Below are 459,897 nucleotides of genomic sequence, written 5' to 3' on the forward strand. Positions count from 1 at the left end.
CCGTTGCCGGTGGCGTTGACGACCATGCGGGTGTAGGGGGCCGCGACGCGGATGGCCCGGTCGAGGTTGGACTGGTTGCGTTGCAGCATGTCGGTGACCTGGTCCAGGTGGCGCAGCATCGGGGAGATCGGGCCCTCCAGCCGCTGGACGAGCTTGACCAGCGCCTCGCCGAGGGCCTCGGTGCCGGTCAGCAGGCGGTGGATCGCCTCGCGCCGGTTGCGGAGCTCGGCGAGCAGCAGGTTGCCGTCCTTGAAGAGGGTCTCGAACTGGGAGTTCTGCGCGGCGAGCGTGCCGGACAGCTGCTTGGTCCCGGCGAGCAGCCGGGCCAGGTCGGCGTCCCGGCTCGCGATCGTCTTCGACAGCGCGGACAGGCCGGTGAGGGCGGTGCGCACCTCGGCGGGCGTGTTCTCGAACGTCTTGGAGATCGTGGTGAGGCTCTGGGCCATCTTCACCGTGTCGACCTGCTGGAAGGTGCGGCCGAGGTCCTCGAACGCGGTGGTCACGTCGTACGGCGAGACCGTCCGGCTCAGCGGGATCGGGTCGCGGGGGTTCTGGGTGCGGCCGCCGAGCGGGTCGAGCGCGAGGTACTTCGAGCCGAGCAGCGTCTTGATCATGATCGTCGCGGTGCTGGCGTCGCCGACCCAGGTGTGCTTGACCCGGAAGGTGACCTTGACCTTGTTCCCGGCGAGCGAGACGCCGGTGACCTTGCCGACCTTGACGCCCGCGACGCGGACCTCCTGGCCGTCCTTGAGGCCGGCGGCCTCGGAGAAGTACGCCTTGTAGGTCGTGCCGCCGCCGACGATGGGCAGGTCGTCCACGCGGTAGGCGAGCAGGCCGGCGACCAGGATCAGCGCCATCCCGATGATCGCGATCGGGATCGGGTTGCGGTCGCGGAGCGGTTTGACGTGCGGGAACAGCCTCATCCTCGGCACCTCGCGTCCTTCAGCGGGACGCCGGTGGGCGGCGGGCGGTGGTCGATGTCGGAACCGGCATAGTGGACGCCGATCAACTGGACCTCGCACTGGTAGAAGTTCATCCACGAGCCGTAGGAGCCGAGCCGCCCGATGGTGCCGGCCTTCTCCGGGAAGCGCCGCAGGAAGTTCTCCACGAGCGGCTGGTCGCGGTTCAGGTTGGTGGCGAGCCGGTCGAGCTGGACGATGCCGTTGCGCAGCGGCTCGCGGCCGTCGTTCAGGAACCCGGCGGTCGCGTCGGCGAGGTCGCTGATGCCCTGGAACGAGTCGCCGATGGCCTTGCGGTCGGCGGCGAGGCCGGAGGTGAACTCGCGGAGCGTCGAGACGAGGCTGACGAGCTGCTTGTCGCGGTTGTTGACGGTCTCCACGACGGTCGTGAGGTTGTGGATGACGTCGCCGATCACCTGGTCGCGGTCGGCGAGGGTGTTGGTGAGCTGCCCGACGGTGCGGAGCAGGCTGGTGACCGTCCCGCCCTCGCCCTGGAGCACCTGGACGATCGACTCCGACAGCTTGTTCACGTCACCCGGTGACAGCGCCTGCATCAGCGGTTGGAACCCCTGGAACAGCTGCGTCAGGTTCAGCGGGCCGGTGGTGCGGTCGACGGGGATCGTCCCGCCGCGCGGCATGTACTGGCCGGGCGCGCCCGCGCCCTGGTCGAGGGCGATGTAGCGGCCGCCGACCAGGTTCAGGTACTTCACGGACGCGGTGACCGTGGACGGCAGGCGCCGGTTGCGGTCCACCGAGAACTTCACCAGCGCGAGCCGGTGGTCGGTGACGCTGATCTTCTGGACCTGCCCGACCCGGACACCCGCGATCCGCACGCCGTGCCCCGGGTGCAGACCCGCGACGTCGTTGAACTTGGCGTAGTAGGACACGCGGTCACCGGACGTGGTGTCGGTGATGCTGGCCGCGAGCAGCGCGGTCGAGGCGACCGTGACCGCGATGAAGATGATCGACGAGATCAGCGGGACGCCGAGGCCCTTGAGGCCCTGGCCGGTGAGCTTCACTTCACCGTCACCTCCGTCCCGCGGTAGATGGGGCCGACCAGGACCGACGACCAGTCCGGAAGCTGGTCGGGCACCTGGTCCATGGACGGCGCGACGAACTCGTTCACCAGGTCGTTCTCCGAGGCCGAGTTGGCGGGGCCGAGTCCGGAGCCGGGGACCGCGCCCGCGGTCGGCGCGCCGACCCGGACGGCCTTCGGGGACTTGCCGCCGCCGGGGTAGTAGGGGGCGCTGTAGCAGCGGGGGCCGCCGCCGGGGCCGTAGTGGACGGCGTCCTTGCCCGGTTCGTACCGGCCCTTGTTCTGCACCGAGACGACGATCGCGTGGACGCCGTGCCTGTCGGTGCCCTTGCCCATGACCCGGTCCATCTGCGGGATGAAGTCGGCGAGGGCGCGGAAGGTGCAGGGCGCGGCGGGCGCGTAGCGGCGGAGCAGGTCCAGGCTGGCGCGGCTCTCGGTGGAGAGCGCGATCATGTTGCCGCCGTTGCGGCGGAAGAAGTCGCCGAGGTCGTCGGCGGCCTGGCCGGTGGTGTCGAACAGCGACGACAGGTTCTGGCGCTGGTCGACGATCGTCCGGCTGGTGCTCGCGAAGTCGGTGAGCGCGTTGAGGAGGTCGGGCGACGCGTCCGCCCAGTTCTGGGAGAACGTGGCGAGCTGCCGGAAGTTCTCGCTGAGCGCCGGGACGTCCGGGTTGAGCTTCTTGAGGTAGGAGTCGAGCTGGACGAAGTTGCGGCCGAGCTGGTCGCCGCGTCCTTCGAGGGCGGTCGACATCGCGTTCAGCGTGGCCGACAGCTTCGCGGGCTGGAGCGTGTTGAGCAGCGCCATCGTGTTGTTGAGGACCTGGGACAGCTCGACGGCGTTCTGGCTGTGGTCCTCGTTGATCTGGCTGCCGTCGTGGACGGGCGAGGCGGTCGATCCGGGCGGCGGGACGAGCGAGACGAACCGCGCGCCGAACACCGTGGTCGGGAGCAGCTGCGCCTGGACGTCGCTCGGGACGAACCTCGCCTTGTCCGGGTTCAGCGCGAGCTTGAGCACAGCGCCGTTGCCTTCGGACCGGATCGTGCGGACCTCGCCGACCACGACGCCGCGGACCTTCACGTCCGCCTGCTCGTGCATCTCGTGCCCGGCCGTCGAGGTGTGCAGCGTCACCATCGTGACCTTGGTGAACCGCTTGTCGTAGATCGCGATGGACAGCCAGATCAGCAGCGCCGGCACCAGCAGGAACGCGATGCCGAGGACGCGCTTCTCCAGCGTCTGCAGGGTCGTCGAACGCGCCATCGCTACCCCGTCACCTTCACGGTCGTCGTCGCGCCCCAGATGGCGAGGCTGACGAAGAAGTCGGTCACGCTGATCAGCACGATCGCCGTCCGGACGGCCCGTCCGACCGCGACGCCCACCCCGGCGGGGCCTCCGACGGCGCGGTAGCCGTAGTAGCAGTGCGCCAGGATCACCATGACGCTGAAGATCAGCACCTTGACGAAGGACAGGACCACGTCTTCTGGTGCTAGGAACAGGTTGAAGTAGTGGTCGTACGTGCCTGTCGACTGGCCGTTGATGAGTACGGTGACCTCGCGCGATGCGAGGTACGAACTCAGCAGTCCGATGCCGTACAGCGGGATGATCGCGACCGTCCCGGCGACGATCCGGGACGTCACCAGGTACGGGAGGCTCGTGATGCCCATGCCTTCGAGGGCGTCGATCTCCTCGTTGATGCGCATCGCGCCGAGCTGCGCGGTGAAGCCCGCGCCCACGGTCGCCGATAGCGCCAGACCTGAGACCAGTGGGGCGATCTCCCGGGTGTTGAAGTAGGCGGAGACGAAGCCGGTGAAGGCCGCCGATCCGATCTGGTCGAGCGCCGCGTAGCCTTCGAGGCCGACGACGACACCCGTGAAGACCGTCATGCCGAGCATGACGCCGACCGTGCCGCCGATGACCGCGAGCGCGCCGGAACCGAACGCGACCTCGCCGAGCAGGCGGACGATCTCCTTCGGGTAGCGGCGGAGCGCGCGCGGCGTCCACAGCAGGGCGCGGATGTAGAAGCCGAGCTGGTCGCCCGGCTGGTCCAGCCAGGTGTGCGGCCGGATGGTGCGTACGGTCGCCATCAGGCCCCCTTCGGCGGGACGATTTCGAGGTACAGCGCGGTCAGCACGAGGTTCACGAAGAACAGCAGGAGGAACGTGACGACCACCGACTGGTTCACCGCGTCCCCCACGCCCTTCGGCCCCGGCCGCGGGTTCAGGCCGCGGTAGGACGCGACGACCCCGGCGATGAAGCCGAAGATCAGCGCCTTCAGCTCGCTCACGTACAGGTCGGGCAGCTGCGCCAGCGCCGAGAAGCTCGCCAGGTACGCGCCGGGCGTGCCGTCCTGGAGCTCGACGTTGAAGAAGTAGCCGCCCGCGACGCCGACGACCGAGACCAGCCCGTTCAGCAGGACCGCGACGGCCGTGCAGGCGAGCACGCGCGGGACGACGAGGCGCTGGATGGGCGAGACGCCCATGACCTCCATCGCGTCCATCTCCTCGCGGATCGTCCGGGAGCCGAGGTCGGCGCAGATCGCCGAGCCGGCCGCGCCGGAGATCAGCAGCGCCACGATCAGCGGGCTGGCCTGCTGGACGACCGCCAGCACGGACGCGCCGCCGGTGAGCGACTGCGCGCCGAGCTGCTTGGCGAGCGACCCGACCTGGAGCGAGATGACCGCGCCGAACGGGATGGAGACGAGCATCGTCGGGAGGATCGCGACCGACGCGATGAACCAGAACTGCTGGATCAGCTCGCGGACCTGGAACGGTCTCTTGAAGGTCATGGCGAGCACGGTGCCCGCCAGGGCGAACAGCCGTCCGGTCTGGCGCAGGGCCGCCGCTCCCGGTACGGATGCTTGGGGTGTTGTCACGGGTTCTCCCCGGGTGACTTGAACTCGGGTGGCAGCGGCGGCGGTGCCGGGGCGGTGGAGTGCGCGGCCCTCGGGGGCGCGGCGGCTGCCGGTGCGGACCGCGCCGCGGCGGCCGCGGCGGCGGCCTCGGCGGTGGCGGCGCGGCCGCGCAGGATCGCGGAGACGGCTTCGGGCGGCAGGTTCGGCAGCATGGCGTCCACGCGGGCGGCGTGCCGGAGCTCGCCGGACCGCTCGGGCTCGCCGGGGCTGGGCCGCAGCTGCGCCGGGATCTCGATGGGACGGGACGGGGGCCGGGGCCGGTTCGCGGCCCGGGCGGCCTCCTCGGCGAGGAGCGCGGCGTCCTTCTCCTCGCTCATCCCGATCGGCCCCTCGGGGCTGCCCCGCAGGAACTGCGCGATCACCGGGTCGTCGGAGGCGATCACGGTCTCGCGGGGGCCGAACGCGACCAGGTCGCGGCGGTAGAGCATGCCGATGTTGTCGGGGACGGTCGAGGCGATCTCGATGTTGTGCGTGACGATCAGCATCGTCGCGTCGATGCGCGCGTTGACGTCGATGAGCAGCTGGGACAGGTGCGCGGTGCGGACCGGGTCCAGGCCCGAGTCCGGCTCGTCGCACAGGATGACCTCGGGGTCCATGACCAGCGCGCGGGCGAGGCCGGCGCGCTTGCGCATGCCGCCGGAGATCTGCCCGGGGACCTTCTTCTCCTCCCCGGCCAGGCCGACGGTGTCCATCTTCTCCAGCACGATGCGCCGGATCTCGGCCTCGGTCTTGCGGGTGTGCTCGCGCAGCGGGAACGCGATGTTGTCGTACAGGTTCAGGGAGCCGAACATCGCCCCGTCCTGGAACATCAGGCCGAAGCGCTTGCGCTCGCGGAAGACCCGGCGGTCCGGGTCGTTCACCATGTCCACGCCGTCCACGCGGACGGTGCCCTCCTCGGGCTTGATCAGCCCGATGAGCGACTTGAGGAAGACGGTCTTGCCCGTCCCGGACGGACCGAGCAGCACGGTCACCTCTCCGGCCGGGAGCGTCAGCGACACGTCCCGCCAGATCGTCTGCGCGCCGAAGGATTTCGTCAGCCCCTCGACGGCGACCTCAATTCCCACGAACCACCGCCAGCGAACCGGAGTCGAATGTTGAGTTGCCGTGGCGGCGACCGTACGGCGGAAACTGCGCGAAACTCAATAGTCAATTGCATCGAATCGGCAACTCTACGGACCGGTTGTCAGCGCCTGAGTTTTTTGGGCCCGGCGAATTCCCTCGGGGTGAGTACCGGCCGGTAGGCACTTTTCGAGCACCAGACACACACAGGTGTTTGTCAGATCACGAGCAACGCCCCCGCGCGGACTTGTCACCCGCGTAGTACTGGCGGGGCATCTGAGGGCCTCGACCTTGTTCCTCCCGTGCGGCGTGCCTAAGCTCCGCGTGCCCTGGGTCACACGCGTGCTCTCCTTGACTCCCATCGGAGGCGGTGAGGTCTTGACCGACACGTTGGACCACCTGTCCGGACCGCTCGACATGCGGGTGCCCCGGCACCTGGCCAAGCTGATGCGGGCCGAGCTGCCCGCAGCGATCGACGAGGTGGACGCGGAGATCCGGCGGACGGTGCCCGAGTACGACCGTCCGGCCGGCTCCGCCTACGGACGGATCCTGCGGGTCGGCGTGGAGCGCCTGCTCACCGCGTTCGTCGAGCAGGTCGCGGGCCGCGCCCCGGCGCTGGCCGACCGGGACGAGACCTGCCGCGCGCTCGGCCACTTCGAGGCCGTCGAGGGACGCAGCCTGGACCTGCTCCAGGCCGCCTACCGGACCGCCTTCCACGTCTGCTACCGGCGCACCGCCGCCGTCGCCGAGCGCGAGGGCGTGCCCGGCGGGCAGGTCGCGGCCCTGGTCGAGGCCATGATCGTCTACATGGACGAGGCGGTCGCCGCGTCCCGCACCGGGCACCGGCAGGCGCTCGAACACGCCGACCTGCACCACCGCGAGGTCCGCCGGGAGCTGCTGCGCACGCTGCTGCGGCAGCCGCCGGCGTCCGCCGAGGCGGTGGAGGAGCTGGCGCGGGCCGCCGCCTGGTGGCCGCTGCCCGAGCTGGCCACGGTCGTCGCGGTGGCGCCCGGCGCGCCCTGCACCCGCTCCGCGCTGGACGGCGACGTGCTCATCGACCTGGACGACCCGGAGCCGCGGCTGCTGATCCCCGGGCCGTTCACCCCCGCGCGCGCCGCGATGCTGCGCGGCGCCCTGGACGGAGCGGACAGCGTCCTCGGCCTGACGCTTCCTTTGGAACGTGTCGCGCACGGGCTGCGCTGGGCCGTCCGGGTGCTGCAGCTGGCCCGCGAGGAGATCATCCCGCGCGGCTCGCTGATCCCCTGCGAGGAGCACCTCACGACGCTGTGGCTGCTCTCCGACACCGTCCTCGCGGACGAGATGGCGCGGCGGCACCTCGCGCCGCTCGCCGACCTGACCGCCGGCCACCGCCGGAAGCTGACCGCGACCCTCACAGAATGGGTCACGACGCGTGGAACGGCGGTGGACATCGCCGAGAGCCTCCGCGTCCATCCGCAGACGGTGCGTTACCGCCTGCGCCAGCTCGACCACTACCTGGGCGACAGCCTCGGCGACCCCAAAACCAGGTTTGCCCTGGATGTGACGTTGCGCGCCGCCGCGCTGATGCACGACGACGACGTTCCCGCAGACAGGGCGGACGAGGACGGAGGGTCACCGAAAAGGTCCGCAAAGTGATTTTACTCTCTCCTTACCTTTAGTGGCCTCCGTCACACCCGGGCACTGATCTACCGTCAGTGTGCTCCATCACACACGAGCCGCTGCCGCCGCGTGGGGACCCCCGCTCGACGCGACGGGAGCGGTCCCACCCCCGGACCCCGGGCCGTCCGCGACGCACGCGGCAGCGGCCCGGGGCCTGACCCCACCGCCGGGCAGCGCCGCGGCGGCCGCCGGACCGTGCCCCCATCGGCCCGGCCGCCGCCGCGCGCGCCGGTGGAGGAGTGCGCGATGGCGCAGACGCACGGCGACCCGGCCGGGACGGGACAGCCCGCCCCCCGGTGGCTGATCGCGCTCGTCCGGCCGGAGCTGCCCAGCCTCGCCGCGGAGATCATCACCGAGATCAAGCGGGCCGTCCCCGAGTACGGCCGCAGCACCGACGGCCCCTACGTGCAGGCGCTGCGGATCGGCGTCGAGCGGGCGCTGACGCACTTCGTCGACACGCTCGCCGACCCGTCCACCCCGCGCGACAAGCACGACGAGACCTACCGCCGGCTCGGCCGCTTCGAGGCGATGGAGGGGCGCACCCTCTCCAGCCTCCAGACCGCCTACCGGATCGGCGCGCAGGTCGCCTGGCGGCGGGTGATGAAGGGCGCCGCCGAGCGGAACCTGCCCGCGCCCGCGATGATCCGCCTCGCCGACGAGCTGTTCTCCTACATCAACGAGCTGGCCTCGCTGTCCTTAGAGGGCTACGTCACCGCGCGCCCGGACGAGGAGCAGCAGGACCACCGGCGGCGGATGCTGCACAGCCTGCTCCGCGAGCCGCCGCCCACGCCGCAGGTCGTCGCCAACCTCGCCCGGCTCGCCGGATGGACCGTGCCGGACGAGGTCACGCTGGTCGCGCTGCCCACCGGGCCGCAGCCGTCCCCTCATACGCTGCACCGCGACCTGCTCGTTGATCTTTCTGGGCCTACGCCTCACCTGCTCGTTCCTGGGGAAGTGGACGCCGGGCGGCTGCGGATGCTCACCTCCGGGTGGCCTGATCGGCGGCTGGCGCTCGGGCTGACCGTCCCGACCGTCCGGGCCGCGGAGTCGCTGCGCTGGGCGCGGCGCGCGCTGGCGCTGGCCCGGACGGGCGCCCTCGGTGACGACCTCGTCGTGGACAGCGGCGAGCACCTCGTCACGCTGTGGCTCCTGTCGGACGAGACGGTCATCGACCACTTGACTCGGCGGCACCTCGCCGGAGTCACGGAGCTGGGCGGCGGGCAGCCGGAGAAGTACCTGGAGACCCTCTACGCCTGGCTGACCACGCGCGGCACGGCCGTCGAGCTGGCGGACCGGCTGAACATCCACCCGCAGACCGTCCGGTACCGGATGCGCCGCCTGGAGGAGGCGCTCGGGGACCGGCTCGGCGACCCGGACGCACGCTTCGCGATCGAGGTCGTACTCCGCGCGACCAGGCTCCGCAAGGAGGTGGGTGAAACAGCGTCGGGTGACGGAGGCGAGCTGCCGCCGGCACTCACCTGATGATAATTCGGAGCCGATGACCAGGCCCATTCTCGTCTTCCGGGGCGACTATCCCCGGGAGGGTTGATAGCCATTCCCCGGGCGTGTTCATATTACTGTCCGAGGAATTGTTTCCAGACGTCGCCTAATGGCGGAGGTGAGGACGGGGTGCGTACCCGACCGGTCGGACTTCCCATGTTCGCGGGCCTCGGCGCGGCCGCGGTCCTGGCCTTCGGCGGCCTGGTCGCGCCCGCGGCCCTCGCGACCGCCGCGTTCGCGGACGACGCGACCCCGACGGCCGGCGCCTCGGACACGCCCGGGACCGGAGGCTCGTCCGGGACCGGGGGCTCGTCCGGGACCGGGGGCTCGTCCGGGACCGGGGGCGGCTCGTCGAGCACGCCCTCCGACAGCCCTACGCCCACGCCGACCGAGACCACTCCCACTACTCCGCCGACCACGCCGCCCTCCACTCCCCCTGGTGGCGGCGGGACGCCAGGCGGCGGTGGGACGCCAGGCGGCGGTGGCACGCCGGGTGGGGGCGGTACTCCTGGAGGCGGCGGGACGCCCGGTGGGGGCGGAACCCCGGGCGGCAACGTGCCCGGCGGCGGGCCGACCACGCCCGGCGGGGGCAACGGCAAGCCGGGGCTCGGGCTCGGCATCGCCCTCTCCACGTCCGCAGTCCACGCCGGGGACACCGTGTCGGTGTCGGTCTCGGTGTCCGGGACGGCCTCGGGCGTGAGCGTCTCGCTCTCCGCGAGCGGCGGTGCCTCGGCTGCGCCTTCCAGTACGTGGCTGGGCAGCGTGTCCGGCTCGACGTCCGCGCTGGGGTCGGTGACCGTCCCGGCCGGGACGAAGCCGGGGACCATCACCATCAAGGCCACCGTCACGTCCAGCAACGCGGGCGCGCACAGCGTCTCGGCCTCGCTCAGCGTCGTCGCCGCGTCCGTGACGATCCCCGGGAACGGCAACGGCGGGCCGCCCGGACCGTACGGGACGCTCCCGCCCGGTGTGAACGCCCCGCCGCCCGGCCTCGACCCGCTCGGCGACCGCAACCCGTTCCAGACCCCGAGCGTCGCGCTGCCGCCCGTCACCGGACCGCAGGTCGCGGGCGTCTCGCTGCCGCTGTCCCCGGTGACCAGCCTCAAGGCCGCGCACGAGCCGCTGTTCAGCGGCGCGGAGCCCGGCGCGGTCGCCTGGGCCGGAGCCGCGGTGCTCGTCGCGTCCGGACTGCTGATGACCCCGCGCTACGTGACGCGCCGCCGCCGGCTGCACGCGCGGGACGAGCGCACCAACTGGATCCTGCTCGGCAAGGGCATCACCGCCCGCGACCTCACCGAGAAGGGCCTGGTCCAGCTGAACCTCGCCGAGAAGCGCCTCACGGTCGCCCGCATGCGCGCCCTACCGCCCCAGCCCGCCCCCGCACGCCGCCGCCTCCTCCGCCCACGCCCCCGCTTCAGCAACTAACCGCAGCTTCAGCATCCACCTGCCGCTCCAGGCGCTACCTAATGCCTCAACGTCTAGCTAGCGCTACAAGCTCTAACTGATGCCTCAAGGTCTAGCTTGCACTTCAGCCTCTAACTGACGCTTCAGCCTCTGACCGGCGCTTGAGCATCTATCCGGCGTTGCAACGGCTCGCCGGTACAAGACGCGCCGCCCCGCGACCGGTGCCTGCACGGTCGCGGGGCGGCGTCCCACTTTCTGGGGCCCTCTCACCGGGTTCGGGCTCAGGGGGGTTCGGGCTCAGGGGGTTCGGGCTCACCGGGTTCGGGCTCACCGGGTGAGGAGGTAGTCCTCTTCCTTGGCCTTGCGGGAGGACGCCCAGAACTCGAAGGTGAAGCCGGGCCACAGGGTGCGGTTGACGCCGTGCTCGTCCAGGTACCAGGACTGGCAGCCGCCCTCGTTCCACACCGCGCGGCGCAGGCGGCGGTGCATACGGTCGTTGAAGGAGCGGACCGCGCCAGGCTTCGGCTCGATGGTGTCCATGCCGCGGTCCTGGAGCAGGCGCAGGCAGCTCAGCACGTGCTGGATCTGGATCTCGATCATGAAGACGACCGAGTTGTGGCCGAGGCCGGTGTTCGGGCCGAGCAGCATGAAGAAGTTCGGCATCCGCTCGACCGTGGTGCCGTGGTGGGCCTCGATGCCGTCCGCCCAGACCTCCTGGATCTTCACGCCGTCGCGGCCGGTCACGCGCATCTCGGCGAGCGCGTCGGTCACCTTGAAGCCGGTGCCGTAGATGATGACGTCGACCTCGTGCTCCACGCCGTCCTTGGTGACGATCGAGTGCTCGCGCACCTCGGCGACGCCGGACGTGTCGAGCTCGACGTTGTCGCGGGTCAGCGCCGGGTAGTAGTCGTTGGACAGCAGGACGCGCTTGCAGCCGATCGTGTAGTCCGGCGTGACCTTCGCGCGCAGCTCGGGGTCCGGGATCTGCTTCTTGAGGTGGTTCAGCGCGAGCTTCTTCATCGGCCCGGACAGGCTCGGGCTCACCGCGAAGCTCACCGCGCGGGCCTCCAGCGCCCAGTAGATGCCGTTGCGGAACGCGCGCGCCGCGCCCGGCACCTTCTCGAACACCTTGCGGACGCCCGGGGAGAACGGCCGGTCGGGCTTCGGCTGGATCCACGGCGGCGTCCGCTGGAAGAGCACCAGCTTGGACGCCTTCTTCGCCACCTGCGGGACGAACTGGATCGCGGACGCGCCGGTCCCGATGACGGCGACGCGCTTGCCGGCCAGGTCGGTGCCGTGGTCCCACTCGGCGGAGTGGAAGGCCGTCCCCTGGAAGCGCTCGATGCCGGGAAGGTCCGGGAAGGACGGGATGTGCAGCGCGCCGATGCCGGTGACGATCGCCTTGGACCGGATCACCTCCCCGCCCGCGAGCGTCACGTTCCAGCGGCCGGTCGCGTCGTCCCACTCCATCGAGTCGACGGACGCGCCGAACCGGATGTGGTCGCGGACCCGGTACTTGTCGGCGGTCGCCTCCATGTACGCGCGGATCTCCGGCTGCGGCGCGAACATGCGCGACCAGTTCGGGTTCAGCTCGAAGGAGAACGAGTACATGTGGGACGGCACGTCGCACGCGCAGCCCGGGTAGGTGTTGTCATGCCAGGTCCCGCCGAGGGCCTCGCTCTTCTCCAGCACGACGAAGTCGTGGAAACCCTGCTGCTTGAGCCGGATCGCCATACCGAGCCCGGCGAATCCGGACCCGATGACCACGATCGCCGGGGAGGTGCTTTCGCTCATCAACCCATCCCATCGAACGGAGACCTACTATGAGTAAGTTACCGCTGGTAGGTTACTGACGGTAGGTCCAATAGATCGGATTTCCTGTGAGCAGTGCCACAGCACGCCCGGCCGGGGCCCGGCCGCGCCGCCGCATGTCCCGGCCGGAGCGGGAGGCGCAGATGCTCGGCGTGGCCGAGGAGGTCTTCGGCGAGCGCGGCTTCCGCGCCGCCTCCATGGACGAGATCGCCGAGCGCTGCGGCGTCTCCAAGCCCATGCTCTACGAGTACTTCGGCTCCAAGGACGGCCTCATGCTCGCCTGCATGGCCCGCTCGAAGGCCGAGCTGTACGAGGCCACCCAGCGCGCCATGGCCGGCGCGGAGACCGCCGACGAGGTCCTGTGGCGCGGCATGGTCGCCTACTTCGAGTTCATGGGCGAGCACTCGCGCTCGTTCTCGCTGCTCATGCAGCAGCCCCTGGACGTGCCGCCGTCCGCCGCCGAGGCCGTCGAGGACACCCGGCAACAGCAGAGCGGCCTCATCGCCGACGTCCTGCGCGCCTACGCGCCGGACGCGCCCGAGCCGACCGTGCTGGCGTACACCGAGATCATCGTCGGCGCGTGCGAGCGCCTCGCGCTCTGGCGCACCCGCAACCCCGACGTCACCGCCGAGGACGCCGCCCGCCACATGACCGAGTTCTGCCGCCAGGGCCTCGGCCCCTACCTCTCCGCCTGGCCCTCAACCCCACCCGCCTCCTAGCGGGCTCGCTGCTGCTGGGCTATGCGGTCGAGGGCGGTGATGAGGAGGTCCAGGCCGAACTCGAAGTCGGCGTCGGGGTCGTTTTCGCCGAGCTCGGAGGCGAGCGCGATGACGTGCGGGAACTCGTCCGGGTCGAGCTTGGCGAAGGCCTCGGCGTGCGGGATGTCCAGGTTCGCGATCGTCTCGGCGACGCGCAGCTCCCGCATCTGGGTGCCGACGGCGTAGGCGAGCATCGCGCGCATCGCGCGGACGGCGGTCCGGCCGTCCAGCCCAGCGGCCTCGGCGACCGCGAGCGCGCGCTCGGCCGGACGCAGCCCCGCCGGGGTGTCGACCTTGTGCGTCAGCACGACGGTGAGGCTGCGCGGGAAGTCGTGCGCCATCTTCCGGTGGGCGCGCAGCAGCGCGCGTGCGCGCTCGTCCCAGGGCGCGGACGGGTCGTCGGCGAGGTCGAGCCGGTTCGCCACGTACTCGGCGACGCCTTCGAGGAGCGCCTTCTTGTTCGGGACGTGGTTGTAGAGGGACATCACCGCGACGTCCAGCGCGGCGGCGACGCGGCGCATCGACAGCGCCTCCGGGCCGTCCGCCTCGATCAGCGCGATCGCCGCGCGGACGATCCGGTCGCGGGTCAGCGCCGGACGCGCCGCCGGAGCCTCCGCGTCCGCGGTGACAGGGGTCACATCTCTCATCGCGCATCCCGCATTCGTAACGATTGACTGACGTAAGTGAACCATGACACGGTACGTACAACGTACGCCGGACGTACAACGTACGTACGTCCCGGCCCGCCGCCACGTGCCGGAGGTCCAGCATGTCGACCCACGACCTGTACACCACGCCCGTCGAGCCGTCCACCGCGACGGTCCCGATGTCCGGCGACACGCGCTTCACCTGGGAGTACGACGACGGCCGCGAGAAGCTCCTCGCGCTGTACCAGAAGGGCAAGGACCGGCAGTGGGACTCCACCACCCGGATCGACTGGGACCTCGACGTCGACCCGCATGACGTCCTCGGCGTCCCGGACCAGTCCCTCGCCATCTACGGGACGCCCTACTGGGAGAAGATGAGCGTCCGCGAGCGCGGCGAGCTGCGGCAGCACTCCTCGTCCTGGCAGTTCAGCCAGTTCGTGCACGGCGAGCAGGGCGCGATGCTCACCGCCGCGCGGATCGTCGAGGCCGTCCCCGACCTGGACTCCAAGTTCTACTCGGCCACCCAGACCATGGACGAGGCCCGGCACGTCGAGATCTTCTCCAAGTTCCTCCAGGAGAAGATCCAACTGGTCTACCCGATCAACACCAAGCTCCAGGAACTGCTGAACGAGACCCTCGCCGACGCCCGCTGGGACATGCCCTACCTCGGCATGCAGGTGCTCATCGAGGGCCTGGCGCTCGCCGCGTTCGGCGTCATGCGCGACATGACGACCAAGCCGCTGCCCAAGCAGATCCTCACCTACGTCATGCAGGACGAGGCGCGGCACGTCGCGTTCGGGCGGCTCGCGCTGCGCGACTACTACAAGCAGCTGTCCGCGCCCGAGCTGGGCGAGCGCGAGGAGTTCGTCATCCAGGGCTGCTACCTGATGCGCGACCGGCTCCGCGGACGCGAGATCTGGACGAACTTCGGCGTCCCGATCGCCGAGGTGGACGAGATGGTGAAGAACTCCCCCTACATGCGGATGTTCCAGAGCCTGCTGTTCAGCCGGATCGTCCCGTGCGTGAAGGACATCGGCCTGTGGAGCCCCCGCATCCAGGCGACGTTCGAGGAGATGGGCGTGCTCGACGCGTCCAAGGCCGATCTGGACGCCCTGATGCGCAACGACGAGGAGCTGGCGGACAAACTGGATGCGGAGCGCTTCGCCGCCGAGGAAGCGGACCGCAAGGCCGAGGTGGACGCGGTGATCGAAGCCGAAGCCGCCCGCTGACGCGCTCCATCTGATCGCGTGGGGGCGGCGACCTGAGTAGGTTTGGGCGCACCCCACCCACGGAGGTCAGCTATGTCCCTCGCGCTCTTCGACGGAGCACTCGCCGTCGTCACGGGAGCCGGCGGCGGCTTCGGCCGGGCCACCGCGCTCGCGCTCGCCGAGCGCGGCGCGGCCGTCGTCGCCGCCGACATCGACCTGGCCGCGGCCGAACGCACCGTCGTGCTGGCCAAGTCGCTCGGCGCGGTCGGCGCGGCCTACCGGGTGGACGTCGCGGACGCGGACGCGATGGAGGAGTTCGCCGCCGCCGTCCGCGCGGACCACCGCGTCCCGGACATCGTGGTCAACAACGCGGGCATCGCCGTCCTTGGACCGCTCCTCGACACTGGCGTGGACGACTGGGAGCGCATCCTCGGCGTGAACCTGTGGGGTGTCATCCACGGTTCGCGGCTGTTCGCCAAGCAGATGGTCGAGCGCGTCGAGGCGCTGCCGAACAAGCCCGACAAGCCCAACTACGGCGGGCACATCGTGAACATCGCGTCCGCCGCCGCGTTCGCGCCGACCCGGACGCTGCCCGCCTACTGCACGACCAAGGCGGCCGTCCTGATGTTGAGCGAGTGCCTCCGCGCGGAGCTGGCCGGGCACCGCATCGGCGTCACCGCCGTCTGCCCCGGGTTCGCCAAGACCGGCATCGCCCGCAACGGCACCTATGTCGGGCTGGACGAGGCGGGCCAGGAGCGCCAGCGCGCCCGTGCCGAGCGGGGGCTGCGGCTGCGGAACTACCCGCCGGAGAAGGTCGCCGAGCGGATCGTCCACGCCATCGTGAAGAACAAGGCCGTCGTCCCGGTCAACACCGAGGCCCACGTCCTCCACGCCCTGTCCCGCGTCGCCCCGAGCGCATTGCGGGCCATAGCGCGCATCCCCGCCCCGCTGGGCTGAGTGCCGACGCACGCCGGCATCGCGCACGCACGAGGCGTCCTCTCGTGCGTGCTAGTGCAGGAGGTCGGTGGAGGGGCGTTCCTTTACCGGGACGCCTGCGGGGTGGTCCAGCAGGGCCAGGTGGGCGGCGTAGCCGGTGCCCGGGTGCAGCTCGTGGAGGACGAAGCGGGCGGGCAGGTCGTCGCGGCCCTTCCAGGAGAGCAGGCGCGGCGCCTCGCGCGCGTGCGTGGTGTGAAGGTGCGGCATCGGGACGCGCAGCCCGTCACCGGTCGCCTTCAGCAGCGCCTCCTTGCGCGTCCAGTAGACGAGCAGCTCGTCCATGTCCGCCGCGGTCTCGGCGGGGGCGGCCGCGGTCTCGGCAGGGGCCGCCTCGGTGTCGGTGCCGGTGCCGGGCTCAGCGGAGACCGACTCGGTGCCGGGCTCGGCGGAGGCCGCCTCGGTGTCGGGCTCGGCGGAGGCCGGGCGGGCTTGGGCGAGGACGTGGCGGGCGATGTCGGTGTTGATCTTGCGGGACTCCTCGACGTCCAGCCCGAGGGGCCCGTACGGGGAGATCGCGACCCCGATTCGGTCGCCCGAATGTGAGACCGAAATGTGAGGCGCGTCCTGGCGGTCGGCGACCCGGGGGCGGCCGTGCGGCTTGTCGCAGTCGGGGCACGTCCGGTCGATCGGGACCTTCTCCGGCGGCATGCCCAGCAGGCGGCCGAGCGCGAAGCGGGAGAGGGCCACGCCGAGGGTGAACCGGTCGCGGTCGGCGTCGCGGAGGTAGCGGTCGCGGCGGGCCCGCTCGACCGGGTCGAGCACGGCCACCGGCGCGTCCGCCGCCGCGGCGCGTTCGGCCCACCAGACGGTAACCGGTTCCACCCGGACTCCATTCGACGCGACGATCAGTTGAACGTGACATTAGCCGATGGCAGGTTCGTTGATCGTGACATTAGCTGATGGCGGATTCGGCATCGAAGGGCGTTCATCGGTCACCAATTGGTCACCGTCCGTCCAAATTCGCCCCGAAAACCATGCGGGCCGTGGAACGGCGTTCCGTTCCACGGCCCCTCGCGGAGTTTGACGTACACGTGTCCGGGCCTACACCCAGGACACGCCTTGCGGCTTCGCGGCCACGGGCTTCAACCTCCTCCTCCCCAGGCTCTACCACGCCGGACGGCACTCCCAGCCGACGTGACCCTCCCCTTTACCGCACTACCCTAGAAGTCACTGACTGAGTCCACGACATGATCCGGCCGATTGAGGACAGAAATGGTTTAGCGCAGCGCGGCCAGCACTTCCCGCGCCGCGTCCGTCGCATTGGCCAGGGCGCTTTGCCGGAGCGACTCCGGAGTGGTCCCAGAGGGCAGCTGCCGACTGTAACCGACCCTGATCTCAACGTTGCCGCGCCGGGCGGTGACCTCTCCGACGACGAGCGGCTGGCCCCTGTCCTGCTTGAAACTGCGGAACGCCTCGTCCCCGAGTCCGGGCACCTGTTCGAGCGCGAACGTCCGCTCCAGCGGGGTGTTGTGCGCCTGCGTCCAGCGCGCGCCGAAGTCGCGGCTCGCCTCGCCCGCGGCGTCCGGCAGGGTCGTGGACGGGAACAGGTAGAGCTCCACCAGCAGCCACCGGAACGGCGCCTTCGAGGTGTAGGTGCAGGTAGCGAGCGTGTTGTTGGCGTTCGGCTGCTTGCTCGCCCCCGGCACCACCCGATTGAGGACGGGCTCCGAGACGGTCGTGCACGCGTCCGGAAGGGACAGCACGGTGAACGGTTTCGCGCTCGGCTTCGGCGCCGGGGCGCTCTTGGAGGGCGCGGACGGCCTCGGGGTCTCCGAGGCGGTCGCATCGCCGGTCCCGCTTCCGTTTCCTGTTCCGGACGGGGTCGCAGGCCCTGTTTCGGACGGCCCGGCTTTGCTCTTCCCTCCGGTCGGGACGAGCAGGAACACCCCGGCCGCCGCCACCGCGAACGCCACGACCGCCACCAGCACGATCAGCAGTTTCGGACGCCGCGCCTGCGACGGCGGCTCCGGCGGCGAGTACACCCGCTGGAACGGATCGCCCGCCCGCGCGAGCCCTCCGCCCCGATGCCCCGGCGGCAGGTCCTCGCCGCCGTGTCCCGGAGGCAGGTCCCCGCCCGGCTCCCCTTCGTCCGGCCCGAAATCCCCGTCCCCGGCCAGGCCGCCCTCGGCTTCGTATCCGGCGAAGGGGCCAGGGGGCGGGGTTTCGGACGGGTCCCAGGGACGTCCCGTTCCGGATCCACCGGACTGCGTCGGACGGCCCACGCTGCCGCTCCTCACTCCCCCGATTGCCCGTTCAACCCGACGGTAGACGGGCCGGGCGCGGGCACGCCAGAGGCCGGGCCCCGGGACTGTCGGACCCGCAGGTCACAATGGGACCGTGCTGCTTTCGGAGATCGCCCGGACCTCGGCCGAGGTGGCCGCCGAGGCGGGCCGCAAGGCCAAGGTGAACGCGCTGGCGGGCGCGCTGCGCTCCGCCGGGCAGGGCGAAGCGGCCGTCGTGGTCGCCTACCTGTCCGGCGAGCTGCCGCAGCGGCAGATCGGCGTGGGCTACGCGGCGCTGCGCGAGCTGCCTCCCGCCGCGTCCGAGCCGGCGCTGACCGTGGCCGAGGTCGACGCGGCGTTCGGGGAGATCGGCGGGGTCTCCGGAGCCGGGTCGGTCGCGCGGCGGCGCGAGCTGCTGCACGCCGTCTTCGCGCGGGCCACGCTCGCCGAGCAGGAGTTCCTCGTCCGGCTGCTGTCCGGGGAGCTGCGGCAGGGCGCGCTCGACGGCGTGATGACCGACGCCGTCGCGACGGCCGCTGAGGTCCCGCTCGCGGAGGTCCGCCGCGCGGCCATGCTGCGCGGGGCGCTCGGGCCGGTCGCGGTCGCGGCGCTCGCCGACGGCGTCCCCGGGCTGCGCGTGTTCAAGCTGGAGGTCGGACGGCCCGTCCGGCCGATGCTCGCCTCGTCCGCGCCGAGCCTCGCGGACGCGCTCGCCAAGATCGACGGGCCCGCCGCGGTGGAGTGGAAGCTGGACGGCATCCGCGCGCAGATCCACGTCCGGGACGGCGAGGTCCGCGTCTTCACCCGCACCCTGGACGAGATCACCGCGCGGCTGCCGGAGATCACCGGCCCGCTCGGCGGGCTCGGCCTGCACGACGCGGTGTTCGACGGCGAGCTGATCGCGCTGCGCGAGGACGGCCGCCCGCACCCGTTCCAGATCACCGCCGCGCGCACCGCCACCCGCACGAAGAAGGACGGCCCGCAGGTCCCGCTGTCGCTGTTCCTGTTCGACGTCCTGCGCCGGGACGGCGCCGACCTGCTCGACCGTCCCGACGCCGAACGCCACGAGGCGCTCGTCCGGGCCGTCCCCCCGGACCTGCTGATGCCGCGCACCGTCACCGCCGACCCCGCCGAGGCGGAGAAGGTCTTCGCGGACGCCGTCGCGCGCGGGCACGAGGGCGTCGTCGTGAAGTCCCCCGCCACGCCCTACGCCGCCGGACGCCGCGGCGCCGGCTGGATCAAGGTCAAGCCGCGGCACACGCTCGACCTGGTCGTCCTCGCCGTCGAGTGGGGGCACGGCCGCCGCCGCGGCCTCCTGTCCAACCTGCACCTCGGCGCGCGCGACCCCGAGACCGGCGGTTTCGTCATGCTCGGCAAGACCTTCAAGGGCCTCACGGACGAGCTGCTCGCCTGGCAGACCGAGAAGCTGAAGGCCCTCGCCGTCCGCGAGGACTCCTACACCGTCCACGTCCGGCCCGAGCTGGTCGTCGAGATCGCCTTCGACGGCCTCCAGACCAGCCCCCGCTACCCCGGCGGCCTGGCCCTGCGCTTCGCCCGCGTCCTGCGCTACCGCCCCGACAAGACCGCCGCCGAAGCCGACACCATCGAAACCGTCCGAGCCCTGGCCGGCATCTGACCCGCCTCAGTCGACCCGGGACCGCCGGTGCCGCCGGTCGGGCAAGGCATGCTCGCCCGTCCTGCCGGTCTTGCGCCGCCGCGCCTCCGGCGGGATCAGGTCGTGCCGCCCGGCGATGAACTCCTGGATCCAGATCTTCGCGCGGATGATCGGCCGCCGGTACCGCTCCTCGCGCCGGACGGCCCGCCGGTACTTGCGCGACCCCGGCGCGTACAGCCACCGCGACCACGGCGACCCGGGCCGCGCCACCCGCACCGCGCCGACGATCAGCACCACCGGCACGAACAGGCCGAGCAGCCCCGTCCAGATCTTCCCCTTCAGCAGCGCCACCACCGCGAGCCCCAGGTTGACCGAAAGGGACGCCACGTAAACCACCAGCAGCAGCGGCCGCGCCGTCTCGTCCCCCGGCGCAGGCTGCTCGAACCCGGTCATCCCGAGCGGATGGACCCCCAACAAGAGCAGCCCGGTCACCGCGATCGCGACGAACACCGCGTCCACCGACGCGCGGCCCTTCTCCGTCCAGTAGACGTCCTGGAGGTGCAGGATCAGCGCGAACTCGTCCAGCACCAGCGCCGCGCCCATCCCGAACACGCTCGCCGCCAGCACGTTCGGCCACGAGTGCGCCGACGGGATCGCGAACCCGGCGACCCCGCCCAGCAGCATCAGCACCACGCCGAACACGACGTGGTGGATGTGCACGTCGCCCGCCTTGACGTTGCGGAACCACCACCGCACGTCATTCCGGATCAGCCGCACGTTCACCCGCGTCAGGACGAACGTCACGATGAAGGCGACGAAGAAGCAGAACAGCGGCAACCGACCGGTCTCGACGATCCGCCGTACAAAGAACTCGTGCATGCACCCCCCGTATGCACCATCATGCCCCGTGATCTGCGGCGATATCGTGGGGGTGAGGCTGATCAATGAAGATCACACCCTAGGGAGCCATGTTGAGCCGCATCGTGGACCACTGCGACCCGTCCTGCCGGGCCTGGATCGCGGAGGCGATCCGGAAGGTCGAGGCCGACGCCAACCGCAGTGCGGACACGCACCTGCACGTCTTCCCGCTGCCGCCCGAGTGGGGCATCGACCTGTACCTGAAGGACGAGTCGGTCCACCCGACCGGGTCGCTGAAGCACCGGCTGGCGCGGTCGCTGTTCCTGTACGGGCTGGCGAACGGGTGGATCCGGGAGGGGACGACGATCATCGAGGCGTCGTCGGGGTCCACGGCGGTGTCGGAGGCGTACTTCGCGCGGCTGGTCGGGCTGCCGTTCGTCGCGGTGATGCCCGCGTCGACCAGCCCGGAGAAGATCGAGCTGATCGAGTTCTACGGCGGCCGGCCGCACCTGGTGGACGACCCGACCACGATCTACGCCGAGTCGCACCGGCTGGCGGCCGAGTGCGGCGGGCACTTCATGGACCAGTTCACCTACGCCGAGCGGGCCACGGACTGGCGGGCGAACAACAACATCGCGGCGTCGATCTTCGAGCAGCTGGAGCTGGAGCGGTTCCCGGAGCCGTCGTGGATCGTGGTCGGGGCCGGGACGGGCGGGACGTCCGCGACGATCGGGCGGTATGTCCGGTACCGGCGGTTCCAGACGCGGGTGGCGGTGGTGGACCCGGAGGGGTCGGCGTTCTTCGGCGCGTTCCGCGACGGGGACGCGTCCCGGACCGCGCCGGGGTCGCGGATCGAGGGCATCGGGCGGCCGCGGGTCGAGCCGTCCTTCCTGCCGACGGTGATCGACCGGATGATCCAGGTGCCGGACGCGGCGTCCATCGCGGCCATGCGCTGGACGAACGAGGTCACCGGCCGGAACGCGGGCGGCTCCACCGGGACGGCCATGTGGGGCGTGTGCGAGCTGATCGCGGAGATGCTCCGCAACGGCCAGCGCGGCAGCGTCGTGACCCTGATCTGCGACGGCGCCGAGCGCTACCGCCACACCTACTGCTCGGACGACTGGCTGGCCGCGCAGGGCCTCGACATCGCTCCCTACCTGGGCGCCCTGCGCGACTTCCTGAAGACCGGTTCCATGCCCGCCGAGGCCTGACCCGGCGGGGTCAGCCGTTCAGCTTGATGGGGTTGACCAGGTCGGCGTAGATCAGCAGGCCGCCCATGACGACCAGGACGGCGGCCATGACGTAGGTCACCGGGAGGGCCTTCGCGACGTCCACGTAGCCGGGGTCGGGGCGGCGGGTGAGGCGCGCGAAGCCCTTCTTCAGGGCCTCCAGCAGCGCGCCCGCCATGTGCCCGCCGTCCAGCGGGAGCAGCGGGACGAGGTTGAACAGGCCGACCGCGAGGTTCAGCGAGCCGAGCAGGCCGATGAACACGCTGACCTTCTGCAGGGTGGTCAGGTCGTGGGACGCGGCGACCTCGCCGCCCATCCGGCTCACGCCGACCACGCCGACCGGGCCGTTCGGGTCGCGCTTCTCGTTGCCGAACGCGGCCTTCCAGATGCCGACCATCTTCTTCGGCATGTTCACCAGGGCGCCGACGGTGCGGCCGGTCATGTCGCCCATCGTGCTCGCCACGGCGCCCGGGCCCTGCTGGACGTAGGCGCTGGTGGGCGTGATGCCGAGGAACCCGACCTCGACGGTCTTCTGGGTGTCCTTGAGGTCGGCCATCTTGTTCCGGATGATCGGCACGCTGGCCTTCACGTCCTGGCCGTTGCGGCGGATGTCGATCGCGACGGTCCTGCCCGCCGAGTCGCGGATCAGCCCCTGGAGCTGGGTGTACGAGGTGATCTTGTGGCCGTCGAACGAGACGATCCGGTCACCGGCCTGGAGCTTGGCCTGCGCGGCCGGGGTCAGCGGCGCGTTCGCGGGGCACTGGCCGTTCGCCTGGCTCGCGCTCACCACGCACTTCGACACCGACTGGATCACCGGCTGCGGGGTCTCCCGGCCGATGCCCATCAGCAGGATGGAGAAGAACAGCACGGCCAGCACCAGGTTCATCGCCGGGCCGCCGAACATGATCAGGAGCTTCTGCCACCACTTCTTGGAGTAGAAGACCCGCTCCTCGTCGCCGGGCCGGATCTCCTCCAGCGCCGCGCCGCGGGCGTTCTCGATCAGCCCCTGCCAGGGCCCGGTGGACACCTGGCGCACCTGGCCCGGCGCGTCCCCCCGGCGCGGCGGCAGCATCCCGATCATGCGGATGTAGCCGCCGAGCGGGATCCACTTGATCCCGTACTCGGTCTCGCCCCGCCGGAACGACCACATCGTAGGGCCGAAACCCACCATGAACTGCGGCACCCGCACGCCGAACAGCTTGGCGAAGCTCATGTGGCCCAGCTCGTGCAAGGCGATCGACACGAGCAGGCCGAAGAACAGGATGAGCACCCCCGCCAGCCAGAACATGCTTCCCCGTCCTCCCGGTGATCTCCAGCGACGCACCCAGGGTACGTCAGAAGACCGTCTCCCTCCGCGTACAAAGCCATAGCCGCCGCATCCCGCCCCGTCCCGGCGAACCCCGCAACGGACGGCCGCACACCGCCAAGCCCACGCTGCCGAGCACGGACGAGCCGCCAGCCGCGAACGAGCGGTCAGGCGCAGACGAACCCGCCGGGCGCGGGCCGCCGAGCACTGGCGAGCCGCCGGGCGCGGGGGGCGGTCAGGCGCGGGCAGGCCGCCGAGCTCGGATGAACGGTCAGGCGCGGGCGGGCCGCCGGGCGCGGACGAGCGGTCAGGCGCGGGCGGGCCGCCGGGGGCAGGTGGGGCGATCAGGCGCGGACTAGCGGTCAGGCCAGGAAGGCTCTGAGGAGGGCGGCGGTGCCGTCCAGGTGCTCGGTCACGGCCTGGCGGGCGGCGTCGGGGTCGCCGGTGAGGACGGCGTTGGCGATGGCGTCGTGCTGGTTGGCGGCGTGGGCGATGTTGGCGTCCAGGACGGGGATGGCGTTCAGCAGGTCGGTGACGCGCATCCGGGCGTCGGCGCAGGCGGCGACGAGGGTCGGCGAGCCGGTCAGCTCGGCGATGGTCAGGTGGAAGAGGGTGTCGAGGCGGCGGTAGGCGTCCGGGCCCGCCTGGTTCAGGTCGTCCAGGCGGGTCTGGAGGAGGGTGCGCTGGGACTCCGACAGGGGCGCGGACGCGGCCAGCTGGGCGGCGCCGGTCTCCACGGCGAGGCGGAAGGTGAGGGTGTCGTGGAGGTCGTCGCCCATGGCGGCGAGGGCGCGGCGGAGGTCGGTGGTGCGCGGGCGGGGGCGCTTGTAGGTGACGAAGGTGCCGCCGGCGCGTCCTCGGCGGGACTCGACGTAGCCCTCCTGGGCGAGGACGCGGATGGCCTCGCGCAGCGTGACGCGGCTGACGCCGAGGAGCGGGGCCAGCTCGCGCTCGGGGGGCAGCCGGTCGCCGCGGTCGACGACGCCGAGCTTGATCGCCTGGAGCAGCCGCTCGACGGTCTCCTCGAACGCGTTGCCCGCCCGGACGGGCCGGAACACCGCGTCGCTCAGCGGCGTGCGCCCCGCCACGGTCTCCTCCACAGGCCCCACGTTACAGGGATATTTCGCGGCTCCACCCTCTTGACGCGGGCCCGTCCGCAAACCTTAATGGTCTGACGTTAGCCCGTTAACAGGGCGCAAACCCCCCTTGCGAGGAGGCGCCGTGAGCCTCGACGAACACGCCCCTACCCGCTCCGACGACGAGCAGCGGCTGCACGAGCTGGGCTACGCCCAGGAACTGCGCCGGTCCATGTCCGGTTTCGCCAACTTCGCCGTCTCGTTCACGATCATCTCGGTGCTCACCGGCTGCCTGACGTCCTACACGATCGGCCTCAAGGGCGGCGGCCCCGCGGTGATCACGTGGGGCTGGCTCGGGGTCGGCGCGATGACGCTGCTGGTCGCGCTGGCCATGGCCGAGGTCTGCTCCAGCTACCCGACCGCCGGCGGCCTCTACTACTGGGCCGCCAAGCTCGCCCCGCGCAACGGCGCGGCCTGGTCCTGGTTCACCGGATGGTTCAACTTCACCGGCCAGGTCGCCGTCACCGCCGGGATCGTCTACGGCTCGGCCGCGTTCCTCAACCCCCTGCTGGACGACCGGTTCGGCTACTCGGTCTCCCCTGGCCACACGTTCATCCTGTTCGCGGCGCTGCTGGTGGTCCACGCGCTGGTGAACCAGTTCGGCGTCCGGCTGGTGGCGCTGCTGAACGGCGTGAGCGTGTGGTGGCACGTGATCGGCGTCGCGGTCGTCATCGGCGTGCTGGCGTTCAAGCCGTCCCACCACCAGAGCGCCGGGTTCGTGTTCACCAAGTTCGTGAACGAGACGGGGTGGCAGTACGGGTTCTACGCGGCGTTGATCGGGCTGCTGCTGTCGCAGTACACGCTGACCGGGTACGACGCGTCCGCGCACATGACCGAGGAGACGCACGACGCGGCGCGGTCCGGGCCGCGCGGGATCGTCAACTCGGTGCTGATCTCGATCGTCGCGGGCTGGCTGCTGCTGCTCGGCATGACGTTCGCGATCCAGGACTACGGCAAGGCCGCGTCCGACGGGCCCGCGCAGATCTTCACGTCCGCGACCGGGCGGACGCTCGGGGACGTCCTGATCCTCATCTCGTTCGGCGCGCAGTTCTTCTGCGGGATGGCCTCGGTCACCGCGAACTCCCGGATGATCTACGCGTTCTCGCGGGACGGCGCGCTCCCGTTCTCCGCCGCCTGGCACCGCATCAACCCGCGCACCCGGACGCCCACCAACGCGATCTGGCTCGCGGCCGGCTGCGCCTTCGTCCTGGCCCTGCCCGCGCTGTGGAACTACACGGCCTACCTCGCGGTCACGTCCGTCGCGGTGATCGGCCTGTACATCGCCTACGTCATCCCGACGTTCCTGCGGCTGCGGCAGGGGGACGCGTTCGAGCGCGGGCCCTGGCACCTCGGACGGTTCAGCCGTCCGATCGGGATCATCTCGGTGCTGTGGGTCGCGTTCATCGCCGTGCTGTTCATGCTGCCCCCGGCGAACCCGGTCACCACCGACAGCTTCAACTACGCGCCGATCGCGCTCGCCGTAGTCCTCGGCGGCGCTGCGCTGTGGTGGGTGCTGTCCGCGCGCCGCTGGTTCGCCGGCCCGAAGGTGCAGGGCAGCGCCGCCGAACTGGCCGCCATCGAGGACGACCTGAAGGGCATCGGATGAGCGCGCGGCTGACGCTCGACGAGCTGCGGGACGAGGCCGCGGCCGGGCGGATCGACACCGTGATCATCGCGATCGCGGACATGCAGGGACGGCTCCAGGGCAAGCGCCTGTCCGCGCGGTTCTTCCTGGAGGAGGTCGCCGGGCACGGCTCGGAGGGCTGCAACTACCTCCTCGCCGTGGACGTCGACATGAACACCGTGGACGGCTACGCCATGTCGTCCTGGGAGCGCGGCTACGGCGACTTCGTGATGCGGCCCGACCTGGCGACGCTGCGCCGCGTCCCCTGGCAGGACGGTGCGGCGCTCGTGCACGCCGACGTCCTCTGGGAGGACGGCTCGGACGTCGGGCCGTCCCCGAGGCAGATCCTGCGCCGCCAGATCGGCCGGCTCGCCGAGCGCGGCTGGACGGCGTTCGCGGGCACCGAGCTGGAGTTCATCGTCTACGCCGACTCGTACGAGGACGCCTGGCGCCGCGCCTACCGCGACCTCACCCCGGCGAACCAGTACAACGTGGACTACTCGCTGCTCGGCGGCGCCCGCGTCGAGCCGCTGCTCCGGCGCATCCGGCTCGGCATGGAGGGCGCGGGCATGTACGTCGAGTCCGCGAAGGGCGAGTGCAACCTCGGGCAGCACGAGATCGCCTTCCGCTACGCCGACGCCCTGACCACCTGCGACAACCACGCGCTCTACAAGACCGGGGCCAAGGAGATCGCCGCCCAGGAGTCCATGGCGATCACCTTCATGGCCAAGCCGAACGAGCGCGAGGGCAACTCGTGCCACATCCACCTGTCCCTGCGCGACGCCGGCGGCCGCCCTGTGCTCGCCGACGCCGACGGCGAGCACGGGCTTTCGGGGCTTGGACGGGCGTTCGTGGCGGGCCAGCAGGCGCTCCTGCGGGACTTCACGCTGCTGTACGCGCCGGCGATCAACTCGTACAAGCGGTACCAGCCCGGTTCGTTCGCGCCCACCGCGATCAAGTGGGGGCTGGACAACCGGACGTGCGCGCTGCGGCTGGTCGGGCACGGGCCGTCCCTGCGGATCGAGAACCGGACGCCGGGCGGCGACGTGAACCCGTACCTCGCGGTCGCGGCGATGATCGCGGCCGGGCTGCACGGCATCGACAACGACCTGCCGCTGGAGGACCCGTACACGGGCAACGCGTACGCCTCCGACGCACCGACCGTCGCGCGCTCCCTGCGCGAGGCGGCCGCCGGCTGGTCGTCCAGCGCGGTCGCGGCCGAGGTGTTCGGCAAGGAGGTCGTCGAGCACTACGCCAACAACGCCCGCGTGGAACTGGACGCCTACGACCGCGCCGTCACCGACTGGGAGCTGTTCCGCGGCTTCGAACGCCTGTGACCCGCCCCCGCCCCGGCACAGCTCCGGGTCAGCCCACCCCGCACGCCAGCGCAGCTCCGACCGACAGCTCGCGCCCGGCCGGCGGCGCACGCCCGACCGGCAGCGCCCGACCGGCAGCTCGCGCCCGACCTGCAGCGCAGGTCCGACCGAGAGCACGCATCCGACCGACAGCACGCCTCCGACCTGCAGCGCGCCTCCGATCGGCGGCACGCGTCCGACTGGCGGCGCGGGCCCGGCCGGCGGCGCGGCTCGCACGGCAGCGCAGGTCCGACCGGCAGCACGCATCCGACCGGCGGCACGCGTCCGACCGGCAGCGCGGGCCCGACCGGCGGCGCGGCTCGCACGGCAGCGCAGGTCCGACCGGCGGCACGCGTCCGACCGGCAGCGCGGGTGCGACCGGCGGCGTGGCTCGCACGGCAGCGCAGGTCCGACCGGCGGCACGCGTCCGACTGGCGGCGCGGGCCCGACCGGCGGCGCGGGCCCGACCGGCGGCGCGGGCCCGACCGGCGGCGCGGGCCCGACCGGCGGCGCGGGCCCGACCGGCGGCGCGGGCCCGACCGGCGGCGCGGGTTCGACCGGCGGCGCGGGTTCGACTGGCGGCGCGGGTTCGACTGGCGGCGCGGGTTCGGCTGGTGGGGCTGGGCGGTGGAACTGGGCGACGGCTGTTCCGGGGCACGGCGGCTCTTGGTGGCAGCGGCTCCGGGCGGCTGGGGCGGCGGATCCGGGGGCGTGGCGGGTTTGGCTTCTGAACGGCTCTGATTTCGGAAGGGATTTGTGTTGGAACTGATCAACCCGGCGACCGAGGAGATCGTCACGTCCGTGGCGATGGGGACGGTCGCGGACGCCGATCTGGCCGTCGAGCGGGCGGGGCGCGCCTTCGCCCGCTGGCGGGCGGTCTCCCCCGGCGACCGGGCGCGGCTGCTGCGGCGGTTCGCGGCCGTCGTGGACGAGCACGTCGAGGAACTGGCGGAACTGGAGGTGGCCGAAGCAGGCCACCCGATCGGGCAGGCCCGCTGGGAGGCCGGGAACCTCCGGGACGTCCTGCTGTACTACGCGGCGGCGCCCGAGCGGCTGACCGGGCAGCAGATCCCGGTGCCGGGCGGGCTGGACGTGACGTTCCACGAGCCGCTCGGGGTGGTCGGGCTGATCGTCCCGTGGAACTTCCCGATGCCGATCCTCGGCTGGGGCCTCGCCCCGGCGCTCGCGGCCGGGAACACGGTGGTCGTCAAGCCCGCCGAGGCGACCCCGCTCACGGCGCTGCGGGTCGGGGAGCTGGCGCTGGAGGCCGGGCTGCCCGAGGACGTCGTGACCGTCCTGCCCGGCGAGGGCCCGGTCGTCGGACGCCGCCTCGCCGACCATCCGGACGTCGCGAAGATCGCGTTCACCGGCTCGACCCGAGTCGGCCGCGAGCTGATGGCGGCCTGCGCGAGCGGCGTCAAGCGGCTCACCCTCGAACTCGGCGGCAAGAGCGCCAACATCGTCTTCGCGGACGCCGACGTCGATAAGGCCGCCGCGACGGCCCCCGGCGCGGTCTTCGACAACGCCGGGCAGGACTGCTGCGCCCGCTCGCGCATCCTCGTCCAGCGGTCCGTCTACGACCGGTTCATGGAACTGCTGGAACCGGCCGTCCAGGCGGTCGTCGTCGGCGATCCGCGCGATGAGAGAACGCAGGTCGGGCCGCTGATCACGGCCGCGCACCGGGACCGCGTCGCCGCGTTCGTCCCGGACGGCGCGCCCGTCGCCTTCCGCGGCTCGGCACCCGGCGGCAAGGGGTTCTGGTACACCCCGACCGTCCTCGCCGGGGACGGCGTGACCGACCTGCCCGCCTGGCGCGAGGAGGTCTTCGGCCCGGTCGCGGTCGTCGTCCCGTTCGAGGACGAGGCGGACGCGATCCGGATCGCCAACGACACCCCCTACGGCCTGTCCGGATCGATCTGGACCCGCGACGTCGGCCGCGCGTTCCGCATGTCCCGGGCGGTCGAGGCGGGGAACCTGTCGGTCAACTCGCACTCGTCCGTCCGGTACTGGACACCGTTCGGCGGCTTCAAGCAGTCCGGCCTCGGCCGCGAGCTCGGCCCGGACGCCCTCGCCGCCTTCACCGACACCAAGAACGTCTACATCTCCACGGAGGAATAGCGTGCAGCGATTCGAAGGGCGCGTCGCCGTCGTCACCGGCGGGGCGAGCGGGATCGGGCTGGCGACCGTCCGGCGGCTCGCGGCCGAGGGCGCCAAGGTCGTGATCGCCGACCTGGACGAGGCGGGCGGCAAGCAGGCGGCCGAGAGCGTCGGCGGTCTGTTCGTCCGCACCGACGTCACGTCCGAGGAGGACGTGAAAGCGCTGTTCAAGGCCGCCCACGACGCCTACGGACGCATCGACGTCGCGTTCAACAACGCGGGCATCTCCCCGCCGGACGACGACTCGATCCTGGACACCGGCCTGGACGCCTGGAAGCGCGTCCAGGAGGTGAACCTGACCAGCGTCTACCTGTGCTGCAAGTACGTCATCCCGTACATGCGGGAGCAGGGCAGGGGCTCGATCATCAACACGGCGTCGTTCGTGGCGAAGATGGGCGCGGCGACCTCGCAGATCTCCTACACGGCGTCCAAGGGCGGCGTCCTGGCGATGTCGCGGGAGCTGGGCGTCCAGTTCGCGCGCGAGGGCATCCGCGTCAACGCCCTCTGCCCGGGCCCGGTGTCCACGCCGCTCCTCCAGGAGCTGTTCGCCAAGGACCCGGAGAAGGCGGCCCGGCGGCTCGTCCACATCCCGACCGGCCGCTTCGCCGAGCCCGAGGAGATCGCCGCGGCGGTCGCCTTCCTGGGGTCGGACGACGCGTCCTTCATCACCGCGTCCGAGTTCCTCGTGGACGGCGGCATCTCCGGCGCCTACGTGACCCCCCTCTAACCAGCGCATCCCCGTCCCAGCCCCGGAACCCGCCCTCACCAACTCACCACCCTCCAACTGGAGACACACGCTCCAGCAGGGGTTACGGCCTCCAGTAGGAGTTACGACCTTCAGCAAGAGTTACGGTCCTCAGCCAGAGTTACAAGCCTCAGCAAGAGTTACGGTGTTGAGTAAGAGTTACATCCTCTAACGATTGAAACTCGCCCTCAGCACCGTCACTGGGTCACGCAGGCGGGACGGCCTGGAGCAGTGACGAAACGGGGCGGGCCGAAGCGACGGAAAGAAAGGGCGCCCGGCCGGAGCCGGGCGCCCTTTCTGATGCGCGAGGAGGTCACGGTGCCGGATGCGTGAGGGGTCACGGGACCGGACGCGTGAGGGGGGTTACGGGGTCGGGTGCGTGAGGGGGGCACGGGGTCGGGTGCGTGAGGGGGGCACGGGGTCGAGTGCGTGAGGGGGGCACGCGGCCGGATGCGTGAGGGGGGTTACGGGGTCGGGTGCGTGAGGGGGTTACGGGGCGTCGGCGTGGGTGAGAGGGGTTACGGGGCGTCGGCGTGGGTGAGGGTCTCCCAGCCGAGGAAGTAGGACGGGCCGGCGGGACGCTTCGAGGTGACCAGCTGGCCGGTCTTCGGCAGCGAGAGGCCGAGGCGGTGGTGGAACTCGTTGTAGCCGATCTCGAAGACCGGGCCGACACCCGTCTTCGGGGCGCCCTTGCAGAGCCAGGACGGGGCCTTGGTGCCCAGGTCGTACTGGGCGTGGAACTCCATGGCCTTGGTCAGGCGCTCGCGGCCCTCCTTGTAGAGGTCCAGGCCCTGGAGGTGGGCGGTCTCGGCGACGTGGGTGGCGGCGTCGAGGGCCCAGCCGGTGTGGCCGAAGTCGCGGCAGGTCTCCTGGGCGAGGCCGTCCACGAAGGTGCTCTGGCCCGACCAGTACTTGATCGTCGCGGCCTTGCCGGAGATGCCCGCCGGGACCTTCGGGAGCGGGCCGTCCTTCTTGAGGTAGATGTACTCCGGCAGCCGCTTGCGCCAGCGCGCGACGGCCTGGTTGAACGTCGCACGGTCGTCGGTGTGGACGGCGATGGAGATCGTCGCGTCCGTCATGATCAGTTCCCAGTTGCCGTTCGTCGTCGGGCGGCCCTTGTTGACGACGGGCAGGTAGACCGTGCGCAGGAACGACGCGAACTTCTTGGCGCCCTTCCACTTCGTCCCGTAGGGCGAGTACTTGACGATCTCGGCGGCGCGGGCCCAATCGTTGGCGGCCCAGCCGGCCTGGAGCGGCGCGTTGGAGTTGGTGTGCTCCTTCAGGACGTTCGCCCACGCGTCCATCAGCTGGACGGCCTTGGCGGCGTACCGCTGGTCGTGGTTGACCGTGTAGGCGAGCGCGTCGGTGTAGGCCGCCATCGCGTCGTCGCGCTCGTCCGTGCAGCCGTGGTTCGGGTTGGAGCCCGAGCCGCACTCGACGTTCGCGCGGGGCTTCGGCGTCCGCGCGAGGTCGGCGTACTTGCTCGCGAGCATCGCGTCGTACGCCTTCTTCTGCGGCTGCTTGCCCGCCTTCACGCGGGACCGCATCGCGTCAAGCTGGGCCTTCCCGACCAGCACGCCGGGGTGCTTGAAACCGGCGGCGGAGGTCGAGCCGACCGTACCGGCGGCATGCTCCACGCCGCCGGACGCGCCGGACGCGCCGTTCCAGGCGACCGCCACCACGGACGCGGCGACCACGGCGGCCCCCGCTCCGGAGGCGAGCCAAACGCGGCTCCGGGTGAACGCCATCGCGAGTTCCTCTCGATCGGCTGACAGGTCGCTCCCAGGCCGGACGACCCGCTCAGGTCGCTCCCAGCCCGAAAGACCGCTCTCAGCTCACTCCCAGGCCGAAAGACTGCTCCCGGTCACTCCCGGGCCAAAGACCGCTCCCGGTCGCTCCCAGGCGAAAGACCGGCTCTCGGTCGCTCTCAGGCCGGAAGACCGCTTTCAGGTCGCTTTCAGGCTGGAAGATCGCTGAGTTGCGGGATCATGCAACCGTCGCGGCCGGGTCCCGTCAATCAGAACGCCGAAATCAGCCACAAACCACGACAAGTCGGCTGGTAGCGGTTCCGGGCCGCTGATACATTGCGGACAGCCGTTGATCCCGCGCGGGAGAGCGCCCCCGCAGCCGGCGGGGGCCGCCGAAGGAGCAACTCCTCCCCGGAACCTCTCAGGCCCCACGGACCGCGCGGACCAGGCGACCTCTGGAAAGCGAGGGCGTCACCCGCCCTCCGCCGAAGGTGAAAGCCCCGCCGTGCGCCCAGCACCGCACCGGCCGCAGCGCTCCGGCGCGGCGGACCCGCCCGGTCGCACGGCACCCGCGTCGCAGCCGCGCCGCACCGGGGTGAAACTCTCAGGCGCCGATGACAGAGGGGGAGGCACCGAGCCGCCCGGTGCGCGAGTGGGACCATTGACGGAGTCCACGCGCGCCCCGCGACCAAGGAGCCAGACCCATGTCCGCCGACCCGACACCCAAGAAGACGCCGCTCTACGACGTCCATGCCGCTCTGGGCGCCAACCTCGTGGACTTCGCGGGCTACCTCATGCCGCTGCGGTACGCGAGCGAGACCGCCGAGCACCGGGCCGTCCGCACCGGCTCCGGGCTGTTCGACCTCTCCCACATGGGCGAGATCTTCCTCACCGGCCCGCAGGCCGCCGCCGCGCTGGACTTCGCGCTGGTCGGCAACATCTCGCCGATGGCCGTGGGCAAGGCCCGCTACACCATGATCGTCCAGGAGGACGGCGGGGTGCTGGACGACCTGATCGTCTACCGGCTCGCCGCCGAGACCTACCTGGTCGTCGCGAACGCCTCGAACGTCGCGGTCGTCCGGGACGCCCTGGTCGAGCGGGCCAAGGGCTTCGAGGCCGAGGTGGACGACCGGTCCGACGCCTACGCCCTCATCGCCCTCCAGGGCCCGGACGCGCAGGACATCCTGCTCCGCTACACCGACGCGCCGCTGCCCGAGCTGAAGTACTACGCCATCCTGCCCGGCGAGGTCGCGGGCGTGGACGCGCTGATCGCCCGCACCGGCTACACCGGCGAGGACGGCTTCGAGCTCTTCGTCGCCGCCGACGACGCCGTGGGCCTGTGGAACACGCTGGCCGGAGTCGAGGGGGTCGTCCCGTCCGGGCTGTCGGCGCGCGACACCCTGCGCCTGGAGGCCGGGATGCCGCTCTACGGCAACGAGCTGACCACCGACACGACGCCGTTCGACGCGGGCCTCGGCCGGGTCGTGAAGTTCGAGAAGGAGTCGGACTTCGTCGGCCGGACCGCGCTGGCCGCGCGTGCGGAGGCCGCCGCAGGCCGTAGGCTCGTGGGACTGGTGGCCCGCGGGCGGAGGGCGCCCCGCAAGGGGTACGCGGTCGTCGGCCCGGACGGCACGCCGTGCGGGGTCGTGACCAGCGGCGCTCCGTCGCCCACACTGGGCACGCCGATCGCCATGGCCTACCTGGACGCCTCGGTCCCCGAGGACACCACCGAGCTGGCCGTGGACGTGCGCGGCCGGCACGAGCCGGTCGACGTCGTCGCCCTGCCTTTCTACAAGCGTTCCTGAATCCCTGGAGAGAGAAACACGTGAGCGTTCCGGAGCAGCTCCGCTACAGCGAAGAGCACGAGTGGGTCGCCGGCCTCGACAACGAGGACGGCATCGTCACCGTCGGCATCACCCAGCACGCCGCCGACGCGCTCGGCGAGATCGTCTTCCTCGAGCTCCAGCAGGGCGAGGGAGACACCGTCGAGTCCGGCGAGACCTGCGGCGAGGTGGAGTCCACCAAGTCCGTCAGCGACCTGTACTCCCCGGTCAGCGGCGAGATCACCGCGGTGAACGCGGCCGTGGTGGACGAGCCGAAGGTGATCAACGACGACCCGTACGGCGAGGGCTGGATCTTCAAGGTGAAGATCAGCGAGGAGCCCGGCGACCTGCTGGACGCCGAGGCCTACGGCAAGCTCATCGAGGAGTCCTGACCGTGGCCCCCCTCTCGTCGCACGACGCCCCGCTGGCGGAGGTCGACCCGGAGGTCGCCGCCGCCGTCGCGGACGAGCTGCACCGCCAGCAGTCCACCCTGGAGATGATCGCCTCCGAGAACTTCACGCCCGTCGCGGTGCTGGAGGCGCAGGGGACGGTCCTCACCAACAAGTACGCCGAGGGCTACCCGGGCCGCCGCTACTACGGCGGCTGCGAGTACGTCGACGTCACCGAGCAGCTGGCCATCGACCGGGCCAAGGCGCTGTTCGGGGCCGAGTTCGCCAACGTCCAGCCGCACTCGGGCGCGCAGGCGAACACCGCGGTGTACTTCGCGCTGCTGAACCACGGCGACACCATCCTGGGCCTGGACCTGGCGCACGGCGGCCACCTGACCCACGGCATGCGGCTGAACTACTCGGGCAAGGTCCTCAACGTGGTGCCCTACCACGTCCGCGAGGACGACGGCCTGGTCGACATGGACGAGGTCGCGCGGCTCGCCGAGGAGCACCGGCCGAAGATGATCGTGGCGGGCTGGTCGGCCTACCCGCGGCAGCTGGACTTCGCCCGGTTCCGCGAGATCGCCGACTCGGTGGACGCGCTGCTCATGGTGGACATGGCCCACTTCGCGGGCCTGGTCGCGGCCGGGCTGCACCCCTCCCCGGTGCCGCACGCGCACATCGTCACGACCACCACGCACAAGACCCTCGGCGGTCCGCGCGGCGGCCTGATCCTGGCGAAGGAGGAGTTCGGCAAGAAGATCAACTCCGCCGTCTTCCCCGGCATGCAGGGCGGTCCGCTGGAGCACGTGATCGCCGCCAAGGCGGTCGCGCTGAAGGTCGCGGGCTCGGACGAGTTCCAGGACCGGCAGCGACGTACGCTGGAAGGGTCGCGGATCCTCGCCGAGCGGCTGCTCGCCGAGGACGCGTCCAAGGCCGGCGTCAAGGTGCTGACCGGCGGCACGGACGTGCACCTGGTCCTGGTCGACCTGGTCGACTCCGAGCTGACCGGCCGGGACGCCGAGGACCGGCTGCACGCCATCGGCATCACCGTCAACCGGAACGCGGTCCCGAACGACCCGCGTCCGCCGATGGTGACGTCCGGGCTGCGGATCGGCACCCCGGCGCTCGCGACCCGCGGCTTCCAGGCGGAGGACTTCCGCGAGGTGGCCGACGTGATCGCGCTGGCGCTCCAGCCCGGCTTCGACGAGGCCGCGCTCAGCGCCCGGGTGAAGGCGCTGGCCGCCAAGCACCCGCTCTACCCGAACCTGTGACCCCCGAGCCCCCGTCCCGTCCGGGCGGGGGCCCGGGGCTCACCCCGCTACAACGGAGTAGCAGACCTGCCATGGCTATCAGCGTCTTCGACCTCTTCAAGATCGGCATCGGGCCGTCGTCCTCGCACACCGGCGGGCCGATGGCCGCCGCGCACCGCTTCGCGCGCGGCCTCGACCAGGACGGCGTGCTGGAGAAGACCGCGTCCGTCCAGGCGGTCCTGTACGGCTCGCTCGGCCTGACCGGCAAGGGGCACGGCAGCGACAAGGCCGTGATCCTCGGCCTGGAGGGCGACAAGCCCGAGCTGGTGGACGTGGACACCGCGGACGAGCGCATCGCCCGCGTCCGCGAGACCGGCGAGCTGACCCTGTTCGGCGCCCAGACGGTGCCGTTCGTGATCGGCGAGCACCTGGTCTTCGAGCGCAAGATCTCCCTGCCCGGCCACCCGAACGGCATGCGCTTCACCGCGTTCGACGCCGACGGGAACGAGCTGCGGTCCCGGGTCTACTACTCGGTCGGCGGCGGCTTCGTCGTGGACGAGCACGCCACCGGCGCCGACCGGATCAAGCCGGACGACACCGTCCTGCCCTACCGCTTCGACACCGCGGCCGAGCTGCTCGACCGGTGCCGCGAGACGGGCCTGTCGATCTCCGCGCTGATGCTGGAGAACGAGAAGGCCTTCGGACGCACCGAGGCCGAGATCCGGTCCGGCCTGATCGAGCTGTGGCAGGTCATGCGCGCCTGCGTCGACCGCGGCTGCTCGCGCGAGGGGCTGCTGCCCGGCGGGCTGAAGGTCGCGCGCCGCGCGCCGCGCCTGCACCGCAAGCTGACCTCGGAGAAGGCCACCGACCCGCTGCACGCGATGGACTGGGTGACCCTGTTCGCGCTGGCCGTGAACGAGGAGAACGCCGCCGGCGGCCGGATCGTGACCGCCCCGACGAACGGCGCGGCGGGCATCGTCCCGGCCGTCCTGCACTACTACGACCGGTTCGTCCCGGGCGCGGACGACGAGGGCGTCGTCCGCTTCCTGCTCACCGCGGCGGCGATCGGCGTGCTGTTCAAGCAGAACGCGTCCATCTCCGGCGCCGAGGTCGGCTGCCAGGGCGAGGTCGGCTCGGCCTGCTCGATGGCCGCCGCCGGCCTCACCGAGGTCCTCGGCGGCACACCCGAGCAGGTGGAGAACGCCGCCGAGATCGGCATCGAGCACAACCTCGGCCTCACCTGCGACCCGGTCGGCGGCCTCGTCCAGGTCCCGTGCATCGAGCGGAACGCGGTCGGCGCGATCAAGGCCATCAGCGCCGCCCGCATCTCCCTGCGCGGCGACGGCAAGCACTTCGTCTCCCTCGACCGCGCCATCAAGACCATGAAGGACACCGGCCGCGACATGCTCGACAAGTACAAGGAGACCTCGCGCGGCGGCCTAGCCGTCAACGTCATCGAGTGCTGACCCCGACCGCTCGCCACCAGGCGTCCGTCCGGAGACGCCCGTCACGAGGCGGGCGTCGCAAGTCGGGCGTCGCAAGGCGAGCGGCGCGAGACGGCCGTCATGAGGCGGGCGGCGCAAGGCGGGCATCGCGAGACGGGCACCGCGAGACGGGAGTCGCAAGGCGGGCATCGCGAGACGGGCACCGCGAGACGGGAGTCGCAAGGCGGGGGTCGCGAGGTCGCCCGGAGGCAGGCGTCGCGAGGCGAGTGTCAGCAGGCGCGGCGGTCCTTACCAGGCGGTGCTGACGGGCTGTGGAGCCGGGACGGCGTCGAAGGCCAGGCGGAACGGGCTGAAGGTGTGCGGCAGCGGGCGGGGCGGGTCGAGTTCCTTACCTGCGCGCTGGTGGTAGTCGTGCCGTTCGAGCAGGGCCGCCAGGAAGCGGGACGTCGTCAGCAGGACCAGGTCGCGGCCCGGGCACTGCGCCGGGCCCGCGCTGAACGGGATCGCCTCCCAGTCGTGCTCGGGACGGCCGTCCAGCCAGAGGTCCGGGGTGAAGGCGTCGGCGTAGGGCAGGTTCTCGGCGTCGCGGCCGAGGAACGGCGTGAAGAGCAGCAGGCCGGAGCCCTGCGGCAGGACGTGGCCGTTCCACACGGTCTCCTCGGTGGTGTCGCGGAGGATCGCGGGGCTGGTCGGCCACAGGCGCAGGGACTCCTGGACGCAGGCGCGCAGGAACGGCAGGTCCGTCTCGTCCGCGCCGCTGTCACGGGCCAGGACGGCCTCCTCGCGGGCGCGGGACGCCTGCTCCGGATGCGCCGCGAGTAGGGCCAGCGCGCGGAACGCGGCCATCGCCGCGGGCTCGTAGGCGAACAGCCACTGCGGCATCTGCGACTCGACCCCGGGTGAGGCGAGGGCGTCCGGGGCGGCGCGGACGGCGTAGCGGTGCAGCCGGGACGCGAACGCGCGCTCGACCCGCGGACGGTTCGGGTGCGCGAAGGCCCAGTTGGCGTCCATCCGCAGCCGGGTGAGCAGGTCGGTGGTGATCGAGTCGTCCCGCGCGGCGTCGCCGAGGACGATCCGGCGCACCACCCGCCACCAGGTGCGGCGGAAGTCGTCCCAGGCCAGCACGCCGGTGCGGTCGGCTCGCCGGAGCAGGTCGGCGGCCTCGTCGTCGATCTTGGCAAGGAACGCGCCGGCGTGCCGGTGGACGCGCCCGGTGTCGAGCGCGACCTCGTTCCGCTCCCGCAGCTCCTCGCGCTCCGACCCGCGCGTCACCAGCACGCCGTGCGGCTGGAAAAGCCGGAGCGCGGCGCGCTTCTCCAGGCTCGCGACGGCGAACGGCTCGGGCGATCCGTCCAGGACGCGGTGCACGTGGTCGGGATGCAGGACGAGCGCGAAGTCGCGTCCGGGGAGGTTGAGCAGCAGCGGCTCGTGCCCGTACCGGCCGCGCAGCTCGGTCAGCAGCCGGACGGCGTGCCCGTCGGCGTCCACCTGCTCCTCGGCGGCGACCACGCGCGGGCGCCGGGCGAGGACGCCCTTGGCGACGGTCGGCGCGACCACCGCGGCGAGCACGCGGAGCGTGTCGGCCACAGAGGCGCGCGGTACCTGGCGGGTCATCTGGTGCTCCCGGGATTAGACGGCGTCTTCCACCCTTCGCCGTTCCCCTGTGACGCGACGGAAACACGGGACGCACGGGCCGGACGCGGTGGAAAACCCGGCACGTCCAGGTCAAGCGCACCAGACAAACCGAACACTCAGGACACCCCGGACGACCACCTTCGCCCAAGACGGAGCAGCCGCGCCGGCCAGTCAGCTCAGCCCCGCCGCCCGCCGCCCCCAAGTCCAGGCGAACGCACCGCCGAATATTCCAGTCAGACCGCACGGACGCCTCGCCCGAGGCCAAGCGGACGCGCCGTCGGCCATTCCGGTCGGGCGCGAGCGGACGCCTCGTCCGAGGTGGGGCGGACGCGTCGGATACACCGGCCAGGCCCGGCGGACACCCCCAGGCGTGCTGGGCGGACACCCCCGCGCCGCAGTCGGGTCAGACTGGCTGACGCCTCGTCCGAGGCCAGGCGGACGCGCCGCCGAACACTCCGGTCGGCGCGGGCAGACACCTCGCCCCGGGCTAGGCGAACAAGCCGCCGGGCGGTCGGGGCAAGCCGGGCGAACGCCCCCGGCGCGCTGGGCGGACACCCCGCGCAGAAGTCGGGTCAGACTGGCTGGCGGCTCGCCCGAGGTCGGGCGGGACGCGGCGCCGAACACTCCGGTCGGTGCGGACGGACACCTCGCCCCAGGCTGGCCGGACGAGCCGCCGGACGTTCCGCCTGGGCCGGGCGACGCCTCGACCGAGGCTAGGCGGACGCGCCGAACAGCTGGCCAGGCCGGGCGGGCGCCTCGTTCGAGGTTGGGCGGACGCGCCGGTGGGCGGTCGGGGCAGGGCGGGCGGACGTCCCCGGCGTACTGGGCGGACGCCGGCGCGTGGCAGGCGGGGTCAGGTTGGGCGGACGCCTCGGCCATGGGGGCTGTGGGCGCCCTCGCGGGCCGGTTCGCCGCAGGCGGCGCAGACCACTTCGGGGACGAGGTCCGCGCCGCAGGAGTGGGTCCAGGTGACGGGCGGATCGTCCGGGTTGATGTGCTTGTCGCCCCACTTGAGGAGCAGTAGCAGGACGTCGCCCAGCTCCCGTCCGGCCGCGGTGAGGTGGTACTCGTACCGGGCCGGGCGGTCGCTGTACCGCTCGCGGCGGATGATCCCGGCGCTCTCCAGCTTCCGCAGCCGGGTGGTGAGGATGTCGCGGGACGCGCCGGTGTTGCGGGCGATGCCGTCGAAGCGCCGGACGCCGTGGAACAGCTCGCGCACGACCAGCACCGACCAGCGCTCGCCGATCAGCTCCAGGGTGTCGGCGATCGAGCAGGGCCTCGGGTCGGCCTCCTTCGGCGGCATGCCCGCCATGTTAGAGCCGCTCCGAGCCTGCCGCGCCAAGCCCGCCGTGGTGGTCGTGCATGTCAGAGCCGCTCGATGATGGTGGCGTTGGCCAGGCCGCCCGCCTCGCACATGGTCTGGAGGCCGTAGCGTCCGCCGGTGTCCTCCAGGGCGTGCAGGAGGGTGGTCATGATGCGGGCGCCGCTGCCGCCGAGGGGGTGGCCGAGGGCGATCGCGCCGCCGCGGACGTTCGTCCGGGCGGGGTCGGCCCCGGTCTCGCGCAGCCAGGCCAGCACGACCGGGGAGAACGCCTCGTTCACCTCGAACAGGTCGATGTCGTCCAGCGCGAGGCCGGAGCGGGCGAGGGCCTTGGCGGTGGCGGGGATGATCGCGGTGAGCATGAGCAGCGGGTCGTCCCCCGCGACGGCGAAGGTGTGGAAGCGGGCGCGCGGGCGCAGGCCGAGGCGCTCGGCGGCCTCGCGGCTCATCACCAAGACGGCGGCGGCGCCGTCGTTGATCGGGGACGCGTTGCCCGCCGTGATGTTCCAGCCGATCTCCGGGAAGCGCTCGGCGGCGGCCTCGTAGTAGTACGCGGGCTTGAGGTTCGCGAGGATCTCGGGCGTGGTGGTCGGACGGATCGACTCGTCCGTCCCCGGCCAGGCCAGCTCGCGGTCGAACGCGCCGTTCGCGGTGGCCTCGGCGGCCTTCCGGTGGGACGCGGCGGCGAACTCGTCCAGCTCGGTCCGGGTGAGCTTCCAGCGGGACGCGATCAGCTCGGCGCTGATGCCCTGCCCGACCAGCCCCTCGGGGTAGCGGGCGTTCAGCAGCGGGCCGAACGGGTCGCTGCCGGGCAGCACCCCCGAGCCCATCGGGACGCGGGACATCGACTCGACACCGCACGCGATCGCCACGTCGTACGCGCCGGAGATCACGCCCTGCGCGGCAAAGTGCAGCGCCTGCTGGGACGAGCCGCACTGCCGGTCCACGGTCGTCGCGGGGACGGACTCGGGGAACCCGGCGGCGAGGACGGCGTTGCGGGTGAGGTTGAGGGACTGCTCCCCGACCTGGGTGACCACGCCGCCGATCACGTCGTCCACCACGGACGGGTCGATGCCCGTGCGCTCGACCAGCGCCTTCAGGGTGCGCGCGAGCAGATCCACGGGGTGGTCCTCGTGCAGCGCGCCGTTCGGCTTGCCCTTGCCGATCGGGGTCCGGACGGCCTCGACGATCACCGCGTCTCGCATCACTGCCTCCTCAGTTGGAACTTCCAACCCGAGTCTCGCGCAGCAAGTTTGATTTTCCAACTCACTACCCGCGTGGGCAGCATCACAACTGACCGTGCGGAGCGCCACCGCAACTGAACGCACGGGCAGCGTCGCAGCTAGACGCACGGCCAGCGTCGCAGCTGGACGCACGGCCAGCGTCGCAGCTGGACGCACGGCCAGCGTCGCAGCCGGGCGCACGGACGGTGTCGCAGCCAGGCGCACGGGCGGCGTCGCAGCTGGGCGCGCGGACGGTGTCGCAGCCGGGCACGCGGGCGCCACCGCGACTTGGTGCGCGGACGGGGTTTCGCAACTGGACGCATGGGCGGAGTCGCAACCGAGCGCATGTGCGGCGTCGCGACGCAGAAGACGTCCGGGGCGAGGGTCGTCCCGGACGTCTTTGGACAGTGCGAAATACGGGTGCGGACCAGGGGTCGTGGCGGTTGGGCACGGCCCCCGGACCGCTCCGGGCCACTCAGTGGAAGGGGCCCGTTGGCAGGTGGTTCAGATGGGGCCTCCATCCGTCGAAGGGCTCCCTCGGGGAGCCGTCGGTCTGCTGGTACTCGCTCAAGCGCGCACCTCCCGTTCCTTCGACTTCGGCGGAACACCACGAACGCTAGGCGCCAGAAGGGTGATTTTGGGGATTATGCGGACAAAAGTGTCGTCAAGGTGCGAGGGCCATCGCCCCGAGGATGCGTCCGGCCAGCTCCTGGTCCCCGCTGACCTCGACGGTCACGGCGTCCGCGGTGCAGCGCCCGGTCACCAGGCGTACGAACGTCTCCCAGTCCATGCGCAGGACGGTCGCGTCCGCGCCCGGTTCGTCGACGAGCGCGGCGCGGCCCTCGCCGTCCACCCGGACGTGCTTGGTGATCTCGACCGGGCCGGTGATCTCGAAGGTCACGGCGGTGCCCGCGGACGCTCCCGCGCGCTTCCCGACGATCATCGGCAGGCCCTGCGAGACGACGGCGAACATCCGCTCGCCGGCCGGCGCGTCCAGGTTGCCGGGACAGCCGACCGCGCGCCGGATGTCCTGCTCGTGCACCCAGCAGTCGAACGCGCGGAACACCATCAGCTCGGTGTAGGTGCCCATGCGGCCGATCGGCAGCAGCGCCGGCTCGTCCGGCGGGGTCGTCTCCAGCTTCACCAGCCGGCGGTCCAGGACGTCCCGCAGCTCGGCCAGCACCTCGGGGCCGGGGGTGCCGCGCCGGAAGTCCACGCCGGGCTCCATGAGCCTGCCGAGGTCGTTGCGGACGTGCGGGAGATCGTCCGGCAGCGCGTGCCCGGGCGCGGGATCCTCGCCCAGGAGCAGCAGCTCCACGCTCGCCAGGTGCGACACGATGTCCTTGACCGTCCAGCCGGGAAGCTCGGTGGGCTGCACCCAGTCCCCGTCGCCGAACGCCTCCGCCAGCCCGATCGTCGACCGGACGGTCTGCTCGAACGCGGCCACATGCCCCGCCATGAGTTCGCTCATGGCCGCACATCATCGCGCAAGCACGCCGCCCCGACCAGCCTCCAGAACCCAATTCGGCCCTTCAGCGGCACACCTCACAAACCCACCCACCGCCGCACGCCACCTCTCCGGGCCAGCGGAGCGAGCCTCACCCAGTGCGCCAGCGGGACCCCGGTGCGGCAGCACAACTCGGCCCGTGCAGCGGCATAGCCCAGCCAGACCAGCGGTGCGCTGCGCACCAGCCACTCGGCGCGGCGACTCGCCCGCTGCGGCGACGGGCACCCGGGTGCGGCGGGCGGCTCAGCTCGTCCGGCCGCGCGGCTCAGCTGGATCAGCGGTGGCACCGCGCGCTGGGCATTCGGGATGGCGGGGCGCGCCTTACCTTGCGCAATGGCGGGCCACCCGGTGCAGCGGGGCGGCTCGGCTCGTCCGGCGGCGTGGCTCGGCGCGGGTCAGGTTGTTTGGTGGCGCGGCTCAAGTCGATCAGTGGGCGTGGGGTGATGGTTATTCGACTTGGCGGCGTTCGTCGCCGGTTACCAGGCGGAGGCGGACGACGGCGGGCATTCGGTCCATTTCCAGTGCGCTGCGCAGCCGTGCGAGGGCTCGGTCCTGGATGCTGCGGCGCAGTTCCAGCACGTCAGCGCGGCGCTCGTAGGTCACGTTCAGGCGCAGTTTGGGTGCGGACGGCTTGCCTGTCAGCCGCGCCCGCGCGGACCGGACGCCGGGGACCTCCTCGATGTCGTCCTGGAGCGCGCTCGCGAGCGTCCCGGCGGGCACGACCGTCTTGCCCGTGCCGTCCCCATCGTCCAGGACGACCCCATTGATGCGGTCGGACCGTCCCTGCGCGAGGAGCCAGACCACGCCGATCACCGCGAGGACGGCCGCGACCCCGCCGACCGTGGGCCAGAACCAGGAATGGCTCGACGCGTAGTTCCGCGTCGAGTCGCTGAGCATCGGCTCGTGCGCGCGCGCACTGCCGAAAGCGTGCAGACCGAGCGCAAGCCCCGCTCCCCCGGCGACGGCCAACACCAGCCCCGTCAGGACGAGCAGGACGCGGTTGAGCCCCGCAGCGTGCCGATCCATCCGTCACCCCTTCCTGGTCAAAGCCTTGCGGTCAGGTCGGCTTCTTGGTGCGGGCCTTCACGGAGACCTTGTACTTGGTCAGCGGCCGGATGTCGTCCAGCCTGGTCTCGACGGAGCGCTTGACCTTCTCTGTCACCTTGTCGACCTCGTGCGAAGGGCAGTGGACCGACACCGTGACCCGGTGGCGTCCCAACTGGACGCGCGCGTCCGACGAATGCGCGACGTCCTCGGCGGCCGCCGCGAGGCTGGAGCGGAGCCCGCCGGGCGTGATCGCCATCGCGAGGTCCGGGTCGTCGCCGCGCAGCGGGACGACGTGCGGGCGCCCCGGCAGCAGCCCGGCCAGCAGGAACCACAGCCCGACCAGCGCCACCGCGCCGCAGACGACCAGCACCGCCCAGTTCTTCCAGGTGTGTCCCTCGGCCCAGTTCGCCACCCGCCCGTACGAGACGATCTTCGCGGGATGCCCGGCCCGCTCCGAGAACACCTCGATCGCGGTGATCGTCCCGATGGCGGTGAGCGCGAGCGCCGCGATGAGCGAGGTGACGATGCGGCGCGGGCGGAACGCCGAACGCGCCGCGCGCGCCGCCTTCTTCCCCTTGGTCGCCGGCCTCGCGGCCGTCTTGGCCTGCGGAAGCCGTCCCGCGTGCGTGGTCACTCCAGTTCCCTCCGCCGGTTCCGCTTGCCCGCCCGCTCGTCGTCCTGGTCGAACGAGGCGAACTCGACGTCCACCCGCTCGACCGTCATTCCGGTCATGGCGGCGATGCGGCTGCGCACCTGCTCGCGCACCTGCCGCGCCACCTGCCGGACGGGCGCCGGGTACTCCACGGACGTGGACACGCGCGCGGTCACCCGGTCGCCGTCCACGTCGATCTGCACCCGCGCGTCGCGCCGCCCGCCGACCTTGACGCCGAGGACGGTCTTGTCCAGGCCGGTCGTCCCGGCGGCCTCGCCGGCGGCCCGGCCCGCGACGCGCTCGATCACCCGGTCCTTGATCCGGGTCTCGCCGCGCTCCTCGGCCTCGGTCTCGGCGGACGGGTCGGATCCGGCGCGCGCCGCGGTCGTCATGCCGTGGGCCGCTTCCGGTTGGCGAGCGAGTCCCAGACGCCGGCGACGTCGATCTCGCCCGCGACGGCGCGTCCGGCCAGCAGGCCGAGGAGGCCGAGCACCAGCACCAGCAGGAACCCGCCGAACCCGCCGATCACTCCGGCGAAGCCCAGCGCCGTCCCGTAGGCCAGGCCTACGACCGACCAGACCGAGATTCCGTTCATGTCTCCCCCTTGAACCGCTCTCGCACCCCTGACCCATCCTTGCGACCGTTAGAAGCTATAACTTTCGCGAGAGCCCGTTCCCTCGCCCGGCTCTCGCATCCCTTACCCGCCCTCACAACAGTTAGAGGCCGTAACTCTCGCAAGAGGCCATTCCCCTACTGAGGCCCCTGTCGCACACTCAACAAGCGGTTAGCGCAGGCGGCGGGCGCGACGGCGGCGGTAGCGCCAGCGCAGGACGAGCGCGATCGGGCCGAACCGCCTTCGGAAGCCCACGATCGGCGCGTCCAGCGGCGCACCGGACCGCACCCGGCCCCGGCGCCTGCGGCGGAGCCCGGCGGCGAACGCCTCCGGATCGCCGCCGAGGTCCGGATGGTGGGCACGGACCCAGGCCCGGAACGCCGCGCGCTCCGCCCTGGCCTGGTCACCCGGCCTCATCCAGCCGCGCCGCCCGAACCCACACGCCCCCCGTCTCCCGCTCCCCGGTCCCCCGTTCCGCCGTCGTTGCCGGGCCGAGCGTTGGCGTCTCCGCCGTCGTCCGTCCGGGCGTCGCCCGATCCGGTGTTGCCGGGTCGGTTGTCGGCGTCCCCGGCGGCGCCTGTCCGGGCGTCGGCGGGGTCGGCGGTGGGTTGGTCGCCTTCCGGGACGATGTCGGCGATCAGGACGTCCACCCGGCGGTCGCCGGAGAGGGGGCGCGCCGTGGCGCGCACCTCTGCGGCGATCTCGTCCAGCGGACGGCCGAACCGCGCGACCACCCCGATCTCGACGGCGTCCTCCCGGACGGCCACCCCGGCCAGCGGTGGTCCGGCGCGGTAGGTCGCGAGCCGGACCGAGTGGCCGGCCGACAGGCCCACCACGTCCGGCAGCGCGGTCACCGCGCCGGCGACCCGCTCGGCCACCTCGGCATGCGACGGCGCGACCTCCGCGTCCGCCCTGCCGTTGCCGACCCCCTCGCCTGATCCGCCGCCCTTGTCCTTACCGGCGTCGGCGCCCTTGCCAGCGGCGCCGTTGCCCCTTCCGGCGTGGGCGCCGTTGCCCTTGCCCGCGTCGGCACCGTTGCCGGTTTCGGCGTCAGCGCCGTTGCCGGTGTCGGCAGCCTTGCCGGTTTCGGCGTCGGCGTACTTGCCCCTTCCGGCGTGGGCGCCGTTGGCCTTGCCAGTGTCGGCGGCCTTGCCGGTGTCGGCGTCAGAGCCCTTGCCGGCGCGGGCGCCGTTGCCCTTGGCAGCGTCGGCGCCGTTCCCGGTGTCGGCGGTGGCGTCGGTGCCCTTGCCGGTGTCGGCCTTGGCGGCCTTGCCGGTGTGTTTGCGGGCGGTGGGCTTCTTGCCGGGGCCGTTTGGCTTGCCGGGGCCGGTGGCGTTGTCCGGGTCTGTCGGCGGGCCGGTCATCCGGCGGGTCACTTCACCCGTGGTGCCGGCTTCTCGGCGTCGTGGTGCGACGCGTCGTCCTTGTGGTTGTTCTCCTCCCCTGGGAGGTGGACGTCGTCGACGGTGATGTTGACCTCGACCACCTCCAGCCCGGTCATCTGCTCGACCTGCGAGATCACGCTCTCCCGGCAGGCGCGGGCGAGGTCCGGGATCGCGACCCCGTACTCGACCACCAGGTCGATGTCCACGGCGGCCTGCTTCTCGCCGACCTGGACCGCGACGCCCTGGGTCACGCTGACCCCGACGCCCGGGATGCGCTCCTTGACCGAGCCGAAGGTCCGGGCCATCCCGGCGCCCATGGCGTAGACCCCGCCGACCTCGCGGGCCGCCATGCCTGCGATCTTCGCGACGACGCCGTCCGCGATCCTGGTCTTGCCGGTGTCGCTGACGAGCGCGCCGTCTCCGGTGTGCGCGACCTCCCGGCCGCCGGACGGGTTCGGCTTGTGCCCCGCTCCGGACCGCACGTGCTGGCTCGGCAGCGAGTCGACCGGCCGCTCCTTGGTGGCCTGCTGTCCGCTCTGCTGACTCACGGCGAATTCCCCCTGTCGCCTCGTGACGTGCCGGGTTCATGCTCACGTTCCGTAACAGGAAAACCGCACCGGAGGGCAAGAGAGCACCAAAGTCGATCAACTAGATAAAAAGGACCGGTGACGCAAAGCGCCCACCGGTCCCCTGAATCCGACAATCAGTCCGTGATCACGATCCGGACTTGAACATGCCCTTGATCTTCTCCTTGGCGTCTTCCGTCTTCTTCCTGACGTCGTCCGCCACGTCCTTGGCCTGCGACTTGACCTGGTCGCCCTTGCCCTCGCCCTCAAGCCGGGAGTTCCCGGTCGCCTTGCCCGCCGCCTCCTTCGCCTTACCGGCGTACTCCTCGCCCTTGTTTCCCAGATCACCCACGGCTTTTCCCCCTATCGCCGGACAGTGCTCCACCAGGTCCTCTACCCGACATCACGGTCCGTAATCGGGGTGCGGGCACCGTCTGCCGCACCGCGCCGCCTCGCGCGCGGGATCAAGAACGCCTCGACGTCCGCGTCGGCGGGCACGTCCAGCGGATCCGGCTCGGGCGACGGCTCCGCCAGCCGGTATCGGACGACCACCAGCAGCGTCTGCATGCCGACCGCATCGCGGAACCTCGCCACCGGCTCGCCGCCGAGCGCCGCGTGCAGGTCACCGGGACACGCGTCCGGCGCGCAGTCCACGGTCAGCACCAGCCGGGGCCGCGCCGGCGTCCCGGTCAGCCGCACCCGGACGTCCCGGACGCCCGGCATGCGCACCACGTCCCGGACGAGGTCGCCGGACGCGGCGCGCGCGTGCATCCGCGTCGCGCCGTCCATGGCGGGACGCCTGCGCAGCCTCGCCTCCCGGACCGTCCCGCCGAACCCGACCAGCCCGGCCAGCGCAACGACCTCCGCGACGGCCCCGGCCAGCGGCCAGAACCAGTCGTGATCCCGCACGTACCGCTCGGTCGCCGCCGACAGCACCGCCGCGCCCGCAGCGTCCGGACCGAACGCGCCCAGCCCCGCGCACAGCGCCAGCACCCCGCCCGCAAGCAGCAGCACTCCGGCCAGCCCCGCCACAACCCGCATCCCCAGCCCTCTCCTCACCAACTCCCGCCACCACCCGGCAGCCGATCAACCCACCACCCGGCGGCCGGTCAACCCACGCCGTCCCGTCACCGCACGCCGGTCACCGCCGCGCGGTGGGCAGCCGCCGCGCGACGGTCCGTCCACGCGCGACGGTCGCTACGTGCCGATACGTCACCGCGTGACGCTCACTGGCCTCGCGCCGGTCAGCCGCCACGCGATGGTCCGTCTACCCGCCGCAGTCCTTCGTCGTGTGCCGCCCCTTCGCCACGCGCCCGTCTTTCGCCACGCGCCGGTCCCTCAATGCGCACCCGTCTTTCGACGCGCGCCCGTCTTTCGCCATCCGCTGGTCCCCCAACGCGCGTCCATCGTTCGCTGCGCGTCCGTCTTTCGCCACCCGACGGTCCCTCAACGCGCGTCCGTCGTTCGACGCGCGCCTGATCTCCGTCGCGGACCGGTCCGTTTGCGCGCGCCGGTCCGTCTGCGCGCGGTGGTCAGTCGTCGCGCCAGGTCAGGCGGACGTCGATGCGGCGGTGGCGCATCAGGCCGAAGCCGTCCAGACGGTCGCGGACGGCCTGCCGGACCAGGTCCGCGCTGTTGGCCGGATTGCGGTACCGGGTCATCGTGCGGACGACGACGCGACGGTGCACATGGCCGCGCAACCGGATCCGCGCGCGCTCGATGCCGGGGACGTCCAGCGCGGCATCGGCAAGCTCGCGGCGCAGGTCGCGCCGGGAGACGGCGCCCGCGAGCCGAGCGTCCGTGCCCTGCACCGGCTCCCGGCGCGGACGGCCCGGAACCAGCGACAGCAGCAGCCAAGCGCCCGCGACCACAAGCCCGGCCGCGACCGCCAGCACCGGACGGTCATGCCACGCCGCGTGATGCAACGCGTCCCGAACCGTCCCGGCCGGGACGATCCACACCGGCTCCCCGATCATCGTGGACAGGATCTGCACCGCCGCGCCGCCACCACCCACCGCCAGCACCAGGCCCGTTCCCGCCAGCAGCGCCGTGCGGCGCGGCCGGAACTCGGCCATCGCGGTCCGGCGCGCCTGCTGGCGGGCGTGCGCGTCCTCAATGAGGTCCTGCGCCAGCGTCTCGCCCATCACCACCCCCACGCGGGAACCGGGACCGCCCGGAACGCCGCTACCCATGGTGAGGCAACGCCACGTTCGGTGAAACCCGCCATGCCGTGGACCCAGGAGACCGTCTCAAGACCCGGACGAGCACGGGCGCCAAGGCACCCGAAAGAGGCGCACGGCAGGAACCCGCGAGACCGGCCAGGACGCAGATCGGAGTGCACCGCCAAGGCGTCCGAGAACACGGCACGACGCGGACCCGAGACGCCCGCGCAGGCCGCGAGTCGGAACGCATGCCGAGCCGCCCGAAGGAAGCGGGCACAGCGTAGACCCGGGACACGTCGGTACAGGACGCGGATCGGAACGCACGCCAAGGCGCGCGAGCGAAGCAGCACGACGCGAACCCGGGACATCGACGCAGCACGAGGCGGGCACCAAGGCCAAGACGTCCGAAAGGCGCGACACAGCGCGGATCCAGGCCACCGGCACGGGATGCAGACGGGCACGAAGGCCAAACGTCAAAAAGACGCGACACAGCGCGGACCCGGGACACCGGCACGGGACGCGAACCGGAACGCACGCCGAGGCATCCGAGAGACGCAGCACGTCATGAGCCCGAGACCGGCTCGGACACGGACCGGGGGGCAGGCCAAGGCACCGATGGAAGCGGCGCGGACGGGACGCTGGCCGAAGTACGCGAGAGGCTCGGCACGGCTCGGCCGCGGACCGGAACGCCGACCGAAGTACGCAAGGGGCGTAGCGCCGCGCGGGCACGGATCAGAGCGTGGGCCGAGGTGCGCAGCACGGCTCGGCCGCGGACTGGGGCTCAGGCCGAGGCGCGCGAGGGGCGCAGCGCCGCGCGGGCACGGATCAGAGCGTGGGCCAGGGTGCGCAGCACGGCTCGGGGCGCCGACTGAGACTCAGGCCAAGGCGCGCGAGGGGCGCAGCGCCGCGCGGGCACGGATCAGGGCGTGGGCCGAGGGGCGCAGCGCGGCTCGGGCGGGGACCGGGGCGTGGGCCGAGGGGTGCGAGGGGCGCGGCGTGGGTCGGGGCGCTGGCTGGGGTGTGCGAGGGGGTGGCGTGCCTTGGTTCTGCGGGCGGGGTTAGGAGGCGGGGTGGAAGCGGACTTCGGGGCGGCCTACCTGGCCGTAGTGCGGGCGGCGGACGGCCAGGCCGTTCTCCGCCAGGTATTCGAGGTAGCGGCGGGCCGTCACGCGGGACACCCCGGTCTGCGCGGCAGCCTCCGCGGCCGATAGGCCGTCGGCAGCGCCGGTTAGCGCGTCGCTGACCGCCTGGAGGGTCTCCTGGCTCATGCCCTTTGGCAGCGAGCCGCCGAGTTCGGGCGTGCGGAGCGTGGCGATCAGGCCGTCCACGTCCGATTGGCCCGCTGCCTCGCCGTCCTGTCCGGCACGGTCGCGGAACCGCGCGTACGCCTCCAGCCGGTCGCGCAGCGAGGCGAACGTGAACGGTTTGAGCAGGTATTGGACGACCCCGGCGGACACGGCCGAACGCACCTCCGCCAGGTCCCGCGCGGACGTCACGGCGATCACGTCCACCTGGCGGCGCGAGGCGTGCAGCGCCCGGCACACCGCGAGGCCGTGGCCGTCCGGCAGGTAGAGGTCCAGCAGGACGAGATCGACCGGCGTCCGCTCGCAGAAGCGCAGCGCGTCCGCGCCCGCGTGCACCACGCCGGACACCGCGAACCCGGGCACCCGCTCGACGTACCGGCGGTGCGCCTCGGCCGCGAGCGGGTCGTCCTCAACCACCAGGACGCGGATCATCGCGCCGCTCCTTCGTCGAGCGGCGACCCGGTCGCCGCGACTCCCCGGCCGCTAACGCCGGCTCCGTCCAGCAACGGCCGGATCATCGCGCCATCCCTTCGGCCAGGCACACCACGGTCACCACGACTCTCCGTCCATCAGCGCTGGCTTCCTCGACCAATGGCCGGGTCATCGCGCCCTCCCTTCGCCGCGCAGCGACCCGGTCAACACGACTCCCCGACCGCCAGCGCTGAACCCGTCCACCAACCGCCGGGACATCGTCCCCATCCCTTCGCCGCGCGGCGGCCCGGTCTCTGCGACTCTCCGACCGTCGGCGTTGGGTCCGTTCACCGGTGGTCGGGTCATTGCGGCGTTCCTTCTGTGGAGGGCAGGCGGACGGATACGATCGCGCCGCCGCCGTCGGGTGTCGACACGTCGATGGAGCCCTCGTAGCGGCGGACGGCCCGTCCGACCAAGGCCAGGCCCAGGCCGGCGTGGCCGCTTTCCGGTTTGGTGCTCCAGCCTCGCCGGAACATCGCGGGCACCTCCTCGCGAGCGACGCCGGGGCCGCTGTCGGCGACCTTCAGCAGCAGGCCGTCCGCGTCCGTGCGGACGGTCACCTCGACGCGCGGGGCGCGGGCGGCGGCGTTCTCGATCGCCGCGTCCAGCGCGTTGTCGACCAGGTTGCCGAGGATCGTGACCAGGTCGCGCGCCCCGACCCGGCCGGGGCCGCCGGTCTCGCCGATTTCGGAGTCGGACGTGACCACCAGTTCCGCGCCGCGCTCGGCCGCCTCGGCGGACTTGCCGAGCAGCAGCGCCGCTAGCACCGGCTCCCGGACGGCGCCGACGACCCGATCCGTCAGCTCCTGCGCGGTCGCGAGCTCCGCAGTAGCGAACTCGACCGCATCCGCCGGACGGCCCAGCTCGACCAGCGAGACCACGGTATGCAACCGGTTCGCGGCCTCGTGCGCCTGCGCGCGTAGGGACTCGGCGAATCCGCGCACGCTGTCCAGCTCGCCCATGAGTGATTGCAGGTCGGTGTGGTCGCGCAAGGTGACGACCGTGCCCATCGCCTTCCCGCGCGAACGCACAGGGACGGTGTTGACGACCAGAACGCGTGTGTCGGCGACGTGGATCTCGTCGGCGCGTCCGGTACTGGAGGTGAACGCAGCAACCAGCTCGTCCCCGAGGCCAAGGGCGGTGACCGGGCGCCCGGTGGGGTCGGCGGGCAGGCTCAGCAAGTCGCGCGCCGCGTCGTTGCATAGGACGACGCGTCCGTCCCGGTCCACCAGCACCAGCCCTTCGCGGACGGCGTGCAGGATCGCCTCGTAGTAGTCGAACATGCGGCGCAGCTCGTCCGGCGCGACGCCCCGGGTCTGGCGCCGCAGCCGCGCGCCGACCAGGACGCTCCCGACGACGCCGAGGCCGAGCACGGCGACCGCGACCAGCGCCAACGGCACCAGCCGCTCGCGCAGCTCCGCCGAGATCGCGCGGACCGTGATCCCGACCGACACCAACCCCACCACCCGCTCACCCCCGACGGACGACGTCGTCCCACCGCCAGCCCCCGTCCCACCGGCGGACAGCGACTCACCACCACGCGCCGTCCCGCCAGCGGACGGCGACTCACCGCCAGGCGTCGTCCCACCGGCAGACGGCGTCCCACTGGCGGAATACGTCCCGCTGCCAGACGGCGACTCACCGGTGGACGGCGTCGCGCTGGTGGAGGGCGAGGCAACGTCGGAGGGTGTCCCGGCGCGGGAGGGCCTTCCGGCGGCGGACGGCGGCCCGGCAGTAGGCGGCGTGCTGGGGGTGGAGGGGGTCTCGTCGGAGGGTGCGGCGTCGGCGAAGACGGGGACTATCGTGCGGACGGACGGGCCGAGGGTGCCGGTGTAGGTCTCGGTCAGGCGCCTGCCCTGCTGGGCGGGCGCGATCGTGCCGAGGTAGCGCTGGCCGATGCGGCGCGGGTCGGGGTGGGTGAGGCGGACGCCTTCCGGGGTCATGATCGTCACGAAGTCGACCCCGCCGTCCACCCGGACCCGTTCCGCGAACGGCTGCAGGCCGAGGTCGGCCCGTCCGCCGGGACGCAGCCGGGCGCCGGGTCCGGCGGAGAGCAGCGCGTCGCGGACGGTCGGCGCGTCCGCCACGGAGGCCGCGACCGAGGTGACCGCCTGCCGCGCCCGGTCCCGCGCCGCCCGCACGGACGCCTCGTACGCCACCCCCGCCGACGCCGCCACGAGCACGACGACCAGCGCCAGATGCAGCGCCAGCAACTGCCGCGCCACGCTCCACCGCCGCCCCGGACGCATCGACGCCACCCGCTCCCATCCGCTCTGACCTGCCCTGATGCCTTGTCGCACGGTACCGCCCGGCCGGTGAACGCAATGTACGCAAACGTGACGCCGGTCACGTGGTCGGCCAAGGTTACGCCAGACCGGCGTCCGCCCCGGAGTCCCCTGCTCCCGGACGGACCACCCCATCCGACCCCGAGGAGGCCACCGTGCCCTCCGGCACGCACCCCACCCCCGCGAGCCCCGCCCCCGGCGCGCCCGCCCGCCGCGACCCCGTGCGCTACCTGTACCTCGCGGTGCTCGCCGCCGTCGTGCTCGGCGTGGTCGTCGGGCTCGCCGCGCCCGATTTCGCCACCGACCTCAAGCCGCTCGGCACCGGCTTCGTCAACCTGATCAAGATGATGATCTCGCCGATCATCTTCCTGACCGTCACGCTCGGCATCGGCTCGGTCGCCCGCGCCGCCAAGGTCGGCAAGGTCGGGCTGCTGGCGATCGGCTACTTCCTGGTGATGTCCACGTTCGCGCTGGCCATCGGCCTCGCGGTGGGCAACGTCCTGCACCCCGGGGACGGGCTGCACCTGACGTCGGCGCAGACCGGCGCGGCGCACAAGGCCGCGTCCGGCGGCGAGAACACCACCGACTTCCTGCTCGGCATCATCCCGACCACGCTGCCGTCCGCGCTGACCGAGGGCCAGGTGCTGCAGACGCTGCTGGTGGCGCTGCTCGCCGGGTTCGCGCTGCAGAGCATCGGGCCCGCGGGCGAGCCGATCCGCGGGGCGCTGGAGCTGGTGCAGCGCTGGGTGTTCCGGATCCTCGCGATGATCATGTGGGCGGCGCCGGTCGGCGCGTTCGGCGCGATGGCCGCGGTGGTCGGCGCGACCGGCTGGAGCGCGCTGCGCGGCCTGCTGGTGATCATGCTCGGCTTCTACGTCACCTGCGCGCTGTTCGTGTTCGTCGTGCTCGGCGCGGTGCTGTGGCTCACGGCTCGGATCAGCATCCTGTCGCTGCTGCGGTACCTCGGCCGCGAGTTCCTGCTGATCCTTTCGACGTCGTCGTCGGAGTCGGCGCTGCCGCGGCTGATCGCGAAGATGGAGCACCTCGGGGTGTCCCGTCCGGTGGTCGGCATCACCGTCCCGACCGGGTACTCCTTCAACCTGGACGGCACCGCGATCTACCTGACGATGGCGACGCTGTTCATCGCGTCCGCGCAGGACAAGCCGCTGTCGCTGGCGTCCCAGCTGTCGCTGCTGCTGTTCATGATCATCGCATCCAAGGGCGCGGCCGGGGTCAGCGGCGCCGGGCTCGCCACGCTCGCCGGCGGCCTCCAGTCGCACCGGCCCGAGCTGGTGGACGGCGTCGGCTTCATCGTCGGCATCGACCGGTTCATGTCCGAGGCCCGCGCGCTGACCAACTTCGCGGGCAACGCCGTCGCGACCGTGGTCATCGGCTCCTGGACGAAGGAGTTCGACACGGAACGGGCCCGTTCCGTCCTGTCCGGCGCGGAGCCCTTCAACGAGATCACGCAGATCGACACCGACGAGAACCGCCCGCTAGAGGACGCAACCCCCGCCCCCGCCTGACCGCTCGCCGGGATGGCCGCTCGGCCGGACGGTCGCCTGGCCGGACGGCCCGCGTCACCGCTTGGCCGGACGGCCCGCTGGACGGCTGGTCCAGCGGGCCGTCCGGGCCGTCCGGGCCAACCGGGCCGTCCGGGCCGTCCGGGGCGGCCGGGGCGGCCGGGGCGGCGGGGGCGGCGGGGGTCAGCGGAAGACGACGGTGCGGTCGCCGTTGAGGAGGATGCGGTGCTCGGCGTGCCAGCGGACGGCGCGGGCGAGCGCCAGGCACTCGACGTCGCGGCCGACGGCGACCAGCTCGTCCGCGCTGTGGGCGTGGTCGACCCGCGCGACCTCCTGCTCGATGATCGGGCCCTCGTCCAGCGCGGGTGTCACGTAGTGCGCGGTCGCGCCGATCAGCTTCACGCCGCGCGCGTGCGCCTGATGGTAGGGCTTAGCGCCCTTGAAGCTCGGCAGGAACGAGTGGTGGATGTTGATGATCCGGCCGGGCAGCTTCGCGCACAGGTCGTCCGAAAGGATCTGCATGTAGCGGGCCAGGACGACCAGGTCGGCGCGGTAGTGCTCGACCAGCGTGAGGATCTCGGCCTCCTGCGCGGCCTTGCCGCCGCGCTCGACCGGCAGGTGGTGGTAGTCGATCCCGTACGACTGGGTGAGCGGGCGCATGTCCGGGTGGTTGGACGCGACGGCGACGATGTCCACGTCCAGAAGGCCGGAGCGCTGCCGGTAGAGCAGGTCGTTCAGGCAGTGCCCGAACCGCGACACCATGATCAGCACGCGCGGGCGCTCGGCCGTGTCGTACAGCCGCCATTCGAGGCCGAGCTCGGTGCCGAGCGCCGCGAAGGTGGTGCGGAGCTCGTCGGCGTCGGTGTCGGGCAGCGCGCCGAACTGGACGCGCATGAAGAACGTCGCGGTGTCCCGGTCGCTGAACTGCTGGCTCTCCAGGATGTTGCAGCCGCGCTCGGCCAGCGCCCCCGAGACGGCGGCGACGATGCCCGGACGGTCCGGGCAGGAGAGCGTGAGGACGAACTCGCGCTGATCGTGCTGGGTCATGACTTCACTTTCGCCGCGGTCGGGTCGTACGGGGCCCGCAGGGAGACGGTCGCGCCGAAGCGCTCGCCCGCCGCCTCGACCTCGTACACGGAGCCGAGGAGCCCCTCGCCGGTGAGGACCTCTCCAGTGGGACGGCCGCCGGTCCGGCGCCCGCCGGTGGCAGGTTCGCCAGTCGGGCGTCCGCTGGTGGGACGTTCGCCGGTCTCGGGCCCGCCGCCCCGGACGTAGGCCATCCCCACGGACGCGCCGAGCGTGTGCCCGAACGCGGCGGAGGTGACCGACCCGGCCGGCTCGCCGTCGCGGAGCAGCAGCTCGCCGCCCCACAGCTGCGCGGACGGGTCGTCCAGGGTGAGGCTTACGAGCTTACGTGCGACGCCCTCCTGGCGCTGCCGTTCGACCACGTCGCGGCCGCGATAAGGGGTGTCCTTCTTGCAGGCGAAGCCCAGGCCCGCCTCGATAGGGGTGTAGTCGGGGGTGAGCTCGCGCCCCCATGCCCGGTAGCCCTTCTCCAGACGCATCGACTCGATCGCGTAGTAGCCCGCTTGCGCCGGGTCATGTGCGAGCAAAGTCTCGTAGACGGTCACGGCGAACTCGGCCGGGACGTACAGCTCCCAACCCAGCTCGCCCACGTACGTGACGCGGGTGGCGCGGACGGTGGCATAGCCGAGGTCGATCAGGCGACTCGTCCCGAAAGGGAAGGTCTCATTTGAGAAATCTGCCGTGGAGACGCGAGTGAGGAGATCACGCGAGCGCGGGCCCATCAGGCCGAACACGGCATATGCGCCCGTGACATCGACGACTTCGGCGCCGTCGCCCAAGTGGCGTTCGAGATAGTCGAGGTCGCGCGTGGTCTGCGCCGATCCGGTGACGACCAGGTATTCGTCCTCGGAGACGCGCGTGAGCGTGAGGTCGGATTCGTAGCCGCCTCGGTCGTTCAGCAGACCGGTGTAGATAACGCGTCCGGGCGCTACGGCCACGTCGTTCGTGCAGAGCCATTGCAGCGCCTTTTCGGCGTTCGGGCCCTTCACAACGAACTTCGAGAACGAGGTCTGGTCGAAGAGCGCGACGTCCTCGCGGGTCGCCTTCACCTCGCGCGCCACGGCGTCGTGCCAGTTCTGGCGTCCGAACGAGTATTCCGGAGCCGAGTCGCCGAAGTAGTTGACCCGCTCCCAGCCCATTTTCGAGCCGAACACCGCGCCCTTGAGCAGGTGGTGGACGGGCGAGCGCCGCAGCGGACGCGCCGTGTCGAGCTCCTTGTTCGGCCAGGCCATCGCGTAGTGCAGGCCCAGCGTCTCCTTCACCCGGTCGTGCAGCCACGCCGAGTTGTCGGCCCAGCGCGCGAAGCGGCGGATGTCCACGGGCCAGACGTCGTATTCGGGCTCGCCCGCGACGATCCATTCCGCGAGCGCCTTGCCCGCGCCGCCGGCCGAGGCGATTCCGGCCGAATTGAATCCGGCGCCGACGAAGAACCCGCGCACTTCCGGAGCCTCACCGAGGAGGAAGTTGTTGTCCGGAGTGAAGCTCTCCGGGCCGTTGTAGAACTTCTTCACTCCTGTGTGGTCGAGGGCCGGAACCCGGTGGATCGCGTTCTCCATCAGGATCGCGAACTGGTCCCAATCCTCGTCCAGGAGCTGGAATTCGAACGGGTAGGGGATGCCGTCCATGCCCCACGGCTTGGCGTCCGGCTCGAACCCGCCGACGACCAGCCCGCCGACCTCTTCCTTGTAGTACGTGTAGCCGTCCGGATCGCGCAGAACGGGCAGGTCAGGACGGACGCCCTCGATCTGCTCGGTGACGATGTAGTAGTGCTCGGCGCTGTGCAGCGGGACCGTCACCCCGGCCATCTGCCCGATTCCCCGCGCCCACTGGCCTGCGCAGTTGACCAGGATCTCGCACTCGATGTCGCCGCGATCGGTGCAGACGCCGCGTACCGCGCCGTCCACGACGTCCACGCCGGTGACGCGCACCCGCTCGATCACCTTCACGCCGCGCTGGGACGCGCCGCGCGCGAGCGCCTGCGTCAGGTCGGACGGGTTCGCCTTGCCGTCCCCGGGCAGCCACACCGCGCCTACCAGGTCGTCCGTGCGCATGACGGGCCATAGCGCGGCCGCCTCCTCCGCCGAGACGACCTCCGCCTCCACGCCGTACGAGCGCGCCGCCGCGACCGTCCGCCGCAGCTGCGTCATGCGCTCCGGCTTCCGCGCGACGCTGACCGACCCGGTCCGCTTCCAGCCCGTCCCGAACCCGGTCTCGGCCTCCAGCCGCCCGTACAGCTCGGTCGAATACCGGATCAACCGGGTCATGTTCTCCGTGCTGCGCAGCTGCCCGACCAGGCCGGCCGCGTGCCAGGTCGTCCCGGACGACAACCGGCCCTGCTCCAGGACGACCACGTCGGCCTCCCCCAGCTCGGCCAGGTGGTAGGCGACGCTGGTCCCAACGATTCCGCCGCCGATGACGACGATCCGCGCCCGCGAAGGCACCATGAACTACTCCCAAAACGAGTGAGCGTCCCCCTCGCGCAACCCGTTCGGGCGTGCCACACGCGCGTCCTTTGCGAACCAAGCGCGGTCCGTCGCGAACGAACACGCCTGGCAGGAACCAGGCCGCGTCCATTACGAACGAACCGCACCCGGCACAAACCAGGCTGCGACCGCCGCGAACGAACGGACCCGGCACGAACCAGGCCGCGTCCGTTACGAACGAACCGCACCCGGCGCGAACCAGGCCGCGTCCGTTGCGAACGAACGGACCTGGCGCGAGCCAGGCCGCGTCCGCCGCGGACGAACCGCACGGACCCGGCACGTACCGGAATGCGTCCGCTGCGGCCGGTCAGTGCCGGTCCGCGCGATCCGCGGGCCGGTCGGTGGCCTGCCGCGGGGTCACCGGACGGCGTGGAGGGGGGTGTGGGCTGGGGCAGGCCAGCTGTGCGTGGCCTTGAGGAGCTTGATGAACTCCTGCTCGGCGGGGCCGAGCAGGCGGTCGCGGCGGTGCGCGACCACGATCGGACGGGGGTCGGGCCCGGGCGTGACGGGCAGGACGGCGAGCCGGCGCCCGGCGAGCTCGGCCTCGATGCAGTGCTCGGACACCAGCGAGATGCCGAGGCCGGACGCGACCGCCTGCTTGATCGTCTCCGGGCCCCACACCTCGTTCTGCGAGACGCCGGTGAGGCCCCAGTCGGCGAGCGCCTCCTCCTGGACGGCGCGGGTGGACGAGCCGGGCTCGCGGAGCAGGAACCGCTCGTCCGCGAGCTGCTCCGGCCGGACCGTCCGCTCGCCCGCCAGCGGGTGGTCCGGCGGGGTGATCAGGACGACCCGGTCCTGCAGGATCGGCTCGCCGTCCAGTTGCGGGGCGCGGGGCGTCCCGGCGAGGACGGCCACCCCGATCTCGCCGTCCAGCAGGCGCTTCTCCACCTGCTCGGCGTTGCCGGTGAAGATGCCGACCTCGATGCCGGGGTGCCGCTCGCGGAACGCGGCGAGCAGCGGCGGCAGCAGGTAGGTGCCGACCGTGGTGGAGCCGCCGGCCACCAGCGTGCCGCTCTGCAACCCGCTGACCTGCCGGATCGCGGTGACGGCCTCGTCGGCGAGCAGGAACACCCGGCGCGCGTACTCCAGCAGCACCTCGCCCTCCGGGGTGAGCCGGATGCGCGCGCCCGACCGGTCGATCAGGGTCGTGCGCAGCGACTGCTCCAGCTGCCTGACCTGGTTGGAGACGCTGGGCTGGCTCAGGTAGAGCTTGGTGGCGGCGGCGGAGAACCCGCCCTCCTCCACGACCGTCATGAAGATCCAGAGGCGGTACAGGTTCAGCTGCACGGGGTCGGCTCCTTGCTCGCGGGGTCCGGTCAGGCTCGTGCGGCCCTGATCGATTCGTCAAGGGCGCCTTCGAGCTCCTCCAGCCGGTGCCAGGGGATCTCCCCCATCGTGCAGATTCGGAAGAACTGGGACGAAAGACTTCCCTGACCGGCGTATATGACGTATCCGCGCCGCTTGAGCTCGTCATGAAGCCGGTCGTACGTGACGGCGTCCGGGAGATGAAGCATGGTCACGGAGTTGGACCGCAGTTCCGGCTTGACCAGGACGTCCAGGCCGAGCCGTCCGAAACCGGAGCGCACCAGCGCGGCCCGCTCGCGGTACAGCTTCGTCCGCCCCTCGAAGCCGCCCTGGTCGAAGTACTCCTGGATCGCCTCGTCCAGCGCGTAGCAGACCTGGACGGCCGGGGTGAACGGAACGTTCCCGTTCCGCTGGCCCTTCAGGTAGGACGCGGCGTTCAGGTAGAGGCTGCGCGCCGGCACCTCCTGGATCCGCTCGATTCCCTTCGGGGAGCACAGGATGAACGAGATCCCGGGCAGCCCGTGCAGGCCCTTGTTGGCGGTGCCGCACACGATGTCCGCGTGGATCTCGCCTAGGTCCTGGTCCTCGTTGCCCGTCGCGCTGATCGCGTCCACGACCAGCAGCGCGCCGGTGTCCTTCACGATCTCGCCGATCGCCCGCACCGGGTTGATCAGCCCGGTCGTGGTCTCGTGGTGGACGACCGCCACCGCGTCCACGCCAGGATGCTCCTCCAGCGCTGCCCGGACGGCCTCGGGGTCGATCGGGGTCGTCCAGCGGGTGAGGTCGTCGCCGTCCGGGCGGACGGTGTGCGCGGTGATGCCGTTCGCCCGCGCGATCTTCAGCAGCCGGTCGCCGTAGACGCCGTTGTCCACGACCAGGATCTCCCGGCCCGCGCGGACCGAGCTGATCACGGCCATCTCCATCGCCGAGGTGCCGGACCCGGTCACCAGCAGCGCCTCGTGGGCGGTCAGGCCCAGCGCGCGCGGCAGGTCCGCGCGGATCTTGGCGAGCAGCTCGCCGAACTCGGGTTCGCGGTGGCACAGGTCGCCCCGGAGCAGCGCGTCCTTCACCCGCTGGGAGGTGCAGGCGGGCCCGGGGTTCAGCAGGATCAGTTCGTCGTCCACGGCACCGGACGCTAACGACGGGCGCGGCGCGCGGCCAGAGCCGTTTCCCCATACCCCTCATAGCCCTTTGCTTATTGCCCCACCTCGCACCGGGGTTGTGCAATGACCGCACACTGGGAGATCTCCCGCCGTTCACCGCCCGTTCGATTCCCCTTCCGGAGGCCGCCACGGATCCCGCGCTGCTCGTCGCCGCGGCGCTGTTCTGCCTGGTCACCGGCGCGAACGACGGCGGCGCGCTGCTCGCCTCGGGTCTGAAACTCCCGGCGCCCCGCACCGGTCCCGCATTGGTGCTGCTGTGCGCGTCACTGATCGCCGTTCCGCTGCTTGTTGGGACTTCCGTCGCCGCGACGTTCACCGAACACCTCGTTGATTTCGCGCCGAACTCGTCCGCTCATTCGGCCGTTCTGGTCGGGGTGGTCACGGCATTGGCGGTGACTTCGGCGCTCACTCAGGCGGGCCGTCCGACGAGCCTGACGCTGGCGACGGTCGGCGGGTTGACGGGCGCCGGGCTCGGCGCCGGCCTGCCCGTTTCGTTTGGACGGGTCGGTACCGTTCTATCGCTCGGAATGGCCGCGCCGCTGGTCGGAGGGGTGCTGGCGCTGGGGGTGGTGCGCCTTTTGCGGCGGCTGCCGACCGGCGGGCCGCTCGTGCGCGCGCACATGGCGGGTTTCGCCGTCCAGTGCGCGGCCTATGCGGCGAACGACGGGCAGAAGATGTTCGCAGTGCTGGCCTTGGGGTTGGGAACGTCCGCGGCTCGGCTCCCCGTTTGGAGCTTCGCGCTCGCCACCGCCCTGTTCGCTTTGGGCGCGCTGTACGGGCTGCCGCGCGCCGGACGGACGCTCGGCGGGCAGCTCGTCGCGGTCCGTCCGGTGCAGGCGGTGGCGTCGGAGGTGTCCGGTTCGTTCGCCGTGCTGGGCAGCGCGGCGCTCGGCGTCCCGGTGAGCATGACGCAGTCGGTCGCGGGCGGCCTGGTCGGCGCGGGCGTCGCGTCCGGGGCGGGCCGCGTCCGCTGGCAGGCCGCGGCCCGGCTCGCCGCCGCCTGGCTCCTCACCCTCCCCGCGAGCGTCGCCCTCGCCGCCGCCGGAGGAGCCCTGCTGAGATGAGGAAGTGATGCGGATGCGGCGCCTGTTCGGCCTGGTCAGCGGACGGATGGACACCGGCCTCCAGGACGCGCTGCGCGGCCAGCTGCGCGCCACCACCGACGGCGCCCGGGTCGCCGCCGCCATGGTGGACGGCTCGGTCTCGCGCGCCGAGGCCCGCGCCCGGATGCGCCGGATCGAGCACCGCGGCGACACCTGCCGCGCGGACTTCGTGGCCCGCCTGTCGTCCGCGCTCGTCACCCCGATCGACCGCGAGGACCTGTTCCGCCTGTCCCGCTCCATCGACGACGTCCTCGACACGCTGCGCGACTTCGTCCGCGAGTCGCACCTGTACCGGGTCCCGGAGCAGCGGCGGCTGGGCCCCATGCTGGAACGCGTCCTCGCCGGCGTCACCGCTCTGGACGCCGCCACCCGCGACCTGGTCGAAGAACCCCCGCGCGCAGCCCGCTCCGCCCTGGAGGCCCGCAAAGCCGGCGGAGCCCTCCGCCGGCTCTACCAGTACGAGATCGCACGCGTCCTCGACGGCGCGATGACCACCGACACCATGAAGGAACGCGAACTCGTCCGCCGCCTCGAACTCGTAGGCCAGCACATCTGCGACTCAGCCGACGCCATCATGGACGGCACCATGAAACGCTGGCACTAACCCCCCAGGACCCCGCCCTGGCACTAACCCCCAGGACCCCGCCCTGGCATCAGCCCACCGAGGCAACCGAAGCAGACACCGACACGGCGCATCGAAGCCCACGAGCACCAACACGGACAGCGGACGCCGGACGCCTTGAAACAGACTGAGCGCATTGTTGTGAGATTTGGGGTGGACGATGGCTGAGCGGTACGAGCCCGAGGAGTGGTCGGCGCGTCCGGCCGTCCGCGTCATCTGCGTGGACGGCGCGGGCCGCGTCCTGCTGATGAACTGGCACGACCCGCACAACGCCCGCGTGTTCTGGGAGCCGCCGGGCGGCGGCGTGGACCCGGGCGAGTCCGACATCGAGGCCGCGCGGCGCGAGCTGCACGAGGAGACGGGCCTGCCCGGTTCGTCCGTCCAGGACGGGTCCGTACCCGTCCAACGGGACTTCGTCTGGCTCGGCACGCGCTACGTCAAGACCGAGCCGTTCTTCCTCGCCCGCTTCGAGGACACCCCGGACGTCGGCCCGACCGCCTTCACCCCCGAAGAGGACGACACCTTCCTCGGCATGGCCTGGCTCTCCCCCACCGAGATCGACGCCCTGGACGCCGTCGAACCACCCCACCTCCTCCAGGCCATCGCCCCGCTCCTCAACTCCCGCTAGCCGCTCAACCGCCTACCCCAGAACCCGAAAGGCCAGCTCAGCAAGGTTCTCGCGGATCTCGTCCGTCGTGTGACCATCAGCCCGCAACCGCACGAACAACTCCGAAGCAAGCGGCGCCAACAACAAGTCCGCCAACACATCCGGATCCCCCGCCCCACCCCGAACACCCCCCGCACGCCGCGCCCGAGCCGTCCCGTCAACGCCTCCAGAAGCCTCAACCCGCCCAAGGCCCTCAGCGCGATCCGAGGCTTCTGCGCGAGCAGAACTCCCAGCCCGAGCGATCGCCTCGGCGGAAGCAGGAGCTTGTGCAGACGCCGAACTGCCGGCGTCAGCGCGCCCGTCGCCTCGTCCGCGCACCTCAGCACCCGCGGACGTTCCCGCAGAAGCGGCCGCCTCAGCGCGCGCGAGACCCTCGGCGCGACCGGAGGACTCGGCGCGACCGGAGGACTCGCCGCGACCGGAGGACTCGCCGCGACCGGAGGACTCGCCGCGACCGGAAGTCTCGCCGCGGGTGGGGGCTTTGGCTGGCGCGGGGCCATCAGGGTTGGCGTGGTGTTCGGTCCGGACAGCGGCATTTGTCTGGGTGGCTTGGATGATCAGGGATCGGACGTGGGCGCGCCAGAAGCCGTAGGCGCCGGTCTCGAAGCGGCGCGGGCCGGTTTCGGCGCCGAGGACCAGCGACGTGTGCGTGTCCAGAAGGTCGACCATGGCGGCGTAGAAGGCGGCGAGGCGTTCGGCGGGAGGCGCGCCGGGGCCCAGCGGCGGGTCGCCGCGGAGGAGCCGCTCCTGTAGGGCGCGTTCGTGCTCGTCGAGGAGGGCGCGCGCGATGGACGCGACGTCCGGGAAGCGGCGGTAGAGGGTGCCCCGGCCCACGCCGGCGGCCTTGGCGATGTCGTCCATGGTGACCGCGCGCGGGTCGCGGGCGGCGAACAGGTCGGCGGCGGCCGTGAGGACCCGCACCCGGTTACGGGCGGCGTCCGCCCGCTCGCGGGGACGTTCCGGCTGGTCGACGAGCAGGTTCATGGCTGGACCCTAGCCCATCGCGGAATAAGTGGACAAGCCGTCCGGTTATCGCCTAGCGTCTCAACCGGACAGAGCGTCCACTTAATCGAGGAGTCCTCCATGACGTCGTTGCTGCACCTCACCGCCAGCGCCCGCCGCGACTCGTTCAGCCGCCGGGTCGGCGACGAGTTCGCCACCGCCTGGCGCGAGGCCCACCCGGACAAGCCGTACGTCCTGCGCGACCTGGCGGCCGAGCCCGTCCCGCACATCACCGAGGCGTGGACCGAGCTGTGCGACTACGCGCTCGAACACCAGATCACCGACCCCGCGCGGCTGCGCGAGGCCGTCCGGACGCCCGCCCAGCGCGAGGCGTGGGCGATCCTCGAGCCACTGCTGGACGAGGTGCTCGCGGCGGACGTGATCCTCATCGCGACGCCGATGTACAACTACTCCGTCCCGTCCGCGCTCAAGGCGTGGCTCGACCAGGTGACGTTCCCGCGCATCTCGCTCGCGCCCCGCCGGTTCGTCGTGGCGTCCGCGCGGGGCGGCGCCTACGGCCCCGGGACGCCCCGGGAGCCGTTCGACTACCAGGAGCGCTACCTGCGCGACTTCTTCAAGGGCCACTTCAGCGTGGACGACACGGTCTTCGTCCACGCCGAACTGGTCAACGCCCGCCTCGACCCGGCGCTGGCCGGCCTGCGCGGCAAGCACGAGGAGTCGCTCGCCGCCGCCCTGCACACCGCCCGAACCCTCGCCAAGGAATACTGACGTGAACTGGCTGTTCCTCGGCCTCGCCGGGCTGGTGGAGATCGCGTTCTCGCAGAGCATCCGCCCGACGGAGAACTTCACCCGCCCGCTGCCCACCCTGCTCTGCTTCCTGCTGGGTGCGGCGTCGATCTTCCTACTGTCACTGGCCATGCGCGGCCTACCGGTCGGCACCGCCTACGCCGTCTTCACCGGCATAGGCGCGGTCGGCGCCATCGCGCTAGGCATCACCGTCCAACGCGACCCACTCTCCGCCGGCCGCCTAGCCGCCCTAGCCCTGATCATCGGCGGCGTCGTCCTAGCCCGCATCACCAACCCCGACTAACCACCCCACCCCAGCCGCCCAGCCCTCGCCGTGGGGCGGTGGGGCTGGCCGCGGGGTGTTTGGGGGGTGGGTCAGGTGGTTTTGACTATGCCGCCGTCGATGAGGTGGTCGGAGCCGGTGATGCTGGTGGCGATGTCCGAGAGGAGGAAGGTGATGAGGGCGGCCACTTCCTCGGGCTCGGTGATGCGGCCGGTGGTCATGCCGAGGGTCGCGGGGACCTGGGCGAGGAAGTCGGCGTGCGGGACGTCGAAGGACTCGGCCAGCCGGGCGCCGAAGCCGTCCGGGTCCTCCCAGATCGCGGTGCGGACGGGGCCGGGCGAGACGGTGTTCACGCGGACGCCCTGCGGGCCGAACTCCTCGGCCAGGACCTTGGTGAGCGCGGTGAGGCCCGCCTTCGCGACGGTGTAGCCGACCGGGCCGGTGGCGGGCAGTCGGGCGCCGATGGACGAGACGTTGACGACCGAGCCGCGCCGCTCCAGCACGGACGGCATGAGCGCGCGGGTCACCCGGACGGCGCTGAGCAGGGTGATGTCGAGGTTGGCCTGCCACTCCTCCTCGGACACGTCGAGGAAGCCGTGCACCTCGACGCCGTCGCCGGCGCCGACGTTGTTGACGAGCAGGTCGACCCCGCCGAGTTCGGCGGTGGCGCGGTCGGCGAGGTCGCGGGCGCCCGCGTCCGTGGAGAGGTCGACGGCGATGGTGACCGCGCCAGTCTCCTTCAGCTCGGGAGTGATCGTCCGGGCGGCGCCGGCGACGGTGACGCCCTCGGCCACCAGCGCGCGGACGGTCGCGAGGCCGATGCCGCGGCTGGCCCCGGTGACGACGGCGGTCTTGCCGGAAAGTGCGAGATCCATGAGTGGAACCCTTTCTTGACCTGGAGGTACAAAATTTGCGTATAAGAGGGGCCGACGCTGCCAGACGCCGGCCTCGTACTGCCGTTAGGTTGTGCTACCGCTCATCTCGCGGCACCGCCTACCCGGCGATGCCGTTCTCTTCACGGCGCGCCCTTGGTCATAGGGAGTCGATCAGGCCGTCGACCACCTGGTTCATCCGGTCGGGACCCTTGCCTGCGCGGGCGAGGACCTGCAAACCGAGCACGGTGCTCAGGATCATGTAGCTGAGGGCTTCGGGGTCGCGGCCCGGGTCGATCTCCCCGGAGCGCTGCCCTTCTTCGATGGCGGCGCGGAACGCCGACTGGGTGCGTCCGAACTGGCGGCGGACCTGCTCGCCGAGAGCCGGATCCTCGTTGCCCAGTTCGGTCGCCGTGTTCACCACCATGCAGCCGCGCGGGTCGGCCACGTTCGCCGCGACGATGAACTCCAGAGCGGTGCGCAGCCGCTCCTTCACCGCGCCGGGACGGTCGAGGAGGTCGATCAGCCCGGCGGCCTGGTCGTCGCGGTAGCGCTCCAGCGCCTTCTCGAACAGGGCGTGCTTGCTGCCGAACGCGTGGTACAGGCTGCCCTTGCCGATGCCGAGCGCGACGACGAGGTCGTTCGGCGTCGTCGCTCCGTACCCCTTGCTCCAGAAGACGTCCATCGCCTGCCCGACGGCGACGTCCGGATCGAACTTCTTCGGTCTCCCCACGCTCTCGACCCAACCATTTCTGGACCCCGAAGTCAAATACAGGAATGTCCTGGGCATGTCGGCGTTGTGCTGGACGTGAGTGATCCACTGCGCGGCATCGGCTGGTCGGTCCTGGACCGTTCCCGGACACGCGAGGGCGAGGAGCCGTCCAGGGCGGTCCGGGACACCGTCGCGTTCGCCCAGCAGGCCGAGGAGCTGGGCTTTCATCGGTTCTGGGTGGCCGAGCACCATGGCGTCCCGGGCGTGGCCGGGTCCGCGCCGACCGTCCTTGCGGCGGCGGTCGCGGCGGCGACCTCGCGCGTGCGCGTGGGGACGGGCGGTGTGATGCTCCCTAACCACCGTCCGCTCATAGTCGCCGAGCAGTTCGGTGTGCTCGCGTCCCTCTACCCCGACCGCATCGACATGGGCCTAGGACGCTCTGTCGGTTTCACGGGCGGCGTCCGGCGCGCGCTGGGCCACGACCGCGAGGACGCTGCCGACTTCCCCGCGCAGGTGCACGAGCTGCTCGGCTATTTCAGCGGGGAGCAGGACGTCCATCCAGGCGTGCACGCGTTCCCCGCCGAAGGACTACGGGTGCCCGCGTTCGTCCTGGCCACCGGGCAAGGCGCGGACCTCGCCGCACAGCTCGGCCTGCCGCTCGTCATCGCGCCCGCACGAGGCGAGGACGCCATGGTCGCCGCGATCGAGCGATACCGCGACGCGTTCCGTCCCTCCGTACAGGAGGACGAGCCGTACGTCATCGTGTCCGGGACTGTCGCCATAGCCGACACCACGGAAGAGGCGCGGCGGATGCTCGTCCCAGAGGCGTGGGCGAACGCCTACTCGCGAACGCACGGCGAGTTCCCGCCACTCATTCCCGCCTCGCGCATCGAGTCACTGTCCATGACAGACCGGCAGCGCCGCATCTTCGACGATTCCATGCGCGGCCACGTGCACGGCACGGAGGAGCAGGTGGCGGACGAACTGAACCGTCTCCTCACGCGCACGCGCGCGGACGAGTTCCTCGTCCACACCAGCACCTACGACCGCGCCGCCCGCCTGGAATCCCACCAGCGCCTCGCCGCACTCGCAGGCCTCCGCACCACCCACTGAATAAGCCAAGACGACCAGCTGTCCGCGGCTGCGCACGCTCGCGCCACCCCTCGCCCCCGTCAGCGGCCGGACACGTCGCGCAACCGTCAACCGCTAGGCACGCCTGCGGACCTTCGCTCAGCGGTCAGGGCTGGGCAAGCTTGCGGGCCTTCTCGCAGCTGTCATCGGCCGGGCAAGCTTGCGAGCCTTCTCGCAGCTGTCAGCGGCTGGGCAGGCTTGCGGGCCTTCGGCTCGCCTGCTGGGCGGCGAGGACGATCAGCGCCAACGAACCTGCGCCAATGGCGAGTGCTCGTGCGCCCGCGTGCGCGAGGACGACCGTCGAAAGCAGGGACGCGATAGCGGCGAGCGACCAGACAGCCGCGTCCACTGCGCCCTCTAGGCGAGCGCTCTCAGCAGAAGGCAGCCCGGTAGCGAGCAGGGCGCTGCCACCTACGAAGCACAGGTTCCAGCCGTACCCCAGTAGGAACAGCGCGAGCATGCGCGCGTCCGGAAGGATTCCCGCGATTCCGGTAGAGACGACGAGCACGACCAGCCCTCCGCGAGTGACCGGCCATGCGCCGAAGCGGTCGACGGCTCGTCCGGTGAGTGGCGACAGGGCGAACATGCCTAGCGTGTGCGCGGCGAGCGTCTCCCCTACCGCGCCCAGGCCGTCACCATGCATGTGCATGTCGAGCGGCGCGGCCGTCATCACGCCGAACATGACGACCTGCGCCGTCACCATCACAGGAAGGGCCGTGCGCGCGGACGGGAGGGCGAACAGCGTCCGCAGCGGGACGCTCGGGGCGGCGTCCTCCACGCCGAGGCGCCGACCGGTCATCGCAAGCCCGGCGATCACGGCCGTGACCGCCGCGAAGACGAACGGGCCGGCCAGCGCGGTCGTCCCGAACGCGCTTCCGAGCCGTCCGGACGGTCCGAGCAGCAGTGGCCCGCCGACCGCTCCGGCCGCCGCCGACCACACCACCAGCCCGATCGCAAACCCGCGCCGATCCTGTGGATACAGCTCCGCCGCCGCATAGCGCGACAGCTGCGCAGCGGCGTTCCCTAGACCGAGCAACAGCATCGCCAAGGTCAGCACAGGAACATTCCCCTGGACGGCCGCGACAGCGCCCAACGCACCGCTGAACGCCGCCACCGCATAGCCGGCCCCCAGCACCGTGCGCCGGTCGTAGCGCCGGAACAGCCGCGTCAGCAGGATCGCGCCCGCACCCGTCCCGATCACGTCCGCCGTGGGCGGGACCGCTCCCCAGCCCGTCCCGAGGTGGTCCCCCGCGACCAGCGTGCTGGCCGTGCTCGCCACCGCCATCGTCGCGCTCATCAGCGCCACGCCCGCGCACAACCCGATCATCCGCGTCATGCCCCAGAACGCTAGGAAAGCCGGGCCTTGCGTTGAATGGGCGTTCAATGGCGTTCGTCCCGACTCGCCGTTAGTTTGGAAGGTCTTCCGCCGGAAGCGCCTTCCGGTCGAACCAGGAACGGGAGTCGGCAGGTGGACCAGACCGACCAGCGGATCATCGCCGAGCTCCAGGCGGACGGGAGGCTGTCCTTCAACCGCCTCGCCGCGCGCGTGAACCTGTCGCCGCCCGCCGTCGCCGAGCGCGTCCGCCGGCTGGAGGAGTCCGGCGTGATCACCGGCTACCGCGCCGAGGTGGACCCCGCCGCCGTCGGCCTCCCGCTCACCGCCTTCGTCCAGATGCGCTGCACGCCGGGCCGCTGCCTGCTCAAGACCACGACGGCCGAGGACCTCCCCGAGGTCGTCGAGATCCACAAGCTGAGCGGCGCGTGGTGCACGATGCTGAAGGTGCGCGTCGCCTCGTTCCCGCACCTGGAGGGCCTGTTCGAGCGCCTGGGCGAGCAGGGCGAGATGAACAGCCACATCGTCCTGTCCACCCCCTACGAGGCCGCGACGGTAGACCCCCGCCCTGCTGAGTCGCGCCCCGTAACACCGTCCAAAGGCTGGTCCCGCTAGGCCTGGACACCAGGGCCGCGTAAGCCGGACGAACGAGCCCGCAGGCCGGGCACCAGGGGCTTAGGAGGTGAGGGTTTTCAGGAAGGCGTCGAGTAGGTGGAGTTGGCGTTCTGGTGGGAACGCCTCCGCGTCGAACAGGGCTTGGACGATGAGTCCGAGGACGAACGAGTTGATGCTCGCCGCCACATCGTCCGGATCGGATTCGGGGATCTCGCCCAAACGCTGGGCGGCCTGCACGTGGTGGCGGATTCGCTCGCGCGCCCGCGCGTAGCGGACGCCATGTCCCGCCGCGAGTTCCTTGGCGCCAAGCGCCGCGTCCCATGAGCTGACCCAGATCCGGTTGCTGGCGGCGGCCTGCGGCGTCAGCGGAAGGACGTCCGCGATGAGGGCGCGCAGCCCGCTCAGCCCCTCGGGCGCCTCCGGTCTCGGACGCGCCTCGCGCCGCTCTTCCAGCAGCGCGAGCGCGTGCTCCACGAGCTCCTGCTTGCTGCCGAAGTAGTGCGTGACCAGGCCGGTCGTCGCACCCATCTCGGCGGCGACCGCGCGCAGCGTCAGCCCGCCGAAGCCGTGCTCGGCGAGGACGCGCCAGACGGCCGCGGACACGTCCCGGCGGCGGGCGTCGTGGTCTCCCTTGTGGCGCGGCATGCGGACAGAGTACGTTCCCAGAACGTCCGTTATGTGAATCGGAGGGTCCTTGCTCGCCATCCCGCTGCGCGCCGACGCCGAGGTCCGCGCGCTCGAACCGCATCACGCCGCGGAGTTCCTGGCCCACCAGGACCGGGCCCGCGCGCACATCAGCCCGTGGGTCGGCGCAAGCTTCGTGGTCTCCGACCTGGACGGAGCGCGCGAGGTGCTCCGCCGCTACGCGGGCGGCGCGGCGGCCGACGAGCGCCGCCTGTACGGCATCTGGCTGGACGGCGTCCTCGTCGGCGGCGCGATGTTCGTCTCCTTCGACACCGCGTCCGGCGCCTGCGAGGTCGGCTGCTGGCTCGAACCCGCGGCCGAGGGCAACGGGCTGATCGCCCAGGTCGTCCGGTTGATGCTGGACTGGGCGTTCGGCGAGCGCGGCATGGCCCGTGCCGATTGGCGGACGCTGCCGGACAACGTCCGCAGCATCAACGTCGCCGAACGCCTCGGCATGACGCGCCAGGACGAGCAGCTCTGGGCCGTCACCGCTGACGAGTGGACGGCGTCCTCGCGCGCGCCCGGCCAGGACGCCGCGATCAAGGCCGAGCTGGACGGCCTCATGCGCACGTGCCTGGACGCCTTCACCAACACCGGCGGCCGGGCGCCGAACGTCGGCGTCATCCGCGACCTGTTCATCCCGCAGGGCATGATCATCAGCAACGCCGGCCCGGAGCCCCTGGTCCACGACCTGGAGTCCTTCATCGCGCCGCGCGAGCGGATGCTCACGGACGGGACGCTCACCGAGTTCTCCGAATGGGAGGTCGCCTCGCGGACGGAGATCCTCGGCTCGGTGGCGCAGCGCTTCAGCGTCTACGAGAAGTCGGGCATCCGGGACGGCGAGCGTTTCCACACGAGAGGCCGGAAGACCACCCAGTTCGTCCGCACCCCCAAGGGCTGGCGCATGAGCTCGATGGCCTGGAACGACCTCCCGTAAAACCATACGGTCGATCGCACGTAGAAGCGTCCGCCGTATGGCACGATGAAGGGCGATGAGCGACAACCCCGACCCGGCCGTGACCGACGGACGCCTGCTGCGCGGCGCCCGGTCCCGGCGCGCCATCACCCGGCACGCCGTTGACGTCGCCTCGCTGGAGGGCCTCAACGGCCTCAGCCTCGGCCGCCTCGCCACCGACCTCGACCTGAGCAAGAGCGGCATCCAGACCCTCTTCAGGACGAAGGAGAACCTGCACCTGGCCACGGTCGAGGCGGCCCGCGACCTGTTCGTCGACGCGGTCGTCCGGCCGGCGCAGTCCGAGCCGCACGGCGTCGCGCGCCTGAACGCCCTCATCGAGAACTGGATCGCCTACGCCGAGAAGCCGCTGTTCACCGGCGGCTGCTTCTGGGCGGCGAACCTCCCCGACTTCGACAGCCGCCCCGGCCCCGTCCGCGACGCCCTCGCCGACCAGCGCCGCGACTGGCAGTCCCTCATCGCCACCGAACTCCGCCACGCCATGACCGGCAAGCAGATCGCCCCCCAGGACCCCGACCTGGCCGCCTTCCAGATCGACGCCATCCTCAACGCCACCAACACCGCCCTCCGCCTGGACGACCCCCAGGCCCCCACCAAAGCCCGCCGCGCCCTAACCCCCTTCCTAACCCACCCCTGACCACCCCAACCCCCATCCACCAAACACGCCCCTCCCAGCACAACCACCACCCCAACCCCGCCAACACCCACCACGCCCCGCACGCTGGGTCACGCACGCGGGTCACGCGCGTCGGGACGCCGGGTTACGCGCGCGTCGGGACACCTGTATTCGTGGACAGGCGTGGCTTGAGAGCGCACATGGTTGGACACGCGCAGCCTTGAACGCTGGCGCCCTTGGCCGCGGGGGCGCAGGGACGCCAGCACGCAGGACGCCAGCGCGCGGGGCGGGCGGGGGCGCGTGGGTAGGGGGTGCGTGGGGACGTGGGTGGGCGGGCCGTCGTTGGGGGCGGTTGTGCGTCAGGGTAGGTGGGTGGAGGAGGGGTTGAGATGGATGAGACTGAGCAGTTGGCGGGGTTCGTTTTTGAGATGGGGCTGCTGAAGCGGTACAAGCGGACGGGGTGGCTGGTCGCGGGGGTCGCGGATCCGGAGAGCATCGCCGATCATTCGTTTCGTGCCGCCGTTCTTGCGAGCGTGCTGGCGGCGCTGGAAGGCGCCGACCCGGAACGTGCCGCGTTGCTCAGCCTGTTTCATGACAGCCAGGAGACGCGCCTCACCGACCTTCCCTACTTGGCCAAGCCGTACGTCACCAAGGCGTCCAACGAGCACGTCACCGCGCACCAGATGCAGGGCCTCCCGGACGTGGTCGCCAGGCTCATCACCGGAGCGGTGGACGAGTACGAAGGCAAGGAAAGCCTCGAAGCAGTCTGCGCGCGTGACGCGGACAAGCTCGAATGCCTGATCCAGGCCATCGAGTACGGCGACCAGGGCAACCGGAACATCAAGCCGTGGATCGAGAGCTCCCTGGCCCAGCTCCGGACAGAGTCGGCCAAGCGGCTAGCCCATCAGGCCATGGAGACCGGCACGCTCGACTGGGCCTTCCGCGCCCTCAGCGACGACAGCACCGAGTCTTGACCTGACTCACGTCCGCTATCCGGAGCCGTGCTGGGATTTCAGGTGGTCGCGGAGGTCGTGGTCGAGGCGTTCGACGGTGTTGGCCATCGGTTTGACAGCCGTCAGGATCTCGTTGCGCAGACCGTCGAACTTCGCGCTCATCTCCGCGCGGAGGCCGTCGAGGCGGGCGTTGGTGCCGTCGATCTTGGCGTCCAGTTCCGCACGGGCGCCATCGATCTTGGTGTTGAGGCCGGTGCTGACGCCGTCGATCTTGGCGTCGAGCCTGGTGGCGACGCCGTCGATGCGGGCGGTGAGCTCGGAGCGGAACAGGCCCATCTGGCGGAAGATGACGCCGATGATGGCCACGGCCGACGCGATGAGCGGCCATACCTGAGCGAGATGCATGACTTGTGGTCCCTTCGTCACGGACTGTACTTGAACCGATCATCCGGGACGGCGAGAACTGATCACAAGCCGAGGCGCAAGCTGTGGATAACTCGTCGCGGGCGCATGGCGCGGGAGCGGCTGGGCGTAGCCTTCGGCCTCGCTGGGACCGAAGGCGGGCGGAGGCATCGGAAGGTTAGGCGCGGCGCGAACGTGCGTGAAGGGCGACGCGAAGGTGCGAAGAGCGGCGGGGAGGTGCGTGGAGGGCGGGGTGGGGCGCGGGCCGGTGGGAGGGCGCCGCGCCCCGGGAGGGTCAGAGGTGGCGGTCTTCGGGGCCGTCGTAGTGGTCGGGGCCCTGCATTTCGAGGGAGAGGGGCTGGACCATGTCGCTGTTGGCGGACGCGCGCCAGCCCTTCTCGCGGGTCGACTCCTCGATGGAGTGGGCGCAGAGGGAGAGGGAGCGGCAGACGATGAACATGGCCTTGAGCTGGAGCGGCTCGTAGCCCATGTCGAGGCCGACGCAGCCCATGGAGCCCGGGCCGTTGATCCAGACGCGGCGGCCGAAGACGTCCTCGGTCGCGTCCTCCATGGCGCGGGCGATGGCGACGTAGCGGCCGGAGATGCCCAGTTCGTCCGAGAGGCCGAGCAGGCGTTCGGTGCGCGGGTCGCGGATGTGCTGGGCGTGGTGGAAACCGGGCATCCGCTCGCGGCGCTCGCGCATCTCGGCGACGACCTTCGCGGCGGCCTCGGTGTCGGACAGGCCGTCGCGCTCGGCGCGCTCGGCGACGCCGCGGAACATCTCGGCCGGGCGGTCGGCCGTCCCGTGCAGGCGTCCGATGGCGGCGACGCCCGCGGCGACCGCGGCGTTCAGGTCCGCGCCGCCGGACGTGGCGAACCGGACGGTGGCCGAGGAAGGGGACATGGCGTGCTCGGCCATGTTCACCATGATCGCGTCCGTCATCCGGGCGACCTCGGGCGTCGGCAGCTCGCCGCGCAGCACCAGGTGGAAGTGGTCGGCGAAGGAGATGTTGCCCGTCAGCTCGTTGACGTCGTAACCGCGGATGACGATGCGGTCCTTGTTCTTCCACGCGATCGCGGTCTCCCACGCGAACGGCTTCTTCTCACCTTGCGAAACAGGGGAGCTCATCATCGGTTCCTTTCCGGGAAGTACACGCAGTTGGGGTCGAGGACCTCGCGCAGCAGGCGGAGCTCCTCGGGGGAAGGCGGCTGCACGGAGGCCGGGGACGGGACGGAGTCGACCTCGAAGCCCGTCTCGGCGCGCACCGCGTCCAGGGTCGCGGACGGCATGAGCGCCGTGACGGTCAGCGCGGAGTCGGCGGCCTCCATGACGCAGAGGTCGGTGATGACCTTGACGTCCAGCGGCGGCAGCCCCGCCTTCTCGCGCTCGCCCGGCCCGGACAGGAAGCCGGGCGAGGTGACGTGGTCGCAGCGTTCGGGGAAGCGGCGCCGCTCGTGGTCGGTGAGGATCACGACCTTGCGGCAGTGCGAGGCGATGTCGTTCGCGCCGCCCGAGCCGGGCAGCCGCTTGCCCGCGACCCACGTCGAGTTGATGTTGGCGTAGCGGTCGATCTGCGCGCCGCCGAGGAACCCGGTCTGCACCAGGCCGCGCTGGACGAGCCCGCCGAGCGCCTCGAACAGGGAGCCGTGCCGGGACGCGCCGTGCATCAGCCGCGGGTCGACGACCGAGACGGGCGTCGGGACGACCTTCGGGAACACCACGCCGGACTCGATGACGAGCTTGGCGTTCGGGGCGTGGGTGCGCTGCGCCAGGGTGGCGGCCAGCAGCGGCAGCCCGGTCCCGACGATCACCACGTCCCCGTCGGGGATCTGCCGCGCGCCCTCGACCGCCAGGATCTCGCGGGGAAAGGCAATCAAACGTAGCTCCTCATGGCCTCGGTCAGCTCGGCCCGGCGCGTCCCGGCCGGGTCGGTCCGGCGCAGGTAGGCGTCGAAGTCGGCAGGTTCCAGGACGTTCTCGGCGAGCCAGGACGCGTAGGTGTCGTCGCCGCGGCGGGCGAGCGCCTGGTAGGCCTTGATCTCGTCCTCGGCGAAGTCGTAGCCGCGGTAGACCGAGGTCGGGAACGCGCCGAAGGGCTGCGCAACGACGGCCGACACGTACGCGCCGGAGATCGTGACCTCCTCGGGACGGGCGTTCAGCGCGCCCTCCGGGACGACCTCCTCGACGGTCACGATGGTCGCGGACGACGCGCGCACCATGTCGACCTCGTGGCTGGTCACGCCCTCGATGACGACGTTCCCGAACGGGTCGGCGCGGTGCGCGTGTATCAGCGCGACATCCGGACGCAGCGCGCGCACCAGAACGACCGGGCCGGAACCCCACGGGTCGTCCAGTACATGGGCGATGCCCTCGGCGACCAGCGCGGCCAGGACGTCCGAGCCGAGCAGGCTGCGCGTCGGCAGGAACGGGACGCCGATCGCCCCGGCCGCGAACCGCGACGCCATCGTCAGGTGGCTGTGGTCGCGGACGTCGATCCGCCCGGCCTCGACGGCCCGCCGCCACGAGAACAGCGTCCCGTAACGTTCCAGGTTTCCCGATCCCTGCTCCGTCCGGACGACGAGCCCGGCGGCGACGAGGATGTCCAGCGGCAGCGACAGGTTGCAGCCGACGACGGTCAGCTCGCCGACGCCCTGCCGCGCGACCTCGTGGACGAGCGCCATCGGGCAGCGGTTGATGTTCTGCCCGCCCATCCCGACGACCGAACCGGGCCGGACGAACCGCTCGACCGCGGCCGCGGCGGTCATCACCTTGTCGGCGGTCAGTAGGTTATGCACGCCGACCGCCATTCGGTGTAGAAGTCCCAGACCTCGGGCGAGCACTCGGGCGGGCCGAACTGCGACAGCTTGGCGCCCATGTGCGGCAGGTGCGCGTACGCGCCGACGCCCGGCCGGTTGACATGCAGCATCCCGGCCTCGAACCGTTCGAGCGCCTCGAACGCCTTGCCCATGTCGCGGGTGAAGATCGTGCCGGACATGCCGTACCTGACGGAGTTGGAGATGCGCATCGCGTCGTCGAACCCGTCGCAGTCGATCACCGACAGCACCGGGCCGAAGATCTCCTCCTGCGCGATCTCGGAGTCCCACGGGACGTCCCGCAGCACGGTCGGCTGGACGTAGTAGCCCTCGGGCAGGCCGTCCACCGCGCGCGACCCGCCGATCGCCACGGACGCGCCGGCCCGCACCGCGCCCTCGATCGCCGAAAGGCACGCGTTCATCCGCTGCTCGTTCACGACCGGGCAGATGTCGGTGCCAGGGCGAAGCTCGGAGACGGCCGCGACGAGCCGGGCGAGGAAGTCCTCCTTGACGCGCCGGTCGACGATCACCCGGGACGTCGCGGAGCAGCGCTGCCCGGCCTGCCCGAACGCGCCGTGCACGACGGCCTTCACGGCCTTGTCGAGGTCCGCGTCGTCCAGGACGAGGACGGCGTTCTTCCCGCCGAGCTCCAGCTGCGTCCGCAGCAGCCGCCCCGCGCCCGCCTTCTGGATCGCGAGGCCGACCGGCAGCGACCCGGTGAAGCTGATCCCGGCGACGCCCGGGTTGTCCACGAGCCGCTCACCGGCCGCGATGTCGCCCTGGACGAGGTTCAGCACGCCCGGCGGGACCCCGGCGTCCGCGAACGCCTGCACGAGCAGCGCCGCCGACAGCGGGGTGAACGGCGACGGCTTCAGCACCGCCGTGCAACCCGCCAGCAACGCCGGCGCGACCTTCCACATGGGGATCGCGAGCGGGAAGTTCCACGGCGTCACCAGCCCGACCACGCCGAGCGGCACGCGGAAGGTGTAGGACAGCGTGCGCGGCTCCTCGGCGGGCGTGGTCACGCCGTTCAGGCGGCGCGCCTCCCCGGCGGTGAAATCGATGATCGCCAGCGCGCGCTTCACCTCGCCGCGCGCCTCCGGCAGGAGCTTGCCCTGCTCGCGCGAGACCGCGCGGGCGAAGTCCTCGGCGCGCTCCTCGATCAGCCGCTCGGCCGTCCGCAGGAACTCGGCGCGCCGGATCGGGCCGAGCGCCTTCCAGCCGGGCAGGGCGGCGGACGCCGCGTCCACCGCGTTGTCCACGTCCGGGCCGCCGGACTCGGCGAAGTCCCCGATCACGTCGGAGACATCGGCGGGATTCACATTGGGCCGGGTGCGCCCGCTCTCGGGCGGAACCCATTTCCCGTCGATGTAATTGCTGGTCTCATGGTGCTGCGCCATGCGGCAAGCGTCCCGGCCCGCCGCGCCGGTCACAATGGGCACTTCGCGATGGCCCTCATAGATCACGGCTATCACCCCCGCGACCTGCGAAGAAGCAACGTTAATCCTTGGCGGACGGCAGGTTAAGCCAATGTTGCGAGCGCGATGTCCGCGCAGGTCAAGCGATATCCGATCGGCCTTGCCTATAGCCCTCATAGCCATAAGCCGATGGCGCCCCCGAAACCCGGGGATTAGACATGCCCACACGGCGGGGATCCGTGCCCGCCCCTCCCCCGCGAGACGAAACGAGGCTAGACGATGAGAACTCCCCGCGCGTTCGTCGCCATGGTGGCGGCTGCCGGGCTGTTCGGCCTGGCGGGCTGCGGCGGGTCCGGCGGCTCGACCAATGGCTACGACTGGACCAAGGCCCCCGACACCGCCAAGATCGCCGAGCAGGGGAAGAGCCTGCCGACCTACGGCCTGGCTCCCGACTGGGCCAACTACGAGGGCGTCATCAAGGCGTTCTGCGCCAAGTACAGCGCCACGTGCGACCACAAGGACACCGACATGTCCTCGGCGGACGAGATCCAGAAGTTCGACGCCGAGCAGAAGAACCCGGTCGGCACCGCGAGCGACATCGGGCTGATGTGGGGCCCGGTCGCCGAGGCCAAGGGCGTCGTGCCGAAGTACGCGCCGCCGTCGGCGGGCAAGCTCAAGGACTGGCAGAAGGCCAAGGACGGCGGCTGGGTGGCGACGTTCTACGGGGTGCCGGCGTTCGTGGTGAACACCGACAAGGTGAAGAACCCGCCGATGAAGTGGGACGACCTGCTCAAGCCCGAGTACAAGGGCCAGGTCGCGATCAAGAACCCGACGTCGTCCGGGACGGGCCAGGCGATGCTCGTCGCGGCGGCCGTCGCGCACGGCGGGAGCATCGACAACCTCGCGCCCGGCTTCGACTTCTTCGCCAAGCTGAAGAAGTCCGGCAACCTGTCCGACGCGAAGATGAGCGAGGACACGCTGGAGAAGGGCGAGGCGCCCATCCAGATCAACTACGACTTCAACGGCGTCACGCAGAAGGGCGAGCTGGGCAAGAAGGGCGTGCACCTGTCGGTGCAGGTGCCGCAGGACGGCTCGATCTGGGCGCCGTCCGGGCTGATGGTCAACAAGTACAACACCGCCAAGGGCGACTTCCTCAAGGCGTTCATGGACTTCGTCCTCAGCGACACCGCGCAGGTCGAGTTCGCCAAGTCCGGCGCGCACCCGGTGCGGGCGGTGAACGGCGACCTGACCGTCCCCGCCTCGGCGAAGACCAACTGGCTGCCCGAGCAGCAGTACTCGGTGGTCAAGGAGGTCGAGTACTCCAAGATCAACCCCGAGGACATCGTGCAGCAGTGGGAAGCGAAGGTCGTGGCTTGACGACCCCCCAGGTCTCCACGCCGGTGGCCGGCGACGCCCGCGCGAGCGGCGCGTCCCGGCCTCCGGCCGCGCTCGGAGGACGCGGCCCGGCCGCGCTCGGCCGGCGGCTCCTGCGGCTGCTCGCCGGATGGCTCCCGGCGCTGCCGCTGCTGGTGTTCACCCTCGGCATGCTGGTGCTGCCCGCGCTGCGGCTCGTGCACGACACGTTCGCGCTGCGCTCCGGCGGGTTCGGGATGGACAACATCCAGAAGGTCGCCGACAACCCGGTGGACCGCGAGGCGATCGCCAACTCGCTCGAACTCGGCGCGCTCCAGGCGACCCTCGCGGCGGCGTTCGGCATGCCCGCCGCGTGGCTGATCTCGCGGATGCGCGTCGCGGGCCGCGCGACGTGGCTCGCGCTGATGAACGTCGCGTCCAACTTCGCCGGGATCGGGCTGGCGTTCGGGTTCGTCGCGCTGATCGGCACGACCGGCATGCTCACCCACCTGCTGGACGTCTCGTTCCCCGCGACCGGCTCGTTCACCGGCATGAACATCGCCTACCTGTACTTCAACATCCCGATGTTCGTGCTGCTCACGCTGCCCGCCGTGGCCGTCCTGAAGGACGACTGGTGGGAGGCCGCGCAGGTCTGCCACGCCACCCGCCGGCAGTTCTGGCGGCGCATCGGCGCGCCCGTCCTCGCGCCGTTCGCGGCGGCGGGCTGGCTGCTCATCTTCACCTGGACGATCGGGATCTACGCCGTCGCGTATGCGCTGGCGTCCGGGCCGCAGTCGGTCAAGCTGATCACCCTGCAGATCGGCGCGACGCTGGAATCGTCGGTGTTCGGGCTGGAACGCGCGGCCGTCCTGTCGGTGCTGCTCATGCTGCTCGCGATCGTGTCGACCGTCCTCTACCGCCTGGCCATCCGCCGCGCGACGAGGTGGCTGTGAGACGCCGAAGCGGCTGTGAGACGGCGAAGTGGCTGTGAGACGGCGAAGTGGCTGTGAGAGGACGAGGTGGTGAGATGAGGAGCAGGATCGGGTCGCGGGTCTTCCTCGCGCTGCTCGCGCTGTACTTCGCGTTGCCGCTGGTGGCGGCGCTGCTGTACTCGCTGGCGACCAAGTGGGGCGACACCGTCCTGCCGTCCGGGTACACGCTGCACTGGTGGGTGGACGTGTTCTCGCGTCCGGAGGTGTCGGGGGCGCTCGGCCGGTCGCTGGTGCTGACGGCGGTGACGCTCGCGATCGACGTGCTGCTGGTCGTCCCGGCGGCGTACTGGTCGGTCGTGCACAACCCGCGCATCGGGTCGGTGGTGCAGACGGTCACGGTGATCCCGTTCGCGATCCCGTGGGTGGTGATCGCGGCCGGGCTCCAGCTGATCGTCAAGGACACCGTGCCGCAGCTGTTCGGCACGTTCTGGCTGCTCGCGGCGGCCACCGCCGCGATCGCGTTCCCCTTTTTGTACTGGGCGGTGGAAAACTCGCTGCTCGCCGCGGACGCGCGGCGGCTGAGCGAGGCCGCCGCGACCTGCGGCGCGCACCCGATGGTCACGCTCGTCCGGGTGGTGCTGCCCGCGATCAGGGGCGGCATCGTGTCCGGCTCGCTGCTGGTCGCGGCGACCGCGATGAACGAGTTCGCGCTCGCGAAGGTGCTGGTCGGGACGCGGTACGAGACGCTGCCGCTGTGGTCGGCGCGGGTGTTCACCTCGCGCACCGGCAACGACCCCAACGCGCTCGCGGTCATCACGATCTTCACCTTCGGGCTGCTGTTCGCGCTGTCCGCGCTGGTGGTGTGGCTCGGCCGCGGGAAGTCCGCGTCGTCCACGCTGGCGCTCGCGCGCACCTCGTCCTCCGCTGAGAAAGGCTGAAACCCCATGTCGCACGTGGTGCTGAACGGCGTCACCAAGCGCTACGGCGCGCAGCTCGCGCTGGACGCGGTGGACGTGTCGGTCGACAAGGGCGAGATGCTCGCGCTGCTCGGACCGTCCGGCTGCGGCAAGACCACGCTGCTGCGCTGCATCGCCGGCCTGAACGACGCCGACGCCGGGACGATCTCCATCGGCGGCGCGGACGTCACCCGGATGCCCGCGCGCAAGCGGCCGATCGGGATGGTGTTCCAGTCGTACGCGCTGTTCCCGAACCTGTCGGCGGCGAAGAACGTCGCGTTCCCGCTGACCGTCCGGCGGCGCGAGCGCAAGGAGACCGCGGCGCGCGTCGAGGAGCTGCTCGCGCTGGTCGGGCTGGAGGAGCACGGGCACAAGCTGCCGAACCAGCTGTCCGGCGGGCAGCAGCAGCGCGTCGCGCTGGCCCGCGCGCTCGCCCCCGACCCCGAGGTGCTGCTGCTGGACGAGCCGCTGTCGGCGCTGGACGCGCAGGTCCGCACCCGGCTGCGGGACGAGGTCCGGCGGATCCAGCACCAGGTCGGGATCACCACCGTGTTCGTCACGCACGACCAGTCCGAGGCCCTCGCCATCTCCGACCGCGTCGCGGTGATGAACGCGGGCCGGATCGAGCAGTGCGCCACCCCGCCCGAGGTGTACGCGGCGCCGTCCACCCGGTTCGCGGCCGGTTTCGTCGGTAACCGCAACACCTTGGAGCTGCCCGTCGCGGACGGGCGGGTCGCGTGGGGCGGCGCGTTCGACGTCGAGGCGCCTTCGGGCGAGCGGGCGCTGTGCCTGTTCCGCCCGGAGGACGTCGAGATCGGCGCGGACGGCCCGGGCCTCGCCGCGACCGTCGACGTCAAGGTGTTCCTCGGCGCGGTGACCAGGGTCTATGCGACCTGCGACGGCACAACGGTGTTCGCTGACGTCCCGTCCCGCTCGGCCGCCGGCCTGGAGGACGGGCAGAAGGTGTTCGTCCGCGTGGCGCCCGAACACGTCCAGGTCTTCGCCGCCTGAGCCACCACCTCCCTTCGACTGAGTCAGCCGACTGACTCCGATCTTCGCTTTCTGAGTCAGTCGGCTGAATGCGGCCCGTGAGTTTCGGGCGGGTCCGTCGGGGTTCCAGGGGGCTTGTCATAACGGGCAGTAGTTTCGGGGGCGGCGGGGCGGTTAGGTTCGGCCCTATGCGCCGAAACGTGCTGATCGTCCTCGCCGCCCTGCTCGTCCTCGTCACGGGGCTCGCGGGATGCGACGACGGGAAGGGGAAGGGCGGCGCCGGATCGTCCGGCAAGCCGGGCGGCAAGGCGAGCACGGCCGTGCCGCAGGACGTGGACGGCATCCCCACCGCGTCCGGCACGCACAAGCAGAAGCTGGACGTCGGGACGCCCGGCCACCGCGAGTTCCTGCTGCACGTCCCGCCGGGCCTGGCCGACCGCAAGTGGAAGGACGGACGGCCCGACAAGCCGCTGCCGCTGGTGATCGCCCTGCACGGCGGGCTGGCGAACATGTCCCAGATGGAGTCGCTGACCGGCTTCGACAAGGTCGCGGACGACAAGGGGTTCCTGGTCGCCTACCCGGACGGCTTCCTGACCACCTGGAACGCGGGCGACTGCTGCGGCGCGGCGAAGTTCGGCAAGATCGACGACGTCGGGTTCCTGACGAAGCTGATCAACCGCCTGAACTCGGCCGGGCTGACCGACCCGAAGCGGGTATACGTGACCGGTTTCTCCAACGGCGCGGGCATGGCGTACAAGATGGGCTGCGACGCGGCGGACAAGGTCGCGGCGATCGGGGTCGTCGAGGGGGCGCTGGTGACCAAGTGCGACCCGTCCCGTCCGGTGTCGACGATGATCTTCCACGGGACGGCCGACCGCAACGTCCCGTTCGACGGCGGCGGACGGCGCGACATCAACGACGACCGCCCGTATCCTGCTGTCTCGTTCGCGCTGAACTTCTGGCGCGATCACGACGACCTCCCCCCGCCGAAGGCGACGACGCTGGCCGCGCAGAGCGGGAACGTCCAGTGCTCGTCCAGCGGGAAGGGCGGGGTGTCGCTCGCGCTGTGCAAGGTGATCGGCGGCGGGCACGCCTGGCCTCGCGGCGCGGCCCCGATGCTCTGGGAGTTCTTCGCCGCGCACGGCCGTTCGTGACCGTTCGCGAAACGCCTCCAGGAGCGATCGTGAACAACGGCGGTCGGATGATCATGAATTACATGAAGCAGTTTCATATATGACCGTTTTGTGGCAGTGTGGGGCCATGAACCTCCGGGACCGCTACGACTCCGCCACGGCCGGGCTGGACGCCCCGTTCGCGATCGTCGACCTGCCCGCGCTGCGCGCCAACGCCGCGGACCTGGTCCGCCGCGCGGCCGGCAAGCCGATCCGGGTGGCGAGCAAGTCCGTGCGGTGCCGGGCGATCCTGGCCGAGGTCCTCGCCATGGACGGGTTCGCCGGGATCATGGCGTTCACCCTCCCCGAGGCGCTGTGGCTCGCCTGCGAGGGGGTCAGCGACGACATCCTGGTCGCCTACCCGACCGCCGACCGGTCCGCGCTGCGCGAGCTGGCCGCCGACGAGCACGCCGCCTCGGTGATCACGCTCATGGTCGACTCCGTCGACCACCTCGACCTGGTCGAGCGGCACAGCGCCGGACGCCAGATCCGCGTCTGCATCGACGTCGACGCGTCCTACCGGGTGCTGAACGGGATGCTGCAGATCGGCCCGCGCCGGTCCCCGCTGCACTCCCCCGAGCAGGTCCGCGACTTCGCCGAGACCGTGCTGAAGCGGCCCGGCCTGCGGCTGGTCGGCCTGATGGCCTACGAGGGGCAGATCGCCGGCGTCGGCGACGCGGTCCCCGGGCAGGCCGCCAAGTCCCGGGTGATCAGGGCGATGCAGAAGCGGTCCCGGCTGGAGCTGGCGCGGCGGCGCGCGGCGATCGTCCGGGCCGTCCGCGACCTGACCGACCTGGAGTTCGTCAACGGCGGCGGGACGGGCAGCGTCGAGGCCACCGTCCGGGAGAAGGCCGTCACCGAGGTCGCCGCCGGATCCGGGCTCTACCAGCCGCACCTGTTCGACTACTACTCCAACTTCAGCGGACGGCCCGCCGCGCTGTTCGCGCTGCCCGTCGTCCGCCGTCCCGGACCCGGCGTCGTCACCTGCCTCGGCGGCGGGTACCTCGCGTCCGGCACCGCCGACAGCCTGCGGCTCCCCCGCCCGCACCTGCCGACCGGGCTGTCCTACAACTCGCTGGAAGGCGCGGGCGAGGTCCAGACCCCGCTGCACGGCGACGCCGCCGACCTGCTGTCGATCGGCGACCGCGTCTGGTTCCGGCACACCAAGGCCGGCGAGCTGTGCGAGCGCTTCGCCGAACTGCACCTCATCGAGGACGACCGGATCACCGCGACCGTCCCCACCTACCGCGGCGAGGGCAAGACCTTCCTCTGAGTCCCGGACTTCTGGCGCCCGAGTCCGGATTTCTGGCTCTGGGACGTCTTCACTCCCCGTGACCATGGGATTCTTGTAACGCGAGACACACGGCGGGAGGGAGCTTTACCGGTTAAGTTGGCCGGTATGAGCCACGCTCCGGTGATCAGCGTGCGCGGCGAGGCGGTGCTCGAAGCACCGCCGGAGATCGCCCGCCTGTCCGTCCACGTGCGGGTGCAGGAGGGCGACCGCAGGACGGCGCTCGACACGCTCACCGCCAACAACCGGCGCTGCCTCGACCTGCTCGCGTCCTACGGGGACGCCGTGGAGCGGATCGAGACCGGCGACGTCTACATCACCCCGCTCGTGAAGTACCGGCGGCGCGAGGGCGACATCCGCGCCTACCAGGGGACGGTCTGGACGAAGGCCACCGTCACCGACTTCACCGTCCTCGGCGAGCTGGTCACCCGGCTCGCCGACTTGGAACGCACCAGCGTGGACGGCCCGCACTGGGCGCTGCGGCACGACTCCCCCGTGCACGCCCGCGCCGCCGAGCAGGCCGCGCACGCCGCCGTGGACCGCGCCCGCCGCTACGCCGCCGCCCTCGGCGCGTCCCTCACCGACCTGATCGAGCTCGCCGACGAGGGCCTGACCGGACGCGACGACTCGTCCTGGATGCACAGCGAAGTAGCGCGCGGCGCCTACGCCGGCGCGGCGGCCGCCGGTTCCGCCGAACCCGACGCCCTGGACCTGTCCCCGCAGACCCAGACCGTCACCGCCGCCGTCGTCGCCCGCTTCCACTCCACCGCCCCGGACCTCGCATGACCGCCCCCGCCAAGACGTCCGGCAAGACCGGCGAAACGGCCGACAAGGCGTCCGGCACGACCGGCGAAACGGCCGACAAGGCGTCCGACACGGCGTCTGGCACGGCGTCCGGCGGGACGTCCGCCGGGACGGCCGGCAAGGCGTCCTCCGGGGCGGGCGCGCCGGAGCACACGCCGGCGGACCCCTGCGGCGAGCGCGGACCGGGGGTCGGCACCGGGGGCGGCGGCCTGGACGTGTTCCTGACCGGCCAGGTGTTCATGGACATGATCTTCACCGGGCTGCCCGGGCTGCCGCCGCCCGGGACCGAGCTGGTCACCGACGGCCTCGGCTCCGCGCCCGGCGGCATCGCGAACATCGCCGTCGCGATGAGCCGCCTCGGCCTGCGCACCGGCCTCGCCGCCGCGTTCGGCGACGACATGTTCGGCGCGTACCTGTGGCGGACGCTCGCCGAGCAGGAGTCGGTCGACCTGTCGTCCTCGCTGCGCGTCCCCGGGTGGCCCACCCCGGTCACCGTGTCGCTCGCCTACGACGCCGACCGCAGCATGGTCACCTACACGCGCCCGCTCGACGTGCCCGCCGACTCGCTCGTCGCCGAGCCGCCCACCGCCCGCACCTGCTTCGTCGACATCGACCGCCCGGTGCCGGACTGGGCCCTGGCCGCCCGCGCGAACGGCTCGCTGGTCTTCGCCGACCTCGGCTGGGACCCCACCGAGACCTGGGCCGGCCACGTCCTGGACCGCCTGGACGACGTGGACGTCTTCCTCCCCAACGCCGTCGAGGCCATGGCCTACACCCGCACCGCCACCCCCGAGGCCGCCCTGGACGTCCTCGCCGGGCGCGTCGGGACGGTCGTGGTGAAGCTCGGCTCGCGGGGCGCGATCGCCGCGTCCGGCTCCGAGCGCGCCGCCGCGTCCGCGCTGCCCGTCGAGGCGCTCGACCCGACCGGCGCCGGCGACGTGTTCGCCGCCGGTTTCGTCTTCGCCACGCTGAAGGGCTGGCCGCTGCAGCAGCGGCTCCAGTTCGCCAACCTGGTCGCCGGGCTGTCGGTCCGGCACCACTCCGGCTCGCTCGGCGCGCCCTGCTGGGGCGAGATCGCCGCGTTCGGCGAGTCCGGCGAGGTCCCCGCCGAGGACCTGGAGCAGTACGCCTTCGTCGTCCCGCACATCCCCGAGGCCGAGATCGGGCGCGGCCCCGACTCGGTGACCCGAGCCGAACCCACGCTGAGGTGAGCACCGTGAAGACCCACACCGAGGTGAGCACCGTGAAGACCCACGCCGAGGCGGCCGCCGGGGCGGCCCTGTGAAGATCGCGATCATCGGGGCCGGCAGCGGCTACATGCCCGGCGTCATCCGCGGCCTGCTGCACCGCGCCGACTCCCTCGCCGGGACCGAGCTGGCCTTCCACGACACGAACGCCGCCCACCTCGACGTCATGACCCGCCTCGCGCGCAACATGTTCGCCGCGCGCGGCGCGTCCTTCACCGTCACCCCGCACACCGACCTCAAGCCCGCCGTGGACGGCGCGTCCTACGTCTTCACGACCTTCCGCCCCGGCGGGATGGCCGCCCGCCACCTGGACGAGTCGATCCCGCTCGCGCACGGCGTCGTCGGGCAGGAGACCGCCGGTCCCGGCGGCTTCCTCATGGCCTGCCGCTCCGTCCCCGTCCTGCTGGAGATCGCCGCCGCCGTCGACCCCGGCGCGTGGATCGTCAACTACACCAACCCGACCAACATCGTCACCGACGCCGTCACCCGGCACACCGGCGCGAACATCATCGGCCTCTGCGACCAGCACGTCGGCGACACCGAGATGTGGGCCGACCTGCTCGGCCTGCCCTTCGACCGGCTCGAAGCCGACTGGATCGGCCTCAACCACGCCACCTGGGCCGAACGCGTCCGCCTGGACGGCGTCGAGATCGACCTCGCCGCGCGGCTCGACGCGCTGGAGATCCCCGGCGGCGGCGCGACACCGTGGCGCGACCCGTCCCGGATGGCCGAGCTCGGCAAAGCCCTCGGCTTCCTGCCGAACTCCTACTCCAAGTACTACTTCTTCCACGACGACGTCGTGAAGGAGCTCCGCGCCAAGGGGACGACGCGCGCGCAGGACATCACGGCGATGCTCCCCGACTACTACGCCCAGGTCACCGCAGAAGCCGACAAACCAGACCCCGACCCGTCCCGCGAGCGCGGCGGAGGCGAGCACGGCGAGTTCGCCGTCGAGGTCATCTGCGCCCTGCACCTGGACGAGCACCGCCGCGAGATCGTCAACGTCCCGAACCGCGGCGCGATCTCCTCGCTCCCGGACGACGCGATCGTCGAGGTCCCCGCCCTCGTCGGACGCTCCGGACCCGTCCCGCTCACCATGGGCGCCCTGCCCGCGCCCGTCCGCGGCCTCACCCAGGCGATCCACGCCTACGAGCGCCTCGCCGCCGACGCCGCCGTCACCGGCTCCCGCCGCCTCGCCCTCCAGGCCCTCATGGCGCACCCGTTCGTCCGCAGCAAGCACACCGCCGAGAAGATCCTCGACGAGGGCCTGGCCGCCCACGCGGCCGACCTCCCCCAGTTCTGAGAACGCGAAAGGCGCCGGCCCCCATGGGACCGGCGCCTCCTTGCGAACGCGTCAGCGGCGGCGCTTCGACCGCCGCCGCATCACCCCTAGGACGGTCAGCCCGACCACCACACCCACCCCGGCCATCACGATCTTCGGATTGACCGGACCGGGCTCGCCGTCCTCGTCGGGCAGCCGGATCGCCGCGTCCACCGCGCGCCGGACCTGCCCGACCTCCTCCTTCAGCCGCTCCGCACCCCGCTGCGCCACGTTCTTCGGGTTGACCCGGTCCGCGAGCTCGTCGATCGTGCGCGCGAGCTCCTGCCTTGACCGCTCGATCTCCCGCTGCAAAGCCTGCGGGTCGCTGGACCTGTCAGCCATGCCCTAGTCCTATCGTGTCCGACGCCGAAGTCGCATGATCCGAACAGTCTTGCAGGTCCACACCGGAAACGCCCGCGCCGCCCCAGCCGGTAGGTTGGAGCCCAGCGTCCCGAACGAAAGGCGGAACAGGTGTCCGAGCGGTTGCAGCCAGGCGATGACGCCCCGGTCTTCGAGCTTCCCGACGCCGACGGCAAGCCGGTGTCGCTGGAGTCCCTGCGCGGGCGGCGGGTCGTCCTCTACTTCTACCCGGCCGCGATGACCCCCGGCTGCACCAAGGAGTCGGTCGACTTCCAGGGCAGCCTCGCCGACCTGGAGGCCGCCGGCGCCACCGTCGTCGGCATCAGCCCCGACAAGCCCGCCAAGCTCGCCAAGTTCCGCGAGAAGGAGGGCCTCACCTTCCCCCTCCTCTCCGACCCCGACGCCGAGGTCCTCAAGGCCTACGGCGCCTTCGGCGAGAAGAAGCTCTACGGCAAGACCGTCGTCGGCGTCATCCGCTCCACCTTCGTCATCACCCCCGAAGGCAAGATCGAGAGCGCCTACTACAACGTGAAGGCCACCGGCCACGTAGACCGCCTCCGCCGCGAACTCGCCCTGTGACTTTGTCGTAGTCCACCGTTACCTTGACCTCCATCCGACCGGAGGAGGTCAAGGACATGGTGGTCAGTCGCCCGTACAAATACTCACCAGAACTGCTCGCAGAGGCCGCCGCATCGTCGACCAGCGTGGCGGGTGTGCTCCGCCATCTCGGCATCGCGCCCACCGGTGGCTCACACGCCCACATCAGCAGGCAACTGAAGCGGTTCGAGATCGACACGTCGCATTTTCGGGGGCGGGCTCACAACAAGGGGCAGCGCTGGATCCGTAAGTCGCCCGAAGACATCCTGACGTCAGACAAGGGCTCCGGACGCCGGACGGCCCCACACATGCTCCGCCGTGCCCTGGTCGAAAGTGGCGTCCTCTACCAATGCACCAAGTGCAGGACGTCCGACTGGCAGGGCCGTCCGCTGATCCTGCACGTGGATCACATCAACGGCGACTACCTCGACAACCGCAGGGAGAACCTGCGGTTCCTGTGCCCGAACTGCCACTCTCAGACCGACACCTACGCTGGTAGGCTCAAGAACCGCAAAACGCCGGGGCCGTAGCCCAAAGGCAGGAGGCACCAGTCTTAGGAACTGGACAGTGCGAGTTCGAGTCTCGCCGGCCCCACGGCCCAGCGAGGAGGGGGCGGCCCGGTGGCCGTCCCCTTCGGCGTTCACAGTTTGAAAACGGGGGCTCGGCTTCTGGGGCGGGCGCGCCTAGGCTGAGGGGGAGAGCCGCCCGTGGGAGAGCGTGTGGGCGGAGGCGGCCGACACTGACCGGGTGGGGCACCGTGAGCCAAGCTTTCAGCCATCGCGTGCTTCCGTACGACCGCGCGGACGACCTGCTGGACGGCGCGCTGCCGTTCCTGCGGGAGGGCATCGAGGGCGGGGACCGGGTGCTCGCGGTCACCACGCTGGCGATGCACATGCTGCTGCGCGACAAGCTCGGCGCGGACGCGGCGGGCGTGGAGTTCTTCGAGTCGGACAAGTGGTACGCGCATCCGGCGCGGTACCTGGCCGACACGCTGGCGCTGGCCGAGACGGCCGCGTGGCAGAAGCGGCGGCTGCGGGTGCTCGGCGAGCCGGCGTGGGCGCGCCGCGGGGAACTGGAGCTGCTGGAGTGGCAGCGGGTCGAGGCGATCACGAACGCGGCGTTCGCGGAGACCGGGGCGGCGCTGCTGTGCGCGTACTCGCGGTCGCTGCCGGCCGGGGTGGTCGCGGCGTCGCGGCAGACGCATCCGGAGACGATGCGCGGGCAGGTGGCGCTGTCGAACCCGGGGTACCAGGAGCCGTGGACGTACAACGCGCGGCTCGACTCGGGGCCGCTGCCCCCGCCGCCGGACGATTCGCTCGACCTGGACATCCAGGTCGCGGATCTGTACTGGATCCGCGCGTACGTGACCGACTTCGCGCGCCGGACGCCGCTGCCCGAGGACGATCTGCAGCGGTTGCTGGTCGCGGTGACCGAGGTGGTGACGAACGCCTTGCGGCACGGGCAGCCGCCGATCACCCTGCGGCTGTGGCTGGAGCCGGGTGAGCTGGTGTGCGAGGTGACCGACCACGGGCACTGGACGGACCGGACGGGCTTCGGGCTGATCCCGCCGAAACCGGCGGGCGGCGCGGGCCGGTTCGGGTTGTGGGCGGTGCGGCTGCTCTGCTCGATCGTCCAGATCAGGACGGGCAGGGACGGGACGACGGTGCGGCTGCGGCTGCAGATCCCGGCCGTGCCCGTGCCGCTGCCCGTCAACTCTGCGTGAGGGACCTTATGCAAAGGGCTTCCCTTTTCCGCCATCGGGCGTACGCTGGACGCGTCCGAGACAACCTGGATGGGCAGGCCATGGAGACCACCCCCTGGTTCTACGAACGCCCCGTCAGCGAGGTGCGGCCTGGCGACCACGGGCTGCTCGGCTACGCCGACTCCGAGGAGCGTGACCGCATCGTCGGGCCCTATGTGCAGGCGGGTCTGGCGACCGCGGAGAAGGTCGTGTACATCACCGACGAGCCGGCCGAGAGCCTGCCCGGCCTGCGGCGGTGCTCGTTCGACCTGGCGAAGCTGAAGTCGTCGCGGCAGCTGCGCGTGCTCTCGCGCCGGGACGCCTGCCTGTCGCGGTCCGGCGCGTTCGAGCCGGGCAAGCTGGCCGACACGCTGCACCGGGAGAAGGAGTCGGCGTTCGGCGAGGGGTTCCGGGCCGTCCGGGTGACGATGGACTCGACCTGGCTGATGTCCCAGCCGGGCGGGTCGGACGCGATGCTGTCCTGCGAGGACCGGCTCGACCAGGCGATCTCGCCGAGCACGATGGCGATGGGGATCTGCCAGGTGGACGTGCGCCGGACGGGTGCGCGGCAGCTGTCCGCGCTGCGCGAGTCGCACGAGGTGCTGATGCGGGTGGACGCCGAGTTCGACGACGGGATCCTGACGATCCGCCGGATCTACGGCCCGTTCGGGCTGCAGTTGCGGGGCGAGCTGGACGCGTCGCGGCACTCGCACCTGTCGGAGCACCTGCTGCGGGCGATGGGCAGCCGCAGCGGCGATATCCACCTGAACGTCGCGGAACTGGACTTCATCGACATCGGCGGCCTGAACCTGCTGGCGCAGCATGCGGCGGCGCTGCCGCACGGCGGCTCGCTGATCCTCGACCACCTGCGTCCGGACGTGGAGAACGTCATCACGATGGTGGGCTGGAACCGGCTGCCGAGACTGAGGCCGGGCGCCCGGGCGGGAGGTGCGGCCTCATGACCTCTCCGACACTGGCCGCCGGCGTCGCGCCGAGACCGCTGCAGCACCGGGCGTTCCTGTTCGGCGGGATGGACGACTTCCTCTCGCGCGCCGTCCCGTTCGTCCGGGAGGGTCTGGACGACGAGGACCGGTCCGTCGTCGTGGTCGTCGCGGAGCCGCGGCTGTCGGCGCTGCGCGACCTGTTCCCGGACTGCGCGGACGACATGTTCATCGACGCGTCGGCGTTCTACGCGCATCCGGTGCGGACGCTGCGCAGCTACCTGGAGCTGGTGAAGCGGGAGCACCCGCTGCGGGTGCACGCGCTGGCCGAGCCGGTGTGGCGTCCGGAGTGGACGGCCCGGGAGACGCTGGAATGGGCTCGGTACGAGTCGCTGATCAACGAGGTGTTCAAGGACACCGGGGCGTCGGCGCTGTGCCCGTATGACACGTTCGCGCTGCCGCCGCAGATCCTGGAGCACGCGCGGCGGACGCATCCGCGGCTGGTGCAGGGCGATGCCGAGCGGCCGAACGCGCGGTTCGCCGCCCCGGAGGACTTCTCCGCCGAGGTCGACCGGGCGCGGGTGTTCCCGGCGCCGCACGAGTCGGAGTACCTGCCGGTGACCGGCCACGACCTGCACGAGCTGCGGCGGTGGGTCGGCGAGCGGTCCGAGCGGCACGGGCTGTCGCGGCAGGACGCGCAGAACCTGGTCACGGCGGTGAACGAGGTCGCGGCGAACGCGCTGGTGCACGGCACCCCGCCGTTCGGCGTCCGGTTGTGGACCGAGGGTCCTGACCTGGTGTGCGAGGTCGGCGACAACGGCTACTGGAACACCTTCAGCCCGCTGGTCGGGTTCGTCCCGCCGTCGTCGGCGCTGGAGAACGGGTTCGGCCTGTGGACCGTCCGGTTGCTCGTCGATCTGGTGGAGGTCCGTGCCGGGTGGGATGGGACGTTCGTCCGGATGCGCCTGCACCGCTAGCCGGGCTTTTCGCGGACGATGCGCGGTTCGTCCGGATTCGGGCTGCTGGTGGAGTGCGCTCGGGTCGGTCCCGGGGTGTCCGGTTGTCAGATACCGGGAAATCAGGGTGAGGGTTCGGCTACGTGACGTGGCCTGCGGGTCGTAGTCTGGACCCATCCGGAAGTGGCCGCGGTGGAAGGCGCTATGGAGACCCTCAGCTCGGTCCGCAGGCCGGTCCGTGAGCTGCGGCCCGGCGATCACGCGTGGCTGGCGTACTCGGGTGAGGACGAGCAGCGCTACGTGGTCGGCTCCTTCGTCCGCGACGGCCTGGACGCCAGCCACAAGGTCATCTACCTGGCCGGCTCGGACGATGTGGACGTCCCGGGCATGAACGGCACGCCGCCGCGCTCGGGCCTGCTGACCGTCGTCCCGCTGGAGGAGGCGCGCCGTCCGGACGGCGGCTTCGACCCGGGCACCGTGCTGGAGGCGCTCGCGTGCGAGATCGCGGGCGCCGAGGGCGGCGACTTCGGGACGATCCGGGTCACCGCCGACATGACCTGGACGCTCGACCTGCCGGACGGCCTGACCCAGCTGCTGCGCTGCGAGCGGCACATCGAGCAGGCGGTGTGCCCGAGCACGCGGGTCACCGCGATCTGCCAGATCGACCGCCGCCGCCTCACCGCCGACGCCCGCACCGCCCTCGCCGCGTCCCACTCCACGGTCGTGACGCCGAACCCGGAGTTCGCCGACTCGGTGCTGCAGATCGTCCGCACCTTCGAACCGGTGGGGCTGTCGCTGCTGGGCGAGCTCGACGCGTCCCGCCACATGGTCCTGGACCAGGCGCTCAACACGGTCCTGACCGCGAGCCGCGGCGAGGAGATCCACCTCGACCTGGCCGGCCTCGGCTTCATCGACCTCGGCGCCCTCAACATGCTCGCCGACGTCGCCGCCCGCCGCTCCGGCACCGGCCCCCTCGTCCTGGACAGCATGCCCGTCCAGCTCCGCACCATCATGGAGACCGTAGGCTGGCACATGCTCCCCGGCCTCCGCCTAGGCACCGTCTAACCCCGCCCCGCTTCCCGCAGCGCCTCTACAGCCCGCACCTGCACACCGACACCTGGCCTCAGTACTTCCCCCCGGGCAGTCGAACCGCGGACGCGCCGCCCGGCACGCACACAGCGCGCCCACCACCGGTTAGAGCGCCGCGCGCTCGGGAGTTAAGCCCGCGACCTGGCGCCGATCCTTGGGCCGCAGGCCTTGGACCGCGGAACGTGAGGCCCCGGATGGACCCGACAGGTCGGCCCCGGCGGATCGGCCCCGGCAGATCGGCCCCGGCAGATGGCGCCCGACGTCTCGCACCGGCACGGACCGCGGTAGGGCGTGGCAGCACCTAGACCCCGAAACCTGGCCGCTGGGCGGCCTCGGCAGAGCACGTTCGGCCCAGCCTGGGCGCATGAAGCCTGCTGGCGTCGGCCGGGCTCGCGATTTCGGATTGGACGAACCGTCCGGCGTCCGGAAACGTCCGGCATCGGGCCGCGTCCGGCGTCCGGAAGTGCTCGGGCGTTCGGGCAGTGTTCGGCGTGCGGGTTAGGGCTTGGCGGTGGAGGAGGGCGGGATGCCGTGCGGGCTGCTGGTCGAAGCGGGTGGCCGGTCGCCAACCGAGGGGCCGCCGGGTTGCTGCGGGCCTGCGGAGTCAGCGGGGCCGCCGGTCGGACGCGAGGGCGGCATGTCTCCACCGCCATGCGGCTTGCCGGGGCCGCTCGGACGCGTCGGCTTCGGCGTGGGGTTGAGCTTTCCGGGCGGCGGACTCGGCAAGGGCGATGCGGCGCCCGGCGTGCTCGGGCTCGACGCCGGCACCACGCGATCGGCCGGTCGCGTCTTCTTCTCCGCCGACGGCTGGACCGTGAACACCAGCGCGACGATCGCCACCGCCGCTGCCACCGCTGCTACGGTCCACAAGCCTCGTCGGCGCGCGATGCCCGGATCGCGTCCGGACAGGCCCCCGAAGCCGTCCGGAGGTCCGTCGCCGCTCCGCCGGAAGGGGAGGACGCGTCCTGGCGAGGGCTCGCGGGACGCCGTCGCGGTGTCGCGGAGCCGGCGGAGGAGCGCCGCGTCCGGCTGGATGTCGTCCGCGGCGCGCCGGAAGTGGTCGCGCAGGGCGGCGCCGAGCTCATCGTCCATGCGTGCGGCCTTCCCGGACGTGCGCGCGCAGCGCCGCCATGGCGCGCGCGGTGTGGCTCTTGACGGTCCCGCGGCTGATGCCGAGGGCGTCGGCGATCTCGCGTTCGCCGAGGTCGCACCAGTAGCGGAGGACGACCACGGCGCGCTGCTGGGCGGGGAGGGCGCGGAGCGCGTCGTCCAGCTCGCCGTCCGCGGGCAGTTCCGGCTGCGGGCCGCGCCCGGCGATGCGGTCGAGGTCGGCGACGCTTCCGGCGGGCAGGTCGCGGCGGCGGGCGCGGCGCTTGCTCTCGTCGATGGCCAGGTTGACCAGGACGCGCCGGGCGTACGCCTCCGGATCGCCGTCCGCGAGCCGCCGCCAGCGCTTGGCGACGCGTTCGTAGGCGACCTGCAGGAGGTCCTCGGCGAGGTGCCGGTCGTAGACGAGGAACACGGCGGTGCGCAGCAGGCGACCCGCGGTGGCGTTCACGAACTCCTCGAACGTGTCCGCCGCGCCGCGGGTCTCCTGGGTGCTCAAGGTGGACAGAACCGCTCTCCTACTGCCCCGGGTTGCCCGGCTCGGACATCGGCGGGGTCACCGGACGCGGCTTGCCCGGCGGCACAGGACGCGGCTTACCGGGAACGTTCTTGGGCGGAACAGGCTGCGGCTTGCCCGGATGGCCCGACGGCGGCACGGGAGCAGGCGTCGGACACTTGGGCGGCTGTCCGGGCGCCTTCGGGCGGGATGTCACCTTCGGCTCTCCCGGGTTCGTGGCCCTGGGCGGAACCGGCTTCGGAACGTGCCCGGGCTTGGTGGGACGCGTCGGCGCCGGCGAAGCGCAGGGCGCCGCGGTGGACGTCGGCTTCGGGGACGCGCTGGGACGGACCGCGTCGTTCGCGGACACCGTCGCCGTCCGCGACGAACCGTCCGATCCGGTGCCGAGCCAGATCCCAGCGGCGAGCACACCCGCTCCACCCAGCCCGGCCACGATCGCCGCCGCCGCACGCCGTCCGCCAGCTATGTTGATCATGCTGCTCCTCGGGAAAGTCGATCTACACCCCCTACAACCCCCACCCACCCTCCCCCGGTTGTCACACCCCCCGAGATTTCCCACAAACCCGCTCCCCGCCACCCCTCCGTCCACGAACCCCCTGCACAGCCACGTCGATACGCCCCCGTTACGACGCAACCGTCCCGACGCATCCGCTACAACGCTCCACCAGAACGCAGCCGTTCCAACGCCCCCTCACGCACCCACAACGCAACGCCCCCGTTCCAACGCACTCCCCGCAACACCAACACGCCTCACCCACTAAGGCCCACCCGCCCAACCCGCTCCCACAAAGCAGCCCCAAGCCCCGCACACGACGCGACCGCACAACCCACTGACGCAAGGCAACCGCACAACCCACTGGTTCACCACAAACCCGCCCCCCGAACGCACCCGCACAACGCGCACACGACGCCGACCTACTGACACAACACGAATCCGCGAGGCACTGCCACAACACGACCGCCCGACACGGACACACAACCCGGACGCGCTACACGGACGCGGGAAACGGCCGCGCCAACACGACGCGGACGAGCGACTTCACGCGCTGACATGGCGCGGACACGCGAGACGCAGGCACGACGTGAACGCACAAGGCGAACGCACGACGCGCACGCGCGACACGGACGCAGGGCACGGACGCGCTGGCACGACGCAGACGCGCGACACAGAGGAGCTGGCACCACGCAGCGCGCGAGACGCTGGCACAGTGCACAGGCGCAGTGCGCAGGCGCCACACGAACGCGCGACATGGCGCGGACGCGCGAGGCGCTGCCACGGCGCGCGAGCGGGACGCCGACACGGCGCGAACGCGCGAGGCGTACGCATGACGCGCAGGCGCCACAAGGACGCACGACGCGGACGGGCTGACTCACCACGGGCACGCGGCTGAACACGCTGACATGGCACGGACGCGCAAGATGCTGGTACGACGCGCACGCACGATGCGGACGCATGACATGGACGGGCTGGCACGATGCGAACGCGCGAGACGCTGGCAACGTGCACAGGCACAACACGCAGGCACGGTGCGCAGGGGCCACAAGGACGCGCGACACGACACGAACGCGCGAGGCCTGGCACGGCGCGGTGCCGCGAGACGCTGACACGACGCGCAGGCACCACACGAACGCACGACGCGGACGGGCTGGCACAACACGGGCGCCCGGCTGGACGCGCTGACATGGCACGCACGCGCGAGGCGCTGACACGACGTGGACGCACGATGCGCTAGCACGACACCGACGCACAACGCAGACGCGCGACACGGACGCGCTGACATGGCACGCACGCGCGAGACGCTGGCGCGGCGCGCGGGCACAACGCGCAGACGCCACACACAGACGCGCTGGCACGGCGCGAGCGCGGGGCTGGCATGGCGCGCAGGCGCGATGCGTAAGCGACGCGGACGGGCGAGCGCGCGTGGCGCTGGTACGAGGAGGCGGGCGCGCGACACGGGCGGGCTGGCGCGGCGCGAGCGCGCGTGGCGGTGGTACGCGGTGGATGCGCTGGGCGGGGGCGTGAGGGGGCGCGCTAGGTGTGTTGCGGGGTGGTGGTGCTGGGCGGGCGTCCCGGGGGGAGGTGGCCTTTGGGAGCGGCCTCGGGGGGTCGGTGGGGGTGGGGTGAGCGGCGGTGGGGTCAGGCGGAGAGGGCTCGGGGGAGGATTTCGGCTAGGGCTCGGAAGGCGCGTCCGCGGTGGCTGATGGCGTCCTTCTCCTCGGGGGAGAGTTCGGCGCTGGTGCGGGTCTCGCCGTCCGGGAGGAAGATCGGGTCGTAGCCGAAGCCGCCCGTGCCGCGGGGTTCGCGGATGATGGTGCCGTGCATGCGGCCGTCCACGACGTGCTCGGCGTGGCCTGGGACGACGAGGGCGGCGGCGCAGAAGAAGTGGGCGGCGCGCGCGCCGTCCTCGACATCGGAGAGCTGGTCGAGGACGAGGTCGAGGTTGGCGCGGTCCTTGTCGCCGGTCTTCTCGCCGAACCGTCCGGACCAGCGGGCGGACAGCACGCCGGGCATGCCGTTCAGCGCGTCCACGCAGAGGCCCGAGTCGTCCGAGACGGCGGGCAGTCCGGTGTGCGCGGCGATCGCGCGGGCCTTGAGCAGCGCGTTGCCCGCGAAGGTCAGCTCGGTCTCGGGCACCTCGGGCGCGTCCGGGAACAGGTCCAGCCCGATCACGTCGATCCCGTCCAGGATCCGCCGCAGCTCGTCGATCTTGCCCTGGTTGCGGGTGGCGAGGACGACCCGGCTCATCGTCCGAGCGCCTCGGCCTGGAGCCGGGTCAGCTCGGCGCAGCCGCCGGCGGCGAGGTCGAGCAGGGCGTCCAGCTCGCCGCGGTCGAACGGCGCGCCCTCGGCGGTGCCCTGCACCTCGACGAACCGCCCGTCGCCGGTGCAGACGACGTTCATGTCGGTCTCGGCCCGGACGTCCTCGGTGTATTCGAGGTCGAGCCGCGCCTCCCCGTCGATCACGCCGACGCTGACCGCCGCCACGGACGTGACCAGCGGGTCGCCCTTGAGCAGCCCGCGCTCACGCATCCACGAGACGGCGTCGGCCAGCGCCACGTACGCGCCGGTGATCGCGGCCGTCCGGGTGCCGCCGTCCGCCTGCAGGACGTCGCAGTCGAGCTGGACGGTGTTCTCGCCGAGCGCCTTGAAGTCGATGCAGGCCCGGATGGACCGTCCGATCAGCCGCGAGATCTCCTGCGTCCGCCCGCCGAGCCGTCCCTTGACCGACTCGCGGTCGCTCCGCGTGTGCGTGGCGCGCGGCAGCATCGCGTACTCCGCGGTCACCCAGCCGAGCCCGCTGTCCCGCCGCCACCGTGGCACCGAGTCCTGGACGGACGCGGCGCACAGCACCCGTGTCGCGCCGAACTCGACCAGCACCGACCCCTCGGCATGATCGAGCCAGTCACGCTGGATGCGAACGTTTCGGAGCTGATCTGCCGCGCGATCGTCAGGACGTGCCATGCCCACCACCCTAGTGCCCTGCCTCACTCCCCAAGCCCCGTCCCAGCCATGCCAGGGCGACGCCTTCTGTACTGCCTCGAACCTAGCTCGCCCTTCATCTCGCAAATTGCCCGCCATGGACGGAAAGGGCGCCAACTACCCAACGCCAACCAGCACATTCCGCAGCGGACGGGCGCCCGAGCAGTCGCATTCCTCATTTGCTCTCCTGTGTCTTTCAGGGCCAGGCCTCGCCGCCACCCCCAGGCGCCCGAGCCGCCGCCAAGCAGCACTGACAGGGGGACGGATGGCAGCGCAGGGCATTCGAGAAGACGCATTGGCGAAACCACGAACGGCGATAGGCGCGCGCCCGTGCGAACGGACGAGTACGGACCGAGGCGTCTCTAGGACGCGTCCAGGCTCAGGCCTTGCGCAAGACGCAGTAACGGCATGTCCAATGTCCCGTGCCGACACAGGAGGCCCTGATGAGCCGAGAGGAGCGCGGCTGGCGGACGTTACCGCGCACGGAAGCTTTCGGGGCGCTGAGGTGGCGCGCCCAGGGAGGCGCGTTGCGTCTTGGCTCGATGGGACGGGGCTGGCGGTTGGCGGACGTGACCGCGCGCGCAACTTTCTGGGGGGCGCAGGGGTGGCGCCCCCGAGGAAGTGCGTCAGCGTCAAGGGCCCGGTGGGGCAGAGATGGCCCCGCATATGACCGGTGGACGTGACCGCGCGCGGGAGCATTTGAGGGCGCAGGGGTGGCGCCCCGGGAGGTGACTTGGCGCCCGCGGAGGCGCCTTGGCTGCCGGGGATGTGCCTTGGTGTTAGGCGAGGTGTCAGGGCGTTAGGGGCCCGGTCGGGCGGGGGTCCAGGCGACGGTGGTCCTGGTGGCGCGCGGAAGCTTCTCGCGGGGCGCAGGGATGGTGCGCCTGGGGTGGGGCGGTGGCGTTTTGGGCCGGTGGGGCGGGACGGGTGCAGGCGGCTGGTGGGCGTCAGGGGGTTGGGTTAGACGTCGTAGGTGGCGCCTACGTGGGCTAGTTCGATCGGGCCGCCGAAGCCGCTGCCTTTGGCTTCTACGAGGGAGCGGTCGGCGTCGTTCCAGGGGACGAGGTGGGTGAGGACGAGGCGGTCGACGCCGGCGCGGGTGGCGTGCTCGCCGGCTTCGCGGGCGGTGAGGTGGAGGTCCGGGGGGAGGTTCGGGCCGTCCAGGAAGGAGGCTTCGCAGAGGAAGAGGTCGGCGTCGCGGGCGATGTCCACGAGGGCGGACGACTCGCCGGTGTCGCCGGAGTAGGCGAGGACGCGTCCGCCTGCCTCGATGCGGAAGGCGTAGGCCTCGACCGGGTGCGGGGTCTGGACGGCGGAGACGGTGAAGGGGCCGATCTCCCATGGACTGGCGGGAAGCGGGAGGAAGCGGAAGGCCTCGTCCATTCCGTCGTCCGTGGGCAGGCCGTAGGCGCGGGACATCTGCGGGCCGGTATCGGCGGGGCCGTAAACCGGGATGCGGGGGGCGCGGCCGTCCGGGCAGTAGTTGCGGGCCACGTAGAAGCCGCACATGTCCATGCAGTGGTCGGGATGCAGGTGGGAGAGCAGCACCGCGTCTATCTCGTACGGCGAGTGGAACCGCTGCAGGACGCCGAGGGCGCCGCTGCCGAGCTCCAGCAGCATCGCGAACCCGTCCGCCTCGACCAGGTAACAGGACGCCGGGCTGTCCGGCCCCGGAAAGCTGCCCGAGCAGCCGATCACAGTGACCCGCACGCTCACTCCTCCTTGTGTCTTCCCGAGGAATCCGTACCCCTCCAGGGGCGGTCAGTTGGTCAGGGCGTCCACGACCCCGGCGCGGACGGTCTCCACGGCGCCGATCTCCGGCCCGAGGAAGCGGCGGCCCAGCGCCGCGAACACGTCCGGATCGCCGGTGGCCCGGAACCGGTGTTCCGGGGGCCCGGCGGTTTCCGGACGGGCGAGTCCCCGATCGTGCAGCACGCGGTACACGTCCTTGGCGGTCTCGTCGGCACTTGAGACCAGTGTGACCCCGTCTCCGACCACATACGAGACGACCCCGGCAAGCAATGGGTAATGGGTGCAACCCAGGATGAGGGAGTCGCATCCCGCATCCATGATGGGACGCAGGTACTCGCGGGCGACTTCGAGCACCTCGTCGCCCATCGTCACCCCGGACTCCACCAGCGGGACGAACCGGGGGCACGCGGCGGAGACGAGGTCGATGTGCGGGGCGGCGGCGAACGCGTCCTCGTAGGCGCGGCTGGTGACGGTCGCGCGGGTGGCGATCAGGCCGACGCGTCCGGTGCGGGTGGCGGCCGCGGCGCGCCGCACCGCCGGGCGGATGACCTCGACGACCGGGACGTCGTACCGCTCACGGGCGTCCGCCAGCATCGCGGCGGACGCGCTGTTGCACGCGATCACCAGGGCCTTGACGCCCTCGTCCACCAGCCGGTCGAGCATCTCCAGCGCGAACGCGCGGACCTCGGCGACCGAGCGCTCGCCGTACGGCTGGCGCGCCGAGTCCCCGAGGTAGAGGACCGGCTCGTTCGGCAACTGGTCCAGGATGGCCCGGGCCACCGTGAGCCCGCCGAACCCGCTGTCGAAGATCCCGATCGGCGCGTCTGACATGGTCCCCAAGGCTAGGCGCTCCCGGCCGTAACTCGGCCGTCATGCGGCCGACATCACAACGTCCGCCACGTCACACTCCCCTGCCCGCCGCCGCGGGTCAGTGAACACTCACCAACCAGGAGTGAGTGTTCACTAACCCGCAGGCGGGACGAGCATGAGTGCGTAAGCGTTCACTCACCAAAAGTAAACGCTCACTCACCCCGTCCTTGGGCCAGCTCAGGCGCGGGCCGGTGCGGGTCAGGCGCGGCCGGTGCGGGCTAGCTGGCGGGACTGGGCGACGAGGCGTCCGGCGGAGTCCCAGATCTCGACCTCCTCGTCGAACCAGCCGCCCGCGGAGAGCCGTCCGGATCCGAGGACGGCCAGCCAGCCCGGCGCCGGGACGGCCCGCAGGTGCCAGGTGAGCTCGACCGTCGGCGACCAGCCCTTCGCGTCCACGTTGAGGGCGACGGGCGGGAGGGCGTCCACGGCGAGCGCCATCGAGTAGGCGTCGGGCTCGTACCCGCAGTGGAGCCGGAACCACGCGCGCGCTTCGAGGCGTCCGCTGGGACGTCCGTCCAGCCAGCCCATCGTGGACGGATCGAACCGCATGTCCACGCGGTCGGCGAAGCCGCGGTCCTTGCCCTCCAGGCCCTCCTTGGGACCGGCGGGCTTGGGCGCTGCGTCCATCCCGAGGCAGGCCTCGACGGGCGGCAGCGCCGGGACGGGTTGGTCGCCCGTCCAGACGGGCTCGGTGTCGGGGTCGAGCGTGGCGGTGGTGATCAGGGCGTCCACCACCGGCGCGTCGTTCTGGACGAGCGTGAGGCGGGACATCTCGGTCGTCCGCCCGCTCTTGCGACGTTCCACAACGATCTCGGCCGCCCCCGGCTTCGCCACGCGCAGGAAGGACGCCGCGGTCGACACCGGGTGCTCATGTGCGGAGTGCTCGACGGCGGCCCGTCCGAGCAGGGCCATCAGGTACCCGCCGTTCAGTGCCTGGGCGAACCCGAACCCGCCGTCCATATCGACGCGGTACCGGTCCTCGCCGATCCGCTCGACCGTCGTCGCGTCCCCGAACCTGCTCATCCGCGTCCTCCCGGGGGCTTTCTAGAACCACATTCGAGAACGAGCGTACCGACCCCCGCCAACGCCCGCGCCCCCACTCCCGCGACTTCCGATCCACCCGGTTCCTTGCCTCGGCACCGGCTCGCGGCCCGTCCGCTCTGGAGACCTTCGTTCCGGGACGTTTCCCGCCCTCGTCCAGTTCGTCCTTCCTGGGCGCCACCAGTTATCCGGTACTGCCACAGGGCCGCGCCTGGCCCGTCCACCCGGCGTTTGTCTCTGCCTTCCGCCACCACACCCCCCACATGACGATGTCCGCCCTCTACGTCCCTGCAAGCTTCGCTGAACGCGCCGTCCTCAACGCCCGACGTGACACAGCTGTGAGCTGGAATCTCAGCTCCCACCAGCGGCTTCACCCCCAATGCCCCGCAACATCCGGACATGAGCGCCACCCCACACCCGCACCGCCCCACCCGCCAACGCGCCCTCCCGTCCCTCATCACCACCTGCGAGCCGCCCGGGGATTAGGCCAGGTGCTTTGGAGGAGTCGAGCCGGGGCTAGGGGCAGGGGCTCGGAGGGCTGAGGAGCCGGGGTTGGGACAGGGTGGTTCCGGGGTGGCCGAGCCACCCGAACCACCCGGGGGTTAGGCCGGGTGGTTCGGGTGGGTTGAGCCGGGGTCGGGCTCGGAGGGCTGAGGCGGCCGGGGGCTGGGCTCAGGCTGCTCGGGGCCGAGTCACTCGGGGTGGGCCCTTGTGAGTTGGGGTTGCTGGAATACCTGGGTTAGGCGCGGGCGGCTTTGGGGCCGGACCAGTCTGGGTTGGGCGGGTTAGGCCCAGAGTTGGCCCTCCAGGCGGGATTCGGCTTCGGTCAGGGTGCCTTCGTAGGCGCCGGTGGAGAGGTATTTCCAGCCGCCGTCGGCGACGATGAAGGCGATGTCGGCGCGTTCGCCGGCCTTGACGGCTTTGCGGGCCATGCCCAAGGCGGCGTGCAGGGCGCCGCCGGTGGAGAGGCCGGCGAAGATCCCTTCCTGGTCGAGGAGTTCGCGGGTGCGGCGGAGGGCGTCGGCCGAGCCCACCGAGAAGCGGGTGGTGAGGACGGACTCGTCGTACAGCTCGGGGACGAAGCCCTCGTCGATGTTACGCAGGCCGTAGACCAGCTCGCCGTACCGCGGCTCGGCGGCGACGATCTTGACGTCGGGGACGTGCTCGCGCAGGTAGCGGCCGACGCCCATGAGGGTGCCGGTGGTGCCGAGGCCGGCGACGAAGTGGGTGATGGACGGGAGGTCGGCGAGGATCTCCGGGCCGGTCGTCTCGTAGTGGGCGCGGGCGTTGGCCTCGTTCCCGTACTGGTAGAGCATGACCCAGTCGGGGTGCTCGGCGGCCAGGCCCTTGGCGACGCGGACGGCCTCGTTGGAGCCCCCGGCGGCCGGGGACGGGATGATCTCCGCGCCCCACATGCGGAGGATCTGGCGGCGCTCCTCGGAGGTGTTCTCCGGCATCACGCAGACCATCCGGTAGCCGCGCAGCCGCGCGGCCATGGCGAGCGAGATGCCGGTGTTGCCGGACGTCGGTTCGAGGACGGTGCAGCCGGGGGTGAGCAGGCCGTCCTTCTCCGCCTGGGCGATCATCCAGAGGGCGGGGCGGTCCTTCACCGAGCCGGTGGGGTTGCGGTCCTCCAGCTTCGCCCAGAGGCGGACGTCCGGGGACGGGGACAGCCGGGGCAGGCCGACGAGCGGCGTGTGCCCCAGCGAGTCGAGCAGCGAGTCGAAGCGCATGGCACGGACGCTTCGGACGCTCAGCCGCCGGCCACGGCGGGCAGGATGGTGACGCTGTCACCGTCCGACAGCGCCGTCTCCAGGCCGCCGAGGAAGCGGACGTCCTCGTCGTTCAGGTAGACGTTGACGAACTTGCGCAGCTTGCCGCCGTCCACCAGCCGGGCCCGCAGGCCGGGGTGGCGGACGTCCAGGTCGGCGAACAGCTCGTCGAGCGTGCCGCCCTTGCCCTCGACGGCCTTCGAGCCGTCGGTGAGGGTGCGCAGGATGGTGGGAATCCGGACCTCGATCGCCATCGCGAAAGTCTCCTTGTGTCGTGCTGGGCGAACCCCGTCCACGGCATGACAGCGGGACGGGGCGCGGGGTTATTCCTGGCGGAGGCGCGAGGGCGGACAGTCGTAGACGACCTCGGCGCGGGAGTGCCCGAACAGATAGCTCTGCACCGGGGCCACCGTGCCGCGACACCCGCTCCGGGGCCCGCTCGTCGTCCACATGGCGCTCATTTTACCTGGGAGTAGCTCTCGACCACGGCGACCTCTTCCTCGGTCACCTCTCCGTCGACGATCCGGTACGACCGGAACTCCACCTCGTCGGCCTCCCGCGTGGAGACCAGGACGTAGTGGGCGTTCGGCTCGGACGCGTAGGAGATGTCGGTGCGCGAGGGGTACGCCTCGGTGGCGGTGTGCGAGTGGTAGATCACGACGGGCTCCTCGTCCCGGTCGTCCATCTCGCGCCACACCTTGAGCTGCTCCATCGAGTCGAAGCGGTAGAACGTCGGGGACCGCTCGGCGTTGTCCATGGCGACGAACCTGGCGGGACGGTCCGAACCGACCGGTCCGGCGATCACGCCGCACGCCTCGTCCGGGTGGTCCGCGCGCGCATGCGCGACGATCTTGTCAACCAGGGCACGCTCGATCGTCAGCATGCGCCGAAGGCTACCCGGCGCCCCGGCCCGGCCCCAGCCCCGCCCCGGGCCTGCGGACGGGCGTGGCCAAGCTCACTTCCGCGTCAGGGCGCGTCCAGGCGCGTGTGGAGGCGGACGCGCGTGCCGGAGCGGTCGTCGGAGCGGATCTCCACGATGTGGCAGAGGCAGCGCACGGCCCACATCGCGGCCTCGGCCGGACGGTCCAGGCGGGGCGGGAGGTGGCCGAGGAACCGGTCCTCGACGCGGGACGCCGGGTCGGCCAGCTCGCAGACCAGCTCGTCGGCCGTGGCCCAGATCCACAGGTCGCCCCGGCCGCCGCCGTTGCGGATCACGGCGGTCGCGACCTCGTTGGCGGCGAGGACGAACGGGAGCCGCCGGTCGGCCGGGACGCCGAAGCGCTCGGCCCGTCCTGTGAGGAAGAAGCGCAGGTCGGGCAGCTGGCCGCTGGTGAAGCGGCGGTGCTCGGCGGAGCGCGGCGGCGGGTCGAGCGGGCGCGCGTTGCACTCGGCGTAGAAGTCCGCCGGGTCGGTGTAGGACGGGCTGGACCACGCGGCCGCCGCGTCCGCGAAGGCCGGATGGGTACGGCCCACGTCCTCCAGCACGTCCGCCGGGACGGTCCGGAGGTCGTACGCGCAGGTCAGGATGGTCGGTGTGGACTCGAACACGACGTTCATGAGGGACTCGTGCCGCTTCCACTCGACGATCTCCAGCGGGCTCCGGCCGCCCCAGGGCGGCTCGGCCAGCACGCGCAGCCGCCCGCGCCGCCACCAGTCGGTCCGTCCGCGCTCGTGGAACGCGGCCAGCGCCCGCATCGGACTGCTGAACCAGGCGGCGGCGTCCACCACCTCGATCCCCGACCCACCCGGCAGCCCGACCGCCTCCGCCCCGACAGGAACCCCAACGCCCTCCGCGCCCGGCGCCGCAGCAGCCTCCGCGTCTGGCGCTGCACCAGCCTCCGCGTCCGGCGCTGCAGCAGCCTCCGCGTCTGGCGCTGCAGCGTGCTGCGCGGTCGGCGGTCGGGTGGGGAGGATGGCTACCAGGACGTCGCCGGCTTCGGCGCCTTCGGTGAAGTAGGCGGTGGCGGCCTCGCGGAACTCCTCGGCGGAGGCGTAGAGGAGGGCGCGGTGGTCGAGGTGGGCGTGGGAGGTGCGGTGTTCGCCGTTGCGGGGAGCGGGGCTCGGGCGGGACGGGCCGCCGGTCACGCGGCCGCCTCCTCCACGAAGACGCCCGGGAGGCGGTCCCAGCCGGCGATGCGGAGCATGAGGGCGAGGTAGCCGGGGACGGCGCGGAGGACGAGCTGGCGGTCCATGCCGTCGCCCGCGTGCCGGGTGTCGAGCATCGCGCGCAGGCCCTCGGTGTCGCAGAAGGCCAGGCCGGACAGGTCGAGGCAGAGGTGGCCGTCGCGGCGGGCGGCGACGGCGAGGGCGTCGCGCAGCGCGGGCAGCGTGGACTCGTCGACCGCGCCCGACAGGGCCAGGCCGGGCGGGGTGAAGGTCGGGGCGATGCGCAGGACGCCGTCGTCGTGCAGGTCGTCCACCCGGACGAGGCCGTCGTGGCAGGCGAGCAGGAGGCGGAGCTGGTCGTCGCCGAACCAGCGCCGGTCGTACTGGCAGATCGCCATCGCGCGGGTGCCGGGGGCCTGGAAGGCGCCCTGGCACTTGTGCTCGAACTCGCGGAACCGCTCGGTGCCGGGCCATCCGCGCAGCGAGAACGAGGTCTCGCCGGTGATCCGGACGCCCTTGAACCCCTGCACCAGGGCGAGGTCGATCTCCGTGCCGAGCAGGTCGACGGTGGCGTCGGGGTCGAACCGCCCGGACGCCATGAACGCCTCGATCACCGGACGCGGCGCCAGCAGCCCGTCGCGGGCGGCGGCGCGGACGTCCACGTCGATGCCGGTGGCCGCGAAGGCGGTGCCGAGCCGGGTCAGGACGGCGTCGGCGTCCTCCTGGTCGGCCAGGTAGATGATCTTGTGGTTGGACTCCAGGCCGTCCCGGACGTAGGCGGCGAGCACCGCGTAGCGCTCCTCGTCGCCGTCGAAGGCGAGGGCGAGGTGGTCGCCGAACCGCATCGCGCCGACCGCGACGGCCCCGGTTTCGGCTCCGGCCGCCGGCTGCGGCAGCCCGTCGTCTCCCAGCATGGACATGGCGTGCGGCCTCCCGGGGGGTCGGGGCGGCGGTGCGCCGGAGGGGCCGGGTCCGCCGTCGAGCTCGCCCTACCCCGCCAAAATAGCCCTACCAGACGGCGCGGACGAGGCTTTCCTGAAGCATCGTGAGCCAGTCATAGGCGGCGAACATCGGCATCCGGGGATCGGACGGGTCGAGCCGCTCCGCCTCCTCGTACCATTCCTCCGAAATGTCCAGCCGGGTGCCGAGCGCCAGCCGGATGTCGTTCAGCGCCCGCAGCCACGCCTGCGCCTGGTCGGACGTCAGCTCCACCTCGCCGCTCGACCCGCCGGGCACGCCGCCGTCCTGGCCGGCCGGCCCGCCCTCGCCGAACACGTCCGCGAGCGTGGCCAGGACGACCCCGGCGGCCTCGCGCTTGCCGTCCCGCAGGCCCATCTCGGTGTAGCGGCGGAACTCCCCGGCCGCCTCGCCGTCGTCGCGGTAGGCGTCCGGGAACAGCCGTGCCAGGACCGGGTCGTCCGGCTTGTCCACCTGGTCGGTGATCCCGACGGCGGCCAGCTCGTCGTCCGCCGCGGGCGGCTCGCCGAGCATCTCCAGCAGCTGCTCCATCAGCGTCCGGACGAGCGCGGCCTCCTCCGGCTCGAACCGGATCCGGACCGCGTCGTGCCGTCCCTTGCGCACCCTCATCGTCGTCCCTCGCCGGCCCTCGTCGCCCGTCCCGCCACGTCCGCGCACACCGCCCGCCCCGCCACGTCCGCGCACACCGCCCGCCCCGCCACGTCCGCGCACATCGCCCGTCCCGTCGCGACAGCGCGCGTCGGGCGGCGCGCCGCGGTGGGGCGCATCAGTCGTCCCGCTTCACGGTGGCCCAGAGGCCGTAGGAGTGCAGGATCTCGACGTCCCACTCCATCTCCTCGCGCGTGCCGCTGGCGACCACGGCGCGGCCCTTGTGGTGGACGTCCTTCATCAGCTTCTCCGCCTTCGCCTTCGGGTAGCCGAAGACGGTCTGGAACACGAACGTCACGTACGACATGAGGTTGATCGGGTCGTTCCAGACGATCGCCAGCCACGGCCGGTCCGAGCCGACCTCCTCGGCGATGTCCGGCCGTTCGAGTTCGACCGGTGCGGGTGCACTGCTCATGGCTTCGCCGTCTTCCTCTCCCCCGGTCCAGAAAGCCGCCCTCCTGAGAATGCTAGTTCGTACGGTCCCGGCCCGCAGACCACGCCCCTGCCCGCACCCGCCGCAGCGCCGCGCGACACGCCGTCCCGCGCCCGTCTCCCCGCGGACGTCCGGAGGGAGACGGGCGGCGGCGTCACGGGTCCCTGGTGAAGCGCCACGCGCCCGCGGCCAGCAGGACGGCCGAGTAGAGCGCGAGGTCGAGGACGGCCATGCCGAACGACGGGATCCGGTACGCGTGCGGCCCGCTTATCGGACGCGTCGCGACGAGCCGTTCGGCAGCGTTCACCAGGACGAGCCGGTCGGGCAGCCGCGACACGCCCTCGACGGCGCGCGCGGCGGGCCAGGCGAGGAACACCAGGCCGAACGCGACGGCGATCGCGGCTCCGGTGTTGCGCAGGACCGCCGCCAGCCCGAGCCCCAGCAGCGTCACGATCGTCAGGTACAGCGCCGCCGCGAGGACGGCCCGCAGCACGTGCGGAGCGCCGAGCCCGACGTCCAGGTGCTTGCCCGCGAGGGCCGCCTGGCAGGCGAAGAACGCCCCGAACACCGCCACCAGGCTCACGACCAGGGTCAACGCGCCCAGGACGGCCGCCTTGGCGAGGAAGACCAGCCCGCGCCGGGGCGTCGCCGCGAAGGTCGCGTCGATCTCACCGCTCCCGTGCTCCGCGCCGACCACCAGGACCCCGAGCAACATCATGATCAGCTGCGCGTACTGGAACCCGTCGAGCGACTGGCTCACCGGGTCGAACACCTCCCGGTCCGCCGCCGGCAGCGCGTCCCAGTGCGACACCGTCGAAACCGCGCCCGCGACCCCGACGCCGATCCCGAACAGCAGCGTCAGCGCGACCATCACGTAGCTCGACCGCGTGCTGACCAACTTGATCCACTCAGCCCGCACAACACCGCTTCCCTCGTGAACGCGCACCCGCCCAAGAGCACCCGAAGACCGTGCGGCGGGCGGACGGTCCGTTGGGCGCTCGCGGCGCGCGAAGTTCCTCGGGGGCTTCATCGGGGTTCGCCGCGGTACTCGACGGCGGCGTCGGTCAGCCGGAGGTAGGCGTCCTCCAGGGTCGTCCCGTCGCCGACCAGGTCGCTGAGGGGCGCGTCGGCGAGGAGCCGACCGCGGCCGACGACCACGAGGTGGTCGGCGGTCAGCGCCATCTCGCTCATCAGGTGGCTGGACACCAGGACGGTGCGGCCCTGCGCGGCGAGGTCGCGCATGAGCGTCCGGATCCACCGGACGCCCTCGGGGTCGAGGCCGTTGACGGGTTCGTCCAGCAGCAGGTGCGCGGGGTCGCCGAGCAGGGCGGCGGCGACGCCGAGGCGCTGCCGCATGCCGAGCGAGAACGTCCGGACGCGCCGGTGCGCGACCGCCGAGAGGCCGGTGAGCTCCAGCACCTCGCCGACCCGGCGGGCGGGCAGGGACGCGGCGGCGGCGCGCCAGCGCAGGTGGGCGCGGGCGCTGCGGCCGCCGTGCGCGGACGACGCGTCGAGCAGCGCGCCGGCTGTCTCGGCCGGGCGCGCCAGCTCGCGGTAGGGGCGGCCGTCCAGCAGGACGCGTCCGGAGTGCGGCGTGACCAGGCCGAGGGCCATCCTGATCGTGGTCGTCTTCCCGGCGCCGTTCGGGCCGAGCAGCCCGGTGACGCGGCCGGGCGCGACCTCGAACGACAGCCGGTCGACGACCGTCCGGCGGCCGTACCGCCGGGTGGTCCCTTCGAATGTGATCATGCGTTCCACGGTCCCCCGCCGACCCCGCGCCGCGCGTCCCCCGCCGGAGCCGTCCCACGCGCCGCGCCTCTGCGCGTGCGCATACGCCGCGAGGGTGATGTGAGGGACCGTGGCGGGCGCTTACGCTCCGCCAATGCGGCATTTCCGCTTCTGGGACTCGGTGGTGCCTCGGTTGAGGCGGGTTCTTCCCTGGACGGTGCGGGCGCTGGCCGGTTGCTACGTGCTCGTCGCGACGGCCCTGCTGCTCAACCAGGGCGCCGGCGTTCTCGCGCTGCCCTTGGCGCTGCTAGCGGGCGGCCCGGTCGTCGTGGCGTGGCGGCGGCCCGGAACGGCGATCGCGGTCCTGGTAGCGGACGCGCTGGCCGTCTGGGCGGTCGCGCCACGCGCCACGATGGTCGTGTTCGTGCCGGTGGTCTCCGTGTTGGCGCCGTTGGGATACCGGGCGCGAGCAGCGGTCTCATGTGCCGGGTTCGCCGCGGCGACGGAGCTGGCCGTCGGGCTGGGGTGGCCAGGGGGCGCGATCGTGTTCTCGGTGGCGTTCACGCTGGTCTGGACGGCCGCGGTCGCGGCGCGCCTGCACCGCGTGTACACCGAGCGGCTGGCGGCCGAGCGGACCCGGCGGGGCATCGCCGAGGAGCGGCTGCGCATCGCGCGCGAGCTGCACGACGTCGTCGCGCACGGGATGAGCGTGATCACCGTCCAGGCCGGGTTCGGCGCGCTGGTCGGGGACGAGCGCCCGGCGGAGGCGCGCGCCGCGCTCGGCGCGATCGAGGCGACCGGACGGCGGACGCTCGTCGAGCTGCGCGCCCTGCTCGGCGTCCTCCGGGCGGACGGGGACGCCGACCTCGCCCCGTCGCCCGGACTCGCCGACCTGCCCGGTCTCGTCGAGCGGACGGCCCGCGCGGGCCTGGCCGTGCGGGTCGAGCGGACCGGGCCGGAGCGCGAACTGCCCGCGGGCGCCGACCTGGCGGCGTTCCGGATCGTCCAGGAGGCCGTCGCGAACGTCGTCCGGCATTCCGCCGCGCGCACCGCGACGGTCACGCTCGACCACGCGGCGGACGCGCTGGTCATCGAGGTCACCGACGCCGGTCCCGGGAAGCACGGCAACGGCGGCGCGGAGGGGCTGGGGATCGTCGGGATGCGGGAACGCGCCCGGCTCTACGGCGGGACGGTCGAGGCGGGTCCGGTCCCCGGTGCGGGGTTCCGGGTCCGCGCCGTCCTCCCGGTGACCGAGCCGATCACCGACCCGGCGGACGAGCCGCTGGACGCGCCGTCGGACGCGCCGGTGGACGCGCCATCGGACGAGCCGCTGGACGAGCGCTCATGACGCGGGTCGTCGTCGCGGACGACCAGGCGCTCGTGCGGGCGGGCCTGGCCGGGATCCTCCGCACCGCGCCCGATCTGGACGTGGTCGGCGAGGCCGCGGACGGGGCGGAGGCCGTCGAGGCCGCCCGGGCGCTGCGGCCCGACGTGGTGCTGATGGACATCCGGATGCCCGGGACGGACGGCCTGGCGGCGACGCGGGAGATCGCCGCGGCCTGGACGTCCCGGGTCCTCGTCCTCACCACCTTCGACCTGGACGAGTACGTCTACGCGGCGCTGCGCGGCGGCGCCTCGGGGTTCCTGCTCAAGGACGTCCCGCCGGCCGGGCTGATCGACGCCGTCCGGGTCGTCGCCGCCGGTGAGGCGCTGCTCGCGCCCTCGGTGACGCGGCGGCTGATCGCCGAGTTCGCGGCGACGCCCGGGCGGCCGCGTGCGGAGGCAGACGGGTTCGGGAACCTGACCGTCCGCGAGCGGGAGGTGCTGGCGCTGGTCGCCGAGGGGCTGTCGAACGGCGAGATCGCCGACCGGCTCGGCATCGGCGCCGGGACGGTCCGCACCCACCTCGGGCGGCTGCTCGCCAAGCTCCGCGCCCGCGACCGCGTCCAGCTCGTGATCATCGCCTTCCGGGCCGGCCTCGCCCGCGTCCCCTGAGCGGAGGGGGGTGCGGGCGGTCAGTAGGGTTTGCGCTGTGGACCTTGGGAGTTACGGGACGACCGCGCTGCTGACCGACCAGTACGAGCTGACGATGCTGACGGCCGCGCTGCGGTCGGGGACGGCCGAGCGGCGCGCGGTGTTCGAGGTGTTCGCCCGGCACCTGCCCGCCGGGCGGCGCTACGGCGTGGTCGCCGGGACCGGGCGGCTCCTGGACGCGGTGGAGGCGTTCCGGTTCGACGCCGACACCCTCGCGTTCCTCCAGGAGCGCGACGTGGTGGACGGCCCGACCGCCGACTGGCTCGCCGAGTACCGCTTCACCGGCGACATCCGCGGCTACGCCGAGGGCGACTGCTACTTCCCGAACTCGCCGATCCTGACCGTCGAGGGGACGTTCGCGGAAGCGGTCGTGCTGGAGACGGTGGTCTTGTCGATCCTCAACCACGACTGCGCGATCGCGTCCGCGGCGTCCCGGATGTCGGTGGCGGCCGGGGACCGCCCGCTGATCGAGATGGGGTCGCGGCGGACGCACGAGCAGGCCGCCGTCGCCGCCGCGCGCGCCGCGTACATCGCGGGGTTCACCACGACGTCCAACCTGGAGGCGGGCCGCCGCTACGGGGTGCCGACCGCCGGGACCGCCGCGCACGCGTTCACGCTGCTGCACGACAGCGAGCGGCACGCGTTCCAGGCGCAGCTCGACTCGCTCGGCGACGGGACGACGCTGCTCGTGGACACCTACGACGTGGAGCGCGCCGTCCGGACGGCGGTGGAGCTGGCCGGGCCGTCGCTCGGCGCGGTCCGGATCGACAGCGGCGACCTCGGGGTGGTGGCGCGGCGCGTCCGGGCGCAGCTGGACGAGCTGGGCGCGACCGGCACCCGGATCATGGTCACCGGCGACCTGGACGAGTACGGGATCGCCGCGCTCGCCGCCGCGCCCGTGGACGGCTACGGCGTCGGGACGTCCCTGGTGACCGGCTCCGGCGCGCCGACCGCGTCGCTGGTCTACAAGCTGGTCGCGCGCGCGGACGGCCCGGAGGCCGGCGCCCCGATGCGTCCGGTCGCCAAGCGCTCGACGGGCAAGCCGAGCCGCGGCGGCCTCAAGTCCGCGGTGCGCCGCCTGGACGGGCACGGCGTGGCCTGCGCCGAGACCGTCACCACCGGCGAGCCGCAGCCCGCCGGGCGGGACCGGCTGCTGCAGATCCCGCTGGTCGCCAAGGGCGAGGTCGTCGGCCGCGAGCCGCTCGCCGCCGCCCGGGACCGGCACGCCGCGGCCCTCGCCGAGCTGCCCTCGACCGCGCTCCAGCTGTCCCGCGGCGAGCCCGCCCTCCCGACCGGGTTCGCCGACGGTGGGCCGCGGCACTGAGGGGGTAGTTTCCCGGTGAGGGACGGACGGTAAAGAGCGATCATGACCGCACGGCCGCCGGGGAGCACGCACCCGCGGGGGGACACGGACCTGGCCGCACGGCCGGTGGGAGGACACTGACATGGCCAAGGCACTGGTCATCGTGGACGTGCAGAACGACTTCTGCGAGGGCGGCTCGCTGGCCGTGAGCGGCGGCGCGGACGTCGCGGCGGCGATCTCGGCCTACGTGGCCGAGCACGGCGACGAGTACGCGCACACGGTCGCCACCCGCGACTTCCACCTCGACCCCGGTGACCACTTCTCCGACGAACCCGACTTCGTGGACAGCTGGCCGCCGCACTGCGTGATCGGGACGTCCGGCGCCGACTTCCACGAGGCGCTGGCGCTCGCGCCGATCGAGACGGTGTTCAGCAAGGGCCGCGAGACGGCCGCCTACAGCGGGTTCGAGGGCGTGAACGACGACGCCGTCCCGCTCGGCTCCTGGCTGCGCGAGCGCGGCGTGACCGAGGTGGACGTGGTGGGCATCGCCACCGACCACTGCGTCCGGGCGACCGCGCTGGACGCCGTCCGCGAGGGGCTCGGGGCGCGCGTCCTGCTCGGCCTCACCGCCGGGGTCGCCAAGGACACCACCGACCGCGCCGTGGCCGAACTGCGAGCGGCGGGCGTCGGGCTCGCCGGGGAACCCGTGCTGCGCCCATGATCCCCGGAGAGCCGCGCGACGCCTGGGACCGCCCGCTGCCCGCCCACCCGATCGTCATGGTCATGGGGGTGGCGGGCAGCGGCAAGACCACGGTCGGGCGGCTGGTGGCCGAGGAGCTCGACTGGGACTTCGCCGACGCCGACCAGTTCCACCCGGAGTCCAACATCGCCAAGATGGCGTCCGGGCAGGAGCTCACCGACCTCGACCGGGAGCCGTGGCTGCACAAGATCCGCGGCTGGATCGACGAGCACCGCGAGTTCGGCACACCGGGCGTGGTGACCTGCTCGGCGCTGCGGCGGATCTACCGCGAGGAGCTGACCGAGGGCCGTCCCGAGGTGCTCCCGGTCTTCCTGGACGGCGACCGCGACCTCATCATGAGCCGGATGTCCGAGCGGATCGGCCACTTCTTCAAGCCCGAGATGCTCGACGGCCAGTTCCGCGTGCTGGAGCGCCCCGAGCCGGACGAGCACATCCTCGTCCTCCCGACCGCCTGGTCGGTCGAGGACCTCGTCAGCGACATCACCTCGGCCGTCCGCCCCTGACCGCCCTCGACCGCCCCCGCGGCCCCCGGCGGGTCAGTGGCGGCGGCGGGCGGCCCAGTCGCGGATCTTGTCGATCCGCTTGCGGATGTCCTCGCCGCTCGCCTGGGCGAGGACGGGCCCGCCGCAGGTGCGGCGCAGCTCGGAGTGGATCACGCCGTGCGGCTGGCCGGTGCGGTGGCTCCAGGCGCCGACCAGGCCGTTCAGCTCCTTGCGCAGGGCGTGCAGGTCCTCGGCGGCGGTGCGGTCGGCGCGGTCGGCGCGCGGGTCGCCGGTCTTGCGCTTGCGCTCGCTGGCGATCTGGTCGGCCTGCCGCTTGCGCAGCAGCTGGGTGACCTGCTCGGGCTCCAGCAGGCCGGGGATGCCGAGGAACTCCTCCTCCTCGGCCGAGCCGGGCTGGGCCTGCATGCCGAACTCGCCGCCGTCGTACAGCACGCGGTCGAACGTCGCGGACGCCTCGACCGTCTCGAACGGCAGCTCGTCGCCGACGACGTCCGGGGTCTTGCGCTCCCGGTTGGCCTCGGCGAGCAGCTCGTCGTCGAGGCCGTCCTCGCGGACGGGCCGGTCGAGCACGTGGTCGCGCTCGGTCTCCATCTCGGCCGCGTGGCCCATCAGCGTCGGCACCGACGGCAGGAACACCGACGCGGTCTCGCCGCGCCGCCGGGCGCGGACGAAGCGCCCGATGGCCTGCGCGAAGAACAGCGGCGTGCTCGTCGAGGTCGCGTAGACGCCGACGGCCAGCCGCGGGATGTCGACACCTTCGGAGACCATCCGGACGGCGACCATCCAGCGGTCCTCGGTGTCGCTGAACGCCTTGATCTTCTTGGACGCGGTCGGGTCGTCCGACAGCACGATCGTCGCGCCCTGCCCGGACACCTCGCGCAGCGTGCGGGCGTAGGCGCGGGCCGCCTCGTGGTCGGTCGCGATGACCAGGCCGCCCGCGTCCGGGATGGCGCGGCGCAGCTCGGTCAGGCGCTTGTCGGCGGCGGCGAGGACGTGCCGCATCCAGTCGCCCTTGGGGTCGAGCGCGGCGCGCCACGCCTGGGCCATCTGGTCCTGCGTGAGGGGCTCGCCGAGGGTGGCGGCCAGCTCGTCGCCCGCGCGGGTGCGCCAGCGCATCTCGCCGGAGTACGCCAGGAAGATCACCGGGCGGACGACGCCGTCGGCGAGCGCCGGGCCGTAGCCGTAGGTGTAGTCGGCGCGGCTGCGGCGGACGCCGTCCGGCCCCTCCTCGTACTGGACGAACGGGATCGGGTTGATGTCGGTGCGGAACGGCGTGCCCGACAGCGACAGCCGCCGCGTCGCGGGCTCGAACGCCTCGCGCACCGCGTCGCCCCAGGACAGGCCGTCGCCCGCGTGGTGCACCTCGTCGAAGATGACCAGCGTCTTCTTCATCTCGGTGCGGTTGCGGTGCAGCGCCGGGCGCGCCGCGACCGTCGCGTAGGTCACCGCGATGCCCTGGAACTCGCGGCCGACCGCGCCCTGCCCGTTCTGGAACTCGGGGTCGATCTTGATGCCGACCCGGGCGGCGGACTCGGCCCACTGCCGCTTCAGGTGCTCGGTGGGGCAGATCACGGTGACCTGCTGGACGAGGTGCCGGTCCAGCAGCTCGCGGGCGAGCCGGAGCGCGAAGGTGGTCTTGCCCGCGCCGGGCGTCGCGACGGTCAGGAAGTCGCGCGGACCGGGCAGCGTGCCGTCCGGCCCGAAGTAGACCTCGAGGGCCTGCTGCTGCCAGGCGCGCAGGGACGACGCGGTCCCCCACGCGGCCCGTTCGGGGAACGCGGGGGGCATGCTCGATGCGGCGAAGGTGCTCACGGTCATCGAAGGCTACCGAGCCCCACCGACAGATCGCGCCCCGAGGCGCCGATCGGGCCTCGTCCCGCCCGCCCGGTACGCCGCCCACACGGTCCGCACGCGACGCCCCTGACCTGCGGTGAACTCGTGCATGCACTCGTCCCAGGCGTAGTCCATGAAGTTGTGAACAGGATCTCCGCCCGGCTCCGGACACGTGTCCTTCGCCACTGGGCAGCCCTCGGCGGGTCCCGCCTCGTACGGGGTGTCGTCCACCTCGTCGCCCGGCGGCTCGCAGCCGTTCTCGAACGTGTGGTAGAGCCCGAGCCAGTGCCCGGTCTCGTGCACGGCCGTCATCCCGCGGTCGAAATGCCGGAAAGCGCCGCCCGGGACGCTGCGGTAGTCGACCACCACGCCGTCCAGGACGGGCTGCCTGCGGTAGTCCTCCGGGAACGAGGAGAACCCGAGCACGTCCGAGCCGACGGCCGCGGTGTACAGGTTCAGCGTGCCCGCGCCGCCCTTGCGCAGGACGCGCTTGTACTGCTGCTCGAACCGCTGCGGGTCGCGGAACCAGCGCCTGCGGTCGGTGCGGTCGATCGACGCGACCCGGAACGCGACGCCCGTGTCGGCGCCGCCGTCCCGTCCGCCGTAGGCCGCGTTCAGCGCGTCGGCCTGCCGCTGGACGGCGGCGTCGGTGAGCGCGCCCGCCTTCCCGTCCGTGAGGACGTGCACGTGCACCGGCACCGTGATCGACCCTGCCCGCCGCGCCACCGCCCCCGGATCGGACGTCCCGAACCGGGCGCGCAGCCTGGCCCGCAACTCGCGCTCCATCGCCACGACGCGCGCGCGTCCCAGCGACGCCCCGTCCCGCCCCCGGGCGCCCCGCCCCGCCCGGCCCTGGCGAGCGCAGGGCCCTGTGCGCGCCGCACTGCGTTGCGCTGATTTCGCGGACGGGCGCGTGTCGCCGTGCGCACTCGCCACGGTACTCAGCGTGACCGACAGCAGGCACAGCGAAAGGGCGAAGCCTCGCCTCATGTGTCATCCCCCGAAACAGAAAAGTCGCGATCCCCTGGTCGGTCGTTCCCCGTTCGACCAGGGGATCACGGCGAAGGTCGCGCCGGCGCGGCTACTTCTTGTCGCCCCCGCCGTCGCCGCCCGCCTTCATCGACTCGTAGATCTCCTTGCACTCCGGGCACACCGGGTACTTCTTGGGGTCGCGGTTCGGCACCCAGACCTTGCCGCACAGCGCGACCACCGGCGTGCCGGTGACGGCGCTCTCGGTGATCTTGGCCTTCTTGACGTAGTGCGCGAACCGCTCGTGGTCGCCGTCGCCGTGCGACAGGTCCGGCCGTACGTCGCTCTCGGGAAGGATCTTCGTGCTCACGTCACTCACCTTAGCCGTCAGTTCATGGTGGGGTCGTCGGGGAAGGTCGACACGAACGCCAGGTCGCCGGCCTGCCGGCGCAGCACCTGCTGCCAGAGCCGGTCGGGCTCGGCGGCGAACACGTCGCCCGCCTCGGCGGAGACCAGGTACCAGGCGCCCTCCTCGATCTCGCCGAGCAGCTGGCCCGCGCCCCAGCCCGCGTAGCCCGCGAACACGCGCAGCTGGAGCAGCTCGGGGGCGAGCAGCGCGGGCGGCGCGTCCAGGTCGACGAGGCCGACTCTGGCCACCGCCGCGTCGCCGTCCAGGGCGCGCCAGCCGAGCGGCTCGTCCTCCCCGGGCAGGCGCGCGAGGGCGAGCGCGTTGTCCAGCGCGACCGGGCCGCCCTGGAACACCACCGAGGGGACGGTCACCAGCTCGGCCCACGGCGGCAGCACCCGGTCGACCGGCACCTCGGTAGGCCGGTTGAGGACGACGCCGAGGGTCCCGCCGTCGCCGTCGTGCTCGACCACGAGCACGACCGTCCGGCGGAAGTTGGGGTCGTCGAGCTGGGGTGTCGCCACCAGCAGGGTCCCGACCGTGATGCCGTCTTCCATTGCACCATCATGCGTCGCCGCGGCCCCCGGCGGCACATCCCCCCACCGGTTGCCCTGTTAGCCGGACCCGGCCTTGGGGATATGAAGAAAAATGGGGCAGGGTTTAAACACGCTCTAGATTACGGCCGTGTCGCGGGGCGCGGTCCTGTCGGGCCGGTGGGCCGGAGGTCACGATGCAGTTGCCGAGGGTCGTCATCGCCGCCGTGTTCTTCGTCATCGGGGCGCTGATCGCCGTCCCCGCCCTGATGAAGTGGACTTCGGGCGAGTCGAACGCGTCGAACAAGCCCGTCTCCAACTCCAGCTCCATGCCGACCACACCGCCGTCGGGCACCACGCCGGGGAAGGGCAAGACCTCCCCCACGCACGGGACGACGCCGACCGCGACGTCCACCCCGACCGGCGCCGAGCCGCTCGTGGTCACGTTCTCGTCGGTCTCCTGTCCCGGACGGACGGTAAGTGTGACCGTCCGGAACGAGAGCACGCAGGAGCAGAGCTACTCGATCGAGCGGGACGACAACTCGACGCCGGTGACCGCGAAGGTCGGCGCGGGCGCGACCCGGACCAGCTCGCTGAGGATGAAGCAGGGCCGCCGGACGCTCGTCGTGGTGAACGACGCCGCGCACCGGCTGGTCAAGCAGAAGAGCATCAAGGCGAACTGCGCGGCCGCGTCCCCGACCGAGACGCCGACCAAGCTGCCGCACACCGGCGCCGACTCCGCCATGATCTGGGCGCGCGTCGCGACCGGCGCGGGCGCCCTGCTCACCGGCGCGATCATCCTCTGGTACGGCGGCATCTGGCCGCGCCGCCGCGACCCCATGTTCGGCGACAAGACCGCCAAGTAGCTCCGCCAGGGAAAGTAGCCCCAGGCCAAGGGGCACCGCCGGGGCGGGTGTCAAGGAAAGCGGTGGGGTTCCGGGGGGTTCCTTGGGGTTCGCGGCTTGCGTCCGGGTGAGTTACGGGTAGGGGCACGTCACCAGGGCGCGCCCGGACCGTGACGGGTCGCGCGCAGGCCCGCGCCGCAGGACGCCGGGAGGGACGACGCCGTGCCGCTACTCGCCGCGTTGGCCGCGTCCGCCGTCCTGGCGGCGCCGTCGCCCGGACCGCCGCTGCCGCCGGACGCGCCGTCCACGCCGTCCGTGGAGACGCGGCAGGTGGCGCCGCAGGAACGTCCGCCGCCCGCCGGAGCGAACCCGACCGCCCGCGTGCTCACCGGGCTCGGTGTGCTCGCGGGCGGCGCGCTGCTGCTCTTCTACGGACGGCTCTGGCCCCGGGCGGGCAAGGGCGACTGGAGCGCCCCGATCCGCCGCCGCGAGTCCTGACTCGGACCTCAGCGGCGGGCGGCCGGTCAGGATTCCGTGCGGACCGGGACGGCCGGGCGGCTCAGGCCTCGGTGCGGGGGCGGCCGCCGGCGGCCTCGCGGACGGCTCCGGCGACGCGGCCCGCGACGTCCGGGTGGAAGACGCTCGGCACGATGTAGTTCGGGCCCAGCTCGCCCGGTGTGACGACCTCGGCGAGGGCCTGGGCGGCGGCGAGCAGCATGCCCTGGGTGACGCCGTCGGCCTGCGCGTCCAGCAGGCCGCGGAACACGCCGGGGAAGGCCAGCACGTTGTTGATCTGGTTCGGGTAGTCGCTGCGGCCGGTCGCGACGACGGCGGCGTGCTCGCGCGCCTCGTCCGGGGACACCTCGGGCTCGGGGTTGGCCAGCGCGAACACGATCGCGTCGTCGTTCATCGTCGCGATGTCGTCGCCGGTCAGGATGCCGGGGGCGGAGACGCCGACGAACACGTCCGCGCCCGCGACCGCGCCCTTCAGATCGCCGCTGTAGCCGTCGGCGTTGGTGTGCTCGGCGATCCAGCGGAGCGAGTCGTCCAGGTCGTCCCGGCCCAGGTGGACGGCGCCGTAGTAGTCGCAGACCACCACGTTCTTCGCCCCGGCGTGCAGCAGCAGCTTCAGGATCGCGCTGCCCGCCGCGCCCGCCCCGGACATCGCGATGCGGACCGTTCCGATGTCCTTGCCGACCACGCGCAGCGCGTTGGTGAGCGCGGCGAGCACGCAGATCGCGGTGCCGTGCTGGTCGTCGTGGAAGACCGGGATGTCCAGCAGCTCGCGCAGCCGGGCCTCGACCTCGAAGCAGCGCGGCGCGGAGATGTCCTCCAGGTTGATGCCGCCGAACGCGGGCGCCAGGATCTGGACGGTCCGGACGATCTCGTCGGTGTCCTGGGTGTCGAGGCAGATCGGCCAGGCGTCGATGCCGGCGAACCGCTTGAACAGCGCGGCCTTGCCCTCCATGACCGGCAGCGCGGCCTCCGGGCCGATGTTGCCGAGGCCGAGCACGGCCGAGCCGTCGGTGACGACCGCGACGCTGTTGCGCTTGATGGTCAGCCGCCGGACGTCCTCGGGGTTGCGGGCGATCGCCAGCGAGACCCGCGCGACACCGGGCGTGTAGGCCATGGACAGCTCGTCGCGGTTGCGCAGCGGCACCTTGGACTGCATCTCGATCTTGCCGCCGAGGTGCATCAGGAAGGTCCGGTCCGAGACCTTGTGGATCTTGATGTCGTCGATCGTCTCCAGCGCCGCGGAGATCGCCTCGGCGTGCTCGGTGTCGCGGGTGGCGATGGTGACGTCGATGCGGAGCGTCTCGTGCCCGGCGGTGTTCACGTCGAGGGCGGTCACGATGCCCCCGGCGTTCTCGACCACGTGCGTGATCTGGCTGACGGCCTTGCCGCCGGCCGGGACCTCCAGCCGGACGGTGATGGAGTACGAAACGCTGGGCACGCTGGCCACGACACTGCTCCCTGTCTACCGGCCGCTCCGGACCGGCTCCGTCTTTCGTCCCGCCCGGAGCCGCTGACCGGGCCCGGGATGGCGTGAACGCGCGGCTCCCAGGGCGTCCGAGAGAGGGCGCCGCATGGGGCGGGCGGGGCGCGGTCACCGCCACCGAGGATACGCGCTCAAGCCCCCGACCCCGGTCAGAAGGGCACTTGATGCGTGCGGCGTTAAAAAAGCGCGTTCTGCAACAACCCCAACCGATGCGACCCGCCCAGGGCCCGTGCTAGAGCCGCCCTGAGATGGCTCGGCTGGCAGTGAACTCGGCTGGCAGTGAAGGCGAAGCCCCGTTTCGCGATGTCCGGCCCCGCGCACGAACGCGTTACCAACCCGGGCGCCGCGAAGCCGAAGGCGAGCGGCGCCCGGGTTGATCGCGAAGCGATGCCGCGTTCGCCAAAGGCACGGTCACGTAGCGAGCCCTAGGCGAGCGAAGTGGGCCGGGACTCTTAGAACAGCGCGCTCTGGAGGGAGCGGCGGCCCTTGGCCACGCGCGGGTCGTCCGGCGGGAGCACCTCGAACAGCGACAGCAGGTGCTTGCGGGCGAGCTCGCGGTCGTCCCCGGACGTGCGGCGGACGGTCGCGACGAGGCGGGCGAACGCGGCGTCGACCTGGCCGGAGACCATCTCGACGTCGGCGGCGTCCGCCTGGGCCTTGGCGTCGGCGGGCTTGACCTCGGCGTCCTCCAGGGCGCGGCGGGCGTCCAGCTCCTGGACGCGGCGGCTCAGGCCGACCAGGGCGATGCCGCGCTTGGCCTCGGCGTCGGTCGGGTTCGCGGCCAGGATCTCGTCGAACGCGGTGGCGGCGGCGTCCAGGTCGCCGGCGCGCAGGGCGTCCTCGGCGGGGCCGTAGAGCGAGTCGGCGGCGGCCGCGGCCTCGGCCGCCGGAACCTCGCCGGCGCCGGGGGTCTCGGCGATCAGGCCCTCCTTGACCAGCGCCTCGAAGAGCTGGTCGATGGCCTGGCGCACCTGGGCCTCGGGCGCGGCGCCGTTCAGGAACGGCAGCAGCTGCCCCTGGACGACCGCCGCGACGAACGGGATGCCACGCACGCCCATCTGCTGCATGTAGGCGGCGAGCTGCGGGTTGCTGTCGATGTCGACCTTGGCGAGCACCCAGCGGCCCGCGGCCTCGCCGGCCAGCTTCTCCAGGATCGGGCCGAGCTGCTTGCAGGGCCCGCACCACTCGGCCCAGAAGTCGACGAGCACCGGGACCGACTGCGACCGCTCCACGACCTCAGTGTTGAAGGTCTGGTCGGTGACGTCCACGACGGCCGGGCCGGCCGCCGCTCCCCCGGCGGGCGCGGGCGCCGCGCCGCCGTCCCCCGCCTGGGCCGCCCGCGCCTGGCGCTCCTGGCGCTGTTTCGAAGCTGCCTGGACGGCCCCCAGGTCGACGGCCCCGTACAACGAAAAGTCCCGAGAAGGCATGCGTCCATCCTGCCGCATGAGCGAGCGTGTCGCATGAGCAGCCGCAAGTGTCCTCCGGCACCTGCCGCCGGGACGCGCGCGCAGGAGGGCCCTAGGACGCCCGTCCAGCCGGGCCCGCGGCGGGCGCGGCCCACCCCGCATCAGCGACAAGGTGGACATAAGCCAATGGCTCCGACTTTTACCGGAACGCCGCGGGCAACGGCGCGAACGGTAAAGAATCCAAGCGCGGTCACTGAATAGCAAAAGCGAGCTGACGCCGATCACCAAGACTGGTTATAGTCGCGGAGTCGTGCACGGATCGACGTCCACGAGAGTTTCATCGGGCGGTCTGCGGGACCGCGGTGAAACGGGCCGTCCGGCGACGGGGGTCGCGGGCGGGCCGGGGCGGGCGGAACCGTGTTCGTAACCAACGGGGGGAAAACTGCAATGGTCGCGGATCCATCCGCGATCGTGGCCCATGGAATGGGGGTCCGCCGCGGGGGGCGGTGGCTCCTCCGTCCTACGGCCCTCGGCATCGCCGAGGGCCTGATCGGTGTTGCCGGTCCGCCGGGCGCGGGCAAATCAACGCTGCTGGCCACGTTCGCGACGCTGCGCCGACCCAGTGTCGGTGAAATAGAAATCCTCGGGCACCGTACCGGGAAAACCTCGGATCTGCGCGCCGTGCGCGCGCGGATCGGCTATCTTCCGGCCGGCTTCTGGAACGAGCCGGCCATCACCGCGGCGGAATTCGTGGGCTATGCCGCCTACTACCGGCGGGTGCGGGAGTCGGACGCGCGCGACATTCTGCGGCGGATGGAGCTGGCCGACGTCGCGGGCTCGGAGCTGGCCCTGCTGCCGCCGGACGTCCGGCTCCGCGTGGGCCTCGCCGCGACCTGCGTGCACGAGCCCGACATCGTCCTGCTGGACGATCCGCTGGAGGAACTCGTCGAGCCCGCGCCCGAAGGCGAGCGCGGCGAGTTCACCGCGTCGCTGCCGCGCCTGCTCGGACGGTTCGGCTCGTTCGCCCGCAGCGATGACGGCGCATCAGACGCATCAGACGCGTCGGAGACAGCGGACGCAGCGGACGAGCCGCATCCGCAGGACCCGGAGCCGTTGGGGGCGGCTCATGCGCGCGCGTTGTCCGAGCTGCTGCCGGTGCTGCGCTCGCTCGCGCCTACCGTGCTCGTCACCGCGTCCTCGCCGAAATCGCTGTCAGGCATGTGCGACCGGGTGTTCACACTGGCGCGCGGACGTCTCACCGAGGTGCCGGAGGCGGCGGCCGACTCGTCCTCGTGCGCGCACGCACGAGCCATCGGCCCGTCGCGCAAGGAGACGAGCATGCGCAACGTCCATAGGAAGGGCCTCCGCTCGCCGGGCACACCGGCCGCCCTTGGCGGGTGGAGGAGGGTGGCGCCGCTGGGGGGCGCGGCCGGTGGCTGACCTCAGCCGCGTGCTCCGGGCGGACGCGCGGCGGGCCCGGCCGCTCGCCGGGGCCGCCGTGCTGGCGGCCTCGGGCATCGCCGCGGCCTGGCCGACGCTGCTGCCCGGGGTCGCCTACTGGGACAACTCCATCGTCGCCCTGGTGAACGCGGTGCGGGTGATGGGCCCGGTCGCGGCCGGGTTCGCCGCCCTCGCGGGCGCGCGCGAGCGCCGCCTCGACTACCTGCGCGTCGTCACGGCCCGCTCCCCGATCACGGGCGTGCTGCTCGACCTGGCGCTGCTGGTCATGGTCGCGCTGGCGTCCTACGCGGTCGTGGTCGGGGTGATCGTCGTCCGGACCGTGCTGCGGCAGGAGGCCGGGCAGCCGGACCTGCTCGGCCTCACGGCCGCGTCCGCCGCGCTCGCGCTGCACGTCACGGCGGGCTACCTGGCCGGACGGCTCGTCCCGCGCCCGACGACGGCGCTGGTGGTCACCGCGGCGGCGGCGCTGTGGGCGGCGGCGCGGCTGCCCGGGACGTCCTGGTGGAGCCTTCTGCCGCCCGCCGCGCTGCACCGGGTCGAGCTGTTCACCTGCCTGAGCCCGGGCGTCCTCGCCGACCAGACGGTGTGGGCGGCGACCCTCGCCGTGGCGCTGGCGCTTGCTTACTGCTGGTGGGTGACGCGGCGGGCCGTCCTGCTGCTGGGCGTGGCGGCGGCGCTCGTGCTCGCGGGCGGCGCCACGGTGCGGCTGCACGGCACGCACGGCAGGGCGGTCGAGGCGGCCCCGGCGGCGGACGTGTGCCATGACTGGCCGCTGCGGGTGTGCGTGCATCCGGCGCTCGCCCCCGCGCTGCCCGCGCTGGAGGAGGCGCTGACGCCGCTGGCGGCCCGGCTGGCGGACACCCCGGCCGCGTTCACCCGCGTCGAGCAGCGCCCGGTTCCGGGCCCGGCGCGGGTCGCGCACGGGCTGGTCCGCCTCTACCTGCCGGGCGAGCTGGGCGCCGGGTTCACCGCCGGGGTGCTCCGGGACGTCCGGGACGGCCTCGTCGGCCCGCGCACCTGCGCCACCCGGACGCGCGGCGCCCGGCAGTACGAGTCGCTCGTGGACGCGTGGCTGCTCGGGAACCCGGCCCCGGCGATCTCCGACCGGTCCGTGTCCCGGCGCTTCGGCCTCTGGGACGAGGAGGACCGCCGCTCCTGGCTGCGCACCCACTTCACCGACTACCGGAAGTGCTCGCTCGGCGCGTCCGACTTCTCGTCGCACGCACTCGCCAAGAGCAAGCGGTCAGCGCCGTCCCAGAAGAGCGGAACACCCGCCCCCTCCCCGAAGCCCGACCCGTCCGCGAAGGCCGAGTCGTCCGCGAAGGCTGGACCACCCGCGAAGACCGAGTCGTCCTCGAAGGCTGGACCGCCCGCGAAATCCGAGTCGTCCTCGAAATCTGAGTCGTCCGAGAAGGCGGAGCCGTTCCGGGAAGGGAAGCCGTCCCAGAAGGACGGGCCGGCGGCGTGGCCGCGGGATGCCGCGGAAAAGGAGAAGCGCCCCGCGCTGGGCGTCCTTCTCCAGGACGGCCAGCGGGGGCGCGAGTACCCTCTGCGCGGCCACGACAGGACCCCCCAGACCCGTCGCGACCACGCAGAAGCCTAAGACGCGGCGCTCAGACGGCCTGCCGCTCAGCGGTGCGCGCCGGAGCGCCGGCGACCGGCCGGAGCCAGTTCCGCTCGACGAAGAACGGCGCGACCGGGAGCACCGAGGCGATGAGCGCCAGCAGCGTCCGCTTGGTGTCCCAGCCCGTCGCCTGCCGTCCGGCGAGGACGAGCGCGACGTAGGCCAGGAACAGGACACCGTGGATCGGCCCCATGATCTGGACCGCCACCGGGGCGTCGCCGAGGTACTTGATCGGCATGGCCACGAGCAGCAGCACCAGGAACGAGACGGCCTCGGCCACGGAAACGATCCGCAGAGTCTTCACGATGTCCACGTGTAGCTAACGTACCGCCCCCGACGTGGTGTTTCGGACGGCCCTATGGCGCTGCTCACATCCGGGGGTGGGCCGGGGCGTCCGGGCCCCTCTAGGGTGACCCGCGTGGACTGGAGTTTGCTGACCTGCGCGCGCAAGGGGCACATCACCTACGCGCCGGACGAGCCGCGGCTGAAGCTGCGGCTGCACACCGAGACCCCCATCGGCGAGGCGTGGCGCTGCCTGCGCTGCGGCGCCTACATCCACGGCGACCCGCACGGCGCGGGCCCGGCCGAGCGCGCCCCGCTGGTGAAGCGCGGCAAGGAGCTGCGCGACGCGTTCATCATGCGGTTCTTCGCGGTCGAGCGGATCATCCGCGGGCTGGTGGTGCTCGCCGCCGCCTACGGCGTGTGGCGGTTCGCCGCGCACCGCGGCTCGATCCAGCGGATCTTCGAGAAGGAGATCCCGCTGCTGCGCCCGCTCGCCAACCAGGTCGGCTGGGACCTGGACCACTCCAAGATCGTGGAGTCCTTCCGCAAGGTCTTCGACCTCAACGCGCAGACGCTGCGCTGGCTCGCGGTCGGCCTGCTGGTGTACGCGCTGATCGAGATCATCGAGGCGGTCGGGCTCTGGATGCTGCAGCGCTGGGGCGAGTACTTCGCCGTGGTCGCCACCTGCTTCGGGCTGCCGATCGAGATCTACGAGCTGACCGAGCGGATCACCGCGGTCCGGATCGGCGCGCTGCTGATCAACATCGGGCTGATCGTGTACATCGTGGTGACCAAGCGGCTGTTCGGCGTCCGCGGCGGCAAGGCCGCGCACGAGGCGCACCTGCGCAGCGCGTCCCTCCTGGAGGTCGAGGAAGCGGCCGAGGCCACCGCCTGAGCCGGCGTCCAGGTCCGTTAATCCGGTTCCGCCGCGCCCTAAAAGGGCAAAATCCGGCAATTCGGTAGGCACGCGCCGGTCCGGGCATCCCAAGGGCATGGCACGCTCACGTCCGGACGAAGCCGGTCCCGGGACGGAGCCGCGGGCGGCGCGGCCGCCGCGGGCGTACCAGCGCCCGGGGCGGCGGATCGGGGCCGTCCTGCTGCTGGTCGCGGTGACCGTGGCGGCCGTGCTGGTCGTCCAGAACGGCCTGCAACTCCTCCCGCACTGGCTGAACCCGTTCGCCGAGGACACCAAGGACCGCAGCGGCCCGGCGCTGCTGCGGTCCGTCCGCGACATGCACCGGTACCAGGCCGCAGCGGGCGACTTCCAGGTGGTCGTCGACCTGGACAAGGAGGCGAAGTACCTGCCGGGGACGCTGCGCGGCAGGCGGACGCTGTTCATCGGGCAGGGCTCGGTGAACGCGTACGTGGACTTCTCCCGGCTCGGCTCCGGCGCGATCAGCGTCAACCCCGACCGGACGGCCGCGACGGTCCGGCTCCCCCACGCCCAGCTCGAACCCACCAACCTCGACCCGAAGCGCAGCTACGTGTTCTCGACGCAGCGCGGGCTGCTCGACCGCTTCGGGGACTTCTTCAGCTCCAACCCCAACAACCAGCAGCAGCTCTACGTCCTGGCGGCGCAGAAGATCCAGGCCGCCGCGCAGGAGAGCGGCCTCCAGACCCGCGCCGACCAGAACACCGAATCGATGCTGGAGAACATGCTCCGCGCCCTCGGCTTCAAGACCGTCACCGTCCAGCAATCCCCGCAGTGACGCGAAAGCCCCCGCCCGGACGTACCGGACGGGGGCTGAGCGTCACTCAGGTCAGGCGGACGGGACGCGGATGATCAGCGCATCGCCCTGGCCGCCGCCGCCGCACAGGCCCGCCGCGCCCACGCCGCCGCCGCGGCGCTTCAGCTCGTAGGCCAGGTGCAGGACGATCCGGGCCCCGGACATGCCGACCGGGTGGCCGAGCGCGATCGCGCCGCCGTCGACGTTCACCTTCTCCGGCCCGACGCCCAGGTCGCGCATGGACTGGATGCCGACAGACGCGAACGCCTCGTTGATCTCGATGAGGTCCAGGTCGTCCACGCCGAGGCCGGCCTTGCCCAGCGCGTGCTTGATCGCGTTGGACGGCTGGGACTGGAGCGAGTTGTCCGGACCGGCGACGTTGCCGTGCGCGCCGATCTCGGCGAGCCAGGTCAGCCCGAGCTCCTCGGCCTTGGCCTTCGACATCACCACGACGGCCGCGGCGCCGTCGGAGATCTGCGAGGACGACCCGGCGGTGATCGTGCCGTCTTTGGCGAACGCCGGGCGCAGCCGGGCCAGGGTCTCGGCGGTCGTGTCGCCGCGGACGCCCTCGTCCGTGCCGAACACGATCGGGTCGCCCTTGCGCTGCGGGATCTCGACCGGCGCGATCTCGGCGTCGAACCGGCCGTTCTTGATCGCGTCGGCGGCGCGCTGGTGCGAGCGGGCGGAGAACTCGTCCTGCTCCTCGCGCGTGATGCCGAGCTTGGCGTTGTGCCGCTCGGTGGACTCGCCCATCGAGACGCCGTCGAAGGCGTCGGTGAGGGCGTCGTAGGCCATGTGGTCGAGCACCTCGACCGAGCCGTACTTGTAGCCGCCGCGCGACTTCGGCAGCAGGTGCGGGGCCTGGGTCATGGACTCCATGCCGCCCGCGACGACGATGTCGAACTCGCCCGCCCGGATGAGCTGGTCGGCGAGCGCGATCGCGTCCAGCCCGGACAGGCAGACCTTGTTGATGTTGACGGACGGGACGTCCATGGGGATGCCGGCCTTCACGGCTGCCTGGCGGGCCGGGATCTGGCCCGCGCCGGCCTGCAGCACCTGGCCGAGGATGACGTACTCGACCTGGTCCCCGGTGATCCCGGCGCGCTCCAGCGCCGCCTTGATCGCGTGCGCGCCGAGATCGGCGGCGGTGAAGTCCTTCAGGGAGCCGAGCAGCCGCCCGACGGGCGTGCGGGCACCGGCGACGATGACGGAACCGACGGACAAAGGGGGCCTCCACGGGAACGTACGGCGGGACGTTTGCCACGATACTCAGCAGGACCGAACGCTCTTCGCCCCGGGGAGGACGCATGCTCACCCGCATCGACCACATCGGCATCGCCTGCCACGACCTGGAGGCGACCGTCGCCTTCTACCAGGAGACCTACGGCTTCGGCGACGCGCACTACGAGACCAACCAGGAGCAGGGCGTCCGGGAGGCGATGCTCAGGATCAACACGACCGGCGACGGCGCGGCCAGCTACCTCCAGCTGCTCACCCCGATCCGGGACGACTCGCCCGTGGCCAAGTGGCTGGCCAAGAACGGCGAGGGCGTGCACCACATCGCGTTCGGCACCGACGGGGACGTCCAGGACGAGGCGGACGGCATCGCGTCCAAGGGCGTCCGGGTGCTCTACGACGCCCCGCGCAACGGCTCGATGGGCTCGCGGATCACGTTCCTGCACCCGAAGGACTGCCACGGCGTCCTGACCGAGCTGGTGCAGAAGGCCGGGACGGCCCCGCAGGACGGGTAGCCGGGGCGGGCGACGGCAGGGCCGGATCGTGATGTGATCGATATCACAAGGGGCCTCCGGGGCGTCCAACGTGGACCGCTGTAACCGTTCGGACACTTATGGTGCATTTTGACGGCAGGAACCCCTGCCATCCCGGGCCTCCCGGAGGCACCGGACAAACACGACAAACCTCCCAGTCCGTTCGGTTGAGCCCCCAACAGCACAGCACCCGGAGTACGCTTCATTCGCCGGAAGAGGTCTGGGGCCGAGCGCCCCTCAAGGCAGGCGATCGACCGGTCCCCGGAACTTGGCCCGTAGCCCCGTCACACCAGGATTGAGCCACATGCAGTCCGACATCGACGCCCAGCTCAGCAACTTCTTTGAAGACACGCCCCCGCGCGAGTTCGACGTGGTGCTCCGCGGCTACGACCGGCACCAGGTCGACGAGCACATCAAGCAGCTCGACAACGAGGTCCGGACCACCCGCGAGCAGACCGGCCAGCTCCAGCGGGAGCTGTCGGACGCGCACCGCCAGCTGCAGGAGCAGGAGCGCCCCACCTACTCCGGCCTCGGCGCGCGGATCGAGCAACTCCTCCGGCTCGCCGAGGAGCAGGCCACCGAGCTCGTCCAGGCCGCGCGCAGCGAGGCCAACGAGATCAAGGCGGCCGCCAAGGTGGAGGCCGCCGAGCTGCGCGCCACCGCCGAGAACGACGCGTCCGAGCTGCGCGCGACCGCCCAGCGCGAGTGCGACGACATGCGGGGCCAGGCCGAGCGCGAGGCCGAGGAGGTGCGCACCTCCGCCCGCCGCGAGGCCGACGAGCTGACCTCCACCACCGAGCGCGAGGTCGCCAAGCTGCGCGCCACCGCCGACCACGAGGTCGCCGAGAAGCGCGCCGCCGCCGAGCGCGAGATCGCCAAGCTCCGCACCACCACCGAGCGCGAGGTCGCGCAGCTGCGCGCGTCCACCAAGCGCGAGCGGGACGAGATCCTCACCACCGCCAAGCGGCAGGCCGACGAGATGCGCGCGCAGGCCCAGCGCATCCTGGAGGAGTCCGAGGCGCAGCGGGCGCAGGCCGAGGCCGAGTTCGAGATCCAGCTGGCCGCCCGCCGCGAGGAGGCCGACCGGCAGGACGCCGAGCGGCACGCCGCCGCCCAGCAGGCCACCCAGAAGCTGGTCGCCGAGGCCGAGCAGCGCGCCGCGTCCGCCGAGCAGCGCGCCGCCAAGGCCACCCAGCAGGCCGAGCAGACCCGCCGCGAGGCCGACTCGCACGCCAAGCAGCTGATGGCGAACGCGCGCAAGAACTCCGACCAGATCATCACCGAGGCCAAGGGCCAGGCCGAGCAGCTGCTCGCCGAGACCAAGGCCGAGGCCGACCGGATCCGCACCGCCGCGCAGCGCCAGGTGGACGAGCTCACCCGCCAGCGCGACAGCATCACCAGCCACCTCAACCAGCTCCGCCAGCTCATCGGCGGGGTCGGCCCGGCGCTCGGCGGCGCCGAGGAGCCGCCCGCGCTGGAGAAGGCGGCCCCCGCCCCGGCGCCCGAGCCCAAGCCGGCCCCGTCGCAGGGCCCGTCCGGCCAGGGCGGCGGCGGCCAGAAGCCGCAGGGCGGCAAGCCCGCTCCGAAGCCGGGCCAGGCCAAGAAGTCCGACGAGGACGACGAGGACTGGTGGCAGGAGTGACCTGACGGTCCCGAACCCCTCATCCCGAAGGCCCGGCGGCACCCGCCGGGCCTTCGGCGTTCCCGGCGGTCCCCGCCGGACGGACGGGAGGGGTTCGCTCCGGGTTAACGCGGCTTTACCCGATGTATGGTTTTCGTCCTGAATGCTCCGCCCCCGGACGAGGACCCCAAGGAGAGCCGGCGTGCCCGACGAGACCCCGCCGCCCGCCGTGCAGGACGACGCGCCCGCGGCGACGGCCATCGCCGCGGCGGACGCCGTGGAGCAGGTGGAGCAGCTCAAGCAGGAGGCCAAGGCCGACCAGCGGTTCCCGTTCGGGCGTCCCGGCGAGCCGTTCGGGCGGCACCACCCGTTCGTGTTCGGGTTCACCGCCGCGCTCGGCGTGATGACCGCCTACCTGCTGCTCAAGGCCGCGACCGGGGCCAAGGACACGCTGGTGACGATCGTGGTGGCGATGTTCCTCGCGGTCGGGCTGAACCCGGCGGTGGAGCGGCTGAAGCGGCTCGGGCTGTCCCGCGGCTGGGCGGTCGCGGTGGTGTTCCTCGGCGTGGTGCTGTTCTTCGCCGGGGTGGTCGCCTCGCTCGTCCCGCCGATCGTGGACCAGGTGAACGGGCTGACCCAGAACCTGCCGCACTACATCCAGCAGCTGCAGGGCAACAAGCGGATCTCCGACTGGGACCGCCGCTACCACCTGCTGCAGCAGGCGCAGGACAAGCTCAACGACTCCAACTTCCAGCAGAAGATGGCCAACTGGGCGGTCGAGGCGGGCAAGCAGGCGCTCAGCGGCACGTTCAAGACGCTGACCGTACTGATCCTGACGCTGTACTTCCTCGGCTCGCTGCCGCAGATCAAGGCGTTCTTCTACCAGCTCGTCCCGCGGACGCGACGGGCCCGGGTGGCGCTGCTCGGGGACGAGATCCTGGACCGGATCGGCGGGTACGTCGCGGGCCAGTTCACGATCGCGTTCATCGCGGGGCTGACCTCGTACATCTTCCTGGAGATCCTCGGCGTCCCGTACGCGCTGGCGCTGGCGCTGATCGTCGCGGTGACGGACCTGATCCCGCTGGTCGGCGCCACGATCGGCGCGGTGATCGTGTGCCTGGTCGCGTTCCTCACCGGCGTCTACGAGGGCATCGCCGCCGTGATCTTCTACGTCGTCTACCAGCAGATCGAGAACTACCTGGTCTACCCGCGCGTGATGAAGAAGACCGTGGACGTCCAGCCCGCGGTGACGATCGTCGCGGCGCTCATCGGCGCCGCGCTGCTCGGCGTGGTCGGCGCGCTGATCGCGATCCCGACCGCCGCCGCGATCTCGCTGCTGATCAGGGAGATCGTCCTCCCCCGCCAGGAGTCCGCCTGACCCCGTCCCTGCCCCTGTCGGCCGGCGGCTAGTCGGACGTGCGGGAGAGGGCGGCGGCGAACTCGGCGACGGCCTGGTTGAACAGGTCGGGCTGCTCGACCGGGACGAGGTGCCCGGCACGCGGGACGATCATGAGCTCGGCGTTCGGCAGCGCCTCGGCCATCGCGCGCGCGTCGTCCTCGGAGGACAGCACGTCCTCGGCGCCGACCATGACCAGCGCCGGGACCTTGAGGGCGCGCAGCGTCGCGAACGCCTCGGCGCGTCCGGCCATCGCGCGCTGCGCCCACGCGGCCGCGCCCGGCGGCGTCGCCTGGACCAGGCCGCGCACCCGGCCGTAGACCAGCGCGCGCTGCCGCATCGTGGTCGGGCCGACGAGGTTCGGGAGCACCTCGTCCACCAGCACCGAGACGTCGCCGTCGCGCTCCAGCCGCTCGGCCTGCCGGAGCCGGGTCGCGCTCGCGTCCGCGGTGTCGGCGGCCGCGCGCGTCGCGCACAGCACCAGGCCGAGGGCGAGCTCGGCGTGCCGGCGGCACAGCGCCATCGCGACGTACCCGCCGAGGGAGATGCCGCCGACGACCGCGCGCGGCAGGCCGAGGTTGCGGAACATCCGCGCGACGTCGTCGGCCATGGCGTCCACGGACGGCTCGTCCGCGCCCAGCACCGATCCGCCGAAGCCGCGCAGGTCGGGGGTCACCACGCGGAACCGGTTCGCGAGCCCCTCCCGCTGCGCCAGCCACATGGCCGAGGACAGGGGGAACGCGTGCAGCAGCACCAGCGGCGTGCCCGTACCGACGTCCCTGGCGTACAGCTGCACGGCGGTCATGGCAACGATGCCCCTCCCCGTTGGCTCCCGCGACGAGTCGAGACGACCCCGACGACCACCGGCAACGCGGTGGTCAGCCAATCGTCACCCCGAAGCGGCATCCGGCGGAGACCTCTGGCCGCGACTGGCCGCAGGGGTTTGCCCACCCGGAAAGGATCTCGGTGACCGGGTGCGGAGGGTCAGTGGCGGGGCGCGTTCCGGGACCGGACGACCTTGGGCGCGCGCCGCAGCCGCGCCTCCCAGCAGGGCCGGTGCCAGTGCCGCCGGTCGTCGGCGCCGCCGCGGTCCGCGGGCCAGGCGACGACGTGCCCGACGCCGGGCGGGATCAGCTGGTCGCACCCGGGGCAGCGGTAGGACTTGGCCGCGTTCGCTCCGGCGACCGACCGGACGTGCCACTCGCCGTCCGGCGCGTCCTCGGTCTCGTCCGTCCAGGACGGGCCGCCCCCGCGCCGCTCCGGCGCGTTGCGGCGGTTCTTGCGGGGGCTCATGACCTCAAGGATAGGGGCGGACGCGGGCGGGGACGGCCCCGCCCGCGCCGTGTCAGCGGAAGGTGAGACCCAGGTCCCACTGCTCGCGGAGCCGGTCGGCGACGCCGGGGTTGGCCTCGTCGGGGTCGTATTCGAGCTGGTCCAGGGCGCGGCCGATGCCGAGCCGGTCGATGTCGGCGATCGGGCCGGTCGGGTAGCCGCAGCCGAGGGTCATGGCGGCGTCGATCGCGTCGGCGTCGGCGTACCCGGCATCCAGCATGGCGACGGCGTCGTTGAGGTACGGGAAGCGCAGCGCGTCCACGATGAACCCGCGGCGGGCGCGGCAGCGGACAGGGGTGAGGCCGAGGCGGGCGACCAGCTCGACGGCGCGGTCCGCCGCCTCGGACGGCGTGACCGGTGTGAGGCCGATCTCGACGAGCGGGCGGTCGGCCTCCGGCTTGTGCGCGGCGAGCGCGCCGCCGCCGGTGAGGCCGCCGTCGCCGAGGATCACCGCGCCGTCCTTCGCGCGGGCCTCGATGCCCGCCAGGTCGGCGTCCTCGCCGGACGCGACGACCAGGTCCGCGTCCTCGACCTCGGCGGTCGGGGCCCCGGCCTCGGACGCGGCGGCGGCGAACGCCTTCGACAGGTCGCCGTCGCCGACGACCGCGACGGACGGGAGCGGGTCCACCTCCGCGGCAGCGGCGGGCGCGTCCGCCGACCCGGACGCGGCGGGAGCGCCGTCGCCGTAGGGGTAGAAGCCGCGGCCGGTCTTGCGGCCGAGCAGCCCGGCGGTGACCAGCTCGCGCAGCACCGGCGCGGGCGCGTGCCGGCGGTCGCGGGTCTCGGCGTAGATCGCCTCCAGGACTTCGAGGCAGGTGTCCAGGCCGATCAGGTCCATGAGGGTGAACGGGCCCATCGGGAGGGCGCCGCCCGCGGTCATCGCGGTGTCGATGTCGTCCCGCGTGGCGTGCTTGGTCTCAAGCATGTACGCGGCGTCGTTGAGGTAGCCGAACAGCAGCCGGTTCGCGACGAACCCGGCGCGGTCCCCGATCACGACCGGGGTCTTGCCGAGGCCCTTGACCAGGGCGGCGACGCGGTCGACGGCGCCGTCCTCGGTGAGCACGGTGCCGATGACCTCGACCAGCTTCATGACCGGCGCGGGGTTGAAGAAGTGCACGCCGACGACCTTGGCCGGACGGCCCGTCGCGGCGGCGATCGCGGTCACCGACAGGGACGAGGTGTTGGTCGCGAGGATCGCGTCGTCCCGGACGACCTTGTCCAGCTCCGCGAAGACCTTGTGCTTGAGGTCCAGCCGCTCCGGCACGGCCTCGACCACGAGATCGCAGCCGGACAGGTCGCCGAAGTCGGTGGTCAGCTCGATCCGGTCGAGGATCTCGCGCTGCCCGTCCTCGGTCAGCCTGCCGCGCTTCACCGCCCGTCCGGTGGACTTCTCCAGGTGCCCGCGGCCGCGCTCCAGCGCGTCCCGGTTGATCTCGACGCCCACGACGGCCAGGCCGCCGCGCGCCAAGACCTCCGCGATGCCCGCGCCCATGGTGCCGAGACCGACGACTCCGACCCTGCTGAACGAACCCTCACTCATGGACGGCAGTGTCCCAGAAGCCGCAAGGGGTGTATGACGGGGGCGTGCGCTTCGGTGTGTTCCTCCTCGCCGCCCGCTTCCCGGGCGGGTCCGACGCGGACGCCCTGGACCGGACCGTGGCGGCGGCCGTCGCGGCCGAGGACGCGGGGTTCGACGACGTCTGGATCGCCGAGCACCACTTCATGGGGTACGGGGTCGTCCCGTCGGCGGTGACGCTGGCCGGGCATGTGCTCGGTCTCACCCGGCGCGTCCACGTGGGGACGGCGGTGAGCGTGCTGCCGAACCAGCATCCGGTGGCGCTCGCCGAGCAGGCCGCGCTGCTGTCGCTGGTCTCGGGCGGCCGGTTCCGGCTGGGGGTGGGGCGCGGCGGCCCCTGGCGCGATCTGGAGGTCTTCGGGACGGGCCTGTCCCGCTTCGAGGACGGCTTCCCCGAGTCGCTCGACCTCCTGCTGGCCTGGCTCCGCTCGGAGCGGCTCGGCTGGGACGGGAAGCACTTCGCGTTCCGGGAGGTCCCGGTCGTCCCGCGGGCGCGCGAGCTGCCGCCGGTCGTGGTCGCCTGCACGTCCCCGGGGACCGAGCGCGTCGCGGCCGAGCGCGGCCTTCCGATGCTGCTGGGCATGCACGTCGGCGATGACGAGAAGGTCGCGGCGCTGGCCCGGCACGGCAACCTGTACCTGCCGCACGTCTCGGCCCATCTCGTCCAGGTCGCGGACTCGCGCGCGGAGGCCGAGGCGACCCTGATGCGCGAGATGCCGCGCTGGCTCTCCCCCGGCCTGGACGGCTACGTCACCGTGGACGACCGTCCCCGGCCGCCGCGGGACGACGCGTCCTACGTGCGGAGGCTCTGCCGCATCCACCCGATCGGCACCCCGGCGGACTGCGTCGCCGCGATCACCCGCACCTACCGGCGCACCAACATCCGGCACATGATCTTCCTCGTGGAGGCCGCCGGAACCCGGGAGGCCACCCTCGCCAACATCGCCCGGATCGGCGCCGAGGTCCTCCCCCGCCTCCGAACCGGAGCCGGGGCCCTACCGCCCCTCAAGAGCGGCGCCGAGCCCCCTCCGCCGCTCGGGAGCGGCACCGAGGCCCCTACGGGACCCGGGAGCGGCGCCGAGGGCCGTCCGGGACCTGGGAGCAGCGCCGAGGGCCGTCCGCGGGCCGGGGACGGCGAAGGGCCGGGCCCGCAGGGCGGACCCGGCCCGTAGCGCTGATCAGCAGTCGCGCAGCTCCGGCGACTGGTTCAGGATCTGCTCGCGCGGTGTCACGAACCGCCGGTAGGCCGCGGAGTCCCCGTCCGGGAACACCGCTACGCGGTGGCAGTTCTGGAACGCGAGCCGGACCCCGAAATGGCGTTCCAGCGAGCCGCGCATGGCGTCGCTGGCGAGCACCCGGAGCAGCTGCCCCCGGGCCTTCTCGTCCGGCGGCGGGGTGAGGTTGTCGGCGAACTCCCCGCCGTCCACCTGGAGCCTGGCCACCAGGCCGCTGATCATGTCCCAGGCGTACGGCAGGGACGTCCTGATGCACTCGACGAACGCGGCGTCGTCCACGTCGCCGTCGTTCGCCGTCCTGAGCAGTTCGGGAGACACGTCGAGAGACATCGCGGGATGGTCCTTTCACCCGGAGTGGTGAGCACCCACCCGCGACGCTAGATCCGACTCCTCCCGATTTCCAGCCTTGACAGGCGCGGGTCAGCACGCGCGGGCGGTGTGCCGCCGCCGGGGCCGCCACGGCGCGGCCGTCACCGGCTCGGCCTGCTTCCGCTCCCGGATCCGCCTGGCCTCGGCCGCCGTCCGCTCCGCCGCCGCGAACTCGCGCATCTCCCGAGCCCGCTCCCGCATCACGGCGTACATGATGTCGTTGTGGAACATCCGAACCCTCCTCCAGCGCCGGACCGCCTGGCCCGACAACCAAGAGACTCGCCCTAAGCCCCCTGGCAGGGCATCGGAACAACGCCCTAAGTCCCTCCCCCGGACGCCTTAGCCGGACGGTTCGGGCGCGGGGACGGCGGCGGGTCACTAAGCTCGGCGGACGTGCGTCTCGTTATCGCCCGGTGCAGCGTCGACTACGCCGGCAAGCTCACCGCCCACCTGCCCTCCGCCGTCCGGCTGATCATGGTCAAGGCCGACGGAAGCGTGTCCATCCACGCCGACGACCGCGCCTACAAGCCGCTGAACTGGATGAACCCGCCCTGCACGCTCCGCGAGGAGGCGCACGAGGAGAACGGGGCCGTGGCGCGCTGGACGGTCACCCACAGCAAGTCCGGCGAGCGGCTGATCCTCACGATCGAGGAGGTGCTGCTCGACCACGGGCACGAGCTGGGCCCCGACCCCGGCCTGGTCAAGGACGGCGTCGAGGCGCACCTCCAGGAGCTGCTCGCCGAGCACATCTCCACGCTCGGGGACGGCTACTCGCTCGTCCGGCGCGAGTACCCGACCGCGATCGGCCCGGTGGACATCCTGTGCCGGGACGCGGGCGGCGCGACGGTCGCGGTGGAGATCAAGCGGCGCGGCGAGATCGACGGGGTGGAGCAGCTCACCCGGTACCTGGAGCTGCTGAACCGGGACCCGCTGCTCGCGCCGGTGCGCGGGGTGTTCGCGGCGCAGGAGATCAAGCCGCAGGCGCGGGTGCTCGCCGCCGACCGCGGGATCGACTGCGTGACGCTCGACTACGACGCGCTGCGCGGCATCGAGCACGAGGGCACGTTGTTCTGAGCCATCATGTGCTCATGAACGCTCACGCCGACGGCACCTTCGAGATCGACGCCTGGGACGACGAGAAGCCCTTCGACGAGCGGGGCGCCCGGAAGCTGACCAAGGTCCGGGTGCGCAAGACCTTCCACGGCGACCTGGTCGGGACGAGCGTCACCGACCTGATCACGGTGGAGACCGAGGCCGGGCCCGCGGCGTACGTGGGCGTGGAGACGGTGGAGGGCATCCTGCACGGCCGGGAGGGCTCGTTCGTCCTGCAGCACAGCGCGGGCAGTGACGACGGGACGCAGTGGCTGCGCTGGCTGGTCGTCCCGACGTCCGGCACCGGGGAGCTGAAGGGCATCCGCGGCGAGGGCCGCATCACCGCCCTCCCGGACGGCTCGCACACCTGGGAGCTGGACTACTCGCTCGACTGACCCGGCGACCGCTCGACCGACCGCGACAGCTCGACCGACCGGCGACCGCTCAGCTGACCGCGACCGCTCGCTCAACCGCGACCGCTCGCCCGACCGACCGCCGGGCCGAGGCCGTACGCTTCGGGCATGCCCCCTGGGAGTCCGGCGGCCGCGGCCGAACGCGCGCGCGAGCGGATCATCGACGCCGCCGAGGAGTGCTTCCGCCGGTTCGGCGTCGCCAAGACCACGGTGGAGGACATCGCGGCCGCGGCCGGGCTGTCCCGCGCGACGGTGTACCGGGCGGTGACCGGCGGCCGGGACGAGCTGATCCTCGCCGTGGTGCTGCGCAGCCTGCGCCGGTTCCTGGACGTCCTGGCCGAGCGCCTCGCCGCCGAGCGCTCGGTGCCGGACGCGATCGTCGAGGGCACGCTGTCGGCGGTCGCGTTCGTCCGGGCGGAGCCGACGATCGCGCGGCTGCTGGTGCCGGAGGCGGCCGGGCACATGCAGGCGGCCGTCGCGGGCGCGGCGGAGCAGGTGCTCGCGCTGTGCGCCGACTACGTCCGGCCGTACTTCGAGGCGGCGCAGCGGGAGCGGCTCGTCCGCGCGGAGATCGACGTCGAGGGCGCGGTCGAGTTCCTGTTCCGGCTGATCACGTCCCTGATCGTGATGGACCGGGACCGCGGCGAGGACGCGACCCGCGCGTTCCTGCACACCTTCGCCGTCCCCGCTATCGCCGCGTCCTGAGCGGCGGTCGAGCGGCGGAGCGGCGGTCGAGCGGCGGCAGGGGGGCGGCAGCGGCCCTGACGCGGGGCATACGCCGGACGCGATAGCGTCGGAGCCGTCCGGGGACGGCCTGGGGGGAGGACGGCGAGGGAATGGGCTCGGTGCACCACATGCGGGGCCGGGGCGCGGTACGGCCGAGCCCGGTGTTCCTGGTGATCTGCGCGGCCACCGTGCTGTGCGGGCTGCTGGCGTGGCGGTACGGCTCGATCACGATGACCGTGTCGGGGCTGCACGTGCCGCGGCCCGCCCGCCTCGCGGTGTTCGGGTTCGTGATCGCGGGCTGGGTGCTCTCGCTGTGCCTGCACGAGTTCGGGCACGCCTACCTGGCCTACCGGGCGGGCGACCACAGCGTCGCGACGCGCGGCTACCTGACGCTGAACCCGGCCAAGTACACCGACCCGATCCTGAGCTTCGCGATCCCGGTGCTGTTCATCCTGCTCGGCGGGATCGGGCTGCCCGGCGGCGCGGTGTGGATCGACCGGTCGCTCATCCACGGGAAGTGGCGGCACAGCCTGGTCTCGGCGGCCGGGCCGCTGAGCAACGTGCTGCTCGCGATCATGCTGGCCGTGCTGTACCGGAACTTCGCGCACGGCGAGCACGGCATCTTCTGGTCGGGGGTCGCGTTCCTGGCGTTCCTCCAGGTCACCGCGGCACTGCTGAACCTGCTGCCGATCCCCGGGCTGGACGGCTTCGGCATCGTCGAGCCGTGGCTGCCGCCGCGCTGGGTGAACCAGGTGAGCGCCTACGGCGGCTACATGTTCCTGCTGGTCATCGCGCTGCTGTGGGTCGGGCCGATCAACCGGGCGTTCTTCTCGCTGGTCACGCACATCACCAACACCTTCGGCCTGGACGAGCCGATCATCCAGATCGGGCACGCGGTGTTCCAGTTCTGGAAGACGCTGAACTTCTAACCGGCGTCCTCTGAACTTCTAGCCGGCGTCCTTCCCGGCGCGGTCGGCGGCCAGATGGCTGACGATGCGGCGCAGCTGGGCGGCGTAGCGGGCGCGGAACTCGGGTGAGTCCGCGTCCAGCCCGTACACGTACCGGACAACGTGCGGCAGCGTGGCCGGGAGCGACACCGCGGCCATCAGCAGCAGCATCACCGCCTCGGGTTCGAGGTCCTCGGCGATCTCACCCTCGGCCTTGCGGCGGACGAGGTCGGACATGTCCTCGCGCTCGTCCGGCATCTCGGCGTAGTCGCCGGACAGGCCGACCCAGCAGTTGATGCGGGTGGCGCGCGGCTCCTCGAACGCCCGCTCCAGGTACCGGACGGCCAGCTCGGGCAGCGGGACGTCCGGGGTGGCGAACTCGGCCTCCCGCTCGCGCCACGCCTCCCCGATCGCCGCGTAGAGCCCGGCCTTGCCGCCGAAGTAGTAGCTGATCAGCTGCTTGTTCAGCCCGGCGCGGTCGGCGATGTCCTGGACGCGCGCGCCCGCGTAGCCCTTGGCGGCGAACTCGTCGAGCGCCGCGTCCAGCAGGAGCCGCTTGGAGCGCTCGGCGTCGAGCTTGCGCTCCCCCGCCCGCGGCGCCCGCCGCCGACCCCGCTGCCCACCGCCCCGCGCGCCGCCCTGCCCGTTGGCAGGCGCGCCTTCCTCCGCGCCGCCCTGCTCGCCGGCGGGCGCGCGGTCCCGCGCGCCGACCTGCTCGCTCGCCTGGGCGTTCTCGCCGTCCGTCATGGCGGCCATGGTACCCGGAACCTTCATCCATCCGGTTGGTTGACAAGTTCATCCGTTCGGTTGAAGATGAGGGCGCACCCAACGAGCGAGAAGAGAATCCGCATGTTCCTGATCACCGGAGCCACCGGCAACGTCGGCCGCCACCTCGTCGCCGAGCTGGCCACCGCGGGCCACAAGGTCCGCGCGCTCACCCGCGATCCCGCCTCGGCCCGGCTGCCCGCCGGGGTCGAGGTCGCCGCGACCGCCGACCTCCCCCTGGACGGCGTCTCCGCGGTGTTCGTCAACCCGGCCGTCTTCTACACCGGGTTCGGCGACCTGCTCGACCGTTGCCGCGAGCACGGCGTCCGGCGCGTCGTGATGCTGTCGTCCCTGGCCGCCGCGGACCCCGACGAGGGCAACTCGATCGGGCGGCACCACCTGGTCAAGGAGCAGGAGATCGAGGCGTCCGGGCTGGAGTGGTCGTTCCCGCGGCCCGGCGCGTTCGCGACCAACGTGCTCTCGTGGGCCGGGCAGATCCGCGAGACCGGCGTCGTGCGCGGCCCGTACGCGCAGGCCGAGATGTCGCCGATCCACGAGCGCGACATCGCGGCCGTCTGCGCCCTCGCGCTGACCAGGGACGACCTGGTCGGCGAGCGCCCGCTGCTGACCGGCCCCGAGTCGCTGACGTTCGCCGACCAGGCCCGCATCATCGGCGAGGCCATCGGCAAGGACGTGCGCTACGAGGAGCAGACGCCCGAGGAGGCGCGCGCCGACATGCTCCAGAACCCGCACATGCCGCCCGCGATCGCCGACACGCTCCTCGACCTGTGGGCCGGGGCCGTCGGCCGCACCGCCCCGGTCTTCCCCGACGTCGAGCGCATCACCGGGCGCCCCGCGCGCACCTTCGCCGAGTGGGCCGCCGACAACGCCGACCTCTTCGCCTAAGCCCTAAGCCCAGCCTCGGCAGGTTCTCTGGCCGGTTCCCGTTCTCGGGAGCCGGCCTCAGCCGTTCCTGGGGCCTCAGCCGTTCCTGGGGCCTCAGCCGTCCTTGGGGTCGCGCTTGGCCAGCTCTTCGAGGACCCACTCGTACCAGTCGCGCCGCATGGCCATGAAGCGCTTGCCGTACTCCATCGCGAGGCGGCCGTAGAACGACAGGTTCTCGTCGCCCCAGTCGATGGCGCCTTCCAGCTCGCCCAGGTCCGCGAGCCGCTTCTCCAGCGCGGCGGACTGCTCGCGGACGAACGCGGCGCCCTCGTCCGGCGAGACCTGGCCGAGGAAGAACAGCCGCAGCAGCACCTCGTCCCGCCGGACGAACTTGGGCGGGACGTCCAGCAGCCAGCGCCGCAGCTCGGCGCGGCCCGCGTCCGTCGCGCGGTACTCCTTGCGGCCGCGCGGGCCCTCGCTCGCGACCTCGATGAACCCGTCCGCGGTGAGCTTGTTCAGCTCGCCGTAGAGCTGGCTCTGCGTCGCCTGCCAGACGTTGCCCATCGTGATCTCGAACATCTTGAGCAGGTCGTATCCGCTGGCGCCGTCCATCTCGACGAGCAACCCCAGCGCGGCGTGTCGAAGGCTCATATTCCTGAGCATACACGTCGGAGTTGACATGTCAGAAGTGGAAGGTCTACTTTCGACCTGTCACCACAGACACATCCCCCCGAGCCGGAAGGCGAACCCGCGATGCTGAAGTACTACGGACTGACGTTCCTGCCCTGGATCATCCTGGCCGTCGTCAGCGGCTCGAACCCGCAGGCCGGAGCGGCCGCCGGCCTCGCGGCGGCGCTCGCGCTGCTGGCCGCGGACGTGCGGCGCGGGCTCCGCTGGGACGGCCTGCTCCTGGAGATCTCCACCGCGGTCTTCCTCGCCGCCTTCACCGTCCTGGTCTTCATGGCGCCGCACGCGGCGGCCGTCCACTACGGCGCCTCGCTGTCGATCGGCTGGCTCGCGCTGACCGCGTGGGGCACGATCGCCGCCGGGGTCCCGTTCACCGAGGGCATCGCGCGCCGCCAGGTGTCCGCGGAGATCGCCGCGACCGCGCTGTTCCACCGCATCGCCGTCGTCCTGACGTCGGCCTGGGCCGCCGCGTTCACCGTCTCGGCCACCTGCCTTGGCCTCGTCCAGCACTTCGCGCCGCACCAGACCGGCCTGCTGGTCGCCGTCAAGGTCGCCTGCTTCGCCGCCCCGGCCTGGTTCACCCGCTGGTACCCCGAGGTGGCGCGCAAGCGGTACTTCGCGCAGCACAACATCGAGCGGGCCGCCGCCTGATACCGCACACAGCCCCTCCCGGACACCACACGCAGCCCCCCCGGACACTGCACACAGCCCCCCCCGGACACCACCCACGCGACCAGGAGGAGCACGCCATGGAGAGCTGGCTCGACGGCCACCGCGCCCCCGTCCCGGACGAGACGACCGCCCACGACCTCCCCGTCAAGGGCGTCCTGCCCGCCGAGCTCACCGGCCGCTACCTGCGCAACGGCCCGAACCCGAAGCCGGGCGAGCCGAGCGCGCACTGGTTCACCGGGCACGGCATGGTGCACGGGATCCGGCTGCGGGACGGCCGCGCCGAGTGGTACCGCAACCGCTGGGTCCGGACGAGCCGGTTCACCGAGGGCGCCCGCTACCTCCGCGACGACCTCTCGCTCGACCTCACCGCCGTCGCCGCCAACACGCACGTGATCGCGCACGACGGGACCGTCTACGCGCTGGTCGAGAACGGCCTGCCGCACGCGCTGACGCCCGATCTGGACACGGTCGGCCCCTGCGACTTCGGCGGACGGCTCACCACCGCCATGACGGCCCATCCGAAACGCGACCCGCACACGGGTGACCTGCTGTTCTTCGGCTATGGCGCCGTCCCGCCCTACCTGACCTACCACCGACTCTCGGCGGACGGGCGGCACCTGGAGAGCCGCGAGGTCGCGGTCGCGGGGCCGACGATGATGCACGACTTCGCGATCACCGACCGGTACGTGGTCTGGCTCGACCTGCCGATGGTGTTCGACATGGACCTGCTCGGCCGCGGCATGCCCTACCGCTGGGACGGCTCCTACGGCGCGCGCATCGGCGTCATGCCGCGCGAAGGCGCGACGCGCGCCGTGCGCTGGTTCGACGTCGACCCCTGCTACGTCTTCCACGTCGGCAACGCCCACGAGGACGACCAGGGACGCGTCGTCCTGACCGGCGTCCGCTATGACGAGGCCGAAATCGCGTCCTTGTGGTCGGATATCGGAGGCGCGCCGTCCGCCGCCAAGGCTCCTTCGGAAGCGTCCGTTGCGCCTTACCTGCACCGCTGGACGTTCGACCTCGCCACCGGGCGCGTGCACGAGGAGAAGCTGGACGACCTGGCTGTGGAGTTCCCCACCCTGGACGACGACCGCGTAGGCCGCGCGAACCGCTACCTCTACACCGTCACCAAGGCGGCCGTGGTGAAGCACGACCTGCTGACCGGTTCCGCTACGTCCCACCAGATGGACGGCCACGTGGGCGAGGCGGTTTTCGTCCCCGCGGAAGGCCGCCGGGACGAGGACGACGGGTGGCTGCTGACGATCGAGACCCACCTGGACGGGGCCGCGCTGGTCGTGCTGGCGGCCGGCGACCTGTCCGAGACCGCGCGGGTGATCCTGCCCCGGCGCGTCCCGGTGGGGTTCCACGGGAGCTGGATCCCGGACGGCGTCGTAAGGTGATTTACTAGCCGGTACGCAGGCAAGTGGTCACTTACACGGTTGAGCAGCCCGGAGGCCCCGATGACCGTCGCCACGGAAAGCAGCACGTTCCCGTCGCTGAACCCGGCCACCGGTGAGGTGGTCGCCGAACACCCCGTGCAGGACGCCGCGGCCGTCGCCGAGGCGGTCGCCAAGGCCCGCGACGCCGCCGACTGGTGGGGCGGGCTCGGCTGGAAGGAGCGGCGCGTCCGGCTGCTGAACGCCAAGGGCGCGCTCACCCGCAACCTGAACCGGATGGCCGAGCTCATCCACCAGGAGACCGGCAAGACCCTGCAGGACGCCCAGCTCGAAACGATCATGGCGATCTCGCACCTGGACTGGGCCGCCCGGCACGCCGCCAAGGTGCTCGGCCCGCGCACGGTGTTCCCCGGCGTGATGTCGCTGAACCAGAAGGCCGTCCTGGAGTACCAGCCGCTCGGCGTGGTCGGCGTCATCGGCCCGTGGAACTACCCGATCTTCACCCCGATGGGCTCGATCGCCTACGCGCTCGCCGCCGGGAACGCCGTGGTGTTCAAGCCGTCCGAGTTCACCCCCGGCGTCGGGGTGCTGCTCGCCGAGCTGTTCGCCAACGTGATCCCCGAGCGCCCGGTCTTCCAGGTCGTCACCGGCCTCGGCGAGACCGGCGCGGCGCTCGCGTCCTCCCCCGGTGTCAACAAGATCGCGTTCACCGGGTCCGGCCGGACGGCCAAGAAGGTCATGGCCGCGTGCGCCGGGAACCTCACCCCGATCGTCGCCGAGTGCGGCGGCAAGGACGCCTGCATCGTCGACGCCGACGCCGACCTGGAGGCCGCCGCCGACTCCGCGCTGTGGGGCGCGATGGCCAACGCGGGCCAGACCTGCATCGGCGTCGAGCGCGTCTACGTCGTGGACGAGGCGTACGACGCGTTCCTCGGCAAGCTCACCGAGCGCGCCGCCACGCTCCGCCCGGGCTTCGACCGCGAGGCCGCCTACGGCCCGATCACCATGCCGTCCCAGCTCGACATCATCGAGCGGCACATCAAGGACGCGCTGGACAAGGGCGGCAAGGCGGTCGTCGGCGGGCCCGAGTCCGTCCGCAAGCCGTACGTCGAGCCGGTCGTGCTGACCGACGTCCCGGACGACTCGGCCGCGGTCTGCGAGGAGACCTTCGGCCCGACGATCACCGTGCACCGCGTCCGCGACCTGGACGAGGCGGTCGAGAAGGCCAACGCCACCGGCTACGGCCTGGCCGGCTCGATCTTCTCCAAGAACAAGGGCCGCGCCATGGAGGCCGCGCGCCGGATGCGCTCCGGCATGACGTCGGTGAACTCCTTCGCCGCGTTCGCGCTGGTCGCGGCGCTGCCGTTCGGCGGTGTCGGCGAGTCCGGCTTCGGCCGCATCCACGGCGCGGACGGCCTGCGCGAGTTCGCCCGCCCGAAGGCCATCACCCGGCAGCGCTTCGCCCTGCCGATGAACCTCACGTCCTTCGACCGCACCGAGAAGCAGATGGCGCAGGTCATCCAGCTCGTCACCATGCTCCACGGCAAGCGCTACAAGCGCTGACCGCACGCAGAAGACCCCGGCCCGCACTCGCGGGCCGGGGTCTTCTGCGTTCCGCGGGCCAAGGTCGTTGCGTTCTGCGAGCCGGGCCTTCGCGTTCCGGTCAGTAGTTGGGGTTGTTGGTGGTCGGGATCTGGATGCTGATCGGGAGCTTGCCGGAGGAGAGGTACAGCAGGGCGCCCAGCCGGAGCATCTCGTCGAAGGCCCAGTACGCCTTCTGCAGGACGCCGGGCGCGTGCTCCATCGAGAGGAGCCCCTCGCGGACCTGGATGAACGGCTCCCAGGCGATCTGGAACACCGGGTCCCAGAACGGGTCCTTGGGGATGTTCAGCCAGCCGGCGATCTGGTCGCCGAGCACGTAGCGGGTCAGGGACCCGAGGACCGGCTTGGTGAGCAGCCCGCCGTCGAGCGACGAGCCGAGGTTGAGCAGGATGTCGGCGAGCTTCACACCCTCGGGCGTCGGCGCCAGGACGGGGGTGAGGACCTGCTCGGCCTGCGCGTTCGCCTCGTCCCACGAGGACGGGATGTACTCGTCCTTGATGCCGAGCATGTGCGCCGCGACCTGCCAGGAGTGCAGGAACGCCGCGGACTCGGCGGGCGCGATCGGCACCTTCCACTTGACCAGCTCGCGCATCACGGTCGTCGGGAGGCTGTGCCAGGTGACCATCATGTCGCGCTGGCTGATCGGGACCTTCTCGTCCGCGACCTTCGTCCAGTACGGCGACTTCGGCAGCAGGTGCCGGACGCCCGCGTGCGCGAGCCGCGTCTTGACGCAGGTGACGATCATCTCGCCGTCGGGCTTGTAGGCGTTGGACGTCCCGATGTCGTAGCCGAGCTTCGCGGTCTTGGTGATGCGGTCGCGCATGTCGGCGCCGCCCTTGGAGTAGTACACCGCGCGCGCCTCGTGCGGGATCACCGTGCTCATCATGCCGCTGGCGAAGCCGTAGGTGACGCCGAGGTAGAGGCCGCGCTTCTCGTTGAAGTTCACCGCCGTGGCGAGCTTGCCCTGGTCGGCCCAGGACGGCAGCTGCCGCGCCTTCTCCATGAACGCGCGCAGGTCGGCGGGGAGGCCGTCCGGGAGGGGCTGGCCGTTCTTGGTCCAGGTCCGCAGCAGGTCGTTGACCTTGGGGACGTCGCCCCGGTCGAGCAGGGACGCGACGAGGGTGTCGGCCTCCTCGTCCCACACCCACCGGGGGTCGTCACCGGCCCCGCTTCCGGCCACCGAGCCCTTCGGCGACCACGTCCACAGCGGGCTCGCCTTCGCCGGGACGGCGACGCCGAGCGCGCCCACCGCGCCCAGCGCCCCGCCCGTGACCAGCACGTTCCGCCTGCTGGGTCTGTCCATCCTGCGCTCCTCCTCGACCCCCGAGCGGTGGGATTGATACGATGAAACACAGAACGCTTCTGCGTATCATCGCTCACCGGACATGACAGCACAGCCGGTCGGCGCCCACAAGGCCCAGATCCGGCAGCCGTGGGGCAGAATCGAGCCGGGAGGAGCCCATGGAACCCGTACGGCCCTTCCCCGGGACGGCGCCGGGGCCGGAGTCGCTGCTCGAACGCGCCTTCACCGACGCGGTCGAGGGTGTGGACGACGTGGACGAGACCCGCGCGCGCATCCTGCGGGCCGCCTACGACCAGTTCTGCCGGATGGGCATCCAGCGCTCCACGATGGAGGACGTGGCGCGCCGCGCGGGCGTCTCGCGGATCACGGTGTACCGCCGGTTCGCCACCAAGGACGCGTTGGTCGAGCAGGTCGTCCGGCAGGAGTTCCGGCGCTACTTCGACGAGTTCCTGGTCGACATCCGGCACGCGGAGACCGCCGCCGACCGGGTGGTGCTGGGCTTCGTGAGCGCGCTGCGCGCGATCCGCCGCAACCCCCTGATCGGCGGGCTGATGGAGACCGAGCCGGACCTGCTCGTCCCGTCGATGGTCAACGACGGCGGGCAGACCGTCGCGACCGTCCGGCGCTTCGTCGCGGGGCAGCTCCGGCAGGAGCGGGAGGCGGGCAACGTGCCCGCCTGCCTGGACGCCGACATGGTCGCGGAGATGATGGTCCGCATCTCGGCGTCGTTCCTGGCCATCCCGAGCGAGCTGGTCGACCTCGACGACGAGGAGCAGGTGGCGGCACTGGCACGCCGCTTCCTCGTCCCCATGCTGGAGTCCTCCTAGCGGCCGATGCTGGAGGCTTCCCAGCGGCCCGTGCTGGAGGCGTCCTAGCGGCCCGTGCCGGAGGTCTCCTAGCCGCCGAGGGGCTTCCGTCGCAGGGTGATGGTGCGCCGGGTGATGCGCCAACCTTGCGGGCCGCGCTGCACGACGTCCTCGTAGACGGCGCTTCCCGCCCGTCCGTCGGCGTGGATGGCGATGGCCTTCGAGCGCGCGTGCACCTCGTCCTCGCCCGCCTCCTTCAGGACGACGTTGGTGACGTGGTGGCCGACCGGGTTGCCGTCGCCGAGCCGTTCGGCGGCGTCCTTCATCCCGGCGACGCCGTGCAGCACGCCGAAACCCGCGTCGGAGACGTCGTAGACGACGTCCTCGGCGAAGACCTCGCGCATGCGGTCGAGCTCGCCGTCGTCGGAGAGATGGCCGTGCATGGAGATCAGGTCGGTGATCGCCGTGCGGTCGTCCGCTGTCAGTGGCATGTCGCGCTCCTTAACCGGGGAACTCCCCACTTTTACCGCTACGCTACGGAGGACGCCGCCGATCCACAAGGGGTTCGCCCATGCCCGCCCGCCGCCAGCCGCGCGCCGACGCCGCGCGCAACGCCGCACGCCTGCTCGCGGCGGCCCGGGAGCTGCTCACCGAGCGCGGCCCGGACGTGCCGCTGGACGAGATCGCCAAGCACGCCGGGGTCGGCAACGCGACCCTGTACCGGAACTTCCCGACCCGCGAGGACCTGCTCGTCGCCGTCTACACGGATGAAGTCGAGGCGCTGCGGCGACGCGGCGAGGAGCTGGCCGCGTCCCCGTCCGGCGCGGAGTCGGCGGTGCCGGCGGGTGAGGCGCTGTACCTCTGGCTGGACGAGTTCGTCGACCACGTCGCGACCAAGCGCGACCTCGCCCTGGCGATCACCGAGACCCCGGACGGGCGCCGCTCGGCCCTGTTCCGCGAGTGGCACACCACCCTGAACGAGACCGCCGACCTGCTGGCGTCCCGGGCGCGCCGGGCCGGGACGCTCCGCGCCGACATCTCGACCGTGGAGCTGATGGCACTGGTCAGCGGGAGCGCCATGACCGCCGGAGACGTCGGCACCGCGCGGCGGCTGCTCCGCTTCGTCCGGGACGGCCTGGAACCCCGCCGGGACGGGCCTACGCCGAAGCGGGGGTGAAGGCGCGCAGGAAGGTGTCCACGGCCTCGCGGGCGGCGGTCCGCACCTCGTCCGGGGTGAGGGCGCGGGTGCCCTGGCGGGTGCGCTTGGCGATCGGGGCCGTGAGCAGGGCGGAGAACTGCTCGGCGGCCAGCTCGGGATCGGTCATGGCCAGGCGGCCCGCGAGGGCGAGCCGCGCCAGCCGGTCGGCGAGGGTGCGCATGACGCGGTCCGCGCCGTTGGTCTGGGAGATGTCGAGCAGGTCGGGGAACTGGTGCTGCTCGGCGAGCAGCAGGCGGCGCAGCGCCCAGGAGTCGCCGTCGCAGTAGCAGTCCAGCAGCCGGACCGCGACGCCCTCAAGCAGCTCGCGCAGGTCGCCGCCGGTGTCGGCGAGCGCCTCCAGCGCGTCCAGGTTCGCGGCGACGGCCCGCTCGGTGCGGGCGAGGAAGGCGGCGCGCAGCAGCGTCTCCTTGTCGCCGAAGTGGTTGTAGACGGTGGCCTTGGCGACGCCCGCCTCCGCGGCGATGACGTCCACGCCCGCCTGCGCGTAGCCCTCGCGGGCGAACACCGCGAACGCCGCGTCCAGGATGGCCTGCCGCTTGTCGATGCGTCCGCGCGCGGCCGTCCCCGCGTGCGCGCTCGCCGTGCCCGTCATGCCGCGCAGCATACCGGGGCCCGCGCCGACTTGGACTCGCGCGTCTAGTTATCCAGCCCACATTGTTCAATACTTGCCGGACTCCTAAGTTGGACTCACTGGTCTACTTGAGGAGACTGATGAATACAGAATCGTTCGATCCGGCCCTGCGGCGGCTGATCGCCGTCGTGCTGCTCGGCGGGATCATGGGCATCCTCGACTCGACGATGGTGTCGGCCGCGGCGCACCGGCTCGTCGGCGAGTTCGGCACCACGCTCAGCGCCGCCGGCTGGACCTCCACGGCCTATCTGCTGGCGCTCACCGTGACCGTCCCGGTGACCGGCTGGGCGGCCGGACGGTTCGGCGCGCGCCGCCCCTGGCTCGCCGGCCTGGTGCTGTTCACCGCCGCCTCGCTCGCCTGCGCGCTCGCCACGGGCCTCGGCGAGCTGGTGGCGTTCCGGGTCCTCCAGGGCGTGGGCGCGGGCATCCTGGACCCGCTCGTGCTGGTGCTGCTCGCGCGCGGCGCCGGACCCGCGCGCGCCGGACGCGTGATGGGCCTGATGGGCGTCGTGCTGTCGTTCGGCCCGGTGCTCGGCCCGGTCGTCGGCGGCCTCGTCCTGGACAGCCTCGGCTGGCGCTGGATGTTCCTGATCAACCTGCCGATCGGCGTGCTCGCCTTCGCCCTGGCCCTCCGCATCGTCCCGGACGACACCCCCGCCACCTCGTCCGGAGCCTCTTCGGACGCGTCTCGTCCGGCGGTTTCGGGGCGGCCGGATCTGCTCGGCTTGGCGCTGCTCGGACCGGGGTTCGCCGCGCTGCTCTACGGGCTGTCGCGGATCGCGGCGAACGGCGGCGCCGCCGAGGCCGGGATACCGTTCGCCGCCGGGGCCGTCCTGCTCGGCGGGTACGCGGTGCGGGCGCTGACCGCGCGGCGCACGGCGCCCCTGGTCGACCTGCGGATGTTCGCGCGGCTGCCCTTCAGCACGAGCGTGGGCGTCCTCAGCGTGGCGGGCGTCGTGACGTTCGGGTCGCTGTTCCTGCTGCCGCTCTACTACCAGCAGGCGCACGGGCACGGCACGTTCGCGGCGGGGCTGCTGGTCGCGCCGATCGGCCTCGGCAGCGCGCTGGCGATGCCGGTCGCCGGACGGCTCTCCGACCGCCTCGGCTCGCGCGTCCTGTCCGGGCTCGGCGGGCTGCTCGCCACCGCGTCCGCCCTGCCGCTGGCCTGGCTCGGCTCCGGCGCGGCGTCCGAGGCGGGCGCCGCGGTGGCGGGCCTCGTGCTCGGGCTCGCGCTCGGGTTCCTGACCGCTCCGGCGATGGGCGCGCTCTACCGGACGCTGCCTCCCGAGCAGGTCGCGCAGGGCAGCACCGTCCTGTACATGCTCAACCAGCTCGGCGGATCGCTCGGCATCGCCGCGATGGCCGTGATCATGCAGCGCTCGTCCGGGCCGGTCCCGGGCCTGCACGGAGGCGCCTGGCTGCTCACCGCCGCGCTGGCGGCCGCCGCCCTCGCCGCCGCAGCCCTACTCCCCGGACGCCCCTCCCCCTCCCCCGCCCCCGCGGGCGCCGCATCAGACCAGGAGGCGCCTCAGCCGATCTGACATCCGGCAACGGTCAAGAACGTTCGGCGACGGTCAGGAAGATGAGCGCGGACGCCAGGAACGGGCCGGAAAGGTCCGGCTCGGCGTCCACGTACCCGGCGCGGACGGCTCGGGCGAAGTTCCGCCGGACGCCCAGGATCCGCTCCGCGGTCTCGACGTCGCGGAACACCGCGGCGTGCGCCTCGACCGTGACGACGTCCAGCCCGGCCTCGGCACAGAGGCGCGCGAGGGACCGTCCGATCGTCGCGTTCCGGACGACCTCGGTCGTCACGAACCGCGCGAGCCCGCGGCCGGCCGCGGGGTCGGGGGTGTCCACCAGGAGGGCGTCCCAGTCGGGCTCGGCGAGGACGACGCGTCCGCCCGGACGCAGCACGCGGCGGATCTCGGCGAGCGCCCGCGCCGGGTCCGCGACGTGCTGGAGCACCCGGTCGGTGTGCGCGCGATCGGCGCCGGCGTCGTCCAGCGGGAGTTCGTGCAGGTCACCGTGGCGCAGCGTGACCCAGGGGCGGCCGGCCGTCCGGTCGCGGGCGGTCGCGAGCATCGCGTCGTCCCGGTCGATGCCGACGACCGTGCCGTCCGCGCCCACGGCGTCGGCCAGCGCGGCAAGGTCGGTGCCCGGACCGCAGCCGAGGTCCACCGCGTCCATGCCGGGCCCCAGATCGAGCAGGTCGACCGCGCGCTGCTTGTAGGTGCGGCCGGGCACGCTCGCGGCCACGCCGTCCAGGTAAGGGACGGTCATTTCTGCCTCCTTGGGACGGCACGGAACCCGACTCAGACCCCTTGGATAATACGCGCCGCGTACTAGGGCGCCCCTAGGACCCCCGAATAAGGCTTCATCCCCATGTGGCGGGAGGGGTCTTACGACGAATCTATAGATGTCGGCAGGGAACCCGGTCGACGGACAAGAGGAGTCAGGACATGTACCACCACTCGTTCGCCCAGGGCATCGCCACGCAGCGCGTATCGGCCCGCCGCTCCGAGGCCAAGGCCGCGCGCCGCGCCGCCAAGGCCAAGGCCAAGGCGCGCCAGCGGTGACCCCCGCGACCAGGCGGCGGCCGGGGAGACCCGCAGAAGGCTGTCGCATCGAGAAAAGGCCCTCGCCACCGGGAAGGTGGCGAGGGCCTCTCGCATTACAGCGCCCAGACGTACGCCGCGCGGCCTTACGAACGACGCGCGGCCTTACGGCGGCTTACACGGACGCGGGGGTGAGCGGGTCGCGGCCCCGGATGAGGTCGGCGGCGCGTTCCGCCACGGCGATCGTCGGGGCGTTGGTGTTGCCGCGCGGCACGGACGGCATGACCGACGCGTCCACCACCCGCAGGCCCTCGACCCCGCGCACCCGCAACTCCGTGTCGCACACCGACGACTCGTCCCCGCCCATCGCGCACGTGCTGGTCGGGTGGAACAGCGTCGCCGCCTCGCGCCGGACGAACGCGGCGAGGTCCTCGTCCGACACGGCCTGCTCGCCGGGCGCGAACTCGCCCGCGACCAGCGATGCGAGCGGTCCCGTCGCGGCGATCTCGCGGGCCTGCCGGACGCCCGCGACCAGGATGTCCAGGTCGGCCTTGTCCGCCAGGTAGGCCGGGTCGATCAGCGGCTTGGCGTGCGGCGACGCCGAGCGCAGCGTGAGCGCGCCGCGGCTCGCGATCGCGACGGCCGTGACCATCACCGACAGCAGCCGCTGCGTCGGCTCGACGAGGCCCTGGTTCTCGAACGGCGTCGGCAGCACGTGGTACTGGACGTCCGGCGCGGGCAGGCCGTCCACCGTCCGCGCGAACCCACCGCACTCGGCCACGTTGGACGCGTACGGACCGCGCCCGAACGCCCGCCACTGCGCGAACGTCGCCGGGCTCGGCAGCTCCCACAGGCCCTTCACGCGCGGCGTGGAGAACATGACGTTCACGAACGGGTGGTCCTGGAGGCCCTGCCCGACGGGCGCGTCCACGACGACGTCGATGCCGTGCTCGCGCAGGTGGTCGGCCGGCCCGATACCGGACAGCATCAGCAGCTGCGGGCTGTTGACCGCGCCGCCCGACAGGATGACCTCGCCCTCCGCGCGCGCTGTCACGGTCTCGCCGCGCGCCTCGTAGGTCACGCCGGTGGCCCGCCCCTCCTCGATGACGACGCCGGTGACCAGCGCGTCCGTCACCACGGTCAGGTTCGGACGGTCCATGACCGGGTGCAGGTACCCGACCGCCGTCGAGCACCGCTTACCCCGCTTGTGCGTGACCTGGTAGTAGCCGACGCCGTCCGGCTCGGCGCCGTTGAAGTCGCCGTTCTCCGCGAGCCCGGCGGCCTTCGCCGACTTCACCCAGGCGTGCGACAGCTTGTGCGTGTAGCGCCGGTCCTCCACATGCAGCGGGCCGCCGACGCCGTGGTACTCCGACTCGCCGCGCGCCTGGTCCTCGGCGCGCCGGAAGTAGGGCAGCAGGTCGGCGTACCCCCAGCCGTCGCAGCCGAACGAGTCGCGCCAGGTGTCGTAGTCGTACCGGTGCCCGCGGATGTAGATCATCGCGTTGGTCGAGGACGACCCGCCGAGCGTCCGGCCGCGCGGCCAGTACACGCTGCGCCCGGCCGCGTGCTCCTGCGGGACGGTGTCGTAGTCCCAGTCGAACGGCCCCTTGATCAGGGACGCCACCGCCGCCGGGATGTGGATCTCCACCGCGTCGTCCGGCGGGCCGGCCTCCAGCAGCAGCACCCGCGTCCCGGGGTCCTCGCTCAGCCGGCGGGCGAGCACGCAGCCCGCGCTGCCGGCACCGACGATGATGTGGTCGTACGTCACAGCCGCCTCCGCGCCAGGGGGTCACACCGGTCAAGGTAAGTGAGAACCTACAGAACCAGACTCGGGGGGCCGCTGGATAGGCTCGGCGCCATGGCGAAGAACAGGGAGACCCCCGTCGTGCTGTCGCGGATCTACACGCGGACGGGTGACGACGGCACCACCGCGCTCGGGGACATGTCCCGCACCTCCAAGACCGACCCGCGGCTCGCCGCCTACGCCGACGTGGACGAGGCGAACGCCGCGATCGGCGTCGCCGTCACGATGGGCGGGCTGCGCGAGGACGTCGCGGCCGCGCTGGTCCGCGTCCAGAACGACCTGTTCGACGTCGGCGCCGACCTGTGCGCGCCCGTCGTCCCGGACCCGGAGTACCCGCCGCTGCGCGTCGACCCGTCCTACATCGAGCGGCTTGAGGCGGCCTGCGACGAGTTCAACGCCGACCTGGCGCCGCTGCGCAGCTTCATCCTCCCCGGCGGGACGCCCGGCGGCGCGCTCCTGCACGTCGCCCGCACGGTGACCCGGCGCGCCGAGCGCACCGCCTGGGCCGCGATCGAGGCTCACGGCACCGCCCCGCTGGACGAGTCGGGCCGTCCGGCCGAGGACGCGGCCGAGAACGGGGTCAACCCACTCACCGCGAAGTACCTCAACCGCCTGTCGGACCTGCTGTTCATCCTCGGCCGCGTCGCGAACGCCGAGCACGGCGACGTCCTGTGGAAGCCGGGCGGCGAGCGCTGACCCCGCGGGCCGGGGGTGGGGTTAACTCCACCCCCGACTCTGAAGCCCCCCACCTGGTGGTTCACCGCCGCACTTCGGAAGGATCGAGGCATTCGCCCCACCGACCGAAGGAAGGCGCATGAGCCTCGCCGCCAAGATCGTCCCCGTCAGCGCGCTGCTGGCCGTCGTCCCGCTGTCGGCCTGCGGCGTCGGGATCGACACGGCCGGCACGCAGGACGAGCAGCAGACCTACACCGTCCCCGGCAGGCTCACCGGCCTGAAGGTCACCGGGCACACCGGCGACATCGAGATCATCGGCGCGGACGTCTCCGCCGTCACCGTCGTCGAGCGGATGCGCTTCACCAAGAACGGCCGCCCGAAGGTGAGCCACAGCGTCGCGAACGGCACGCTGCAGGCGTCCTACTCCTGCCCGAACTCGATCTCCCTCACCGGCCACACCTGCCAGGTGGACTACCGCGTCACCGTGCCGCGGGCGCTCGCCGCCGAGGTCCGCACCGACACCGGCGGCGTCACCCTGACCGGCCTCACCGGCAACGTCACCGCCCGCGCCAACACCGGCACGATCACCGGCAGCGCGCTGCGCCCCGCCGCGTCCGGCACGGTCCGGGCCCGCACCGACACCGGCAGCGTCCGCCTCACCTTCGCCTCCGCGCCCGCCTCGGTCGACGCGAACGCCAACACCGGCCAGATCAAGATCCTGCTCCCCACGTCCCAGCGCTACGCCGTCACCGCCGACAGCAACACCGGTCGCACCCGCGTGTCCCTCCCCACCAGCCCCAACGCTCCCCACACCATCAAGGCCCACACCGACACCGGCGACCTCACCGTAGCCCCGGCCTAGAACAAAGCCCGGTTCCGGCGCGCAGAGCGCGCCGGAACCGGGCGTAAGGATGGCCACCGCTACGGGGTCATTCGACCCACCCGCGGAACTTTGAGGCCCCGCGGAGGGCAGCCCGACCAGACGCAGACGGGCGTTCCGCTCCGCAAAGCGCCACCAGCGCGAGCGCGTTACCCACCGTGCGGGACGACGCCGGAGGCGAGCCCCGCACGGTTGATCGCGAAGCGATGCAGCGCTCGCACGAGCATCCGGGCCGCGCCCCGAGCCGCCAGGCGAGGGGTGCGGAGCCGGGGCGAGCGCCACCAGCGCGAACGCGTTACCCACCGTGCGGGACGACGCCGGAGGCGAGCCCCGCACGGTTGATCGCGAAGCGATGCAGCGCTCGCACGAGCATCCGGGCCGCGCCCCGAGCCGCTAGGCGAGGGGTGCGGAGCCGGGGCTCATCGAATAAGGCCGCCGCGGTAGAGGGGGGCCGTGGGGGCGGGCTTGGCGAGGGTGCGGGCTCGGAGGGTCTGGCCGTTCACCGGGAGGGTGGACTTGGCGAAGGTCTGGACGGCGAACGCGACACCGTCGGCGTTGGTGTCGAGCAGGTTCCAGTTGATGTTGGTGATGCGGTCGCACTTGGAGTGGTAGCAGGCGTCGTACGGCTGGCCCGCCTTGCCGCCGAAGAGCTTGGCCTCCTCGGCGGTCTTGATGCCCTCGGCGCCGGTGTCGATGCCGCCCGCCGGGATGCCCGCCTCAAGGAAGGGGCCGTAGTCGGAGCGGCCGTTGAAGTCGCTCGGGACGGTCGGCAGCTTCCGCTTGGCGTAGTAGTCGTTCAGGACCTTCTGGATCGCGGCCGAGCCGTGCGGGGCCGTCGGGTCCGAGCCGTTGTAGACGCCGCGGACGCCGTTCGGGGACGCGGTCATGTCGAAGTTCAGGTTGAGCGCGATCTTCGACTTCTGCGCCGCGGTCAGCGAGGAGACGTAGTGCTCGGAGCCGAGCAGGCCCTCCTCCTCGGCGCCCCACCAGGCGAAGCGGATCTTGTTCTTCAGGCCCTTCTTGCCCAGCTTGTTCGCGTTCTGGGCGATGGCCAGGATGGTGGAGGTGCCCGAGCCGTTGTCGTTGATGCCGGACCCGGCCTCGACGCTGTCCAGGTGCGCGCCGACGACCACGACGTTGTCGCCGCTGCCGTACTTGGTCTCCGCGATGACGTTGTTCGCGGTGCGCTTCTCGTTCAGCGTGTCGGTCTTGATGTGCAGCTTCAGGCCGCCCGCGTTCGCGAGCTTCACCAGCTCGGAGCCGAGCTTGTAGGTCGGGCCGATGGCCGGGATCGTGACCGGACCGCCGAGCGTGCCGCCCACCGGGCTGTCCGCGACGGTCGGCTTCTGGTAGATGACCACCGCGACCGCGCCCGCCGCCTTGGCGTTGGCCGTCTTGGTCGCGAAGTCGCAGCCGCCGCGCTGGATCAGCGCGATCGCGCCCTTCGGGAAGGACGCGAAGTCGGCCGTCTGGCAGCCGGAGTCGCCGTCGGTGTTCGCGGCCGGGGTGTCCACGGCCGCGGCGGCCGCGGTCACGTCGCCGCTTCCGGAGTACTGGTAGGTGCTGAAGTCGGTGCCGTTCTTGTAGTCGGCCGTCCCGGGCGCGACCTGGCCGAACGCGGCCGGGGACTTCTCGTGGAAGTAGTCGAACTCGAAGTTCTGGACGGTCGGCTTGTACCCGGCCTTCTTCAGCTGGGCGACCACGTACTTGGTCGAGACCGTGAAGCCGGCCTGGCCCGCGGCCCGGTTGCCGCCGTTGTAGTCGGCGATGGTCTGGAGGTTCTCCAGGTGCCGCTTGATGTCCTTGACGGTCACCAGCTTCGCCAGGTCGGGCGAGGCAGAGGCCGCATGGGCGGACGGCACCGACAGCGCGGTGGCGGTGAGCGCCGCGGCAGCGCCGATGGCGAACTTGCGCACATGTACTCCCGAGGGGGAACGAACAGAAGTGGCAAGATCATGGACGAAACCGGACTACTACGACAAGTGTCGCCGCCAGATTTGGCCAACCTGAGACATTCCCGACCGATCTGGTCGGGATTCAGGTCGCGCGCACGCGAAAGGCCCCGGCGGTCGCGGACCGCGGGGGCTTTAAAGGGTGATCAGGAGTCCTGGAGGGGTGGGTCGACCGGGGAGCCGGGGGGTGCGGCCTCCAGCCAGGACAGGAAGCCGGTCAGCGCGGACGCGCCCATCGCCAGCTCCAGCCGCCGTCCGCCGTCCCGGACCTCGACGACCGTGACGTCCGGGAGCAGCCCGGCGGCCTCCTCGCCCTCCGGGACGCGGCGTCCGGCGACGACGAGGCCCCGGCGGTGGATCACCTGCCGGGGCCTGCGCCGGAAACCGAAGACGCGGTGCCACTGGAGCACGTCGCCCTTGTACCGGCCGAAACCGAGCCGCCACGGGCCGGACGAGCCGTCCGCCCGCAGCTCGCGCAGCGAACACTCCACGGTGCCGCCCGCGCGCACGAACAGCCAGCGCCGTACCGCGAGCGCGCCGAACACCAGCGCGACCAGCAGGACGACGGCGGCGAGCACCGTGCCCGCGTCCAGAGCCAGGTGTCCGCCCAACGCCGTAGGTTAAGCTTCCGAACCCGCCGCGCGCAGCCGGGCCCGCGCCCGACGCTCGGCCGTGCCGTCGTCCGCCCCCGCCGAGGAGAGCGCCTCGTCCAGCGACCGGCGGGCGTCCGCGACGTCCACCTCGGTGCCGAGCTCGGCCTGCTCGGCGAGCACCGACACCTCGTCGCCCGCGATCGAGAAGAACCCGCTGCCGACCATCGCGGTGACCCACTCGCCGCCGTCGGCGGGCTCGATCTTCACCACGCTGCCGTCCAGCAGGACGCCCAGCACCGGGGCGTGGCCCGGCATGATGCCGAGCTGGCCCTCGATGGTCTGCGCGACCACCATCTTGGCCTCGCCGGACCAGACCTCACGCTCCGGTGAGACCAGCCCGACCTTCAGGGTTGCCACGAATCATTCCTCCGAAAACTGGAGCGGACCGCCGGGTCCGCGCCCATGTGAGGCAGGCGCGGACCCGGCGGAGCGGACTACTTCTCCAGCTCCTTGGCCTTCTTCTCGACGTCCTCGATGCCGCCGCACATGAAGAACGCCTGCTCGGGGATGTGGTCGTACTTGCCCTCGCAGAGCGCCTTGAACGAGGCGATCGTCTCGTCCTTGGGCACCGTGACACCGGGCTGGCCGGTGAACTGCTCGGCCACGTACATCGGGTGCGACAGGAAGCGCTCGATGCGCCGCGCCCGCTGGACGGTGACCTTGTCCTCCTCGGACAGCTCGTCGATACCGAGGATCGCGATGATGTCCTGGAGTTCCTTGTACTTCTGCAGGATCCGGATGACCTCCTGCGCCACGGAGTAGTGCTCCTGGCCCAGGATCTGCGGGTCCATGATCCGGGAGGACGAGTCCAGCGGGTCCACCGCCGGGAAGATGCCCTTCTCGGAGATGCCGCGGGAGAGCACGGTCCGCGCGTCGAGGTGCGCGAATGTGGTGTGCGGCGCCGGGTCGGTGATGTCGTCCGCGGGGACGTAGATCGCCTGCATCGAGGTGATCGAGTGCCCGCGGGTCGAGGTGATGCGCTCCTGCAGCTCGCCCATCTCGTCCGCCAGCGTGGGCTGGTAGCCCACCGCGGACGGCATGCGGCCAAGCAGCGTGGAGACCTCGGAACCGGCCTGGGTGAAGCGGAAGATGTTGTCGATGAACAACATCACGTCCTGCTTCTGGACGTCGCGGAAGTACTCGGCCATGGTCAGGCCCGACAGCGCGACCCGCATGCGGGTGCCCGGCGGCTCGTCCATCTGGCCGAAGACCAGGGCGGTGTCCTTGAGGACGTCCGCCTCCTCCATCTCCACCCAGAGGTCGTTGCCCTCACGGGTGCGCTCGCCGACGCCGGCGAACACCGAGGTGCCGCCGAAGTTGCGCGCGACGCGCCGGATCATCTCCTGGATGAGGACGGTCTTGCCCACACCCGCGCCGCCGAACAGGCCGATCTTACCGCCCTTGACGTACGGGGACAGCAGGTCGATGACCTTGATGCCGGTCTCCAGCATCTCGGTGCGCGACTCCAGCTGGTCGAACGCCGGGGGCTTGCGGTGGATCTCCCACCGCTCATTGATCTTCAGCGACGAGGTCGGGACGTCCAGGGTCTCGCCCAGGGCGTTCCACACGTGGCCCTTGGTCACGTCGCCGACCGGCACCGAGATGGCCTCGCCGGTGTCCACGACGGACGCGCCGCGGGTCAGGCCGTCGGTCGGCTGCATCGAGATGGCCCGGATCATGTTGTCGCCCAGCTGCTGGGCGACCTCGAAGGTCAGGGTCTTGGTCTCGTCGCCGAGGGTGACCTCGGCGTGCAGCGCGTTGTTGATGCCCGGGATGGCGTCGGCGGGGAACTCCACGTCGACGACCGGGCCGATGACCCGGGCGACGCGACCGGTGGCCGTCGCCGTCTCCTCTACCTGTGCGGTCACTCTCTCACTCCCCGCCAGAATCGGCGAGCGCGTCAGCGCCACCGACGATCTCGCTGATTTCCTGGGTGATCGCCGCCTGCCGCGCCTGGTTCATCTGGCGCGTGTAGACACCGATCAGTTCGTTGGCATTGTCGGTCGCCGACTTCATCGCGCGCCGCCGCGCCGCGTGCTCGGACGCGGCCGACTGCAGCATCATGTGGAAGATGCGGCTCTCGATGTAGTTCGGCAGCAGCAGGTCGAGGACGTCGCCGGCGGTCGGCTCGAACTCGTACGCCGGGGGGGCCGCGGCGCCGTCGGCGACCGTGGTCTCCTCGATCTCCAGCGGGATCAGCCGCCGCACCTGCGTCGCCTGGGTCAGCATCGAGACGAACTCGGTGTAGACCACGTGGATCTCACCGACCCCGCCCTCGGCGTCGGTCTTCAGGAAGTCCGCCGCCAGCCGCCGCCCGACCGCCTCGGCGTCGGGGAAGGTCGGCCGGTCGCTGAACCCGGTCCACTGCGCGCCCATCTCCCGGTCCCGGAACCGGTACCAGGTGACGCCCTTGTTGCCGACCACGTACGGGACGGGGCGCTTGCCCTCGGCCCGCAGCTTGGCGATCAGGGACTCGGCCTCGCGGATGACGTTGGCGTTGTAGCCGCCCGCGAACCCGCGGTCGCTGGTGATGATCAGCACCGCCGTGCGCGCGTCCTCCGGCTGCTCGTTGAGCAGCGGGTGGTCGATGCCCACGTTGTGGCTGACGAGCGCGGTGAGGGCGCTGACGATCTGGTCGGCGTACGGCTTGGACGCCGCCACCGCCGCCTGCGCCTTCACGATGCGCGACGTCGCGATCATCTCCTGCGCGCGCGTGATCTTCGCGGTCGACTTCACCGACCGGATCTGCTGCCGCAGTTGACGGATCTGGGCTGGCATCTGCGTCAGCCCTTCTTGACGCGCTTGATCGTCTCCTGCTCGACGTCCTCGTCCGCGATGGGGTCAGCGGACTCGTCGCCGAGCAGCCCGCCCGAGCTGGTCTCGAACCCCTTCTTGAACTCCGTGATGGCGTCCTTCAGGGTGGTCAGACCGTCGTCGGACAGCTGGCCGGTCTCGCGGATCGAGGTGAGCAGCCCGCCGTGCTGGCGCTCCAGGTGGTCCAGGAACTCGGTCTCGAACCGGCGGATGTCCTCCACCGGCACGTCGTCCAGCTCGCCGGACGTGCCCGCCCACACCGACACGACCTGCTTCTCGACCGGGTACGGCGAGCCCTGCGGCTGCTTCAGCAGCTCGACCAGGCGCGCGCCGCGCTCCAGCTGGGCGCGGGACGCCGCGTCCAGGTCGGACGCGAAGGCCGCGAAGGCCTCCAGGTCGCGGTACTGCGACAGCGCCAGGCGCAGCGTGCCGGCGACCTTGCGCATCGCTTTGATCTGCGCGGAGCCGCCGACGCGGGACACCGAGATACCGACGTTCACCGCGGGCCGGACGCCCTGGTTGAACAGGTCGGTCTCCAGGAAGCACTGGCCGTCGGTGATGGAGATGACGTTGGTCGGGATGAACGCCGACACGTCGTTGCCCTTGGTCTCGATGATCGGCAGACCGGTCATCGAGCCCGCGCCCATGTCGTCCGACAGCTTCGCGCAGCGCTCCAGCAGGCGCGAGTGCAGGTAGAAGACGTCACCGGGGTACGCCTCGCGGCCCGGCGGGCGGCGCAGCAGCAGCGACACCGCGCGGTAGGCCTCGGCCTGCTTCGACAGGTCGTCGAACACGATCAGGACGTGCTTGCCCTGGTACATCCAGTGCTGGCCGATCGCGGAACCGGTGTACGGCGCGATGTACTTGTACCCGGCCGGCTCGGACGCCGGGGCCGCCACGATCGTGGTGTACTCCAGCGCGCCCGCCTCTTCCAGGGTGCGGCGCACGTTCGCGATCGTCGAGCCCTTCTGGCCGACGGCGACGTAGATGCAGCGGACCTGCTTGCTCTCGTCGCCCGACTCCCAGGCTTCCTTCTGGTTCAGGATGGTGTCGATGCAGACCGTGGTCTTGCCGGTCTGCCGGTCACCGATGATCAGCTGCCGCTGACCGCGGCCGATCGGCGTCATCGCGTCGATGGCCTTGATACCGGTCTGCAGCGGCTCCTTGACCGACTGCCGCTGCACGACGGTCGGGGCCTGCAGCTCCAGCGCACGGCGCTCGGTCGACTCGATCGCGCCCTTGCCGTCGATGGGGTTGCCCAGCGCGTCCACGACACGGCCGAGGAAGCCGTCGCCGACCGGCACCGACAGGACCTCGCCGGTGCGGCGGACCTTCTGGCCCTCCTCGATGTCGCTGAAGTCGCCCAGGACGATGGCGCCGATCTCGCGGACGTCCAGGTTCAGAGCCAGACCGCGCGTGCCGTCCTCGAACTCCAGGAGTTCGTTGGCCATCGCGGAGGGAAGACCCTCGACGTGGGCGATACCGTCGCCGGAATCGACGACGGTGCCGACCTCTTCGCGCGCGGCGGCCTCGGGCTCGTACGACTGGACGAAGCGCTCCAGCGCGTTCCGGATCTCATCCGGACGGATCGTCAGCTCCGCCATGATTCCTCTCTTGCTCCCTTGGGGCTCGGGTGGCTCGTCGGTGGCTCGTGCTTGAGTGCGTGCCGAGCGGCGCGAGCCGTCGCTCGTCAGCTCGCGAGCCGCCGGCGGACGTCGTCCAGCCGTCCGGCGATCGTGCCGTCGATGATCTCGTCCCCGATCTGGATCGACAGGCCGCCGATCGCGCTCGGGTCGAGCTCGATGTTGAGGTGTACTTGGTGGCCGTAGGCCGCGGCGAGCACGGCGGCGAGCCGGTTGCGCTGGTCGGCCGACAGCTCGACCGGCGTGCGCACCAGCGCGACCAGCCGCTGCCGCCGCCTGGCGACGAGCTTGCCGTAGTCGGCCAGCCCACCCTCCAGGCTACGTCCCCGGGGGCGCAGCACAAGCTCGGTGATCAGCTCGTACGCCGAGCCGGTCACCTTGCCGTCCAGCAGCGCGCCCAGCAGGCCGGTCTTGCGCTCGTCCGGCAGCCCGGGCGAGGTCAGCGCCCCGCGCAGCGCGGGGTCGCCCTCCACCACCCGGGAGAACCGGAACAGCTCGTCCTCCAGGTCGTCGATCCGGTCGTCGGCCTCGGCGCGGGCGGCCTCGGCGGTGACCGCGAGGGTCTCCACCCCGTCCGACAGCTCCGAGGGCTTGGACCACTTCAGCCGCACCACGTCGGCGACCAGCCCGAGAGCGGCCGGCGAGACCTTGCCCTCAAGCAGGACCTGAACGAGCTGCGCCTTGTCCGCGCCGTCCCGGGACGGGTCGGAGACCGCCCGCCGCAGGCCGTGCTCGCGGTCGAGCAGGTTCAGCACCGCGAACAGGTCCGCGCCGAGCCGGCCCAGGTCGGCGGACGGCAGGACCGCCTCCAGCCGCTCCTGCGCCTCGGCCAGCGACGCCCTGCTCACCGCTCCCGTGATGGTCATGATGTGATCTGCTCCCGCGTGCTCGCGCGTCCCTCAAGCTCTTCGAGGAACCGGTCGACGACGCGGCTCTGCCGGGCGCTGTCCTCCAGGGACTCGCCGACGACACGGCCGGCCAGCTCGACCGACAGGGTGCCGATCTCGGCGCGCAGCGACTGCAGGGCCTGCTGCCGGTCGGCCTCGATCTGGGCGTGCGCCGACTCGACGATCCGCCGGGCCTCGGCCTGCGCCTGCCCGGTGATCTCCGCCTTGATCTGCGCGCCCTCCTCGCGAGCCTCCTCGCGGAGCCGGCTCGCCTCGCGGCGGGCCTCGGCGAGCTTGGCGGTGTACTGCTCCAGCGTCGCCTTGGCCTCGTCCTGCGCCGCCTCGGCGCGCTTGAGACCGCCCTCGATCGCGTCGGTGCGCTCGGCGAGGGTCTTCTGGATCTGCGGGACCAGCTTCCAGCCGACCAGGAACAGCACGACGAAGAACGCGACAGTTCCGAAGACCAGCTCGGAGGCTTCCGGGACCAGCGGGTTATCCGAAGCCAGAATCATCTTGTTCCCACCTTCCGAAATTGGTATGGAAGGCTTACTTGTGGACGAACGGCACAACGAACCCGATAAGGGCGAGCGCCTCGGTGAGCGCGAAGCCCAGCAGCATGTTCTGACGGATGACGTTGGTCAGCTCCGGCTGGCGGGCGATGGCCTGCACGCCCTGGCCGAAGATGATGCCGACGCCGATGCCCGGGCCGATGGCGGCGAGACCGTACGCGACGGAGCCCAGGTTGCCCTTGACCTCGGCGACGACGGGAAGCGCTTCAGCGAGCATGTGCTCTTTCCTTTTCACTCGACCGGTGGGGCCGCCCCACCGGAGGGTTGCTTTGGTAGCGGGTGTGGTTCAGGTCAGTGGTCCGCGTGCAGGCCGCTCTGGATGTAGCTGGCGGCGAGCAGCGTGAAGATGAACGCCTGGAGGGCCTGGATGAACAGCTCGAAGCCCGTCATCACGATCGTCATCAGGAAGCCGACGACGCCGACCCCGGCGCCCAGGACGGTGAGCTTCTCCACCAGGAACCAGTAGGCGACCGAGGCGAAGAAGGCGAGCAGGAGGTGACCGGCGAACATGTTCGCGAACAGTCGGACCGAGTGCGTGAACGGGCGCAGGATGAGGTTCGAGAGGAGCTCGATCGGCGCGAGGATCACGTACAGGGCCTTGGGCAGCCCGGGCGGGAACATCATGTTCTTGAAGTAGCCGACGAGGCCCTGGTTCTTGATGCCGAGGAACAGCATCATCAGGTACACGCAGATCGCGAACACGATCGGGAACGCGATGTGCGAGTTCACCGGCAGGTACAGAACCGGGACGACGCCCATCCAGTTCATGAACAGGATGAAGAAGAAGGTGGAGAACAGGAACGGCATCCACCGGTCCCCGTCCTTGCCGAGCATCGGGCGCGCCACCTGGTCGCGGACGAACAGGTAGGCGACCTCGCCGACGTTCTGCACGCCCCGCGGCACCAGCTTCGCGCCGGCGAACGCGCGCCACGCGAAGAGGACGACCAGGATGGCGCAGAGGCCGACGATCAGGGTGGGCTTGGTGAGCCAGTGCAGCCACGAGGGACCGTCAGGGAAAAGCGGGCCCCAGTGGAAAATTTCGAGACCCGGTGCCTCGAACTCGTCTCCACTGCCGGAGGCGAGGAGGTGCGGCGCGCTCACGCGGCAGTCCCTTCGTCAGTGACTCGGCAAGTCAGTCGTCGTTGGTTCTTCGTCGGCTGCGTGCCCGGGGGCAGCGGCGGCATTCCAAAGTCGGCGTAGGGCTTCGCGGCTGCGGGCGGGGTTCGCGTCGGCTCTCGCGTCAGCTCGTTCGTCCGTAGCGGTGGAAGACCAGGTAGAGCGCGAGAGCAAGGCCCACCAGGATTCCGATGGGGAGCAGCGCCGAGGTGCCCAGCCAGCGATCCAGCAGCCAGCCGAGGCCGCCGTACACCGCCATCCCGCTCAAGATGTAGCTCGGGATCGACCAGGCGGCGTTGGCGAAGCCTCGGTGTTCCGAATCGATTCGATCCTGTTCGGAGTCCTCGGATTCCTGCGGATCGGGCCGGTGCCCCTCCTCGCTCATCGCAGGACGGACCATAGCAGGCCACCCCCCCGGTGGTCATATTGGAGTAGTCCAATCCCGCCATGATCATCCGAGCGTTCATCACGGGCTCCGGTCGGCCGGAGTGCGGACGTTCTGGTCAGCGGCGGGAGCCGGGTCCACGTAGAGCTGCTTGGCCTTCAGGGTGGCGCGGATCTCGGCGCCGAGCCAGACGACGGTCAGGCCCACGACGGTGAAGGCGAACGCCCGCGGGTTCCACGCGGTGGCGTCACTGAAGGCGGCGATCAGCGCCAGCATCACCAGCAGCTTGCCGATGTAGCTGAACACGGCGGCGGCGAACATCAGCTGCGCCGAGACGCGGGACGCGTAGCTCACCGCGACGACGCTGATGGAGAAGAAGACGAGGACCGTGACCATGCCGAGCCCCGCGCCGAACGCGCCCTTGGCTCCGGCGAGCAGTGCTCCGAGGGCGATGGCGATGACCCCGGCGGCCGCCGAGGGGATCGCGGCGCCGCGTAGCATCCGGGCGTCGGAAGTATGCATGTGGGCTCCGAGCGGTCACTTTCAGTGGTCGGCTCTTGTTAGTGAAAGGTATCACAAGCGTCCAGAACGTCCACAATTACCCAAGATGTAATGAACGGACGCTCTCCTAACGTCACCTCTGCACCACGGACTGTAGCCCAGCGCAACGCTCGGTTTCCGCGGAACGCCACGGGCACGCCGGAACCCCGGACCCGCCCGCCCCCGTCCACGCGGCGACGGCCGTCAGTCTAGGAGCAACCGAACCATGCTCGGAACACCCCGGGCAACCACCGATCACGCACCGTTGCCACCCCGCGTCCAACCCTGCGAAAGCCCCACCAACGCGCTGCACTCGCCCCGCGCGGCCTCGCAACCCGTGGGGCCTCGCAACCCGTGGGGCCTCGCAACCCGTGGGGCCTCGCAACCCGTGGGGCCTCGCAACCCGCGGCATTGAAACTTGCGGAAGGCGGCCCCCTCCCGCCCAGGGGGGCGACCCCACTTCTATTGTCCAACGCCCCCGAAAGTCACGCGAGCCAACGGCCACCCTGTGGATAACCGCGCAAATACGCAGGTCAGATGTGCTGGCGGTGCTTGCCGGTTGGGACGTCCTCGGCGGGCGGGGCTCCGGTCGGGGTCGCGGCGGGCACTCCGGTGGGGGTGGTCGCGGTCGCGCGGCGGTGGGTGAGGCGGGGGAGGGCGATCATGAGGACGACGCCGCCCACCGCGACCGTCAGGGTGGCCGAGCCGACGAGGACGAGGTTGCTGGTGGTGGCCATGCCCATCAGCCCGCCGGCCAGCAGGCCCACCCAGAAGTACATGATCAGGACGGCGCGGCGGTGCGAGTGGCCCAGTTCGAGCAGGCGGTGGTGCAGGTGCCGCTTGTCGGGCGAGAACGGCGAGCGGCCGTCGCTGGTGCGGCGCCAGACCGCGAGCAGCATGTCCACGAACGGGACGGCGGCGACCAGCGGGACCATCAGCAGCGGCACGTACAGCGGGAACAGCCGGTAGGTGCCGATGATCGCCGGGTCGAACTGGCCGGTCAGCATGATCGTCGAGCCGGACAGCAGCAGCCCGATCAGCATCGAGCCCGTGTCGCCCATGAAGATCCGGGCGGGGTTGAAGTTGTGCGGTAGGAAGCCCGCGCAGATCCCGACCAGGACGGCGGCGGTCAGCGTCGGACCGCTCAGCGTCGTGATGCCCTTGGCGTGCGACAGCAGGTAGGCGTAGGAGAACAGGGCGAGCGAGGCGATGCCGACGACACCCGCCGCCAGGCCGTCCAGGCCGTCGATGAAGTTCACCGCGTTGATCGTCGCGACCACGACCAGCACCGTCAGCGGGACGCCGTAGGCGGGCGGCAGCGACAGCGGCTCCCCGCTCGGCAGCGGCAGGACGTACAGCTGGATGCCCTGCATGATGAAGATCCCCGCGGCGGCCACCTGCCCGGCGAACTTGGTGAGCGGGTCGACGCCCCACCGGTCGTCCGCGATGCCGAGCAGCACGATCAGCCCGCCGGCCAGCAGCAGCGCCCGGCCCACGCTCACGTCGCCCTCGGCGAGCACCTGCCGCATCTTCGGCAGCCCGGACGCCACGATCAGCGCCGCGACCATCCCGCCGAACATCGCCAGGCCGCCGAGCCGCGGCGTCGGGATCACGTGGACGTCCCGGTCGCGCGGCGCGGCCTGCGCGCCGAACCAGACCGCGAACTTCCGGACCGCCGGCGTCAACAGGTAGGTCACGAGGGCGGCGACGAGGATGGTGAGCAGGTACTCCCGCAACGCCCCGCGCCTCCCCTCGGATGTCTTTCCGGCGGGCCCCGGCGGACCCACGGAAGGGTCTACGTACGACGGCCGCCGAATGGTTCCACCATGGTCATCCTGGTGGTGTTCCGGCCCAACTCTATTCCTCCCGTGTGTCGCATGGCGCACATTGGCCGCACAGTGCCGCCGATCCGGCGATCCCGAGCGCGAGCCCCGCCACGGTCAGATCCCCCAGTGACACGGCCCACATCCCGTACCGCTCGACGTCCGCCGCAGCGTCTACGAGAACGGCCAGAACCCCCGTGACCAGCAGAATCCGCCCGATCAGGACGGATCGCCCCAGACCTCCGGCCCGCGAGATCCACGGCAGCAGCACCAGCGTCAGCGCCAGCAGGCCGGTTCCGGTCCAGGTCCCGTCCCAATACGGACGGACGAATCTGGGCGGTTCCGGCGCCACGGCTCCCCTCGGCAGCCGTACCCGCACGGTCATGCCCTCATGCGGACCGAGCCCACTCTGCAGGAAGTCCATGGCATACGGCCCGTCCCGATCCCGCTGGCAGGGCACCGTCGCGTCCCCGTGCCCGGCCCGGCAGGACGCCTTCCAACGCGCCACAGGCGACTCCACCCGCACCGCCGCATTGGCGATCGGCGAGTTCCACGTCGTCCCGACCGCGTCCCAAACCAGCTCCCAGCGCCCCCCGGACAGCGGCGTGAACGCCCGCCCCAGGTCGTACTCGATCACATAAGCCTGCCGCCCCCGCACGACCTGCTTCCCGTCCCCCACCGTGATCTGAAGATCATGCGGCAACGTCACCGTCCTGGCCCGCGCCGGAGCCCCCGTGGACGAACTGGTCCGCAGATCGCGGATGTCGTACACCCGCTCCCCCACCCGATACGGCACCCGCCGCGCGAACCCGTGCCCCCCGACGTCCCCGTAGTCAAAGGTGATCGTCTCCCGAACCCCCACCACCCCGTCCCGCCGAATGCTCAGGACGACGTCATAAGTCGGAATCCCCCCGTCCCCCTGGGCCCGCCCCTCACACGCACCCGTCGGCACCGCCGAAACCAGAAGCAGCCCAAGCACGAGGACCCCCGCGACCGCCACTCCAAGGCTCCGCCCAGGCACCGCGCCCCCAGCTCTCAGCTCAAGCCGTCCCCATGCTTCCACCCCCACCCGCCAAACGTCGAAGCAACACCACGACTACTCTCCGCAACCCCCACCCGCCCTCCGCTCCAAAGGCGACGCGGGCGTTAGGCGAGGTTGTTGGCGAGGGCTATTAGTTTGGCCATTGCGTCGGTTGTGGCGTCCATTTCTCGGGCTTCGGGGATCAGGGGGCCGATTTCCTGGTGCCTGCCTTGGGCCGCGAGGAGGTCGGCGTAGTTCAGGACGGCGTTGATGTGGCCCGCCTCGATGCCGCGGCGCAGATAGTGTTCGGCGTTGGCGTGGTCGCCGCTGTTCAGATAGATGAGACCGAGGTTGACGAGGGCCGACTCCGAGTCTTCTTCGATGGCACGCTTGTACATCTCGATCGCTTCTTCAATACGGTCTTCGTCGTCCAGGTACAGGGCGTAATAGAAGGTGGCTTCTTCGTCTTCGCGGGCCAGTGCTTTGCGGTAGAGGTCTTCCGCCTCGTTGAGGTAGTCGATCTCTTCGTGGTCGGCGTAGAAGTTGGCCAGGGTTACGGTCGCGTTCGTGATTCCGAGGGCGCAGGCTCGTTCCAAGGTGGCTTTCGCGGCGTCCAGGTCGTCGAGGTTTTCCTGGGCTTCGGCGAGGGCGAGCAGGGCTTGGAGCTTGCCTTCGTCTACGCAGGCCGCGAGCAGGACGCTCGCTGCCGCGTAGTTCTCGCGCTCGTTCTCAAGGCGGCCCAGATTCAGTCGAGCGAGAGGGTCGCCTGCTTCCATGGCCGCGCGATAGAAGGCCGCGGCCTCGTCCCATCGCTCCGGGTCGTCGGACAGGAAAGTGGCGAAATCGTTCATGGCTCGCTGGTCGCCGGCTTGCAGGGACAGCCGGTACCATTTCTCCGCCCCCTCGCGATCGTCGAGCAACTCGTCGAGGATCGCCGCGACGCGCAGGGCCGCTCGGCTCTCGCCGTTCCAGAACGCCTCCTGGACGACCTCGGCCGCCTTTTCGGGCATATCGAGGGCCACGTAGGCGTCGGCCAGGAAATAGGCGCTCTTCATGTCGCCGGCGGCGAAGGCCGCGCTCAGGATCCGCCGGGCCTCCTCCGACTCGTCCTGGTTCAGAAGGAAGTCGCCGTACCGCCGGACGGCGCTCTCGGATCCGGCCTCGACGGCCTCCAGGTACAGCCGGCGGGCGCTCTCCGGATCGAGCTCGGCCAAGCCGTCGGCCCTGTCCAGGAGGTCTTCGGTCATTCGCTGCTCCGCTTCCGGTTCCCGGCTCGCCCGCCACCGCCCGGACGACGCCGGGTGCTCGGACGCATCCCGGCGCGCTCCCGTTCCCGACCATGACCGGGCCTGTCAGGACGGGCGAACGGGACTGGCGGACGTCGCAGGTCACGGCATGCACGCGGACGAATGCGGACCGTCATGTGAAGTCCGTCCGAACGAGTAAAAGTGGTGAGACGGGTGATGCCGATGTTGCTACGGTTGCGATCTTCGAACTCGCACCCCGCAAATAACCAGATGGAGGCACTATGCGACGCATCGCCACCGTGGCGGTCACCTCCGGCGCCCTCGCCGCCGGACTCCTGGTCAGCGCCGGCGCGGCCAGCGCCGACCAGGGCTTCACCCAGTCCAGCAAGCTGCCGGCCGCCTCCGGCGTGCAGGCCGCGGCCGCCCACTCCTGGGTGTCCAAGGACGGCTGGAAGTCCATCAAGGCGTACGGCAAGTACTCCCGCTCGCGCAGCGGCGTGAAGGTGAGCTTCTCGCTGGCCGACACCTCCCGCAACGGCTGGTCCCCGGCCGTGCAGTTCCGCACCAGCAACGGCAAGTACTACTACACCTCGGGCGTGTACTTCCTGCGCTACAACGGCGTCCCGGCGGACTTCAAGTTCAGCCACTACTACGGCGTCTTCTCGTCGCGGTACAGCGCGCACCTCTACGTGCGCGAGGCCGGCATCGCCCGCACCAACCCGAAGAAGGTCGTCTACGGCCCGTGGAAGAAGCTCTACTGAGGCTTCTCTTTCATGATCAACTGAATGGCCGGGCGGCCTCGCCGCCCGGCCATTCGCCATTCCGGGGTGTTCACTCGGTGTGTTCTCGGGGCCGGAATCGGCCGTGTCACGGTGAGTGTGGCCAAGGATACACTGGCGGTCGGGCACTTCCGGGATCACGCGTTCCACCTGGTCAGAGTCCCGGACCGCGCCCGGGGCTCCCGTGTTACGGACATGTCCCGAAGGTGATTGGACGTCGTCCGAAGCGGGTTGGTTCCCGGCTTGGGCGGCATTGCTGTGCGTCACCGGAAATGGCGTGGAGGGTCCTGAAGATCCTGCTACGGTTGCGGCGATCTTCAACCCGAAATTCCCCCAGAGACGGAGGATCCATGCGACGCATCGCCACCGTGGCGATCACTTCCGGCGCGCTCGTCGCCGGTCTGCTGGCGACCGGCGGCAACGCCTTCGCCGACGACGCCCAGACCTTCAAGGGCTCCGGTGCGGCCCCGAAGGCCGCGGACGTGAGCCTCGCCAAGGGCGACGTCCAGGCGCAGGGCGGGCACGCCTTCACCCTCAAGTACTCCGGCCTCGCCGCGACCAGCGCCTGGGGCTCGTACTGGTGGGGCCGCTACAAGTACAAGGGCCGCTACTACCGCACCCGCGTCGTGGACGGCTACGTGCGCGACAACAAGCGTGGCCTGAACTCCTGCATGGAGGTCGTGTTCTACGCGGCCAAGGGCCAGCACCTCAACCCCGACGTCGAGGTGATCTACAACCGGACCGGCAAGGGCACCACCGCCCGCCGCGCCATCCAGTCGTTCAACATCGGCAAGATGTACATGCGCGAGTGCGAGGGCTACCCGACGAGCCGGGGCTTCCACATCTCGCACGCGGGCTCCTGGCGCGTGTTCTCCTGATCCGGTCTTCCGGCTCGCCGTGCTGACGTCCGGCGGGTCTGACCGGTAGGACGACGACGGGGGCTTCGCCGCTACGGCTGCGGCGAAGCCCCCGTTTCGCATGTCCGGGGCCGATCTTCCCGCCGATGGGACGCTTTAGAGGGCGTCCTGAATGCGGGAAAGGGTTCGGACGCGGCTCAGGTGGCCGTGTTCGGGTCGTCCCCGCGCGGCGCAGGCTTGGGGTCTCCCCCGGACGCCCCGGAGCGCTCCGTACCGTTCACGGCCTCGGACTTCGCGACGCCTGAGTCAGGTGCGGGCTCTGCGGCGGCGGCTTCCGGCTTCGCGGGAGCGGGGGCTTCGTGGTCCTCGGATGCCGGTCGATTCGCCTCCGGGTGCGCCTCGGCAGACGTGGTCTCGTCCTTCTGGACGGTTTCGGCGCCGACGCTGACCTCGGGCTCGGGCTCCTCGTCGGGCTTGATGTCGTCCTCGTCGGTGAGGAGGACGCCGACGACGGCGCGGATCTTGTCCTCGGAGATGGCGCCGAGGCGGAGCAGGCGCGGGATCGGGCCGGTCAGGTCGACGATCGTGGACGCGTCGCCGTGCGCGACCGGGCCGCCGTCCAGGTAGACCTCGACGGAGTCGCCGAGCATCGACTCGGCCTCGTCCGCATCGCGGGCGGCGGGCTGACCGGAAAGGTTCGCGCTCGACACGGCCAGCGGGCCGGTCTCCTTCAGCAGCTCGACCGCGAGGGTGTCCATCGGCATGCGGACGGCCACGGTGCCCTTGGTCTCGCCGAGGTCCCACATCAGGTTCGGGTTGGCGCGGCACACCAGGGTCAGCGCGCCCGGCCAGAACTCGTCGATCAGGTCCTGGCCGTAGGTGCCCAGGTCGTCGATCAGCGCGGTCGCCGCGCGGACGGACCCGACCAGCACGGGCGGCGGCATCTCGCGGCCGCGGCCCTTGGCGTTCAGCAGGCCGGTCACGGCGGACGGGGTGAAGGCGTCCGCGCCGATCCCGTACACGGTGTCGGTCGGCAGGACGATCAGCTCGCCGCGCCGCACGGCCGAGACCGCCTCGGCGATCCCGCGCGTCCGCTCCATCGGATCCGAGCAGTCATAACGTCGGCTCACGGTCGTCCCCGTCGAACTCGGCTTGCTGTGCTGACGCCAGCAAGACTATCGGCGCGCGGGCACCGCATCGTCCCGGCCCGTCCGGCGGCAGGACGTCCGGCGGCGGCGCGGGGCGTCCGGCGGCGGGGCGTGGGGCACACCGCGGCCTCCGGCGACGCGCAGGCCCGGCCTGTCCGGGGGTCAGGAGGTGCCGAGGCGGGCGGTGACGAAGCGGTCGCGGTTGGTGAGGTCCTTGTGGTTGCGGACGTCCCGCCAGCCGTTCTCCTCGGCGAAGATCCAGTAGACCGCGGTGCCCTGGAGGTCGCTGTGCTCGACGGCGATGTGGCCGCCGGGGCGGAGCAGGCGGCGGGCGGTGCGCTCGACCACGCGGATCGCGTCCAGGCCGTCCTCGCCGCCGCCCCACAGGGCGTCGGCCGGGTCGTGGTCGCGGACGTCCGCCGGGACGTACTCCCACTCGCTCATCGGGATGTACGGGGGGTTCGACACGACGAGGTCGACGGTGCCGTTCAGCTCGGGCAGCGCGGACGAGAAGTCGCCCAGGTGCAGCTTCACCTGGCCGCGCTCGTCCAGGTCCTCGATGTTGCGGTCGGTGTGGACGTAGGCGATCGGGTCCTTCTCGACGGCGTGCACACGCGCGCGGGGCGACTCCTGCGCGAGCGACAGCGCGATCGCGCCCGAGCCGGTGCCGAGGTCGACGACGAGCGGGTCCTGGACGTCCATGTCGCGCAGGGTCTCCAGGGCCCAGCCGACCATGACCTCGGTCTCCGGACGCGGGACGAACACCCCCGGACCGACCTTCAGCTCCAGGTACCGGAAGAACGCCCGTCCAGTGATGTGCTGCAGCGGCTCGCCCGCCTCGCGCCGCGCCACGTACTCCCAGAACAGCGCGTCGAACGCGGCGTCCGGGACGGTGTGCAGCTCGGCGCGGCTCACCTTGTGCACGGCGGCCGCGAGCTCCTCGGCGTCCGCGCGCGGGGAGGCGACCCCGGCGTCGGCGAGCCGTGCCGTGGCCCTGGCGATCTCGTCGAGCAGCAGGTTCATGACGACTGCCGGGCCTCCGCGAGGCGTCGCTCGGTGTCGGCGTCGACGAGGGCCTGGACGACGTTGTGCAGGTCGCCGTCGAGGACCTGGTCGAGGTTGTACGCCTTGTAGCCCACCCGGTGGTCGGAGATCCGGTTCTCCGGGTAGTTGTAGGTGCGGACGCGCTCGGAGCGGTCGACCGTCCGGACCTGCGACTTGCGCTCGGCGGACGCGGCGGCCTCGGCCTCCTCCTGCGCGATCGCCAGCAGCCGGGACCGCAGGATGCGCAGCGCCTGCTCCTTGTTCTGGAGCTGGGACTTCTCGTTCTGGCAGGACACGACCACGCCGGTCGGCAGGTGCGTGATGCGGACGGCCGAGTCGGTCGTGTTCACCGACTGCCCGCCCGGGCCGGACGAGCGGTAGACGTCGATGCGCAGGTCGTTCGGGTCGATCTGGACGTCCACCTCCTCGGCTTCGGGGGTGACCAGAACCCCGACGGCGGAGGTGTGGATGCGGCCCTGCGACTCGGTCGCGGGCACCCGCTGGACGCGGTGCACGCCGCCCTCGAACTTCAGCCGGGTCCAGACGCCCTCGGCGTCGGGCGCGCCGGACTTGTTCTTCACCGCGACGGTGACGTCCTTGTACCCGCCGAGGTCGGACGGGTGGGAGTCGATGATCTCGGTCTTCCAGCCGACCCGCTCGCCGTACCGCAGGTACATGCGCAGCAGGTCGCCGGCGAACAGCGCGGACTCCTCGCCGCCCTCGCCGGCCTTGATCTCCAGGATCACGTCCTTGTCGTCGCTGGGGTCGCGGGGCAGCAGCAGGTGCCGCAGCCGCTCCTCCAGCTCGACGATGCGCTTCTCCAGGTCCTCGGCCTCTGCGGCGAAGGCCGCGTCCTCGCCCGCGAGCTCGCGGGCGGCGGCGAGGTCGTCCTCGGTCGAGCCGAGCTCCCGGTAGGTCTCGACGATCGGGCGCAGCGCGGCGTACCGCTTGCCCAGCTTGCGGGCCAGCGCCTGGTCGGCGTGGACCGACGGGTCGGCGAGCCGCCCCTCGATGTCGGTGTATTCGCTGATGAGTTCGTCGAGTTTCACGGTGCGTCCCGGCCTGGTAGCGGACTTGAGCGGGCCCGGGGACGCGCGTCCCCGGGCCCCCTGTTCAGCGCTGTGGTGCAGGCCGCGGGCTACTTGGCCTTCTTGCCGAAGCGCTGCTCGAAGCGCGCCACCCGGCCGCCGGTGTCCAGGATCTTCTGCTTGCCCGTGTAGAACGGGTGGCAGTTGGAGCAGACGTCGGCGTGGATCACGCCATTCTCGGCGGTGCTACGCGTCTCGAAGGTGTTCCCGCAGGTGCACGTCACCGTCGTGACGACATAGTTCGGGTGAATCTCGGGCTTCATGGGGTCTCTCCTCGCTCTGGGCGGTCGCCGAACGTCCCGCGGAGTGGGGGCGCGAACCGGTACCGCAGCGGTTGCACACCAAGTGTGCCAGATACCCGAACGTGCCGAGGTCACCGGGCATTCCCGACCCGCCGCGATGATCTTCCTCCGGGCACCCCCGCGTGACCCCGGCCACAGCCGCGCGCGCCCCTCCGCTTCGTCCGGCGGGACGACCCGGAGCGCGAATCCGGCGGGACGGCCCGGAACGCGAGTCCGGCGGGACGGCTTCGGGCCGGTCGAGAGGGACGGCTTCGAGCCTGGTCAGGCGTGGCCGAGGTAGGTGAGGACGGCCATGACGCGGCGGTGCCCGCCGCCGGCGGGCTGCAGGCCGAGCTTGGCGAAGATGCTGGAGATGTGCTTCTCCACGGCGCCCTCGGTGACGACGAGGTCGGCGGCGATGGCGCCGTTGGTGCGGCCCTGGGCCATCAGGCCGAGGACCTCGTGCTCGCGCGGGGTGAGGTCCTTCAGCGGGTCCCCGGCGCGGCGGCGGCCGAGCAGCTGGCCGATCACCTCGGAGTCGATCACCGTGCCGCCGGCCGCGATCCGGCGCACGGCGTCGACGAACTCCGCGACGTCCGAGACCCGCTCCTTCAGCAGGTAGCCGACACCCTCGGCGCCGCCGCCGATCAGGTCGGTGGCGTACCGCTCCTCGACGTACTGCGACAGCACCAGGATCGGCGTCCCGGGCAGCCGCTCCCGGACGGCCAGGGCCGCGCGCAGCCCCTCGTCGGTGAAGGACGGCGGCATCCGGACGTCCACGATCGCCAGGTCGGGCCGGTGCTCCTCGACCGCCGCGAGCAGGCCCGGGCCGTCCCCGACCTGCGCGACCGTCGCGATCGACTCGTCCTCCAGGAGCCGGACCAGGCCCTCGCGCAACAGCACCGAATCCTCGGCGATCACCACCCGCATCCCCCCAGTATCCCGGCTCCCCGACCGCCCTTCGCGCGGCATCGGGCGATCTTCACGCGGCATCGGACGGGATTCGCGCGGCATCGGGCCGCTAGGCCGGGCAGGCCTGGCGCTTGGCCGTCAGCTCCAGCGGCTTGCGGATCGAGCTGAGCCCCAGCTTCTTGGACGTCGGGCAGAACTTGCTCAGCGGCAGCTCGTATTCGGCGTGGAACACGGCCTTGCCAGCCCTGATGAACGGGACGAGCCGGTTGCACTCGCCGTACTGGGCGCACTGCTCGTTGACCGCGAAGTCCATCGTCCCGACGAGCTGCGGGATCTGGTCGAGGTCGTTCTTGAGCCCGATCGCGAGGCCGCGCTGGTGGGCCAGCGTCGCGAGCATCCGGTTGAAGGCGAGCTGGTCGCGGGCGGTCAGCTTGAAGCCGGTGTCGTTCTTGTAGCCGTCCATCCAGTCGGGCTCGACGCCGTCGAAGCCCTTGCGCTTGCACTGGTCGAGCCGCGCGGCCCAGATCGGGCGGATGACGTCCAGCTGCCGGATGTCCACCCAGCGCTCGCCCGGCCAGTCCGCGACGTTCTTGCCCAGCACGCGCGCCGGGAAGCGCTTGTAGTCGGGACGCCAGTTCTCCGCCGACCCGATCGCGGTGTAGCAGATCACGCGCCGTCCGGCCTTCTTCAGCTTGGCGACCGTGGCGGCGGGCGTCTCGAACAGGTCCACGTCGTAGACCTGCGCGCGGACGGACGTGTCGACGCGCCCGCTGAGCTGCCACTGCCAGGTCGTCCGCGGCTTCGGACGCCACCAGGACGCCGCGCCCTCGCTGTCCGACGCCGTGTCGGCGGCCCGCTTCCCGCCGCCCGTCCCACCGCACGCACCAGCGGCCAGGACGGCCGCCAGGACGAGCGCCAGTCCCCGAATCGATCGCGACATGAGTTCCCCGTCTCGTATGCCGGCAATGCGACGATCATGCCAGCACCTCCGCCCGGATGATCACAGTTCACCCCGGACCGCCCGGATGTTCACCGAGCGGCCTCCAGTGGTCACCAGTCGCAGGGAAGGTCGGCGCGGATCACCGTGGGGCCGCCGGGCGGGCTGTTCACGGTAAGGATGCCGTCGATCGTCGCGGCGCGGTCGGCCAGCCCGGCGAGGCCGCCGCCCGGTTCGGTCTCCGCGCCGCCCACGCCGTCGTCGGAGATCTCGACGACCACCCATGGGCCCTCGCGCGCCACCTTCACCGCCGCGCTCGTCGCGTTCGCGTACTTCGAGACGTTCGTCAGCGCCTCGGCCACCACGAAGTACGCGATGCTCTCCACCGCCGCGGGCGGGCGCTCCGCCAGCTCGACGCCCACCTCGACCGGCACCGCGGCACGCGCCGCGAGGCCCGACAGCGCCGCGTCCAGACCCCGGTCGGTGAGGATCGCCGGGTAGATCCCGCGGGCGAGGTTGCGCAGCTCGGCGATCGCCTCCTTCGCGCCCGCGTGCGCCTGCTCGATCAGCGCCCGCGCCGCGTCCGGATCGGTGTCCAGCTTGGCGCGCGCCCGTCCGATGTCCATCGCGACGGCCAGGAGCTGCTGCTGGGCGCCGTCATGCAGGTCGCGCTCGATGCGGCGGCGTTCGGCCTCCACGGCGTCCACCCCGCGCGCCCGGCTCGCCCGCAGCCGCTCGGCGCGCGCCCGCAGCTCGGCGTTCTCCTCCTGCGCACTGGACGCCCCCAGCAGCAGCTGCGCCCACAGCGCGTGCGCCAGCGCCATCACCCGCGTCACGTACAGCGCCGGGACGAGCAGGACGAGCCCCACCAGCGTCACCCACAGCCCGCTCACCGGGTCCTCCACCAGCACCGACACCGGCCCGATGACGAACTGGAGCCCCTGCCCCTGCATCGCCAGGACGGGCGCCAGGACGAGCAGCCCGACCACCGACCAGCAGAGCACCCACACGATGATCTCGACCATCGCGATGGGCAGCAGCAGCCCGAGGTAGATCAGGTCCTTCCATGTCGCGGGATCCGCCAGCAGCGCCCGGACCTTCGCGAACACGTTCCTTCCGGACGGCAGCGGACGGTACGGATCCGGGATGCGCAGCCCGAACGTCGCGAGCAGCACCCGCCGCTCCAGCATCGCCCCGGCCCGCCACGCCAGCATCAGCGCCACGAGCATCACCAGCCCGATCCACAGCGCCGACAGCGCCAGCGACAGCAGCCCCGCCGTCGCGAGCCCGACGAACCAGAACAGCCCGAACCCGAACGCCAGCGGCGCCTGCGCCACCGCCCGCCACGCCACCGGCGTCCGCAGCATCACCCACGGCCGCCACGACGCGTCCCACACCGACCGGTCCCACCCCGTCCGGGCCACCTCACCCACCCGCGTCCCCCTCTTCCAAGCCACTCCCAACCCTGCCCGACCACCCCGCTCCCCCACCATGCGGAACCCACCCCAGCCCACCTGGGGTAAACCCCACCCCGGCAGCCGCAAACACAAAACGTCCCGACGACCAAAGGCCGCCGGGACGTTCAAAAGCACCCGGACCGGGGCGTTCAAGAACCACGTGAAGGATCAAAGAGCCCCTGGGGACCCCGCAACAAGCTCAGCCCGCGCGAACGCGTTACCAACCGTGCGGGGCGACGCCGAAGGCGAGCCCCGCACGGTTGATCGCGAAGCGATGCAGCGTTCGCACGAGCATTCGGGCCGTGTCCGAGCCGCTAGGCGAGGACGCGGAGCCGAAAGCCAAATCAACTCAGCGGTCGTCGGAGACCGTGGTCTTCTGGACCTGGAGGAGGAACTCGGCGTTCGACTTGGTCTCCTTCATCTTCTCGATGAGGAGCTCCAGCGCCTGCTGGGTGTCGAGGGCGTGCAGGACGCGGCGGAGCTGCCAGACGATGCGCAGCTCCTCCGGCGCCATGAGGATCTCCTCCTTGCGGGTGCTGGACTGGTCCACGTCCACCGCGGGGAAGATCCGCTTGTCGGCGAGGGAGCGGTTGAGCTTGAGCTCCATGTTGCCGGTGCCCTTGAACTCCTCGAAGATGACCTCGTCCATGCGGGATCCGGTCTCCACCAGGGCGGTGGCGAGGATGGTCAGCGAGCCGCCGTTCTCGATGTTGCGGGCCGCGCCGAAGAACCGCTTGGGCGGGTACAGCGCGGTCGAGTCGACACCGCCGGACAGGATGCGCCCGGACGCCGGGGCCGCCAGGTTGTAGGCGCGGCCGAGGCGGGTGATCGAGTCGAGCAGGACGACGACGTCGTGCCCCAGCTCCACCAGCCGCTTGGCGCGCTCGATGGCGAGCTCGGCGACGGTGGTGTGGTCCTCGGCGGGACGGTCGAAGGTCGAGTGGATGACCTCGCCCTTCACCGTCCGCTGCATGTCGGTGACCTCTTCCGGACGCTCGTCCACCAGGACGACCATCAGGTGGCACTCCGGGTTGTTCTTGGTGATCGCGTTCGCGATCGCCTGAAGCACCATGGTCTTGCCGGCCTTCGGCGGCGACACGATCAGGCCGCGCTGGCCCTTGCCGATCGGCGACACCAGGTCGATGATCCGCGTGGTCAGCACGCCCGGGTCGGACTCCAGCCGCAGCCGCTCCTGCGGGTACAGCGGGGTGAGCTTGGAGAACTCGACACGCTGCTTGGCCTGGTCGGGCTCCATGCCGTTCACGGTGTCGAGCCGGACCAGCGCGTTGAACTTCTCGCGCCGCTCGCCCTCGCGGGCCTGCCGCACCGCGCCGGTGATCACGTCGCCCTTGCGCAGGCCGTTCTTGCGGACCTGGGCGAGCGAGACGTACACGTCGTTCGGGCCGGGCAGGTAGCCGGTCGTCCGGACGAAGGCGTAGTTGTCGAGGATGTCGAGGATGCCGGCGACCGGGATGAGGACGTCGTCCTCGTTGATCACGGGCTCCTCGTAGCGCTCGCCGCGGCCGCGGCCCCGGTTGCGCTCGCGGAACCGGCGCCCGCGCCGCCCGCGGCCGCCCTCGTCGTCGTCGGCCGGGCCGCCGCCGCCCTGGTTCTGGCCGCCGCCGCGCTGGCGGTTGCCGCCCTGGTCGCCCTGGTCGCGGTTCCGGTCGCGGTCGCCGCGGTTGTCGCGATCGCCCCGGTTGTCACGGTCCCCGCGCTCGCCGCGCTCGCCCCGGTTCTCGCGGTCGCCGCGGTCGCCGCGGTTGTCGCGGTCGCGGTTGTCGCGGCGTCCGCGCTGGCGTCCCCCGCCGTCGCGGCCCTCGCCGCGCTCCCGGCCGCCCTGCTGCTGGTCGCCGCCGTGCTGCTCACCGGAGGTCTGCTGCTCGCCGCGGTCGCGGTTGCGGCCGCCCTCGCGGCCCCCGTCGCGTCCGCCGTCCCGGCCCTCGCCGCGCTCGGCGCGGTCGGGGCGCTCCTCGGCGGCCGGCCGGCCGTCCGCCTGACCGGCGTCGGCGGTCACCGCGGGCTCGGCCTCGCGCTTGGCGGCGGCCGTGCGGGTGCGGCGCGGCCGCTCGGTCTTGTCGGTCTTGTCGCCGGCGCGCTCGGCCGCCTGCTCGGCCGCCTTCCCGGACGCGGCGCGGTCGCTGGCAGCGGCTCCCTGGTCGCTCCCCGAGGCCTGCCCGGCGCCGCCCTGCTTCTCCTGGATGGCGGCGATGAGCTGGCCCTTGCGCATCTGGCTCACGCCCTTGATGCCGAGGTCGGACGCGATCTTCTTGAGGTCCGTCAGCACCATGGCGGACAGGCCCGTGCCGGTCTGGCGCCGGCGCCGGGGAGCGGCGCCCTGCCCGGCCTCGTCTGCCGTCGCGGATGCCGTGCTGGACGCGTCCGTAAGGAGTTCGCTGGATTCGCTCACTAAGGGTCCTTCCCAGGGAGCGGGCGTTGGCCGGCGTTCGGCCAGTCAACCCGGTGGTGCGGCCCGGCGGGGGCGCCGAGTCGGGCTCGCCGTACCGCGGAGGCGCCGCGGCCGGCGATGCTGGGCAACAGCCAGATGGCGGTCGGCCGGGACGGCTCGTGCAATGGCCGCCCGTGACCGCGGAGATCCGAAGTTCGCTGGAATGCCGGACAACGGAGTGTCACGGAGACGGGAAGCCCGGTACGCCGGACCGACTCGGCCGAAGGGCCGGTCAGGTGACGTGTGGCTGACGAGCACTCGGCCCCGATCGGGGCATCTGGTGCGGCATCCAGCCTAACATCACCAGGGCACACTGCTATTCCCCAGAGGTCGATGTCTTCGCAATTTACCTAGCCGGTTCGTCACACCCGGCCGCCCGCCGACGCAGGTCAGGTGCGGACGCAGGCGCCAAGGGGGGCGACACGCAAGGGGTGTACGTGCCAGCCAGTACCCACTCCAAGCGCGTTTGAATCAACCCGCGACGCGGATGTGAACGCCAGGACACTCGGCCCGGCTCCGGACACGACGGCCGGAACACCCGATTCACGCAGATTCCGGATCAACGCGGCCGACTCCGGCATGGCCGGGGCGCGGTACTCCTGGTGCAGGCGGTCCTCGGTCGCGTCCAGCAGGACGGCGTCGTCGAGGCCGCGCGTCAGGGCCGTGACCAGCAGCGCGGCACGTCCGGCATTGGCCGCGGCGTCGCCGTGCGGGACGGTCTCGGGCAGCAGCCCGCGGGCGCGCGCCGTCGCGAGACGCGTGTCCGGGACGAACGCGACGACCTCGCGGTCGAGATCGAGCCGGACGGCCCGGTCGCCCCAGGCGATCGTGAGCCCGCCGAGCAGGCAGGGCGCGACGTTGTCGGGATGGCCCTCGATCGCGGTGGCCAGCCTCAGCGCCTCCGCGTCGTCCATCGCCTCACCGCGCGGGTGCAGGGCGCGCGCCGCGAGGATGCCCGCGATGATCGCCGCCGAGGACGACCCGAGCCCCCGGCTGTGCGGGATGCGGTTCACGCAGCGCAGCCGCACGCCCTTGCCGAGCGCGGCGGCCTCGGTCGTGCCCGCGAGCCGGTCGATCGCGTCGAGCGCGTCACGCAGCGTGGTGACGATGAGATGCCCGTCACCCCGCCCGGCGACCTCGGTGCCCTCCCCCTCGACCTCGATGACGACGTCGTCGCCGGTCAGCTCGACCGTCACCAAGTCGGTGAGGGTGAGCGCCAGCCCGAGCGAGTCGAACCCCGGCCCCAGGTTCGCACTGGTGGCCGGCACCTCGACCGTCACCCGCCCGCTGGTCATGCGAGGCCCAGGGCGGAGGCGGCGGCCTGGGCGTCCACCTTGACGGTGGTCGGGGCGGGGGCGCCCGCGATGGCCCAGTCGGGGTCCTTGAGGCCGTTTCCGGTCACGGTGCAGACGACGCGCGAACCGCGCTCGACCGCGCCCTGCTCGGCGGCCTGGAGCAGACCGGCGACGGACGCGGCGGACGCGGGCTCGACGAACACGCCCTCCTCGGCGGCGAGCAGGCGGTAGGCGCGCAGGATCTGCCGGTCGGTGACGGCGTCGATCGCGCCGCCGGACTCGTCCCGCGCGGCGACGGCGAGATCCCAGGAGGCGGGGTTGCCGATGCGGATCGCGGTCGCGATGGTCTGCGGCTTCAGCACCGGCTCGCCCTTGACGAACGGGGCCGCGCCGGACGCCTGGAATCCCAGCATGCGCGGGCGGCGCGAGGCGGTGCCGTCGGCGGCGTACTCGGAGTAGCCCATCCAGTACGCGGAGATGTTGCCGGCGTTGCCGACCGGCAGGCAGTGCACGTCCGGGGCGTCGCCGAGCGCGTCGACGATCTCGAACGCGGCCGTCTTCTGGCCCTGGAGCCGGTACTTGTTCACCGAGTTGACCAGCGCGACCGGGTAGTCGACGGCGAGCTTGCGGGCCAGTTCGAGGCAGTCGTCGAAGTTGCCGTCGACCTGGAGCAGCCGCGCGCCGTGCACCAGCGCCTGCGCCAGCTTGCCCATCGCGATCTTGCCCTGCGGGACGAGGACGGCGCAGGTCATCCCGGCGCGCACCGCGTAGGCGGCGGCGGACGCGGAGGTGTTGCCGGTGGACGCGCAGATGACCGCCTTCGCGCCGTCCTCGGCGGCCTTGGAGATCGCCATGGTCATGCCGCGGTCCTTGAACGAACCGGTCGGGTTCAGCCCCTCGACCTTGAGGTACACCTCGCAGCCGGTCAGCTCCGACACCCGGTGGGCGGGCAGCAGCGGCGTGCCGCCTTCGAGCAGCGTCACGACGGGCGTCGCCTCCGTCACCGGCAGCCGGTCACGGTACTCCTCGATGAGCCCACGCCAGGGACGGGTGGTCGCGTTCACAGTCGGTCTCCTTGTTGACCTGCGGTTTCGATGAATCCTAGGGGACCGTCCGACGCCCTTGTCGTCCGTTGCGGGAGCTGTGGATAACTTCCACGTTTCTGCGTTGGGCCTACACCATCGCTATGCGTTGGGCCTACACCGTCGCTATACGTCGTCGGCTTCCACGCGCATGACGCTCGCGACCTCGCGCACGTCCTCAAGCTCGCGGAGCCGTTCGACCGTCGCGCTGAGCGCCGCGTCCGCGGCCCGGTGCGTCACGACGACGAGCTGGGCGTCCTCGCCCGACCCGCTCTGCCGGACGGCCTGGATCGACACGTCGTGCTTGGCGAACTCCTCCGCCACGGTGGCGAGCACGCCGGAGCGGTCGGCCACGTCCAGCTGGATGTAGTAGCGCGTGCGCGTCTCGCCCATGGGCAGGACGGGCAGCGACGCATAGGTGACCTCTACCGGACCGGGCGTCCCACCGCGCAGGTTGCGCGCGACGGCCACCAGGTCGCCCAGGACGGCGCTCGCGGTAGGCGCGCCTCCTGCGCCCGCGCCGTAGAACATCAGCGATCCCGCCGACTCGGCCTCGACGAACACCGCGTTGTACGCCTCGCGCACGCTCGCGAGCGGGTGCGAGCGCGGGATCATCGCCGGGTAGACGCGGACGGAGACGCCGCGTCCGTTGCGCCCCTCTGCCGCGGGCACGCGTTCGCAGATGGCGAGGAGCTTGACGACCGAGTTCATCTCCTTGGCGCCGGCCACGTCCGCGGCCGAGACCTCGGTAATGCCCTCGCGGTGCACGTCCGCGGCGGTGACCGGCGTGTGGAAGGCGAGCTGCGCCAGGATCGCGGCCTTGGCGGCGGCGTCGAAACCCTCGACATCCGCGGTCGGGTCCGCTTCCGCATAGCCGAGCGCCTGCGCCTCCTCCAGCGCCTCGTTGAACCCGGCGCCGTGCGTGTCCATCTGGTCGAGGATGTAGTTGGTCGTGCCGTTCACGATCCCCAGGACCCGGTGCACGTGGTCGCCCACCAGCGACTCGCGCAGCGGCCGCAGCAGGGGGATCGCCCCCGCCACGGACGCCTCGTAGTACAGGTCGGCGCCGTACTCGCGCGCGGCCGCGAACAGCGTCGCGCCGTCCTCGGCGAGCAGCGCCTTGTTGGCGGTGACGACCGACTTGCCGGTCTTCATCGCCTCCAGCATCAGCGTCCGGGCGGGCTCGATGCCGCCGATCACCTCGATGACGATGTCCACGTCGTCCCGGGTGACCAGGCCCTGCGCGTCGGTGGTGAGCAGCTCGCGCGGCACGCCCTCGCGGACCCGTTCGGGCCTGCGGACGGCGATGCCGGCCAGTTCCAGCGGCACTCCCACGCGCGCCGCGAGGTCGCCCGCCTGCTCGCGCAGCAGCCGCACGACCTCGGTGCCGACGACGCCGCAGCCCAGCAGCGCCACCCGCAGCGGCCCGCCCTGTTTCACGCCTCTACCTCCGCATCCAGCCGGAGCAGGTCGGCGTCGCTCTCGCGCCGCACGACGACCCGCGCCGCGCCGTCCCGCACGGCCACGACGGCGGGCCGGGGGACGTGGTTGTAGTTACTCGCCATCGACCGACAGTACGCACCGGTGGCGGCCACCGCCACCAGGTCGCCCGCGGCCAGGTCGTCCGGCAGCCACAGGTCGCGGACGACGATGTCGCCGCTCTCGCAGTGCTTGCCGACGAGCCTGCTCAGCATGGGCCGGGCCTGCGACTCCCGGCTCGCCAGGACGCAGGTGTACTCGGCCCCGTAGAGGGCGGTGCGAAGGTTGTCGCTCATGCCCCCGTCGACGGATACGTAGGTGCGCAGTCCCTCGACGTCCTTGACCGTGCCGACCTCGTACAGCGTAATGCCGCCGGGACCGGCGATCGCTCGTCCGGGCTCGACAGTGAGCTTCGGCATAGCGAGCCCGTAGGCGCGGCACTCCCGCTGGACGATCTCCCTCAGCGAATCGGCCATCGTCTTCGGATCGATGGGTTCGTCACCATCGGTGTAGGCGATGCCATAGCCGCCGCCCAGATCGAGCTCGGGCAACTCGACTCCGTGCTCGTCCCTAATGGAGACGAGCAGTTCGGCCAACCGGTGCGCGGCGACCTCGAATCCGTCCGGATCGAAGATCTGGCTACCGATGTGGCTGTGCAGGCCGACCAGCTCCAGGCTGTCCTTCAGGTCCAGGACGCGCCGGACGGCCTCCAGCGCCGCCCCGCTGCTCCGCGAGAACCCGAACTTCTGGTCGTCATGGGCGGTCGCGATGAACTCGTGCGTGTGCGCCTCGACGCCCGTCGTCACGCGGATCATCACCTTGGGGCGCTTGCCGAGCTTGTCGGCCAGGTAGGCGAGACGCGCGATCTCCTCGAACGAGTCGATGACGATGTGCCCGACACCGACCTCTACCGCGCGCTCCAGCTCATGCACGGACTTGTTGTTTCCGTGCAAAGTGATGCGCTCCACAGGAAAGTCGGCCGCCAGGGCAATGGCCAGCTCTCCCCCGGTGCACACGTCCAGGCCCAGGCCCTCTTCCTTAAGCCACTTGGCCATCGCCACGCACAGGAACGCCTTGCCCGCGTAGTGGACGCTCCCGTCATGGAACGCGGCCGCGTACTCCCGCGCACGCGCGCGGACGTCGTTCTCGTCGTACACGTACAGGGGCGTGCCGAACTCCTGCGCGAGGTCGCGCACATCGACCCCGCCTACGGTCATCGCGCCCTCGTCCCTGCGCGCGTTCAGCGGCCAGACCTGCTCGTCCAGCGCGTTCAGGTCCGCCGGGGGCGGCAGGGGGTGGTCTTCGGGAAGGACGTCCGCGTGCCGGGGGCCGGCCGGGTGAACTCTGCTCATATCCGCTCTCTAGGGGTTTCGCCGATCATCGTGAGGCCGTTGCGCAAGGCGATGCCCGCCGCCGCCGCGATCGTCACACGGGACGCGTGCACCGCCGAGGGTTTCTCCTCCACCGGCAAAGCCGGACAGCGCTCATAGACCGTGTGATAGGCGTCCGCCAACTGAGCCAGCGCGCGCGCCAGAACGCCCCCGTCCCTCTTGCGGACGGCGCCCTGCGCCCATCCCGGCATCTCCCCCAATGCCTGGATCAGCGCCAACTCGTCCCCTGCGGCCTCGACCGGCCCGCGGCGAACACCGAAATCCCCGGCCCGCCTCTGCACCGCCATAGAGCGCGCAAAGGCGTACCTCACAGAAAACCCTGGATTCTCGAAAACCCGAGGCCGATCACTCAGCCCATATGCCGGAACCCCGGCCACAACCCCATAAGCCGGATCCTCAACGATCGCCTCGGCGATCGCACCGGCCCGCACCCGCAGAACCAAAAACCCGGAATCAACCTCTGCAGCAATCCCACGATGTGAGACGGCCTCCGCCAATACCCCGGCATCAAGCCCCAACCTCAACGCCACCGGGCTGGCATAAACCCCCGCCCCAACGCAGCGCAACGCGACGTCGCCGGGCTCCACACCCGCGACGTCCCGCACGGCGTCCCGAAGCACACCGCTCACCACCGCTGGAGTCACCCTCGCGAGACTATCCGACCACTATGCGGACACTCGTCACGCCCCGGCCGCCAGGCTCCGCACCGTCTGGATCAGCCGATTCGGATCGAACGGCTTGGTGACATAGGCGTCCACGCCGATCTCATGCCCCCGCCGCACGTCGTGCTCCTGCGCCCGCGCAGTGATCATCACGACCCGGATGTGCCGCGTCTCATCGTCCTCGCGCAGCCGCACCGCCGTGACCCACCCGTCCAGCCGCGGCATCATCACGTCCAGCGTGATCACGTCCGGCCGCACGTCCCGCACCTTGTCCAGGCAGTCCTGACCGTCCACCGCCGTGACGACCTCGAACCCCTCCAGTTGCAGGTTCACCGCGATCAGCTGCCGGATCACCTCGTCGTCATCGACGACCAGCACCCTTCCCAGTGGCTCGGTCACCCCACCGAAGCTAGCCGACCCGCGATCCCCCCGCACCCCGAACAACCAGGTGCGCACCACACCCCCAACCCTGGTAGTGTTTCTCTCGCGCCAAGCAAGACCAGGCGCAACGCCCCCTTAGCTCAGGGGATAGAGCAACGGCCTCCGGAGCCGTGTGCGCAGGTTCGAATCCTGCAGGGGGCACCACACGCATCCGCACACGATCACCATTATCGTGTGCGGATTTTGCGTTATTTATGGCATTTTCGGCCGCTTTCCGCTGCCCTTCCAGCAGCCCAGAGGCAATGGTCACCCGGCAGTGAACCTTACGGGCGGCGTGGTCCACCCTCATCTCCAGCCGGAACACCTCGAACAGCCTGCGCAGCAGGGGTTCTGGGATCTGGGCGAGGTCGATCTGGCCGACAGGCAGGCCGTCGAGCAGGTCGGCGCATTGCCGCGCGGGCTGCGCAGTCTCCATTTCGGCCAGCCGCGCCTGCTTCTCCTTGCGTTCGAGGTTCAGGGCCGCGGCGCGAGCGCTGACGTCCCGCGTGAACTCCGGGTCCGGAGTTTCCAGATGTTCAAGACTCGCGAGCAACGCCGTCCGGCGTCGAGCAAGGGCATCAATCGCCCGATGGGTGGCTGCGATTTTCTCTTCGTGGTCCTTGGCTTTCTGTTCTTGGGCATACATCGCAATGCGCGACAGCCGGTCGCGGCGCGTCGCCCCGAAGACCTCGTCATTGAAGAACCGGCTGATCGCCTTGACCAGCTCATCCTCGCGGATCCAGTAACTGGCAGGGTGGCCCTCGGGGACGTAGCCCTTGGGCGGCTTGCAGACGTAGTAGGGCGTGCCGACGCGGTTGGTCTTGCCGAACAGCCGTCGTCCGCAGTGGACGCACACCAGAAACGACCGCAGGACATAGGTGCGCTTCGTCTGCTCACACGCCTTGTTCAGCCCACTCCCGCTACGGGACCCTTCCCGATGTCTGGCGACCTCCTGCGCCGCCTTGAACGTTTCGACCGAGACCAGCGGCTCGTGGGTGGGAGCAGAGGACCAGACCCACGCCTCCGGCGGGTTGGGCTTGCCACCATCGCTCTTGGTCGCACGCCGGTTCCACACCATGTATCCGGTGTGCTTGGGGTTGGTGAGGATCTCGCGGACGGACGAGTGCGTCCAGCGTCCCACTGCGCGAGACGGGTCTACAGGCTGGGGTGGCGGATACCTGGTCAGATCCTCGTTCAGGCGGTCGGTGATGGCCTGGTAACCGAGACGCTCCTCGACGCGCCAAGTGAAGATCATGGTGACCACCGGGCCGCGTACCGGATCAGGACTCAGGAGATGCTTGGATGCGCCCTCCGCCCGGCGTGCAGGTACCGGGTGCGGGACCTTCTTGGCCAGGTAGCCGTATGGTGGCTTGCCGATGTTGAAGCCCTGCTCGGTGTGGGTCTCGAAGCCACCCCAGGATTTCTCGAGGAGTTCGAGAACGTACCACTCGGCGACACCCTGCTTGACGCGGCGGGTGAGGATCTGCGACGCGCGTTTGCCATCGAGGTTGATCGGTTCGTCCGCTGCAAGGAGCAGAACGCCGGCCTCTTCGAGCTGGTTCTCGATCAAGGTACCGGTGTAGGTGCGGCGAGCAATGCGGTCGATCGACTCGCAGATCACCACGTCGAAGCACCGGTCCGCGCGCTTGGCCTCAGCAAGCAGGTCCTGGATGCCGCCCTCGCGTGGAACTGGGATGGCGAAGCGCTCGTGCCCACGCCCCCGGCCACGGCTGGCCAGGTCCTTGCGGCCTGATTCGATGTCATAGAAGTGGGCCGCGATCACAGCGTGCTCCGGCAGCGCAGAACGGCAGTTGTTGAGCTGACGTGGAATCGACAGCGTTGGATCTTGCTGTTCCTCGGTCGAGACTCGTCCGGCGAACGCCACACGCAGCGGCCCCGGCGGCCGCTGCACTCCGCCGGGGCCAGTCAGTCTTGCTCGCCGCGCTCCTCGGCTCCCCGATCGGAGCAGGTGGGCTGGGATAGGGGCCTGCCGTTGGCCATGAGCCATCGCAACGTCTCCTCAATTGCGTGTGCTTGGAGGTCCATCAGGTGCTTCGAGCTGTGCGCGTTGGCCGGGAGGATCGTCCACATCGACGCGAAACGAGCAGTGCGTTCGCGGAGGTCCCCCTCCCTTGCTGCTGTGGCGGCTGACGTCTTGTCGGCCCGGGTCATCGCGCCGCCAGCCGGTCGGTGACGGCCACCCGCCGTCGCCCCGTCCGTTGGCGGTGATCACCGGCCGTCCAACGGCCGGACCAGCATTGACGCTCATCTCGACAGCCAAGATCCAGTTCCCGCGTATCCGTGACGGGCGGGCCGGAAGCCGGGATTCGCGACGCCCGCACATCCGCTGTCGACGGATGGAATATACTCATCGCCCCTTCTCCTTTTAACTCTGTCGAGCGCCGAGCGAACCCGACAGACTGCTCATAAACCTCGATTGCCCACGCGAGACAAGTCGAGAATCGCCACACTTCTTAAAGCCCGACGCCAAGCCCGATTCCCGCCCGGAGACTTCAAAGGTCCGTCAAGTTTCCTCTTGCGGCGCTGATCTGGCGGCAGACGCGTTGGGAGTTGCCGAGGGGCACCCCTTGTCCAGGTCGACGGCGGTCGCGCCGCAGCGTCGCACTGACGCCCGAATAACGGACAGCCAGAACGTGAACGGCCGGGAAGCCGACCGGTGGACCACAGCCAGCCCACTGAATCGAGCCGCGCCCTACTGAAGTCGTCCCCTAGAGACGAGTCGGGGGCAGTTCCAGCCCTCCGACTTGCGCCGTGACCTGCACAAACTACCGACTGAGGGCCGCCTCTTCTTGACGAGACCACAGAAACGGACACAGAAACGGACATAGAGAAGACCGCCAAAAATTAGGTTCCGATCAGTTGGTTTGCCCAGATTTGCCGCACACTCTCCAAAGAGTCACCAAGATCCCTGTCGGCTCGGGCATCTTTCGTTAGCCTGAACCTCCTAGATGCCAGGTAGGGGTATGTCTGGAAGAGCACTGGCCCATCAAGCAGGGTCCCTACCTGCGGGGATGACGAGGGTGAGGAGGGGTGCTCATAGACAGCCCCCCGACTTCGCCCCCAATCGACCCTCAAATACAGCCCCCAATTGTCGATTGAACATAAAGGGCGTGTTCCCAAGCGCCCGAACCTCGCAGTGGTGGAATTTTTATTAGGGCCACCCAATATGCCGCTGCGGTCACCCGAGAGATCGAGGGCCCTGCCCACCGTTGGGCAGACAGGACCCTCGATGCGACTCCCCTATGCTGGGTCAGGGGACCAGCCTGATAGCTCCAGGCTGGTCCTCCCTATGAGGTCAGCTGCAGGCCGAGGCCAGGCGGGGCCTCAAGAGGCTGGTCCAGGTCGATGTCCGCCCAGACCGTGTGGCCAAGGGTGCGGCTGCCGTGGATGCCGAGCGAGATCGCAAGCTGCGACAAAGCGTACAGACCGCGCCCGCCCTCGCTCAGTTCCTCGAGGTCCTGCCGGACGGCCGGGACGCCGCCGCCTCCGATGTCGGTGACGGCCACGTAGGCCGGGTCGTCGTAGACCAGCTCCACGCCGAACCAGCCGCCCTCATCGCGGGAGCGCGTGTGCCGCAGGGTGTTGGCGGCGAGTTCCGCAACGGCGAACTCAACCACCTCCGCGCAGGCGGCCCCGGCGAACAGCGTGCGTGCGAAGCGCCGTGCGGCCGTCACCTGATCGGCATTGCCGGAGAAGGTGCGCCGCCAGCGCATCTCCTCGGCGGACCACAGCCACTCGGCCGCCCACCCCGACGACCACTTCTTCCTTCCCATCCACCTTCTCCTTTCGCTGTGCCGCTGGCAGTATCCGCGTGGGTGCGGAATGTAACGGCAATTGGCCATAGCAATGCACCGCTCGATTCCCGAGGTCAAGTCCGAGCGGATTGATACTTGCGGTGATTCACCTCAGATGCGGCCTCGCCGGCCCTTGATGGTCGGAAAGCTGAACCCGAGGGACAGCAGCCCACCCGTCCTTAGCGTCCATAGGCTCAGACCGTCTTCCTTGGCGCTCTGGTGCCTTCGTTCCCTGCGGTACGTGATCCGGCTTTGGGCCAGGGCCATCCGTCCGCGTGGACCACCGCGTCGCGTAGCTCCCGCGGGCTGATCGCCTCCAGCAGACGGGATCCGCCGCCTACCCGGACCATCGCCCACCACGATCGTGTATGCGCTCCGTACCAAGCCGCCTCGACGCATCCGAACTCCGTCCGTATCGCCCGCGCGACCGGCTCGGCGTCCAGGATGGCCGGAAGCTTCGGCTGAGCGCTCACGACGGCCCCGGCCCCGACGCATCGGGGGTCTTCAGCGCCAATACCCGAGCGATGGCATCCGCCGCCCGCGCCGACTCGACTACAGGGCACAACGGCTCCAGTTCCACCGGATCCTCGCGCGACGGCCCGGACCAAGCCCAGAACCACCACAGCACGCCGCCCGGCCGCCTCGGACGGCACCACACTTCCTGGTTCAGCCCAGCTGACACCCGTGCGCTATCCGGATCGGGCACCGCAGTAGAAGTTCGTGCCCACACCGCACCGTGCCCTCGCACTTTTGCGACGATGCCCCGCGCGGCCAACTCCGTCACCAGTGCTCGCGCTGCCGGGGCCCACGCCGATGCTTCACTCTCGGAAAGGTTCAGCTCATTCACCGCGTGCCCCTTCCACACCGGGAAGCCGCAGCGGCTCACGCCAGCGAACCGGTGCCGGAGACTCCCCACGCTTGGCCGTCTTGGTCCAGCGGGCACTGGCTGTAGGGCAGGTGCCGATTCCGAGCAGTGCGGACAGCAGGATCTGGAGGGCGGCGCCGCCAACTTCGACGGTCATGTTCGCCTCAACTCCATTCCGTTTGGGCGCCTTACGCCTCGTCATCGCCATGGATACGCAGGCAGTTTTTCGGTCACCGACAGCGAACACCTGCGGAACAGGGCTGTCAGGAGGAAACTGGAGGAGGTGGCAGGAGGACCCGCAGGTACCGGCGTTTGAGGACTCCGCGAATGAGCGAAGATGGCGTCAAGCCCGGATGGGCCAGAGAGATCCGCGAACGGCGGCTACGGCAGTGCTGGTCCCAGAACGATCTCGCCCGTGAGCTGGAGGAGGCCGCGGACGGCAGAACCAGGTCACAGCTCCCGGCGCGTAGTTCGATCATTCGTGAGATCCGCTTCCACGAATCGGGAAGACACCAACCAGGACCGGTTTACGCCGAGCTGTACCGACGAGTCTGGGAACGCCGTCTCACACCACCGCAGGAGACCCCGGACGGTGAGCTGCCCGGCGAGCACCTCGCCCTGGCCTGGGCCGTTGGGAGGCTGAACCAGCGCATGGAACGCCGGACGCTCTTGCAGTTGGCCACCACGACCGCAGTCGGGGCCGCCCTCGATCCCATGCAGCGGCTGGTGAAGGCGTTGTCAGGGCTACACCGCCCCGACGACACGACGATCTCCCACCTTGAGGATCGGACCCGAGGCTTCCACCGGCTCGAAGAGCACTACCCCGCCAAGGCGCTCTACCCGTCGCTCCTGGTCCACCTCAACGAGATCAGCTCCCTGCTCGAAAGCGGACTTCCCGAGCGCCAGCGGCGGCGCCTTGCGGTCAGTGCCGGCGAGAGCGCCATCCTTGCGGCCTGGTTCGCCTGGGAGTTGAAGGACCCTCGTCAGGCAGCCGCCGGCGCCCAGCTCGCAAACCTCGCCGCGCGCCAGACCGGAGATGACGCGGTGGCGGCCTGCATGACCGGCTACCGCACCTACATGACCGGCGGGAAAGGCGACCGCAGCGCCCGCCTGGCCTGCAACGCCCTAGAACGCCTCGGCGACGCCGACCCGGCGACCCGGGCTTGGCTCCTTGCGCGGCACGCCGAGGAGACCTCACTGCTCGGCGACCGCGATGCCGCCCTGCGTTCGATCCGCGAGGCCGAAGACGTCTACCAGGCTGCCGACCCCAACGTCCGGCCGTGGACGTTCTTCCTCGATCCGGCCCGCTTCGCCTCGATGAGCCTGACCGTCTACTCGCGGCTGCGCCGCGAAGACGACACGATCAAGGCGATGGACGACATCAGCGTCCACCTCGGCCCAGCAACCGAAGTGAAGAAACTCTGCGTCGTAGATGCCGAGCTCGCGCTCGGCCGCTACCGCTTGGGCGATGTGGGCGAGGCGGTCAACTTCGCCCGCTCAGCCCTGACCGCGACCACTGCGATGGGCGCCCCCCTGGGCTGGGAACGGCTCGATCACGTCGCCGCCGAGCTCACCCCTTCCCGGGCCAGGACGGCCCGGGAGTTCCGCGACGAGTACGCGGCGGTCAGGCCGAAGGCTGCTCAGCCGTCTGTTCTTTGATCCAGCTCAAGTAGTCCGACAGGCCGCCCTCGATCGGCACGGCCACGATCTCGGGAACGTCGTAGGAGTGTGTTTCCTTGACGACCTTGACCAGGTCGTCGAGCCGCTCCTTGGTGGTCTTCATGAGGATCAGGTACTCCTCGTCGTGCTGGACCTTGCCTTCCCACCAGTAGGTGGACGCGATAGGACCACTGATCTGGCCGCAGGCCGCCACCCGCCCCTCAACGGCCGTCTTGACGATCTTCTCTGCCTCGTCACGGGTGCCAGCGGTCACGTGAACCTCAAGCGGAAGGGTCATGCCTCCGAGAGTACGCCGCCAGCAACCTCCGAAACGATCACCTCCTCCCGTCTCCTCTAGGCGTGCCACCGGCTTCGGAATTCACTGGGCGTCGTTGCTCGTGCACCGTTGCAGAACGAACCAGGCATGACCTTCCTCGGTACGCCGCAGATCCCCGCCCAGCCGGGAAGTGTCCTCGAAGGCGGAAGCATGCCCTCCCCCCTCCGGCCACCACTTCGCCGTCGGCGGGGGCTGCTACGTGCGTGACCACCTACTGGAGGGGTCGGCGTCCGACCGGCGCGTCACGGACATGCGGGTTAGGGGATGGCGTACGTGTTCGTCACCACCGCGACGCACCCGGCGTCGTGGGCGTGTGGGGTGCAGCCGTGCGTCTGGCTCCCGGCAGGGGGCACCCAAACAATTCCGTACACGATAACCATCGTGTACGGTTTTTGCTTTTTCACGGCATTCCCCGCCGGGCGGGGTCGTCCGGTCGCCTTACCAGCCAACGCCGCGGTCCATTCAGGAAATGGCAGATCCCGGCGGTCCGAGGCGAAGCTGGGCTCGTCCGCCCGGTACCTGAAGGGCCCGCTCACGCGGCCGATGGCGACGTGGCCGGGGCGCTTCCGCAGCGGTATCACCATTGATCATTCTTCCGCCTGTGGGGCGGGGAACCGCAGGCTCCAGTCTGGGGGCACGGGCCCGGCGCCTGGTGGTGGCACCGGGCCCGTGAGGTTATGGAGTCCTGGTGTAGGTGCGGAAGTGCATGGTGTGGGTGGCTCGGCCTTGGGTGAGGGTGCGGAGGGTGGCTACGTAGCCGAACATTTCGGCTAGGGGGACGTCGGCTTCGATGGTTCGGGCTCCTCGGTGGTCGGTCATGGTGCGGATGCGGGCACGGCGGCCGGACAGGTCGCCGAGGACGTCGCCCGTGTAGGGCTCGGGGGTGGTGATCTCTACGGCCATGACGGGTTCGAGGAGGGCCGGGGCGGCCTTGCGGGCGGCTTCGCGGAAGGCCCTGGAGGCGGCGGTCCGGAAGGCCAGTTCGGACGAGTCGGTCGAGTGGAAGTCGCCGTCCAGGAGGGTGATGCGGACGGCGGTCATCTCGTGGCCTTCCAGGACGCCGGTTTTCATGGCTTCCTGACAGCCCGCGTCGACCGCCGGGATGAACTCCTTGGGGATGCGGCCGCCCGTTACGCGGTTGACGAATTCATAGGTTTCTTCTCCGTTCGTGAGCGGCTCCAGGGACAGTTGGACTTTGGCGTACTGGCCCTTGCCGCCTGTTTGCTTCTTCCAGGTGTATTCGGTTTTTCCGGACGGGCGGGTGATGGTCTCGCGATAGGCGACCCGGGGGTTGCCGAGCGTGGTGCCGACGTTGAAGTCGTCCTGGAGGCGGGTGGTCTGGACTTCGAGGTGCAGCTCGCCCATGCCTCCGATCAGGGTCTGGCCGGTGCGCGGGTCGGTGCGGACGCGGAAGGACGGGTCCTCCTGGGCCAGCACGCGCAGGGCGGTGGACAGTTTCTCCTGGTCGGCGGTGGTCTTGGGTTCGATGGCCAGCTCCAGGACGGGTGCCGGGAACTCGATCGGGGCCAGCTCGATCGGGTGCTCCGGATCGCACAGGGTGTCGCCGGTCGTCGTCTCGCGCAGGCCGCGGACGGCGACGATGTCACCGGCTCCGGCTTCGTCCACCTCCTCGCGGCGGTCCGCGCGGATGCGGAAGATCTGGGCGACGCGCTCGCGGCGTCCGCGCCGGGGGTTCAGCACGGACGTGCCGCGGGCGAGGCGGCCCGAGTAGACGCGGACGAGGACCAGCGCGCCGGCGTGCGGGTCGGTCGTGACCTTGAACGCCAGGGCGCTGAGCGGCTCGTCCGGGCTTCCGGAGGGGGACGGCAGGTAGCGGACGACGGCGTCCAGCAGCGGTTGCACGCCCTTGTTCTTGAACGCGCTCCCGCACAGGACGGGCGTTGCCGCGTTCGCCAGGGTCAGGCGCCTGATCGCCGCGTGGACGTCGGCTTCAGACGGTTCGCCATCCACATAGAGCGCCATGAACGTGTCGTCGTGTTCGGCCAGCGTTTCCAGCAGGCGGGCGCGCCAGTGCGCCGCCTCGTGCGCGTGCGCGGACGGGACGTCGGTGAGCGAGTAGGCGTCGCCGGGCTCGGTGTCCTCGGGCCAGACCAGCGCCCGCATCGTGACCAGGTCGATCACGCCGCGCAGGTCCGGGCCCGAGCCGAGCGGTAGCTGGACGGGTAGCGGGACCGCGCCGAGGCGATCGGCGATCATGGCTACGCAGCGGGCGAGGTCGGCGCCGGGGCGGTCGAGCTTGTTGACGAAGCAGACGCGCGGGACGCCGTACCGGTCGGCCTGCCGCCACACCGTCTCCGACTGCGGCTCGACGCCGGCGACGCCGTCGAACACGGCGACCGCGCCGTCCAGGACGCGCAGGCAGCGCTCGACCTCGACGGTGAAGTCGACGTGGCCGGGCGTGTCGATGAGGTTGACCGTGTACGGGACGCCGTCCAGCGTCCACTGGCACGTGACGGCGGCCGAGGCGATGGTGATCCCGCGGTCGCGCTCCTGTTTCAGGAAATCGGTGACCGCAGCGCCGTCGTGCACTTCTCCGATGCGGTGGGAGACGCCCGTGTAGAAAAGGACGCGTTCGGTGGTCGTGGTCTTGCCCGCGTCGATGTGGGCCATGACCCCGATGTTCCTGACAGTGGACTGGTGACGGGTCTGGGTACGCATGGGGAAACGGCCCTCCTTACTCGATCGACTGTTTCGGGCCGCCGTGACAGTAGCCTTTTCGATCGAGTTGAAGCGAAGGGTTTTTCCCTATCTGCGCTTTCCATGTCGCCGTTTTATGGCAGGCGGACGGGACCCTTCCCACCAGGGCGGAGGCGGGGGGCCGAAATAGCGGACGGGAGGCTGGTCAGGGTGCAGGCCGAGGCGGCGGAGGGCGTCCGCGCTCAGGTTGATTCCGTACCAGCCGTGCCAGCGGCCGCCGTCGTCCGGGCCGCACATGAGGTCGATGCGAATCTCGCGTTCACCGAACGGGACGCAGTGGACCCCGCGCTCGCGCAGTCAAGCGTGGACGGCCGTCATCGGGTGCGGCGCGCCGGGGACGTTCTCCCACCCGGCGATCTTGATCCACTCCCCGTCGCTGTGCCTCATGCGCCCATCATGCCCGGTCCCGCGCGTTTTCCGGAAGGGTTTTTCAATGGACGGAACTGTAGGGTCGGCGCGGCGGGCCCGGACGACTAATGTTGGGGACGACATCCTTGGGTGAGGGGAGTTGTCGTGGGCGGCTCTGAGGTCGGAGGCTCGCGGATCGACTCGTCGGTTCCGCATTCGGCGCGGGTATGGAACTACCTGCTCGGCGGTAACGACAACTACGAGGTCGACCGGGAGGCGGCGGAACGGTTCATCGCGACGTTTCCGCCGATCCTCGCGATCGCGCGCGCGGACCGCGCGTTCCTCGGTAGGGCCGTCCGGCATCTGGTCGGCGACCTCGGCATCCGGCAGTTCCTGGACATCGGGACGGGCCTGCCGACGATGGACAACACGCACGAGGTCGCGCAGCGCATCGCGCCCGAGTCGCGGATCGTGTACGTGGACAACGACCCGCTCGTCCTCGTGCACGCGCGCGCGTTGCTGACCAGCACCGCGGAAGGCGCGTGCGACTACATCGAAGCCGACCTGCGCGAGCCGAAGTCCATCCTGGAGCGGGCCGGGACGACGCTCGACTACGGCCGGCCGGTGGCGATCATGCTGCTGGGCATCCTGCACTTCGTGCACGACATCGACGAGGCGCACGCGATCGTCCGGACGCTGCTCGACGCGGTCCCGTCCGGGAGCTACATGGTCGTCACGCACTCGACGCTCGACTTCGACCGCGACCCGTCCGTGCAGGCCGAGGCGCAGAGCGACTGGAACGCCAAGTCCGCGAACCCGATGCGGCCGCGGACGAAGGCCGAGATCGCGACGTTCTTCGAGGGCCTGGACGTCCTGGAGCCCGGCCTGGTGTCGATGTCGCGGTGGCGCCCGGAGTTCGAGGGCGCCGACGACGTCGCCGGCTACGCCGCGGTCGGCCGCAAGCCCTGACCTCGCGGGCCCGGCTTCACAGGTGGTCCCGGGCGTAGGACGCCAGTTCCGTCCGGTTGGAGACGCCGAGCTTGGCGTAGACGTGCGACAGGTGCGTCTTCACCGTGCCGCGGCTCATGAAGAGGCGCTCGCCGATCTCGGGGTTGCTGCGTCCCTCGGCGGCGAGCTGGACGACGCTCAGCTCGGCCGGTGTCAGGCTGCCCCACCCGCTGGACGGGCGGCCGCGCCTCCCCCGCATCCGGTGGACGGACTCGGCCGCCTCCCGGAGCGCGGTCGGCGCGGCGGCCGCCACGTCGATCTTCAGCAGGCGCGGGTCGTCGGTGAGGCCGGGCAGGCCGAGAGCGGCGTCGAGCCAGAGGCCGTGCTCGATCCTGAGCGCCAGGGCCTCGTGCCTGAGCTCCTCCGCGCGGGACGGCGAGGCGTGGGCGGATTCCTCCAGCGCGTCGGCGATCGTCCTGGGCAGGTTGGCGGCGCGAGCGGCTTCCAACGCGCGGGCGCACGAGGCTTCGTCCGGTTCGCCTAGCGCGCGCTGGGCTGCGGCCATGTAGACGAAGGTCTGCGGATGCGCGGCTTCGGGCCGCGTCAGCCAGCCCAGCGCGGCCTCCGGATCGCCTTCGGCGAGGAGCAGGTGGCCGATGGCCCGGTGCAGGCCGGGCACGAACGGCGGCCGCGTCTCCTCCAGCATCCTGATCATCGGTTCGAGGACGTCCCGGGCCGCGTCCACGCGTCCGGCGGTGATCTCGACCGCCGCCAGGACGGACGCGGCCAGGCCGATCCGGTGCTGGTCGGCGAGCGGACGGGCGATCTCGACCGCCTCGTCCGCCAGCCGCCGCGCCTCGGGGAGGTCGCCGGTGTGCAGGGCGCTCTCGGCCAGGAACGCCAGCGCCGTGGACGCGACGCCGCGGTCACCGCGTCCGGCCAGGCCCTCGACCGCCGCCCGCAGCAGCAGGACGGCCCGGTCGTGCTCGTCGCGAAGCTGGTGGATCATGCCGAGCAGCGCGGTCGCGCCGTCCGCGACGAAGCCCGAACCCGCCGCCGCCTCGTCCGTCCGCGCCTGCGCCAGGGCTTGTCCGGCGGTCTCGCGGGCGGCGTCCGGGTCGATGCCGAGGAGGCCGACCGCGCAGAGCAGCCTGGCGAGGGCGGCGGTCTCGGCGTCCCCGGCCTCGGTCGCGATCTCCAGGGCGGCCTCGGCGACGTCGTAGTCCAGGCCCTGCGGACGGTTCGTGTCGGCGACCAGCGCGAGTCCGGTGAGCAGGCGGGCCTGGAGCGCGGACCGGTCCGAGGGGCGCGCCTCGATCGCGCGGCGCAGCAGGACGAGCCCCTCGGGGCCGCGTCCGCCGAGGTGCCAGAGCCAGGGCAGGTGCGCGGCCAGCTCGCGGCCGCGGGACGGATCGTCCAAGGTCAGGCCGTATTCGGCGGCGGCCCGGAGGTTCTCGCGCTCGGGCGTGATCGCGGCGCGCCAGGCGTCCTTGCCGCGGTCGAGCAGCGGCGCGGCGTCCCTGGCGAGGTCGAGGCAGGCGTCGAGGTGGCGGTCGCGGACGGCCCCGGCGTCGGGCGCGTCCGCGAGCGCGGCGGCGGCGTACTGCCGGACGGTCTCCAGCATCCGGTACCGGGTTGTCTCTCCGACTTCGGCGGTCAGGAGCGACTTGTCCACCAGCGAGCGCAGGCCGGGCAGGACGTCCGAGCCGTGGAACAGGCCGGACGCGGTGTCGGAGCCGCAGACGCGGCGGGCCATGTCGAGGGTGGCGCCGCCGTGGAAGACGCCCAGGCGCCGGAACAGGACGCGGTCGGGCTCGTCCAGCAGGCCGTGGCTCCACGCCATGGACGCGGCGAGCGTCTGCTGGCGTGCGGGAACGCCGCGCGGGCCCCTCACCAGCAGCCCGAAGCGGTCGTCCAGGCCGCGCAGGATCTCCTCCGGCGACAGGGTCCCGGACCAGGCCGCGGCCAGCTCGACCGCGAGCGGGATGCCGTCGAGCCGCGCGCACGCCGTGCGGACGGCCCGGCGCGTCCCCGCGTCCTCGAAGGACCGGCCCGCACGCGCCTCGAACAGGGCGAACGCGTCGTCCGGACGCAGCGGGGGCACCCGCCAGACGGTCTCGCCGGGCACGCCGAGCGGCTCGCGGCCGGTCGCGAGGACCGTCGCGTCCGGACGGGTCCGCAGCACGTCCAGCACGGCGTCGGCGGCGGCCTCCAGCACGTGCTCGCAGTTGTCCAGGACGACCAGGACCGGCTCGTCCGGCGGGATCCCCGCGACGCCGACCAGCTCCGGGACGACGAGCGGATCGGACGTCGCGGACAGGTCCGTCCAGCGCACGGCGTGCTCGCAGAGGCGCGCGACCTCGGCGGCGAGCCGCGTCTTGCCGCAGCCGCCCGGCCCCGCGACCGTGACCAGCCGGGCGCCGCGCAGCGCCGCGGCCAGGGCCTCCAGCTCGGGCCCGCGGCCCACGAACCCGGTCAGCTGGACGGGCGGGCGCTCGCTTCCCATCGGCCTCCGATCTGCGTCGACGCGGGTCTCGACCCTAGAGCCCCGGCCCGGGGTCGGCCACCGGACCCGCACATATCGGCCACCTGGCAGATGTTCGGCCGCGCCGCGGACGCGAAGCTTAGGACATCACGAAGGACGGACCGAAAAGGAGCAGGACAATGGGCAAGGTCATCGCGAACATGTCGATGTCGCTGGACGGGTTCATCGCCGACACCGCCGATGGAATCGACAACCTGTTCGGGTGGATGGGGAACGGCGAGGTCGAGGTCCCGACGGCCGTCGAGTGGGCCACCTTCCGGATGTCGCCCGCGAGCGCCGCGTACATGAAGAACGCGCTGGAGAACGCCGGGGCGCTGATCGCCGGCCGGCACCTCTACGACATCACCAGCGGCTGGGGCGGCAAGCACCCGCTCGGCGTGCCGGTCTTCGTCGTCACGCACCGCCTGGACGCCGAGGCGCCGTCCGACGCCTTCACCTTCGTCGGGGACGTCGCGGAGGCCGTCGCCAAGGCGAAGGAGGCGGCGGGCGACCGGAACGTGGTCGTCGCCAGCGCCAAGATCGCCCAGCAGTGCCTCGACGCGGGCCTGCTGGACGCGATCAACGTCGACCTCGTCCCGGTGCTGCTCGGCTCGGGCGTCCGCTGGTTCGAGAACCTGGCGAAGTCCCCGGTCAAGCTGGGCGACCCGGTCGTCATCGAGGGCAACGGCGTCACCCACCTCGCCTACGAGGTCCAGCGCTGAAAGCCGGGGCCGGGCGCGCCGACCGCACGAGGGACGGCGCGCCAAGCCCGGTCAGGCGGCTTCAGCGCGCCAAGCCCGGTCAGGCGGCTTCAGCGCGCCAAGTCCGGTCAGGCAGGTTCGTAGCGCCGAGCCAGGTCAGGCGGGTTCGGCGCGCCGACCGCACAGGCGACGGCGCGCCGAGCCGGGTCAGGCGGGTTCGTAGCGGTAGCCGCGGCCGCGCAGGGTGGTGATCGCGCGGGGGTCGGCGCCGTGCTGGGCGAGCTTGCGGCGCAGCGCGGAGATGTGGACGTCCAGGGTCTTGGTGGGGCCGAACCAGTTGACGTCCCAGACCTGGTCGATCAGCTCCTCGCGGGTGACCACCTCGCCGGCCCGGGAGACCAGGCAGGCCAGCAGGTCGAACTCCTTGGGCCGCAGCGCGATCTCGGCGCCGTCGAAGGTGGCGCGGCGGGCGGCGAGGTCCAGGTTCAGGCTGCCGGACCCGACGAACCGCTCGTCCGCCTTGGACGCGCTGCTGCGCCGCAGGTGCGCGCGGAGCCGGGCCATCAGCTCGGTGAGCCGGAACGGCTTGGTCAGGTAGTCGTCGGCGCCCGCGTCGAGCGCCACCACCACCTCGAACTCCTGGGTGCGGGCCGTGAGGACGACGATGACCGTGTCGGTGAGCACCGAGCGCAGCCGGCGGCAGAGCGTGACGCCCTCCATGTCCGGCAGGCCGAGGTCGAGCAGGATCAGGTCAGGGGCGCGCGCGGAGACGCGCTCCAGCGCGTCCTTCCCGGTGGCCGCCCAGGCCGGCTCGTATCCCTGCGCCGCCAGCGCCTCGCCCAGCTCGGTGCCGATGACCTCGTCGTCTTCGACGACGAGCACGTATGGTCCCGCCATGCCACCTAGCGTAGGGGCCTCCGGGTTAGCGCGACGTTCACACCCGTACCGGACGTTCACCCCGGTCAACACGCGTTCCCCCCGATCGGTCACGCGGCCGCCCTACGCGGGCGCGTCGCGGCCCGACTCCGGGGCCGGGCGGCTCACGCCGCCCCGCTCGGTCCGGCGGCAGTAGGTGTTGCGGGACGTCATCTGGAGCGTGTCGCTCACCGTGTCGACCACCTTGGACAGGCGGGACCCGCTGTGCGGCTCGGCGGCGCACGCCGACGAGAGCGGCGACCGGGCGACGTGCCCGAGTCCGAGCGTGGCCAGCAGTGCCAGGGCGAGGACTCCGACGAGCACCTTGCGCATGTCCTGTGGCCTCCCGGTCACGTTCGGTCTCCGTTACGCCGGACTACCGTAGTCGCCTTCGGGTGAGAAGTCCTTCCCACCCTGGTTAGGGTTGCGTTTACCTTCCCGGCGGACCGTCCCGGATATCCTCCGGTCACCGCGGGTGCCCAGGTGAGAGGGGGAGGACGATGGCGGACCGGACGGCGCGCGCCGCGAGCACCCCGCTGCGCCGGCAGCTCCTGGTCACCATCGTGGGCATCACCTCGATCGCCGTGCTGGTGCTGGCGCTGCTGCTCGCCGTGGCCGTCCAGCGGCTCTACCACAGCGAGGCGATCACCAAGCTGGAGCGGGACGCCACCCGCGTCGCCGCCACCGCGCCGGACGACGAGGCGCACAACCCGCGGCCGTTCAGCAAGCCGGTCGGCCTCAACAAGCGCCTGGTCGTCGGGATCTACCGGGTGGACGGCACCCGCATCGTCGGGGACGGCCCGGAGTCGTCCCCGCTGGCGTCCGAGGCGGCCAACGGGCGGCTGCACGAGTCGGTCGAGGGCGGCACCCTCACGGTCGTCGCGCCGATCCCGTCCGAGGTGGGCGTCACCTCGATCGCCCGCGTCGGGATGCCGCAGAACGACGTGAACGACCGGCGGAACCGGGCCTGGCTGCTGATGGGCGCGTTCGCCGTGCTGGTGATCGGGCTCGCCGCGGGCGCCGCGTTCTACCAGTCCCGCCGGCTGGCGCGCCCGCTGGAGCGGCTGACCCGCGCCGCGCAGTCCCTCGGCGACGGCGACTTCACCGTCCGGGCCGAGCCGTCCGGCGTCCGGGAGGCGGACGAGGCGGGCCGCGCGCTGGAGGTCACCGCGCGCCGCCTCGGCTCCATGCTGGACCGCGAGCGCGCCTTCAGCGCCGACGTCTCGCACCAGCTCCGCACCCCGCTGACCGGCCTCCTGCTCGGCCTCGAATCCGCCCTGGAGCGCCCCAGCGCCGACCTCACCGCCGCGATCCGCGCGGCCGTGCGGCGCGGCGAGCACCTGCGCGACATCATCGACGACCTGCTCCGGCTCGCCCGGGACGCCGGCCCCGACGCCGAGGTCCTGGACGTCCCGGACCTCCTGGCCGACCTGCGCTCCCGCTGGTCGGTGACGCTCGCGGGCGTGGACCGCCCGGTCGCGGTCACCGCGCACGACCCGCTGCCCGACCTGCACGTGAAGTCGTCCGCCGTCCGGCAGATCCTGGACGTCCTGATCGACAACGCCGTCACGCACGGCGCGGGCCGGATCACCGTCGAGGCCAGCGACATCGGCGGCGGCCTCGCCATCGACGTCTCCGACGAGGGCCCCGGCGTCACCGACGACGCCGAGGACATCTTCGCCCGCCGGCACTCCGCCTCGGCCGACGGCCACGGCATCGGCCTGGCCCTCGCCCGCTCCCTCGCCGAGGCCGAGGGCGGCCGGCTCGTCCTGCGCCGCCCGTCGCCGCCGATCTTCACCCTGCTACTGCCCGCCGCCGACCCCCTCCCCCCTTCCGCCGACCACCCCAACCCCTGACATCGGCGCAGTAAGCACCCCAGAATTGCTTTTTCACGGATCAACTTCGCCGATAGTCCGCCCCTTGGGGAGATCATTACCCGGCACCCCCTAGGCTGGCGGCGTTGGGCATTCTGTGCGCCCTCATCCGTACACCCGCATGACCCCGTCCGGTCCTTTCCTCATGGGCGACACAGATGGCATTGGCAGGGGACGCGGCCGTCTCGGAGCTCGACCCCGGGACAGAGGCCCGAAACACGGCACGGCGGACGCCTCCGCGTCTCGCCGTCATGCCGGAACGGGCGGACCTTCCGGAACCGGCGCTCCTGGCCGAACCGAAATCCCTCGCCGAAACGCTCCCCGCCCTGGAAGTCGTCCCCGCGCTAGAAGTGACACCTGCGCTAGAAGTGGCGCTGGAATCGGTGCCTGCGCTGGAAGCACCGCCCGTGCTCGAAGTGGCGCCTGCGCTGGAAGTGGTGCCTGCGCCGGAAACGGTGGTCGTGCCGGAGCCGGCGGGGTGGAAGCTGCGGTTCGGGTTGCTATGGACGGGATCGGCGGCGTCGCTGCTCGGCGCGATGAGCGTCACGACCGCGGCGCCGCTGCTCGCGTTCACGCTCACCGGCTCGCCCGCGTTCGTGAGCTGGGTCGTCGCGGCCGGAACGGTCCCCGGGCTGCTGCTTCATGTGCCCGCCGGGATGCTCGTGGACCGGCTCGACCACTGGCGGACGATGCTGGTCGGCCAGACCGTCCGGACGCTGATGTCGCTGGCGGTCGTGCTGACGCTCGCCGCCGGGGTGTTCCGGCCGGGCGTGCTGGTGGTCGCGGCGCTGGTCAGCGGGGCCTGCACGACCTTCTACAACGTCGCCGAGGTGACCGCCGTGCCGCGCGTCGTCCCGGCGGCACGGCTCCAGACCGCGATGGCGCAGAACGAGGGCCGCGCGAACGGCGCGATGCTGCTCGGACGGCCCCTGGGCGGCGTCCTGCACGCGGTCGGGACGGCCGTCCCGTATGCGGCCGACGCCGTGTTCGGGCTCGCGTCCATGCTGGCGATCCTGACGCTCCGCTCCGCCGGGCTCCGGGGGCGCTGCGCGGGCCAGGACGATGCCGCACGTCCGCATGAGGGTTGGGCGCATGTCCGGCCGCTGCGGGCGGACGGCCCGACCGTCGCGTCCGCGCCCCGCCGGAAAGGGGCGCTCACGGCGGAGATGCTCGAAGGTCTGAAATGGCTGTGGCGGTACCGGTTCCTGCGCACGACGCTGATCGCGTGCACCGCCACCAACCTGCTGTTCCAGATGGTCACGCTGCTGCTGGTCGTGCGCGCGCGTGATGCCGGGCTTCCGCTCGCCATGGTCGGCGTGCTGCTCGCGGCGCCCGGACTCGGCGGATCGTTCGTGTCCGGCTACGTGGCGCTCACCCGCAGGCGGCGGTTCGGGCGGCGTCCGCTGCGCCTCGTGCGGCTGTGCATGTGGGCGTGGCTGGGGATGACCGTCCTGCTCGCGGCCGTCCCGTGGGCCGGTGTGTGGATGGTCGCCTGGGGCGGCGTCGGGTTCGTCGGCGCCCGGCTGAACATCGCGCTCTCCGCCTACCAGGCCAGCCGCACCCCTCCCGAGCTGCGCGGACGCGTCGCCGGGACGAACCGCTTCGTCACCCTCGGCGTCGCCCCGATCGGCACGATGTGCGGCGGCGTGGCGATCACGGCGGTCGGCGCCCTCGCGGTCGCGTGGGCGGTGCCCCTCGCCATCGCCGCCACGGGCGTCCTGCTCTGGACGGCCCGGAGGGCACGGGTGCGGCGGCTCCGGCGCCGGACCCGCCGGGACGCGGCGCCGGCACCGATGGCCCTCGTGTGAGCGCCCGCCCGACGTCTCCGAGCAGCTTCTGGAGTTCGTCGTCCACCTCGGCCGCGCTGCGCGGGTCCTGCTTGCCGGACTCGCCGAGCCCGTGCAGCCAGGCGCGCCGCACCTCCGCGCGCAGCGCGTCAAGCGGCCGCTCCAACTTCGGATCGTGCCCGGCCGCGTCCAGGAACGCCTGGATCTCCCTGACCACGGTGCGGTACTCGTCCGTAATGCGCCTTCTCAGCTCCTCGACCTCGCCGTCGAACTGCTTCAGCCGACCGATCAGGCGGATCGTCACGCCGAGGTCGACGACGGCGTTGTCCATGCTGCGCAAGGCGTCGCGGACGCGCTGGGCGGCGGCGTCCGCGTGCTCGGCCTCGCGCGCGTCCGCCGCGCGCCGCCGCTCGTAGGAGTGCCCGAGCCGGGTGGTGACGACGCCGACGACCGCGGTGAGCGTCCCGGTGAGGACGGCCGTCCCGCCCGTCACCAGCGCCGTGGCAGTGGAGCCCATGCCATGATCCTGCCCCGGAACCGGACGCCGCTCAGCGTCACATGCCACACCTGGAACGGCTTCCGTCCCAAGTAACTCGCAAGCCCGCCGAGGGGCACGGGGGTCACACGTCTGCCAGGAGGCGCCAGGCTTCGGCACGGAGGTGCTCGGGGAGGGGCGGGTGGCGGGCCTCGACGGCGCGGGTCGCGAGGTCGGTGGCGGTGCCGGTGTCGCCGGTCATCAGCTCGACCTGGGCCGCCCGGTACAGGGCCGGGCCGCTCTCCGCGCCCGCCGCGACGACCTCGCCGATCTCCTCGCGCGCCGCGTCCAGCCGGCCGCGCCGGGCGAGGGCGAGCGCGCGGGCGGCGCGGGCGCCGGGGTCGGCGGACCGGCCGAGCCGGTCCAGGTCGCGCAGCGCCGACTCCGACTCGCCGCGGTCGGCGCGGATCTCGCCGCGGATCTCCAGCGCCTCGGGCACGTCGCCGTGCCGGTTGAGCACGCCGCTGAGCACCGCGAGCGCGGCTTCGGGACGTCCGGCGCGCCACAGCATCCGGCCGAGGCCCACCTGGACGGACGCGTCGCCCGGTGCGAGGTCCGCGCCGCTGCGCATCAGCGCCACGCCGCGTTCGACGTCGCCCGCCGCGAACCGCGCCCAGCCCTCGGCGGCGAGCTGCCGGACGACCGCCGCGCCGTCGTCGATCGTCTGGAGCAGCTCGCCCGCGCGCCGGTAGCAGTGGCCCGCCTCGTCGTAGCCGCCGTGCAGGTAGGCGATGTTCCCGAGGACGGTCTGGACGTCCGCCTGGAACCCGGCGTCGGTCCCCGGATGCCCGGCCGCGGAGCCCGCGAGGCCGCGGGCGAGCAGGGCCTCCCCGGCGGCGAGCGCGGTCTCGGCCGCGCGGAGCCGGTGCCGCGGGTCCGCCGGGCGGCGCGAGTTCCGCCGCCTGGGCCGCTCCCCCAGCGCGCGGAAGGCGGAGGCCAGCTCAGGATTGCTGAGGACGTCGGTCACGGCGCCGCCGTCGCGGACGCTCGTCACCAGGTGCGCTTCGCGGAGGAGATGGAGTGCGGCGGCGGACGGGACGGAAGGTCTCGGCCGGAACGCGCGGCCGGGGTCAGGGGCCGCCGTGTCCTTGGGATGCGGAGGGATTCCGGCGGCGCGGCGGGCGACGTCCTCCGGTGTCCGCTCCCACTTCTTGAGGGTGCGCCAGTCGTCCTCGGAGGCCGCGCCGACGGAGCGGGCCGCGGCGTCCAGATCGTCCGCGATGGCGTTGACGGACGCGGCGCAGAGGTCGGCGATGATGTCGTCCAGCCCGGGGAGCAGCCGTTCGGGGAGGGTGTCGTCGTCCTCGTCGAGGCCGTCCCAGACGGCCCGGCAGGCGCTCTGGAGCAGCGCCGGGTCGACGGCGGCGTCATGGCGTGCGGCGCTCAGCTCGTCCACCAGGCGTTCGGCCGCGCCGGGCGCGAAGGCCCGGCCCGCCTGCCGCGCGGGTTCGGCGACCGCGTCCAGGGCCGCGCTCCGGCCGAGCGGCGCGAGCCGCAGCTCCGCGATCGGGAGCCCCTGCCGCGCGACGGCGCCGAGCAGGTCGTCGGCGTGCTCGTCCCGCACCGACAGCAGCAGCCGGACGCCGGAATCGGCAGCGACCGCCGCGAGCAGCTCGGGCAGGCCGTTGTACCGGGTGGCCGCCGCGCGGCCGGTGAACCAGCGCTCGGCGCGGTCCACCGCGAGCAGCACCGGCCGCCGCCCGCCGGGCAGCCCGCGCCGGATGCGGCGCAGGAGGGCGGCCATCGGGTCGGCGTCGCCGGGCGCCTCGTTCCAGGCGGCGAGCAGCGCCAGCAGGTACGGGTCGGTCTCCGGGAACGCCGCGGTCGGCAGGACGCGTCCCTGCGGCTCGACGGCGACCGGTCCGACGTCCACGAGCGGGGCGGGCGCGCGTCGCTCGTCGCGCAGCAGCGGCACGGCGCCCGCGCGGATCAGCGACGTCCGGCCGCAGCCGCCCGGCCCGCGCAGGACGGTGACCGGACGGTGCGTCCACAGCTCCGCGAGGCGCCGCGCCTCCTCGGCGCGGCCGAAGAACCGGTGCCGCTCCCCTTCGGTGAACGGCCTGAGCCCGGGATACGGGTTCCCGTCCCCGGAGTACGGGCCCGCGCCACCGGCGGCCGGAGCCGCGTCGAGCGGAGGCGGGTTCGCATCGAGCGGGGGCGGGGACGCGTCGCGCGGAGGCGGGTTCGCACCGAGCGGGGGCGGGGACGCGTCACCCGTGTTCGGGTTCGCGCCAGGGCGGGCCGGGAACTGCTCCACGTCGCCCACTCCCTCGCCCGGTTCAGCTCGGCTCGACCGCGCCCGGTCCCGCTCCACGGATCCGGCGCGTCACTCGTCGCCGAGGTAGGCGCTGAAGTTCGCGGACACCGCGGGCGGCCTGCGGCCGGGCGCGAGCACCCTCTCGATCTCCTCGGCGAGCACCGTCCCGCCGAGCCCGCTCAGCTCCTCCAGGGAGGTCCCGGAAAGATCCGGCAGGTCGCTGCGGAAATCCACCTCGTCGCGCATCGGAAGGCTCCTTGTTGCGGCGGTCGGGGGCCCGTCTGTGATTGTCCATGTTCCCCCGATCCGGCGGGGGAACCTGACCACATCGCGCCACTGTGCTGTCCGGCATTGCGGGCGCGCATTACGCGCGGGATTATGCGCCCTTCACGCGTCCTTCCGCCAGCCTGTTCGGAAAATTCCACAGCCCGGGCCGGAATCGGTTTTCCGTCATGGCCGGGCCTCCGGCGGCGGCATAGGATGCTTGACAAGATCAGTGGTGCGCCCACGTGCGGGAGGCGAGTCGCGTGACCGATTCGACCGGCGACATCCCGATGCCCATGGGAATCCCCCGCATCTGGGGAGCCAAGATTCCCGCACGCAACCACAATTTCACCGGCCGTGAAGATCTGCTCTCGTCCCTCCGGGAAGGGATCAGGAACAACGTCGCGGCGGCCGTGGTGCCTTACGCGCTGCACGGGATGGCCGGAGTCGGCAAGACGCAGCTGGCGATCGAGTACGCGCACCGGTTCCGGCCGGAATACCAGCTGGTGTGGTGGATCCCGTCCGCGCAGGAGAGCCTCGTCCGGTCCTCGCTCGCCGGGCTCGCGCCGCGGCTGGACCTGCCGCCCGCGAGCAAGGTCGGCGTCGAGGAGGCCGCGAACTCGGTGCGGCAGGCGCTGGAGCGCGGCGAGCCCTACGCCCGCTGGCTGCTGATCTTCGACAACGCCGACGAGCCGGACGACATCAACGCCTTCGTCCCGCAGGGCCCCGGCGACGTCCTGATCACCTCCCGCAACCCCAACTGGAAGGGCCGCGGGCGCGTCGCCACGGTCGAGGTGGACGTGTTCTCCCGGAAGGAGAGCGTCGAGTTCCTCGGCCGCCGGCTGCCGGGCGCGCTCGGCTCCGACGACGCCGACCACCTCGCCGACGAGCTGGGCGACCTGCCGCTCGCGCTGGAGCAGGCCGCGTCGCTGCTGCAGGAGTCGGCGATGTCGGTGCGGGACTACCTGACCCTGCTCCGCGACCGGATCGGCGACCTGCTGCTGGAGGGCGAGGCGAGCGAGTACCCGCGGCCGATGACGGCCGCCTGGCGGCTCGCTGTGGAGGAGCTGGAGCGCAACTACCCCAACGCCGTCCCGCTGCTGCGCTGCTGCGCGTTCTTCGGGCCCGAGCCGTTCCCCCGCGACGTGTTCCGGACCGCGCCGCCGGGCGTCTCGCCGGAGCTGGCCGACATCCTGCGCGACTCGATCGAGACCAGCCGCGCGGTCGCGGGCCTGCGCCGGTACGCGCTCGTCCGGGTCGAGATCGAGGGCGACAACCGGACGATCCAGATGCACCGGCTGATCCAGGGCCTGGTCCGCAACGCGCTGACGGGCGGCGAGCGGGCCCGCTACCTGTCGGACGTCCACCTGCTGCTGGCGGAGGCGACCCCGAACGACCCCGACCAGACCGAGTCGTGGCGCGACTTCAACGCCCTGTACGCGCACATCAACCCGACGGCCGCCATCGACAGCACCGACCCGCGCGTCCGCGCGATGGTGCTGTCGTTCGCGCGCTACCTGTACGTGTCCAGCGACCAGGCGGGCGGTGCGAGCTTCTCCAAGCGCGTCCAGGAGCACTGGAGCGAGAGCTCGCCGCCGGACGACCTGAACGTGCTGCGCGCCCGGCGGCTGCGCGCGATCCTGATCCGCGAGCGCGGCCAGTACACCGAGGCGTACGAGCTCAACCAGGAGACGCTGCGCACGATGCGCGCCAGCGGGCGCGACGACGACGAGTTCCGCGACCTGCTGCTCGCCGTGATCGACAGCAGCGGCGCGGACCTGCGCGCCCGCGGCGACTTCCGGCAGGGCCGCGAGCAGGGCGAGTTCTCGCTGCGCGAGCACGAGGACTTCTTCGGGCCCGAGCACGCCCGGACCGTCCGCGTGATGAACAACCTGGCGCTCGACTACGGCCTGGTCAGCGACTACGTGCGGGCGCGGGACGTGCAGGAGCGCTGCTACCGGCTGTCCTCGGGGCGGCCGCGGCCGGAGGGCGTGAGCGCCGTGGACGAGGCGGTCCGGCTGAACGGCCTGGCGCGCGCCGTCCGGCTGCTGGGCGACTTCCGGGACGCGATCGACTTCGGCGAGGACGCGGTCGCGCTCGCCACCGAGCAGCTCGGCCTGGAGCACGCGGTGACCGTCCGCGCGTCCACCGACCTCACCATCGCCAAGCGCCGCGCGGGCCGCTACCAGGAGGCGCTGGAGCTGGCCAGGGAGACCTACGAGCGGTGCGTCCGGCTGTTCGGGCCCGTCCACCCGGACACCCTCGCGTCCGCGACCAGCCTGGTGAACGTCTACCGGACGCTCGCCAAGCAGGACGAGGCGCTGAAGCTGGCGAAGACCGTCTCGGACCTCTACCCGGAGATGTACGGCCCGCGGCACCCGTACATCTTCGGCGTCCAGGGGAACCTGGCGCTGCTGCACCGCGTCCGGGGCGAGACGACGACCGCCCGGTCGACCAACGAGAAGGCCCTCGCGGGGCTGGAGGACCGGCTCGGCCGCGACCACCACTACTCGCTGACCGTCGCCACCAACCTCGCCAGCGACCTGGCCGACCTCGGCGACCTCGCCAGCGCGGTCGCGCTCGGCCGCGGCACGCTCCGGCGGCTGCGGTCACTGCTCGGCGTGGACCACCCGATGTCGCTCGCCTGCGCCGCGAACCTCTCGGTCGACCTGGAGCGCGAGGGCCGCGAGCAGCGCAACGACGCCCTCCAGCACGAGGGCGAGGCCCTCTACGAGGACACCATCCACCGCTACGCCCGCGTCCTCGGCATCACCCACCCGGACGCCGTCGTAGCCGCCGAACGCCGCCACCTCGACTGCGACTTCGACCCCCCACCCATCTAAACCGGGGACGCGTCAGACCTGCCTGCCGTGTCTGGATTGCCAGCGGTCTCGGTGGGTGGTCGCGGCGGTGCGAGCGAGGTCCAGGGCGGCGGACGGGACGGGTTCGCGGCGCCAGGCGCGGAGCGTCCGGTCCATCTCGGCGACGAAGCGCTCGCCTTCGGGTGTCAGCCGTCCGCTGCGGGCCAGGACCCGGGCGACCAGCGCGGACGCGTCGCGCCAGCGCGCGAACTCGGTGTGCGCGCGCAGCGCGGCGGGCCCGTGCTCGTGGTGCCGCTGCCTGCGCCAGAACCCGGCGACCCCGAGGTGGGCGTACGCGCCGGTGAGCAGGCCCGCGGCCGGGCGCGGGTCGTCCCGCCAGGGGGCGTAGTAGAGGACGCCGTCGTCCGGGCGGGTGAGCGGGACGGCGTCGTTCAGCGCGCCGAGCTTCGCGTGCTGCACCTCGTGCGCGAACGTGGCCGCGAGGTCCCGCTCGTCGTCGGGGAGGGACGCGAACAGGACGCCGAACGCCTCGTGCGCGGTGGCGCTGCTCATCCCCCGCGCCGAGGGGACGATCGGGGTGAGGGCGATCAGCGCGCGGGCGGCCTCCTCGGCGACCGTCCAGTGCCGCCGGACGAGCAGCCGCCAGGCCCCGCGCAGCGCCGCGCGCCAGCGGTCGGCGTCCGCCGGGGTGAGGCGGGGCGTCGGGTCGCCGCCGACCGTGCGGAGCGGGTCGGCGTCGTCCAGGAGGAGGTGCAGGGCCATGCCGTGGTACTCGGCCTCGACGCTGCGCAGGCCGCGCCAGCCGGGGGCGTCCCGGTGCGGGTCGTCCGGCAGCGTGACCGTGCCCGCCTCGGACGTGACCGTGACCGGCGCGCCGGGCGCGGCGCGGACGACGCCGGTCCCGGCGAACCGTCCGACCAGGCCGAGGGACGGCAGGAACAGGCCGTCCGGGCCGCCGACGACCTCGACCGGGCGGGGGTCGCGGGCCCGGACCGCCGCGGCGGCGGCGAGCGCGGTGATCGGGTCGGTGTCCGCGCCGGCGTCCGCGACCGCGTGCGCCCAGACCCCGACGGTCGGGTGGTCGAGGACGGCGCGGACCTCGTCCGGCGCGCGGCCCTGGATCTCCGCGAGCTGCGCGTACGCCTGGCGGGCGCGGGCCTCGCGCGCCGGGTCGCGCGATCTGGCGGCCTCGCGGACCCAGCGGAGCAGCAGCGCGCGCTTGGACCGCTGGACGCGCCACAGCTCGTCCACGGCGTAGGCTCCGCCGCCGCCCTGCGCGAGCCCGAGGAAGACCTTCTCGGGGATCGACAGCCGCTTCGGTTCGGGCCGCGAGGCCCGTGCGGGCCGCGCGGCCCGTGTCCCGGCGCTCGTGGTGCTCTTGGCGCGCGCCACGTCGCGGGCGACGGCGTCTCGGATGTGGCTGACCAGCCGGTACAGGTCGCGGCAGTAGACGGACGGGTTCCGGAAGCCGCTTCCGGCGCTGTACCGGTGGACGTACAGGCCGCCGCCGCAGATGTGGCCGACCGGGCAGGCGCGGCACGTGTCGGACAGCGCGTCCGCTCCGATCTGGCGGGCGGCGGTGGCGGGGAGGGCGAGCGCGGCGTCGAAACCGTCCCGGCCCACGTGGAGGCCGGTGGCGGCGGCGCCCTCGTAGGCGGACTTGAGGGTGTCGACCTGCTCGATCGTGCCGTCCGTCTCGACCACGACCATCGCCGCCGGGGACAGCCCGACCATCTCGCTCGCGGACGGCCGTCCCAGGCTCAGCGCGATGATCTCGCGGAACAGCCGGACGCTCGTCTCCCGCTCCGGCGCGCCGGCCCAGCGGTCGAAGACGGCGGCCAGCCAGTCGCCGTAGGGCTCGTCCGCGGCGGACGGGTCGCGCCCCGGCGGCGGGGCGTCCCAGTTGCCGTGCGGCAGCAGCAGGTCGATCGCGGGCGGACGGAACTCCAGCAGCGCCTCGTAGGTCTCGACCGGCGGGTTCGCGAGGTCGACGGTGGCGAGCAGCCCGGTGAACAGCCGCCGGTAGGGCTCGGCCGTGAGCCGCCGCAGGCCCGCCGCGGTCTCCGCGTAGCTGCCCCGGCCGTTCGCGTGCAGCCGGTGCCGGTCGTGGCCGCGCTCGTCCCCGTCCAGGCTGACGCTCACCCGCACGTCCAGCTCGTCGAACAGGCGCAGGAACGGCTCGTCCAGCAGGACGGCGTTGGTCTGCACCCCGGCGCGCACCCGCGTCCGCGTTCCGGCCGCCTCCCGAACGGCCAGGACGGTCCGCCGGATCAGTTCCGGCCCGGCCAGAAGCGGCTCGCCGCCGTGCAGGATCAGCTCGATCCCGCCCAGCCGGTGCGCGCGGACGTGCTCCCCGATCCGCCGCGCCGTGGCGTCCACGACCGCCTCGCTCATGCGCCGGGGCTGGTCCCGCCACCCCTGGTCGGCCATCTCGTAGACGTAGCAGTAGTCGCACGCCAGGTTGCAGCGGCTGTGGATCTTCAGGATGAACTGCCGGAACGGCGTCGGCCGCCATCCGGCCGCGCGCGCCGCCGCGAGGTCCATCGCACCGGGCCATTCGCGTCCGTCGGTCCGACCCGCCACGCCGATCAGCCCCCAGGGTTGGTCCGGGCACGGTGCGACGCCGGACGGCCGAGCACCTTTGCCCCGATATGTGAGCCCCCACCGTGATCAACAAACCCCCCGTCCCGACCACAACCGGGCACCCGGGCCCGACCGGAGGATCTCCCGACCGCCGATTCCGGCGCGCGTCCCGGCGATACGGAACCCCAACGGGCAAGGGACGGCACGCCGGACGGAAGCCGCGTCGCCACCGGCCGTCCCGAACAAGGAGGCCGTCCGCGCCAAACGGCGCGAAATCCGGTCCCCGCTGCCACACCCATCGACATCGAAGGGTGCGGAACAGCGCCGCGGGAACACGTCGGGACGGCGCCGCGGGAGTCGGGACGGCGACGCTGGAACGGACGGGGAGTGCGGTGCGGGGAAACGTGGGATGGACGAGGCGGTTCCGGGCACTCTGCGGCGTCGGGACGGGGTCCCGCGACGGTTCGTGTTCTCCCGGATCCCGGGCGCCACCGCGATCAGCCGAACTGCGCGAGATGGCGGCGGGGACGCAATGCGGGTTAGGCACCCGACCGCAACGCCGGGCGGGCGGGCCGCCGGGACCGGACCAGTCCTGCGTAGGGCACGTACCAGCACAGACCAGGGCAAGACGGCCGATAACGGTTGAGACTCGTGGGGAGGACGCCCCTTGAACTGGTACGGACCAGCTCTTATCGTCGGGCCACGCGCGTTTCTGCTCATAGAGCATTCGTACCGCGCACATTCTTTCATGTGCGCCGGAGAAGGCGGGGACCAGATGAAACGGCATCTCACGGTCGCCATCGCCGCGGGCCTCACGGTCGCCGTGGGCGTCAGCGGCTGTAGCAAGGGCAGCTCGTCGAGCGGCGGCAGCGGCGACAACAAGACGATCAAGTTCGTCGCGGCCATCTACGACGACAACACCAAGGGCTACTGGGACGGCCTGATCAAGGACTTCGAGGCGAAGAACTCGGGGTACAAGGTCGACCTGGAGATGGTGGACTGGACGCAGATGGACGCCAAGGTGAAGACCTACGTCCAGACCAAGCAGGTCCCCGACGTCCTGAACTACAACGCGTTCTCCGACTTCGCGCGGGACGGCCTGATCTACCCGGCGTCCGACGTCGTGTCGCCGAGCACGCTGAGCGACTTCTCGCCGACCTTCGTCGAGCAGGCCAAGTACAACGGCACCCAGTACGGGCTGCCGTTCATCTCCAGCGCGCGCCTGATGTTCTACAACAAGGACCTGTTCAAGAAGGCCGGCATCAACGACGCCCCGAAGACCTGGGCGGACGTCAAGGCCGACGCGCAGAAGGTCAAGGCCGGCGGCGCGATCGGCTACGGCCTGCCGCTCGGGCCCGAGGAGGCCCAGGCGGAGTTCTACTCCTGGGCGATGAACAACAACGGCGGGTGGGTCGACGCGTCCGGCAAGTGGGCGATCGACCAGCCGGCCAACGTGGACACGCTGAACTTCCTCAAGGACCTGAACAAGTCCGGCCTGACCCAGCCGAACCCGGAGTCCACCGACCGCAAGACGGTGTTCAACCAGTTCGCGCAGGGCCGCGTCGGCATGGCGATCGGCGGCCCGTTCACCCGCGCGGGGTTCATCGACACGGTGAACAAGAACCTGAACTACGGCATCGCGCCGCTGCCCAGCAAGGACGGCAGCCAGCACAACACGCTCGGCGTCATGGACGTGCTCGCCGCGTTCAAGAAGAACGACGGCAAGAACAAGGAGGCGGTGAAGAAGTTCCTCGACTTCTTCTACTCCAAGGACAACACCAGCAAGTTCCTCAAGCTGGAGAACTTCCTGCCGGTGACCAAGTCCGCCGGTGACGCGCTGAGCGCCGACCCGTACTTCAAGCAGTTCGTGGACGCGCTGCCGACCAGCAAGTTCGCCCCGACCAGCAACCCGGCGTGGAGCGCGGTGGCGGGCGCGGTCAAGCAGCAGCTCGGCACCGCGGTCGCGAACAAGGACCCGAAGGCGGTCCTCGGCGACATCCAGAAGACCGCCCAGAAGGCCGGCTGATCGAGCCGTGCACGACGTCCATCACGCGGACGACGTGAGCCTGCCGGACGCGTCCCCCGGAGTCTCCCGCTCCGGGGGCGCGTCCCCGGCCGCGCTGCGGGCGCTGCGCAAGCTCGCGCCCCTGCTGTGGCTCGGCCCGTCGATCCTGCTCATCGCCTTCGTGGTGCTGTGGCCCGTCGTGGAGATGGCCCGCACCTCGCTGCAGAAGATCACCTCGTCCGGCCTCACGGAGGGCTGGAACGGGGTGACGAACTACTCCGACCTGTTCGACGAGGACGCCCTCGTCCCGGTCCTGCTGCGCACCGTGCTGTGGGTCGCCGGGGTCGTGGTCGTGACGCTGCTGCTGTCGCTGGCGCTCGGCCAGCTCCTCAACGCCCGCTTCCCCGGCCGCCGGATCGTGCGCTGGGCGGTGATCGTGCCGTGGGCGGCGTCGGTCCTGATGACCGCGCTGATCTGGAAGTGGATGCTGGACAACTTCTCCGGCCTGGTCAACCGGGTGCTGCTCGACCTGCACGTGATCGACCACCCGCACAACTGGCTCGGCGACCCGCACCAGGCGGTCATCTGGATGATGTGGGTGGCGGTGTTCGTGTCGCTGCCGTTCACCTCGTTCGTGATCCTCGCGGGCCTGCAGACCATCCCGGCGGACGTGTACGAGGCGGCCCGGGTGGACGGCGCGGGCCCGTGGCGGTCCTACTTCCAGATCACCCTGCCGCTGCTGCGCCCGGCCATCCTGATCGCGGGCATCATCAACGTGATCAACGTGTTCAACTCGTTCCCGATCATCTACGAGATGACCGGCGGCGGGCCCGGCAACGACACCGACACGACCACGACCTTCATGTACAAGCTGGCCTTCTCCGACCAGCACGTGGGCGAGTCCGCGGCGATGTCGGTGGTCAACTTCGCGCTGGTGCTGATCATGGTGCTGCTGTACCTGCGGTTCTCGCGCTGGCGGGAGGAGACCCGATGAGCGACGCCGTGGCGACCCCGTCGCGCCGTCCGGCCAAGGCCGCCCCGGTCCGGAGGCCCGCCAAGCAGCGGCGTCCGATCCGGTTGCGGACGGTGCTGCTGACGGCGGTCGGCTGGCTGGTGGGGCTGCTGTTCGTGCTGCCCTACCTGCAGATGTTCCTGACGTCGCTGAAGTCGCCGTCCGATCTGACGCGCTCGCCCGGCACGTACGTGCCGTCCCACTGGGAGTGGTCGAACTACGCGGACGTGTGGAAGGGCACCGGCGTCGGGCAGGCGCTCACGGTGTCGCTGGAGGTCGCGGTCGCGTCCACGCTGGTGACGCTGCTGTGCGCGCTGCCCGCGGCGTACTACACCGCGCGCAACCGGTTCCGGGGGCGCGGGGCGTTCCTGCTGCTCGTCCTGGTGACGCAGATGTTCGCGCCGACGGCGCTGGTCATCGGCATCTACCGGGAGATGGTCGCGCTCAACCTCACCGACACGCTGCTGGCGCTGATCCTGGTGAACGCGGCGTTCAACCTGCCGTTCTGCGTGTGGATCCTGCACGGGTACTTCTCGTCGATCCCGCGCGAGCTGGAGGAGGCGGCGTTCCTGGACGGCGCGGGCAAGTTCGGCGCGCTGACCCGGGTCACGCTGCCGATCTCGATGCCGGGCGTGGTGACGGCGGTCGTCTACACGTTCATCGCGGCGTGGAACGAGTTCATCGTGGCGCTGACGGTGACCGTCTCGCCGGACCGCAAGCCGCTGACCGTGGTCGCGCCGTCGTTCGTGACGCAGTACCAGGCGCACTGGCAGTTCCTCTTCGCCACCTCGGTCATCGCTATCGTGCCGGTTGTGATCCTCTTTGTCGTGATCGAGCGGTACCTGGTCGGCGGGCTGACCGCGGGCTCCATCAAATGACGGTCGTGGCCCTGGACGTCGGCGGCACCTCGATGAAGGGCGCGCTGATCGAGCCGGACGGGACGGTCCTGCGCACCGAGGGCCGTCCCACCGGGCGCGAGCACGGGCCGGACACGGTCGTGCGCGCGATCCTCGACTTCGCGGCGGACCTCGCCGCGAGCGCGCCCGGTGTCGCCGCCGCCGGGATCGTCGTGCCGGGCCTGGTGGACGAGGCGACCGGCACGGCCGTCAACTCGTCCAACATCGGCTGGCGGGACGTCCCGCTCCGCAAGCTCGCCGCCGAGCGGCTCGGGCTGCCCGTGGCGCTCGGCCACGACGTGCGGACGGGCGGGCTCGGCGAGGCCGTCCGGGGCGCGGGCCGGTCCGGCGGGGACTTCCTGTTCCTGCCGATCGGCACCGGTATCGCCGCCGCGATGGTGCTGGCGGGCACGCCCTACCCCGGCTCGTCCGGGTGGAGCGGCGAGATCGGGCACATCGTCGTCCGGCCGGGCGGCGAGCCGTGCGCGTGCGGGAACCGGGGCTGCCTGGAGACCTACGCGTCCGCCGCCGCGATCGCGCGGCGCGCGGGCGGCGTCCCGGCCGAGGAGGTCGTCCGGCGCGCGGCCGAGGGCGACGAGCGCTGCGCCGAGGTGTGGACGCTCGCGTTGGACACGCTCGCGGACGCGCTGGCCGCCGCGACGCTGATGCTCGACCCGTCCCGGATCGTGCTGGGCGGCGGCCTCGCCGAAGCGGGCGACGCGCTGCTGCCGCCGCTGGCCGAGCGCCTCGTCCCGCGCCTGACCTTCCGCGCTCCCCCGCCCCTGGTCCAGGCCGAACTCGGCCCCCTGGCCGGCATGCACGGCGCTGCGGTGCTCGCTTCGCGCCTCCTTTAAGCCCCCGGGCGGTGGTCGCTGCTTTCGCAGGACGGCGACCACCGTCCGGCTCCAGCCCACCGAGGTAATTCGGATCCGGCCCGTCCCCAGGGAAGTAGAACGGACCGGATCCGCGATGAGCGGCCGGAACTCGCGAATGCCGCTCGTGAGGGATGGCCCTTACGTCACCGTCAACAGCCTGAACCGGCGCGAGCGCGCTATCTGAGTGCCGGGTGCGACGCCGAAGGCGAGCTCCCGGCGCGAAGGTCGCGAAGCGACGTCGCGCTCGCCAGAGTGTCCGGGCCGTCGGTCGAGCCCCCAGGCGAGACCGACGGAGCCGGAGGCTCCATGAACGCAGTGCTGTGCAGCTCTGCGTAGCGGCCTCCTTCGGCGAGCAGGGATTCGTGGGTGCCGCGCTCGACGACGCGGCCGGCCTCGATGACGAGGATCTGGTCGGCGGCGCGGATGGTGGACAGGCGGTGCGCGATGACGATCGCGGTGCGGCCGTCGAGCGCCTCGGACAGGGCCTCCTGGACGGCGGCCTCGGACGTGGAGTCGAGGTGCGCGGTCGCCTCGTCCAGGATCACCACGCGCTGGCGGGCCAGCAGCAGCCGGGCGATGGTGAGGCGCTGGCGCTCGCCGCCGGACAGGCGGTAGCCGCGCTCGCCGACGATGGTGTCGAGGCCGTCCGGCAGGGAGCGGATCAGGTCGTCGAGGCGGGCGCGGCGGAGCACGTCCCACAGCTCGTCCTCGTCGGCCTCGGGACGGGCGAGGAGCAGGTTCTCGCGGATCGAGTCGTGGAACAGGTGGCCGTCCTGGGTGACCATGCCGAGCGTCTCGCGGATCGCGTCGAACGACAGGTCGCGGACGTCGACCCCGCCGAGCCGGACGGCGCCGGCGTCCACGTCGTACAGGCGCGGCAGCAGCTGCGCGATCGTGGACTTGCCCGCGCCGGACGAGCCGACCAGCGCGATCATCTGGCCGGGCTCGGCGCGGAACGACACGTCGTGCAGGACCTCGACGCCGCCGCGCGAGTCGAGCGTGGCGACCTCCTCCAGCGAGGCGAGCGAGACCTTGTCGGCGGACGGGTAGCCGAACCGGACGTGGTCGAACTCGACCGACACCGGGCCCTCGGGCGCGGGCTTCGCGTCCGGCTTCTCCTTGACCAGCGGCTCCAGGTCGAGCACCTCGAAGACGCGCTCGAAGCTGACCAGCGCGCTCATGATCTCCAGCCGGGCGCCGGCGAGCGCGGTGAGCGGCGCGTACAGCCGGGTGAGCAGCAGCGCGAGCGCGACGACCGCGCCCGCGTCGAGCTGGTGCCGCAGCGACAGGAAGCCGCCGAGGCCGTAGACCAGCGCGAGGGCGAGCGCCGACACGACGGTCAGGGACGTGATGAACACGTGCTGGAGCATGGCCGTGCGGACGCCGATGTCGTGCACCCGGCGGGCCCGGACGGCGAACTCGGCGGACTCGCGGGCGGGCCGTCCGAACAGCTTGACCAGGGTCGCGCCGGGCGCGGAGAACCGCTCGGTCATCTGCGTGGACATGGCGGCGTCGTTGGCGGCGGCCTCGCGGCGCAGCCCGGCGAGGCGGCGGCCCATCCGGCGCGCGGGCAGCACGAACACCGGCAGCAGGACGAGCGCGAGCAGCGTGACCTGCCAGGAGATGCTGACCATGACGGCGAGCGTGAGCAGCAGCGTGACCAGGTTGCTGACCACGCCGGACAGCGTGTCGGAGAACGCGCGCTGCGCGCCGATCACGTCGTTGTTGAGGCGGCTGACCAGGGCGCCGGTGCGGGTGCGGGTGAAGAACGCGACCGGCATGCGCTGGACGTGGTCGAACACGGCGGTGCGCAGGTCGAGGATCAGGCCCTCGCCGATGCGCGCCGACAGCCAGCGGTTCACCAGGCCGAGGCCGCCCTCGGCGAGCGCCAGCCCGGCGATCAGCACGGCCAGCCCGACCACCACGTCGGACGAGCGGTGCCCGACGATCGCGTTGACGACCCGTCCGGCGAGCACCGGGGTGATCACGGCGATCACCGCGAGCACGATGCTGACCAGCAGGAACCCGGCGAGCCGCCGTGCGTGCGGGCGGGCGAACGCGCCGATGCGGCGCAGCGTCGCGCGGGAGAAGGGACGGCGTTCGTCCTTCGCGTTCATCGCGTGGTGCAGCGAGTGCCACGCGGTGATCTCCATGTCCATGAGCGTCCGTCCCAGGGTCGAGCGGTCCGGAGGCGTCCGGGCCGGGATGCGGTCGGAGCCCCATCCTGAGACCTCAACCAATGTTTAGGTCAACTCCGCTCGCCGGACCACTCTGCCCGAGGGGTCTGACATTCCCGCCGGGTACCGTCTCGACCATGGAGATCGACGTCGCGAAGGTCCGGAACGAGACCCCCGGGTGCGCGAAGGTGGCGCACCTCAACAACGCGGGCGCCGCGCTGCCGCCGAGCCCGGTGATCGACGCCGTGGCGCGCCATCTGGAGCTGGAGGCCATGACCGGCGGCTACGAGGCGGCCGAGGCGAACGCCGCCGCGATCGACCGGTTCTACGACGCCGTCGCGGGCCTGATCGGGGCGCACCGCGACGAGATCGCCTACGTGGAGAACGCGACGCGCGCCTGGGACATGGCGTTCTACGGGATCGCGTTCGCGCCGGGCGAGCGCGTCCTGACGACTACCAGCGAGTACTCGTCCAACGCGATCGCCTACCGGCAGCGCGGCGTCCAGGTGGACGTCGTTCCGGACGGACCGGACGGCACGATCGACCTGGACGCGCTGGAGGACGAGCTGCGCCGGGGCGGCGTGCGGCTGGTCTCGCTCAACCACGTCCCGACGTCGAACGGGCTGGTCAACCCGGCCGCCGAGGTCGGGCGGCTGTGCCGGGCGGCGGGCGTGCTGTTCCTCCTGGACGCCTGCCAGTCGGTCGGCCAGCTCCCCGTGGACGTCAACGAGATCGGCTGCGACCTACTCTCGGCGACCGGCCGCAAGTACCTGCGCGGGCCGCGCGGCACGGGCTTCCTGTACGCGCGGCGGGACGTCCTGACGAGCATCGAGCCGCCGCTTCTCGACAACGCGGCCGCCGAGTGGCACGCCCCCGACTACGAACTCCGTCCGGACGCCAAGCGCTTCGAGACCTGGGAACGGTACATCGCCGGGCAGATCGGGCTCGGTGTGGCCGCCGACTACGCGTCCGGGCTCGGCATCAACGCGATCAGCGCGCGCGTGGACGTGCTGGCGTCGCTGCTGCGCGCGGAACTGGCGTCCAGGCCGGGCGTGACCGTCCACGACCGCGGGGTGATCCGGTCGGGCCTCGTCACGTTCAGCGTGGACGGCCGGACGCCGACGGAGATCGTGCAGGCCGCGCGCGCACGAGACATCAACGTGAACGTCAGCGAACCGCGCTGGCACGGATACGACCCGGACGCCGTGGAAGCGGTCGTCCGGGCCTCCGTGCACTACTACAACTCCGAAGAGGAGATCGAGCGACTGCTCGCCGTCCTCTGACCTGCCTATCTGAAGGGGGCGAGCACCTGGGACGCCCGGGGCTCGTCCACCTCCAGCCGGTTGGGATCGGACGCGGCCGGCTTGTTCGGCAGGGTCACATAGAGCGCCCTGGACGGATCGGTGCGTTTGAGGCTGTCGGCCAGCGCCTTCATACCGTCCAGGTCCAGACCGGGCGCCGTCTTCACCGAGCCTAGGCACGCCTTCAGGAACGCGGCGAACCGGAGCGGATCGTTGTGCATCGCATCGATCGCCTCGCGCGAGAGTTCGGCCATGAGCCCCTGCTGGCGTTTGATGCGTGAGAGGTCCGAGCCGTCGCCCATGCCGTGCCGGACGCGCGCGTACGCGAGGGCACCCTTGCCGTTGAGCTTGTGCCTGCCCGCGCTCATGTGAAGGCCCGATTTCTGGTCGTTCACCGACTTCGGCAGGACGACGGTGACGCCGCCCAGCGCGTCCACCATGCGGCTGAAGCCCTTGAAGTCGACGACCACGGCCTGGTCGACGTGGACGCGGGTGACCGACTCGACCGTCCTCACCGCGCACGACACCCCGCCCTGCCCGTAGGCGGAGTTGAGGGGCCCGGGGCCGGGCGGGGCGGTGCCGCCGTCCGATCGGGGGCAGCCGGGCAGCCGGACGAGCAGGTCGCGCGGCAGGCTCACCACGGTCACGCGCTTGCGGTCGGCGGGCAGCCTGACCAGCGCCATCGTGTCGGAGCGCGCGCCGCCGAAGCGGCGGTCGGACGCCGGGCCGCGCGAGTCGGAGCCGAGCAGCAGCAGCGTCATCGCGCGGTGCCTGCCCGCCCCGGCCAGGCCGTTCGTCTTCTCCGACGAGTGATCGCCGGTGCGCAGCAGGACGGCCGGGACCAGCAGCAGCGCCGCGACCGCGCAGGCGGCCAGCGCCAGGGCCGTCCAGCCGCGCGGGCGCAGCCGGCGGCGCGGCGCCCGCGCGGCGTCGGTCAGCCGGGTCCGCTGGCGGGCCAGCGACGGCGGCGGCTGGTGCTCCAGGGCGCGGCCGAGGTCGCGCAGGTCGTTCGTGAGGTCGTCCACGGCTCAGCCCTCCTCAGCGGCCGGATCGACGGCGGTCGGGTCGACGCCGCCGAGCGCGGCGCGCACCTTGCGCCGCGCCCGGTTCAGCCGCGACCGGACGGTGCCGACGGGGATGTCAAGAGCGCGCGCGACCTCCTCGTAGGACAGGTCGCCCCACGCCACCAGCAGCAGGACGTCGCGGTCCCGGCGCGGCAGCGCGGCCAGCGCCGCCGCGAGCGCGGTGCGCGACTCCCAGGCCGCCACGCCCGCGGCGACCCGCTCGGCGGGGCCGTCGTCCGGACCGTCCACGGGGCTGCGGCGCAGCGCCCGGTAGTGCGCGGCCTCGCGGCGGTGGTGCCGCGCCATGATCTTGGTGACGATGCCGAACAGCCAGGGCCGCGCGTCCGGCTGGGCCAGGTCGTAGCGGTGCCGGCCGCCGAACGCGGCGAGGAACGTGTCGCCGACCAGGTCCTCGGCGGTCTCCGGGCCGAGCCGGCGGGACACGTAGCGGTACAGCATCCCGGCATAGCGGTCGAACAGCGCGGCGAACGCCTCCGGATCGTCGTGCGACCGGCGGATCAGCTCCGCGTCGTCCGCCGTCACGGCGGGCGGGGCGGTCATCGTGGACACCACGGCCTTCCCGGGGGTAGTCGGGCCTGATTTCGACGGTGTCTTGCCGTTCCGGGCGGCCCGGGTTCGCGATTTCAAGATCACCAATTGATAACGAAGTGAACTTTCCGGATAACCTGCGCATCTTTCCAGATGAGCGCGGGGACTCGAACGGGGGTTCCGGTCCGCCTACGACCGCGCACTTCAGCTTTCCCGGGGCTAGCAGGAGGACGCGGCGTGACGGACGACGCCCAGAACCGGCCGGACGAGACCGAGCCGGCCAGGTCGGAGACGATCGAGTTCGCCGTACCCGCCCGTCCGGAGCCCCCGGCCGAAACCGACGCCGAGCCTAAGCCCGATTCAACGGTCGAGAAGCCGAGCGCGGAGCCGGTCGAGAAGCCTGCCGGGGAACCGGTCGAGGGGCCTGGCGGGGAGCCGGTCGAGAGGCCGGAGCCGGAGAAGGGCTCGCGCGAGTCGGGCGCGCATCCCGTCCAGGCGTCCAAGTCGTCCGGGCAGTGGACGGTCGCGCTCCCCAAGGCGGCCGAGGGCGAACCGTTCCGCTCGGCGTCCCCGACGGTCGAGGACAAGCTCCCCACCGTCCGCAAGCCGGACGCCCCGAAGCCCGAGGCCCCCAAGGCGGAGCCTCCTGCGCCCGCGCGGGAGAAGCACGACCAGGACGCCCCACGCACCAGCGGCCCGCACCCGACAACGCCCCACACCAGCGGCTCCCACCCGTCCACCCCAGGACGGGGTGGCGACACCCCCCGCACCAGCGGCACCCATCCCACGACTGCCGGCCACCAGCCGAACGCCCCGCGGCAGGCCCCGCCCCAGCCCGGCGCGCCCCAGCAGGGCACGCCCCAGACGAGCGGCCAGCACCCGAACGCCCCGCGCCCGCCCGAGCAGCAGGCCCCGCGCGCGCACGAGCAGCAGCAGGTCGCCCCTCGGTCCAGCGGCCAGCACCAGGCGGCGCCTCGGACCAGCGGCCAGCACCCCGTCGCGCCCCAGACGAACGGCCAGCCCCCGGCCACGCCCCGGACGAGCGGGCAGCACCCAGCCACGCCCCGAACCAGTGGGCAGCACCAGGTGCCGCCTCGGACGAGCGGACCGCATCAGGCCGGGCCCTCGGCGCCCTCCCCGGCGTCCGCCGGGCCTGCAGGGCCTGGTCCGGCTCCGGCCGGGCCGCTGGGGAGTGTGGATCGGCCGATCGTGCCGCGGTTCAGCGCTCAGGCGCAGGCCGAGGCGCAGGCGCGCGCCCAGGCCCAGGCGCAGACCTGGGACGCCGACGTCACCCGCATGGACGCGCCGCTGAACCCGTCCCAGTTCGCCGTGGCGGCCCAGCCGCAGGCGCAGCCCCAAGCGCAGGCACCCCGGACGGACGCGCCCGCGTACGAGGAGGAGCCGAAGCGCGGCAAGCGCGGGCTCGTGATCGGGCTTGTGGCCGTCCTCGTCCTGGTCGCCGGTGTGGTGGCCGGGCAGCTCGTGCGGCCGGTGCCGGAGCCGTCCCTGGCGCTGTCGATGTCCGCGTCCAGCCACACGTTCGGCGGGCAGAAGCCGAGCCTGCCGTGGCCGAACGCCGGGCAGGCGACCGTGTACGTGGACGGCCTGGGCACGATGGGCTCGTCCGGCGCGGCGACGCCGACGCCCACGGCCAGCGTCGCCAAGGTCATGACGGCGTACGTGGTCCTGCACGACAAGGCGCTGCGCAGCGGCGAGGACGGGCCGTCGTTCACGGTCACGCCGCAGGGCGCGGCCGAGGTCGCGGACCGCAAGAAGCGCGGCGAGTCGCTGCTCGGCATCACGCCGAACCAGCGGCTCACCGAGCGCAAGGCCCTCGAAGCGCTGCTGGTCATCTCCGCGAACGACGTCGCGCACGAGCTGGCCCGCTGGGACGCAGGCTCGGACCAGGCGTTCGTCCAGAAGATGAACGAGGCGGCGCGCTCGCTCGGCATGACCAGCACCACCTACACCGACCCGAGCGGCTACGACTCGGCGACCGTCAGCACGGCCGCCGACCAGGTCAAGCTGCTGCGCGCGGCGATGCGGCTGCCCGGCTTCGCCGAGTCGGTCGCGCTGCGCGAGTTCGTGCCGGACGGCGGCGGCAAGCCGCGCAACGCGGGCAACATCCTGCTCGGGCAGTACGGCGTGGTCGGCGGCAAGACCGGCTACACCGACAAGGCCGGCGGCAACTTCGTGTTCGCCGCGCGCCGCCAGGTCGGCGGGGTGGAGACGCTGATCCTCGGCGCGGTCATGAACCAGCCGTCGCCGAGCGCGATGGGCGCGATCTCCGCCGCGCAGCCGCTGGTCGCCGCTGCCGGAAACGCCCTGGTCGCCGCGACGGTCGCGCCGTCCGGGAGCCGCGTCGCGCAGGTGGACGACGGCCTCGGCGGCCACACCCCGCTGCGCGCGGCCAAGCCCGTCACCGTCGTCGGCTGGCCCGGCCTGACCGTCCCGTACGGCGTCGCCGGCAACCCACCCGGCTCCGCCCCCCAGAACGCCAAGGTCGGCACCCTGACGGCCGGTTCAGCCCGCATCCCGCTAACACTGGACCGCCCCCTACACAAGCCGTCCATCGTCCAGCGCCTCCTCCGCCTCGGCTAGCGGGTGCGGGTGGAGGGGGTGGCGAGGGCGGCTGCTGCACCTAGGCCTAGGTAGATCAGGCCGGTGGCGTAGCGCTGGCGGCGGCGGAACACCGGGCGTGCGCGGAGCCAGCTGCCGATCGAGCCGGCTGCGACCGCGTACACGGTGTCGCTGAGCAGGCCGATCGCACCGACGGTCAGGCCCATGACGGCGATCTGGAGCGGGACGGCGCCTGCCGCGCGGTCTACGAACTGCGGCAGGAAGGCCAGGAAGAACAGCACGACCTTCGGGTTGAACAGGTTGACGAGCAGGCCGTCCAGGAAGACGCGGCGCAGCGAGGCGGGCGCGACGCGGACCTCGCTCAGCTCGTCGCGGGACCGCAGCGTCCGGACGGCGAGGTACAGCAGGTAGGCCGCGCCCGCGTAGCGCAGCACGGAGAACGCGGTCGCGGACGCGGCGATCAGCGCCGACAGCCCGGCCGCCGCGAGCGCGACGTGCACCAGCGTCGCGCACTCCACGCCCAGCGCGGAGACGACGCCTGCGCGGCGTCCGTCCGCGATGCTGCGCGTGACGATGTAGAGGTGGTTCGGGCCGGGGATGGCGATCAGGGTGGTCGCCGCCAGCAGGAACAGCCACGGGTTGCTCATCCCGGCACCGTAGGGCGCGCTCGTGCGCGCGCGACAGGACCAATCAGCCGGACACTCCGTGGACCACGCTCAGGACGCGGCCTGGGCCTCGGTCGCGAGGGCTCCGGCCAGGACGAGCCGTCCGGACGTCCGGACCATGTAGGTGACCTCTTCGAGCGGCCGCCGCAGCGAGGTCAGCGCGACCAGCGCGGCGAGCAGCGTGTGGCCGAGGACGATCTCGACCGCGTCCCGGTCGGGCACCGGGTCGCCGATCGCCGCGGACAGCCGGTCCCGGACGAACAGGAACAGCACCGTCCGGGCGTCCTCGACCGACGGGTCGTCCGAGGTGACGGCCTGGATGATCGCCGAGGTGAGGGTCAGCTCACCGGACGCGATCTCCACGATCCGCTCCAGCAGCGAGGTGAGCCGCTCGGTGGGGGTGTCGCCGACGGCGAGCGCGTCGATGTCGGCGGTCACCCGGTGCGCCCAGGCCGCGGCGACCTCGGTGAGCAGGTGGTCCTTGGTCGCGAAGTACCGGTACACCGTGGCGCGGGCCACGCCGGCGCGGTCGGCGACGTCGTGCATCGTGACGGCTCCGTAGCCGCCCTCGTCCGCCAGCTCGCGCGCGGCCTCCAGCAGCCGCTCCCGGCGGGCCTGCTGGTCCTTCGTCAACGTCCTGGTGACGGTGATCCGGACGCCGCCACTCACACTGCCGCTCAACGCGCCTCCTCGGGATGACGCTCCCATTGTCCCGCAGATCCGCCTGTCCCACGGGGCGCGCGTTCGAATCGAGACCCTCGGTCACGGCTTTCGCAGTCGGAAGCGGAGCGGTCAGTCACGGGTTTCGCAGTCGGAAGCGGAGGCGGTCAGTCACGGCTTTCGTAGTCGGGCAGCAGAGGCGGTCAGTCACGGGTTTCGTAGTCGGGCAGTGGAGGCAGCTCGCCGGACGCGAGCGCGGCGGCGCGGGCGGCGAGCCCGGGCCGGTACGCGTCATGCGTCAGCACCAGGAACCGCTGCGTCCGGACGGCGTCCACGACCTGCTCCGCGACCGCTTCCGGCGCGATCCCGGCCGCGACGGTGTCCGCGATGACCTGCTCGACGAACGCCTGGTCGTCGGACGGCTCGGTCCGCGCCGACGCCGGACGGTTGCGTTCCGACTGATGGATGCGGGTGGCGACCCCGCCCGGGCACAGGACCGAGGCGCGCAGCCGGGAGCCGGAGACGACCAGCTCGTGCCCGAGGCACTCGGTCGCGGCGTAGGCGGCGAACTTCGAGACGGAGTACGGGCCGGAGAACGGCGCGGCGAACAGGCCCGCGACGGACGAGGTGGTCACGATGTGCCCCTCGTCGCCGCCCTCGATCATCCGCGGGACGAACGCCTGGATCCCGTGCAGCACGCCCCAGAAGTTGACCTGGAGCGCCCACGCGAAGTCGCGCGCGGGACGCGACCAGATCTGGCAGCCGTTGAAGACCCCCGCGTTGTTGCACAGCACGTGGACGGCCCCGAAGCCGTCGAAGACGCGGTCGGCGAAGGCGTGCACGGCCTCCTCGTCGCCCACGTCCACGACCTGCGCGATCACTTCCGTACCGCGTGCGGCGAGGGAGCGGCGGACGGCGTCCAGCGCGTCCTTCTCGATGTCGGCGATCGCGAGGCGCATGCCCTCGGCCGCGAACCGCTCCGCGAGCGCGCGGCCGATGCCGCTGCCCGCGCCGGTCACGACGGCGACGCGCCCGTCGAAATCCTCCACCTGGCCTCCCCGGTGAGCGGAACTCTGACCTACCAATCGCTTGGTTCGGACGTTAGCCTAGCCTCACGTCTCATTCCATCCCCGGGCCGCTCTGGGAGGCGCGATGGGCTCGCTGGAAGGCACGTCCGCACTGGTCACCGGGGGAGGCAGCGGCATCGGCCTCGCCTGCGCCCGCCGGCTCGCCGCCGACGGCGCGCGCGTCACGGTCTGCGGCCGGACCGAGGCCAAGCTGAAACGGACCGGCCTGCCGTACGCCGTCGCCGACGTCACCGACGAGGACGCGATCGCCGCCGCGGTCGAGCAGGCCGCGCGGGACGCCCCGCTGCGCGCGGTCGTGCACAGCGCGGGCGGCTCGACCTCGATCGGCCCGATCCAGGGGCTCGACGCGGACGCCTGGCGCCGGACGTTCGAGCTGAACGCGACCGGCACGATGCTCACGCTCAAGCACGCGGCCCGGCGGATGGCGCGCGACGGCGGCGGCGCGTTCGTCGCGATCTCGTCCATCGCGTCGTCCAACACCCACCGGTGGTTCGGCGCGTACGGGCCGTCCAAGGCGGCCGTCGACCACCTCGTCAGGCTCGCGGCGGACGAGCTGGGCGGCGCGGGCGTCCGCGTGAACGGCATCCGGCCCGGGCTCGTCCGCACCGAACTGGTCGCGGGCATCGCCGACGCCGGGCCGATCCTGGACGACTACCTCGCCTGCATGCCGATCTCCCGCACCGGCGAGCCCGAGGACATCGCCGAGGCCGCGCGGTTCCTCGCGGGGCCCGAGTCGTCCTGGATCACCGGCCAGGTCATCAACGTGGACGGCGGCCACCACCTGCGGCGCGGCCCCGACTACCGCGCCATGTTCGAGCCCATGTTCGGCCCCGAGGCACTCCGCGGCGCCCCCGAGGCACCGCGCGAAGACCCCGAAGCACCGCGCGGAGGTCTCGAAGCACAACGCGGAGGTCCCGAGGAACTGTGCGGAGGTCTCGAGGCACTGCACGGAGGTCTCGAGGCACTGCACGAAGACACCGAGGCACAGCGCGGAGACGCCGAGGCACTACGCCGAGGTTCCGAGGCACTGCGCGGGGAGGCACCATGAACGATCTCGTCATCAGGGACGCGCTGGTCGTCGACGGGACGGGCGCGCCGCCGCGCGCGGCCGACGTCGCCGCGGCCGACGGGAGGATCACCGAGGTCGGGACGGTCTCCGGCCGCGCCCGGCGCACGGTCGACGCGGGCGGCGCGGCCCTCACGCCCGGCTTCGTGGACGTCCACACGCACTACGACGGGCAGGCGACCTGGGATCCGGTGCTCGCGCCGTCCTCCCTGCACGGCGTGACGACCGCCGTCATGGGCAACTGCGGCGTCGGGTTCGCGCCCGCCCAGCCGCACCGGCGCGACTGGCTGATCGGGCTGATGGAGGGCGTGGAGGACATCCCGGGCAGCGCGCTCGCCGAGGGCATCGCGTGGGAGTGGGAGTCCTTCCCCGAGTTCCTGGACGCGCTGGGCCGCCGCGCCTTCACGATGGACCTCGGCACGCAGGTGCCGCACGGCGCCGTCCGCGCGTACGTGATGGGCGAGCGCGGAGCGCGCAACGAACCCGCGGACGCCGCCGACATCGCCGCGATGAAGGCGATCGTGAAGGAGGGCGTCGCGGCGGGCGCGCTCGGCTTCTCCACATCGCGGACGCTCACGCACAAGGCCATCGACGGCGAGTACGTGCCGGGCACCTTCGCCGCCGAGGACGAGCTGTTCGGCATAGGCGAAGCCCTCCGCGAGCTCGGACGCGGCGTGTACGAGTTGGCTCCCGCAGGAGCGGCGGGCGAGGACGTGAACGCGCCCGCGCAGGAGGTCGCCTGGATGCGGCGGCTCTCCAAAGCCATCGGACGGCCCGTCTCGTTCGCTCTCCTACAGATCGATGCCGTCCCGGAGTTGTGGCGCGAACTCTTGGAAATGTCCGCGTCCGATGCCGAGGCGATGCTGTTCCCACAGGTCGCGTCCCGTCCGTTCGGGATGCTCATCTGCCTTGACTCGCTCCATGCGTTCGGCGACCACCCGTCCTATGTGGAGATGGCACTACTGCCGAGGGCCGAACGCGTCGCGCGCATGAGGGACCCCGAGATGAAGGCTCGGATCCTGGCCGAACGTCCGGAACAGGAGGACATCCTCGCCGCGATGGTCCGCGGCTTCCCCGAGCGGCTGTTCCCCCTGGCGGAACGCAACCCCGACTACGAGCCGCACCCCGACACGTCCGTTGCAGCACGCGCCGCAGCATCCGGACGCGACCCTATGGAGCTGCTCTATGACGAGCTGCTGGAGGACGACGGACGCAACGTCCTGATGATGCCGCTACTCAACTACTCCGATTTCAACCTGGACGCACAGCGCGAAATGCTGACGCACCCGCGCGCCGTCCTCGGCCTAGGCGACGGCGGCGCGCACTGCGGTTTCATCTGCGACGCGTCCCTGCCCACGACGATGCTGAGCCACTGGGCGCGGGACCGGAGCCGCGGCGAGCGCCTGCCCGTCGAGCACGTCGTCCGGATGATGACCCGCGACACCGCCCGCCTGTACGGGCTGGCCGACCGCGGTGTCATCGCGCCCGGCATGCGGGCCGACCTCAACCTCATCGATCTGGACACCGTCGCGTTGCGGCGTCCCGAGGTGCGGTACGACCTGCCCGCCGGGGGCCGCCGCATCGTCCAGCGGGCGGACGGGTACCTCGCCACCTTCGTCCGCGGCGTCCAGACCTTCGCGGACGGCGAACCCACCGGCGAGCTTCCCGGACGGCTCGTCCGAGGCGGCCTCGCGGGCCGAGGCGGCCGGTCATGAACGCGGACCGAGCGGACCGAGGAGGCCGGTCATGAACGTGGACCGAGCAGACCGAGGAGGCCGGGCATGAACGTGGACCTGCTCGACGGCGAGATGTACGCGACCGACCCCTGGTCGGTTTACAAGTGGCTGCGCGCGGAGGCGCCGGTCTACCACGACGAGGCGAACGGGCTGTGGGGCGTGTCCCGGCACGCCGACGTCTTCGCCGTCGAACGCGACCCGAAGTTGTGGCGGAACGGCGGCGGGTACCGGCCGCAGCTCGCCTCCGACCCGTCCATGATCGGAGTGGACGACCCGGAGCACGCCCAGCGCCGCCGCCTGGTCTACCAGCGGTTCACCCCGCGCGGCGTGGCCCGCTACGCGGACCGGATCCGCGCGACCGCCGTGGACTGCATCGAGAACGCCCTCGACCAGGGCACATCGGACGCCGTGGAGACGCTCGCCGCGCCCCTGCCCGCCCGCGTGATCGGCTGGCTGCTCGGCTTCCCCGAGGAGGCGTGGCCGAAGCTCGCGCACTGGTCGGCGACGGCCGTCTACGCGGGCGGCGGGCAGCGCTACGTCACGCACGAGGCGACCGTCGCCGTCGGCGAGTTCGCCATGGCCGTCCTGGAGATGGCCCGGGACCGCCGCGAATGCCCGACCTCCGACCTGCTCACCCTCTGGGCGAACGCGGGCGGCGGCTGCCCCCGCTACGACGACGAGCACCTCGCGCACGAGGCGCTGCTCCTGCTCGTCGGCGGCGCGGAGACGACCCGGACGGTGATCGCGACCGCGATCGACGCGCTCATCCGGCACCCGGACCAGTGGCGGCTGCTGCGCGAGGACCCCGGCCTGATCCCCGGCGCGGTCGAGGAGTTCGTCCGGTGGACGACGCCGATCCTCAACATGTGCCGCACTGCGGACCGCGACGCCGAGATCGCCGGCGTGACCGTCCCGGCCGGGCAGCAGGTCGTCCTCATGTACGGCTCGGCGAACCGCGACGAGGCGGTGTTCGACCGTCCGGACGAGCTGGACGTCACCCGCCCGCCAGGCGACCACGTCGCGTTCGGTTTCGGCCCCCACTTCTGCCTCGGCGCGTCCCTGGCCCGGCTCGAACTGCGAATCTTCTTCGAGGAGTTCGTGGCCCGGGTGGGATCGGCCGCGCATGCCGACCTCGAAGGCCCGCGCATCCTCCGCAACGCCTTCGTCCGCGGCGTAACCACCTTCCCAATCACCCTCCAGCGACGAACCTAGCCATGCGCCGACCAGACGACCGCCAGACGGCGGGCCGGACGGCTGCCGCCAGACGCCGGTCAGGCGACGACGTCCAGACGTCGACGATGCTCGGCCCACTGAAGCGAGTGCCGAATGGCATCGCCGATCGTGAACTCCGGCCTCCAGCCGAGAACCTCCCAAGCCTTAGCCGGATCCACGAACGCCCCGACCACGTCCCCCGGCCGCGCCGCCGCCTCCTCCACAACCAACCCGTCCCCGACGACCGCCCGAAACGCCTCGACCAACTCCCGAACGGTCGTCCCGTCCCCAGTCCCCAAATTCACAACCTGATAAGCAGCACCAGGCGTACTCGCGGCCGGGGCGCCGGCCAAGCGTGCGGGTGAGGCCACGGCATCGGACGCAGGCAGAGCACCAGCCGGACCTGCGGACGGGGCACCGGCCAGGCGCGCGGGCGGAGTTCCGGCGGCGGGCGGGACGATCGCGTCGAAACGTTCCACGGCGGTGACGAAGGCGCGCGCGATGTCCCAGACGTGGATGTAGTCGCGGATGGCCGTCCCGTCGCGGGTCGGCCACTCCACACCCGTGATCTTGAACGGCACGCCCGTCTCGTACGACTCGATCATCTTGCCGAGCGCATGCGTGGGCTTCCCCGACTGCAGGCCCGTGCGCATCTTCGGGTCCGCGCCGATCGGGTTCAGGTAGCGCAGCGACACCACGCGCAGCCCGTAGGCCCCGGCCAGGTCGCGCAGCGCCGCCTCCGCCATCGCCTTCGAGCGCGTATAGGGGTTGCGCGGGTCGAGCTCGGACGCCTCGGTGACCGACAGGTCCGGGGACGGCCGGTACATGCCCGCCGTGGACGCGAACACCATCCGGTCGCAGTGGTTGCGCCGCAGGTGCTCGGCGAACTCCAGCGTCCGCGTGAGGTTCACGCGGTAGTAGCGGGACGGGTCGCGCACCGAGTCCGGCACGACGATCAGCGCCGCGCAGTGCACCGCGGCGGCGATGTCCGGATGCTCGGCGAAGATCCGGTCCACCAGCACGCCGTCCCCGATGTCGCCGCGGTAGAAGACCTTCCCGGCCGTGAACTCCGTCCGTCCGGTGACCAGGCTGTCGAGCACGACCGGCGTGGCGCCGCGCTCGGCGAAGGCCGACGCGATCGTGCTCCCGATGAACCCCGCTCCCCCTGTGATCAGCACTTTCACTGCGGTCACCCCTAACCGATCGTGCTCCCCGTGGCTCGGTACGGACAGAATCCGCAAGCCTCCTCGCAGGGTCAACGCCGCGTTAACCAACTGACCAGCACCGGACGCCCCGTCCCCCACCACGTTTCGCCGCCCCCAAACCCCAACGCCCCCGCGCCCGCACCCACGCGCGCGCAACCCACCCCCCACCCAACACCCCATCCCACAAGCACCCCCTCTTCACTCAAGTAACACCCTCTAACAAACCCAACCCCCCTTCACACAAACTTCAATATCTCACAACCACACCACCCCCTAACAAAACACTTGCCCCTCACCCCCACACCGCCCCTTCACCCACGCCCCCAGCCCTCACTCATCGGCCAAGGCCTGCGTATGCGCGAGCCCACAAGCTCGCACTGCCGCCTCGCACAGGCGCTGGAGACTGCGCACACGCCGAGGGCCTCACACGCGCTCGGGCCTCGCGCATGCGCGGTGCCTCACACACGTGCGGAGGCCCACGTGCCCAGGCCGCGCACGCGCTGGGCCTTGCACACGCACCGGGGGGCTTGCTTACGTGCCGGGGGCACGCGCTCGCAGGGCCTCGCACGTCCGCCGGGCCTCACATGTCCGCCGGCCTCACACGCGCGCCGGGGGCTCGCGCACGCGCGGGGCCTCACACACGTCGGGACGGCACAGAGGCGCCCGCCCAAGCTCGCACCAAAACCTCACACACGCGCCAGGCCGCACATGTACTGGGGCCTCACACACACGCCGGAACATCACACACGCGCCGGGCTTGCGTACGCGCCGGGGCCTGCACACGCTGGATCCTTGCGCACGTACTGGCGCTTTCGCTCGCGCGGGGACCCTCACGCACGCGCCCAAGCCGCGCACGCGCTGGGGGCTTGCACACACCAGGCCTCTCACGCGCGCGGGGCCTTGCGCGCCCGCCGAGGCCTCACGTACGTGCTGAGGACGCGCGCAAGCGCTCGGGCCCGCACACGCGCAGTGCCTCGCGTTCACGCGCCCGGGCCTCACGCCCGCTCCGGCCTCGCGCTGAAGCTTGCGCACACGCCGGAGCCTCACACACACCCGGACCTCGCGGAGCGGGCGCGTAGACGCCGGAGCCTCACACATGCCCGGGGCCTCACGCTCGTGCCAGGGCTCGCACACGTGCTGAGCTTGGCGCACACGCCGGGCCCTCATGCGGGCGAGGCCTCACGCTCGGGCTGGGCCTCGCCTAGGCGCTCAGGCTTACGCACGCGCTGGGGCCCTCACGCGCGGGGCCCCTGGCGCGCCCGCCTGCCGGCGCCTCACAATTTCGCGCCAAGGCCTCACACACGTCCGGGCCGTCCACGCACTGGGGCCTCACCCACGCAGGAGCCGGGCGCACGCGCGGGGACCACGCACGCGCGCCGGGTCTCGCACACGCGCCGTGGCACGCGCTCGCGCCGTGGCACACGCTCGCGCCGTGGCATACGCTCGCGCCGTGGCACGCCCTCGCGCTAAGGCTGCGTAACGGGCTAGGCCTCACGCATGTACTGCGGTCTCACGCTCGCGCCGAAGGCTCGCGCATGCGCTGGGGCGTTGCGCACGACAGGGCCTCGCGCATGCGCTGGGGCTTGTGCACGCGCCAGGAGCTCGCTCACGCTCCGGGCCTCGCGCGCCCGCCGGGGCCTCACGCGGTTCGCGCACGCGCCGGGGACTTCCGCACATTCTGGGACCTCACACACGCAGGCCTCACACGCGCGCCGGAGCTTCACATACGCGGTGGGGCTTGCGCTTGCTCTGGTGCCTCGCATACGCACTGGGCCTCGCGCACGCGCTAGGGGCTCGTACGCGCGGGGGGTGCCTACGGACGGGGGGGGTTGGGCGTGGGTGGGGGCGGGTTGTGCGGGGGTCTCGGGTGGGGGAGATGTCCGTAGCTGGACGCGCGTCTACAGCGTTTGCGGGATTCGCTACCGCCGGGTAGCGCGGAAGGTGACGGGATGCAACCCACCCGCGTCCTGGTCGTGGACGACCACGCGCTGTTCGCCGAGGCGCTGTCGGCCCGGCTCGGGCGCGAACCGGACCTGGTAGTGCTGCCCGTCGCGGCGAGCGGGCGGCAGGCGCTGTCGCTAGCCGCCACCGAGCGTCCGCACGTGGTGCTGCTCGACCTGGACCTCGGCGCGGAGAACGGACTGGACGTGCTGGTCCGGCTGCGCGAGCGGCATCCGGACGTGCGGGTGGTGGTGCTGACCGCCGCCGAGGGCGTGGACACCGTCGTGCGCTGCCTGCGGCGCGGCGCGGTCGGGTTCCTGTCCAAGACCGAGCGGGCCGAGCGGGTCGCCGAGGTCGTCCGGCAGGCGGCGCGGCGCGGCGGGTGGGTCCCACCGGAGCTGCTCGGCGAGGTGCTGCGCCGCCTCCTGTCCGGGCCGCCCGAGCCGGACGGCGCGGACCGCTTGCTCGCCGACCTCACCCCGCGCGAGCGCGAGGTGCTGCAGTGCATGGTGGACGGCCTGAACCGCGCGGAGATCGCCGACCGGCTCGGACTGTCCGCCAACACCGTCCGCACCCACACGCAAAACCTGCTCGCCAAGCTGGACATGCACTCGGCGCTGGAAGCCATCACCCTCGCAATGCGCGCCGGCATGCGCCCGTCCGAGGAGCACTAGCCCCGGCGGGGAGGACGGGCGCGCAAGCCCCGCAAGCGAACGAGAGCGCGCGCCGTCCAGGAGCGTGGGAGCGCGCGCCATGCAGGGCTCGGGCGCGGACTGGGAAGGGGTTGGGGGCGCACGCGCACCCAGCGCGGGCGGACGGGAGCACGCTACGCAGGTGGACGGGCCCACGCCGCGCGGACCGGAAGGGAGCGCGCCGCGCAGGTATACGTGGGCACGCCGCGCAGGCCGACGGGAGCGCTCGCCGTGCAGAGCACGGGGCGCGCACCGTGCAGGGGCCGGGCGCACGCCGCGCAGGCGAACGGGAGCGCGCGCCGCGCAAGGGGGCGGGGGCGCGCTGGGCTGGGGGGCGGGGGGGGTGGGCTTTGCGCTGGGTGGGAGGGCGCGCCGTGCGGAGGGGTGTGGACCCGCAAAAGGCGTAGGTGGGTCGTCTTTGTGGGCGATTCGGGGTTGTTGTGGCCTTCTTACGCTCGCGGTGTCAGCTCAGCCGTGGGGGCGGAGGCCCTCCTAGGGGGCCGGAGCCGTGGAGATCGACGAGGTCGCCGCCCGGGTGGTCCGGACGTACTGGGCGCTGCTGCTGGTTCTGACGCTGGTTCCGCTGCTGGCGGTGTTCGCGCTGATGAGCGGGCGGGCGCAGCCCGCTGCGGCGCAGGCGCGGATCGTCGTGCCGGGCGGGGCCGCCGCCGGGGCGGCCGGGGACAACGGGGTGAGCGCGGCGGTCAGCACCGCCAAGGCGTTCGCGACCGGGCACGACCTGCTCGCGAAGGTCGTGAAGGACGGCAGGCTGGCGCGCGATCCGGACAAGGTGGCCAAGCAGATCACGGCGAAGGGGCTCGGCACGTCCACGGTGGTCGAGCTGACCGTCAAGGACCGGGACGCGGCGGCCGCGCTCAAGCTGGCGCAGGCCGTCGCGACCGAGACCGTGGACGAGATCAACACCTCGAACCAGGGCGCGGTGCAGAACCAGCTCAACCAGGTGAACCAGCAGATCACGGCGCTGGAGAAGCAGCAGGCGGACGCCTCCCCCGGCACCGCGACCGACCGGATCCTGGCGCAGCTCACCGATCTCAAGGCCAGCCGGACCGAGCTGCGCGCGCAGCTCAGCGCCGCCGGGAACGCCTCGGTCGCGCAGCCCGCGATCCTCGCGCCCAAGTCCGACCCGACCGTGATGATGGCGGTGGTCGCCGGGCTCGGCGGGCTGGTGCTCGGCATCCTCGCGGCGGTCGTGATCGAGATGGTCCGGCCGACCGTGCCGGGGCAGCGCCGGGTCGCGCGGAGGCTGGACGTCCCGCTGCTGGGATGGCTCGGCCGGTCACAAGCGGAGGCAGCGCTCGGACGAACCGTCCGGCTGGCGGCGCGGCGGGCCGGGGTCGGCCAGGTCACGGTGGTGTCGGCGGCGGGCGGTCCGCTGCCTGCCGAGCTGGTCTCGCAGGTCGCCGAGGCCGTGTACGGGAACCGGACGCGGGTCGTCCCGAGTCAAGTGCCCGAGCCGGAGAAGAGTTCGATGAACGGCAAGGGACACGTTTCGGGGAAGGACGGCGACGACGCGGCGACCACGCCGCCGCCGGGTGAGCCGCCGTCGACGTCGGTCGTCCGGGCGAGCGGGCGGTCCGTCCTGACGCGCGAAGCGGACGAGGCGGCCTCGCCGACCGAGGTCACCCAGCCCGTCGAGCTGCGCGCGCTCACGCTGGTGCATGCCTTCGAGGACGTCGATCCCGCGCCGGACGAGCGGTTCGGGGTGGTGGCGGTGGCCGGGTCGGTGACGCCGGCCGCGGGCCTGGAGTCGGTGCGCGACCTGGTCGCCGCGTCCGGCTGGCCGCTGCTCGGCGTCGTCGCGACCAGCCGGAAGATCAAGAGGTAGTGGGATGGGTCAGGTCGGCGCGAAGCAGGACCGTGCGAGCCGAGATCGGGCGGAGCGGGGCAAGGTGCCGTTTGCCGTTCCGGCTTTTGCGGGCGGGGTGGCGGCGCGGGTCGCTGAGACGTTGGGGTCGGGGTGGGTGACGACGGGGCCGCAGGTCGGGGGGTTTGAGCGGGACTTTGCGGAGTATCTGGGGGCGGACGCCGTGGTGGCGGTCGCGTCCTGTACGGCGGCGCTGGAGCTGGCGCTGCGGGCGCTGGACCTGCCGCCGGGTGCGCCGGTGCTGACGCCGAGCCTGACCTTCTGCGGCGCGGTGAACGCGATCCTGCACGCGGGGCTGCGGCCGGTACTGGTGGACGTGGACGAGGACACGCTCGTCCCGTCCGAGGAGACCGTCGCGAAGGCCGCCGCCCGGACGGGGCCGAAGGCGATGGTCACGCAGAACCAGGGCGGCTACCCGGTGGACGTCGCGGCGCTCGCGGCGGCGGCCAGGCTCGATCGGACGCGCGTCGTAGAGGACGCGGCGCACGGGCCGGGCGCGGCTCGCGGCGGCAGGAAGGCCGGCGCCGATGCGCATGCCGCGTGCTTCAGCTTCTACGCCACCAAGAACATGCCGATCGGCGAGGGCGGCGCGGTCGCGACCAACGACCCGGTTCTCGCCGACCGGATCCGCGCGACGCGGCTGCACGGCATGAGCAAGGACTCCTGGAAGCGCTACCTGCCCGGCGGGAGCTGGCGCTATGACGTCCGGAACGTCGGTCTCAAGGCGAACATGACCGACATCCAGGCGACGATCGGACGGGCGCAGCTCACCGCCCTGGACGGCTGGCAGGACGAGCGCGCCAGGCTCGTCCGGCGTTACGACGAGGCGCTCGGCGGCCTGCCCGGGCTCGTCCTGCCGCAGCGGAACCTGGACGGCATCACGCACGCCTGGCACCTGTACCAGGTGCGCGTCCCCGACCGCGACGCGCTGATCGCGGAGCTGACCGAGGCGGGCATCGGGACGTCGGTGCACTTCATCCCGGTCAACCAGATGTCCGCCTACCGGACGCTGCTCGGCCCGGACGAGTGCGAAGCCGTGCCCGTGACCGACCGGGTCGCGGAGGAGCTGCTGTCGCTGCCGCTGTTCCCCGGCCTGACCGAGGCGCAGCAGGACCGTGTCGTGACCGGCCTGAGCGGCGCGCTGAGCAGCCGCCGCCGGCCCGCGGTGGCGGGCTGAGCCCATGCGCTGGTTCCCCGGACGTTCCCCGAAGCCCGCGCCGCCGCCCGCGGCCCCGCGGCCCGCGACGCCGCTCGCGCTGCTGCTCGGCCGGGACGAGGTCATGGTGACCGGCCCGCGCGCGCGGCGGCTCGTCCGGGACCGGCGGGTGCTGGTGACCGGCGCGTGCGGGACGGTCGGCTCGGCGCTCTGCCACGGCCTGAAGCGGCTCGACCCGGCGCAGCTGACGCTGGTGGACATCGACGCGTCCGGGCTCGCGCGGCTGCGGCACGAGATGACCGCGCGGCTGCCCGCGACCCGCGTCGCCGCCGCGCCCGCGGACGTCCGGGACGGCCAGGCGGTCGCGGCGCTGACCGCCGCCGCGCGCCCCGAGCTGGTCTTCCACGCCGCCGGGCGGCACGACCTCGGCCGGGTCGAGCGGGACCCGTGCCGGGGTGTCGCCGACAACGTCCTCGGGCTGCGGCACGTGCTGGACGGCGCGGTCCGGCACGGCGCGCGGCACCTGGTGCTCGTGTCGTCCGACAAGGCCGCCGACCCGACCTCGGTGTTCGGCGCGACGATGCGGCTCGGCGAGTTCCTGCTGCAGACCGCGGCGGGCGGGCCTACGCGGCTGGCGGCCGTCCGGATCGGGAACGTGCTCGGCCCGCGCGGGCGCCTGCTCGGGCTGCTCGCCGACCGGATCGCCGCCGGGGAGACCGTGACGATCACCCATCCGGAGGTCGCGCGGCACTTCATGACGGCCGAGGAGGCCGCCGGGCTGCTGCTGGAGGCCGCCGCGCTCGCCGAGGACGCCGAGACGTTCGTGCTGGACATGGGCCGTCCGGTGCCGGTGGTCGAGCTGGTGCACCGGTACGCCGAGCAGCTGCGGCTGCCCGAGGTGACGATCCGGTTCTGCGGCCTCGGGCCGGGCGAGAAGCTCGCGGAGAAGCCGTTCGCCGACTGCGAGGCGCGGCTGCGGACCGCGCATCCGAAGATCTGGGCGACCCGGCCCGCGCCGCCGCCCGCCGCCGGGCTGCCCGCCCTGCTGGACGAGCTGGGCGGCGCGGCGGACGCGGGCGACGCGGCCGAGGTGCGGCGGATCCTGCGGCGGCTGCTGCCCGAGTACCACCCGGCGCGGCGGCCCGAGCCGTCCGCGGCGGCCGTCGCGCGCGACGCGGGATCGCCGGCCGACCCGCCCGGCCTGTAGAGGAGCACGCCGTTGACCGAGAACCCCGGGGCTGAGAGGGGCGGGCCGTGACCGTGACCGCCGGGACCGAGAGGGGTGGGCCGTGAGCGCGTTCCGCCGGGGGGCCGACCGCAAGCTGCGCGTCGCCACCGTGATCACCAGGTTCAACGGCGGCGCGGGGAACGTGGCGCTGCACGGCGCGCTCGCGCTCGATCCCGAGCGGTACGAGCGGGCCGTGATCACCGGCGGGGTCGGCATGGACGGCGAGGCGGCGCGGTCGGACGTGGACGTGCTGCACGGCGAGGCCGCCGCCGAGAACGCCGCGGCCGGCGACCTGACCCCGCGCGCGTTCGCGGCCGGGATGGAGATCACGCAGGTCAGGACGCTCGTCCCGCAGATCTCGCCGCGCGACGACCTCGCCGCGCTGCGCACGCTGGCGGCCGTCCTCGCCGAGGGACGGTACGACGTCGTGCACACGCACAGCGCGAAGGGCGGCGTGATCGGGCGGATCGCCGCGGCCCGCGCCGGGGTGCCGCGGATCGTCCACACCTGGCACGGGTTCCCGTTCAACGAGTTCCAGTCGCGCGCGCGCCGCGCGGTGTACGTCCGGCTGGAGCGCGCCGCGGCCAAGCACACCGACGCGTTCCTCGCGATCGGGTCGGAGACGGTGACGACCGCGCTGCGGCTCGGCCTCGCGACGCCCGACCGCGTCCGGCTGTCGTGGCCCGCCGTGGACGTGTCGGCGTTCGAGGCGGCCGCGTCGTCCGGCGCGCGGGCGCGCGCCCGCAGGCGGCTCGACCTGCCGCTCGGGGTGAAGGTGGTCGGCTCGGTCGGGCGGCTCCAGTTCCAGAAGGGGCCGGAGGTCTTCGTCCGGGCGCTCGCCGGACTGCCGGACGACGTGTTCGGCCTGTGGATCGGCGGCGGCCCGATGGCGCCGGACGTCGAGAAGCTCACCACGAAGCTCGGGCTCCAGGAGCGCATGCGCTGGCTCGGCCACCGCGACGACGTACCGGAGCTGCTGCCCGCGTTCGACGTGATGGCGATGGCGTCCCGCTGGGAGGGCCTGCCGTGCGTGCTGGTGGAGGCGATCGCCGCCGGTATCCCGCTGGTCGCGACGGCCGTGCCGTCCAACCAGGACCTCGTGCTCGCGAGCGAGACCGGGATGCTCGTCCCGCCGGCCGATCCGCAGGGCCTCGCGGTCGCCGTCGCCGCACTGCTGGACGATCCGGTAGCCGCCGCGCGGATGGCCGAACGCGCGCGCGGACGCCTCGGCGACTGGTTCTCCCCCGCGTACCTCGGAACCGTCCTCGACGAGACGTACCGGGGCACATCGCAGCGTCCCCACCAGCGGTGACGCCGATGCTCACAACAGTGCCGGACGCCGCCGAACCGGAGGTCGAAACACCGCCTCCCAGGAAGAATCGCGTCCGGCTGACGGCGATAGTGCTCGTGCTGTCGATCGCGTCGCTGCCGATGCTGATGCCGTTCGGCATGGGTCCCGGCCCCGGGAACACGGCGATCCCGGACGTCCTGCTCGTCCTGCTGACCGGGACGACGCTGCTCTGGGCGACCTCGCGGCGCAAGCCCGTCCCATGGCCGTTCGTGGTGCCGACCCTGCTGGCCGTCCTCGCGGGGGCGGTCGCATCGGTCGTGAACGATGGCGCAGGCGCGTTGCCGCTGGTCAAGGACGTGTTCGTGCTGCTGTGGGCGGTGTGCGTCGCGACGCTCTGCCAGGACGCCGGCATGACGCGGATCGCGCTGCGCGCCTACGTCTACGTCGGCACCCTCTACGCCGTCCTGGAGATCGTCGGGATGGCGGCGGGCATCGAGGCGCTGTCCGGCAAGCAGGTGGACGGCGCGCGGGCGATGTTCACCTTCGGCGACGCCAACTACGCGTCCAACTGGTTCATCTGCGTGTTCTTCATCGCGCGCGCCGCGCGGCTGCCCCGCCGGAAGGGCGCGCGCTGGACGGTGTGCGCGATCCTGCTGACCGCCGAGTTCCTGACCGGCTCGAACGGCGGCGCGCTCGCGCTCGTGATCGCGCTGGTCGTCGGTTACCTGTGGCGGCTGGTCAGGGAGGGGAAGGCGCATCACGCGGTCGCGGCGGGCGCGCTCGCGGCGGTGCTCGGCGGCGGGACGCTCGTCGTCCTTTCGCAGATCAACGTGGCGACGCTCGTCGAGCAGGTCGGAGACCAGGCGCCGATCCTGCGCGACTCGATCGGCCGGACGACCGGCGAGAGCACCGAGTCGCGCGGGACCGTCCTCAACACGACGCTCACGATGCTCCGCGAGCAGAGGCACCCGTTCGGGATCGGGCCGAACGAGGTCAGGCGGCACAGCTACGACGAGCAGTACTCCTACGTCCGCGAGGCGCACAACGACTACATCGCGGCCGTCCTCGAACGCGGGTTCCTCGGCGGCGTCGCGGTGATCGCGCTCGTGTTCGTCCTGCTGCTGCGGTGCGTCCGGATCGCGCGGCGCGGCGCGCTGAACCGCGAGTACGCAGACCACGTCCCGCATCCGGAGCTGTTCGGGGCGCTGGTCGCGGTGTTCCTGGTGTCGGCGCTGTTCTACCAGACCCTGCACTACCGGCACGGCTGGGCGTTCTTCGGCCTGATCGCGGCCGTCGACCTCTACGGCCGCCGCCGCCAGGAGGGGCCATGACGGCCGTGGAGGAGCGCGGGAGCAGCCTGCGCGGACGGCTCGTCACGCTGGTCGCGGGCAACCTGGCCGGACGCGTCGGAGCGCTCGCCTCGCTCGGGATCGCGACGGTCCTGGTCGCGCGGATCGGCGGGCCGAGGCTCGTCGGAGCGCTCACGCTCGTCCGCATCCTGCCGGGCATGGTCTGCCAGCTCTCCAACGCGGGGCTGATGGGCGCCGCGCCCTACTACCTGGCCGGGGACCGGTACGACCAGCGGCGCGTCCGGCCGACCGTCGCGTGCCTGACCGTCGGCGGCGCGGTCGTCGGCGGGCTGGCCTGGCTCGTCCTGTCCCCCGCGATCTTCCACCTCTTCTTCCGGTCGTTCGGGTTCTGGATCGCGCTCGCGGCGGCCGTCCCGTCGTTCACGCAGGGGTTCGTGTCGGTCGGGAAGGGGCTGCTCCAGGGCACCGGCGACCTGCGCGGCGCGAGCCTGGCGATCACCGTCGAGGAGTTCGTGTTCCTGCCGTTCTACGCCGGGATGCTCGGCCTCTGGTACGGGCCGGGCGCGCTGGTCACCGCGCTCGTCCTCGCGGACGTCGCCGCCGCCGCGTGGATCGCGCGCCGCCTCGCCCGGCGCGGCTTCTTCTCCGGCTGGGGACGCCCGTCGCTCGCGCTCGGCCGCGAGATCGCCGGGTTCGGCATGCGCGGACAGCTCGGGCAGCTCGTGGACCTGCTGAACCTCCGCCTGGACGTCGCGTTCCTCGGCGCGATGGCAGGCCCGTCCGTACTGGGCGTCTACACGGTCGCGTCGAAGTTCGCCGAGCTGGTGCAGCTGCCGGGCCTCGCGATGAACTACGTGCTGTACCCCGACTTCGCGAAAGAACCGCTGGACGTCGCGACCGCGCGGACGCGGCGGCTGATCCTGCCCGCGCTCGCGGTCTCGGCGCTCGCCGCGCTGCCGCTCGCGCTGCTCACCGGGACCGTCCTGCCGCGGGTGTTCGGCTCGGCGTTCGACGGCGCGCGGAACCCGACCTACCTGCTGCTCTGCGGGCTCGTCACGTTCGGCGTGTCCGGGCTGCTCCAGGCGTACCTGTACGGGATCGGACGCCCCGGGCTCACCTCGGTCGCGCAGGCCGCCGGGCTCGCCGTCACGGTCGGGCTCGACCTGCTGCTCATCCCCCGGTTCGGGGCGGCGGGCGCGGCCGTCGCGTCCGCGGTCTCCTACACCACGACCACCCTCGTCCTGCTGTCCTGGTTCGCCCGGCTCCGCGGGCGGACCGTCCTCGAAGCGGAGGCGGCCCCGTCATGACCGACCTGCCGGCGCGGCCCGTCGACCCGACCGACGGGATCCCGCCTTCGGGCGCACGGCGCGTCCTGGACGTGTGCGGCGCGCTGCTCGGGATGCTGTGCCTGTGCGTTCCGCTCATGCTGATCTGGTGCGCCGTGCGGCTGACGAGCCCCGGACCCGGGCTGTTCCGGCAGACCCGCGTCGGGCAGGGCGGGCGGCCGTTCACGATGCTGAAGTTCCGGACGATGCGGACCGGCGTAGGCGGCCTCACCGTCACCGCGAACGCCGACCCGCGGCTCACCCGGCTCGGCCGCCTGCTGCGCGAATGGTCCCTGGACGAGCTGCCGCAGCTGTGGAACGTGCTGCGCGGCGACATGACGCTGGTCGGGCCGCGTCCGGAGACGTTCGACCTGGCCGTCCGGTACGGCCCGGACGTCCGCTGGGTGTTCGACCACCGGCCGGGACTGACCGGGGTGTCGGAAGTCCGGTTCCGGGACTTCGACGTTCTCGGTCCAGGTGAGACGGTGGACCTGGTGAACTACATCGAGCGGATCGTCCCGGCGCGGGCCGCGGTCGACGCGGTCTACCTGCGCGACCCGTCCCTGCGCGCGACCGTGCGCGCGCTCTGGGACACCGTCCGGCACGTCCTCGGCTTCACCGTCCCGCCCCTGGAGGCCGCGCCGGACGGGACGGTGCGCGCGGACGGCGAGTCCCCCGCGTCCGGACACGCCCCGGACGCGGTGTGAGGCGCCGGTGAAGTTCAAGATCTTCACGGTCGTCGCGGCGGTGGCCCTGGTCGCAGGGATCGTCTACGCGGTCCAGGCGCGCACGCCGGACAGCGGCTACCGGCCGTACCACGGGCCGTCCGCGTCGGCCGGGACGCCATCCGCGCGGGCCGCGCCCACCCGGCGGATCGCGCTGAACACCACGCCCGCCGACTACCCGCGGCTGCGGGAGCTCGGCTTCGACCTCGTGGACGCCCAGCCCGACGACGCCTCGCTCGCGCAGGTCCCGGCGGGGATGCGGGCGATGCTCTGGGTCGGCAACTTCACCTGCGACGGCTTCGCGCTGCCGTTCGACGCGTTCGCGGCGGCCGTCCGGCGGTACGGGCACGACCCGCGCGTGTACGGCTGGTACCTGTCGGACGAGCCGAACCCCGGCGAGTGCCCGGGCGTGCTCGGCGAGATCCGCCGCCGCGCCGACCTGGTGAAGGCGCAGGCGCCCGGCCAGATCGCGTTCGTATCGCTCACCGACTGGCCGATGCGGGACGCGACACCCGCCAAGCTGCACGTGGACGTCGTCGGGCTCGACCCGTACCCGTGCAAGGGCGGGACGAGCCCGCGCGCCGACTGCGACCTCGGCACGATCGACCGCATGGTGCGGCTCGCCGACGACGCCGGCATCCCGCGCGGCTCGGTCGCGCCCGTCCTGCAGGCGTTCGGGCAGGACTGCTCGCGCGGCGACAAGCAGTACTGGATGCCGACCGCCGACCAGTTCAAGGGCATCCTCGCGCGCTGGGACCGGCTCGTCCCGGACCCGCCGCTGGAGATCGCCTACTCGTGGGGCCACCAGGCCAAGTACGCCTGCCCGACCCTGTCGGACGCCGCCGCCCTCCAGTCCATCCTGAAAGAGCGCAACCGCACCCGGTGACCCTCGCTATGACAAGGGCACGTTGAACGAGCCGAGCTTCAGCGCGAGCATCTCCATGCCGCCGACGAGCAGCGCCAGCACCACGGCCACCAGGGCCTGGCGGCGCCGGTCCCCGCGCACCTTCCGGACGGCCGGCCGAGCCTTGAGCACCGCGCGCCGCATCTTCCCCAGGTCCATCCGCTAATCCCCTCAACCCCCGTGAAGCGGGGGAAACGTTACCGGATCCGCCGGGCGCTCACTCCGGGTTCGGGCGACTCCCCAGCGCGGCGGCGCGCGCGTTGAGGCACCGGCCGGTGGCCAGGTCGAACGCGAAGTTGTGCGCGAGGCAGTGGATCCGGCCGTCCCGGACGACGGCGCCGATGGACAGGTCCTCGCCCGCGTGCGGGCAATAGCGCGGGATGTCGAAGGCGCGGCCGCCGGAGTGGACGGTGATCCGCTCCGACTCGTCCCGTCCGGTCTCGTACTCCTCGACCGCGCGCAGGGCCGGGGCGTTGGCGTGCTTGAGGAGGCCGACGAGGTAGTCGTTGTAGACGTCCGGGTCGCGGTAGAGGCTGAGCCGGAACGAGATCAGCAGGTCCTCCCAGGCGAGCCGGCCGGTGAGGACGGTGTCCAGCCAGCGCCCCGCGACCGTGATCCGGTACTGCGGCCGGACGTCCGGACGGGCGGCGGCGACGGTCACGCCGCCGGGCCGCAGGTCCACGTCCCACGTCCCGCCGTTCGGGCCGGTGACCTCGAACCGGACGACCATCGCGATCTGTTCGAGGAAGTAGGCGCTGAGCGTGCCGAGCCGGTGGAAGTGCGCGGCGAACCGCTCGAACAGGTCCGGGCCGGGCTCGGGGTAGGACGCCAGCACGCCCGCGATCGCCTCGGCCCGGTCGGCGGCGTAGCGCTCCAGGTAGGCGGGCCGGTCCGCGTCGGCGTAGGAGAACCGCGCCGAGACCGGGTCGCGGGTGATCTCGCCGGTGTCCAGGTCGATCGCGTCGCCCGGCTGGAAGCACTCGAACCGCTGGCCCGGCAGGTGCTCGCGCAGCCAGCGGACCGACGCCTCCGGGTCGCAGTACGCGCCGGTCTCCTGGTCGAGCACCCAGTTGAGGTGCGCGACCTCCTCGTCCAGGAAGCACGGCGGCCCGGCGAACGGGACGGCCAGCTCGGGCGCGGTCTGCCGGACGAGCCGGTGCGCGGCGCGCAGCTTGGCGAGCCGCTTGGCCGCCGAGACCCTCGCCATCTCCTCCGGCGGGTACTCGTAGCAGATCGGGTGCCAGGACGCGCCGGAGGTCTGCAGGGCCATCAGGTCGAGCCGCCCGCCCGCCAGGTGCTTGGCGCGGCGGGACTGCGCGGCGGTCAGCCGGGCGTCGTTGCCGTGCAGCACCGCGCGGCCGTCCGCCACAACCAGAAATGCGGCGTCATGACACATCGGCGACAACTCGGGAATCGCCGTGATCCACGATCCGCGATTGTCCAGGGGGAATTTCTGCCACGGTGACACTTCAATGACCCGGCGGGTACCCGCGGCCCTTCGCATCCGTTCCCGGAAGGCCGGTCCCGGATATCCGGGAATGAGGATTACCGCCCGCTCCGGAAGGCGTTCGACGACCCACGGGTCGAAGTGGTCGAGGTGTTCGTGCGACACCGCGACCCAGTCCGCGGCGAGCAATCCCGGAAGGTCGAGGTGATCGTTTCTCGGGTACTGGTGCCAGGCGCCCAGGAAGGCCCCGGTGGGAGCGAGCCACGGGTCGGCGAGCAGGCGGAACGCGTCCGCGCGCACCGCGAGTCCGGCATGTCCGAGAAAGCTGACCTTGGGCATACCGCGACTGTCCCCTTCGCGCCACTGGCGCGCACCCACCGGAATGCGCAAGGGCGCTACGCCGAAGGTATGAAGGAAATGACCCCGGGGTGACTGCCGGGCCGCCCTTCGACGTTCCGACAATGGGATGGGTTGACGCCGATATTCGGCCTGTCCACTTCCGGTCAGCCGCTGGTCAGTGGCGGTCAATTGACTGGACAGCGCGGGCCGTGCGGGGTGACGGTCGCTATACGGGCCGTGCGGGGAAGCGGCCCGGCGGTATCCGGGAACGGTATCCGGGAGAGGTGCCGGCAAGCGGACGGGGGTCCTCCGATGAAACACGGGCAGCCGCGGTCCTCACCGAAGGATCCGCCGCATCGCGCGCCCGGACCGGACCGTTCCAGCACGACGACCACATCCGCCCCGTCCGGCACTTCCCCGTGCGCGCGCGCCGGTTCGGCGGACGCGGTGCTCTGGCGGCGGCGGCTGCGGCACGACATCCGGCACGAGCTGGGCACGGTGATCATGCTGGCGTCCGCGGTCGCGGTCGCCGACGACATCGGCCCGGCCAGCCGGGAGCGGGTCGAGCAGCTGCTCGGCGAGACCCGCTGGCTCGACCACCTGCTCCGCCAGCTCGACGAGGAGGGCGCCGGCGACGACGCCGACGACCCGTCCGAGCCCGCGCCCGCGCAGCGGCTCCGGGTGGACGAGCTGGCCGCCGAGGTCGTCACCGGCATCCGGCTGGCCACCCCGCACGAGATCCGCTTCACCGGGGAGCCCGCCTGGGCGCACATGGACGCGGTCGCGCTGTGGCGCGCGCTGCGCAACGTCCTCGACAACGCGTGCCGGGTCGCGGCGCACCGGGTGAACGTCCGGGCCGGCGTCGAGCGCGGCTGGGTCGTCCTCCAGGTGGACGACGACGGCCCCGGGTTCGGCCAGGCCCCCGGCGGGCTCGCCTCGCTCGGCCTCGGCATCGTGCACGACCTGGTGTCCGGCTACGGCGGCAGCCTGGAGATCCGCACCTGCGAGATGGGCGGCGCGCGGGTCCGCCTGCTGCTGCCGTCCGCGCCGCCGCCGGGCACCGGCGCGGTCCGCGACGAGGCCCGCCCCGGCGCCCCCGGCGACGCCTGGGACGGATGGCGGCCGCTCGGCTGACGCGGCCGGCCCGGCCGGGCGCTGCCGACGCGGCCGGCCATGAGACCCGCGGTCGTGGGAGACGCGGGTGGGAGGGGGACGGCATGAGCGGTGCCGCCGTCACGGTGGTCGTCTGCGACGACCACCGCGTGTTCACCGAGTCGCTGGCGCTGGTACTCGCCGACGCCGGGTACGCCGTGGTCGGGCAGGTCGACTCCCCCGCCGAGCTGCTCGCCGTGCTACGCGCGCGGCGGGCCGACCTGTGCCTGATCGACCTGAACTTCCCCGGCACGACCGCGCTGGAGTGGATGCCCCGGCTGCGCGCGGCGGCGCCGTCCACCCGGTTCGTGGTGCTCACCGGCTACCTGGAGCCGGCGGTGCTGGCGGCGGGCCTCACCGCCGGGGTGAGCGGCTTCGCCGACAAGGGCCAGCAGGCCGGCGACATCCTCGCGGTGCTCCGCCGGGTCGGGCGCGGCGAGATCGTCGCCGAGCAGGCGGCGCGCCGCCCGGGCGCCCGGCCCGGCGTCCCCGGCCGGACGCAGGCGCAGCGGGTCGCGCGGTTCCTCACCCCGCGTGAGCGCGAGGTGCTGACCCGGCTGGCGCGCGGCGAGTCCACCCAGACGCTCGCCAAGGCGATGGGCGTCACGCGCAGCACCGCGCGCAGCCACGTCCAGTCGGTGCTGAGCAAGCTCGGCGTGCACTCCCAGCGCGAGGCGGTCATCGAGGCCGCCCGGCACGGCCTGGTCAGCGTCGAGACGGGAGAATGGCTCGCCGGCTGACCCCGCCCGCGCCCCGGCCCCCCGGCCGGCGCCTCGCCCGCGGTCGGCGTCCTGCGGGCGCGGGGCGGAGGTGAACCGGAGGTCTCGGGCGGCTCTGGTGATCTTGGACACAGGGTAAACGTGCGGCTAACCCACAGGTCGGTAGGGTGACGGACGGAATCGCCCGGGGCACCCATGCGCGCCCATTACGATCCATCTCTGAATCTTCGCTGGAACTCTGCCGCATGTTCGCCGAGTTCTCCAAGGGTGCCCGGACGCGTCCGCCAGGACGCCCGGACGCCGGGGCGGAGTGAGAACCACTAGGGGGACCTGCACATGCTGGGATTGACGGGCTGGGGGCTCATCGTCCTGCTCTTGGTGATCCTGGCCGCCGTCCTGGTGCTGGTCGCGTGGCGCGGCTGGAACCGGCTGGGCGGCAGGGGGCCGCTCGCCTGGGCCGGACGGATCGGGGTGCTCGCCGGCGTCCAGCTGGTGATCGTCGCGCTCGTGCTGACCGCCGTGAACAAGTACTACCTGTTCTACGGCAGCTGGTCGGACCTGCTCGGCGCGGCGGGCGGCAAGTCGCAGGTCACCGAGAAGCCGCCGTCCAACCCGCACGCCGCCGCGTCCTCGCTGGTCACGGTGAAGTCCGCGGCGCAGCTCGGCCCCGGCCACGGCCGCACCCCCGCCAAGGACGGCCTCGTCCAGCACCTGGACATCCAGGGCGTCCGGTCGGGGCTGAAGTCCGAGGCGTACGTGTACCTGCCGCCGCAGTACTTCCAGAAGAAGACGCAGGCCGCGCGGTTCCCGGTGGCGGTGTTCATCGCGGGCTACCCGGCCGCCGACCGGCTCACCTGGATCGACAAGGGGCACGTGCCGGAGGAGGCGTTCCTGCAGATGTCGTCCGGCAAGGCGCGTCCGATGATCTACGTGATGATGCGCCCGACCGTCGAGAACGGCTGGGACACCGAGTGCGCGGACGTGCCGGGCGGCCCGCAGGTCGAGACGTTCTTCAGCCAGGACGTCCCGGACGCGATCAGCGGCACCTACAAGGACCGGACCGCCCGCGACCGGCGCGGCTGGGGCCTGGCCGGGTACTCCACCGGCGGCTACTGCGCGACGAAGCTGGCGATGCTGCACGCCGACCGGTTCTCCGCCGCGTCCAGCATGGCCGGGCACTTCCACGCGCTGCTCGACACCACCACCCGCGACCTGTACGGCGGCAGCAAGGCCGTCCGCAACAGCAACAACCTGACCTGGCGGCTGAGGAACCTTCCGCAGCCGCCGGTGTCGATCCTGGTGGCGTCGGCGCTGACCGGCGAGAAGACCTACCCGAGCGCGCAGAAGTTCATGGAGGCGGTGCGCCCGCCGCTGGTCGTGGACAAGTGGATGCTCGACTCCGGCGGCCACAACTTCAAGGCGTTCCGCAAGTACATCCCTCCCACGATCACGTGGCTGAGCGACCACCTTCAGGGGGAGTGACGTGGAACCGTCGAACCTCTCGTTCATCGGGCTCGTCTGCCTGGTCGCCGCCGCGCTCACGGTCGCCACGCTGTGGCTGTGGTCCCGGCTGGCGGGCGCCGGGCTGAAGCGGCTCGCCGCCCGGTCGGCGCTGCTGCTCGGCACCCAGGTCGCCCTGACCCTCGCGATCACCCTGCTGGTGAACCGCTGGTTCGTGTTCTACAACACCTGGGACGACCTGTTCGGGCCGGCGCGCTCCAACGCCAAGGTGCAGAAAGTCCAGCCGAGCCGCGGCAAGGAGACCACGCCGGGCAAGCTGGTCAAACGCACGCCGACGGCGCTCGGCCCGCACCGCCCGGGCCGCGCCGCCGACCCCAAGGTGGACGGCCGGGTCGACAAGCTGGAGATCACCGGCGCGACGACCGGGCTGACCACCGAGGCGTACGCCTACCTGCCGCCGCAGGCGTTCCAGCCGCAGAACAAGGGCAAGCGGCTGCCGGTCGTGCTGGCGATCTCCGGCGGGTTCGGGGCGTCCGACGACAAGCTCGCGTGGATCAAGCAGGCGCACCTGCCGGAGGAGGCGGCCAGGGCCGCGTCCACGGGCAAGTCGCAGCCGGTGATCTACGTGATGATGCGGTCGGTGAAGGGACTGACGCAGTCGTCCGAGCGTCCTGCGGGCGACGGGACGACCGGCGGCGGCGTCAAGCCCCCGGCCTCCGGCGGCAGCCACCCGCAGGCCTGCCTGAACGTGCCGGGCAAGGGCACCGGGCAGGCGCTGTCCTTCTACGCGCAGGACGTCCCGCTCGCGCTCAGCGAGGTCTACCACCTCCCCTACGACCACAAGGGCTGGGGCGTGATGGGCTTCGGCAGCAGCGGCCAGTGCGCCGCGCGCCTGGCGATGACCGACTCGTTCCGCTTCGGCACCGCCGTGACGCTGAACGCGATGTTCGACCTCCAGGCCGAGCTGCCGGGCGGCCTCGCCGCCGACGACACGCCCGGCACCGCCGGGAAGCCGAGCGACCCGTTCGGCGGCAGCGCCGCCTACCGCCAGGAGCAGGACCTGTACTGGCGGCTCGACCACATGCCGCCGCCCCCGCTCTCCATGCTGGTCATGGCCGGGACGGGCGGGCGCCAGGCCCCGCAGGCCGACAGGTTCACCTCGCTCGCCAAGGCGCCGCTGCACGCGGAGAAGTCGCTCGTCCCGGTCACCGGCGACACGCTCGCCGCCTGGCACGCCCAGATGCCGCAGATCGTCGCCTGGCTCGGCTCCCGCCTCCAGGGCGAGGCCCCGTAGCCCGTCCGCGGGCCGTAGTAGCGCGCTGACCTGCGTACCGCGGCGGGAGTAGGTGTGATCACTCCCGCCGGGTGACGCGGCGCCGGGGGCCGCCGTCCTAGTTTGGGAGGGTGAGCGTCTCCGCACCGTCTGCCGCGCCCCGGCGGCTCCGTCCCCGGCTGCGTCCGGCGGCCTGGCCCGTCTGGATCGTGCCCGCGTTCCTGGCCGCGTTCCAGGTCGTCGGGACGGAGGGTGCGGCGCACAACCGCTGGCGGCACGACGGGCAGCCCATGCCGACCGGGACGAGGCTGGACGCGTTCGCGTTCGTGCTGATCCTCGGCGGTCCGGCCGTCCTGCTGCTGCGGCGCCGCCACCCGGTGGTCGCGCTGGCCGCCACAGGCGTGATCACGGGCCTCTACTTCCTGCGGGCGTACCCGTACGGCCCGGTGCCGCTCGCGGCCTTTGTGGCGATCCTGGCGGCCCTGTACGCCGGTCACCGGCGGGAGGCGTGGGCCGGGACGCTCGGCGGCCTCGCCGTCTTCTTCGCGGTCGCGCAGGCGATCGGGGTCGCGCCCGAGGAGCGCGGCGCGGCGGGGCACCTGTTCCCGGTGCCGCGCCCGGACCTCCCCGGGGTGCTGTTCGCGCTGGCGTGGGTGCTGGTCGTGCTGGTCACCGGCGAGCTGATGCGGATGCGGGCGCAGCGCTCGGCCGCCGCCGAGCGGTCCCGCGCCGAGCGGGAGCGGCGCCAGGCCAGCGAGGAGCGGCTGCGGATGGCGCGCGAGCTGCACGACGTGCTGGCGCACAACGTGTCCATGATCAACGTCCGCGCCGGGGTGGCGCTGCACCTGCTGGACGACGACCCGGCCGAGGCGCGCGCCGCGCTCACCGCGATCAAGGAGGCCAGCAAGGAGGTGCTGACCGAGATGCGGTCGGTGATCGGGGCGCTGCGCGCGCAGGACGAGTCCGCGCCGCGCTCCCCCACCGCCGGGCTGGCCCGGCTGGACGAGCTGGCCTCGCGCGCCCGCGCGTCCGGGCTGCGGGTGGAGGCGGAGACGACCGGGGCCGTCCGGCCGCTGCCCGCCGCGCTGGACCTGGCCGCCTTCCGGATCGTCCAGGAGTCGCTGACGAACGCGGCGAAGCACGGCGGGCCCGGGCCGGTGACCGTGCGGGTGCTGGTGGCCTATGGCGAGCACGAGCTGACCGTCCGGGTGGAGGACGATGGACGCGGCGCGGCGTCGCCCGCGGATCCGCCGGATCCGGAGGCGCTGCCGTCGAGCGGCAGCGGCCTGCGCGGGATGCGCGAGCGCGCGGCGGCGCTCGGCGGCTCGTTCCGCGCCGGGCCGCGGCCGGGCGGCGGGTTCCGGGTCGAGGCCGTGCTGCCGGTGGACGTCGAGGAGGAGCGGGCATGATCAGGGTGTTGCTGGCCGACGACCAGGCGCTGGTCCGGGCGGGTTTCCGGGCACTGCTGGCGGCGCAGCCCGACATCGAGGTGGTCGGCGAGTCCGGCGACGGCGAGGAGGCCGTCGCGGACGCGCGCCGGCTGCGTCCCGACGTGATCCTCATGGACATCCGGATGCCCGGCCTGGACGGCCTGGAGGCCACCCGCCGGATCGCCTCGGACGAGCGGCTCGCGGACGTCCGGATCGTCATCCTCACCACCTTCGAGCTGGACGAGTACGTCTTCGAGGCCGTCCGCGGCGGGGCCAGCGGATTCCTGGTGAAGGACACCGAGCCGGTCGAGCTGATCCACGCCGTGCGGGTCGTCGCGGGCGGCGACGCGCTGCTGTCGCCGAGCGTGACCCGGCGGCTGATCGCCGAGTTCGCGACCCGGACCCGCCCGGCGCACGTCTCGCCGCGGCTGAACGACCTGACCGACCGCGAGCGCGAGGTGCTCGGCCTGGTCGGCGAGGGCCTGTCCAACGAGGAGATCGCGGCCCGCCTGGTGGTCAGCCCCGCGACCGCGAAGACGCACGTCAGCCGGGCGATGGTGAAGCTCGGCGCGCGCGACCGGGCGCAGCTGGTGGTGCACGCCTACGAGTCCGGTCTCGTCCGCCCCGGCTGGCTCACCTGACCCGCCGCGCCGCGCGGCCCTCCGCCCTGCTCCGGTGGGAGATTCTCACTCTGCGACATTCCTCTGTCGCGGAGGGTGCGGACGTGCGAAGGTGTGGGTCCGGGGGGTGACGGCGCTGGCTGAGAGGTGAGCTCGGAGGGGTTGCGGTGACCGACGTGACCAGGGTTCTCGCGGTCGACGACAGGGCGGACAATCTTGTGGCGCTGCGGGCGGTGCTGGACGCGCTGCCCGTCGAGGTGGTGTGCGCCGACTCCGGGCGCGCGGCGCTGCGCGCGCTGCTCGGCGCGGAGTTCGGGCTGATCCTGATGGACCTGGTCATGCCCGGCATGGACGGGCTGGAGACGGCGCGGCACATCCGCAGCAGGCCGCGCACCCGGCACGTCCCGATCATCTTCCTGACCGCGTGCGGGGACGGCGGGCTGGCCCCGGCGGCGTACGCGGTCGGCGCGGCCGACCTGCTGACCAAGCCGTTCGACCCGTGGCTGCTGCGCGCCAAGGCGTCGGCGTTCATCGAGCTCGACCGGCACCAGCGCGAGCTGCGCCGGCAGGCCGCGCTGCTGCGCGATGCGGCGACAGCCCCGCCCCGCGTCCCGGCCCCCACCCCGGCCCCGTCCCTGGCCGCCAGGCCCGAGTCCGTGCCCGCGGACGCTCCGGCGCCGGACGCGGCCCGGCTCCGGATGGTGGACGCGCGGCTGCGCGAGGTCGAGTCGCTCACCGACGCGCTCCCCGAGTCGCTCGACCCGGCCGTCCCGCCGCTGTGCGCGCAGGTCCGCGCCCTGCGCCAGGCCCTCGACCCGCTGCTGAGCGAGGACGTCGCCCGGCAGGGCTGAGAGCCTCCGCGCGGCGGCCCTGACCGCCCCTCCATTCACTACTTTCATCACTTTGCGTAGTGGGTTTCGGGCGCCCTATTACACGATCAATCCAATGATTTCGCAGGTCAGCCGAGGTCAGGTTTTACCTTTTGGGACCGGTTTGGGTTTGAGCAAGTAAGTACTTGAGGGTAACTTGCACGATGAGTCACCAAGGTGACCCCCGTCACCGGATGGCCGATCCCCACCCCCTCGTCCCCCTAGGGAGAGCTGATGACCGACTCCTCCGAGGCCGCGCTCGGCCGCGTCCGCTGGAAGCGCTTCGCCGCCCTCGCCGGTCCCGCCGTGGTGGGCGCCGGAGCGCTGGTCTTCATGACCGCGCAGGGCTCGCTCGCGTCCTCGTTCGCCGTCTCCGGCAGCAGCTTCAAGGTGCACGCCGACGCGCTCGACGGCACCGGCTTCGTCCAGTACGGCGGGGCGGACGGCGAGAAGAACGGCACCAAGCACCTGGTCCAGATCTCCGGCATCAAGAACGCCAAGATCACCAACATGTGCCAGTCGGTGAAGATCATGCCCGGTGTGGTGCTGCGGCTGACCGCCGGCGACGGCGGCAAGCCGGTCGAGGCGGAGAACCTCACCCTGGACGTCGAGCAGCTCAAGGCCGACGCCGAGTTCAAGAACATCGAGATCGGGCGCGACGCGTCCACGCTGGACAAGGACCCCGAGGCCCTCAGCCGCGCCGCGAGCGGCATGTTCGGCCAGCAGGCCGACGAGGTGCACCTCAAGGACGTCAAGCAGGTCGCCTGGGCCACCACGGCCGGCACCTTCAAGCTCAACAACCTGTCGATGAAGCTCGGCAAGGAATGCTTCTGAGGTCCGGATGACATCCTCCACTCCGCACGGGTTCCGCCGCTGGCGGCGCACGCGTCCCTTCTGGGGCGGGCTGCTCGCCGTCCTCGGCGGCCTGGAGATCATCGCCATCCCGCTCGCGCCGATGACCCTGGTGATCCACCAGGGCATGGCCGGCGTCGCGAGCTGGCTGCTGGGCGCGCTGCTGGTCGTCGCCGGGCTGCTGCTCTGGTTCCAGCCCGCGCAGCGCACCTTCTTCGGCGTGCTGGCCGTCCTGCTGTCGCTGGGGTCGTTCCTGACGTCCAACTTCGGCGGGTTCCTGCTCGGCATGCTGCTGGGGCTGATCGGCGGCGCGCTCGGCTTCGCCTGGACGCCCGGCGCGAAGCGCGGGCGCGGCGGGACGCCCCCTCCGGCCGCCCAGCCGGACACGGCCGCTCAGCCGGACCCGGCCGCTCAGCCGGACCCGGCCGCTCAGCCGGACCCGGCCGTCCTCATGGACGCCAAGGGCGATCCCTTCCAGGGGCGCGGTGCGCACACCGGCCCGCGCGGCGGGAAGATCCTCGGCGTGGCGCTGCCCGTCGCGGCGGCTCCGGCGCTGCTCGGCGGGCACCTGCTCGGTGCTCCGTCGCCCTCGCCGACGCCGTCCGCCACGGCCAGCGCCTCGCCGAGCGCCAGCCCGAGCCCTAGCGCCAGCCCCTCAGCGAGTCCTTCGGCGAGCCCCTCGCCGAGCGCGTCGCCGTCGGTCAAGGCGAAGTCGGCCGGGACGGTGCCCGGGGCGTACTCCGACCTCTCGACGCTGCGGGCCAGCTCGCTCTCGATGTCCGGGCTCAGCTACGACGGCGTCGCCGACCTCAAGACCCCCGGCGGGACGGTCAAGGCCCTGAAGTTCAGCATGGACCGGGCCGTCATGAAGGACGTCGACCAGCTGATGCGGCACGGCTCATCGGCCGCGCGGCTGGCCACGCCGCAGCTCACCCTGACCGGCGACGTGGTCATGTACACCACGAAGATGTCGTCCAAGCTGCTCGGCATCCCGCTGACCTTCACGCCCGAGCACCCGCCGCCCCTGGTCCTGCCCAGCATGATCATGACGGACGTGGTGTCGGAGCAACCCGCGGTGACCGCCCAGAGCGCCCAGGCGGCCGGGCTCTCCGCAGGCGCCGCCTGACCCGTCCCCTCCGGGAGGTCAGGCGACGCGGAAGGTGTCGAAGATCGTGCTGCGCACCTTCGCGGTGGCCTCCCAGTTCTCCTGCGGCGTCCGGAAGTAGATGGCGAACGGCCGCCCCTTCAGCCGGACGAACCGGTCGACCACATGGATCGGGCTGCCGTCGCGGTTGAAGGTGAACTCCCAGTCCGCCGCCGGGGCGCCCTGGTAGGTGGCCGATGACACGTTGATCCTGGAGTAGCCGGGCAGCCTGCTGCCCGGCTTCGGGGCTCCGGCGTCCGATCGGTCGGCCTGCGCCCTCGGTGTGGCGGCCTCCATGGGCCAGGACGTCGTGTCGACCTGCAGGAAGCTCTTCTTGTCCGGGGACTGGATCTGGGTCGTCCCGTTCACCGAGTTGGCCCACGTCCAGCCCTTCGGGAGCGAGACCTGGTAGCCGTCGCGCTCGAACGGCACGTAGCCGGGGTGCGCGTCGGTGTGCCGGACCTGCTGCCGGACGAGGTAGGCGGCCGCGAGCACGGCCGCGACGACCAGGATGACGATGATCGTCACGAGGACGGTGTGGCGGCGGCTCTGCCCCGGCGCGCCGGTAGCGCGCACCGTCGGGTGGGACGGTCCGTGGGGCGAGGTGCGCGGCGGTGGCGCCGGGGTGCGCGGCGTCGGGGTGTGCGCGTACGGCTCCTGATCGATGGTCTCGCCGGTCAGCGCGCTCTCCCGGTCGGGCGATGTCGCCGGCACGTCCGCCGACCGCCGCGCCTGGGGCACCGACGAGCCGCGTCCCACGGTCGAGGGGTCGCGCCGCACCGAGGGCGGATCGCGCCGGACGGACGGCGGGTCGAGCCGCTGCTCCTGGACGGGGCGGCCGAGGTCGGCCGGGTCGGTGACGGTCTCGCTCGGTCCGTCCAGGACGGTCCGGGGCTCGTCGCCCATCGTCACCCCGGCGGCGGACTGCGGGGCCGAGGCAGGGGCGGGAGCGGCCGTCTTGGCGACGCGCGCGAGCAGCGGTTCGGCCTGCTCGGCGTTCATCCGGTGCATCGGCTGGCGGGCCAGCAGGCCGTCCAGGACGGGCCGGAGCGGCCCGCCGTTGCGCGGCGGCGGCACGGGCTCCAGCAGCGCCGCCTGGAGCGAGGACATGGCGTCCGACCGCTCGTAGGGCGACCGGCCCTCCAGCGCGGCGTACAGGGTCGCGCCGAGGGACCACAGGTCCGACGCCGGGACGGCCCGCGCGCCCTGCGCCCGCTCCGGCGGGATGTAGGCGGGCGACCCCATGACCAGCCCGGTCTGGGTCAGCGTCGCGTCGCCCTCCATCTGCGCGATGCCGAAGTCGGTCAGCACCACGCGCCCGGAGTCGCACAGCAGCACGTTCGACGGCTTCACGTCCCGGTGCAGGATGCCCTTGGAGTGCGCGTGCCTCAGCGCGCCGAGCATCTGCACGCCGATCTCGGCGACCCGGCGGTGCGGCAGCACCCCGTCCCGGTCCAGGACGTCCTGCAGCGACGGCGCGAGAACCAGCTCCATCACGATCCAGGGCCGCATGTCCTCCTCGACGACGTCGTGCACGACGACGACCGCCGGGTGGCTCAGCCGCGCCGAGGCCCTGGCCTCGCGCAGCGTCCGCTCGTACAGGACGTCCCGCTCGCCGTCGCTGAGGCCGGGCGGCAGCACGACCTCCTTGACCGCCACCTCCCGGTGCAGCGTGAGGTCACGGGCCCGCCACACCGTGCCCATGCCGCCGCGCCCCACGACCGTGTCCAGCCGGTAGCGCGAAGCGAGCACACGACCCTCGTCCATGACCAAGTGGTCCCCCGTCAGAGCAAATGCTGCAGAGTGGGACGCGCCACAACGCCCCAGGGTTCATTGCACCAGCTTTAACCGGCGCTTTCGAGCACTTGCCGGAGGGTCGGGCGCATGGCGGGCCACTGCCGCTCAGGGGCGACGACGATGACGGCGTAGGGCGTGCCGTCCTTGTGGAAGCCGCGGTCCAGGGCGTGCGACCGCTCGTTGTTGCGGAGCCAGGTGAACTCGATGTCGGCGGCGGGCTGGCCGTTCTTGCCCGTGGCCGGCCGGATGTCCAGCTGGTTGAAACCGGCCAGGGTCTGCTGGGTCTTCGGGTCGGCGACCCACGTCCGCCAGTGCTGCTGGGGGTCGCCCTTCCAGAAGCGGTCGTCGACCGCGACGTAGCTGCTGGTGGACGGGTCGGTGAAGGTCGTGGCGTTCTGCCGCTTCCACCCGACCGGGATGGCGACGCGGAGCCCGCCGAGGTGCTGCCAGGCCATGCCGGGCGGCGGGCCCTTGGGCTTCGGCTTGCCGGTCGGATTCTTGGGGCCGGTGTCGCTGGGGCCGGCGGTCGACGGGTTCGTCGGGGCCGGGTCCGCGCCGCCGCCGGTGTCGCGGCCGAAGGCGTAGAAGAGCCCGCCGCCGACGAGGGCCATGGCCGCCACGGCGCCCACGACGGCGAGGACGATCTTCTTACCGCCGCCCTTCCGGGCCGGGACGCCCTGCGTCGCGTGCTCGGGGAAGCCGTGCTCGGGGAAGCCGTGTTCCGGGAAGCCGTGCTCGGGGAAGGCGGCCTGCTGCGGCTGGACGTGCTGCGGCGCGACCTGGCGGGTCGACTGGTCCGTCCAGGCCGGGGGGACGGGGACCTGGGACGCCTCGATCGCGGCGGTCGGGCCGCCGCCGGCGGTGCCGATGCGGTCGAGCTCGCGCTCCACCTGGTCGATGCTCGGCCGGCGGGCCGGGTCCTTGTCGAGCATCGCGGTCAGGATCGGCGCCATCGGGCCCGCGTGGGCGGGCGGCGGCGCGTCCAGGGTCATGATCGCGGCGAGCACGGCCATGGCGTCGCTGCGGTGGTGCGGGGCCCGGCCCTCGACGCCCGCGTACAGCGTCGCGCCGAGCGCCCACACGTCGGACGCCGGGACGGCGCCCTCGCCCTTGACCCGCTCGGGGGCCATGTAGGCGGGCGATCCCATGACCATGCCGGTGCGGGTGAGGGTGGCGTCGCCGGACAGCTGGGCGATGCCGAAGTCGGTCAGGACGGCCCGGTCCTCGGCGGTGATCAGGACGTTGGCGGGCTTGACGTCCCGGTGCAGGATGCCGACGGCGTGCGCGGCGCGCAGCGCGGCGGCGAGCTGGCGGCCGAGGGCGGCGACGCGCTCGGGCGGCTGCGGGCCGTCCTCGTCCACGATGTCCTGGAGCGACCGGGACGGGACGAGCTCCATGACCATCCACGGCCGGTCGTCGTGGATCACCACGTCGTGCACGGTCACCACGCCCGGATGGCCGAGCCGCGCGGAGGCCCGCGCCTCGCGCATCATCCGCGCGTGCGCGGTGGTCCGCTCCTCGTCGGTGAGCGAGGGGTGCAGCCGGATCTCCTTGATCGCCACCTCGCGGTCGAGCGTCTCGTCCGTGGCCCGCCACACCGTGCCCATACCGCCCCTGCCCAGCACGGACAGCAGCCGGTACCGGCCAGCGAGGGGGACGTCGGTCCCCGGTCCCGTCACTTCACCCTCCGCCATGAGCAGCGACTTTACCGACACCGTGTAACGGACAGGCGAAGACCACCATTCCGGAGCGTACGGTTCAGGTCGATTTGAACGAGGAGAACACCGGCCGGAGCCCCGCGAGCGTGCGGTTCCAGTCCTTGTCGGACGCGTAGACGGCGATCGCATAGCCGTGGCCGTCCATGACGAAACCCCTGTCCAGGGCGTGCATCCGGCCGCCGTTCGCCTCGTAGGTCCACTCTATGTCCGCGCAGCGGCGCCCGGACGGGTCGGAGATCGGCCCGCCGGACGTCACGGGCCCGAGGTTGACCCGTTCGTACCCCTTGTATTGGCCCTTGAGGGCAGGTTCGTATTCCTCCCAGTCCTTCAGGGCGCTGCTGTTGGCGTGCTCCGCGCGGGCGATCTGGAGCTTGGCGGAGCCGTCCGCGGGGCCGAAGTAGTCGCCCGCGTCGTCCCTGGACTTGGGCTTCCAGCCGTCCGGCAGGAGCATCGTGTAGTGGCCGCGCGGGTCCTTGTATGTGTGGAAGCCGGCCGGGACGGACGGGGACGGCGGCGGGCTGCTCGCCGAGGCCGTCTGGACGGGCGTGGTCGCGGGCGGCGCGGCCTTCGGCGGGTGGCTGGTCGTGGACGGCTTGGGATCGCCGCCGCCGCGCGTGGCGCCCCAGACGATGCCCGCCACGGCCAGGATGATCACGATGACCATGGCGACGACGAGCAGCACGCGCCGCGCGGACAGGCCCGCGAGCAGGGGCGGCAGCTGCGGCGCGCCGTCGGGCCGCCGGTCCGGGGACGGCGCGGTCTCGACGGACGGGGTCACGCGGGTGCGCTCGGCCTCCGGCGGGGCCGCCGGGGCCGCCTTGGTGCGGGCGGGCGCGGCGATCTCGTCGGTGTACTCGACCGCGATCGTCCGCTGGGTGTCGACCGTGGGGGCGCGGACGATGTCGTCCAGCAGGCGGCCCGCCTCGATCGCGCCCATCCGCTCGTCCGGGTTCTTGCGCAGCAGGCCCTGGATGACGGGGGTGAGCGGGCCGGACCGGGACGGCGGGTCGGGCTCCTCGGAGATCACCGCGACCAGCGCGGCCATCGGCTCGTTCCGCTCGAAGGGCGAGCGGCCCTCGACCATCGCGTACATGGTCACGCCGAGGGACCACAGGTCGGACGCCGGGCCGGCGGTGCGGCCGCGGGCGCGCTCGGGGGCGATGTAGGCGGGCGAGCCCATGACCAGGCCGGTCTGGGTGAGGGTGGCGTCGCCGGCGGCCGTGGCGATGCCGAAGTCGGTGAGGACGGCCCGGTCGCCGCTCGCGACCAGCACGTTGGACGGCTTGACATCGCGGTGCAGGACGCCCGCGTCGTGCGCGGCGTGCAGCGCGGCGAGCATCTGGCGGCCGATGTCGGCGGCGCGCTTGGGCTCCAGCGCGCCGTCCTGCTTGATCACCTGGTCGAGGGAGCGGGCGTGGATCAGCTCCATCACGATCCAGGGGCGGCCGTCCTCCTCCACCACGTCGTAGACCGTGACGACACCGGGGTGGCCGAGCCGGGCGGCGGTGCGGGCCTCCCGGAACGTCCGCTTGTACTGGACGGACCGCTCCTCGTCGGTGAGACCATGCGGGAGGATGACCTCCTTCACGGCGACGTCCCGGCCGAGCACCTCATCATGGGCCTGCCAGACCGTTCCCATGCCACCACGACCGACCTGGGTCACCAGTCGGTAGCGGCGGGCGAGCAACCGCTCCCCGGTGGTCTCCTGTGGCATATCCGCGACCATATCGACTTTTGATGACAATCTTGGACCCGGCCCGCGAACGACCTGCTCACCGCCCGGCGGTACGCGGGGCGAACCTCGGGGGTTCACCTCGCGTGCGGCCGCGCCACCCGTCCCCCTACCCAGCGGACATATGGGTCAGACCGGACGGGATGGTGACTATCGTCGGCGGTAGGCGTGAGCAGGGCGTCAGCCGGTACAAATATCCCTACAATCGACAGTCCTGACGGGAGAACCATGGCGGCAACAGGCGAAACGGGGAGCCTGCGCACCGGTTGGCGAAGACTCATGGAGGCGGCTCCCACCGTCTTCTTCTGGTACACACGACTCTCGGGGATCGTGTCCATCCTCTCCTGGCTGTCGTCGGATCTCATCGTCCGACTCGCCGACATCTGGGCTTTGCGGTGGCTGTACTACCTGGCGGTCTTCCCCAGCATCCCGTGGGGCCTGATGTTCATCCTGCTGTCGATGGGCATCCGGCGCCGCAAGAAGGCCGCCTGGCGGCTGCTCGTCCTGCTCTTCGGCCTGTACACCGCGTTCTCCCTGGCGTTCCTGCTGCACACGGCCCTGGACCCCAGCCAGCCGACGGCCCTCGGAGAGGTCGTCACGACCGGAGCCTACGGCCTGGTGCTGGCTCTCGCGCTCGTCTCGCGAAACCAGTTCACCTCCCTGCCGGACCGCGCCAACCGGCGGCTGGCGGCCGTGGTCTTCTCCGTCCTGCTGGTGCTGAGCGGCGGGATCGGCACCTTCCTGGTCACCGTCACCGACAAGGACCCGGAGGGCAGCTTCTGGTCGCACCCCTGGTACGTGGTGCTGCAGACCGTCCTCGGCGCGGGGATCACCGGGGAGCCGATCCACGTCCAGGTGCCCGGCTGGGTGGACGTGATCATCGGCGTGCTCGGCACCGGGCTGCTGATCGTCACCATGTGGGCGCTGTTCCGGCCCGGCCGGCGGGACGCGGTGCTCAGCCCCGGCGAGGAGCTCGCCGCCCGCGGCCTGCTCGCCGAGTACGGCGACCAGGACTCCCTCGGCTACTTCGCGCTGCGCCGCGACAAGGACTTCATCCTCGCGCCGAACGGCAAGGCCGGCATCGCCTACCGGGTCGAGGGCTCGGTGTCGCTGGCGTCCGGCGACCCGCTCGGCGACCCCGAGTCGTGGGACCAGGCGATCGAGGCGTGGCTGAACGAGTGCCGCACGCACTCCTGGATCCCGGGGGCGGTCAGCGTCGGGGAGCGCGCCGCCCACATCTACGCCCGGCACGGCTTCGACGCGCTGGAGCTGGGCGACGAGGCGATCCTCGACCTCGCCGACTTCAACCTGGACGGCCGCGAGATGCGGCAGGTCCGGCAGGCCGTGCACCGGGTCGAGCGGGCCGGGTACACCGTGCGCGTCCGGCGGCACTCGCAGATCCCGGACTGGGAGATGGCCAAGCTGATCCGCAGCGCGGACGCCTGGCGCGGCGAGGCCACCGAGCGCGGCTTCTCGATGGCGCTCGGCCGGCTCGGCGACCCGACCGACGGGCGCTGCGTCATGGTCGAGGCGTTCGACTCCCGCGGCGAGCTGCGCGGGCTGCTCTCGTTCGTCCCGTGGGGGCGGACCGGGCTGTCGCTCGACCTGATGCGCCGCGACCGCGCCGCCGAGAACGGCCTGAACGAGTACATGGTCGCCAAGCTGGCCGAGCGGGCGGCGGCGGTCGGCGCGCAGGAGCTCTCGCTGAACTTCGCGATGCTGCGGTCGGCGTTCGAGCGCGGCTCGCAGATCGGCGCCGGGCCGATCGCGCGGGTCTACTACAAGCTGCTGTCGTTCGCGTCCCGGTTCTGGCAGCTGGAGTCGCTGTACCTGTCGAACTCCAAGTACCTGCCGAACTGGCGGCCGCGGTTCATCTGCTACCGGCAGTCCCGCGACCTGGTCCGGCTCGGCCTGGCGTACGCGCGCGCCGAGGGGTTCGTCCCGTCGCTGAACCGGATCAAGCTGGAGCGCGCCGCCAACCGCGTCCCGACGCCGGAGCTGGTCGCCAAGATCGCCGAGATCGAGGAGGCCGCGGACGCCGCCCGCGCCCCGCAGCGCCGCCTGTCGGAGCAGGAGCGGGTGCGGCACGCCAAGCTCGCGCAGATCCGCGAGGCCGGGATGGAGCCCTACCCGCTCGGCTTCGAGCGGACCGACTACGTCGCCGACGTCCTCGCCGCGCATCCGGGGCTGTCTCCGGACACGCGGACGGGCGCTTCGGTCGCGGTCGCCGGACGGGTCGTCCTCGCCCGCGAGCACGGGCGGCTGGTGTTCGTCCAGCTGCGGGACGAGACGGGCGACATCCAGGTCATGCTCACCGCGGACGAGCTGGGCGACGAGTCGCTCGCGCTGTGGAAGCGGCTGATCGACCTCGGCGACCAGGTCGGCGTGACCGGAGAGGTCGTGACGTCCCGGCGGGGCGAGCTGTCGGTGCTCGCGTCGCAGTGGAAGCTGACCGCCAAGTGCCTGCGGCCCCTGCCGAACAAGCGGTCGGGCCTCGCCGACCCGGAGGCCCGCGTCCGGCAGCGGTACGTCGACTTCATCGTCAACGACGAGTCGCGGAAGATGCTGCGGATGCGCGGCGACGCCGTGGCGGCCGTCCGGGACACGCTCCGCGAGGGCGGCTACCTGGAGGTCGAGACGCCGATGCTCCAGCCGATCCACGGCGGCGCGACGGCCCGGCCGTTCACGACGCGGATCAACGCCTACAACATGCAGCTCTACTTGCGGATCGCGCCCGAGCTGTACCTGAAGCGGCTGCTGGTCGGCGGTGTCGGCAAGGTCTTCGAGCTGAACCGCAACTTCCGGAACGAGGGCGTGGACGCGACCCACAACCCCGAGTTCACGATGCTGGAGGCGTACGAGCCGTACGGGAACTACGACACGATGGCCGTGCTGACGCGCGATCTCGTCGTGAACGCGGCGCTCTCCGCGACCGGCGGGACCGTCGTCGTCCGGGACGGCGTGGAGTACGACCTCGGCGAGCCGTGGAAGGAGATCACCGTCTACGGCTCGGTGTCGGAGGCGCTCGGCGAGGAGGTCACCCCGGACACGCCGCTCCCGGCCGTCCGGGCCCTCGCGGACCGGATCGGCCTCAACTTCGCGCCCGAGTGGGGGCAGGGGCGGATCGTCCAGGAGCTGTTCGAGGAGCTGGTCGAGGGCGACCTGATGTTCCCGACCTTCGTCCGCGACTACCCCGCCGAGACCTCGCCGCTGACCCGCCCGCACCGCAAGGACCCGCGCCTCGCCGAGAAGTGGGACCTGATCGTGTTCGGGCTGGAGCTCGGCACCGCGTACTCGGAGCTGATCGACCCGATCCTGCAGCGCCGGCGGCTTACCGAGCAGTCCTTGCAGGCGGCCGGGGGCGACCCGGAGGCCATGGAGCTGGACGAGGACTTCCTGCGGGCGCTGGAGTACGCGATGCCTCCGGCGGGCGGGATGGGCATGGGGATCGACCGGCTGCTGATCACGCTGACCGGGAGGTCGATCCGGGAGACCGTGCCGTTCCCGCTGGTCCGGCCCGGTTTGTAGTCGGTTTGTTTTCGGGGGCCTCGGTGCTGTGCTTCGGCGCCGGGGCCTCCTGGCGTTCTCAGAGGAAGGCGCGGGGGTCCGGCTCCAGGCCGTTGTCGGCGAGCCATTGGCGGGCGCGTCCGCGCTGGCGTTCCTCGTGGAAGAGCTGCCAGGCGAACTCCAGCTCGGTGCCTGCCAGCGCGTCTTCGTAGGCGCGGACGTCCTGCATGGGGGCGGGGGTGTCCGGACGGGCCTCGGCGAAGTCGTGCATGTCGTCATAGGCGGGGGCCGGGTCGCGGTAGACGACCTTGAGGTCGTCGGCTGCTTCTTGGGTTTCGTTTGGCTCGTGGAGGTCTTCGGCCTCGTGGAGGTCTTCTTCGGCGAGGAGGTCGCCGGTGCGGAGGTCGAGGATCGTGATGGCGTCCCCCTCCTCCATCGCGTAGGCGAGGGCGCCGAGATCGACCGGGACCGGTCGCGCGTCGCTTCCGGGGTCGTTCTCGTTCTCCAGTGCCCGGCGGAGCGTTCGGGCCAGGACGGCGTCACCGGGGGCCTCGCGGGCGTCCAGGGCGTCCAGGCACTTGCGGGCGAGGGGCTCGGCGTCGGCGCATCCCGCCTGGACGGCGCAGGCCAGCGCGTCGCCCGCGAACTGCAGGACGGGCGCCGCCGGACGGTTTCGGAGCACGTCAAAACCGGCGGCCCCGTCCCAGCGGAAGACCGCCGCGCGCAGCTCCGACAGCGCGTCCGCGTCCCAACTCGCCACAGACCCCAGCCCCGTCCTCCAGCGGAATGCGGTCGTGGGGCACGTTACGGCACACCTCCGACGATCCGCTCCGAGTTGCGCCCGTACGGCACGTGACCTGCGCCTCCCCGGGCGGCGTCACCAGACGTGGGGGACGAGGCGGGCGCGGGTCCTGGCGAACTCGCGGTAGGCGTCGCCCAGCTCGTCGGAGAGGACGCGCTCCTCCACCCGGATCCGGACGGCCAGCGCGATCGCCGTGCCCGCCAGGAAGACCGCCATGGCCGCCGCGTTGCCGAAGCTCAGCCCGGCCCCGATGAAGATCACCATCAGCCCGGTGTAGGACGGGTGCCGGAGGGCGCGGTACGGGCCGTCCGAGATGACCTGGTGCCCCTCCTGGACGTGCACGCTGCTGCGGAAGAACTTCCCCAGCGTGAAGATCGCCCAGAACCGGAAGGCGAGCCCGGCGAGCACGATCGCCGCGGCGGTGAGGAACAGCGGCGTCCCGTTGTGCCAGTCCAGGGCCGGGAGCGCCTTGCCGACGCGTCCGCCGAGGAGCGCGCCGCCCCCGCCCAGCACGACGAAGATCACCAGCGTCCGGTGCTCGCTCGTCCGGATCCGGCCGGCCATCTTCGCCTGCCTGACCCGGACACCTATCTCACCCGCCAGCCACAGGATCATGGCCGCGTTGAATATCCAGACACCCATGTCCTCCACCGCCTTTCTCCGCTCACTACGGAGCGTAGGCAGGCGGTGTTCAGCGGGCATCGGAGGCCGGGTGGAGCTTCGCGGGTCCACCCGGGGGCCGACTCACTCGTCCTCCTGCTGCCGGGCCATGACGATCGCGATCACGTAGGGCGCGAGGAGCCGCGCGACGGCCTCGGCGGCGCGGTCGGCCTCGCGGCAGGGCGCCAGCCAGATCCCCGTCCCGGAGCGGAACCACCCGCCGTCGATCACCACGCTGTCCCCGATGCAGGTGCTCACCGGCGACAGCACGCGGACCAGCGGCCGCTCGTCCTCGTACCGGCGCACGACGTGCCAGCCGAGGACGAGCAGGCGGCGGCACAACCGCTCCATCCACCGCCGCTCGCGCCGCGTGGCGCTGCTTCTCATGACCGCCTCCGCAGCGGGACCCGGGACGGCACCCGACAGCCCGGTGTCCGTTCGGACAAGAGTGTGGCGGACCGGCTACCCGGAGCGCGCCCCGATGGCCAACCTCAGCCCGAAACCTCGCGCCGCCAAGCCCCCGAACTCCCGCATTCCCCGTCCAATCAGCCGCCCACCGCCCGCCTGCGGTCGGCGGTCAGCCGCTCGCGACCTCGGCCTCGCGGCGTTCCGGGGCGGGGGCGGCGGGCGGCTCGGTCCGGTCGTCCATGGGGATGCGCCAGGGCAGGAGGACGACGGTCGCGAGCAGGAGCACGCCCGCCGTGAGGACGGCCGTCCGCGCGTCGGTCGCGGCGGCCAGGGCGGCCCAGACGAGCGTGCAGGAGGCGATGCCGATCTGGGAGCCGATCTTCCACGCGGTGAGGACGCGCGCCGTCGTGCGCTCCCCGGCGAGCTGGAGGCGGCGCGTCGCGAACGCCGGGGTGAAGACGGCGGATCCGGCGATCAGGGCGAGCTGCGACACCATCACGATGAGCAGCCCGGGCAGCCCCGGCCGGACGAACGCCAGCCCCAGCACTCCCGGAAGCCGCGCGGCACCCGAGACCAGCAGGACGCGCCGGAGCCCGAACCGCGCCACGAGCGGCCGGGAGATCCGTCCGCCGAGCACTCCCCCGAGGCACGGAACGCCGATGCTCAGGCCGTACTCCAGGGGCGAGAAGCCCAGGTCGTGGATCATGCGGTAGGTCATCAGCGGCGCCACGGCCATGATCAGCCCGCCGACCGAGACGGACGTGGCGAACAGCCTGCGCAGTTCCCGGCTGGCGGCGATCACCCGCCACCCCTCGGCGATCTCGGCCCATCGCGTCGCCTCCGCGCGCCGCTCGGGCGGGGCGGGCTCCGGGGCCTTGATCCGCCCGATGGCGAGGGCCGAGCCGAGGAAGCTGAGCGCGTTCAGCACAACCGTGACGGCAGGACCGAAAACCCCGATCAGCGCGCCGCCCGCGGGCGGCCCGACCGCCGTCGACAGCCACGACACCGACTCGAAGCTGCCGTTCGCGTCCCCGAGCCGTTCACCCGGCACCAGGGCCTTGAGGTGCGCCCCGGAGGCCCCGGCGAACACGATGTCCGAGACGGCCACGACCATCGCCACGACCAGCAGCTGGACGTAGGTCAGCGCCCCCGCGAGGTACGCCGCGGGGACCGTCATCAGCACCCCGAACCGCACCAGGTCGGCCCGGACCATCAGGCGGCGCTTGGCGCGGAACTCCACCCAGGGCCCGAGCGGCACCGCGACCAGCGCGGCGGCCGCCCCACCGGCCACCGCGATCAACGACACCTCGGCGGCGCTCACGTGCAGGGCCAGCACCGCTATCAGCGGGAACGCGTCCAGAGCCAGCCAGGTCCCCAGCGAACTGACCGCGAAGGCCCGCCACAGCCACGCGAAATCCCGCCCCAACATCACCCGAAGTCGCACGCCCGAAATCCAACACCCGCGCCCCCGGGACTCTCAAACAACTCCGCCACCCGGTGCACAACCACAGGTTGTCCATGCAGCGCCCGGGGTCAGGCGGGGGCGGGCCAGTTGATCTGGAACTTGTGGACGGGCGCGAACATCTGCTCCGGAGTGGGGAAGGCGGGCTTGTCGCCCGCCTTGCCGGCCTTGGCCTTGTTCTTCGCCTGCGCGTCGCCGGTGATCGCCTGGACGCGGGGCCGGCGCAGGGCCTCGTAGGCGGCGAAGGCCTCGGCGGCGGTCGGCCGGTCGCGGAGGCACCGGGCCAGCTCGATGGCGCTCTCGGCGGCCAGGGACGCGCCCTGCCCGGAGCTGGACGACGGCGCGTGCACGGCGTCCCCGAGTAGGACGATCCGGTCGGTGTGCCACTTCGGGACGTCCGGCATGTACTCCATCGGGCCGACGACCATGAGGTCCTCGGGGGCGGTGCGTCCGATCAGGGTCTCGCCGGGGGCGTGGCCGGTGTAAAGGTCGCGCAGGCGCGCGAGCCAGGTCTCGTTCGGAACCGCGCGGACCTCGGCGGACGTGAGCGGCTCCTCGCTCGGCAGGCTCCCGAACCACACGATTCGGCCGTCCGGAAGCCCCCAGAAGCCGAGGAACGTGCGGCCGAACGCGAAGTGCATCATGCCCGGCTTGACCTCGACGCCCTCGGTCGAGGTGATGCCGCCGAAGCTCAGGACGCCGCCGTAGCCGGGGGCCGGGGCGTCCGGGTCGATCAGGGTGCGGACGGTCGAGCGGATGCCGTCGGCGCCGATCAGGATGTCGGCGGAGGCGGTGGTGCCGTCGGCGAAGTGGGCGGTCACGCCTTCGTCGGTCTCGACGGCGTCCACCAGCTGCTTGCCATAGCGGATGGTGATGCCGTTCGCCACGGCGTGGTCGGCGAGGACGCGGAACAGGTCGGCGCGGCGCAGCGCGAGGGTTTCGGGCAGGCCCGGAAAGCCGTTGAAGTCGGCGAGGGTGCGTCCGGTGCCGTCCTGCATGACCACGCCGGGGACGGGCTGGCCGACCGCGCGGACCGCCTCGTCCGCGCCGACGATGGCGAGGGCGGCGAGGCCGTTGGGGGCGATGCTCAGCATCGCGCCGACACCGTCGGCGGCCTCGGGACGCGCCTCGTAGACGGTCGCCTCGATGCCCGCCTTGGCGAGCGCGAGCGCGGTGACGGGCCCGGCGATGCCGCCGCCGATCACGAGCGCGGTGCGGACTTCGCCGCCGTTACGGACTTCGGCGCTGTTGCGCTCTTCGGTGCTGGTGCGGACTTCGTTGGCGTTGCGGACTTCGTTGGTGTTCGTCATGGCTTGATAGTCACACTGAAACTAGTTTTGTGTCAACTAGTTGCTTGTCCTAGAGTGGGGGCATGGCCCTACGAAGCTCTCCGCTCGCACTGACCGTCCTGGCGTTGCTGCACTACAAGCCGCTGCACCCGTACGGGATGCAGCGGCTGATCAAGGAATGGGGCAAGGACCAGGTCGTCAACGTCGGCCAGCGGACGAGCCTCTACCGCACGATCGACCGGCTGACCGAGGCGGGACTCGTCCAGGTGCACGCGACCGAGCGCGACCAGGCCTACCCCGAGCGGACGGTCTACGAGATCACCGACGAGGGCCGCGCCACCGCGCGCGCCTGGCTGGACGAGATGCTCGCGACCCCGCGCAGGGACTTCCCGGAGTTCCCCGCCGCGCTCTCGCACCTGCTGATGATCTCGCCCGCGGAGGCGCTGTCCGCGCTGGAGCGGCGCGCCGAGCAGGTGGCGGCCATCCTCGCCGAGCAGGACGCGATCCTCGCCCTGAACGCGCGCGAGAACCTCGACCGCGTCGCCGGCCTGGAGACCGAGTACGCCCGGACGATGACCGCCGCCGAGCACACCTGGCTGCTCGCCCTCATCGACGACCTCCGCTCAGCCACCCTCACCTGGACCGGCGCGACCTGACCTTTGGTTGGCGTGGGTCCAGAACGCGGTCATGAGCGGCGTGGGGGCCGGGCTCTCCATCTCGACCTGCGTGAGCAGGACCGCGACGGTGCCCGTGGACGGGTCGATCTGGGCGGTCGTGCCGCTGCCGCCCGTCCACCAGTAGCGTCCGGGTTTGCGCCAGGGCTCGTCGGCGTCCACGTCCACGGCCGCGCCGAATCCCCAGCCCTGGCCGCCCAGGAACAGGCGGGCGGCGTCGCGCTGCTCGGGCGTGATGTGGTTGCTGGTCATCGCCTTGACGGACTCGCGCGACAGCAGGCGGCGGCCGTCCGGGGCCAGGCCGTCCACGAGCAGCATCCGGCCGAACGCGGTCCAGTCATCGGCCGTCGAGACGAGGCCGCCGCCCCCGGACGGGAAGGCCGGCGGCTCGCTCCAATGGCCGTCCGGCGCGTCGCGTAGCGCGAGAGCGCCGTCCGCCTGGCGCGTATAGCTCGGGACGAACCGGTGCATCTTCTCCGGGGGCACCCAGAAGGCCGTGTCGGGCATCCCGAGCGGTTCGAAGATTCGGTCGGCCATGAACTCGTCCAGCGGACGGCCCGACAGGCGCGCGATGAGCACGCCCAGGATGTCGGAGCCGGTGTTGTAGAGCCATTCCGTGCCGGGATGGGCCAGCATCGGGATGGTCGCCAGGGTGGCGAGCCACTCGTCCGGGGGCGCGACGAGCGACGGCTCCAGCATGTGCCGCTGGCCCTTCTCCATGAGCAGACCGGCCGCCGGGAGCGAGAAATCCGACGGGAAGCCGTAGCCGGGCCGGAACGTGAGCAGGTCGTACAGCGTGATCGGACGCTCCGCCGGGACGACGTCGTCCACCGGGCTCTGCGGCGTCCGGACGACGACGGGCGCGGCCAGCTCGGGCAGCCACTCGCGGACGGCGTCGTCCAGTGCGACCTTCCCGTCCTCCACGAGGAGCATCGCGGCGGCGGCCGTGACCGGCTTGGTGATGGACGCGATGCGGAAGATGCCGTCCCGCGCCATCGGGACACGGCCGTCTAGGTCAGCACTGCCCGCAGCCGCGAATTCGGCCTTCTCCCCTTGCGTCACCAGTGCCACGGCACCAGGAACGGTGGAGTTATCCACAGCTTGGCCGAGCAGTTCCGCAAGCCCACTCACGGCGTCATCCTCGTTCACAGGAGGTGAGACCAGACCCGACCGCACAACTCATCGCGACACGCGCCCGCCGACCTCGACCAGCCCGTCCGCCAGCGGCCTGGTGTAGATCCGCGAGCCGCGTCCCTGCGTCACGACCAGCGGCCGTCCCAGCTCGGCCGCGAGCAGCAGCGCGGCTGCGCCGGTCGCCTCGTCCTCGTCGATACCGTCCGCCCGCCCGGGGAACCCCCGGGCCCGAACCCCGACCGCGTCCTCAGCGAAAGGAGCACCACCAGGAACCTCCGTCCGCGCCCAGGCGTAGATCCACTCGCCGGGCGGCGGCACCTCCAGCCCGTCCACCTCGCCGGGCGACCCGTACTCGCGCAGCGTCCGCGGAGGCGCCCATTCCGCACGCGCCGCGATCCACGTGACCTCGCCGTCCCGGCGCGCCGAGACCGTCCCGGCCGCCGTCACCAGTTCCGGGACGCCGAGCAGCCACGCCGTGCCCACGCACGGATGCCCCGCGAAGGGCAGGCGCAGCGTGGGCGTGTAGATGTCGATCACCCCGCGCTCGGCGTCGTCCACGAACACCGTCTCGCTGAACCCGAGCTTCCCGGCGATCCCCTGCCGCTCCTCGCGCGTCGCCACCGCCGCCCCGTCCAGCACCACGCCCAGCTCGTTCCCGAACCGCCCGTCCGCGCCGCAGAAGACCCGCAAGACCTCGTAATCCACCACGTCAGGGAGTCAACCACGCTCATGCAACGCGTACCGAATCCGCATGTCCACCAGCTCCGCCTCGTCCGCCGGACACGCCAGCAGCCGAGTCGCCCGCGCCACCACCTCGTTCTCCGAAAGCCCCGGCGAAGCCCGCAGCAACCGCTCCACCAGAATCCGCAGATCCTCCCGCGCATAACTCACAATCGACCGCCCCGGCTCAATCCGAACCGCCGGCACAACCTCACGCGCAGTCACCCCCTCGTGCACAGGAAAGCCCTCACCCCCTGATACACCCCCACCCCCCAGGCCCCCCTCCCCCGCAGGCACGCCCCCACGCGCCGGGACCTCCTCAAGCGCAGGCGCGCCCTCACGCGCAGGCACGCCCTGCCGCCCCGCGACACCTTCGCGTGCAGGCCCGTCCCCCCGCCCGGGAACGCCCTCACGCACCGGGAAAGCCTCGTGCGCGGGAACACCCTCGTGCGCAGGGACACGCTCGCCTGCCGGCGCGTTCTCGCGCGCCGGAACACCATCACGCGCTGGGACGCCCTCGTTCCCCGGGACACCTTCGCCCCCAGGCGCGGCCTCGCGCGCGTGGCCCCCCTCTCGCGCAGGCACGCCCTCGCGCACGGGCATGCCGTCACGTCCAGGGACGGGCTCGCGCGTGGGCATGCCCTCACGCACCGGGAAAGCCTCGTGCGCGGGGACACGCTCACGCGCCGAGACACCTTCGCTCGCAGGCGTGGCCTCGCGCGCAGGCTCGCCCTCACGCCCCGGGACGCCCCCGCGCGCCGCAGGGCCCTCGCGCGCAGGAAAACCCTCACGCCCTCGGACGTCCTCACGCGCGGGGACATCCTCGCCTGCAGGCGCGTTCTCGCGCGCCGGAACACCATCGGGCGCTGGGACGTCCCCACGCGCTGGGACGCCCTCGTGCCCCGAGACACCTTCGCCCGCAGGCGCGGCCTCGCGCACGGGCATGCCTTCACGTCCAGGGACGGGCTCGTGCGTGGGGAGGCGTTCGTGCTCGGACGGGTGGGAACCTGCTGGGGGCTGCGCGCTTGCGGATGGCGCGGGCGGTTGGTGTTGGGCGGAGGAGGCCGCGTGCCCTACCGCGTCCGGGCCTGCATGACGCCCACGCGTGGGGACGGGTTCACCTGCAGGGTGGGCGGTCTGCGCCGGTGCCTGCGCGCTCTCGGCGGCGTCGGGCGTCACCGGACGTTCGGGGCCGTAGGGCCACTCGGGAGTTTCCACGCCCGGGGGCTGTGGACGCGCATGCTTGGGACGCACCGCCCGCGCGGGAAACTCACCCGACGCGAAGGCCCCAGGCCCTGCCCCGGGCGCGTTTTCCTCGGCGTGCGTTGTGCCAGCGGCCCCTGGGACGCCTCCAGCGTGTGAGGCACCGTCCCCGAAGGCCGCCGCCTCCCCACCACGTGCCCCGGTCTCGCCACGCGCACCGACATCACCACGCGCACCAGGCTCACCCTCCTCCGCCGCGCCGCTTGCGCCGCGCGCAGCATGGCCGGTGGCGTGCTGCACGCCACTCATGCGGCCCCCGCCCCGCACATCGGCCGCCCCAGCCCCGCCGCGCACGCCGGATTCGTCGCGCGTACCAGACTCGTCCTCGCCCACCGCGCCGCCCGCGCCGCGTGCAGCAATGCCGGAGACATGCTGCGCGCCACCCATGCGGCCCCCGCCCCGCGCGTTGGCTGGTCCAGCCTCACCACGTCGGGCGGATTCGTCGGGCGCGGCAGCGTGGGCAGGCACGTCGTGTGCGCCAACCTCACCGGGCTGGGCAGGCTCCCCCGGACGGACCGCCTCGCTGTGCTGCGTCTGTTCGCTGCGCGCAGCGATGCCGGAGGCATGCTGCGCGCTACCTGTGCGGCCACCGTCCCGTGCGTTGGACGGGCCAGGCCCGCGGCGCACGGCGGGTTCGTCGGGCGCGGCGGGCTCGTCCTCGTTCGCGGCGCTGCGGGCAGTTGTGCCGGTGGCGTGGTGCGGGCCACCTGTGCGGTCCCTGCTCCGGGCGTTGGCTGGGCCAGCCTCGCCGGGTCGGGCGGATTCGTCGGGCGCAGGGACGTCGTGTGCGCTGGGATTGCTGGGCTGGGCAGGCTCTCCCGGATGGCTCGCCTCGCTGTGGCGCGTCGGGTCGCTGCGCAGAGCACGTTCGCGGCGCGGGTCAGGCTCGGTGTGCGGGGTGGTCTCGGGGTGCGGTGTGTCCTCGGTGCGCGGGGTGGCTTTGGGGGGGAGGGCTCTGGTTAGGAGGGAGTTGTAGAGGGGGGTGGTGGGGGAGAGGGGGGTGTGGAGGTCTGGGGGGAGGGGTGGGCGGGGGGTGTTGGCGGGAGGGAGGGTGGGGCCTGGGGGGCCCAGGAGGATTACCCGGGGGGTGTACCAGAGGAGGAAGAGGGCTTCGGGGCCGGCGTCCTGGAGGTTTTCGAGGATGATCGCGTCAAGGGAGTCGGGGGTCGGGGGGATGGCGGCGGGGACGTCCCACAGGGGGACGGCGTCGGGGGTCGCGGCGCGGGCCGCCTTCCAGGACGGGGTCCAGGTCTGGGCTAGGGGGGCGTAGGCGGACGGGTCGGCGGTCATGCGGGCGGCGAGGTCGGGGTGGACGGCGCGGAGGCGGGCCAGGAGGGTCTCGCGGCGGGCGCGGATGCGGTTGGACTCGGCCAGGGCGTGCAGGGCGCGGGCGTAGGCGTCGGGGTCGCGGGCGTCCAGGGCGGCGCGGAGGGTGGTGAGGGACGGGTCGAGGGCGTCGCGCAGGGCGGTGAGGGCGGCGGTGGCGCGGTCGGCCTCGGTGGCGAGGTGGGCGGCGGCGAGGCCGATGGTGAGGCCGTGCCACTGGAGCGGGTGGGTCAGCGGGATGCCGAGTTCGGCGACCTCGGTGAGGACGGGCGTGAGGATGCGGACGCGGCCCAGGCGGGCGTGGGCCTCGGCGAAGCGGGCGGCGCGGTCGGGCAGGGGGAGGTCGGTGCGGAACGGGACGCCGGCGGCCTCCCAGACGTAGTGCAGCTCCTGGCAGGTGATCTCCGCCGTGAGGTGGGTGAGGACGATCTCCAGCAGCGCCGGGGTCGTGGGCGGGTGGCCGTCCACGGTGACGGTGGCGAGGAGGGGTTCGGCCTTGCGCTGGGCGCCGGAGCGCATCGGGCCGCGCTTGAGGGTGCCGCCGGTGAGGAGGTGGGCGCGGAGCTCGTGCGCGGCGTCGGCGAGGTCGCGCGCGGGCGGCTCCGGCGGGAGGACGACGCGGCGGCCGCGCAGCGAGCGGACGGCGCGGTGGGCGCGCTCGGCCTGGACGCCCATCTCGGTCACGCGTTCCCAGACGGCGGGGCGGCGCCGGGCGAGGATGTCGGCGAACGCGCGGGCGGCCGGGTCGCCGGACGGCCAGCGCGACGGGTGCCCGCCGAGTCCGATCTCGTTGAGGATGCCGTCCACCTGGGCGACGCGTCCGGTCAGGCGGGTCAGCACGGCCGGGTCGAACTGCCGCAGGCGGCGCGCGACCTCGCCGGACGCCTCGGGCGGCACGGCGCGCTCGACGTTGATCAGCGCGCGGATCCGGCTCGGGTCGGGCAGCGTGGCCGGTTCGGCCGGGGGCGCGAGCGTGCGCTCGCCGAGCAGGCGCAGCAGTTCGGCGGCCTCCCCGTCGGTGAGCGGCGGCACCTCGGGCAGGTCCGGACGCGGCGGGATACCGCCCGGTTCCGGTTCGGAGCGGACGACCAGGACCCGCCGTCCCTGCGCGGTCATCCCGGCGGCCAGCTCGGCGGCGGCGTTCGGCTTCGGCTCCGGGACGTGCAGGACGCGCAGGTCGGCGGCCAGGAAGCGGACCAGGCCGTCCGGCGGAGGGTCGGCGAGCCGGGAGATCAGCAGCTCGTAGTGCGCCGCGAGCCCGGTGCTCTCGGGACGCCGCCGGACGACGAGCGCGGGCGCCAGCCGCACGGACGGGATCTCCCCCGGCGCCCCGCCCGCGGCCCAGTCGTCCCGGTAGACGGCCGCCGCGTCCTCGGGGCTGAAGGCCACGGAGCACCACTTGCGGAGGACGTCCGAGGCCGAGGCTTGGAGGGCGAAGCCCTGGCCGTTCTGGACGGCTTCCCAGACCCAGTCGGCGCGGCCGGGGTCGAAGCCGGGGACGCCGGAGAGGAGTTCGCGGTCGCGCGGGGACGTCGGCCCTGCCAGGACCACGTCGACGCGCTCGGTCCGCTCGTCCATGACGATCTGGACGGGCGTGGAGAGCAGGTGGCCGCGGACGACCGGACCGTCCGGCGGGCGCCAGGCCAGCAGGCCCGTGACCAGCGCGAGTTCCTCGTCGGCGAGGTCGCGCAGCGAGCGGTACCAGTGCCGCATCGCCAGCCACGCGTCGAACTCCACCGGGACGGACGGCGGGCGCAGCGGGATCAGCGGGACGCTGAACAGCACCTCGCCCGGCCCCGCCTCCGCCTCGACGAACACCTCGGCGGGCAGGTCCGCCAGCCAGTGCGGCGCCTCGCCGTCCGAGGCGTCCGGCTCCTCCGTCCCGCCCTCCGCGGGCGCGGCCGGGACCGCGGCGCGGCGGCCGCGGGCACGGGCCAGCTCGGCGAGGTGGCGCAGCAGGGCGCGCGTCACCGCGAGCGGGTCCGGGGCGGCGCGCGCGCCGGTCGCGGACGGCGGGGGGAGATCCGGCACAGGGGACGTCCTTTCCGGAAGTACTCCCAGATCTAACACCCCGCCGGGCCGCCGTTCCAGCCGAACCGGGCGCATCCGCCCGGCGGGACGCGGTCGTCCCGGCGAACGCGGGACGGCGCGTCCAGGTCAGCTGCTCGCGAGGGGTCAGAAGCGGGCCCGCCCCTCGGCCGGAAGCATGATCCACAACACGATGTAGACGACGAACTGCGGGCCCGGCAGGAGGCAGGAGAGCAGCGCGAGGAGGCGGACGGCCCACGGGCTCATCCCGAAGCGCCGGGCGAGCCCGGCGCAGACGCCGCCGATGACGCGACCGTGGCGAGGACGGTAGAGGCCGTTCATGTTCGTTCTTCTCCCTGGTGGACGGTCCGGGCCGCGGTCCTGCGGCCACACCAGGAACGCTACGAACCGGACGCCCTGCCTCACATCGCCCGTTGAGCCGATTCCCGCCCTATACCCCAGACCTAGGGGGCTTCCCCTAGGGGAGCCGAACGCCGCGGCCAGGTCGAACGCCGCGGCCAGGCCGAACGCCCCGGCCAGGCCGAACGCCCCGGCCAGGCCGAACGCCCCGGCCAGGCCGAACGCCCCGGCCAGGTCGAACGTCGCGACCAGGCCGAACGCCCCGGCCAGGTCGAACGCCGCGGCTAGGTCGAACGCCGCGGCTAGGGGGAGTTGAACGCCGCCACCAGGCCCGGGAGCGAGGCGAGGTCGTCCAGGACGAAGGTCGCCTGCGCCTCGGCGGCCGGGTCGTCCTGGATGTGGCCCCACGGCCCGCGGCGCAGGAAGGCGGCGCGCATGCCGAACCCGACGGCCGGGAGGACGTCGTTGTCCAGCCTGTCCCCCACGTAGAGAACGTGTTCGGGCAGCGCGTCGGCGAGTTCGGCGCAGCGGTCGAAGAACTCGGGGGCGGGCTTGCTGATGCCCCAGACGTCGGAGATGCCGATGGCATCGGCGTCCAGGCCGAGCGCGGCGATCTGCTCGGCGGCCTCGACCGGCTGGTTGCCGGCGATGCCGATGAACAGGTTCTGCGCGCGCAGCCCGGCGAGGCATTCGCGCACGTCCGGGTACAGGTCGGACGGCCCGAAACCGTTCGGGACGCCTGCCTCGGCGCGCGCCTTCTCCTCGGTCTCCAGGTCGAATCCGGGACGGAAGTACTCGAACAGGTCCATGTTCGTCCCGCCGAGGGCGAGGACGGCGCCGAGCTTGGCGAGGAACGTGTGCCTCGGGACGCCGAGCCAGTCGGCCCAGCGCGCGTAGATCTCGCCCTCGTCGATCAGCGTCTCGCCGATGTCGAAGAAGACGGCGTCGATCCGCTCCCCGGCCCCGCCCGCACGCCCGGCCCCGCTCGCACGCCCGGCCGCCGCGCCGAAGCCCGTCACAGGTCCACCGACTCACCGGGCGCGAGGCGGCGGAAGTCGCGGCCGAGTTCCTTGCCGGCGTTGCCGACGTGGTTGTTCATGACGCCCAGCCCGGCGTCGTTGAGCAGCCCGTCGTGGATGACGAACGCGCGCTCCGGGTTGACCTCGCGCGCGTAGCTGTACATCTCGGGCAGCTTCATCCAGGGCGCGTTCCCCGGCAGGCACAGCGTCCGGACGGGCTCGGACGGCACGGTCAGCGCGTCGCCCGGGTGGAAGACCTCGCCGTCGACCAGGTAGCCCGAGTTCGGGATCGGCGGGACGTCCGGGTGCAGGATCTCGTGGTCCTCGCCGTAGACGTGCACGTCGAAGCCCGCGACGGTGACGGCGTCGCCGTGCCCGACCTGGTGGACGCGGCCGCCGAGGTCGGCGAGGGACGCGGCGACGGCGCGCGAGCACCAGACGTCCAGGCGCGGGTCGGCGGCGAGCGCGGCGCGGATCCGGTCGGGGTCGAAGTGGTCGAAGTGCTCGTGGGTGATCAGCACGGCGTCCGCGCCGTCCAGCGCGTCGCTCTCGGGTGTGAGGCCGCCGGGGTCGATGACGAGGGTCCGGTCGTCCTTCTGGAGCCGCACGCAGGAGTGGCCGAGCTTGGTGAGGCGCATGCGCCGATTTTTTCACGCCCGGCCCGCGGGGTGGAAAGCGGCATTGACCGTGTGGACGGGCGTTGATAGAACACGTTCTACTTTCACTTTGCGGAGGTGCCCGTGCCGGTGCCCGACCAACGCGACCCCGAGGTGACCCGCGAGGCGCTGACCGGATGGCTGCGCGCGCGGCTGCCCGGCGCCCGGATCCCGATGATCGAGACCCCGGAGACCAGCGGGTTCTCCTCCGAGACGCTGATCTTCGACGCGGCCTGGAGCGACCCGGACGGCGGCGGCGAGCGGCACGAGCCGCTGGTCGCGCGGGTCGCGCCCGTCCGCTACCAGATCTTCCCCGAGCCGCGCTTCGAGGAGCAGTACCGGCTGATGCGGGTGCTGGACGAGCGGACCGGCATCCCCGTCCCGCCGATCCGCTGGTACGAGCCGGACGATTCGACGCTCGGCGCGCCGTTCTTCGTGATGGGACGGGTCGACGGCCGCGTCCCGACCGACATGCCGCCATACCACATGGACGGCTGGGTCACCGAGATCCCGGAGGACGAGCGGGCCGCGATGTGGTGGTCCACCCTGGAGATCCTCGCCGACTTGCACCGCCTCGATCCGGACGCGCTCGGCCTCGGCTTCCTGGACGAGCCGGAATGGGGCGCGACCGGCCTCGACCAGCGGCTCAACTACTACGAGCACTACCTGCACTGGGCGTACGACGGCCCGCAGGACGTCGCGCAAGAAGCGCTCGGCTGGCTGCGCGCGCACCGTCCCGACGAACCGGACCAGCCGAAAGTGCTCTGGGGCGACGCCCGGATCGGGAACGTGATCTTCCAGAAGGGCGTGCCCGCGGCCGTCCTGGACTGGGAGACGGCCGTCCTCGGCGCGCCGGAGGAGGACCTCGCCTGGTTCCTGTTCCTCGACCGGCACCACAGCGAGGGCATCGGCGTCCCGCGCCTGCCGGGCTTCCCGTCCTCCGAAGACACGGTCGCGCGGTACGCGGAGCTGCTCGGCCGCCCGCTGCGGAACATGGAGTACTACGAGGTCCTGTCCGGCTTCAAGTTCTCGGTGATCATGGCCCGGATCGGGCAGGCGATGATCGACTTCGACTGGATCGGGCCGGACGACGCGTTCCCGCACGACAACAACTGCACGCGGCTGCTCGCGCGCATCCTCGGAGGTCTCGCATGACCCTCTCGCCGCTGGACGACTACCCCATCCACCAGGCCCCGGAGGTGATGCGGCACGTCGCGACCTCCGACCGCAACTTCTACGACCGCTACTACTTCAACATCCACGACACGTCCGGCGAGCTGATGATGCTGATCGGCGTCGGGCAGTACCCGAACCTCGGCGTGACCGACGCGTTCGCGGTGATCCGGCGCGGGCCGCTGCACAAGGTCGTCCGCGCGTCCCGCGAGCTCGGCGCCGACCGGATGGACACCAACGTGGGCCCGTTCCACGTCGAGGTGATCGAGGGCCTGAAGAAGCTGCGCGTCGTGCTGGACGAGACCGACCACGGCCTGTCGTTCGACCTCACCTGGGACGCGTCCGTCCCCGCGCAGCTCGAACCGCCGCACTACCTGCGCTGGCAGGAGCGCGTCATGTTCGACTCGCGCCGCCTCGCCCAGACCGGCCGCTGGACGGGCCACATCCTCTTGGACGGCGAGCAGGACGGCGAGCGGATCGAGGTCTCCCCCGACGCGTACTGGGGATCGCGCGACCGCTCGTGGGGCATCCGGCCGGTCGGCGAGCCGGAACCGCCCGGCATCCAGGCCAACAACGCCGGCACGTTCTACTGGGTGTACGCGCCGTTCCAGTTCGACGACCACTCGATCCTCTGCATCCTCCAGGAGGACGAGAAGGGGCGACGCATCCTGGAGGAGGCCGTCCGCGTCTATCCGGACCCGGAACGCGAGCCCGAGCACCTGGGCCGCCTCGACTACCGTCCCGTCTACGCCGAAGGCACCCGGGACGTCGTCACCGCGACGCTCGCGTTCCATCCGCCCGCCGGCAAGCCGTTCGAGATCAAGGTGACGCCGATCCTGCCCGTCCACCTCATGGTCGGCACCGGCTACGGCCTCGAACCGGACTGGAAGCACGGCATGTACCAGGGGCCGGGCCCGGTCGTGCAGGGCGTCACGTACGACGACCGCGTCCCGGACGACGCCGCGCGCATGTGGGGCATGGTCGACGCCGTCGGGCGCTACGAGTACCAGGACGGCTCCGGACGCACCGGCTACGGCCTGTTCGAGTACTGGGCCCTGGGCCCGCACCCCACCTTCCCCGAGTAGCCGCGCCCGCTTCCCCGAGCAGCCCGCACCACGCCTGCCCCGAGTAGCCCGCAACCTGGGGCTCCGGCGCGGGCCGCATGCCAGACTGACCGGCGTGGACACCGGAGAGGACGCGCAGGACGGGCCCTCGGACGAGGAGCTGGAGGCGCAGGTGCGCGGGCACTACGGCAACTGGCGCGACCAGCCCAAGGGGCTGGCCTGCGCCGTCGTCGCCGCGTTCTGCCTCCTCACGACGCTCGCGCTCAGCGTGGTCGTCCTTCTGGTCGTCCTCGCCGCGAACCGCTGAGCACCGGCACCGGCGCGCGGACCGGCACCGGCACCGGCACGAGCGTGGGCGCGGGCGCGCGGACCGGCCTGGTCAGGCCTCGGTGCCGGGCGCCGTGTTGTCGGCGAGGGTGAAGGCGACGTCCCCCTTCGGGTCCACCTTCGCGTCCAGGGTCATGTCGTCGAGCATCGCGGCCGTCGTGGGCTCCAGGTAGACGCGGGCGCCCTCCTCCTCGACGACCTGGTCGCCGTCCTCGGGCGCGGGCGCGACCGAGAGCTGGAGTGTGTCGGAGCCGTTCACACCCGACTGGATCCGGATGCCGCTCTCCGGCGGCAGCTGCGGGTCGGCGGTGACGGTCCTGATGACCTGCACTGCATCGCTGGTCAGGGTCAGCATGGGAGCTTTACTTCCTTTGCCTTCGGGTTCGGACGCGCATCCCGTGCCCGCGGCAGAGGGGTGTAAACACTCAGCTCGGACCCGCCACGCGTTGCGTGAGCCACTCGAACGACTTGGGCAACATCCCTTCCCAGACCTTCGGCAGGTGCCCGCCGTTGTCCAGGATGTAGGTGAACGCCCTGGTCGGCGACTGGACGTGCGCGATCATGTCGTCGATCGCGGCGGCCGTCCCGCGGTCCGTCCGGGTGCCGCCGAGCAGCAGGTCCACGGCCGGACGGGCCGCCAGCAGCTCCATCGGGCTGTTGGCGTGCACCGAGTTCGGGTCGCGGGTGATGTCGGGAGAGGTCGGCTTGAAGTAGCCCGCGAGGCTCACCCCGGCGCGGAACAGGTCGGGCCGCTGCTCGGCGAGCTTCACCGCGCAGAACCCGCCGGTCGAGTACCCCATCGTCGCCCAGGACCCGGCGTCCGGCAGCGCCCGGAAGTCGCGGGTCACCGCCGCCCGGACGTCGGTGGTGAGCCAGGTCGCGACCCGCGGCCCGCCGTTGATGTCGGCGCACTCGGTGTCCCGGCCGGGCTGGACGGTGATCGTCGGCGAGACCAGGATGTACGGCTTGGCCTGGCCGTTCTTCATCGCCTTCTCCAGCTCGTCCGCGACGTGCAGCGCGCCGAACCAGGTCCAGGACGAGCCGGGGAACCCCGGCAGCAGCTCGATCACCGGGAACCGGCGGCCGCGGTAGGCGGCGTCGTCGTACTGCGGCGGCAGCCACACCCGCACCTCGGCCCGGATGCCGGACGCCGAGCCGAGCGGGTGCCCGACGTGCGTGCGGCTGCTGCGGTCGAAGCGGAACCCGCCCTCGTCCAGGCCGCGCCCGCCCGCCGGCCGGGTGAGCGTCGCGCCGCCCGGCCCGGCGGCCTCGATGTTGCCGTTGCGTCCGGCCGTCCCGAACAGGTCGGCCCAGGTCGGGTACAGGTGCAGGCTGCGGTTCAGCATCGTCCCGACCAGCAGCAGCGCGGTCGCCTGGCACGTCACGATCATCCCGAGCCGGGCGGCGACGCGCAGCGCGTCCGGTCCCGGGACGCGGTTCCAGGCCGCTAGGCAGCCGACCGGCGCCGCCAGGGCCAGCAGGATGAAAAGGACAAGCAGCGGCCAGCCCAACAACGACATTCGGATCGGTCCCCCGTCACAGTGCGCACCGCCCGACGGTGCAGCGGCGACATTAGGGAAGGCAACCGAATCCGACGTGAACAACCCGTGAAATGAGCGGGGGCCCCGGCGCGTCCACCGCGCCGGAGGCCCCCTTCCGATGCCCCACTTACCGCTTCTGACCTGGCATTATGCGCTCAAACTCTCGTCCCGCGACCGACCAGAAACATTCAACGATTTGCGCAACGTCTCAGTCGTTGTTGAGCACGAGCCCCCGACGTCTCAGTCGTTGCTCGGCGCGAGCGCCCGGACCGCGTCCGCCGGGGCGAGGCCGCCGCCGGGCACGACGGCGAGGACGGGCGTCGTCAGGCCGTTCGCCACGTACTCGCGGATGCGGGCCCGGCACGCGGCCGGCGAGCCGTGCACGATGAGGTCGTCGACCACCTCGTCCGGGATGACTTCGAGGGCCTTCTTGCGATCCCCGGCGGCCCAGGCCTCGTTCATCGCGGCGAGCGCCTCGCCGCGGCCCAGCCACTCGTGGAAGGCGCGGTACACCGGGACGGTCATGTACGCGGCGATCATCCAGCGGCCGATCGCGCGCGCCTCGGCGGCGTCCTCCGTGGGGCAGACGAACAGGCGCGCGATCAGCTCCGGCTCGTCGCCCAGCTCCCCGCGGACCTTCTGGACGTCCTTGGGCGCAAGCCAGTTGGTGATCGCGCCGTCCGCCTCGCGGGCCGCCAGGCGCAGCATGCCGGGACGCAGCGCGGCGAGCACGATCGGCGGCGGCGTCGCGGGCGCCTGCTCCAGCTTGAAGCCCTTGACGGAGAAGGTCGCGTAGTCCTCCTTGACCTTCTCGCCCGCCAGCGCGCGGCGCAGGAAGCGCAGCGTGTCGCGGACGCGCTTGTACGGGTCCTCGAACGGGATGCCGTTCCAGCGCTCCACGATCGTGTCGGACGAGGTGCCGATGCCCATGACGAAGCGTCCGGGCGCGAGATCGGCGATCGTGGCGGCCTGCTGGGCGAGCAGGGCAGGACCGCGCGTGTAGACCGGCACGATCGCCGGGCCGAGCCGCAGCTCGGGCGCCCACTGCGAGGCCAGGGCGAGCGGGGTGAACGCGTCGGTGCCGTTCGTCTCGGCCGACCAGGCGTCGGTGTAGCCGAGCGCGGGCAGCTCGGCGACGAGCCCGGCGTGCTCGGCCAGCGGGACGCCGGTGAGCGGGATGGTGAGTCCCCAGCGCGACATCAGTGCCTCCAGAGGGGTGCGTGGCTAGGCGATCGAGGGGCGGATGATCGCGCCGCCGTCCACGACCAGGGTCTGCCCGGTCATCCAGGACGAGGCGGACCCGGCGAGGAAGACCGCGGCGTTCGCGATGTCCTCGGGCTCGCCGATCCGGCCGAGCGGCATGAACTTGTTGATCTGCTCCTCGTTGTTCTCCCACAGCGCGCGGGCGAGGGCGGTCTTGACCAGGCCGGGCGCGATGCAGTTCACCCGGACCCTCGGTGCCAGCTCCATCGCGAACTGGCGGGTGATGTGGATGACGGACGCCTTGGTGGCGTTGTAGTAGCCGATGCCGTGCTCGGTGACCAGGCCGCCGACCGACGCGATGTTGATCACCGCGCCGCCGCGCTCGGCCAGCGACGCCTTCCAGGCCAGCTGCGTCCACTGGACGACCGCGAACTGGTTCACCTGGACGGTCTTGGCGGCGGCCTCGGGGGTGATGTCGACCATCGGGCCGAAGTGCGGGCTGGTGCCAGCGTTGTTGACCAGCACGTCCAGGCCGCCGAACTCGGCGACGGCGGCGTCCACGCAGGCGGCGGCCTGCTCGGCGTCGCCGACGTGCGCGGCCTTGGCGAGCACGCCCGCGTCCGGGTAGGCGGCGCGGATCTCGGCGGCGACCTCGTCCAGCGCCTCCTGCTTGCGCGAGGAGAGCACCACGTTGGCGCCCTCGGCGGCGAACGCGGTGGCGATCGCCTTGCCGATCCCCCGGGACGCGCCCGTGACGAGCGCGGTCTTGCCCTCAAGTCCAGTCCGCATGTGCTGCACTCCTCGTTCGAATCTGGCTCGGTTTCACTGTAGCGAAGTAACTGACGAGTCAGTTAGCTGGCTCCGGAGATCGGTCAAGCGGGCTCCGAAGCTCGACCAGGCAGGCTCCGGAGCTCGGTCAAGCCTGCTCCGGTGCTCGGTCAGGCGGGCTCCGCGGTCGCCGCGGAGGCCAGCACGAAGCGCCGGAACGCCTCCGCGACCGGCGGCCGGGTCCGGCCGTCCGACCAGGTCAGGCCGATGGTACGGACCGCGAGGGGGTCGGCGAGGCGGACATGGGCGACCCCGTGCGACTCCCCCGGCAGCGGCGGCGCGACGATCGCGACGCCGAGCCCGGCCGCGACCAGCCCGCGGACGGTGGCCGACTCCTCCCCCTCGAACGGGATCGCCGGCGCGATCCCGGCCCGCGCGAACATCTCCTCGGCGATCGCGCGCAGCCCGGTGCCCTGCTGGAACGCCACCAGCGGCTCCCCGGCCAGCTCGGCGGTCCGGACGTAGCGGCGGCGCGCCAGCGGGTGCCCCTCGGGGACGGCCAGCTGCAGCCGCTCGGTGACCAGGGGACGCCACTCCAGGTCCGTCCCGGACGGGCGCGGGCTGGTGATCGCGAGGTCGGCGCGGCCGTCCCGGACGGCGGTCACGAGCCGTCCCGCGCGGTCCTGGATCAGCCGGAACGTCACACCCGGACGCGTCTCCCGGAACCGCCGGACGAGGTCGGGCACGAACGACGGCCCCTGGGTGTGCAGGAACGCGAGCGCGACCTCCCCGCGTGCGGGGTCGGCGGCCTGCCCGAGCGCGCGCCGCGCGGCCTCCTCCTCGGCGACCAGGCGGCGCGCGTGCTCGGCGAACACCCGGCCGAACGGGCTCAGCTCGACCCCGCGCCCGATCCGGTCGAACAGCGGGACGCCCAGGTCGTCCTCCAGCCGGGCGATCGCGCGGGACAGGCCGGGCTGGGAGACGCGCAGCTCCTGTGCGGCGTTCGTCACATGCCCGTGATCGGCGACGGCGAGGAACCACCGCATTGTCTGGAGGTCCATGCCTTCATGCGTATCACGCATCGATGAGCGCCGTTACCGTCATTGGACGCATCACTCCCGTCCGGCGCACGCTTCCTCACATGACCCCCGAATCACCTTTCTCAGCATGACCGCCGTACTGGAAGCCCCTCTCGAACGGCACCGGACGGGCTCGGCCAGGCTGCGCCGCGTCAACCTCGCCCTCTTCGCCGCCGGGCTCACCACGTTCATGTCGCTGTACTGCACGCAGGGGCTCCTGCCGCAGCTCTCGGCGGCGTTCGACGTCTCGCCGGCGCGCGCGAGCCTGCTGGTGTCGCTCGCGACGGGCGCGGTCGCGCTGGCGGTCATCCCGGTCAGCTCCCTGTCGGAGCGGTTCGGCCGGACCCGCGTGATGATCGTGTCGTCGGTGGCGTCCGCGCTGGTCGGGCTCGCGATCCCGCTGTGCTCGACGTTCGCCGAGCTGGCGGCCGTCCGGGCGGTGCAGGGCGTCGCGCTGGCCGGTGTCCCGGCGGTCGCGATGGCCTACCTCGCGGACGAGGTGCACGCCGAGTCGCTGGGCGGCGCGATGGGCCGCTACGTCGCCGGGACGGGCATCGGCGGGGTGCTCGGACGGCTCGTCCCCGGCCTGGTCTCGGAGGTCGCGGGGTGGCGCTGGGCGCTCGCGGCGACCGTCGTGATCGCGTTCGGGTTCACTCTCGCGTTCTGTGCGCTGCTGCCGCCGTCCCGGTTCTTCACGCCCGGACGCGTCGACTACCGGCCGCTGCTCGCCCACCTCCGCGACCCCGGCCTGCGCCGCCTGTACCTGATCGCGCTGACCGCGATGGCCGGGTTCGTCACGGTCTACAACTTCCTCACCTACCGGCTGCTGGACGCGCCGTTCCACCTGCCGATGGCCGCCGTGTCGCTGATCGCGGTGATGAACCTGGCGGGCTCGGCGGCGTCCGCGCGGGCCGGGACGCTCGCCGACCGGATCGGGAAGCGGCCCGTCCTCCTCGGCTCGGTCGCGCTCGCGGCGGTCGGGCTGCTGCTGACGCTGCCGCCGGTGCTGGTCCTGGTCGGCGCCGGCCTGCTGATCTTCACCTGCGGGTTCTTCGGGACGCACGCGGTCGCGAGCGGCTGGGTCGGGCTCCGCGCCGAGACCGGACGCGCCCAGGCGTCCGCGCTGTACCTGTTCGCGTACTACTTCGGCTCGTCCGTCGGGGGTTCGGCGGGCGGGATCGCGTTCGAGCACGGGCACTGGACGGCCACCGCGATCTACGTCCTGGCCCTCTACGGCGTCGCCTTCGCCGCCGGTTCCACCCTCGACCTGACCGGCCGCCGGCGCTCCCGGTCTTGATTTGAGCGTGCGCTTGGTTGGTAAGCTGCCCGGGTGAGCGGCACCAAGCAGCGGCGGCCCGCCGCCGAAGGATGGTTCACCGCCGCGGACGGCAGCACGCGCCTGCTCGGCACGCGCTGCACGTCCTGCGGCACTCCCTACTTCCCGCGCAACGAGCTGGCCTGCCGGAACCCCGGCTGCGCCGGCCCGAAGGACGGCTCCGAGCTCGTCCCGTACGAGTTCTCGACGCGCGGGACGGTGTGGTCCTACACCGACGCGCGCTACCAGCCGCCCCCGCCCTACGTCGCGGCCGACCCGTTCCGCCCGTTCGCGATCGTCGCGGTCGAGCTGGAGGCCGAGCGCATGGTCGTGCTCGGGCAGGCCGTCCCGGAGATCGGCGTGGACGACCTGGAGGTCGGCATGCGGGTCGAGCTGACCGAGGGCGTGCTCTACGAGGACGACGAGGCCGTCTACACGGTCTGGATGTGGAGGCCCGCGTCATGACCAGCGATGTCGTCGTCCTCGGCGCGGGGATGCACCCGTGGGGCAAGTGGGGCCGCAACTTCGTCGAGTACGGCCTCGCCGCCGCCCGCGCCGCGCTCGCGGACGCCGGTCTGGCCTGGCCGGACGTCCAGTACGTCGCGGGCGCGGACACCATCCGCAACGGCTACCCCGGATTCGTGTCGGGCGCGACGTTCGCGCAGGCGCTCGGCTGGTCCGGCGCGCGCGTGTCCAGCGCGTACGCCGCGTGCGCGTCCGGCGCGCAGGCCATCGCGAACGCCCGCGCGCAGATCCTCGCCGGCCTTGCGGACGTCGCGCTCGTCGTCGGCGCGGACACCACCCCGAAGGGCTTCTTCAAGCCGGTCGGCGGCGACCGCCCGGACGACCCGGACTGGCTGCGCTTCCGCCTCCTCGGCGCGTCCAACCCGACCTACTTCGCGCTCTACGCCCGCCGCCGGATGGCCCTGTACGGCGCGACCACCGACGACTTCGCCGCCGTGAAGGTCAAGAACGCGCGGCACGGCCTCGCCAACCCGAACGCCCGCTACCGCAAGGAGGTCACGGTCGAGGACGTCCGCGCCTCGGCCGTCGTCGCCGACCCGCTGCGCCTGCTCGACATCTGCGCGACGAGCGACGGCGGCGCCGCCGTCGTCCTCGCCTCGGCCGACTACGCGCGCCGCCGCGGCGTCACCGATCCGGTCCGGCTCGCGGGCCTCTCGACGGTGACGCCGACGTTCCCCAAGACCGTCCTGGACCTGCCCGACTTCGCGACCGACTCTGCGATGACCGTCCCGCCGCCGGAGCGCCCGTTCCGCGCGTCGCTCGCCCACGCCGCCTACGAGGAGGCCGGTCTCGGCCCCTCCGACCTCTCGTTCGCCGAGGTCTACGACCTGTCCACGGCGCTGGAACTCGACTGGTGCGAGGACATCGGCCTCTGCCCCGAAGGCGAGGCCGAGTCCCTGCTGCGCTCGGGCGCGACCGCGCTGGGCGGCCGCGTCCCGGTCAACCCGTCCGGCGGCCTCGCCTGCTTCGGCGAGGCCATCCCGGCCCAGGCGATCGCCCAGGTCTGCGAGCTCACCTGGCAGCTCCGCGGCCGGGCCGAGTCCCGCCAGGTAGAGAACCCCCGCGCCGCCATAGCCGTCAACCAGGGCCTCTTCGGCCACGGCTCCGCGATCATCGCCGTCCGGTAGTCACGGACGTCACGGCACCGCGAAACCGTCGCAGCCGATGTAGTACGCGTCCCCGTTCGGGTGGACGTGCAGCCAGACGACGGTGTAGCTCCCCTTGTCGAGGGCGGCGTTGCCGCCGGAGCCGGACCAGGCGAAATCACCGGGGAAGGCGAAGTCCACGAACTCGCCGGTCGTCGTGAGGAGCTTCGGCTTGCTCTGGACGATCCCGCTGGAGTCGCTGCCCACGAACTGCGCGGGCTGGCGGACCTGCGCGGCGACGTAGAACTTCGCGGGCCGCTGGTACTTGAAGCGCATGGACAGGGTGGTCGTGCCCCCGGCCTTCACGTCCGTGGCCGATCTCGGGGCGCTGGTCTGGAGGTCCGACGGCGCGCCGGGCTCGGTGCGCGAGGTGGGCAGGCAGCCGGTATTGACGTCCTTCCACTTGAGGTCCTTGAAGTGCTCGTCCGCGGGCTGGACGGTGATCTTGTCCGGCGGGACGCCGTTGGGATTGGCCGGCGCGGACGGCGTCCCCGAGGACGGCGTGCCCGATCCGTTCGGAGTCGTCCCGCCCTGGGGGTTGTTCGACGAGGGGCCGGACGAGTGGGCCCCGCCCTGGTTGGCCGCGCCGTGGTGTCCGTCGTTCCCGGTCGGCGCGAACTGGACGACCAGCGCCACCGCAACAGCGACCGCTCCGACTCCGCCGGCGGCGAGCATCGGCAGGAGCAACCGGGATCGACGCGGGATCTCCGGCGCCAGCCCCATCGTGACGGCCTCGCCCCGGTCCCGCGGCAAGCGCTCCCCCGTATCAAGCGCGCCCCGGTACGACGCGTCCGCCGCGAGCGGGACCGCGTCGTTGGTCAGCTCGATCAGCTGGGCGAGGGTCGCGCGGCGGTCCGGGTCCTTCTCGGCGCACATGCGGATCAGGCCCGCGAGGCGCGGCTCGACTCCGGAGACGTCGATGTCGCCGGTGAGCGTCCGGTGCAGCAGGGCCTCGACCGGGCCGCCGCCGAAGGGCGGGCGTCCGGTCGCGGCGTAGGCGACCGTCCCGGCCAGGGAGAACACGTCGGCGGCGAAGGTCTGCGCCTGCTCGCGGATCACCTCGGGCGCGACGTAGCCGGGCGTGCCGGCCCAGGCGCCGGTGCGGGTGATCTGCGTCTGGTCCGAGCCGCGCGCGATGCCGAAGTCGATGAGCCGCGGGCCGTCCGGGGCGAGGATGACGTTGCCGGGCTTGAGGTCGCGGTGCTGGACGCCCTGCCCGTGGATCTCGGCGAGGCCGCGGGCGAGCGCGGCGAGCAGGCCGAGGCACAGCCGCGGGGGCAGCGGGCCGCGGCGCTCGACGGCCTGCCGCAGCGTGAGGCCGGGGACGTACTCGGTGGCCAGCCAGTACGGCGGCGCGGTGAGCCCGGCGGCGACCATCGCGGCGGCGTAGCGGCTGCGGACGCGCTCGGCGGTGGCGACCTCGCGGCGGAACCGGGCGAGGTGCTGCGGGTCGTCCAGGCCGTCCCGGACCATCTTGAGCGCGACGTGCCGCCCGCCGCCGCTGACGCCGAGGTAGACCACGCCCATGCCGCCCTCGCCGAGCCGGGCCAGCACGGGGTAGCCGCCGATCTCCGCCGGGTCGCCGGATCGCAGGGGTTCCACCAGCGCACCACCTCCGCGCAGATCCTGCCAAAGCGGACGCTTTGCGGCCACCCGGAACGGGTGGTGAAGCTCACCCGGTTCCGGGGACGTGCCGGGGACGCGGCGGGGTTAGTTTTGTACTGACCGGTCAGTCTAAATGTGGCGAGGGATCCGATGGCGACGGACGACGAGCTCGGAAGGACTCCGGCGGCGGAGGGAGCGACCGGGGGGATCGGCTCCGCCGCCGCCGGGCCGGCCGCCCCGCGCAGGGCGGCCGAGGCCGGGACCGCGGCCGTGCGCGCCTCCGAGGGGGGCAGGCGCGTACGGACCGCGGCGCACGCCTCTGCGGAGCGCGGCTCTGGGGTGCAGGGCTCCGGGGTGCGGGTTTCGGCGGACGGGCTGGCCATGCGCGGGCGGCGCGGGATGGTCTATGACGGCGTCTCGTTCGATCTTCCGGCGGGCGGGCTGCTGGCGGTCAGCGGTGCGGGCGGGACGGGGCGGACGGCGCTGCTGCTCACGCTCGGCGGGCGGATGAAGCCGACCGGCGGCGTGGCCGTCGTCGGGCCGTACCGGCTGCCGAAGCAGCTGCGGGCCGTCCAGCGGGTGTCGGCGCTCGGGATCGTGTCCGGCGTGAACGAGCTGGACCCGGCGCTGACCGTCCGCGAGCACGTGAGCGAGGCGCTGGACCTGCACGAGGGGCTGTTCGGGCGGTGGCGCGGGCGGGCCCGGCGGGTGCGGGAGGCGCTGGAGCGCGTCGGGCTCGGCGACCTCGACGTCTCGCTGACCGCCGGCGACCTCGCTCCCGAGGAGGCCCGGTTGCTCGGCGCGGCGTGTGCGCTGGTCGGACGCCCCGGACTGCTCCTGCTCGACGACGTGGACGAGGGCCTCCCCCTCGACCGGCAGCGCGCCCTCTGGGAGCGGCTGCGCGCCGTCGCCGACTCCGGCGTGACCGTCGTCGCGTCCTGCCAGGACCCCGCCCCCGCGCAGGGCCTCGCCCTCGACCTGCACTTGGAGGACCCCCGATGAGACTCCCCTCGCTGACGACGGGCGCCCTGGAGCTGCGGCGCTTCCGCAGGCATCCGCTGACCATGGTCGCGCTGGTCGGGATGGTCCTGCTGCCGCTGCTGTACGCCGGGCTGTACCTGTGGTCGTTCTGGGACCCGTACGGCCGCCTGCACAACGTCCCGGTAGCGCTGGTCGTGGACGACAAGCCCGCGCAGGCGGGCGGCAAGAAGATCGACGCCGGGCACGACCTGGCCGACCAGCTGAAGAAGCGGCAGGTCTTCGACTGGAAGACCGTGGACGAGGCGACGGCCGAGAAGGGCGTCCGCGACGGCAAGTACTACATGTCGCTGACGATCCCGGCGGACTTCAGCGCGCGGATCGCGGGCGCGGGCGGGAAGTCGCTGCCGACACCCGCCGACCTGAAGGTCCGGATCAACGACTCGAACAACTACGTCGTCGGGACGCTCGCGCAGGCGGCGTTCAAGGAGATCGGCGCGGCGGCGGGCGACAGCGCGTCCAAGGGCTACTTCGACCAGGTCTTCGTGTCGTTCGGAACGCTCCACGGGCAGCTGGAGAAGGCCGCCAAGGGCGCGGGCGAGCTGGCCGAGGGGAACAAGAAGCTCGCGGAGGCGGGCGGCAAGGTGCAGAACGGCGCCGGGCGGCTCGCGCAGGGCATCGGCAAGGCGCACGGCGCGTCCCAGCAGATCACCGACGGCCTCGGGACGCTGCGGCAGGGCGCGGACCAGGTCGCGGCGGGCAACCGGCAGCTCGCGGCGGGCGTCCAGCGGCTCGACACGGCGGTGGGGACCGCGGCCGACACGGTCGTCCCGCTGCTGCGCGAGCACGCGCCGGAGATCCGCGACGGCGCGCTGCTGGTGGCGCGGGGCGCGGACGCGCTCGCGGCGGCGGCCGGGGAGCTTCCGGCGCAGTCCGGCGACGCGCTCCGGCGGGCCGAGGCGGCGCAGGCCGACCTGAAGCGGTACCTGGCGGCGCACCCGGAGGTCCCGGCGGACGTCCGGCAGCGGCTCACCGACTCGGCCGAGCGCGTCACGGCGATCGCGCGGCAGGTGGACGCGTTCGTCCGCGCGCACACCGGCGACCTCAAGCAGCTCGCCGCGAACGCGCAGGAGCTCAAGGCCGCCGCGCAGAAGATCGCCAAGGACGCGCCGACGCTCGCCGACAAGGTCGAGTCGGCCCGGCGGAACGTGGACAAGCTGAACGCGGGCGCGCAGAAGCTCGCGTCCGGCTCGTCCCAGGTGTCGGCGGGCTCCGGCAAGCTGCTGGACGGCTCGACGCAGCTCACGTCCGGCATCGGGCAGCTTTCGGGCGGCGCGGTGACGCTGGAGACCGCCCTCGGGCAGATCAGCGATGGCAACGCCAAGGCCGCGCAGGGCGGCAGCGAGCTGAACGGCAAGCTCAGCGAGGGCGCGGGCCAGGTCCCGGACTACGGCTCCAGCGAGCGGAACACCCGCGCGGACATGATGAGCAGCCCGGTCAAGCTCGCCAGCACCACCGAGAACGCCGTGCCGAACTACGGCACCGGGTTCGCGCCGTTCTTCGTCCCGCTGTCGCTGTGGGTCGGCGGGATGATCGTCTACATGCTGCTGCGCCCGGTGAACCCGCGCGCCGCCGCCGGGACCGCGCCCGCCTGGCGGGTCGCGCTCGCGGGCTGGCTGCCCGCCGCCGCGGTCGGCGTCGCGCAGGTCGGGGTCGTCCTGGCGGTGCTGCACTGGGCGCCCGCGCTCGGCCTGAACGCCGACCGCTGGCCCGGGCTGATCGCCTTCCTGGCGCTCGCGTCCGCCGCGTTCCTCGCCGTGATCCAGTGGGTGAACGTCAAGTTCGGGCCGGTCGGACGGGTGATCGCGCTGGCGCTGCTGATGCTCCAGCTGACCTCGGCCGCGGGCACCTACCCGATCGAGACCAGCCCCGGGTTCTTCCGGGCGATCCGGCCGTACCTGCCCATGTCGTGGGTGGTGGACGGCGTCCGGCGGCTGATCAGCGGCGGCGACCTCACCGCGGTGTGGCAGGGTACGGGGGTGCTGGCGGCCTTCCTGGCCGGCGCCCTCGCGCTGACCGCCCTCGCCGTCCGCGGCAACCGGGTGTGGACGATGAAGCGGCTGCACCCCGTCCTCAAGCTCTGAGCGGAGACACAGGTGAGCCGGACGGCGACGCGCGAGAGGCTGTTCACCGCCGCGATCGAACTGATCGCCGAGCGCGGCTTCGCGGCCGCCTCGGTGGACCGGATCGCCGAGCGCGCCGGGGTCGCCAAGGGCACCGTCTACTACAACTTCGGCAGCAAGAACGCGATGTTCACCGCGCTGCTGGAGTACGGCGTCGAGCGGTTCGGCGCGGCCCTGCGCGACGCCGCGGCCGGGCTCGCGCCGCTGGACCAGCTCGGCGCCGTCGTCCGCGCGGAGCTGGCGTTCATCGGCGAGCACGAGTCGTTCGCGCGGCTGCTGCTCGCCGAGACGTGGCGGTCGGGCGGCGACTGGCCGCACGCCGCCCGGCTGATCCGCGAGCGCGCGATCGGCGCGGTGCGGGACGTGGTCCAGGCCGCGGTGGACGCGGGCGAGCTGCGCACCGACCTGGACGTGGACATGGCCGCCTCGGCCGTCTTCGGCATGGTCCTGACGGTCGCGCTCGACTGGCGGACGCTCCAGCCGGACCGTCCGCTGGACGACGTCCACGCCACCCTCATGGACCTGCTCCGCGGCCGCATCGCCACCTGACCCCGGCAGGACGGCCCGCCTGAGCGGTCAGGTCAGTCCATGCGGCGGATCTCGTCGATGACCGCGGGCATGGCGCGGTTGTTCTGCTCGATCCAGTCGAGCAGGACGCGCAGCTCGTCGTCGCCGAGGCCGGCCAGGCGGTCGCCGAACGCGCGCGCGATCGGCTCGAAGTAGGCGCCGAACGCGGCGACCTTCTCCGGGACGGGCTCGACGATCACGCGCCGCCGGTCCTCCGGGTCGCGGCTGCGCCGGACGTACCCCGCCCGCTCCAGCCGGTCGATCACCGCGGTGATCGCGCCGCCGGTCGTGATGCCCATGAGCTGGGCCAGCTGCCCCGGCGTCTGCGGGCCGTCCAGGACGAGCGCGTTGATGCACTGCGCGTCGGTGACGTTGAGACCCGCCTTGGCCGCTGTGGCATGGTGCAGGAGCACCGTGTACATCGTGCTGCGCTGCATCGCCGCGCGCAGCTCCTCTGCCGTCCGGGCCCGCTCGGGGGTCACCGATCACCTCCGGGACGTCTCGCTCCAGCTGCAAAAATACAGGCTTCCGCAGGTCACGGGCGGGCGACCGGTGCAGGACGCCCGCCCGCCGCGGTTCTCAGGAGCAGGTCTTGCCCCAGGTCTTCACCAGCGCGGGCGGCACCTTGGCGCACAGGTTGCCGCCGGTGTCGCCGCCGTAGGCCCAGGCGGTCTGGCTGTCGTCCTTCTTCCAGACGTGCGGGCCGTCCTGGCGGGACATCGGGTTGTCCTTGAAACCGATGTCGGCGACGGCGTAGAACTCGACGCCGCCGTTCGCGCCGGTGACCTTGCCGAAGAGGATGTGCGTGGGGAGCAGCAGGTTGTCCTGCTTCTCCTTCGGATAGGTCTTCTTGGCGGTCTCGAAGTAGGTGTCCTGGAGGGCGCCGCGCAGGTCGTCGGGCACCGCGAGCTTGACCGCCTTCAGCGAGCCGCTGGGCTTGGGGGACGAGCCTCCGGCGGCCGGGCCGCTGCTCGCCTCGGGAGCGGGGGTGTCGGTCCCCTGGGACCCGGACGGCGAGGCGGTCGCGTTCGCCTTGTCATCGCCCGACTTGGAGTCGCTGCAGGCCGCGAGGGTGGGGGTGGCGAGGGCCAGCGCCAGCACGGCGAGCGCCCCCTTCTGGATCATTTTGGTCACGCGACATGAGACCACGGGACGGGCCGGAAGGTTGCCCGCAGGGGCAGGTTTTCTTTCCCGAACGCCGTTCCGGACAGGCTGATCCACTTTCCGGCACTGATCGCCGGGAAACGTGAAAAGCATCACCCGGCACGATCTATACTCGGCACTGGTCTGGACCAATGACCTGCGATCCGTGCCGTACCTGGGCAAACCCGTGCCCGGTCGCGGCGCGCGCGAGACGAACACGATTCCGCGCGGGGGCAAGCCACGTGAGCACCACCATCCTCTCCACCGAGACCGTAGGCCTCTCGTCCGGCGACGAGGCCGCGGTGCAGGTCCGCCTCTGCGGCGTCGCCCCGGGCGAGCGCGGCAGCCGGGCGGTCACCGTCCGCTACTGCGGCGACCGGGACGCGGTCGTCGCGATGCGCGTCCGCCGCGAGGACGCGCCCGCCCCCTGCGCCGAGCGCATCCGGGTCGGCATCTACGAGTCGTCCCGGCGGCAGCTGCCCTACCCGGTCTTCACCGGCTCCCTGGCCGACTGCACCAGCCCCGAGCGGCCCGAGCGCGGCTTCGGCAACTGGACGGCCCAGGGCGACGGCGACCCGCACGAGGTCACCTACCAGATCTGCTGGCACCTCTCCGAGGACGCCCCGGCCGACGACGAGGCCGACCTGACCCTCACCTTCGCCGCCCGCGGCATCGGCTGACCCTTCTCCCCCGGCAACCCGGTCAGGCGTTATCGGCTGAACCTTCTGCCCGAACAGCCCGGTCAGGCGTTCTGGGCGATCTCCTTGGCCCAGCGGTAGTCGGCCTTGCCCGCCGGCGAGCGCTTCATCTCCGGCACGAAGGCGTACGTGCGCGGCACCTTGTAGCCCGACAGGTGCGCGCGGCAGTGCGCGTCCAGATCGCCCGGGTCGGGTTCCGCCCCCGCGGCCGGCTGGACGACGGCGGCGACGCGCGAGCCCCACCGCTCGTCCGGGATGCCGGTGACCACGGCGTCGTAGACGTCCGGATGCCCCTTGAGGACGGCCTCGACCTCCTCCGGGAAGACCTTCTCGCCGCCGGTGTTGATCGCCTGCGAGCCGCGTCCGAACACCGAGATCGTGCCGTCCGCCTCGACCGTGGCGATGTCGCCGGTGAGCAGCCAGCGGCGGCCGTCCGCCTCGGGGAACGTGCGGGCGGTCTTCTCCGGGTCGTTGTAGTAGCCGCGCGCGATGTGCCCGGTGCGGGCGAGCTGCCCGATCACCCCCGACCCCGGCTGGACGGGCTTCAGCGCGTCGTCCAGGACGGCGATGTCCGGCACGTCCGGGTTGAAGCGGAGGCCCTTCTCCGGCGAGGTGCCCGAGACGGCCTCGGCCGTCGAGCCGGACTCGGTGGACCCGAACCGGTCAAGGATCATCGTGTTCGGCAGCAGCGCGGCGAGGCGCTCCCGGACCGTCCCGGTGAGGATCGCGCCGGTCGAGACGAACGCCAGCAGGGACGAGGTGTCATGACCGCCGCGGGCCAGCTCGTCCGCCATCGGGATCGCCATCGCGTCGCCGGTGACCGTCAGCGAGTTGACCTTCTCGCGGGAGATCGTCCGCCACACCTCGGCGGCGTCGAAGCGGCGCGCGTAGACGACGGTCGCGCCCATGCACCAGGCGATGAACGTCGCCTGCTGCGCCGCGCCGTGCATCAGCGGCGCGATCGGCATCATCACCATCGGCCCGGACGAGCGGGCGAGCTCGACCACGTCCTCCGGCTTGACCGGGGGCGGGAACGTCGGGTTCCAGAACGCGCGGAGCATGCTCTCCACGCCCCACATCACGCCCTTGGGCATGCCCGTCGTGCCGCCGGTGTAGATGATGTAGGTGTCGTCGGCGGAACGCGGCGGGAAGTCGCGGGTATCCGGCTGCGCGGCGATCGCGTCCTCGTACCGGACGGCCCCCTCGATGGACGAGTCGCCGACCGCGATCAGGTGCCGGACGTCCGGCGCGTCCGGGAGGGCGGCGGCGACGCGCTCGCCGAACTCGGCGTCGTAGATCAGCGCGACGCTGTCGGAGTCGCGGTAGAGGTAGCGCAGCTCGTCCTCGACGTACCGGTAGTTCACGTTGATCGGGACGGCCCGGATCTTCAGCGCCGCCAGGATCGCCGCCGCGTACTCGATCCCGTTGTAGAGCTGGATCGCGACGTGTTGGTGCGGCTCGACACCGGCGGCGCGCAGGTGGTGCGCGAGCCGGTTGGCGTGTGCGTCCAGCTCGGCGTAGGTCAGGCGGCGGTCGCCGCAGACGACGGCGGTGCGGTCCCCGATCGCGTCGGAGACGCCCTCGAACAGGTCGGCGTGGTTGAACTCCATCAGGGCCTCCGGGGGGTGGATGGGCCGCTTCGGTGAGGTCGGTCGTCAGGGGCGGTCGGTGCCTTCAGGGGCGGTCGGTGCCGACGATCCACATGGCGAAGAACTGGGCGCCGCCGCCGTAGGCGTGGCCGAGGGCGCGGCGCGCGCCGTCCACCTGGTGCTCCCCGGCCATGCCGCGGACCTGGAGGGCGGCCTCGGCGAACCGGATCATCCCGGACGCGCCGATCGGGTTGGACGACAGCACGCCGCCCGACGCGTTCCACGGGATGTCGCCGTCCAGCGCGGTCGCGCCCGCCTCGGTGAGCTTCCAGCCCTCGCCCTCACCGCAGAACCCGAGGTTCTCCAGCCACATCGGCTCGTACCAGGAGAACGGGACGTACACCTCGGCGACGTCGATCTCGCGGCGCGGGTCGGTGATCCCGGCCTGCCGGTACACGTCGGCGGCGCAGTCGATGCCGCCCTGCGGGTTCACCGTGTCGCGCCCGGCGAAGAAGATCGGCTCGGACCGCATCGCGGTGCCGTGCACCCAGGCGGGCTTGTTCGGAGCCTGCTTCGCCGCCTTCTCCGACGCCAGCACCATCGCGCACGCGCCGTCCGACGACGGGCAGGTCTCCAGGTAGCGGATCGGCTCCCACAGCATCGGCGTCGACTCGACCATCTCGCGCGAGATGCCCGGGATCTTGAGGTGCGCGTACGGGTTCTTCAGCGCGTTCTGCCGGTCCTTGACGGCGACGAGCGTGCCGATGTGGTCGGGCGCGCCGCTGCGCCGCATGTAGGCGCGGATGTGCGGGGCGAAGTAGCCGCCCGCGCCCACGACCAGCGACGTCGTGTACGGCCCGGACACGGTCAGCGCCCACGTCGCGTTCGACTCCGATTGCTTCTCCCACGCGACCGTGAGGACGCGGTCGTGCACCCCGGACTGGACGAGCCCCGCCGCGACGATCGCGGTCGAGCCGCCCACCGACCCGGCGGTGTGCACCCGCATGATCGGCTTGCCCGCCGCGCCGAGCGCGTCGGCGAGGTAGCCCTCCGGCATCATCACGCCCTCGAACAGGTCGGGCGCCTTGCCGATGACGACGGCGTCGATGTCCTTCCAGGTCAGGCCCGCGTCGTCCAGCGCGCGGCGGGCCGCCTCGCGGAGCAGCCCGGCCATCGACACGTCCGGCCGCCGGGTCCTGTACGCGGTCTGGCCCACGCCGATCACGGCGCACGGCTCGCTCATGGCTGTCCCTCCGAGCTCCGCTGTCGTCCCGAGCTCATGGCTGTCCCTCCGAGCCCGGCCGTCCGCCCGGGCTCATGGCTGTTCTCCCGACAGGACGCAGACGAGGTTCTGCTGGAGGCACGGTCCGGACGCGGCGTGCGCGAGGGCGCGCGAGGCCGTCCCGTCGCCGATCCGCGCGGCGGCCTCGCCGATGCGGATCAGCCCGGTCGCCATCACGGGGTTCGCCGACAGCGGGCCGCCGGACGGGTTGACCGCGACGTCCTCGCCGAGCTTCAGCGCGTCCCGCAGGATCAGCTCCTCGTGGCCGAACTGGGTGTGCAGCTCGGCGACCTGCACGCCCGCCGTCCCGCCCGCCTTCGCGGCGGCGAGGGCCGCGGACGGCGCGGACGCCAGGTCGCGGAACCCGGGCTGGTGCGGCTCGCTGCGATGGTCGATGCCGGTGATCCAGGCGGGCCGTTCGGCCAGCTCGCGGGCCCGGTCACCGGCGGCGAGGACGATCACGGCCGCGCCGTCGGTGACGGGCGCGACGTCATGCTCGCGCAGCGGCGCGACCTCGTACTCGTCCGTGTCGGACGGGTCGTCCAGGTGGAGCGCGTAAGGGTTGGCCCGTCCGTCCGCGCGAGCGCGGGCGGCCACCTGCTTAAGGGCCTTCTCGTCCGTGCCGGAGGCTTCGAGGTAGGCGCGGGCCTGGAGCGCGGCGAGCGACACCTGGTCGACGCCGAGCGGCGCGAGGTAGTACGGGTCGAGGCCCTGCGTGAAGATCTCCGGGTAGTCGCCCTGCGAGGTCTTGCCGAACCCGTAGACCAGCGCGGTGTCGATCTCGCCGTGCTGGAGCTTCACCCACGCCTCGTACAGCGCCCACGCGGCGTCCATCTCGACGTGGCTCTCGGAGATCGGCGGCCACGCGCCGACCGCGTCCAGCGCGGACACGAACGAGAACGGCGCGCCGGCCAGGTAGTCGTTCGAGCCGGAGCAGGTGAAGCCGAACCGGCGGATGCCGGTGCGCTCCTTGATCTCGGTGATGAGCGGGGCGAGCAGCTCGGTCTCGGAGAGCCCGGCGTCCTCGCCCGTGTGGCGGGTCTGCGCGAACGCGACCACGGCTACAGGACGCATCGGAAGTCCTTTTCGCGGCGCATCAGAGGTAGTCCTTGATCTGGTCGAAGGGGACGTCCGGCTCGTCGAGCGGCTCGAACCACTTGATGTTCGACATCGACCGCGTCCACTCCGCGCGCGGACGCCACGCGGCGCGCACCCGCATGCCCATCCGCACCTGGTCCGCCGGGATGCCCGCGACCAGCGACAGCATCGTGAGCCCGGCGCCGTCCAGCAGGATGTACGCGGAGACGAACGGGACCTCGGGCGCGCGCGGGTCGGGCAGGTTGTTCACGGCGAACGTGGTGACGGTGCCGGTGTGCGGGAGCTCGACCTCCTCGGACGTCGGGACGCCGTCCTTCGGGCACAGCCCCTTCATCGGGATGATCACCTGCCCGCAGACCGCGCAGCGGTGGCCGAGGATCCGGCCCTGCTCGACGCCTTCGAGGAACCGGTCCAGCGCGCGGCCGCCCTGGAGCCGGTACTCCAGCCGGCTCGGCGCGTTGATCATCGTGACCTCGGGCTGGAAGCACTCGATGTCGCCGATGCCGCCGGTTCTTTCCGCGCGCCAGCGCGGACGGACGCGCATGCCCGTCTTGAGCTGGCGCGGCGGTTTCGCTCCCTGCTCGAAGACGCCCATGTCGAGGGCGTGCAGGAGGGCGGTGTCCGCGGCGTCCGGGCGGATGAGGGCCCAGGCGAACGGACGGTCGAGCGGGTGCGTTTTGCGCGGGTTCGGGACCCACGACCAGCTCGTCACCGTCCCGACCGGGCCGACGTCCACGAACTCGTCGGTGACGTCGTCGCCCGTGTCCGGGTCGTACTCGACCGGCGGGAACAGGACGCGTCCGGACTTGGTCTTCACGCCTTTGAGGCGTCCGTCGCGGAGCTCGGACAGGAAGCGTCCGATGACCGGCCCGACCGAGCGCGTGTAGCCGCCGGGGAACTCCAGGATGTGGTTCGGATCGGTTCCGGACGGGTTCGGATCGGTTTCAGATGGCACGCTCGCGGTCCTTCCAGTACGGGTCCCGGAGCTTGCGCTTGAGGAGCTTGCCGTTCGGCTCGCGCGGCATGGTCTCGATGAAGTCGACCGTGCGCGGCCATTTCATCTTCGCGAGGCGGCCTTCGAGGGACTTCAGGATCTCCGCGGCGAGTTCGGGCCCGGGTTCGACGCCCTCGGCGGGCTCGACGACGGCCTTGATCTGCTCGCCCCAGTCCTCGTCCGGGATGCCGAACACGGCCACGTCGGCGACCTTGGGGTGCAGGATGATCTCGTTCTCGATCTCGGCCGGGTAGATGTTCGCCCCGCCCGAGATGATCATGTCGGACTTGCGGTCGGACAGGAACAGGAAGCCGTCCTCGGTGAGATACCCGACGTCTCCGACGGTGAAGAAGCCGTTCAGCCGCGACTCGTCCGTCTTCGCTTTGTCGCCCTTGTACTCGAAGTCGCCGCTGGCCATCTTCATGTAGATCGTCCCCGGCGTGTTCGGCGGGACGGGCTCGCCCTCGTCGTCCACCAGGAGCAGTTCGGCGATCGGCCACGCCTTGCCGACCGTGCCGGGATGCGCGCGCCAGTCCTGCGGGGACGCGATCGTCCCGCCGCCCTCGGTCGCCGCGTAGTACTCCCAGATGCAGTCGCCCCACCAGTCGAGCATCTGCTGCTTGAGCGGCACCGGGCACGGCGCGGCGGCGTGGATCGCCCACTTCATGGACGACACGTCGTACCGGTTCCGGACGTCCTCCGGCAGCGACAGCAGCCGCTTGAAGTGCGTCGGCACCATGTGCGTATTCGTGATCTTGTACCGGTCGATCAAGCGGAGCGTGTCCTCGGCGTCCCAGCGGTCGACGTAGACCAGCGTGTGGCCCATGTGCAGCGCCGTCCCGCCGAACTGGGTGACCGCCGTGTGGTAGTTCGGCGAGGTGACCAGGTGGGCCTGCGGTTCCTGTCCGGCGGGACGGCCGGGCTGGATGCCGAACATGCCGAGCAGGTAGGTCATCAGCTCGGCCGCGTCGTCCGGGTCGATACCGTGCAGGCCGCGCTTCACACCTTTGGGACGTCCGGTGGTGCCGGACGTGTAGTGCATCGTCGCGCCGTTGCTCCGGTCGTCCGGGGCGGTATCGGGCTGGCCCTCTTCCAGCTCGTCCTCGGACCGGAACCCGGGCACCGCACCGAACGCGAACCGCCGCCGCGCGTCCAGCCCCGCCTCCTCGGCGGCCTGCGCACCCGCCTCGGCGAACCTCTCATGGACGAAGAACGCCTTGGCCTCGCTGTCGGCCACGATGTAGCCGATCTCCGGCCCGGTCAGGTGCCAGTTGACGGGCGTGTAGTACCAGCCCGCCTGCAGCGCGGCCAGGTACAGGACCAGCCCCTCCACGCCGTTCGGGACGAGCCCGCAGATCCCGTCGCCCTTCTCCAGGCCGAGCCCGCGCAGGCCGTGGACGATGCGGTTCGCGCGGGCCAGCAGGTCCGCCGCCCGATGCTCGGTCCCGTCCGGATCGACGGCCGCGACCCACTCCGGGTCGGCCTCGGCCAGCCGCCAGAAGCCCAACGATCCCATCGGCTCTCCCTCGGTGATCGCAACGCGTCGCCGGAGCGCCTCGGACACTCCGGCACGGCCAAAGTAGATCACGTTCTCGTTTTGTCCGGCAAGACCTGTTCGCAGCCGCTGATCGTTACTAGAATCTGTTCCTGTTTTCCAGGACGACCCGGAGGTGGCCATGCCCGACGCACTGCCGATCAGCACCGAGCACTGCACCGTCGAGCGGGACGGCCACGTCGTCACCGTCACGATGAACCGCCCCGAGGCCCGCAACGCCCTCTCGTCCGCGATGCTCGTCGGCCTCGCGTCCGCGTGGGCCTACATCTCCGAGACCCCGGACGTCCGGGTCGGCATCCTGACCGGTTCCTCGGGCCACTTCTGCGCCGGCGCCGACCTCAAGGCCATGGGCACACCGCCGTCCGACCCGCGCGTCCAGGAACGCATGGCCCAGATCCCGAACTTCCACTGGAAGGGCCTCCTCCGCGAGGGCCAGCCCACCAAACCCCTCATCAGCGCCATCGAGGGCTACGCCGTAGCCGGCGGCACCGAACTCCTCGTAGGCACCGACCTCCGCGTAGTAGCCGAAGACGCGACTCTCGGCCTCTACGAAGCGAAACGCGGCCTCTTCCCCATGGGCGGCTGCGCCATCCGCCTCCCCCGCCAAATCGGCTACGCGAACGCCATGGACATCCTCCTGACAGCCCGCTCAGTAACCCCGCAGGAAGCCCTGTCCATGGGCCTAATCAACAAAATCGTCCCAACGGGCACAGCCCTAGCCGAGGCCCGCGCCCTAGCCGACCAAATAGCCGCCTGCGGCCCTCTGGCCGTCCAGGCCATCCTCCGCACCTACCGAGAAACCGTCCACCTCCCCGAAGACGAAGCCCTCAAAATCTCCGACGAAATCGGCTGGCCCGTCATAGCCTCCGCCGACGCCAAAGAAGGCTCCCGAGCCTTCAAGGAAAAGCGCCCACCCGTCTTCAAAGGCGAGTGATCTTGCAGGTCGGCCGGGTAACCTACCGCCATGAGCGCTCAGCCGATCGGCCCCGACCCCAGGGACCCCGCAGACTCGTACGAGGTGATCCACCTCGGCGGCGAGGCCGCAGCCGTCGTACCCCTGGACGACCTCCGCCGCCTCAAGGCCCTGGAGAAGAACGCCTCCCCGGAAGCGCTCGAAGACGCCGAGGCTGCCGCTACGCACGCCTACCTGCGCGAATGGCGGGAAGCCGGGCGTCCTGGGGCGCTCTCTCACGAGGACGCGATGGCGATTCTGCTGGGCAACCCCCTGTGAGACTGCTCTGGTCCCCCCGGGCCTTGCAACTGGCGCGGGCCTTCATGAGCGACCAGGAAGGCATGAAGGCCATCAACGACGCGACGGCGCGACTCGTTGTCGAGCCCCGCCCGCCCGAGGCGTTCCCGTGGGGGAACACCGGTCTCTACCGTCTCCGCGTTGGGCGCTATCGCATCCTCTACGAGATCACTGAGGATGTGATCGATATCGGTCACGTCGACCGCATCTGAAACTCGATGCGAACGAGGAGGTCACTGACCTTGTTGCCGTGCAGCACGCGCGCATCGTAGCGGGCGGACGTCATTCGTACAGCCCCATCTCCTCGCTGAGCTCGACGAGGTCGTCCATGGCCTGTGCGCTCTCCGCGTCGCTCTCGCGCCTGTAGGCCATCAGGTCCTTGAACGCGATCTTGCGGTGCCGTCCCGCCGGACGTGCGGGCAACCGGCCGGAGTCGATGAGGCCGATCAGGTGGGAGTGAGACACGTTCAGCATGTCGGCCGCCTCCCTGGTCGTCAGTTCCGCATGGATGGGGACCAGGGTGACCCCGCGGCCCTGAGCGAGCTGGGCAAGTATGGACGCGAACAAGACCAGGACGTCCCGGGGCACGATGAGAGGCCCGTCGCCGGACAGCTTGGAAGCCAGATCCACGTTCGCGGCGCCGGGGTGGCGCATCAGGTAATCGCGGATGCGCCTCATGGCGCGGGCAGCGTCCTCGGCATCGACCTGCCCCGGCTCAAGCCGCTTGGGCGTTCCTATCGTCATCACCATCACTCCTCCCCCCCAAGAGCAGCATGTGCGGCAAACGCATTTAAGGAAAGCCGCGGAGTGGAGGCTTCACGGTTTCAGGTGGGCCAGCGGGCGTCGGATTTGGCGGCGTTGATGGCGGCCTGGCCGGCGGGGCGCATGCGTCCGGCGGCTGTCAGGGCCTTGACCTTGTCGGCGTTGATTCTCGACCAGCGGCTTCGGCGGGTGCGCGGGGAGTAGCGCTGGAGGTAGTAGTCGGCGTCGAAGGCCCGGCGGTGGCTGTCGATCCAGCCGTGGCACAGCGCCTCGTCCAGGGCGTCGCCGATGGCGACGGTCACCTCGGCGCTGCTCTTCTTGGCGATCTTCAGCCAGACCTCGCGCTCGGTGTCGTGGTGCTCGGCGAGCCACCGCCTCCAGGCGTCGAGGTCGGCGAGGATCAGTGCGTTCTCGGTCATCGTGGCCCCTTCCCTGCTCATGGCATCGATGCTGTCAGCCAAAGTGCTCACCGAATGAGCACTTTTCCGGGCATCCTTGATGCGTGAGAGCAGATCGTCTGGTGGCCGTCCTGCTGCTGATGCAGTCGCGCGGACGCGTGACGGCGGCGGAGATCGCCGCCGAACTGGAGGTCTCGGTCGCCACGACCCGGCGCGACCTGGAGGCGCTGTCGTCCGCGGGCATCCCGGTGTATCCCCAGGCTGGACGGGGTGGAGGCTGGAGTCTGCTCGGGGGCGCCCGGACCGATCTGACCGGGCTCAAGTCGTCCGAGGCGAGGGCGCTGTTCCTGCTGCTCGGCCCGGCCGCCGCGATCGCACCGGAGGCCAAGGCGGCGCTGCGGAAGCTGGTGCGCGCGCTGCCTTCGACGTTCCGCCAGGAGGCCGAGGCGGCGGCGGACGCGATCGTGGTCGATCCGGCCGGCTGGGGTGAGCACCGCCGCGTCCGGCCCGTCCTAGTCGACCTGCTGGAGGACGCGGTCGTCCGGCGCCGGAAGACGCGTCTCACCTACTCCGGCCGGGAGCGCCTGATCGACCCGCTCGGCCTCGTCGACAAGGACGACACCTGGTACCTGATCGCCGGGACGGCCGATGGCCGGCGCACGTTCCGGGTCGACCGAATCACCGACGCCGAGGTCAGCGAAGAGCAGTTCACGCGTCCGGCGGACTTCGACCTCACCCGGGCATGGGACGAGGTCGTCACCACCATGGAGGCACGGCGCTCAACGACCACGGCCACCGCGACCATCGAGGCGCGCTACCTGCCCGTCCTGCGCAACCATTTCGGACGCCACTGCGAAGTGCTCGTCCACGGCGACCGAGTCCGCGTCGCACTTACTGCCCCGACCCCCTTGGACATCGCCCGCCAACTCGCGGGCTGGGGCGACGCGGTCATCGTGGAGGAGCCTCAGAGCGTCCGGGACGAACTGGCATCCCTGGCCGCCCAGCTCACCGCCGTCTACGGTCAGAGGTGAACCCGCAGGTCAGGAGCCTGCGTGCGTGGTGGCGAAGAGGCTGCGGGTCTTGGTGCCGTCGGGCGCGGTCCACGAGCTGGCGAGGTGGCCGGTGGCGCCTTCGGGCAGGGTGGACGCGCCGTCCGAGCCAGGCTCCAGGACGCGGCGCATGCGGACGGCCACGCCGTGCGGACTGCGCAGCTCCGTGCACTCCTCGTCATCGATGGCGGTGAGCACCGTGGCGTCCAGGCCGTTGCCCTCATAAGAGCAGGTGACCTCGCGGTCGGGGGTGTCGCTCTTGCTCTGGGCCTGCGCCTCGGCGCGCCCCTCGATCAGGGCGACGAGCTGCGTGACCAGCACCGGGTCCTGGTAGCCGTCGTAGATCCAGCGCCGCCCGAGGACGCCGTGCTCCATGTTGCCGATCAGCGCGTCGTCGGCCCCTTCGAGCGGCGCGCCGCGGTAGGTCATCGGGACGAGGTAGGTGGTCGGCTCGTCGCCCGAGGTGTCGGTGACGACCATGAACTCGATGCCGACCTCGCCCTCGGGGTCATCCAGCCGGAACCCGCCCACCTTGCCCAGCTCCGGCTCGTCCCCGCCCCGGAACCAGGGCCGCGACGGCAGCCAGAGATCCAGCAACTCCAACTTGGACGGCTTGACTTCGGTGTTGTGGATAACAGCCATACCGAGGCTCCCCCTGACGTGAACGGAACGACCTCTCGATCTTCCCACCCCGACCCCAGCAGCAAGGAGACCAGGACCCACGCCGAACGACCCGTCCCAGACCAATCCCAGGACGGGCCGCCGCAAGCCTCTACCTGAGCCGCCCCAACAACTGGCCGAACTCTTCCCGGGTCACCCACACATGCGGCACGTCAGGTGCCTTCGAGTCACGGATGCCTACCGCAGGATGCAACGCGGCCACCTCGACGCATTCGCTGCTCCCCGAGGCGCCGGAGTAGCTTGACTTGCGCCATTGGGGGACGTGGTTGGTCACGAAGCCTCCCTGATCGATCTGATCAGCTCCTCGGACTCCGACACCGTCAGAGCCTCGCCTCGGAACTGATCGAACCTCAGAGCCAGCTTGAAAACAAGCCTCGGTGGTTCGACCATGTGCCCGAGGTCGATGGCACCCTCGACGTAGCCGAGATCTGCCTCGTCGCTGTAGCCGAACAGGACGAACGGACAGTCGTACGCGGCCGCACCGGTGGGGATCACCTGAATGGCGATGTTGGGTCGCCTGGCCAGGTCGAGCAAGTGGTCGAGTTGCTCCCGGTGCACTTCTCGACCACCGACAGGTTCACGCAGCACGGCTTCCTTGATGAGCACCGCCACGTGCGGTGGATCTTCGCGTTCGAGGATGCCCTGCCGCGCCAGCCGGACGGCGAGCATCTGCTCCACCTTGTCCTCCTTCTCCCACGTGCTGAGAACAGCGCGCGCGTAGGACTCCGTCTGCAGGAGCCCTGGGATCAGCATGGGCGCGAACATGCGGATGGAGTCGGCTTTGGACTCCTGTCGGGTGTAGCTCAAGAAGCCGGGGGTCAGCTCGGCGTCGCGGAGGATGAGCCAGTACTGGTCTTCGAAGACGTCCGTGTCGAAGAGGATGTCGAGTCGCTTCGCCACGTGGTCGTTCGGGATGCGGTAGAGGTTCTCGATCGCGCTGATCATCTTGTTGGACACGTTGCAGAACGCGCCGACCTCGGTCTGGCTCATGCCCTCGCGTTCGCGGTAGGTGCGGAGCTTGTGGGCGAAGAGGGCGTGGTTGCTCGATCGGGGGTCGAAGTCGCGGCGGTCCTGCTCGTCACCGTCCTGGGGCTTGCGCTGGGGAGGCATCGTCGGCTCCTCGGTTCGATTGTTCGCGGACGCCCATCTGTTCGCGGAGCGTAACTCGATGAATCCGTTCCGTGTCGGGTGTTCACGGAAAGTGGCGGCGGCAATTCCGGGGCGCGGCGTCCGGATCTTGTCGGACGGGCCGTCCGAAAAGGGGGGCGGCGTTTTGCGTGCGGCGCGCGCGGTAGGTCGAAAGCGTCGGTATCTATGAGGAGTGAAAGGCGATGGCCCTCCACCTGGGACGCAGAGAAAAGGCGACGACCGAAACGCCGCCCCGCCGCTGGCCCTGGTCACCCCGCCCGGACGGAACCCGGCCCTGGACGCGCCGCACGTCCGACGCGTCGTCCACCCGGACCGTCGTGGTCAAGCGCCGCGCGGGACGCTGGCGCCGGATGCGGCACAACCCGATCAGCCTCGCGATCCTGGCCGCCGGAATCGCGGCCGCCGCGATCCTCGTCCTCGGAATCCTGCTGACTTTGGGTAACGCGAACCCGTCCAACTCCCTCGTGCACGCCACGCTGCACGCCGGCAGCTGGCTCGCCACCCCGTTCCACGACGTCTTCCCGCGCCCCAACCCGAAACACCAGCTCTACCTGAACTGGGGCATCGCGGCCGGCGTCTACTACGTCCTGTCCCGCGTCCTGTCCTGGCTGACCCGCTTCTGACTACTCGAATTCAGCGGTGTCCAGCGCGAACCCGAACGGCTCGGGCAACTTGAGGCAGCTCCCGAACGCCACGCGCATCGATTCCTTGTACTCTCCCCACTCCCCATCCGGATTGGAGAACAGGACGGCCCGCCGTTTCGGCTGGTCGATCACCAGGAAATGCGGCAGCTCAGCCTTCGCGTAGCAGCGGCGCCTCCGCTTGCGGTCCTCCTTCTGCCCGGACGAGATGACCTCGACGACCATGGTCACCTCGTCCGGGTGCATCCATGGGCCGGCGCCCCTGAAAGGCCTGAGTTCGCGGGGCGCGAGAACGCCGTCCGGGATCACGTGGTTCGGCGGGCCCTCGCCGTCCGGCAGGATCAGCCCCTTCGCGCCCGACCAGGACATCCTGGTGCCCGAGCATCGGTGGATCTGCCAGACAAGGGTGTCGAGGATGTCCTCGTGGTCTCCTTCGGCGGGTCCCGTCACCACCATCTCCCCTTCGATGAGTTCAAGTCGGAGCCCTTCGGGCATTTCGATCTCGTAGAAGATGTCAAGGAGCGCCCGGTCGACGAAGTTCAGCTCTCGCGTCAGCCGTCCCGAGTTCTCGTCCACCGCGCTTGAGACAACCGGCATAAGCGCCGCCTCTCCGTAATGGGTCCGACACACCGGGCTTCGACCCTAGCCAGCCATTACCCTCCGTGTCGGCCCTTTCACGGCTACAAGGAGGCTGTAGAACGGCCCGGTCAGGGGGCGAGGCGGGCGGCCTCCTGGGCGGCTTCTTGGGTGTCGAGGCTCGGGCCTTGTCAGTGGCCGAGGGCGAGGGTGAGGAGGTGGTGCCAGTTGAGGGGTGGGGCTGAGCGGGGGGTGCCGGGGCGGTTGCGGGGGACTAGGACCGTTAGGGCGGCTGGGTGGAGGGTGCAGAGGACGGGGGTGGGGAGGTGGAGGGCCTCGCCGTCTACGGCGACGGGGATTTCGGTGCTGTCGGCGGTTACTTCGACGCGCTGGGCCGTCAGGACGGTCATGCCGGTGGATTTCGAGCCGCGGACGGCCAGGTCGGCGGCTTGGGCGGCGCCTTCCACGCAGATGCCGATGACGCCCATCTCGCCGGTGTCCAGGCGGGGGCGGCGGCCGGCGCCGCCGATTTCGTCCGGGGATGTGTAGGGGTTGTTGCTGACGAGAAGGGCTTGCTGGGACTTCAGGGTGGTGTCGTCGGCGCGGGCATCCAGGCGGTGGGCGTTGTCGCCGACGAGGAGGTCGGGCATAAGGTTCAGCATTGTCTCGGTCTTGGCGTCGCGGTATTCAGGGCGCTGGACGACGTCCGCGTAGACGCCGAACGAGACGGTGTTGACGAACGCGCGGCCCGCGACCTCGCCGAGGTCGACGTGCAGGTACTCGCCGTCGGTCAGGGCGTCCAGGCAGCGGGACGGGTCGGACCGGTCGAGGCCGAGGTCCATGGCGAAGTGGTTGCGGGTTCCGGCGGAGATCACGAGGAAGGGCAGGCCGTGTTCGGCGGCGACGCAGGCGACGAGGGCCTGGGTGCCGTCGCCGCCCGCGACGCCGAGCAGGTCCGCGCCTTCGGCGGCGGCCTTGCGGGCGAGGGCGGCGACGTCGGTCTGGGTGGACGTGTCCAGGACGTGCACCTGGGCGCCGAGGTCCTTCGCCTTCTCGACCAGGTCGAAGCGGCCGACCTTGCCGCCGCCGGACTTCGGGTTCATGATCAGAAAGGGCCTCGCCGGGGGTGCGGCCGGGGTCGGGCGGGCTCGGTACGGGTCGGCCCGGCGGAGGGCGGCTCGGGCGCAGGCCAGCGTCGCCGACCAGCACACCGCGAGCAGCAGGACGTCGAGCCAGAGGCGTTCGAAAGCGAACAGGACCAGGATGGCGACGGGCGCGGCGATGATCAGGCATGCGCCGAGGAGTCGTCTCGCGCCCCGGTAGGCGAGGAAGCACCAGGCGCCGGCGGCGCAGACGACCAGGCCGAGGAGCCCGCCGCCGACGATCAGGAAGCCGGCCTGGCCGATCGCGAACACCAGGACGGCGAGGACGCCGGCTGCCGCGAGCAGTGCCGCGCGCGCGAGCAGGCGTGCGGCCGAAGTATCGTCCATTCCGCCCCCATACCCCGTCCCACCAGGGAAGACATTTCCCGCGGCCGGGACGGCAAAACGGTGTCAGCGGCGTGTCAGCGGGCCGGGCCAAGGTGGGCGCATGAGCGAACTTGTCGTGCCCTCCGCCGACGGCCGTCTGGTCAGCGCAGTCGTGGAAGGGGACGGGACGAACCTGCTGATCGTCCATCCGGGAGGCGGCGACGTCTCGGCCTGGGACGAGGTCGTGCGCTTCCTGCCCGACTTCCGGACGGCAAGGATCCGGCGGCGGATCTACGTGCGCGATGCCGAGATCGCACTCCCCCACTCCATGCGGGTCGAGGCGTCCGACATCGTGGCGGTTGCTCGGCAGCTGGACGCGCCGGTGCTGCTCGTCGGCCATTCGTCGGGCGCGGTCGCGGCGATGGAGGCGGCGCTGATGGACCGCTCGGCCTTCGCGGGGATGTTCCTCTACGAGCCGCCGATGCCCACGAAGGAGCTGGTCGCGGGCGCGGCGGGCGTCCGGGCGCGCGAGCTGCTCGATGCCGGGGAGCCCGCCGAGGCGATGCGGGTGCATTTGCGGGACATCGTCCAGATGCCCGCCGACTGGGTGGACATGGTGTTCGCGCATGAGGAGGCGAGGGCCGCGTTCGCGGCGGTGGCGGCGGCGCAGATCGCCGACAACGAGGCGATCGACGCGCTCGGCACCGGAATCGGACGGTTCGCCGCGCTCGACCTGCCGACGACGCTGCTCGAAGGCGACCAGAGCCCGTCCCACCTGCGGGAACGCCTGGCCGACCTGGCGGACGTCCTGCCCGATGCGCGCGTCGTCACGCTTGCGGGGCACGGGCACGTCGCGCACATCACCGCGCCGGAGCCGCTCGCGGAGGCCGTCCGCGAGGCGGCGCGGCAGGTCAGCTCTTGATCCAGTCGATCGCGACGGCCACGACGACGGCGTTGAAGAAGAACCCCAGGACGCTGTGGACGGCGACCTTCCGGCGCATCGGCGAGGACAGGACGTTCACGTCGGACGTGGCGAACGACGTCCCGATCGTGAAGGAGAAGTAGACGAACTCCGTGATGGTCGGGTACTCGCACTTCGGGAACTCCAGGCCGCCGTCCGCGACGAAGGCGCGCGCGTACAGGTTGCTGTAGGCGGCGTGCAGCACCGTCCACGAGACGAAGATCGTCGTGGCGGCGATCGCGTCCCTGGTGCTGTTGTGCCCGCTGTGGGAGGTGACGATCGCGAGCCCGCTGGCCAGCCCGGACCCGCTGGCCACGGTCGCCAGGATGGACGAGTACCACTGCGGCCCGACCAGGTCCCGGAGCTCGGCCTCCTGCCGGGCGGCGGGGAGCCGCTCATGCATGAGCCGCCATCCGAAGCCGAGGTAGAGCACCGCGACCGCGTTCCACGCGACGAGGATCAAGACGCCCGCGGTGCCGGCCCTGAACGGGAGCAACCAGGCCACCCCGAGCGCGATGAGCGCCAGTTCCAGCACCCAGAGCAACCACTTCATCACGGAGACAAGATAAAGGACGCGAGAAGCAGTTGAAGCGACGTCACAAGCAGGTGAAAGGCGTCAGAGCCGGATGAAGTCGTACTGGAGCTTGTTGGCCTGCGGCTCCTTGGGGCTGTGCCCGACGGCCACCCAGTCGTCGCCCAGCCCTTGGAGCCAGCCGGGGAACATGCCCAAGCGCTGCCCGGTGTCGGCCCGGTAGACGAGGACGCGCGGCCGGTCGCCCGTCGCTCCGGTGATCGCGACCAGGCGGCTGGTGACGCTCGTCTTCCAGCTGGCCGACGTCCCTTCCAAGCCCGGATCGGGGGCGGTCCAGAGGCGGCGGCCGGTCGCGAAGTCGAGCAGCGAGAGCGCGCCGCGGTCGGCCTGCGTCCGGACGAGCAGGGTCCGTCCGTCGCCGTCGATCGGGACGGCCTGGTCGGCGGCGCGCCAGACCGTCCGGCCGGTGGCCAGGTCGAAGACCTGCGGGAACCCGTTGTCGGTGGACGCCGCGATGCGCGTGCCCGCGCCGATCAGGGTCAGGCCGGTGCTGTCCGGGACGAGGCGCTTCACGCAGCTTCCGTCCGCCGCGCGCCCGCCGAAGATCTGGCGCTGCCACCGCTTCGCACCGGACGCGGCGTCCGCCGAGGTGACGGTGACGGTGCAGCGGTTGTCGCCCTCGGGCGGATCGTTCTGGATCGCGACCAGGCTGCCGCCGACCGCCAGCTCGGTCCAGCTCCGCGCGGAGACGCGTCCCGGTAGGGGCGTGCCGGACGCGGCGTCGCGCGCGCCGAACGACGGGTTCCCGGTCGGCTCCATGCTCGCCGCGATGAGGCGTCCGGTGGGCGGGACGTCCGGCCGCCGCGCGCCGATGTCGTCCTCGGAGAGCCAGGCGTCGCCGGGCCTGGTCCATTTCGGCGCGCCGGACCGCGGGTCGTAGCGGGTGACGGCGCACGCCTTGCCCGCGCACGCGCCGGCGAAGATCGCGTCCTGGGTGATCCGGGCGTAGGCGATCCCGGCCTTCCGCCACAGGACGCGGCCGGTGGACGAGTCGAGCACCGTGACCTCCCGGACGTCCGACTGCTCCCGCGCGACCTGGACCACCAGGTCGCGGACGATGCGGATGCCCAGCCGCGGCGAGGACGGAACGCTCCACAGGCGTCGTCCGGACGCCGGGTCGACGCCCAGCACGGCTTCGTCGTTCTTGATGACCAGGACCCGCCCGGCCATGGCCGTGGTGGCCAACCCGGTCGGTCCGACGAACGACCAGGCCGGAGCCGGTCCCTCGCGCGGGTCCGGCGCGGGACCGCCGCCGGACGAGCACGCCGTCGCCGTCGCGGCGAGCAGCGCGCCCAGGACCATCCATCGACGTGATCGCGTCATCGGCGGCATGCCCCGCATTATCGCGATCAGCGGCGGTTCGCGCTCCCGGGTTTGAATTTGCACTCACTGGTTGAGTGATTACACCACTCGGTGTACTTTCGGGATCGTCGAGGCAGGACGCCGCACAACAGCGAAACCCAGGGGGTTGCGATGTCTTACCCGCAGGACCGGTACCACGGCGAGGGCGGCGAGATCAGCGCGTCGTTCCGGGCGGCCGCGTCGAAGCCGGAGCTGGCGAGTCCCACCGGGATGGAGACGTACTACCTGGCGACCGGCAAGCCCACCGGGCGCGAGCACGACATCTCCACCGACGGCGACTTCGGGCTCTACCACGTGCGCAACCTGCCGGCCGGCGGCGGCACCGGAACGCACTTCCACCGGACGATGTCCGAGTCGTTCTTCGTCACGGACGGCACGCTCGGCGTCTTCGACGGGGAGCGGTGGCGCGAGGCGTCCAAGGGCGACTTCCTGTACGTCCCGGCGGGCGGGCTGCACTCGTTCACCAACCGGTCGGACGACCCGGTCTCGTTCCTGATGCTGTTCGCACCCGGCGCGCCCCGCGAGGAGTACTTCGAAGGCGTCGGCCACCTGGCCGGGCTGTCGCAGCAGGAGCGCGAGGACTTCTTCCTCGCGCACGACAGCTACTTCATGGACCTGAGCGACGGCCCCAGGCCCGCCGGACGCTGAGCGCGGGCGGGCGCGCCCATATACTGCACCGGTCGGTGCAGAACGGAGTGGAGGAGGCCGGGCGTGACGTCCACCGGACGGCCCGAGAAGCGGCGCGCGATCATGGACGGCGCGCGCAAGGTGTTCGGACGGGACGGCTACACGCGCGCCGGCATGGACGCCATCGCGGACGAGGCGAAGGTCTCCAAGCGGACGATCTACAACCACTTCGCCGACAAGGAGCACCTGTTCCAGGCCGTCGCGGTCGAGGGCGGGCAGCAGGTCACCGACGCGGTCAAGCACCTGATGGACCTGCACCTGCTGAAGATCCTGGACCTGGAGGAGGACCTGCTCGCGTTCAGCCGCGACCGGGCCGCGACGATCACCGGGTTCCCGGACCACTTCGCGCTGGTCCGGGCGCTGGAGGCCGAGGTCACCCGGATCCCGCGGCCGGTGCTGGACCGGTGGATCGCGGCGGGCCCGCAGACCGCGCACGAGCGGCTCGCGCCGTACCTGGCGCGGATCGCCGAGCGCGGGCTGCTCGACCTGCCCGACCCGGTGACGGCGGCGCTGCACTTCAACCAGCTGACCGTCGCGGTGATCATCCAGCGGACCTTCTACGGCGCGCTGCCGCTCCCCGCCGAGGAAACGGAAAGGCTGCTGCGCGACGGCGTGCGCGCGTTCCTTCGCGCATACCGTCCGGCATCGCCCTGAAACGTGCTATTTTCGTGCCGTTCGCCGGCACGAAAATACGGGTGATGTCATGACGGATGCCTGCGAGAACTGCGGTACATCCCTGACACAACAGGCTGGTCCGGGACGTAAGCGGCGGTTCTGCAACGCCACCTGCCGCAGCGCGGCCCGCCGGGCGCGTGCCGGAAACCGTGCCAAGAATTCGCAAAGTGTAAATGAACGCTTGACAGCAAATTCCGCCGGTGACAGCTTGGGTCGGGTGCCCGAAACGCCTGGCGCGGCGGGCGGCGGGCTGGCCGAGGTGGCCGCCGCCGCCGAGGCCGTCCGACGGGCGGACGACCACCTGCGCGCGGCCGTCGAGGCGGCGCGCGCCTCCGGACGCACCTGGCAGGAGGTCGGCGACGCGCTCGGCATCACCCGGCAGGCGGCGTTCCAGCGGTTCGGGCGTCCCATCGATCCGAGAACGGGGACTCCCATGTCGACCAACGTCCTTCCCGGGGCGGGCGCCCGATGACCCGCCCCATGAACCGCCCGACGACCCGCCGCACCACCCTTCCGAAACCCGGCCGCACCGCCCAGCCGAAACCCGGCCGCACCGCCCAGCCGGAAACCGGCCGCGCCGCCGTTGCGGACGCCCGCCGCGCCTCGTCTCCGAAAGGCCGCGCGTCCCGTCCGGGCGGGGTCGCGCGCCTCGCGGCCGTCGCCGCCGCCGTGCTGGCCGGGGTCACGGCCTGCGCCACCAGCGCGCCCGTCCAGAGCGCGGCGGGCGGGCGCACCGCCGCCGGGAAGGCGGCGGACAAGCAGCTCCAGTGGATCGTCCAGGCGTCCCACCACCTGCCGATCAGCGACGCCGACGCCCAGACGCACATCGAGCCCGCGACGCTCCGCACGCTCGGCGGCGCGGGCGGGCTGAACAAGTCGCTGCGCCGGATCGGGCCGCTCAGCCCGGAGCTGCCGCCGGTCGGAGCGCGGGGGCGCGCGGTCGGCTGGTTCAACGGAGCGCGCAAGACCACGCTGCTCGGCACGGCCGCGACGAACGCGTCGGGCCAGATCGCGGGCCTGTACTTCGCCAAGCAGCCCGGATCCTGGTCCGAGCTGGACGGCGAGATGCGCAAGCAGGCGCCGGACGTCGCGTTCGCGACCGCCGAGATCGGCAAGGACGGCCGCTGCAAGGTCCTGCACGGCGTGAACGCCGACACGCCGCGCCCGCTCGGGTCGGCGTTCAAGCTGTACGTGCTCGGCGCGCTCTCCGACGCCGTCGCCGCGCACCGGGTCTCCTGGAACACCAAGCAGCCGATCATGGACGCCTGGAAGAGCCTGCCCTCCGGCGTGCTCCAGGACAAGCCCGCGGGCACCGAGTTCACGCTCGCGAACTACGCCGAGCACATGATCGCGATCAGCGACAACACCGCCGCCGACCACCTGATCAACCGGCTCGGGCGGGACGCGGTCGAGCGCGCCGTCCCGGCGATGGGGAACCGGCACCCGCAGGGCATGCTGCCGTTCCTGACCACCCGCGAGGTCTTCGCGCTGAAGGGCTCGGACTACCCTGCCACCGCGAAGAGCTACCTCGCGCTGCCGCCCGCCAAGCGGTACGGCGCGCTGCCCCCGCTGGACGTGACGCCGACGTCGAAGCTCCGCGCCTGGCAGGAGCCCCGCGACATCGACACGATCGAGTGGATGGCGTCCCCGAACGACATGTGCGCGGCCTTCAAGGGCCTGCGCGACCGCGCCGCCAAGCCCGGCCAGGCCGAGGTGGGCAAGGCGCTGAGCATGAACGACGGCGGCATCGAGCTCGACCCGAAGACCTACCGGACGGTCTGGTTCAAGGGCGGCAGCGAGCCCGGCGTGCTCACCGGCAACTACATGGCCCGCACCGCCTCCGGCCGGACGGTCGTCACCAGCGTGATGATGTCCAACCCGAAGGCCGTCATCCCGGGCACCACCGAGCTGAACATGCTCGCCTTCGCCCGCGCCGGCTTCAAGCTCGCCGAGGCCTCCGACGCCTGACGAACGACCGCGGCCAGGCCAGGGCCGACCAAGGCCGAGGCCGACGCCTGATGAACGGTCGCGTCCCCCGTCCCGCGCGCCGGGACGGGGGACGACGCGTGTCCGCCGCGGACTAGTCGGCGTTGGTGAGGCCGGTCAGGCGCTCGACGGCCTCGACGTACTCCTCGATGAGGTCGTAGACGACCTGCGCGGCCGGTCTGACCTGGTTCATGCTGCCGACGATCTGCCCGACGGGGAAGGTGACCAGCTCGCCGTCGCCGGACCGGGCGATCCGCGGCAGCGCGTCCGCGACCAGCATGAACTGCATGGGCATCGGGAGCGTGCCGGGCGACGACTCGCCCTCCCACGCGTCCGTCCACGCGGTCTTGAGGAACCGGGCGGGCTTCCCCGTCCAGGCCCGCGACCGGACGGTGTCCCGGGACGTCGCGTCCAGCAGCTTCGGCATGGCGCGCTCGGGGGTGTCGGCCTCGTCGACCGTGAGCCAGATCGAGCCGGTCCAGACGCCCTCCGCGCCGAGCGCGAGCCCGGCGGCGACCTGCCGGCCGCGGCCGATGCCCCCGGCGGCGAGGACGATCGTGCCGTCGCCCACCGCGTCCACGACCTCGGGGATGAGGACCATCGTGGAGACCTCGCCGGTGTGGCCGCCCGCCTCGGTGCCCTGCGCGACGATGATGTCCACACCGGCGGCCACCTGCTTGGCCGCGTGCCGGGCGCTGGACGCCAGCCCCGCGACCTTGACGCCGTGCCCGTGCGCCAGCTCGACCACGTCCGCCGGGGGCGGGCCGAGCGCGCTGGCCAGCAGCGCGATGTCGTGCCGGAGCGCGACCTCGACCTGCGGGCGGGCCGTCTGGTCCGTCCAGCCGAGCAGCGCGCGGCCGGCCTTCTCGGCGGGCGGCTCGACGCCGTGCTCGGCGAGCAGTCCCTCCAGGAAGTCGCGGTGCTCCTGCGGGATCATCGCCTGGAGCCGGCCGAGCAGCTCCTCGGCGTCGCCCGCGTCCGCGCCCTCGTACTTGGCGGGCATCACGACGTCCACGCCATACGGCTTGCCGCCGGCGTGCTCGTCGATCCACTTCAGCTCGACCTCGAGCTCCTCGGGGGTGAAGTACAGGGCGCCGAGGACGCCCATGCCGCCGGCGCGGCTCACTGCCGCGACCACGTCGCGGCAGTGACTGAACGCGAAGATCGGGTACTCGATGCCGAACAGTTCGGTGGCTCGTGTCCGCACCCGACGAACATAACCCCCACCGAGCCGAAACTGCAACAGGTTCTAGTTTGCGAGATCGCTGGAATCTCCGGACCCTGGCGTGGACGGCTTAGAACGCGTACTACAAAACCCCGCCGCGCGCGGCGACGGGGTGGGAGGGAACGGGGAGGTCAGTCGCGGCCGAGGCGGCGCGGCTGGCGGCGGGCGCGGGCGGAACCCGCGGGCGGGTGGGAGCGGCGGCGGACACCGGGCGGCGGGCCCGTGGCGAGGCCGCCGAACCGCCCGTCCGGGCCGCGCGGGGCCGGGGGCGGCGGCGGGAGGCGGCGGCCGTTCAGCAGCGTGATCGCCGAACCGGCGCCGAGCATGCCGAGCCCGGCGACCAGCGCCAGGACGGGCCCGTAGATCCGGGTCCAGGCGATCTCCATGGCGGAGTCGTTCGACAGCTTCGCCAGGGCCTTCTGGTCCGCCGGGACGGTGATCATGTCGGCGTCCGCGACGATCAGCTTGCCGGTGCCGTCCCGGGTGCGGAGCGACTGGGTGATCTTCTGCTCGTGCTTGACCGGGATGCCGGTGCGCGGGTCCACCCACTGGGTGTTGACGGCCTCGAAGTAGCGGTCGACGTGCTGCGGGTAGGCGTTCTTCCCGAGCCCGAGCATGTCGCCGGGCAGCTTGACGTCCATCGTCTCGACCTTGGCGAGCGGAACCTGCTGGACGAACTTGTAGGTGTCGATCCCGTTGAGTTCCTCGTCGCCGGTGTACTTCATCGGCAGCGTGCGGCGCGTGGTGGTGTCGTAGAACGGGTAGTCGCGGCGGTGCACGTCCGCGATCGGGTAGAGCAGCCCGTACCCGAACATCTTCACGTTGACGTCGCCGCCGACGTTGGCCGCGCAGCAGTTCACCAGCTGCGCGGTGCGGCGGTCGAAGGCCATCCGGAAGGCCTGGAGGTCGATCTGCTTGCCGGTGGACTTGTCGGTGATCGTGGTCGAGGAGTCCCAGACGGCGATCCGGCCGTTGCCGCCGTTGGCCTTCACGTCGCCGCGGATGGTGGTGTCGGCGACCAGGGTCATGCCCTTGCGGACCTTCAGCGTCGCCATGTCGAAGACGCTGGCGTTCGCGGCCTCCAGCCGGACCCGCTCGTAGCGGTTCAGCGGCGCCTGGATCACCTGGGACGAGACGTAGAACCGGATCAGCGGGGCGAGGGTGGCGAGGAACGCGCCCAGGACGACCAGCACGAGTCCCAGCGAACGCCGCATCTCACCTCCCGGACGACCGGTCCCCGGTCCCACCGGCCCCTCCCGGCCAGGTCTCCGTGGCGGGCAGGCCGGAGGGTCCCTGACCAGGCCAGCGGCCCGGCATGTCCGGTTACCCTACAGGATCAGCCGTCCCGTCCCCGCCCCCTCCGACCCCTGTCCGCCCCGCCTGCGGCGCCCGGTCCGCCCCCGTCCACCCCCGGCAGGAACGTCCCATGAGCCTTCGCCCACCCGCCGTCCTGGAGCGCCGCTGGCTGGCGCTCCTGGCCGCGCTGACGGCGGCCTTCATGGACCTGGTGGACGTGACGGTCGTGAACGTCGCCCTCCCCCGCATCCAGCACGATCTGCACGCCGGTCCGGCGCTCGGGCAGTGGACGGTGTCCGCCTACGCCCTCGGCTACGCGCTGCTGCTCGTCACGGGCGGACGGCTCGGCGACATCCTCGGCCGCCGCCGCGTGCTGCTCGCCGGGCTGGCCGGGTTCGTGGCCGTCTCGGCGGCGGCCGGGGCCGCGCACTCCCCCGGCGTCCTGATCGCGGCGCGGGCGGCGCAGGGCGTGTTCGCCGGGGTGATGGTCCCGCAGACGCTGTCGGTGATCAGCGTCCAGTTCCCGCCCGGACGGGCCCGCGCCCGCGCGTTCACCCTCTACGGGATGCTGCTCGGCGCGGCCCAGGTCGGCGGCCCGCTGCTCGGCGGGATCCTGCTGCACTACGACCTGGCCGGGCTCGGCTGGCGCGCGATCTTCCTGGTGAACGTCCCGGTCGGGCTCGCCGCTCTCGCCGGGGCGGCCCGCTGGATGGACGACTCGCGCGCGACGCCCCCTCCCCGGCTCGATCCGGCCGGGGTCGTGCTGGTCAGCGCCGCCGCGCTCGCGCTGACGCTGCCGCTCGTCCAGGGGCGGGAGCGCGGCTGGCCGCTGTGGAGCCTGCTGCTGCCGGTCGCGGGCGTCCCGGCGCTGGCGGCGTTCGCGGCGGTGGAGCGGCGGCGCGAGCGGCTCGGGCTGAGCCCGCTCGTCCCGCCGTCGCTGCTGCGCCGCCGCTCGTTCTCGGCCGGGCTGCTGGTGACGACGGCGCTGTTCGGCGCGGTCGCGGCCTGCTTCATCGCGCTCACCTGGGGGCTCCAGACCGGGCTCGGCTGGTCGCCGCTCAAGGTGGCGCTGACCGGCGCGGCCTGGCCCGCCGGGATGGCCTGCACCGCCCAGCCGACGCACCGGCTCGGGCCGCCGCGCGCCCGGGCGTTCGTCCGGACGGGCGCCCTGGTCATGGCGTGCGGCGTCGCGGCCGTTGCGGGCGCTTTCGCCGCCACCGGGACGGACCTGCGGCCCTGGAACCTGCTGCCCGGCCTGTTCTGCGCCGGTATCGGCATGGGACTGGCGCTGCCGGTGCTGGCCAACGCCGTCCTCGCGGACGTCCCGCCGGACGCGTCGGGCGCGGCGTCCGGCGTCTACAACTCGGTGACCCAGTTCGCGGGCGTCCTCGGCGTCGCGGTGGCCGGAATCGCCTTTTACGGCACGTCCGGCCAGGTCACAGGCCCTTCACCGGCCGCCCGGACGCTGGCCGTCGCCGCGATCGCGCTGCTGATCGCCGCCGCGCTGTCCCCACTTCTCCCCCGAAAGCTGCCCTGGGCCGAGCCGGAAAGGACCCCGGACGGGCGGCCGTCCCGGTTCGCGGCGATCCGGGCTAGCCTGCTCCGACACGTCCACCCCGGGAGGTCGCGCTGAGCACCGCACGTGTGACCGTCGTCGTCCCGACCCGGAACTCCGCCCGGACGCTGGAGCGCTGCCTGGCCTCGCTGCGCGCGCAGTCCGCGCCGGTCGAGCTGGTCGTGGTGGACAACGCGTCCACCGACGGGACGCCGGAGATCGCCGCCGCCTACGCCGACCGGCTGCTGGCGGGCGGGCCGGAGCGCAGCGCGCAGCGGAACCTCGGCTGGCGCGCGGCGTCCACCGGCGTCGTGGCGTTCGTCGACTCGGACATGGTCGCCTCCCCCGGCGTCGCCGCCGAAGCGGCCGAGGCGTTCGACGCCGATCCGGGGCTCGGCGGGTTGGTCATCCCGGAGGAGTCGTTCGGGCAGGGGTTCTGGGCGCGGGCGCGGGCCGTGGAGAAGCGCGCCTACCTGGGCGATCCGGCCGTGGAGGCCGCGAGGATCTTCCGCCGGACGGCCCTGGACCGCGTCGGCGGCTACGACGAGGGCCTCAGCGCCTTCGAGGACTGGGACCTCGCCGACCGGGTCGCCGCGACCGGGCTGCGCATCGGCCGGACGTCCTCGGGCGTCCTGCACGACGAGGGCCGCATCACGCTGCGCTCCGCCTACCGGAAGCGGCGCTACTACGGGCGCTGGCTGCCCGCCTACCGGACGCGTCCGACCGCGCGCTCGTTCGGACGCGGCGGGACGCTCCGCAGGCTCCCGCTGCTCAGCTCCCCGGTGACCGCCGCCGGGGTGATCGTGCTCAAGGCGACCGAGACGGCCGGGCTGCTCGCGGGCGCCCGCGCGGCCGGGAGGGACGGCTCGTGACCACCACCGCCCCGGCCTCCGCTCCCCCCTCGCGCCTGCCGGTGATCTCCGGACGCCAGGACGCGCTGGACGGCGTCCGCGCGATCGCGGCGCTGATGGTGCTGCTGTTCCACGTCGCGGCCAGCACCGGCTACCTGCTGCGGCCGCCGACGATGCTGGTCAGGCTGCTGTCGCGCGGCGAGATCGGGGTGCCGATCTTCTTCGTCCTGTCCGGGCTGCTGCTCTACCGGCCGTGGGCCGCCGGGGCGCTCGGTCTGAGACCCGCTCCCGGCACGCGCGGCTACCTGTGGCGGCGCGTGCTGCGGCTCATGCCCGCGTACTGGGTGGTCATGGCGGTGGCGCTCGGCCTCTACAGCCGCGACCACCTGTCGGACGTGCCGAGCCTGCTCGGCCTCACGACGCTCGCCTACGGCTTCGATCCGCATCCGTGGTGGACCGACCACCTGGGCCCCAAGGGACTCGGGCAGATGTGGAGCCTGAGCGTCGAGGCGTCCTACTACGTGGCGCTGCCCGTGCTGGCGTTACTGCTGGACCGGTGGGCGCGGCGTGGCCAGTCGGTCGGCGAGCGGGCGAAGCGGCTCCTGTACGCGCTGGGCGCCATGGCCGTGGGATCGGTCGTGTACGCGGTCGCCATGCTGGAGACGCCCAATCCGCCCTACTGGGGAAGCCTGCTTCCGCAGTACCTCGGGTGGTTCGGCGCGGGGATGGCGCTGGCCGTGGTGACGGTCTGGGCGAACGCCGTCCCGGTCGGCCCGGCGGCCCGGTTCTCCCGGACGGTCGCCGACTCGGCGCCGGTCTGCTGGGCGGCGTGCGCGCTCGTGTACGTCATCGCGTCCACGCCGATCACCGGGCTCTCCCGGCTGAACTCCGTCAACGGCTGGACGACCGGGTTCAGCGTCGTCCTGTACGGGCTGGTCGCGGTGCTGCTGGTCGCCCCGGCCGCGCTCGCCCCGGCGGACGACCCGGTCGTCGGCCGCGTGCTCGGCAACCCGGTGCTGGCGTTCCTCGGCCGGATCTCCTACGGGATCTTCCTCTGGCAGTTCGTGGTGATCTTCGTCTGGTTCGACCTGACCGGGCACGCGCCGTTCAGCGGGAACCTGCTCACCGACTTCCCGGTCTGCCTCGCGCTGACCGCGGCCGCCGCGGCGGCGAGCCACTACCTGATCGAGGAGCCGGTGCGGAGGCTGGCAGCGCGGCGGACCAGCGCAGCTCCACGCCGTCCGCGAGCCACGCGTCGGGGGCGTCCGGCGCGGTGAGGGCGGCGGTGAGGCGGCCGAGCACCGCCAGGCCGCAGATCTGCGGGAAGACGTCCCGGAGGATCGACAGCAGGTCGCCCTGCGTGCCGCCGCGCTGGATCATCCAGGCCGCGGCGGCGACCGAGGCGCCGCCGAGCAGCATGAAGAACGCGGCGATCCAGGCCGACCGGACGCGCCGGGCCGCCTGCCGGCTCGACCACTGCGGGGCCACTCCGACCAGCGCGGACACCGCCGCGACGGCCAGCCCGACCGGACCGGCCAGCCAGAACCCGAGCGCCGCCGCGAGGCCGACCGGCGCCGCGACGCGCAGCGACCGGACGCCCGGCTTCCTCGGCGCGACGAGCGCGGCAGGCGGAGGCGGAGGCGTCCCGCGCCGCCGCAAGGAGACCGGGACGAGCAGCGCCAGCAGCCCCAGGCCGCCGAACAGCGCGCCCCGGTAGGCGGTGTCGGGCGCGTACCGGAGCGTGACCGTGCCGGACGTCCCGGCCGGGACCTCGAAGCCCTGCCGCCAGCCGTCCAGCCGGACCGGGCGCAGCGCGCCGCCGTTCGCCGTCTCGGCCTTCCAGCCGGAGTTGAAGTTCTCGTTCACCACCAGGAAGGACTTGTTCGGCGAGGTCACCTGGACGCGCCGCTCGCCCTTGCCCCACGACTCGATCGTGACCGGATGCGTCTTGCCGGGTGTGGCGGTGGCCAGCGCGGCGTCCGGGTCGACGGCCACGGCGTCCACGCGGAAGCGGCCGCCCGCGCTGATCCGGTTGTCGCCGTTCGCGAGCGGGACGGCCCCGCAGGCCCGGAACGTCACCGGACGCTCGCCGAGCACGTCGTCGACCGTCCCGGTGATCCTGGCCTTGACGTCGCGCCCGTTGACCGTGAGGTCGGGCCCGGTGCCGCAGGACGTCGTGAACGGCAGGAACCCCGACCGGGTCAGCGTCGGGACGCCCGGGACCGCGACCTCCGCCACCTGCACCGGCACCTGGGACGTCGCGAACCGCAGCGTCACCCGGTCCGTCCGCATCGGGGCGAACCGGAGCTTCCCGTCGCCGCCGACCAGGCCCTCGCGGACCTCGCCGTGCGTGCCGAGCACGGTCACCGTCATCGCCGAGCGCGCGCCGGGCGGGCGGGTCACGGTCAGCTCGTCCAGCTTGAGTTTCTTGCCCCAGGCGAGCGTCAGCGACGGCTTCTTGTCGTCGCCCGCCGCGATCCAGGCGGTCGAGGGGTCGCCATCCACGGCCGCGCGCGGCTGCGCGGGGGCCTCCTTCGTCCAGGACGAGCTGGCGGTGACCTTGGTCTGGACGCCGTTCCGGGTGAGCTTGTCGGCCAGCTCGGGATCGGTGACGACGGCCTGGCCGCTGACCAGGGCCGAGCCGCCGTGGCCGGTGAAGACGCGGCGCAGGGTCGGTCCGTCCTCGTCGCCGCGGGCCAGCTCGGGCGAGCAGACCCAGCGGGCCGAGCCGCGCATGCACTCGGGACGCGGCGGCGTCACCCGGCCCATGAACTGCGGCGCGGTGCCGCCGCCGGGCTGCGCCGGGACGGCCGGGAGCCGCAGGTACCGCTCGGCGGTCACGCCGGGGATCGACAGGTCCCGGACGCCGACCCGCGTGCCCTCACCGGCCTTCCCGCCGACCGCGAGGATGCGCAGCCGCAGCCACGAGGACGGTCCGGGCGGCGCTTCGAGCGTCTGCGCGTCCGCGACCGGCCGGACGTCCTGGACCTTCGTGCCGCGCTCGGTCTCGACCGCGACCCGGGTCGGGGCCGGGCCGAGCAGGTCGTTGCGGGTGAAGGTCACCTGGAGCGAGCCGGGGTCCAGCGGCGCCGGGAGGTCGACGCGGAGCCACTGGCCGACCGGACCGCTCGTCCCGCCGGTGATCCACTGGGTGTCGGGGTCGCGGTCGACGGCCGCGTACGGGATCGCGGCCGGATCATCGATCCCGGACAGCGTGCCCGGGTCGGACGCCGAGGACGACGCCGTGACGTTCTTGATCCCGCTGTATTCGGCGACCGTCTGCGCGCCGTCCCAGGCCGGGTCGCCGGGATCGGGGCCGAGGCCGTGCGTCGTGTCGGGCTGGGAACCGGCGGTCAGGGTCGGGCCGATCTGCGTCCGGATCTCCGAGCGGGACCGGTCGCGCAGCCGCGCCGCGTCCGAGGCGACCGGTGTGCCGCCGAGGTCGGACGCGTCGTCCCCGACCAGCACCGGACGGCCCTTGAGATCGCCCGCGTCGGCGAGGTCGAGCAGCCCTTCCGGCCCGCCGCGCAGCCGCAGGGCCCCGGACGCGTCGAGCAGCCCGGCGACCGGCCGCGCGCCGTCCACCTGGTAGATCTCGACGGCCGGGTACTTCTGGTCGAGCGCGCTGACCGCGTCGTCGCTCCAGCCGCCGGGCTGGTCGCCGAACGCCGCGACCCGCCGGACGCCCGGCGAGGTGTCGAGCGCCTGGTGCACGCGGCCCGGCCACGCCCCGGCCAGATCGCCGCGCGAGAGGTCGTTGCGGATCAGCAGGTACCGCACCCCGGAGCGGGCAAGCACCTCGGAGAGGCCCGGCGACCCGCGGCCCGCCGCCACGCGCTGGTCGATGGCGTCCAGCATCCGCGCGTACCCGGGCGAGCCCTGCGGGACCATCTGCCGCGCGCCCCAGCCCGTCCGCAGGAGCGGCTGGATGACGTCGTCCATCGGACGGCCCCACGTGTAGCTGCCGGTGCGGGAGCCGGGCAGGGCCAGGACGGACTGCGTCCCGGCGCGCTTGTTCAGCCAGGACGCCGCGTCCCGCCAGTACTGCGGGACGTCCGGGAACGCGCCGGGCGCGGCGAGGCCGTTCGCCATCGCGGGCGTCGCGACCGCGACCAGGGTCAGCGCGGAGCCGACGAACACCGCAGCGCGCAGCCGGGGTTTGCGCAGCGTGCCGGGGAGGTGCGCGATGCCCAGCGCCATCGGCAGCCGGACCATCCCGTCGAACTTGTACAGGTTGCGGAGCGGCGCGAGCGGGCCGTCCAGCAGGTCGCGCAGGTGCGGGGCGAGCGGGCCCTCGATCCGGCTGGCGTGCCCGGCCGCGACGATCGCGACGCCGGCGAGCAGGACGAGCAGCGGGAACGTCCGGTCCGGCAGGTCGCGGCGGACGAGCCCGGCCAGGCCGAACGCGGCCAGCCCGGCGGTGATCAGGACCAGCCACGCGTGCCCGGCCAGCGCTCCCCCGACCGGCAGCGCCTGCGGCAGGTAGTTGATCCAGCGCTCGGTGCCGCGCAGGACGTCCACCAGGCCGGTCGTCGCGGTCGTGGTGTCGGCCTGCTCGGTATAGCCGAGCCAGGAGAAGCCGTAGCGGCCGGTCAGGACGAGCGGCACCAGCCACCAGGCGACCGCGCACGCCACGGCGCCCGTCCACCAGGAGAGCAGCCGGAACCGGTGCACCCCGCGCGGACGGGTCAGCAGGAACAGGAACGGGACGGCCAGCACCGCCACGGTCGCGGTGCCGTTGATCCCACCGCACAGCCCGATCGCCAGGCCGGACCTGGCGGCGGCCCGGAGCCGTCCGCTGTCCCGTTTCGCCGCCGTGGCGAGCGGGACGACCGTCCACGGCAGCATCGCGAGCGGCAGGTACTCCCAGGAGTTCTGGCCCAGCGCGGACAGCGCGTGCGGGCTGAGCGCGTACGCCATGCCCGCCACGAGGCGGCTCGTCGGCCCGCCGGTCTCCAGCCGGGCGGCGAGGGCCCGGACGCCGAGCAGCGCCGCGCACATCAGCAGCGCGAACCACAGCCGCTGGACGATCCAGGCAGGCATGCCGGCCGCGTGCCCGAGCCAGTAGAACGGGCCCATCGGGACGAAGTAGCCCGCCGCCTGGTTCTGGAGCTGGCCGAACTGCTCGGTGTCCCACAGGTGCAGCGCCCGGCCGAGGAACGCGCCCGGGTCCAGCACCATGTCGATCTTGGTGTCGGCGAGCAGCAGGCCGGGTTCCGTGCAGACCGCGAGCGCGGTCAGCGCCAGGCAGCACACCAGCAGCCGCATCCGGTCGCGCAGCCGGGGATCGACCGCGACCTCGGTGTAGGGGGTGCCGTCGGGCGCGGTCGCGGACGGGACGCCGCTCCCCCTGCCGCTCGCCATGCCGCTCGCCATGGCGCTCGCCTCCCCCCGGACCCGACCCGTACCGACCTCTGCCGCCTCCGCGGTCAGCGCCCGGCGGGCTCCGCGGCGGCGCCGCCGCCGGTGTCCTCGACACGGCCGAGCAGGCGTTCCAGGGGCGTGGCGGGACGCACCGGCTCCGCCTCGCCCGCGTCCAGCAGCTCGTCCCGGACCGGGCCCTCCGCGACCCGGAGGTGACCGTCACCGTACCGGCGGACGACGTGTGCGTCCGCCCCGGGTACGGCCGTGCCCCGGGTGCCGCTGGAGCCGCGCCGCCGGGACGCGGCGACCAGCTCGCCCATCCGGTCGGCGGTGCGCTTCCAGTCGAACTCGGCCGCCCAGGCGCGGCAGGCGGCCGCGACCGCGTCCCGGCGGGCGGGGTCGGCCAGCTCCTTCAGCGCCAGGTCGAGGGTGTGGACGAGCTCGTCGGCGTCGCCGGTGTCGGCGGCGAGCCAGCCGGTCGTGCCGTCCCGGACGGCGTCGCGCAGGCCGTCCACGTCGTAGGCGATCGTCGGGACGCCGAGCGCGGCGGCCTCGGCGACGACCAGGCCCCAGCCCTCGCCGCGCGAGGCGCTGAGGTGCAGGTCGGCGTCCGCGACGACGGCGGCCTTCTCGTCCTCCGGGACGAAGCCGAGCAGCTCGACGGCCCCGCCGAGGCCGCGCGCGGCGATCTCGGCGGCGAGCCGGTCCTGCTCGGGACCGCGCCCGATGATCCGCAGCCGCAGCCCCGGACGCTCGGGCAGGACCCGCTCGACCACGTCGAGCAGCAGGTCGGCGCGCTTGTGCGGGACGAGCCGCGTCACGCACACCAGCCGGGGCGCGGACGGGTCGGGCGCCCGGCGCGGGGCCGGGTCGTCCTTCGGGGTGTCGACGCCGACCGGGACGAGGTAGACCGGGCCCGTCCAGGCGAGCCGGGTGCGCAGCGCCTCGACCGTCGTCGGCGAGATCGCGGTGCAGGCGTGCCGCCGGTAGGTGCGGCGCGCGACCGGGCCTTCGAGCGTCCGGCCGATCCAGGCGAGCCACGGCGGGAAGTACAGGCCGAACTGCTCGTCGTGCACGTGGAAGATCGCGCAGAACACCGGGACGCGGCGCGGCAGCACCCATGGCGTGAAGAACGGGATGCCGTTCTGGCAGTCCAGGACGGCGTCGAAGCGCCGCCGGTGCGCCAGCATCCAGGCCAGGACCAGCGGGTACACGGTGAACCGGCCGCCGAGCCGGACGAAGCGGACGCCGTCCACCCGCTCGCGGCGGGCCTGCCCCGGCGCGCGGCAGGTGACGTAGGTGACCTCCGCGCCGCGCTCGGCGAACCGGCGGGCCAGCTCCCAGGCGTACACCTCGGCGCCGCCCGCGGCCGGATGCCAGGGGTCGCGCCAGTTCACGACCGCCACGCGCAGACCGTCCACGCCGCCGTCCACCTCGGCCGGGCCCTTGTTCTGACCGGCCTTCATCCGGGGCCGGCCCCGCTGATCTCGGTGAGCGGGATCGGCACGGGCTGCGCGGCCGGGTCAGGCGCCTCGACCGGCCGGCGGGCGGCGAGCCGGATCACCACGACGTCCCGCAGGCAGCGCGCGGAGTGGCGGCGGACCGAGAACGTCGAGCCCGGGACGTCCCGCCAGCGGACCGGTATCGCGGTGATCGCCGCCCCGCGCCGCGCGCAGTGCATCAGCAGCTCGACGTCGAAGGCGAACCCGCTGGTCGTGAGGTCGGCGGCCGCCGCGCGGGCCAGCGGGCCGTCGAAGAACTTGAACCCGCACTGGGTGTCGGTCACGCCGCCCGCGAGGTCGCGCGTCAGCCGGTTGAACACGATCGCCCCGACCTTGCGGAGCGGGTGGCTGTAGTCCTCCACCAGCGAGGACGGGTGCCGGCGCGAGCCGACCACGACCGGGTGGCCGTCGCCGAGCAGCGCGAGCGCGTCGTCCAGGCCGGCGAGGTCGGTGGCCATGTCGGCGTCGCAGAACCCCACGTACCGGGCGGTCGTGGCGAGGAGCCCGGCGCGGACGGCCGCGCCCTTCCCGCGCTCCGGGCAGGTGATCACCCGGACGGGGACCGGGCCGCGCCAGGCCGCCGCGATCCGGGCCGTCCCGTCCGTGCTGCCGTTGTCCACCACGAGCACCGACGCGTCCACCGGGAGCGCCGCGAGCCGGGCGCCCAGCGCGTCGAGGCCGTCCGGAAGGCGGACGGCCTCGTTGTAGGCGGGCACGACGACCTCAAGGGACGAGGTCGGACGGGTGGCGACGGCCATCGCGGGGGCGGGCCGGGCCTACCGGGAGCCGTAGTTGTACAGCGGCTTCAGCACGGGGTCCTTCTGCGCGGCGTTCTCGAAGTGGATCGTGCTCACCGCCGTCAACGCAGCCAGCAGCGCCCCCGCCAGGGCCGCGATCGCTATGCGCATCAGGGATACCTTCCACGTCGGGGGGTGCGAGGGATGTGTCTCGTCACACTAGTGCCCGGGGTAACAAATGACCAGACGATCAGCGAAACCATGACAATCCATGACAATGCTGCCGGGATGAGCGGCGCCTTCGGCTCGCTCGTGCGCGCGGGATCGGGAATCCGGTAGAGGACGAGATCCGGGGTGTCGAGGACCGTTTCGGCTCCGGCGAGGCGGGCGCGCTGCGCCGAACCCGCGCCCGTCTCGGCGTCCAGCGCCACGTAGCGGACGCCCGCCGCCTTGAGTGCGGGCACCAGCGGACCGCCGGACGCCACGGCCGGATCGAGCCCGCGCGCCACCGGATCCTCCGCCGGGACGGTTGTGGAGCCGACCACCACGGCGTCCCGCGTGACGACCCGGCGGTCCAGGTAGCGGGGCAGCGCGTCCAGCGACGTCCGGCCGCCGTTCCAGGGGTAGCCGCGGTACGTCGCCCACGGCAGGACGAGCACGTCCCCGGGAACGCGGTCGGCATGGACGATCTTGCGTGCTGCGTCCCAGCCGTCCGGATACCCGACCGGACGAAGCCGTCCCGCCGCACCGTCCGCCAGACCGGGCATCAGCACCAGCGGCAGGACGGCGACCACGAACCCGACAAGACCGGTCGTCCAATCCGCCTTGCCCTCCTCGCGCGGGCGTACGAGCCGCAGCAGCACGTCAGCCGCCAACCCCAATCCGATCGCGATGACGAGCACGAGCGGAGCCGTGTACTGCTGACCGTCCCGGATCACCGCGAACCCGGACCAGAACTCGATGAGCCGCTTGAGCGCAGGCGCGCCCACCACGCCAAAGGCCGCGATCAAGAACCCGACCGCAGCCGACACGACCAGCCCGGCAGCCCAGTCCGGACGGTCCCGACGCATCCGTCCCGCGAACGCCGCGAGCGACGCGATCACGACGAGCGCCCAGCAGAGGACGAGCAGCCCCGAGCCGTACCCCTTGGGCACGACCTCCGCGTTCCACACCCCGCCCGTGAGCAGGAGGCTGCCGAGCGTCCCGAACGGCGTGTCGGCACGTGGCGCGAACGCGTCCACGGCAGAAGGTGCGCCCGGGACCCCCGAGGGCCGCAGCCAGCCGGTCACCAACCACGGCAGGCACAGCCCGACCACACCCAGGGCGATCCCTGCGACGGCCCGGCGGCGCCGCCCCGGAGCGAACCCCGCCACCGCGATCGTGGGCAACCCGGCGACGGCCATGGCGGCGAAACCCCCGATCGCCGCCGGTACCAGCGCACGGACGGCCTGCCGCGTGGCCAGGCGTCCGGCGGCGGCGACGGCCCAGGGCAGCGACGCGTACCCCAGCAGCAGCGCCCAGTGCCCGAGGACGAGCCGCTCGGCGACGTACGGGTTCCAGACGTAGCAAATCCCAGCGGCGAGGCGCGGAAGCAGGCGCGGCGTGGGGACCAGCGCCGCCGCCCCGGCGCACCCGAGCACGAAGATCAGCAGGAGCACGGCCTTCTGCACCAGGTCACCGGGCAGGACGGTCGAGAGCAGCGCGGCGAACGCGTCGCTCGGGACGTGCCGGGGCAGCGTGCCGGTCAGGCCGAAGGTCAGCGCGTTGAGCGGCTGGCGCGGCACGAAGACCATGTCGTAGGACAGCAGGAAGCCCCGCGCGAGACCGGGTCCGAGCGCCAGCAGGCCCAGGACCAGACCGGTCAGCGCGGCGGCCCCGTGCTTCGCCCTCTCCGACATCCCGACCGGACGCTACCGGTTCCCCGGAGTTCCCGTTCCGCTGACCGCAAGAGGACGGCCCCCGACCGCACGAGGACGGCCACCGGACCGGTCCGCTCTGCCAAGATCGACCCGCCCGCCGAGTCCCGATCACTCGATGACCCGAGGAGACACATGCGGACGCACAAGACCCTTGCCCTGGCCGGCGTCGCCGCCGGGGCGGCCACCCTCGCGGCGAGCCTCGCCGGGACCGCCTCGGCGGCCCCGGGCGCGGGCGGCGTCACCGCGCAGGGCCTCCCGTCGTACTGCCGGATCAGCACCGTCGGGCCGTACCGCTCCGGCAACTACGTGAAGCTCACGACCAAGGTCACCTGTTCCAGGAAGGTGTACGCGCTGGGCGTGGAGTCCGGGGTCGGCATCGCGAAGAAGAAGCCGGTCCGGGCCAAGAGCCTGAAGAAGAACGTCAAGGCGAACGCCGTGACGGCCGCCTACAAGTGCCACTCGAAGGCGCTGCACACCTTCGCCGGTTACAGCAGCGCGGGCATAGTCACCCTGAACGGCAAGAAGTACACCTACCTCAAGGGTGTGCCGCTCAGCCGCTTCCTCAAGACCCACTGCTGACGGCCGGACGAACGCCGGGGCCGTGCGGGCGTTCCCGCACGGCCTCGTGCGTGACCGGGCCTTTGGCGTCCGTTACGGGCGCTTGGCGCCGGTCAGGCTCATCAGGCGGTGCGTGAGGGACGGCGCGATCCACGCCTGGGCCATCGTCACGCGCATCATGAAGGGCAGCGCCGTGCGCGACCGGTCCCGGCGGACGGAGGCGACCAGCGCCCTCGCCACCTGCTCGGGCGTGACGGTCGGGATGATCGCCGAGATGCTCGGGATGCGCTCCTCCGACCCGGGGTTGTTGGCGAAGTAGTCGCTGGAGACCTTGCCCGGGACGATCTCGGTGACGCCGACACCCGTGCCGCGCAGGTCCACCCGGAGCGCGGCGACGATGCCCCGCAGGCCCCAGCGCGCGGCCGCGTAGCCGAACGCGCCGGGCCACGTCGCGCGCGACACCGGCGAGTTGACCACGACGATGCGCCCGCTCCCCCGGCGGACCATGTCGGCCGCGAACGCGGTGGTCACATAGCCTGCCGCGAGGTACGGGACGGCCGCCATGTCGCGGAAGTCGTGCGGGGTCGACTCGTCCGCGAACAGCCAGCGGCCCGCGCCCGCGTTGTTGACGATCACGTCGGGGACGCCCAGCTCGGCGCGCACCCGGGCGGCCATTCCCAGGACGGCGTCGGGGTCGGCGAGGTCGGCCGGGAAGGCGTGGGCGTTCGGGCCGATCTCGGCGGCCAGCTCGTCCAGGCGGTCCTTGGAGCGGGCGACCAGCGCGACGGTGGCGCCCGCGCGGGCGAACTCGCGGGCGGCCGCCGCGCCGATCCCCGACGACGCGCCCGTGATCAGGACGATCTTCCGGCCGAGTTCCACCGTGCGCACCTCCGGGACGACTACATGAAAGATCCTCATGTTAGCCGCCTCCAGGGGTCGTCGGTCGCGCGACAGGCCCGGACGGCGCGGCGGGCCGTTTCCCGGGGGTGGTCAGTCGCGGGGCAGGCCGAGGATGCGCTCGCCGATGACGTTCAGGTTCACCTCGGTCGTGCCGCCGCCGATCGACATCGCGCGGGACGCCAGCAGGTAGCGGGTCCAGCGGCGGCGCAGGTCGTCGCGCCAGCCGCCGGTGAGCGCGCCCTCGGCGTCCAGCAGGGTGAAGCCGTACTCGGTGACGCGCTGGCCGTGCTCCATCGCGACCAGCTTCCGGACGTTCGCCGTCGCGCCCGGGTCGGTGCCGCTGAGCTGCTTCAGCGTGGCACGGAGCCCGAGCAGGTTGAAGGCGTGCTCGTCGGCGGCGAGCCGGCCCAGCTCGTCCCGGACGACCGGGTCGTCCGCGACGTCCAGCTCGCGCGCGAGCCGGACCAGCTTGCGCAGGTCGCCGCCGAGCTGGAACGAGCTGGTCAGCCCGACGCGCTCGTTGGCGAGGGTGTTGCGCGCGACCCGCCAGCCCTCGTTCACCTCGCCGACGACCAGGTCGTCCGGGACGAACACGCCGTCCAGGAAGACCTCGTTGAACACCGCGTCGCCGGTGCACTCGCGCAGCGGCCTGATCTCGATGCCCGGCGACGCCATGTCGACCAGGAAGTAGGTGATCCCGGCGTGCTTGGGACGGTCCGGGTCCGTCCGCGCCAGGCAGATGCCCCACTGCGACTCGCGCGCGAGCGACGTCCAGATCTTCTGCCCGCTGATCGACCAGCCGCCCTCGACCCGCTCCGCGCGGGTGGACAGGCTCGCCAGGTCGCTGCCCGCGCCGGGCTCGCTGAACAGCTGGCACCAGATGGTCTCGCCGCGCAGCGTCGGGCCCAGGAAGCGCTGCTGCTGCTCGGCGCTGCCGTACTGGACGAGCGACGGCACGACCCACGCGGCGATCATCAGCGGGACGGGCTTCACGTCCGCCGCGCGCAGCTCCTGCTGGATGACGATCTGCTCCAGCGGTCCGGCGTCGCGTCCCCAGGGCCGGGGCAGGTGCGGTGTCACCCAGCCCTCGTCCGCCATCGCGGCACGCTGTTCGAGGAAGTCCATCGCGGCCAGCTCGGCGACGCGCGCGCGGATTCCGGCGCGGAGTTCGGCCGCGTCCTCGGGCAGCTCGACGTCCATCTCGCGCCGGACGTCCCGGACCGCGAGGCCCGCGATCTCCGCGCGGGCGCGGCTCGCCCGGCCGAGCAGCGCGCGCAGCGTCAGCGCCCGCCGGTAGACCAGGTGCGCGTCGTGCTCGAAGGTGTAGCCGATGCCGCCGTGCACCTGGATGTTGCCTTCCGCGCAGGTCACGGCCGCGTCGGCGGCGAGCGTCCGGGCCGCGGCGAGGGCGAGGGCGCGCTGGTCCGGGTCGTCCTCGGCGAGCGCGCGGACGGCGTCCCAGACGGCGGCGCGGGCGCGTTCGAGGGCGATCAGCATCCGCCCGCACCGGTGCTTGACGCCCTGGAACCGCCCGATCGGACGTCCGAACTGCTCGCGGAGCTTGGCGTAGGCGACCGCGTCGTCCAGGGCGCGCGCGGCGACACCGCACGCCTCCGCGCCGAGCAGGACGGTCGCGAGCGCCTGCCCGTCCACGCCGTCGATCACGCGGTCCCCGGCCGGCTCGCGGGCCGTCACCCGCGCGACCGGACGGGTCAGGTCGAGCGCTTCGAGCGGTTCGATCTCGGCGTCGGCCGCGTCCACGACCGTCCACCGGCCGTCGCCGAGCGGAAGGACGAGCAGGTCGGCGAGCGAGGCGCCGAGGACCGGGCCGGATGCGGAGAGCGCGACGGCGGCCGTGCGGGAGCCGTCCGCGAGGCCGGGCAGCAGGTCGGCGGCCGCCTTCGAGTCGCCGCCCGCCGCGATCAGCGCGGACGCCAGGACGGTCGGCAGGTACGGGCCGGGAGCCAGCGCGCGGCCCAGCTCCTCCAGCGCGACCGCCTGCTCCAGCAGCCCCGCGCCCTGCCCGCCGTGCTCCTCGGGCAGGTGCAGGCCGAGGAGGCCCTGGTCGGCCAGCGCGGTCCAGAACGCGGGGCGGCGTTCCGGACCGTCCTCGACCGCCGCCCGGACCGTCCGGTCCACCCCGTGCCGCTCGACCAGCCCCCGCACGGACGCGGCGAGCGCCTCGTGCTCCTCGGTCAGTCCGATCGCCATGGCCGCACCTCTCGCTCGGAAGTAAGCCACAGCTTATTAGAATCGCGTTCGGCTGTCCCGCGGGCGCGCCCCCGGCACCGGAACCGGGAGCGCGTGCGGCTAGTGCCAGAGCAGCGCCACGAACAGGCCGAGCAGCAGCACCGCGATCAGCCCGGTCACGCTCCAGGTCAGCGGGATCGCGCTGGTCAGGGCACCGGGTCTGGGCGCGCGCCGCGGGCCGTGCCGGGCCGTCGCCACGTCCGGGCCCTGGGGCGGCGGAGACATCACGCCGTCCTGGGCGGGACGGTCCGGCGCAGGGAGCACGCGCGGAAGCGGGCCGGTTGGGGCGTCCTCGAAATCCTCCTCGCGCATGTCCTCAAACTAGGCGAGGCGTGACCGGGCGCCCACCCGGGGCGACACCGGTGTAGCGGGTCAGGAGGCGACCTTGAGCCCGTCGAGGAAGGCGTTGAGGTCCGGCCAGAGCTTGCGCTCGGTGTTCGGCATCGACGCGAACACCACCGCCGGGGTCTTGTGCCCGGTGTCGATCACGGCGGTGACCACGACCTCGCCGGTCGCCTTCACGCCCGGCCGCTTGTACTTCAGGTAGTTCGCGATCAGCCAGCCCTTGTGCGGGCCGACCGTGATCTCCTGCGACGCGAGCGGGGACGAGTCGTGGTCGAAGGCGTAGTACTGCTTGTCGAAGCCCTTGACCGCGAGCGCGGTGACCTCGCGGAGGCTCTCCGGGCCCTTGTAGTGCGACTGGAGCGCCGGGAGCAGCGTGCCGGTGAGCAGCTGCCCGTACCAGAGCCGGTCGCCGTGCTTCTCGGTCACCAGGATCTGCTGGCCCGACCAGCCGGGCACCGCCAGCTTGTTCTTCTTGGTCGGCGCCTGCCACGGCTCGGCGAACCGCGGGTAGGACAGCCCGGCCTTCGCGTCGGTCGCGCGCCCGGCGATCTTGCCCGGCTTGCCGGCGAACTTGGCCAGCGGCTTGTCCGGCGGGAGCTGCGCCTTCGGCGGCTCCGGCTGGCCCGTCGGGTGGACGGCGGCGGGGTGGGACGGCCGCGGCTCCGCGGTGTCCGTCGAGCCCGAGCCGTCCTTCTTGGTCTTCATGAAGTACACGCCACCGGCGGCGACGAGCGCGATGACCAGCAGGCCGACACCGCCGAACAGCGCCACGCGGGACCGTCCGCCGCCCTCACCGCCGCCGTCGTCGAATCCGCCGGACCGGCGCTGCTCGCCGCCGTCCCCGCCGATCAGCATGCCGTCGGCCGACTTCTCGTCCGCCATCCAGCCGGGCATCTGCCAGTTGCCGCTGCTCGGCCGTCCCGGACGGGCCGTGCCCGAGGACATCGTCGGGTCGGCCACGGCCGCGTACCGGCCATCGCCTTCGGCGGGTCCGGCGTCGTCCTCGAAGAGCGAGCCCTCCCAGCCCGGGCCGGCGACCTGCTCGTCCTTCGGCGCCACCTTCACATCGTCCGCGGCCTTGCCGGACGCGTCGTGCGCGCCGGGCTCGCGGACGCCGGAGTCATAAGCGGACGCGTCGCGTGCGGGAGCGTCCATGCCGTGGGCGGCGGGTGTGTCCGCGGCGAAACCGGCGTCGTAGGCGGACGGCTCGTGCAGCGCGTCGACTGAGGGCGCCTGGTGCGCGGAGGGCTTCGGCTCGTCCCAGGCGGGGACGGGCTCGCGCGGCTCGTCGTGCCACCAGGCGCCGGACGTGCCATGCGATCCGGGCGGGCCGGGGCGCTCGCCGGGATCGACGTCGAACTCGACCGGGCCGACGACGTCCGCGAGGTCTTGGGCGGTCGGTGGTCTGGTGGCCCCGGTCTTCGCCTCGACGGTCGGCACGCCCTGCGCGGGCGGGAGCGGCTCGTCGGCGACCGCGGGCTCGGGCTCCGGCCGCCATGCCTCGGGCTCCGGGGTCTCGCGCGGCTCGTGCTGCTCGTGCTGCTCGTGCTGCGGAGCGTCCTGCGGGTCGGGCTGGGGAGCCGCGGGCCGGGGCTTCGGGGTGTGCAGGTGCGGGGCCTCGACCTTGCCCCAGACGTCGTGGTACTCGGTCTTCTCGGCCGGCGCCGCCGGCTCGGCCGGCGCCGGTTCGGGGGCGGCCTCGGGCTCGGGCTCGGAGACGCGGGCGGACTCGGCGAACGGGGACTCGGAGAACTCCGTCCGGCCGGTCGGCTCGGGGATCGCCACCTCGGGGACCTTGACCTCGATCTCGGGGAAGGACATGCGGGACGGGGACCCGGCGGGCGGCCGCGGGTCGCGCCCGGCGGCGGGCTGGGCGGGCAGCGGGCCGGTCGGCGCGTCCGCCATCTCTCCGTCGGCTCCGTTCTCGCTCATGTCGGTCCAGCGCGGTCCGCGCTCCCCCTGATCGGACATGCGGCACACGTTACGCGAAGATCACTCATTATGGACCGGCCGGTAATTACGCTCAGGACACATCTTTCTATCGCCTCAGTGATGTGGCGATGACAGTTGATCTCCGTGCGACGGGGGAATCGCAGGCACGAGCCGTTCCCGCACGAGGATCGCCCCGCCCGCGACCGCGCCCGGCATGGCCAGGACGGCCCCGAGAGGGATGAGGAAGACCACGAATGCGGACGCGCCGAAACCCACCGCGAGCGACCGGTGCGCCTTCAGCAGCGCGAACCGGTCGCGGCGCCGCAGGCCGCGCCGCTCCAGCATGACGGCCGACAGCTCGCCCGCGAGGAAATATCCCGAAACGCACGCCGCGACGACCGGCACGACGGTCTGCCCGACCACCGGCAGGAACCCCAGGACGAAGAACAGCGCCCCGAAGCCGACCGCGTACAAGCCGAGGATCAGCGCGTCCTTCAGCGCCCGCGCGATCTGGGTCAGCAGCGGGACGTCCGGCTCGGGCGGCGCGCCGCCCATCGAGTCCTCGACCGCGACCGCGATCCGCTCGTAGAACGGGTCGCCGACCAGGAGCGTCAGGGCGGTGAACGTCAGCACCGACAGGAACGCCGCCGCGCCGAACAGCGCGATCCCCGCGACGACGTGCGTCGTGGTGCGCAGCCCGGACGACCAGTGGTCGGCGAACGGCGTCACCCACCGCGCCGCGCCGTCCAGGTTCCACGCGAGCGAGCCGAGCAGGACGGCGTAGAAGACCAGCACGATCAGCGCCGGGATCAGCCCGAACAGCCACTTCCCCGGACGCCGCGCCACCCACGCCAGGCCGCGCAGGAAGTACACGACCCCCGAGCCGAAGTCCTTGAGCCCGCGCCCCCGGACCACCGGCACGTGCTGCCCGGCAGGCCGTCCGCCCTGGCCCGCGCCTTGGGCGTACATGGGGTTCTGGCCGTGCGCAGGAGCCTGCCCGTAGGACGGCTGCTGACCGTGAGGCTGCTGCCCATAAGCCTGCTGACCGTGAGGCTCCTGCCCATAAGCCTGCTGACCGTGAGGCTGCTGACCGTGAGGCTGCTGTCCGTAGGCAGGGCCTTGCGCAGGCTGCTGTCCGTAGGCGGGGCCTGGGCCGGGCTGCTGTCCATAGGAAGGCTGCTGTCCGTACGGACCCTGCGGGGCAGGAGCGGGCGACCAGCCGCCGTGGGGACGGCCGGGCGGAGGGGTGCGAGGGTCGTGCGGGTGGCTCACAGGGGCAACGTTAGCGGCTGGGCAGGCCGACGAGTGCGGACGAACGGTCCCAGACCGCGCGGCGGAGGGCGGTGTCCTTGAGCGGGCCTGAGCGGGGCAGGAAGCGCAGGCCCGGAGTGGACGTGACGAACTCGCCCGTCCGGGTCGCGAACTCGGGGTCGGTCGCGACGCGGACGACGACCCGGGCGCCCTGGGCGGGTGTGCGCAGCGCGGGCGTGTGGGAGAGCAGCCCGGCGACGCGTCCGGTGCCGGGGACGTCGCGGGCGAGCCCGGTGGCGACCATGCCGGGACAGACCGCGTTCGCGGTGACGCCCGTCCCGTCCAGGCGCTCGGCGAGCTCCTGCGTGAACAGGATGTTGAGCAGCTTCGACCGCGCGTACACCCGCAGGGATCCGGACGGCCCGTAAGGCGCGGGTTCGGCGAACCGCTCGGGGTCCAGCCGGCCCGCGTGCCGGTGCGCCTCGGACGCGACCGTGACGACCCGCGCGCCGCCCGAACAGCCGGCCTTCTCCAGCGGGCCCAGCAGCAGCTCGGTGAGCAGGAACGGCCCGAGGTGGTTGGTGGCGATCATGCGGTCGTGGCCGTCCGCGCTGGTCTTGGCGCGGGCCAGGTGCACGCCCGCGTTGTTGACCAGCACGTCGAGCCGGCCGTAGGCGGCGTGCACGCGCTCGGCGGCGTGCCGGACGTCCTCCAGCGCGGACAGGTCCGCCAGGAACAGGTCGAAGTCCGCGCCGGGCACGCTCGCGGCCAGTTCCTCCAGCGCCCGCTCGGCCCGGGTGGGGTTGCGGGCGACGACGCCGACCCGGAAGCCGCGCCGCGCGAGTTCGCGGGCGGTCTCCTTCCCGATGCCCGACGTGGCCCCGGTGACGACCGCGATCTTGTCCTCCATGGGCCCAGCCTCCCGGAGAGCTGCGTCACATTGGAAGACCCAAACGAACGTTCGGACGGGAATTCCCGAACATCCCTTTTCCGGGAGGTGTCCGAACCGGAAACCGGCCCGGGTCCGCCCGACGCGCGTCCGGCGGCACCGGCCCGGGTCCGCCCGGACGCGAGTCCGCCCCGTCCGGGGGGAGTGGACGGGGCGGAACACGGGCGGGGGACGGGATCCCCCGACCGCGCCGGGACGGGACTCGGGGGCAGGCCCCGTCCCGGCGCGGTCAGCCTTCGATGCGGTGCTGGGTCCAGAACGACGTCAGGTCCGTGGTGGTCGCGGCCTGGGCCGCGGCCTTGAACTCCGCCGTCGTCGAGACTCCGTACCAGTGGGACTGCGCGTAGTTGCGCAGCAGCGTGGCCATGGCGTTGTCACCGATGAGGCGCTGCAGGTCGTGCAGCGCGCACTTGCCGTAGCCGTAGACGACCGTGGAGTACCGGGAGGAGTGCGCGTCCCAGTACGCCATCGAGTTGGTGATCTTCTCCGCGGACGACGCCCACGACACGTTCGACCAGCAGCCCGACCCGGTGTCGTTGAAGTACAGGTCGGTCGAGTAGTCGGCGAACGACTCGTCCAGCCAGGGACTGTTGTACTCGTCGTCGCCGACGATCCCGTACCACCACTGGTGGGCGAGCTCGTGCGCGAGCGCGGTGGAGCTGACCAGGTCGAGGATGAAGCCCGGGTACTCCATGCCGCCGAACCAGAAGTTGTTGTCGAGGATCACGTCCGCCTCGCCGTACGGGTAGGCCCCGAACCGCGAGGAGTGCACGTCCAGCGCGTTCGTCGCCGTGTTCAGCATCGACTGCGCGGACGAGGACGAGATGCCGCTCACCCAGTAGACGTTGACCTTCACGCCGCCGGACGAGGTGCCGGAGATCTTCTGGAACGGCCCGGCGCCCCAGGCGAAGTCCCGCACCTTGGTCGCGGTCGCCGTGGTGACCGTCCGCCCGGACGAGCCTGGTGTGTCGACCGAGGTCCCGGTGGCCGGGACGGCGATCGAGGTCGGGTGGTCGAGCGTGACCTTGAAGTCCGACGCGAGCGAGTAGAACGACTCGCCGTTGTTGGTGTAGGGGTCGAGGTGCCAGCCCGAGGCGTCCCGGATGGCGAGCACGGGCAGCGCGTTGCCGATGAAGTTGTAGGAGCCGTCGCGGCCGAACCGGTCCGCGCCGGACGGCACGACGATCTTCAGGTCGAAGCCGACCGTGCCGCTCTGCCCCTGGTTCAGCGGGGCGGGCAGGGTCACCTTCAGCGCCGTGCAGCCGACCTCCAGCGACCCGGCGGTGCCGCCGGTGACGTTGCTGACGGTGATCGGCGTGTTGGACGGGCAGGTGCCGTGGTAGTTGTCCCACAGCCGCAGGTAGACCTCGGACAGCGGGGTCGCGGACGCGTTGGTGAACGAGGCGGACTCGTGGCCCGTCCACGTCCCGCCGGACGCGTCGCTGGTGAGGTTCACCGTGTAGGACGGCGTGGCGGGCGTGCGCGTGGAGTCGCCCGGCGGCGTGGTGCCTCCGGAGACGTCCAGCGCGACGTCGTCCAGCACGAAGCTGGTCTGGAGGCTCACGTCCTCGCTGCCGGTGAACGCGAGCGTCACGGTCTGGCCCGCGTAGGCGGACACGTCGAAGGTCTTCTTCACGTACCCGCTCGCCGCGTCCAGGTTGGAGAACGAGCCGAGCGTGGTCGTGCCGATCTTCGCGGTGAGCTTGTCGTAGGCGACCTGGTCGTACTCGTCGGTGTCGACGTGCAGCCAGAACGACAGGGTCGCGGTGGAGCAGCCGGCGGGCAGCGTCACCGACTGCGTCAGCGTGTCGGTGTGCATGCTCCCGGTGCCGTCCAGCCGGGCGAACCGGCTGCCGGAGTGCGCGGTCTCGCCGCCGCCGGTGAAGATGACGTTGCTGGACGCCGTCCAGGGCGAGGTGCCGTTCTCGAAGCCGCCGTTGCCGACGACCTGGGCGGGCGTGCAGGCCGCCGCGGCGGCGTGCGGCTTGGGCTTGGGCTGGGCGTGGGGCGCCCCGGCGGGCTGGGCGAGCCGCCCGGCGGCACGTGCCTCCGCGGGCTGGGCCGAGGCGGTGGCCGCGGGCGCGGCCAGGCCCGCGGTCGCGAGCACGAGGCCCGTGCCGAGGGCGAGCAGTCTGCTGGTCCGGCGCGCTGAGGGAAGCGCGCCCTTCAGGGGGGTGCGGGTCAAGGGGATCTCCCTCGCGGGCAGGTCCCGGGCGCGACCGGGTGGTGCCGCGCCCGGGACGAAGGGCTGGAACCGTCATCCGGCTCCGTCAGGTGGCGCCGGCCGCCGCCGGGGGAACGGCGGCCGGCGCCCGGCGACTCAGGAGGCGTTCACCGCCACGTCGTCGATGACGAAGCTGGTCTGGAGGCCGGAGTCCTCGGTGCCGCTGAAGGACAGCGTCACCGTCTTGCCCGCGAAGGAGGACAGGTCGACCGTCTGCTGCGCGTAGCCGGTGTTGGCGTTGACGTTGGTGTACGTCTTCAGCGTGGTGGTGCCGGCCTTGACCGTCAGCGTGTCGTACGGCGTGCTGCCGGACTCGTCGGTGTCGATGTGCAGCCAGTAGGTCAGCGTCGCCTTGCAGCCGGCCGGGATCGTCACCGACTGGGTGGCGCTGTCGGTGTGGGTGGTGCCGTAGCCGTCCAGCCAGGCGAAGTAGGAGCCGGTGTGGGCGCTCTCACCGCTGCCGTTGGCCGACACGACGCCGGAGGTGGTGGTCCAGGGCGCGGTCCCGGACTCGAAGCCGCCGTTGGACACCTTGTTGCCGGGGCTGGAGCAGCCGCCGCCGACCGGGTTGATCGTCCAGTTGAAGGTGGTCGACCCCGTGTTGCCGGAGGTGTTCTTGGCGGTCACGGTCACCGAGGAGGTGCCCGCGGTGGTGGGCGTGCCGGAGATCAGGCCGGAGGAGGCATTGATCGACAGGCCCGCCGGCAGGCCGGTGGCGCTGTAGGTCAGCGTCTGGTTGTTCGGGTCGGTCGCCTTGATCTGCAGGCTGGCGGCCGTCCCGACCGTGCCGGTCTGGTCGCCGGGGTTGGTCACCGTGGGCGAGCCGGGCTGGCCGGGGCAGGTGCCGGGGACCGGGTCGGTGCCGGTGACGCTGACCGCCGCCCAGGCGCTGTTCACGGTGTTGTACTCGGTGCAGTGGGTGCCGTACAGGTCCGCCGCGGCCTTGAGGGAGTCGATGCGGGCCTGCGCGTAGTTCTCGCTGCTGTTGGCGTAGGACGCGAGGGCCTTGTACCAGATCTTCTCGGCCTTGTTGTTGCCCAGACCCGTGACGGTGGAGTTGTTGCAGGTCGGGCTGTTGCCGTAGCCGTGGTCACCGGAGCCGACCGCGAGCAGGAAGAACCAGTGGTTCAGCGGGCCCATGGAGTAGTGCGGGTCCAGGCCGCCGTTGCTGCTGTTCCAGCAGTTCGGGGAGGTGCCGTCCAGCGACGGGTTGTACATGTAGCGCAACGGCGTGTTGTTGCCGTTGATGTTGATGAGCTCGCCCATCGTGTAGTCGGGCTTGTCGACCGGGTTGTTGGCGTAGAACTCCACCATCGTCCCGAAGATGTCGCTCGTGCCCTCGTTCATGCCACCGGTCTCGCCGGTCTCGTCCCAGTTGGTGAGGGCGCCGCTGACACCGTGGCTCATCTCGTGGCCGGCCACGTCGATCTCGACCAGCGGGCGGGAGTTGCCCGAGCCGTCGCCGTAGGTCATCTGGGTGCCGTCCCAGAAGGCGTTGACGTAGGCGTTGCCGTAGTGCGTGCGCGAGGGGACGCCCGCGCCGTTGCCGAAGATGCCGCTCCGGCCGTGCACGTTCTTGTAGTAGTCGTAGGTCAGCGCGGCGCCGTAGTGCGCGTCGACGCCCGCGGACGCCGGGTCGCTGTTGGTGCCGTTGCCGAACGTGCCGGTCGAGTTGCTGAAGGTCGTGCCGGTGCCGCTCGTGGCGTGGTTCAGGTTCGTGGTGTACCCGTTGCCGTGCGACGGGTCCTTCATCGACCACGTGCTGCCGGACTGGGTCAGGTCGATGGAGACCTGGCCGCTGTAGATCGAGTTACCGGTCCCCGCCGTCAGGATGGTGGTCTGCGGCTTGGCGGCGCGGGCCTTGGCGGCCTGCTCCGGCGAGAGGAAGGTGTCGATCTCGTCCCGCTTGGTGATGACCTTGCCCTTGCGCGCGTCCACCAGGACGTGCAGGACGGTCGGGGTGCGGTCGGAGCGGACGCCCCGGACGACGGTCTCCCACACCAGCTGGGACGACCGGCCGGAGTTCCACACCGCCAGGTGCGGCGCGGAGGTGGAGCTGACCGTGCCGTGCACCTGGCCGCGCGAGGCGGCCTGCGCCTGCTTGGCGCTGACGAGCGGCGCGGTCGGGACGGTGGGGGTCTCCTTGGCCGCGGTGTCGATCTCCTTGTAGGAGCCGCCCGGCTTCAGGTGGACGACCAGGTCACCGCCGTAGACGGGCATGCCCTTGAACGTCCGGTCGAAGCGGACGTGCGCGGCGCCGTTCTTGTCGACGACCACCGAGCGCGGCACGAACGCGTGCCCGGACCGGGCGTGCGCCTGTCCGGGGTGCGCGGCGAGCGCCTTCTCGGCGTTCTGGATCGCGGACTTGCGGGTGGCCGGCGCCGGGTTGGCCGTGAAGTCGTCCTGGGTGAACGATGACGGTCCGGCCGGCATGCCGGGTTTCGGCGTGGGCCCGGCCTGGGCCGCCATGGGGAGGGCGACGAGGCCGGCCGCGGCGATCACGGCCGCGCTCGACACCGTCACGATACGACGTGGGGTCATGTGGATCGGTTCCCTCTCGCCTCGTGGGCAGGGCAGGCCCGCCGTGGGAGCGGCGGGCGTTCTCGAACGGGGACGAGGGCGGCGAACACCGTGGAGCCGAGGTCTCTCCTTTCGCGGCATAGCGGGGTATTTCGCCGCATCTCGGATCAACGGCAGTTTCAGCGCACTAACCCGTCCAAGGAAGACCGAAGACCGAACGTTAGGGATATCCCTACGGACTCACGCATGAACCGGACACCACGCCCACATGACAAGGCCGTGTAAACCTCGCTGGCCGCTTCCGGACCAGCGGGACGGAGCGTGAAAGACCAGCCACGACGCGGCATTCACCGCCATTCCCGTGACCGCCTGACCCCCACCGGTGACATTCGCCCGAAAACGCAAATGACGGGTCGGTACCGCGGGATGACCCGAGTGGCGAGTCCGGCGCCTGGGGGCCGGGTGCCGGAGGCGCCGGTGGGCCGGATGCCGACAAGCGGTGGTCTGGAGGCCGACGACGGGTCGGTTGGACGTCGGCGACGGGTGTGGCGCATGTCGGCGACGGGTGGGCGGACGTCGGCGACGGGTGGGACGGATGTCGGCGACGGGTGCGCTAGATGTCGGCGGGAGGGTCCTGGGCGGGGGTGCGCGGGGACGAGGCGAGGCGGGCGAGGTCGACGCGCGAGCGGACGCCGAGCTTGCGGTAGGTCCGGGTGAGCGCGGCCTCGACGGTCTTGACGCTGATGAACAGGCGCGCCGCGATCTCCCGGTTCGTCGCGCCCTCGGCGACGAGCGCGGCCACCTTCGCCTCCATCGCGCTCAGGTCGCCGAGCGCGGCGGACGGCGCCGCCGGGGCCTGCGCGCGGTCCAGGTCGCGGACGCGGTCCAGCTCGACGGTCACCAGGGCCAGCCAGGGACGCGCGTGCGCGTGCGCGAACACCCGGCGCGCCTCGCGCAGCGCCGACCGCGCGGCGCGGGCCTCGTTCTGGCCGAGCCGCAGCCGGCCGAGGGCCAGCCAGGACCGGCCCTCCTCCAGCCGGAACGGCAGCTCCGCCAGCGCCATCGCGGACCGCCGCGCCAGCGCCGCCGCCGTGGCGTGATCGCCGCGCCCGGCCGCGACCAGCGCCGCCGCCCGGTCCATCACCGCGAGCATGACGCGGCGCTCCAGCCGGCTCGCGCGGGCCCGGGTCTCCTCGATCAGCTCGGCCGCCTCGTCCAGGTGCCCGGCCAGGGCCAGCGCCTCGGCGAGGTCGCCGTGCCAGCGCCGCATCGCCGGGTCGCCGAGGCCCTGAGCCTCCTCCGACCGCCGGACGCGCCGCAGCAGCGACACCGCGGCGTCGTTCCGCCCGGCCATCAGGTGGATGTGCCCGGCGACGAACCACGCCTGCGGCAGGAACAGCAGGTCCCCGTCGTCCGCGCTGTGCTGCTCGGCCCGGCGGGCGGCGTCCGCGGCGCGCTCGGCGTCGCCGCCGGCCGCCTCGGCGAGCGCCAGCGAGAACCACGACGGGCCCTGGCTGAGGTCGCTGTCCTCGGCCAGCCGGAGGCTCTGCCGCGCCACGTCCAGGGCGCGGTCGCAGCGCCCGCGGTGCACCTCGACGCGCGCGAGGTTGTGCAGGCAGTGGCACAGGCTCTCGACCGCGCCGCGGCGCCGGACGAGGTAGATGAGCGACCGCAGCTCGGCCCGCGCCTCCTCCAGCCGGTCGGCGAGCAGGTGGTGCCGGTACCGCTGGAACGCGGGGCCGTTGTGGTCGACCATGACGCGCGGGTCCTGCGGGGAGGACAACGCGCGCGCGAGCGTCTTCTCGGCGTCCGGGCGTCCCAGGAAGAAGGCCAGGTGCGCCTGCTTGGCCAGCGCGAGGATCTCGGTGCGGCGGTCCCCGGCGCGCGCGGCCAGCTCCGCCGACCGCGCCGCGTGCTCGTGCGCCTCGAAGGCCGAGCCCTCGACGAGCCATGCCCGCCACGCGAGCCGGTAGTGCAGCGGGGCGAGCAGCGCGGGATCGTCGCCCGCGTCCGCGAGCGCGCGGGGGAAGATGTCGCCGAACTCGGCCAGCGCCTGGCCCGCCGAGTCGATCACCGCGAGCCAGCCGCGCACCCGCTGCGCGGGCTCGGACGCGACCGCCAGCGCCTCGTGCGCGATCCGCCGCGACTCCGGCAGGTCCCCGGCCGCGATCGCGTCCTCGGACGCGGTGAGCAGCCGGTTCACGAAGCCTGCCGTGTCCTCGGGCGGGGAGTGCTCGGCGGCGAGCCGGCCCAGCCGGCACGCCTCGGCGGGGGCGCCGCGGCGGCGGGCCGCGACGGCCGCCTCGTCCAGCGCGGAGGCCAGCTCGGCGTCCGGGCCGGGGGCGATGATCGCGCGGTGCCGGGCGCGCTCGACCGGGTCGGTGACCGCCCCGGCGAGCGCCGCGTGCGCGGCGTGCCGCTCCCCCGGCTCGGCCTCGGCGTACACGACGGCCGCCAGCAGCGGGTGGGTGAACCGGACGACCTCGCCCGACCCGATCTCGACGATCCCGTCCCGGACGGCCTCGGCGACGTCCGCGTCCGCGCCGTCCCGCCCGGCCGCGCGCAGCAGCCGCAGCGTCGGGCGGGCCGCGGCGCTCGCGGTCAGCAGCGTCCGCCGCGCGCCCGCGGACAGCGTGCCGAGCCGGTCGAGCATCAGGTCGCGCAGGCTGTCCGGGAGCGGCAGCGTGTCGTCGGTGGACTCCGGCGGCGACTCGGCCAGCGCGCGCCCGAGCTCCAGGGCGAAGAAGGGGTTGCCGCCGCTGACGTCGTGCACGCGCGCGACCACCGGACGCGGCCAGCGGTCGCCGAGCAGCTGCGACACCTCGGTCACGGTCAGCCCCGGCACGTTCAGCGCGTGCACCGGGCCGGGGCAGAAGCTCGCGTCGTACCGTCCGCGCGGATCCACCCGGACGGCCACCAGCGCGCGCAGCGGCAGCCCCGCCGCGCGGCGCGCCACGAACGCCAGCAGCTCGGCGCTCGGACCGTCCAGCCACTGCGCGTCGTCCATCACCAGCAGCACCGGCGACCGCGCGCACAGCACCCGGAACAGGTCCAGGACGGCCAGCCGCAGCGGCAGCGGGCCGCGCTCGGGCGGCGGGTCGCCGCCGCGCAGCAGCGCCGACCGCAGCACCGCGCGCTGGTGCCCGGGCAGCAGGTCCAGCACGTCGTCGCCGGTCGTGGACAGCAGGTCGATCAGGCCGAGGAACGGCAGCTGGCTCTCGGACTCGGCGGGCGCGCAGCGCAGCACGGTGTGCCCGGGGAAGCCGTCCGCGAGCCGTTCGAGCAGCGTCGACTTGCCGATGCCGGGCGGGCCGGTCAGCACGACCGTCCCGCCGCGCCGGTCGAGGTGCTCGCGGGCCTCGCCGAGCAGCCCCGACATCCCGACGATGTCGGCCGCGCGGCGCGGCCGGGTCGGGGCGACCGGTTCCACGATGACGAGCGCCTCGGTCGCCGCCCGTTCGGCGTCCTCGGCGAATCCCCCGGTTGGCCCTGCCGCACGTTCCATCTGGGCGGGTCCTCCGGTTGCTCATGGCCAGGCACGAGTTCCGCGCCGGAAACTACTCCTCCCGCCGACCATGGTCAACGGAGGAGTCAGCCGTCGCCCGGCGTTCCGGCGGCCGAACCGCGGGCGGTGCGTTGGTGGATATCGTGCCGCAATTACGGTCCGACCACCTTATCGGGGGCCGGACACGTCATATGCGGCCGGTTCGGTCATCTCCCTCACGTCGGCCCGGTGCCCTGCGGAGCACCGTCGAGCAGGCTCCGCACGGCCGCCGGCCCGGATCGGCATCGGCTCGTCGGTCGGCACCTGGCCGGCACTTGGTCGGCGCCGCCGGTCGCGCTGATCATGCTGGTCGTCGGCGCTGATCACCCCGGTCGCCGGCCCGGGAGGGTCGGCGTTGATCGTCGTCGTCGGCTCAGGCGGTCGGCTCAGGCGGTCGGCTTTGCGGTCGGCTTTTGCGGTCGGTTCTGTGCGCGGGCGGCGATCGCCGCCCTCGGCACCACCCTAGGAACGCCGCGCTCCCGGACGGCCGCGGCGTCCGGATCCGGCCGTTCCGCGCGTTTCGGCGGAACACCGGCAGCGCGCGCGCCGGTCTGTAACCCCCGGAATTGTCCGCCGGTGACAATCCCGTCGGCCGTCAGGGATGTGATGAACGTCCTGCCCGGCAGGCCCAGGTCGTAACGAACGTGCCGCCTGGCAGGCCCGGGTCGTGACGAACGTCCTGCCCGGCAGGCCCGGGTCGTCCGTGCGTGTCCCCGCCGCGCATCCGGGTAGAGCGGTCAAAGGGGGCATTGTGAAGGTGGACGCGTCGGCGCGTCCGCTGGGAAGCGGGCACGCGGCCAGAGGACTGGGGCTTCGCGAGGCGGTGCGGCGGCACGGGCCGTTCGCGCTGCTGCTGCTCGCGGCCGCCCTGCCGCGCCTGGTCGCGATGGCCGGTTACCCGTCGATGCTCTGGTTCGGCGACTCCGGCACCTACCTGCGCAGCGCGCTGGACGCGGTGCCGTCCGCGCTGCGGCCCAGCGGCTACCCGGTGATGCTGTGGATGCTGCGTCCGCTGCACGACTTCGGCGCGGTCGCGTTCGTGCAGCACGTCTTCGGGCTGGCGGTCGGCGTCCTGCTGTACCTGGTCTCGTACAGGGCGGCCCGGGCCGCCTGGCCGGACCGGGACGTCCTGCCCGGCCTGCTCGGGTGCCTCGCGGCCGCTCTGCCGCTGCTGGACGCGTACCAGATCGAGCTGGAGCACCTTGTCCTGTCGGACACGCTGTTCGAGGTGCTGCTGGTGGGCGCGGTCGCCGCCCTGCTGTGGCGGGCCGGGCCGTCCTGGACGTCGGCGCTCGTCGCGGGGCTGCTCCTCGGTGCCGCCGCCGTGACGCGGACGGTCGGGATCCCGCTCATCGTGATCGCACTGCTGTTCCTGCTCGTCCGGCGGGCGGGATGGCGTCCGGTCGCGGCCCTGGCCGCCTCCTTCGTGATCCTGCTCGGCTCGTACGCCGCCTGGTACCGCGCCGAGAACGGGCGCTGGGGCCTCACCGGGACGAACGGCCTGTTCCTTTTCGGACGCGTCGCCGCGTTCGCCGACTGCGGCAAGATCCATCCGCCCGCCGACGAGCGCGTCTTCTGCCGTGACTGGAAGCACGACAGGCGCGGCATGGACCCCGCGTTCGCGGCCATGTGGGGCGCGCACGCGCCGTTCCGGACGTTCCGCGAGGGCATCACCGATCCCGACGGGAACGCGCGTGCGGGCGACTTCGCCAAGCGGGCCGTCCTCGCGCAGCCGCTCGACTACCTGCGGACGGTCCTGGTGGACACGGCCCGCGGTTTCGCCCCGCACCGGACCAACCGTCCGACCGCCGGAACCGTGGCCGAATACCGGTTCCCTGCGTACTACAAGCGGCCCGTCACGGCCGTCAAGGCGTCCGACCGGTACGGGGGTTCAACGGCGAAGCCGCGCGTGGTCGAACCGTATGCCAGGTGGATCCGCGCGTACCAGCATGTGGTGTTCGTGCGCGGGCCGATGCTCGCCCTGATCCTGCTCGTGGGCGCGGCCGGGGTCGTCCGGCGGTGGCGGGGCGCGGCGGTGCTCCCGCTGCTGACCGGGGTCGCCCTGATCGTCGTCCCGGCCGCGACCGCGGACTTCGACTACCGCTACCTGCTCCCGGCCGTCCCGATGCTGTGCCTGGCCGCCGTCCTCGGCTGGATCCCCGAAACCCGGCGCTGCCGGACCGCCGAGGGCGATTCCCGGCCAGAGCCCGGACCGCCCGGGCCAGGGCTGCCCGGGGCGTGAGAAATGCGATAGCGGCCGGGCGTGGTCAACACGCCGGCCGCTATCGGTCAATCGGTCACGGCAGGAACACGAAGCTCCTCGCCCATGAAGGCGCGCCTACGAGACCCGAGTGCGGGTTCATGTACGTGTGCTCACCATGGCAGCCCGGAAGCGAGAACAACTCGACGGTCGTGTCGGTGAAGTTCCGGAAGTCCCGGCCCGGGGTGACAAGGGTGAGGCACCGGCCGTCCGGAGGGTCAGAGAGAATCTGCCGCACGGACTGCTCGCTGTAGGAGAAGAACCCTACCGCCGCGGACGCTGATCCGGCTGCAGCCAGCACGGCGCCCGCCGCACAGCCGAGAGCGACCGCGCCCTTGAGCGCGAGTGCGGCCCTTCGATGGGAAGGCATGAAGTCCCCTTTCCGACCGGGCGGATCGGCATCCGCCCGCGATTCGTTATGGCTCGGGTGAATCCCGAACCATGACGTTTCTGATCCGAAATGACCCTGGACACGCTCCGCGGGACGCGATGTTTCGCCCACTGGTGGGTCAAGCGGGCGAAAACGACGAACCGCTGGCGGTCGGAGCCGCGCGGGTGGCAGGTGACGAGCGTCGTCCAACTGCCGTCTGTCCGCCGCCCGGGCCGCATCGGGTCAGGCGCGAGCACCCTGGGGTCGAACGGCGAGGTGACCCTCGTTTCGACAACCTTGTAGGTGTAGCGGTCACCCCCGGCGGCCAGGACCACCACGTCCCCCGCCCGCATCCGCTCCAGGTCCTTGAACGGGGCTGCGCCGGCCGTGCGGTGCCCGAGGTACACCCCGTTCCCCGGTCGACCGGGCTGCCCGGTCCCCGGGTAATGACCGACCCCCTGCCAGAGATCCGACTCGGAGACACCCTCGCGTACCGGGTCATCCAGTCCGAGCTTCGGAATGATCAGCTCGACGTGGTGACCGGCACGGGACGCACGGCGCTCTTGTGCGGTATGGGCGGGGGCGGCATGGACGGGCGCCGTCTGAACGGCGGCGACGATGCCGACCCATCCGAGGGCGCCGGCCGTCGCGCCGGCGAGAAGCCGTCGATAGTGCACTCACTCCTCCTTGCGGAAGCCGCCGGACAGGACCTCCGTCCCGAGGGGACGCCGAGGCGCTCGGCGGCTGGTGCCATGACTAGCGGTGGTGTGACAGGACTAGCGGTGGTGTGACAGGCGGGTGACATCACAAGTGACAGCGCACCGCCAGTGACCGGGGGTCCGAGGTGATCGGAGCCGGCAAGGCGGTGCGCTGTCACAGGACGAGGCGACCGGGCGCCCGCTCGGACGCCCGGCCGGCTCACTGCCCGATCGGAAGCTTGTGGCCCAGGACGTTGATCGGCAGGCCCTTCACCGGAAGGCCCGGCTTGGCATCGCCCACCGGCTCGCCCGGGTAGGCCGGGACCGGAACGCCGACGCCGCGGATCAGGTTCCGCAGCCCCTGCGCGACCGGCGGCATCTCCATGGCGTCCTTCGGAGTCGGGTCGGTGATGCGCTTGGCCGAGGTGACGACCCGCTTGGCCGAGGTGACGACCCGCTTGGCCGAGCGGACGACGCGCTTGGTCGGCGGAAGCTGGCCCGTCGGCGGGTTATCACCGGTCGGCGGGTACTGACCCCACGGCGGAGTGTCACCCGTGGGCGGGGCCGGAGGCGTGTGGTACCGGTGCCCGCCGACGAGGACGTTGTGCACGGTCGCAGAGCCGTGGCACTTGCCCTTGGCGTAGCCGAGCAGGGACGCGGCGTTGCCGCAGATGTTGATCGGGACGCTGATCGGGATGTATGCCTGGTTCCCGCCGAGAATGCTGAACTTGCCCGAGGTCGTCATCGCCCCGCTGGGATCCGGGTCCGAGTAGCTGGCCCGGTGGCCGGTGATGATGTTGTGGACGGTCGCGTAACCGTGGCAGTACGCCTTGGTGACCGCGCCGGCCGCGATCGAGTTGCCGCAGATGTTCAGCGGTGCCGAGATCGGCGCGTAAATCTGGTTGCCGCCGATGAGAGAGAACTTGCCGGACGTGCTCATGCCGGGACCGTGCTCGACGTTGGCGACGTGGGCGCCGCCGTGAGCCTTGGCCTTGGCAACGCCGAGCAGGGACAGGGCGTTACCGCTGAGGTTCACCGGAATCGAGACGGGTGCGTAGAGCTGGTTCCCGCCCAGCACGCTGAACTTACCGGTGGTGGTGTCGGCCAGAGCGGGGCCCGTGGGCAGTCCCGCTCCTACGGCCGTGAGGCCGGCCGCAACGAGCGCGGCACGACTCACGTTCTTGGCCCAATTGCGCATGTTGTGCTCCTTTGGAATGTCTGGCTGAACGTGTCGCCTCTGCCTCGCCGGGGGCGGGCCCGCCCCCAGGGCAATGGTCGATCATCGCCATCTCGTTTTTCGGTGGCTCGTGCGGTAGCGGACCCGGCCGTGTGCATGCACTTATGCGCGCGCTTTTCGAGGATCCTCAACGACGGAGTCCAGCGTTCGCACTTTCGTTCGTTCAGCGTCCGGGAATCGTAGCACCAGAGCTCGCCGTTCTTGCAGGAACAGCGTGCCATACGGAGTGTCAGACCATCCGGCAACGCGCCGTATGCCGAAAGGAACCAGTGCGCCTCGCATGCCGTGACTTCTCCCGATCCGGATCCGGTCCCGAGCAACAATTAGCAGCCCTCCAGGCGCAGCCAATCATCGTTGAAGACAAGCTGGTGCGGGCAACACGCGAAGTTCACTGGATGCCCGCTTGCCAGCGTCATCCGGGCGCCCGAGTTTGCCAAACGGCGAGAAATGGTCACGCCGAACGAAGAGAACTCCCCCTAATGGCAAGGACTTTGCAAAGCACGTTTGTCGCGAACGTTCCGAGGCGAGGTTGTGAGATGCGATGAGCGCGACGCCGTGGGCGCGGCTCGCGCCAGCGGCGACGCAACGACAGTGAAGTGAATTGGAGAACTCATGCGCAAGCGACTTGCCGCTGCGGCCCTCCTCGGGGGCGTGGGGTTCGTGACTCTCATGTCCACTCCGGCCATGGCGGACGACGACGATGACCCGCAGACCGTCCAGATCATCGGCATCCAGACCTGCCGCAGCATCGACGTTGCCGGCATCGGTGCAGCAATCCACAACATCCTGGGCCTCGAAGACGAGCACGGTGACTGCACCAACGGCTCGACCGTTCACTGATTCGCGCCTATTCGCTGTTCGGAGGCGCGGACGGGGCTGTGGGGCCCTGTCCGCGCCCTCGCCGCTCCGTCCCCGAAGGCCCATCGCTGGGAGTGAGGTGCCGTGACAACGGCGGAAACGCCCGGAGGCCCCGACCGGCCAGACGGACGCGACCAAGCCCGGACAGTCTGGTACCCGATCGGTGAGGGGGTTCTCGGTGGCCTCCTGCTCGCCCTATTGGCCCTCGCCGTCTGGTATCTCATCCCAGTCGGCCCCCCGACACCGACGGAACGCTGGCTGATGGTGATCGCCTCAGCCGCCGCAAGCGGGATCATCAACGGCGTCTGGCGACCGCGCCGCAGGCAAAGGTCGCACCAAGCGGCCTCTGAGAACGAATGACGTCCCCCTGACCACGAGCCGACTCCCCTCGCCATTCGAGTCGGACTAGCCGGACATTTCGGGTGACTGTGCCCGCGATTCGGCCGCTACGACCGTTTTCCGAAACACCACTCCCGCCTGAGCCAGGTCGCTTACGATGCGAAGGCACGTGCACAACCCACAGGGGGGGTGGGCGCCACGCGGAGCAGCGCCTTCTACATATTCACCGCCACCCGGAACGCTTCAGTGTGACCGGTCGGCAGTACAGAGCACCGAAAACGGACCGAGGCCGTCCCGTCTTTCCGCAGACGAGGAGCGCCGCTTCCCCCGGCCCCAGACCTCCACACGAGGTCGCGGTTTCAGCGTCGACACAAACGCCGTCTTCAACCGAGCGAACCCCGGACCCTGCCCATTCTGACCTCGGGCTGCCCGAAATCGGGCAGACGGGACACGCATGCCCTGTGAATGCCCGGCAGTGCCATCCGAGAAGGCAGGCGAACCAGCCGAGTTCGCGAGAACGACAGGGGGTCAGTCAGTTCCATGTCCTGGATATCCGACTGGGGATTTCGACGTCCTTCAGACCGGTCACCGGCGCCGCCTGAACGCGGAGGCTCGGGAGCCGCCCGGCTCCGTTCCTGGCTCCACCGCCCCGAGCCGCACGATGGTTTGGACTCGGCCCGTTCCAACACTGAACCGACAGCCGCTGCCGGTTCGCCGCTACCGCATGGGGGGACCGCCGGCCGGCGGTTCCTCTCCTCCAACGACGTTCGGCACCTCGAAGAACTGCAGGCCGTGATCCTGAAACTGTCCGGGCTCCGATGCAGCCTGCAGACGCCGGACGGGGCCCCCGCGTTCCTCATCATCTGCCGCGCGGAGGCCGCGAAGACCAGGCAGGTCGTATGGTGCGAACCGGCCGCCGCCGGAAGCCGCCCGGATGGCTCGTCCGTGTGCTGCTCGCCCGTGTCCTCCGACACCTCCTGCCGGTTCACCTGGAGCCTGGGGCCGATCGCCCCCGCGCACGAGTTGTTCGAAGCCGCGGTCGTCATCATCGACACCCTGGCGTCCCTCGAAGGCCAGCCGCACCGTTCCTGAGCGTCCGTTCCGCCCGGAACCCGCGAGACCGCGAGACCGCGACACGCCGACGACAGGCGCACCTAGCAGCGCGGATACAAATCCCTGGCCTCATCGCTACCAGCGGCGATGTTCGGGTGCGTCGGTCGCGATACAGGCCAGTATTCGGTGGATGGCGCGTGGTGGGCTCCGCCAACGAGTCCGCCGCTCGTACGCATACACCCACCTGTCATTCGACTTCTCGCGGAGGACGAGTGAGCTCGCTGGAGCCCTTTTGCCCAGACTGTGGTGCCGAGATCGGACGGCCGCACGGAGAAGGCTGCGCGATCGCGTGTTGTCTCTACGACGGCGGGCGACGGCTCAACTGCGAGTGTCGCCAGCGGACGGACCTGGACCTCGACCACGCGTGCGGCCAGGACGACTGGACAGGCCAGTGGCCCGGCGAGGCCGAGGCGGAGGAGTTCGGCTGGTGGGTGTTCTGGGACGGTCCTGGCCCGGAGCAAGGCTGGGACCACTGCGGCCAGGGCTGGGTCCGGGTGACTGCGGGCACGCCCGGAGCCATTCCGGACCTCGACCGCCTCCGGACGGACGCCGAATGGGACCGCAAGGCGCTCCGTTGGGTGAAGCGCTGACCCCCGAACCCCTAGACCGATCGGGAGGTTGACGTCTCCTGCGCCCCGTTCACGGGGCGACGTCGGCAGCACTGCCCGCCGCAGAGGACGAGTCGGACCGGTCAGGCATCCCGGGCGAGGCATTCGGGATAGGAGTGAAGTAGCGGCTCACACCTTCGGCCTTGGCTATCCGCCGGGCCGCCTTACCCGCCGCGACACGCAGGCTCTGCCGCACGAGCGTCGACATCGGCGCCAGGTCGTCCGTCGCGAGCCAGGCCAGCTCGCACTCGTGCAGCGCGGCGAACCCATGCGATGGAGTCCGCGCCATGAGTGGCAGGTAGCGGTTCTCGACGAGGAGCTTCCGTCCGAACACCGGCTGGGCCGGCGGCACCGGACGGCCGGAGCCGAGCAGGTGCGTCACGCGGATGAGGTCAGTGCCCTGCCGGTCGGTGAACAGACGGAACTGCGCACCGAGCCGGGGGTTGTAGTCAAGCAGGCTGTAGGCGTCGTTCTGTTGGTCGTAGCGGAAGTCGAGGTCGGCGGGCCCGGTGTAGCGGAGGCGTTTCACGAGGGTGAGGACATGCCGTTCCAAGCGGGTGTTGGGGAGCCACTCCCCGACGACGGTCGCCCCGGTCTTACGCGGATAGGCGAGCCGCTTCCTCCCGACACCGCCGAAGACCAGGTTCGACTCGTGGTCGAAATAGCCTTGGAAGAACCAGTCATGCCGGGTATCGCCAATAATCTTCTGGAAGATGACAGGACCGGCCGCACGGTATCCGGGCGCCGAGGAAAGGAACAGCATCGTGGCGACCTCCCGATGATTCGCCACCATGCGGGTGCTAGGGGCCCCCGGGGGAAGCATCCAGGGCCGGGACCACTTGGCGATCAGCGGAAATCCGAGCGCACCCAATTCCGCCTTCGTCATCTCGGGAGCGCTCACAACCAGACTGGGGGGAACGGGGATGCCTTCATCAAGGCAGGTCGCGAGCAGTTGGGACTTGTCCGCGACATCACCGGGACTCCGGCTCATTTCCGGCATATGGAAATAACTCTCCAGGGCCGGCCGCCGCTCGGCCGCGAACAGGGCGGCAGCATCGTCCATCGGTATCAGAAGCGCAGGGCTGTCGATCCTCTCGGCGACCCGGGCAAGGTGGCGGAGCAGGGCGAGGGCGTCCGCGGGACACGGCCCCAGCGCGTGTGAACCTCGAAGGTAGCGCGACCGGCTCGCGGGATTGGCCCGCCCTTCCAGCAGGGCGTGTACCTCGATTCCGGCGCGTCCCAGCGACCGGACGGCGGCCAGCGTGCCATGGTGCAGCGGGTAGTGGTTGGTTCGGAACAGAAGTACCGGGAGATTGGTATCCAATTCGGCCACGGATCCGCCGGCGCGGAACATGGGTCGATTTGCCGCTTCTGCCAAGATTCACCCTACTTTGAGGCTGGTAAAGAACTTCCATTTCGGCGAGACCTGCGGTTCGCCACGCAAAGGCGGCGGGCATATTCTATGAATGAAACTCCCCCCTGGGCGCGCAGGTACTCGGCGTTTCATTCCACCAAGGCCCGGACCATCGAGAACATGGGGCGCGATCTCACTCGCGGCAGTCGCCGTTTTCCTCATCCTTGGTGTCGGCTTGTCTTTCCGGGGGACCGCACCCTCGGCCGTTCAGGAGCCGGAGCACTCGGTTCCGCTCGGCGCGTTCCTGGGTTCGGACAGCGAAGGCGTCCAGCGCATCCCGGCGTTCCAGCAGTGGCTCGGTTCGCCGGTCGACGTCGGCCACACCTACCTGCCCGGGGTCAGCTGGAGCGACATCGAGGGCGCGCCCGAGGTGTTGTGGCCCTGGCTGACCTGGAAGCGCGCGAACCCGGAGAAGTTGTTCGTCCTGAACGTCCCGATGCTGCCGCGCAATGAGGCTCGGCTGAGCGACCGCTCGGTGGCAAAGCAGCTGGCGGCGGGCGCGAGGGGCGACTACGACCGGCATTTCCGCGCCCTCGCCGCCAAGCTCACGAGCGGGGGCGCGGGCGACGCCATCCTTGCCCCCGGCTGGGAGATGAACGGGAACACCTACACCAGCCGGTGCTTCCCCAACCCGGACGCGTGGCGGGCCTACTGGCGGCGGATCGTCACGGCGATGCGCGCCGTGCCGGGTGCCCGCTTCCGCTTCGACTTCACCACCAGCCGCGGCCTCGACGCCATCCCCTGGACGCGCTGCTACCCCGGCGACGACGTCGTCGACATCATCGGCACCGACAGCTACGACCAGCCTGCAGGCGCCGACTTCGACCACTTCGTCACCGAGCCCTACGGGCTGGCCGACCAGGCGAATTTCGGCGCCGCGCACGGCAAGCCGCTGTCGTTCCCCGAATGGGGACTGTTCCGCAACTCCGACGACCCCGACTTCGTGAAGGGGATGCACCACTGGATCACGACCCATCGGGTGGTCTACCAGACGATCACCGACTATTGCCCGCACGGTGTCTGGCGCTGCGGGCAGAACCCGCGCTCCTCCGCGACCTTCCGTAAGCTGTTCGGCCCCAGCGCGTCGCCGACCCCGACCACGCCTCCCCCAACGACGCCGCCCCCCACGACGCCTCCACCCACCACCCTTCCGCCGACGACGCCTCCACCGCCCCAGCCCACCCCCACGCCGCCGGTCACTTCAACGCCTCCCTCGACGGTCCCACCGCTGCCGCCGACGCTCCCCACGCCGCCGTCCACCGCCACGGCCCCACCGCCGGCAGCCGTGCCGCCAATGGCGACACCCCCTCCAGCGACCGCGAGCCCGCCGACGGCCACGAAGCAGCCGGTGGTCACGAGCTCGTCCACGAGTTCGTCCGCTCTCGTGCAGGTACCTCCAACCCCGCCCACGCCTCCAGCGGGACCGACCACGCAGTCAACGGCATCACCCAAGCCGGGCCCAACGGATCCGCCCACCCCCGATCCGGTGCCGGCGCCCCTTCCGGCTCCGAGACCCACCGCGCCAGCGCCCGTTACGCAGTGCCACAGCAGTCCGCCGATGACGGCCCAGCCGAGCCTCGTCCCGCCGCCCATGCCGACCACTCCCCCTTGGCCGACCGCCGCACCACCGACCGCCGGAGCGCCTGCGGTGGCGACGCCACCTGCGGGTGCACCGCCTGCGATCGCCGCTCCACCCAACTCTGAACCGAACGCAGCCGCTGTTCCGACCAAGTCGCCGGTCGCGCCGGCCCCTGTTGTGCCCACACCGTCTCCGACAGCGCTCGCACCTCCGGTGCCGCCAGGCGAGCTCGAGCTCAGAGCACCGGTCAGGATCGTCTCGCCGCCGAAACCGATTGTGTCCGCGGCGAGTAGCGGACCCTCGAACCGGCTGATGCGCCGCTGCTAGGTGACCGGAACGGGACTGTCCAGTGCCGGGGCGCCGACGGTCCCCATCGCGACGGCCAGCGTCAGCGCGCAGAGCTGCCGGTGGGTTTCGGCCACGTCGAACTCCTGGGCGCGGACACGGGCCGCCTGAGCCTCGGACGCGGCGAGCCCCGGACCCCGTAGGCGCAGCATGAGCGCCCGGGCCAGGTCCGCCGAGTCCCCGCTCGACACCAGCGCGCCGACCTCGGACGTGACGACCTCGATCAATCCCGGTATCCGCGACGCGACCACACTACGTCCGACCGCGAGTGCCTCCAGCGCGACCAGCGGAAGGCCCTCCCACCGGGAAGGAATGGCCACCACGTCCGCCGCCGCGAGCCAGTCACGCGGATCTGCGACCTCGGGAACGAAGCGCACTCGCTGCCCACCCCGATGACGCAGTTCCTCCAACATGTCGCCGGAACCGACGAGGGCGAGTTCGGCGTCGGGGCAGGATGCCGCCACCCGATCCCACGCGTCCAGCAGGAGGTCTTGTCCCTTCTGGCGCGTGACGCGTCCCACGCACACGACCAGTCGCACATCGGCCGACAGGCTCAGCCGCTCCCGCGCCAGGCGGCGTTCCTGCTCGTCGGCGGGCAGGAACCGGCTGAGATCGACCCCGTTGCGGATCGTCCACAGCCTGTCCCGAATCCCCTTCGCGACACCCTGCAGGCGTTCTCCCTCACCTACGCAGACGATCGCATCGGTCCCGCGCGCGGCCCAGCGCTCCCAGCGCGTGCTCGCGCGCGCGAGTGCGCCCCCGCTGGTCAGCCACGACCACCCGTGCGGCTGGAACAGGACGGGGCGCCCCCCGGCCACTCCGGGCAGCCGTCCAGCCAGCCCCGCCTTCGACGAATGCAGGTGGATCACGTCCGGCCCCAGGGCGCTGATGATGCGCCGCAGCTCACGAGCCTCGTCCAACGTGCTCATCCCCGGTGCGCGCCCCGCCTGCCACGGCAGGACCGGGACGCCATGCTCAGGCGCCTCCTGCGGGAGCACCCCGTCCGGGGGGCACGCCACAACGACCCGCCAGCCGCGGTCCCGCTGCGCAGCGAGGGCCTGCACGAGATATCCCGCGACGCCGCCCGTCGTCGGCTGCGCGACATGCAGCACCCGCAATGGCCGATCCTGCAAGCCGGACTCGGCCGAAGGTCCTGCGGTAAGACGATCATCAATCATGCGCGCTCCACATCCGTCGGTCGAAGCAGCCTTGGCCCCACGCCGGGCGCGCCAGGCTCCTTCCGCCCGGCCGGGGCGGTGTCCTCGGTCCCCGCATCGGGCTTGCCGGGCTCAGACGCTGCAGCGGTCGTGTCCCTCGTCCCGGGCGTGGCTGGCTCGGAGCGAGCAGAGGGTGCAGCGGGCTCGGGTCGGGCGGGTTGGGTGGTGGGCTCGGGTTGGCGGGCCGGGGCAGGTGCCGCAGGCGGGGCGGAGCCGGTGGCTCGGGCGCGCCAGCTGCGGGCGCTGTGGACCAGGCGAGCCAGACGGCCGCGGCCGGTCACGCAGGCCAGGTAGCTCGCTGCCAGGGCGGACCGGCACAGCACGACGCGCTCGTTCTGGACCAGCGTCGGCTGCCACTTGAGCTTGTAGTCCTCCTGGCCGCGTAGCAGGCTCAGCGATTGCCTGCCGAGGCCGCTGGCCAGCCGCAGGTCGTTGCTGAGCAGCATCAACGACACGTCCATGGCGTTCCGCAGATCTGGCTCCGCACCGTACAGGTAGGCCCCGACCCAGTCGGCGCCGACGACGACCAGGTCGCTTGCCACGACCCGGTCGTCGCGCCGGTACTCGGTGAGGACCGCCCGCCCGGACGGGATCATCGAGGCCGCCGCATCGGCGAGCATCGCGGCGAAGCGCGGCTGGAGGTGCTCGGTATTGATGCCGCGTCCCTGCCACTGCCGCTCGTGCAGATGAAGCATCTCGCCGATCGCGCGCTCCGACTCGGTGGCGGCGACCTGCCGGATCTCCAGTCCCAGCGCCTCGATCTTCCGGAGGCGCGCGCGGACCTTGCCCGCCGTCCGGCGCGGGAACCGGGCGGCGAATTCGCCGGGTGCGCAGGCCGGAAGTTGCAAGCACACCGAGGACGGTTCGCGGCGGCGCAGCCGCGTCCACCGCTCGGCTAGCAGTCCGACCGCGCCGTTCGGCATCACCTCAGGAAAGTCCAGGACGCTCCAGCCCGGCTCGGCCAGCAGCGCCCCGGCGAGTCGGTCGGCGGCGATGGCCGCGTGCTCGCGGTCGATCAGCACGTCGGTGTGGTCGCTCTGCGCGGCGGCCAGCGGCATGAGGACACGATGCCCGTACTGCCGGCAGAGCGTCAGCGGCGCCAGCGCGACCAGTCGGCCGTCGCGCCGGACCGTGACCAGGCGCAGCCGTCCGGGCCTGCCGTAGTGGCGCCACCAGGCGATGTTCCAGTCCAGCGACTGGAAGGGGGTGGCACCGCTGCGCTCGTAGAGTTCGTTCCAGTCCGCGTGCAGGGCGTCCCATGCGGTGTCGTCGTGGTGGATCTGCACGTGCCAGCGCGCCTCGTCCACCCGGTGAGGGGACGGGTAGGGGCTCACTGCTCGGCCTCCGTGGTGGCCTGCTCGGCGTGGTCCCGGCGCACCGGGAATCGGAAGCCGGTGACATCCCGGCGACGGCCGCGCGGGCCGGGCTGAGGCCACCGCAGCCCGGCGAGGGCGGCAAGCGCCGCGAGCAGCCCGCCGGCCGCCGCGCCGACCGCGATGTCGAGACCGGGACTCGGCGAGCTCGCGGCCGTCGGGACAAGCGCGTTGCTCATCAGGACGACCCGGACCCCGGTGTCGCCCTGATGGACGCTGCCATAGCGCACCAGCCCGGCGGCGGCGGCGTTGGCCAGGTCGGCGGCCTGGCGCGGCTTGCCTGCCGAGGCGATCAGCCGGATCAGCGGCGTGTCCGGGGACGTGGACGTGCGGACGCGGCGGGCAGCCGACGCAACCGAGGATCCCCACGGCGGGGCCGGCGCCCAGGTCAGCGTCTCGGGCAGGTTCGCGAGTCGGCCATATGCCTGTGCGTAGTTCACCGCCTCGGGGGCGCTGCCGGATTTGTCCGGCGTGATGAGTACGTGCGCGGACGCCTCGTAGGTGGGTGGCGTGATCGTCCCGTAGGCCGCGCCGGCGACCGCACCGAGTGTGATCATCAGCATCGGGAGCGCGGCGTCGCGCATCGCGCCGCGCGGGCGGGCAGGAACCGGCGGGGGCCCGGCGGTGGTGTCGGGGCGGTTCCCATCCGCTTGGGCTTTGACCGTGGTCATGGGTGTGCCTCCTCGCACGTCGTCATGAGGCCGGACTGGCCGCCCTGGTAGAGCGCGACCAGGCGGGTGACAAGGCCGTCGACCGCGTAGGCCCGCGCGGCGGCGGCGCAGGAACGCGGCGATACGGGCCGGTCCCCGAGCGCGGCGAGCGCGGTCGTGTAGGCCGCGGCGGTGCCGGGCACGCGTTGGATCGGCGGGTCACCGGGAGCGGGACATCCGGCCAGGTCGTCGAGCGCCGGACAGGTCGTGTAGAGAGTGGGGAGCCCGTTCGCCAGCGCCTCCAACACGCTGAGCCCGAAGGTCTCCTGCGCGGAGGGCGAGGCGAACACGTCCATGGCTGACAGACACGCACCGATGTCCTCGCGCGCGCCCGCGAAGACGACGCGGCCGCTCGCGGGCGAGGCCGAGGCCGTCGCCTGCAGGTGGGACGCGTCTGGCCCATCGCCGACGATCAGCAGCCGCGCTCCGGGCAGTGCGGCGATGGCCTCGATCAGCACGTCCACCTGTTTGGTGGGCACGAGGCGTCCGACCGTGCCGACCACGAAGTCCCCGGGCCCGAGGCCGAACTCGCCCCGGACCTGTTCGCGGGCCTCGGGGCTGAACGCGAACACAGCGGGGTCCAGGCCATTCGGGATGGTCACCAGTTTCCGCGCCGGGACGCCCCAGTCGCGCAGCCGCCGCTCGACCGTGGGCGACACGGCGATCGTGGCGGTCCCGAGGCGCTCGCACGCGCGGTAGGTGATCCGGACGGGCCAGGTCGTGCTCCGGCCCTCCATGTGGTTCTCGCCCAGTGAGTGCTCGGTCGCGATGATGCGCCGCACCCCGGCCAGGCGGGCGGCGACCCGGCCGTACAGGCAGGCGCGGTACAGGTGGGTGTGGACGGCGTCGTACCGGCCGCGCCGGATCAGCGCCACCAGCCTCGGCAGGACCGTCAGGTCCCGGTTGTGCGCCATGTTCAGGTCGTGCACCGGGACGCCGATTGCGCGCAGCTCACCGGCCAGCAGGGGCGGCCCGGTCAGCACCGCCACCTCGCACTGTACGGGGAGGTACCGCGCAAGCTGGACCAGCTGATGTTCAGCGCCGCCCAGGCCCAGCCCGGTGATGACGTGCAGGACCCGGGTCATGGGAGGTTCCTCTGACGGATCCGGTGCCGGACGAACTTGGCCCGCATCCGCAGCCCGTTGTCGCGCTCGCCGATGTAGGTACGGGCGAGCGCATGCCGGTCGACGCCCGACGTCCAGATCGCGCAGCCGTAGTCGTAGCCCCCCGCCCGGACGGCCCTGACCTCCCGTGGGGTGACATGGCCGTAGGGGTAGGCGTAGCCCCGGACGGGCCGCTGCAGGAGGTCCTCCAGCAAGCTCCGGCTCTCCGTAAGCTGCCAGACGAGCTCGTCGTAGGCCAGCTGCGGAAGCGCCAGGTGCTGGACGCCGTGGGAGGCGATCTCCACGCCCGAGGCGGCCACGGCCCGCAGCTGATCGGCGGTCATCAGAGGCTTGCGCGGGCCGTCGTCCCAGGAGTTGCTGCCGCCGATCTCCCCGGCCACCACGAAGACCGTGGCGGTGAAGCCCATCTGGGTCAGCACCGGGAGGACCTGCCAGACGAAGTCGGCGTAACCGTCGTCGAAGGTCAGGCCGACCATCCGCCGGTGCCGTCCGGCGGCCTTGGCGGCGAGCAGCTCGCTGACCGCGACCCCGCGCAGCCCCCGCGACTCCAGCCAGCGCATCTGGCTCAGGAACCGGGCCGGAGTGACGGTGACCAGGTGCGGATCCTCGCGGTACTCCTCCACCGAGTGGTACATCAGCACCGGCGGCATCCGGCCTTGACGCTCGCTGGGCGGCTCGTCCGCGGGGGAGATGGACGGCTCCGCGCCGCCGATCAGCCGCGATGGGCCGAACTCCGCCGGCCTCTTGTCCACAGAGCCCGCCCAAAGGCCCGGCCACGCCGTGCCGTACGGCTGAGCCATACCTGTCCACACGATGCCCATCAGCCGTTCCCCCTTCGCATGGCCGGCACTGGTTCGGCGGACGAAGCCGAGCCGACCTCTTCGACCCCGTCCGTTCCGGTGCGTGTGGCATGGCGTCCCATCGCTCGGACACACAGGTTCCTGACACGCAGGCCGCCGGTCACGGCGCTCAGCAGGACCAGTGCCGCCGCCATGACCACCAGCAGCACCGCGCCGCCAACAGCGAGCCGGGCGATCGGGGCCTGCTGCCCGGCCAGCAGCCGCGTGGCCTGGGCTGCGGCGGCACCGGCGGCGAGCGCGCACCCGCCGCCGACCAGGAGGCGCCGCCCCAGCAGCCCGAACCGAATGCGCGCGACCTTCTGCCGCACCGTGAACAGATGCAGGGCGGCGGCGACGCTGATGCCGATCGCGTTGCCCGCAGCCAGAGCCGTGGCGCCGTGGCTCGCGCTGAACAGGTCGGCGACGGCGAAGGTCACCGAAAGGCCGACAAGCATCGCCAGCGGTGTCCGCCAGCTGGGGCGGCGTCCCGCAGACAGCGCGCGAACGCTTACTCCCAGAGCGCACTGGGCGAGCAGACCGAGCGAGTAGACCCGGAGGATGGCGGCCGTGCTCATCGCGTCGGCATGGGAGAACTCGCCGTGCTGGAACATCACCTGCGTGATGAGCGGGGCGAACGTCCACAGGTAGGTGATGGCGACGATGATCAGCAGGGCGACGACCGTGAGGTCGCCCTCGATCTGCTGCCGGAGCCGTGCGCCGTCGTCGTCCAGGTGCGCGCGCACGAGCCGGGGGAAGGTGACGGTTGCGATGAGCAGCGCCAGCACCATCGGCACCTGCGCGACCTTCTGCGCGTAGTTGAGGTGGGAGATGGTCCCCCCGGGCAGGCTCGAGCCGAAGAACCGCTCGACCAGCACCTGCGCCTGCCGGATGAGTGTGAACGTCACGATCGGAGCGGCGGCGGCGATCTGCAGTTGCCGAGCCGAAACCCGCCTGTCCTTGGCGCGAGGCCTGGGCCGCGGGCGCTTGACCGAGGGCTTCGCGGCCTCGGGCCGTTCAAGCGAAGTCTCGGCAGGGCCGCCACTCGACTCGCGCTCCACCCGCAGCACCCGGATGAACGCCGGAAGTTGGACCAGAACCATGAGGAGGCTGCCGCAGGCGACACCCAGCGCGGCGCTGGTGATCCCCCACGCGTGCGCGAGCGTGACCAGCATCGTCAAGATGCCGACGTTGTAGGCGAGGTATATCGCGGCAGGCGGTCCGAAGCGGCCGTGCGGTCGCAGGATCGCGCTGATGAGTCCGGCGACGCCGAACGTCAGGACGGTCACCGCGGTGAGCCGCAGGCAGGTGACCGCCGATGCCTGGTGGACGCCGGGCGCCGCGATCCGCACCAGCCACGGGGCCAGCAGCATCACCATCACCGACATGGCCGACAGCACCAGGACCAGGCGCGGCACGACCCGGCGGACCAGCCGCGACACCCCCTGCGGCCGCAGCATCGCTCGGGTGACGGCCGGCACCATGATCAGTGCCATGGCGTCCTCGATGAGCAGCGGCGAGACGGTCTCGGGGACCGTCCAGGACACCAGGAACGCGTCGGTACTGGGCCCGGCGCCGAAGTGGTGCGCCAGCAGCAGGTCCCGGACGAACCCCGCCCCGGTGCCCGCGCACACCAGCACCGCCGACAGCCCCGCGGCCCGCCCGATCGCGAGGGCCTCCGCCTTCGCCTCGGCGATGGGGACCTCAGTGGCGGTCACCACGCGTTCCCCAGAACCTCATGGCGGCTCGCGACGGGGTAGGTGTGCCGTGCTGCCAGGCCGAGGACGATCCCGATCAGAACAGTGGTGGGCCCGCCCATGTCGGAATAGAGGAAGTTGACGGCCGTCGCGGCGGTGACACCGAGGCAGAGCAGCCAGTGGCCGTCGGCCGGCCTCGCCCTCCGCCACAGCCCGACCAGCAGCCCGCCGAGCGCCAGTATGGACGCGCCCGCGCCGAGCAGGCCCTGCTCAGCCAGCATCAGGAGGTACTGGTTGTGCGGTGAGAGCAGCGGCTCTCGGACGAACCCGGTGACCGAGTCGTCGGTGTCGCTTGCCCCAGACAGCTGCGGCGGCGCGTATGCATCGCGGAAGGCTGGGAAGTTCTTAAGGCCTACGCCAGCGACCGGATGGTCCTGCCACATGCCTTCGGCGGTGCTCCACAACGCGTAGCGGTCACCGACCGAGCGGTCCGGGTCATGGACGGAGTGGAGGATCGACTGGGTGCGTTCGGCGACCATCCCCGAACCGATCCCGAACCCACCAACGACGATCGTGAACACCGCGGCCGTGCAGAGCCCGAGCTTCAACGCCAGCTTCGCATCGAACCGAAGCAGCACGACCGCGGCACCGACCGATGCCGCGATCCAGCTTCCCCGACTCAGCGAGCACACCAGGGCGACGCTCAGCACCACCGCGACGACGAGCAGCCCGGCCCGCCGCCACCCGCGCTTCGTGGTGAGGGCGAGTGAGAGGGCCGCAACCAGCGCGATGCCGCAGACGGTCGCCATCGCCATGACGTCCAGCGCCCCGAAGGTTCCCACCGCACGCACGAGTTCCCCGGCATAGGACGCGCCGTTGTGCGTGACAGTCTGCCAAATACCGAACACCGCCTCGCCGGTGCCGAGCGCCAGGACCGACGCGACGACGACCGCGACGTCCCGCCGGTCGCGCAGGGAGACCAGCACCGCGAGCGGCACCAGCACCAGGACCTGCGTCTCCCGCACCCATCCGACCAGGCTCGTGGCCGGGTCGGCTGAGCAGATCATCGAGACCGCCGACGCGCCGACCAGGCCCGCGAGGAGCAGCGTGACACCGACGTGTATCCGAGCGCGCCCGAAGCCGCGTCCGCAGTCGCGTCGCCACAGTGCCGCTGCGATCGCAATCAGCACCAGGCTGACCACGTCGCCGGGCGAGGCATGCGTGCCGGTGCCGACCGAGTCGCCCCCCATGGGGACGGCCACGCTCAGCACGGTCGCCGCGACCAGCCAGGAAGGCCGCGGGCGCGGGAGTCCCTTTGACCCGAGGAGTGCGTCCCGTCGCAGGAGCCTGCTGTGTCGCAGATGGTCGCTTCGTCGAGGGAGGCAGGGGTCCGGCCCAGAGGACCGGTCGAAGCGCTCCGATCCGCGGTCTTCCAACGGCGTCGTCCATGCACCGGTCACGCCGTGCCGAGGCGGCGCAGCGCCGGGGTTCTCCTCGGTGCGGGCCAGCGGATTCATCGACCGGTCACCGGCCTTCTCGCACGATCACCGACCGGACGGTCATCAGCAGGATCCGCAGGTCCGCCGCGAACGACCAGTGATCGATGTAGTAGTTGTCATAGCGCACCCGGTCCTCGATCGAGGTGTCCCCGCGGAGCCCGTTGACCTGCGCCCAGCCGGTCATCCCGACCGGCATGCGGTGGCGCAGCCGGTAGTTGGGGACCGACGCACCGAACGTGGCGACGAAGTGCGGGCGCTCGGGCCGGGGCCCGACAAGGCTCATGTCGCCACGGATGACGTTCCACAGTTGCGGCAGCTCGTCCAGGGAGGACTTGCGCAGGAACCGGCCGACCGGGCCGACCAGGCGCTGGTGGTCCACCGACCAGCTGGTGTCACCGTGGTGCTCGGTGCTCGGGCGGACCGTCCGGAACTTCACCAGCGTGAACTCCCGGCCGAGGCGTCCGATCCGGCGCTGTCGAAAAAGGACGCCAGGCCCGCCCTCGAGCCGCACCGCGACAGCGCAGGTCAGCATCAGCCAGCCCAGGGCCATCACCAGCGCCGACGCCACGGCCAAGTCGAACAACCGCTTGGCGCGGTGGGCGAGGGTGATCTGCGTGGCGTCCAGGATCCGGACGACCGGGACCCCGGCCAGGAACTCGCGGCCGCGCGCCCCAGCGGGTACCACGCCTGGCGTGCTCACGACCGCCCAGACCTCGCCGGCGTACCGGGCGGCCGCGCGCGCGGCGGCGTCCACCCGCACCGGGTGGGCGCCCTCGCAGAGCACGAGGACGACGCGGATCCGGGTGCGCCGGAGCGCCTGGGTGAGCTCCGGCCAGTCCTCGGCCGCGTCCGTCCGAGGGGTGGGCTCGTCCAGCTCGTGCGGGTCCAGTCGGGCGGTGATGGTCAGGCCCAGCTCAGCATGGCGATCAAGGTGCGCGGCGAGGCGGTCGGCGACCTCGCCCGTTCCGATGACGGCTGTGGCCCTGCGCCGCTCGGGCCTGGCTCGGAACCGCCGCGCCGCCTCGAACACCGGGATGCGTCCGGCCAGAACGAGCAGCAAGGCCGCGAGAACGAACGCCGCCACCTGGACGGTCGCGAGTTGCAGCGGCGCGCCTTCGGGCGCCAGCAGGATGCGGTTGACGGCCAGGTCCGCCAGCAGCAGGTGCGTCATGCTCGGAGCGACCTCGTCGACCAGGCTCAGGCTGCGGCGAAGCCGGTACCTGCCCGTCACGGCCTGCATCGTCGCAAGCGCCGTCCCGGTGAGGACGGCCCGGGCCGGGGAGTCACCCAGGAAGAGCGCCACTCCGCTGGCGACGCTGAAGTCGAGGAGCGCCAGCGAAAACCGGTACCCGGCCGCCGGCAGGCGCCGCAGGAGATGGCGTCCGAAGACGCGTTGGCTCGCCGTCCGCCCGGTCCGCGATCCGGGTGCGCGGTCCTGGAAGACCGGCGGGAAGGTCGTGGTCTCCTCGGCCGTGCCGAGGCCCGCAAACCCCTGAGCTCCCAAATCGACGTCCTTTCCGGGAACAGAACAGCGAGGCTCTGCGAGCTGGCCGCATGTGTCGCGGACACTCAGACGACGTGGAGGACGCAGGCCGATCCCCAGACCGAAGTCGGACCGGGCAGCATTCCCGTGGACTTCCCCGCCGGGGTTCGCGCGTGAGCGGTATCGACCGTTCGTAATACGAACAGGTGGTCAGCGAAGGATCCACGGACGCGGTTCGGGGGCTGCGAGCCAGACACACCGTCTTGCCACCTCTTCGGTATCGGCCCTGACGAGACGATCCCGGTCGGCACGGGCGGCTCCCAGCTCGAGACGCCCGTCCCTCCGGAGGTTCTTTTCGCTCGGGTTCGCGGTCTGATGGCGAGCATCACACGCCCTAACGGAGGGCGCATGCACCGCCACAGCTCTTTGACAAACAGCGTGGGGACGATGGAGAAGCGTTGACCGTCCCCTTCGAGAAACGGTGGAGACGGCGCCCCGGCACACGAGAGATCCACAGCCCCGGAGGGCCGGGAAAATAACGGCTGGGTGGCGATACCAGCGGGACGCGGGGCGCGCAGGGAATCCCTTCGGTAAAAGCGAACGGTCGGGGGCGAGTCGAAACTCGCCCCCGACCCGGAAAGGCTGCGTCAGTTGACCATGGAGCCGTTGGCGCAGTCGCCCGACTCGTTGTCGAGACCGAGGATGTTGTGGATGGCCGCGCCGATGACGGCGACGTCGATCGAGCGGCAGGTCTGAACGCCGATGATCTGGTTGTTCTGCGGGCCGTCGTCGTCGTAGTTCGCCATCGCCGGAGACGCGCTCAGCAGCACGCCGCCCGAAGTGAGGGCCAGCAGGCCCGTCGCCACCAGTCGCTTCATATCGAAGCCCCTTCTGTGCACAGTAGGAGAATGTCGAACACGCCGTGCTCTCGCGAGCGCGACACCTCAATACTCAACATGGAGCGCGCCCCGAATTCCAGTCCAGGCCAGGGGGTTAGCACGTTGATCACCAAAGTTTGACACCCCTGTGGCCTGGCACCGCAATGCAAATCCACAATTCCCCCCTAAACGCCCGTCGATCGAAGGGCGACACCCCACCTCCGGTCGACCGATACCCGTCGGGACCTGTGCTGCACCGTGCGCCATCCCACGAACTTTCCTAACCTTGGCAGGAAGCGGGCCTTGTCATGTCATATGTCGGGAATTCCTGTCAGGTCGGAAGCGCGTCGCATACGCGACGGCTCGATCACGAAGGAGCACGACACATGGGAGCGACAGTTCGACGCGGTATCGCTCTGGCGATCACCGGAATTGGCCTCGGCGGCGCGGCACTGCTGGCGTCCGGCGCGGCCGAGGCGGCGACGCCCAGCACGGCCCCGGCAACCGGGGCCGCGGCCTCGGGACCGGTCTGCCGCTACGTCGTAGACGCCGAGCACGGCCTGCACGTCCGCCAGATCCCGAACGGGAAGATCCTCGGCATCCTGCCGGACGGCAAGATCGTGTTCGCCAAGAAGTGCAACAACCCCCGCGGCTGGGTGAAGCTCCGCGGCGGGGTCAAGCCGTCGTGGCTACTCAAGTACGTGTACCGCCCCTACCTCCACCGACACTAGTCGGGCATCCCGGCACTCCGCCCGGTGAGTTCCGGGACCAGCAGGGCGGCGGGGCGAGGCCTTGGCTTCCGTCCCCGCCGCCCACCTCACCCACCGCACAGGGAGTTGATTTCACGTGTTCGCGCTACGCGCCCCAGGGAGGCTAGCCACCGCGATCGGCATCTGTGCGATCGCCTCCTTGTCGACGGCGATCCCCGACGCGGACGCCCGCACACCTTGTATCCGGGAGTCCCGGCATCTCCAAGTCAGCAGCCTCCGCAACAAGGTGACGCTCGAGTGCCCACCGCACGGGACGTTGACCGCCACTGACGGCATCACCCGAGTCCACGTCCCCAGAAACGGGCTCTCGGTGACGGCCTACACCACATCCGCGGACGGCTCGGGCCAACTCACCGTTGCTCGAAGCGCCGACGGCCGCCACGTGGTCATCAGCGACACCGCCCCCTCCGATCCCATGCCCCTGCATGGCGACATCGACAACCCCTGCACCGATGGCACCTTCGCGACCCGGGCAGCCTGGCCCAAGGGATCAACCATCCGGCTCCGGCAGTTCGACAGCGCCAGACCCACGGCCCTCGACTGGGCCATCCCCGAAGGCCTCCGTCGAGCCACACACGCCGTGACCGACTGCGACAAGGGCGGCGCATACTCGCCCCCGCCGGACATCAACACCACCGTCATCGGCCACACAGCCAAGGCGCCGGGCTTCGAGGCCGACGGCACCTGCGGTGACCCTGACGGCGTGAACACGATCGGCTTCATGAGCCTCCCGAGTGCGCCCTCCCGCTTCCTGGCAGTGACCTGCATCTGGCGCGAGAACCACCGCATCGTCGAAGGCGACATCGCCCTGCGCTCCGACCGGGTGGCCTGGTGGATGTCCCAGACCCCCACGGGCACCCCCGCCGTCCCTTGCCCGCCCGCCCACTACGACGCCGTCTCCGTGGCCACCCATGAGTCTCTGCACTTCCTGGGCCTCGCTCACGTCCAGGGCGGCCACAGAGGCCTCTCCGTGACCCCGGACATCCCTGCCTGCAGCACCGACCCGTCCACCCTTGGCCTGGGCGACTACCGAGGTCTGATCCATCTCTACGGGCCGACCTCATCAACCTAGATCGTCCCGGCTTGCCGCTCCCGGAGCCCCCCGCATTCGGGGCGCTGGGCCCACGGTGCGGTCGTGCTGGGCCGTTTCAAGGACGTCAGGACATCTAGACGCCGGAACTGATGGTCATCGTGTCGACCTCGATCGGCGAACGTTTCCCCATCCCGGAAACCGGCGGTGATCTGCCGGACGAAGACTGCGTGGCATGACCATTCTCGAGAGCTTCACCATCGGTTAGGGATCACACCACTCATGGGCCCGCCTGACGACCTGGCCGCTGCCCGGCAAGGCCGGCTGGACGCCTCTCCCCTGCCAACGTCCTGGCCCGGCCCCAGTGGGCCGATCTTCCCGGCCGTCGCCGCGCAGTGCCTGACCAGGTCCTTGACCGACCGCTGGGGCGCTGTTCGCCCCATCCTCGAAGGCACCAGAATCTCACTGGTCGAGCATCCCAAGTGAGCATCTGGGCGTGACCCCGGGTGTTCTCCTGGAGCCGCGCTCCGGAACCTGCCTCCGCCACCCACATCGACCTTCAGGAAGCCACCGAACACAGCATCGCCACGCTGGAACAAGCCAACCGTCCAGCGCGGGGAGGACCAACAACCCGCCTCAGAGGGGCCCGACCGGCAATGAGCGGCCCGGCCCCCACGGGGCGCAGACGTCCTCCCACTGCCTCTTCCGATCCCCGCCGGAGACCACATGTCAGACATCGCTGCCAGAATCCGCGCACGCATCGTCCAAAGCGTGCACGCCGCCGAGGTCACAACGATGCGCGCCGACCACCTCGCGATCACGCGGGCAGCACAGCACCTCGCCGCACACGGGCTCTTGGATGAGCCGTCAGCGGAGTTCCTGCGAGACGCCCCACAATTGGTGATCGCTCTGACCGCCGCTCTCAACGCCGTCCTCGACATCCACCAGGGCACCAGCTCCCTGGACGGGGCGAGCGGCGGGTGCGGCCAGTGCGACACCAACGGCGCCCTCCCCTGCCGCACGGTGCTGCGGCTCGCCAACGTGTTCACACTCCACCGGATGCGGCAACTGCCTTGCGTGGACGCCGCCGATGCATGGCGGCGCGCGCAGGCGCGATGCCACCCGGTCCAGAGTGGGGAGGTGGCATCGCTGGTGTACGACCTCCAGGACGCGTTCGCCGTACGGAACCTGGTAATCGCAGCTCCCCCGCCTCCGTCACGCGTCGCCACCGACACTGAACGAGTGCTCCTGGTGGACAAGGAAACCGGGCGAAGCATGATCTGGCCGCTCATGGCCTGGGGAACGCTGGACGCCGCGTACACCAGGTACAAGCGCGACTCGACAATCCCCCCGACAACGAACGACACACCCCAACCCGCGCTTAAGGCGGTCCCAACCTCGAAACGACCTCGGGCTCGAATCACCGTTTGGTTCAGGAGACTCACCAGACGTGCCAGATGACGACCTTGCAGCTGTGCCCGGTTGCTGCGAAGCAGCAGGTCTCGGACTTGATGGTGGAGCGTCGGAGACAGATTCCTCCATCCAGTGCTCGCCCCCCAGGGCCACCCGAGCGGCGTCCACCTGTCGTCCCCCGGCTTCGGTCCTGCAAACCAAACGGCCACTCAAGGGCAGACGGTGCGCCACCGCCACACTCGTCCAGACTTGATCAGTCCTTCCGTCTGGTCGATGCGAAGGATTACGAGATGCCGCCCCCAAAACGATCACCCAAACGGAGGACCGGGAGCGGCTACGACAAGGTGCACGACAGGTCGCTCTTCGCCAAGGACTTCGGTGTGGTGCCCGTGCAGACTTCCAGCACCTCGCTGCAACCCTCGGCTGTTGACGCAACAGCGGACACTCGGGCACAACGAGACCGGACCAGAGCAACCACAGTCTCGGACCCAGCAGTCCGCACGCCTGCAGGTCTGGGCCGGTGATCTGCCGGTAGTGCAGCAGCGGTGCCCATGCGGCACCGGACCAGGTCAGAGGCTGGGGTCGGGCGGCCAGATGACGGTCCGTACTCGGTTGGGCCAGTCGTCGGGGATGCCGGCGGGGGTGACGTACTGGCCGTGGAAGGAGCCGATGAGCATGTTGGTGAGTGCGTCGAGGTCGGTGGAATGGGGGAGGTTGCCGACCTCCAAAGCTTGCCGGAGCAGCGCTCGTCGTGGTTCGACGACGCGGGTTTCACGACGGCGACCAGCTCCAACTTGCTGTGGTGTCGGCGTCGAAGGCTGGACACAGTGGCGCCTGCGGCTGACGCGCCCGCCTGCTTGGCGAGCTCGGCTACGCCCGTATGTCGCTGGAAGCGGTGACGATCCCTCGGTCCAGCTCCGGGTTCCTCGACCGTCTGCCCTCCACTCGTGGAGTGCTCCCCGACCGTATCGGTGGACATTATCAGATACAGGAGACGCGATCGAGGAGGGCGAGAAGCGCGAGCTTCCGTCCACGATTTATCCCGATTTGGCCTCGCCTTGGTCATGCCCCCGTCCCACCCTTTCCAAGATCAGCGAAAATCTGGCCTTGGAAGGGATCAGAGCCGAAATGGACGCTTTTGCGTGCGCTACCGTCTGTTCTTGTTCCAAGGCTTGTCCGTGGATCTGCAGAGAGGAAGAACATGCTCAAGCGATTGGCCGCCGTCGGCCTTCTGTCCAGCACTGCCGCAGGTGTTCTGCTGAACGCCGCCCCGGCGATTGCCGACGACGGACCGCAGAACGTCCAGATCATCGGCGTCCAGACCTGCCGGAGCCTCGACATCGCCGGCGTCGGTGCCGCCATCCACAACATCCTGGGCATCGAAGACGAGCACGGTGACTGCGTCAACGGATCCACCGAGGGCTACTCGAGGCCCGACCCACTTCCGCCGACCCGGTGACGTACTCCCACGAAGTGTGACAACAGAGGTAGGCTCGAAGTCCGCCACCGACGCGGGCCTCGAGCCTCCTTTGCGGGTCGGCTCTGGCCGGCCGAGTCTTCGGACGCCACCGCAGGCTCTGAGCCACGCCCGCTTCCCTGATTTACCGGTGTTTCAGGCCGAGACCCGGCCGAGGGTGGCACTGACGGCGAAGTACAGGAGCAGCATCACACTCAGCCTCGATCAGATCATGACTTCGAACAGCGACATCGCGTGCCAGCATACGTCGCCCAACAAGGGCGGCAGCTCCCAAATCCGGCCGAGGCGAGGAGCAATGCTCAGCATGCGTCAACAACGGCGAAACCTTCCAAGAACTTCCAGCAGGCAAACCGAATGCCCGCACAATCGAAAGTGTCTCGCCTGATCCAGACTTACCTTTTTATTTACTCGGACGTGATTCTGTCACTCCACCACTGCTCGGTGTCATCGCACCATACGGGGATTTGCTTGCCGCCTTCGCTGGCGCCCTGGGCTGCGCGGTTGGCCATCTCCCTGCGCCCCGAGGTGCAGCGGACCTTGCCTGGCATGGCGAGGACGTCGGAGTTGGTTCCGGAGGCGTGGACGGACTCGATGTCAAGCACGTGGACCGAGGGAGCCGCCAAGGCGGTGGCGGGCAACGAGGTCAGCGCTGCGGTCGACAGCGCCACTATGGTGCCAGTGAACATGATCGCTCCAGCTGTATGAGTCATGGGACACACGGGCGGGCGGGGTCCAGCGTATCGGCGAAGAACCCAAGTCGCTACTCTAAGTAATCATCTCGGGTCATGCGACACCTACGTGGGGCCGTCGAACGTCCGAGGAAGGGCGGCGCCGCGGCGCTTGCGGACGTTGCTTTCGGCCAACGGGGGCACACGATTGCGCAGTCTCCAGGTCCGGCGCCGTCTCGCTCCAGCCCCAGTGACGTGGTCACCCGACACCCGCCCCTCTCCCCCGAGGGGACGGCCGGAGTACGGCGGAGAGGATTCCGCCGGATGATGGTTCTGTTGCCGACACCCGCGATCACCGCCGCCTGGCGCTGCATCTAACGGGCCTTGCCGGGAGCTGGGGTGTTAGGTCCCGGTTGGGTGGCTCTGGCGTCATCAAGGCATGCGTTGTGTGAATGAGGAACGGCAGGGTCGGCACCACGGTCCCGACTCGGGGTTCTCGCCACTGGACATGATCACGGCGGCGTTTGAAGTGCTGGTGCAGGCGAGCGAGCCGCTTCAGCTGCCGGGGGTGGGCGATGCGGCGGGGCCGCCGCTCCCCCTGGGTGATGTGCGGGTGCTTCTGCTGGATCCGCGGGTGGGGTGGGGTGCGCACGAGCGGACGTGGCGCGAGTTGGCGGCGCGTGTCCAGGCCGGAGATCCGGTGTGGCTGGTGGCGGCGTTGGGGGTGGCCGAGCCGCGGCTGCGGCGGATCATCGATCACTTGGTCGGTGGCAGATGATCATTTTGGGGGCGCGCTCGCCGCGGTCGAGGCGACACAGAACCGCAGTGGCGGGCCTGACTGTTGATCACGGTGGGGCGTCCGCCGATCAGCCGCGGACGCATGAAGAGCCGGTTGCGCTGGTGGCGGAGTCGGCCGAACCCACGGCGAACAACCACCCGAATCCCCGGCTCACCCAGATCCGTCGAAAGAGCCGCACTCGTGGAGAGTCGCGGAGCTGTCCATCACCAGCTGCTGGCGCCGTTGCCATATGCTTGCTCGTCTGACACGTCGGTTCCGTCCGCGCGCCCTCAATCGTGGCTCTCAGTGGACCTGTTGGGTTCGGGAAATTGCCGTGCGCACGGAAGCAGTGGCAGTCGCCGTGAAGTCCGATCGGATACTGACGGCCACAAACCCGTGAAACGTCGTCCGCAAGTGCTTGTCCTTTCAGGAAGCTGTTACGGGTCTCGCCTTGCCGAGCATGGGGTGAGACACTGCGCTTGTGACGCAGTGGAGTGGCGACACAACTCAGTGGAGCTGGGTTCGTGCCGGAGTGCGGCACGAACCCACAAGTTTCGTCGGCCGGGACGACGAGCTGGCCGCGGTCCGGGAGGCCGTCGCGCGGGGACGTGTGGTCACCCTCACCGGTCCCGGAGGGGTGGGCAAGACACGGATCGCGCTGCGCGCTATGCAGCAGTTGAAGGATGACTTCCCCGACGGCATCAGCATGGCCGAGTTGAGCGGTCTGCGCGATCCCGAGCTCCTGCCCAACGCCGTGGCGTGCGCCGTAGGGCTGCCCGAGACTACAGCCCAGCAACCGATGGACCAGCTGATCGAATACTTCGCCGGCCGGCGGGCGCTGCTGGTGCTCGACACCTGCGAGCATCTGGTGAGTGCGATGGCGATGTTCGCCGACAGCCTGGTCTGCAATTCCGCCCACCTGGTGTTGATGTTGACCAGCCGACAGGCAGTGGCGCTGCCCGGCGAATACGTCCTGCCGATCCCGCCCATGCCCGAGCCCGACGCCGGAGCCGACGAGACCACCAACGACACGCTGGCCTTGTTCACCGCTCGCGCCCAGGCCGCCGAGTCGTCGTTCGTGCTGAGCAACGACAACCGCGCCGAAGTAATCGCCTTGTGCCGCCGCCTGGACGGGATCCCCTTGGCGATCGAACTGGCGGCCGTCCACCTGAGGACGATGTCGCTGGAACAGATCCTGGGCCGCGTCGAAGACCGGTTCGGGTTGCTGGCCGGAACCCGGTCGGCCCAGGCCCGGCACCAGACGCTGCGCGCCACCATCAACTGGAGCCATGCGCTGTGCTCGCCGGCCGAGCGCAAGTTGTGGGCGCGCCTGTCGGTGTTTGCGGGGGGATTCACGCTGGCGGCGGTGGAGCAGGTCTGCGCCGATGGCGAGCTGGAGGGCCATGATGTGATCGGGCTCTTGCTGACGTTGGTCGACAAGTCGGTGGTGCAGCGCATCACCGGGGTGGAGGAGCAGCGCTACCGGATGTTGGACACGGTCCGCGAGTTCGGTGCGGAACGGTTGCAGGCCAGCGGACGTGCTGAACTGTACGCACGCCGGCACCAGGACTTCTTCCTGCGCATGGCGGTCCGGGCGGGCCAGGAGTGGTTCGGCGACGACCAGGTGCAATGGAGCGCGCGGCTGGCCGAGGACCTGGACAACTTCCGAGTCGCGATGGATTTCGCCGCCGCGCACCCGGGCGAGGAGGCAGCGCTGCGGTTGGTGAACAACCTGTGGGGTCTGTGGCTGGGCAGGAGCCGGCTGACCGAGGCCCGCCGCTGGATCGACCGGGCTCTGGCCACCGAGCCGACTGTGACCGCCGAGCACGGCATGGCCCTGTGGTATGCGGCCTACTTCGGACTGCTGCAGGCCGACCCGGTGGCCGGGGAGATGGCCGCGCGCTGCCGGGCGGCCGCTGAACGGCTCGATGACGACTTCCTGCGTGCCCGCGCCGCCTACGTGGAGGCGTTAGCGTTGACCCTTTGGGGTGAGGACCAGACGCAGGCGCTGGGAGCGATCGCCCAGGCCCGCCAGCAGGCGCAGGCCACCGAAGATCTGTTCGTGTTGACTACTGGCCACCTTCAGGTCTCGGCGCTGCTCACCGGCAGCGGCGATCCGGCCGCGGCCCTGGCCGAGTTGGAACAAGGCCTGCACGAGCTGGCATCCCTGCCCAGGGAACGGTTCGTGCGCAACTACTTGCTGGTCTTCCAGGTGCCGTCCCTGCTGGCGCTGGGAGACCTGGACCGCGCCCGCGAGCTGGGCCGCGATGCCCTGGCCTGCGCCTTGGACCAGGGCGAGACCATGTGCATCGCCTCTGCGGTGGAATATCTGTCCTGGACGGCGGTCGGCCTAGGGCAACACCGTCTTGCCGCGACGCTGCTGGGCGGTGCCGCATCACTGTGGAATAAGGTCGGTCGGCTGCTGTGGGGCATCCAGGGACTGATCGACCTGCACGAGGAGGTCGAGGCGAGCCTGATGCTCGAACTAGGCGCCGAGCAGTTCACCGCCGTGTACGGCCGCGGCGGGCGGCTCGACCTGCCCGAACTGGTGGCCCTGGCCATCGGGCATGCCGAAGACCAGGAGCCGGGGTCCCCGCGCCTGCCCCGCGAGGACGGGAGTGCTCTCGGCCCGCTCACGCCGCGCGAGCGCGAGGTCGCGCACCTGATCGCCGAAGGCCTGTCCAACCGCCAGATCGCCGAACGTCTTGTCATCTCCAAACGGACTGCCGACGCCCACGTCGAACACATCCTCACCAAACTCGGATTCAACTCCCGAACCCAGGTCGCCGCAATGATCGGCAGCCTCAAACCGGACCTGGAACCCACCCCCACCCGCCCCAATTAGACCAGTGACGGCCGCGCTCGGAAACAGATCGACATCAGCGGTCGGTGACGGCCGACGCGCTGAGCATTATTTTTGAATGGGGCACGAGCCTGATCGGTGTGCGCGTACTCTTCGCGTGGACCCCGATGCGGGAACCACCTGGCGGTGGCACGCTTCTCAAATGGTTATCGTCGGATTCGCCGCGGATTCCACCACCGCCGTGCTTCCCGGCTGCAGGGGATACATGTCCAGAATGGATACGTCCTCCTTGGCCTGTTCGGACCAAGAAAACGAACTGCTGGTCGCCAACCGCCGACTGGTTACAGGTAGCAACCGCAGAGGGCGGGAACCGTGACAGTGCACAGTGCATGGGGCTGCTCGTCGGCTTCTTCCCACCGCGAACAGCGGTTCGTTTGCCTTCACTTCTCCATCCAAACGGCGCGCATCAACACCCAAGACGACCTCGCCCAGCCCAGCTAGATCCAGCGAACCATGTGGACCGCACTTCAGGCGAAGTGCGGTGTGCGGCCGCGGGAGGCGACGAAGTTCAGGCCTGTGAGGACGAATCCCAGGCTGCCGTGGGGGACGTTGTAGGGGATGGGGCGCGGGCCGACCTCGTCGGTCGGGCAGTCGAACGCGCCGTCTGGGAGTTGGCGGGAGGCGAGGTACCTGATGCCCCGGGCGACGGCTTCGCGGTGGGCTGCCGGGGCGGCGATGGTCAGGGCGATCAGCGAGAAGGCGGTACTGACCTCGTCGCTGGCCGAGCCGGGCAGGTGTCCCCAACCGCCGTCGGGGTTCTGGGTGGCGCGCAGCAGGTCGGTCGAGCGCTCCACCGCCCGCGAGGCCGCGGGCCGGACGTTGGTGAGTTCGAGTGATCGAGCCAGGCGCAGTGCGCGGACCGATCGGAAGATCGCGCTGGCATGACTGCGGCTCCAGGAGAGTTCGAAGGTCCCGTCGGGATGTTGGCGTTGGATGAGGTGGTTGAGCGCGCGGCCGATGCGGTCGGCGTGCTCGTTTCCGGCGAGGGCGAGGCTGATCGCGCCTTCGGCGGTCATCGCCGCCTCGGACGGGTTGCCTCGCATGTGTCAGACCGGACAATCGCGCGATAGAAGGTGCCCTGACCTGCGAAAACACCTCTGTCAGGCGATGCCGATCTGACCAGCATTGCCTTCCGGCTTCCTCACAGATGGTCCAACAACCAAAGCCGAACAGCGGGTACGACGAACCATCGCTAGCGTGCTTTCTACGTGCTCCGAGAACGACGCACCCGACTGCTCGTGCTTTCGCGAGCAGCGTCTTCGGTTCTGTCAGCGCAGTCGCAGCCACGATCGGCGCCCGATCATCTCGTCGCCGGTCTCGCCCAGCCACGGCCGTAGCGGCCGTTGCTGAGCTTTAAAGGGTGTTGTCGTGGGGTTTCCAGGCGGCGGTCGTCGGGTTATGCCTGATGGGTGAGGTTTCCCCAGGGCGGCGGGCTGACCGATGAGCGGTGGGCGGTGGGCGTTTCGTGAGCGATTGCGTCTGGTGGCGGCTCATCTCGCTGCCTTGATCCCAGGTGAGCGAACGTGCGAGATCGCGCGGCAGGCTGGCGAACGTTTCGATGAGGGCGTCGCGGACGTGCTCGGAGGACTTGCCGTCGGCCAGGAGCATGACCGCGGGGCCTTGCCGCAGCCCACGCCCCGGGTCGCGCCGCCTTCGACCGCGGCGCCGGCGCGCAGCAACAATGCGACCGGCCAGCCGAGCCCGATGGCGGGTGGTGAGCAGGCGGAATCGGCCTGCGCGAGATGGGCAAGCCCCTTGGGGGTGAGACCGGCGAGCTGACGGGGTGCGCCGAGGCCATCCAGGAGCTTGACGGCCGTGGCGATGTCCCGGCCCTTGCTCGTCCCAGCTGCATCACCACCTGCTCGGCGATCGTGACTCGTTCCAGCTCGGCTTCCACCTCGTCCGGCTGCTTACGGAGCTGTCGGCCTCCTCGACCAGCCCGACCCGGCGCTCGGCGATCCGGTCCAACAGCGTCACGCCACCCCCCACCTCCGACGATCACCCCGAGTGCCATCCAGCTCGGTCTATCCGCGGTCGATCAGAACTGCTGGGTGATGTTGACCATCCAGGTGATCCCGAACTGATCCACGAGCGAGCCGGCCTCGTCACCCCACGACTGCCTGTCTAGGGGCAACGTCACGGTGGCGCCAGCGGACAGCTTCTCGAAGTAGCCGCGGAGTCGGGCGTCGTCGCCGACGAGGAAGACCGCCACGTTGTTGCCCGGATGGAAGGGCATCTTCTCCCGGACGTCCCACCCCATCAGCGTGTAGCCGTCCGGAGTGCGAAGCGTGGCGTGCATGATCTTGTCGGCGGATGCGTCGGGCGAGCCGAACTCGGAGTAGGTGCTTGCGCACCAGAGCGTATGCAGTGACCGCTCAGGAGGTCTGAGGGCACTCGTCAAGCCTCCCGGCAATACGCGACGCCATGTGCCGTGTATTGCGGCAGAACTCTTCGTATGCACTCCGACGGATTGGTCCCGCTGCTGTTGTTCCTGCGGCGGCACGGTCGGCTGTCTGCGGCCGCGCTGGCCCGTGAACTGGAGGCATCCACTCGCACCGTGCTGCGTGACGTCGAGGCGCGGTCGGCGGCCGCGGCGTACCCGGCCCACACCGAATCGCCGGCGCAGCGCATCGTCACCCGCTGACAAACGATCACCGGCTCCGGAATGAACCACCGGCCAGCACGAACCCCCCGGACACCGTCCATGCCAGGCCCATGACCTGCGGCTTCAAGATGGACGATCTTCACTGGGATCGGTGGCGTTCGTCACCAGATACCGGTGATACCGATCTCGCCGCAGACCGCAGACCACAGACCGCCTGGGCCGGCCCAGGCAGTTCAGGCCCGGTCTGTGGCGTTGGTGGCTGCGACACCGAGGACGGGTCCGCCGGCCGAGGGCGGGAGATCGTCCGGCTGGCCGACCGGCAGTGGCTGACAGCGTGCTGCCCGGCCATGTCGAGGTCGATGGTCCCGCCGCCGGTCCTGCGCAGCTGACGCCAGGTGATGTAGCCGACCAGGATCGTCTTCTCCCAGTCGGCGGCGCGGTGTGCGGCGACTTCCAGGTGCCCGACCATGAAGCCGAAGGTGGTCAGCAGATCGCTGTCGATCTCGGACTTGCCTCCAGGAAATTGAGGCGGCTGGCAGAGCGAACACCAGCGCTGAGGCGCCCTCCTCGATCGCGATGGCCCGGCCCCCTTCCTCCGCCTCGTCGATGTGCACGGCCGAGCGGCGCTTGCGTTTCATCAGCGACCACATCTCCGGCGACCAGCCCAGGACCGCGGCGTAGGCCAAGTGGAACACATCGTGCATCCGGTAGTCGTTCTCGATGTGGGAGGCGTTGGTGAGCGGATCGGCATAGAGCGTGTCTCTTCGCGCATCGCCGTGCGCGCAGGGGCGCACGGGCAAGCTCGTCGGGGCTGCGGGGTCTGCGCCGCGCTCGGCGGCAGGCCGATCGAAAGGATCGCATGGCTGTTGTGGCTGATCGGGGTATGGTGCCGGGCCTGGTGGGCCGTTTGCCTGGTGGGGTGTGCGACCGTGGAAGGTGGCCGGGCAGCGGGGTGCCCTTGGCGCTGATGCTTGTCGCCGCGTATATGACGCGTGACGCGATGGAGGCCCGCCTGATCGTGGCAGAGCTGTCCGAGGACGAGCTGCGGGAACTGGAGGCGGCTGTGCGGGAGCTGGCCCTGTGGGCGCCGACCGACGATGCTGTGCTGGTCGATGCGGGACCCTCGCTGGGGATGGTGGCAGAGGTGACTGGCCTGGATTGTGAGGCGATCATCGATACCGTGCTGCTGCTTGGTGAGTACGAGATCGTCCCCGAGCCGCAGTCGGTGGCCGAGTGGGCCGCGCTGGCGCATCTGGAGGCGGCGATCGTGGCGACCCTGCTGGTCCCGCCGGGCACGGATCCGGAGCAAAAGGCCCGATTCCTGCGAGAGCGGGCCAGCACGTTGTGAGGCGGCGTTCAGCCCATGTGGTGTGGCTGAGTTCCAGCCCCTGGTGGCGGAGCTGTTCTTCGAGGTCGCTGGTGTCGAGACAGACTACGGCGTAGAGGCTGCTGATCAGTGCAGCTTCTGCGTGCAGAGCGTGATCCAGGGGCCGAGGTCGCTGGGTGGAGGGAGCCTGTCGCGGTCGCGGTCCTGAAGGCTCGGCCTGGGCGATCGAACGTGCTCACGGACCTCTCCCGAAGTGGCCGCGGCCGGGGGTAGCGAGAGGAACGGTAGCGGTACCGGTGGGGGACTCGATCGTCGGGTCGAGCCGTTCCGGGCGGAGTCGCTGGCGCCCTGCACAAGGACGCTCGGTTCGGCTGTTCGACCACTGCCTGGAGCTCTACCACCAGCAGATCTCCGAAAGGGCGCAGCGGCTCCTGGAGCATCCCGGAACGACGCGCGAGTGCATCGGGACGGCGTTGAAGGCCGTGGCCGACTTCGACCCGGCCCAGCCGTGCCGCCCAGCTCGGCATGCCGCTCGGAGACAGGTCCCATCCGGAACCGGATATCGGCTTGCCAGCATCCGCCCCTACAGTTCGATCCGGGGACCCACAAGCCACCGACGAGGTCGCGGCGCATCAGCGCCACCTCAAGGAGAACGCGCATGTTCACCATGCCCGACGACGAGTTCGCGGACATCCGGAGTGCAGCGGTCCAGGGCCTGCGCGAGCTCGCCGACTTCCTGGAAACCCGTCCCGGCCTCCCGGAACCCTGCAGAGTGCGGATGGGTCCCGCCCTTGGCGGGGGGACCGATCGACAGAGGTGGGACCAGGTCGATCGGATCGCACGGATCCTGGGCGTCCAGGCCACCCGGAGCCGCAGCGACCTTGGTGCGAGCCGGCATTACTACATCGCGAGCCGCCTCTTCGGGGCGGTCGAATACCAGGCCTCCGCCACCACCAGCGAGCCCAAACCCGGCCATACGAGGGTGGAAGCCGACGACGGCCGCGCTCTTCCCGGACACTTGGATGCTCCGCAGGACTCCCGGGCCTCGGTCATCACCGGCTTGCGCGAGCTCGCCGACTTTCTGGAATCCCATCCCGACCTCCCCGGCCCGCGCTTCTCACTGGTCTCCGTGTTGGTGGACGACGGGACTGACGATCAGCAGCGAGCCGAGGTCGACCGGATCGCACAGATCCTCGGCGTCGAGGCCACCGATTCCGCCGTCGGCCACTACACCGCGAGTCGTAGCTTCGGGTTGATCGACAACCCGGGATCGGTGGAGTACGAAGCCACCGCGATCACGCGGCCGGACCCCGATTTCGCAGGCAAGACCAGACGCGGCGCGCTCCAGGGACTGGCCGAGTTCGCCGCCTTTCTGGAAAACCATCCCGACCTTCCCCTCCCAGGCGACACCGACTTCCATGTCGTCGTCAGGGGCGGGACCGATGACCAGAACTGGGCCGAGGTCGACCGCATCGCGCGGATCCTTGAGGTCGAGACGGTAGCCCCGGAGGACGGTCAGTACGTCGCGGGCCGGCTGTTCGGGGCGATGCACTACAAGGCGGTCGCGCACACTCGAGAGCGCATGGCCCGCTACGGCGCGTTGATGAGCTACCGCGGTGCCGTCACAGTGGACCCGTCCGACGTCGCGGTGACCGGCGCCTGCGACCGGCCCGCCCCGACGAAGGAGGCTCGGCAGGCGGTCGTCCAAGGGCTGCGCGAGCTGACCGACTTCCTGCGTGCCCACCCTGACCTCCCGATACCCGATCTGATCATGCTCAGCAGCCCCGCTCTTGGTGGAACGACCGACGAACACCAGCGAGCCGAGGTCGACCGGATCGCGCAGATCCTGCACGTCCGGATCGGCACCTTCCCCCGAGGCGCGTACTTCGCGAGCCGCCGTTTCGGACCGATCGAGTACACCGCCGCCGCGTGCACCCGGGAATCCCGGGAAAGGAGGGCCCAGGACACGGCCTTGTTGACCTACCGCGATGCCGTCGCCCCCGAGCCGCCCGCCCCGGCCAAGACCTAGACGGCTCCAGCACCGTTGCCGTGTTTGCCCGGCACCAAGAACGGCAAGTCAGAGCTCGGCTCCAGGGCCTCCGCGGCGAAATCCCGGCCGACCGAGCCGTTACCCTCACCGGCCAACAACTCAGGTGCAGGCGGCGGAAGACAACTGCACGCTTCCCCGCCGCGACGTGGAACCGGTGATGGGCCCCACTGGGGAGTGCCAGCAGATTCGGGGCGTTCGTCGGTGACGGTCACGGCCCGCAGGAAGGGGTAGGCCGGCGCGCTTCCTCGATGCGTTCGGGGCAGGCAGCGGACTGATCTCCTCCCGGGTCGACGGCACGCTCGTGGTCGCCGCTGGACCCCTCCCCCACATCCGGCAGCACTTCACGTCCTTCCTCGCCGAGGCCCGCGCGTCCATGGGCCGCCAGAGCGACCTCGTCCGCAAGCACACACCGGGTGCCTGAGCATGAAGGACGTCAGAATGACCCGCGGCTATGACCCGCCGACCCGTGGCAACACCACCGTGCTGCCGGTCGACCACCAGATCGGCCTGTTCACCGGCGTCCGCGACGTCACCGTCCCGGACCTTGAACACAACATCGTCGCGTTGACCAGGGCCGCCACCTGCCTCGGCCTGCCCGCGTCGACGCCGGCCACGACGCCCACCGGATTCGCTGACCAGCTCTTCCGTACTGGTCGGTAGTGGATCATGCTCGGGCCGTTCGTGATCACCCCCCACCGAAGGAAGCCACGCATGAGACGCTACGTCATCGCGCCCGCCGGGCACCGCGGACCACGGTTCGGGCAGAGGATCGGGGTCCTGGCCACCGGTGTGGCGCTCGTCCTGTCCGGGACGGGCGTGGCTCAGGCGGCGCAGGCGGAACGGTCCAAGCCCGCGGCGCCGCGCTGGGAGGCGGTGGGTCCCGACTCCGTTGGCGGGTCGCTGGGGCTGTCGGCGTCCAAGCCCAACGAGATCGCCGTCATGACGGACGCGCCGCAGCTGCTCTGGCTGTCGGACGATCGCGGCGGGCACTGGCGGCTGCGCGACACGGTGCCGCGGACGGGCGGGGCGGCGCGCGCGTTCGTCGTCGATCCGCGCGACTCGCGGCGCATGTACCTGCTGGTGTCCAAGCAGGTGGGGTTCGGGGTCTACGAGGGGTGGCTGCTGCGCAGCACCGACCGGGGCGCGAGCTGGAAGACGCTGCGCCACGACACCAAGGACGGGCCGCTCCAGCTCGCCGTGTCCGGGCGGACGGTCGTCACCGAGGGCCTCGACACGATCGGGGTCAGCACCGACGGCGGCGACCACTGGCGGCAGATCGCGCGGCCGTGGGCGCGCGGCTCGATGGCGGCTCCGATGCTCAGGCACCAGCTCGCCCTGGTCGGCGGCGACCTGTTCGCCACGACGGTCTCCCCCGGGCAGGACCTTTGGGTCATCAAGGGGATCGGCGGGGCGTCGCCGGTGCCGCAGCGGCTCGGGAAGCCGGGGCGGCAGGCGGTGGACGAGGTCGCCGCGACGCGGTGGGGCGTGGTGGTGACGGCGGGGCACGCGCTGTACGGCACGTCCGACCGCGGGAGGACCTGGCGCCTGCTGCTGGGTGACAAGGCCGACTACCTCTACGGGCCGCAGATCTTCGGCGACCAGGTGTTCGTGACCACCGCCGGCAAGGTCTACGCGAGCCGGGACCGGGGCCGCACCTTCGCGCATTGGAACGTGCCGATCTCCGGTCAGGGCGTGGGCGAGGTCGCGCCGATGCCGGGCAAGCCGGGCACGACGCTGGTGTCGGACGGCTACCACGGCGTGTTCACCACCACCAACGGCCGCACCTACCGGCCGCTCGGGGTGCCGAGCGAGACCGCCGCGCACCTGGTCACGACCCGCGACCGGCAAGGCCGCACGCTGCTGGTCTCCGCCGGGATCTGGGACCTGTTCCACACGCCGCTGCCCACCGGCCGGGTCACCCCCGCCACCCGCCGCTGGACCCGCGTCACCTCCGACCAGCTGCACGCCCACCCGAGGATCGCGGTGTCGTCGCGCTCGCCCCGGACGGTGTGGCGTGCCGAGGAGAACGGCCTGTCCACCGGGATCTACCGCAGCGGCGACGGCGCCGTGACCTGGTCCAAGCCGGCCTTCATCAACGACGGCGGCGCGCCGTTCGACCTGCTCGTCCACCCGGCCGACCCGCGCCGGGTGTCGGTGCTGTTCCACTCGCTCGACGGCTGGGGCATCCGCGGCACCGACGACGAGGGCGCGACGTGGTGGACGGCCCAGCTCCCCGACGCGCCGTACACCTCCCTGGCCGGGGACCCGCGCGACCCGCGGCGCGTGTGGCTGGGCAGCCGCAAGGGCCTGCTGCGCTCGGACGACGGCGGACGGACATTCACGTCGGTCAGCGGCGCTGCCACCGCCCAGGTGTTCGTCGACCCCCGCGACCCGCGGCGCGTCCTGGCCGGGGAGTCCGAGCTGCGGCTGAGCACCGACGGCGGAGCGCACTTCCGGACCGTCCAGCCGAGCGCGAACGGCATCCTGAAGCAGGTGGTCGCCGACCCGCGCCGTCCGCGGACGCTGTACGCCGCCTGGTCCGGCAACGCGCGCACCGGCGTGTGGCGCAGCGACGACGCCGGAGCCACCTGGCACGACATCAGCCGCGGCCTGGTGAGCCCGTCCACCTCGTCCCTCACCGTCAGCCCGGACGGCCGCTGGCTGTTCGCAGGGACGAACTTCACCGGAGTCCAGCGCCTCCGCCTCAACTGACCGACGCGCCGGAACGCGAGAGGCCCTCGCCACCTTTCGGTGGCGAGGGCCTTGGTTTGCCGCGACAGCGTCCCGCTCTCCCAGGCCTCGGCCGCCGCCTGGTCACGGACGTCACCGCTGACGCGCCTTCTCCTCGTCCTCGGCCGCCTCCTCGTCCTCGGCCGCCTCCTCGTCCTCGGCCGCGCGCCGCGTGGCCATTTGGCTATGCGGGTGAGTCGGCGGTGGCATCCACCACGCCCGAAACGGTCCGGCGGTTCGTAGCTGACCACCGGGAGTGCACCTGTGGTTCTCGGCCGGAGATCGGACTGTCAGGCCCCGTCGTCGGCGGGAGCAAGGCGCCCGATCGTCTGCTCGCTCCACGCCCGGATGGCGTCGGCCTGCTGCGCGGTGAGCGTGTCGAAGAAGTGGCGGCGGATGTTGCCCGCGTGCCCCGTGATGGCGCTTTGCACCGCGCTGCGTCCCTGGGCGGTCAGCCGAAGACCGGTGCGCCGCCCGCTGGCACCGCTTTCGGTCCGTGTCACGAAAGCGCGCCTCTCCACGCGGGTCAACTGATGCGAGACCCTGCTCTTCTCCCAGCCGAGCGATTTGGAGAGCTCACCGACACGCAGCTCTCGCCCGTCCGCACGCCACAACGTCACCAGCACGCTGAACTCGGCCTTGGAGATACCGAAGTCCCGCTGGAGGGCACGGTCGAGTTCGCGGGCGAGCAGTTGCTGCGCGCGCGTCCAAGAGCTCCAGAACTCCCACTCGTCGGGCTCCAGATCGCGGAGGTCGGTCATGGCGACGATGCTACCTGCCGACCCGCCGCAGTTGACGCATCAACTCTCCGCTAGAGTTGATGCGTCAACTCTACGTGAGAGGACGGACTCATCCGATGAGGACACTGATACGCGGCGGCATGGTGATCAGCATGGACCCGGCCGTCGGTGACCTTCCGCGAGGCGACCTGCTCATCGAGGACGGCCGGATCGTCGAGGTGGCCGCCACCGTCGCCGCGGCCGACGCGCAGATCGTGGACGCCCACGGCAAGATCGTGGCGCCGGGGTTCGTGGACACCCACCGGCACACCTGGCAGACCGCGTTCCGCGGCATCGGCGCCGACTGGACCTTCGGCGAGTACGGCGCCGCCATGCACGGCACGCTGCGCCCGCACTACCGGCCCGAGGACGTGTACGTGGGCAACCTGGTGGGCCGGCTCGAGGCGCTGAGTTCGGGCGTCACGACCATGCTCGACTGGTTCCACTGCTCCGACCGCCCCGAGAACGCCGATGCCGCGATCCAGGCCCTGAACGACGCGCCCGGCCACTCGGTGTTCTGCTACGGCGCGGGCGTCACCAACGAACCGATCGCCGCCGAGGTCAGACGCGTACGCTCGCGACTGCCCGGCGACGACATGGCGCTCGGCCTACGCGGCCCGCAGCGCACCTCGATGGACACCACGGCCGCCGATGTCACGCTGGCCCGGGACCTCGACCTGCGGGTGAGCGTGCACGTGCATGCCGCCACCGGTTGGCCCGGCGGCGACCGTCCCGTGGCGGCGATGCGGGACCGCGGACTCCTGGACGACCGCACGACGTTCGTGCACGGCAACGGTCTTTCCGACGATCAGGTGGCCATGCTGGCCGATGCGGGCTGCTCGGTGTCGATCAGCCCTGACGTCGAGCTGAAGATGGGCTTCGGCTGGCCCGAGACCGGTCGCATGCTGGCCGCGGGAATCCGCCCGTCGCTGTCGGTGGACGATTGCCCGTCCGCCGGCGGCGACATGTTCGCCGCCATGCGCACGGCGTTCGCCGCCCAACGCGGCCTGGACGGCGGCCTGACGGCACGGGACGTCCTCGGATTCGCCACGGTGGACGGCGCCCGCGCCTGCGGACGCGGTTCCCGGACGGGCAGCCTCACCCCCGGCAAAGACGCCGACCTCCTCCTCCTGGACGCCGAAGACCTCACGGTCTTCCCGGTCTCTGATCCCATCGGCACCCTCGTCTCCGCCGCGCATCCCGGGCTGGTGGACAGCGTCTTCGTCGCCGGTCGGCCGGTCAAACGACACGGCCGACTGGTCGGCGTCGACCTGCAGACACTGCGCACGCGCCTGCTGCAGTCCCGCACCCGGATCGCCGAGGCTTCAGGCATGACGCTGGATCAGTTCTCGCAATCAGGAGCGAGCACCTGAGCTCCCCAGGCGAGAACGCCACCGCCACCCGCCCTTGACGCATCCCGAACGCGACAAGGAGCTGCTCGGACGGGTTTGCAGCAGCCGACCCGCCCGGCAGGTCAGCGGGTCAGGCTTCGCAGGGTTTCAGTGAAGCCCTTGCGGGTGGCCGCCGCGAAGCCGATGTAGAGGCGGTTGACCAGCGGCACGAGCCAGCGGGCCCGGGTGGCGACGTTGTACACGTGGTAGGTCACCTGGGTGCCCTGTTCGCAGGGGAGGAGGGTGTATTCGCCCCGGTACCACCACGCGCCCTCGAAGGCGAGGGTGGCGCCGTCGCCGGAAAGCTTGACGTGAGGTCCCGACAGCAGGTCGATGAGCCGGTGCCGGACCTGGGACGGTGGCAGCGACACGATTCCTGTCGCTTGCGCCAGCGGCCGCCTCACGACGGTGCTCCAGGGACCGCGGCGACGCGGGTGTTCTGGAATGAGGCGAATCGCCAGCGTCCGCCGTCGCGTACCGCGGTGAGGGTGATGACCGACGCCTGCGTCACATCGCCGGACGGGTGACCGCCCGCCATGATGGCGGCGACGTCCGGACGCAGGAAGCGGATCTTCGGCGGAGTCTCGCCCCAGGAGAGCCGCGATCCCTTGAGCGGCCCTTCGAACAGGGCGCGGTGTCCTGCCTCGATCGCCGCCCGCCCGGCCATGTTCTGGCCGAAGAAGGTGATGTAGTCGGCGTCCTGGGCGAACAGGTCGGCATAGCCGGTCGCGTCTCCGGCGTTCCAGGCGGCGACGAGCGCGCCGAGCAGTTGGTGGATCGGTGCCGCTTCCGTCATGACTCTCCCTCTTCCCTTCGCGACTCGCGCTCTTCCCCCAGGACGGTTTCGTCGAGGAGGCCGGACCAGTCCAGCCGTCCCGAGCGCAGGTCGGCCAGCACGCCCCGCAGCCAGGCCAGTTCCGCGGCGTGCAGCGCCCGCGCGTACTCGGTCTCCAGCACCAGGAGCCGCGGCAGATCCAGGTCCGCCAGAGCGGTCTCGGCGGCCGAAACGGTCCCCTCCAGCGCGGCGGCCCGGGTCTGCAAGCACCGTTCGGCCTCGCGCTTGTCCAGCACTCCGATCAGCGACAGCGCGGCGTACATCACCGTGGTGTCGTGGTCGGGGCGCTCGAGCATGCGCCGCAGCCGATGTGCCAGCTCCGCCCGCCCCTCGGCGGTGATGGCGTACACGGTCCGCTCCGGCGCCCGGCCCTCCCGGCTCGTCCCGGACGGCTCGATGAAGCCGGCGCGCGCCAGCCGGTCCACCGCGTGGTACAGGCTGCGCGGCAGCCCGGCGATGAAGTCCTTGTGCGTGTCGATGATGAATCTGTGCAGCTCGTACGGGTGACGTGCGCGCTGCGCCAGCAGCGCCAGGGCCGTCGTCCCGGTCACATCCCATCGTGCCACTGAAGCCTCCAGCCTATTGCAGTACGCACTATAGCACTCTGCACTACCAGGCCACGGTCCGGCCTTTGATCTAGGCCGGGCCTGGCAGCCCACTGCGCGTGGAGTACTCACGCTGGGGGCGTCGCGGCGGCCGAGCCGCTGGTCCTGGATGCGGCTGACGCCGCGTCTCAGGGGTCCTGCAGCACCAGGCGTTCGGCCGCGCCGACCAGGAGGTCGGCGGCCGCCTCGACCGGGAGGCCGCGTCCGGTGTGGAGCTGGTCGAAGAACTCGGACCCGGTGACGGCCCAGAGCAGGTGCGCGGCGTCGGCGGGAGTCAGCCAGGGCGAAGTGCGCCCTGATCGGCCAGGCGCTCGGCATGCCGGGCCAGACCGGCGGCGCGTTCGGCGCCCATGCGCTCGACCATGCCCCCCAGGGCCGTCGGGTCCAATGCCGCCATGGCATAGGGCACCCGCAGCACCTGGCGCTGCTCGGCGAAGACCGGAACCGCCGCGCGGATCGACTCCCGCAGGCTCCGGCGGGCGTCGGGGTCGTCGGCGGCGTCGGGCCGGCGATCGAAGCCGCCGCGCCGGCGCAGGTCGTCGGCGAGGGCGTCGAACAGCCCCGTGCCCGGGCCGAACACCAGGTAGACCGTCGAGCGCGACACCTGCGCCATGGTCGCGATCCGCTCACCCTCAGCCCCGAGACCGTCAAGACCTACGTCTCGCGCATCCTCACCAAGCTCGACCTCCGCGACCGCGTCCAGGCCGTCGTCTACGCCTACGCAACGGCCTGGCCACCTGACGCCCGCTCACCCCAGGACTCGTCCGAGGAAGCCGCGCATGTAGCCCGCGACGACGTCCAGGTGGCTCTCGAGCAGGAAGTGACCGCCGTCGATCAGGTGGACTTCGGCATCGGTGGCGTCGCGAGCGAAGGCCTGCGCGCCCGCCGGCCCGAAGATCTCGTCGTTGCGGCCCCACACGGCGAGCACCGGGATCTGGCCGGTGCGCAGGATCCGGTGCAGGCGCGGGTAGAGCGGCCGGTTGTTCTGGTAGTCGCGAAACAGCGCCAGCTGGACCTGGTCGTTGCCCGGACGTGAGACGAGCGCGACGTCGTGCTCCCAGGTGTCCGGGCTGACCACGCTCGGGTCGGGGACGCCGTGCAGGTACTGCCAGCGGATGGCGTCGAGGCCGAGCGCGGCGCGGACGCGGGCTCGGTGCGCGGGCCGGGGTCGGCGCCATAGGCCCAGACGTCGGCCCAGAACGACTCGACGAAGCCGTCCTCGTAGCCGTTGCCGTTCTGGGTGACCACGGCGGAGATCCGCTCGGGGTGCTCCAGCGCCAGCCGCCAGCCGATCGGGGCGCCGTAGTCCTGGACGTAGAGGGCGTAGCGGTCCAGGCCGAGTCGGTCCAGCAGTCCGGCGGTGAGGTCGGCGAGGGCGTCGAAGGTGTAGGCGAACTCCTCCACGGCGGGGGCGTCGGAGAGGCCGAAGCCGAGGTGGTCGGGCGCGATGACGTGGTAGTCGCCGGCCAGCAGCGGGATGAGGTGCCGGAACATGAACGAGCTGGTCGGGTAGCCGTGCAGCAGGACGATCGCGGGCGCGTCGGCGGGGCCGGCCTCGCGGTAGAAGATCTCGTGGCCGTCGACGATGGCGGTCCGGTGGCGCACCAGGCCCATCTATAACTCCTTCGAGCGATTGATCCGGTTAGGGATTCGCCATGCAAGCACGCCTGAGCTAACCTGTCAAAAGACTCGATCTGGTTAGAGAAGGGGGGCGTGCGGTGGACGCGCTGCTCGACCTGCTCAACAGCAGGCCGCTGGTCAACGGCGAGGAACACGACGCGCTCGGCGATCCGGACCAGGGGCGCCGCTGGGCGCGGGAGCACGGCGGCAAGGGCACCCTGGCGGAACTGGCGCTGCTGCGGCAGGCGCGAGACCTCCTGCAGGATGTGGCGCGCGGAGCAAGCTCACCCGCCGCGCTGGCTCCGCTGCTCGAAGGCGTCCACCAGATCCCGGAGGTCACCCCGGCCGGTCTGCGCTGGACTCTCACCACTCCCCCGCAGGCCCGGCTGGCCGTCGAGATGGTCCTGGCCTGGGCTGCCCTCGAACAGGAGCTGCCCGGTCGGCTCCGCCCCTGCGCCAACCAGGAGTGCCGGCTGTTCCTGCTCGACCGCAGCCGCGCCAACCGCGCCCGCTGGTGCTCGATGGCCGTCTGCGGAAACCGCGCCAAAGCACGTCGCCACTACGAACGCACCCGCTGAGTCGGCGATCGCGCCTTGGACGAACGCCTCAGCACGCCCGAACCGGTAGGGACGAACTGGTGGACGGCGGATTCGTCCACGGTGCGCGGCGGCTCAGCCGGGCGGCAGTGTGAGCCTGACCAGGGTTCCGCCGCCGGGGGCGGGCTCGGCGCGCAGGTCGGCGTGGTGGGCCTGGGCCACCTGGGCGACGATCGCCAGGCCGAGGCCCGAGCCGGGCAGGCCGCGCGAGGCGGTGGCGCGGTAGAAGCGGTCGAAGATGAACGGCAGGTCGTCCGGGTCGATGCCGGGGCCGTGGTCGCGGACGGTCAGGGTGGTGCCGCGCAGGCGCACCTCGACCGTCCCGGCCTGCGGGCTGTACTTGGCGGCGTTGTCGAGGATGTTGGCGACGGCGCGGGTGAGGCGGGCCGGGACGCCGGACAGAACGCATTCCGCCAGGTCGGTCTCGAAGGTGATCTCGGGCCAGTGCAGGCGCGCGGTCTCCACGCAGTGCGCGACCAGCAGGTCCAGACGCAGGGGCGGATTCCAGAATTTGTCGCCACACGGGGTCATTCGACTGTTGCGACAAGCTGGCGAAGAGCTCGGAGTGGGTTCTGCTTCGCCGCCCTGTGCCGGGACGGGGCCGGGTACATCAGCAGCTGGAACAGGGGTGTGGTCGCGCCGCGGTCGCGGATCAGCAGGGCGGTGGCGGCGGCGATGCCTCCGCCGCCGCTCTGGCCGGCCAGGCCGACCCGGTCGGGGTCCAGGCCGAGCGCGGCGGCGTTGTCGCCGATCCACCGATAGGCGGTGTAGCCGTCCTCGGCCGCGCCGGGCGCGGGAGTTTCGGGAGCCAGCCGGTAGTCGACACCGGCAATGGCGCAGCCGAGTGCCGCGCACAGCGGCTTGAGCCACGACGCGTCCTGGCCGGCGAAGCCGAGCACCTGCCCACCGCCGTGGAACCACACCAGGACCGGCACCGGGCCGGACGCGTCCTGCGGACGCAGCAGCAGGATCGGGACCTCAGAGTCCTCGGCGCGCGGCACCTGGATCTGCTGGGCGGTGACACTGGGCTCGTCGGGAATGGTGCCGGCGAGGGATGCGGCGAGCATGCGGACGGCCCGGCGGGTGGTGGGGATGTCGGTCAGGTCGAAGAGACCGTGCGGGCCGACCGGCACGGACTGGAGTGCTGCGGCTAATTAGCGCGGTGCAGGACTCAGCTCAGTATGCCGCGCCCGGTCCAGGGCACGCCGGGTCACGGCCAGGACGCCCGGGACGACCAGGCGGTGCCGCATCCGCGTCCCCAGGACGGTGTCGCCGACCTGACTGACGATGCGATGGACGCGAGCACGGGGGTCGGCGATCCACGAACACGGCGTCCACGTCAGAATCACCGGGCGGCGCCGCTACGGGTGCCCGGATCTGAGTTCAAGAACGAGCAGTGGCTCCACCTACGGACTTGCGGTTCTCCAGGTGGTCGCAACACCTCACGGGGTCAGGTGTTGCGACCACCTGGAGAACCCCAAGCGCGTAGCTGGAGCCAACACCCCCCGTAAGGCCACCGGACCCGGTCCCCATCGCCCCACACCCAGCGCACCACGGCAAGGTCGGTGATAGCCGCGGTCCCCGCGCGCGTTGGGACTGCGGCCTGGCCTCCCGGAAGGTCGGTCGAAGGGCCACGTTGAGGGAGAAGACTTCCGCATCGGCGTCAGCGGGTGGTGGCGCGGGCGTGTTCGTGGGTGTCCCCGGCCCGGGTGGCCAGGGTCAGGGCCTGGTCACGGCATTCGTCGGCTGCCTCGGGGTCTCCTGCCGCCACGTAGGTCTCGGCAAGGTCGTTGAGCACACGACAGGCCAGACCGGGGCCGAAGAGCCGTTCGGTCAGAAGCAGCGCCTGCTGGTGGAGGGCGACGGCGTCCTGGTGTGCACCGGTCCGCGAGGCGGCGATCCCGAGTCCCGACAGCGCTATGATCTCGCTGCGCAGGTCGGCGACCTCGCGGCCGGCTGTCAGCGCCCGTCGGAAGTGCCGTGCCGCCGACTCCCAGTCGCCGCGGGCCAGCCAGGTGTCTCCGAAGGCGTTCTCGGCCAGCGCCGCGCCGCGGACGGTCCCGGTCTCGGCGGCCAGGCGAAGCAGGCAGCGTTCCTCAGCCAGTGCCTCCTCAAGGCGTCCCAGCCTGGTCAGCACCTGTGCCAGGCCGACCCGGGCGATGAACTCGGCACGCCAGTTGGCGCTGTCTTTGGCTACCTGGAGTGCCTGGGTGAGGTGCCGCAGCCCGTCCCCGTAGTCGCCGGTGAGCAGCGACATCTCGCCGAGCAGGAAGAGCGCGACCGCCTCGCCGTGCGGGTAGCCGGTCTTCCGGAAGCCGTCGAGGGCGAGCCGCCGACAGTGCAAGGTCGCAGGGATCTCACCTCGCCAGGCATGGGCGATGGACAGGTGAGTGAAGGTGATCGCGGTACCGAGCCGGTCGTCGGTGGCGGTGAGCGCGACGCGGTGGGTTTCGATCCAGTCGTCCAGGTGGCCACGCAGGTGGAAGAACTGCCAGAGCGCCTGCGGCAGCCGCCAGATCTGCCCGTACTCGGTTTCGGCCGCGCCCCAGCGCACCGCGGCGGTCAGGTTCGCCCGTTCGGCCTCTAGCCAGGCCAGCGCCTCGGCGGCGTCGGCAAAGCCCGGCCCCGGGACGGCCGGTGAAACCGGCGGCAGCGGCGGCTTGGGCTCGTGCGGATCGAACAGGTCGGCCGCATTCTCGGCCTGGTGGACATACCAGTCGATCAGCCGGATCAGCGCCGCCTTGCGTTCGGTCAGCGCGACCTCGGCGATGACGCGTTCGGCGGCGAAGGCGCGGAGCAGATCGTGCATGGCATATCCGCCGGGCCTGGTCTCCTCGATCAGATGTGCTTGGTAGAGCTCGTCCAGCGCGGCCCGGGTGTCGAGCAGCGTGGCCGCGGCGAGGTTGGCTGCGGCGTGGACGTCAAGGTCCGCGCCCGGGCACAATCCGAGCAGCCGGAACAGCCGGCCTGCGCTGGTCGACAGCGCCTGGTAGGAGGTGGAGAACACCGCGCGGACGCTGGCGAGCTGGTCGCCGTCTCGGCTGAGTACATCCAGCGCCGCGTCGCCCAGTTCGGCCAGCAGCATCGCCGGGGTGAGCTGGGGGCGATGCGCCATCCGTTCAGCGACCAGACGCAGCACCAGTGGCAGCCCGGCGCAGTGGTGGATCAGTCCGGTCCACGCCGCGTGCTCAGCTCCCATGCGTTCGGTGCCCACCAGGCGCTCCAGCAACTCGCCCGCCTCGCCCTCAGACAGCCGCTCCAGCACCACTCGGTGCGCCTGGTCCCTGGCCACCAGGCCGCCGAGGCTGTCGCGGCTGGTTACCAGGACCGTGGCGGCTCCGGACCCGGGCAGCAGTGGCCGTACCTGATCGGCCGATACCGCATCGTCCAACACGATCAGGCAGCGGCGATGCGCGATGCATTCCCGATAGCGGGCGGTCCGATCGGGCAGGTCAGGTGGTATCGCATCCACGCCCAACGCGCGCAGCAGCCGTTCTAGCGCCAGGACGGGACTGACCGGTTCGGACTGCCCGTCCAGGCTGAGGAACACCATGCCGTCGGGAAAGCGGTCGGCCGCACGCCGCGCCCAGTGCAGGGCCAGCGCCGTTTTGCCCACCCCGGCAGTACCGACGATCAGGCACACCCGCCCGACCTGGTCCAGGGCCGCCAGTGCCCGGGCCCGGCCGGTGAAGTGCTCGGGTCCGTCGGGCATGGGAGCGTGCAGCGGACGCGGCAGGGCATCGCGCAAATGCCGGTCGCAGGCGCTCTCCCAGTCCCGCGCCCAGCGCCGTGCCTCGGGCGGGTCCGCGCCCAGCGCCTGGACGACCGCATCGAGCACGTCGCCCGGCATCAGCGTGGCCCCGGTCAGGTAGTTGGCAAGGCTGCTGCGCGGTACCCCGGTTGCGGCAGCCAGGTCCTTCAGCGACAGCCGGACCTTGCCCTTGCCGCGCGCCGCCCGGACCCGCATGCGATCCAGCTCGGCGAGCAGGTCACCGACGGCCGCAGCTCTCTCCCCGCCAGCCATAGAGCGAAGCATGACATGCCGGACATCCGCCTGCTGGCAGGCTGGCGCGAGGTTCTCACTCGCGTCGGCGTCCAGGATGGTCCAGAAGCGTCCAGGATCCGGTGGCGCCGGGCGCCGTGGTGCCACAGTGGGCGCCTCGAAACCCCTCAATCAGGGAGCACTCCTATGTCACCTCGGGTTACCCGCCTCCTCGTCGTCGGCGGTGCATCCCTGGCGCTGCTTGCCGCACTCGCTGGCCCCGCCTCCGCCGGCCCCGGCATGCCCCCGCCTCCGGAAGGCCGGACCTGCCCGAAGGGCTACACCCAGATCGTCAACTACACCAGCTGGGCGGGCGCTGCCACCGACGACGGCGGCATCCTCCGCGAGTATTGGGAGATCGTCGGAGTCGGCTGCTTCAAGCGCACCTCCAAGACCCAGGCCAAAGTCAGGTTCACCTGGGGTTCCAGCCGGTTGTACGAGGCCGCGTTCACCTATCAGCTCCTCGACTGCAGCACCGGACGCGTGCCGCGCAGCCTGGACCGGCACCTGAACTATCCCCGCGGCACCAGGAGCGGCGGAGGCAAGGCCGCTGCGACCTTCCTCCTGAACAGCAAGCACAAGTACAGGCTCCGCATCCTCGGTACCGGGGTCTATGACCGCCGCCCCTTCGTCCACGGCGGCGACGGCCTCCACGGGTACTTCAGAGGCCCCAACGGGCCCAGGGGCGTCAAGCCCTGGTTCAGCCAGACCTCCTGCAAGTAGCCCTCCACCACAGCCGGCGCGGTGGGCTCGCCGCTGCACCAGCAGCGCGCCCACCGCTCCCGCCTTACCGGCTGAGGCAACTCAACGATCGGCGCAGGCGCCCCGGCCGCCTAGGCCGGTGGGCGAACCCCCTTGCGGTGTGGATGGAGCCGCCGATATGGCCGCCGCCGTGCAGGCGCAGCAGCACCTGGTCTGGGACGCTGGGTTGGGCACAAGCCACGTCGCGGGTGGGCCGCCCGTCTCGGCATCAATGCATCCACTCCCCGGAGTCCAGGCCCCACGGTTCTGCGGTGAGGTCGCTCCAGAACCCAGCGTCGGGTTGCTCGGCTTCCGGCCGGGTCATCGCCAGCGGTTCCGCCGCCTGGTGTCGCTTGACCGCTTCGGACTGGCGCCGCCCAGATCCGCTCGGCCGGGTTGCCGTCGGGGCTGTAACGCGCCCCGAACCACAGATGCACCCCCGGGTGATCGGCCACGAACCGCCGGACCGTCCGGGTGTGGTGGATGCTGTCGTTGTCGCAGACCACCACGGTCGACGGCGCGGCGGGTAAGACTGCCACCAACTGCAGCAGCGCGATGAAGTCGACCGCGCGGCGGCGCCTGAGCCGAACCATCCACCGGCCAGTGGCGCCCTCGACCGCGCCCAGCACCGTGACCTGACGGTCCTTGCCCTGGGTGAGGACGTGGGGGGCGCCGCCCGCGCAGGATCCAGCACGAGCGGACCTGATGCAGCAGGAGCAGGTGGGCCTCGTCGGCGGCCCAGACCATCCCCTCCTCACCTGGTTCCCAGCCCACCTGCCGCGGCCGTTCTCCGCCGGATACACCGCCTTCGACTGGGGCCCGGACGCAGAGTTCCGGACCCTGCCACGGGTCCGTTACGGCCGATGCATCCTGTCGCTCGCGCGCTGGCGCATCTACGCGACCGACCTGCCCGCAGGAACGACGGCATGGCCCGCATGGCGCGACGCACTTGGGGACTGGGCCCGCCGGTACCGGCTCCCGGATGTGGTCGAACTGCGGGACGCCGACCGGACGATGCGGCTTGACCTGACCGTGCACGCCCACGCCGTACTCCTGCGTAGGCATCTCGGCAAGGCCGAGGCCGTGGGGGCCGCTAGGGGTTCAGGTCGGGGTCGTTGGCCGGGGCACCGTCATAATCGTTCTACGAGCGGTCCCTGGCCCCACCCAGTGGGCTTAGATTCTCACGCTCGTCGCAACCCGTTGCGCTAGCGCAACGCCCCGCCCAGCCGGACAACGCACTCCGCACCGGCTCTGCTTCGCCCCGGCAGGTCCACCGCCGCGATGCTGATCCCTCTGCCTCAACTACTGCTCGCCCGATCACGGTGGGCAGTGTCGCCGGGGCTTGGAATGCCGGTACGGGAAACACACGCCTGAAGAGCTGGCTCGCCGCCGTCCAAGCCGACGACCTTCCCGCACTGCAGTCCTTCGCCATGGGAATCGACCGCGACCTGGACGCCGTCACCAACGGCCTGTCACGGCACCACTCATCGGCGTGGTCGAGGGCAACGTAACGAGAATCAAGGCGCTCAAACGCACCGGCCGACCCCGGTCTGCACCGTCTTGCGGATCTTCCCGTTCCGGACGTTGCCCGCCACCGCGCCCGCGCCCTGCACATGCCGGTCATAGCCCAGATGCGCGGTCAGCTCGGCCTCCAACGCCCGCTCCAGGACGGCCTTGACCAGATCACCCAGCATCGAGCCCTCACCGGTCAGCCGCAGCCCGCCGTCCTGGTCCCGGGACCTGGCCAGCAACTCATCCAGCAGCCGATCGTCCATCAGCTCCCGGATCGGACGACGCACCGTTTCCTGCTCGGACTCACCCACCTCCAACACGGTAGCCGGAATATCACCTACGGTGGTTGAGGTGGTGCCGTCGGCACCATCGATCACAGACATGACGTGTGGTTCTCTCCCCGAAGAACGTGGGCGCTTCGCCCACTGATCACTTGCTCCCCAACAAGATCACTTTCCACACCTAGAGAGATACCTCCCACCCTCCGTGATGTCGTTGGCTTGGCTGTCAATCCGGGCTCGGGGTGTGCCCGCCGGAAACCCGTCAGAGTGTGGCTCCGTCGAGGGGGCCGAGGTCGCGGACGGTCTGAGAGAGGGCGCGGATTATGTCGTTCTCCGCTTCGGTCCGCCATACCAGCGCGAACTGCAGGGCGTCCATGTCGTGTACGGGCAGGTAGGTGATGTCGGGGCGGATCCAGTAGCGGTTGATATAGCGGGCGAAGAGGTTGACGGCCGCTCCTGTGCTGACCAGGGAGAAGATTTCGATGGTGTCCCGCACCCGGGGGCCGCGTTCGATTGGGCGGCCCGTGCGGGTGTGGGAGGGCACGTACCCCTCGACCCAGTATTGGGGTGCGGACAGGGCGTCAGGGTGCGGGAAGTCGGTGAGCATCTCCAAGGAGGCAGAGGGGCGGCCGACGAGTTGGTGATCGGCGGCCACGGCCAGCACTCGCGGTTCGGCGAACAGCACCGGGCCTACGGTCAGGTCTGGTTCCTCGACCGGCAGCCAAGCGACCAGGACGTCGATGTCGCCCCGGCGCAGTCCGGCGAACGGGTCATTGAACGGGGCCGGTCGGATCTGCAGCGTCCACTGGGGGTGGTGGGCGCGGAACGTTTCCCATACGGCGTTCAGGTCGCGGGCGTTGTGGGTGATCATGCCGATGCGCAGTTCGGCGGTGACGCCCTGGGCGGTCAGCTTGGCGCGGCGCATTCCGTCCTGGAGGCCGGTGTACATCGGCCACAGATCATCGCGGAGTTGCCTGCCCAGGGGGGTCAGCCGGACGGTGCGGGTGCTGCGGTCGAACAGCGGGGCGCCGATCTGGCGTTCCTGCTTCTTGATCGCCTGGGTGACCCGGGCCGGGGTGACGTGCAGACGCTCAGCGGTGCGGGCGAAGTGCAGTTCTTCGGCCAGGGTCAGGAAGATCTCGATGTCGCGTAGCTCCACGGCCCCCTCAACACTGTTAACACTGGGGTTAGGGCCTGTCTGACAATTCGTGGTGGCGGAGCCACAGGACGAGGCTGGCCAGCAGGACGCCGGATCGGTAGCGGCTGGCCAGCTTGTCGAAACGGGTAGCGATCGCGCGGAACTGCTTGAGCTTGGCGAAGCAGCGTTCCACTACGTTGCGTTGTTTGTAGAGCTGGGTGTCGAAGGTGGGTGGCCGGCCGCCGCGACTGCCCTTGCGGGCCCGGTTGGCCTGCTGATCGCGGGGTTGCGGGATCACCGTGTGGATCCGGCGACGGCGCAGGTAGACGCGGATCCGCCGGGCCGAATACGCCTTGTCACCGATCAGCACGTCCGGGGTGGTGCGGGGGTGCCCGCCGCCGGGCCGTGCGACCCTGACCTGAGCCAGGATCTGCTCCAGCACTACCGAGTCGTGCACGTTCCCGCCGGTGATCAGCACGGCCATCGGCAGGCCACGGCCGTCGACGAGCAGATGCAGCTTGGTGGTCAGGCCGCCTCGCGATCGACCCAGCCCCTGCGCGGCTTGGGTGGTTTGATCATCACCCTGCCTGATCGTCCCCTGCAAGGTCCCCCTTTTCCGGGGCCCCGCCCTTGCGGGCTCCGGCGGCGTGCTGGTGCGCGCGGGCGATGGAGGAGTCGATGCTGAAGGTCCAGTCCACCTGGCCGACCGCGTCGTCCTTGACCTGCAGATGCTCCAGCAGACGGGGCCAGGTGCCGTCCTCGTCCCAGCGTTTCCACCGCTCGTAGCAGGTCTGCCAGGGTCCGTACCGTTCGGGAACATCCCGCCAGGGCGCCCCTGTCCGCAACCGCCACAAGATGCCGTTGAGCACCTGCCGGTGGTCTCGCCACCGACGACCCGGCCCAACCCCCTGCGGCAACAACGGCTCGATCTGCGCCCAGGCCGCATCGGTCAACTCACCACGTCTCACCACAACGATCATCCAACCCCGACCAACCCCGACCAACACGATCTTTTGTCAGACAGGCCCTAGTCCACTCTTGAGCACTTTGTCGTTGTTCCGGCGATTTTGGAGATACATCATAAACGCCTGATCAGGCCAACGATTCTGGAGTGGCGACATGACGTACCTGACCGGCAAGACCGCGCTGGTGACCGGCGCCTCGCGCGGCATCGGCCGGGCCGTCGCCCGGCGGCTGGCGACCGCAGGCGCGCTGGTCGCCGTGCACTACGGCAGCAACCACGACGCGGCCGCCGAAACCGTACAACTGATCGAGAAGGACGGCGGCCGAGCCTTCCCGGTGCGGGCCGAACTGGGCGTGCCCGGCGACGTCGACACCCTGTTCGCCGCCCTGGAGGCAGGTCTGGCCGCCAGGACCGGCCAGGCCCGGCTGGACATCCTGGTCAACAACGCCGCCATCAACACCGGCGGGACCGTCCAGGACATCACCCCCGAGGCGTTCGACCGGCTCGTGGCGATCAACACCAAGGCGCCGCTGTTCATCACCCAGCGAGCCCTGCCACTGCTCAACGAAGGCGGCCGGATCATCAACGTGACCACCGCGGCCACCCGGATCGCGATGCCCGAAGCGCCGTACGCGATGACCAAGGCACCCGTCGAGGTGCTCAGCCGCTCCCTCGCCCAGACCGTCGGCGCCCAGGGCATCACCGTCAACGCCGTCGCGCCCGGCCCGACGGTCACCGACATGAACCCCTGGATGCTCGGCAACCCCGAAGTCCAGCAGATGGTCGGCACCGGCAACGCCATCCCCCGCGTCGGCCAGCCCGACGACATCGCCGACGTGGTCGCCTTCCTCGCCTCCCACGCCGGCCGCTGGGTGACCGGACAGGTCATCGACGCCTCCGGCGGCTGCTTCCTCGGCCCCCGCATCTGACATCCACCGCCAAAGCCGCAACACCCCCGCCCTCTCGATCTCTGCCCCAGGCCCCACACAGTGACGATCCGCGGCCATATAGCTCCCCGCGAACTGGCCGCCAACGGGAATCGGCCGTCTCGGATTCGCCGCCTGAATCGCCGAGACCGGCCTGCGCGCCCGCATGGCACGCGATCTGCAACGGGTGCTGAACGTGATCGCCGTCAGGCTCGGCTGCTGACCTACACCTGGACCCAGCCGACCACGCGCTCCTGACCGAGATCCTGATCCACCGGGCCCTGCTCGGCACCGAGCCGCCGACGATGTCGAATGCCGCCGTCGTCTCCGGGCCGGGGCGTGTCGTCCGGGCTTCAGGGACGGTGTGCGTGGTTGGTGCGTGACCGGTCAGCGGGCCTGGAGAAGGTCGAGCCAGACAAAGTCGAAACCAGGCACACGCATTGAAGGAATTGGAGGAGCGGACATGGGCAAGCGAGTGCTGATCTCTGGAGCGAGCATCGCCGGTCCGGCGCTGGCGTACTGGCTGGCCCGGTACGGGTACGACGTCACCGTAGTGGAACGGGCGCCGGGCATCCGGCCGGGCGGGCAGGCGGTGGACTTCCGCGGCCATGTGCACCTGTCGGTGTTGGAGAAGATGGGCCTGCTGGACGAGATCCGAGCCCACCAGACCGGCAACGGGCCGCTGTACATGCTCGATGAGCAGGGGAACCCGATGGTCACCTTGCCCGCCTCGTTCACCGGCGGAGAGGTGGAGATTCTGCGGGGTGACCTGGCGGGCCTGCTGTACGAGCGCACCAGGGACGACGTGCGGTACAGGTTCGAGGACTCGATCGCCTCGCTGACCGAGACCGCCGACGCCGTCCACGTCACCTTCGAGCGCGGCGCGCCCGAGACCTTCGACCTGGTGGTCGGGGCGGACGGGCTGCACTCGAACGTACGCCGGCTGGTGTTCGGACCCGAGCAGCGGTTCGTACGGGACTCGGGCCATCATGTGGCGATCTTCGAGGCGCCCAACCGGCTGGCGCTACGCGAGGACGTGCTGCTCTACAGCGAACCGGGCCGCGGCCTGGCGCTCTACCCGATCCGGCAGAGCGCTGCGGCCAACGTGATGTGCGTGTTCGCCGCCGACAAGGTGACCGTCGGCCGGCACGACATCCAGGGACAGAAACGGCTCGTCGCCCAGGCATACGACGGGATGGGCTGGTCCAGCGGGCAGGTGCTGGCCGACCTGTGGGAGGCGCGCTACTTCTACTTCGACTCCATCAGCGTGGTGAAGATGGACCACTGGACCCGGGGCCGGGTCGCGCTGCTCGGCGACGCCGGATACGGGGCGACCTGCGGTGGGATGGGCACCGGCCTGGCCATCGTCTGCGCCTACGTCCTGGCCGGCGAACTGGCCGCCAGCGCCGACCACCAGACCGCCTTCACCAACTACGAGCAGCAGATCAAGAAGTTCACCAAGGCCTGCCAACAGGTGGCCGGCGGGGTCGGATCGTTCTTCGCGCCCAAGAGCATCCGCCGCCGCACCCTCCTCTACAAGGCGCTCACCACCGGCCCGATGCTCGGTATCCTGGACAAACTCAGCACCAAGGCCGCCACCGCGATCACCCTCAAGGACTACCCGACCCCGACGCTGACCCCGGCCCCGGTCAGCGCTCACCCCTGGTCGAACCGGTCCACTCCGCGCGATGACGGCACGCACCACCGGCGACCGCCTACCGGTACGTCCAGGTAAGGGTGAGATCGTTTGATCTTCGTCCGGCCTGATGACGAGGGACGGACCTGGAGCCGGGTCGGCTACTGGGCCCGGGACCGTGCGGCCGGCGCGGCAGCAGAGGGTCTGCCGCCTCGGATCGCTCGGGGCATGATGTGGGCCGCGCTGGGCATGATTTTCGCGATCCGCTGGACGGCGGCGGTGGACCATGGGGTCGCGTGGCCGGGCATCGTGCTGGCCGCGGCGTCCTATCCGCCGCTGATCGCCCTCTTGGCGCGCCGGTGGCGCCCGGCCGTCCGGTCCGGGCTCCTCGCAGCGGTGGTGGTGCTGGCGCTGCTGCCGTTCGCCGTGGTCGGAACGGATTGGGACTGGTTCCCCTGGACGATCGCGGTGGGGGTGCTGTGTGTGCTCCCGGCACGGATGGCATGGCCCGTGTACGGCCTCGTGCTGGCCGCCACGGGCGCCGGGCGGGTGCTGATCGGTCTGTCCTTCCCGTACTGGATGTGGTGGGTATCGGCCACTGCGATCGACGGTTTGATCATCTTCAGCCTCTACACCCTCGCGGAAATGGTGCGTGACCTGCATGACGCCCGGGACGAACTGGCGCGGCTCGCGGCGTTGCGGGAGCGGCTGCGGTTGGACGGAGAGCTGCGCGAGGTCGTGGACGGCGAACTGGTGTCGATCTCTGCTCGGTTGGCGGGGGCGGCGGGCGCGGCCGCTCGGGTCGAGATCCGCGCTGCGACCGATGCTGCGCGGAGCACCATGGCGTGGATCCGGGAGATGGCCGGCGACTATCGCAGTACGGGCGCCCCCGAACCCGCGGTATTGATCAGATCGCCGAGGGTCGCCCGCGTCATCCTTCTCGCCGCGATCCTCATCCAGGCCGTACGGGGAACGCTGGAAGTGAGCTTCGGATATTCGGCGAGCGTTGCATCCGGGGCGGATCCGTGGTGGATGCTCCTCAGCATTCCGGTTCTCGGTGCCGCCGTGGTGCTGTTCATGCTGCCGCCGAGCCGGATCCGGCTTGCAGTGATCGGACTACTGGTGTTTCCCCTGGCCTGGCCAGGAGCCTTGCTGGTGTCCGCCTGGAGCCAGCTTGCCGACGTCTGGGGTTTCTTCCTCGGGGCGGCGCTGGCCTGGCTACGCCCGCGTCACTGGGTGCCGATCGTCGTGCTCGTGGAGGCCCTGCACTCCCTGGCGCTCTTCTTCGCGTCGCCCGCGCCGAGCCCGGCGGGAACCGCGGGGAACTACCTCACCGACCTCATCCTGGCGTGGCTGTTCTACAGCCTGACCCGGCTCGGTGACCTGGTGGTGCTGCTGGAGCGCGCGCGCCACGATCTGGCCCGGTCGGCCGTGGCCACCGAGCGTGACCGGATCGCCCGTGATCTGCATGACGTGCTCGGTTTCAGCCTTTCGGCGGTCGCGCTGCGGGGGGAGCTGGTCTTGCGTCTGCTGGACCGCGAGCCCGAGCGGGCCGAGGCCGAGCTGACATCACTGTCCGAGGTGGTCGCACAGGCACGTACCGAACTGGCCTCGATCACCAGCGGCCGGATCCGGCTGCGGCTGGATCAGGAGGTGGACGCCGCGACCGAGGTGCTGACGGCTGCCGGGATCTCCGTCGCGGCCGACATCGAGCGTGGCCCCCTCCCTGCGGAGGTCGACAGCGCGCTGGCCGCGGCGCTGCGTGAGAGCGTCACCAATGTGCTGCGGCACAGCCGGGCCCGCACCTGCTCCATCACCATCTCCCGTGCCGACGGCGCGGTGCTTCTGCGCGTTGTCAACGACGGCGTCACGGGGCGTCCGGCGGAGCAGGCCGGCGGATCCGGGTTGGCGAGCCTGGCACTGCGCGCGGGCGGGAAACTGGAGGCGGGACCGCGGCCCGGCGGCAGGTTCGAGCTGGTGGCAAGGTTCGCGTCACAGCCAGCCGGACTCGGGTGGCGATGCGGATGGCGTCGACGCGGTTGCGCGCGCCTAGCTTGGCGACCGCGGAGGTCAGATAGTTGCGGACCGTCCCGTAGGTCAGGAAGAGCCGTTCGGCGATCTCCCGCGGTTCGGCACCGGTCGCGGACATGCGCAGCACCTCGGTCTCCCGCTGGGTGAGCGGGTGCGGCTGTGCTCGGGGCCGAGCAGCTGCTGCACCGGGGAGTCGAGCACGGCCGGATCGGCTTCCCGGCACGCCGGGCAGGGCCGAGCACGGTCCGCCTTCGCCGGCATCCCGTCGATGGGGCCCGGCACCGAGTCCCCGCCGGCAGAGTGCGGCACACCGTTACTGGCGTCGCTGGTTCTAGTCACGGCACGGCGCTCACTTCTCGATCGGGGATGAGGACGGGTAACGCACGTGGAAGGCGCTGGGCCACGCAGGGATCTGTGTCGCAGCAGCGGCGTGGTCAGCCCTGCCGCGGTACCGGGATCTTTTGCGTCAGGGGTGGGGCGGCGGAGTGGCGGGGGTGGGCGGCAGCCGTGGTGGGGAGGCGGTGGCGGGCTGATCTGTTTTCCGGCCTGGCTGGCGGCTTGGCAGGACGCCCTTGGCGATGGCTTCTTGGGTGTGGCCGGCAATGCTGGATTCCGACAGGTTCAGGAGCCGGCCGATCTGCCAGTAGGGCAGGTCGGGGTGGGCGCGGCAGGCGGCGACGACCCGGTCGAAGGAGTCCACCGGCGGAGCTTTGGTGGTCGACGGACGCGCGACATTGGCCTTCTTCAGGTGGTACAGCACGGTGTGCTGGGTGCAGCCCAGCCGTCCCGCGACGGCGCGGGTGCTGTGCAGCTGCCGGTACAGCTCCACCACCTGCCGGGTGTCGATCCCGCGGTGCTGCGGAGCCGCGTGACGACCGATCCCAGCGATGCTCAAGATCGTGCCGATGGTGCCGGTCGACAAGCCGCAGCCACGGGCGATCTGCCCGACACTGGCACCGCCCCGATACAGCTCGACGGCATGCTCTGCGGTCCACGGCTCACCACCTGGCCCGGGCGCGTGGGCGGGCAGGTACCGGCGGATGGCCGCCAGCGCATGGGGCCCGATACCGGAGCGGCGCAGCAGTTCCAGATCGGTTTTGGCCGCCAGGCTCTGCAGGGTGGTGATCCCGGGTTGTCCGGGCCGGTCGGTACTGAGCTGGGAGACCAGGGCATGTCCCCGCCTGTCGTGGCCGAACAGTCGGCCCAGTTCCGGCGCGCGGCGGCATGCCGGCACAGGACACGGCTCGGACGCCCGGTCTGCCGCAGCGGCTGAGGGCATGCTCATCAGCGCTGTCCAGTAGCGAGTGGGATATCGCCGAGGATGGGCATGATTCGGGCTCCCTGTGAACCGGTGCTGGGGCCGGGCTGCGCGGGCCGTGGGCGTTGTCTCTTGATGTCCTGGCCATTGCGGCGGTCCGGCAGGGCGACGTCAGTGTTGGCGGCGCGGACGCGGCGTCCCGACACGGGTTGGCCGGGTGAGGATGTTGGTGTTCCTCGGCAAGATGCGGACTGCCCCCGGTCGGGGACGCGGCCGGCCGGGGCAGGCCGCGTAACGCCCGAACCCTGTCAAGGGTGGTCGGCGGCTTGGGCGAACTCGTGGGCGGCGGTTGCCAGGAAGTGGATGGCGATGTGGGTGGAGTGCCGGGCCATCTGCAGCGCCTGCCCAGCGGTCTCCAGATGTTCCTGGACCTTGCGGCGGGCCTGCTCATCACCCATCGTCAGGGAGATCCCACCGAACGCCTGCACCAGCTCGTGCATGGCCTTGGAAGTCTCCTCCAGCTTGCCGACCAGCTCACCCATCCGCCGCGGATCGCACCGCAACTCCTCCCCATGGGTGTAGACGGCCTCGCTCATCGCCGCCAGGTGCTCGGTCAGGGCGTCCAGCTGGGTGTCGATGAGATCCACGCCCGGCCCCTCCTAGTTCACCGACGCCAGCAGCGCCCGCACCCGCTGGTCAAGGTGGAGGGTGAACCCGCCGCGCTCCAGCAGCAGCCTCACCAACGCCCAATGCCGCAGACAGCACCCCGCCGACGACGACGCACCCGTCCGGGCATCCAGCAGCGTGATCCACAAGACCCCGGCACGGACGCACCCCTCCTGCAGACACGGATGCGGACAGCTGCTCAACAGGACCGACGCGACGGTCGCCGCGCAGCGCGCCTGCACCGAATCGGTTCGATCGCCGGTCTGCTGTTCTGCATGGCGCAGACCAGCCGGCGCCTCGGCCTCCACCTCCGGCGGCAACCTCCGCACATCCTTGCGCCGATGCTGAGGCTGAGCTCGGCGCCGTGCCTTCCTGCGATGCACATGCCCTCCTACAGGCCGTCCTCGATACGAAGGGTTGGATCAGTCGTCGGCGTTCCAGCGCACGGGGCCGTCGGGGCGGGTCGGCGGCTCGGCGACCGGAGCTCCTGGGGCGGTGGCAGCGAGCACGTCGAGCTTGGCGCGGGCCTGCCGCACCCGCTCCCCCGCCAAGGAGCGCTCCCGCGCCGGCATCCAGGTCGCGTTGCTGCTCGCCCAGCCGCTGTAGACCCTCACCACCGCACGGTTGTAGAGGTCCTCGACCAGCCGGTCATCGTCGCCGTTCACATCGGCCCCCGGATCCGCGCCTCGACCAACGCCTCCTCGGCGAGCGCCTCCCGCAGGCCCTCCACCGACTCCCGAATGATCGACATGTGCAGCCCGCGAAACAGCTCGCGGTCCGACAACGGTGCACACCGACTGGCGACGTTCAGGGTCCCGTTCCGGGAGCTGAAGATCTCCCAATCCGGGTATCGAGCTGTGAGCTCGTCCAGGGTGGACATGCTCGCCACCGCCTTCATCGTGAGCGCGTTCCTGCTGTTAAGCGTTGCGCTGACGGCGTAATCTGGGGAGGCAAAGCACAGGCACAGCAAGCGAACAACCCCCCGTCACCCACTTGTACGGAGCTGTACGAGATCATGGGAAGCAAACACCTGACACCGCGCATGTTCCTTGCTAGGGAGATGCGGCGGGCGCGGGAGGAACGTGATCTCAAAACGGATGATGTGGCGCGTGCGGTGTACGTTTCGGAAGGGTTGGTCCGTTCCTGGGAGAAAGGGCGCCGCCTTCCGCAGCCTGATCACCTCGACGCGATCGAAAAGCTCTACGGACCGGATGCGATCAAGGGAATCCTCACTCGAATCAGGACCGACCTCATCAACGCGGCGGTCCCGCTGGAGTGGATGCGCAAGTGGCGAGACATCGAGAACCGGGCCTCCTCGCTGCTGTCGTTCGAGACCACGGTGATCCCGGGCCTTCTGCAGACCGAGGAGTACGCCAGTGCCGTCTTCCAGTTGGCCACGCACCTCGGAGACACCGACAAGGTGCTGGCCGACCGGCTCGATCGGCAGAAGTTGCTCACCTCAGAAGATGACCCGCCCACGATGGTGGCCGTGATCTCAGAGGCCGTCCTTGTCAGCTGCGTCGGAGGGCCAGAGGTCATGAAGGAGCAGTTGCAGCACCTGGTTCGCATGGCCGATCGAGACAATGTCTTTGTGCACATAGTTCCCTTCAGTTCACCGGTCTGCGCAGGATTCCTCGCCCCCTTCGTAATTGCCACCTTCGAGGCTGGAGAAGTTGCCTATGTCGATGATCAACTGAAGGCCGAAGTCATCGAGGAACCCGAGAACGTGGCCATCCTGCGCAGAATGTTTGAGCAATTCAGAGCTGACGCGCTCCGACAGTCGGACTCTATTGACCTCATTGAGCCTTTTCCATCACGGGGCGAGGGCGGCCTCGCGGTTTTGTAGGACGCTGATGGCCTTGGCGAGGTGGCCGGCGCGGTAGGGGCAGCAGCGGAGCTTGGTGAGGATCTTCCATGACTTGAGCTGGGCGTTTCCGCGTTCACCTGGTCCGCGGAGCTTGGCGTGGGCCCGGTTGGCTTGTTTCTGGGAGGCGGGCTTGTTCCTGCCCTTGTAAGGAACGATGATCGCGGGACCGGCGCCGACGTAGCCCTTGTCGGCCAGGACCGGCAGCCCGCACGCTGCCAGGGCGCGGATGATTCCCCGGTTCCGGGCCGCTTTCAGGTCGTGGATCGAGCCGGGTACCGCACCCGACACCCACACGATCTGCCCGTACGGGCCGGCAATGACCTGCAGGTTCACGCCGTGCTTGTGATGCTTGCCCGAGTAGAAGAGCCGGTCGGCGCGGAGGCGGTCGGTCGCGATGAGAGTGCCGTCCAGGATCAGATGTCCCAGCCCGTCTTTCTTCGCCTTGGCGAGTGTGGTGCCGAGCTTGGGTGAGCGGGCCGACAGCCAAGCCACGACCTCGTTCACATACCTCCACGCGGTCGTCGTCCCGACCCCGAAACCTGCCGCGAGCTGCGCGAACGTATCGCCCTTCTTCAAGTATGCGAGCGTCATCAGCGCCTGCTGCCCCGCGTTCAAAGCCCGGCCCTTGCTCTTCAGCTTCGTCCGCTCCCGCCGGACGAGACCGGTCAGGTAGTTCAGAGTCGAACGCGACAACGGCAGCGAAGCACGATAGAACAGCACGTGAAACCTCTGGTTGCGGGGGGCGGAGGTCAGAGACCACCTCTCCTACCAGGGGTTTCTTCACCTCCACGGCCAGCCACGCCGCCCGCGATCATGCTGTGATCAGCAGCCTTGAAGAGGCTGCTGGAAAAGGTTCATTGAAAGGACTATCGAGGAGCGATGGATAATCTAATTTGGCAGAAGTCGTCCCACAGCGGCGCAAACGGCGGGAATTGCGTCGAACTAGCACGTCTCCGACGCGTCGCCTTCATCCGGGACAGCCAAGACCCGAATAGCGCCCCCTTGATGATCGATCTCGCGCAATTGTCATTCATTATTGCCGACATCAAGCTTGGCCGACAACCTTGCTTGTAGAAATACGGCCATAGCAGCACTGATTCAACACTGACTGACGGGCCCCAGCAGGGAGTTGGGAACTGCCTGCACGCCGCCACTTGCCCCGATACATTCCGGGCCCGGATTGTCAGTCGCCTCTTAAATGGACCTCTTAACTTCGCTGGACAGGGGTTTGCGGCCGATGCCGGCATAGAGCCCTGCCTCGGCAGGCTGGACGGTCAGGGCCCCGCACGGTGGCCGCCATTGTGAGGTGAAGACCAGGCCGGGGCGTACGAGCTCCGTACCATCGAAAAAGCGATTCACCTCGGCTGCGCTACGAGTATGCAGCGAGGCACTCGCTCGCTCGTCGTAGATCCTCTCGACTGCCCGGGCGGTACGCGCACCGGCATCGGCAGTGCCGTGCGAAACGACCAGATAGCTCCCGGGGGCCGCTTCTGCCAAAAGCCGGGCAACGGCCACGTGCGGGTCGTCCTCATCCGGGATGAAGTGGAGGATGGCCAATAGCAGGATCGCCACGGGCTGGGCAAAGTCGATAAGCTCCTGAAGCCGCCAGTGCCGAAGGATCAACTCCGGATCGCGCAGGTCAGCTTTGACGAGGGCGACGTTATCAGTCTCTGCCAACAATGCCCTGGCGTGGACCGAAACGATCGGATCGTTGTCAACGTAGACGATGCGGGCTCGGGGGCAATGCCGTTGAGCAACCTCGTGCACGTTGTTCTGAGTGGGCAACCCGGTGCCGATATCAAGGAACTGGGTAACGCCGCGGGCTGTCAGATATTCGACGGCGCGACAGAGGAACGCACGATTCTCCTGGCATGCAACGATCCCGTGCGGCGCGGCCTTGAGGATCGCCTCCCCCGCCTCGCGGTCCGCAGCGAAGTTGTCCTTCCCTCCAAGGAACCAATCGTAGATCCGGGCGGGACTCGGTCGCGAAACGTCTATCCCTGTTGGCGTCCAGCAATCCCCCGCCGAGTCCGTCCTCCGACTCAAGCCTACTGACGGCAGAGGCGAGGGGGCGGATGAGCTGTGGTCGCCGGAGGCCGTTGGGGCGCGGAGGGTGAAGCCTTGCTGCAGGCAGGGTTCGTTGCGGATGATCTGCTGGGCGAGCCTTTGAAGGGAAGGGCCGAGGAGCGCCTGAGTGCCCATCAGGTCGACCGCCTCGTCATAGAGGGCCAACGCCTCGGCCTTGTGCTCTGTGCGGTAGAGCACGAGCATCAACTGGCTGCGATGCCGCTCGTTGTAGGGGTCCTCGGCCAGCCAGCGCCGAAGCTTGGCAATGAGGTGACCGTGCTCCCCCAGGTCGAGCAGAATGCTGCCCAGTTCCTCGCGTGCCTCGCGTCGCTGTGCAAGTAGTCCTTGGCGGAGGGGCTCCACTGCGGCGGTGGATGGCAGGTCTGCCAGCGGCCGGGCCCCCCACAGGCTCAAAGCACTCTCGAAGAGGCCGGCAGCGGCCCGAAGGTCGGCTGGCCGGGTCCGCTCTGCCCTGGCCGTGAGCTGTTCGAACTGACACAGATCCAGGTAGTCCCCCTGCCCCAGGTGCAGGCGGTACCCGCCCGGTTCGGTCACCAGGAAGTGTGCGGGGACGAGCTTGCGGGCCACGAGGACAGCCTGCTGGAGCGCCTTGCCCGGGTTCTTGAGTCCGCTTGCTCCCCACAGCAGCTCGGTCAACGCGTCAGCTCTCACGGTCTCGCCCGCGTGCAGCGCCAACACTGACACCAGCTGGCGTGACTGCGGCCGCGTGACAGCAATGCATTCGCCGGAGTCCGCCCGGATGTCGAGCCCGCTGCCCAGGATTCGATACTCCATCGCCCTCCCCGGAAGTTGACGACGATCTCGGCAATAGGACAACAACCGAGTCAGGCTCCAGTTACGGCCTCGCAAGCATTGACCGAATGTGGCCATCGGCCCTCACGCCCTACCCGCTGTCCGTTTGGTGACCGGTTGATGACCACCAACTCGTAATCTCGGTCGCATCTTCGACGGAGATCAAGGTCAACTGGTTCCGGTCACGACAACGAGGAGCGCTGGATGACCTTGCCCATTTCCAAGATGACCGCGATCCACCCTCGACTGCGGCGGGTCAACCGCATCCGAGCCGCGAAACGGGATCTGACATGTCCGAAAAGCCTTCCCAGCTGGGGTGTTAGGTCTCTGTTGGGTCAGGATGGTGTGGTACAGGAGACGGCTCATCTATAGCGGAATGAGGGTGCTGGGCAGCCAGAGGAAAGCACAGTCACTGAAGGCGGCACCTTGCTCTGGGAGGATTCGATGGCCTTTCACAAGCAAAGATGGACCTGCACGGCACTCGCCGCAAGCGGGGCACTGACCTTGTCCGCAGCCTGTGCAAGCGCCCATAAGTCCACGGCGGCGCCACTGTCATCGGCAACTCCATCTCCTTCGATCTCGAAGGACCAGCTTCTCGAGAGATGGCTCTCGATTCTTACCGGAAGGTCTGGTCTACCTACGCTGAAGCGGCGAAAACTGCCGACTACCAGACCCCAACGTTGGCTCATTACACCGCAGGTCCGGCGTATCAGCTTCTCATTCAAGCCCTTTATAGGAACCACCAAGCCGGGATTGTGACCCGGGGTGCACCTACGAACCGTCCGACTGTCGTGAGCCTGACGACTACAACTCGGCCCGCCAAGGCAACCCTGCGGGATTGCTCTGACAGCTCGCAATGGAGGCGCTACGACCGTAACGGGAAGCTGATCGACACGACACCACCCAAGCCGCGGCTCATCAAAGCAGAGCTGCAGCTCTTCGATGGCGTCTGGAAAGCCACCCTGCTCGTGGTCAACGGGGAGGGCTCATGTTGACCTCCTTACCAGCCGCCCAGACGGTCTCGCTGACGCTTGGCCTCATCTGCGCTGGACAGGCGACGGCCGAGCCTCCACCACCAGGCGGACCTTACGGGAGCGTGAGGTGCGGCTCGGCTGGTGCACCCTCCTGCGACGTCTCGGTCGGTCGTCCTCCACGGCCGGAGGGCTCTCCAGGGGGCGGCAGCGGTGGGAACGGAGGCTCAGGAGGCGGCGCCATTGGCGGGGGTGGTGGGTGCCCGGATCCGGCGACTATTGCGGGGAATGGGGCGTGTAATCAGCAGGCGGGGGCTGGGGGCGGTGGTGGTGGGGTGGCTGCTCCGCCGGCGCCGGGGGTGTTGGCGCAGGTGGCGCGGGGGCGGTTTGTGTTGCCGAGTCCGGTGATCCGGTCGTCGCCGCGGCAGGACTTGCTCCAGTTGGTGCATTTGCCGACGTGGTTGTGGATTGACCCGTCGGCGTGGCATCCCCGCACCGCGACGGCGGCGGTGCCGGGCGAAAGTGTGACCGCGACTGCAACGCCGACGCAGGTGGCGTGGGTGACCGGGGATGGCGGGTCGGTGACGTGCCACGGCCCCGGCACTCCGTATGGCGGGGGTGGTGATCCGCGGGCGGCCTCGCCTGATTGCGGTCACGTGTATCAGGTGAGTTCGGCGGGGCAGCCGGGTGAGGCGTTCCGGGTGACCGCGACCATCACCTGGGCGATCACTTGGGCGGGCGGTGGGCAGACCGGGACGCTGCCGCCGTTGACGACGAGCGCAGCGGCCGGGTTCCGGGTCGCTGAGTCGCAGGGTCTGACGACTGTTGCGGGAGCGTGAGGGGCGATGGCGGCGACACGAGGGCTGGCGCGCGGGCTGGACGAGGCGGGGCGGGGCGGGCCGGTGCCGCGCCCGCGGGCGCGCCGCAACGGGCCGCTGGTGTTGTTGGGGTTGCTGCTGGTGGTGGGCTGCGGGTTGGCGTTCGCGGTGGCCGCGGCGGGGATGGGTGCGCGGCGGCCGGTGCTGATAGTGGTGCGGTCGCTGCCGGCCGGGGCGGTGGTGCAGGCGACGGATCTGGCGACGGTGCAGGTGGAGGCGTCGGCGGCGGTGCGTTTGGTGCCAGCCGGGCAGCGGTCGGCGGTGGTGGGGCGGGCGCTGGCGGTGCCGGTGCTGGCGCGGTCGTTGCTGACGCCCGAGGCGGTCGGTGCGGTGCGGTTCCCGCCGGTGGGGCAGGCGGTGCTGGCGGTGGCGGTCAAGCCGGGCCGCTTCCCGCCCGATCTGGTGCCGGGCGCGCGGGTGCGGGTGTTCGCGGTGGCGGGCTCCGACCAGCAGCCAGCATCCAAGCCAGCGGGCGGGGCGGAAGGCGGAGCGGCGTTGCCGGTGACGGCCGCGACGGTACTGCGGGTGGATCCGGTCCGCGAGGGCGAGGGTTCGGTGGTGGAGCTGCAACTGCCGGCCGATGACGTCCCGCAGGTGGCGCCGGTGGCGGCGGCCGGGGCGGTGAGTCTGGTGCTGGTGGCGGGGAGTTGACGATGGCGGTGCTGGTGCTGGGGTCGGTGAAGGCCTCGCCGGGGGTGACGACGCTGGCGATGGCGCTGGCGGCGACCTGGCCGGGCCGGCGGGTGGTGCTGGTCGAGGCCGATCCGGCGGGTGGGGATCTGGCCGCGCGCCTGCAGGTGGCGACCGGTCCGGGCCTGGTGGAGTTGGCTGCGGCGGCCCGCCGCGCGGCCCGGCCGGAGCTGGTGTGGCGGCACGGGCAGCGGCTGGATGCGCGGGTGTGGTTGGTGGCGGCGCCGGTGGGGGCCGAGCAGGCGCGGGCGGCGGTCGCGGCGCTGGCCGCCTCACGGCTGGTGGCCGCGTGGGCCGCCGACCCGCAGTTGGTGGTCGTGGTGGATGTGGGGCGGGTGGAGCCGGCGTCGGTGGCGCTGCCGTTGCTGGGCCAGGCGACCGGGACGCTGCTGGTGGCGCGTCCGTGCGTGGCCGAGCTGGCGCACCTGGGACGGCAGTGCACCGCGCTGAGCACCGGCGTGGCCGAGGTCGGGCTGGTGCTGGTGGGCCGGGGCAGATTTTCGGCTGCCGAGATCGCCGCGACGTTGCGGGTTCCGGTGGTCGCCGAGCTGCCGCTGGATCGGCGCGGCGCGGCGGCGCTGCTGGCGGGCGAACCGGCCCCGCAGCGGGCCGGGCGGCTGCGGCTGGGCCGGGCGGCCCGCTCCCTGGCTGAGCGGCTGGCAGCCTCGGCCGGGTTCGCTGCCCCCGACCAGATCGCCCGAGCCGACCGGCCGGACGAGGCGGCCGCGGCTGATGCGGCGGGTGCGGCCGAGCCGCCCAAGGCGTGGTTGGCGTCGCGTCCGCTGGCGCCGCAGGGCCCGGGGCGTGTGGGCTGATGGCGGCGGTGAACGGGACCGAGGCGGCGCTGGTGGAGTGGGTGCGCGGGCAGGTCGCACAGCGGCTGGCGGCCGCCGCGCGGCAGGAGAGCGCGCTGGACGCTCGCGCCCGCATCCAGACCGGGCAGCGGCTGATCGCCGAGGTGTTGGACGGGTATGCCGCGCACGCGCTGCGGGCCGGGCAAGCGCCGCTGGCCGAGGACGCCGAACAGCGCGTCGCCACGGCGGTGTTCAACAGCCTGTTCGCGCTCGGCGGGTTCCAGCCGCTGCTGGAGGATGAGACGATCGAGAACATCAACGCCAACGGCTGTGACAACGTGTGGGTCCGCTACGCCGACGGCACCCGCGCGCAGGTCCCACCGGTGGCGCGATCCGACGCCGACCTGATCGACCTGCTGCGGACCATCGCCGCCCGCACCGGCATCGAGGAACGCCGCTTCGACCGCGGGGTGCCGCGGTTGTCGGTGCAGCTGCCCGACGGGTCGCGGTTGTTCGCGGTGATGGCGGTGTCGGCGCGTCCGGCGGTGGCGATCCGCCGGCACCGCTACCTGACCGTCACGCTGCGGGACCTGCAGTTGCAGGGCAGCCTGGACCGGCGCCTGGCGGCGTTTCTGGCCGCGCTGGTCAGATCCCGCAAGAACGTGCTGATCTGCGGCGGGACCTCCATCGGCAAGACCACGCTGCTGCGCGCGCTGGCCGCCGAGATCTCCCCGGCCGAGCGGCTGGTCACCATCGAGGACGCCTACGAGCTGGCGCTGGACCGCGACATCGACGCCCACCCCGATGTGGTCGCATTGCAGGCCCGCGAGGCCAACGTCGAAGGCGAGGGCGAGATCTCCATGGCCGAGCTGGTGCGGTGGGCGCTGCGGATGTCCCCCGACCGGGTCATCGTCGGGGAGGCGCGCGGCGCCGAGGTCGTGCCGATGCTGAACGCGATGTCCCAAGGCAATGACGGGTCGATGGCGACCGTGCATGCCTCCAGCTCCCGCGGCGCGTTCGCGCGGCTGGCCACCTACGCCGCCCAGGCCGCCGAGCGCCTGCCGATCGAGGCGACCGCGATGCTGGTCGGCGGCGCGGTGCATTTCGTGGTGCATCTGGACGCCGCCCCCGACGGCACGCGGGTGGTGTCGTCGGTGCTGGAGGTCACCGGCGCCGACGGCCGGCACGTCACCGCCAACGAGGTGTTCCGTCCCGGCCCCGACCGTCGCGCCGTGCCCGGCGTGCCGGTCCGCGCCGAGACCCTGCAGGAGCTGGAGGCGGTCGAGCTGGACACCCGCGACTGGTGGACGCCATGACCGCGCTGGCCGCGCTGTTGGGCGTGGGGACCGGACTGGGCCTGCTGCTGATGGTGCTCGGGCTGCGGCGCCGTCCCCTGCCCGTCCGCCGCACCGCCCGCACCGGCCGCTGGCGGGCGATGCGGCGCTCCCCGACGCGGATGGTGGCGGTGGGTTGCGCGGCGGTCCTGGTCGGTGCCCTGACCCGCTGGCCGGTCGGCGCCGCACTGGCCGCGCTGGCGGGCTGGTGGCTGCCTGAGCTGCTCGGCCCCGACCGCGCGCACACCACCGCCGTCGCCCGGATCGAGGCGATCGCGTCCTGGACCGAATCGCTGCGCGACACCCTGGCCTCGGCCGCCGGACTGGAACAGACCATCATCGCCACCGCCGCCGTCGCGCCCGCCCCGATCGCCGTCCCGGTGACCGACCTGGCCGCCGCGCTGCAGACCGGGCAGCGGCTGCCGACAGCTTTGGCCGCCTTCGCCGCCCAGATGGACGATGCCACCGCCGACCTGGTGGTGACCGCCCTGTCGCTGGCGGTGCAGGCTGAGACCGGCGAACTGGCGCCGCTTTTGGGGCGGCTGGCCGCCGCCACCCGCGACCAGGCGCAGATGCGGCTACGGGTAGCCGCCGGACGCGCCCGGATGCGCTCCTCGGTCCGCATCATCATCGGCGCGACCCTCGCCATGACCCTGGGCCTTGTGGCCTGGAGCCGCGCCTACCTGGCCCCCTACGACACGCCACTGGGGCAGCTGATGCTCGCCGCCATCGGCGGCTGCTTCGCCGCCGCGTTCACCTGGCTGCATCGCATGAGCCAGATGGACGCCCCGCCGCGGCTGCTGCCCGGACCGGAGCAGCCATGACGATCGCACTGGTGTTGGGGATGGGCTGCGGGCTGGGCCTGCTGCTGATGCTGCGGGGACTGCGTCCGCCCCGTCCCCCGCTGGCGGCGCGCCTGGCCCAGCTCACTCCCACCACCCCGCCTCCTCCCCCACCGCTGGGCGATCCGGGCGGCTGGACGGCCCGGCTCGGCGCCCCGCTGGTCCCGGCCCTGGCCGGGCTCGGACTGCCGACCCGCACGGCGCACGCCGACCTGGCGATCCTGCAGCGCAGCCCCGAACGGCTGCTGGCCGAAAAAGCGGCCAGCCTGCTGATCGGCGTACTGCTGCCGCCCGCGCTGTGGTTCCTGCTCAGCCTGGAAGGCGTGACGGTGGCCTGGCCGGTGCCGCTGTGGGCGTCGCTGGCGGTCGGCGCCGCCGGGTTCTTCGTCCCCGACCTGGCCCTGCGCAGCCAGGCCACCCAGCGCCGCGCCGCCTTCCGTCAGGCACTGGCGGCGTTCCTGGACCTGGTGGTGATCGGCCTGGCCGGCGGCGCAGGAGTAGAAGCCGCCCTCACCCACGCCGCCGCAGCCGGCACCGGCACCGCCTTCGCCGAGATCCGGCACGCCCTGCACGCCGCCGAACTCACCCGCCAGCCCCCGTGGACCGGGCTGGGCGCGCTCGGCCGCCAGCTGGGCGTGGCCGAACTGGTGGAGCTGGCCGCCACCGTCACCCTGGCCGGGACCGAGGGCGCCAAGGTCCGCGCCTCGCTGTCGGCCAAGGCCACCTCGCTGCGCGCCCACCAACTCGCCGACGCCGAGGCCGCCGCCCAGGCCGCCACCGAACGGCTGTCGCTGCCGGTGGTGCTGCTGTTCGCCGGGTTCCTGCTGCTGCTGGGGTTCCCGGCCGTCGCCCATGTCCTGACCGCGTTCTGAACACAAGGAGTCCGCATGACCGAATGGAAGTACCTCACCGCCATCGCCGCGCTGGTCCGCGACCGGTGGCAGCAGCTCAAGCAGCAGCGCGACGCCGGGTATGTCACCGAGACCGTGGTGGTCACCGCGCTGCTGGTCGCCCTGGCCATCGCCGCGGTCGCCCTCATCGCCGGCAAAGTCCGCGCCAAGGCCGGCGGGATCAGCCTCGGATGACCCCGCCACCGACGCGCCCGCACATCGCTCGACAGCGCTTACGCAGCATCCCAGGGCGCAAGGACGGCGCTGCGCGGCGCGAGCACGGCGCCCGGCCAAATCCCCGACGCGATCGCGGCGCGGCCACCGCCGAGACCGTGGTGGCGATGCCGCTGCTGCTGGTGCTGATCCTGCTGGTGGTGCAGTTCGCGGTCTGGGCGCACGCGGTGCACCTCGCCCAGGCCACCGCCGCCGAAGCGCTGTCGGCCGCCCGCGTGGACGGCGCCACCGCCGCCGACGGCCGCGCCCGCGCCGAGGCGGTCCGCGCCCAGATCGGCCCGCACGCGCTCGGCGATGCGTCCATCACCATCACCCGCACCGCCGACACCGTCACCGTCCAGATCCACGGGACCGCCCCACGGGTGCTGCCCGCCCCGTTCCTGCACCTGCCGGTCCGCGCCCGCGCGGCCGGGCCGGTCGAACGCTTCCACCCGCACCCACCGCCATGACCACCCCACGCCCCCGGTGCCGCGGCTCGGCCAGCGCCGAACTGGTCCTGCTCACCCCACTGCTGATGCTGCTGGTGCTGCTGGCGGTGGCCGCCGGACGGCTGGTGTCGGCGCAGCAGAAAGTCACCGACGCCGCCCACCAGGCCGCCCGCGCCGCCTCCAGCCAACCCGGCCCCGCGACCGCCGACCAGGCCGCCGCGACCACCGCCCGCGCCGCGATCGACCGCGCCGCCGTCAGCTGCCGGCACCTGGACACCACCGCCGACACCGCCCAGTTCCGCCCCGGCGGCCACATCACCGTGCACGTGACCTGCACGGTGACGCTGGCGCAACTCGCGCTGCTGCACCTGCCCGGCACCCGGACGGTCTCGGCCACCTTCACCGCCCCGATCGACCAGTGGCGCAGCGAGGTGCAGCCATGACCCCTCCCCGCAGCCGCCGGGACGCCGGCAGCATCACCGCCTTCGCCATGGTGATGACCGCCGCGCTGGTGATGTGCATCGGGCTGGTACTGGACGGCGGCCTGGTCCTGGCCGCCCGCATCCGCGCCCTCGGCCAAGCCCAAGAAGCCGCCCGCGCCGGCGCCCAGGCCATCGACCTGACCGCCTACCGGCAACGCGGCATCGTCATCCTGGACCCGGCCCGCGCCGCCGATGCCGCCCGCGCCTACCTGACCGCGGCCGGACTCGGCGATGGCCAGGTCCAAGCCACCGGGCACGAGGTCACCGTCACCCTCACCCGCACCCAGCACCTGCAGATCCTCCGCATCGTCGGCCTCGGATCGATCACCGTGCACGCCACCGGCCGGGCCCGCCCCGCCCACGGCATCACCCGGGAACTGCGGTGACCAGCCTGGGGCGCCTCGCCCGCACCCTCACCGCCGCCCTCACCACGCTGGCCGCACTCGCCGCCCCGCCCGCCGCTCTGGCCGCCTTCGTCGGCTGGCCGCTGCCGCACTCGCTCCCGACCGCGGCCACGGCCCGGGACGCGCTGACCGGGCCACTGAGCGACCGGTTCCTCATCGACGCCCTGGCCTGCCTGGCCTGGCTGCTGTGGAGCCTGTTCACCTTGGCGCTGGTCACCGAACTGGTCGCGCTGCTGCGCGGCCGGACCGCCCCCCGCCTGCCCGGTTTGGGGCCCCTGCAGGCCCTGGCCGCGACGCTGCTGGGCGCCGCCACGCTCGCACTGCTCCCAGCGGTGTCCCGGACCCTTCCCGCTCCCCCGGCCGCCGCGGTCGCCGCCGACGGCTACCGGCCCCTAGCCGCCCACACCCCCACCGCCCCAGTTACGGCACGCCCGCACGCCACGCACGCCAACCCCGCAGCCACCAGCCCTGCAGCCACCAGCCCCGCACCCACCGGCGCCGCACCCACCTGCCAGACCCACCGCGTGCACCACGGCGACACCCTGTGGAGCATCGCCCACCAGCACCTGGACGACGGCGAACGCTGGCGCGACATCTTCCACCTCAACCACGGCCGCCCCCAACCCGACGGCCGCGCCCTCACCGACCCCGACCTGATCCGCCCCGGCTGGGTCCTCCTCCTGCCCGCCCCCTCCCCGACCCCCGACCGCCCCGCCCCTCCACCCTCGTCGAAGCCGCCGCCGTCTCCCGCCCCGACCTCGTCACCCCGCCCGTCGTCGCCTTCCGCGTCGAGCCCGTCCGCTTCGGGGCGCTCCGCCTCACCGCCCAGCACACCACCGCCGTCGGCTCCGAGCCACCCCGCCAACCAGGCGCCGCCACACCCGCCGCACCACAGCGGCACCGGCCAGGGCTCCACTCAGTCCTCCGGCACTGCCGAACCGTCCGAGATCCCTGAGCCGTCCAGCGACGGCTCCTCGCCTGCGCGGCGTGCACCGGTCGCGATCTCCCTCCCCTCCGGCACCCTGATCGGGATCGGGCTGGTCACCGCCCTCGCCCTCGCGATCGCCCTCATGCGGCTCCACCGCCGTCGCCATCGCCGCCCCTCTCCACGCCCCGGCACCCAACCACCCGAACCCGAGCTACCGCCCCCGCTGCGCCGCGTCCGCCACACCTACCTCCACCACACCGACCCCACCGCCGACCAACCCACCCCCGACGAACCGGACGGCGCCCCGGACGTGCGCGTTGCTCCCCGTTTCCGCGCCCTGCCGGCAAGCGACACACCATCCGGAGAGTCCGAGTCCGGACCCCGCCCCGAGGCGATCAACATCGCTGCCGACGACGACCGCGAACTCCCCGTCCTGCTGGACGCCGCCGACGGCGTCGGCCTGGTCGGGGACGGCGCCGCGGCCACCGCCCGCGCGCTCATCGTCACCCTGCTGGCCGACCGCACCCACCACGAGTCCCGCGTGGTCCTGCCGCGCCCCGACGCCGACCAGCTGTTCGGTCCCGGCCTCGTCACCCTCCAGATCCCCGGGCTCATCATCACCGACCACATCGCAACCGCGCTCGACCACCTCGAAACCGAACTCCTGCACCGCACCCGCCTCCTGGACACCGCCGACTCCGACAACACCCCAGACCTGGCCGCCTACCGGCACGACCACCCCGACGAGCCGCTCGGCACCGTCCTGCTGGTCACCACCCCTGACCCCGGCCACGCCGAACGCGCCGCCTCGATCCTGGCCGCCGGCCGCCCCCTGGCCATCACCGGCATCCTGCTCGGCCGCTGGCCCCACGGCGGCACCTGCACCATCGACCCCACCGGCCCGGTCATCGCCGCCGACGGCCCCGCCGTCCACCACCTCATCGGCGCGCACGCCTACCAACTCACCACCACCGAAGCCCGCGACATACTCACCACCCTCGCCGCCGCCCACGGCCACCCCGAACCAAACACCCACACCGCCCAACCACCCGCCGACCGACCCGCTGCTGACCGACCCGCTGCTGACCAGCCCGTCGCTGACCAGCCCGACCCCACGCCCAACGGCTACGCCCCCAGCCGCCCATCAGAACCAGCACCCCAGGCACCGGTCCAACTGTCCTTACTCGGCCCGCTCACCCTCACCGCAGCCGGCCACCTCGTCACCAAAGGCCTGCGCCGCAAAAGCCTGGAACTACTCACCTACCTCGCACTGCACCCCGACGGCGCCACCACCGACACCCTCACCGACGCCCTATGGCCCGACGCCCCGACCGACAACGCCGCCAACAGCCTCTACACCGTCACCGCCAACCTCCGCACCACCCTCCGCACCGCCACCGGCCGCCCCGAAGCCCGCTTCCTGGAACGCAACGGCAACCGCTACGTCCTGGACTTCACCCTCATCGACACCGACTACCGCCGCTTCCGCGCCGCCCTGCACACCGCCCACACCACCGCCGACCCCCGCGACCAACGCGCCGCCTACCACCGCGCCATCACCGAAATCCGCGGCACCACCGACACCTGGCCCGCCGCCGAATGGCTCGAACGCTGGCGCGAAACCCTCCGCCGCGACATCACCGACACCCTCGCCCGCCTCGCCGACCTCCACCGCCCCGACGACCCCGAACACGCCCTCACCCTCCTCCAGCAAGCCCTCCACCACGACCCCTACGCCGAAGAGCTCTACCGCCGCACCATGCAACTGCAAGCCGACCTCGGCCACCCCGACGCCGCCCTCCACACCTACCGCACCCTCGAAACCCACCTCCTCGACCTCGACACCGAACCCGACAACACCACCCACGCCCTCCTGACGAACATTCGCGCCACCGCCCGCACCCCTCACGCCCGCCAACCGAACAGCGGCGCCCAACAGCCCAACGGGCAGCGCTCCTCCTGACCGGGAGCCCCGCAATCAGCACGCCGTGGAGAGGCATGGTGGCCTCCATCCAGCCTCGCGCCCGGCCTGGCGGTCAGCGCGCCAGCCGCTGCGGCGGTCAGCATGAACAAGCCCGGCCCGTCCTCGACCGCCCGTCCGCGCTCGCCGGCCCCTTGAGCTTGGTCCGCAGCCCCTCCAGCGTGGCCGCGGGGTCCTGCAGCCCTCTCATCGCCGCGATCTTCCCTGCCCGGATCGGCTCGGCGGTGTCGGCAAGGATCTCCGCTGCGTCGCGAGACGCCTCGGGCAAACCCGACCCGTCATGCCCGGCCGCGCGGCGGCACCGTCACCACCCCGATCCAACACCCCGCGTCGCGCCCGGCCGCCAGATCTTCCAGGGGTTTCCCCCGGCCTCGCTCACGGCCTCCTCCACCGTTCCCGGTGATGACCAGACGCAGCGGCTTGGCTTCCTCGACCTCCAGCAGCCCAGCCAACTCGGTGATCTGCTCACCAATTTCCTCGATCCGCTACCGGACTGCCGTCTCCCGCCGCGCCAGCTCCGCAAACCATGAGTCCATCGTGTCGCCTGCTCCTCGAACGGTAGAACACCCTCCATGACGAGCTACCGCTTGACACCCCAGCTCACCCCCGGTCCTCGAGCGAGAACCACACCCGGCTTCGAACGCCCACGGGCCACGTTCGTCCACCGCGCCACCCCAGCTCCAAGCCTTCGGCTTCCCCCGCCCGAACATCCCTATTGGACTCCGCAGAGCCTGGCCGAGGTAGCCGGCGCTATCCGAATCTCGACCTCGCCCCAGGTGTTAGCGATCACTCACGTTGAGGATGGCCGCGTCATTGATGGTGAGGATGAGGCAATGCGGAAAGGTCCTGCCAGGGTGTGTCGGCAGGCCCTTGGCGTGCAGGTTGTCGGTTTGGTATTCGCTCTGCCGGAGGGGGATTTTCAGGGCTGGTCGGTGCCGTGGAGGGTGAGCATTCGGGTGATGCCGATAGTGGTGTGGCGCAGCACATCGCAGGCTGAAATCCAGGCCTTGGCGGCGTCGATGTCCAGGTCGGGGATCTGGGCCGCGTGGGGTCCGCAGACCGCGGCGGCCCATTCGGCGTTCACCGCCAGGTGCACGGCCATCTGCGCCAGGACGCGGCGGCGTTCGGAGACGAGGATGTCGTCGGGGACGACGCTGAGGAGTTCGCGGTTGGCCAGTTCGCGGCAGCGGTGGGCGATGTGCTGCCACTGCGTGGCGAACGCGGCCGGGGTCATGCGGGATGCCGGGTGGTCGAGCGCGTGCAGCAGCCGGGAGGCGATGTCGAGGAGTTCGATCGCCGCGGCGTTTTGGGGCATGGAACCCTGGGAATCGGGCGCGGCCAAAATGCTCGCCTAGGGCTGGTAACGGGTCTGTCTTAGTCATCATGCCAGGCGGGGGTTGGTTACTCGGTCGCGATGACTTCATGGAGGCTCGAGCGTGCCGCAGTTTCGTCGACGCTGGTCTTGTCGGCGATGAGCGTAGCCCGCAAGGCTTGGAAGGCGAGGTTGTTGATCAGGCGGGGGCCGCGGCTGGCGGTGACTGCTTGGGAGGGATGCAGGCCTGCCGGGGGCTGGGGCAGCATCGCCATGACGCGCGGCGGACCATCGGTCGACGCGCCGTGGCGTCGGGAGTTGCATCCCGTGTGTGGTGCGCTTCGTAGTTTAGTAACGGTGACGTGAGCCGGGGCGGCAAAATCTCCCATCGGGGCGGGCTCTGCTGCTACCCGGCCGCCGGCCCTCCTCTTCGTGCAGCAACGTCGTCCTGCGGTCAGGCGGTGCGACATGATCGAAGATGCGTGCTGACCTTCTTGGCTTCGCCAACGGTCTAGGCGCGATGAAGCCTCGCTTACGACCGACGCACCGTCACCAGACGTCGACACCGACCTGCACAACCGACCCCCGGGGCGGCGTCAATCAACACACCGTGACGGTGTTCCTTGCCGATGTCATCCCGGCCCAGACCTGGGGCACAGCCCACCTCCTGCCTCGTCGTCGTATGCCGCGACCAAGCGCCGGTTGCCCGCATATGCGCCCGATGCGCGGCGGGAACGGTTGGCGGCGCTGTGCGCCGCGCACGCACCGACTGGGGTCGGCAAGCCTGGTGCTGTACGACGTGACGACCCTGTATTTCGAGATCGATACCGGTGATGGATTCTTTATGACGGATCGCGTGGTCAGCCGGGCGAGCATCGGCGGCACACGCCGCGACCGCACTCCCCGTCCGCGCGGCGGCGACTCACCCCGCTGCCGACATGACCGCCCTGGTGACGGCCGTGATGGCCGGAGTGGTCCGGCCGGGCAGCCGGGCCACCAGGATCCGGCGGAGTTCTTGCGGCGCTCCCTCGACGCGCAGTAGCGCCACGCCGCGCGGCAGTACCGCGGACAGCCGGGCCGGCACTGTGGTGACGCCGAAGCCACCCGCGACCAACTGCAGTTTCGTCAGCCAGTCGCGGGTGCTGTGCACGATCCGGGGGTGTCCCGGGAGACCAGGCCAAACGCCCAGCAGAGGTTCGGAGCTCGACGACGGCGCGGCGATCCACGCGACGTCGGCCAGTTCGTCAAGGTGCACCGACGTCCGCCCGGAGAATTCTCCCGCGGCCGGCGCGGCCAGCAGCAACTCGGTGTCGTCGATCGTGTCGACGTGCAAGCGAGGAGCGTCCTGGCCGGGCGGACGGTAGGGAGGGCGGGCGGGCGGCGAGCACCGCGACATCGACCGACCCGGCCCGCAACGCCGGACCAGACTGGGCGAGGTGCCTTCCCTGGTGCTGACCCTGATCTCCGGGTGAACCGCGGCGAGCCGGTCCAGCGTCGCGGGCAGCAGCATCGCCCCGGCGCTGAGGAACAAGCCGAGCCGGACGAGTTCGGTCCGCGGAGTCTCGCCGGTCAGTTCGCGTTCGGCCGCGTCGAGGGCGTCCAGGATCGTGCGCCCGTGCCGGAGGAGCGCCGATCCTGCCGGGGTGAGCCGTACTCCGCCGGGCCGGCGCTCGAACAGGGCGGTTCCGGCGCTGCGCTCGAGCGCAGCCGCCCCCTCACGCGGAATAGCACCTGCATCATCACACCGCAACCACCAGCGTGGTGTCAGAACTCGTCGACATCACCGACCCGCTCGGCAGGCCGCGATCACACCTGGCAGATGAACGCGGTCAGCCTTGGGCGACAGAACCAACCTCCGTCAGCTCGCTCTTCAACACGGTCCCGCAGAGGGCCTCGTCGACGTAGTCCCACAAGCGAGCGCATCGCAGCTCTCAATTGGCGGTCGAGTCGTCTCGAGGTCCTGGGCGGCCATGTCCCTAGAGCCGTCACATGCAGGCTAATCCCCCACAGCCACACCAGATCCCCCAGGTCCACCGATCTTGCGAAGGACCGCCCGACCCGTGATCAAGAAGGTAGGACGCCCCCGTCACCACAAAGCTGAGCGGACGCTGGCCCGAGCCGACGCGCAACAGACCCGGCAAGTGATCAGCGGATCGCGGCCAGTGGGCGGGGCAGATTCCAGCGGAGAGCGCCGAGGAGGTCGCGGGCGTGCTCGGTGACGGTGTGGTCGGGGCGGGTGGCACTGGCCTGCAGTGCCCGGTCGAGGTCAAGTCCGCATTGCTCGAGCACGATGCTGAAGTCGCGGCGCACCGGTTCGTGCAGGTCATAGCGGTAGCGGCGATGGGTCCGAGCGAACAGTGGCTTGTAGAGGCGGGCGCGTTCGTGCAGGCCGGAGGAGTAGGACATGGGGTTCTTGGGGCGCCGGCGGATGTAGTCGGGGAGGATGTCGGCGAAGGCTTCGCGGACGATCCACTTCTCCTGCCCGTCGCGCATCTTCAATTCCAGCGGCATGCGCAGGGCGAGTTCGACCATGGCGGGGTCGAGGAACGGGACTCGTGCTTCGACGCCGTGGCCCATGCTGGCGCGGTCCACGCGCTGCAGTTCGGTGCGGCACAGGTTCTGGATCTTGTGCAGGAACAGCCGCCGCACGGTCTGGGGCTGCACGTCGTGGTACATCGCATAGCCGCCGAACAGTTCGTCCGAGCCGTCACCGGTGAGGACGATCTTCACCCCGCACTCGCGGATCCGGCGGAACAGGGGAACCGACACCACAGCGTTGATGATGTCGCCGTACTCGGTCAGCTCGGTTATCCGGATCGCTTCGTTGATCTCTTCGAGGCGGATATCGCGGGGCTGCAGCTCGATCACCTCGTGCCGCACTCCGAGGTCGGCGGTGAGTCGGCGGGCGTAGGCCAGGTCCTCGCTGCCGGGCGCGCCGACGGTGAAGGCGACACAGTCGGGATGCAGCGCCTTGACGTGCAGCAGGGTCAGGGTGCTGTCCAGCCCACCGGACAAGATCACGCCGACCGTCAAGTCGGTCTGCACCCGGACCCTGATGCTGTCGCGCAGCGTTTCACGGACCAGCGCCGCCGCCTCGACCGGATCGGTCAACGGCGGCGCCTGGGCGCCGAGGCTGAGCAGATCGAGGTGGGGGGCCAGAGCCGGCGCGGAACCGGGCTCTGCCCAACCGTGATGACCCGATGGGACCTCGCTCACCGGTGCACCGACCGGAACCAGTGCCTTGACCTCCGAGGCGACGTGCAGGCGGCCGCCCTGGCAGGCGAACAACAGCGGTTTGACGCCGAGCGGATCGCGCGCCAGGTACACGCGGCCGGTCTCGCGGTCCACGACGGCAAAAGCGTACTCACCGCGGAGCCGGTGCACCGCCTGCTCGCCCCAGGTCAGAAACGCCTCCATCACGACCTCGGTATCGCTGTCGCCGCGCAGCCGGCGGCCGGCGCTGATCAGTTCGGCCCGCAGCTGGCGGTGGTTGAAGATCTCGCCGTTGTAGCAGAGCAGCCAGCGACCGTCGGCTGACCGCCAGGGCTGGACCGCCCGGCGGCGGTCCACGATGGGCAGCCGCTGGGTGCCGGCGAGCAGGTCGGCGCCGAGGCTGACCTCCTGGATCTCCCCGCGGGGAGCCAGTGCCCCGAGCATCTGGGCGAACAGGGCAGGGTCGGCGCCCGCGCCGACGATGAGTGCGATGCCGCACATGCTGATCAGGCTCCCGTCCGGGTGGTGAAGTGGTGTCGCAGGGATGAGATCGCGGTGGGGCTGAGACAGATGTGCCAGCTGTCGCCCTCGTCGATCACGTTGAGGTCTCCGCGCTCCTGCCGTTCCCACAGCAGCTGCTGAAGGGGGCGGGCCGCTCCGTAGCGGCGGTAGAAGGACATCGCCAGGTCGACGGCGTGGCCGGTGCAGTGCGAGCTGGGCAGCATGGCGGGGTAGCCGAGTGCGCGCAGCCGGTCCTGGTGCTGGAGACTGCGGGTGAGACTGGTGATCCACAGTGGCGGCGTGCCGCGGGGGGCGCGACGGGCGAAGTCGGCGGCCAGCAGTTCCAGCAACGCCACCACCTCGGGGCGGGCCTGAGTGAAGCGCAGACCCGCGGTGTGCGGGCTGCGGTGCGGCGCGATCGACCGGACGCACGCGCGAACGGCTCGGCGCGCCAGCGCGTCGGTCTGTCGGCGATAGCGGACGTCGAGCTCTCTGTCATCGAGGTCGATCAGTTCGTTGGAGGCCAGGACGTCGGCGTCGGTGCGGTAGGCCGCCGTCTGCCCCCACCAGACGGCGTCGATCTGCGACAGCAGGAAGATCCGGATCAGGTCCACCAGGTCGCCGGCCGCGCTCGGACGGGCCGGCCGGAAACGCGCCACCTCGGCCGACAACGCCGCCACTGCGGCATCGGCTCCGCCGGGAACCTGGCGCAGCAGATCCGCGAACACTGTTTCAGCCAACCGCCGCCTCAGCACGTTTTCGAGGTCGGCCCGTCCGCTCGCCAGCCGACGGGTGGACAGCTCCCTGGACAGCTCCGCCACCGCGCCCCGATAGGACTCCAGGCCGCCGACCACCGGCGAGTCCCCGGAACGCTCCCAAGCGGAGGGTGCATGCCCCTCCCCCCAGTCGGCCCCCTCGGCCGTCGAGCCCGCCTCCGGCGATCCCGGCCAAGTCCACTTCATGCCGTTGGCGACCATTTCGCGGGAAAGGTTATGCACCACGCCTCCTCATTTAAGAATGACAACGGTCCACATCCGGCCAAGAACGGACTACCCGATGGAGCGACCCACAACTTCGCGACGAAGAAAAGAATCCCCATGATCGCTCCAGTACCGGTGGCCATACCCTGACCAGAAGCACCTTCCGCAGCGGTCGCCGCATGCACGACGTAACCGACATTACGCAGCGACATTGTCGGGTACGCCCCCTTCGGACACCCAGAGTGCGCGACGCACTTTAGGTGCAGCGCCGGAGGAGGCAGACAATTCCCGGCATGCTCTCCCAGGCCAGACGCGGCGAGCGCCGGCGACGCGTCAGCGGAAGTGTTTTGCAGAACCCCCCGAAGGGCGACCACCCGCTCGACCAATTCGCCCCAAGGATGCCCCCAATGGAGTCAAAGGACTAATTGAAGGCGTCGACTCGTCCGGCTCTGGACTTGCATTATGGCTCGTGTCCGGACTTGTAGGGCGTCGCCCCCGGACGCCGACAGGGGAGGCGATGAGCCTCGAGGCGTCTACAGCATGGGCCCCGACGACGGTCACCGGGGTGCTGGCGGCCAGGGTGGGCCTGATGCCGCCGCCCTGACCGGCGCTGGATCGCCGCCCCCCGGTAACCATCCACTTCACCCCCAGCGTCCGAAACCACCAGCCCCATCCAGATACCGGCGGATCGCAACGCCGCCCGCTCCAGCCGTCACCTCCCTGACAGCCGGCCTGCCTCTCCGACCACCGAGCCGACCGCGCCAGCCAACGCCCCGCGTCGGAGGCCGAGGATCTGACCGTCACGGTCCACCGTGGACACCCCGAGGCGAGACCGCCTGCCGAACTCCCTCGCCGCCGCTCCGCAGGGGGTTGATCCCGGCATCGGACGACCACTGGAGCGGCGGAACCAGTCAGCCGTGCCGGGGCAGCTCCACGGGACGCCGGACCCATCCGAACTCACCCGTCCGACCGCTCACCGGTGCGAGCCCCGAGGCCTGAAAGTGATCGACTGATCCACCGCACGCGAGAATCCCATCTACCACCAGAACGCCATGGTTCGCTGTGGATCAATCATTCGCGACATCGCATCCATAGGTTGGCAATCCAGAGCCCAAACGACAGTGCATTCGTGCCTGATCGTCCGACATGGCGCTTTCACCCCATGCTTTGCGGAGATCTTCCTGCGGTAGCTATCTCCTGGTCGCGAAGGTCGCGGCATCAAGGGAGGGTTCATGTTCCGTGTCATCGGGATGGCCACGACGGCAGCCGCTGCGGGCGTGCTGGGCTTCGGGATGATGGCTGGCACCTCATCGGCCCACACGCTCACCACCGCCACGGCCCACACGGCGGTCACCGACGTCGACTTCCATGACTGCAAGACCGGCACCCGGTCGGTCCACTGCAAATCCAACCAGCAGGCCAGCGAGTGGATGAAGAAGTACTGCATCGGCTCCAACGGCGACGCCCACTGCAGTGGCGTCGGCCGCCAATGCGCCACCCAGGACAACGGCATCATCTGCGAGCAGACCGAAGGCACCACCAGTGACGGCCGTCACCCGCACGGACCGGTCTCGGCCGGCGCCGGCGGTACCTGGCAGACGGGCAGCCCCGCGCTGCTGGCCGCCGGCGCCGGGATCGCCGGGCTGGGCGGCGTCCTGCTGCTGGCCCGCCGCCGCCGGGCAGAGCAGTCCTAGATGTTCCACCATGCATCGGGGGGCCGCTCCGTGCTCGGGGCGGCCCCCCTGGCCGTCGTGCTCATCGGGGTGGCGGTGTTCATCGTGGGCATGCGGTCCCAGCAAGAGCCGCCCCAGCCCGCCGCGCCTGTGCTCTCGGCGCCGGTCGTCACCTCCGCGGCGCGGCCGCTGCCCCGTTCGGTGCCTAGCCGGGTCGTGATCCCGTCGGTGAAGGTGTCCGCGCCGCTCCTGGCGCTGGGACTGGAACGCGACGGCCAACTCCAGGTCCCGCCCCTGACCCAGGTGGAGCGGATCGGGTGGTACCGCCTGGGACCGACCCCCGGCGAGCGCGGGCCCGCCCTACTGGTCGGCCACGTGGACTCCAGGACCGGCCCCGGCGTCTTCTACCGGCTCGGACAGCTCAAGCCCGGACAGAAGGTCAGTGTCCAGCGCAAGGACGGCACCACCGCGACCTTCTGGGTGTACCGCATCGAACGGGTCGCCAAGGACAAGTTTCCCTCCCGCCGGGTGTACGGCGACACCCAACGCCCCGAGCTTCGCCTCATCACCTGCGGCGGAAACTTCGACACCAAGGCAGGCCACTACCTAGACAACCTGATCGCCTACGCCGCCATGTGAGACGACTCCTCCCCCGTGCACAAGCGGGGACCGTACGGGTTGGCCTTTTCGGTCTTGTCCCCTACTCAAATTCACTATGTGGGCCCGATCCCGATGCGGCGGTCAACCATCTGCTCGCAGCTGTCGCCGACGGCGCCCCGGCCCGGGGCCCTGCGGCGCCATCGGGTGGCCCGCCGGCTCGGGTCGAGCGCGGCGGCATGGGAGCCGTACACCTCCTCGAGAGACCTGCGTCCCCGCATGGCCTCGCTATAAAGATCATGCTGCCGCAGATCGCGGTCACGGCCGAAGCAAGGCAGCGATTCCTCACTGAAGCCCGCCTCGCACAAGAGCTGTCGCACCACCACATCGTCACATTGCATTCGGTTGCCAATACGATGACATCTTCTTCTCCACCGAGAGCATTGCGCCGCAGGCAGACCAAGGAAGCCGCCAAACAGCTCAAGCGGTTACAAGGGTCCTGCCCACGGGCGACCGGCTGCTGCAGCAAAACATGGGGCACCCGCCAACGTCGGCTCCGACCGGGGCATGCCCCTACCTTGTCGGGCAGGTGTTGGGTCGTGCCGGGTCAGTGTCGGGCCGGTGTTGGATCGGCGTCGGGCCGACGTGGCGTCATCAAGGCGGAGGCCGGCCGCGGTCCGAGAGCCCTCCGCGCTCCGCCACTCCCCAACGGAAGGCTCTCGGCCCTCGCGCCCGGATCCGTTGGCCGAGTCCCATCCGCCAGAGCCCGAACCGGTGCCGCAGTCGGCAACCCCGCTGCCTCCTCGGTCGAGCCCCAACTGGTCATCGCAAAGCCCACCCCGGCCCTCCCAACACCCACTGGACCGCAGGCCGCGGCCTCACAACGGTCCAGCAAGCGACGCACCTCACGGTTCGCGCCGCATTTGAGGCACATGTGCGATGTGCCTGGCCGCCCGAAGGTCGGAATCGGTCCGTGACGGTCCTGCTGCCGGGTGCTCTCCTCACCTGATCCCCCCCAGGGGCACTGGACTTCGGTGCAGGGTGAGCGCCGGCTCGTTGCCGTTGGCCGCGGTGGAGCACCCCTGGCGTCGCATAGGATCTCCGCGTTCGGAGTTTCGCTGCGCGCCGTGTTCTGTTGGACGTTCTCGGGACGGTCCACCGCGGTCGTTGTGGGAGTGGGCTGGGGTCGGACGTGGTGAATCAGGTGCATGAGGCCGAGCCCGACTTCGGACCAGCCGATCAGCAGGAGCGGTCCGACCGCGCCGAAGGCGGCACGTTCGTAGGCGGACTGGGAGATCGGGCCGGCGATGTTGAGTCCGAGCGTCGCCGTGCCGAAGAAGACCAGGAGGGCGCGGGCCGGTCGCAGCTGTCGCGGATGCACGCCGCGCATGATCAGGCAGCGGATGCCGGCGAGCAGGCCGACGGCCAAAGCTGAAAGTGAAGCTGAGCGCGGCGATCAGCACCAGATGATGGTCACCACGGGCCGGTGGCCGCCTCCTCTTTCAGGCACGCCTCGGTGAGCGCGGTGAGCTGGTTCACGACACGCTCCTGATCTTGTGATCAGCAGCTGGCGTGGCTTGGCCGCCGGGGTTGTCTCCCACTGCGTGCGGGTGCTCGGGGCGGCGGAGTCGGCCGTCCAGGGAGGTGGCCATGCCGAGGTCGGTAGCGGGGGTGAGGTGGGAGTAGATGGCGCTGGTGATGGCGGCGTTGGCGTGGCCGAGCCGCTTGGACACCGACTCGATACCGTGCAGCGGGATCAGCGCGGTGGCATGCGCATGGCGGAGCCGGTGCGGGCTGGGATCCTTGGTCAGGCCCCGCTGGAGCGCGAGCGCCTTCACCTTGACCCAGCGGTGGTTGTGGAAGTTGGTGTTGCGCCAGATGCCGCCGCCGGGCGAGGAGAACAGCAGGTCGGTGGGGCGGCGGTCGGCCTGGCGGGCGATGATGATCTGCGCGACGTCGGTGCCGATGGCGATGGTGCGGAAGGCGTTCTCGCTCTTGCCTTCGGCGGTGTCGATGTAGGGCTGGCGGTTCTCGTCCTCCTTGGCGACCTGGGCGATGGTGAGCAGGCCGCCGATGATCTCCCCGTCCTCGGCGCGGGTGAGGCGCACATCGCAGGGGCGCAGCGCGGTCAGCTCGCCCCAGCGGATGCCGGTGCCGAGGATCAGCGCGGTGATGTCGCCGGTGTCGTCGTCGACCGCGTATGCGCAGTCGATCCAGGCCGCGAACTCCTCCACGTCCAGGACATGGTGGGCCTTGACCGGGCGGCCCTTGCGCGTGGGCAGCCTCACCCAGCGGCAGGGGTTGACCTCGCAGTAGCCGCGCATGACCGCGTAGTCCAGGACCGGCGCGAGCACCGTGCCGTGGATGTTGCGGATGGTCTTGGCCGAGTAGTGCTTGGGCGGCGTGCGGCCGTAGACCTTGGTCCGCATGTAGCCGACCCAGCCCTGCCAGATGTCCAGGGCGGCCGCCTGCCCGATCGGCAAGGCGCCGAGCGGGCCGACGGCCTGGCCGCCGGGCAGCAGGACGGTGGCGGGCTCGACGTGCGCGGCGTAGAGGCGGCGGTAGTCGGCCACCGTGCGGCGGTCGGCGTCCACCAGGGTCGCCAGGTACTCCGCCACGACCTCACCGAAACCCAACGGCTCCGGTTCGGGTTCGGGTTCGGGTTCGGCGGTCAGCAGCCGGAGACCGCGGCAGCCCTTGGGGTAGCCCTCCGGGCGCCGCTCGCCGGCCAGTTGCACCCGCGCGGCGAAGTCGCGCGCGGTCGTCAGGGAGTCGCACGTCTCGCCGTCGGTGCGGCCGGTGCGGTGGCCGCCGACACGCCAGCGGACGCGCCAGGTGACCCGGCCCGAGAGGTTGGTGCGGCGTTCGATGCTCGCCACGATCTCGCCTTTCCGGTCGTGGCTTGCCGCTCCAGCGGAGCTCCCGAAAAACCTGGTGTGCCATGGTGTTCCCAGGATCTTGAAAAGCCCAGACCTGATCACGTTCTGCAGTTCAGGGGCCGATGATCAAGTAGGGCGAGCAGTGCTCGAACCAGCGACCTCATCCGGCAACGATGGAGCTGGAGCTTGGCATGGGGCACCAGCATCACGTTCGAGCGCCCGCGCCCAACGGGCGCCCCACCCTTCCACCACAGCGCCCTGACCGGCCGGGCCTCAGCCCAGACAGCCGGCGCCGCAGACCCGGCGGTGGCTCGCAAGCCAGGTAAGTCAAGCATGGTGAGCACAGCCGCCGCAGCGCGTTCGCATTTGACCGGATGGGGGCCAGCGGTCCGCTCCGCTGGGCACGGGTCCACATGCTGAGCCGACCTCTGCAGGGCAGCCAGCCACCCCGCCCTTTACATGTTGACAGACAGGCACTCGTGGGCGCACTCTAAGCCTGACATTGTCAGATAGGAGGGGTCGATGCCCGACGACGATCGCTTCCCAAGGTCCCTACCGCCGAAATGGTTGGCCGTGCGCCGCGCGTTCGAGCGGGGCGACGTCCTGGACACACTGTCCAGGTTGGTGGAGAAGGCCCTTGCGGACACCCTGCGCAGAATCGGCGGCGTCCCGGCCCTCCAGGAGATCAGCGACGAGGCTCATCAGGTAGCGCGGGCGCGGTGCGAGACCCTGCCTTTTGAAGGAGCGGTTCCGCACCTCCGGCGCCGGTACGACCGTCTGCCCCAGACCGAGCTGACCTACCAGCGCACGCGTGTCCTGCTGGAGACCAGGACCGAGGAGCTCGCGCAGAATCCGGAGACCACTCGGCGATTGATCGCTGTGGCCGTTGTACGAGCGGCAGCACATCAGTTCGGGTTTGGGCGCTTCCTGCCGAACCTCGTCGACAGTGACCGCTGGGACGCCGCCGAGCTGCTGCAACGCAGCGAACAGGTACTCGACCTAGCGAAGCTCGACAAGCTCGCGGAGGCGCTGATCCGCCACCCCGACGGCAATGGACTTCAGGCTCCCAGGCACAAGAGGCAGCCGATCGCCCTGGACACGCCGCTGGAGGATGTGTGATGGACGCGTGGGCGACCTTTGATTTTCGAACGCACGCAGGCCCCGTCCCCGGTGCCGTCCGCTGGGGGAAGGAAGTCCGGCTCAACGGACGACCCGTGATGGACGAGCTTGCACAGGTCATGCCGCCGCTGGCGGCCGACCTCATCGAGATCGCCACGGCGGCTTACACCGCGGACCGTCGACAGGCCCGCGACCACGGCGACCCATGCCAGATCGCATGGTGCCGCAGACTCCGCCTGCACCTGCCCGTCCGCTGTGTGGACGTGTGGCAGAGCCACGCCGGCCACGTAGGCGAAGTGCTCCGCTGGCTGACCGACGATGAGTGGGAGCTGGTCTTTCATCCGCTCGGTGCTTCCCACACGCCACTTCGGGGCGCCCAGGAATACCTCTTCTCGGAGGTTCCCGACCGAGCACGGGTCGTCCTGTTCAGCGGTGGGCTCGACTCCACGGCCGGACTCGCAGCAGATCTGGCGGCGGCCCCCGACGCTGCCGTTCTGGCCGTTCGGGTCGTCACCAGTAACCGCATGCAAGGCATCCAGGAGAGCGTCCTTCGAGCACTCGGCCACCGTGTCCGCGACTGCCGCCTACCCCTCAACCTCGCCGCCGGCACTTCCCGAGAATCTACGCAGCGAACCCGCGGCTTCCTGTTCCTGGCCGCCGGAATCGCCACCGCCCTGACCGCGGGCAAGCAGACGCTGCGCGTGTACGAGAACGGCATCGGCGCGATCAACCTTCCCCTCGTTCCTGCCCAACGAGGCTCCCAAGCCACCCGAGCCGTCCACCCGCGCACCCTACAGATGTTGGAGCGACTCACCACCTCCCTGACGGGCGCCAGGTTCCGCATCGAACTGCCCCACCTATGGCACACCAAAACCGAAATGCTCCGCCACGTGCCCCACTGGGCCATCAAGGCCTGCATTCGGTCGGTCACCTGCGACATAGGGTTCGCGACTCATGTGCCCGGACGGCCTGCTTGCGGCCAATGCACTTCCTGCATCCTGCGACGTCAATCAGTCCTGGCCTCCGGCCAGCCCGTCCTGGACACCGCCCAGCACTACGACAGCGACCTCAGCTCGGCACGCGATCGCGTACCGATCACTGCCACGCTGTGGCAGCTCCACCGGCTAGGCCAGGCTCTGCGGGCCGCCGACCCATGGACTGCGCTGGTGGAAGAGTTTCCGCAGGTCCTGGATGTCCCGGCGGTGGGAGAGGAAACGGGACGGGCCGCGGTCCTGCGCCTGTACGGTCAGTACTGCACTGAATGGAGGGCAGCAGCCCGAGAGTTCGGCTTCAACCTGCACAAATGGGGACTGGAAGGGGCGGCGGCCGCATGACGAGCACCGACACCACACTGCCGGAACGGCTGCGTGTCGCCCGGCAATCAGCCGGTGTCACCCAGCAGCAGGCTGCTACGGCTCTGGGAGTGAGCCGACCATTGCTCGTGGCCATGGAGAAGGGAAGCCGAAAGGTCCGTCCAGAGGAGTTGGTGACTCTCGCATCGCTGTACCGGCGCGAGGTCAGCGACCTCCTCCGCCCGCAACCCCCGGTAGAGGGCATCGGCGCACAGTTCCGGCTTGCCCTTCCCAGCAGGGTCGACGAGGAGAAGCTGCACGATGCGATCGCAGAGATCGAACGCCTCGCCGACGACTTTCTCGACCTGGCCAGGCGGAGCCGGGTCGACCTCCCCCGCCGTTACCCCACCGAGTTCCGGCTCACCGAAAGCGACCTCGCCCCTGCGGCCGAAGACCTGGCCCTAGAGGAGCGCCGCCGCCTCGGGCTGGGCGACGGCCCGGTCCAGCAGCTGCGCGAGTTCCTCGAAGACGAGGTAGGGCTGCGGATCTTCATGCCCCGCCTGCCGTCCAAGATCGCTGGCGCGATCGTCTATGCCGAGCCCCTCGGCGGATGTGTGGCAGTGAACGCGAACCATCCGGTGCAGCGACGTCGATGGACACTGGCGCACGAATACGCCCATTTCCTGACAAGGCGTGATCGCTCGGAGGTCACCACGCTCGGCGGACGAAGCAATGCCGACGAACGATTCGCCGACCTGTTCGCCGCCGACTTCCTGATGCCGCGCAGCGGGGTACGCCGGCGTTTCCTCGAACTCACGCGAGACCGGGAACGCGGAAAGCCTACTGTCGCAGACCTCTTCCACCTGGCCCGCGCCTTCCGCGTCTCCTTCCAAGCGATGACCCATCGCCTTGAAGACCTTGCTCTCATCCCTAGCGGAACTTTCGACAAACTCGAGCCCAGGTTGCGCCCAGCCGAAGCGGAGCGCACCCTAGGACTGTCCCCTGATCACGAGTCGGCCGAGCTGCTGCCGGTGCGGTACCGCTTCCTGGCCGTCGAACTGTTCACCAACGGGGAGATCACCGAAGGACAGCTCTCCGCATACCTGCGGACCGACCGGGCCCAAGCCCGCGACGTCGTCCGGGAGCTGACCACCAGCAACGACGTAACGGGAGGCGGCATGCCTAAGCCCGTGCGCTGGAACGAGCCGGAGTGCTGACCTGGTGCGCATTTTGCTGGACGCCTGTGTGGCGCTGAATCTCGAGGCAACAGGAGAGTTCGACGCGATCTCCCACGCCCTCGGCGTAATGTTCGCCATGCCCGCCAAGGCCGCCGAAGAGGTGCTCTACCTCATCGATCTTGTCGACGGCGAGAAGACCAAGACCCTCATCAACCTCAGCTCCCACGTCGAGAAGGAGACCCTGGAGCTACTTCTGCTCTCCCCTGGCGCCGAGACGGCGACCTTCGTGGACCTCGCCACGAAGGTGGAGGACGGGGAGGCCCAATGCCTGGCGCTGGCAAAGCATCGGCGCCTCGCCTTCGCCACCGATGACCATGCGGCTCTCAAGGCCGCCGCCAGGATAGGACTCCCCGCGGCAACCAGCACGCCGCGCCTGCTGAGGAACTATGTCGACCAGGCTGGGCTCAGCCAGCAAGAAACCGGCCTGATGCTCCTCGCCGTAGAATCCCGCGCACGCTTTCGGCCTCCCCCCGGGCACGCTGACTTCGCCTGGTGGACCACCCGGCGTCCCTAGCAAGCGCGCACCGTCGCTGTACGGAAGAAGCCACTACAGGGGCGGTGTTCGGCAGGCCGACGGCACGCACAAGCGGGGCCACCCCAGCATCATCCCGGCCGACCGCCGCCCACAGGGCACCTCTGGAGACAATCTTCCACGGCATGGATTCGAGCGAACTCGAATGACCTTGAGCCGCCTCGCTAACCAGGGCCACTCATCACGGCTACAGTCGGCAGGCGATCATCCACCGGTTCACACTGCTGGTCGGGCGACCAGGACCGCACAGCAAGACGGCGGGGCGCTCCCCGTGCAGGCAGCGCCCCGCCGTTCTTGACGAGCTGGCGCTTCGAACCGCCGTTGCGGGCGGGTGTTCGAACAACGCCGTTCTGGTGGAGGTGGCGGGAATCGAACCCGCGTCCTTCGGTGATGAGTCAGGGCTTCTCCGGGTGCAGCCTGCTTGACGCTTTCTCAGCCCCGGCGCTCTCGCAGGCGAGTCGCCGACGGGCTCAGTCGCTGTTAGGTGTTCTCTACTGCCCCGCGACCGGGCGGCAGAGTGGAGTCTCCTGATGATGCCGGATCCCGGGGCGGAGACGTACCCGGGCCGGCAGAGTCGCTACTCGCCTCAGGCGGCGAGAGCGAACTCGGACTGCTTCTTGTTGGCAGTTATAGGTTTGCTGTCACAGGATTTACGAGGTCACAACAGCAACCCTCGACCCGCTTCCCCTGGCTCGACCTACCGAAGTCGAGACCGGTCACCCCCATGTTGACTTGTCAAGAAGTCGGACGCCTGAGCATCCACCACCAGACACTAGTCGGTCAACGCGCGAGATGCCAACGGGATTCCCCGGGGCCTGGGAATGGTGACGCCCCGGTGGGGCGAACGTGTCGCACCCACCGGGGCCGACCGGCAGGGTCAGGGCCGGTCCGGACGGCAGAGCCTCCCCCGAGACGAGGCTCTGATCTCATCACAGGCGACTGAGTCCGCAACCCCCCGAGCGGGATCAGTCACCTGTGAAGACGTCCAAGACGGGCCCGATGGTTGCGCCGGTCACGTCAAGAGATCACAAAAGCCGGCGGGCGGGTGGCGTTCAGTGCTTCGTCGGCTCGTTGGCTGGACGGGTCGGGTCGGTGGTCGGCTGGGTGGTGTGGCCCGGCTGGTTCTGCCCGCCGCCCGACGGCTGGCGCGGCCCGGTGCCGGGGTTGGTGCCGGGGTTGGTGCCCTGCGGCGGCTTGGTGCTGCTCGGCGGGGACGGCGTGGTGCCGGTCAGGAAGGTCGCGGCGATCTTCGCCGGGTTGACCTTGCCCTCCACCGCGATCGCGAACGCCATGTCGTCGCGGAAGCCGACGAACCAGGAGACGTACTTGGTCTGGCCGCCCTCCTGGTAGGAGACCACCGTGCTCACGCCGGAGACCTGGCCGCCGCTGCTGACGTTGGCGTCCTTGGCCGAGCCCGACTGGACGGACCGCCGCACCATCCGCTTCAGGTCCCCGGTCGCGACCGGGGAGAGGATCTGCGGCTGCGCGGACGGGGTGTCCACAGGGTCCTTGGTGATGTACGGCGGGCGCCACGTGCCGGACGACACGGCCGCGGCCGCGGCGGCCATCGCCAGCGGCGAGGTGGTCACGCCGCCCTGGCCGGTCGCGACCAGCGCCTTCTGGCCGTCGTTCGCGGCTGTCGGGACCTGCCCGGCGAAGGACGGGAACAGGCCGCCCCAGTCCTTGCCGAGGCCGAACCGGGCCGCCGACTGGCTCAGGGCCTGCGGCGGGAGCTTGGCGGCGAGCTGCGCCAGGGTCGTGGCGCAGGACACCGAGAAGTCGCGTTCGAGGGTGCTCGTGCGGGCCGCCTTGCCGGACGGGTTCGCCACGGTCTGCCCGCCGATGTTCGCCGACGCCGGGCAGTCGGCCTGGGTGTCCTTCGGGACGCCGTTCTGGAGCAGCGCGTCCGCCGTGATGAAGGAGAACGCCATGCCGGGCGGGTAGTGGCCCTCCATCGCCTGGTCGCGGCCGCGGGTGCCGTGGTTGGCCACCGCCAGCACGTCGCCGGTGCCGGGCCGCACCACGACCAGGGACGCCGGGTACTTCACGTCCGCGAGGGCCTGGTCGGCGCGCGGCTGGATCTTGCGGTCCAGGGTCGTGACGACGGGCACCGGGTCGTGGCCGGGCCAGGAGTGCAGCGTGGTCACGCTGGAACCGGCCGGGTCCTGGGCGACGACCTCGATCGTCGGGGTGCCCGCGAGCCGGCGCTGCATCAGCAGCTGCAGGCCGCTGACGCCGATCGTGTCGCCCGGCTGGTAGGGCGCGCCGACCTGCTGCAGCCGGTCGGCGGTGGCCGCACCGAGCTCGCCGACGACCTCGGGCGCGAACTGCGGCTGGATCGGCGCGTTGACGATCTTGAACCGCAGGCCGTCCACCCGCCGCAGCCGCTCGATCAGGGTGTCGCCGCCGGCCCGCTGGAGGGTGAGCAGCGGCAGGAACGCCTGCGGCGGCGCGGACTGGACGCGGCCGAGCAGCCGCTCGCCGTCCAGCCGCCGGCCGCCCTCGATCTTGGTGGTCTTCACCATCTGGTCGATGGTGGCCTTCGGGTCCTTCAGCTCCCCGGGGATGACCCCGACCAGGTCGGCGGGGACGGCCTTGAGCACCGACCTGGAGTTCTGGTCCTGGATGGACGCGCGGGACGGCACCTGCGTGACGACCGCGAGCCGCTGCCCGGACCGCAGCAGCGGGTGGATGATCGACGGGTCCCAGCGGATCTTCCAGCTGCCGCCCGTCTGGAGCAGGTGCATCAGGCTGGTGTAGGTCCAGGGCTCGCCGTTCTCACCGAGGTCGATCTTGACCGAGAACTTCGCGGTGGCGGTCTTGCCGGTTTTCACGACCTTGATCATGCCGAGCTTCAGCGCGGCCGCGTCGAGCTGGCCGCGGACGCCTCCGAGGGCGGCCTCCACCTGCGCCTTGTCGGTCCCGGTGGTGTGCCCGGCGGCGGCCTTGTAGTTGCCGACCTCCCAGGCGACCAGGAAGTCCCGGACCGCGGGCATGGCCGACCGCTCGGCGAAGCACGCCGACGCCGAGCCGCCGACGAGGACGACGCAGGCCCCCGCCGAGATCGTCCGGCGCGCCCTGCTGCGGCCTCGGAGGTTCATCGACACCCTTCACCGTCTCCTGAGCTTGGCCGCGACCGCCTTCTGCATCTCACGGTCGGCCTCGCGCTTGGCGATGGCCTGGCGCTTGTCGTAGGCCTTCTTACCACGGCCCAGCCCGATCTCGATTTTCGCGCGTCCGTCCCGGAAGTAGAGCGCCAGCGGGATCAGCGTCCAGCCCGGTTCGTCGGTCTTCTGCTCGATCTTCGCGATCTCCTTGCGGTGCAGCAGGAGCTTGCGGCGGCGGCGCGGGGCGTGGTTGGTCCAGGTGCCCTCGGTGTACTCGGGGATGTGGACGTTCTCCAGCCAGACCTCGTGGTCCATGACGTGCGCGTAGCCGTCGGCCAGCGAGGCCCGTCCGGCGCGCAGGGCCTTGACCTCGGTGCCCATCAGCACCAGGCCGGCCTCCCAGGTGTCGACGATCTCGTAGTCGTACCGGGCGCGCTTGTTCTGGGCGATCAACTTTCGCCCCTGCTCACGTGGCACGGGAATTCAGCCTCGGTTCTGGTCGGGTGACGCCGGCCCGCCGTCCGGAGGGCACACCCGTCGGACGTCGGAAACGTGCGTCCGGTGCCGGGCGCCTCGCCGCGGCATCGGACGCGCAGGCCCATGCCGGACGCCTCGGCCGGCATCGGACACGCAGGCCCAACGGCGGAGCCGCCCGCGTCCGCAAAGGTGGACGGGGCGGCATCCGTAACGCCGGACCTGGGCCCAGTGTAGGCGGGTGATCAGATGCGCAGGTATCGCCGCAGGGTGAGGAAGGACGCGACCGCGCAGAGCAGCACGCCGAAGCAGATCGCGACGATGATCACCAGGGACACCGATCCCCAGCCGAGTCTGGACGCCATCTGGATGTTGCTGGCGAGCCGGTCGACCAGCAGCATCTTGGAGAAGACCAGCAGCACCGCCGAGAGCAGGCCGCCGATCAGGCCGGCGATCGCGCCCTCCAGGATGAACGGCAGCTGGATGTAGGTGTTGGACGCGCCGACCAGCCGCATGATCCCGGTCTCCCGGCGCCGGTTGAACGCCGACAGCCGGACCGTGTTGCCGACCAGCAGCACCGCCGCGATCACCTGGATGCCCGCGATGATCAGCGCCGCGCTCTGCAGGCCGCCGAGGATCCGGAAGAACTTCTTCAGGATCTCCTGCTCGTTGATCACCTGGTCGACGCCGGGCTGGGCCAGCATCGCCTGGGAGACGGCCTTGTACTGCTTGGGGTCCTTCAGCCGGACGCGGTAGGAGTCGGGGATGTCGCCGGGCTTGGTGCTCTGCACGAAGCCGGGGGTGGAGGAGAAGCGGTCCTTGAACCGCTCGTAGGCCTGCTCCTTGCTCTCGTACTCCACCTTCGACACCTGCGGGAGGCCCTGCAGCCGCTGCTTCAGCGCGTCCTTCTGCGTCTGGTCCGCGTCCTTGCCCGCGCAGGACGGGTTGGACGAGGTCTTGGCGCACAGGAAGATCGAGACCTCGATCTTGTCGTACCAGTAGTTCTTCGAGGAGTTGGCCTGGTTGTGCAGCAGCAGACCGGTGCCGAAGAGCGCCATGGCGATGGCGACGGTGATGACGAGGGAGATCGTCATCGTGAGGTTCCGGCGGAGACCGATCCAGATCTCCTGGAGAACGAACTGTGCGCGCATGCCTCGCTGTCCTTGATCGCCTGTGCCCCGGTGGGAGCTTCGAGTGCCGGTGCAGGCTACCTGCTCTGCTACCGCTGGGCCGGGCGGGCCGGACCGGGATCCTCATCCTGGTACGCGGCGGACCGCCGTCGGGTTCGGTGGCCTGGCCCCGGTCCCCGGCCCGCCGGCCGGAGTTCGGTGGCCTGGTTTCGGTGGCCTGGGAGGGGGCTAGTACGCCTGGCCGTAGACGCCGCGGGACTGGTCGCGGACGACCCGGCCGTCCTCCAGCTCGACGACGCGCTTGCGGAAGGCGTCGACGATGGCGGCGTCGTGCGTGGCCATGACGACGGTGGTGCCGGTCCGGTTGATCCGGTCGAGCACCTTCATGATGCCGATGGACGTCGCCGGGTCGATGTTGCCGGTCGGCTCGTCCGCCAGCAGGATCATCGGCCGGTTCACGAAGGCGCGGGCGATCGCGACGCGCTGCTGCTCACCGCCGGACAGCTCGTCCGGCATGCGGTGCGCCTTGCCCTCCAGGCCGACCAGGTCGATCACCTCGGGGACGACCTTGTTGATGAAGCGGCGGGGCTTGCCGATCACCTCAAGGGCGAACGCGACGTTCTCGAACACGTTCTTGTTCGGCAGGAGCCGGAAGTCCTGGAACACGCAGCCGATCCGGCGGCGCAGGTGCGGGACCTTCCAGTTGCTCAGCTTGTTCAGGTCCTTCCCGGCCACGTGGACGTGCCCCTGGGACGGCCGCTCCTCCTTGAGGATCAGGCGCAGGAAGGTCGACTTGCCGGACCCGGACGGGCCGACCAGGAACAGGAACTCGCCCTTCTCGATGGCGACGTTCACGTGCTGGAGAGCGGGCCGGTTCTGGTTCTTGTAAGCCTTGGTGACGTTGTCGAAGTGGATCACGGCTGCATCACGGCGGTTTCAGCACCATTCTTGCGAAGGACCCGCGCGGACCCGGGGACGGACCACTCAGCGTAGCCCTCGGACCTACATCGGGCTCGGAACACTCGACCTTAAGGGCTGGATCCGCGGAACCGGTAACCGGTCGTCCGCAAACCCCGTCCCACCTGCGAGGACTCCGGCCTTCGCGGCCGCCGGAACCGGGACCGGCTCGACGGACCGCATGGACCCGTGCAGTGTAGAGGCGGGAACGGGCCGACTCGACCGCACGGACCCCTGACCGGCACCAGGACTTTACAACCGGGGCGGGGCGTTTGCCGGGGAATCGCGCCTAAAGTTCTCAGTGACAGATAGTTCCCGATCGAGAGGGGCAGCCGGATGAGCTGCGAACATCTGGTCTGCGCGAACTGCTCGGGGCCGGTCGTCGAGGGCCGCTGCCCGACCTGCCGGGCCGCCCGCGCCGAGGTGCACCGGCACGGCCCGAACGTCCCGCCCGCCCTCGTCCTGGCCGGGCTGGTGGCCCTGCTCTTCGTGGCCCTCCTGCTCCAGCGCCTCTACGGCTGACCTCCGGGACGTCCGCGGAGCGCCCGAGGAGATTCGCCGAGCGTTCACCGAGGGACTGGAGCCGCTTGGCCGGGCTTGGGGGTCGGCTTAGCTGGGCTTGGGGGTCGGCGCGGTGGCCTTGCTGATGGTGCCGAAGTAGCCGATGACGTCGGCCTTCGGCAGGTTCGCGTTGTTCTTGGGGTTCGCCGGGTCGGACGCGGCGAGCTGCAGCGTCTCGGTGTAGTCGATGTCATATCCGGGGACGGTGCCGTCCAGCAGGTGCGCGGCCTCCGGCGGTATCGGCGGCTTGCGCTTCGGCCGGTCCTTCGACTTCACGTAGAGCGAGTTGTTGCGGAACAGGGAGTACAGCACCAGCCCGCCGCCCTGCTCGGCGCGCAGGGCGAAGATCGGGTACGGCGTGGCGACGACCACGCTGGAGAAGCCGAGCCCCTGGTGGCGGGCCTTCTTGCGGGCCTGCTGGATATCGGCGTTCATCCCCGTCGTGACCGGCCCGGACGCCATCACCTTGGACGCCACGCTCGACGGCCCCTCGGCGGCGATCGTCGCCTGGATGCCGGGCAGGTCGCGCGGCCGGATCAGCACCGAGGTGTCGCCGGTCTGCAGCGCGGTCGCGTAGCCCTGGCCGTCCAGGACGACCTTGGGCGGCTTCGCCTTCGGGTCGAGGTCGGTCTCCAGGCTCAGCTTCCACTGGTCGCCGGGCGAGCGCAGGATGAACGCCATGAGCGCCGTCCGCTCGCTCTTGGGCTTGCCCTGCTCCGTCCGCGGGACGGCCGCGACGAACCACTGCGGGTACGTCTTCACCTCTTGGAACTTCGGCACGTAGAACGTCGGCTTGCCGTAGGTGAACCGCGGCACCGGATCGCCGTTGTGGGACGCCTTGCGGAACTCGGCCGCGGTCAGCGCGTACTGGCCGTCCACGACCCAGCTCAGCGCGAGCCGCTCGTCCCCGGACGCGCGCGCGACGTCGTCGTTCACCGACCACGACCTGAACCGGTCGGCGGCCAGCTGCGGCGTCAGCGCCACGGGCGTCGGCGTCGGACGCGGCGGAGCCGGCGTCACCTTCGCCTTCGCCCCCCCGCCGCCGCAGGCCGCCGCGGTCAGGGCGAGCAGCGCTAGGACGGCCGTCGCCGCCCGGTCGATCCTCGGCACCGCGCCCCCTCGCACCCGCCCGCCGGCCTCCGTGGCCGTGCCCACCGTGATTGTGCCATTCACAGGGTATTGGGCGATCGCTCGGGCACTGGCCGGACGGCGATAAGCTCTGTTACGTGGCTGCCATCGATCCTCAAGATCAGCTCAAGGAGCTCGACGCGACGCTGTCCGGCATCGAACAGGTGCTGGACCTGCCCGCCATGGAGCGGGACATCGCCGGGCTGCGCGAGCAGTCGGCCGACCCCGAACTCTGGAACGACCAGGAGCGCGCCCAGACGGTGACGCGCAAGCTGTCCCACCTCGAAGCCGAGATGAACCGCGTCACCGGGCTGCGCCAGCGCCTGAACGACGTCGAGACCCTCTACGAGATGGCCAGCGAGATGGACGACGCCGACACCAAGACCGAGGCCGACACCGAGCTGGTCGCCGTGCACAAGGCGATCCAGCAGCTCGAAGTCCGCACCCTGATGTCCGGCGAGTACGACGCGCGCGAGGCGCTCGTCACGATCAACGCCCAGGCGGGCGGCGTCGACGCGGCCGACTGGGCGCAGCAGCTCCAGCGCATGTACATCCGCTGGGCCGAGCGGCACAACTACCCGACCGAGGTCTACGAGACGTCCTACGCCGAAGAGGCGGGCATCAAGTCGACCACGTTCGTGGTGAAGGCCCCCTACGCGTACGGCACGCTGCGCGGCGAGCACGGCACGCACCGGCTCGTCCGCATCTCCCCCTTCGACAACCAGGGCCGCCGCCAGACCTCGTTCGCGGGCCTGGACGTCGTCCCGGTCGTCGAGCAGAGCGACCACGTCGACATCGACGAGAGCGACCTGCGCATCGACGTGTACCGCTCGTCCGGGCCGGGCGGCCAGGGCGTCAACACCACCGACTCGGCGGTCCGCATCACCCACCTGCCGACCGGCATCGTGGTGTCCTGCCAGAACGAGCGCTCGCAGCTGCAGAACAAGGCGACCGCGATGAACGTCCTGCAGGCCAAGCTGCTGGAGCGCAAGCGCCAGGAGGAGGCCGAGAAGATGGCCTCCCTGCGCGGCGAGGGCACCAGCTCCTGGGGCACCCAGATCCGCAACTACGTCCTGCACCCGTACCAGATCGTCAAGGACCTGCGCACCGGCGTCGAAGCGGGCAACCCCACCGCCGTCCTGGACGGCGACATCGACGACTTCATCGAAGCCGAGATCCGCTGGATGCGCCAACAGGAATCCGAACCCACCTCCTAACCCCCCACCAGCCGAGCCCCGTCGACCGAGCGCCATCACTTGGCCTCTCCACGCGCCCGGGGTGCGGCACGCGTCGGACCGGCTGAGCACTAGCACCTCGGCCGTTCAGGTGCCCGAGGCGCAGCGCACATCCAACGGGCCGATTGGCGTCGCCTTGGCCGTTCGCCGGGCCTGGGGACGCGGCGCGCGTCCGACGTGCCAGCCGTCCGAGCGGCGGCTTGGCCATTCCGTGGGACCGGGATGCCGCTGAGGTGGGCGAACGCGGCGGACGAGGGGCATGCGGGTGCGGACAAACCTGGCATCACTCTCATAACGCATTCGCAGCGTGACGAAGTGATGACTCTGCGATGATGTTCAGCGGAACGCATCACCTCTCTCTCGGGGGCCGCCATGCCCGCTGAACCGAAGCAGTCCGCTTCCAGCCGTCCCGCCGTGCCGCAAGCCCCTCCCGCAGACCGCGAGGACGAGCGCGCGGCCGGGGTGTGGGCCGAGCGCTCGGAGGACGGGAGCTATCGCCACACTTCGGCAGTCGCGAACCCGTCCCCGGAGCCCTTGGCATCGCGCGGGCAATCTTTGGGCACGTCGGCGGCGCGCGGGCGTGTCGCTGCGTCCGCGGCCGCCCTTCTGGCGGCGGGCTCGCTCGCAGCGGGCTGCGGAGGCTCGGACGCGGGCGCGAGCTCACCCCCCGCGCTGACGCGCGACCAGGCCCGCCAGGTAGTGGCGTCCTACGCCGGGACGATCGGGGAGGCCGGCAGCAAGCTGGACGCGTCCCTCCTGCCCAAGGCCGAGACCGACCCGCAGCTCGCCATGGACACCGCGGCCGTGAAGCTCCGCCGCGCCGCCAAGGCCAAGACCGGCACGCTGAAGCTCTCACACGTCAACGCGCTCGTCCCGCGCCTGTCCGGGTATCCGCGCTGGTTCGCGGCGGACGCGGTGAGCGGCACCGGCAAGGAGGCCCTGCGGCACGCGCTGCTGTTCACGCAGGAGAAGGCGGGCGCGCCCTGGCTGCTCGCCTCCGACCCCTTCCCCACGGACGCCGCGCTCTCCCGCGTCACCCTGGACCGCGACGGGTACGCGGCGTCGGTCGCGCCGTCCGAAGGCGGCCTCGCGATCGCGCCGGACAAGCTCGCCGCCGCCCACGCCACCCTGCTCAACGAGGGCCCGAAGGCCGCCGGAGCGTCCAAGCTGGCCCCCGGCCCCAAGACGACCGAGGCCTTCGCGGCGCTGCGGCAGGCCGAGACGGGCCTCCAGAAGGACGGCATCACCCTGGCGTCCCGCTTCGAGGCGGGCCCGGGCCGCGTCTACGCCCTGCGCACCCGCGACGGCGGCGCGCTGGTCTGGTACGTCCTCAAACAGAGGGAGGCGTACTCCGCGGTGAAGAAGGGCAAGCTCTCCGTTACGGGCGACCTTGTCGGGCTCGCCCCGCCATCGTCCGTCTCCACTCGCATGGACACCACTGTGCTGGTCCAGTACCTCGCGTCCGTGCCCGCCAAGGGCCGCGCCGCCGTGACCGGCATGTACCGGAAAGCCGTGGCCGCAACCGGCCACTGAGACCCCGTCGGGGCCGGTGCGCTCCGCTCTTCCTGACCGCTGCAGCGGCCCCGCACCGGCCCCCGACGGTCCACCCCTGCCCCATTCCCCACCCGACCCGGCACAACGCCGTCCCATCTCACAGCTGGCGCCACCCAACCAAGCCGCAACCAGGCTCCCCGAAAAGGCACCCGAATCGGCCGGGGCGCCCGAACCAGCCGGGTACCCGAATGCCGCCTTCGCTGAAGGCCCCCCCGTTCGCTTCCCCAAGCCCGGCGCCCCGCCCCGTTCGCCCCACTCTTTCCCCGGTCGGACGTCGGCCCTCCCCGGGCTCGCTTGACCCGTATCGCCTGCTCCGGGCACCCTCGTTTCATGATCACTATCAGGCCCGCCGGCACCGGAGACATCGCGGCCGTTCTCGGCCTGTTCGACCGCGCCGTGGAGTGGCTCGTCGCCCGGGGCCAGACCGGCCAGTGGGGCGACCAGCCCTGGACGGGCGATCCGCAGCGGACCGCCCTCGTCGAACGCCTGGTCAAGGCGGGCGGCACTCGCGTCGCCGTCCTGGACGGCACGATCGTGGGCACAGTGTCCCTGGGCTCGGCCCCGACCTACGCCCCACCCGCTCCCGTGTCAGAGCTCTACGTCGAAGCCCTGGTCACCGACCGCGCCCACAAGGGCGAACGCATCGGCACGGCACTCCTCCTCCAAGCCCGCGAAGAAGCACTCGCCGCTGGCGTGGCCCAACTCCGCGTCGACTGCTGGGCCGGAGCCGATGGCGCCCTCGTCCGCTACTACGAGCGCGAGGGCTTCACCCGAGACGTCGGCTTCGTCGTAGAAGACCACCCGCGCGGCCCCTGGCACGGCCAAATCCTCGTCCAAGACCTCCAGCACGCCCTCGCCTAACCCCACAAACCAACACCCCTGACATCTCGAAGACGCCTCGCCCAGGGCTCTGCGACTCCCTCGAATGGAGACCTTCGGCAACCCGTGACCAACATTTTCAGGGCGCGGCGGCGGCCTTTTGCGGGCGGCACCGGACGGCCCGGGCCTTCACGCTGTCAAACGATTAGGCGCAGGACCTAATCGGGCGACAGTAGATCATCTGCGGCGCAAACTCGCCTTGTCCGTTCACCGCACGAAGGGCAAGGACCTCCCAATGAAGCGAATCCGCAACGCCCTCCTGGCACTGGCCATAGCCGGCGCCTCCGCCGTCGGACTCACCGGTCTCGCCGGCACCGCCCACGCCGACGGCGGGTGCCGATACGACTACGCCTACGTCGGTTACGGCTTCTCGCTCAAGCCCTGCATCGAGAACGGCGCAGCCGCCAACATGATGGTCGGGTCGGTCAGCATCCGGATCGCTCCCTATTCCACGGACGTCAACGTCTGCGGCCAGTTCATCACCACGACCGGATACCGGGGGCCGGTGCACTGCTCCTACGTCAACGTCTACGAGAACGTGACAACGTACTGGAACAACGAGGCCTACGCATACGACGCGTGCAGCCACGGCTACAGGTACTACTACGACTCGTGGATCACGGAGTCCGGCGTTCGCTACGGCGACGTCCAAAGCCCGGTGGTCACCTGCTCCTGAGCGGGCATCGTGAGGCCGTGCCGCTCGGACGGGCGCGGCCTCATGGGCTTTCCTGGGCGGCGACCACGTGCTCTGGTGAATCGAGCCAAATGGTCTGGCCGCGTTCCGTCACGGTGATTCCGTAGCGGGTGAAGTCGGGGCGTCCGGCTTGCTCCCAGCGCTCTTCGGCCGCGAAGCCGACGTGGGGTTGGAGACGCTGGCCCTGGAGCGGCATGAAGAAGGCCTGACTGATGAAGCGTCCTTCGGCGATGCCGTCAGGACCGACGACGAACCGCGCGAGCCGCCCGTCCGGGTGTACGGTCTCGGCCCACGGGACGAGGATCACGCCTCCCGGACGAGTCTGCTCGACCCACGCGTAAGGAACCGTGTGCGCTGCCGCCGTGGCGATGACCCGGTCATATGGAGCATCAGCCGCATAGCCCTGCTCGCCGTCTCCCGTGATCACCTTCACTCGATAGCCGGTGCGCTGCAATGCGCCTCGGGCCCGGTCGGCCACCTCGGCATCGATCTCGACGCTGACCACGTTCTCGCTGCCCAGCAGGTACGCCAGCAGGGCGGCGTTGTACCCCGTCCCCGTGCCGATCTCCAGCACCCGCATCCCTGGCTCAAGCTCCAGCGCCTCGATCATCTCCGCCATGAGCTCCGGCGCGCTGCTGGAACTCGTGGCCACCATCCCCCTCCCCGTACTCGGGTCGGAGAGTTCTGGAGGGAAGAGCGGATCACGCGCCACCTTCGTCACCACGGCGGCACTTGGAGACGCCACCATGGCCGCCCACCTTTCCGGCTGCTGATCTCTGCTCAGCGGAATCAGCCAGTTGCCCGGGCCGGATACGAAGATGCGGTCCGGAATGAAATCCGCACGCCTCACAGCTCTGAGGGCTTCCTTCAGATTGATCACTGCTCGCCCGTTCCTCCGCATGCCGTGCACGGCCGCCGGTGCCGACTTTCCTGTCCGTTATCGGTCACCCACTGCCCGCCCTGGCCGTTGCAGCCCGAGCAGTCCAACTCCCTTTTATGCTCACCCATTACATCTCCTGACGTGACCGAGCGTGGACGTTTAGTGAACATGCCCGGCGACCTGGTCCGGCATCTCCGCGCTCCCTCCAACGGGGCCGGTGCGCAAGAGCGAACCGGGCCCACAAGGCCAGGCTAGGGATGGACAGGTATGAACCGGGTTCTAGTGGGTAGGCCGAGCAGACTCCGGAACTGGTGTGGTCCTTTTCCCTACAGAACGGAACTTGCGGAGATCATCGGTTCGTTGACGCAGGACGGTCTCGACTTCTGAGGTGGCTTATGTTCGCGGACGGTTCCCCCACCCTCGAATGGCGCAAGTCCAGTCACAGCAGCAGCAAGGGGCAGTGCGTCGAGGTCGCGGGTACGCCCAACGTGCTCGCGATTCGCGACAGCAAGGACCCTGACGGCCCGCACCTGATCCTGATGCCTGCGGCGTGGGACGCGCTCGCCGCCGCTATCAAGGGTGTCGAGGACGTTCTCTAACGTCCGCCTTGTTTCATGAGCCCTGGCCGGTTGCCAGGGCTCGCTCATGTTCGGGGTCGAGGCTTTCGAGGGGCTGGGGCAGAGCGCCTGGCTTGGTATTCGGGACGGCAGGCCCTGGAGGGGCTGCGCGAGCGGAATGCGGGCCATCGTGGCGAGGGAAACGTCCAAGCAGGATTGCTGCGGCTCTCAGGCCGGTTCGTGGGGTGGGCTGAGAGGGCGGAGCCGGGGACGGGGCGGGCGGCACGGCAGGAACGGAGTCGGGGTCTCGGCGGACCAGGCCCATGCGGCGGAGGATGGCGGCCATCACGGCGACGGCCGCGGCGATGAGCGGCCATGCCTGGGACGGGTGCATTTCTGTGATCCCTTCGTCACTGGTGGCTGACAGTGACGATCCTCGGGCAGCACCCGTTCTGATCACAAGCCGACCCCCGGCCTGTGGATAACTCCGCAAAAGCCAAGGCCCCCGCCACAATGGCGGGGGCCTCAGCAGCAAGGGCCTACAGGCCGCTGGCGTTGGCCAGGGTGCGGATCGCGCCCAGGGCGACGGACAGCGTGGCCAGGTCGAAGCTGTCGCTTTCCCAGATCTCGGTCAGCGTCTGCTGGGCCCGGTTGACGGCCGTGCGGTTCTTCTCGGCCCAGGACGCGAGGCGCTCCTCCGGCTCGGTGCCCGAGGCGGAGGTGAGCAGGACCTCGCGGGTGATGGCCGCGTGCGCCGCGTACAGGTCGTCCCGGAGGGCCGAGCGGGCCATGGAGCGCCAGCGGTCGTCGCGCGGGAGGGCGATGATGCGCTCGCGCAGCCGGGTGATGTCGAGGCGGTCGGCCAGGTCGAAGTAGACCTCGGCGACCTCCTCGACCGGACGGCCGGTGTCCTTGGCGATGGTGACCAGGTCGAACGTGGAGAAGGCCGGGACGAACATGGCGGTCTTCTCGGCCAGCTCGTCCGGGACGCCGAGCTCGGCGAAGTAGTCGCGGCGCTGCTCGAAGGCGGCCAGGTCGGGGCCGGTGAGCAGCTTGGGGAACTGCGCCGACAGCGCGACCGCGCCGCCGCCGAAGTAGTCGATGGTCTCCTGGATGTCGAACGGGGGGCGCCGGTTGTGCAGCAGCCAGCGGGAGCCGCGCTCGGTGAGCTTGCGGGCCTCCAGCAGCATCGCGATCTGCGTCGACTCCTCCACCTGGTAGTCCAGGGCGTCGACCGAGCGCCAGAAGCGCGGCATGTCGAAGACCTCGCGGGCGACCAGGTAGGCGCGGGAGATGTCGGACGACGACGCGCCGGTCTCCTCGTTCAGCCGGAACACGAACGAGGTGCCGGAGTTGTTGATCACGTCGTTCACCACCGCGGTGGTGATGATCTCGCGGCGCAGCGGGTGCCGGTCCATGTGCTCGCGGAACCGCTCGCGCAGCGGGGTCGGGAAGTAGTCGACCAGCCAGGACGCCAGGTAGGGGTCGTCCGGCAGGCCGTTGGCGATCAGCTCGTCGTCCAGGGTGAGCTTGGCGTAGGCGAGCAGCACCGAGAACTCCGGGCCGGTCAGGCCGAGCCCGGCCTGGCGGCGCTCGGCGAGGGCCTTGTCGTCCGGGAGGGACTCCAGGCGCCGCTTGAGCCGGCCGTCCCGCTCCAGCTTGCGCAGGTAGCGGGCGTGCACGTGCAGCATCGAGGGGGCCTGCGCGCGGGACGCGGCGAGCACCGCGTTCTGCGCGTAGTTGTCGCGCAGCACCAGCTCGCCGACCTCGTCGGTCATCTCGTAGAGCAGGGTGTCGCGCTGCTTGCGGGTCAGCTCGCCGTCCCGCACGACCTGGTCGAGCAGGATCTTGATGTTGACCTCGTGGTCGGAGGTGTCCACACCGGCCGAGTTGTCGATGAAGTCGGTGTTGACCAGGCCGCCGGCGCGGGCGAACTCGATCCGGCCGAGCTGGGTGAGGCCGAGGTTGCCGCCCTCGCCCACGACCTTGCAGCGCAGGTCCGCGCCGTCCACCCGGAGCAGGTCGTTGGCCTTGTCGCCGACGTCGGCGTTGTTCTCGGTGGACGCCTTGACGTAGGTGCCGATGCCGCCGTTCCACAGCAGGTCCACCGGCGCGCGCAGGGCGGCGTGGATCAGCTGGTACGGGGCCATGGCGAGCACGCCCTCGTCGATGCCGAGCGCGGCCCGCATCTCCGGGGTGAGCTTGATGGACTTGGCGCTGCGCGGGAACACGCCGCCGCCCTTGGAGATCAGGGACGCGTCGTAGTCGGCCCACGAGCTGCGCGGCAGCGCGAACATCCGGTGCCGCTCGGCGAACGAGCGGGCCGGGTCGGGGTCCGGGTCGATGAAGATGTGCCGGTGGTCGAACGCGGCGATGAGCCGGATGTGCTCCGACAGCAGCATCCCGTTGCCGAACACGTCGCCGGACATGTCGCCGATGCCGACGACGGTGAAGTCCTCGTTCTGGACGTCCTTGCCGAGCGAGCGGAAGTGGTACTTGACCGACTCCCACGCGCCGCGGGCGGTGATGCCCATCGCCTTGTGGTCGTAGCCGACCGAGCCGCCGGAGGCGAACGCGTCGCCGAGCCAGAAGCCGTACTCGGCGGCGACGCCGTTGGCGATGTCGGAGAACGTCGCGGTGCCCTTGTCGGCGGCGACGACGAGGTAGGTGTCGTCGCCGTCGTGCCGGACGACGTCCGGCGGCGGGACGACCTTGCCGTCCACCAGGTTGTCGGTGAGATCGAGCAGGCCGGAGATGAACTCCTTGTAGCAGGCGATGCCGCCCGCCTGGAACGCCTCGCGGTCGGACGGGTCGGGCAGCTGCTTGCCGACGAACCCGCCCTTCGCCCCGGCCGGGACGATGACGGTGTTCTTCACCGCCTGCGCCTTGGCCAGACCGAGGATCTCGGTGCGGAAGTCCTCGCGCCGGTCGGACCAGCGCAGGCCGCCGCGCGCGACCGACCCGAACCGCAGGTGGACGCCCTCGACCCGCGGCGAGTACACGAAGATCTCGAACTTGGGCTTGGGCAGCGGCAGGTCCGGGATGCCCTCGGGGTCGAACTTCAGCGCCAGGTACGGCTTGTTCTGGTAGTGGTTGGTGCGCAGGGTCGCCTGGATCATCGCGAGGTAGGCGCGCAGGATCCGGTCCTCGTCGAGGCTGGCGACCTCGTCGAGGCGGCCGGTGACCTCCTCGGTGATGCCCTCGGACCGCTCGGCCTCGCCGCCCGCGAGCGACGGGTCCAGGCGCGACTCCCACAGCCGGACGAGCAGCCGGGTGATCAGCGGGTTCCGCAGCAGCACGCCCTCGATGTAGCGCTTGGAGAAGGACGTCCCGGTCTGCCGGAGGTACATGGCGTAGGCGCGCAGGATCATCGTCTGCCGCCAGTTGAGCCCGGTGTGCAGGACGAGCGCGTTGAACCCGTCGTTCTCGATGTCGCCGCGCCACAGCGCCTCGAAGGCGTCCTGGAACAGCGCCTTGACGTCCTCGTCGGGGACGTCGGCGGCGGGCTCGTAGCGCAGCCCGAGGTCGTAGATCCAGTACCGGCGGCCGTCCCCGGTGTGGATCTCGTACGGCCGCTCGTCCACCACCTCGACGCCCATGTTGGACAGCAGCGGCAGGACGCGGGTCAGCGAGATCGGGTCGCCGAGCCGGTAGATCTTGAGCCGCCGCTCGCCGGGCCCGGCATTGAACGGCTCGTACAGGTTGATCGTGGTGTCCTCAGTGACCTCGTCCGAGTCGGCGCCGGAGCCGAGCGCGGCGAGGCGGCGCAGGTCGTGCACCGCTGTACGGGCCGGGAAGTCGGCCTTGTAGCCCTCGGGGAACGCGTCGCCGTAGCGGCGGGTCAGCTCGCCGGCGTTCTCCTCGCCGCACTGCTCGACGATCGCGTCGGCCAGGTCGTCCGCCCAGGAGCGGGTCGCGGCGGCGAGCCGGGACTCCAGCTCGTCCACGTCGACGTCCGGCAGCTCCTGGCCGCGCTCGCCGCGCACGACCACGTGCAGGCGGGCGAGCATGGACTCGGTGACGTTGGCGCTGTAGTCGACCGCGACGCCGTGGAAGGCGCGGCGCAGGATCTCCTGGATGCGCAGCCGGATCTTGGTGGTGTAGCGGTCCCGCGGGAGGTACACCATGCAGGACATGAACCGCCCGTAGGCGTCCTTGCGCAGGAACAGCTTCAGCTGGCGGCGCTCGCGGAGGCGTAGCACGCCGAGCGCGATCGGCAGCAGCTCCTCGGCGGAGATCTGGAACAGCTCGTCGCGGGGGTAGGTCTCCAGGATCTCGACGAGGTCCTGGCCGTCGTAGCTGCCGGGGGTGAACCCGGCCATCTCCAGCACCTGGTCGAGCTTGCGCTTCAGCACCGGGATGTGCGCGATCGACTCGCTGTAGGCGACGTGCGTGAACAGGCCGAGGAACCGGCGTTCGCCGACGACCTCGCCGTTGTCGTCGAACTTCTTGACGCCGATGTAGTCCAGGTAGAGCGGGCGGTGGACGGTCGAGCGGGAGTTCGCCTTGGTGACGATCAGCAGCTTCTTCTCGGTGGCCTTCTCGCGCACCTCGGGGGGCAGCGCGGCGAAGCCGCCGGACTCGGGCTTGTCGTTGCGCAGGATGCCGAGGCCGGTGCCGGGGACGGGGATCAGCGCGTCGCCGTCGTCGGTGAGGGTGTAGTCGCGGTAGCCGAGGAAGGTGAAGTGGCCGTCGGCGAGCCAGTCGAGCAGCTCGACGGTCTCGTCCCGCTCGCTCTCCGGGACCGGCGGCGGGGTGCTCGCGACGAGCTCGGCGATCTCGTTGGCGCGGGCGCGCATCTTCGGCTCGTCCTCGACCGAGACGCGCACGTCCTGCAGGACGCGCTGGAGGTCGTCCTCCAGCTGCTCCAGCCGGGCGCGCTCGCTGGTCCGGTCGATCTCGATGTGGATCCAGGACTCGTCGATGTCGGTCGGGCTCTCCAGGTTGGAGCGGAACCCGCGCAGGTGCCCGGCGACGTCGCGGTCCACGCCGAGCAGGGGGTGGACGACCATGTGGGTGGTGTAGTGGTGCCGGTTCAGCTCCATCGTCACCGAGTCCACCAGGAAGGGCATGTCGTCGGTGACCACCTGCACGACGGTGTGCCCGGGGTCCCAGCCGCACTCCTCCAGCGTGGGGGTGAAGACGCGGACCTTGGCCCGGCCCTGCGGCCGCTCCTCGCCGAGCGACCGGTGCGCCATGGCCGGACCGCAGATGTCGGCGGGATCGCGGGCGAGCAGGTCCTCCGGCGCCACGTGCCGGTAGTAGAGGCGGAGGAAGGCGACGGCGTCGTCGAGATCGTCCCCCCGCGAACCGGAGCCTTGGAGACAGGTCTCCGCCGCCCTCCTCAACAGGTCGTCCTTGGCCTGGTCGAGCTTGCCGCCCATCAAACAACTCCCG

General features: G+C 71.6%; 409 protein-coding genes, 2 tRNA genes, 1 other RNA gene, 12 pseudogenes and 1 riboswitch (1 of these 425 running past the window's edge). Of the genes and pseudogenes, 185 read left to right on the forward strand and 239 right to left on the reverse strand.

The genetic code is table 11. The features are described from left to right. The 6 genes in view from FHU30_RS00805 to FHU30_RS00830 are tightly spaced (at most 2 nt apart) and all read right to left on the reverse strand, a layout consistent with a single transcriptional unit that may run on beyond the window. Window positions 1–923: the 5' portion of an MCE family protein gene (locus tag FHU30_RS00805; protein WP_253870155.1), read on the reverse strand. 115 nt of this gene lie to the left of the window's left edge; only the first 923 of its 1,038 coding nucleotides appear in the window; its start codon is at window positions 921–923; its stop codon lies beyond the left edge, outside the window. Beyond that, on the reverse strand, window positions 920–1,978 hold the full coding sequence (locus FHU30_RS00810) for an MCE family protein (protein WP_253870158.1): 1,059 nt from the start codon (window positions 1,976–1,978) through the stop codon (window positions 920–922). The genes FHU30_RS00805 and FHU30_RS00810 overlap by 4 nt, the downstream gene beginning before the upstream one ends. Next, window positions 1,975–3,252, reverse strand: coding sequence for an MCE family protein (locus tag FHU30_RS00815; RefSeq protein ID WP_253870161.1), 1,278 nt, complete (start codon window positions 3,250–3,252; stop codon window positions 1,975–1,977). Before FHU30_RS00815 ends, FHU30_RS00810 begins: the two co-directional genes overlap by 4 nt. 2 nt (window positions 3,253–3,254) lie before the next feature. Beyond that, window positions 3,255–4,076 carry an MlaE family ABC transporter permease gene (locus FHU30_RS00820; protein ID WP_253870164.1) on the reverse strand — a complete coding sequence of 274 codons (822 nt, stop codon included), beginning with the start codon at window positions 4,074–4,076 and terminating at the stop codon, window positions 3,255–3,257. Further along, on the reverse strand, window positions 4,076–4,864 hold the full coding sequence (locus FHU30_RS00825) for an MlaE family ABC transporter permease (RefSeq protein WP_253870167.1): 789 nt from the start codon (window positions 4,862–4,864) through the stop codon (window positions 4,076–4,078). Before FHU30_RS00825 ends, FHU30_RS00820 begins: the two co-directional genes overlap by 1 nt. Then, window positions 4,861–5,967 (reverse strand): ABC transporter ATP-binding protein, encoded by a 1,107-nt coding sequence (locus tag FHU30_RS00830; RefSeq protein ID WP_253870168.1) that lies wholly within the window; start codon window positions 5,965–5,967, stop codon window positions 4,861–4,863. The genes FHU30_RS00825 and FHU30_RS00830 overlap by 4 nt, the downstream gene beginning before the upstream one ends. A gap of 373 nt (window positions 5,968–6,340) precedes the next feature. Here FHU30_RS00830 and FHU30_RS00835 point away from each other — a divergent pair, with 373 nt between their 5' ends. From FHU30_RS00835 to FHU30_RS45720, 3 genes are all read left to right on the forward strand, one after another. Further along, a complete protein-coding gene (locus FHU30_RS00835; protein ID WP_253870170.1) occupies window positions 6,341–7,597 on the forward strand; it encodes a PucR family transcriptional regulator in 1,257 nt (418 codons plus the stop codon). Window positions 7,598–7,867: 270 nt separating this feature from the next. Next, a complete protein-coding gene (locus tag FHU30_RS00840; protein WP_253870172.1) occupies window positions 7,868–9,103 on the forward strand; it encodes a PucR family transcriptional regulator in 1,236 nt (411 codons plus the stop codon). 147 nt (window positions 9,104–9,250) lie between these two features. Further along, window positions 9,251–10,546 carry a hypothetical protein gene (locus FHU30_RS45720; RefSeq protein WP_301322531.1) on the forward strand — a complete coding sequence of 432 codons (1,296 nt, stop codon included), beginning with the start codon at window positions 9,251–9,253 and terminating at the stop codon, window positions 10,544–10,546. A gap of 306 nt (window positions 10,547–10,852) precedes the next feature. Here FHU30_RS45720 and FHU30_RS00855 read toward each other — a convergent pair whose 3' ends face one another. Further along, entirely contained in the window at window positions 10,853–12,319 is a 1,467-nt protein-coding gene (locus FHU30_RS00855) for a flavin-containing monooxygenase (protein ID WP_253870176.1), read from the reverse strand. 86 nt (window positions 12,320–12,405) lie between these two features. Between FHU30_RS00855 and FHU30_RS00860 the strand changes: the two genes are divergently transcribed. Next, window positions 12,406–13,056 (forward strand): TetR/AcrR family transcriptional regulator, encoded by a 651-nt coding sequence (locus FHU30_RS00860; protein ID WP_253870178.1) that lies wholly within the window; start codon window positions 12,406–12,408, stop codon window positions 13,054–13,056. On the opposite strand, the gene FHU30_RS00865 is transcribed toward FHU30_RS00860, so the two are convergent. Further along, window positions 13,053–13,742 (reverse strand): TetR/AcrR family transcriptional regulator, encoded by a 690-nt coding sequence (locus FHU30_RS00865; protein ID WP_253870180.1) that lies wholly within the window; start codon window positions 13,740–13,742, stop codon window positions 13,053–13,055. The genes FHU30_RS00860 and FHU30_RS00865 overlap by 4 nt on opposite strands. Window positions 13,743–13,864: 122 nt before the next feature. Between FHU30_RS00865 and FHU30_RS00870 the strand changes: the two genes are divergently transcribed. Both FHU30_RS00870 and FHU30_RS00875 read left to right on the forward strand, forming a co-directional pair. Then, on the forward strand, window positions 13,865–14,971 hold the full coding sequence (locus FHU30_RS00870; RefSeq protein ID WP_253870182.1) for a ferritin-like domain-containing protein: 1,107 nt from the start codon (window positions 13,865–13,867) through the stop codon (window positions 14,969–14,971). A gap of 72 nt (window positions 14,972–15,043) precedes the next feature. Further along, a complete protein-coding gene (locus FHU30_RS00875; RefSeq protein ID WP_253870187.1) occupies window positions 15,044–15,907 on the forward strand; it encodes an SDR family NAD(P)-dependent oxidoreductase in 864 nt (287 codons plus the stop codon). A gap of 51 nt (window positions 15,908–15,958) precedes the next feature. Here FHU30_RS00875 and FHU30_RS00880 read toward each other — a convergent pair whose 3' ends face one another. Together FHU30_RS00880 and FHU30_RS00885 are read right to left on the reverse strand one after the other, a co-directional pair. After that, window positions 15,959–16,768, reverse strand: a complete 810-nt coding sequence (locus FHU30_RS00880; protein WP_253870189.1) for a 4'-phosphopantetheinyl transferase family protein — start codon at window positions 16,766–16,768, stop codon at window positions 15,959–15,961. Between the two features lie 395 nt (window positions 16,769–17,163). After that, entirely contained in the window at window positions 17,164–18,168 is a 1,005-nt protein-coding gene (locus tag FHU30_RS00885) for a hypothetical protein (protein WP_253870192.1), read from the reverse strand. 115 nt (window positions 18,169–18,283) lie between these two features. Between FHU30_RS00885 and FHU30_RS00890 the strand changes: the two genes are divergently transcribed. Continuing rightward, window positions 18,284–19,804, forward strand: a complete 1,521-nt coding sequence (locus FHU30_RS00890) for an ATP-dependent DNA ligase (protein WP_253870195.1) — start codon at window positions 18,284–18,286, stop codon at window positions 19,802–19,804. A 6-nt stretch (window positions 19,805–19,810) separates the two neighbouring features. Here the strand turns inward: FHU30_RS00890 and FHU30_RS00895 are convergent, their stop codons facing one another. Beyond that, window positions 19,811–20,662 (reverse strand): hypothetical protein, encoded by an 852-nt coding sequence (locus FHU30_RS00895; protein WP_253870198.1) that lies wholly within the window; start codon window positions 20,660–20,662, stop codon window positions 19,811–19,813. Between the two features lie 89 nt (window positions 20,663–20,751). On the opposite strand from FHU30_RS00895, the gene cds1 reads away from it, so the two are divergent. Further along, on the forward strand, window positions 20,752–21,852 hold the full coding sequence (cds1, locus tag FHU30_RS00900) for an L-cysteine desulfhydrase Cds1 (protein ID WP_253870200.1): 1,101 nt from the start codon (window positions 20,752–20,754) through the stop codon (window positions 21,850–21,852). A 10-nt stretch (window positions 21,853–21,862) separates the two neighbouring features. On the opposite strand, the gene FHU30_RS00905 is transcribed toward cds1, so the two are convergent. Both FHU30_RS00905 and FHU30_RS00910 read right to left on the reverse strand, forming a co-directional pair. Next, window positions 21,863–23,158: a M50 family metallopeptidase gene (locus FHU30_RS00905; RefSeq protein WP_253870202.1), complete on the reverse strand. Its 1,296-nt coding sequence runs from the start codon at window positions 23,156–23,158 to the stop codon at window positions 21,863–21,865. 380 nt (window positions 23,159–23,538) lie between these two features. Next, entirely contained in the window at window positions 23,539–24,276 is a 738-nt protein-coding gene (locus FHU30_RS00910; RefSeq protein ID WP_253870204.1) for a FadR/GntR family transcriptional regulator, read from the reverse strand. Window positions 24,277–24,397: 121 nt separating this feature from the next. On the opposite strand from FHU30_RS00910, the gene FHU30_RS00915 reads away from it, so the two are divergent. From FHU30_RS00915 to FHU30_RS00935, 5 genes are all read left to right on the forward strand, one after another. Beyond that, complete coding sequence (locus FHU30_RS00915; protein ID WP_253870206.1) at window positions 24,398–25,918, forward strand: amino acid permease; 1,521 nt, start codon at window positions 24,398–24,400, stop codon at window positions 25,916–25,918. Next, window positions 25,915–27,273 (forward strand): glutamine synthetase family protein, encoded by a 1,359-nt coding sequence (locus FHU30_RS00920; RefSeq protein WP_253870208.1) that lies wholly within the window; start codon window positions 25,915–25,917, stop codon window positions 27,271–27,273. The genes FHU30_RS00915 and FHU30_RS00920 overlap by 4 nt, the downstream gene beginning before the upstream one ends. A 390-nt stretch (window positions 27,274–27,663) precedes the next feature. Continuing rightward, a complete protein-coding gene (locus tag FHU30_RS00925; protein ID WP_253870210.1) occupies window positions 27,664–28,032 on the forward strand; it encodes a hypothetical protein in 369 nt (122 codons plus the stop codon). Window positions 28,033–28,050: 18 nt separating this feature from the next. Beyond that, entirely contained in the window at window positions 28,051–29,409 is a 1,359-nt protein-coding gene (locus FHU30_RS00930) for an aldehyde dehydrogenase family protein (RefSeq protein ID WP_301322532.1), read from the forward strand. Between the two features lies 1 nt (window position 29,410). Continuing rightward, window positions 29,411–30,175 (forward strand): 3-oxoacyl-ACP reductase, encoded by a 765-nt coding sequence (locus FHU30_RS00935; RefSeq protein ID WP_253870212.1) that lies wholly within the window; start codon window positions 29,411–29,413, stop codon window positions 30,173–30,175. A 536-nt stretch (window positions 30,176–30,711) separates the two neighbouring features. Here FHU30_RS00935 and FHU30_RS00940 read toward each other — a convergent pair. Beyond that, a complete protein-coding gene (locus tag FHU30_RS00940) occupies window positions 30,712–31,941 on the reverse strand; it encodes an alginate lyase family protein (RefSeq protein ID WP_253870213.1) in 1,230 nt (409 codons plus the stop codon). Window positions 31,942–32,291: 350 nt separating this feature from the next. Continuing rightward, a riboswitch (glycine riboswitch) is annotated at window positions 32,292–32,389 on the forward strand. Window positions 32,390–32,645: 256 nt separating this feature from the next. On the opposite strand from FHU30_RS00940, the gene gcvT reads away from it, so the two are divergent. From gcvT to FHU30_RS00960, 4 genes are all read left to right on the forward strand, one after another. Next, on the forward strand, window positions 32,646–33,746 hold the full coding sequence (gene gcvT, locus FHU30_RS00945; RefSeq protein ID WP_253870216.1) for a glycine cleavage system aminomethyltransferase GcvT: 1,101 nt from the start codon (window positions 32,646–32,648) through the stop codon (window positions 33,744–33,746). Between the two features lie 20 nt (window positions 33,747–33,766). Beyond that, the gene (gene gcvH, locus FHU30_RS00950) at window positions 33,767–34,156 is read left to right on the forward strand and encodes a glycine cleavage system protein GcvH (RefSeq protein WP_253870219.1); all 390 of its coding nucleotides are present in this window, start codon (window positions 33,767–33,769) and stop codon (window positions 34,154–34,156) included. 2 nt (window positions 34,157–34,158) lie between these two features. Continuing rightward, window positions 34,159–35,427: a serine hydroxymethyltransferase gene (gene glyA, locus FHU30_RS00955; RefSeq protein WP_253870222.1), complete on the forward strand. Its 1,269-nt coding sequence runs from the start codon at window positions 34,159–34,161 to the stop codon at window positions 35,425–35,427. A 71-nt stretch (window positions 35,428–35,498) separates the two neighbouring features. Next, a complete protein-coding gene (locus FHU30_RS00960) occupies window positions 35,499–36,872 on the forward strand; it encodes an L-serine ammonia-lyase (RefSeq protein WP_253870225.1) in 1,374 nt (457 codons plus the stop codon). Window positions 36,873–37,139: 267 nt separating this feature from the next. Here FHU30_RS00960 and FHU30_RS00965 read toward each other — a convergent pair whose 3' ends face one another. From FHU30_RS00965 to FHU30_RS01040, 16 genes are all read right to left on the reverse strand, one after another. Then, on the reverse strand, window positions 37,140–38,465 hold the full coding sequence (locus tag FHU30_RS00965) for a cytochrome P450 (protein WP_253870228.1): 1,326 nt from the start codon (window positions 38,463–38,465) through the stop codon (window positions 37,140–37,142). 874 nt (window positions 38,466–39,339) lie between these two features. Continuing rightward, complete coding sequence (locus FHU30_RS00970; protein ID WP_253870231.1) at window positions 39,340–39,789, reverse strand: winged helix-turn-helix transcriptional regulator; 450 nt, start codon at window positions 39,787–39,789, stop codon at window positions 39,340–39,342. Between the two features lie 62 nt (window positions 39,790–39,851). Beyond that, the gene (locus FHU30_RS00975) at window positions 39,852–41,012 is read right to left on the reverse strand and encodes a thiolase family protein (protein WP_253870234.1); all 1,161 of its coding nucleotides are present in this window, start codon (window positions 41,010–41,012) and stop codon (window positions 39,852–39,854) included. Between the two features lie 682 nt (window positions 41,013–41,694). After that, on the reverse strand, window positions 41,695–42,501 hold the full coding sequence (locus FHU30_RS00980; protein WP_253870236.1) for a maleylpyruvate isomerase family mycothiol-dependent enzyme: 807 nt from the start codon (window positions 42,499–42,501) through the stop codon (window positions 41,695–41,697). Between the two features lie 483 nt (window positions 42,502–42,984). After that, window positions 42,985–43,563, reverse strand: coding sequence for an alkaline shock response membrane anchor protein AmaP (gene amaP / locus FHU30_RS00985; RefSeq protein ID WP_253870239.1), 579 nt, complete (start codon window positions 43,561–43,563; stop codon window positions 42,985–42,987). 31 nt (window positions 43,564–43,594) lie between these two features. Beyond that, window positions 43,595–44,218 (reverse strand): DUF6286 domain-containing protein, encoded by a 624-nt coding sequence (locus FHU30_RS46825; protein ID WP_253870241.1) that lies wholly within the window; start codon window positions 44,216–44,218, stop codon window positions 43,595–43,597. Continuing rightward, window positions 44,215–44,628 carry an Asp23/Gls24 family envelope stress response protein gene (locus FHU30_RS00995; protein ID WP_253870243.1) on the reverse strand — a complete coding sequence of 138 codons (414 nt, stop codon included), beginning with the start codon at window positions 44,626–44,628 and terminating at the stop codon, window positions 44,215–44,217. Before FHU30_RS00995 ends, FHU30_RS46825 begins: the two co-directional genes overlap by 4 nt. Further along, entirely contained in the window at window positions 44,625–44,831 is a 207-nt protein-coding gene (locus tag FHU30_RS01000) for a hypothetical protein (protein WP_253870245.1), read from the reverse strand. Before FHU30_RS01000 ends, FHU30_RS00995 begins: the two co-directional genes overlap by 4 nt. A gap of 189 nt (window positions 44,832–45,020) precedes the next feature. Further along, complete coding sequence (locus FHU30_RS01005; RefSeq protein ID WP_253870247.1) at window positions 45,021–45,266, reverse strand: hypothetical protein; 246 nt, start codon at window positions 45,264–45,266, stop codon at window positions 45,021–45,023. Beyond that, window positions 45,263–46,213: a hypothetical protein gene (locus FHU30_RS01010; protein WP_253870249.1), complete on the reverse strand. Its 951-nt coding sequence runs from the start codon at window positions 46,211–46,213 to the stop codon at window positions 45,263–45,265. Before FHU30_RS01010 ends, FHU30_RS01005 begins: the two co-directional genes overlap by 4 nt. An 8-nt stretch (window positions 46,214–46,221) precedes the next feature. Further along, on the reverse strand, window positions 46,222–46,731 hold the full coding sequence (locus FHU30_RS01015) for an Asp23/Gls24 family envelope stress response protein (RefSeq protein WP_301322605.1): 510 nt from the start codon (window positions 46,729–46,731) through the stop codon (window positions 46,222–46,224). A gap of 217 nt (window positions 46,732–46,948) precedes the next feature. Beyond that, window positions 46,949–47,152 carry a CsbD family protein gene (locus tag FHU30_RS01020; protein ID WP_253870254.1) on the reverse strand — a complete coding sequence of 68 codons (204 nt, stop codon included), beginning with the start codon at window positions 47,150–47,152 and terminating at the stop codon, window positions 46,949–46,951. Between the two features lie 41 nt (window positions 47,153–47,193). Next, the gene (locus FHU30_RS01025) at window positions 47,194–47,841 is read right to left on the reverse strand and encodes an alkaline shock response membrane anchor protein AmaP (protein ID WP_253870257.1); all 648 of its coding nucleotides are present in this window, start codon (window positions 47,839–47,841) and stop codon (window positions 47,194–47,196) included. Between the two features lie 491 nt (window positions 47,842–48,332). Continuing rightward, window positions 48,333–48,944 carry a DUF6286 domain-containing protein gene (locus FHU30_RS01030; RefSeq protein WP_253870260.1) on the reverse strand — a complete coding sequence of 204 codons (612 nt, stop codon included), beginning with the start codon at window positions 48,942–48,944 and terminating at the stop codon, window positions 48,333–48,335. A gap of 1,076 nt (window positions 48,945–50,020) precedes the next feature. Next, window positions 50,021–50,698, reverse strand: coding sequence for a response regulator (locus tag FHU30_RS01035; RefSeq protein WP_253870264.1), 678 nt, complete (start codon window positions 50,696–50,698; stop codon window positions 50,021–50,023). Between the two features lie 341 nt (window positions 50,699–51,039). Then, window positions 51,040–52,962 carry a sensor histidine kinase gene (locus FHU30_RS01040; RefSeq protein WP_253870266.1) on the reverse strand — a complete coding sequence of 641 codons (1,923 nt, stop codon included), beginning with the start codon at window positions 52,960–52,962 and terminating at the stop codon, window positions 51,040–51,042. A 215-nt stretch (window positions 52,963–53,177) separates the two neighbouring features. Here FHU30_RS01040 and FHU30_RS01045 point away from each other — a divergent pair, with 215 nt between their 5' ends. Then, on the forward strand, window positions 53,178–54,548 hold the full coding sequence (locus FHU30_RS01045; RefSeq protein ID WP_253870268.1) for a cation:dicarboxylate symporter family transporter: 1,371 nt from the start codon (window positions 53,178–53,180) through the stop codon (window positions 54,546–54,548). 180 nt (window positions 54,549–54,728) lie between these two features. On the opposite strand, the gene purU is transcribed toward FHU30_RS01045, so the two are convergent. The 4 genes from purU to FHU30_RS01065 form a co-directional block, all read right to left on the reverse strand. After that, on the reverse strand, window positions 54,729–55,592 hold the full coding sequence (gene purU, locus FHU30_RS01050) for a formyltetrahydrofolate deformylase (RefSeq protein ID WP_253870270.1): 864 nt from the start codon (window positions 55,590–55,592) through the stop codon (window positions 54,729–54,731). Next, window positions 55,589–58,075 (reverse strand): GcvT family protein, encoded by a 2,487-nt coding sequence (locus tag FHU30_RS01055; RefSeq protein WP_253870272.1) that lies wholly within the window; start codon window positions 58,073–58,075, stop codon window positions 55,589–55,591. Before FHU30_RS01055 ends, purU begins: the two co-directional genes overlap by 4 nt. Before the next feature lie 396 nt (window positions 58,076–58,471). Then, window positions 58,472–59,401, reverse strand: a complete 930-nt coding sequence (locus tag FHU30_RS01060; protein WP_253870274.1) for a LysR family transcriptional regulator — start codon at window positions 59,399–59,401, stop codon at window positions 58,472–58,474. Window positions 59,402–59,430: 29 nt separating this feature from the next. After that, a complete protein-coding gene (locus FHU30_RS01065; RefSeq protein ID WP_253870276.1) occupies window positions 59,431–60,543 on the reverse strand; it encodes a pyridoxal-phosphate-dependent aminotransferase family protein in 1,113 nt (370 codons plus the stop codon). 95 nt (window positions 60,544–60,638) lie between these two features. Between FHU30_RS01065 and FHU30_RS01070 the strand changes: the two genes are divergently transcribed. From FHU30_RS01070 to FHU30_RS01080, 3 genes are all read left to right on the forward strand, one after another. Beyond that, entirely contained in the window at window positions 60,639–61,646 is a 1,008-nt protein-coding gene (locus tag FHU30_RS01070; RefSeq protein ID WP_253870279.1) for an inorganic phosphate transporter, read from the forward strand. Between the two features lie 7 nt (window positions 61,647–61,653). Next, the gene (locus FHU30_RS01075; protein WP_253870282.1) at window positions 61,654–62,289 is read left to right on the forward strand and encodes a DUF47 domain-containing protein; all 636 of its coding nucleotides are present in this window, start codon (window positions 61,654–61,656) and stop codon (window positions 62,287–62,289) included. Between the two features lie 178 nt (window positions 62,290–62,467). After that, window positions 62,468–62,935 carry an NUDIX hydrolase gene (locus FHU30_RS01080; RefSeq protein WP_253870285.1) on the forward strand — a complete coding sequence of 156 codons (468 nt, stop codon included), beginning with the start codon at window positions 62,468–62,470 and terminating at the stop codon, window positions 62,933–62,935. Window positions 62,936–62,947: 12 nt separating this feature from the next. On the opposite strand, the gene FHU30_RS01085 is transcribed toward FHU30_RS01080, so the two are convergent. Then, complete coding sequence (locus FHU30_RS01085) at window positions 62,948–63,958, reverse strand: TetR/AcrR family transcriptional regulator (protein ID WP_253870287.1); 1,011 nt, start codon at window positions 63,956–63,958, stop codon at window positions 62,948–62,950. 99 nt (window positions 63,959–64,057) lie between these two features. Here FHU30_RS01085 and FHU30_RS01090 point away from each other — a divergent pair, with 99 nt between their 5' ends. Together FHU30_RS01090 and FHU30_RS01095 are read left to right on the forward strand one after the other, a co-directional pair. Beyond that, the gene (locus FHU30_RS01090; protein WP_253870289.1) at window positions 64,058–64,705 is read left to right on the forward strand and encodes an FMN-dependent NADH-azoreductase; all 648 of its coding nucleotides are present in this window, start codon (window positions 64,058–64,060) and stop codon (window positions 64,703–64,705) included. Window position 64,706: 1 nt separating this feature from the next. Continuing rightward, window positions 64,707–65,027, forward strand: coding sequence for a DMT family transporter (locus FHU30_RS01095; RefSeq protein WP_253870291.1), 321 nt, complete (start codon window positions 64,707–64,709; stop codon window positions 65,025–65,027). Window positions 65,028–65,098: 71 nt separating this feature from the next. On the opposite strand, the gene FHU30_RS01100 is transcribed toward FHU30_RS01095, so the two are convergent. Together FHU30_RS01100 and FHU30_RS01105 are read right to left on the reverse strand one after the other, a co-directional pair. Next, complete coding sequence (locus tag FHU30_RS01100) at window positions 65,099–65,881, reverse strand: SDR family oxidoreductase (protein ID WP_253870294.1); 783 nt, start codon at window positions 65,879–65,881, stop codon at window positions 65,099–65,101. Between the two features lie 157 nt (window positions 65,882–66,038). Then, a complete protein-coding gene (locus FHU30_RS01105) occupies window positions 66,039–66,611 on the reverse strand; it encodes a TetR/AcrR family transcriptional regulator (protein WP_253870297.1) in 573 nt (190 codons plus the stop codon). Between the two features lie 75 nt (window positions 66,612–66,686). On the opposite strand from FHU30_RS01105, the gene FHU30_RS01110 reads away from it, so the two are divergent. Then, on the forward strand, window positions 66,687–67,703 hold the full coding sequence (locus tag FHU30_RS01110) for an LLM class flavin-dependent oxidoreductase (RefSeq protein ID WP_253870300.1): 1,017 nt from the start codon (window positions 66,687–66,689) through the stop codon (window positions 67,701–67,703). Window positions 67,704–67,902: 199 nt separating this feature from the next. On the opposite strand, the gene FHU30_RS01115 is transcribed toward FHU30_RS01110, so the two are convergent. After that, complete coding sequence (locus FHU30_RS01115) at window positions 67,903–69,057, reverse strand: MFS transporter (protein WP_253870303.1); 1,155 nt, start codon at window positions 69,055–69,057, stop codon at window positions 67,903–67,905. Window positions 69,058–69,189: 132 nt separating this feature from the next. On the opposite strand from FHU30_RS01115, the gene FHU30_RS01120 reads away from it, so the two are divergent. After that, window positions 69,190–69,669, forward strand: coding sequence for an Lrp/AsnC family transcriptional regulator (locus FHU30_RS01120; protein ID WP_253870306.1), 480 nt, complete (start codon window positions 69,190–69,192; stop codon window positions 69,667–69,669). 60 nt (window positions 69,670–69,729) lie between these two features. Here the strand turns inward: FHU30_RS01120 and FHU30_RS01125 are convergent, their stop codons facing one another. Beyond that, the gene (locus tag FHU30_RS01125) at window positions 69,730–70,314 is read right to left on the reverse strand and encodes a TetR/AcrR family transcriptional regulator (RefSeq protein ID WP_253870308.1); all 585 of its coding nucleotides are present in this window, start codon (window positions 70,312–70,314) and stop codon (window positions 69,730–69,732) included. A gap of 49 nt (window positions 70,315–70,363) precedes the next feature. Here FHU30_RS01125 and FHU30_RS01130 point away from each other — a divergent pair, with 49 nt between their 5' ends. The 3 genes from FHU30_RS01130 (at window position 70,364) to FHU30_RS01140 (ending at window position 72,916) form a co-directional block, all read left to right on the forward strand. After that, window positions 70,364–71,290 carry a GNAT family N-acetyltransferase gene (locus FHU30_RS01130; protein WP_253870311.1) on the forward strand — a complete coding sequence of 309 codons (927 nt, stop codon included), beginning with the start codon at window positions 70,364–70,366 and terminating at the stop codon, window positions 71,288–71,290. 55 nt (window positions 71,291–71,345) lie between these two features. Continuing rightward, window positions 71,346–71,963, forward strand: a complete 618-nt coding sequence (locus FHU30_RS01135) for a TetR family transcriptional regulator C-terminal domain-containing protein (protein ID WP_253870312.1) — start codon at window positions 71,346–71,348, stop codon at window positions 71,961–71,963. 368 nt (window positions 71,964–72,331) lie between these two features. Then, window positions 72,332–72,916: an HD domain-containing protein gene (locus FHU30_RS01140; RefSeq protein WP_253870314.1), complete on the forward strand. Its 585-nt coding sequence runs from the start codon at window positions 72,332–72,334 to the stop codon at window positions 72,914–72,916. Window positions 72,917–72,931: 15 nt separating this feature from the next. Here FHU30_RS01140 and FHU30_RS01145 read toward each other — a convergent pair whose 3' ends face one another. From FHU30_RS01145 to FHU30_RS01165, 5 genes are all read right to left on the reverse strand, one after another. Further along, complete coding sequence (locus FHU30_RS01145) at window positions 72,932–73,300, reverse strand: hypothetical protein (RefSeq protein WP_253870315.1); 369 nt, start codon at window positions 73,298–73,300, stop codon at window positions 72,932–72,934. A 292-nt stretch (window positions 73,301–73,592) separates the two neighbouring features. Next, a complete protein-coding gene (locus FHU30_RS01150; protein ID WP_253870317.1) occupies window positions 73,593–74,426 on the reverse strand; it encodes a citrate/2-methylcitrate synthase in 834 nt (277 codons plus the stop codon). Beyond that, entirely contained in the window at window positions 74,426–75,175 is a 750-nt protein-coding gene (locus FHU30_RS01155; RefSeq protein ID WP_253870320.1) for a CoA-transferase subunit beta, read from the reverse strand. The genes FHU30_RS01150 and FHU30_RS01155 overlap by 1 nt, the downstream gene beginning before the upstream one ends. After that, window positions 75,172–76,092 (reverse strand): CoA transferase subunit A, encoded by a 921-nt coding sequence (locus FHU30_RS01160; RefSeq protein ID WP_253870323.1) that lies wholly within the window; start codon window positions 76,090–76,092, stop codon window positions 75,172–75,174. Before FHU30_RS01160 ends, FHU30_RS01155 begins: the two co-directional genes overlap by 4 nt. Next, a complete protein-coding gene (locus tag FHU30_RS01165) occupies window positions 76,077–77,510 on the reverse strand; it encodes an aldehyde dehydrogenase family protein (RefSeq protein WP_253870327.1) in 1,434 nt (477 codons plus the stop codon). Before FHU30_RS01165 ends, FHU30_RS01160 begins: the two co-directional genes overlap by 16 nt. 297 nt (window positions 77,511–77,807) lie before the next feature. On the opposite strand from FHU30_RS01165, the gene FHU30_RS01170 reads away from it, so the two are divergent. The 9 genes from FHU30_RS01170 (at window position 77,808) to FHU30_RS46830 (ending at window position 87,576) form a co-directional block, all read left to right on the forward strand. Beyond that, a complete protein-coding gene (locus FHU30_RS01170; RefSeq protein ID WP_253870330.1) occupies window positions 77,808–78,905 on the forward strand; it encodes an ABC transporter substrate-binding protein in 1,098 nt (365 codons plus the stop codon). Continuing rightward, window positions 78,902–79,834 carry an ABC transporter permease gene (locus tag FHU30_RS01175; protein WP_253870332.1) on the forward strand — a complete coding sequence of 311 codons (933 nt, stop codon included), beginning with the start codon at window positions 78,902–78,904 and terminating at the stop codon, window positions 79,832–79,834. The genes FHU30_RS01170 and FHU30_RS01175 overlap by 4 nt, the downstream gene beginning before the upstream one ends. A 74-nt stretch (window positions 79,835–79,908) precedes the next feature. Continuing rightward, window positions 79,909–80,751: an ABC transporter permease gene (locus FHU30_RS01180; RefSeq protein ID WP_253870334.1), complete on the forward strand. Its 843-nt coding sequence runs from the start codon at window positions 79,909–79,911 to the stop codon at window positions 80,749–80,751. A gap of 6 nt (window positions 80,752–80,757) precedes the next feature. After that, complete coding sequence (locus tag FHU30_RS01185; protein WP_253870337.1) at window positions 80,758–81,780, forward strand: ABC transporter ATP-binding protein; 1,023 nt, start codon at window positions 80,758–80,760, stop codon at window positions 81,778–81,780. A gap of 167 nt (window positions 81,781–81,947) precedes the next feature. Next, complete coding sequence (locus FHU30_RS01190) at window positions 81,948–82,913, forward strand: CE1 family esterase (protein ID WP_253870340.1); 966 nt, start codon at window positions 81,948–81,950, stop codon at window positions 82,911–82,913. A gap of 106 nt (window positions 82,914–83,019) precedes the next feature. After that, window positions 83,020–84,204 carry an amino acid deaminase/aldolase gene (locus FHU30_RS01195; protein ID WP_253870343.1) on the forward strand — a complete coding sequence of 395 codons (1,185 nt, stop codon included), beginning with the start codon at window positions 83,020–83,022 and terminating at the stop codon, window positions 84,202–84,204. 126 nt (window positions 84,205–84,330) lie between these two features. Next, window positions 84,331–85,008, forward strand: coding sequence for an SIMPL domain-containing protein (locus FHU30_RS01200; RefSeq protein WP_253870346.1), 678 nt, complete (start codon window positions 84,331–84,333; stop codon window positions 85,006–85,008). Continuing rightward, the gene (locus FHU30_RS01205; protein WP_253870349.1) at window positions 85,005–86,237 is read left to right on the forward strand and encodes a carbohydrate kinase family protein; all 1,233 of its coding nucleotides are present in this window, start codon (window positions 85,005–85,007) and stop codon (window positions 86,235–86,237) included. The genes FHU30_RS01200 and FHU30_RS01205 overlap by 4 nt, the downstream gene beginning before the upstream one ends. A 70-nt stretch (window positions 86,238–86,307) precedes the next feature. Next, entirely contained in the window at window positions 86,308–87,576 is a 1,269-nt protein-coding gene (locus FHU30_RS46830; protein WP_253870351.1) for a family 4 glycosyl hydrolase, read from the forward strand. A 51-nt stretch (window positions 87,577–87,627) separates the two neighbouring features. On the opposite strand, the gene FHU30_RS01215 is transcribed toward FHU30_RS46830, so the two are convergent. After that, window positions 87,628–87,936 carry a DUF3618 domain-containing protein gene (locus tag FHU30_RS01215; protein WP_253870353.1) on the reverse strand — a complete coding sequence of 103 codons (309 nt, stop codon included), beginning with the start codon at window positions 87,934–87,936 and terminating at the stop codon, window positions 87,628–87,630. A gap of 129 nt (window positions 87,937–88,065) precedes the next feature. Between FHU30_RS01215 and bcp the strand changes: the two genes are divergently transcribed. The 7 genes from bcp to FHU30_RS01250 all read left to right on the forward strand — a co-directional run bounded on the left by bcp (window position 88,066) and on the right by FHU30_RS01250 (window position 93,254). Then, entirely contained in the window at window positions 88,066–88,533 is a 468-nt protein-coding gene (gene bcp, locus FHU30_RS01220; protein WP_253870355.1) for a thioredoxin-dependent thiol peroxidase, read from the forward strand. Window positions 88,534–88,589: 56 nt separating this feature from the next. After that, window positions 88,590–89,081 carry an HNH endonuclease signature motif containing protein gene (locus tag FHU30_RS01225; RefSeq protein WP_253870357.1) on the forward strand — a complete coding sequence of 164 codons (492 nt, stop codon included), beginning with the start codon at window positions 88,590–88,592 and terminating at the stop codon, window positions 89,079–89,081. Next, window positions 89,072–89,145, forward strand: a tRNA-Leu gene (locus FHU30_RS01230). The genes FHU30_RS01225 and FHU30_RS01230 overlap by 10 nt, the downstream gene beginning before the upstream one ends. 163 nt (window positions 89,146–89,308) lie before the next feature. Next, the gene (locus FHU30_RS01235; RefSeq protein WP_253870359.1) at window positions 89,309–90,274 is read left to right on the forward strand and encodes an anti-sigma factor RsbA family regulatory protein; all 966 of its coding nucleotides are present in this window, start codon (window positions 89,309–89,311) and stop codon (window positions 90,272–90,274) included. Between the two features lie 80 nt (window positions 90,275–90,354). Then, entirely contained in the window at window positions 90,355–91,254 is a 900-nt protein-coding gene (locus FHU30_RS01240; protein ID WP_253870361.1) for an MEDS and STAS domain-containing protein, read from the forward strand. Next, the gene (locus tag FHU30_RS01245; protein WP_253870363.1) at window positions 91,251–92,210 is read left to right on the forward strand and encodes an anti-sigma factor RsbA family regulatory protein; all 960 of its coding nucleotides are present in this window, start codon (window positions 91,251–91,253) and stop codon (window positions 92,208–92,210) included. Before FHU30_RS01240 ends, FHU30_RS01245 begins: the two co-directional genes overlap by 4 nt. Window positions 92,211–92,393: 183 nt before the next feature. Continuing rightward, window positions 92,394–93,254: an MEDS and STAS domain-containing protein gene (locus FHU30_RS01250; RefSeq protein WP_253870366.1), complete on the forward strand. Its 861-nt coding sequence runs from the start codon at window positions 92,394–92,396 to the stop codon at window positions 93,252–93,254. Between the two features lie 522 nt (window positions 93,255–93,776). Here FHU30_RS01250 and FHU30_RS01255 read toward each other — a convergent pair. From FHU30_RS01255 to FHU30_RS01330, 16 genes and pseudogenes are all read right to left on the reverse strand, one after another. Continuing rightward, complete coding sequence (locus FHU30_RS01255; RefSeq protein ID WP_253870368.1) at window positions 93,777–94,370, reverse strand: hypothetical protein; 594 nt, start codon at window positions 94,368–94,370, stop codon at window positions 93,777–93,779. Further along, on the reverse strand, window positions 94,360–94,884 hold the full coding sequence (locus FHU30_RS01260; RefSeq protein ID WP_253870371.1) for a SigE family RNA polymerase sigma factor: 525 nt from the start codon (window positions 94,882–94,884) through the stop codon (window positions 94,360–94,362). The genes FHU30_RS01255 and FHU30_RS01260 overlap by 11 nt, the downstream gene beginning before the upstream one ends. 2,155 nt (window positions 94,885–97,039) lie before the next feature. Beyond that, complete coding sequence (rdgB, locus tag FHU30_RS01265; protein WP_253870374.1) at window positions 97,040–97,648, reverse strand: RdgB/HAM1 family non-canonical purine NTP pyrophosphatase; 609 nt, start codon at window positions 97,646–97,648, stop codon at window positions 97,040–97,042. Then, a complete protein-coding gene (gene rph / locus FHU30_RS01270; RefSeq protein WP_253870395.1) occupies window positions 97,645–98,364 on the reverse strand; it encodes a ribonuclease PH in 720 nt (239 codons plus the stop codon). The genes rdgB and rph overlap by 4 nt, the downstream gene beginning before the upstream one ends. 978 nt (window positions 98,365–99,342) lie before the next feature. After that, complete coding sequence (locus FHU30_RS01275; RefSeq protein WP_253870397.1) at window positions 99,343–100,092, reverse strand: MBL fold metallo-hydrolase; 750 nt, start codon at window positions 100,090–100,092, stop codon at window positions 99,343–99,345. A gap of 51 nt (window positions 100,093–100,143) precedes the next feature. Then, entirely contained in the window at window positions 100,144–100,965 is an 822-nt protein-coding gene (gene murI, locus FHU30_RS01280) for a glutamate racemase (RefSeq protein ID WP_253870399.1), read from the reverse strand. A 237-nt stretch (window positions 100,966–101,202) separates the two neighbouring features. Beyond that, window positions 101,203–102,027 (reverse strand): thioesterase family protein, encoded by an 825-nt coding sequence (locus FHU30_RS01285; protein ID WP_253870401.1) that lies wholly within the window; start codon window positions 102,025–102,027, stop codon window positions 101,203–101,205. A gap of 803 nt (window positions 102,028–102,830) precedes the next feature. Then, the gene (locus FHU30_RS01290) at window positions 102,831–103,778 is read right to left on the reverse strand and encodes a PLP-dependent cysteine synthase family protein (RefSeq protein WP_253870403.1); all 948 of its coding nucleotides are present in this window, start codon (window positions 103,776–103,778) and stop codon (window positions 102,831–102,833) included. Window positions 103,779–103,798: 20 nt separating this feature from the next. Further along, on the reverse strand, window positions 103,799–104,071 hold the full coding sequence (locus tag FHU30_RS01295; RefSeq protein WP_253870406.1) for a MoaD/ThiS family protein: 273 nt from the start codon (window positions 104,069–104,071) through the stop codon (window positions 103,799–103,801). 203 nt (window positions 104,072–104,274) lie between these two features. Beyond that, window positions 104,275–104,700 (reverse strand): M67 family metallopeptidase, encoded by a 426-nt coding sequence (locus tag FHU30_RS01300; RefSeq protein ID WP_253870409.1) that lies wholly within the window; start codon window positions 104,698–104,700, stop codon window positions 104,275–104,277. A gap of 83 nt (window positions 104,701–104,783) precedes the next feature. Further along, entirely contained in the window at window positions 104,784–105,902 is a 1,119-nt protein-coding gene (locus tag FHU30_RS01305) for an anti-sigma factor RsbA family regulatory protein (RefSeq protein WP_253870412.1), read from the reverse strand. Continuing rightward, window positions 105,899–106,843, reverse strand: coding sequence for an MEDS and STAS domain-containing protein (locus FHU30_RS01310; RefSeq protein ID WP_253870414.1), 945 nt, complete (start codon window positions 106,841–106,843; stop codon window positions 105,899–105,901). Before FHU30_RS01310 ends, FHU30_RS01305 begins: the two co-directional genes overlap by 4 nt. Window positions 106,844–106,931: 88 nt before the next feature. Next, window positions 106,932–107,510 carry a DUF2017 domain-containing protein gene (locus tag FHU30_RS01315; RefSeq protein ID WP_253870416.1) on the reverse strand — a complete coding sequence of 193 codons (579 nt, stop codon included), beginning with the start codon at window positions 107,508–107,510 and terminating at the stop codon, window positions 106,932–106,934. Window positions 107,511–107,667: 157 nt separating this feature from the next. Beyond that, window positions 107,668–107,964: an ATP-dependent Clp protease adapter ClpS gene (gene clpS, locus FHU30_RS01320; protein WP_253870419.1), complete on the reverse strand. Its 297-nt coding sequence runs from the start codon at window positions 107,962–107,964 to the stop codon at window positions 107,668–107,670. Between the two features lie 172 nt (window positions 107,965–108,136). Continuing rightward, complete coding sequence (locus FHU30_RS01325; RefSeq protein ID WP_253870422.1) at window positions 108,137–108,901, reverse strand: hypothetical protein; 765 nt, start codon at window positions 108,899–108,901, stop codon at window positions 108,137–108,139. 179 nt (window positions 108,902–109,080) lie between these two features. After that, a pseudogene (locus FHU30_RS01330) lies at window positions 109,081–109,731 on the reverse strand (ATP-binding cassette domain-containing protein); the annotation flags it as partial. A 133-nt stretch (window positions 109,732–109,864) separates the two neighbouring features. Between FHU30_RS01330 and FHU30_RS01335 the strand changes: the two are divergent. The 5 genes from FHU30_RS01335 (at window position 109,865) to FHU30_RS01355 (ending at window position 114,310) form a co-directional block, all read left to right on the forward strand. After that, entirely contained in the window at window positions 109,865–111,058 is a 1,194-nt protein-coding gene (locus FHU30_RS01335; protein WP_253870424.1) for a sensor histidine kinase, read from the forward strand. After that, a complete protein-coding gene (locus tag FHU30_RS01340) occupies window positions 111,055–111,705 on the forward strand; it encodes a response regulator (protein WP_253870426.1) in 651 nt (216 codons plus the stop codon). The genes FHU30_RS01335 and FHU30_RS01340 overlap by 4 nt, the downstream gene beginning before the upstream one ends. A 37-nt stretch (window positions 111,706–111,742) precedes the next feature. Then, entirely contained in the window at window positions 111,743–113,068 is a 1,326-nt protein-coding gene (locus tag FHU30_RS01345) for a nicotinate phosphoribosyltransferase (RefSeq protein WP_308211145.1), read from the forward strand. Window positions 113,069–113,189: 121 nt separating this feature from the next. Next, window positions 113,190–113,768: an isochorismatase family protein gene (locus tag FHU30_RS01350; protein ID WP_253870429.1), complete on the forward strand. Its 579-nt coding sequence runs from the start codon at window positions 113,190–113,192 to the stop codon at window positions 113,766–113,768. Further along, entirely contained in the window at window positions 113,765–114,310 is a 546-nt protein-coding gene (locus FHU30_RS01355; RefSeq protein ID WP_253870431.1) for a gluconokinase, read from the forward strand. Before FHU30_RS01350 ends, FHU30_RS01355 begins: the two co-directional genes overlap by 4 nt. A gap of 33 nt (window positions 114,311–114,343) precedes the next feature. Here the strand turns inward: FHU30_RS01355 and FHU30_RS01360 are convergent, their stop codons facing one another. The 4 genes from FHU30_RS01360 to FHU30_RS01375 all read right to left on the reverse strand — a co-directional run bounded on the left by FHU30_RS01360 (window position 114,344) and on the right by FHU30_RS01375 (window position 118,075). Then, a complete protein-coding gene (locus FHU30_RS01360; RefSeq protein WP_253871853.1) occupies window positions 114,344–116,098 on the reverse strand; it encodes a DEAD/DEAH box helicase in 1,755 nt (584 codons plus the stop codon). Window positions 116,099–116,134: 36 nt separating this feature from the next. Continuing rightward, complete coding sequence (locus FHU30_RS01365; protein ID WP_253870433.1) at window positions 116,135–116,929, reverse strand: zinc metalloprotease; 795 nt, start codon at window positions 116,927–116,929, stop codon at window positions 116,135–116,137. 295 nt (window positions 116,930–117,224) lie between these two features. Beyond that, window positions 117,225–117,482 carry a DUF3039 domain-containing protein gene (locus FHU30_RS01370; RefSeq protein WP_253870435.1) on the reverse strand — a complete coding sequence of 86 codons (258 nt, stop codon included), beginning with the start codon at window positions 117,480–117,482 and terminating at the stop codon, window positions 117,225–117,227. 17 nt (window positions 117,483–117,499) lie between these two features. Beyond that, the gene (locus FHU30_RS01375; RefSeq protein ID WP_253870437.1) at window positions 117,500–118,075 is read right to left on the reverse strand and encodes a YqgE/AlgH family protein; all 576 of its coding nucleotides are present in this window, start codon (window positions 118,073–118,075) and stop codon (window positions 117,500–117,502) included. Window positions 118,076–118,248: 173 nt separating this feature from the next. Here FHU30_RS01375 and FHU30_RS01380 point away from each other — a divergent pair, with 173 nt between their 5' ends. Beyond that, window positions 118,249–118,917, forward strand: a complete 669-nt coding sequence (locus FHU30_RS01380; RefSeq protein WP_253870439.1) for a hypothetical protein — start codon at window positions 118,249–118,251, stop codon at window positions 118,915–118,917. A 201-nt stretch (window positions 118,918–119,118) separates the two neighbouring features. After that, a complete protein-coding gene (locus tag FHU30_RS01385; RefSeq protein ID WP_253870442.1) occupies window positions 119,119–119,394 on the forward strand; it encodes a hypothetical protein in 276 nt (91 codons plus the stop codon). A 61-nt stretch (window positions 119,395–119,455) separates the two neighbouring features. On the opposite strand, the gene FHU30_RS01390 is transcribed toward FHU30_RS01385, so the two are convergent. Both FHU30_RS01390 and FHU30_RS01395 read right to left on the reverse strand, forming a co-directional pair. Further along, window positions 119,456–120,859: an NAD-dependent malic enzyme gene (locus tag FHU30_RS01390; RefSeq protein ID WP_253870444.1), complete on the reverse strand. Its 1,404-nt coding sequence runs from the start codon at window positions 120,857–120,859 to the stop codon at window positions 119,456–119,458. Window positions 120,860–121,347: 488 nt separating this feature from the next. Beyond that, window positions 121,348–122,322, reverse strand: coding sequence for a tetratricopeptide repeat protein (locus tag FHU30_RS01395; protein ID WP_253870446.1), 975 nt, complete (start codon window positions 122,320–122,322; stop codon window positions 121,348–121,350). Between the two features lie 396 nt (window positions 122,323–122,718). Between FHU30_RS01395 and FHU30_RS01400 the strand changes: the two genes are divergently transcribed. Together FHU30_RS01400 and FHU30_RS01405 are read left to right on the forward strand one after the other, a co-directional pair. Further along, window positions 122,719–123,741: an ATP-binding cassette domain-containing protein gene (locus tag FHU30_RS01400; protein ID WP_253870448.1), complete on the forward strand. Its 1,023-nt coding sequence runs from the start codon at window positions 122,719–122,721 to the stop codon at window positions 123,739–123,741. Next, window positions 123,734–125,365: a hypothetical protein gene (locus tag FHU30_RS01405; protein ID WP_253870450.1), complete on the forward strand. Its 1,632-nt coding sequence runs from the start codon at window positions 123,734–123,736 to the stop codon at window positions 125,363–125,365. The genes FHU30_RS01400 and FHU30_RS01405 overlap by 8 nt, the downstream gene beginning before the upstream one ends. 10 nt (window positions 125,366–125,375) lie before the next feature. On the opposite strand, the gene FHU30_RS01410 is transcribed toward FHU30_RS01405, so the two are convergent. After that, entirely contained in the window at window positions 125,376–125,699 is a 324-nt protein-coding gene (locus FHU30_RS01410) for a DUF3817 domain-containing protein (protein WP_253870451.1), read from the reverse strand. Window positions 125,700–125,804: 105 nt separating this feature from the next. Between FHU30_RS01410 and FHU30_RS01415 the strand changes: the two genes are divergently transcribed. Continuing rightward, window positions 125,805–126,563 carry a DUF2127 domain-containing protein gene (locus FHU30_RS01415; RefSeq protein WP_253870453.1) on the forward strand — a complete coding sequence of 253 codons (759 nt, stop codon included), beginning with the start codon at window positions 125,805–125,807 and terminating at the stop codon, window positions 126,561–126,563. Window positions 126,564–126,660: 97 nt separating this feature from the next. Further along, a complete protein-coding gene (locus tag FHU30_RS01420; RefSeq protein WP_253870455.1) occupies window positions 126,661–127,377 on the forward strand; it encodes a DUF4230 domain-containing protein in 717 nt (238 codons plus the stop codon). A 51-nt stretch (window positions 127,378–127,428) separates the two neighbouring features. Here the strand turns inward: FHU30_RS01420 and FHU30_RS01425 are convergent, their stop codons facing one another. Then, window positions 127,429–128,619: an acetyl-CoA C-acetyltransferase gene (locus tag FHU30_RS01425; RefSeq protein ID WP_253870457.1), complete on the reverse strand. Its 1,191-nt coding sequence runs from the start codon at window positions 128,617–128,619 to the stop codon at window positions 127,429–127,431. A gap of 83 nt (window positions 128,620–128,702) precedes the next feature. On the opposite strand from FHU30_RS01425, the gene mce reads away from it, so the two are divergent. The 3 genes from mce (at window position 128,703) to FHU30_RS01440 (ending at window position 132,163) form a co-directional block, all read left to right on the forward strand. Then, complete coding sequence (mce, locus tag FHU30_RS01430) at window positions 128,703–129,146, forward strand: methylmalonyl-CoA epimerase (protein WP_253870459.1); 444 nt, start codon at window positions 128,703–128,705, stop codon at window positions 129,144–129,146. 322 nt (window positions 129,147–129,468) lie between these two features. Then, window positions 129,469–130,806, forward strand: a complete 1,338-nt coding sequence (locus tag FHU30_RS01435) for a DivIVA domain-containing protein (RefSeq protein ID WP_253870461.1) — start codon at window positions 129,469–129,471, stop codon at window positions 130,804–130,806. Between the two features lie 181 nt (window positions 130,807–130,987). Beyond that, window positions 130,988–132,163, forward strand: coding sequence for an AI-2E family transporter (locus tag FHU30_RS01440; RefSeq protein ID WP_253870463.1), 1,176 nt, complete (start codon window positions 130,988–130,990; stop codon window positions 132,161–132,163). Window positions 132,164–132,191: 28 nt separating this feature from the next. On the opposite strand, the gene FHU30_RS01445 is transcribed toward FHU30_RS01440, so the two are convergent. The 3 genes from FHU30_RS01445 to FHU30_RS01455 all read right to left on the reverse strand — a co-directional run bounded on the left by FHU30_RS01445 (window position 132,192) and on the right by FHU30_RS01455 (window position 135,053). After that, window positions 132,192–132,986: an alpha/beta fold hydrolase gene (locus FHU30_RS01445; RefSeq protein WP_253870465.1), complete on the reverse strand. Its 795-nt coding sequence runs from the start codon at window positions 132,984–132,986 to the stop codon at window positions 132,192–132,194. A 179-nt stretch (window positions 132,987–133,165) separates the two neighbouring features. Beyond that, window positions 133,166–133,474 carry an Rv1322 family protein gene (locus FHU30_RS01450; protein WP_253870467.1) on the reverse strand — a complete coding sequence of 103 codons (309 nt, stop codon included), beginning with the start codon at window positions 133,472–133,474 and terminating at the stop codon, window positions 133,166–133,168. 52 nt (window positions 133,475–133,526) lie between these two features. Next, entirely contained in the window at window positions 133,527–135,053 is a 1,527-nt protein-coding gene (locus FHU30_RS01455; RefSeq protein ID WP_253870469.1) for a 3-hydroxyacyl-CoA dehydrogenase family protein, read from the reverse strand. A 44-nt stretch (window positions 135,054–135,097) separates the two neighbouring features. Between FHU30_RS01455 and FHU30_RS01460 the strand changes: the two genes are divergently transcribed. Further along, the gene (locus FHU30_RS01460) at window positions 135,098–136,261 is read left to right on the forward strand and encodes an LLM class flavin-dependent oxidoreductase (protein ID WP_253870471.1); all 1,164 of its coding nucleotides are present in this window, start codon (window positions 135,098–135,100) and stop codon (window positions 136,259–136,261) included. A gap of 6 nt (window positions 136,262–136,267) precedes the next feature. Here the strand turns inward: FHU30_RS01460 and FHU30_RS01465 are convergent, their stop codons facing one another. Together FHU30_RS01465 and FHU30_RS01470 are read right to left on the reverse strand one after the other, a co-directional pair. Beyond that, a complete protein-coding gene (locus FHU30_RS01465; protein ID WP_253870473.1) occupies window positions 136,268–136,654 on the reverse strand; it encodes an SCO5389 family protein in 387 nt (128 codons plus the stop codon). Between the two features lie 90 nt (window positions 136,655–136,744). Then, window positions 136,745–136,924 carry a hypothetical protein gene (locus tag FHU30_RS01470; protein WP_253870475.1) on the reverse strand — a complete coding sequence of 60 codons (180 nt, stop codon included), beginning with the start codon at window positions 136,922–136,924 and terminating at the stop codon, window positions 136,745–136,747. 162 nt (window positions 136,925–137,086) lie between these two features. Here FHU30_RS01470 and nucS point away from each other — a divergent pair, with 162 nt between their 5' ends. From nucS to FHU30_RS01490, 4 genes are all read left to right on the forward strand, one after another. Next, on the forward strand, window positions 137,087–137,767 hold the full coding sequence (gene nucS, locus FHU30_RS01475) for an endonuclease NucS (RefSeq protein ID WP_253870477.1): 681 nt from the start codon (window positions 137,087–137,089) through the stop codon (window positions 137,765–137,767). 14 nt (window positions 137,768–137,781) lie between these two features. After that, entirely contained in the window at window positions 137,782–138,180 is a 399-nt protein-coding gene (locus tag FHU30_RS01480) for a DUF3224 domain-containing protein (RefSeq protein ID WP_253870503.1), read from the forward strand. Window positions 138,181–138,306: 126 nt separating this feature from the next. Beyond that, window positions 138,307–138,903: a TetR/AcrR family transcriptional regulator gene (locus FHU30_RS01485; RefSeq protein WP_253870505.1), complete on the forward strand. Its 597-nt coding sequence runs from the start codon at window positions 138,307–138,309 to the stop codon at window positions 138,901–138,903. A 149-nt stretch (window positions 138,904–139,052) separates the two neighbouring features. Continuing rightward, window positions 139,053–139,853, forward strand: a complete 801-nt coding sequence (locus FHU30_RS01490; protein WP_253871855.1) for a site-2 protease family protein — start codon at window positions 139,053–139,055, stop codon at window positions 139,851–139,853. An 18-nt stretch (window positions 139,854–139,871) separates the two neighbouring features. On the opposite strand, the gene FHU30_RS01495 is transcribed toward FHU30_RS01490, so the two are convergent. After that, a complete protein-coding gene (locus FHU30_RS01495; RefSeq protein ID WP_253870507.1) occupies window positions 139,872–140,618 on the reverse strand; it encodes a TetR family transcriptional regulator in 747 nt (248 codons plus the stop codon). A gap of 102 nt (window positions 140,619–140,720) precedes the next feature. Here FHU30_RS01495 and FHU30_RS01500 point away from each other — a divergent pair, with 102 nt between their 5' ends. Continuing rightward, complete coding sequence (locus FHU30_RS01500; RefSeq protein WP_253870509.1) at window positions 140,721–141,542, forward strand: NAD(P)H-binding protein; 822 nt, start codon at window positions 140,721–140,723, stop codon at window positions 141,540–141,542. Window positions 141,543–141,635: 93 nt separating this feature from the next. Here the strand turns inward: FHU30_RS01500 and FHU30_RS01505 are convergent, their stop codons facing one another. After that, window positions 141,636–142,172: a PadR family transcriptional regulator gene (locus FHU30_RS01505; protein WP_253870511.1), complete on the reverse strand. Its 537-nt coding sequence runs from the start codon at window positions 142,170–142,172 to the stop codon at window positions 141,636–141,638. 102 nt (window positions 142,173–142,274) lie between these two features. Between FHU30_RS01505 and FHU30_RS01510 the strand changes: the two genes are divergently transcribed. The 3 genes from FHU30_RS01510 (at window position 142,275) to FHU30_RS01520 (ending at window position 145,840) form a co-directional block, all read left to right on the forward strand. Then, the gene (locus tag FHU30_RS01510) at window positions 142,275–142,859 is read left to right on the forward strand and encodes a hypothetical protein (protein WP_253870515.1); all 585 of its coding nucleotides are present in this window, start codon (window positions 142,275–142,277) and stop codon (window positions 142,857–142,859) included. Window positions 142,860–142,957: 98 nt separating this feature from the next. Beyond that, the gene (locus tag FHU30_RS01515; RefSeq protein ID WP_253870516.1) at window positions 142,958–144,280 is read left to right on the forward strand and encodes a carotenoid oxygenase family protein; all 1,323 of its coding nucleotides are present in this window, start codon (window positions 142,958–142,960) and stop codon (window positions 144,278–144,280) included. Window positions 144,281–144,340: 60 nt separating this feature from the next. Further along, window positions 144,341–145,840, forward strand: coding sequence for an aldehyde dehydrogenase family protein (locus FHU30_RS01520; protein WP_253870518.1), 1,500 nt, complete (start codon window positions 144,341–144,343; stop codon window positions 145,838–145,840). 100 nt (window positions 145,841–145,940) lie between these two features. Here FHU30_RS01520 and FHU30_RS01525 read toward each other — a convergent pair whose 3' ends face one another. Continuing rightward, window positions 145,941–147,182, reverse strand: coding sequence for an oxygenase MpaB family protein (locus FHU30_RS01525; RefSeq protein WP_253870520.1), 1,242 nt, complete (start codon window positions 147,180–147,182; stop codon window positions 145,941–145,943). 158 nt (window positions 147,183–147,340) lie between these two features. Here FHU30_RS01525 and FHU30_RS01530 point away from each other — a divergent pair, with 158 nt between their 5' ends. Beyond that, window positions 147,341–148,009 (forward strand): TetR/AcrR family transcriptional regulator, encoded by a 669-nt coding sequence (locus FHU30_RS01530; RefSeq protein WP_253870522.1) that lies wholly within the window; start codon window positions 147,341–147,343, stop codon window positions 148,007–148,009. 68 nt (window positions 148,010–148,077) lie between these two features. Here FHU30_RS01530 and FHU30_RS01535 read toward each other — a convergent pair whose 3' ends face one another. After that, window positions 148,078–148,479 carry a nuclear transport factor 2 family protein gene (locus tag FHU30_RS01535; RefSeq protein WP_253870524.1) on the reverse strand — a complete coding sequence of 134 codons (402 nt, stop codon included), beginning with the start codon at window positions 148,477–148,479 and terminating at the stop codon, window positions 148,078–148,080. Window positions 148,480–148,559: 80 nt separating this feature from the next. On the opposite strand from FHU30_RS01535, the gene FHU30_RS01540 reads away from it, so the two are divergent. Next, on the forward strand, window positions 148,560–149,165 hold the full coding sequence (locus tag FHU30_RS01540) for a TetR/AcrR family transcriptional regulator (protein ID WP_253870526.1): 606 nt from the start codon (window positions 148,560–148,562) through the stop codon (window positions 149,163–149,165). On the opposite strand, the gene FHU30_RS01545 is transcribed toward FHU30_RS01540, so the two are convergent. Next, window positions 149,146–149,799 carry a TetR/AcrR family transcriptional regulator gene (locus FHU30_RS01545; protein ID WP_253870528.1) on the reverse strand — a complete coding sequence of 218 codons (654 nt, stop codon included), beginning with the start codon at window positions 149,797–149,799 and terminating at the stop codon, window positions 149,146–149,148. The genes FHU30_RS01540 and FHU30_RS01545 overlap by 20 nt on opposite strands. Window positions 149,800–149,918: 119 nt before the next feature. Between FHU30_RS01545 and FHU30_RS01550 the strand changes: the two genes are divergently transcribed. Next, window positions 149,919–151,379 (forward strand): DHA2 family efflux MFS transporter permease subunit, encoded by a 1,461-nt coding sequence (locus tag FHU30_RS01550; protein WP_253870537.1) that lies wholly within the window; start codon window positions 149,919–149,921, stop codon window positions 151,377–151,379. A 13-nt stretch (window positions 151,380–151,392) separates the two neighbouring features. Here FHU30_RS01550 and FHU30_RS01555 read toward each other — a convergent pair whose 3' ends face one another. Together FHU30_RS01555 and FHU30_RS46835 are read right to left on the reverse strand one after the other, a co-directional pair. Next, window positions 151,393–152,118: a methyltransferase domain-containing protein gene (locus FHU30_RS01555; protein ID WP_253870539.1), complete on the reverse strand. Its 726-nt coding sequence runs from the start codon at window positions 152,116–152,118 to the stop codon at window positions 151,393–151,395. A gap of 450 nt (window positions 152,119–152,568) precedes the next feature. After that, window positions 152,569–154,161, reverse strand: a complete 1,593-nt coding sequence (locus FHU30_RS46835; protein ID WP_253870541.1) for a GMC family oxidoreductase — start codon at window positions 154,159–154,161, stop codon at window positions 152,569–152,571. 90 nt (window positions 154,162–154,251) lie between these two features. Between FHU30_RS46835 and FHU30_RS01565 the strand changes: the two genes are divergently transcribed. Both FHU30_RS01565 and FHU30_RS01570 read left to right on the forward strand, forming a co-directional pair. Further along, entirely contained in the window at window positions 154,252–154,893 is a 642-nt protein-coding gene (locus FHU30_RS01565) for a cob(I)yrinic acid a,c-diamide adenosyltransferase (protein WP_253870544.1), read from the forward strand. 118 nt (window positions 154,894–155,011) lie between these two features. After that, window positions 155,012–155,734 (forward strand): DUF4097 family beta strand repeat-containing protein, encoded by a 723-nt coding sequence (locus FHU30_RS01570; protein ID WP_253870546.1) that lies wholly within the window; start codon window positions 155,012–155,014, stop codon window positions 155,732–155,734. A gap of 437 nt (window positions 155,735–156,171) precedes the next feature. Here FHU30_RS01570 and FHU30_RS01575 read toward each other — a convergent pair whose 3' ends face one another. The 15 genes from FHU30_RS01575 to FHU30_RS01645 form a co-directional block, all read right to left on the reverse strand. Further along, the gene (locus FHU30_RS01575) at window positions 156,172–157,668 is read right to left on the reverse strand and encodes a M28 family peptidase (protein WP_253870548.1); all 1,497 of its coding nucleotides are present in this window, start codon (window positions 157,666–157,668) and stop codon (window positions 156,172–156,174) included. A gap of 182 nt (window positions 157,669–157,850) precedes the next feature. Then, entirely contained in the window at window positions 157,851–158,315 is a 465-nt protein-coding gene (locus FHU30_RS01580) for a DUF2550 domain-containing protein (RefSeq protein ID WP_253870550.1), read from the reverse strand. A gap of 9 nt (window positions 158,316–158,324) precedes the next feature. Continuing rightward, window positions 158,325–158,714 carry a F0F1 ATP synthase subunit epsilon gene (locus FHU30_RS01585; protein WP_253870552.1) on the reverse strand — a complete coding sequence of 130 codons (390 nt, stop codon included), beginning with the start codon at window positions 158,712–158,714 and terminating at the stop codon, window positions 158,325–158,327. A 77-nt stretch (window positions 158,715–158,791) separates the two neighbouring features. Continuing rightward, a complete protein-coding gene (gene atpD / locus FHU30_RS01590; RefSeq protein ID WP_253870555.1) occupies window positions 158,792–160,225 on the reverse strand; it encodes a F0F1 ATP synthase subunit beta in 1,434 nt (477 codons plus the stop codon). Window positions 160,226–160,229: 4 nt separating this feature from the next. After that, entirely contained in the window at window positions 160,230–161,135 is a 906-nt protein-coding gene (locus tag FHU30_RS01595) for a F0F1 ATP synthase subunit gamma (RefSeq protein ID WP_253870557.1), read from the reverse strand. A gap of 5 nt (window positions 161,136–161,140) precedes the next feature. Next, window positions 161,141–162,775 (reverse strand): F0F1 ATP synthase subunit alpha, encoded by a 1,635-nt coding sequence (gene atpA, locus FHU30_RS01600; RefSeq protein ID WP_253870559.1) that lies wholly within the window; start codon window positions 162,773–162,775, stop codon window positions 161,141–161,143. Window positions 162,776–162,861: 86 nt separating this feature from the next. Beyond that, window positions 162,862–163,680 (reverse strand): F0F1 ATP synthase subunit delta, encoded by an 819-nt coding sequence (locus FHU30_RS01605; protein ID WP_253870561.1) that lies wholly within the window; start codon window positions 163,678–163,680, stop codon window positions 162,862–162,864. Then, window positions 163,677–164,213, reverse strand: coding sequence for a F0F1 ATP synthase subunit B (locus tag FHU30_RS01610; protein ID WP_253870563.1), 537 nt, complete (start codon window positions 164,211–164,213; stop codon window positions 163,677–163,679). The genes FHU30_RS01605 and FHU30_RS01610 overlap by 4 nt, the downstream gene beginning before the upstream one ends. A 34-nt stretch (window positions 164,214–164,247) precedes the next feature. Beyond that, on the reverse strand, window positions 164,248–164,487 hold the full coding sequence (gene atpE, locus FHU30_RS01615; RefSeq protein WP_253870564.1) for an ATP synthase F0 subunit C: 240 nt from the start codon (window positions 164,485–164,487) through the stop codon (window positions 164,248–164,250). Between the two features lie 74 nt (window positions 164,488–164,561). Next, a complete protein-coding gene (atpB, locus tag FHU30_RS01620) occupies window positions 164,562–165,371 on the reverse strand; it encodes a F0F1 ATP synthase subunit A (protein ID WP_253870566.1) in 810 nt (269 codons plus the stop codon). Between the two features lie 139 nt (window positions 165,372–165,510). Beyond that, window positions 165,511–165,771 (reverse strand): AtpZ/AtpI family protein, encoded by a 261-nt coding sequence (locus FHU30_RS01625; RefSeq protein ID WP_253870568.1) that lies wholly within the window; start codon window positions 165,769–165,771, stop codon window positions 165,511–165,513. 81 nt (window positions 165,772–165,852) lie between these two features. After that, window positions 165,853–166,293: a Cg1360 family ATP-synthase-associated protein gene (locus FHU30_RS01630; protein ID WP_253870570.1), complete on the reverse strand. Its 441-nt coding sequence runs from the start codon at window positions 166,291–166,293 to the stop codon at window positions 165,853–165,855. Window positions 166,294–166,844: 551 nt separating this feature from the next. Then, on the reverse strand, window positions 166,845–168,047 hold the full coding sequence (locus tag FHU30_RS01635) for a glycosyltransferase family 4 protein (RefSeq protein WP_253870572.1): 1,203 nt from the start codon (window positions 168,045–168,047) through the stop codon (window positions 166,845–166,847). A 121-nt stretch (window positions 168,048–168,168) separates the two neighbouring features. Next, window positions 168,169–169,134, reverse strand: coding sequence for a DUF2207 domain-containing protein (locus FHU30_RS01640; RefSeq protein ID WP_253870574.1), 966 nt, complete (start codon window positions 169,132–169,134; stop codon window positions 168,169–168,171). A gap of 146 nt (window positions 169,135–169,280) precedes the next feature. Then, a complete protein-coding gene (locus FHU30_RS01645) occupies window positions 169,281–170,402 on the reverse strand; it encodes a hypothetical protein (protein ID WP_253870576.1) in 1,122 nt (373 codons plus the stop codon). A gap of 281 nt (window positions 170,403–170,683) precedes the next feature. On the opposite strand from FHU30_RS01645, the gene FHU30_RS01650 reads away from it, so the two are divergent. Together FHU30_RS01650 and FHU30_RS01655 are read left to right on the forward strand one after the other, a co-directional pair. Continuing rightward, window positions 170,684–171,163 carry a hypothetical protein gene (locus tag FHU30_RS01650; protein WP_253870578.1) on the forward strand — a complete coding sequence of 160 codons (480 nt, stop codon included), beginning with the start codon at window positions 170,684–170,686 and terminating at the stop codon, window positions 171,161–171,163. A gap of 368 nt (window positions 171,164–171,531) precedes the next feature. After that, window positions 171,532–172,059, forward strand: coding sequence for a hypothetical protein (locus tag FHU30_RS01655; protein ID WP_253870580.1), 528 nt, complete (start codon window positions 171,532–171,534; stop codon window positions 172,057–172,059). Window positions 172,060–172,235: 176 nt separating this feature from the next. On the opposite strand, the gene FHU30_RS01660 is transcribed toward FHU30_RS01655, so the two are convergent. The 14 genes from FHU30_RS01660 to FHU30_RS01725 all read right to left on the reverse strand — a co-directional run bounded on the left by FHU30_RS01660 (window position 172,236) and on the right by FHU30_RS01725 (window position 187,641). Further along, window positions 172,236–173,138, reverse strand: coding sequence for an L-threonylcarbamoyladenylate synthase (locus FHU30_RS01660; protein WP_301322632.1), 903 nt, complete (start codon window positions 173,136–173,138; stop codon window positions 172,236–172,238). A gap of 210 nt (window positions 173,139–173,348) precedes the next feature. Continuing rightward, window positions 173,349–174,209, reverse strand: coding sequence for a peptide chain release factor N(5)-glutamine methyltransferase (gene prmC / locus FHU30_RS01665; RefSeq protein ID WP_253870585.1), 861 nt, complete (start codon window positions 174,207–174,209; stop codon window positions 173,349–173,351). Then, window positions 174,206–175,279 (reverse strand): peptide chain release factor 1, encoded by a 1,074-nt coding sequence (prfA, locus tag FHU30_RS01670; protein WP_253870587.1) that lies wholly within the window; start codon window positions 175,277–175,279, stop codon window positions 174,206–174,208. Before prfA ends, prmC begins: the two co-directional genes overlap by 4 nt. An 89-nt stretch (window positions 175,280–175,368) precedes the next feature. Further along, a complete protein-coding gene (rpmE, locus tag FHU30_RS01675) occupies window positions 175,369–175,581 on the reverse strand; it encodes a 50S ribosomal protein L31 (RefSeq protein ID WP_253870589.1) in 213 nt (70 codons plus the stop codon). A 300-nt stretch (window positions 175,582–175,881) separates the two neighbouring features. Then, window positions 175,882–176,529, reverse strand: coding sequence for a response regulator transcription factor (locus FHU30_RS01680; RefSeq protein ID WP_253870591.1), 648 nt, complete (start codon window positions 176,527–176,529; stop codon window positions 175,882–175,884). A gap of 91 nt (window positions 176,530–176,620) precedes the next feature. Continuing rightward, window positions 176,621–177,451, reverse strand: a complete 831-nt coding sequence (locus FHU30_RS01685; RefSeq protein WP_253870593.1) for an endo alpha-1,4 polygalactosaminidase — start codon at window positions 177,449–177,451, stop codon at window positions 176,621–176,623. 110 nt (window positions 177,452–177,561) lie between these two features. Then, window positions 177,562–178,881: a sensor histidine kinase gene (locus FHU30_RS01690; protein ID WP_253870595.1), complete on the reverse strand. Its 1,320-nt coding sequence runs from the start codon at window positions 178,879–178,881 to the stop codon at window positions 177,562–177,564. 373 nt (window positions 178,882–179,254) lie between these two features. Beyond that, window positions 179,255–181,315 (reverse strand): transcription termination factor Rho, encoded by a 2,061-nt coding sequence (rho, locus tag FHU30_RS01695; protein ID WP_253870597.1) that lies wholly within the window; start codon window positions 181,313–181,315, stop codon window positions 179,255–179,257. A 428-nt stretch (window positions 181,316–181,743) separates the two neighbouring features. Further along, entirely contained in the window at window positions 181,744–182,649 is a 906-nt protein-coding gene (gene thrB, locus FHU30_RS01700) for a homoserine kinase (RefSeq protein WP_253870599.1), read from the reverse strand. Beyond that, a complete protein-coding gene (gene thrC / locus FHU30_RS01705) occupies window positions 182,646–183,713 on the reverse strand; it encodes a threonine synthase (protein WP_253870601.1) in 1,068 nt (355 codons plus the stop codon). Before thrC ends, thrB begins: the two co-directional genes overlap by 4 nt. A gap of 144 nt (window positions 183,714–183,857) precedes the next feature. Beyond that, a complete protein-coding gene (locus tag FHU30_RS01710; RefSeq protein WP_253871856.1) occupies window positions 183,858–185,147 on the reverse strand; it encodes a homoserine dehydrogenase in 1,290 nt (429 codons plus the stop codon). 20 nt (window positions 185,148–185,167) lie between these two features. Then, on the reverse strand, window positions 185,168–186,562 hold the full coding sequence (lysA, locus tag FHU30_RS01715) for a diaminopimelate decarboxylase (protein ID WP_253870602.1): 1,395 nt from the start codon (window positions 186,560–186,562) through the stop codon (window positions 185,168–185,170). After that, window positions 186,559–187,245, reverse strand: coding sequence for a DALR anticodon-binding domain-containing protein (locus tag FHU30_RS01720; protein ID WP_253870604.1), 687 nt, complete (start codon window positions 187,243–187,245; stop codon window positions 186,559–186,561). The genes lysA and FHU30_RS01720 overlap by 4 nt, the downstream gene beginning before the upstream one ends. 36 nt (window positions 187,246–187,281) lie before the next feature. Continuing rightward, window positions 187,282–187,641 (reverse strand): response regulator transcription factor, encoded by a 360-nt coding sequence (locus FHU30_RS01725; protein WP_253871858.1) that lies wholly within the window; start codon window positions 187,639–187,641, stop codon window positions 187,282–187,284. Between the two features lie 132 nt (window positions 187,642–187,773). On the opposite strand from FHU30_RS01725, the gene FHU30_RS01730 reads away from it, so the two are divergent. Continuing rightward, window positions 187,774–187,848, forward strand: a tRNA-Arg gene (locus FHU30_RS01730). 598 nt (window positions 187,849–188,446) lie between these two features. On the opposite strand, the pseudogene FHU30_RS47555 reads toward FHU30_RS01730, so the two are convergent. The 3 genes and pseudogenes from FHU30_RS47555 to FHU30_RS01745 all read right to left on the reverse strand — a co-directional run. Next, window positions 188,447–189,691: pseudogene (locus tag FHU30_RS47555) on the reverse strand (recombinase family protein); the annotation flags it as partial. A gap of 1,300 nt (window positions 189,692–190,991) precedes the next feature. Further along, window positions 190,992–191,477: an ATP-binding protein gene (locus FHU30_RS01740; RefSeq protein ID WP_253870608.1), complete on the reverse strand. Its 486-nt coding sequence runs from the start codon at window positions 191,475–191,477 to the stop codon at window positions 190,992–190,994. Window positions 191,478–192,337: 860 nt separating this feature from the next. Further along, a complete protein-coding gene (locus FHU30_RS01745) occupies window positions 192,338–192,520 on the reverse strand; it encodes a hypothetical protein (RefSeq protein WP_253870610.1) in 183 nt (60 codons plus the stop codon). Window positions 192,521–192,690: 170 nt separating this feature from the next. Between FHU30_RS01745 and FHU30_RS01750 the strand changes: the two genes are divergently transcribed. Next, window positions 192,691–194,022 (forward strand): NsdA family TPR-like regulatory protein, encoded by a 1,332-nt coding sequence (locus tag FHU30_RS01750; RefSeq protein WP_253870612.1) that lies wholly within the window; start codon window positions 192,691–192,693, stop codon window positions 194,020–194,022. On the opposite strand, the gene cutA is transcribed toward FHU30_RS01750, so the two are convergent. Together cutA and fusA are read right to left on the reverse strand one after the other, a co-directional pair. After that, entirely contained in the window at window positions 193,988–194,320 is a 333-nt protein-coding gene (cutA, locus tag FHU30_RS01755; protein WP_253870614.1) for a divalent-cation tolerance protein CutA, read from the reverse strand. The two genes, FHU30_RS01750 and cutA, sit on opposite strands and share 35 nt — an antisense overlap. 714 nt (window positions 194,321–195,034) lie before the next feature. Next, window positions 195,035–197,038, reverse strand: a complete 2,004-nt coding sequence (gene fusA, locus FHU30_RS01760; RefSeq protein WP_253870616.1) for an elongation factor G — start codon at window positions 197,036–197,038, stop codon at window positions 195,035–195,037. Between the two features lie 552 nt (window positions 197,039–197,590). Here fusA and FHU30_RS01765 point away from each other — a divergent pair. Continuing rightward, window positions 197,591–198,394: an SAM-dependent methyltransferase gene (locus FHU30_RS01765; protein WP_253870618.1), complete on the forward strand. Its 804-nt coding sequence runs from the start codon at window positions 197,591–197,593 to the stop codon at window positions 198,392–198,394. 16 nt (window positions 198,395–198,410) lie between these two features. Here the strand turns inward: FHU30_RS01765 and FHU30_RS01770 are convergent, their stop codons facing one another. After that, complete coding sequence (locus FHU30_RS01770) at window positions 198,411–200,879, reverse strand: LuxR C-terminal-related transcriptional regulator (protein ID WP_253870620.1); 2,469 nt, start codon at window positions 200,877–200,879, stop codon at window positions 198,411–198,413. Window positions 200,880–201,037: 158 nt separating this feature from the next. Here FHU30_RS01770 and FHU30_RS01775 point away from each other — a divergent pair, with 158 nt between their 5' ends. Continuing rightward, window positions 201,038–201,619: a dihydrofolate reductase family protein gene (locus tag FHU30_RS01775; protein WP_253870622.1), complete on the forward strand. Its 582-nt coding sequence runs from the start codon at window positions 201,038–201,040 to the stop codon at window positions 201,617–201,619. Between the two features lie 186 nt (window positions 201,620–201,805). Here FHU30_RS01775 and FHU30_RS01780 read toward each other — a convergent pair whose 3' ends face one another. Continuing rightward, window positions 201,806–202,495, reverse strand: coding sequence for a response regulator transcription factor (locus FHU30_RS01780; RefSeq protein WP_253870625.1), 690 nt, complete (start codon window positions 202,493–202,495; stop codon window positions 201,806–201,808). A gap of 102 nt (window positions 202,496–202,597) precedes the next feature. Then, complete coding sequence (locus FHU30_RS01785) at window positions 202,598–202,867, reverse strand: hypothetical protein (RefSeq protein ID WP_253870627.1); 270 nt, start codon at window positions 202,865–202,867, stop codon at window positions 202,598–202,600. A gap of 146 nt (window positions 202,868–203,013) precedes the next feature. On the opposite strand from FHU30_RS01785, the gene FHU30_RS01790 reads away from it, so the two are divergent. Both FHU30_RS01790 and FHU30_RS01795 read left to right on the forward strand, forming a co-directional pair. Continuing rightward, complete coding sequence (locus tag FHU30_RS01790) at window positions 203,014–204,369, forward strand: HAMP domain-containing sensor histidine kinase (protein ID WP_253870629.1); 1,356 nt, start codon at window positions 203,014–203,016, stop codon at window positions 204,367–204,369. Between the two features lie 269 nt (window positions 204,370–204,638). Then, window positions 204,639–206,195, forward strand: coding sequence for an MFS transporter (locus FHU30_RS01795; RefSeq protein ID WP_253870632.1), 1,557 nt, complete (start codon window positions 204,639–204,641; stop codon window positions 206,193–206,195). A gap of 599 nt (window positions 206,196–206,794) precedes the next feature. Here the strand turns inward: FHU30_RS01795 and FHU30_RS01800 are convergent. Continuing rightward, window positions 206,795–208,966, reverse strand: a complete 2,172-nt coding sequence (locus FHU30_RS01800; RefSeq protein WP_253870634.1) for an nSTAND1 domain-containing NTPase — start codon at window positions 208,964–208,966, stop codon at window positions 206,795–206,797. Window positions 208,967–209,035: 69 nt separating this feature from the next. Continuing rightward, a complete protein-coding gene (gene fxsA / locus FHU30_RS01805; protein ID WP_253870636.1) occupies window positions 209,036–209,212 on the reverse strand; it encodes an FxSxx-COOH cyclophane-containing RiPP peptide in 177 nt (58 codons plus the stop codon). A gap of 281 nt (window positions 209,213–209,493) precedes the next feature. On the opposite strand from fxsA, the gene fxsT reads away from it, so the two are divergent. Further along, complete coding sequence (gene fxsT, locus FHU30_RS01810) at window positions 209,494–212,073, forward strand: FxSxx-COOH system tetratricopeptide repeat protein (RefSeq protein ID WP_253870638.1); 2,580 nt, start codon at window positions 209,494–209,496, stop codon at window positions 212,071–212,073. Window positions 212,074–212,085: 12 nt separating this feature from the next. Here fxsT and FHU30_RS46840 read toward each other — a convergent pair whose 3' ends face one another. Beyond that, entirely contained in the window at window positions 212,086–214,635 is a 2,550-nt protein-coding gene (locus FHU30_RS46840) for an FxsB family cyclophane-forming radical SAM/SPASM peptide maturase (protein WP_308211152.1), read from the reverse strand. Between the two features lie 775 nt (window positions 214,636–215,410). Between FHU30_RS46840 and FHU30_RS01825 the strand changes: the two genes are divergently transcribed. The 4 genes from FHU30_RS01825 to FHU30_RS01840 are packed head-to-tail and all read left to right on the forward strand — an operon-like array spanning window position 215,411 to window position 219,402. After that, a complete protein-coding gene (locus FHU30_RS01825) occupies window positions 215,411–216,661 on the forward strand; it encodes an extracellular solute-binding protein (RefSeq protein WP_253870640.1) in 1,251 nt (416 codons plus the stop codon). Between the two features lie 7 nt (window positions 216,662–216,668). Beyond that, complete coding sequence (locus FHU30_RS01830) at window positions 216,669–217,634, forward strand: carbohydrate ABC transporter permease (protein ID WP_253870642.1); 966 nt, start codon at window positions 216,669–216,671, stop codon at window positions 217,632–217,634. Further along, entirely contained in the window at window positions 217,631–218,530 is a 900-nt protein-coding gene (locus tag FHU30_RS01835; RefSeq protein ID WP_253870644.1) for a carbohydrate ABC transporter permease, read from the forward strand. Before FHU30_RS01830 ends, FHU30_RS01835 begins: the two co-directional genes overlap by 4 nt. Then, window positions 218,527–219,402, forward strand: coding sequence for an ROK family protein (locus tag FHU30_RS01840; RefSeq protein WP_253870646.1), 876 nt, complete (start codon window positions 218,527–218,529; stop codon window positions 219,400–219,402). The genes FHU30_RS01835 and FHU30_RS01840 overlap by 4 nt, the downstream gene beginning before the upstream one ends. Window positions 219,403–219,599: 197 nt before the next feature. On the opposite strand, the gene FHU30_RS01845 is transcribed toward FHU30_RS01840, so the two are convergent. Next, window positions 219,600–221,582: an ABC transporter ATP-binding protein gene (locus FHU30_RS01845; RefSeq protein ID WP_253870648.1), complete on the reverse strand. Its 1,983-nt coding sequence runs from the start codon at window positions 221,580–221,582 to the stop codon at window positions 219,600–219,602. A 155-nt stretch (window positions 221,583–221,737) separates the two neighbouring features. On the opposite strand from FHU30_RS01845, the gene FHU30_RS01850 reads away from it, so the two are divergent. After that, window positions 221,738–222,883 carry an aminotransferase class V-fold PLP-dependent enzyme gene (locus tag FHU30_RS01850; protein WP_253870650.1) on the forward strand — a complete coding sequence of 382 codons (1,146 nt, stop codon included), beginning with the start codon at window positions 221,738–221,740 and terminating at the stop codon, window positions 222,881–222,883. Window positions 222,884–222,888: 5 nt separating this feature from the next. On the opposite strand, the gene FHU30_RS01855 is transcribed toward FHU30_RS01850, so the two are convergent. Both FHU30_RS01855 and FHU30_RS01860 read right to left on the reverse strand, forming a co-directional pair. Further along, window positions 222,889–223,926 (reverse strand): LCP family protein, encoded by a 1,038-nt coding sequence (locus tag FHU30_RS01855; RefSeq protein ID WP_253870652.1) that lies wholly within the window; start codon window positions 223,924–223,926, stop codon window positions 222,889–222,891. Window positions 223,927–223,929: 3 nt separating this feature from the next. Further along, the gene (locus FHU30_RS01860) at window positions 223,930–224,526 is read right to left on the reverse strand and encodes an RNA polymerase sigma factor (RefSeq protein ID WP_253870653.1); all 597 of its coding nucleotides are present in this window, start codon (window positions 224,524–224,526) and stop codon (window positions 223,930–223,932) included. A 225-nt stretch (window positions 224,527–224,751) separates the two neighbouring features. Here FHU30_RS01860 and FHU30_RS46845 point away from each other — a divergent pair, with 225 nt between their 5' ends. After that, on the forward strand, window positions 224,752–227,115 hold the full coding sequence (locus FHU30_RS46845) for a D-alanyl-D-alanine carboxypeptidase family protein (protein ID WP_253870657.1): 2,364 nt from the start codon (window positions 224,752–224,754) through the stop codon (window positions 227,113–227,115). On the opposite strand, the gene FHU30_RS01870 is transcribed toward FHU30_RS46845, so the two are convergent. From FHU30_RS01870 to FHU30_RS01880, 3 genes are all read right to left on the reverse strand, one after another. Next, complete coding sequence (locus FHU30_RS01870) at window positions 227,112–227,741, reverse strand: LysE family translocator (protein ID WP_253870659.1); 630 nt, start codon at window positions 227,739–227,741, stop codon at window positions 227,112–227,114. The two genes, FHU30_RS46845 and FHU30_RS01870, sit on opposite strands and share 4 nt — an antisense overlap. A 69-nt stretch (window positions 227,742–227,810) precedes the next feature. Continuing rightward, window positions 227,811–228,440 carry a TetR/AcrR family transcriptional regulator gene (locus FHU30_RS01875; RefSeq protein ID WP_253870662.1) on the reverse strand — a complete coding sequence of 210 codons (630 nt, stop codon included), beginning with the start codon at window positions 228,438–228,440 and terminating at the stop codon, window positions 227,811–227,813. Between the two features lie 182 nt (window positions 228,441–228,622). Then, a complete protein-coding gene (locus tag FHU30_RS01880) occupies window positions 228,623–229,468 on the reverse strand; it encodes an SDR family NAD(P)-dependent oxidoreductase (protein ID WP_253870664.1) in 846 nt (281 codons plus the stop codon). Between the two features lie 103 nt (window positions 229,469–229,571). Between FHU30_RS01880 and FHU30_RS01885 the strand changes: the two genes are divergently transcribed. The 3 genes from FHU30_RS01885 (at window position 229,572) to FHU30_RS01895 (ending at window position 233,521) form a co-directional block, all read left to right on the forward strand. Next, entirely contained in the window at window positions 229,572–230,555 is a 984-nt protein-coding gene (locus FHU30_RS01885; protein ID WP_253870666.1) for an SDR family oxidoreductase, read from the forward strand. After that, window positions 230,552–232,288: an N-acyl-D-amino-acid deacylase family protein gene (locus FHU30_RS01890; RefSeq protein WP_253870668.1), complete on the forward strand. Its 1,737-nt coding sequence runs from the start codon at window positions 230,552–230,554 to the stop codon at window positions 232,286–232,288. The genes FHU30_RS01885 and FHU30_RS01890 overlap by 4 nt, the downstream gene beginning before the upstream one ends. 66 nt (window positions 232,289–232,354) lie before the next feature. Next, window positions 232,355–233,521, forward strand: a complete 1,167-nt coding sequence (locus FHU30_RS01895) for a cytochrome P450 (protein WP_253870674.1) — start codon at window positions 232,355–232,357, stop codon at window positions 233,519–233,521. Window positions 233,522–233,580: 59 nt separating this feature from the next. On the opposite strand, the gene FHU30_RS01900 is transcribed toward FHU30_RS01895, so the two are convergent. Beyond that, a complete protein-coding gene (locus FHU30_RS01900; protein WP_253870676.1) occupies window positions 233,581–234,714 on the reverse strand; it encodes an NAD-dependent epimerase/dehydratase family protein in 1,134 nt (377 codons plus the stop codon). Between the two features lie 1,961 nt (window positions 234,715–236,675). On the opposite strand from FHU30_RS01900, the gene FHU30_RS01905 reads away from it, so the two are divergent. The 9 genes from FHU30_RS01905 to FHU30_RS01945 all read left to right on the forward strand — a co-directional run bounded on the left by FHU30_RS01905 (window position 236,676) and on the right by FHU30_RS01945 (window position 247,165). After that, entirely contained in the window at window positions 236,676–237,341 is a 666-nt protein-coding gene (locus FHU30_RS01905; RefSeq protein WP_253870678.1) for a response regulator, read from the forward strand. A 526-nt stretch (window positions 237,342–237,867) separates the two neighbouring features. Then, window positions 237,868–239,205: a hypothetical protein gene (locus tag FHU30_RS01910; RefSeq protein ID WP_253870680.1), complete on the forward strand. Its 1,338-nt coding sequence runs from the start codon at window positions 237,868–237,870 to the stop codon at window positions 239,203–239,205. A 4-nt stretch (window positions 239,206–239,209) separates the two neighbouring features. Continuing rightward, the gene (locus FHU30_RS01915) at window positions 239,210–240,421 is read left to right on the forward strand and encodes a DegT/DnrJ/EryC1/StrS family aminotransferase (RefSeq protein ID WP_253870682.1); all 1,212 of its coding nucleotides are present in this window, start codon (window positions 239,210–239,212) and stop codon (window positions 240,419–240,421) included. A 4-nt stretch (window positions 240,422–240,425) separates the two neighbouring features. Beyond that, a complete protein-coding gene (locus FHU30_RS01920) occupies window positions 240,426–241,607 on the forward strand; it encodes a polysaccharide biosynthesis protein (RefSeq protein WP_253870684.1) in 1,182 nt (393 codons plus the stop codon). Between the two features lie 82 nt (window positions 241,608–241,689). Beyond that, complete coding sequence (locus tag FHU30_RS01925) at window positions 241,690–242,940, forward strand: glycosyltransferase (RefSeq protein WP_253870686.1); 1,251 nt, start codon at window positions 241,690–241,692, stop codon at window positions 242,938–242,940. Window positions 242,941–242,945: 5 nt separating this feature from the next. Next, window positions 242,946–244,250, forward strand: a complete 1,305-nt coding sequence (locus FHU30_RS01930) for an O-antigen ligase family protein (protein ID WP_253870688.1) — start codon at window positions 242,946–242,948, stop codon at window positions 244,248–244,250. Then, window positions 244,247–245,536, forward strand: coding sequence for a lipopolysaccharide biosynthesis protein (locus FHU30_RS01935; protein WP_253870690.1), 1,290 nt, complete (start codon window positions 244,247–244,249; stop codon window positions 245,534–245,536). Before FHU30_RS01930 ends, FHU30_RS01935 begins: the two co-directional genes overlap by 4 nt. Further along, a complete protein-coding gene (locus tag FHU30_RS01940) occupies window positions 245,533–246,261 on the forward strand; it encodes a sugar transferase (RefSeq protein ID WP_253870692.1) in 729 nt (242 codons plus the stop codon). Before FHU30_RS01935 ends, FHU30_RS01940 begins: the two co-directional genes overlap by 4 nt. Window positions 246,262–246,268: 7 nt before the next feature. Beyond that, window positions 246,269–247,165, forward strand: coding sequence for a glycoside hydrolase 5 family protein (locus FHU30_RS01945; protein ID WP_253870694.1), 897 nt, complete (start codon window positions 246,269–246,271; stop codon window positions 247,163–247,165). 6 nt (window positions 247,166–247,171) lie between these two features. Here FHU30_RS01945 and FHU30_RS01950 read toward each other — a convergent pair whose 3' ends face one another. Together FHU30_RS01950 and FHU30_RS01955 are read right to left on the reverse strand one after the other, a co-directional pair. Then, window positions 247,172–247,342 carry a hypothetical protein gene (locus FHU30_RS01950; RefSeq protein ID WP_253870696.1) on the reverse strand — a complete coding sequence of 57 codons (171 nt, stop codon included), beginning with the start codon at window positions 247,340–247,342 and terminating at the stop codon, window positions 247,172–247,174. 58 nt (window positions 247,343–247,400) lie between these two features. Beyond that, window positions 247,401–248,969: a Rieske 2Fe-2S domain-containing protein gene (locus tag FHU30_RS01955; RefSeq protein WP_253870698.1), complete on the reverse strand. Its 1,569-nt coding sequence runs from the start codon at window positions 248,967–248,969 to the stop codon at window positions 247,401–247,403. A gap of 312 nt (window positions 248,970–249,281) precedes the next feature. Here FHU30_RS01955 and FHU30_RS01960 point away from each other — a divergent pair, with 312 nt between their 5' ends. From FHU30_RS01960 to FHU30_RS02000, 9 genes are all read left to right on the forward strand, one after another. Beyond that, window positions 249,282–250,103: a sensor histidine kinase gene (locus FHU30_RS01960; RefSeq protein ID WP_253870700.1), complete on the forward strand. Its 822-nt coding sequence runs from the start codon at window positions 249,282–249,284 to the stop codon at window positions 250,101–250,103. Between the two features lie 83 nt (window positions 250,104–250,186). After that, window positions 250,187–250,861, forward strand: a complete 675-nt coding sequence (locus tag FHU30_RS01965; protein ID WP_253870702.1) for a response regulator — start codon at window positions 250,187–250,189, stop codon at window positions 250,859–250,861. Between the two features lie 315 nt (window positions 250,862–251,176). Continuing rightward, entirely contained in the window at window positions 251,177–252,322 is a 1,146-nt protein-coding gene (locus tag FHU30_RS01970; protein ID WP_253870704.1) for an alpha/beta hydrolase, read from the forward strand. A gap of 1 nt (window position 252,323) precedes the next feature. Beyond that, window positions 252,324–253,595, forward strand: coding sequence for an alpha/beta hydrolase (locus FHU30_RS01975; RefSeq protein WP_253870706.1), 1,272 nt, complete (start codon window positions 252,324–252,326; stop codon window positions 253,593–253,595). Between the two features lie 110 nt (window positions 253,596–253,705). Continuing rightward, entirely contained in the window at window positions 253,706–254,983 is a 1,278-nt protein-coding gene (locus tag FHU30_RS01980; protein ID WP_253870708.1) for a sensor histidine kinase, read from the forward strand. Further along, window positions 254,980–255,645, forward strand: a complete 666-nt coding sequence (locus FHU30_RS01985) for a response regulator transcription factor (protein ID WP_253870710.1) — start codon at window positions 254,980–254,982, stop codon at window positions 255,643–255,645. The genes FHU30_RS01980 and FHU30_RS01985 overlap by 4 nt, the downstream gene beginning before the upstream one ends. 146 nt (window positions 255,646–255,791) lie before the next feature. Beyond that, a complete protein-coding gene (locus FHU30_RS01990) occupies window positions 255,792–256,475 on the forward strand; it encodes a response regulator (RefSeq protein WP_253870713.1) in 684 nt (227 codons plus the stop codon). Window positions 256,476–256,727: 252 nt separating this feature from the next. Further along, entirely contained in the window at window positions 256,728–257,327 is a 600-nt protein-coding gene (locus FHU30_RS01995) for a DUF6230 family protein (protein ID WP_253870715.1), read from the forward strand. A gap of 7 nt (window positions 257,328–257,334) precedes the next feature. Next, window positions 257,335–258,471, forward strand: a complete 1,137-nt coding sequence (locus FHU30_RS02000) for a DUF6114 domain-containing protein (protein WP_253870717.1) — start codon at window positions 257,335–257,337, stop codon at window positions 258,469–258,471. 18 nt (window positions 258,472–258,489) lie between these two features. Here FHU30_RS02000 and FHU30_RS02005 read toward each other — a convergent pair whose 3' ends face one another. From FHU30_RS02005 to FHU30_RS02015, 3 genes are all read right to left on the reverse strand, one after another. Next, window positions 258,490–260,256: a serine/threonine-protein kinase gene (locus tag FHU30_RS02005; protein WP_253870719.1), complete on the reverse strand. Its 1,767-nt coding sequence runs from the start codon at window positions 260,254–260,256 to the stop codon at window positions 258,490–258,492. A gap of 77 nt (window positions 260,257–260,333) precedes the next feature. Then, window positions 260,334–261,980 carry a serine/threonine-protein kinase gene (locus FHU30_RS02010; protein WP_253870721.1) on the reverse strand — a complete coding sequence of 549 codons (1,647 nt, stop codon included), beginning with the start codon at window positions 261,978–261,980 and terminating at the stop codon, window positions 260,334–260,336. 64 nt (window positions 261,981–262,044) lie between these two features. Further along, on the reverse strand, window positions 262,045–263,718 hold the full coding sequence (locus FHU30_RS02015) for a serine/threonine-protein kinase (RefSeq protein ID WP_253870723.1): 1,674 nt from the start codon (window positions 263,716–263,718) through the stop codon (window positions 262,045–262,047). Between the two features lie 297 nt (window positions 263,719–264,015). Here FHU30_RS02015 and lysX point away from each other — a divergent pair, with 297 nt between their 5' ends. Beyond that, entirely contained in the window at window positions 264,016–267,264 is a 3,249-nt protein-coding gene (lysX, locus tag FHU30_RS02020) for a bifunctional lysylphosphatidylglycerol synthetase/lysine--tRNA ligase LysX (protein WP_253870725.1), read from the forward strand. Between the two features lie 58 nt (window positions 267,265–267,322). Here lysX and FHU30_RS02025 read toward each other — a convergent pair whose 3' ends face one another. From FHU30_RS02025 to FHU30_RS02045, 5 genes are all read right to left on the reverse strand, one after another. Further along, entirely contained in the window at window positions 267,323–268,003 is a 681-nt protein-coding gene (locus FHU30_RS02025) for a hypothetical protein (protein WP_253870727.1), read from the reverse strand. A 117-nt stretch (window positions 268,004–268,120) separates the two neighbouring features. Further along, window positions 268,121–268,687 carry a methyltransferase family protein gene (locus FHU30_RS02030; protein ID WP_253870729.1) on the reverse strand — a complete coding sequence of 189 codons (567 nt, stop codon included), beginning with the start codon at window positions 268,685–268,687 and terminating at the stop codon, window positions 268,121–268,123. A gap of 102 nt (window positions 268,688–268,789) precedes the next feature. Continuing rightward, window positions 268,790–269,092, reverse strand: a complete 303-nt coding sequence (locus FHU30_RS02035; RefSeq protein WP_253870731.1) for a hypothetical protein — start codon at window positions 269,090–269,092, stop codon at window positions 268,790–268,792. A gap of 190 nt (window positions 269,093–269,282) precedes the next feature. Continuing rightward, entirely contained in the window at window positions 269,283–270,557 is a 1,275-nt protein-coding gene (locus FHU30_RS02040) for an MFS transporter (protein ID WP_253870733.1), read from the reverse strand. Between the two features lie 89 nt (window positions 270,558–270,646). After that, window positions 270,647–271,885 (reverse strand): FAD-dependent monooxygenase, encoded by a 1,239-nt coding sequence (locus FHU30_RS02045; RefSeq protein ID WP_253870735.1) that lies wholly within the window; start codon window positions 271,883–271,885, stop codon window positions 270,647–270,649. Window positions 271,886–271,947: 62 nt separating this feature from the next. Between FHU30_RS02045 and FHU30_RS02050 the strand changes: the two genes are divergently transcribed. Further along, window positions 271,948–272,520, forward strand: a complete 573-nt coding sequence (locus tag FHU30_RS02050) for a PadR family transcriptional regulator (protein WP_253870737.1) — start codon at window positions 271,948–271,950, stop codon at window positions 272,518–272,520. On the opposite strand, the gene FHU30_RS02055 is transcribed toward FHU30_RS02050, so the two are convergent. The 6 genes from FHU30_RS02055 to FHU30_RS02080 form a co-directional block, all read right to left on the reverse strand. Then, window positions 272,488–273,669, reverse strand: coding sequence for a serine hydrolase domain-containing protein (locus tag FHU30_RS02055; protein ID WP_253870739.1), 1,182 nt, complete (start codon window positions 273,667–273,669; stop codon window positions 272,488–272,490). The two genes, FHU30_RS02050 and FHU30_RS02055, sit on opposite strands and share 33 nt — an antisense overlap. 48 nt (window positions 273,670–273,717) lie before the next feature. Beyond that, entirely contained in the window at window positions 273,718–274,380 is a 663-nt protein-coding gene (locus FHU30_RS02060; protein ID WP_253870741.1) for a PhzF family phenazine biosynthesis protein, read from the reverse strand. A 9-nt stretch (window positions 274,381–274,389) separates the two neighbouring features. Beyond that, window positions 274,390–279,012, reverse strand: a complete 4,623-nt coding sequence (locus FHU30_RS02065) for a hypothetical protein (RefSeq protein ID WP_253870743.1) — start codon at window positions 279,010–279,012, stop codon at window positions 274,390–274,392. 144 nt (window positions 279,013–279,156) lie between these two features. After that, the gene (locus FHU30_RS46850) at window positions 279,157–279,777 is read right to left on the reverse strand and encodes a PspC domain-containing protein (protein WP_253870745.1); all 621 of its coding nucleotides are present in this window, start codon (window positions 279,775–279,777) and stop codon (window positions 279,157–279,159) included. Continuing rightward, window positions 279,672–280,319 carry an HAD family hydrolase gene (locus FHU30_RS02075; protein WP_253871862.1) on the reverse strand — a complete coding sequence of 216 codons (648 nt, stop codon included), beginning with the start codon at window positions 280,317–280,319 and terminating at the stop codon, window positions 279,672–279,674. Before FHU30_RS02075 ends, FHU30_RS46850 begins: the two co-directional genes overlap by 106 nt. Window positions 280,320–280,384: 65 nt before the next feature. After that, window positions 280,385–281,026 carry an MBL fold metallo-hydrolase gene (locus FHU30_RS02080; RefSeq protein WP_253870747.1) on the reverse strand — a complete coding sequence of 214 codons (642 nt, stop codon included), beginning with the start codon at window positions 281,024–281,026 and terminating at the stop codon, window positions 280,385–280,387. A 108-nt stretch (window positions 281,027–281,134) separates the two neighbouring features. On the opposite strand from FHU30_RS02080, the gene FHU30_RS02085 reads away from it, so the two are divergent. From FHU30_RS02085 to FHU30_RS02095, 3 genes are all read left to right on the forward strand, one after another. Next, a complete protein-coding gene (locus FHU30_RS02085) occupies window positions 281,135–282,199 on the forward strand; it encodes a phosphotransferase family protein (RefSeq protein WP_253870749.1) in 1,065 nt (354 codons plus the stop codon). Next, a complete protein-coding gene (locus FHU30_RS02090) occupies window positions 282,196–283,302 on the forward strand; it encodes an Rv3169 family protein (protein WP_253870751.1) in 1,107 nt (368 codons plus the stop codon). The genes FHU30_RS02085 and FHU30_RS02090 overlap by 4 nt, the downstream gene beginning before the upstream one ends. A gap of 94 nt (window positions 283,303–283,396) precedes the next feature. Further along, window positions 283,397–283,588, forward strand: coding sequence for a hypothetical protein (locus FHU30_RS02095; protein WP_253870753.1), 192 nt, complete (start codon window positions 283,397–283,399; stop codon window positions 283,586–283,588). Window positions 283,589–283,660: 72 nt separating this feature from the next. On the opposite strand, the gene FHU30_RS02100 is transcribed toward FHU30_RS02095, so the two are convergent. The 5 genes from FHU30_RS02100 to FHU30_RS02120 form a co-directional block, all read right to left on the reverse strand. Beyond that, on the reverse strand, window positions 283,661–283,963 hold the full coding sequence (locus tag FHU30_RS02100; protein ID WP_253870755.1) for an iron-sulfur cluster biosynthesis family protein: 303 nt from the start codon (window positions 283,961–283,963) through the stop codon (window positions 283,661–283,663). A 70-nt stretch (window positions 283,964–284,033) separates the two neighbouring features. Continuing rightward, window positions 284,034–285,128 carry an alpha/beta hydrolase gene (locus FHU30_RS02105; RefSeq protein WP_253870757.1) on the reverse strand — a complete coding sequence of 365 codons (1,095 nt, stop codon included), beginning with the start codon at window positions 285,126–285,128 and terminating at the stop codon, window positions 284,034–284,036. A gap of 261 nt (window positions 285,129–285,389) precedes the next feature. Next, window positions 285,390–286,349 (reverse strand): LLM class F420-dependent oxidoreductase, encoded by a 960-nt coding sequence (locus FHU30_RS02110; protein WP_253870759.1) that lies wholly within the window; start codon window positions 286,347–286,349, stop codon window positions 285,390–285,392. Window positions 286,350–286,373: 24 nt separating this feature from the next. Beyond that, window positions 286,374–287,141, reverse strand: coding sequence for an SDR family oxidoreductase (locus tag FHU30_RS02115; protein ID WP_253870761.1), 768 nt, complete (start codon window positions 287,139–287,141; stop codon window positions 286,374–286,376). Window positions 287,142–287,290: 149 nt separating this feature from the next. After that, window positions 287,291–288,181 (reverse strand): LysR family transcriptional regulator, encoded by an 891-nt coding sequence (locus FHU30_RS02120; RefSeq protein ID WP_253870763.1) that lies wholly within the window; start codon window positions 288,179–288,181, stop codon window positions 287,291–287,293. Between the two features lie 106 nt (window positions 288,182–288,287). Between FHU30_RS02120 and FHU30_RS02125 the strand changes: the two genes are divergently transcribed. Genes FHU30_RS02125 through FHU30_RS02135 form a run of 3 tightly spaced genes read left to right on the forward strand, consistent with a single transcriptional unit; the run spans window position 288,288 to window position 291,166 of the window. Continuing rightward, a complete protein-coding gene (locus tag FHU30_RS02125; RefSeq protein WP_253870765.1) occupies window positions 288,288–289,496 on the forward strand; it encodes an MFS transporter in 1,209 nt (402 codons plus the stop codon). Between the two features lie 33 nt (window positions 289,497–289,529). Continuing rightward, a complete protein-coding gene (locus tag FHU30_RS02130) occupies window positions 289,530–289,979 on the forward strand; it encodes a Zn-ribbon domain-containing OB-fold protein (protein WP_253870768.1) in 450 nt (149 codons plus the stop codon). Next, window positions 289,976–291,166, forward strand: coding sequence for a lipid-transfer protein (locus FHU30_RS02135; protein ID WP_253870770.1), 1,191 nt, complete (start codon window positions 289,976–289,978; stop codon window positions 291,164–291,166). The genes FHU30_RS02130 and FHU30_RS02135 overlap by 4 nt, the downstream gene beginning before the upstream one ends. A 9-nt stretch (window positions 291,167–291,175) precedes the next feature. On the opposite strand, the gene FHU30_RS02140 is transcribed toward FHU30_RS02135, so the two are convergent. Further along, the gene (locus FHU30_RS02140) at window positions 291,176–292,786 is read right to left on the reverse strand and encodes a serine/threonine-protein kinase (protein ID WP_253870772.1); all 1,611 of its coding nucleotides are present in this window, start codon (window positions 292,784–292,786) and stop codon (window positions 291,176–291,178) included. Window positions 292,787–293,143: 357 nt separating this feature from the next. Here FHU30_RS02140 and FHU30_RS02145 point away from each other — a divergent pair, with 357 nt between their 5' ends. The 3 genes from FHU30_RS02145 to FHU30_RS02155 are packed head-to-tail and all read left to right on the forward strand — an operon-like array spanning window position 293,144 to window position 296,499. Continuing rightward, window positions 293,144–293,791, forward strand: coding sequence for an ATP-binding cassette domain-containing protein (locus FHU30_RS02145; protein ID WP_253870774.1), 648 nt, complete (start codon window positions 293,144–293,146; stop codon window positions 293,789–293,791). Continuing rightward, window positions 293,788–295,911, forward strand: coding sequence for a YhgE/Pip domain-containing protein (locus FHU30_RS02150; protein WP_253870776.1), 2,124 nt, complete (start codon window positions 293,788–293,790; stop codon window positions 295,909–295,911). The genes FHU30_RS02145 and FHU30_RS02150 overlap by 4 nt, the downstream gene beginning before the upstream one ends. A 12-nt stretch (window positions 295,912–295,923) precedes the next feature. Then, the gene (locus tag FHU30_RS02155; RefSeq protein ID WP_253870778.1) at window positions 295,924–296,499 is read left to right on the forward strand and encodes a TetR/AcrR family transcriptional regulator; all 576 of its coding nucleotides are present in this window, start codon (window positions 295,924–295,926) and stop codon (window positions 296,497–296,499) included. 32 nt (window positions 296,500–296,531) lie between these two features. On the opposite strand, the gene FHU30_RS02160 is transcribed toward FHU30_RS02155, so the two are convergent. Then, entirely contained in the window at window positions 296,532–296,999 is a 468-nt protein-coding gene (locus FHU30_RS02160; RefSeq protein WP_253870780.1) for a MarR family winged helix-turn-helix transcriptional regulator, read from the reverse strand. Between the two features lie 97 nt (window positions 297,000–297,096). Further along, entirely contained in the window at window positions 297,097–297,642 is a 546-nt protein-coding gene (locus FHU30_RS02165; protein WP_253870782.1) for a hypothetical protein, read from the reverse strand. Between the two features lie 260 nt (window positions 297,643–297,902). Between FHU30_RS02165 and FHU30_RS02170 the strand changes: the two genes are divergently transcribed. Beyond that, window positions 297,903–298,340, forward strand: coding sequence for a hypothetical protein (locus FHU30_RS02170; protein ID WP_253870784.1), 438 nt, complete (start codon window positions 297,903–297,905; stop codon window positions 298,338–298,340). Window positions 298,341–298,402: 62 nt separating this feature from the next. Here the strand turns inward: FHU30_RS02170 and FHU30_RS02175 are convergent, their stop codons facing one another. The 5 genes from FHU30_RS02175 to FHU30_RS02195 all read right to left on the reverse strand — a co-directional run bounded on the left by FHU30_RS02175 (window position 298,403) and on the right by FHU30_RS02195 (window position 304,837). Continuing rightward, window positions 298,403–299,968: an acyl-CoA synthetase gene (locus tag FHU30_RS02175; protein WP_253870809.1), complete on the reverse strand. Its 1,566-nt coding sequence runs from the start codon at window positions 299,966–299,968 to the stop codon at window positions 298,403–298,405. A 64-nt stretch (window positions 299,969–300,032) separates the two neighbouring features. Continuing rightward, complete coding sequence (locus FHU30_RS02180) at window positions 300,033–301,190, reverse strand: thiolase family protein (RefSeq protein WP_253870811.1); 1,158 nt, start codon at window positions 301,188–301,190, stop codon at window positions 300,033–300,035. 72 nt (window positions 301,191–301,262) lie between these two features. Then, entirely contained in the window at window positions 301,263–302,303 is a 1,041-nt protein-coding gene (locus FHU30_RS02185; RefSeq protein WP_253870814.1) for a thiolase family protein, read from the reverse strand. A 22-nt stretch (window positions 302,304–302,325) separates the two neighbouring features. Next, window positions 302,326–303,282, reverse strand: coding sequence for a Zn-ribbon domain-containing OB-fold protein (locus FHU30_RS02190; protein WP_253870816.1), 957 nt, complete (start codon window positions 303,280–303,282; stop codon window positions 302,326–302,328). After that, on the reverse strand, window positions 303,272–304,837 hold the full coding sequence (locus tag FHU30_RS02195; protein WP_253870818.1) for an acyl-CoA synthetase: 1,566 nt from the start codon (window positions 304,835–304,837) through the stop codon (window positions 303,272–303,274). Before FHU30_RS02195 ends, FHU30_RS02190 begins: the two co-directional genes overlap by 11 nt. A gap of 160 nt (window positions 304,838–304,997) precedes the next feature. Between FHU30_RS02195 and FHU30_RS02200 the strand changes: the two genes are divergently transcribed. From FHU30_RS02200 to FHU30_RS02210, 3 genes are read left to right on the forward strand one after another with little or no spacing between them, the layout of a single operon-like run. Further along, on the forward strand, window positions 304,998–305,810 hold the full coding sequence (locus tag FHU30_RS02200) for a crotonase/enoyl-CoA hydratase family protein (protein WP_253870820.1): 813 nt from the start codon (window positions 304,998–305,000) through the stop codon (window positions 305,808–305,810). A gap of 30 nt (window positions 305,811–305,840) precedes the next feature. Continuing rightward, window positions 305,841–306,107 carry a hypothetical protein gene (locus tag FHU30_RS02205; protein WP_253870822.1) on the forward strand — a complete coding sequence of 89 codons (267 nt, stop codon included), beginning with the start codon at window positions 305,841–305,843 and terminating at the stop codon, window positions 306,105–306,107. Window positions 306,108–306,151: 44 nt separating this feature from the next. After that, the gene (locus FHU30_RS02210; RefSeq protein ID WP_253870824.1) at window positions 306,152–306,337 is read left to right on the forward strand and encodes a type II toxin-antitoxin system RelE family toxin; all 186 of its coding nucleotides are present in this window, start codon (window positions 306,152–306,154) and stop codon (window positions 306,335–306,337) included. Window positions 306,338–306,407: 70 nt separating this feature from the next. On the opposite strand, the gene FHU30_RS02215 is transcribed toward FHU30_RS02210, so the two are convergent. Then, window positions 306,408–306,869, reverse strand: coding sequence for a helix-turn-helix domain-containing protein (locus FHU30_RS02215; RefSeq protein ID WP_253870826.1), 462 nt, complete (start codon window positions 306,867–306,869; stop codon window positions 306,408–306,410). Between the two features lie 80 nt (window positions 306,870–306,949). Continuing rightward, on the reverse strand, window positions 306,950–307,327 hold the full coding sequence (locus FHU30_RS02220; RefSeq protein ID WP_253870828.1) for a YdeI/OmpD-associated family protein: 378 nt from the start codon (window positions 307,325–307,327) through the stop codon (window positions 306,950–306,952). A gap of 62 nt (window positions 307,328–307,389) precedes the next feature. On the opposite strand from FHU30_RS02220, the gene FHU30_RS02225 reads away from it, so the two are divergent. Further along, complete coding sequence (locus tag FHU30_RS02225; RefSeq protein WP_253870830.1) at window positions 307,390–308,316, forward strand: helix-turn-helix transcriptional regulator; 927 nt, start codon at window positions 307,390–307,392, stop codon at window positions 308,314–308,316. A 9-nt stretch (window positions 308,317–308,325) separates the two neighbouring features. Here the strand turns inward: FHU30_RS02225 and FHU30_RS02230 are convergent, their stop codons facing one another. The 3 genes from FHU30_RS02230 to FHU30_RS02240 form a co-directional block, all read right to left on the reverse strand. After that, on the reverse strand, window positions 308,326–308,976 hold the full coding sequence (locus tag FHU30_RS02230) for a maltokinase N-terminal cap-like domain-containing protein (protein WP_253870833.1): 651 nt from the start codon (window positions 308,974–308,976) through the stop codon (window positions 308,326–308,328). A 130-nt stretch (window positions 308,977–309,106) separates the two neighbouring features. Then, complete coding sequence (locus tag FHU30_RS02235) at window positions 309,107–309,289, reverse strand: DUF397 domain-containing protein (RefSeq protein ID WP_253870835.1); 183 nt, start codon at window positions 309,287–309,289, stop codon at window positions 309,107–309,109. Next, window positions 309,286–310,125: a helix-turn-helix domain-containing protein gene (locus tag FHU30_RS02240; protein ID WP_253870837.1), complete on the reverse strand. Its 840-nt coding sequence runs from the start codon at window positions 310,123–310,125 to the stop codon at window positions 309,286–309,288. The genes FHU30_RS02235 and FHU30_RS02240 overlap by 4 nt, the downstream gene beginning before the upstream one ends. Window positions 310,126–310,346: 221 nt before the next feature. Here FHU30_RS02240 and FHU30_RS02245 point away from each other — a divergent pair, with 221 nt between their 5' ends. Then, window positions 310,347–310,787, forward strand: a complete 441-nt coding sequence (locus FHU30_RS02245) for a hypothetical protein (protein WP_253870839.1) — start codon at window positions 310,347–310,349, stop codon at window positions 310,785–310,787. Here the strand turns inward: FHU30_RS02245 and FHU30_RS02250 are convergent, their stop codons facing one another. Next, entirely contained in the window at window positions 310,788–311,402 is a 615-nt protein-coding gene (locus tag FHU30_RS02250) for a Uma2 family endonuclease (protein ID WP_253870841.1), read from the reverse strand. Between the two features lie 170 nt (window positions 311,403–311,572). Then, the gene (locus FHU30_RS02255; protein WP_253870843.1) at window positions 311,573–312,871 is read right to left on the reverse strand and encodes a diacylglycerol/lipid kinase family protein; all 1,299 of its coding nucleotides are present in this window, start codon (window positions 312,869–312,871) and stop codon (window positions 311,573–311,575) included. 100 nt (window positions 312,872–312,971) lie between these two features. Here FHU30_RS02255 and FHU30_RS02260 point away from each other — a divergent pair, with 100 nt between their 5' ends. Beyond that, a complete protein-coding gene (locus FHU30_RS02260; protein ID WP_253870845.1) occupies window positions 312,972–313,772 on the forward strand; it encodes an alpha/beta fold hydrolase in 801 nt (266 codons plus the stop codon). Here the strand turns inward: FHU30_RS02260 and FHU30_RS02265 are convergent. Next, entirely contained in the window at window positions 313,762–314,364 is a 603-nt protein-coding gene (locus FHU30_RS02265; protein ID WP_253871865.1) for a DUF1345 domain-containing protein, read from the reverse strand. The two genes, FHU30_RS02260 and FHU30_RS02265, sit on opposite strands and share 11 nt — an antisense overlap. A gap of 63 nt (window positions 314,365–314,427) precedes the next feature. After that, on the reverse strand, window positions 314,428–315,735 hold the full coding sequence (locus FHU30_RS02270) for an outer membrane protein assembly factor BamB family protein (RefSeq protein ID WP_253870847.1): 1,308 nt from the start codon (window positions 315,733–315,735) through the stop codon (window positions 314,428–314,430). A gap of 141 nt (window positions 315,736–315,876) precedes the next feature. Between FHU30_RS02270 and FHU30_RS02275 the strand changes: the two genes are divergently transcribed. From FHU30_RS02275 to FHU30_RS02290, 4 genes are all read left to right on the forward strand, one after another. Further along, a complete protein-coding gene (locus FHU30_RS02275) occupies window positions 315,877–316,413 on the forward strand; it encodes a cupin domain-containing protein (protein ID WP_253870849.1) in 537 nt (178 codons plus the stop codon). A 63-nt stretch (window positions 316,414–316,476) separates the two neighbouring features. Next, window positions 316,477–317,106: a TetR/AcrR family transcriptional regulator gene (locus tag FHU30_RS02280; protein ID WP_253870851.1), complete on the forward strand. Its 630-nt coding sequence runs from the start codon at window positions 316,477–316,479 to the stop codon at window positions 317,104–317,106. 238 nt (window positions 317,107–317,344) lie between these two features. Then, on the forward strand, window positions 317,345–317,599 hold the full coding sequence (locus FHU30_RS02285; protein ID WP_308211159.1) for a hypothetical protein: 255 nt from the start codon (window positions 317,345–317,347) through the stop codon (window positions 317,597–317,599). A gap of 8 nt (window positions 317,600–317,607) precedes the next feature. After that, complete coding sequence (locus tag FHU30_RS02290; protein ID WP_253870853.1) at window positions 317,608–319,095, forward strand: serine hydrolase; 1,488 nt, start codon at window positions 317,608–317,610, stop codon at window positions 319,093–319,095. Between the two features lie 112 nt (window positions 319,096–319,207). Here the strand turns inward: FHU30_RS02290 and FHU30_RS02295 are convergent, their stop codons facing one another. After that, the gene (locus FHU30_RS02295) at window positions 319,208–320,320 is read right to left on the reverse strand and encodes an NAD(P)H-dependent flavin oxidoreductase (protein WP_253870855.1); all 1,113 of its coding nucleotides are present in this window, start codon (window positions 320,318–320,320) and stop codon (window positions 319,208–319,210) included. Window positions 320,321–320,469: 149 nt separating this feature from the next. Then, complete coding sequence (gene pgfA / locus FHU30_RS02300) at window positions 320,470–321,552, reverse strand: cell envelope lipid trafficking protein PgfA (RefSeq protein WP_253870858.1); 1,083 nt, start codon at window positions 321,550–321,552, stop codon at window positions 320,470–320,472. 212 nt (window positions 321,553–321,764) lie between these two features. On the opposite strand from pgfA, the gene FHU30_RS02305 reads away from it, so the two are divergent. From FHU30_RS02305 to FHU30_RS02315, 3 genes and pseudogenes are all read left to right on the forward strand, one after another. Further along, a complete protein-coding gene (locus tag FHU30_RS02305; RefSeq protein ID WP_253870860.1) occupies window positions 321,765–323,267 on the forward strand; it encodes an MFS transporter in 1,503 nt (500 codons plus the stop codon). 11 nt (window positions 323,268–323,278) lie between these two features. After that, the gene (locus tag FHU30_RS02310; protein WP_253870862.1) at window positions 323,279–324,061 is read left to right on the forward strand and encodes a glycosyltransferase family 2 protein; all 783 of its coding nucleotides are present in this window, start codon (window positions 323,279–323,281) and stop codon (window positions 324,059–324,061) included. 95 nt (window positions 324,062–324,156) lie between these two features. Continuing rightward, window positions 324,157–325,146, forward strand: a pseudogene (locus FHU30_RS02315) (acyltransferase family protein); the annotation flags it as partial. A 16-nt stretch (window positions 325,147–325,162) separates the two neighbouring features. On the opposite strand, the gene FHU30_RS02320 reads toward FHU30_RS02315, so the two are convergent. From FHU30_RS02320 to FHU30_RS02335, 5 genes are all read right to left on the reverse strand, one after another. Beyond that, window positions 325,163–329,404, reverse strand: coding sequence for an alpha-(1->3)-arabinofuranosyltransferase domain-containing protein (locus tag FHU30_RS02320; RefSeq protein WP_253870864.1), 4,242 nt, complete (start codon window positions 329,402–329,404; stop codon window positions 325,163–325,165). Between the two features lie 65 nt (window positions 329,405–329,469). Further along, window positions 329,470–330,870, reverse strand: coding sequence for a glycosyltransferase family 4 protein (locus FHU30_RS02325; protein WP_253870866.1), 1,401 nt, complete (start codon window positions 330,868–330,870; stop codon window positions 329,470–329,472). Further along, a complete protein-coding gene (locus tag FHU30_RS02330; protein WP_253870868.1) occupies window positions 330,867–331,664 on the reverse strand; it encodes a glycosyltransferase in 798 nt (265 codons plus the stop codon). Before FHU30_RS02330 ends, FHU30_RS02325 begins: the two co-directional genes overlap by 4 nt. Before the next feature lie 18 nt (window positions 331,665–331,682). Next, window positions 331,683–331,814, reverse strand: a complete 132-nt coding sequence (locus tag FHU30_RS45760) for a hypothetical protein (protein ID WP_301322536.1) — start codon at window positions 331,812–331,814, stop codon at window positions 331,683–331,685. Next, the gene (locus FHU30_RS02335) at window positions 331,814–333,541 is read right to left on the reverse strand and encodes an MmpA family trehalose lipid delivery protein (RefSeq protein WP_253870870.1); all 1,728 of its coding nucleotides are present in this window, start codon (window positions 333,539–333,541) and stop codon (window positions 331,814–331,816) included. The genes FHU30_RS45760 and FHU30_RS02335 overlap by 1 nt, the downstream gene beginning before the upstream one ends. 153 nt (window positions 333,542–333,694) lie before the next feature. Here FHU30_RS02335 and FHU30_RS02340 point away from each other — a divergent pair, with 153 nt between their 5' ends. After that, the gene (locus tag FHU30_RS02340; protein WP_253870872.1) at window positions 333,695–334,141 is read left to right on the forward strand and encodes a hypothetical protein; all 447 of its coding nucleotides are present in this window, start codon (window positions 333,695–333,697) and stop codon (window positions 334,139–334,141) included. A gap of 72 nt (window positions 334,142–334,213) precedes the next feature. On the opposite strand, the gene FHU30_RS02345 is transcribed toward FHU30_RS02340, so the two are convergent. The 9 genes from FHU30_RS02345 to FHU30_RS02385 all read right to left on the reverse strand — a co-directional run bounded on the left by FHU30_RS02345 (window position 334,214) and on the right by FHU30_RS02385 (window position 349,996). After that, entirely contained in the window at window positions 334,214–335,038 is an 825-nt protein-coding gene (locus tag FHU30_RS02345) for an SDR family NAD(P)-dependent oxidoreductase (RefSeq protein WP_253870874.1), read from the reverse strand. Window positions 335,039–335,110: 72 nt separating this feature from the next. Then, window positions 335,111–337,231 (reverse strand): acyl-CoA dehydrogenase family protein, encoded by a 2,121-nt coding sequence (locus FHU30_RS02350; protein WP_253870876.1) that lies wholly within the window; start codon window positions 337,229–337,231, stop codon window positions 335,111–335,113. A gap of 99 nt (window positions 337,232–337,330) precedes the next feature. After that, on the reverse strand, window positions 337,331–337,582 hold the full coding sequence (locus FHU30_RS02355) for a hypothetical protein (RefSeq protein WP_253870878.1): 252 nt from the start codon (window positions 337,580–337,582) through the stop codon (window positions 337,331–337,333). Between the two features lie 60 nt (window positions 337,583–337,642). Next, window positions 337,643–339,586, reverse strand: coding sequence for a hypothetical protein (locus tag FHU30_RS02360; RefSeq protein ID WP_253870880.1), 1,944 nt, complete (start codon window positions 339,584–339,586; stop codon window positions 337,643–337,645). 75 nt (window positions 339,587–339,661) lie between these two features. Then, window positions 339,662–340,516 (reverse strand): EI24 domain-containing protein, encoded by an 855-nt coding sequence (locus tag FHU30_RS02365; RefSeq protein WP_253870882.1) that lies wholly within the window; start codon window positions 340,514–340,516, stop codon window positions 339,662–339,664. A 313-nt stretch (window positions 340,517–340,829) separates the two neighbouring features. Further along, the gene (locus FHU30_RS02370) at window positions 340,830–341,708 is read right to left on the reverse strand and encodes an SDR family NAD(P)-dependent oxidoreductase (protein ID WP_253870884.1); all 879 of its coding nucleotides are present in this window, start codon (window positions 341,706–341,708) and stop codon (window positions 340,830–340,832) included. A gap of 268 nt (window positions 341,709–341,976) precedes the next feature. Continuing rightward, window positions 341,977–343,932: a M1 family aminopeptidase gene (locus FHU30_RS02375; protein WP_253870886.1), complete on the reverse strand. Its 1,956-nt coding sequence runs from the start codon at window positions 343,930–343,932 to the stop codon at window positions 341,977–341,979. Between the two features lie 135 nt (window positions 343,933–344,067). Continuing rightward, window positions 344,068–346,512 (reverse strand): M4 family metallopeptidase, encoded by a 2,445-nt coding sequence (locus FHU30_RS02380; protein WP_253870888.1) that lies wholly within the window; start codon window positions 346,510–346,512, stop codon window positions 344,068–344,070. 592 nt (window positions 346,513–347,104) lie between these two features. After that, window positions 347,105–349,996, reverse strand: a complete 2,892-nt coding sequence (locus FHU30_RS02385) for a helix-turn-helix transcriptional regulator (RefSeq protein ID WP_253870890.1) — start codon at window positions 349,994–349,996, stop codon at window positions 347,105–347,107. Window positions 349,997–350,786: 790 nt separating this feature from the next. Between FHU30_RS02385 and FHU30_RS02390 the strand changes: the two genes are divergently transcribed. Next, a complete protein-coding gene (locus FHU30_RS02390) occupies window positions 350,787–352,277 on the forward strand; it encodes a hypothetical protein (RefSeq protein WP_253870892.1) in 1,491 nt (496 codons plus the stop codon). 55 nt (window positions 352,278–352,332) lie between these two features. Here the strand turns inward: FHU30_RS02390 and FHU30_RS02395 are convergent, their stop codons facing one another. From FHU30_RS02395 to FHU30_RS02400, 3 genes are all read right to left on the reverse strand, one after another. Continuing rightward, complete coding sequence (locus tag FHU30_RS02395) at window positions 352,333–352,665, reverse strand: hypothetical protein (protein WP_253870894.1); 333 nt, start codon at window positions 352,663–352,665, stop codon at window positions 352,333–352,335. After that, the gene (locus FHU30_RS47560; RefSeq protein WP_372503835.1) at window positions 352,560–353,342 is read right to left on the reverse strand and encodes a class E sortase; all 783 of its coding nucleotides are present in this window, start codon (window positions 353,340–353,342) and stop codon (window positions 352,560–352,562) included. The genes FHU30_RS02395 and FHU30_RS47560 overlap by 106 nt, the downstream gene beginning before the upstream one ends. Before the next feature lie 241 nt (window positions 353,343–353,583). Then, on the reverse strand, window positions 353,584–354,561 hold the full coding sequence (locus FHU30_RS02400) for a chaplin family protein (RefSeq protein ID WP_253870896.1): 978 nt from the start codon (window positions 354,559–354,561) through the stop codon (window positions 353,584–353,586). Between the two features lie 651 nt (window positions 354,562–355,212). On the opposite strand from FHU30_RS02400, the gene FHU30_RS02405 reads away from it, so the two are divergent. The 3 genes from FHU30_RS02405 (at window position 355,213) to FHU30_RS02415 (ending at window position 357,500) form a co-directional block, all read left to right on the forward strand. After that, complete coding sequence (locus FHU30_RS02405) at window positions 355,213–355,440, forward strand: hypothetical protein (RefSeq protein ID WP_253870898.1); 228 nt, start codon at window positions 355,213–355,215, stop codon at window positions 355,438–355,440. 1,149 nt (window positions 355,441–356,589) lie between these two features. Then, complete coding sequence (locus FHU30_RS02410; protein ID WP_253870899.1) at window positions 356,590–356,889, forward strand: hypothetical protein; 300 nt, start codon at window positions 356,590–356,592, stop codon at window positions 356,887–356,889. A gap of 233 nt (window positions 356,890–357,122) precedes the next feature. Further along, entirely contained in the window at window positions 357,123–357,500 is a 378-nt protein-coding gene (locus tag FHU30_RS02415) for a hypothetical protein (RefSeq protein ID WP_253870901.1), read from the forward strand. A gap of 49 nt (window positions 357,501–357,549) precedes the next feature. On the opposite strand, the gene FHU30_RS02420 is transcribed toward FHU30_RS02415, so the two are convergent. Then, the gene (locus FHU30_RS02420) at window positions 357,550–358,872 is read right to left on the reverse strand and encodes a carboxylate--amine ligase (protein WP_253870903.1); all 1,323 of its coding nucleotides are present in this window, start codon (window positions 358,870–358,872) and stop codon (window positions 357,550–357,552) included. 235 nt (window positions 358,873–359,107) lie between these two features. On the opposite strand from FHU30_RS02420, the gene FHU30_RS02425 reads away from it, so the two are divergent. Next, window positions 359,108–360,838 carry a glycoside hydrolase family 26 protein gene (locus FHU30_RS02425; protein WP_253871929.1) on the forward strand — a complete coding sequence of 577 codons (1,731 nt, stop codon included), beginning with the start codon at window positions 359,108–359,110 and terminating at the stop codon, window positions 360,836–360,838. On the opposite strand, the gene FHU30_RS02430 is transcribed toward FHU30_RS02425, so the two are convergent. The 9 genes from FHU30_RS02430 to FHU30_RS02470 form a co-directional block, all read right to left on the reverse strand. Then, on the reverse strand, window positions 360,835–361,968 hold the full coding sequence (locus FHU30_RS02430; RefSeq protein WP_253871867.1) for a glycosyltransferase: 1,134 nt from the start codon (window positions 361,966–361,968) through the stop codon (window positions 360,835–360,837). The genes FHU30_RS02425 and FHU30_RS02430 overlap by 4 nt on opposite strands. Window positions 361,969–362,030: 62 nt before the next feature. Continuing rightward, on the reverse strand, window positions 362,031–363,407 hold the full coding sequence (locus tag FHU30_RS02435) for a GNAT family N-acetyltransferase (RefSeq protein WP_253870912.1): 1,377 nt from the start codon (window positions 363,405–363,407) through the stop codon (window positions 362,031–362,033). Then, a complete protein-coding gene (locus FHU30_RS02440; protein WP_253870914.1) occupies window positions 363,404–364,117 on the reverse strand; it encodes a YveK family protein in 714 nt (237 codons plus the stop codon). Before FHU30_RS02440 ends, FHU30_RS02435 begins: the two co-directional genes overlap by 4 nt. Next, a complete protein-coding gene (locus FHU30_RS02445) occupies window positions 364,114–365,241 on the reverse strand; it encodes a glycosyltransferase (RefSeq protein ID WP_253870916.1) in 1,128 nt (375 codons plus the stop codon). The genes FHU30_RS02440 and FHU30_RS02445 overlap by 4 nt, the downstream gene beginning before the upstream one ends. Further along, on the reverse strand, window positions 365,238–366,032 hold the full coding sequence (locus FHU30_RS02450) for a polysaccharide deacetylase family protein (protein WP_253870918.1): 795 nt from the start codon (window positions 366,030–366,032) through the stop codon (window positions 365,238–365,240). Before FHU30_RS02450 ends, FHU30_RS02445 begins: the two co-directional genes overlap by 4 nt. A 68-nt stretch (window positions 366,033–366,100) precedes the next feature. Continuing rightward, window positions 366,101–367,834 carry a murein biosynthesis integral membrane protein MurJ gene (gene murJ / locus FHU30_RS02455; protein WP_253870927.1) on the reverse strand — a complete coding sequence of 578 codons (1,734 nt, stop codon included), beginning with the start codon at window positions 367,832–367,834 and terminating at the stop codon, window positions 366,101–366,103. Beyond that, on the reverse strand, window positions 367,831–369,075 hold the full coding sequence (locus tag FHU30_RS02460; protein WP_253870929.1) for an O-antigen ligase family protein: 1,245 nt from the start codon (window positions 369,073–369,075) through the stop codon (window positions 367,831–367,833). Before FHU30_RS02460 ends, murJ begins: the two co-directional genes overlap by 4 nt. Before the next feature lie 262 nt (window positions 369,076–369,337). Further along, a complete protein-coding gene (locus tag FHU30_RS02465; protein WP_253870939.1) occupies window positions 369,338–370,816 on the reverse strand; it encodes an exopolysaccharide biosynthesis polyprenyl glycosylphosphotransferase in 1,479 nt (492 codons plus the stop codon). A gap of 626 nt (window positions 370,817–371,442) precedes the next feature. Next, window positions 371,443–371,673: a hypothetical protein gene (locus FHU30_RS02470; RefSeq protein ID WP_253870942.1), complete on the reverse strand. Its 231-nt coding sequence runs from the start codon at window positions 371,671–371,673 to the stop codon at window positions 371,443–371,445. Between the two features lie 386 nt (window positions 371,674–372,059). Between FHU30_RS02470 and FHU30_RS02475 the strand changes: the two genes are divergently transcribed. From FHU30_RS02475 to FHU30_RS02485, 3 genes are all read left to right on the forward strand, one after another. Continuing rightward, complete coding sequence (locus FHU30_RS02475; protein WP_253870944.1) at window positions 372,060–372,404, forward strand: hypothetical protein; 345 nt, start codon at window positions 372,060–372,062, stop codon at window positions 372,402–372,404. Window positions 372,405–372,582: 178 nt separating this feature from the next. Continuing rightward, on the forward strand, window positions 372,583–373,515 hold the full coding sequence (locus tag FHU30_RS02480; protein ID WP_253870946.1) for a hypothetical protein: 933 nt from the start codon (window positions 372,583–372,585) through the stop codon (window positions 373,513–373,515). Window positions 373,516–374,199: 684 nt separating this feature from the next. Continuing rightward, window positions 374,200–374,934 carry an SUKH-4 family immunity protein gene (locus FHU30_RS02485; protein WP_253870948.1) on the forward strand — a complete coding sequence of 245 codons (735 nt, stop codon included), beginning with the start codon at window positions 374,200–374,202 and terminating at the stop codon, window positions 374,932–374,934. A gap of 521 nt (window positions 374,935–375,455) precedes the next feature. On the opposite strand, the gene FHU30_RS02490 is transcribed toward FHU30_RS02485, so the two are convergent. Then, the gene (locus FHU30_RS02490; RefSeq protein ID WP_253870950.1) at window positions 375,456–375,614 is read right to left on the reverse strand and encodes a hypothetical protein; all 159 of its coding nucleotides are present in this window, start codon (window positions 375,612–375,614) and stop codon (window positions 375,456–375,458) included. A 473-nt stretch (window positions 375,615–376,087) separates the two neighbouring features. On the opposite strand from FHU30_RS02490, the gene FHU30_RS02495 reads away from it, so the two are divergent. Next, entirely contained in the window at window positions 376,088–376,345 is a 258-nt protein-coding gene (locus FHU30_RS02495; protein ID WP_253870952.1) for a hypothetical protein, read from the forward strand. Window positions 376,346–376,767: 422 nt separating this feature from the next. Here the strand turns inward: FHU30_RS02495 and FHU30_RS02500 are convergent, their stop codons facing one another. After that, the gene (locus FHU30_RS02500; protein ID WP_253870954.1) at window positions 376,768–377,049 is read right to left on the reverse strand and encodes a hypothetical protein; all 282 of its coding nucleotides are present in this window, start codon (window positions 377,047–377,049) and stop codon (window positions 376,768–376,770) included. Between the two features lie 490 nt (window positions 377,050–377,539). Here FHU30_RS02500 and FHU30_RS02505 point away from each other — a divergent pair, with 490 nt between their 5' ends. After that, window positions 377,540–377,809 (forward strand): hypothetical protein, encoded by a 270-nt coding sequence (locus tag FHU30_RS02505; protein ID WP_253870956.1) that lies wholly within the window; start codon window positions 377,540–377,542, stop codon window positions 377,807–377,809. 532 nt (window positions 377,810–378,341) lie between these two features. Beyond that, complete coding sequence (locus tag FHU30_RS46855) at window positions 378,342–380,654, forward strand: helix-turn-helix transcriptional regulator (RefSeq protein ID WP_253870958.1); 2,313 nt, start codon at window positions 378,342–378,344, stop codon at window positions 380,652–380,654. 485 nt (window positions 380,655–381,139) lie between these two features. Here FHU30_RS46855 and FHU30_RS02515 read toward each other — a convergent pair whose 3' ends face one another. The 4 genes from FHU30_RS02515 to FHU30_RS02525 all read right to left on the reverse strand — a co-directional run bounded on the left by FHU30_RS02515 (window position 381,140) and on the right by FHU30_RS02525 (window position 382,971). Then, the gene (locus FHU30_RS02515; RefSeq protein WP_253870960.1) at window positions 381,140–381,715 is read right to left on the reverse strand and encodes a prenyltransferase/squalene oxidase repeat-containing protein; all 576 of its coding nucleotides are present in this window, start codon (window positions 381,713–381,715) and stop codon (window positions 381,140–381,142) included. A 310-nt stretch (window positions 381,716–382,025) separates the two neighbouring features. Further along, complete coding sequence (locus FHU30_RS02520; RefSeq protein WP_253871931.1) at window positions 382,026–382,280, reverse strand: hypothetical protein; 255 nt, start codon at window positions 382,278–382,280, stop codon at window positions 382,026–382,028. Window positions 382,281–382,523: 243 nt separating this feature from the next. Continuing rightward, window positions 382,524–382,649: a hypothetical protein gene (locus FHU30_RS45775; RefSeq protein ID WP_301322538.1), complete on the reverse strand. Its 126-nt coding sequence runs from the start codon at window positions 382,647–382,649 to the stop codon at window positions 382,524–382,526. 61 nt (window positions 382,650–382,710) lie between these two features. Continuing rightward, window positions 382,711–382,971, reverse strand: a complete 261-nt coding sequence (locus FHU30_RS02525) for a VOC family protein (RefSeq protein ID WP_253870962.1) — start codon at window positions 382,969–382,971, stop codon at window positions 382,711–382,713. 156 nt (window positions 382,972–383,127) lie between these two features. On the opposite strand from FHU30_RS02525, the pseudogene FHU30_RS02530 reads away from it, so the two are divergent. Next, window positions 383,128–383,286, forward strand: a pseudogene (locus FHU30_RS02530) (HTH domain-containing protein); the annotation flags it as partial. A gap of 130 nt (window positions 383,287–383,416) precedes the next feature. Here the strand turns inward: FHU30_RS02530 and FHU30_RS47565 are convergent. Next, window positions 383,417–383,788 (reverse strand): annotated as a pseudogene (locus FHU30_RS47565) (MazG C-terminal domain-containing protein); the annotation flags it as partial. Window positions 383,789–383,825: 37 nt separating this feature from the next. Next, window positions 383,826–384,071: pseudogene (locus FHU30_RS47570) on the reverse strand (MazG C-terminal domain-containing protein); the annotation flags it as partial. Window positions 384,072–384,229: 158 nt separating this feature from the next. Here FHU30_RS47570 and FHU30_RS02535 point away from each other — a divergent pair. The 4 genes from FHU30_RS02535 to FHU30_RS02550 all read left to right on the forward strand — a co-directional run bounded on the left by FHU30_RS02535 (window position 384,230) and on the right by FHU30_RS02550 (window position 389,366). Further along, complete coding sequence (locus FHU30_RS02535) at window positions 384,230–384,625, forward strand: hypothetical protein (protein WP_253870964.1); 396 nt, start codon at window positions 384,230–384,232, stop codon at window positions 384,623–384,625. Window positions 384,626–385,262: 637 nt separating this feature from the next. Continuing rightward, window positions 385,263–386,633, forward strand: coding sequence for a hypothetical protein (locus FHU30_RS02540; RefSeq protein ID WP_253870966.1), 1,371 nt, complete (start codon window positions 385,263–385,265; stop codon window positions 386,631–386,633). A 444-nt stretch (window positions 386,634–387,077) separates the two neighbouring features. Next, window positions 387,078–387,314 (forward strand): cysteine hydrolase family protein, encoded by a 237-nt coding sequence (locus FHU30_RS02545; RefSeq protein WP_253870968.1) that lies wholly within the window; start codon window positions 387,078–387,080, stop codon window positions 387,312–387,314. 51 nt (window positions 387,315–387,365) lie between these two features. Beyond that, window positions 387,366–389,366 carry a beta propeller repeat protein gene (locus tag FHU30_RS02550; RefSeq protein WP_253870970.1) on the forward strand — a complete coding sequence of 667 codons (2,001 nt, stop codon included), beginning with the start codon at window positions 387,366–387,368 and terminating at the stop codon, window positions 389,364–389,366. A gap of 308 nt (window positions 389,367–389,674) precedes the next feature. Here FHU30_RS02550 and FHU30_RS02555 read toward each other — a convergent pair whose 3' ends face one another. Beyond that, window positions 389,675–390,145 carry a MarR family winged helix-turn-helix transcriptional regulator gene (locus FHU30_RS02555; RefSeq protein ID WP_253870972.1) on the reverse strand — a complete coding sequence of 157 codons (471 nt, stop codon included), beginning with the start codon at window positions 390,143–390,145 and terminating at the stop codon, window positions 389,675–389,677. A gap of 95 nt (window positions 390,146–390,240) precedes the next feature. Here FHU30_RS02555 and FHU30_RS02560 point away from each other — a divergent pair, with 95 nt between their 5' ends. After that, on the forward strand, window positions 390,241–391,536 hold the full coding sequence (locus FHU30_RS02560) for an amidohydrolase family protein (RefSeq protein WP_253870974.1): 1,296 nt from the start codon (window positions 390,241–390,243) through the stop codon (window positions 391,534–391,536). A gap of 101 nt (window positions 391,537–391,637) precedes the next feature. On the opposite strand, the gene FHU30_RS02565 is transcribed toward FHU30_RS02560, so the two are convergent. From FHU30_RS02565 to FHU30_RS02580, 4 genes are all read right to left on the reverse strand, one after another. After that, complete coding sequence (locus tag FHU30_RS02565; protein ID WP_253870976.1) at window positions 391,638–391,925, reverse strand: hypothetical protein; 288 nt, start codon at window positions 391,923–391,925, stop codon at window positions 391,638–391,640. 29 nt (window positions 391,926–391,954) lie between these two features. Next, window positions 391,955–392,350 carry an SgcJ/EcaC family oxidoreductase gene (locus tag FHU30_RS02570; RefSeq protein WP_253870984.1) on the reverse strand — a complete coding sequence of 132 codons (396 nt, stop codon included), beginning with the start codon at window positions 392,348–392,350 and terminating at the stop codon, window positions 391,955–391,957. Continuing rightward, window positions 392,347–392,955, reverse strand: coding sequence for a PadR family transcriptional regulator (locus tag FHU30_RS02575; protein ID WP_253870986.1), 609 nt, complete (start codon window positions 392,953–392,955; stop codon window positions 392,347–392,349). Before FHU30_RS02575 ends, FHU30_RS02570 begins: the two co-directional genes overlap by 4 nt. Before the next feature lie 313 nt (window positions 392,956–393,268). Further along, window positions 393,269–393,607, reverse strand: coding sequence for a hypothetical protein (locus FHU30_RS02580; protein WP_253871933.1), 339 nt, complete (start codon window positions 393,605–393,607; stop codon window positions 393,269–393,271). Between the two features lie 12 nt (window positions 393,608–393,619). Between FHU30_RS02580 and FHU30_RS02585 the strand changes: the two are divergent. Beyond that, a pseudogene (locus FHU30_RS02585) lies at window positions 393,620–393,715 on the forward strand (LuxR C-terminal-related transcriptional regulator); the annotation flags it as partial. A gap of 27 nt (window positions 393,716–393,742) precedes the next feature. On the opposite strand, the gene FHU30_RS47575 reads toward FHU30_RS02585, so the two are convergent. Beyond that, window positions 393,743–394,072: an alpha/beta fold hydrolase gene (locus FHU30_RS47575; RefSeq protein WP_372503841.1), complete on the reverse strand. Its 330-nt coding sequence runs from the start codon at window positions 394,070–394,072 to the stop codon at window positions 393,743–393,745. After that, window positions 394,042–394,608, reverse strand: a pseudogene (locus FHU30_RS02590) (alpha/beta fold hydrolase); the annotation flags it as partial. The pseudogene FHU30_RS02590 and the gene FHU30_RS47575, both read right to left, overlap by 31 nt. A 104-nt stretch (window positions 394,609–394,712) precedes the next feature. On the opposite strand from FHU30_RS02590, the gene FHU30_RS02595 reads away from it, so the two are divergent. Next, on the forward strand, window positions 394,713–395,192 hold the full coding sequence (locus FHU30_RS02595) for a CGNR zinc finger domain-containing protein (RefSeq protein ID WP_253870989.1): 480 nt from the start codon (window positions 394,713–394,715) through the stop codon (window positions 395,190–395,192). A gap of 93 nt (window positions 395,193–395,285) precedes the next feature. On the opposite strand, the gene FHU30_RS02600 is transcribed toward FHU30_RS02595, so the two are convergent. From FHU30_RS02600 to FHU30_RS02610, 3 genes are all read right to left on the reverse strand, one after another. After that, window positions 395,286–395,741 carry a sensor histidine kinase gene (locus FHU30_RS02600; protein ID WP_253870991.1) on the reverse strand — a complete coding sequence of 152 codons (456 nt, stop codon included), beginning with the start codon at window positions 395,739–395,741 and terminating at the stop codon, window positions 395,286–395,288. After that, a complete protein-coding gene (locus FHU30_RS02605) occupies window positions 395,738–396,343 on the reverse strand; it encodes an alpha/beta hydrolase (RefSeq protein ID WP_253870993.1) in 606 nt (201 codons plus the stop codon). Before FHU30_RS02605 ends, FHU30_RS02600 begins: the two co-directional genes overlap by 4 nt. A 530-nt stretch (window positions 396,344–396,873) precedes the next feature. Then, window positions 396,874–399,384 carry an ATP-binding protein gene (locus FHU30_RS02610; protein ID WP_253870995.1) on the reverse strand — a complete coding sequence of 837 codons (2,511 nt, stop codon included), beginning with the start codon at window positions 399,382–399,384 and terminating at the stop codon, window positions 396,874–396,876. A gap of 15 nt (window positions 399,385–399,399) precedes the next feature. Between FHU30_RS02610 and FHU30_RS02615 the strand changes: the two genes are divergently transcribed. Then, the gene (locus tag FHU30_RS02615) at window positions 399,400–399,975 is read left to right on the forward strand and encodes a hypothetical protein (protein ID WP_253870997.1); all 576 of its coding nucleotides are present in this window, start codon (window positions 399,400–399,402) and stop codon (window positions 399,973–399,975) included. A 389-nt stretch (window positions 399,976–400,364) separates the two neighbouring features. Here the strand turns inward: FHU30_RS02615 and FHU30_RS46860 are convergent. Beyond that, window positions 400,365–400,740: pseudogene (locus tag FHU30_RS46860) on the reverse strand (transposase); the annotation flags it as partial. Between FHU30_RS46860 and FHU30_RS47580 the strand changes: the two are divergent. Next, window positions 400,699–401,202: a lantibiotic dehydratase gene (locus FHU30_RS47580; protein WP_372503836.1), complete on the forward strand. Its 504-nt coding sequence runs from the start codon at window positions 400,699–400,701 to the stop codon at window positions 401,200–401,202. The pseudogene FHU30_RS46860 and the gene FHU30_RS47580 sit on opposite strands and share 42 nt — an antisense overlap. A gap of 329 nt (window positions 401,203–401,531) precedes the next feature. Here the strand turns inward: FHU30_RS47580 and FHU30_RS02620 are convergent. From FHU30_RS02620 to FHU30_RS02630, 3 genes and pseudogenes are all read right to left on the reverse strand, one after another. After that, window positions 401,532–401,768: pseudogene (locus tag FHU30_RS02620) on the reverse strand (transposase); the annotation flags it as partial. Window positions 401,769–402,048: 280 nt separating this feature from the next. Further along, complete coding sequence (locus FHU30_RS02625; RefSeq protein WP_253871001.1) at window positions 402,049–402,945, reverse strand: LysR family transcriptional regulator; 897 nt, start codon at window positions 402,943–402,945, stop codon at window positions 402,049–402,051. Window positions 402,946–402,973: 28 nt separating this feature from the next. After that, a protein-coding gene (locus tag FHU30_RS02630) for an IS5 family transposase (protein ID WP_372503842.1) occupies window positions 402,974–403,892 on the reverse strand; the annotation gives its coding sequence in 2 pieces (ribosomal slippage) (window positions 402,974–403,544 and window positions 403,543–403,892; 921 coding nt in all). A 151-nt stretch (window positions 403,893–404,043) separates the two neighbouring features. Between FHU30_RS02630 and FHU30_RS02635 the strand changes: the two genes are divergently transcribed. The 3 genes and pseudogenes from FHU30_RS02635 to FHU30_RS02645 all read left to right on the forward strand — a co-directional run. After that, window positions 404,044–404,817, forward strand: a complete 774-nt coding sequence (locus tag FHU30_RS02635) for an SDR family oxidoreductase (protein ID WP_253871003.1) — start codon at window positions 404,044–404,046, stop codon at window positions 404,815–404,817. A 460-nt stretch (window positions 404,818–405,277) separates the two neighbouring features. Further along, the gene (locus FHU30_RS02640) at window positions 405,278–406,549 is read left to right on the forward strand and encodes an FAD-dependent monooxygenase (protein WP_253871005.1); all 1,272 of its coding nucleotides are present in this window, start codon (window positions 405,278–405,280) and stop codon (window positions 406,547–406,549) included. A 978-nt stretch (window positions 406,550–407,527) separates the two neighbouring features. Continuing rightward, window positions 407,528–408,046 (forward strand): annotated as a pseudogene (locus FHU30_RS02645) (histidine kinase); the annotation flags it as partial. A 271-nt stretch (window positions 408,047–408,317) separates the two neighbouring features. Here the strand turns inward: FHU30_RS02645 and FHU30_RS47585 are convergent. The 6 genes from FHU30_RS47585 to FHU30_RS02675 all read right to left on the reverse strand — a co-directional run bounded on the left by FHU30_RS47585 (window position 408,318) and on the right by FHU30_RS02675 (window position 411,294). Then, window positions 408,318–408,599, reverse strand: coding sequence for a response regulator transcription factor (locus FHU30_RS47585; protein ID WP_372503843.1), 282 nt, complete (start codon window positions 408,597–408,599; stop codon window positions 408,318–408,320). A 348-nt stretch (window positions 408,600–408,947) separates the two neighbouring features. Next, entirely contained in the window at window positions 408,948–409,766 is an 819-nt protein-coding gene (locus FHU30_RS02655; protein WP_253871007.1) for a hypothetical protein, read from the reverse strand. Window positions 409,767–410,047: 281 nt separating this feature from the next. Further along, window positions 410,048–410,386 (reverse strand): hypothetical protein, encoded by a 339-nt coding sequence (locus FHU30_RS02660; RefSeq protein ID WP_253871015.1) that lies wholly within the window; start codon window positions 410,384–410,386, stop codon window positions 410,048–410,050. A 12-nt stretch (window positions 410,387–410,398) separates the two neighbouring features. Continuing rightward, complete coding sequence (locus FHU30_RS02665; RefSeq protein WP_253871017.1) at window positions 410,399–410,725, reverse strand: hypothetical protein; 327 nt, start codon at window positions 410,723–410,725, stop codon at window positions 410,399–410,401. A 102-nt stretch (window positions 410,726–410,827) separates the two neighbouring features. Beyond that, window positions 410,828–411,070 carry a hypothetical protein gene (locus tag FHU30_RS02670; RefSeq protein WP_253871019.1) on the reverse strand — a complete coding sequence of 81 codons (243 nt, stop codon included), beginning with the start codon at window positions 411,068–411,070 and terminating at the stop codon, window positions 410,828–410,830. Next, on the reverse strand, window positions 411,067–411,294 hold the full coding sequence (locus FHU30_RS02675; protein ID WP_253871021.1) for a hypothetical protein: 228 nt from the start codon (window positions 411,292–411,294) through the stop codon (window positions 411,067–411,069). Before FHU30_RS02675 ends, FHU30_RS02670 begins: the two co-directional genes overlap by 4 nt. A gap of 126 nt (window positions 411,295–411,420) precedes the next feature. Here FHU30_RS02675 and FHU30_RS02680 point away from each other — a divergent pair, with 126 nt between their 5' ends. Beyond that, window positions 411,421–412,251 (forward strand): helix-turn-helix domain-containing protein, encoded by an 831-nt coding sequence (locus FHU30_RS02680; RefSeq protein WP_253871023.1) that lies wholly within the window; start codon window positions 411,421–411,423, stop codon window positions 412,249–412,251. Here the strand turns inward: FHU30_RS02680 and FHU30_RS02685 are convergent. Continuing rightward, complete coding sequence (locus FHU30_RS02685) at window positions 412,219–412,992, reverse strand: transposase family protein (RefSeq protein ID WP_253871025.1); 774 nt, start codon at window positions 412,990–412,992, stop codon at window positions 412,219–412,221. The genes FHU30_RS02680 and FHU30_RS02685 overlap by 33 nt on opposite strands. A gap of 159 nt (window positions 412,993–413,151) precedes the next feature. On the opposite strand from FHU30_RS02685, the gene FHU30_RS02690 reads away from it, so the two are divergent. Next, a complete protein-coding gene (locus tag FHU30_RS02690; protein ID WP_253871027.1) occupies window positions 413,152–413,346 on the forward strand; it encodes a DUF397 domain-containing protein in 195 nt (64 codons plus the stop codon). A gap of 120 nt (window positions 413,347–413,466) precedes the next feature. Here the strand turns inward: FHU30_RS02690 and FHU30_RS02695 are convergent, their stop codons facing one another. Further along, window positions 413,467–415,134: an SAM-dependent methyltransferase gene (locus FHU30_RS02695; protein WP_253871029.1), complete on the reverse strand. Its 1,668-nt coding sequence runs from the start codon at window positions 415,132–415,134 to the stop codon at window positions 413,467–413,469. 1,834 nt (window positions 415,135–416,968) lie between these two features. Here FHU30_RS02695 and FHU30_RS02700 point away from each other — a divergent pair. The 11 genes from FHU30_RS02700 to FHU30_RS02750 all read left to right on the forward strand — a co-directional run bounded on the left by FHU30_RS02700 (window position 416,969) and on the right by FHU30_RS02750 (window position 426,538). Further along, entirely contained in the window at window positions 416,969–417,652 is a 684-nt protein-coding gene (locus tag FHU30_RS02700; protein WP_253871031.1) for a hypothetical protein, read from the forward strand. Window positions 417,653–417,654: 2 nt separating this feature from the next. Next, window positions 417,655–418,506, forward strand: a complete 852-nt coding sequence (locus FHU30_RS02705; RefSeq protein ID WP_253871034.1) for a CpaE/TadZ family protein — start codon at window positions 417,655–417,657, stop codon at window positions 418,504–418,506. Between the two features lie 8 nt (window positions 418,507–418,514). Next, on the forward strand, window positions 418,515–419,801 hold the full coding sequence (locus FHU30_RS02710; RefSeq protein ID WP_253871036.1) for a TadA family conjugal transfer-associated ATPase: 1,287 nt from the start codon (window positions 418,515–418,517) through the stop codon (window positions 419,799–419,801). After that, window positions 419,798–420,643 (forward strand): type II secretion system F family protein, encoded by an 846-nt coding sequence (locus FHU30_RS02715; RefSeq protein ID WP_253871038.1) that lies wholly within the window; start codon window positions 419,798–419,800, stop codon window positions 420,641–420,643. Before FHU30_RS02710 ends, FHU30_RS02715 begins: the two co-directional genes overlap by 4 nt. Next, the gene (locus FHU30_RS02720) at window positions 420,640–421,533 is read left to right on the forward strand and encodes a type II secretion system F family protein (protein WP_253871040.1); all 894 of its coding nucleotides are present in this window, start codon (window positions 420,640–420,642) and stop codon (window positions 421,531–421,533) included. The genes FHU30_RS02715 and FHU30_RS02720 overlap by 4 nt, the downstream gene beginning before the upstream one ends. 15 nt (window positions 421,534–421,548) lie before the next feature. Next, a complete protein-coding gene (locus FHU30_RS02725; RefSeq protein WP_253871042.1) occupies window positions 421,549–421,746 on the forward strand; it encodes a hypothetical protein in 198 nt (65 codons plus the stop codon). A 146-nt stretch (window positions 421,747–421,892) separates the two neighbouring features. Beyond that, on the forward strand, window positions 421,893–422,234 hold the full coding sequence (locus tag FHU30_RS02730; RefSeq protein ID WP_253871044.1) for a pilus assembly protein: 342 nt from the start codon (window positions 421,893–421,895) through the stop codon (window positions 422,232–422,234). Next, complete coding sequence (locus tag FHU30_RS02735) at window positions 422,231–422,656, forward strand: TadE/TadG family type IV pilus assembly protein (protein ID WP_253871046.1); 426 nt, start codon at window positions 422,231–422,233, stop codon at window positions 422,654–422,656. The genes FHU30_RS02730 and FHU30_RS02735 overlap by 4 nt, the downstream gene beginning before the upstream one ends. Then, window positions 422,653–423,081, forward strand: coding sequence for a pilus assembly protein TadG-related protein (locus tag FHU30_RS02740; protein ID WP_253871048.1), 429 nt, complete (start codon window positions 422,653–422,655; stop codon window positions 423,079–423,081). Before FHU30_RS02735 ends, FHU30_RS02740 begins: the two co-directional genes overlap by 4 nt. After that, window positions 423,078–425,990, forward strand: coding sequence for an AfsR/SARP family transcriptional regulator (locus tag FHU30_RS02745; protein ID WP_253871050.1), 2,913 nt, complete (start codon window positions 423,078–423,080; stop codon window positions 425,988–425,990). Before FHU30_RS02740 ends, FHU30_RS02745 begins: the two co-directional genes overlap by 4 nt. Window positions 425,991–426,025: 35 nt before the next feature. Then, complete coding sequence (locus tag FHU30_RS02750) at window positions 426,026–426,538, forward strand: hypothetical protein (RefSeq protein ID WP_253871052.1); 513 nt, start codon at window positions 426,026–426,028, stop codon at window positions 426,536–426,538. Window positions 426,539–426,927: 389 nt separating this feature from the next. Here FHU30_RS02750 and FHU30_RS02755 read toward each other — a convergent pair whose 3' ends face one another. Together FHU30_RS02755 and FHU30_RS02760 are read right to left on the reverse strand one after the other, a co-directional pair. Then, window positions 426,928–427,323 (reverse strand): hypothetical protein, encoded by a 396-nt coding sequence (locus FHU30_RS02755; protein ID WP_253871054.1) that lies wholly within the window; start codon window positions 427,321–427,323, stop codon window positions 426,928–426,930. Between the two features lie 86 nt (window positions 427,324–427,409). Continuing rightward, window positions 427,410–427,595 (reverse strand): hypothetical protein, encoded by a 186-nt coding sequence (locus FHU30_RS02760; RefSeq protein WP_253871056.1) that lies wholly within the window; start codon window positions 427,593–427,595, stop codon window positions 427,410–427,412. Between the two features lie 400 nt (window positions 427,596–427,995). On the opposite strand from FHU30_RS02760, the pseudogene FHU30_RS02765 reads away from it, so the two are divergent. Continuing rightward, window positions 427,996–428,161, forward strand: a pseudogene (locus tag FHU30_RS02765) (IS1634 family transposase); the annotation flags it as partial. Window positions 428,162–428,242: 81 nt separating this feature from the next. Here the strand turns inward: FHU30_RS02765 and FHU30_RS02770 are convergent. The 3 genes from FHU30_RS02770 to FHU30_RS02780 form a co-directional block, all read right to left on the reverse strand. Next, the gene (locus tag FHU30_RS02770; protein ID WP_253871058.1) at window positions 428,243–429,070 is read right to left on the reverse strand and encodes a LysR substrate-binding domain-containing protein; all 828 of its coding nucleotides are present in this window, start codon (window positions 429,068–429,070) and stop codon (window positions 428,243–428,245) included. Between the two features lie 395 nt (window positions 429,071–429,465). Then, on the reverse strand, window positions 429,466–431,034 hold the full coding sequence (locus FHU30_RS02775) for an asparagine synthetase B family protein (RefSeq protein ID WP_253871060.1): 1,569 nt from the start codon (window positions 431,032–431,034) through the stop codon (window positions 429,466–429,468). A gap of 5 nt (window positions 431,035–431,039) precedes the next feature. Then, on the reverse strand, window positions 431,040–432,035 hold the full coding sequence (locus FHU30_RS02780) for a DUF5715 family protein (RefSeq protein WP_253871062.1): 996 nt from the start codon (window positions 432,033–432,035) through the stop codon (window positions 431,040–431,042). Between the two features lie 1,211 nt (window positions 432,036–433,246). Here FHU30_RS02780 and FHU30_RS02785 point away from each other — a divergent pair. From FHU30_RS02785 to FHU30_RS02795, 3 genes are all read left to right on the forward strand, one after another. Then, window positions 433,247–433,708, forward strand: a complete 462-nt coding sequence (locus FHU30_RS02785) for an LPXTG cell wall anchor domain-containing protein (RefSeq protein WP_253871064.1) — start codon at window positions 433,247–433,249, stop codon at window positions 433,706–433,708. A gap of 30 nt (window positions 433,709–433,738) precedes the next feature. Then, window positions 433,739–434,326, forward strand: a complete 588-nt coding sequence (locus tag FHU30_RS02790) for a class F sortase (RefSeq protein WP_253871066.1) — start codon at window positions 433,739–433,741, stop codon at window positions 434,324–434,326. Between the two features lie 1,162 nt (window positions 434,327–435,488). Continuing rightward, entirely contained in the window at window positions 435,489–435,719 is a 231-nt protein-coding gene (locus FHU30_RS02795) for a hypothetical protein (protein WP_253871068.1), read from the forward strand. 100 nt (window positions 435,720–435,819) lie between these two features. On the opposite strand, the gene FHU30_RS46865 is transcribed toward FHU30_RS02795, so the two are convergent. Then, window positions 435,820–437,163, reverse strand: coding sequence for a tyrosine-type recombinase/integrase (locus FHU30_RS46865; RefSeq protein ID WP_253871070.1), 1,344 nt, complete (start codon window positions 437,161–437,163; stop codon window positions 435,820–435,822). A gap of 522 nt (window positions 437,164–437,685) precedes the next feature. Between FHU30_RS46865 and FHU30_RS02805 the strand changes: the two genes are divergently transcribed. The 4 genes from FHU30_RS02805 (at window position 437,686) to FHU30_RS02820 (ending at window position 441,326) form a co-directional block, all read left to right on the forward strand. Beyond that, window positions 437,686–438,282 carry a hypothetical protein gene (locus FHU30_RS02805; RefSeq protein WP_253871071.1) on the forward strand — a complete coding sequence of 199 codons (597 nt, stop codon included), beginning with the start codon at window positions 437,686–437,688 and terminating at the stop codon, window positions 438,280–438,282. Window positions 438,283–438,380: 98 nt separating this feature from the next. Next, window positions 438,381–439,616, forward strand: coding sequence for a hypothetical protein (locus FHU30_RS02810; RefSeq protein WP_253871072.1), 1,236 nt, complete (start codon window positions 438,381–438,383; stop codon window positions 439,614–439,616). After that, window positions 439,613–440,791, forward strand: coding sequence for a helix-turn-helix domain-containing protein (locus FHU30_RS02815; protein ID WP_253871073.1), 1,179 nt, complete (start codon window positions 439,613–439,615; stop codon window positions 440,789–440,791). The genes FHU30_RS02810 and FHU30_RS02815 overlap by 4 nt, the downstream gene beginning before the upstream one ends. 4 nt (window positions 440,792–440,795) lie before the next feature. Then, entirely contained in the window at window positions 440,796–441,326 is a 531-nt protein-coding gene (locus tag FHU30_RS02820) for a hypothetical protein (RefSeq protein ID WP_253871074.1), read from the forward strand. A 369-nt stretch (window positions 441,327–441,695) separates the two neighbouring features. Here FHU30_RS02820 and ssrA read toward each other — a convergent pair. From ssrA to ftsE, 5 genes are all read right to left on the reverse strand, one after another. Continuing rightward, window positions 441,696–442,068: a transfer-messenger RNA gene (gene ssrA / locus FHU30_RS02825) on the reverse strand. Between the two features lie 328 nt (window positions 442,069–442,396). Continuing rightward, window positions 442,397–444,445, reverse strand: coding sequence for a penicillin-binding transpeptidase domain-containing protein (locus tag FHU30_RS02830; RefSeq protein ID WP_253871075.1), 2,049 nt, complete (start codon window positions 444,443–444,445; stop codon window positions 442,397–442,399). Between the two features lie 9 nt (window positions 444,446–444,454). Continuing rightward, window positions 444,455–444,928 carry an SsrA-binding protein SmpB gene (gene smpB, locus FHU30_RS02835; RefSeq protein ID WP_253871076.1) on the reverse strand — a complete coding sequence of 158 codons (474 nt, stop codon included), beginning with the start codon at window positions 444,926–444,928 and terminating at the stop codon, window positions 444,455–444,457. A gap of 242 nt (window positions 444,929–445,170) precedes the next feature. Beyond that, window positions 445,171–446,076: a permease-like cell division protein FtsX gene (ftsX, locus tag FHU30_RS02840; RefSeq protein ID WP_253871077.1), complete on the reverse strand. Its 906-nt coding sequence runs from the start codon at window positions 446,074–446,076 to the stop codon at window positions 445,171–445,173. Window positions 446,077–446,283: 207 nt separating this feature from the next. Next, window positions 446,284–446,973 (reverse strand): cell division ATP-binding protein FtsE, encoded by a 690-nt coding sequence (gene ftsE, locus FHU30_RS02845; RefSeq protein WP_117361649.1) that lies wholly within the window; start codon window positions 446,971–446,973, stop codon window positions 446,284–446,286. A gap of 375 nt (window positions 446,974–447,348) precedes the next feature. Here ftsE and FHU30_RS02850 point away from each other — a divergent pair, with 375 nt between their 5' ends. Next, entirely contained in the window at window positions 447,349–447,534 is a 186-nt protein-coding gene (locus tag FHU30_RS02850) for a hypothetical protein (protein ID WP_253871078.1), read from the forward strand. Window positions 447,535–447,621: 87 nt separating this feature from the next. Here the strand turns inward: FHU30_RS02850 and FHU30_RS02855 are convergent, their stop codons facing one another. Continuing rightward, a complete protein-coding gene (locus FHU30_RS02855) occupies window positions 447,622–448,683 on the reverse strand; it encodes a DUF8094 domain-containing protein (RefSeq protein ID WP_253871079.1) in 1,062 nt (353 codons plus the stop codon). A 116-nt stretch (window positions 448,684–448,799) separates the two neighbouring features. Here FHU30_RS02855 and prfB point away from each other — a divergent pair, with 116 nt between their 5' ends. The 4 genes from prfB (at window position 448,800) to FHU30_RS02875 (ending at window position 453,045) form a co-directional block, all read left to right on the forward strand. Further along, window positions 448,800–449,918, forward strand: coding sequence for a peptide chain release factor 2 (gene prfB, locus FHU30_RS02860; protein ID WP_253871080.1), 1,119 nt, complete (start codon window positions 448,800–448,802; stop codon window positions 449,916–449,918). A gap of 573 nt (window positions 449,919–450,491) precedes the next feature. Next, on the forward strand, window positions 450,492–451,469 hold the full coding sequence (locus FHU30_RS02865) for a DUF8094 domain-containing protein (protein ID WP_253871081.1): 978 nt from the start codon (window positions 450,492–450,494) through the stop codon (window positions 451,467–451,469). 351 nt (window positions 451,470–451,820) lie between these two features. Continuing rightward, the gene (locus FHU30_RS02870; protein ID WP_253871089.1) at window positions 451,821–452,351 is read left to right on the forward strand and encodes a GNAT family N-acetyltransferase; all 531 of its coding nucleotides are present in this window, start codon (window positions 451,821–451,823) and stop codon (window positions 452,349–452,351) included. 253 nt (window positions 452,352–452,604) lie between these two features. After that, the gene (locus tag FHU30_RS02875; protein WP_253871096.1) at window positions 452,605–453,045 is read left to right on the forward strand and encodes a hypothetical protein; all 441 of its coding nucleotides are present in this window, start codon (window positions 452,605–452,607) and stop codon (window positions 453,043–453,045) included. Window positions 453,046–453,085: 40 nt separating this feature from the next. Here FHU30_RS02875 and FHU30_RS02880 read toward each other — a convergent pair whose 3' ends face one another. Further along, on the reverse strand, window positions 453,086–453,943 hold the full coding sequence (locus FHU30_RS02880) for a methyltransferase domain-containing protein (RefSeq protein WP_253871098.1): 858 nt from the start codon (window positions 453,941–453,943) through the stop codon (window positions 453,086–453,088). Between the two features lie 395 nt (window positions 453,944–454,338). Here FHU30_RS02880 and FHU30_RS02885 point away from each other — a divergent pair, with 395 nt between their 5' ends. Further along, window positions 454,339–454,542 (forward strand): DUF397 domain-containing protein, encoded by a 204-nt coding sequence (locus tag FHU30_RS02885; protein ID WP_253871100.1) that lies wholly within the window; start codon window positions 454,339–454,341, stop codon window positions 454,540–454,542. Between the two features lie 497 nt (window positions 454,543–455,039). Here FHU30_RS02885 and FHU30_RS02890 read toward each other — a convergent pair whose 3' ends face one another. Then, entirely contained in the window at window positions 455,040–459,884 is a 4,845-nt protein-coding gene (locus FHU30_RS02890) for an NAD-glutamate dehydrogenase (RefSeq protein ID WP_253871102.1), read from the reverse strand. Between the last annotated feature and the right edge of the window lie 13 nt (window positions 459,885–459,897).

It is taken from the genome of Actinomadura rupiterrae (genome assembly GCF_024172125.1).
GTDB lineage: Bacteria > Actinomycetota > Actinomycetes > Streptosporangiales > Streptosporangiaceae > Spirillospora > Spirillospora rupiterrae.

Coding starts and splice junctions, on each gene's coding strand:
- FHU30_RS02750 (WP_253871052.1), top strand. CDS start 426,026: ATGGTGGCCTCCATCCAGCCTCGCGCCCGGCCTGGCGGTCAGCGCGCC.
- FHU30_RS01795 (WP_253870632.1), top strand. CDS start 204,639: ATGCCGGAACGGGCGGACCTTCCGGAACCGGCGCTCCTGGCCGAACCG.
- FHU30_RS02135 (WP_253870770.1), top strand. CDS start 289,976: ATGACCAGCGATGTCGTCGTCCTCGGCGCGGGGATGCACCCGTGGGGC.
- FHU30_RS02185 (WP_253870814.1), bottom strand. CDS start 302,303: ATGCGTCCTGTAGCCGTGGTCGCGTTCGCGCAGACCCGCCACACGGGC.
- FHU30_RS01435 (WP_253870461.1), top strand. CDS start 129,469: ATGCAGTCCGACATCGACGCCCAGCTCAGCAACTTCTTTGAAGACACG.
- FHU30_RS02105 (WP_253870757.1), bottom strand. CDS start 285,128: ATGTCGTTGTTGGGCTGGCCGCTGCTTGTCCTTTTCATCCTGCTGGCC.
- FHU30_RS02775 (WP_253871060.1), bottom strand. CDS start 431,034: ATGTGCGGCATCGCACTCATCGTCGGCGCGGGCGCCGACCCTGCCCTG.
- FHU30_RS02120 (WP_253870763.1), bottom strand. CDS start 288,181: ATGGACCTCCAGACAATGCGGTGGTTCCTCGCCGTCGCCGATCACGGG.
- FHU30_RS01250 (WP_253870366.1), top strand. CDS start 92,394: ATGGAGACCCTCAGCTCGGTCCGCAGGCCGGTCCGTGAGCTGCGGCCC.
- FHU30_RS01995 (WP_253870715.1), top strand. CDS start 256,728: ATGACCGACTCCTCCGAGGCCGCGCTCGGCCGCGTCCGCTGGAAGCGC.
- FHU30_RS02700 (WP_253871031.1), top strand. CDS start 416,969: ATGGCGGCGACACGAGGGCTGGCGCGCGGGCTGGACGAGGCGGGGCGG.
- FHU30_RS00940 (WP_253870213.1), bottom strand. CDS start 31,941: ATGGCGTTCACCCGGAGCCGCGTTTGGCTCGCCTCCGGAGCGGGGGCC.
- FHU30_RS02230 (WP_253870833.1), bottom strand. CDS start 308,976: ATGGCTGTTATCCACAACACCGAAGTCAAGCCGTCCAAGTTGGAGTTG.
- amaP (WP_253870239.1), bottom strand. CDS start 43,563: ATGGATCGGCACGCTGCGGGGCTCAACCGCGTCCTGCTCGTCCTGACG.
- FHU30_RS02255 (WP_253870843.1), bottom strand. CDS start 312,871: ATGGACGATACTTCGGCCGCACGCCTGCTCGCGCGCGCGGCACTGCTC.
- FHU30_RS01490 (WP_253871855.1), top strand. CDS start 139,053: ATGCGGGGCCGGGGCGCGGTACGGCCGAGCCCGGTGTTCCTGGTGATC.
- FHU30_RS02115 (WP_253870761.1), bottom strand. CDS start 287,141: ATGCGGACTGGACTTGAGGGCAAGACCGCGCTCGTCACGGGCGCGTCC.
- FHU30_RS01625 (WP_253870568.1), bottom strand. CDS start 165,771: ATGAGCGAGGAGGGGCACCGGCCCGATCCGCAGGAATCCGAGGACTCC.
- FHU30_RS01315 (WP_253870416.1), bottom strand. CDS start 107,510: ATGAGGGTGCGCAAGGGACGGCACGACGCGGTCCGGATCCGGTTCGAG.
- FHU30_RS02705 (WP_253871034.1), top strand. CDS start 417,655: ATGGCGGTGCTGGTGCTGGGGTCGGTGAAGGCCTCGCCGGGGGTGACG.
- FHU30_RS01085 (WP_253870287.1), bottom strand. CDS start 63,958: ATGAACCTGCTCGTCGACCAGCCGGAACGTCCCCGCGAGCGGGCGGAC.
- FHU30_RS01825 (WP_253870640.1), top strand. CDS start 215,411: ATGAAACGGCATCTCACGGTCGCCATCGCCGCGGGCCTCACGGTCGCC.
- FHU30_RS01840 (WP_253870646.1), top strand. CDS start 218,527: ATGACGGTCGTGGCCCTGGACGTCGGCGGCACCTCGATGAAGGGCGCG.
- FHU30_RS01445 (WP_253870465.1), bottom strand. CDS start 132,986: ATGACCGCCGTGCAGCTGTACGCCAGGGACGTCGGTACGGGCACGCCG.
- FHU30_RS45760 (WP_301322536.1), bottom strand. CDS start 331,814: ATGCGCATAGCGATCGCGGCCCTGGCGGGGGCGCTGCTGGCTGCGTTG.
- FHU30_RS02580 (WP_253871933.1), bottom strand. CDS start 393,607: ATGGCGCAGGTGTCGCGCTCGACGGTCTACCTGGTGTTCGGCCCGGGC.
- FHU30_RS01645 (WP_253870576.1), bottom strand. CDS start 170,402: ATGACCGAAGACCTCCTGGACAGGGCCGACGGCTTGGCCGAGCTCGAT.
- FHU30_RS01890 (WP_253870668.1), top strand. CDS start 230,552: ATGAACGATCTCGTCATCAGGGACGCGCTGGTCGTCGACGGGACGGGC.
- FHU30_RS01340 (WP_253870426.1), top strand. CDS start 111,055: ATGACGCGGGTCGTCGTCGCGGACGACCAGGCGCTCGTGCGGGCGGGC.
- FHU30_RS01860 (WP_253870653.1), bottom strand. CDS start 224,526: ATGACCGCCCCGCCCGCCGTGACGGCGGACGACGCGGAGCTGATCCGC.
- FHU30_RS02755 (WP_253871054.1), bottom strand. CDS start 427,323: ATGCCCCAAAACGCCGCGGCGATCGAACTCCTCGACATCGCCTCCCGG.
- FHU30_RS02015 (WP_253870723.1), bottom strand. CDS start 263,718: ATGCCACAGGAGACCACCGGGGAGCGGTTGCTCGCCCGCCGCTACCGA.
- FHU30_RS00995 (WP_253870243.1), bottom strand. CDS start 44,628: ATGACGACCGCGGCGCGCGCCGGATCCGACCCGTCCGCCGAGACCGAG.
- FHU30_RS00815 (WP_253870161.1), bottom strand. CDS start 3,252: ATGGCGCGTTCGACGACCCTGCAGACGCTGGAGAAGCGCGTCCTCGGC.
- FHU30_RS02360 (WP_253870880.1), bottom strand. CDS start 339,586: ATGTCCGATCAGGGGGAGCGCGGACCGCGCTGGACCGACATGAGCGAG.
- FHU30_RS02615 (WP_253870997.1), top strand. CDS start 399,400: ATGTCACCTCGGGTTACCCGCCTCCTCGTCGTCGGCGGTGCATCCCTG.
- FHU30_RS01360 (WP_253871853.1), bottom strand. CDS start 116,098: ATGCCCCCCGCGTTCCCCGAACGGGCCGCGTGGGGGACCGCGTCGTCC.
- FHU30_RS01950 (WP_253870696.1), bottom strand. CDS start 247,342: ATGGACCTGGGGAAGATGCGGCGCGCGGTGCTCAAGGCTCGGCCGGCC.
- gcvT (WP_253870216.1), top strand. CDS start 32,646: ATGTCCGCCGACCCGACACCCAAGAAGACGCCGCTCTACGACGTCCAT.
- FHU30_RS00960 (WP_253870225.1), top strand. CDS start 35,499: ATGGCTATCAGCGTCTTCGACCTCTTCAAGATCGGCATCGGGCCGTCG.
- FHU30_RS01555 (WP_253870539.1), bottom strand. CDS start 152,118: ATGACCGTCCCTTACCTGGACGGCGTGGCCGCGAGCGTGCCCGGCCGC.
- FHU30_RS01960 (WP_253870700.1), top strand. CDS start 249,282: ATGAAACACGGGCAGCCGCGGTCCTCACCGAAGGATCCGCCGCATCGC.
- purU (WP_253870270.1), bottom strand. CDS start 55,592: ATGACCCAGCACGATCAGCGCGAGTTCGTCCTCACGCTCTCCTGCCCG.
- FHU30_RS01680 (WP_253870591.1), bottom strand. CDS start 176,529: ATGCGGGTGGTGATCGCCGAGGATTCGGTGCTGTTGCGCGAGGGCCTG.
- FHU30_RS01885 (WP_253870666.1), top strand. CDS start 229,572: ATGGGCTCGCTGGAAGGCACGTCCGCACTGGTCACCGGGGGAGGCAGC.
- FHU30_RS02525 (WP_253870962.1), bottom strand. CDS start 382,971: ATGCACGCCACGCTTCGCACTCCGGACGGCTACACGCTGATGGGGTGG.
- FHU30_RS02215 (WP_253870826.1), bottom strand. CDS start 306,869: ATGACGATAGGAACGCCCAAGCGGCTTGAGCCGGGGCAGGTCGATGCC.
- FHU30_RS01375 (WP_253870437.1), bottom strand. CDS start 118,075: ATGGAAGACGGCATCACGGTCGGGACCCTGCTGGTGGCGACACCCCAG.
- FHU30_RS01295 (WP_253870406.1), bottom strand. CDS start 104,071: ATGGCGATCGAGGTCCGGATTCCCACCATCCTGCGCACCCTCACCGAC.
- FHU30_RS01290 (WP_253870403.1), bottom strand. CDS start 103,778: ATGCGCTTCGACTCGCTGCTCGACTCGCTGGGGCACACGCCGCTCGTC.
- FHU30_RS01520 (WP_253870518.1), top strand. CDS start 144,341: ATGACCGTCGCCACGGAAAGCAGCACGTTCCCGTCGCTGAACCCGGCC.
- FHU30_RS01930 (WP_253870688.1), top strand. CDS start 242,946: ATGCTCACAACAGTGCCGGACGCCGCCGAACCGGAGGTCGAAACACCG.
- FHU30_RS02150 (WP_253870776.1), top strand. CDS start 293,788: ATGAGACTCCCCTCGCTGACGACGGGCGCCCTGGAGCTGCGGCGCTTC.
- FHU30_RS01075 (WP_253870282.1), top strand. CDS start 61,654: ATGCGGATGCGGCGCCTGTTCGGCCTGGTCAGCGGACGGATGGACACC.
- FHU30_RS01035 (WP_253870264.1), bottom strand. CDS start 50,698: ATGATCCGCGTCCTGGTGGTTGAGGACGACCCGCTCGCGGCCGAGGCG.
- FHU30_RS02885 (WP_253871100.1), top strand. CDS start 454,339: ATGTTCGCGGACGGTTCCCCCACCCTCGAATGGCGCAAGTCCAGTCAC.
- FHU30_RS02380 (WP_253870888.1), bottom strand. CDS start 346,512: ATGACCCCACGTCGTATCGTGACGGTGTCGAGCGCGGCCGTGATCGCC.
- clpS (WP_253870419.1), bottom strand. CDS start 107,964: ATGAGCAGTGCACCCGCACCGGTCGAACTCGAACGGCCGGACATCGCC.
- FHU30_RS01030 (WP_253870260.1), bottom strand. CDS start 48,944: ATGGGCGAGACGCTGGCGCAGGACCTCATTGAGGACGCGCACGCCCGC.
- FHU30_RS01630 (WP_253870570.1), bottom strand. CDS start 166,293: ATGCATACTTCCGACGCCCGGATGCTACGCGGCGCCGCGATCCCCTCG.
- FHU30_RS01195 (WP_253870343.1), top strand. CDS start 83,020: ATGAACCTCCGGGACCGCTACGACTCCGCCACGGCCGGGCTGGACGCC.
- FHU30_RS02600 (WP_253870991.1), bottom strand. CDS start 395,741: ATGACCCCGTGTGGCGACAAATTCTGGAATCCGCCCCTGCGTCTGGAC.
- FHU30_RS02355 (WP_253870878.1), bottom strand. CDS start 337,582: ATGCGCGAGGAGGATTTCGAGGACGCCCCAACCGGCCCGCTTCCGCGC.
- FHU30_RS01380 (WP_253870439.1), top strand. CDS start 118,249: ATGCAGTTGCCGAGGGTCGTCATCGCCGCCGTGTTCTTCGTCATCGGG.
- FHU30_RS02210 (WP_253870824.1), top strand. CDS start 306,152: ATGAGCGACCAGGAAGGCATGAAGGCCATCAACGACGCGACGGCGCGA.
- FHU30_RS02090 (WP_253870751.1), top strand. CDS start 282,196: ATGACCCTCTCGCCGCTGGACGACTACCCCATCCACCAGGCCCCGGAG.
- FHU30_RS01310 (WP_253870414.1), bottom strand. CDS start 106,843: ATGTCCATGCTGGGAGACGACGGGCTGCCGCAGCCGGCGGCCGGAGCC.
- FHU30_RS01905 (WP_253870678.1), top strand. CDS start 236,676: ATGCAACCCACCCGCGTCCTGGTCGTGGACGACCACGCGCTGTTCGCC.
- FHU30_RS01605 (WP_253870561.1), bottom strand. CDS start 163,680: ATGACCATCACGGGAGCGGTGAGCAGGGCGTCGCTGGCCGAGGCGCAG.
- FHU30_RS02570 (WP_253870984.1), bottom strand. CDS start 392,350: ATGACGGAAGCGGCACCGATCCACCAACTGCTCGGCGCGCTCGTCGCC.
- FHU30_RS01185 (WP_253870337.1), top strand. CDS start 80,758: ATGTCGCACGTGGTGCTGAACGGCGTCACCAAGCGCTACGGCGCGCAG.
- FHU30_RS02205 (WP_253870822.1), top strand. CDS start 305,841: ATGAGCGCTCAGCCGATCGGCCCCGACCCCAGGGACCCCGCAGACTCG.
- FHU30_RS02290 (WP_253870853.1), top strand. CDS start 317,608: ATGAACCGCCCGACGACCCGCCGCACCACCCTTCCGAAACCCGGCCGC.
- FHU30_RS01215 (WP_253870353.1), bottom strand. CDS start 87,936: ATGGCTGACAGGTCCAGCGACCCGCAGGCTTTGCAGCGGGAGATCGAG.
- FHU30_RS01565 (WP_253870544.1), top strand. CDS start 154,252: ATGGCGAAGAACAGGGAGACCCCCGTCGTGCTGTCGCGGATCTACACG.
- FHU30_RS02805 (WP_253871071.1), top strand. CDS start 437,686: ATGCCCGACGACGATCGCTTCCCAAGGTCCCTACCGCCGAAATGGTTG.
- FHU30_RS02180 (WP_253870811.1), bottom strand. CDS start 301,190: ATGAGCGAGCCGTGCGCCGTGATCGGCGTGGGCCAGACCGCGTACAGG.
- FHU30_RS01145 (WP_253870315.1), bottom strand. CDS start 73,300: ATGCATCTCGCTCAGGTATGGCCGCTCATCGCGTCGGCCGTGGCCATC.
- FHU30_RS02010 (WP_253870721.1), bottom strand. CDS start 261,980: ATGGCGGAGGGTGAAGTGACGGGACCGGGGACCGACGTCCCCCTCGCT.
- FHU30_RS00865 (WP_253870180.1), bottom strand. CDS start 13,742: ATGAGAGATGTGACCCCTGTCACCGCGGACGCGGAGGCTCCGGCGGCG.
- FHU30_RS02550 (WP_253870970.1), top strand. CDS start 387,366: ATGAGACGCTACGTCATCGCGCCCGCCGGGCACCGCGGACCACGGTTC.
- FHU30_RS02350 (WP_253870876.1), bottom strand. CDS start 337,231: ATGGCGATCGGACTGACCGAGGAGCACGAGGCGCTCGCCGCGTCCGTG.
- FHU30_RS01455 (WP_253870469.1), bottom strand. CDS start 135,053: ATGAGTGAGGGTTCGTTCAGCAGGGTCGGAGTCGTCGGTCTCGGCACC.
- FHU30_RS01935 (WP_253870690.1), top strand. CDS start 244,247: ATGACGGCCGTGGAGGAGCGCGGGAGCAGCCTGCGCGGACGGCTCGTC.
- FHU30_RS01005 (WP_253870247.1), bottom strand. CDS start 45,266: ATGAGGCCGGGTGACCAGGCCAGGGCGGAGCGCGCGGCGTTCCGGGCC.
- FHU30_RS02320 (WP_253870864.1), bottom strand. CDS start 329,404: ATGGCGAGCGGCAGGGGGAGCGGCGTCCCGTCCGCGACCGCGCCCGAC.
- FHU30_RS02195 (WP_253870818.1), bottom strand. CDS start 304,837: ATGGGATCGTTGGGCTTCTGGCGGCTGGCCGAGGCCGACCCGGAGTGG.
- prmC (WP_253870585.1), bottom strand. CDS start 174,209: ATGAACCTGCTGCTCGACGAGATCGCCAGGGCCACGGCACGGCTCGCC.
- fusA (WP_253870616.1), bottom strand. CDS start 197,038: ATGCGTACCCAGACCCGTCACCAGTCCACTGTCAGGAACATCGGGGTC.
- FHU30_RS02420 (WP_253870903.1), bottom strand. CDS start 358,872: ATGTTCCGCGCCGGCGGATCCGTGGCCGAATTGGATACCAATCTCCCG.
- FHU30_RS02515 (WP_253870960.1), bottom strand. CDS start 381,715: ATGCGAGGCAACCCGTCCGAGGCGGCGATGACCGCCGAAGGCGCGATC.
- FHU30_RS01200 (WP_253870346.1), top strand. CDS start 84,331: ATGAGCCACGCTCCGGTGATCAGCGTGCGCGGCGAGGCGGTGCTCGAA.
- FHU30_RS00965 (WP_253870228.1), bottom strand. CDS start 38,465: ATGACCCGCCAGGTACCGCGCGCCTCTGTGGCCGACACGCTCCGCGTG.
- FHU30_RS02305 (WP_253870860.1), top strand. CDS start 321,765: ATGAGCCTTCGCCCACCCGCCGTCCTGGAGCGCCGCTGGCTGGCGCTC.
- FHU30_RS01985 (WP_253870710.1), top strand. CDS start 254,980: ATGATCAGGGTGTTGCTGGCCGACGACCAGGCGCTGGTCCGGGCGGGT.
- FHU30_RS47580 (WP_372503836.1), top strand. CDS start 400,699: ATGCAGCAGGAGCAGGTGGGCCTCGTCGGCGGCCCAGACCATCCCCTC.
- FHU30_RS01500 (WP_253870509.1), top strand. CDS start 140,721: ATGTTCCTGATCACCGGAGCCACCGGCAACGTCGGCCGCCACCTCGTC.
- FHU30_RS01660 (WP_301322632.1), bottom strand. CDS start 173,138: ATGGAGCGGACGCGCGGGATCGCCGAGGCGGTCTCGGCCGTGCGGCGC.
- FHU30_RS01485 (WP_253870505.1), top strand. CDS start 138,307: ATGCCCCCTGGGAGTCCGGCGGCCGCGGCCGAACGCGCGCGCGAGCGG.
- FHU30_RS02125 (WP_253870765.1), top strand. CDS start 288,288: ATGACCGCCGTACTGGAAGCCCCTCTCGAACGGCACCGGACGGGCTCG.
- FHU30_RS01780 (WP_253870625.1), bottom strand. CDS start 202,495: ATGGCGGGACCATACGTGCTCGTCGTCGAAGACGACGAGGTCATCGGC.
- FHU30_RS01915 (WP_253870682.1), top strand. CDS start 239,210: ATGGGTCAGGTCGGCGCGAAGCAGGACCGTGCGAGCCGAGATCGGGCG.
- FHU30_RS02540 (WP_253870966.1), top strand. CDS start 385,263: ATGTTCACCATGCCCGACGACGAGTTCGCGGACATCCGGAGTGCAGCG.
- FHU30_RS01540 (WP_253870526.1), top strand. CDS start 148,560: ATGCCCGCCCGCCGCCAGCCGCGCGCCGACGCCGCGCGCAACGCCGCA.
- FHU30_RS02485 (WP_253870948.1), top strand. CDS start 374,200: ATGTCAGACATCGCTGCCAGAATCCGCGCACGCATCGTCCAAAGCGTG.
- FHU30_RS02690 (WP_253871027.1), top strand. CDS start 413,152: ATGGATAATCTAATTTGGCAGAAGTCGTCCCACAGCGGCGCAAACGGC.
- lysA (WP_253870602.1), bottom strand. CDS start 186,562: ATGAGCAGAGTTCACCCGGCCGGCCCCCGGCACGCGGACGTCCTTCCC.
- FHU30_RS01850 (WP_253870650.1), top strand. CDS start 221,738: ATGGAGATCGACGTCGCGAAGGTCCGGAACGAGACCCCCGGGTGCGCG.
- FHU30_RS01505 (WP_253870511.1), bottom strand. CDS start 142,172: ATGAGCCTTCGACACGCCGCGCTGGGGTTGCTCGTCGAGATGGACGGC.
- FHU30_RS00870 (WP_253870182.1), top strand. CDS start 13,865: ATGTCGACCCACGACCTGTACACCACGCCCGTCGAGCCGTCCACCGCG.
- FHU30_RS02500 (WP_253870954.1), bottom strand. CDS start 377,049: ATGTTCACTGGCACCATAGTGGCGCTGTCGACCGCAGCGCTGACCTCG.
- FHU30_RS02495 (WP_253870952.1), top strand. CDS start 376,088: ATGCTCAAGCGATTGGCCGCCGTCGGCCTTCTGTCCAGCACTGCCGCA.
- FHU30_RS02385 (WP_253870890.1), bottom strand. CDS start 349,996: ATGGAACGTGCGGCAGGGCCAACCGGGGGATTCGCCGAGGACGCCGAA.
- FHU30_RS02110 (WP_253870759.1), bottom strand. CDS start 286,349: ATGTCGCGCTGGGGACTCACCATCCCGCTCACCGGCGTCCCGCTGGCC.
- FHU30_RS00970 (WP_253870231.1), bottom strand. CDS start 39,789: ATGCCGCCGAAGGAGGCCGACCCGAGGCCCTGCTCGATCGCCGACACC.
- FHU30_RS01255 (WP_253870368.1), bottom strand. CDS start 94,370: ATGGACGATGAGCTCGGCGCCGCCCTGCGCGACCACTTCCGGCGCGCC.
- FHU30_RS00895 (WP_253870198.1), bottom strand. CDS start 20,662: ATGCACGAGTTCTTTGTACGGCGGATCGTCGAGACCGGTCGGTTGCCG.
- FHU30_RS02330 (WP_253870868.1), bottom strand. CDS start 331,664: ATGGCCGTCGCCACCCGTCCGACCTCGTCCCTTGAGGTCGTCGTGCCC.
- FHU30_RS01920 (WP_253870684.1), top strand. CDS start 240,426: ATGCGCTGGTTCCCCGGACGTTCCCCGAAGCCCGCGCCGCCGCCCGCG.
- FHU30_RS02005 (WP_253870719.1), bottom strand. CDS start 260,256: ATGGACGAGGGTCGTGTGCTCGCTTCGCGCTACCGGCTGGACACGGTC.
- FHU30_RS01450 (WP_253870467.1), bottom strand. CDS start 133,474: ATGAGCCCCCGCAAGAACCGCCGCAACGCGCCGGAGCGGCGCGGGGGC.
- FHU30_RS01750 (WP_253870612.1), top strand. CDS start 192,691: ATGAGCGAAGATGGCGTCAAGCCCGGATGGGCCAGAGAGATCCGCGAA.
- FHU30_RS01300 (WP_253870409.1), bottom strand. CDS start 104,700: ATGCTGACGATCGAGCGTGCCCTGGTTGACAAGATCGTCGCGCATGCG.
- FHU30_RS02635 (WP_253871003.1), top strand. CDS start 404,044: ATGACGTACCTGACCGGCAAGACCGCGCTGGTGACCGGCGCCTCGCGC.
- FHU30_RS02720 (WP_253871040.1), top strand. CDS start 420,640: ATGACGATCGCACTGGTGTTGGGGATGGGCTGCGGGCTGGGCCTGCTG.
- ftsX (WP_253871077.1), bottom strand. CDS start 446,076: ATGCGCGCACAGTTCGTTCTCCAGGAGATCTGGATCGGTCTCCGCCGG.
- FHU30_RS02050 (WP_253870737.1), top strand. CDS start 271,948: ATGGCCCTACGAAGCTCTCCGCTCGCACTGACCGTCCTGGCGTTGCTG.
- mce (WP_253870459.1), top strand. CDS start 128,703: ATGCTCACCCGCATCGACCACATCGGCATCGCCTGCCACGACCTGGAG.
- FHU30_RS01465 (WP_253870473.1), bottom strand. CDS start 136,654: ATGTCTCTCGACGTGTCTCCCGAACTGCTCAGGACGGCGAACGACGGC.
- FHU30_RS01205 (WP_253870349.1), top strand. CDS start 85,005: ATGACCGCCCCCGCCAAGACGTCCGGCAAGACCGGCGAAACGGCCGAC.
- cutA (WP_253870614.1), bottom strand. CDS start 194,320: ATGACCCTTCCGCTTGAGGTTCACGTGACCGCTGGCACCCGTGACGAG.
- FHU30_RS02725 (WP_253871042.1), top strand. CDS start 421,549: ATGACCGAATGGAAGTACCTCACCGCCATCGCCGCGCTGGTCCGCGAC.
- FHU30_RS02030 (WP_253870729.1), bottom strand. CDS start 268,687: ATGGGTGTCTGGATATTCAACGCGGCCATGATCCTGTGGCTGGCGGGT.
- FHU30_RS00980 (WP_253870236.1), bottom strand. CDS start 42,501: ATGAGCGAACTCATGGCGGGGCATGTGGCCGCGTTCGAGCAGACCGTC.
- FHU30_RS01135 (WP_253870312.1), top strand. CDS start 71,346: ATGAGCGACAACCCCGACCCGGCCGTGACCGACGGACGCCTGCTGCGC.
- FHU30_RS02080 (WP_253870747.1), bottom strand. CDS start 281,026: ATGCGCCTCACCAAGCTCGGCCACTCCTGCGTGCGGCTCCAGAAGGAC.
- FHU30_RS01180 (WP_253870334.1), top strand. CDS start 79,909: ATGAGGAGCAGGATCGGGTCGCGGGTCTTCCTCGCGCTGCTCGCGCTG.
- FHU30_RS02730 (WP_253871044.1), top strand. CDS start 421,893: ATGCCGCTGCTGCTGGTGCTGATCCTGCTGGTGGTGCAGTTCGCGGTC.
- FHU30_RS02250 (WP_253870841.1), bottom strand. CDS start 311,402: ATGCCGGTTGTCTCAAGCGCGGTGGACGAGAACTCGGGACGGCTGACG.
- FHU30_RS02560 (WP_253870974.1), top strand. CDS start 390,241: ATGAGGACACTGATACGCGGCGGCATGGTGATCAGCATGGACCCGGCC.
- FHU30_RS02680 (WP_253871023.1), top strand. CDS start 411,421: ATGGGAAGCAAACACCTGACACCGCGCATGTTCCTTGCTAGGGAGATG.
- FHU30_RS02345 (WP_253870874.1), bottom strand. CDS start 335,038: ATGAGGATCTTTCATGTAGTCGTCCCGGAGGTGCGCACGGTGGAACTC.
- FHU30_RS01655 (WP_253870580.1), top strand. CDS start 171,532: ATGCGACGCATCGCCACCGTGGCGATCACTTCCGGCGCGCTCGTCGCC.
- FHU30_RS01125 (WP_253870308.1), bottom strand. CDS start 70,314: ATGCCGCGCCACAAGGGAGACCACGACGCCCGCCGCCGGGACGTGTCC.
- FHU30_RS01090 (WP_253870289.1), top strand. CDS start 64,058: ATGACGTCGTTGCTGCACCTCACCGCCAGCGCCCGCCGCGACTCGTTC.
- FHU30_RS02175 (WP_253870809.1), bottom strand. CDS start 299,968: ATGGAGTTCAACCACGCCGACCTGTTCGAGGGCGTCTCCGACGCGATC.
- FHU30_RS01775 (WP_253870622.1), top strand. CDS start 201,038: ATGGGCAAGGTCATCGCGAACATGTCGATGTCGCTGGACGGGTTCATC.
- FHU30_RS02810 (WP_253871072.1), top strand. CDS start 438,381: ATGGACGAGCTTGCACAGGTCATGCCGCCGCTGGCGGCCGACCTCATC.
- FHU30_RS01420 (WP_253870455.1), top strand. CDS start 126,661: ATGGCACGCTCACGTCCGGACGAAGCCGGTCCCGGGACGGAGCCGCGG.
- FHU30_RS00840 (WP_253870172.1), top strand. CDS start 7,868: ATGGCGCAGACGCACGGCGACCCGGCCGGGACGGGACAGCCCGCCCCC.
- FHU30_RS00820 (WP_253870164.1), bottom strand. CDS start 4,076: ATGGCGACCGTACGCACCATCCGGCCGCACACCTGGCTGGACCAGCCG.
- FHU30_RS01150 (WP_253870317.1), bottom strand. CDS start 74,426: ATGAGCTCCCCTGTTTCGCAAGGTGAGAAGAAGCCGTTCGCGTGGGAG.
- FHU30_RS01525 (WP_253870520.1), bottom strand. CDS start 147,182: ATGGACAGACCCAGCAGGCGGAACGTGCTGGTCACGGGCGGGGCGCTG.
- FHU30_RS00855 (WP_253870176.1), bottom strand. CDS start 12,319: ATGAGCGAAAGCACCTCCCCGGCGATCGTGGTCATCGGGTCCGGATTC.
- FHU30_RS02370 (WP_253870884.1), bottom strand. CDS start 341,708: ATGGAGGACAAGATCGCGGTCGTCACCGGGGCCACGTCGGGCATCGGG.
- FHU30_RS01025 (WP_253870257.1), bottom strand. CDS start 47,841: ATGCGGGTTGTGGCGGGGCTGGCCGGAGTGCTGCTGCTTGCGGGCGGG.
- FHU30_RS02695 (WP_253871029.1), bottom strand. CDS start 415,134: ATGGAGTATCGAATCCTGGGCAGCGGGCTCGACATCCGGGCGGACTCC.
- atpA (WP_253870559.1), bottom strand. CDS start 162,775: ATGGCGGAGCTGACGATCCGTCCGGATGAGATCCGGAACGCGCTGGAG.
- rph (WP_253870395.1), bottom strand. CDS start 98,364: ATGGCACGTCCTGACGATCGCGCGGCAGATCAGCTCCGAAACGTTCGC.
- pgfA (WP_253870858.1), bottom strand. CDS start 321,552: ATGCGGCGTTCGCTGGGACTCGTGCTGGTCGTCCTGGGCGCGTTCCTC.
- atpE (WP_253870564.1), bottom strand. CDS start 164,487: ATGCTCGCTGAAGCGCTTCCCGTCGTCGCCGAGGTCAAGGGCAACCTG.
- FHU30_RS02830 (WP_253871075.1), bottom strand. CDS start 444,445: ATGAACCTCCGAGGCCGCAGCAGGGCGCGCCGGACGATCTCGGCGGGG.
- FHU30_RS02200 (WP_253870820.1), top strand. CDS start 304,998: ATGCCCGACGCACTGCCGATCAGCACCGAGCACTGCACCGTCGAGCGG.
- lysX (WP_253870725.1), top strand. CDS start 264,016: ATGGAGGCGGCTCCCACCGTCTTCTTCTGGTACACACGACTCTCGGGG.
- FHU30_RS01225 (WP_253870357.1), top strand. CDS start 88,590: ATGGTGGTCAGTCGCCCGTACAAATACTCACCAGAACTGCTCGCAGAG.
- FHU30_RS02520 (WP_253871931.1), bottom strand. CDS start 382,280: ATGCTCCTGGCCGACGGCAAGTCCTCCGAGCACGTCCGCGACGCCCTC.
- FHU30_RS02545 (WP_253870968.1), top strand. CDS start 387,078: ATGAAGGACGTCAGAATGACCCGCGGCTATGACCCGCCGACCCGTGGC.
- FHU30_RS00920 (WP_253870208.1), top strand. CDS start 25,915: ATGAGCGCGCGGCTGACGCTCGACGAGCTGCGGGACGAGGCCGCGGCC.
- FHU30_RS01595 (WP_253870557.1), bottom strand. CDS start 161,135: ATGCCAGCCCAGATCCGTCAACTGCGGCAGCAGATCCGGTCGGTGAAG.
- FHU30_RS01895 (WP_253870674.1), top strand. CDS start 232,355: ATGAACGTGGACCTGCTCGACGGCGAGATGTACGCGACCGACCCCTGG.
- FHU30_RS01350 (WP_253870429.1), top strand. CDS start 113,190: ATGGCCAAGGCACTGGTCATCGTGGACGTGCAGAACGACTTCTGCGAG.
- FHU30_RS01365 (WP_253870433.1), bottom strand. CDS start 116,929: ATGGAGCGCGAGTTGCGGGCCAGGCTGCGCGCCCGGTTCGGGACGTCC.
- FHU30_RS02265 (WP_253871865.1), bottom strand. CDS start 314,364: ATGAAGTGGTTGCTCTGGGTGCTGGAACTGGCGCTCATCGCGCTCGGG.
- FHU30_RS01335 (WP_253870424.1), top strand. CDS start 109,865: ATGCGGCATTTCCGCTTCTGGGACTCGGTGGTGCCTCGGTTGAGGCGG.
- FHU30_RS01170 (WP_253870330.1), top strand. CDS start 77,808: ATGAGAACTCCCCGCGCGTTCGTCGCCATGGTGGCGGCTGCCGGGCTG.
- FHU30_RS01835 (WP_253870644.1), top strand. CDS start 217,631: ATGAGCGACGCCGTGGCGACCCCGTCGCGCCGTCCGGCCAAGGCCGCC.
- murI (WP_253870399.1), bottom strand. CDS start 100,965: ATGTCAGACGCGCCGATCGGGATCTTCGACAGCGGGTTCGGCGGGCTC.
- FHU30_RS01570 (WP_253870546.1), top strand. CDS start 155,012: ATGAGCCTCGCCGCCAAGATCGTCCCCGTCAGCGCGCTGCTGGCCGTC.
- FHU30_RS02440 (WP_253870914.1), bottom strand. CDS start 364,117: ATGACCACGGTCAAAGCCCAAGCGGATGGGAACCGCCCCGACACCACC.
- FHU30_RS01165 (WP_253870327.1), bottom strand. CDS start 77,510: ATGGCGCAGCACCATGAGACCAGCAATTACATCGACGGGAAATGGGTT.
- FHU30_RS02100 (WP_253870755.1), bottom strand. CDS start 283,963: ATGCTGACCCTGACCAGCGATGCAGTGCAGGTCATCAGGACCGTCACC.
- FHU30_RS02035 (WP_253870731.1), bottom strand. CDS start 269,092: ATGAGAAGCAGCGCCACGCGGCGCGAGCGGCGGTGGATGGAGCGGTTG.
- FHU30_RS02220 (WP_253870828.1), bottom strand. CDS start 307,327: ATGAGCAGGGAAGGGGCCACGATGACCGAGAACGCACTGATCCTCGCC.
- FHU30_RS01140 (WP_253870314.1), top strand. CDS start 72,332: ATGGATGAGACTGAGCAGTTGGCGGGGTTCGTTTTTGAGATGGGGCTG.
- FHU30_RS02470 (WP_253870942.1), bottom strand. CDS start 371,673: ATGAAGCGACTGGTGGCGACGGGCCTGCTGGCCCTCACTTCGGGCGGC.
- FHU30_RS01515 (WP_253870516.1), top strand. CDS start 142,958: ATGGAGAGCTGGCTCGACGGCCACCGCGCCCCCGTCCCGGACGAGACG.
- FHU30_RS01055 (WP_253870272.1), bottom strand. CDS start 58,075: ATGGTGCCTTCGCGGGCGCGGATCGTCGTCATCGGCGGCGGAATCGTT.
- FHU30_RS02395 (WP_253870894.1), bottom strand. CDS start 352,665: ATGCCTTCCCATCGAAGGGCCGCACTCGCGCTCAAGGGCGCGGTCGCT.
- thrB (WP_253870599.1), bottom strand. CDS start 182,649: ATGACCAGCGGGCGGGTGACGGTCGAGGTGCCGGCCACCAGTGCGAAC.
- FHU30_RS00975 (WP_253870234.1), bottom strand. CDS start 41,012: ATGCGAGACGCGGTGATCGTCGAGGCCGTCCGGACCCCGATCGGCAAG.
- FHU30_RS01770 (WP_253870620.1), bottom strand. CDS start 200,879: ATGGGAAGCGAGCGCCCGCCCGTCCAGCTGACCGGGTTCGTGGGCCGC.
- FHU30_RS01845 (WP_253870648.1), bottom strand. CDS start 221,582: ATGGACATGGAGATCACCGCGTGGCACTCGCTGCACCACGCGATGAAC.
- rdgB (WP_253870374.1), bottom strand. CDS start 97,648: ATGAGCCGGGTCGTCCTCGCCACCCGCAACCAGGGCAAGATCGACGAG.
- FHU30_RS01650 (WP_253870578.1), top strand. CDS start 170,684: ATGCGACGCATCGCCACCGTGGCGGTCACCTCCGGCGCCCTCGCCGCC.
- FHU30_RS01940 (WP_253870692.1), top strand. CDS start 245,533: ATGACCGACCTGCCGGCGCGGCCCGTCGACCCGACCGACGGGATCCCG.
- FHU30_RS01510 (WP_253870515.1), top strand. CDS start 142,275: ATGCTGAAGTACTACGGACTGACGTTCCTGCCCTGGATCATCCTGGCC.
- FHU30_RS02335 (WP_253870870.1), bottom strand. CDS start 333,541: ATGTCGGAGAGGGCGAAGCACGGGGCCGCCGCGCTGACCGGTCTGGTC.
- FHU30_RS47585 (WP_372503843.1), bottom strand. CDS start 408,599: ATGTCCGCGACCGGTGCCGAACCGCGGGAGATCGCCGAACGGCTCTTC.
- FHU30_RS01530 (WP_253870522.1), top strand. CDS start 147,341: ATGGAACCCGTACGGCCCTTCCCCGGGACGGCGCCGGGGCCGGAGTCG.
- FHU30_RS01610 (WP_253870563.1), bottom strand. CDS start 164,213: ATGATTCTGGCTTCGGATAACCCGCTGGTCCCGGAAGCCTCCGAGCTG.
- fxsA (WP_253870636.1), bottom strand. CDS start 209,212: ATGCGCGACGAGGTGGATTTCCGCAGCGACCTGCCGGATCTTTCCGGG.
- rpmE (WP_253870589.1), bottom strand. CDS start 175,581: ATGAAGCCCGAGATTCACCCGAACTATGTCGTCACGACGGTGACGTGC.
- FHU30_RS02475 (WP_253870944.1), top strand. CDS start 372,060: ATGGGAGCGACAGTTCGACGCGGTATCGCTCTGGCGATCACCGGAATT.
- FHU30_RS02555 (WP_253870972.1), bottom strand. CDS start 390,145: ATGACCGACCTCCGCGATCTGGAGCCCGACGAGTGGGAGTTCTGGAGC.
- FHU30_RS02785 (WP_253871064.1), top strand. CDS start 433,247: ATGTTCCGTGTCATCGGGATGGCCACGACGGCAGCCGCTGCGGGCGTG.
- FHU30_RS02325 (WP_253870866.1), bottom strand. CDS start 330,870: ATGAAGGCCGGTCAGAACAAGGGCCCGGCCGAGGTGGACGGCGGCGTG.
- cds1 (WP_253870200.1), top strand. CDS start 20,752: ATGTTGAGCCGCATCGTGGACCACTGCGACCCGTCCTGCCGGGCCTGG.
- FHU30_RS02340 (WP_253870872.1), top strand. CDS start 333,695: ATGCGGACGCACAAGACCCTTGCCCTGGCCGGCGTCGCCGCCGGGGCG.
- FHU30_RS01190 (WP_253870340.1), top strand. CDS start 81,948: ATGCGCCGAAACGTGCTGATCGTCCTCGCCGCCCTGCTCGTCCTCGTC.
- FHU30_RS02655 (WP_253871007.1), bottom strand. CDS start 409,766: ATGAGCATGCCCTCAGCCGCTGCGGCAGACCGGGCGTCCGAGCCGTGT.
- FHU30_RS02245 (WP_253870839.1), top strand. CDS start 310,347: ATGGCCCTCCACCTGGGACGCAGAGAAAAGGCGACGACCGAAACGCCG.
- FHU30_RS02640 (WP_253871005.1), top strand. CDS start 405,278: ATGGGCAAGCGAGTGCTGATCTCTGGAGCGAGCATCGCCGGTCCGGCG.
- FHU30_RS01535 (WP_253870524.1), bottom strand. CDS start 148,479: ATGCCACTGACAGCGGACGACCGCACGGCGATCACCGACCTGATCTCC.
- FHU30_RS00875 (WP_253870187.1), top strand. CDS start 15,044: ATGTCCCTCGCGCTCTTCGACGGAGCACTCGCCGTCGTCACGGGAGCC.
- FHU30_RS01080 (WP_253870285.1), top strand. CDS start 62,468: ATGGCTGAGCGGTACGAGCCCGAGGAGTGGTCGGCGCGTCCGGCCGTC.
- FHU30_RS02760 (WP_253871056.1), bottom strand. CDS start 427,595: ATGGCGATGCTGCCCCAGCCCCCGGCAGGCCTGCATCCCTCCCAAGCA.
- FHU30_RS02000 (WP_253870717.1), top strand. CDS start 257,335: ATGACATCCTCCACTCCGCACGGGTTCCGCCGCTGGCGGCGCACGCGT.
- FHU30_RS01355 (WP_253870431.1), top strand. CDS start 113,765: ATGATCCCCGGAGAGCCGCGCGACGCCTGGGACCGCCCGCTGCCCGCC.
- FHU30_RS01010 (WP_253870249.1), bottom strand. CDS start 46,213: ATGACCGGCCCGCCGACAGACCCGGACAACGCCACCGGCCCCGGCAAG.
- FHU30_RS01100 (WP_253870294.1), bottom strand. CDS start 65,881: ATGGATCTCGCACTTTCCGGCAAGACCGCCGTCGTCACCGGGGCCAGC.
- FHU30_RS01495 (WP_253870507.1), bottom strand. CDS start 140,618: ATGACGGACGGCGAGAACGCCCAGGCGAGCGAGCAGGTCGGCGCGCGG.
- FHU30_RS01970 (WP_253870704.1), top strand. CDS start 251,177: ATGCTGGGATTGACGGGCTGGGGGCTCATCGTCCTGCTCTTGGTGATC.
- FHU30_RS02875 (WP_253871096.1), top strand. CDS start 452,605: ATGAAGCGAATCCGCAACGCCCTCCTGGCACTGGCCATAGCCGGCGCC.
- FHU30_RS02870 (WP_253871089.1), top strand. CDS start 451,821: ATGATCACTATCAGGCCCGCCGGCACCGGAGACATCGCGGCCGTTCTC.
- FHU30_RS01790 (WP_253870629.1), top strand. CDS start 203,014: ATGGCGGACCGGACGGCGCGCGCCGCGAGCACCCCGCTGCGCCGGCAG.
- FHU30_RS01245 (WP_253870363.1), top strand. CDS start 91,251: ATGACCTCTCCGACACTGGCCGCCGGCGTCGCGCCGAGACCGCTGCAG.
- FHU30_RS02735 (WP_253871046.1), top strand. CDS start 422,231: ATGACCACCCCACGCCCCCGGTGCCGCGGCTCGGCCAGCGCCGAACTG.
- FHU30_RS02365 (WP_253870882.1), bottom strand. CDS start 340,516: ATGTACGCCCAAGGCGCGGGCCAGGGCGGACGGCCTGCCGGGCAGCAC.
- FHU30_RS02045 (WP_253870735.1), bottom strand. CDS start 271,885: ATGACGAACACCAACGAAGTCCGCAACGCCAACGAAGTCCGCACCAGC.
- FHU30_RS01470 (WP_253870475.1), bottom strand. CDS start 136,924: ATGTTCCACAACGACATCATGTACGCCGTGATGCGGGAGCGGGCTCGG.
- FHU30_RS02240 (WP_253870837.1), bottom strand. CDS start 310,125: ATGCCTCCCCAGCGCAAGCCCCAGGACGGTGACGAGCAGGACCGCCGC.
- FHU30_RS01685 (WP_253870593.1), bottom strand. CDS start 177,451: ATGTCGCGATCGATTCGGGGACTGGCGCTCGTCCTGGCGGCCGTCCTG.
- FHU30_RS02445 (WP_253870916.1), bottom strand. CDS start 365,241: ATGACCCGGGTCCTGCACGTCATCACCGGGCTGGGCCTGGGCGGCGCT.
- FHU30_RS02275 (WP_253870849.1), top strand. CDS start 315,877: ATGTCTTACCCGCAGGACCGGTACCACGGCGAGGGCGGCGAGATCAGC.
- FHU30_RS02400 (WP_253870896.1), bottom strand. CDS start 354,561: ATGCGCAATTGGGCCAAGAACGTGAGTCGTGCCGCGCTCGTTGCGGCC.
- FHU30_RS02405 (WP_253870898.1), top strand. CDS start 355,213: ATGCGCAAGCGACTTGCCGCTGCGGCCCTCCTCGGGGGCGTGGGGTTC.
- FHU30_RS02165 (WP_253870782.1), bottom strand. CDS start 297,642: ATGATCCAGAAGGGGGCGCTCGCCGTGCTGGCGCTGGCCCTCGCCACC.
- FHU30_RS01745 (WP_253870610.1), bottom strand. CDS start 192,520: ATGACCGTCGAAGTTGGCGGCGCCGCCCTCCAGATCCTGCTGTCCGCA.
- FHU30_RS01285 (WP_253870401.1), bottom strand. CDS start 102,027: ATGAGCAGGTTCGGGGACGCGACGACGGTCGAGCGGATCGGCGAGGAC.
- FHU30_RS02815 (WP_253871073.1), top strand. CDS start 439,613: ATGACGAGCACCGACACCACACTGCCGGAACGGCTGCGTGTCGCCCGG.
- FHU30_RS02260 (WP_253870845.1), top strand. CDS start 312,972: ATGAGCGAACTTGTCGTGCCCTCCGCCGACGGCCGTCTGGTCAGCGCA.
- FHU30_RS01395 (WP_253870446.1), bottom strand. CDS start 122,322: ATGCCTTCTCGGGACTTTTCGTTGTACGGGGCCGTCGACCTGGGGGCC.
- FHU30_RS00905 (WP_253870202.1), bottom strand. CDS start 23,158: ATGTTCTGGCTGGCGGGGGTGCTCATCCTGTTCTTCGGCCTGCTCGTG.
- FHU30_RS01545 (WP_253870528.1), bottom strand. CDS start 149,799: ATGACGGGCACGGCGAGCGCGCACGCGGGGACGGCCGCGCGCGGACGC.
- FHU30_RS02740 (WP_253871048.1), top strand. CDS start 422,653: ATGACCCCTCCCCGCAGCCGCCGGGACGCCGGCAGCATCACCGCCTTC.
- FHU30_RS02505 (WP_253870956.1), top strand. CDS start 377,540: ATGATCACGGCGGCGTTTGAAGTGCTGGTGCAGGCGAGCGAGCCGCTT.
- FHU30_RS01955 (WP_253870698.1), bottom strand. CDS start 248,969: ATGCCCAAGGTCAGCTTTCTCGGACATGCCGGACTCGCGGTGCGCGCG.
- FHU30_RS01870 (WP_253870659.1), bottom strand. CDS start 227,741: ATGAGCAACCCGTGGCTGTTCCTGCTGGCGGCGACCACCCTGATCGCC.
- FHU30_RS02270 (WP_253870847.1), bottom strand. CDS start 315,735: ATGCCGCCGATGACGCGATCACGTCGATGGATGGTCCTGGGCGCGCTG.
- FHU30_RS01240 (WP_253870361.1), top strand. CDS start 90,355: ATGGAGACCACCCCCTGGTTCTACGAACGCCCCGTCAGCGAGGTGCGG.
- FHU30_RS02890 (WP_253871102.1), bottom strand. CDS start 459,884: ATGGGCGGCAAGCTCGACCAGGCCAAGGACGACCTGTTGAGGAGGGCG.
- FHU30_RS02850 (WP_253871078.1), top strand. CDS start 447,349: ATGAGCTGCGAACATCTGGTCTGCGCGAACTGCTCGGGGCCGGTCGTC.
- FHU30_RS02715 (WP_253871038.1), top strand. CDS start 419,798: ATGACCGCGCTGGCCGCGCTGTTGGGCGTGGGGACCGGACTGGGCCTG.
- FHU30_RS01115 (WP_253870303.1), bottom strand. CDS start 69,057: ATGACGCGGATGATCGGGTTGTGCGCGGGCGTGGCGCTGATGAGCGCG.
- FHU30_RS01740 (WP_253870608.1), bottom strand. CDS start 191,477: ATGGGAAGGAAGAAGTGGTCGTCGGGGTGGGCGGCCGAGTGGCTGTGG.
- FHU30_RS01550 (WP_253870537.1), top strand. CDS start 149,919: ATGAATACAGAATCGTTCGATCCGGCCCTGCGGCGGCTGATCGCCGTC.
- FHU30_RS01480 (WP_253870503.1), top strand. CDS start 137,782: ATGAACGCTCACGCCGACGGCACCTTCGAGATCGACGCCTGGGACGAC.
- FHU30_RS01965 (WP_253870702.1), top strand. CDS start 250,187: ATGAGCGGTGCCGCCGTCACGGTGGTCGTCTGCGACGACCACCGCGTG.
- FHU30_RS01000 (WP_253870245.1), bottom strand. CDS start 44,831: ATGAACGGAATCTCGGTCTGGTCGGTCGTAGGCCTGGCCTACGGGACG.